A 461,373-nucleotide genomic window follows, 5' to 3' on the forward strand; every position below is an offset into this window, starting at 1 on the left:
TTAATGAAATTGACATAAAACAGCTTCAAAATATTCAACAAAAATTAAACAACAGACCAAGAAAAATTATTGGATATAAAACACCTAAAGAAATGATGGACTTAGAACTAAAATTTGTAGCTTAGTAACATCAAAAAAACAATACGGTTTGTTGCGTTACAACATTGAATCCAAGCCTATTAAATATAGTTTTTCTTGAGCTCTTGTAATTGCTGTATACAACCATCTAAAATAAGCTTTAGAAACTCCTTCTGGCAAATATGGTTGTTCTATAAAAACAGTTTTCCATTGTCCTCCTTGAGATTTATGGCAGGTTATTGCATAAGAAAACTTAACCTGTAAAGCATTAAAGTAAATATTCTTTTTAATTGCTAAAAACTGCTTATATTTTGATTTTTCATGCGCGTAATCTTCTTTTATAGCTTGGTATAGTCTATTAGAATCTTCATAAGTTAAAGACGGACTTTCACTTGACAGCGTATCTAACAGCAAAACGGTTTCAAAAGGCTGCATTTCTGGATAATCAATCATTCTTAACTCTACTTCTGCAAACTTAAAGCCATACAACTCTTTGATCGAAAATATTTTTAAAACCTCACAAATATCTCCGTTTGCTATAAAACCCGCCGAAGAAGATTCTGCCAACCAAAAATAATTATTTTTTACAACCATTACATAATCACCTGCAGAGATTATGTTCTCTTGCCCACGAATATGCATTCTAATTTGCTCGTTATATTGGTTTGCTCTTTTATTAGACCTTACCACAAAAGCAGTATCTTCTACACCAGAATTATCATAAGCAGAAACAATAGCATCTTCTATATCGTAACCATCTTCTAACCTTATTATATCTAAAAAATCTATGTTAAACTTAAAGTTTGTAGTGTCATTTTGTATTAAAAATCTTAATGAAGTAGCATTCGCCAAAATACCAGAGTCTTTATGTTGCCTCATTACTTCATCTAACTCTATTTCTGTAACATTTTTTAAAAAATCGTATTGTAAAGTTGATGGATCTAAAGCAGGACTAACATCTATTTTTACAGGTGGTAATTGTGCTGTGTCTCCAATAAAAATTAATTTACATTGATGCCCAGAATAAACATAAGAAATTAAATCATCTAACAAAGATTGAGAATCTAATAATTTTTGATTTTGCCTACCATCCGGAATCATAGATGCTTCATCTATAATAAAAATGGTGTTTTTATGTTTATTAGGCTGAATAACAAAATCTACAGAACCGTTTGCTTGTTTTTTAGGAAAATAAATCTTTTTATGAATTGTAAAAGCGGGTCTTTTAGAATAAACAGATATAACTTTTGCTGCCCTACCTGTTGGCGCTAATAATATTGCTTTTTTTTCTGCAGAAGGCAAACTATTAACAAAAGCACTAATAATAGTTGTTTTTCCGGTACCTGCATATCCTTTTAACAAAAACAAACCATCTTTATCTTCACTAAAAACAAAGTCACTCAAAAGCTTTAACAGCTTATTTTGCTTTAACGTAGGTGAATATTGAAAATTTTTGAGTAAAACAGAGTAAAATTCAGTAGCTTTTTTTAACATATAAAAATTAATGCAACAAAGATACATTGATTTGCAAATAAAAGTTTTTATCATTAAAAAAAATTTGTAGATTTGCTTACGACTATTAAAAAAACATAAATTAAAATGGGATTACTCGGAATGATTTTGGCAGCGGTTATCGTTGCAGTGCTATTGGCTATTGTTATAGTTAAATATTTACCATTAAAATTAAGATGGATAGCATCTTTATTGCTTTTGGTTGTAACAGTATTTTTAGTTTATAAAATTTACTATGGTATTATGGAGCCAATTATCTTTAACAAAAATAAAGTTGTTAAGTACGAAAAAGTAGTAAACAATTTAAAAATAATTAGAGATGCAGAGGTAAAATATTTTGAAGTAACAGGAAAATATACTAAAGACAAAGCTGGTTTAATTAAATTTATTGATACAGCAAAATTAGCGTTAACAGAAACTAAAACTATTGTTGAAAAAGAAGACAGAGGTGGTGGTATTATTGTTGATGTAGAAAAAAGACAAATAGACACTATAGGTTATGAACCTGTATCTAAATACTTTGAAGGTAAAAACTACAAAGATATGTTTAAAGTACCTGGTTTAAACGGAAAAGAGTTTGAAGTAGAAGTTGGAACAGTGCAAAAAGTACCAGGAATGGTAGTACCAACTTTTTATGTGTATGCAGAGAAAAAAGATGTTTTAAAAGGTATGGATGAATCTCTTTTAAAACAAGAATTAGAAGCAATTGCAACAGATCAAATTAAAGGAGAATACATTTCTGTAGGATCTTTAGATGAAGTTACAACTAGTGGTAACTGGCCTCCTACTTATGATAAAAAAGACGGTGATAGTAAAGAATAACAGTAACAATTCTATCAGTAACACAAAAGATACAAAGTTATCCATCCAATTTAATTTGGATGGATTTTCTTTTTGTATTACAGATTTTGTTACTAAAGAAACAGTATATTTTTCGGAATACTTGTTTGAAGAAACACAAATAACACCCGAAAAACTAGCTTTAAAAGTTGATGAAATTTTTAAAACAGATTTATATTTACAAAAAGATTTTTCTTCTATATTAGTTATTCATCAAAATAATTTATCTACACTAGTGCCTAATGAGTATTTTATTGAAGATAAACTGTCTGAATACCTTAATTTTAATGTAAAAACTTTAGCCACAGACTATATTACTTTTGATAATTTAGACTTTATTAATGCTAAAAACATTTTTATACCATACATAAACATCAATAACTATCTGTTTCAAAATTTTGGAGAGTTTGAATACAAACATCATACTTCTGTGCTCATCGAAAATTTAATTAACAGCTACCAATTAGCAGAAAAAGCATTATTTGTTAATGTTTCTAAATCTACTTTTGATATTATTGTATTAGATCAGAAAAAATTAATCTTTTCTAACACGTTTTCTTTTCTAACAAAAGAAGATTTTATTTACTATATCTTATTTACATTTGAGCAATTAAATTTAAATGTAGAAGAAATACCACTATACTTTACAGGTGATATAGAAAAAGAATCAGAAATTTATAAAATAACATATCAATATATTAGAAATGTTTCTTTTTTAGAGAGTAAGAACACTATCTTTAATCAATTAAATGCATCTAAGCATTCTAACTTTATACTATTAGGCTCATGAGAATAATTTCTGGAAAACACAAAAGTAGACGCTTAACTGCGCCTAAAAACTTACCTGTACGTCCTACAACAGACATGGCCAAAGAATCTTTATTTAATATTTTAAATAATACTTATTTTTTTGATAGTATTTCTGTTATGGATCTTTTTGCAGGCACAGGTAATATAAGTTATGAATTTGCCTCTAGAGGCACAAAAACAATTTATGCTATTGATGCTCATTTTGGATGTATAAAATACATTAACACTACTTCTAAAGAGTTAGATTTACCTATACATACTTTTAAAAGTGATGTTTATAAGTTTTTAGAAAAAACATCTTTACAAACAGATATTATCTTTGCAGACCCTCCTTATGGGTTTAATGAAGATGAGTTTTTTAAAATAGTAGATTTAGTATTTGACAACAACCTTTTACTAGAAGAAGGTATTTTAATTGTAGAACATTCTAAACACACAGACTTATCTAAACATGAAAAGCATAGTTATGATAAACGTTATGGTGGTAATGTTTTTAGCTTTTTTGAAAATTAAAATCTGTAGAAGACTAAAAAAAACGGAGTAGAAAAACATTTAATATTTATCACCTTAGTTCTCTAAGGTAATGTCAAAGATAAAGTAACAATTTTAAAGTATATCTAAACTTCCTTTTCCTTCTCTAACTATTTCTGGTTCACCAAATGTTAAGTCGATTACTGTAGAAGCATAATTATCTCCGTAACCTCCATCAACTACAATATCTACTAAGTTTTTCCACTTTTCAAAAATCAATTCTGGATCTGTTGTATATTCTAAAACATCATCATCATCTCTTATTGATGTAGAAACAATCGGATTTCCTAAAGCTGCTACTAGTGTTCTAGCAATATTATTATCTGGTATTCTAATACCAACTGTTTTACGTTTTTTAAATGCTTTTGGCAAATTATTACTGCCTGGTAAAATAAACGTATAAGGACCAGGCAAAGCTCTTTTTAAAAGCTTAAAAGTAGGCGAATCTATTTGCTTAACATAGTCAGATAGATGACTTAAATCATTACAGACAAAAGAAAAATTAGCCTTATCAAGCTTAATTCCTTTTATTTTGGCAATTTTTTCTAGAGCTTTTGTATTTGTAATATCACACCCTAAACCATAAACAGTATCTGTAGGATAAATGATTAACCCACCGTTTTTTAAAACTTTTACAACCTTATCAATTTCTTTTTGATTTGGGTTTTCATTATATATTTTAATGAATTCTGCCATACTATAAATGTACAAAAACTCAACTTGAAGTATATCAAGTTGAGTTTATTTTTTAGGGAAGATTATTAAATTAAGATTTATCTACCATTCTAAATCCTTCTCCGTGGATATTTAAAATCTCTACAGTTTCATCTTCTTTTAAGTATTTACGTAGTTTAGCGATATAAACATCCATACTTCTAGATGTAAAGTAATTATCATCTCTCCAAATCTTAGTTAATGCTAACTCTCTTGGCATTAAATCATTTTTATGAATTGCTAACATTCTTAGCAATTTACTTTCTTTTGGTGATAATTTAATAACATCGCCATCTTTACCCTTAGATAATTGACGTAATTTAGAATTGAAGAAAAAGCCTCCAATAGTAAACTCAAATTGCTCAGATTCTGTAGAAATATCTGTTTCTTTACGTTGTAAGATTGCTTTAATTTTATGCAATAATACTTCAGAATCAAAAGGTTTGTTTAAATAATCATCTGCACCAACTGCATAACCTTTTAAAACATCTTCTTTTAATGTTTTTGCCGTTAAGAAGATAATTGGTACTTCTCTATTTGTTACTCTAATATCTTGCGCTAAAGAAAAACCATCTTTACGCGGCATCATTACATCTAAAATACACAAATCATATTCGCTATTTTTAAACATAATTAAACCTTCTATACCATCTTTAGCATGTGTAACGTTATAATCGTTTAACGCTAAATAATCTTTTAAGACTGTTCCAAAATTTGGATCGTCTTCAACTAATAAAATCTTTTTACTTCCCATTGTTATATTTTAAATTAAAGGTAATTTTACTGTAAATATGCTTCCTTTTCCTTTTTCACTTTCTACAAAAACCGTTCCGTGATGTTTATCTATAATCTCTTTTACATAAGCTAAACCAAGACCATGGCCTTTTACATCATGTATGTTTCCTTTTTGTTCTCTATAAAATTTTTCAAAAATTTGCTTTTGTACGGCTTTGGTCATTCCAATTCCCTCATCTTTTATCTTAAAAACAAAATATTTATTTGTAACCTCTGTATACACATCAATTTTTGGTTGCCCTTCAGAATATTTTAAACCATTTTCTAACATATTAACAATAACATTTGTTAAATGAAATTGGTTTCCTGGAATTTCTGCAGTTAAGGCTTCAAAATGAGTATTTAAGGTTCCTTTTCTATCTGATATTAATAAACTTACGTGAGATATTGCATCATCTATTATGTCGTGCATATCAATAGTTTCCTTACTAATTTCTATTTGGTTTTTTTCTAATCTAGAAATTCTTAATACATTTTCTACTTGAGAATGCATTCTTTTATTTTCATCTCTTATCATTTGCACATAACGCAAAACCTTATCACCATCACTAATAATCTTAGGATTCTTAATAGAATCTAATGCTAGATTAATTGTTGCAATTGGTGTTTTAAATTCATGTGTCATATTATTGATAAAATCTGTCTTTATTTCTGATATTTTCTTTTGCCTAATTAATTGGTATAAAGAGCTAGAAAAAGCAATAATAATAATGAATATAAAAAGTAAAGACAACAATAAAATACCAGAAATGCCAGAAAGGATATGCTCATTCTTTGTTGGAAATGTTACATACAATTCATATTCAACATCTCCGTCTGAATTAAAAAAAAGCGGATAAACAATACTTTCTTTTTTATTAACTGTGTAATATCCAGATTTTAATTTTGTTGCTAATCCATCTTTACTATAAACGCCATATTTAAAATCTAAATCTACATTTTTCTTAACCAGTTCTTCTTTTATAATTGAATTTAATGACCTGTTACTTATTCTTTGATGAATTGGTTTTCTATTAGCTACATCTTTAAAAAACTCTTTAAATTGACTTTTTTCTACATTTGATAGTCTTTTTGTAAAAGAAAACCTACTTTCATCTATTGTTGTAAAAATATTATCGACTCCTTTTATTAGACGAGATTGAAAATAATCTTTCTTACCAGAAACTCTTTTAAAAATGATAGTATCATTATCTAAAAATTCTGGAGACAATTTAAAATTCTCCTCTAAAATTGTAGCTCCGTAAGAAAATCTTTCTTGTGTTGTGGTATCTATTTGTTGAAAAAAATAGTTTTTAATCTGTGCATCATCAGCAATCCCTTTTTGCTCAATAATTCCTTCTATCTGTTTCTCAAACTCTTCCTCTTCTTTTGTATTAATTCTTTCAGAAACACTAACTAAAGATTTCTGCACATCATTCTTAAATTGTTCTTGCTTACTTGCCAATGCATTATTAATCCAATACACTTGTACAGCAATAATCCCTATTAAGGAGATGCTCATTAAAGCTACTATAAGAAGAAACATTTTCTTACCCATGGTTCAAAGTTACGGCTTTCAAAAATTGGAATTATTTTTTTTAACCTAAATTAACAATATAAAGATAAATTTGTGACTTTTTTAACAAAAAAACTAACTTTAATTAAAAACAGCTTCTTTTTTTTGTTAAAATATTATGGATGATAAAAACCTGACTATCAATATCTTTATCATTAAAGTTATTAATAATGTAGTTTGATTGTAATAGTTTTTTATCTTCTAACCATTGGTTGTTTATTCTGTTTTCTACCTCTTTTTTAAGACTTCCATCTCTTAACATTGTACGTTCTATTCTAATGTTTTTTGGAGCAAAAACAGAAATAACAATATCACATTTTAGATTGCTCTTACTTTCAAAAAGAATGGCATTTTCATACAAGATATAATCTTTATTAACATGTAATTCTACAAAGTCTTTAAAATGTTTTCTTACAACCGGATGTACTATTGAATTTAAAGCATTTAACTTTTCTTTATCTTTAAAAACAATGGATGCAATAAATTTTCTGTTTAATTGATTATCCAGATAAGACGTTTCACCAAATAAATTAATTAGTTTAGATTTTATCTCTAAAGAGGTATTCATTAATTTTTTAGCTTCATCATCTGCACAATAAATAGCCACATTTTTAAACTTAGAAAAAATGTTTGCTACCGTTGTTTTTCCACTCCCGATTCCGCCTGTTAAACCAACTACCATTTATTTATGAATTAAGAAATCTATTTTATTAGGTATCACCTTAAAACTTTTAATTAAGTTAGATTTAAGTTCTACTTTTGGTAGTAAATAATTTAGATTGTTTTCTTTTGCTAAATTGTAATCGCAAAAAACTTTAAAAAAACTTTCATCAATTTTATCAAAATTAGAAAGCCCAACTACATAAACAATTTCTACTTTTTTATTTAGAGTAGTTAACTCTATTCCTTTAGGTAAATTTGTAATTTCTATAGGCACTTCTATAGTACCTTCTGTAAATTTTTCTACTTTTCCGCTAAGTGTTGCTGTATTAGAACTTGTTTTAATTTTATCTGAATTGCCAGGTATTACAATATTTAATTTTTTAGAAAAATCTGCTTTAACATTCTCTAATTTTAAAAACTCTAATTTAATATTGTTTATTTTATTTATTTGGTCTTCTGGTCCAGAAATTACAATACTATCTGGAGTTACTTTTAATTTTTCTGAGTTTTCGTATCCTACCTGATATTTAATATTTAAATCGGGTAACAAAGCCACTTTTTTAGAAGCTAAACTTGCTAAATTTAAATAAATTGTATCTTGTATAACCTCTTCTAAATCTACACCTGAGTGAAGTTGATTTTTTATATTACTAAGTTGATCTTTTGTTAGAAAATAGTATTTATTTGTTTTTTTTCTATTAAGAACATTACCTTTTAAAGTAATATTTTGGTCTCTAAGTCTAGATCTTAATATATTATAACCAGACGCATTTACTAATAAATCTATTTTTTTTGTTGTTTTATCTTGCAGTAATTTATCTTGTGGTATGTTACTAAATTTTATAGGAAATGTTAAAGTAACCGAATAATCTTTAGAAAGAGTAATTAGAAGCCACATTAATGTTGATGCTACTAAAAAACCTATAAAGCTTTTTGATATTTTCTTTGTCTTTCTCAAAATTACTATTAATTTTTAATGCAATCTACACAAAAAGGATGTAAACAAAAAAAGCGAGCAGTATCAAAAAAAAGATAATGCTCACTTCTTATACTTTAATATAATATTTCTACTTTTTAGTTGGCTCTGTATATTTCTTACTTAATTCCATTGAAATTGCAGAACTTTCAAACATAATTTTTCCAGCTCCTGTTTCTAAAGTAATCGTATTATTTGCAGCGTTTATTTCTGCAATTTTACCATGAATACCACTAGAAGTAACCACTTTAGTTCCTTTTTTAATTTCAGCCTGAAAAGCCTTTTCTTTTTTTTGTTTTTTCATTTGTGGTCTTATCATAAAAAAATAAAACACCACAATAATTGCTAAAAATGGTAACATACTCATTAAAGAACCTGCTCCTTCTTGTAAAAACATTACTGTATACATAAATTATAACTTTTATTTTGGTATTACAGATCCTTTTAACGTTAATACTTCTCTACCAGATTCTGTATTAGTTGTTAAAGTAACTGTTTTTTGTTGTCTATTTGGTTTTCCGTTTGTGTTAAATCTTACAGATACATCACCTGTTTCTCCTGGTTTAATTGGTGCTTTTGGCCAAACAGGAACTGTACAACCACAAGAACCTGTAGCGTTTGTAATTACTAAATCTGTTTTACCAGTGTTAGTAACTTTAAATACTGTTTCTACAATATCGCCTTCATTTACAGTACCAAAATCATAAACTTTTTTATCCAAAGATATTAATGCAGTTCCTTTTTTGATTTCTAAATCTCTAGATGCTGCTTGATCTAAATTTTCTTTTTTAATTATTTTTACAGGGTTTCCTCCATCTTTACATGCTGTAAAAAAAGAAGCTGTAATTGCTAAAGCTAATAAGATTGTTATTTTTTTCATTGTGTATATTTTATGTAAAAATAATAAATAAATTATCTAAACCTATAGTTTAGAGCAATCCTCTACCAATTTTAACAATTTTTTTATTACTGATAAATTCTTTTGATATTTTATCTAAAACACCATTTATAAAATAACTACTTTTTTCTGTAGAATAATCTTTAGAAACCTCTATATACTCATTAATAGTAACTCTTGTTGGTATAGTAGGAAAATTAAGAAATTCTGAAATAGCCATTTTTATTAAAATCATGTCTACGTCTGCAATTCTATCGGTTTCCCAATTTGGTGTCTTTTCTTCTATAATTTGTTCGTATTCGTTGTTTTTTAATACTGTTTTCTTAAACAATTTAGATACAAACTCTTCATCATCTTTATCTTTATAAAGCTTACCTAAAACAAAAATAGTGTTGTCTTTTTGCTTGCTTAACGTTTTAACAACCCAAGTATTTACAAAAGGAATATCATCTAACCAAGAAATCATTGTTTCTTCATAATATTCTGCTAATTTTTCATTTGGAGCTATAATTTCTTTGAAAAAATCTATTACAAATGCTTTATCAATTTTATAAGAGTCTTCTGTAGTTGCTAAATACTTTTTGTATAATTTACTCTTTTGTAATTGATCGAAAATAATTTTTACATACTCATCATTTTCTTGCCAATTATTTAAATTATTTAACTCTAAATAACCTTCTATGCTAACACTTTCTGCAATTGTGTTAATTAATTTATTGTCAATAAATTTAGTATTTGGCTGTAAATCTTCTTTGGTTGCTAAAATTTTCTTTTTAGAAAGCGCTATTTTTTTTGCTGCTAATTTTTGTACCTCTACTAGCAATTGTAAATTTAAAACGTACAAGTCATACATTTTTAAGATACTATGTTTTAAAAATTTTTCCTCTTTAATAATATCATCATTATGAGACTGTAACATAGCGTATACAGATTGCATTACTTTAACTCGAATATGTCTTCTGTTAATCATTTTGTAAAGAACTTAAATATAGATTTTTGTGCAAAAATAGTATTATTTTATTTTTATTCTACCAACTTTTAATTCTTTTTTGAGAATTAATTTTATGCTTAATCTTGTATCTTTGCGCTTTCTCTTTTTTAACAAAAAAATAATTTATAAACTTCTTAATAGTTGTAATTTTATTTTTTAATAAAAATTATTTCCCTTGAAGGAACTAAGACACGTAAACAAGTATTTCTCTAAATATAAATGGCGACTTATAATTGGTATTTTAATTACCATTTTATCTAAGTTTTTAGCTTTAAAAATACCTCAAATAATAGGTGATTCTTTAAACATTGTAGAAGATTACCAAAATGGTCTGGTTACAAACCTAGATGAAATTGAACATCAGTTATTAATAAACATACTTGTTATTATTGGTGTAGCAATATTGTCTGGTTTTTTTACTTTTTTAATGAGACAAACAATAATTGTTACTTCTAGATTAATAGAATTTGATCTAAAAAACGAAATATATTTACAATACCAAAGCCTATCTCTTAACTTCTATAAAAAAAATAGAACAGGTGATTTAATGAACCGAATTTCTGAAGATGTCTCTAAAGTAAGAATGTACGTAGGTCCTGCAATTATGTATAGCATGAATATGCTAATTTTATTTGCTGTTGGTTTTACTCAAATGCTTAGTATTGATGTTAAATTAACCATATATACCTTAATACCTTTTCCTTTATTGTCTATTTCTATCTTTATTTTAAGTAAAATAATACATAAAAGAAGTACAATTGTACAGCAATACCTTTCTAAATTAACAACATTTAATCAAGAATTTTTCTCTGGAATTAATGTTGTAAAATCTTACGGTATTGAAACTTCTGTTATTTATGATTTTGATGAAATTGCAGATAAAAGCAAAGAAAAAAACATTCATCTACAAAAAGCAAATGCTTTATTTTTCCCTTTAATGGTTTTATTAATTGGTTGTAGTAATTTACTAGTTTTATACATTGGTGGTAAACAATATATTAACAACGAAATTCAAATAGGAACCATTATAGAGTTTATGCTTTATGTTAATATTTTAACATGGCCAGTAGCAGTTGTAGGTTGGGTTACCTCTATAATTCAACAAGCAGAAGCATCACAAGCAAGAATTAATGAATTTTTACAAGAAACACCAGAAATACAAAACACAAACAACTCTACTACTAAAATAGACGGTAATGTAACTTTTAAAGACGTTACTTTTACTTATGATGATACAAATATAACTGCTTTAAAAAACATAAATTTTACAGTAAAATCTGGAGAAACTTTAGCTATTTTAGGTAAAACTGGTTCTGGTAAATCTACAATTATAGAATTAATTTCTAGATTATACGATACAACTAAGGGTACTATTTTATTAGACAAAACACCTATAAAAGACACCAATCTAAACGATATTCGTAATCAAATTGGTTTTGTACCCCAAGATCCGTTTTTATTTTCTGAAAGCATAGAAGACAATATAAAATTTGGTAAAGAAGACGCTACACAAGAAGAAATAATTGCAGCAGCCAAAAATGCAGATGTTCATAAAAACATTATTAACTTTCCTAAAGGTTATAAAACTATTTTAGGAGAACGTGGTGTAACTCTTTCTGGCGGACAAAAACAACGTGTATCTATTGCTAGAGCAATTATAAAAAAGCCTAAAATTTTAATTTTTGATGATTGCCTATCTGCGGTAGATACAGAAACAGAAGAAAAAATCTTATCTAACTTAGAAAGAATTTCTAAAAATATAACAACTTTTATTATTAGTCACAGAGTTTCTTCTGCTAAAAATGCCGATAAAATAATAGTTTTAGAAGATGGTAAAATAACCCAACAAGGAACTCATAATCAACTAATAACAATAGACGGTTACTACAAAGAATTGTACGAGCAACAACTTCTAGAAAAAGAATTTTAATCTTTAGTATGGCTAAGTAAAATATTTTATTAGATTTGTTAAGTATAACAAACAAATTATAATTACTATTTTAAAAGGATTATGGCAGAGAGAGCAGAAAGAGTTGAACAAGAAGAAATTTTTTCACAAGTACTTAGAGCTGGAAGAAGAACGTATTTTTTTGATGTAAGAGCAACAAAAGCAGACGATTACTACCTAACCGTTACAGAAAGTAAAAAATTTACGCATGATGATGGTTCTTTCCATTACCAAAAGCATAAAATCTACTTATATAAAGAAGATTTTACCGATTTTCAAGAAATGCTAGGCAAAGCAACAGATTACATTTTAAATGAAAAAGGTAGCGAAGTAATTAGTGAACGCCACCAAAAAGACTTTAAAAAAGAAGACACAACTAATAATGGAGACAGCAAAACTACAGATAGTTTTACAGATGTTTCTTTTGATGATATTTAATTGTTTTTATGAATGCATAATTCATTTTAAACTAAATTAAAAAGAATTTAATTCAAATAGTTCAATTTACACACTAAAGACCGTTAGTTTTATAATTAACGGTCTTTTTATTTTTACCCCTTAAACTTTAAAGTACTTTTTTTATCGTTTTACTCTTAAATACTGTTTCTTTCCATTCTTTTTCTGCATTACTTTCTCTTGTAATTCCACCACCAACATAAACAGAAGCAATATTATCTACAACACTCATACATCTTAAATTTACAAATAACGATGTATTTTGTTTTTCTAAATTTAATTCACCTAAAAAACCAGCATAAAATGTTCTTTTATAATTTTCTTTTAGGTTGATAAAATTCTTTGCGCTTTCTCTGGGTAAACCACAAACTGCAGGTGTAGGATGCAAAGCTCTTATTAATTCTTTTAAACTAGCCTTATCATTTAAACTTCCTGTAACCTTTGTTCTTAAATGCAATAAATCTCCAGCTTTTACAGTTTCTTTTTTATCTATCTTTAAACTTGTAGAAATTGGTGTTAATTGATTTTCTATAAAATTAGTAACTAATTGTTGCTCTTCTAACTCTTTATTTTTCCAAACAACCTTACTTAAATTTTTATTAACCTGAGTTCCTGCCAAAGACATGGTATTAAAACTTTTTTTAGAAATATTTAAAAGTGTTTCTGGCGTGGCGCCAAACCATAAACCTACTTTTGGATGAAACCAAACATAAACAAAAGCATTTGTATACGTTGTTAGTAATTTTTTAAAAGTAAGTAAAACATCAAATTCTGATAATAAAACCTCTTCTTTTCTAGAAACAACCACTTTTATAAGCTTATTGCTATTAATTTCACTTAAAGCGGCTTCTATTAAATGAACATGTTTTTCTTTATCTATATTGTTTTTTTTAATATCAACTTTTTTAAGATCAAAATCTTTATCTAAAACAATTTCTTCTTTTATCAACTCAGAGTTTTCTAAAGGAAATAGAACTGTTTTTTCATCACTATTAAAAGGAGAAAAAACAAAGCCCTCTTCATTAAAATCTGATGAAAAATGTAATGTATCATCTTCTTGAAAAAAAGACAAAACCTCTTTTTCTTTCGGTTTTCTATAAACTACAAAAGGCTTTTGGCTTCTGTAGCTTTTTTTAATTTTATTAAAAATAATATTCAAAATAAAAACTAATTATTTTTTAGTTAAAACAATATTTGTCATTTTAGCTACAGAAATTAAATTACCTTTTTCATCTACAATTGTAACCTCCCACAAATGTGTAGTTTTACCTTTATGAATATTTTTTGCTGTTGCAAAAACAACACCTTCTCTTTTACTTTTTATATGGTTTATAGATAATTGAATGCCATTTACAAATTGATTTTTATGATCTATAAAAAAATTAGAAGCCGCACTCCCCACACTCTCTGCTAAAGCTGCAGTTGCGCCACCATGTAATTGCCCTAAAGGCTGATGAACTTTAGCATTTACAGGCATTTTTGCTGTTAAAAAATCATCACCAAGAGCAACATATTCAATATCAAGCGTTTCCATTAAAGTACCTTTAGAGCTTTCGTTAAAAGCTTTTAAAATAGCATTTGTATCCATATCATTAAGATTATAATGTAAAAGTACATATAAAAATTTGTATTTTTGCAGCTTAAAATTGAAACCATTTTATGTATAAAATACGAGTAATTTTAGACTCTAAAGAAGACGTAATTAGAACTATTTTAGTTGACAGTAAAATAGATTTAGAAAACTTACATTTAATTATTGCAAAATCTTTTGGTTTTGGAGGTCAAGAAATGGCTTCTTTTTATAGAACAGATGATGAATGGAACCAAGGAGAAGAAATTCCGTTATTTAATATGGAAGAAGTTGGCGTTGGAGATTCTATGAAAACATGTATTTTAAATGAAACTTTACCTGAAGAAAGTAACAAATTAATTTACGTTTACGACTTTTTAAACATGTGGACTTTCTATGTAGAAGTAATCGAAATTTCTAATGATGTTAAAGATAATTTGCCACAAGTTATTTTAACCGTAGGAGAAATTCCTACAGAAGCTCCAGAAAAAGAATTTGTTGCAGAAAAATTAGATAATGAATTTGATGATGAAGATGATATTGATGATGACTTTGGGCATTACGATGATTTTGATTTTAACGAATATTAAAGTATAAGTTACACAAACTTTTTACTATTTACATCTTTATAAATAGTAAAAAGCTTATTCAATTTTATAATTCAGCATTTTTACGGTAACAAAATTGTAAATTAGTCGTCTTACAAACATAATCGACTAAAACAATTTCTTTGGAAACTATCTTATCTCTTAAAAATCTCGATAAAAAATACGGAAAAGTACATGCTGTTAACAATCTTTCTTTTGATATAGAAAAAGGAAATGTTTATGGTATTTTAGGACCTAACGGTAGTGGAAAATCGACCACTTTAGGTATTATTTTAAATGTTGTAAACAAAACTTCTGGAGATTTTTCTTGGTTTAATGGGCAATTTACAACTCATCAAGCATTAAAAAAAGTAGGTGCAATTATAGAAAGACCTAACTTTTATCCTTACATGACTGCTTCCCAAAATTTAGCTTTAATTTGTAAAATAAAAGGAATTACAACTGATAAAATAGATGAAAAATTAAAAGTCGTAAACCTTTTTGATAGAAAAGACAGTAAGTTTAAAACCTATTCTTTAGGGATGAAACAACGTTTAGCTATTGCTTCTGCCTTATTAAACGACCCAGAAATTTTAATTTTAGATGAACCAACCAATGGTTTAGATCCACAAGGAATTCATGAAATCCGTCAAATTATAAAAAGTATTGCTGCTAACGGTACTACAATTTTATTGGCTTCTCATCTTTTAGACGAAGTAGAAAAAGTATGTAGCCATGTTGTAGTTATTAGAAAGGGAGTAAAATTATATAGTGGTAGAGTAGATGAAATGACTGCCTCTAATGGCTTGTTTGAACTAAAAGTAGAAACTAATGAAGAAGAATTAGTATCCTTATTAGAAAAACACAAAGCTATTGGCAAAATTGCTAAAGACCACAAAACAATAATTGCAACTCTAATTTCGCCTCTTTCTGCTACAGAAATAAACAAATTTCTTTTTGAAAACGGAATTGTACTATCTCATTTAGTAAAGCGTAAACCTAGTTTAGAGCAACAATTCTTAGATTTAACCAACAACAACTAATCAACCTAAAAATAAAGTCATGTTAAGACTACTAACTATAGAATTTCATAAACTAAAACACAATACTGCTAGTAAAGTATTATCTATTATTTACTTTGGTTTACTAACATCCATTGCTTTAATTGCTGCAATAAAATTTGATATTGGTCCTATTAAATTCCATTTAGCCGAAATGGGAATTTTCAATTTTCCATACATCTGGCATTTTAACACCTATATAGCATCTATTTTAAAGTTTTTTCTACTTTTAGTTATTGTTTCTATGATGGCTAATGAATATAGTTATAAAACATTAAAGCAAAACTTAATTGATGGCTTAAGCAAAAAAGAATTTATACTTTCTAAGTTTTATACGGTTATTGCTTTTGCCCTAGCTTCTACTCTATTTGTTTTTGTAGTATCTCTAATACTTGGTTTTATTTATTCTGATTATAATGAACTTGCCATTGTTTTTTCTGATCTGCAATATTTACTTGCTTTTTTTATAAAACTTGTTGGTTTCTTTTCTATGGGCTTATTCTTTGGTATTTTAGTTAAGCGTTCTGCTTTTGCTGTAGGTGCAATGGTAGTCTGGTTAATTATAGAAAGTATGTTTAAAGGATATCTTTTTTGGTCTTTTAGAGGAGCAGATAAAACGACAGAATCTGTAAACAATATTATGCAGTTTTTACCTTTTGAAGCCATGACTAACTTAATAAAAGAACCATTTTCTAGATTAGGCGCTGTTAAATCTGTAGCAAATCAAATTGGAGAAAACTTCACTAAAAGTTATGATGTCAGTATCTTATCTATAATCATTGTTGCTATCTGGACTTTTATTTTTATATATTTATCTTTTGCTTTGTTAAAAAAGAGAGATTTGTAGTCCTTTTTAAATATATTTGACATTTACTCACATAATTCTGTCAAATGAAAAGATTATTACCCCTAATAATACTATTTTTTACATTAAATTCATTTTCACAAAAAGAAGCCAATTTTTGGTATTTTGGTAATAGAGCTGCATTAGATTTTAATTCTGGCTCTCCAATACCTGTTACCGGTAGTCAACTAAACACTTTTGAAGGTTGCTCTTCTTTTTCTGATGCCGATGGTAATTTATTATTTTATGTAGGTGCACCTGGTAATGATGATAGAACATTAACTGTATGGGATAAAAATAATAACCCAATGCCTAATGGAACGGGTTTAAGAGGTGACTCTTCTAGTTCTCAATCTGCATTAACAATACCATCACCAAGTAACTCTAATATTTATTATTTATTTACTGTTGGTACAACTGCTACAGGTAGTTCTACAGGTGGTATCTCTGGTTTTTTCCTTTATGAAATAGACATGAGTTTAAATGGTGGTTTAGGAGATATAAACACAACAACTGGGGCAATAAACTTATCTGATAACAAAGACAGTAATTGGACCGAAAAAGTAACAGCAGTAAGAGCAAAAGACTGCAATAGTTATTGGGTAATTTCTTTATCAGAAAGAACTGGCGCTAATGGAAATAACGAATTCTACACATACAAAGTTGATCAAAATGGTGTAGATATAGACAACCCTGTAATAAGCGAATTGCCGGGCTTTAGAACTAGTGACGTTAGAGGTTATCTAAAAGTATCTCCCGACGGTTCTACTTTAGTATCTGCAAATATGGGAGATGGTACTTATATTTTTGATTTTAATGATGAAACCGGAGAAGTAACTAATTATAACGGAGCTATAAGTGCAAACCAATTAAATTTAGGTGTAAGTAATGGCGGTTATGGTGTAGAATTTTCTACGTCTAGTAACAGGTTATATATTTCAACAGGAGAGTCTAGTAACTCTACAGAAAACTTATATCAATTCGACTTAACACTTTCTTCTTTTTCAGACATAAACAACTCAAGAACTCTTATTCACACCTATTTTAATTCTAGAGGAGCATTACAATTAGGACCAGATGGTAAAATTTATTGGTCTAGTAATGGTTCTAATTCAATTAGTGTTATTAACAACCCTGACAATTTGGGCAGTAATGTTAATTACTCTCATCAATCCGTATCTTTAGGAAGTGCAATTGCATCACAAGGTCTTCCTCCTTTTTTATCTTCTCTTTTATTACCTATAGAAATTAAAGATATTAGTACAGATGAAGTTATTAATAATCAAGATTTACAATTTTGTATAGGAGATAATAAAACCATAGAACCGGAAGATATTGTAGGTATTAATATTCTATATACATGGACTTTAGATAACGGTACAAGTGTTACCACAATTTCTTCTTCTGCTACACAACAAAAATTAGAGTTAAATAATATTACTTTTGCTGATGCTGGTACATATAGTTTAAAAGTTACTTTAGAAGATGATTGTGGTAACAATATAGAATATAACGCAACATTTAATGTTGATGTTTTTGAAGCTGCAAGTGCTAAAAAACCAGAGAATATTAATTTTTGTGATACAGATTTAAACACACCTAATCAATTTGATTTAGAAAGTTTAAAAAACTCAGAAATTTTAGATGGATTAGATCCTGCTACTTTTGATGTTTTATACTTTGACTCTTTAGAAAAAGCTACCAACAATGAAACCGGTACAAATTTACCAACTCCATACGAAGTAAATACAGTAAGTACACAAACTATTTATGCGCGCGTACACAATACAAATGCACCTAATGGTTGTTATGCTATTACAGAATTTGAATTAGAAGTAACAAGCGAACCAACACCAGAACAGCCTACAAATTATAGATTATGTGATGATGCAGAAAGTGGCTCTGATTCTGATGGAATTATAAATACTTTTGATTTAAGCAGTAAAGATTCAGAAATTTTAGGACCTCTAAGCCCTACTCAATATAACGTTTCTTATCATACTTCTTTGGCAGACGCACAAACTAGCAGTTCTACAAATCCCATAAACAAAAACAGTAACTATTCTGTAACTAATTCTCAAACTATTTATGTTAGAGTAGAAAATATTGACAACCCAGACTGTAATGCCATTTCAGACGATAGCTCTGGTAGTACATTTACATCTTTTCAACTAATTGTAGACCCAAAACCTGTTTTATTAACAACCTTAGTAGAACTAAAGCAATGTGCAAATGACATAAACAGAAATACCATTATAAATCTTACTCAGGCAGAAATAAATATAACTACAGATACAACTGTAACTTTTGAATATTACCAAACAGAAACTGACGCCATTAATGGAGACTCTTCTAAGTTAATAACAGACATACAAAATTACCCTGTAACTAATGGTTTTGCAGAAGCTGGTGTTAGAGTAATATCAGAACAAGGTTGTTACTCAATTGTAAAAATTGAAATTACGGCATCTTATGCCGGTGATGTTTCTTATGATAAAACTTTTGAAGCTTGTGATGACATTGTAGATGCAGACGGAAACGATTCTAGCATAGATGGATTCACATATTTCAACTTTAGTGCCGCAGAGCAAGAAATCATAAATACCTTTCCTTCGGACTTTAGAGATGAAATAGAAGTTCTTTTCTTTGAAACTCCGGAAGATAGAGATGCTGTTGTAAATCAAATTAATGACATCTCTAACCATAGAAATAACAACAGTCCAGATTATGCTTTTAACCAAACCATTTACATCAAAATAAAAAATAAAAACAATAATGATTGTGAAGGAATTGGTCAGTTATATCTTAAAACAAACCCTATTCCTGAGTTTACAATTGAAGGTGAAAACCCAAACGACCCAATTATACTTTGTGCTAAAAACATACCTTATACTTTAGCCGCCATTACTGTTAATGATTATAATTATGAATGGACTAAAGACGGAGTGGTTTTTGGCGGAAATACACAAGAAATTAATATTACAGAACAAGGTACTTACACAGTAACAGCTTTTAGTAAAACATCTACTGTTTGCTCTATAACAAAAACTATTGTGGTTTTAAAATCAGACTTTGATACCTTAGAAGAAAGTTATGTTATTATTACCGATGATACTTCTGGCATAAGCGGTAACCTTAGTATTCAAATAAATATACCTACAAATCCATTAATAGAAGAAGAATTTCAATACGCTTTAGAAAATGAAAATGGTGTAATTATTCGTCCATTTCAAGACAGTAATATTTTTAATGATATTGAAGGTGGTTTTTATAAAATTATCGTTGAAAACAAAGATGGTTGTGGTACATCCGAACTAGTAGTTTCTGTAATACAATTTCCTAAATTCTTTACACCAAATGGTGATGGAAAAAATGATACATGGACAATTAAAGGGATCAATAATACTTTTTATCCCAACGGAGAAATTTACATTTATAATAGATACGGAAAAATTGTTGCTCAAATAAATATTGATGGACAAGGTTGGGACGGAACCTACAACGGTAAATTACTACCTTCTAATGATTATTGGTTTAGTGTACAATTAATATCTTCTGACCCAGATAAACAACCTATTATTAAAAAAGGACACTTCTCTTTACTAAGAAAGTAAGTAAAAATTAAAAGGGATTATTTATCGTAAAATAGTCCCTTTTTTTTAATCAATTCTATCAAAAGAATATTTCTTAATTTAGCACAAAATTAAGAAAGGCAACTCTATGGATTTAAACTTCAATAAAAACGAAGATTATAACAAATTACTTGCATCAGATTTACGAAGACGCTTTGCAAAAATAAAATTAGGTGGTGGTCAAAAAAGAATAGATAAACATCACGAAAAAGGTAAAATGACCGCAAGAGAACGTATTGATTATTTGTTAGATTCTGACAAGAAATCGATTGAGATTGGAGCTTTTGCTGGTGAGGGTATGTATGTAGAACATGGAGGTTGCCCTTCCGGTGGTGTTGTTGTAAAAATTGGTTATATAAAAGGCAAACAATGTATTGTTGTTGCTAATGATGCAACCGTAAAAGCAGGCGCTTGGTTTCCTATTACCGGCAAAAAAAACTTAAGAGCTCAAGAAATATCCATAGAAAATAAAATACCTATCATTTACTTAGTAGATTCTGCGGGTGTTTATCTGCCAATGCAAGATGAAATTTTCCCTGATAAAGAACATTTTGGTCGTATTTTTAGAAATAATGCTATAATGAGCAGCATGGGAATTACTCAAATTTCTGCTGTTATGGGAAGCTGTGTAGCAGGTGGTGCATATTTACCAATTATGAGCGATGAAGCGATTATTGTAGACAAAACAGCTAGTATCTTTTTAGCAGGTAGTTATTTGGTAAAAGCTGCAATTGGCGAATCTATTGACAATGAAACTTTAGGTGGCGCAACAACACATTGCGAAATTTCTGGTGTAACAGACTACAAAGCAAAAGATGATAAAGATGCCTTAGATAAAATAAAATTTATTGTTGATAAAATTGGTGATTATGATAAAGCTGGTTTTAGTAGAACAACTTCATTTCCTCCAAAGGAAAATGAAGATGAAATTTTTGGCATTTTACCAAAAGAAAGAAATGCGCAATATGATATGTTAGAAATCATTAAGCGTTTGGTAGATAACTCTGATTTTGAACAATATAAAGAAGGTTATGGGCAAACTATTATTACTGGTTATGCCAGGATTGATGGTTGGGCTGTTGGTATTATTGCAAATCAACGTAAATTAGTAAAAACTAAAAAAGGCGAAATGCAATTTGGTGGAGTAATTTATAACGACTCTGCAGACAAGGCAACTAGATTTATTGCCAATTGTAATCAGAAAAAAATACCTTTAGTTTTCTTACAAGATGTTACTGGTTTTATGGTTGGTTCTAAATCAGAACATGGAGGCATTATAAAAGATGGAGCAAAAATGGTAAATGCTGTTAGCAATTCTGTTGTGCCTAAATTTACCATAATAATAGGTAATTCTTATGGTGCAGGTAACTATGCTATGTGTGGTAAAGCATACGACCCAACTTTAATTGCTGCTTGGCCAAGTGCAGAACTAGCTGTAATGAGTGGTAACTCTGCAGCCAAAGTATTATTACAAATAGAAACGGCATCTCTAAAAAAGAAAGGAGAAGAAATTACTCCAGAAAAAGAAGCAGAATTATTTGACAAAATTAAATCTCGTTACGACAAACAGATTTCACCTTACTATGCGGCTGCAAGAATCTGGACCGATGCTATTATAAACCCGCTGGATACTAGAACTTGGGTTTCTATGGGTATTGAAGCTGCTAACCACGCACCTATTAAAAAACAATTTAATATGGGTGTTTTACAAGTCTAAAATTTAAATTAAAAACATAATATCTCTGTTAAAACAACTGACTATTATCATAATAAATAGTTTTTTTAAACTATATTTTTGCTAAAATAATTAATTAAAAATGAGTAAAGCTATCTACATTGCCGCAATAGAATCAGACAGTGGTAAATCTTTGGTATCATTAGGTCTTTTAAGAATGATGCTAACCAAATCTACTAAAGTCGGATATTTTAGACCTATTATTAATGAAACAGACGACATTAAATTTGATAACCATACAAATACTGCAATTAACTTCTTTAACTTAGACATCGATTATAACGATTGTTATGCATATAAACAAAGCGAAGTAGTAGAGCTTTTAAGTGAAGGTAAAACAGATGATGTAATTCATCAAGTAATTAAAAAATACAAAAAATTAGAAGCTAAATACGATTATGTATTGGTAGAAGGTACAGATTTTTCTGGTGAAGGTGGTTTTACAGAATTAGATGTAAATTTAATGATTGCCAAAAACCTTGGTATACCTGCTCTAATAGTTGGTTCTGGTAATGGTAAAAAGAAAAAAGATTTTATCAATACAATGCAATTAACATATAAATCTTTTATTAATAAAGAAGTAGATGTTATTGGTATTATTGCCAACAAAATAGAGCTTGATGAAATTGATTACATTAAAAAAGAGTTAGAAAAAAGTTTTCCAAAAAACTTACAAATAGACATCATTCCTAAAATAGACTTTTTAGCAAATCCTACTGTTAAAGAAGTAGTACAAGCCTTAAAAGGAAGAGTTTTATTTGGTGAACAATTTTTAGATAACGCTATTGGTAGTTACAGTACAGGTGCAATGCAATTACGTAATTATTTAACAAGATTAAAAGAAAATGCATTAGTAGTAACTCCTGGTGATAGAGCTGATATTATTTTAGGTGCTTTACAGGCAAACGCTTCTAGTAATTACCCTAAAATTGCAGGTATTATTTTAACAGGAACTATTATTCCTGAAGAATCTATTTTAAAACTTATAGAAGGTGTACAATCTACTGTACCAATTATTTCTGTTGATGGAGGTACTTTTGGTATTTCTAATAAAATTGGCTCTGTAAAATCTAAAATTTACGCTACACATAACAAAAAGATTTTATTATCATTAGATACTTTTGATAAATATGTAAATGCAGAAGTCTTAACAAATACACTTACATCATACAAATCAGATAAATTAACACCAAGTATGTTTCAATATAGTTTATTGCAAAGAGCAAGAACTAATAAAAAACATATTGTATTACCAGAAGGTGATGATGAAAGAATTATTGCTGCCGCTGCACGTTTACAACTTTTAGACATTGTAGATTTAACATTATTAGGTGATAAAGCTGCCATACAATTAAAATGCGACCAAATAGGTTTACAAATAGATTTAGATAAAATTAATATCTTAAATCCAGAAGATTCTATTCATAATAAAGATTTTGCAAAAACATTATACGAAGCACGTAAACACAAAGGAATGACAGAAACAACTGCTCAAGACCTTGTAAGTGATGTTTCTTATTACGGAACTTTAATGATTATGAATGGATTGGCAGACGGAATGGTTTCGGGCGCAGTACACACTACAATGCACACAATAAAACCATCATTACAATTAATTAAAACAAAACCTGGTGTTTCTGTAGTATCATCTGTATTTTTTATGTGTTTATCAGATAGAGTTTCCGTAATGGGAGATTGTGCTGTAAACCCAAATCCTAATGCAGCTCAATTAGCAGAAATAGCTATTTCTTCTGCTCAATCTGCAGAGGCTTTTGGTATTGATGCAAGAGTTGCAATGTTATCTTATTCTTCTGGAAATTCTGGAAAAGGAGAAGAAGTAGAAAAAGTAAGAAAAGCAACAGAAATTGTAAAAGAAAAACAACCAAATTTAAAAATTGAAGGTCCAATACAATATGATGCTGCTGTAGATATGTCTGTAGCAAAAACAAAAATGCCAAACTCTGAGGTTGCTGGTCAGGCATCTGTTTTAATTTTTCCAGATTTAAATACAGGAAACAACACCTACAAAGCAATACAAAGAGAAACTGGTGCCTTAGCTATTGGCCCAATGTTACAAGGTTTAAACAAACCTGTAAACGACCTAAGTAGAGGTTGTACAGTAGATGATATTTTTAACACAGTTTTATTAACAGCAATACAAGCACACCAAGGATAACATGAATATTTTAATTTTAAACGCAGGCTCATCATCTTTAAAATACCAACTAATAGAAATGCCATCACAAATTGTAAAATGTGTTGGTTTAGTAGAAAGAATTGGTATGCAAGATGCTATTTTTACACATGAAAAAGGAGATAAAAAACACTCTGAAGTTCTACCTATTTTAAACCACGAAGTAGGATTAAAAAAAGTAGCTGAAGCCTTATTAGATACAGAATTGGGTGTAATTACTTCTGTTGATCAAATTGTAGCTATTGGCCACAGAGTTGTGCATGGTGGTAGTAGATATAATGGTACTGTTTTAGTTACAGAAAAAGTAAAAGAAAATATAAAAGATTTATTTGATTTAGCACCTTTACACAATCCTGCACATTTAACAGGTATAGAAGTTGCTGAAGCTATTTTTACTTCTGCAAAACAAGCTGTTGTGTTTGATACTGCTTTTCATCAAACAATGCCACAAGAAGCTTATCAATATGCAATACCAAATAAATATTTAAAAGAAAATAAAGTAAGAGCTTACGGTTTTCATGGTTCTAGTCATAAATATGTTTCAGAAAAAGCAATAGAACATTTAAAACAAGAAACATCAAAAATAATTACCATTCACTTAGGTAATGGTTGTAGTATGGCGGCTGTAAAAGACGGTAAATGTATTGATACTTCTATGGGCTTCTCTCCTACTAACGGTTTAATTATGGGAACCAGATCTGGAGATATTGATCATTCTGTAGTTTTCTTTTTAATGAAAAAATTAAATAAAACAGCAGATGAAGTTAATAGTTTATTACAAAAAGAATCTGGAATGAAAGGGTTAACTGGCTTTTCTGATTTAAGAGAAATTGAAGAAAATGCTAGTAAAGGTAACAAAGATTGTATAAACGCCTTAAATTTAGCAGCTTATAGAATTAAGAAGTTTATAGGCTCTTATGCTACTATTTTAAATGGTTTAGATGCCATTATTTTTACTGCTGGTATTGGTGAAAATTCTAGTTTAATGAGACAATTATCTTGTAATAATTTAGATTTTTTAGGCATTGAATTAGATGAAGAAAAAAATAGCATTCGCTCTAAAGAAATTAGAGAAATTCAAACAGCAAATTCTAAAATAAAAGTTTTAGTGATACCAACTAATGAAGAGTTAGAAATAGCTAAAGAAACTTTTAATCTTTTAAAATAATACTTCAAAAAAATACTCCTGAAAATCAAATCTTTTCAGGAGTATTAAAAAACTAAATTTGAGGGAGATTTAATTCTTTATTTTTCTTTTTCATAGCAATTTCTTTTTTATCTCTTCTTAACTTTTTCTTATAAAAAGTATTTAAAATTACTCTTTAAAAGTACAAACAACTCCTTCTCCTCACAATACCCATATATAGGTATTTTTTTAATAAAATCAGCATTCAAAAAAATTGTAAAAAATCAATCAAACCTTTACATTTGTAGCTATACTTTATATTAAAAAAATCATTTAGAAATGGGTAGAGCATTTGAGTTTAGGAAAGCAAGAAAAATGAAACGTTGGTCTGCAATGGCAAAGACTTTTACTAGAATTGGTAAAGACATTGTTATGGCGGTTAAAGAAGGCGGACCAAACCCAGACACAAACTCTCGTTTAAGAGCTGTTATACAAAATGCCAAGGCTGCAAATATGCCTAAAGACAATGTAGAAAGAGCTATAAAAAAGGCAACAGACAAAGATACTGCTAACTATAAAGAAGTATTATTTGAAGGTTATGCTCCGCACGGAATTGCTGTTTTGTTAGAAACTGCAACAGACAATAATAATAGAACTGTAGCCAACGTAAGAGCTGCTTTTAATAAATGTGATGGAAATTTAGGAACTTCTGGTTCTGTTGTTTTTATGTTTGACCATACTTGTAATTTTACCTTAAAAAAGGAAGATATTACTATGGATATGGAAGAATTAGAACTAGAATTAATAGACTTTGAAGTAGAAGAAGTTTTTGATGATGAAGAAGGTGTAATTATTTACGCTCCTTTTGAGCAATTTGGAGCATTACAATCTTTCTTTGAAGAGAATAGTATAGAAATTTTATCTTCTGGTTTTGAGAGAATACCTACAACTACTACTAAGTTAAATGAAGAACAACAGGCAGATGTAGAAAAACTTTTAGAAAGATTAGAAGAAGATGATGATGTACAAAACGTATATCACTCAATGGAAATGTAAAAATTGTATTTTATAAAATAGATATTAAATCCAATGTTTTTTTACGTTGGATTTTTTTTGTTTCTGTTTCTATAAATTTATCAATAAAATAGATTTCTTTAGGCACTTCAAACTTTGATAATTCTGCACTTTTTAAATCTATAGATTGATGAACTCCTTCTACAATTAAAATTAATTTCTCTCCCAATTTTTTATCAGAAACACCAATAACAAAAAACCTATTTTCTATTACTCTAGAAATCTTTTCTTCAATCTTTTCTGGATGTAATTTTATTCCTCCAGAATTAATTACATTATCAAAACGACCTAACCACTCAAACTCAGTATCAGAAACTAAACGCACAATATCATTAGTAAAAACAACTTCATTAGAAACTTTAGGAGCTCTAATTACCAAACAGTTTCTTACATCTTTATAAATTGTTACATTCTGTAATACTTTATAAAAATTAGGATAAATAGTAATTTGATTTAATTGTTTAATGGCAATATGAGTAATTGTTTCCGTCATGCCGTAAGTTGCATAAATAACACAACTAGATTTCTGTATTTTTTTTCTTAATAAAGCAGAAACTACACCACCGCCAACAATTAGTTTTTTAACCTTATAAAGATGGTTTATAGAGTTTTCTAACTGCAAAGGCACCATTGCAGAAAAATCATACTTTTTATTTGTTTCTTCTAAAGGAAAAGAAGTGGCAGCTACAACATCTAAATGCCAACCTAAAGTTAAGGCTCTTACCAACATCATTTTACCTGCAATATAATTAACAGACAAACATAATAATGCTGTTGTTTTTTCTTTGATATCAAAAAAACTACCTGTTGCTTCTGCAGAATTGATCATCTGCTTTTTTTGTAATTTTATTTTTTTAGGAATTCCTGTAGAACCAGAAGTTTGTACCAAAATAAATTCTTCTGATGAAAACCAATCTTTTAAAAATTGGTAAATTTCATTAGAAAAGTCTTTTGTATAAGCTAAAATTTCATCGACAGAAGAAAATGAAAATCCGTTTAATTTAAATTCTTTATGAAATTTATTTTGCTCCCAATTCATTTAAAAAAGTATCATTTTCTTTAATTGTTAAAGGCTTTTCTATTTTACCAGTCAATTTTTCTAACCAATTTTTCCATCCATATTTTTTAGAAAATAATAACAACATTAATGGATATAAAACTAAAACCGGAAAAAACATTTCCCATCGAACAGATGGTTCTGAGGTATCTACATATAAAGCATCCGTTTGAAAAACGGTCCAATCTGTAGTTACAAAAAAAGCAGCAACAATATTATTTATAGCATGTAAGCCCAATGCTAATTCGGTTCCTTCATCCATTAAAGTAGTTATTCCGTAAAATAAACCTGTACCAATGTAAAAAACCATAGAAATATAACCTAACTTTTCTACTTCTGGATTTGCGCCATGTAACAAACCAAAACAGACAGAAGTTACAATTAATGGCAACCATCTATTTTTTGCTATAATACCCAAACCTTGCATAAAATAACCTCTAAAAAGTAATTCTTCAAACGAAGTTTGAAACGGTAAAAACAGAAAAGAAACGGCTAATAATGTAAAAAAAGGTATCGAATTAAAGTTCCAAACATAATTTTCTGGAGATATATAAATGCCTATAGAAATTACAATGGCAGAAATAATTCCCCAAGTAAAAAATCCGAAGAAAAAACGTTTAAAATCTATTTTATTTCTACTAGTTACTAATGATGTAAAAGTTCTTTTATGGATAGCTTTAACACCTATAATAAGACTTGCTAAACCAAACATAAACATAACAATCATTAAAAATAAAAACAAATTTTTATCTATACCTAAAGACATAAAGCTATCTTGTGCAGCTTGCATAAACTCTGCCGTATTACCTGCTTGTAAATAAGCAACAATAGTTAAAGGAAAAACCCCAATAATTTGCCAACCAACAAAAACTAACATAATTGTTAATACCCAATGATACCACTCATTTCTTCCTTTAAATGCTTGTTGTATAAAATTCATGATTATAAATTAAATTGCCAACTTTTTGTTGGGTTATAATGTAAAGATCCGCTTTTAACCTCTAACGGACTATTAAAATTATTTGTAAATAAACCTCCAGTACCTAAGCCTTGTGGCAATTTACTTTTTAAAGTACTTGTAAATTGAGCTATTGCATTTAAACCCACATTGCTTTCTAATGCAGATGTTATCCACCAACCAGCTTTGTTTGCTTCTGCAAAATTAATCCATTCTTTGCTTCCTGCAAAACCACCAATTAAACTTGGTTTTAAAATAATATATTGGGGATTTATAGTTTTTAAAAGTTCTTTTTTATCTTCTGATGAAAAAACACCAATCAACTCTTCATCTAAAGCAATTGGCAAAGGTGTTTTTGCACATAAACTTGCCATTTCTTGAATTTGACCTTGTTTAATAGGTTGCTCTATAGAATGGAGTTCTAATTCTGATAAAACCTTTAACTTTTCTAACGCTTTCTTAGGGTTAAAAGCTCCGTTTGCATCTACTCTTAATTCTATTTCTTTTGATGTAAATTCTTTTCTGATGGATTTTAATAAATCAATTTCAATATCAAAATCAATTGCTCCAATTTTCATTTTAATACAAGAAAAACCTGCTTTTAGTTTTTCTTTTATTTGATTTTTCATAAACTGTTTTTCTCCCATCCAAATTAAACCATTTATAGAAATGGCTGTATTTCCTTTGGTAAATTCTGATGGAAATAAATCAAACTCTGTTTTACTTTGTAATGATAAAAAAGCTTGTTCTAAACCAAATTGAATAGACGGGAATTCTATCAACTCTAATAATAATTTTTCTAAACCAAGATTAATATTGTTACAAACCCATATTAATTTTTCTTCGTAATTAGAAACATCATCAATACTTAAACCTCTAAATAATCCGGTTTCTCCAATACCTTTTTTACCATTTTTTTCTAAAATGATAAACCATGTTTCTTTTGTTCTTAAAATTCCGCGTGATGTTCCGCTCGGATTTTTAAAATTAAGAATGTATTTCTTATAACTTGCTTTTATCAAAAAAAAAGATTTTAATGTTTTTCTACAAATGCTTTAAAACTATCCATATAAGATTGGTCTTGTTTTACAAAAGTGCTCTTAAAAAGAGGAAACATACAAGCCATTATATAAGAATCGCTTTGGCAACTAGCATTTAATGTAACAGTAGTTATTCCGTTATTTTCAGTAAAAAGATACTCATCTTTTTTTAGCATATTTTCTGCATCAAAAAATAAAGTTACCTTTTTATTTTCTACAAAATCTAAAACTTTTTCTGTAGTAATTATTTCTTCACCATTTGCATCAATAGTCATTTTATAAATGCTACCAACTTTACCAGGATTATCGTTTACAACCTCTACAGATTTAATTTCGGGAATCCAATTTTTAATATTTCCTGATGTATTAAATGTTTTAAAAACTTCTTCTACCGGTTTGTTAACAGACACCTTAACAGTATAAGTTGTTTCTTTTACAATAATACCTGTTAACAAAAAAGCGACTACAATAAAAGATATAATCGCTAAAATTATTTTTATTCTTTTCATAAATTATTTTAAAAAATTTGTCCGATTGAAAAGAGAATTGCAAAAAGAAACGTACTTAATGCTACTTTTTTTAACTCGCCATCTAACTCTCCCGGAACCTTGTTTTTTGCAACTGTTATTATGTTTTTAATTAACGGAATAAACGCAACTAAAAAAAATAATTGATATCTATTTCTAAAATCTAAAAACACAAATAACAATGCAATTATTAAAGCTGATATAATTAGAAAATAATGATAATTTTTAGCTTTATCAATGCCTAATTTTACAACTAAAGTATTTTTATTATTTTTTTTATCCTCTTCTCTATCTCTTAAATTATTTAAATTTAAAACTGCTGTGCTTAAGAAGCCTATAGAAATTGCGGGTAAAAATATTTGAAAATTGATCTGTTTTGTATACAAGAAATAACTACCAACAACGCTTAATAATCCGAAAAAAACAAATACAAAAACATCACCAAAACCACTATAACCGTAAGCAGATTTACCAACGGTATATTTTATAGCTGCTACAATTGAAGCTACACCTAAGCCAAAAAACAAAATAGAATACACAAAGTTTTCGCTACCAAAAGACACATAAATTAATGATAAAGCAATTATTAAAGTAATAATTGTAGTAATTATCATTGCCAATTTCATCTGTTTAGGTGTTATTGCTCCAGATGAAACCATACGCGCTTCTCCTGTTCTATTTTTATCAGAACCTTTAATTCCGTCTCCATAATCATTTGCAAAATTAGACAACACCTGAAAACCAATTGTTGTTAAAATTGCCAACCAAAAAATTGAAGATTCTAAAACCGAAGTTTTATTACTGGTTTGATATATTAAAGATTGATTACCCAAAACAGCACCCACAATAATTCCTGAAACAGACAAAGGTAATGTTCTTAAACGCGCTGCTTTTATATAGCTTTTTACATCCATAAATTCTTACTGCTTTCTACTTTAAACAAAGTATAATTGTAAATTTTTACTGCTTCTTGTTTTTCTATACAAGGAAGCTTAATTTTTCCTGAAGCGGTTTGAAACACCAAATCTACAACCTTATTTCTTTCTTGAAAAAAAGTTTGTGTCATTTTAATGTTTTGTACTTTAAAAAAAGGCAAATAAGTTAAATGTGTTTCTATACTACCATTGCCAACTAATAAAACTTTATCACTAATTTTATAAAATCTCTTTTTATAAATTAAGTTGATGATAAAGTAAAAAAAAGGAATTAAAAGTAAATTAGTAGAATAGATTTCAACATTATGAAACAAGAAATAAAAACCACAATTTATAATTGATAAAAGAAGTAAAACTCTTAAATACATTCTTATTTTTAAATATACATGCACTTGTTTTCTTTCTAATTGATCTACATCTGCAAAATTAAAAAGCAACTCTTTAACCTTTTTTACTTGTGCTTCTTTACAACCTACAATCCTTATTAATTTTTCTTTTTTCTGATTTACTTTTCCACTTACAGCTTGTTTAAAGGTGATGAATGATATGCCTAAAATCTTTTTTATAGGATTGGTAGAAATGGTAATATTCTGAATTTTTTCTTTCTTTAGAATAAACGATTTCTTTGTAAATAAACCCTGATAAATTTCAAAAGCATTATCTTTTACATAAACTCTTAAATTAAAATGAAATAAAAATACTCTTACAAAAGAACTTAGTATTGCTGTAAAAACTAATAAAATTACACATACTATTATTAGAAATAAACTTTGTTGAAAAGAACTACTACTTTCTCTAACGTAATCTGAAACAATATTATCTTTTAAAAATCCTTTAAAAACTTGTTGAAGTTGCTGAAACAAACCAAACAATAAAGCCAAAAAAACAAGTAAACTCTGTATGTGGTTTTCTGTTAAACTAATCTTTAACAATTCTAAAGGGCTAATTTTTAAAAAAGGCTTTTCCTTGCTTTTATCAACAACTATTTCTTCTATAATTTTATTACTTGTTAGTTGATTTTTAAGTGCTTTGGCTTTTAAAAAAGACATTGCTTTTATAGAAATTTCTGTTTTGTTAGAACCTGCTGTTTCTATATTTACTTCATGCACATTAATTAATTGCTGTATAATATTTTGCTTAAAATTAATATTCTGAATTCTATCAAAAGAAATAGAAGTATCGGTTTTTTTTAAAATTCCTTGTTTTAAAATAAAATGATTGTCTGCTATTTTAAACTTAAAGTTTATAAAAATTAAATAAGCTCTTATTAGAAAAAATAACAGAAAAAAGCCAAGACCTAAATAAATGTATATTAATTTCTGATCTGTAAATTGAGAAAAATCTTTAAAAACAATAAAAAGAAAAATCCAAGTAACTTTTATAAACTTATACAAAAGGTTTCCGTAGATTACTAAAATTCCTTTTTTAGATTGATGAGAAAATTGGCTAAAATCAAACGTTTTACTCATTAATTTTTTTGGTAATAAATTCTTTAATTTCTAATGCTTCTATTTTAGTAATTCCTTTTATTTCTAAATCGTCACTACTATCTCCTGCAGTAAAAACACTTAAAGAAGCCAATTTAAAAAACCTAGAAACCGGACCTTCATCAACTTCTATATGTTGTATTCTAGAAAAAGGAACCGTTGTAATTTTTTTAAAGAAAATACCACTTTTGTAAGAAACATCTTTTTCTCTAATAGCATATTTTCTTTTTTTAAATCCTACATATGTAATAAAACAAGTAATTATAAATACAAGAGTAAATACCATGTAAATTAAATAGGTATAAGAACTAATTTTATTAAAAAAACTAAAATAATCTGCTAAAAAAAGTCCTATAAGCACTACAGAAAAAAATAATAATATATTGATTAAAATAACTTTTAAATACTTTTTATTAATTGATTTAAATGTTACTTCTGTAATATCCGGAAAACTAGAAACTATTTCGTTTGCAAACATTTTATTAAAATTACAAGACCCATTTATACAATAAGTTAATTTGCTATAAACTCTTCTTCTTTACTTAAAACTAGAGCTTCTTTTATGCTAATCCTTTTATTTTCTTTATTATAAGGCACTAAAAAAACATCTTTTAATCCCATTTTTTTAATTTCATTTTTAAATAAAGTAGCTTCTTTGTATGTAGTAAAAGCCCCTAGTTGATAAATATTTCCGTTATCAGTTTTTATTTCTTTAAGCTTTACATCTTCTATATTTTTAAAATCTATATTTAAATTTTTAAAAATACCTAACTGTAAACTATAAGTAACTTCTGGTATAGTATCATTCTTTATAACAGGAGTTGGTGTTGCTAATTTTAGTTTTAATTTATTTATACTGTCTAACAATACAAACTGTTTTTCTTCTACAGTTTTTAGTTCTGATTTAGATTTAGAATAGTTAAAATAAACAAATATTAAAAGAAGTGTAGATACTAATAAGATTATAAAAAAGATAACGCTATTTCTTTTACTTTTCTTTTTTACAGTATTAGATAACGCTTTTAAATCCATAAAACTAGTTTGCAATTGCATTTTATCTAATTTTACAGAACCTAATTCAGAGTTTAATGCATCGTAGCTAGACTCTAATTTATCTTTTTCTAATTTTAATGTATTTAATTCTGAATTTACTTTTACAAGATTAGACTCTAACTGACCTTTACTTAACTTTAAAGTCTCTAATTTAGAGTCTTTATCCTCTATAGTAGATTGTAAAATTTGTTTTTCTGACCTTAAAGAGTCTAGTTCTGAACTTACAACAACAATACTAGATTGTAATTTTTCTTTTTCTGATTTTAAAGCACCTAACTCTGAGTTTAATTTTACAAAATTAGATTCTAACTGACCTTTACCTAATTTTAAAGCTTCTAATTTAGAATTTTTATCTTCTATAGTAGATTGCAAAATCTGTTTTTCAGACTTTAAACTTTCTAATTCTGTAGCAGTATTTACAATATTAGATTCCAGTTTTTCCTTTTCAGACTTTAAAGCATTAAGCTCTAAATATACATTTGATAAGTGTTCTTTTTTTACAGATGGCATTTCTTTAGTATCATAGATTATTAGCTTCAGCAATTAATTCTGCAATATCTTTAACAACAACTTCTTTTTCTTTTTCTTTAAATTTAATTCCGTCTGTCATCATTGTATTACAATAAGGACAACCTGTAGCAATAATATTAGGCTTTGTTTCTAAAGCATCTTCGGTTCTTAAAACGTTAATTTCTTTAGTCCCTTTTTCTGCATCTTTAAACATTTGTGCACCACCTGCTCCACAACAAAGTGCTGTAGATTTATTACGTTTCATTTCAGCTAAATTTACACCTAACCTTCTAATTAAATCTCTAGGAGACTCATAAACATCATTAGCTCTACCTAAATAACAAGGATCGTGAAATGTAACTTTTTTTCCTTTTAAAGTAATGTTATTAATATCTAAACGTCCTTCTGATATTAATTTTTGAATGAATTGTGTATGATGAAAAACTTCATATTTTCCTCCTAAAGAAGGATATTCATTTTTTAACGTATTAAAAGAATGAGGATCGCAAGTAACAATTTTTTTTATTTCGTAGCCATTTAACACCTCTATATTCATCATTGCTTGCATTTGAAACAGAAACTCATTTCCTGCTCTTTTTGCTGCATCGCCTGTAGATGATTCTTCTGTACCTAAAACAGCAAAATCTACATTAGCTTGGTGCAATATTTTTACAAAAGCTCTTGATATTTTTTTTGCGCGATCATCATAACTTCCTGCTGCACCAACCCAAAACAACACTTCTGGTTGCTTACCTTGCGCCATCATATCTGCCATTGTAGGTACTATCATAAATTATAAATTTAAATTACCAATTAATGTAATTGGTAATTATGAATTAAAAATTAGTTTATTCTTCGTTTGCCCAATTTAATCTATCTTGTTGATTATATTGCCAAGGTGCTCCGTTATTTTCTACATTAGTCATCATCATATTTAATTCTTGTGGAGCAGCACTTTCTTCCATCACTAAATATCTTCTCATATCTATAATAATAGAAAGAGGATCTATATTTACAGGACATTCTTCTACGCAAGCATTACAACTTGTACATGCCCAAAGTTCTTCTGGAGTTATATAATCGTTTAATAATTGTTTTCCATCGTCAACAAACTTTCCTTTATTTGCGTCTATATTTCTACCAACCTCTTCTAAACGATCACGAGTTTTCATCATAATGTTTCTAGGTGATAATTCTTTACCTGTAAGGTTTGCAGGACAAGCAGATGTGCATCTACCACACTCTGTACACGTGTAAGAATTCATTAATTGAACCCAATTTAAATCTGCAACATCAGAAGCCCCAAATTTTTCTGGTTCGGCTTCCTCTTCTCCTTCAGCAGGCATTGCGTAAGGATCTGCATCTGGATCCATCATTAATTTTACCTCTTTAGTAACCGACTCTAAATTTGTAAACTGACCTTTAGGTTTTAAGTTGGCAAAATATGTGTTTGGAAATGCTAATAAAATATGCAAATGCTTAGAGTAATATAAATAGTTTAAGAAAACTAAAATACCTAAAATATGAATCCACCAAGCACTTCTTTCTATTGTATGCAAAGTTTCTTCAGAAAACCCATCAAAAAGAGGAACTATAAATTGACTTATAACATTACCAATACCCGTTTGTTGAAATGAAACATCTGTTGCATTCATCACTAGAAACAGAGTCATTAAAACCATTTCAAAATACAGAATATAATTTCCATCATTTTTAGGCCAACCGTTCATTTCTTTACTTAAAAAACGTTGAATATTGGATATATTTCTACGCAACCAAAAAATTATTACGGCCACAAAAACTAAAAATGCTAAAATTTCGAAAGTACCAATTAAAAATCCGTAAAAAGTATCACCTAAAACACCTTTAAAAATTCTATGTGTACCAAATAATCCATCTATAATAATCTCTAAAACTTCTATATTGATAATTATAAAACCTACATAAACAATAATATGTAAAACACCAGAAAGAGGTCTTTTTACCATTTTAGATTGCCCAAGAGCAATCATTATCATATTTTTTAATCTTTCAGGCTTATTATCGGTTCTATCAATATCTTTACCTAATTTAATATTTCTAGATAATTTGCGAATATTCATCACAAAAAAACCAATTCCGAAAGCTAAAGCTAGAGCAAAAATTATATTTGGTAAGTATTGCATATTAAATTTTAAAATTATTTAATTAGTTTCTTCTTCTGAATTTGGTGTATATGGTTTTGCTTTTTTACCAAACAAAGAAAAATGTACAAATCGTTTAGGATTCAATTTCATTTCTCTTAATAAGTTTTCTAATTCTTCTGTAGCACTAGTCATATTATCATATAGCTGATCATCTTTTATTAACTTACCAATGGTTCCTTTACCCGAGTTAATACCTGCTAACATTGAGTTTGCCGAATTAAGTGTAACTTCTGCTTTTTTAATAATTTCACCAATATTAGCATTTGCTAATGTATCTGAAACTTTAGAGAAATTTTCTGTTATTACCTTTGTGTTTTTTATACTTTCTTGTAAATCTGATGAACTTGTGTCTAAAATTCCGTTAATAGATAACATTGTTTTTTTAACCTCTGACAATGTAAACTCTAATGATTTTACAGACGTTTTTAAACTATTTTGAGTTTCTGTATCTAAAACATTATTTATGTTTTTAAATAGAGAATCTGCACTAACCATAACATGTTCTAATTTAGACTGAATAGGATCTAAACGCTCTCCTATAGAAGTAAATAAACTAGACTCAACCTCTCCTGTTAGCGTATCTCCAGAAACCGCTTCCTCTCCATCATACTCTGGTATAATTGCTAAATTAGACCCCCCTAAAGGACTTGGCGAATATATTTTAACAATACTTTTTTTAGAAAACTTAAAATCTTTTTCTATGACAAAACTTACAACTAAATGTCCTCTTTTATCTTTTGCTCTATTAAACTCTATGTTAGTTACCTTACCTACTTTAAGGCCGTTTATTGTAACCAAACTAGACTCTGTTAAGCCTGCTATGTTACTATATTCTACTTTAAAATTACGTGTATTACCATCAAATAAGTTTTGTCCCTTTAAAAAATTATAACCCCATATAAATAATGCAATTACAACAATAGCAATAATTCCTGTTTTTAATTCTCTAGACATTAATATAAATTTAATAACAATATTACTAATAATTTTTGGTAGATACTACCAAATCTACTGCATTTTAATAGCTTCTGTTACAGAAATCTTTTTACCATTCTTAAAAGCAACTACAAATGCAGATTTGTAACCTTTTGTCTTTGCTAGGTTTAAAGATTTTTTAACATCTTTATAATTACTTGTATTACCGTAGTAATATTTATAATAACTACCTACTTGTACTCTTTGTATACTTTTAAGACCTTTAAAGTTATAAGATTTTGTTGCTATTTTATTTTTACTAGACGCTATTTGAACCTTATATTCAATAGAACTTACCGCCACACTTGTATAAGAAACAGAAGTTGACTTAGATGAAGGTGTAGAAATATTAGCAACTGTATTTAACTTTAAATGATTTATATAATCGCTAATAGCTTCTGCAATAGACTTTGCCATTTGTTGCTGTCCTTTTTTAGAGTTAAGATATTTACCCTCGCTATTGTTTGTTAAAAAGCCTAACTCTATCAGAACACTTGGCATAATTGTTTCTCTTAAAACCTGAAAATTATCTTGCTTTACTTTTCTATCTTTTCTTTTTAATTTGGATGTAAAATTATGCTGAATTAAACTGGCTAGTTCTAAACTTTTATCTAAATTTTCTTCTTGTAAAAGAGATAAACCAATTACAGATTCTGCAGAATTAGGATCAAAACCTTCGTAATTTTTCTGATAATTATCTTCTAATAAAATAGACGCATTTTCTCTTTTTGCAATTTCTAAATTTTGCTTGTTACCCCTTAATCCTAATACAAAAGTTCCTGCGCCGTGTGCAGAAGGTCTAGGTTGATAAGAATCGCAATGGATAGATACAAATAAATCTGCATTGGCTTCATTTGCAATCTGCCCTCTTTTCCATAACGCTGGATAAGTATCTGTTTTTCTTGTATAAATTACTTTTATTGCCTTATTTTTTGCCAATTCTTTACCTACAAGAAGCGTAACTTTTAATGCAATATCTTTTTCCCTATAACCATTTCCTAAATTACCTGGGTCTTTACCTCCATGACCAGCATCTAAAACTATAACATATTTTTTTTGAGCAAAAACAGTCTTAGTACTTATTAAAAAAGAGAATAAAAACAAGAAAAGAAAAAGATTTCTAGCTTTGAATTTAATTTTGTGAGTTTGTTGAAATATCATCAATAAAAATTAACTAATTTTGGCATTTTATAATTTGGTGCTTCAAAAATTGAACCATACTTTTACTCTATTACAAAAATAGTATTTATAGCATTGCAAACAAATCTATCATATATACTTTTATTTTGCTTTCTCTTTTCTATAAAAGCAGGATTCTCGCAAGATATTAAACGAAAACTTAAAATAGCAGATACCATTCTAAAAAAAGATACTGCTTTAATTTCTGTAAAAGATTCTGTTATTAAAAATAATATAGATTCTTTAGGCATAAAAAAAACAGATACTATTGCTGTAGACTCTTTAAAAAGAAAAGAATCTATAGAAGATATTATTTTACATACCGCTAAAGATTATACAATACAAAATGCTAAAGAAAAAACCGTTACTCTTTATAATGAAGCTCATATAACTTATACAGATATAGATTTAAAAGCGGGTATTGTTATTATTGATTATAAGAAAAATGTAATTTTTGCTAAAGGAATTATAGATAGTACTGGATACACACAAAGACCTGTCTTTAAACAAGGTAGTCAAGAATCTGAGCAAGACTCTATTATCTACAACTTTGATAGTGAAAGAGCTTTAATATATGGTCTTAAAACCAAACAAGGAGAAATGTTTACTTATGGTGAAAAAACCAAAAGAGTAAATGATTCTACAATATATGTAAGAAACATAAAGTTTACTACATCAGAAAAAGAAAACCCAGATTATTATATTGCTACAGATAGAGCCAAATTAGTACCTGGTAAAAAAATAATTGTTGGTTCTAGTAATTTAGTTATTGCAGATATTCCTACCCCTGTTTTTCTACCGTTTGCCTATTTTCCTATCACAGAAACAAGTACTTCTGGTTTTTTAATTCCTTCTTTTGATACAGGTAGTACAGATAGAGGTATTGGTATTCAAAACGGAGGTTATTACTTTGCGATAAGTAATTATATGGATTTAAGCGTATTGGCAGATGTTTATGCTAACGGAAGTTGGGGTACAAGATTAAGCTCTAGCTACAAAAAAAGGTATCGTTTTAATGGTTCTTTTAACTTTAGTTACGAGAACACAATTAGTGGTATTAGAGGTTATGATGATTATAGTAAAACAAGTAACTATAATATTAGATGGTCTCACAGTCAAGACTCTAAAGCAAGCCCCAATTCTAGATTTTCTGCATCTGTTAATTTAGGTAGTAGTAAATTCTTTAGAGAATCTGTAAATCAATATAACATATCACAAACACAAACAAATACTTTTAACTCTTCTATTAGTTATAGTAAAACTTTTGTTGGCACACCGTTTAACTTAAACTTAACGGCTTCTCATCAACAAAACACAAATACAGAAGTTATTACAATGACTTTACCTTCATTAACTGTTAATATGGATAGACAATATCCTTTTGCAGGTAAAAATGGTGTACAAAAAACACCCATTCAAAAAATGGGTTTCAACTATACAATGCAAGGCCAGTATTTAATAAACACTACAGATGATGAGTTTTTTACTGGTAAAATGTTTGAAACAGCAAGATCTGGTGTAAAACATACAACTGGTACAAGTACTAATATAAAAGCATTTAATTATTTTACTTTATCACCTAGTGCAAATTACGAAGAAGTTTGGCAATTTGATTACCTACAAAAAGATTATGATGTTACAGAAAATGTTGTAGTTACAGATACTTTAAGAGGTTTTAAAACTTATAGAGAATACAATGCAGGGGTAAGTTTATCTACAAATATTTATGGTACTTTTAACTTTAAAAAAGGACGCTTAAAAACAATTAGACATACATTTAGACCATCTATTTCTTATTCTTATAGACCAGATTTTCAAGACAAATACATAAAACAAGTACAACAAAGTGCAGATGCTACAGACTTATTAGATTATACAGTTTTTGATAGTGGTATTTATGGTGCACCTTCTTCTGGTTTAAGTAACTCTATTGGTATTTCTTTAAACAACGTTTTAGAAGCAAAAGTAGCTCCTAAAGATCCTGATAGTGATGAAGAGGATGAAAAAGTAACTATCTTAAACAACTTAAACTTTAGTAGTTCTTATAATATTGCTGCAGATAGTTTACGTTGGTCTCCTGTAAGTTTTTCTGCCGGTACAAGATTATTTAAAGACAAATTAGCTGTAAACTTAAGCGGTTCTTTAGACCCTTATAAGGTTAATAGCGAAGGTTCTAGAATAAATGAATTTAATGCTAATATTCTAAGACTTACCAACGCAAGTTTAACAGCAAATTACTCTATTTCTAGTAAAGATTTTGACAAAGACAGTAAAAACGATTCTAAAAACCAAAATGGTAATGGAGCTCAAAATGGAGTTGATGTTATTGGTGCAGATATAAACCCTACAAATAATAGAGCTGGACAACAAAATAACACAAATTCTGAAGAAGAAAAAGAAACAAAAACAGAACTTTATAACGCAGACATACCTTGGTCTTTAAATTTAGCTTATTCTGCTAGCTACACCAACAACGGTTTAGAGCCAGGTGAAGTTGGTATACATAGTATTATGTTTAGCGGTAATTTAGAATTATCTCCAAAATGGAAAGTTGGTTATTCTTCTGGTTATGATATTAAAGGAGGTGCTTTCACCTTTTCTAGGTTTAATTTTACAAGAGATTTAGATAGTTGGCAGTTTAATTTTAACTGGGTTCCTTTTGGTACAAATTCTTCTTACACCTTTTTTATTGGTGTTAAATCATCTGTTTTATCAGATTTAAAATGGGATAAAACAAAACCTGCAGATAGAACTTTATTTTAAAAACATTATAAAAAATAATTTAAGATTTTTAAATTTTAAACAAATGAAAAAAATAATAACTACAACAAAAGCACCTGCTCCTATAGGACCATACAACCAAGCAGTTTTAAGTGGAAATACATTATACACTTCTGGTCAAATTGCAATTAACCCAGAAACAGGAGAATTAAATATTGACACATTAGAAGCAGAAACTATACAAGTTATGGAAAACTTAAAAGAAGTTTTAGCTGCTGCAGAAATGACTTTTGAAAACGTAATTAAAACTACAATTTTTATTTCTGATATGAATAATTTTGCTGAGATAAACGCTATTTACGGTAATTATTTTAATGAAGAAACAGCTCCTGCTAGAGAAACTGTTGAAGTAGCTAATTTACCTAAGTTTGTAAATGTAGAAATTAGTGCAATTGCTATTAAATAGCCAATGCACTAATTAATAAATCTGCTGTTGCAGGATTTGTTGCTAAAGGCACATTGTGTACATCACAAATTCTTAATAGCATAATAATATCTGGCTCGTGTGGATGTTTTGCATGTGGGTCTCTAAAAAATAATACCATTTTACATTTACCTTCTGCAACTCTACTTGCTATTTGAGCATCGCCACCAATTGGACCAGATAAAAATTTGGTTACTTTAAAACCTGCAAGTTCTGCTTTAGTACCTGTTGTACCTGTAGAGATAAGTGTTATATTTTTTTGTAATAAAGTTTCTTTGTGTTCATTTAAAAACTGAACCATTTCTGCTTTTTTACCATCATGTGCAATAATTGCTATTTCCATATAGTTTCTTTTGTGTTACTAAAAATAAATAAAAAACCTGAAAGTATATACTTTCAGGTTTTTTATTTATGTATAAAATTATTGATGCTTATAAAGAAGCAGCATATTCAATTAAATCTACAATTTTAGTTGAATACCCCATTTCGTTATCATACCAAGAAACAACTTTTACAAAGTTATCATTTAATGCAATACCAGCTTTAGCATCAAAAATTGATGTACGAGTATCACCTACAAAATCTTGAGAAACTACTAATTCTTCTGTATAACCTAATACACCAGACATTGCTTCACTTTCTGATGCAGCTTTCATTGCAGCACAAATCTCATCATAAGAAGCAGATTTTTCTAATTTTACCGTTAAATCTACAACAGAAACATCCATAGTAGGTACTCTAAAAGCCATACCTGTTAATTTACCATCCATTGCAGGAATTACTTTACCTACAGCTTTTGCAGCTCCTGTAGAAGAAGGTATTACGTTACCTAATGCAGAACGTCCACCTCTCCAATCTTTCATAGAAGGACCATCAACAGTTTTTTGTGTTGCAGTAGTTGCGTGTACAGTTGTCATTAAACCTTCTACAATACCAAAGTTATCATTTAAAACCTTAGTAATTGGTGCTAAACAGTTTGTTGTACAAGATGCGTTAGAAAATATTTTTTGGTCTGCTTTTAATTCTGTGTTATTTACACCCATTACAAACATTGGTGTATGATCTTTAGAAGGTGCAGATAATACCACTTTTTTAGCTCCTGCTTCTAAATGTTTTCCTGCTAATTCTTCTGTTAAGAAAAAACCTGTAGATTCAATTACATATTCTGCTTCAACTTCATCCCATTTTAAATTTGAAGGATCTCTTTCTGCAGTAATTCTTATTTCGTTTCCGTTTACAATTAATTTACCGTCTTTTACTTCAACAGTTCCATCAAATTGACCGTGAACAGAATCATATTTTAACATATAAGCTAAATAATCTACATCTAGTAAATCGTTAATAGCTACTACTTGTACGTCTTTTCTATTTACTGTAGATCTGAATGCTAATCTTCCAATTCGTCCAAATCCGTTAATTCCTATTTTAATCATTATACTAATTTTTAATTATTTATTTTTTTTAAGTTGTTATAATATCAGAAATTCTTAGCAATTCATAGTTTATTGAATGTCCGCCAGAAATTGCTTCTTTTATATCTGTACTAATTACTTTGTTATCTTTTAAACCTACCATTAAGTTTGTATGACCATCTAACAATAATTCTACGGCTTTAACTCCTAGTCTACTTGCTAAGACTCTATCAAAACAAGATGGTGAACCTCCTCTTTGCATATGACCAAGAATACTTACTCGAACATCATATTCTGGTAAATTTTCTTCTACATAACTAGCTAGTTCATACACGTTTTTACCTGATTTATCACCTTCTGCTACAACAACTATACTAGATGATTTACCAGCTCTTCTACTTCTTTCTAGAGATTCTAGCATTCTATCTAATCCTAAATCTTCTTCTGGTATTAAAATTTCTTCTGCTCCGGCTCCTACACCTGCATTTAATGCTATAAAACCTGCATCACGCCCCATTACTTCTACAAAAAAAAGTCTGTTGTGAGATGATGCTGTATCTCTAATTTTATCTATAGCTTCTACAGCTGTATTTAAAGCGGTATCGTAACCTAAAGTGTGAGATGTACCAAAAATATCATTATCTATTGTACCAGGAATACCAATTACAGGAAAACCAAATTCTTCATTAAACAAAACAGCTCCTGTAAAAGAACCATCTCCTCCAATAACTACCATTGCATCTACCTCTCTTTCTACTAAGTTTTCGTATGCTTTTTGCCTACCTTCTTTTGTTCTAAAAGCTTTAGACCTTGCAGATTTTAAAACGGTACCTCCTTTATTTATTATATTGTGTACACTTCTTGCACTTAAATCTATCAGATCATCTTCAATTAACCCTTGATAACCTCTATATATACCAACACAACTTAAGCTGTAATAAGCACAAGATCTAACTACAGCTCTAATTGCGGCATTCATACCTGGAGCATCTCCTCCAGAAGTCATAACTGCTATTTTTTTAATTTTCTTCATATTTCTTGATGTAAATTTACTGCTTTAAAATCATTAAAAATAATAAAACTACGAAATCGTTTTAGGCTAACACTTATTATTTTAAGCTTAAAAATAGCTGTTTTTTTTAATTTTTTAAGCTTTAACTAATTATTATAATGTTAATTAATTTAATAAAATACATAAATATTTTTTAGAAAAATATTTTAATTTCCTTCAAAAAGATCTTGCTCTTCTCTTGTTCTTAAAATCGTATCTTTTTTAGGATTAGGAATAGGCTTTTCTCTTTTACCTTTTTTACGAAGACCAATCTTTCTTAATAAATCATAAAGAGTATTAAAGTTTACTTGGTAAGAAAGACCAACACCTTGTGTGTAACCTTCTTCTTCTGTTGAGTATTGAATTTCGTTTTGCCTATTAAAGATAACACCTCTTAAATTACCTTCATCATTTAATAAGACCTCTACTTTTACCTCTCCTACAACACTTGATTGTGTTTGGGTACCAACTGGCACACCAACTTTTCCGTTTATTATAACTTTATCACCCAGTTGGGTACTTACAGACACATCTACTTGGTTGTCTACATTTAGTCTATCTATATCATTATTTGTATCTCCTTGTTGGTAATCTACCCCTAATTGAAACTTACTCTCTGGACTATTTAATAAACTAGAAAATGCTGCAGATATAGCACTTGATGCTGTATTAGAAATACTTGCTCCTGCATCAAAATCTGCTCTATCTGGATTTGCAAAATTACCAAATGCTAATAATGATATAAATTGTGTTGTTTTTTCATTTACATTATTATCATTTAAAATAAACTCTAACTCACTTGCAATTGTAGGGTCTACATTAGATAATTGAATATCTAAATCTTGCTTAGTACTAAATAAACCACCAGTTATTCTGGTTACTAAATCTACTTCTATTTTTCTGTTAGAATTAAAATTTTCTAATAAAACCCCAGGGTTTGCTTTTGCTTTGTATATTGCAGTAACATCTAATAAAGCTTCATACGGATCTCCATTCCAAGAAACATTTCCTCCTTTTTCTATTATAAATGGTTTACTAATAAAGCCTCCATACTTAAAATCGTACACACCATTATCTATTGTGTAATCTCCAAACATATTAAATTTACCTCTGGTATTTATTTCTACCCTAAGGTTACCCGACCCGCTACCTGTAAGCTGACTTCCGTTTACTTCATCTATTACAACTTGTGCAATTGCATCTTTTGTAACCTCTAAATCTATATTTAAAGAAAGCCCTTTAAGTGCTTCTAAAGCCAGTTCTTTTTGTTTATCTTTTACTTTTGTTTCTGCAGATTTAAAATGAATTAAATTGTAACTATCTATAGTTTCTATATCTTTTAGCGGAACAACAAACTTGGTTCCTGCATTTGTTTTTGCATTTATCTCTATAGTTAATTGATCTGTTAAACCAGTAATATTTGCTGTACCATCTATAAAACCTGTACCATAATATAAAGATTCTTCTTTATTTTCTGTATCTAAAACAAGTAAATTATCACTCTCTATTTCTATATTTAAAAACCATTGTTTAAAGTTTAAGTGAGTAATATCACCCAAAAGTCTTCCTTTGGTTTTATACTTAGTATCTATTAAAGACACATCTTCAAATATAAAAGACTGTTCTTGTAGCTCTACAACAGATTCTCCTACAAAATCAAAATCTACATTTAAATACGGAAACTTTAATCCTGCATTTTTAAGACTTAATCTACCTTCCATTTCTGGATTTCCTAAAAAACCTCTTAAAGAAAAACCTCCAGAAGCTGTACCTCTTATAGATGATAAAACATCTTGTCCTAAAGGACTAAAAGCACTTAAACCAAAATCTTCTAAATAAACCTCTAAATCTATTAAAGGTCTTTTTAATGAAAAATCTAAAGAACCTGTAGCTGCTATACTTTTTACTTTTTCATTATCTATAGATAAATCTACTTTATATTTTTCATAAGAATTGTCTCCTTTAACATTTAACAATAAGTTTCCTTGTTTAAAATTATTTACTTGAAAATCTTTAATTGATAATAGAGCTTCTGGGTTATATGTACCATTTTTTTGAACAAAATCTACATTACCAGATAATGTTCCTTTTAAAGACAAACTATCTATTTTGGGTAAAAAACTTTGTAATTTAACTTTGGTAAAATCTGCTAAAAGAATTTTTTCTTCTTCGCCTTTTAATTGGCCTGTAAATTCAATTTTTTGTTCTCCTGAAACTAGTTTAAACTGACTAAAATTAAATTCTTTTTCTTTTAAATCAAATACAATAATATCTGAACTTAAATTGTCTGGATTAATATTCCAAACATTGTCTTTAAATTTAAAAGAAGAATCTTCGAAACCAACCACAGATTTTCCTTCTGAATTAAATGTGTAGAAAAAATCTAAATTAAAATCTTCATTCTTTTGGTTACCTCCTTTAAAAATTGATTTAAAATACAATGTATCATTTTGGGTTAAACTCAGTAAATTTAACTTAGAAACATTGTAATATTTTGTGTTAACTTCTGATGCTGTTAAATGCGAATTATATAATGGATTCTGATTATCTGTTCTTAATAAAAGATCTTTAACTTCATTACCATAAGCATTAATCTTTGGCGAAGAGATTGTTAATTTTAATTGATTTTTATCCGCATCTATTCTCCCTCTTATTTTTGTATTATTATCAATAGATATTTCTGGGAAAAACATTGTAATAATTTGATTGTAAATTGTAAAATTAAAATCTAAATATTGGTTAGGTTGTACTTTAAAAGGAGAATAATTTGTATAAATACTACCTAATGCGTTTTGAGATACTGGCAATAACTCTTCAAAAGAAAACTTACCTTTGAGGTGCCCTTTTGCAATATCTTCTGATGTAACATCAATGGTTTTAATACTATCTTTTACAGAAGATGTTACATTAAATTCTTTAAAATTAAAGTCTTCTTTTTGATTTCTATAGAATACATTTTTAAAAGTTGCTTTACCTGTAATATTATCAAAATTATTACCTTCTATATCTAAAGTTACATTTCCTTTAAGAACCGCAATACTATCTCTTGTAAAAAGGTTTGTTTCTCTTAAATTTAAAAATTCTATATCAGATTTAAAATCGAACTTATGAATTTCGGATGACAAGTCTGCCAATCCATTAAATTCCATTTTAAAATTTGTATCATCTATCTTTAAATTACCATCAAACTTACTGTTTTGGTATTGGCCGTTAACATCAATATTTTTATAAGAATAATTTTTAAAAACCAATTGAGAAATGGTTCCTACAAACTCTGTATTAATGTTTTCTAATTTAAAACCTTCTCCTTTTACATCTCCTTTTAAAGAAACTGCGCCAAATAAAGGATCGTTTACTAAAACACCAACATCAAACTTACTTAATTGTATTTTACCACTGTAAGCAGCATAATCTATATTATCGATATTAGATATTTTTAAGTCTGATATAATTGTACCAATTTTAGATTTTAAGTTTACATTGGCACTCATTTTATCTGGAGTAACATTTACTTTTCCTTTTAAAGTAAATTGACCTATTTTTTTAAACTCTGTTGGCAACGTTTTTCCTAAAACATTTGGTAAGATATATTTTAATTCATCATAAGTTGCAGTTAAATCTTTTAAATCTCCTTTAAATACAAATCCGTTTTCTTTATTTACTGCATTTACAAAACCTAAATCACCAATTAATTTTATTCCTTTATTAGAATTTAATTTTAAACCATTTAAAGAAAAATCATTTAATTTTCCGTTTAACACACCTGTTAAATGAACAACGTCTGTACCACTTAACTCGTTATAATATTTTTTTAAATCTGGTATAGCAATTTTACTTTTACCAAAAACCGCTTTTATGTTTACTTTATTATTAAAGTCTATTAAATCTTTTCTTTCGTATGTAAAACCTATATCTCCTTTAATATCAGATTTCATGGTTTGCAATGTTGTATTTTTAAACTCCATTGCAGTTATAGAATACGTAAAATCTGTTGATAAATTTGTTATTTCTAAACCTCGATTATCTGTTAAATAAAGTCCTCTAATTTTTGATGAAAAATCTGTACCATCAATTAACAAATCTTCTAAAGTTCCGCCTGCTTTTTTTGCCGAAAAAAGCAATGGATTTTTACTATTGTAATTTGTTAAAGTATATTCTAGATTGTTAATATAAACGTTAGATGATTTTAAAATAAATGGTTTAGCCAAAGAATCTTTGGGTTTACCGGTAATAAAATTGGCTATAAAGACCGATAAGTTATCGGTTTCTTCTCCTTTGTATGTTTTCATAAAAAGACGCACACCTCCTAAAGATATATCTCCTAAATCAACATTTTTTTCAATAATTTTTTTGGCGTTTAAAATAGATGTGTTTAGTCTTTTTGCAAAAATTAGGGTATCTTTATGATGATCTCTAATTTCTATTCCTTTTAACCTTACGTTTCCTAACAAAGATAAGTCTACCTTTTCTACAGAAATATCTGTATTATAGGTTTCATTAATCTTTTTGGTAGCATAATTACCTATTCTTGTTTGTACAAAAGATGTAGAAAGCACAACAACAATAAATAACAGAAAAAGCACAAAGTACCCTAACCATTTTAATATTTTATTTCTAACCTTTTTGATAACAATTTTTTATTTAAAATAATAGTAATAATAAACTACAAACTAATCAATTTTTAACCAATCTAATACAAATAACGTTCAATTTTAACAAACAATTAAACATCTATTCTCAAAAAAAGATAGACACCATAAAATTATCCTTAATTTTGTTCTAAATTTATTTTTTAATGGAAAAACCTGTTTATATTTTAGGTATCGAATCTTCTTGTGATGATACAAGTGCTTCTGTAATTTGTAACGCTAAAATTTTAAGTAATGTTGTTGCTAATCAAGAAATACATTCTAAATACGGTGGTGTTGTACCAGAATTAGCCTCTAGGGCACACCAACAAAACATTGTACCTGTTGTACAACAAGCCATAGAACAAGCTGGTATCTCTAAAAAAGATTTATCTGCTATTGCTTTTACACGTGGTCCTGGTTTAATGGGTTCTTTATTAGTGGGTACATCTTTTGCTAAGTCTTTGGCATTGGGTTTACAAATTCCTTTGATTGATGTAAACCATATGCAAGCTCATATTTTAGCTCATTTTATAGAAGATCCAGAAAGTAAAACACCTCCTTTTCCTTTTATCTGTTTAACGATTAGTGGTGGTCACACACAAATTGTTAAAGTAAAAAACCATTTTGAAATGGAGATTTTAGGTGAAACAATTGATGATGCCGTTGGAGAAGCTTTTGATAAATCTGCCAAAATTCTTGGTTTACCTTACCCTGGCGGACCTTTAATTGATAAATATGCAAAATTAGGTAACCCAAAAGCTTTTAAATTTACCAAACCTAAGGTTGGCGATTTAGATTTTAGTTTTAGTGGCTTAAAAACAGGTATTTTATACTTTATTCAAAAACAAGTAAAAACAAACCCTAATTTTATTGAAGAAAATTTAAATGACATTTGTGCTTCTATACAATATACAATCATAGAAATTTTAATGGAAAAACTAAAAAATGCTGTTAAAAAAACAGGAATTAAACATATAGCTATTGCTGGTGGTGTTTCTGCAAATTCTGAAATTAGAAATAGATTACAATTAGCACAAAAGCATTTTGGATGGACAACCTACATACCTAAATTTGAGTACACAACAGACAACGCTGCAATGATTGCTATATCTGGCTATTTAAAATTTTTAAACAATAATTATTCTAATGTATCTATTAGCGCACAAGCTCGTTTAAAAGTTACCGAATAAAAGTCTAGCGCTTTTATTAAATAATAATTATTGAAAAAGATAAAAACTTTAAAAAAATAATTTTATTGCAGTAATTATATAATTTCTTTAACATATTCATAAAATTATATAATCACATTCTCATTCTATAACTAAACAACTATTTTATTCAGATATTTGTATTTATATTCTTACTTTTTTCTAGTAAATAATGATTGACAATTCTACCTTAACAGACTTACATAACTCACTTTCTGGTGATGTTCTTTTTGATAATTTACACAAAAACTTATACGCAACAGATGCATCTGTTTATCGTAAAATTCCTTTAGCAGTTGCTTTTCCAAAGGATGAAAAAGACATTATTACTTTAATTAATTTTGCTAATAAAAACAATATTACTTTAATACCTAGAACTGCAGGAACTTCTCTTGCTGGGCAGTGTGTTGGAGACGGAATTGTAGTAGATGTTTCTAAACATTTTACAAAAATTATTTCTTTTGATGAAAAAGCAAAAACCGTAACCTTACAACCAGGAATAGTAAGAGATTCTTTAAATGTATATTTAAAACCTTACGGATTGTTTTTTGGGCCAAATACATCTACATCTAACAGATGTATGATGGGCGGAATGGTTGGTAACAATTCTTCTGGTAGCACATCTATAAAATATGGTGCTACAAGAGATAAAGTAATTGCTATAGATGCTATTTTAAGTGATGGAAGCACGGCTACTTTTAAAGAAATTACATCTGCAGAATTCATCAATAAAACAAAAGAAAACACACAAGAAGGTAAAATTTATAAAGCCATTTACAATGAGCTGTCTTTGGTAGAAAATCAGCAAGAAATTAAAAAAGAATTTCCAAAAGAAACTATTCACAGAAGATGTACAGGTTACGCTGTAGATGAGTTTTTAACTTCTGATTTATTTGGCGGTACAGAACCAACTATAAATGTAGCAAAACTACTTTCTGGTAGCGAAGGAACTTTAGCTTTTTCAACAAGTATTACGCTACAACTAGATGATGTTGCGCCTAAAGAAAGTATAATGGTTTGTACACATTTTAAAACCATTAACGAAAGTTTAAAAGCTACAGTTATTGCTATGAATCACAATTTATATAATTGTGAGTTAATGGATAAAATTATTTTAGATTGTACTAAAGACAATAGAAAATTAGCCAAAAATCGTTTCTTTTTACAAGGCGATCCTGGCGCTGTTTTAATGCTAGAGGTTTCTGCAAATACATTACCAGAAGCAGAAGTTTTAGCAGATAATTTAATTGCAGATTTAGAAAAAAACAACTTCGGTTATCATCACCCAAAAGTTTACGGAGCAGATATTGCAAAAGTACATTACTTACGTAAAGCTGGTTTGGGTGCTTTAGCCAATATTGTTGGCGATAAAAAAGCAGTTGCTTGTATAGAAGATACTGCTGTAGCTTTAGAAGATTTACCAAATTATATTGAAGAGTTTACCAAAATAATGGATAAATACAAGCAAAATGCTGTGTATTATGCGCATGCTGGTGCTGGAGAACTACATTTACGTCCTATTTTAAATTTAAAAAAATCGGAAGATGTTGTTCTTTTTAGAAAGATTACAACAGAAACTGCCAAATTGGTAAAAAAATACAATGGTTCTTTTTCTGGTGAACACGGAGACGGAATTGTACGTGCAGAATTTATTCCTTTAATGATTGGTGATAAAAATTATCAATTATTAAGAAGAATTAAAAAAGCATTCGACCCTAACAACGTTTTTAATCAAGGGAAAATTACTGATGCTTTTCCTATGGATAAAAGTTTACGTTATGAAGTTGATAGAAAAGAACCGCAAATAAAAACACTACAAGATTTTTCTGCTAGCGAAGGTATTTTAAAGCTTGCAGAAAAATGTAATGGATCTGGAGATTGTAGAAAACCTGTAGAAGCTGGCGGAACATTGTGCCCAAGTTACAGAGCTACAAAAGACGAGAAAGATACCACAAGAGGTAGAGCAAATACATTAAGAGATGTTTTAACTAATAACACTGCTGCAAATAAATTTGATTCTAAAGAATTAAAGCAAGTTTTAGACCTTTGCTTAAGTTGTAAAGCTTGTGCCACAGAATGTCCAAGTAATGTAGATATAGCCAGTTTAAAAGCAGAATTCTTGTATCAATATCAAGAAACAAACGGATATTCTTTTAGAAATAAAATGTTTGCTAACAATGCCAAATACAATAAATTAGGTAGTGTTTTTCCTACAATTACCAATTTTTTTACCAACTCTATTGTTGCTAAAAAAGTATTAGGCGTTGCAGTAGAACGCTCTGTACCTAAATTAGCAAATCAAACCTTAGATAATTGGTTAAAAAAGCACAATATCACAATAGAAAAACCTAAAAAAGAGGTTTATTTATTCAATGATGAGTTTACTAATTATTACGATTCAGAAATAGGAAAAGATGCTGTTATTTTACTTGAAAAATTAGGTTACAAAGTAAAATCCGTTAAACATGATGAAAGTGGAAGAAGTCATATTTCTAAAGGGTTTTTAAAAGAAGCTAAAGAAATATGCAATAATAATATTGCTATTTTTAAAGATATTATTACGGATGAAACTCCACTTATAGGAATAGAACCTTCTGCAATTTTAGGTTTTAGAGACGAGTATATCCGTTTAGCTGATGATAAAAAATCCGCAGAAAAGATTGCAAAAAACAGTTTTACTTTCGAAGAGTTTATTGCTAACGAAATTAAAAAAGAAAACATAGATAGTAACATTTTTACCTTAGAAGCAAAAACTCTAAAAGTACATGGGCATTGCCACCAAAAAGCATTAACTGGTACACATGCTAGTTTTCAAATGCTTAATATTCCTAAAAACTATACTGTAACAATTATGAATACAGGGTGTTGCGGAATGGCAGGTTCTTTTGGTTACGAAAAAGAACACTATAAAGTTTCTATGCAAGTTGGTGAAGATACTTTGTTTCCTAAAATTAGAAATTGTAGTTCTGATACAGAAATTGCTGCCGCAGGAACCAGTTGCAGACATCAGATTTTTGATGGTACAAAACGTATTGCAAAACACCCGATAACCATTTTAAAAGAAGCTTTAATCTAATGGCAAAATACAAAGCAGATTCTAAAAGATATGACAAAATAAACTATAGAAGAACCGGTAATAGTGGTTTGCTTTTACCAGAAATTTCTTTGGGTTTATGGCATAACTTTGGTAAAAATGATGACTTTGATAACGCCCGAAACTTAATAAAATGTGCTTTTGATAATGGTATTACACATTTTGATTTAGCAAATAATTACGGTCCTCCTTACGGATCTGCAGAAAAAACATTTGGTAAAATATTAAAAAAAGATTTTAAGAAATACAGAGATCAGTTAATCATTTCTTCTAAAGCAGGCTATGATATGTGGCCTGGTCCTTATGGTAATTTTGGATCTAAAAAATATTTATTTTCTAGTTTAGACCAAAGTTTAAAAAGAATGAATTTGGATTATGTTGATATTTTTTATCATCACAGACCCGATTACAACACTCCTTTAGAAGAAACTATGGGAGCTTTAGATTTAATTGTTAAACAAGGAAAAGCTTTATATGTTGGTTTATCTAATTATCAACCTAAAGAAGCAGAAAAAGCATTCTCAATTTTAAAAAAATTAGGAACCCCGTGTTTAATTCATCAACCAAGATATAGTTTATTCGATCGTTGGGTAGAAGATGGCCTTTTAGATTTATTAAGCAATTCTGGTGTTGGTGCTATTTGTTTTTCTCCTCTAGCACAAGGTATGTTAACAGATAAATATATAAAAGGGTTGCCAAAAGATTCTAGAGCTGTAAAAGACGGACGCTATTTAAAAACAGATCAGGTTTTAGATAAGCTTCCTAAAATAAAAGCTTTGCATGAAGTAGCTTTAAGCAGAAATCAAAATTTAGCTCAAATGGCAATTTCTTGGATTTTAAAAGACGATAGAATTACTTCTGTTTTAATTGGCGCTAGTAAACCAGCGCAAATATTAGACAATTTAAAAGCTACCAAAAACACTACTTTTTCTACAGAAGAATTAGAAAAAATAAATATTATTTTAAAATAAAAAAAGGAAGCATTTAGCTTCCTTTTTTTATTTACTTTTTATTTAAAACTAAACTTAATCTACCAATTGTTCATCTGCTAGTAAAGCAAAAAACTTGTCTAAATTTGGTAAAATAACAATTCTAGTTCTTCTGTTTTTAGCTCTATTTGCATTGCTTGTATTTTCTACTAAAGGCATTGTAGAACCTCTACCTGCAGCAATTAATCTACTTCCTTCAATTTTATATTTGCTCTCTAAAAGTCTAACAATAGAAGTTGCTCTTTTTACACTTAAATCCCAGTTATCCTGAACTTTATCATTACTAATTGTTCTAGAATCTGTATGTCCTTCAATCATTACATCTAAACTTGGTTCAGATTTTATAAGTGCAGCTAATTTTTCTATTAAACCGTAAGCACCTTGTTTTACTCTGTAACTTGCGGTGTTAAATAATAATTTATCAGAAACAGAAATCATAACTACTGTTTGGTCAATATCAATATTTAAATCATCAGAATCTGTTAAATCTGTAGTACTTATCTTATTTTTTAAATTATAAGAAATTGCTAAATTTAAAGAATCTTTTAATGTTTTTGCTGATGCCAAGTCTGCAGGATCTACTTTTGATAAAGTTTCTCTCATTCGATCTCTTGTTTTATTAGAAATAACTGCTGTTTTACCAACCATATCTAATTTTACATCGTTTGCATCTTGTAGCGCTGAATTATCGCTTTTTAAAGAATTAATCTTTTCATTATAAGTTGCTACTCTTTTTTCTATTGTTGCAAACTTACTTTCTAAAGCTTCTTTTTCAATGGTAGTTTTTTGAAGAGTTCCCTTAGTATCAGTTAATTGATTTTCTAAAGCTACATACTTCTTTTTTGATACACATGATGTTGCTAACAAAGAAATTGCTACAACAGGAATAATTAATTTTTTCATTATTTTTTTGATTTTTATAGTTCTATTTAAAACGAAAAAGAACCAGTTTTATTGCGTTTTCAATTAATTTTAGCAAATTTTAACGCTTAATGTTAAAAAATCCATAAGAAAATTAATTCTTATGGATTTTTATATTCAACCATTTAAAAGTCTATTTAAGTGTACTTAAACTACTTTTTATGGTTTCTATTTTTGCTTTAGTATCAGCTTCTTTTTTACGTTCTAAAGCAATTACTTTTTCGGGTGCATTTGCTACAAAACGCTCATTAGAAAGCTTTTTCGTAATTCCGAATAAGAAACCTTCTGCTCTTTTTAACTCAGCTTCTAACTTTTTAATTTCTGCTTCTACATCTATATTTTCTATAGAAATTGGCACAAAATATTCGTTAGATTTTACTCTAAAAGAAGCACCATCTACTTTTTCTGAAACGTAATTTATAGTTGCCGTATTTGTTAATTTTTTAATAACAGCATCAAATTCTTTAGAACTTTTATCTTTATTAATTACAAATAACTCTACAGCATCTTTAAAAGAAATATTTTTGTCTTTTCTAATAGTTCTAATACCAGAAACAACATCTGTAGCAAAATCGAAGTCTGCAATAATGTTAGCATCAAAATCTTTAATTGTAGGATATTTTGCAATTACTAAAGCTTCTTCTTTTGATCTTTCTGTAATATGTTGCCAAATTTCTTCTGTTAAAAATGGCATAAACGGATGCAATACTTTTAAATTATTTTCTAAAACAGTTATAATTGCATCAAGCGTTGTTTGATCTATTGGTTGTTGATAAGCTGGTTTTACAATTTCTAATAACCAAGAAGAAAAATCATCATTAATTAATTTATAAATTGCCATTAAAGCATCAGACAAACGGTATTTAGAGAAATGATCTTCTATTTCTGCCAATGTTTTTTGAAACTTTGCTTCGTACCAAGTCAATCCAATTTTAGAAGTTTCTGGTTGTTCTAAACTTGCATCTACTTCCCAACCTTTTATCAAACGGAAAGCATTCCAAATTTTATTTGCAAATCCTTTTCCTTGCTGACATAAATCTTCATCAAATAAAATATCGTTTCCTGCAGGAGCGCTTAATAATAAACCAACTCTTACACCATCTGCACCAAATTCTTCAATCAATTTTAAAGCATCTGGCGAGTTTCCTAATGATTTAGACATTTTACGTCTTTGTTTATCTCTTACTAATCCTGTAAGATAAACGTTTTCAAAAGGTTTTTCGTCTTTATATTCATATCCAGCAACAATCATTCTTGCTACCCAGAAAAATAAAATATCTGGCCCAGTAACTAAATCGTTTGTTGGATAATAATATTTAATTTCTTCATTTTCTGGATTTCTAATTCCGTCGAAAACAGACATTGGCCATAACCAAGAAGAAAACCAAGTGTCTAAAGCATCTTCATCTTGACGTAAGTCTTCAATTTTGAAAGACTTCTCGACTGCGCTCGAAGAGACTGCTAGTTCGTATGCTTTTTCACGCGTTTCTGCAACTACAAAATCTTCTTTTCCGTCTCCGTAATAAAATGCAGGTATTTGTTGTCCCCACCAAAGTTGACGAGAAATGTTCCAATCGCGTACATTTTCCATCCAATGACGATAGGTGTTTTCAAATTTCTTTGGATATAAGTTGATGTCTGTATCATCACCTAAAACCGCTTTAATTGCAGGTTTAGCCAATTCTTCCATCTTTAAAAACCATTGATCTGATAATCTTGGCTCTATAACTGCTTTTGTTCTTTCTGATGTACCAACTTTATTTGTATGAACTTCAGTTTTTACTAAAATTCCTTTTTCTTCTAATTCTTTGGCAATTTCTTTACGAACTACAAAACGGTCTTTGCCTTGATAATGTAATCCAAAAGAGTTTAAAGAAGCATCATCATTAAAAATATCGATTACTTCTAAATTGTGTTTATCACCTAAATTCTTATCATTTTCATCGTGTGCAGGAGTAACTTTTAAACAACCGGTACCAAATTCTAAATCTACATATTCATCTTCTATAATAGGAATTACTCTATCACAAAGTGGTACAATTGCTTTCTTCCCTTTTAAATGTGTAAAACGCTCATCATTTGGGTTGATACAAATTGCAGTATCACCAAAAATAGTTTCTGGCCTTGTGGTTGCAATTGTTAACGTATCATCAGATCCTTCTATTTTATATTCTAAATAATATAAGTTTCCTTGTCTTTCTTCGTGAATTACTTCTTCATCAGAAAGTGTCGTTTTTGCTTCTGGATCCCAGTTTACCATTCTGTATCCTCTATAAATTAAACCTTTGTTATATAAATCAACAAAAACTTTAATTACAGATTCAGACATTTCTGGATCCATTGTAAAGGCAGTTCTTTCCCAATCGCAAGAAGCACCTAATTTTTTTAATTGTTCTAAAATGATTCCTCCGTATTCATTTTTCCAATCAAAAGCGTGTTGCAAGAATTCTTCTCTAGTTAAATCGCTTTTCTTGATTCCTTGCTCTTTTAATTTAGCAACAACTTTTGCTTCTGTTGCAATAGATGCGTGGTCTGTACCAGGAACCCAACAAGCATTTTTACCTAATAAACGTGCGCGTCTTATTAAAACATCTTGTATAGTGTTGTTTAACATATGGCCCATATGTAAAACTCCCGTTACGTTTGGTGGCGGAATTACAATTGTATAAGGCTCTCTTTCATCTGGTGTTGAATGAAAATAGTTGTTTTTCATCCAGTAATCGTACCATTTATCTTCTACTTGTTTTGCATCGTATTTAGATGGAATTGTCATACTTTGGTATCCTTTTTGATATATAGTTGGCAAAAATACAATTATCTATTTTTGTAGAGAAAATTAGTAGTTGATTTTTTAATACAAAAAAATAGTATTAATTTTACAGTATAAATCTTTAGTTATGAAAACCTTTGCATCTATTTTAGTATTATTTCTAGTTTCATTTTCTATAAATGCGCAAGAATTTAAGTTCGAAAAAGAAACCATAGATTATGGTAAAGTAAGCAAAGGCTCTAACGGAGAGAAAGTTTTTGTTTTTACAAATGTAGGAGACCAACCTTTAATTATATCTAAAATACAATCTTCTTGTGGTTGTACGGTTCCTAAAAAGCCAGAACAACCAATTATGCCTGGTAAAAAAGGAGAAATTAAAGTTTCTTATGATACTAAAAGGCTTGGTGGTTTTTCTAAATCTATTACCATTTTCTCAAATGCTAAAAGTGCTAGAAAAATAATTAAAATTAAAGGTTTAGTTACCAATGAGCTTTCTTTAGAAAAAGAGAAAAGCATTTTATCTGATACTAAAGAATAACATTATATCTTTTTTTGTAATCTAAATTCAAATTTTAAGATTTTATCATTTCTATTTACTGTTATAGTAATTTTTTTATTCGCTTTTTCTTGAAATTTTGCGGTAATAGAACTTAAAGTATAGTCATGTGCTGGTTTATTGTTAATTTTTACAATAATATCATCTTTTAATAATCCACTTTTTTCTGCTGCAGAGTTTTTTAAAACACTTTTAATTTTAAATCTAGGTTTAAATTTATAAGAAAAACTACTTATTACGTTTATAGAAAAACCACTATTGTCTTCTCTATTATTATAACCATTACTCATTTTTTTTTCTTCTTTCACCAATTCTTTTCCGCTGTAAACAACTTCTAAACCAGACATATTGTAATTAAATTCTTTAGATAAAGATTTTTGTTTTTTTAGCATTATTTTTTGATTTGGATAATCAAACCAAACTTTAAATCTTTTTAAAATACTTGCACCAATACTGCCTTCTCTTTCTTTAAATTTTCTAGCATTTTTTGTTGATATAGAATCTAAAAAAGAAACAGTTGGTTTTATAACATTAAAAGAACCTATTTTAATTTTTGGCACTCTACTTCTATTACCATAAATAACACCACTTAAACCTTCGCCTAAAATGTCATTAAAAAACCGATTCGGTGTTTTTATCCCTTTTTTTGCATCTTCAAAAAGCCATAAAGCATCACTTCCACCAGAATCTATCAACATTTTTACTTTTTTAAAGCTATTATTAATTGTATCTAACTGCACCTCTGCTTCTATATAAGGTTTTTTTCTAAAAATTTGAAGCGGAAATACTTCACATCTAAAACACTCTTTATAAGAGTATTTTTTAGGATTGTAAAAAACAATATTCTTTGTTTTATAATTTATTTTAACAATAAAATTCCTTAAAATATTATAACCAATAATACCATGAATTGTTTTTCCCATTTTACTAGAAAAATCAAAATTATCTTTTAAAACCACATAAATAGTTTCATTTTTATTGATAACATTTTTAATAGAAACGTTATTATTATAAGACAATAAAGCATCTACAGAGCTCCCTTTACCCAAACCTCTTAGTTTTACTTTTTTTACATTCTTAAGGCTAGGTATTTTTTTACCAGGTAAATTAAAAAGAATCGTTTTGCCTGCGCCAGAATCTAAAATAAAAGATAATTGATTTCCATTTACCATTAAATCGATAACAATCAAATTATTAATCAATTCAAATTTTATACGTTCCTTTTTTATATCATTTTTTAAAAAACCATACCCTTTCTGTGCTTTAACTTTAAAAGAAATAGCAAATAATAAAATAATAAAGGGTAAAAATGTTCTTTTCAAGAAAAATGATTAAAAGTTTTTAATAATATACAAAAAAAAGACGTTATTATTTAAACTTTGATAAAAACCATCACTAAAGATTCTTTAATTATAGTGTAGAAATAAAATATATTTTCGGAAATTCGCATATACTAATTAAAAAAAATTAATATGCCTTCTATATCACAAAAAGGAATTAAAATGCCACAATCGCCAATTAGAAAATTGGTACCATTTGCAGAAGATGCAAAAAAAAGAGGAACAAAAGTTTTTCATTTAAACATTGGGCAGCCAGATATTAAAACTCCTCAAGTTGCTTTAGACGCTGTTAAAAATAACAATATAGAAACTCTGTCTTATGCACGTTCTGAAGGTTCTGAAGAATACAGAACTAAATTGGCAGATTATTATGTAAAAAATAAGATTAATGTTACTGCAGATAACATTATTGCTACAACTGGTGGTTCTGAAGCCTTACTTTTTACTATTGGTAGTATTACAGATCCGGGTGATGAAATTATAATACCAGAGCCTTTTTACGCTAATTACAACGGTTTTTCTACAGCTTCTGGTGTAACTGTAGTACCTGTAATTTCTAAAATTGAAGATAATTTTGCCTTGCCAAAAATTGAAGAGTTTGAGAAGTTAATCACAAAAAACACAAAAGCTATTTTAATATGTAATCCTGGTAATCCTACAGGATATTTATATTCTCCTGAAGAAATTTTAAAACTAAAAGAAATTGTTTTAAAACACGATTTATTTTTAATTGCAGATGAAGTTTACAGAGAATTTACCTACGATGGTTTACAACATACTTCTGTAATGTCTGTTGATGGTTTAGAAGAAAACGCAATTGTAATAGATTCTGTTTCTAAACGCTACAGTATGTGTGGTGCAAGAATTGGTTGTATTGTTTCTAAAAATGATGCTTTTATAAAAACAGCTATTAAATTTGCCCAAGCACGTTTAAGTCCGCCAACTTATGCACTAATTGCAAGTGAAGCTGCTTTAGAAACTCCACAAAGTTATTTTGATGAAGTGATTGAAGAATATGTAGAAAGAAGAAATACTTTAATTACAGAACTAAATAAAATAGAAGGTGTAAAAGTTGCCAACCCTAAAGGTGCTTTTTATTGTGTTGCAGAATTGCCTGTAAAAGATTCTGATGATTTTGCACAATGGTTATTAGAAAAATTTAATTACAATAACGAAACAGTTATGGTTGCACCAGCTAGCGGATTTTATTCTACCGAGGGTGAAGGTAAAAACCAAATAAGAATGGCGTATGTTCTAAATAAAGAAGATTTAATTAAATCTGTAGAAATATTAGGCAAAGCATTAACTGAATACAATAAATAATTGAAGATTTTAAAAAACATATCTCTTAAAGAATATAATACGTTTGGTATTTCTGTAAATGCCAAACGTTTTATTTCTATAGATTCTGTTTACCAACTGCAACAACTTTTAAAAGTAGAAAAAGACATTTTTATCATTTCTGGAGGAAGTAATATGTTACTAACTAAAGATATTGATAAATTGGTTGTACATATTAATATTAAAGGAATTTCTATTGATAGAGAAGACCAAAATAATGTTTACATAACTGTTAATGCTGGTGAAAATTGGCACGATTTTGTTCTTTGGTCTGTTGATAATAATTTTGGAGGAATTGAAAACCTTTCTTTAATACCAGGTAATGTTGGTACTTGCCCAATACAAAATATTGGTGCTTATGGTGTAGAAGTTAAAGACACGATTACAAAAGTAGAAGCCGTAGAAATTGAAACCGAAAAATTAGTTACATTTTCTAATGAAGATTGTAATTTTGGTTATAGAAATTCTATTTTTAAAAACACCGTAAAAGGAAAATATATTATTACTTCTGTTTGTTTTCAACTCACAAAAAAGAAGCATAATATAAACTCTTCTTACGGAGCTATAGAAACAGAGTTAGCTTCTAAAAACATTACAAAACCTACATTAAAAAATATTTCTGATGCTGTAATAGCTATTAGAAAATCTAAATTACCAGATCCTAAAGAAATAGGAAATAGTGGTAGTTTTTTTAAAAACCCTGTAATTTTTAAAAGTCAGTTTTTAGAACTAGAAAAAAAATATCCAACAATACCTAGTTACAAAATTTCTGACACCGAAATTAAAGTACCTGCTGGCTGGTTAATAGAGCAAGCTGGTTTTAAAGGCAAACGCTTTGGTAATTACGGTGTACATGATAAGCAAGCCTTAGTTTTAGTAAATTATGGTAATGCATCTGGAGAAGAAATTTATCAGCTTGCTAAAAAAATTAAAGAAACAATTTTAGAAAAATTTAATATTTCTTTAGAGATTGAAGTTAATATTGTTAATTAAACGAAAAGGCTTTACGATTTCTCATAAAGCCTTTTACTATCCAAATCAAAAAAAAATATTTTAAGTTAGCGTACTAAATATTATTTAAAAGTATAATTATACTTTAAGCCAATAATGTTAGTAACTTCTGGTAAATCCACATTCATCTCTTTCTCAAATCTGTAGAAAACTCCAAATTTTCCAATATTTTCAACCTTATAATCTGTACCTACAGTAAGTCTGTATTTATTATAAGTATTTACATCACCATCTTCTTCGTAACGATTAAAAATTTCTGCTGAAACCTTAGGATCTAGTTTCCAATTTGCAAAATTATACTCTAAAGAAGTTCTTAAACGGAAAGTATGTTTTGGGTTATCTCCATCATCAGGAGAAATCCCTAATTCATTTTTATTTTGATAACGGAACCTATAACCTAACTCTAGATTTTTTATTTTATGTTTATATATTCCATCAAACTGAAATCTAAAATGCTTTTCATATCCTTGTATTGCACCTACATTGTCGTTAAAACTAATATACCTAGCTGCTGCACCTAATTTAAAATTTTTAAAAATTTCATACTCCACACCAAATTGAGTAAAGTAGCTATCTGTTTCAGAGAAATTTTCTTTTAATCTATATTGTTGCTCTACATTAAAATCCCATTTTTTAAGGCTATATCCAACCCCTATTGTCCCCCAAGATTCCCAATCTTTTTCTCCTGTTTGTGCATAGTTTAAATTAGAAAATAATGCAATATTTATTAGCATCAATTTAAAAAATATCCTTTTATTTATTTTAGACATAGTTCTCTTACTTATATTATTTGTTAATTTAAAATGTTACTTATTTTTGTAATAAAATATGGTTAAAGTAGCAATATCTCTTAAGAAATCTACATCACCAATATTTACTTTATTTATTGATAAACCAGTTCTTTCTTCTAAATCTGTTTTTAAAATATCATAGTTTTCTGGTTTAATGTTTTCTATATTTTCATAGATAATAGTTTTAGAAACCACTTGTTTTAAAGCCCAATATTTTTCTATGATAACTAAGACAGATATGATAAAAATATTTGCTGAAAGAATTTCTGCATAACTCATTTTTTTATTGGCTAAAGAGTTAATGATAGAAACACCAATTACCACAAACAAATAGGTCATTTCTTTAATATCTACAGGGTTTGTACGATATCTGATAATACCAAAAATAGCAAAAAGTCCTAAAGCCATTCCAATATCCATTTCGTATTTTTTTAATGTAAAACATAGAAAAAAGACAATAATACTAATTAAATAGTAAGTAAAAACGTAATCTTTTCTTTTTGAATCTGGATAATAAATAAACCTAATAATTATAGTTAAAAAGATAAAGTTTAAAGTAAATCTAAACAACATTTTAAAAAAATCATCATCAAATAAGGGTATGTCTAAAAATTCCATATTAAGCTATTATATTATTAATTTTAATTAGTTTTTTCTTAAAAACATTGTATTTTAAATCATTATAAAGGCTAACCATACCAATACAATATTTACTTATACTGTATGGATTTTGCTTAATTGATTTTAATGATTTAACTATTTTAGAAGTTCTATTAAAACGTTCTTGTTTTACCTCTACAACTACCAAATCTTCATACTTTTTTTCTAATTCGTTTATTTTGTATGATAAATTTAAGTCTAACGTAACTCTTTCTTTACTTTTTAAATTTACAAGTGTTATTCTGTTAAACTTATTTAATAGACTTGGTACTAAATTGTAAGTTTCATTAGTAGTTTCTGCAATAAATTCTTTAGATGATTCTGTTAAATTCCACTCAAAATCTTTCACCGGAATTCTAGTTTTATTAGTTTCTCCTTTTCCGTTTTTTTGCTTTATCTCTAAAAAACAAAGATTAGATTCTATGTATTTACGTTGTCTAATTTTGGTTCTATTATTTTTTCCGTTATGGTGGTCGTTGTAAAATTTATTATCATTAGTATCAAAATACAAAGAAGAATAACTCATAATTCTATCATTATTAATTTCTAAGACTCTATAATGTGTATCTAAATTTTGTAATACTGATATTAATTGAGTTTTATTAATAACAAACTTTGTATCTGTTCTTTTCATTAAAGCAACACTATTCATTTCATCTAATGAGATAGCTGCAAATTTTTTGATAATAGTTTCTACATTTTTAGACATATTAGATTAAATATTAAGTAATCGTTATTAAATTGTTACTTTTATTTAGATGATGTTCTTTTGCAAAACTTGTTGTTGATATGTTAAAAAAATGCAAATAAAAAACTCATCGTTTATTTGATGAGTTTTTTATTTCTAATTTTTGTTTAAATTATTCTGTTAAACATCTTAAAAATTCAGATAATCTTACTGCTTATAATAGTAAAAAAAGACTTTATGATTTCTCACAAAGCCTTTTTACTAATCAAACCAAAAAAAAATTTTATAAAGAACAATCGTAATCAGAACCACTTTCTATAGTTCCTTTAGATGTTAAAGTATAATCTTCTAATCCTTTAAAGTCTTTAGCATACTTTTCTGCTCTAAAAACTCTATTGCTACCATCATTAATAGAAGTATATTGAGTTGTTGCACCAGAAGAACCAACCGGATTTACATACTCCCACACCGTTTCTCCTTCATAATTTACTTCTGTAAAATAACCAGTAGCACCAACACAAATTAAAGTATTACCATTTGGCAGTCTTGTTGCACCAGATATATAAGCAGAGTACATATCTGTTGGTGAATCTGCAGAATAAGTCCACTGAAAATCTGATGCTCCATAAACCCCATTTGTAAGAGTATAAGAACCATCTGCATTAACTTCTGTATCTATTACATCTACAGTAGAGTAACTATTACCTGCTTGGTTATTAAAAACTATTACCATTCCGCCATCTGTATAACTATCTTCTATCCAATTTGCATTGTGTTGTACAAATAATTTTTGATCTCCTTCATCTCCCATATCATAAGTTTGTGGGTTTCCCCATCTATATAAAATATCTCCACCTTTATTAAAAGTACCTCCACTATGTGATGCGGCTTCTTCTGTTGTTGTAGAATGATCTATAATATAAAACTCGCTATAACTTCTGCTACTTACCAAAATTTGATCTAACTCTTCGTTATAATCAATTCCATTAAAATGCAACCAATCTTCTTCTTCATCACTATCATAATTAAAATTGATATCTAACAACTCTGGATGATCAGCTACAACACCAAAATTTGATAGCGCATCATTCTCATCTTGTATTGTATGGTCTGTTGCATACCACTCCCAAACAATTTCTGCTGTACCACTAGTAATATCAGGTTTAATTTCGATGATTTTTTCTGACCATAATTCTGATATATCATCTGTTCTTCCTAAATTCTCTACCTCAGAAGAAGTTTTTTTATCCCAAGCGATTACTAAAATATTTCCGTTTTGCATATATTCTACATCGTGATGCTGACATTCTGTAGTAGTAGATATTGTGTAATCCCAAACCACCTCTCCATCTGCATTTATCATTTCTATAATTCCTCCTCGTCCACCTGCGTTAAAGCTAGAATTATTGTCATTACCCGTTCTTAACAAATAACCATTTTCTAAAAGGTACACAGAATGTGAAGGTTCGTAATTAGAAGGCCAACTATACACCTCTTCTCCGCAATTGTCTAACAAATAAGTTGTGGTGCTTAAAATAGGTGCAAATAGCGTATAGCCATCATAAGCATCTTCTGTATTTAACCTTAACCCAACTGTATAATCATCATTTACTACTTCGTTTGTTGCAGAAGTATCATCAACATCTTCTTCGGATGTTGTAGTGTATTCTGATGAGCAATTACTAAACCACAAAATTGTACACATTAATACGCTAATTCTTAAAGGTATTTTTTTCATTATATATATTTTAATTAGATATCTATTTAGACTATTTTCTTAAAAAAAACTTGTGATAAATTTTTATAAATTTTTATTGAAAAAAAGTAAAAAAAACAACCTCATCAACTGCTTAATGAGGCTGTTAAAAATAATATCTCCCAATACTAAATTTCTAATTGTAATGTTTTTATATCTGCTATTAACTGTTTTACAGAATTTTTACTTAAACCATTATAAATACCTCTTATATGTTTATTTTTATCAATAAGGATAAAGTTTTCTGTATGTAAAAAATCATCAATTCCTTTTGGTTCTCCTAAGTCTTCTTCTATAAAATAAGATTTTCTACCTAAATCGTAAATCTCTTTTTTATCACCCGTAACTAAATGCCAATTTTTACCAATATTATGTTCTTTTGCATAGTTTTTAAGTTGAGAAACTGAATCTTTTGTTGGTGTTACAGAATGCGAAAGCATTAAAACAGAATTATCATCTTTAAAAGCTTCTTGAACCAAATTCATATTCTTTGTCATCATTGGGCAAATACCCGGACAAGTTGTAAAGAAAAAATCTGCTACATAAATTTTATTTTCGAATGTTTTACTTGTAATTTTATTTCCGTTTTGATCTATTAAATTAAAATCTGGAATTTTATGAAAATCACTTAAATTATCATTCTTTTTATCCAACCAATTTGGTGTAAATGATGCTTCTTTATAATAAGGTAACACCTCTATTTTACTAGTTATTTCTTTATGGTTATTTTTTTTACAACCAACAATAAGAGATAAAATTATTAATGATAAAAAACTATATTTTTTTACTTTCTTCAACTTCTTCATTCTTTAATTGATAACATAAATTAGCACGTTTCATACCAAAAGTTCTTCCGTTTTTAGCCTCGTAATTAATGTATATCTTTCCGTTTTTTAACCAACCTTTTTGTATACCATTCTCTTTTCCGTTTACTAAATTTCTTTGTTTAGATAAACTTCCATCACTATACCATTGTTTTTCTTCTCCTTCTTTTTTTCCTTTTACAAATTTTACAGTAGAAGATAAAACACCATTTACCCACCAAGTTTTATAACTGCCTTCTAATGTGTTTTGATGATAATGAGATTCTAACTTTAAAACGCCATTATTAAACCAAACTTTATAAGCACCTTGTTTTTTACCATTATAAAAACCTGTTTTCTCTTTTAAAATTCCGTTAGAGTAATATTTTACAGCAAAACCATTATATAATTTATTTTTATAATACCAATTACCCTGGTTACCGTTTAAAATTAAACTGTCTTTATGTACAATATTATTTTGGTCTATTTCTATTATTTTATTTATTGAAACCGTTTTTTCTTTATTAGCTGTTTTACAACCAACAATAAAAATTAACAATAAAATTATTTTAGAAACCTTCATTTTAATAACCTTGGTAAGGACCTTCGAACAAGATATAAGAACCCGTAGTAGAATACAATTCATTAATAATATGATAATGATATTCTCCATCAGGATTATGTTGTGTTGGACCAAAATGACCACCAGACGCATCTAAATCTGTTGGATATTCATTTGATGGATAATCTCTTCTTCCATAAATAAAAACACCATCTAATAAAATACCTACTAAATTAGAATCGTCATATGAAAAAGCCTTTGGCTCTAAATGATAATGATAAACACCCGGACCAATGTGTCCGCCTGTCCAATCTAAACTTCCTGCTGCGGCATCTAAAGCTCCATTTCCTTCTTGATCATTAAAAATAGAAGCTCCACTAACAGCAATACCAATTGTATTTAACTCTGTACTAACTGTACTACCTGTTAAATTAGGTGTTGCATCTACTGTTATTGTTACTGCGTTATTGTTACTAGACATTACAGAAGGAGTAGTTTGTACATCTGGCTCATCTAAATACAAATCATTTCCTTCTCCCCAATAAACAGTTTCATGATCTGGCAAACCTGTTGTTTCTATAGTTACTGTAGTACCTCCGTTAGATAAATAAATATCTGTAGCATCTGTATTAAATTCTGCAAATGCAGCATGTAATTCTGTTAAAACTCCATCATCTGTACTTGTGTCTATATCTAAATCAGATTCATTATCTGATGTACATGAAATAATTATTGAAAATAATATTCCTAAAAAAGCTGTTGTTTTTATAAATTGGTTTTTCATTTCTTTGTTGGTTATTTTAAATATTATTATTGATAAAATATTATCTTCTTCCTTTTTCTAATTCTTCTTTTGTTAGAAAACCATCATTATTGGCATCTAATCTAGAAAACTGATCTGTTAAAGGTCCTTTTACTTCTTCTTTAGCTAACTTTCCGTCTTTATTAACATCCATAACATCTAACAATTCACTAAAACTTCTTGGTTGTCTTCTATTTTCACCTTGCCCTCTTTGGCCTTGTTGTCTACCATTTGCAGGTGGCCCTTTTCGTTCTTCTTCTTTAACCTCTCCCATTAAACATCTACTTATATAAGGAAACTCGTTAGTTACTAAATAAACATATTCACCATCTATTGTAGTTCCGTTACATTCGTCTAAATCTCCGTAACCTACCACGTATTCAAAATCAGAACCATAAGTTCCGTCATGATGTCCATCAACTGAAATACTTATTGATTGTTTAGGGTTTGTATAGTTACAATCTTCTCCTTCTCTTGTACCATCTAATAATTTATAACTAGATTTATAGGCACCGCTTTTAGAGTAATAAATAGGAAAACCATCATGTGCAAAACCAATATGTACTAAATCTTTACCTGTATCTAAATCTTCTATAACAGATGTTGGTGTACCATGATAATGATAAGCTCCTGTTGGTTGTACATGTGCATGATTAAAATCTAAACCCAAGTCTATAACATCTTGTAAAGCTTCTACTCTATAGTTTTCTCCAGTTTCACAAACAACAACTTCTGCTGTACCTGGCTCAAACTTTACTCCATTTAAAGCAACACCCGGTTCTCTAACCCATGTTGGTTTATCATTTAACTTTGGTGTTGTAGAAAATGTATAGGTTCTATTTTGAGCAGAAATAGTGTTAGGGTTTCCTTTTCTAGGAAACTCTCCCGTTTTATGATTTGGTAAAGAATTAGTTACCATAGTTCTAACTCCATTATTTACTGTTACAATGGTTTTTGTGCCAAAATTTTCATCTATAAGACTATAAGAATCAAAATAATCATTTTCTAAATGAGTATGATCTGAAACACCATTATGTGAGTGTGTATGACTTGCTTTCTGTGTTTTACAACCACTTAACAAAACACAAATTGTAATAACCGAAATAAAATATATCTTTTGCATTTTTTTTATTTTATACTTATTTAGATGATTTATATAAATTTAACTTGCGGTAATTGTAAATATTTTTTTTTAAAAAAAGGCCTCATGATTTCTCATGAAGCCAAAATTAACCAAACCAAAAATTTATTTATTTCTTTACTTTAATCTAAATAATTATTTACCGCCGTAGTTCTAGAGGTTACATGAGATTTTAATGTGCTTATTGCAGAGTAAAAACTAGAACTACTATTTAAAAATGTGTATCCACTAACTTCTGAAGTTGCATACTCTTCAACTAAAGTTTGATAACTTGTATATAAAGCTTGCATTGTAGTCTCATTAAAAGGGCCTTCTATTACTTCTTTAACATAGGTATCATATTTTTCTTTATAAACATCATCTTGATACATATAACCTATTAAAGGCCAACTAGATGAACTTAATCCTGAAAAATTTAAAGGTAAAGCTCCTTGCTGATTACCAGTTTGTAAAGCTTCGTTATTATCCCAAGGAATCCATGTTAACTTACCGGTTTCTGGACTATTATATAAATAATAATTATGTGTCATTCTACCATAAGTATCCCAATTTTGTATTACTGTATTTACTGCTAAATATTTTAAGAAAACTTCTGTATCAAAAACTGCATCTAAATTTGCTCTCCAAGTTTCTGGGTCAGATGTTCTACTTCCATCATTTATAATATCATACAAACTTGCTACATCAGAAAAATCTGCCTCATCTTCATTATTTTTCTTTACCAATTCATCTTCATCATAAGTACCACTAGCAAAAGAAGCTGCATCACCATCTGGTTTATATAAATTACCGTCTCCAGAAGAAAATTGAGTGTCTATAACGGTATCATCTACTTCTTCTACCAAAGTATATAATCCAAAATATTCAGGTCCATCTCCATGATCTACATAAAGCGTATAAAAAGCGGTATTAGATGCTGCTAAACCATAGTTCTTAAAAACATCTGTAGCTACTTTTTCTCTTAACATAGAATCATCATTGTAGTTATTTTTAAGACTAAATTTTTTAAAGCCGTAAAAACGTTGGTTTTTTATTTGAGGATAATCATCTTCAAACTCATCAAAATCTAATTTAAAAGACAATTTTAATATACCGTTAGACCAAGAACTTGCTAAACTAGAGTTTCCTTTAAAACGCAAACCAACTCTGTACCATTGTTTGCCTTCATAATAAACTTCTCCTGGCACAAAAATTGGATCATCATCATCGTCAGAAAAACTTCCTCTTCCGGTTCCAAAACTTCCGTACAAAGAAGTCATATCATCTAACATAGTTTGCCAACGCTCTTCTGTAATAACAAAGTCTAATCTTTTTACAGTATTGTCTTCAAAAACCTCATCAAAATCTGGCTCTACATCATTACTATGTGTTGCTTCTGTCCAGTCTGTTGCTTCAAAATCTGTATCGTCAATTGTTACTTCAATATCGTCATCATCATCACTTGTGTTATTATCTGTATTAATATCTTCTGTTCCCGAACATGAAAAGATAATTAGTACTAAAAAAGAAGCAAATATTATATCTTTTAAATTTTTCATCATTTTTTATTCAATATATTAATCTCTTGGTCTTTCTTTTCTCTCTGGTTTTGGAGCATTTTTTATTTCTTCTTCTGATAAAAAACCATCTTCATCTTTATCAATCTTTTTAAAGTCTTCTTTTAATGGACCTTTTGCTTCTTCTAAAGAAATTTTTCCATCTTCATTTGCGTCTAAATCTTTTAAAAGTTGTTTAAAAGTTGGTGGTCCTTTTGGTCTTTCTTCAGAATTGTTAGATTGTGCATAAGATGTTGCTGATACTGCTAATGTTAATCCTAAAATTGCCAAAAATTTATTTGCTGATTTTTTCATTTTTTATTGTTTTTTTAAGTTTATAAAAGTTTAGATGTCTGTTTTTAAAAAAACTTGTGCACGTTAACTTTACTTTAACAAAAAAGCTCTGTTAATAATTTAACAGAGCTTTTTTGTACATATATATTGTGGTTTACCTTGGCGGCGGCATACCTTCATTAGGGGGTTGCATACCTCCTTCTCTTGGCGGAGGCATTCTTTGACCTTCTTGACGAGGACCTCCTTCTCCACCAACACCTCGTATGGCTTGTTTTATTAGCTTATCTATCTTTATTGCTTGTTCTTCTGTACAAATTGTTCTTACTTTTTTAAAAAAGTTAAAAACTTCAGATTCTTTTTTAGCTTCTAAAAGTCCTATTTTATTAGTTAGAGAATCGATATTAAAATTTTCTTGTTGAAACGAATTAAATAAAACATCTTTTTGAGACATAATTGTTTTATCTAAGCTCATCATTAAACTTCTATGCTCTTTATCTAACTTTTTAAATTGTTCTGTTTGAGTTTCTGAAAAATTTAATTGTTCTGGTAAAAAAGTTCTTTCTTTAAACGCTCTTTTACTTTCATGCGGTTTCTTAATTATCATAAAAATTAAAAAACCATTTAAGAGTACTAAAAAAATTAATAAAATAGGTAGTAGTTTTGATTTCATAATTGTTAATTTAAAATAGAAGTACTACTAGATTGAAGAGAATACTCTTGTGCAAAAGCCTCTATATCTGATGTTGACGAATTATTTGAACTTGTAGAGTTATTAAAAACATAAAAAATTGTTCCAAAATTTAATAACAATACAATACATAATGTTGCTAACTGCAATTGTGGAGTAAACCAAAATAATAATGATTTCTTTTCTTCTTTTTCTTCATTTAGTTTTTGTAAAACTTTATGCTTAAAAAAATGATTTACCTCAACCTTTTCTATTGCATCTAATACTTTAAAAGTATCATCTACTTGCTGATTTATATATTCTTTATTTTCCATCTTTATTTATTCTAAACAATGACTAATAACTACTTAGATGCATTTTTTTTAAAAAACTTGTGCTAAATTTCTAATTTATAAAAATTTTCTAATTTAACCTGTAAATTCTTCTTTGCTCTAAACATTACAGACTCTACAGACGATAAACTTTTGCCTGTAATTTCTACTATTTCTTGATAGCTTTTACCATCTATTTTTGCCAATGTAAAAACAACTCTTTGTGCTTCTGGCAAAGTATTTATAGCCTTAAAAATAATTGCAGATTTTTCTTTATTTTCTAATAAAATTCCTGGATGATTTACCTCTGTAAAATAACTTGTTTTATCTATAGGAATTTCATTACCAATAATCGTTTGCATAAAAGCAAATCTTTTCTTAGTATTTTTTTTCCTTATAAACTCTAAACATTTATTTGTAGCTATTTTATAAATCCAGGTAGATAATTTAGAATCTCCTTTAAACTTATTTATAGATCTAAATACTTCTAAAAAAACTTCTTGGGCAACATCTTCTGCATCTTCTTTATTTGGAATAAAAGAGATACAGGTACCAAAAACTTTTTGCTGAAAATCAGTTATTAACTGGCTATAAGCAGATTGTTTTCCTTCTTTAAGGTTATTTATAAATTGTTGTTCTTCCAAATTTTTAAAAAAAGTAAACATACAAAAAAAGACTGCTTTTTGTAACAGTCTTTTTTAAATAATTTTATCTGATAGTTTTCTATTGCTTTATTTAGTTATTGTTACAACTCTTTGTGGCAAAGGAGCTTCAAAATTTGCACTGGTTAAAGCCTCTACAATTTGTTGTCTAGTATCCCAATATACATCCCAATAATTTTCACACTTTACATAAGGTAAAGCCAATAATTCTATACTATTATTTCCTAAATTATTAACGGCAACTCTTGGCGCTTTAGCAGCTTCTTGTATAACGTTTTTATCATTTTTTAAAACATCTAAAACAATTTCTTTTGCTTTTTTAATATCAGATCCATATCTAATAGCAAAAGGCATATCTACACGTAAACTACCCACCTTAGTTAAATTGGTTATTTTATTTGATGTTATTGATGAGTTAGGAATAATTTCTGTTTCATTTTGAAAAGTTTCTATAACAGTAACAAAAACAGATATTTCTTTTACAAAACCAAACGCACCATTTGTTTTAATTAAATCTCCTACTTTAAAAGGTCTAAAAATTAACAACATAATTCCGGAAGCAACATGCCCTAATGATCCATTAAATGCTGCACCAATTGCCACACCTACACCTGCTAATAAAGCGGCAAAAGAAGCCATTGGCAAACCTACAATACCAGCAATAGATATAATTAACAAAAGTTTTAGTAAAAAACCTAAAGTTGTAAGTAAAAAAGGCTGTAAAGTTTCATCTATTGTTCTTTTTTCAAACACTTTAGAAATTGCTTTTATTACTATTCTAATAATCCACAGACCTATAATTAACGCGCCTATTGCACCTAATAATTGTAACCCCCAATTTCCTAGACCAGAAGAAATTGAATCGTAAAAGCTTTGAAAAGAATTTGTAATTGTATCCATTAAATAAAGTTTAATAAGTTCAAAAATTATGACCCTGCCATTTTTAAAAAGTCACAAATAAAATATTACCCGTAGTTTTTTTAATTAGAAAATAAGAATATGTATCTTTGCACTATAATTACTTTTTATGAAATTATTATTGCTTACATTAGGGTTACTAGGTCTTGGCGTTGCAGGGATTGCAATTAAAATTTGGGCAAAAAAAGATGGTAAATTTGCAGGTACTTGTGCTAGCCAAAATCCGATGCTTAACAAAACTGGAGAATCTTGTGGTTTCTGTGGTAAAACACCAGATCAGTTTGAAACTTGTTCTGAACCAGAACATAATTAATATACTTTTTTACTAAATGATTTTAACTGTACTTTTCTACTTATTTGTAGTTTTTACAGCAATTCAAATTATTTATTATCTTGTCTTTTCTTCTTTTTTATTTGATAAAGAAAAAGAAAGAAATAGTTTTTCTAACGTACCTATTTCTGTAATTATTTGCGCTAAAAACGAAGCTAAAAACCTTCAAGAATTTTTACCCTCAATTATAAATCAAGAATATTCTAATTTTGAAATTGTTTTAATAAACGATGCTTCTTTTGATGATACGTTAGATATTATGGAATCTTATCAAAAGCAACATTCTAATATTAAAATAGTTAATGTAGAAAATACTGAAGCTTTTTGGGGTAATAAAAAATATGCACTAACTTTAGGTATTAAAGCTGCAAAAAACGATCATCTTTTATTTACTGATGCAGATTGCAAACCTGTTTCTAAACATTGGATTTCTGTAATGAGTAGAAATTTTTCGCAAAAGAAAACAATTGTTTTAGGTTATGGTAAATATAAAAAAGAGAATAAATTAGTTAATCTTTTTGTTAGATTTGAAACACTTTTAACCGCTATTCAATATTTTAGTTATGCTAAATTAGGATCTCCTTACATGGCTGTAGGTAGAAATTTAGCATACAACAGAAATGAGTTTTTTAATGTAAAAGGCTTTATAAATCATATACAGATTAAATCTGGTGATGATGATTTATTTATACAAGATGCAGCTAATAAAAAAAACACAACTTACTCTTTATCTAAAAAAAGTTTTACAGAATCTATTGCTCCTAAAAATTTTAAAGAGTGGTTTCGTCAAAAAAGAAGACATATTTCTACTGCTAATCATTACAAAAATAAATTTAAGTTCTTTTTAGGCTTATTCTTTATTTCTAAAGTTTCATTTTTTTTGTTAGCAATATTATTATTTTTCTTTTTCTCTTGGCAAATAATATTACCAATTGTACTAATCTATTATATAGTACAATTTACAGTTATTGGTTTTGCTTCTAAAAAACTAAAAGAACCTGTAATTGTTTTTTTCTTGCCTTTTTTAGAAATTGGTCTTCTCATATTTCACTTATCAATTTTTATTACTAATTTGTCGTCAAAACCAAATCATTGGAAATAAACAACAATATACTTAAAGTAAATATTTCTAAAGCTAAAAGCGGTAATCAATCTGCTTTTAAATACCTTTTAGATACTTTTTGGTCTTCTGTTTATAATTATCAACTAAAAAGAACTAAAAGTGAAAACGAAGCAGAAGATATAACTATCCAAACTTTTTCTAAAGCTTTTGATAAAATTGATACTTATAATGAAAAATACACATTTAAAACTTGGATAATTACAATTTCTAAAAATGTTCATATAGATTTAATCAGAAAAAAAAACATCTCTATAACAGCAGATACCTCTAAAGAACAAGAAGAAAAAGCTTACTTGGTAATTGATGAAAGTCCTAGCCCAGAAGACAAAATTATTACCGAACAAAATTTGGCAAAACTCTTAAGAGATATTAAACAGTTAAAACCTAAATATCAAGAAATAATTCAATTACGTTATTTTCAAGAACTATCTTACAAAGAAATTTCTGAACAAATAAACGAACCTATGAATAATGTGAAGGTGAAACTTTTACGTGCCAAAAAATTATTGTCAGAAATAATTCGTAAATCTTAATCAAAAGCTATTATTTTAATACACACAAGTTGGCATTAATTTAGAAAAACAGAATGGAAGCAGGAAAAGAATTAATTGGATTAGTAAAAGATGTACCACAAGTCCTAACAACAATTTATACAGATTTAGCACAGCCTGGAGTTAAAAAAGTAGGAACAGCTCTTGAAACCGTTTTAGAATTTAGTACTGCATTCTTGTTACCTGTTAAATTATTAAATGAAAAATTCAAATTAAACTTTGAAAAGAAATTAAATGATTATAAAGAAAAACTTGAAACTATTCCAGAAGAAGACTTATGTGAAGTAAACCCTCAAATTGGAACTCCAATAATTGATAAACTAGGTTACACAACAAATGACGAGATTTCCGATTTATTTACAAGTTTACTCACCAAAGCTAGTTCAAATAAGACTGTGAATTTAGCTCACCCAAGTTTCGTACAATTAATTGAACGTCTTTCCGTTGACGAAGCTAGAATTATAAAACATTTATTACATAAGGATTATATTCCTTGCATTTCTTATAGAGCACATATAACTGAAAACAAAGGGTTTCACGAAATCCTTCGAAATGGGACTTCATTACCTTCTGATGTAAAGCTTATGTTTCCCCAAAATATAAATACTTATTTGGACAATTTAGTAAGTATGGGAATTCTTGACATTTCTCACCAACTTCATAAAATGGACAATAAACTTTACGATTCTTTATCTGTAATTTATGAATATGAACAAGTAAACAAGAGCTATACTGAGTCAAAAGCATTTACAAGAGTGGAAAAAAAGAAAAGTTACTTTCAGATAACAGATTTTGGAAAGAATTTTATTAAAGCTTGTTCATTTGAAAAAAACTAATGCCAACACCGTTAATAATTAATTTACTGGTTTTTTAACTACTTACTAAAGCTCTCGCGGACTTTCTATCTGTGATTTATTTGTTAACTTTAGTGCTTAAACCACGCAACTAACCGTACACAAATTACTTCCCTTTATAACTCTACATTTTTATATTTTCCTTTGTATATTTGTATTTAAATTTACATTAATATGGCGATAGAATCTGTAGTACTTCCAGAAAAACAAAAAAAACCAAAATGGCTACGTGTAAAACTACCTGTTGGTAAAAAATATACAGAATTAAGAACCTTAGTAGATAAATATAAATTAAACACTATTTGTACAAGTGGTAGTTGCCCTAATATGGGTGAATGTTGGGGAGAAGGAACTGCTACTTTTATGATTCTTGGTAATATTTGTACGCGTTCTTGTGGTTTTTGTGGAGTAAAAACAGGAAGACCAGATACCGTAGAATGGGATGAACCAGAAAAAGTTGCCCGTTCTATAAAACTTATGAATATTAAACATGCAGTAATTACATCTGTAGATAGAGACGACTTAAAAGATGGTGGTTCTATTATTTGGGCAGAAACTGTAGAAGCTATTCGTAGAGCAAACCCAAATACAACTTTAGAAACTTTAATACCAGACTTTCAAGGAAACACTAAGCAAATAGATAGAATTATAGAAGTACATCCAGAGGTGGTTTCTCATAATATGGAAACTGTTGCTAGGTTAACAAGAGAGGTACGTATACAAGCTAAATATCAAAGAAGTTTAGGTGTTTTAAAATACTTAAAAGAAAACGGTATGCGAACTAAAAGTGGTTTAATGCTTGGTTTAGGTGAAAAGGAAGAAGAAGTTATACAAACTATGAAAGACTTAAGAGAAGTTGGATTAGATATTATTACTATTGGCCAATACCTACAGCCTTCTAAAAAGAATTTACCTGTAAAAGAATTTATTACTCCAGAACAATTTAAAAAATACGAGACTATTGGTTTAGAAATGGGCTTTATGTATGTAGAAAGTGGTGCTTTAGTGCGTTCTTCTTACAAAGCACACAAGCACGCTAATTAACTTTAAATTAAGTTTCATTTTACAAAAAATTAACGATTCCTCATTTGGAGTCGTTTTTTTTGTTAAATAAAAACTAAAAACCAATTTTATGCTGTAAATATTAAATATTTGATTAATTTTGCAATGTAATTATGTTACAAAAAGTGTTTGAAAACAACTTTGTAAACTGTTTTCATTGTGTAAATTATTTGAATTAATTGAATTAAAAAACCATCTTTAAAAAAGATGGTTTTTGTTTTTATAATATTTTCTACTAAGCTTAAGCTTTTTCTTCTGCTTGTATTTCTTTAGCAACTTCTGCAACCTCATCTAAAACACGTAATAAATTACCATTCCAAAGTTGTTCTATTTGCGCTTCTGTATAACCTCTTTTTACTAATTCTACAGTTACGTTTAATGTTTCAGAAGCATCATTCCATCCTTCTACTCCACCACCACCGTCAAAATCAGAACTAATACCTACATGATCAATTCCTATTTTTTCAACTAAATAATCTATATGATCTACAAAATCGGCAACATCTACAGGTGACACTTCTGTATCTCCCATTTTACTTTTAGCTTCTGCAGATAATTTCATATAAATATCAATAGCTTTTTCACGTTCTTTTCCTTTAAGCTTTCTTATTTCTCTTCTTGGTGTTAAAGTTAAACCTTGCTCTTCTGCCAAAGTTTCAATCACTTTTATTAGTTCTTCTTTATACTTTGCATCTTTTTCTGTGTTTACATAAGAACTAAAAGCAACTGTTTGTACAACTCCTCCGTTTTCTTTTAACCAACCTAATTGTTCATCATCTAAATTTCTACTATGATCACACAAAGCTCTAGCAGAAGAATGAGACGCAATAATTGGTGCTTTAGAAAGCGCAATCATATCTTGCATAGATTTTTTAGAAGGATGTGAAACATCAATCATAATTCCCCATTTATTCATTTCTTTAATCACTTCTTTCCCCAAATCGCTAACTCCGTTATGCAACCAAATACTATCTTTTTCTCCAGTATTAGAATCACATAATTGGCTATGTCCATTATGAGAAAGACTCATATATCTTGCTCCTAAATCGTAAAATTGCTTTACTCTAGAAATATCTTTACCAATAGGATATCCGTTTTCTACACCAATCATAGCTACTTTTTTACCAGATGCATAAATTTCTCTTGCTTCTGCAGATGTTGTAGCCAAACCAATTCTTTCTGGGGCAATTTCTTCTGTAAGTTTATGTATTGCATTAAATTTACTCATTGCATTTTCATAAGCTTTTGCATATCCTTCTTCATTTAACTCACCTTGTCCTGTGTAAACAATAAAATATGCAACATCTAACCCTCCTTCTTCCATATTAGGAAGATTAACTTGATTTGTTAATTTTTGAGTGTAATTAATTGAATCTGTAAAGTTAGATACGTTAATATCTACGTGGGTATCTAAAGTCATCACTCTTTTATGAATTGATTTTGCTTTAGATAAAAAATCTTCTTCTTGTTTTTTTTCTTCTTTTTTACAAGAAGTAACAACTACTAGAAGTAACAGTAATTTTAGGTATTTCATAATAAATATTTGAATTGAATTGCCTAAATATACTAAAGAATTAAAAGATAATTTTGTTAAAAAAAAGCCTCTTTTAATTAATTTGAATATGGTAAAATATCCCACTTTTAAATGTGATAATTACAAATATCATCTATGTTTTTTATGAAGTAATATTTTTAAAAAAAACAAAATCGGCTAAAATTATATTTTTAACCGATTTAGTACTAAATCTTACAAGTCCCCCAACTTATAAAAATTCTTAATTCTTTAAACTATTAAAATGAAACGTTATTTACTCTTTATTTATAAACCCGAGATAAATAACTTTGTGATTTAATTGTATTTGAAACAAATATCATATAAATCCTATACAAAGAAACGATTTAAATAAGATGTAAAATTTTACTTTCGCTTATCAGTAATATTTATTTCGGTGAAATAACAAAAATCTTAGACGAATGGTTTTACCTACTTAATCATCTTATAATTTATTTTATAATAGCTTTATATATATAAAATCATCCTTTATTAAACTGCTTAACAATATTTACCTAAAAAGATCAAAATCAACTGTTAAGACTTTATTAAAATTTATTTTTCACTGATAATTACACCTATTTTAATCGGATTTTGTACGACTAAAAGTCGCTAAATTTTTAAAACAATAAACAGGCAAAACACCCTTCTATTGCTCTATTTAATCGAGAATATAAAAGCTAACTAAAACAAGTTAATCAAAAGTTTTACCAACTATCGTAAAACCAAATTAATTAAAATTGATAAACATTAAGCAAACTTAATAGACTTAGATGGATGTATTTTGGTAATGATATAAGAAGGTATAATCAACATTAAAAAACACATAATTAATGTACCTAAATTCAATAATAAAATCTGATATAAAGAAATATAAACAGGCATTGTATTTACGTAATAGGTTTCAGGATTTAAAGTAATTATCTTAAATAAATATTGAATAAAAATAATAGACAATCCTATAATATTACCCCAGAAAAGTCCTTTTAATATAAGATAAGAAGCATTGTACAAAAATATTTTTCTAATACTTGTATTTGTACTACCTAAGGCTTTTAAAATACCAATCATTTGTACTCTTTCTAATATTAAAACTAGTAAAGCAGTAATCATATTAATACCTGCTACAAGAATCATAATAGCAATAATAAACCAGACATTATTATCAAAAAGTTGTATCCATTCAAAAACAGAAGGGTAACTATCAACAATAGTTTTTGTGTTTAAAGTAGCACCTATATCTCCATAAATTTCTTGTCCTTTTATTTCAATATCGTCAAAACTTTCTAAGAGAACTTCAAAACCACCAATTTCATTTTCTGTCCATTTATTTAAATTTTGTATTTCTCTAATATCACCAATCATCATCATTTTATCAAACTGAGCAAAACCAGAGTTATAAATACCTACAATTGTATATTTTCTATTAGACGGCAACTTACTTGTTGCTGTTTTTACAAAGGTTGACAAAATAGTATCTCCCAACTTTAGGTGTAGCCGATTTACAATCGTTTGAGATAATAAAACTTCTTTGGTTCTTGATAACTCAAAATTTGGCACTCTACCTTCTACCAGATATTCTTTGAAAAAAGACCAATCATAATCTGTAGAAACTCCTTTAAAAACAATACCTTCAAAATCTGTTTCTGTTCTTAAAATACCTCCTTTACTTGCAAATATTTGTACATTTTTAATGCCCTCTATATCTTTAAAATTAGGATAAAAATCTTGGTCTTTTTTTATAGCAACTGTAGAAACATCAGAATTATTAGAATCGTAATTCACAATTTGAATATGTCCCTTAAAACCGGCCATTTTATCTCTAATTTTATATTGCAAGCCTCTACCTGTTGCCACAGCGATAAGCATAATAATAACACCTAATGCAATTGCACTAATTGCAATTTTTATTATTGGTGACGAAATACTATTCTTATACTTTTTGCCTGCAATAATGCGTTTTGCAATAAATAACTCGTAATTCAAATTGATGATAAATTTTAACCTTTGTAAAAGTACGTATTAATTCTTGTTTCTTTAACCTAATTGGTAACGTTAAATGTATAGCTGTTGTTGCTAACACAACACAATAAGTAAAATATTATTTTCTTCTTACTTTTTTATTAGACTCTAAAGGTAAAGCCTTTTTTAAGGCTTCTACAATATTAAATGTAGCAGGACAAATAGAAGTATTTACAACTGTTAAATCTGTAATACCAATAAATTTCTTTCTATTTGTATGAGGATATTCTGCACATGCTTTTGGCCTAACATCATAAATAAAACAAGTATTATCACTTTCATCTAAAAAAGAACATGGTGCTGTTTTTAAAACCATAAAATCATCTTCATCTCTTTCTAGATATTGATCTGTAAAGGCAACAGCTTTCATTTTTAAATGTTTAGAAATACGTTCTATATCCTTATCTGTAAAAATAGGACTTGTTGTTTTACAGCAATTACCACAATCTAAACAGTCTGTTTTTTTAAACTCTTTATCATGTAATTCTTGCATTACATAATCTAAATTTTTGGGAGTTCTTCTCTTTAGATTGGCAAAATATTTTAGATTTTCTTTTTTAGCTTCTTCTGCTAATTTTGGGAGTTGTTGTAAACGTTTTTCCATAGTGCAAAAGTACAATTATTCTAAACCAAAAATCATTCTAAAAAACAAATAAAAATATGTAAATTCGCAATTCAATTTTCAATACTAAATGAGCATTCAAAACATTATAGAAACCAAAGTAAAAGAAGGTTTTTTTACACTGTACAATATAGAAATTCCATCAGTAGAATTTCAGGCAACTAGAAAAGAATTTGAAGGAGATATTACCGTAGTTGTTTTTCCTTTGTTAAGGTATAAAAAAGGAAATCCTGTTGCTATTGGCGAAGATTTAGGAAAATATGTTGTAGAAAATGTTGCAGAAATCACCAACTATAATGTTGTAAAAGGGTTTTTAAATTTAGTTGTAGACGATTCTTTTTACACTAATTTCTTTAATACTATTTACTCTAATACATCTTATGGTTTTGTATCGCCAAAGGCGGATGAAAAAGCGATAATGGTAGAATATTCTTCACCAAACACAAACAAACCTTTACATTTAGGGCATGTTCGTAATAATTTATTAGGATATTCTGTAGCAGAGATTATTAAAGCTGCAGGTAAAAAAGTTTATAAAACACAAATTATTAACGACAGAGGTATCCATATTTGTAAATCTATGCTAGCTTGGAAAAAATTCGGTAACGGAGAAACTCCAGAGTCTACAGGTTTAAAAGGTGATAAATTAGTTGGTAATTATTATGTGAAATTTGATCAAGAATATAAAAAAGAAATTGCGCAATTAATATCCGAAGGAAAAACCGAAGAAGAGGCTAAAAAAGAAGCTCCATTATTTGTTGAAGCTCAACAAATGCTTTTAAAATGGGAAGCTGGTGATAAAGATGTGGTTGCTCTTTGGAAAACAATGAACTCTTGGGTTTATGCAGGTTTTGATGTTACCTACAAAAATATGGGCGTTAATTTTGATAATTTATATTATGAAAGTAATACGTATCTTTTAGGTAAAGATGTGGTTGCACAAGGTTTAGAAAAAGGTGTTTTCTACAAAAAAGAAGACGGTTCTGTTTGGTGCGATTTAACGGAAGATGGTTTAGACGAAAAAATTGTATTGCGTTCAGACGGGACAGCTGTTTACATGACTCAAGATATTGGTACTGCTATACAACGTGTAAAAGATTATACAGATGTTGGCGGAATGGTTTATACCGTTGGTAACGAGCAAGATTATCACTTTCAAGTATTGTTCTTAATTTTAAAGAAATTAGGATTCGATTGGGCAAAACAATTACATCATTTAAGTTACGGAATGGTAGATTTACCTTCTGGTAAAATGAAATCTAGAGAAGGTACTGTTGTAGATGCAGATGATTTAATGGTAGAAATGACAGATACTGCCAGAACTATTTCTGAAGAATTAGGAAAACTAGATGGTTATTCTAATGAAGAAAAAGAAGAATTATATAAAACAATTGGTTTAGGTGCGTTAAAATATTTTATTTTAAAAGTAGACCCTAAAAAGAGAATTTTATTCGACCCAAAATCTTCTGTAGATTTTCAAGGAAATACTGGGCCATTTATTCAATATACATATGCTAGAATTCAATCTATCATTAGAAAAGCAGATTTTGATTACTCGCAACCTGTAACTATTGAATTACATGAAAAAGAAAAAGAATTACTAAAACAATTAGAATTATATCCTGAAACAGTGCAACAAGCAGCGGCTAACTATTCGCCAGCAATTATTGCAAATTACACATACGATTTGGTAAAAGAATTTAATTCTTTTTATCAAAATGTATCTATTTTAGGAGAAGAAGATCAAAACAAAAAAGTGTTTAGAGTTCAATTGGCAAAAAAAGTTGCAGATACTATAAAATCGGCATTCTTACTACTAGGAATTCAGGTTCCAGAGAGAATGTAAATTAGTTAAAATTGCATTGCTTATAAGCGTAAAAGTTAGTAAATTAGCATTCGTTAGATATGGCAGTGGCACCTTTTAAAATACTACTTTACAATAAAAAAAAGATAGAACAAAAAGCCCATTAAAAACACCCAAAAATTAAAACAAACAGATAAAGTTAAATATACAATTATGAAATACGACATCATTATTATTGGAAGTGGACCTGGAGGATATGTAACAGGTATTAGAGCTTCTCAATTAGGCTTTAAAGTTGCCATTGTAGAAAAAGAAAACTTAGGTGGAATTTGCTTAAACTGGGGATGTATACCTACAAAAGCATTATTAAAATCTGCACAAGTTTACGATTACCTAAAACATGTTGATGAATATGGTTTAAAAGCGGAAGCTATTGATAAGGATTTTGATGCCGTTATTAAAAGAAGTCGTGGTGTTGCAGAAGGTATGAGTAAAGGTGTTGCTTTCTTAATGAAAAAAAACAAAATCGATATTATTGACGGTTTTGGAAAAATTAAAACTGGTAAAAAAGTTGATGTTACTGCTGCTGATGGTACAGTAACAGAATATAGTGCAGATAATATTATTATTGCAACAGGTGCTCGTTCTAGAGAATTACCAAACTTACCACAAGATGGTAAAAAAGTAATTGGTTACAGACAAGCAATGAGCTTACCAACGCAACCAAAATCTATGATTGTTGTAGGTTCTGGAGCAATTGGTGTAGAGTTTGCTCATTTTTACAACTCTATGGGAACAGAAGTTACTATTGTTGAGTATATGCCAAATTTAGTACCTGTAGAAGATATTGATATCTCTAAACAATTTGAGCGTTCTGTAAAAAAATCTGGAATTAAAGTAATGACAAACTCTTCTGTAGAGTCTGTTGATACTTCTGGTGAAGGTGTAGTTGCTACTGTAAAAACTAAAAAAGGAGAGGAAACTTTAAAAGCTGACATTTTACTTTCTGCTGTTGGTATTAAATCTAACATAGAAAACATTGGTTTAGAAGATGTAGGTATTATTGTTGATAGAGATAAAATCTTAGTAAACGATTTTTACCAAACTAACATACCTGGTTATTATGCTATTGGTGATGTTGTACCAGGACAAGCTTTGGCACACGTTGCTTCTGCAGAAGGAATTACTTGTGTAGAAAAATTAGCTGGTTTACATACAGAAAAAATTGATTACGGTAATGTACCTGGTTGTACATACGCAACTCCAGAAATTGCCTCTGTTGGTTTAACAGAAGCTAAAGCTAAAGAAGCTGGTTACGAATTAAAGATTGGTAAATTCCCTTTTTCTGCTTCTGGTAAAGCAAAAGCTGCAGGAACACCTGATGGTTTTGTAAAAGTAATTTTTGATGCAAAATACGGTGAGTGGTTAGGTTGCCATATGATTGGTGCTGGTGTTACAGATATGATTGCAGAAGCTGTTTTAGGACGTAAATTAGAAACTACAGGACACGAAGTATTAAAAGCGATACATCCACACCCTACAATGAGTGAAGCGGTTATGGAAGCTGTTGCTGATGCTTATGATGAAGTAATTCACCTATAAAAAATAGTTTACCTACTCCCAGTATTATACTAGGAATCTTAACTATAGAAACAATACATTTATCGAAAACCGAAGCTAATTGCTTCGGTTTTTTTGTATCTTTAAATAATTAACAACAAAAATAAAAATTAGAATGAAAGCAAAATATCAAAGTGTACTAGATTTAGGTGAGGAATTAGCAATACAAAATGGAGATGTAAAAGAAGAAAATGGTATTTTATATGTAAGTGGTACAGCAAATACTCAATATGAAAAAAACCTTATTTGGGATAAAATTAAAGAAATAGGAGGAGATGAACCTGCAGATATTAAAGCTGATATTAAAGTAGCTGATACTTCTATTTACGCAAATCATACAGTAGTTAGTGGAGAAACTCTAGGTAAAATAGCAAAAAAATATTATGGTAATGCATCAAAATACAATGCAATTTTTGAAGCAAATACAGATATTTTATCAAATCCTGATCTTATAAAAGTTGGTCAAGAATTAGTAATTCCTAATTTATAAAAGTTAAAAGTAAGTTTTAATTACATGACTTTTTTATAAAATTACATACAAAAAAAGAAGAAGCAAAATGCTTCTTCTTTTTTTATATAAGGAATATCGTAAATAAGTTTATTCTTTGTAAACTCCCATTTCACAATATTTATCCATTCTATTAGAAACTAATTCTTCTTTTGTTAAATCTTTTAACTCAGAGAAAGCAGTAATAATTTGTTCTTGTACAGATTTAAAAGCTCCTTCTCTATCAGAATGTGCACCACCAACTGGTTCTTGAATTATACCATCAATTAACTTCAACTTTTTCATATCGTTTCCAGTTAATTTTAAAGCTTCTGCCGCTTGTTCTTTATAATCCCAGCTTCTCCATAAAATAGAAGAACAAGATTCTGGAGAAATAACTGTATACCAAGTATTTTCCATCATATACACTTTATCTCCTACACCAATACCTACAGCACCACCAGAAGCTCCTTCACCAATAATAATTGTTATAATAGGTGTTTTTAAACGTGTCATTTCTAGAATATTTCTAGCAATTGCCTCTCCTTGTCCTCTTTCTTCAGCTTCTAAACCAGGGTAAGCACCAGGTGTATCAACAAAAGTTACAACAGGTATACCAAATTTTTCTGCCATTTTCATTAAACGCAAAGCTTTTCTATACCCTTCTGGATTTGCCATTCCAAAATTTCTGTACTGACGAGTTTTTGTATTGTAGCCTTTTTGTTGGCCAATAAACATAAAAGATTGATCACCAATTTTACCTAAACCACCAATCATTGCTTTATCATCTTTTACATTTCTATCTCCATGAAGCTCCATAAAAGTATCTCCACAAATAGCTTTAATGTAATCTAATGTATAAGGTCTGTTTGGATGTCTAGATAATTGAACTCTTTGCCAAGGCGTTAAATTCTTATAAATATCTTTTCTAGATTTTTCTAATTTCTTTTCAATTTTTTTGCAAGTAGCACTTACATCTACATCACTTTCTTTTCCAATAATCTGGCATTTATCTAATTGATCTAAAAGCTCTTTTATTGGCATTTCAAAATCTAAATATTCCATATTGTAGTTTATTGAGTTTAGTTCTTTGTAAAAGCAAACATACTATAAATTAATTGTTTTTTTTTAAAGAAGTTACTTTTTTACGATAGTTTTTCTTCTAAATAGGCTTTTTAGAGCTGTTTTATTTTTAATTACACCATTTAGTAATACTACAAATAACACTATAAATGCTCCTAAATAAAAGATTGGAGTCATTTTTTCTTTATCTCCAAATATAAATAAAGCTAAAATAATTGCATAAATCGGCTCTAAATTAACTGTTAGCATTATAGTAAATGGCGATAAATGTTTCATTATTTTAACAGATACCACAAAAGCATAAGCAGTACAAACACTGCTTAGAATAAGTAAGTAAATCCAATCTGAAAATGATAACAAGAAAAAAGAGGCAGTAAATTTATTTGTAAAAATAAAATAAACCGTTATAAAGAGTACTCCAAAAAATAATTGATATAATGATATTTTATTTGCTGAATAATTTTTAACAAAAAGCCCGTTAAGCACAGAAAATAGAGCGCTTAAAAAAGAAGAAATAAGGGCATAAAAAATGCCTAATTTATATTGGCTTTCAAAATTAAAAATAATGTACAAGCCAAAAATTACAACAAAACCGAGTATTATTTCTAATGGATTAATTTTTCTTTTAAAAAAAACAGGTTCTATTAACGCTGTAAAAAAAGCTCCGGTACTCATTGTTACCAAAGCAACCGATACATTAGAAACTTTTATAGCTTTAAAAAAGAAAACCCAATGCAAAGCTATAATAACACCTGTAATAAAAAACCTTATTAATCCTTTAGCATCAACTTTAAAAGACTCTTTTTTAAAAATAAAGTAAACTAAAATAAATAGCACTGCTAATAACATTCTGTACCAAACTAACGGTACAGAATCTATACTTATTAAGGCTCCTAAAATAGCTGTAAAACCCCAAATAAATACAATTAAATGAAGTAATAAATAGTTATTTAATTTATTTTCTTGCATTTAAGTATAAATAGAGAGCAAGAATACCAAAAATAATATTCGGTATCCAAACATATATTAGAGAGTTAACTCCGGCAACACCGCCTAGTACTTCTGCTATTTTCATTAAAAATACATACAAAAACATAATACCAATACCCATTGCTAAATTAACTCCTGTCCCTCCTCTTCTTTTTCTAAAAGCTAAGGCAACAGCTATTATTGTTAAAATATAAGAAGCAATAGGCATACTTGTTCTTTTATGAAGCTCTACTAAGTATGCATTTAAATTTTTAACACCTCTATTTTTAGAAATTTCTATAAAATCAAGTAACTCATCAGAAGGCATTTCTTGTGATAATGCCGATTTATATATTAAATCTTTAGGTGTAAAATTAAAAACTGTATCTATTTTTTTACCTGAAAAAATGCTATCTCTATCATCATAAATAATACGCTTTCTCCAATTACTTAAAATAAAAGTAGAATCTTTTGTATTATAACTGAATCTAGTAGCCATTAATTTAGACTTTAACTTTAGACCATCATAAACCTCTGAAGTAAAATCATATCCAGAATTGGACTGTGTATTATAATTTCTTATAAAAATATAAGTACTATCAGTTAATTGAAGACTAAACTCTTTTACATACTTTAATTCATTTTTTTGTCTACTGCTATTCACATATTCTCTTTCAAACTTTTTTCTTTCTGTACTACTGTTTGGTACTACAAAATGATTCATTAAAAGCGATATAATAGTAATTAATGTAGCTCCTATAAAATAGGGATATAAAAATCTAGTAAATGAAATTTTAGCGTTTGTAATGGCTATAATTTCGGTATTATTAGACAACTTTGATGTAAAGAAAATAACAGCTATAAATAGCGCCAAAGGCATAAATGTATTGGCATAATAAATTATAAAATTTATATAATACTCATCTACAACCTGATAAAAAGTTAACTCTGTATGCTCTAAAAAGTTATCTATTTTTTCTGCTATATCAATAGCTATAGCTATAGGTATTAAAATTAATAAGGTAAACAAAAAAGTTACCAAAAATCGTTTTAATATGTACCAATCAATTATTTTCAAAAGTTCTGTTTAAATATGTTTTACAAACGATTATCCATTTGTTTAACCATTTTATCTTTCCATTCTCTAAAATCTCCTGCTAAAATATGTTTTCTTGCCTCACGAGTTAACCAAACATAAAATCCTAAATTATGAATCGATGCAATTTGTTTACCTAACATTTCATTAGAAGCAAAAAGGTGGCGTAAATATGCTTTAGAATACATAGTATCTACCCAAGTAATTCCCATATCATCTATTGGAGAAAAATCTTCTGCCCACTTTTTATTTTTAATATTAATAGAACCAAAAGCAGTAAATAACATTCCGTTTCTGGCATTTCTTGTAGGCATTACACAATCAAACATGTCTATACCTAAAGCAATATTTTCTAAAATATTAATTGGTGTACCAACACCCATTAAATAACGAGGTTTGTCTTCTGGCAAAATTTCTGTTACAACTTCTGTCATTGCATACATTTCTTCTGCTGGCTCACCAACAGAAAGTCCTCCAATTGCATTTGCTTGTTGTCCAGAATTGGCTATATATTCTGCAGATTGTCTACGTAAATCTTTATAAGTACTGCCTTGTACAATTGGCATAAACGTTTGCTCAAACCCATACTTATAAGGTAATTTATCTAAGTGATTTATACATCTATCTAACCATCTATGCGTCATATGCATAGATCTTTTAGCATAATTGTACTCACAAGGGTAAGGTGTACATTCATCAAAAGCCATAATAATATCTGCCCCAATTGTACGTTGAGTTTCCATTACATTTTCTGGCGTAAAAAAATGCATAGAACCATCTATATGACTTTTAAACTTTACTCCTTCTTCATTAATTTTTCTTCTTCCAGATAAAGAATATACTTGATATCCACCAGAATCTGTAAGAATATTACGATCCCAATTCATAAACTTATGTAAACCACCTGCTTTTTCTAAAATATCTAAACCAGGACGTAAGTATAAATGATAGGTATTACCCAAAATAATATCAGGATTAATTTCGTTTTTTAGTTCTGTTTGATGGACTCCTTTTACAGTTCCTACAGTTCCTACAGGCATAAAAATAGGTGTTTCTATTTCTCCATGATCAGTTGTTATAACTCCTGCTCTTGCCTTACTTTTTGTGTCTGTTATTTTTAAATCGAATTTCAATCGTATAAATTTTGATGATTTTTGTAATTAAAATTAATTACAAAATGTAAGAACTTATATAAACATTAAGTTCTTTATAATTTATTTAAAGTCTCTTAAATAAACTATATTTATTGCTGGCAAAGATAGTATTATTTAAGAATTGTTTAAGAATAAGATTCTTAATTAAAAATTAAAATCGTAAATCGTTTTTTACTGTAAAGTATTAGAAAATTTACATCTTTTTAATTTTAAAAACAAAGGGTTTAAACTTTATCTTCTTTTCTTTTTTGATGAAAAACTATTGTTTTTTCTCTTGTTTTTTGGAGATGATTTTCTAAAAGAAGCACTTTTTTTATTAAAGTCATTTTTTGTTGGCGCTTGTTTTCTTTTCGGTTTTTGTACCTTAGGTTTTTCTTTTATTACAGATGCTTCTTCTGTTTTTGATGAAGTAGAAATCATTTTATTAATTTCTTTCATTTCTTCTTGGGTAAGCTCTCGCCAATCTCCTGTTTGCAGATAACCTAATTCTACATTCATTATTCGAGTACGTTTTAATTTAGTTACTTCGTAATCTAAATATTCGCACATTCTACGAATTTGTCTATTTAAGCCTTGTGTTAATATAATTTTAAAAACCTTGTCGCTTATTTTTTCTACAAAACAATTTTTGGTGATAGTACCTAAAATAGGAATTCCATTTCCCATTTTTCTTATAAAGTCTTCTGTTATCGATTTATTTACAGAAACAAAATACTCTTTTTCGTGATTATTGCCTGCACGTAAAATTTTATTTACAATATCACCATCATTTGTTAAAAAAATTAATCCTTCAGAGGGTTTATCTAAACGCCCTATAGGAAATAATCTTTCTGGATAGTTAATATGTTTTACAATATTATTAGGCTCTCTACTGTCTGTTGTAGAAACAATACCTACAGGCTTATTTAGGGCTATATAAAGCGTTGTTGCTTTCGGTTTTACAACTCGTCCGTCTAGCTTAACAACATCTTTTTTACCTACTCTATTTCCTAATTGAGTAGGCTTATTGTTAATTGTAACACGACCTTCATTAATAAATCTTTCTGCCTCTCTACGCGAGCAAATACCAGAAGAACTTATGTATTTATTAAGATTTATGGTTTGTTGATTATCCAAAGAAAAATATTTTATACAAAAGTAAGTATAAGATTACAAACCTATAACAATAAGAAACTTAATTAATCTATTTCTCTTTGTCTAAACCAGTTACCTATAAAGTTTAAGTTTACAGTAATCTTATGAAAATTTTCTTGAATTAAATTCTTTTCTAAAGTACCTTCTACTCCATATGAATAAGAAATATTTACATAATCTCTACTGTTTCTTTTTAACGGCAAACCTAAACCAGCAGAAACAAAGTAGCTATCTATTTTTTGATTAGATATTTTTAAGAATCCTGTATTGTAATTTAAACCAAATCTATATTTTATGTTAGATGAGTATTTAAATTTATTTTTTGACGGAAGATATTCCATACCAAAAGCATAAATAGTTTGGTCTACATAAGTTTCATTCTTTTGTTGCTCATTTAAACCATCCCAAAGTACTTTTCTATAATCTAAACTTGTTGTAATTTTTTTATCTATTAAAGTTGTAATTCCAACTCCGTAAGAAAGCGGAAGATCAAAATTATCTAAATCGTATTCTTCTTCGTTTTCTATAATTGCAGAAGAACCAGAACTTAGAGTTTTAAAAGAAGTTCTTGTTTGTGTACCCGATAAAGTTGTAGGCAATTCTACAGTAGCACCAATAGTAGTTTGTAATGTTTTAAACGTTGGTAACTTGTATTGTAAACCTGTTTTTAATTTGACACCTCCATAGTTATTTTGATCGCTAATAGAAACATAAGAGCCTGTAAAAACTTGTCTTTGTTGATCTACAGAACCAAATAAGAAAGAAACATCTACCCCTAAAGATAAATCTTTAATCACCTTAAAACCAGACGATATATAAAATTTATTTAAACCACCTTCACCAGATATTCTTGTAAAAAAAGTTTCGGCAGATCCTTCTATAGCATCTTCTACATCTATATTATAACCGGTTTTAGTATAAGGAAGAATACCAATACCAAAAGCCCAAGATTTTCTGATAGGAAAAGCAATTGCAATATGAGATATATTTCCGTTTGTACTTCTTTCACTAGTTCCTTTAGACTCTAAAGTTGTAGAGATACCATTTAAACCAAATTCATATAAAAATGATTCTTGTAATACACCACCCAAACTAGCTGGGTTAAATAAATTAATCTCAAAAGGATTAGAATTAGCAATACCGGTATTACCCATACCTGTTAAACCTGCAGAAGCCGTTTTATTTTCTACACCTAAACCAAATAAAGAATATGGAGTATTTGTATTGTTTTGTCCATATAAAACATTAACCGAAGCGACTAGTAATATTATTAGTATTTTCTTTTGCATTTTAATAATTTAAATATTTAACTGATAATTTTACTCTGTCATCCGAACTCAAATCATTATTTATAATTAAATTATTAGCTGTGCTAGTATAATCATCATATTGAATCATTAAAGCATAATTTAAATTTACTTCTGTAAATAATATTTCTTCAACAAAGCCACTTACATCTATTGTATAAAAAGTATTTTGTTGCAACTCATCATCATCATCATCTTTATTTAAAATAGCACTACTTACAACACCGTCTACATCTGTAAGTTGCTTAATAATTCTATTTTTATGATCTACTACAAAAACAGACATTGTTTCTGGTAATGGATTGTCGTCATCATAACTTCCTTTTAAAGGAGCAAAAGTTAGTTCTGCACTCAGAGTAGTTCCGTTTTCTGCAAATTCTAATAATTTTTTAATAGCTGGTATTTCTATTCTAGCACAAACAGCAGAACCTGCTTGTGTAAAAATTAAATCTTCGGTGCTTTCACTTAGTTTAATTTCTTCTTGGTCTTCAAAGTTACCTAAAAGAGAGGTTGATGAGTCTAGATTAATTTTATTAAATTGTTTTGCATCGGTAACTATTACAAAATCTTTATAATAATCGTTGTTTTCATCATCATCGTCATCTTTAACTGTGTAATACAATCTTAAGTTAGAGTTACCACTTGCGCTTTCTGTAGTAGATACATTAAAACCTAAAATATGATTTCCTTCTGTTGTATCTGGTATAATTGCTAATCCTTTAAAAAACTGTAAAAAATCATCAGAATTGTTAATATCATTATCAACAATTTTATCAAAAATTTCTTTTCCTAAAGCATCATTTATTCTAATAGAAACAGAATCTGTTTCTCTGTTAGGTCTGGGTGTAAAACTAACTGCACCTAAAGGTTCATCATCGTAACTTAATACAGAAGTGTTGTAAAAACTAGTTCCTTCTTCTGGCTCTACAGTTTCTAAAACTCTGTGTACCTTGTATGTTTGTTGTTTTAAAGTATCTCCAAAATAGTAAGAATCATAATTAAGCACCATTACAATAGAATCGTAAACGGCTTCATTATCAATACTAAAAGAGTTAGAACTAACTTGTAAAAAAGAACTTGCAGTTAGCGTTCCTATTTTATCGTTTACTACATTTCCTAACAAAATTCTGTTTGTACTAGACGTTATTATAGAGTCTAATTTAAAAGTACCTGTTTTTATTGAGAATGTATCTATAACCCTAACTTGTATTTCACTTTCTACAAAATCATTTCCCACCTCATATGTAGTATCATCTGTGGCACAAGCTGCCATAAAAATAATACTAATAACTCCAATAATAAAATACCTCATTTTACTTTTTCGAGCAAAAATATCAGTGGCATCAACATAAGAAACCATAAAATATATAAACAACACTATTTTATAGACTTATGAGTAAAAAACACCTCTAAACATAACAATTAACACCTTTTAAGGAAATTAACATCTAGTTTACATGTTTATCTATAAAATACACTCGTTTGTCTATTTTATACTGTTATCAATATAATAGATTTTAGGTTTGCTAAATAATAAAGAAATGTATAAAATAAATATAATGAGAAAAACAAATTTATTACAAAAGAGTCGTATTCTATTTATAGTAGCATTAATGTCTCTATTTTTTGTAAGTTGTAATAGTGATGATGATGATGATGAGTATGGAAACTGGGTAGAAAGCTCTGCTTTTGACGGGGATTCTAGAGCTAACTCTGTATCTTTTACTATTGGTACAAAAGGGTATTTAGTAACTGGTTATGATGGTGATGATTATTTATCTGATACATGGGAATATAATTCTGAAGGTGATTACTGGATTCGTAAAGCAGATTTCCCTGGAACTCCAAGAAGTTCTGCAGTAGGTTTTTCTATTAACGGTAAAGGTTATTTAGGTACTGGTTATGATGGTGATGATGAATTAAATGATTTTTGGGAGTATGACCCAACAACTGATGAGTGGACTCAAAAAGCAGATTTTGGTGGATCAGCAAGATATGGTGCTATTGGTTTTTCTATTGGTAATGATGGTTATATTGGTACTGGTTATGATGGTAGCGAACAAAAAGATTTTTGGAAATATAATGTTGCTTCTGATACTTGGGAACAATCTGTAGGTTTTGGAGGTCAAAAACGTCAAGATGCTTCTGTTTTTAAAATTGGTGAAGTTGCTTACATTGGTTTAGGTATTAACAACGGAGCTTACGAAGAAGATTTTTATTCTTTTGATGGTACTAACTGGACAAGATTAACTGATTTAGATGATGATGATGATGATGATGATGATTTTGAAATTCTTTTAAGTGCTGGTGTTGGTTTTTCTTTAAACGGATTAGGTTATGTAACTACTGGTGTTTCTGGATCTATTACTACAGAAACTTGGGTTTACTATCCTTCTACTGATACTTGGGATGAATTACCTGTATTTGAAGGTTCTGCAAGACAAGATGCTAGTGCATTTGTTTTTGATGACAAAGCATTTGTTTTAATGGGTAGAAGCGGTAGCTATTACTTTGATGATGTTTGGGAATTTAGACCAGATGAATTAGAAAACGAAGACGATTAATCTTTTAAAAAGATTAACCCTATAAATTTTAATAGGCTAAAAATTAACATACACAAAGTATCTTAATTTTTAGCCTATTTTTTTTGTAAAAAATTAAATAACCTTTTTGTAAAATTTTTAAACACCTAACATATAACTTTGCAATACACTAACAATGATTGAATTGAATATTTATAACAAAAAATCGTCTGTTTTAATGATACATATCTTTTTATGGATCATTATGTTTGCTATTAGTGCGTCGCAAATTTATATTAAGATTGGTACAATACCGTATGACTATTTTTTTAGGTTTTGTGTATTCTTAATAGCCTTCTATTTAAATTATTACATTTTTGTTCCTAAAATTCTTTTAAAAAAACAGTTTCTGTATTATATAATTACAGCAATTCTTTTTAGCATTTTATTTATTTTTTTAATTGAATTTGTCATTCCGAAACCACCACATCCACAAGAAAATTTTCCTCAAAACTTAGAAAACAATTATTCTATTTATAGGTCTTTTCCAACATTAATTTTACTATTACTTTTTTTTACATTAAGTACAAGTATAAAATTAGGTATCGAGTGGTATAAATCAGAAAAAGAAAAAGTTTTAATAGAAACACAAAAAGCCAATTCAGAATTGTCTTTCTTAAAAGCGCAATTAAACCCACATTTTTTATTCAATACTTTAAACAGTATTTACGCATTGGCTAATAAAAAATCTGAAAACACTACTTTATCAATAGTAACATTATCAGAATTAATGCGTTATACCATATATGAAGCTAGCGAAAACAAAGTTTCTTTAAAAAAAGAGGTAGATCATATTAAAAATTACATCTCTTTGCAATTACTTAGACTTAAAGATTCTAGTGGAGTAAAACTTAACATACACGGTAACTTAAATTACAAAATAGAACCTTTACTACTTATTTCTTTTATAGAAAATGCTTTTAAATACGGTACAGATTTTAAAGGAAAAACAAATATCATTATTAAAATTACAGTAAAAGACGAAGAGTTACATTTGTATGTTTATAACACCTCTACCAAACACAATACAAAAAATCAAAACTCTGGTATTGGTTTGGTCAACATAAAAAATAGATTAAATATACTTTATCCAAATTCTCATGATTTAAATATTTTAAACGAGAAAAATTCTTACATTGTCAATTTAATTATCAAACTAAAAAGTAATACAAAATGAGATGTATAATTATAGACGATGAACCTCTTGCTTTAGAAATTTTAGAAGACTTTATTTCTAAAACTCCTTTTTTAGAGTTGGTGGCAAGTTGTTCTAACGGTTTTGAAGCTACATCTGTATTGCAAGAAAAAAATATAGATTTAATTTTTACAGATATAGAAATGCCAGATTTTTCTGGTATCGATATTATTAAATCTTTAGATAATAAACCGATGTTTATTTTTACCACAGCGTATTCTCATTACGCTGTAGAAGGCTTTAATTTAAATGCTATAGATTATTTGGTGAAACCTATTCCTTTTCATCGATTTCTAAAAGCAGCAACCAGAGCTCAAAATTTTTTAAAATTAAAGATAGAAGAAGAAACTACTATTCCTGTTCAAGAAAAAACACACGATTTTATTTTTGTAAAATCTGAGTACGAAAATCTAAAAATAAATTTAGACGATATAAGATACATAGAGTCTTTAAAAGATTATATAAAAATATATACCGGTAAAGAAAAACCTATTTTAACTTTAAGTAGCCTTAAAAGTTTTGAAGAAAAGTTGGGTAAATTAAACTTTATAAGAGTACATAAATCGTTTATTGTTTCTTTAAAACATATTTATTCTGTACAAAGAAATAGAATTATTATAGAAGATAAATGGATACCTATTGGTTTAAACTACAGAGATGATTTTATAAAAAAAATAGACAACTAACTCTACAACTCTATCGTTCTAAAAGTTAAATTAATTCTTGGCGAATTCACTTTTTTAGTGGGTGGTAATCTATGTAACCAATTTGTTTGAGTCCCTTTTTTCATCACCAGTAAACTTCCTTTTTCTAAAACAATATCTATTCGTTGTTTGTTTTCTTTATGCTTAAAAGAAAATTTACGTTCTGCTCCTAAAGACAAAGAAGCAATTGCTCCGTCTTTTTTTAACATTTTTTCTCCATCGGAATGATATGCCATTCCTTCATCACCAGAATGGTATAAATTTAACAAACAAGAGTTATACGTTTCTTTACTCTCCTGCTCTACCAGTTTCTTTAATTCTAACAACTCTTTTGTAAAAATATTGGCTCTTTTTGTTATTTTAGAATAGGTATAAGAAAATGCTGATTCTCCATACCATGCAACTTTTCTTTTGGTAACAATTTTCTTACCAAAAATAATGGCTTCATCATTTTTAAACTGAATGGTTTCCATTAATTTCTGATAATAAAAATCGCATTGTGCTTTGTTTAAAATTACGCCATGATAATTTGTAATTCCGTCAAATGGTAAAATGTTTTTTATAACTTCTGAAGAAAATAAATCCATCTGATAAAAGTACAAATTAATAATAATGATAAATATTTTTTTGAGTATATAAATATTAATCGTAATATTGCAATATATTAATATAAGAACAAATTATGGGATTAGCAAAAACCGAAATGTTTACAGATGAACAAAACAAAATAGCATTATTTGCCAAAGTTTTTGGGCATCCGGCAAGGGTTGCCATTTTACAACAACTCTTTAAAATAAATACTTGCTATTGTGGCGATTTAGTAAGCGAAATCGGTTTGGCACAACCTACAATTTCTCAACACCTAAAAGAACTTAAAAATTTAGGTTTGGTAAAAGGCAATGTAGAGGGTACCAGTGTTTGTTATTGTATTGATGCAGAAAACTGGACAGCAATGAAGGCTGTTATGGCTGCCTTTTTAGACCAAGACATCACTACAACCAATAGTTGCTGTTAAAAAAGAGATATAAACACATAAAAATAAAAGTTAAAAATTATGAAACTATCAGAAATAAAATCTGCCTTAAAAGGATTAAATACAATTGCTTTTCAATTGCCAAACGGAACCCTAGTTCCTAATCATTTTCATGTTACAGAAGTTGGTAAAATAACAAAACATTTTATTGATTGTGGCGGAACGGTAAGAAATGAAGAAGTAGTTAATTTTCAATTATGGAACGCAAATGACTATGACCATAGATTACATCCAGAGAAATTAGTAAGTATTATAGAGCTTTCAGAAAAAGTTTTAGGTATTGAAGATCTAGAAATAGAAGTAGAATACCAAGCAGAAACAATCGGTAAATTTGGTCTTGAGTTTGATGGTACTAACTTTCTTTTAACAACAAAACAAACAGACTGTTTAGCGCAAGATCAATGCGGAATTCCGGCTAAAAAACCTAAATTAAAAATGGCAGACATCAACAACGCACCTACTTGTACACCTGGCGGCGGTTGTTGTTAATTAACAAGCTACAATATTAAAAAAATGACGACACAAAAATCAACTTTATTCCCAGAAATTGCAGAAATAATTAATGGCTTAAAGCCAGAAACTATCTCTACAGAACGTAAGGCTGTTTTAAATCCGCTTACAGAATTTATTCAATCTAAAGTAGATGAAAATAAAGCAATTAGAATCAATTTTATTTGTACTCACAACTCTCGTAGAAGTCATTTAACTCAGATTTGGGCGCAAACAATGGCTAACTACTTTAACATTAAAAATGTAACTTGTTATTCTGGCGGAACAGAAGCTACAGCAATGTTTCCTATGGTGGCAGAAACGTTAGAAAAATCTGGTTTTAAAATAAAAACAATTTCAGAAGGCAACAATCCTGTATACTCTGTTAAGTATACAGATAATGAGCATCCTATTATTGGTTTTTCTAAAAAACTAACAGATGATTTTAATCCAAAATCTGAATTTGCAGCAATTATGACCTGTTCTCAAGCAGATGGTGGTTGCCCTTTTATTGCGGGTGCAGAAAAAAGAATTCCGATTACTTTTGAAGATCCAAAAGCTTTTGATAACACACCTCAACAAGCTGAAAAATACAACGAAAGAAGTATACAAATTGCAACAGAATTGTTTTACATATTTTCTCAAATAAATTTATAAAATGGCAGCAAAAAAATTAAGTTTTCTAGATAAAAATTTAACTCTTTGGATATTTGTAGCCATGGCAATTGGAGTTTCCATTGGTTATTTTGCACCTACTTTTCCAGATTTTGTAAACTCTTTAAGTAGTGGTACAACCAATATTCCTATTGCTATTGGTTTAATATTAATGATGTACCCGCCATTGGCTAAAGTAAATTACGCATTATTACCAAAGGTTTTTAAAAACACAAAAATCCTTTCTATTTCTTTACTTTTAAATTGGATAATTGGTCCGGTTTTAATGTTCTTTTTAGCCATTACATTTTTAAGAGATTACCCAGAATACATGGTTGGGCTAATTTTAATTGGTTTGGCCAGATGTATTGCCATGGTTTTAGTTTGGAATGATCTTGCTGAAGGAAGCAGCGAATACGGAGCAGGTTTGGTGGCTTTAAATAGTATTTTTCAAGTATTTGCTTATAGTTTTTATGCTTGGTTATTCATTACCATTTTACCTCCTTATTTTGGGTTTGAAAGTGCCATTGTAGATATTTCTATTGGTACCATTGCAGAAAGTGTTGCTATTTATTTAGGGATTCCGTTTGCCTTGGGTATTTTAAGTCGTCTTATTCTAGTGCCTTTAAAAGGCGAAGAATGGTATACTAAAAAGTTTATTCCAACAATTTCTCCAATGACATTAATTGCTTTACTTTTTACAATTGTAGTAATGTTTTCTTTAAAAGGAGAATTAATTGTAGAAATACCAATGGATGTTTTAATTATTGCAGTTCCGTTATTGGTTTACTTTACGTTAATGTTTATTATTGGTTTCTTTTTTACCAAAGCAACAGGTGCAGCATATGATAAAACAGCTGCAGTTGCCTTTACAGCTGCAGGTAATAATTTTGAACTAGCTATTGCAGTTGCTATTGCCGTTTTTGGTTTAAATTCCGGACAAGCATTTGCGGGTGTAATTGGTCCTTTAGTAGAAGTACCTGCCTTAATATTATTAGTTAAAGTTTCTTTTTGGTTAAAAAAGAAATATTACAATACGCCTAAAACAGCCAAAAAATGAAAATAGCTTTCTTTTCTGATATTCATGCAAACCTACCTGCTTTAGAAGCTTTTTTTAAAGATGTAGACTCAGAAAATGTAGATACCATTTATTGTTTAGGAGACTTAGTTGGTTATAATATTTGGCCTAATGAGGTAGTAAACCGTATACGTAAAAGAGGTATTATTACCATTATGGGAAACCACGATGAAAACCTTTTAAAACCAATTATTAAAGAAACAACACCTTCTAACAAAGGATTGACCAGATCTATGGTTACTGATGAAAATAGAGCATACTTAATCAATTTACCAAGACATCTTACACTTTCTTTTGTTAACAACAATACACCTTTTAATCTTTTGCTAACTCACGGAAGTGTAAAAGCTATTAATGATTATATGGTGGTGGATTATCCAGAGGATGAAGTATTAAGCATGATGCAATCTAAAGAGGCTGATGTTCTTTTATGTGGCCACACACACAAACCTTTTCACAGAGTAATTAAAGAGGGTAACAATTTTAAACACGTGGTTAACATTGGCTCTGTAGGAAAACCAAAAGATGGAGATCCTAGAATTTGTTATGCTATTTTAGAATTGAATCAAAATACAATTCCGTCTAACCCAGAGGCCATAAAAGTAACTTTTAAAAGAGCTGAGTATGATGTTGAAAAAGCAGCAAAAGCAGTAGAAGCAAGCGATTTTGATAGTAATTACGCAACTGCTTTAAGAGAAGCTAAATAAATATAACGTATAATCCGTTTTAAAAAAGTCAAGATTTCTCTTGACTTTTTTTTATTTATCATCTCTATTACTATCTTTTATTTTTTAGTTTACTCTTAAAAATAATAGGAATTTATAACTCCTTTTACAAACCTCACTTTTTAAAGCTGTTTGTTTTTGAGTTAAGATTTAATGTAATACAGCACTTTTGAGCTTTATACATTTTATAATTTAGCCATGAACTTAAAAACAAAAAATATGAAAACTTTAAAAACAATAACGGCAATATGCCTATTATTTATAACGACAGGTTTATTTGCACAAAACAACAAAGACTTAAAAATTATGGCAGATGCAAAATACGCCAAATCAAAATTAATCCATGAAGATGAAGGAATTGACAAATTTTTTAACAATGCTTCTGGATACGCTATTTTTCCGAATGTAGGAAAAGGAGGATTAATTATTGGTGGAGCTAGTGGTAATGGTGTAGTTTATGAAAACGGTACTGCTATTGGTATGGCTAGTTTAAAAAAAGTAAATGTAGGTTTACAAGCTGGTGGACAATCTGTAATACAAGTAATCTTTTTTGAAACAGATGAAGCCTTAGAGGATTTTAAGTATGGAAATTATGAATTTTCTGCAGAAACCTCTGCTGTTATAGCTGAAGAAGGAATCTCTAAAGATGCCAATTATAACGATGGTGTCGTTGTTTTTGCATTGCCTAAAGCTGGGTTAATGGTAGATGCATCTATTGGTGGACAAAAATTTGAATACGATGCTTTTAAATAATCGTATCTTTTAATAATATATTATAAAGGTTGGCTTTTGCCAACCTTTTTTATGCGTTAAAAATAAAAGGATACTCTATTAAGTAATAAAAAAGACTTGGTAGAGTTATTTTTATTTTATTACTGTATATAAGGCTATTAATAGTACTCTTTTATATACCCATAAGCTCTATCAAATAAAACCTGATCTTTATGTAGCTTATATTTTAATAAAGATTTACGTAAAGATTTTTGGACCTCACGTTCACCAGAACTTGTCTTTTGCCAACCAGGAAAACGAACTACACGTACAATAGCATCTATATCAGTTACAATCCGTTCTACTACAGCTGGTGTTTCTTCATTTTTTAATTCAATAAATAATTCTGTGAGGGCTGCTTTAGGCGTTTTTTCAATCAATAGAGATTCTAACTCTTTTTCGGCTTCTACAGTTTCCTTTGCAAGTTTACACAACTCTTTTACAAACTCTATAGAGGTGATTAATCCCTGTTCTGCTTTATCTCGTAAAGCCTCTAAACGTTCACTTAAAGATTTAAATTTAGGATCTCCAGTATGCTTTTTAAATCGTTTTATTAAAATCTTTTCAAGTTTCTTTGCATTTTTAGGATCTGGATTATTAAAAATCTCTTCAATAACATCTGCATCTAAAATAAACTCTTCTAAATGATGTACTTCTCCAACATGTGTATTTTCATGCATTAACTTTGTAGTTTCTGCTCCTAATGAAAACCATAATAATTTACCAATATTATCCGCAGCTGGCCTAACAGATTCAAAGACCTGAGAGAACCATTTATAATCTTCTTGATATAGGTTTAGAATATTATCTGGAGAAAGTGATTCCCATATTTTTGATAAATACTTATAATCTTTTGCAAATGCATCTTTTTTATCATTATTATCAATCGCATTTTGAGCAGCTTCTAAACCTTCAAAACCATCAATTGTTCTATCCACACCTTTAAAATGAGATAAAGTCTCTTTCATAGCTTTTGGTAATTTATCTCTAAGCTCTGTTAAGTTAGAAATCACTGTTTTTATACTTTCTTCATCAAACTGTAAGGCCTTTGCTGCATCATCAAACACACCAAAATAATCAACAATACGGCCAAATGATTTATTAGGAAACAATCTATTGGTTCTACATATTGCTTGTAACAAGGTATGGTCTTTTATAGACTTGTCTAGATACATTGTTTGTAAAATAGGTGCATCAAAACCTGTCAATAGCTTTGCTGTAACTATTATAAATTTTAAATCGGATTGTGCATCATTAAATTCTTCTACTATTTTTTCCTGTTGTCCTTTGTCTACTCCCCATTTTTGTTTAAACTCCAATTCATCATTAGCCGATGTAGATATAACGACTTTACTAGCTTCTTCTGGAAAGTATGTGTCCAACTCCTCTTTGTATTGCACACAAGCATATCTGTCTGGAGTAACAATCATCGCTTTAAAACCATGCGGAGCTACTTTTTCTTTAAAGTGTGTTACTATATCTTCTACTATTTTGGCAACCCGTTCTGGAGATTTTAAGAAAGCCGACATTTTAGCAGATTTCTTATTTAATGCATCTGCTTCTTCATCTGTTAAGGCGCTATTTTCTTTAAACTCTTCAAAGGCTTTATCTATAGTATCTTTATCTACATGTACATCGACTAAACGAGGTTCAAAATGTAATGGTAATGTTGCGTTATCTCTAATAGAATCATGAAAGGTGTAACGAGACATATATCCCCCTTCATCTTCTTCGGCTCCAAAAGCCCAAAACGTATTTTTATCTGCTTTATTAACAGGTGTTCCTGTTAATCCAAATAGAAACGCATTTGGTAAAGCTGCGCGCATTTGTCGTCCTAAATCACCTTCTTGTGTTCTATGAGCTTCATCTACTAAAACAATAATATTCTCTCTAGTATTCATGTTTGGTTTCGCATCTCGAAACTTGAAAATCGTTGAGATGATGATCTTTCTCGTATCTCTTTCTAATAGCGTTTGTAATTCCGTTATACTATCTGTGGTTTGAACATTAGAGATATCGGCAGCATTAAAGGTTCCTGTTATTTGGGTGTCCAAATCGGTTCTATCTACTAATACAATTACGGTTGGACTTTTTAAATCTTTTTCTTTTCTAAGCTTTTGAGCCGCAAAAACCATCAATAAAGATTTACCTGATCCTTGAAAATGCCAGATCAATCCTTTTTTAATCTTTCCTTCTTTTACACGTTCAACAATTTTATTTGCCCCTTCGTACTGTTGAAACCTTGGAATTACCTTAATTATTTGCTTCTTTTTATTAGTTGTAAACAATGAGAAGTTTTGTAAAATATCCAATAAACGTTTTGGGTGTAATAAATCGGACAACTCCTTACCTACTTCACCTAAACCTAAACGCTTTGCAATGGCATCTTCATCATTTTCTAAACGCCAAGGCGCCCAAAATTCTAGAGGTGTTCTAATGGCTCCATAATACAGCTCTTTTCCTTCTGTTGCGAAAGATAAAATATTTGGCACAAATAGTTGTGATACTGCATTTTCATAAATATCATGTATCTCATGTGCACCATCACCCCAATCTATTGCAGGACGAATGGGTGTTTTTGCTTCACCAATAACTACTGGTAATCCATTTATAAATAAAACTACATCTGGTATTTTAGTTTCTCTATGACGGATTCGAAACTGGGTAGTAACAATAAAAGTATTATTATTTAACTCCTCAAAATCTATTAATCTAATAGGAACGTGTCTATTATTTTCTCCAAAAGGCATGGTTTTATCACCTTGTAACCATTTAAAAAATTCTTCATTGGCACGAACTAAACCCACTTGATGTACAGAAATTAAAATGACACGTAGTTTATAGATCACTTCATCTGCTAAATCTGGATTTTTTGTTATTTCTGGATTTAGACGAATTAAAGATTGTTTTAATTCTGTTTCTAACAAAACCTCGTTTACAGAACGATTTAATTCTTGTGGCGATTTGTATTGCCAAAAACCACCATAAAGAGTGGTGTCTTCGGATGCTTCGTTCCTATTTAAGTTAACTCCTGTAAGTTGTTTAATGATGTAGTTTTCTACACTGTTTAGTTCGTTGAATGACATTAATTTTCTATTTCAATTATTTTTTCAATTTTTTCAATCACAGGTGGTATACGTTCTTCAACCATTAAAGGGTGAACATCTGCTATTAAAGCTTCAGCAATACAGCAATATCTATGATTCTATTTTCCAAACCCCAAACGTGTTTTGATTTCTATAATGGCCAACTCTTTTTCTCTAGCTCTTCCGACTCGTAAAGCATCTACTAAAGCTAATAATTCATATAGTTTATCATCTTTTAAAGCGGCTTCAGGAACGGATGGATATAATGGGATGATACTCTGCCCTCTAACAATACCTTTTGCATAAGGCCAAACATAATGTTCTGTACTTTCTATTTTGTCTTTTAAAGGTGCTGCGGAATGTGATGTTGGAATACCCCTAACTACTGCCCCTGGTTTTTGTGGAAATATATAACGCAAACCAAATTGTAAAAACTCTAACAAAGCCAATTTCATTACTTTTTTTCCTTTTGAATCTATCAATCCTGCATATTTAGAGCGGTTTAAAGACTTACTTATTTCAGACTGACTGATACCTAAATCTTCTGCCAAAGGTTTTTGAAACCATTGCTCACCACCATAAATTGCTATTTTTAATAAAATAACAATATCATGCGGACTCATTATTTGTTGTTTACTTTTCATAATATTCCATATTCGAATATGCGATATTATTTATTTATTATTTAATTATCAAATATTTAACTACAAATATTCTGTATCAGAATATGGAATAAACAACATAAACTATTTATAAAAGAATCTTTGACTTAACAAATTTAAACTTAAACAGAAAATGGTTTTGAAGAATACTCGGACAAATGAGTAAGAGCGAGCTCTACTTGTTGTGGTTTAAATAAATTTATTTTACGAGTACTCCATTTAGAAATAGATTCTAACACTTCATCTACACTTTTAGCACTGTCGTTAGATTTAATATAATCTACTGTGGCCAATAATTCTAGAGCAAAAGTTGACTCAAACCTATTAAGTAATTGAATTACGGATTCTAATCTTACTATTTGTTCTGAGTTTAATTGTGTTTTAACATACGAATTAACCTCTTCAAACTTATTGTAGTTAAGCTGTAATGGCTCAAACGGTTTAGGCATATTTTGCTCCATCCCTTTTAAGAAAGTTCCATTTAAATGTAATAATACATGGTTTACCTGCACAGCATAAGGTCCGTAATGATGAGCTTCAAATTTTAAACGCAATTTTTCACCTTTTCTTTGTAAAAAATAAGCCAGTTTATTAGCAACAAACAAACTGCTTTGTTCTCCCGCTTTTTCGTAATTAAACATTAAGTAAAGCAACATAGCTCTGGCAGGAGTAAGTTTTGCTGCTGCTTTTATTTCCTCTTTCTGTAATACTTGTTTTATTTGTGTATTAGGTTCGTAAATTATTATCTCAATATCTAATGATTCCAATTCTTTAATCATTATCTCTTTAACGATATCCCAGTTTAATCCACCGTTACCACAACCTAATGGAGGAATAGCAATACTTTTTATTTTAAGTTTCGCAATTTCATTCTTTAAAGCCACAAGGCCCGTTTGAATGTATTCTATTTTAGAAGGCGATTTCCAATGTGCTTTTGTAGGGAAGTTAACAATGTACTGTTGGTTTAATAAATCTCCATCTTGTACGGTTAAAACCTGTCCTGTTTTAAACATTTTGTTTTTACAAGCTTCTCGATAAACTTTGTAATTGTATGGAAAACGATTTTTAAACTGCAAAGCAATACCTTTACCCATAACACCAACTGTATTTACGGTATTAACCAAAGCCTCTGTTTTGGCGTTAAGTAAGTTTCCCTTTATAAATTTTATCATTTTTAGTAGTATACGCTTTTCTTATTATCTATAATAACCTTGATTGGAAGGCCTAATTTAATAATTATTTTTTCAAAATATAGTTTTCTTTCTTCTGTTTTTACAACTAAAGCATGAATACAATCTATGGGAAGATGGTTGCGAACCATAAACTCCGCTTGCTTTAAATCTCGCCTGTCTAAATGATCATTATCATTGCTCCAATCTTTGCTTTCTATAACCTGCCAATTTAGTTTGTTAAAATCCTTTTCGGCTGTATAAAAATTTGCGACTGCTATTTTTGCATTCCTATCAGTAAAAACAAAAGGTAATTGCATTTCTTTAACCTTATTGTAATTTACAACGATATAAACAATATCGTTTTGAGGCCTTTGTGTTACGCCACTATATCCATTCATGATAAGATACAACATTGGCGAATGACCTGCAAAATAAAAAGGGACATATTCTCCAAGACTTCCTGCATTTTTAATAGGAATCGGATGCTCGTGCCTATCTTGTATTAACGACTTCATACCAATATTTACATAGTTTGGATCTGCATTTTCATGCCCTTTACAACACATACCATGTTCTAAAATATAAGCTACATTTTGCCAATGTACCATTCGATAAAGCCATATTGTATTCGGACGCTTACTCATGGGTTAAAAGTACTTATTTTTTTAGAACTTTACAGTAACCTTTATAAATTAACACTAGTAGCTTTGTTCGAATTTACTGTATTTATCAAAACAATAGGAATTATAATTATGTATTCCAATTTCACTTTTAAAAACGAATCTCCTCCCTCACAAACTCACTAAAATCAAACTCGGTACCACCAGACTTTATATCATGTAAAAATTTATGATCACCATCTGCAGAAATTTCTAAATCAATTTTTTCGCTGTCTTCTCTGACTTTTAATAAATTAAGATTGATTAATCCTTTTGGTAGCACTATCCAAATAACACGATCTGTTGTGTTTAATAAAAGGTGAATATCTTCCTCAAATTTTAAAACTGGAATAGTAAACCACCAAACTTTTTTGGAACTACTTATAGAAGCACAATTAGTATTATTATCAGTTAAAGAAGCATCGTATTTAGAATTTATAATATCAATGATTTCTTTTTTCGTCTTTAAACCGTTTATTAAATCTACTCCAAAAATTTCTTTACAAACTGCATTAAATTCATTTAAAACAATATCTGTATCAGCTTGATTAGAAAAGTACTGTAAATTATAAGGTACCGCTAACCAATTACCTTTTTCTATATTACTGTTGTTTTGTGCTGACAAATGACCGTTTAATATATTTATCATTGGACACCCATCATCGATTTTACTAATTACAAAAAACAACCGTGTACATGAAACTGACACATCTGCAAACTGATCAACATTATCTTTACTTGTTTTTTGATCTTTACTAACATCGTAAAAACCTGAATCTGATTGATGTACAATTTTAAAATTATAAATATCACCATCTATATTAATACTTCCTAAATTAAATTCGTATAAATACATTGTTAACCAATCCCAAGACGACTTATCAATACTTGCTTTGTTTCCGTGAGAAGCAGCATTACTAAATTTAGACCAGCCGCTATTAAAACTTACATTATATGTGCTAGCAGTATATTTTACAATATCTAATAAGCGTTTTTGATATAATGCTAGTAAACGATAAGACGATCTTACATCTTTTAATACAGCGTTTAGTTCTGTTGTGTTTAGTTTGTCCATGAGGTTGAAAAATAATTAATTGATTGTTTTTGTATTTGTGGTGCTTTTATAAATCGTTCTAACCAAAGTGCTGTTGAAAAACCAAAAAGCTCAAAACACAATATCATATCTTGTAAAATTTTAGTGATTGCGATATTGTTATTTGTATAATTAGAAGCCAATTCCATATCATGTATGATATTTTGTACGGTATTTAAAATACTTTTCCATGTACATTTATAAACAAGATGATTTTTGTCTTTTACTGTAATGTTTTCTGTTTCTGTAGTATGTATACCGCCTAATGCTATAAATACCAATGGTTTTTCATCTTCGCTATACTCGTTATAATAAGCTTGTATTTCGTTTTTCCATTGGGTTTTACTTTGCTGTTTGGCATCGTAACGTTTTGCTTCTATTATAATATCTTGATTTACAGTACGTATAAGCACATCTGGCTCTACACGAGTTGTATTTGTGGTATCCTCAGGACTCCAATTTGGCCAAAACGTAATACTTTTAAACTTAGTCAAATCTAAATCTGGAATACTACCTAACAATGCTTCTGTAAATATATGTTGCGTTAACTCTTTTGGTAAATACATAAAACGCTCAAAAATAGCCGATGTTAATGCATCTTCATTGGCTTTATAAATGGCTCTGTTTACTTTGTTATGTTTTACGGCGTATATCATTCTGTTACTTTTTTATATATTTCATTTGCAATTTTTTTACTTTTTCCGGTTGTTGGTTATTAAAATGAATTTCATTTTGATATTTTGGCCAACTTCCTGTTTCATTTCTTACTTTAAAAACAATTTCTGCTTCTACGGCTTCTGCAAAATCTATAAATGGTTTATCATCTTCGTGTTTATTACCTTTTAATTCTTTATCAGAAACAAATACAAGTAGCTATACTTCTAATAGTTCTTTCCATTTATAGCCTAAGTTTTTATTTACACCCGAATTCCTTAAACCTTGACCAAGTCTTTTTCCTATAGACTGGCTAGCATAACCCACATAAACAATTTTATTTTTATGTTTTACTATATAAATTTTAGGTGTTTGTTTTTTTGTAACGGTACTTTTAAAGTTAGAAACTTTGCCGTTATATACTTTTGGGGAAAGAACACGTTTGTCTTCATTTCCTGAAAGTTGTAGCGTATAATAATATGGACCTTTATACTCCATTAAAACACCTGATTAATTAAACTCTTTTGTAAGGCTTTGGAACTTTGAATTTTGGATTCTATTAAATCCATATTATTCTTTATTGATTTAAAACGATCAATAATTGCTTCTTGATTTTCTAATGAGAGTTTAGGAATTTCGATATTCTCAATCATTCCTGGGTCTACATGTGGTATTGCAGAACCGACAGTTGCTCTTTTTATATCGTTTGTCTTAAATCTTAAAAACTGAAAAACAAAATCCTTCAAAAACTTTTCTTGTATTATAGTCAGTTTACACATTGTACTAGCCAAAAAACCTTCTTTTCCAAAAAGCATCTCTCCTGCGTTTGAACCATCCCATAAAACTAAAATATCTGTTTCATCAATTTTAATAGACTTATCCCAAGCTTCTTTTGGGACTATAGAATCAATTTCTCCTGTTCTTAAATATTTTGCTGTACAATATGGTAATCCTTCCCCTTCTTCTAATAACACAGGAGGTTTTCTTCCTTTTTTAATTGAGACAATATGTTTTAGTTTAATTCTTTCAGAAGTTTTATCATCATAAAAATAATGCTTCAAATACGCCAAATCATCTTTTTTTAATTTTTCCAAGACCTTATTCTCCATTTCAATCACATCATCTATAGCCCAAAGTAATTCAGCAAGTTTAGCTTGATGGTCTTTTGGTGGTAGTAGAAATTCGTATTTAGCAATATCTTTCCAGTTAATATATGGGTTTACAGAACCTTTAGAGTTTTTAATAGAGTTTCCTGTAAAGCCTTCGGACATCATGATAAATGGTAATAACCTTTTATCAATATTTTTTTCATTTGCTTTAATTACAAAAGTTGTATTAGATGTAATACCATCAAAATCTGCAATGGCCACTTTTCTTAAATAGGTTCTACGTGATCCATACAGAATATCTCCTTTTTCAAACTTCCTTATAAAAGCTGGACCTAAATATTCATCTTTAAGATTTCCCCAATTTCTAATGTGAAGATCTTCAGAGTTCATATGTCCTCCTTGAATATATCTAGTCAGTTTAGTATTATCTCTGTCAACCTTTCCTTTTTGTTGAATTACTACATCTCCAAACTTAGTAAGTTTCCATTTACTTTTATCTAATTGAAGTTCTTCAACTATATTTTCCAATGCTGTATTCATTTAACTAAGTACTTCAAATAAGTTATTCATAGATTCATTTAGTTTTTCACTATCCACCTTCCATTTATTGAAAGCTTTTGGAAATGAAACAACATTATCTGAATTATCACTTTTTACATAAAAATTGATATTCATGTTTCCATCAAACTCAAGTATTTCTTCGATGGTAGCCACTTTAGCATAATGCGGAATGTCTTTAAACTCTTTATAAGCTTGATACATTTTATTAATGTGGTCTTCCTTTAAATAAGCCAACCCTTTATTGTCTATAACATCATCTTTTCCATTAACAAATAAGACTTTGCCTTTTCGCTCTTTTGGTTTGTTGGTGTTACCTATAAGTATCATGGCTTCCATTGGCGAGTTGTAAAATAGATTTGCACCTAAACCAATAACTGCTTCAATTTGATCTTCAGCAACCATTTTACGGCGCATTTCAGCTTCCATATCTCTAAACAAAATACCATGTGGCCAAAGAATAGCAAAACGTCCGTTTTCCTTATCTAAACTTTTATGTATGTGTTGCTGAAATGCATAATCTGCACAACCTTGTGGTGGTGTTCCCCAAAGATTACGCCCGAAAGGATCGTTAGTAAATGCTTTTTGGTCCCATGACTTTATTGAGTAAGGTGGGTTTGCTAGGATAACATTAAACGTTTTTAAAGAATCGTTTTCTAAAAAGGCAGGTTGCGCCAAGGTATCACCACGTACAATGCTAAACTCTTCTATACCATGCATAAACATATTCATACGTGCTATGGCAGAAGTAATGAGGTTTATTTCTTGCCCGTATAATTTTAGAGTTCGGTATTCTTTGCCTTCATCGCGTAAATGCAAGGCGCAGTTTAATAGTAAACCACCAGAGCCACAGGTTGGATCGTACACAGATTCTCCAGGTTGTGGGTCCATAATCATGGTCATCAATTTCACAACCGTTCTATTGGTGTAAAACTCTGCCGCGGTGTGGCCAGAATCGTCTGCAAACTCTTTAATTAAGTATTCGTAAGCGTTTCCTAATTGGTCGTCTGGTACGTTTTCTAAATTTAGTTTGTGTTGCGAATAATGTTCTATAAGGTTGGTTAAGGTTTCATCACTTAACCTATTTTTATTTGTCCAAGAGGCATCGCCAAAAATACCATAAAGGGTTTCTGGGTTTGCTTTTTCTATAGCACGCATGGCGTCTTGTATGGTAATACCAACATTTGTTGTGGTTTCACGTACGGTGTTCCAATGTGCGTTTTCTGGTACTATAAAATGATGATTTTCGGCAAATGCTGCGTATTCTAAATCGCCATCGCTTTCTTCCAATGCTTTTTCAAATTCTTCATCATAGACATCGCAAATGCGTTTAAAAAACAATAATGGAAATATGTATTGCTTATAATCGCCTGCATCTATGGTACCACGCAATGCGGTTGCTGCGCCCCAAAGGTATTTTTCTAGGTTTTGTTGGGTCATAATTATTCTTCTATACTTTTTTGCTCTACAGCATTAATAATATCATTGGCACTAATATCGTTACCGGAAGTCAATTGAGAAATTGCTTGAACAACATACTGCCCACGTTTTTTAATAAACGCTTCAAAATCTATGGTTACTTTTTCTTTTTTATCCTCTAGAGATAAATTTTCATAGCCTCCATTTTTCAATTCTTCAATAGGAATTAAATGCGATTTTAAACGGGAATTTACAATGTCTTCACTAGTCCAATCGTAACGTTCCTTTAAATAAGTGTATGGTTCTTTATTACTGATATTAAGGTTTGTTTTATCTGTAATTAAAGAACAATTTAATGCTAAATAACTTTCTACTCCTGCTTCTTTTAAAATAGCATCAGGAAAAACATGATGGTAATGCCTTCTACTATCAATTAATTGTTGTCTTGTTAATGTAGAACCATCTGCAAAATCCATAGCGCCTAACTTTGTAAAAACAGCCATAATACCTCGGGCTCTAATATTTTCGCGTTTTGGCCAACCTACTTTTATCAATTCATCAATAGTTGTTAATGTATATTTTTCTCTGTTTAATACAGGCACATCTTTTTCAGTAAAATAAACATCAGGTGCTTTTTCTTTTTTCAAAATAATAGATTTCACCGCAATAAAATCTGCATAAGCATTTGAAGCTGCTGAATTTTCATATCTATCTGTAAAAAAACTAGACCATAAATACTTTTTTAATAAGATTTCGGCTTGTCCTCTGGCGTCTAAATTTTCTGGAATAACAGTGTAAAGAGCAGCTATAACAGAAAGTACAGCATTGGTTGGTAATCTATTTTTATCATGAATGCCTTGCGACTCCATAAAAGTTGCCATTTTAGCGAGTCCGCTACACATGAGATCCCAATTTTCTACTAAAGTATCTTTTTGCATGTCCCACATACCACGCTGATTTGGAAGTTTATCTTGTATTAAAGCAGATGTTGCTAATATTAAGAATGGAAGTTCGAAATAGTAATGTATGTTAGGATAATCTGCATCTAATTTATTTTGATAATCATCTAACGAAACACCTTTAACGCCTTCAATTTCAGCTCTAATAATATCATACTGAGATAGTGGTTTGCTATTGGTATTCATGTTGATAAAAACTTGTAAAGCGGTATCTTTACTAGTTTGACTTGGTAATGCTAAATACGGCAAATTAAAATGAGAAATGGTTTCTCTATAATCTCTAATAATTTTTAAAATCTCATTTTTAAAATTCATCCAAGAAAACAGATTTTCCTCATAATTTTCATCACCAGAAGCAGGTTTCATAGGTAACAATGCATCGTCAACCCATTTTTCATATTCTGAAGAAATATCGCCAGGTCTAAATAATTCCATTGGAATTAATCCTCGTTGAAAAGTATCTTTAGGACTATCTGCCCATAACGGCATGATATTACCTTTTTTATTCTCGTATCTTGTTTTGTAAAAAACATTTACTTGTAATTCTTCCTCTGTTTTTTCATAATAGCGATCATACTTACTTATGTATAAAAAGAATTTAACATCTGGATAATTGTTGTGTAAGGTCCTCCATAAAGAAGTCAGTCGTTGTTGACCATCTAAAAGATGCTCTGTTACTCTATTACCTGTTTCTGGAGCAGTTGCAATGTATCTTGATACAAAATGTTCTTTATCAACATTAAGTAATAAAGTTACACCTAAAGGTAAATTTAAAATGACTGTATCTAATAAGCTAGCAATTCTATTTCTATCCCAAGCTTGATGACGTTGAAATCTAGGTAATTTAATTTCTCCATTTTGAATTTTTTGAAACCAGATTGAAACCTGCCTGTCCTGTGCCGAACTTGAAGGCATTTTATTATTTATCATATAAAATTTTTCAATATTGTTTTAAACTTTTGTTCTGCTTTTTGGCTTTCTGTCCAAGCTGTTTTTAAGTCTGATAAGGCTTCTTCTACACTAGGTAAGTTATCCTCTATAATTTTCTCTACATATAAAGGAATATTTAAGTTGAAATCGTTTTCTTCAATATCTTTCATTGAAGCGACTTTTACATAATTTTCAACGTCTTTATTATCTTGATACCAAGTAAATAACTGTGTGATATGTTCAGGTTCTAAATAATTTTGGGCACGACCAACACGTACTTGATCTGATCCGTCAATAAACAACACTTTATCTTTTTTAGAGGTATCTTTGTTTTGCTTAAAAACCATAGCACAAGCGGCCAATTGGGTTCCGTAAAATATATTTGGACCTAAACCAATAACAGCTTCTAATAAATCATCTTCCAATAACTTTTTACGGATTTTACCTTCGGCACCTTTTCTGAATAATGCACCATGAGGTAACACAACGGTCATACGACCAGTACTATTCATAGATTTTATCATGTGTTGTACCCAAGCCATGTCGCCATTTCCTTTTGGAGGCACACCTGCAATATTTCTTCCAAATGGGTCATTTGCCCAATTTTCAGCACCCCATTCTTTTAATGAAAATGGTGGATTTGCAATCACACAATCGAAGGTTTTTAAACCATCGGCAGCAAAAAAAGCAGGTTGTCTTAATGTATCCCCTCTTGATATTTGAAAATCTTCTATACCATGTAAAAACATGTTCATTCTAGCAATAGAACTAGAGGTTAAGTTTTTTTCTTGTCCGAATAATTTAAGTGTACGGTAATCTTCGCTGTTTTCTTTTAAATGATCTACACATTCTAATAACATACCACCAGTACCACAAGCAGGATCGTAAATGGTTTCTCCTTCGTCCGGATCTAATATTAATCCTAGTAGATGCACTACAGAACGCGGAGTGTAAAACTCACCTGCTTTTTTGTTTGTTAAATCTGCAAAGTGTTTTATTAAATACTCATACGCATTCCCTAGAATATCTGGTTCTACTAAAGAATTTGATAAACTGTATTGAGAGAAGTGCTCTATTAAATCGATTAATAAACGATCTGATAATTTGTTTTTGTTACTCCATTGCGCATCACCAAATATGCCGTACAACAGTTCTTGATTGGCTTGCTCAATACCTCTGAGTGCTTTTTCAATAGCTAGTCCAACGTTAGTTGTGGTTTCTCTAACGTCTTTCCAGTGGCAACCTTCTGGTATCTCGAATCTATGAAATTCGGGTAGCGATGCATATTCTATATCGCCTTCAGACTCCTCTAAGGCTTGTTGGTATTCTTCATCATAAACATCGGATAGACGTTTAAAGAATAGTAGTGGAAAGATATATATTTTAAAATCTGAAGCGTCAACAGGACCTTTAAGAATCCATGCTGCTTTAGATAAATATTGTTCCAGTTGTGATAAAGTTAGTTTTTCTTTATTCATTATATTTTAAGTAATTATTTTAAGGTTTAAACACTTAAAAATGTTTTCGCTCACTAATTAAAGCTTTTTCTGTAAATTATTAAACTTTTGTTTCATTGTTGAATTGTTCTCTGTTAATTTTTGATGGTTAAACCTTTCTAACAATTGCTGGGCAGCAGTAATTAAATAATGCTCGTATTCTAGCAAAGGTTTTTGAGCGATGGAAAACGCGGGCTTTACATACTTTAGAACTCGAATTTTTTCTGGCAACGGAGCACCAAATCCTTTTTCGTGATCTCTAAAAACTTTTAAATCGTCTCTTAATGTTCTAACCGATATTTCTTCTCCAGGATACAATTCTCTTATAACTCCATTTACATAATTTAATAACTCATTAAATGTAAATGCCTTTTTTCGATAATAATAATCTAGAACATTATATCTTACATGTGCATGTTTGCTGTTTGCCATTTTTACTTTTACTTCTTTTTCAATAAATTTACTAAAAACAGAATCACACATTTTATGTATAAAATGTATATTTCTCCGATAAATTTTAGTCTCTTTTGTGCAATTTTTTAACTAAAATAGGTAGAAAATAAAGGTATGTTATTTACCTAAATAATGCAAAGAGAATAGATGTAAATTCACTTTTATTTAAAATTTAAATACCTTTAAAATCTCTTTTAAAAAGCATCTAAAAACAGTTTATCAACTCATAAAAAGCATCTTAACTTGCTTATTTCATCAAACCAAACAGCTCATTTTTAGTTAAAATCCCCCCTTATTTTACATGAAAAAACAGGTGTTTTTTCACTTTTTTTGAGCTAAAATAGAGTGTTTTTTACCTGATTTTCAACAAAAAAAAGAGCGAAAAAGTAACTTTTTAGCACTAATTTTAGTCATTTTTATGCAAATTGACCTTTTCTCAGATGCGTCCTGATGTAACTTTTACTCCATCAAGACGCAACTTCAACTGCATCAGTACGCGATGAAAGTTGCATACTGATGCATATGGGCCAAAAACGTACAAAAAAGCCTCAATAATCGATGATTATTGAGGCTTGTGCTATAAAAAACCGACTTGGCTTTTTATATTTTTACGCTAAGTTTGCGTGCTAAATGAAACTGTTTTTAACAACGATCGTAATTTTTTTGCTGGTCTAAATAACACACGTGTTTTAGTTATGGCATCTGCCCCTACTTCATCGGCTGTGTCAAATCCTTCGGAACTTAAGCTTACTTGAAAATTACCCAATTTTCCTAAACGTACTATTCTTCCGTTTTTAAGTTCTCTTACAATGTTGGTTTCTAATATGTTTAGCGTTGCTAAACAATCTGTTTCCGACAATGCAGATTGCTCAGAAATCATTTCTGCTAAGGTTTCAAAATCTACACTTCCGTTTGGTGTTACTGCAGCATAATACTTTTTTTGTGCAGTAATGTCTCTAGGGTTTACCCTTTTTATTATTTTGTATTTAATTGCCATGTATATGGGTTTAAAATGAATTAAAAACAATATTTGATGTAAGAGGCTATTGCAACGATACCTCTACGTTTCTAAGAAAACCTCAACAATTCTTTGCCTTACCCCGCCCGAGTTTACAAGGTAAATTACCAGTACTAATAGTACTTAGTAAGAAGTTTTTGTGCTAGTTCATAAGCTTTACCAAATGCAGGATAATGACCTGCTTTAAAAAATTAACAAATATTTTTTGGTAAGCTTTTAAAAGAATTGTAATTTTGAAATGCGAATAACAAAACACGACACCTTTAAAAGTGTTACCGTTTTACAAAAAGTCTTAACTTATTATAGTCTAAGGCTTTTTTTTATGTCTTATTTTTACCTGCTTAAAAAAGTTTACAAATAGTAAAAAAGCCCTTTTAAGCAACTAAAACTTATTTACATATCTAAAATGTTATTTAAACATATAAATAGCTTAAAGACACTGTAAAACTACAAAAAACTTACACGTACAAAGAATACTTATTCAAAGTTTATTTAATTATTATTAACAATATCACTTTTATAAAAAGAAAAATCATTTTTAAAAAACAACCAAAACACTAAAAATCAAACAATTACAAGTGTAACTTTCACAAATAAATGGTTTTTACTAACCGATAAAATTTCCTGTTAAATATTTGATTTTAGGCCAATTATCGTTCAAAAATGATAAAAAAACACTCTTTTTGTTTAAACAATAGACCAAGCACATTTACAATAGCGTGATTCTAAAGGTAAAATGAGATATTTTAAGGTAGAAAAAGTCAATTTACAATAAAAAGAAGAGCCATTGTAAATTAAAGCGCTTTTACAATTTAGGAAATTCATTTTCAAGAGAAACATCCAATTTTAATCAAATAAAATTGCTGCTATATTTAAGGTAAAATCTTCTGCTTTTTTGTTTCCTATTAAAAAGGCAATTTCTTCTATAGCTGTTTTATTGTAATTGGGAATATCTAATTTACGTCCTCTAAATGCAGGATACATCTCTGCTAAATTGATGGCAATATTTTGCCATTTCTGAGTTGTTGTAAAATAAGTAACGTAAGAATAGGCATCAGACGACTTGCTTTTTATTCGAAACTGATAGGTTTTTCCGTCTCCTTTTACTTTTAGAATAATTTTAGAAAAGGGCTTGGTACTTCTTTTGTTAAAACGATATCTCAACAGAGAAAAGCCACCGTTATTGGCTAAAGAAACTGTTCCTTTAAAAACCCCATACCCCTCTTTATCAACAGATAAGGCTCCAGAAGATTGTCCTCCCATAACTGCATCGTCAATCACCCTCCAGTTTTGAAGATCTTTCATTTCTTTAAAGTTAAAAATAGTTACAGATTGCATGGTTAACGTATATATGATGAATAAAATAAGGGATTTAAACATTGCTCCAATTCGTATTATCCGTCATAATAACTTAGGTTTAAAAAAATATTTTTGCAGTCTATCATTTTATTAATGAACTTTTTATTGTTTTGATAATTTTTGTTTTTACGAAACTTGATAAAATGTCCATCGGCATGAATACTAAACGTTTGTGCATTATAAACCACCAAACGATAATAAGTAATTATCCAAGAGTAACGCTCTAATCCGTTGGTAAAATGCACCATAATCCCTTTTGGTCTTAGCTCGATATTGGCATAATGCATAGCTACTTTTTGTAGCTTGTTTGGGAGTAAATGTGCACTCCACTCTTTTACCACAAACCGACTAGACCCCACGCCACCCATCTTTATTTTTTCGAATAACGAAAATGCTTTTCCTAATATGTCATTACTTTCTTCTGTGAATTTCTGATTGGTATGGCTTGTATTAAATATCATGTTTTATCGTTTAAGGTAGACAAATAAGCTTCTGCATTCTTTAGATGATTTTGTTGTTTTTCTGTTGGCATTTTATCAAACATTCTTACCAACATCCCCAATCTTGGGTTCGACAAAAAGAAATCTTTGTGCGTGTGCATAAATCGCCAAAACAAACCATCCCAAGTTGCTTGCCAAGTGCCCTTTTTATAGTTACTCATTTTTATTAAGTAATTACTCCCACTGATATAAGGTTTGCTGGCAATTAATCCACCATCTGCAAACTGACTCATTCCGTAGACATTGGTAACCATTACCCAATCGTAAGCATCAATAAATAACTCCATAAACCACTGGTACACCTCATCAGGATCAAACTCGCACAACATCATAAAATTCCCCAACACCATTAAACGCTCTATATGATGGCAATAACCGGTTTGCAATACTTTTTTTATAGTGATATCTATTGGTAAAATACCGGTTGTACCGTTGTAAAAAGATGCAGGTATTTTTCTCTTAAAATTCCAGAAATTGGTTCTGCGTTCTTCACTTCCTCTTACCTCATAAACACCACGTATAAATTCTCGCCAACCTATAATCTGACGTACAAAACCTTCGGTTGAATTGATAGGGATGTTGTTTTGTTTGGCATAGTCTAAACAGGCCGAAATAATTTCTTTAGGAGTTATTAAACCCACATTTAACATAGGCGTTAATACGCTGTGATTTAATATAGAATTTTCGGCGACAATAGCATCTTCATACACGCCAAAATCTACAAAACGTTGTTCAAAAAATTGATGAAGCCAAGCTTTGGTTGTCTTAAAATTACTAGGATACAATTGATAATCTGTAAGCATCCCTAAATGTGATGAAAAGTGCTTACTTACATAGGTTTTCGATTCTATATAATAGGTATCTGCATCTGGAAACTGAACAAATGGTGGTGTTTTTTTAGCTGGATATTTTTTTCGGTTTTCGGTATCAAACGTCCATTTTCCGCCTGTTGGTTTTCCGTCTGGTTCTATTAGAATGTTCTGTTTTTTACGTTGATGTGTGTAAAAAGTAGTTTGATGGTATTTTTTTTTATCACTTCTAAAAAAATCGGCTAACTCTTCTTTGGTATTTAAGAACAAAGGCGAATTGTACTCAGTTGTTGCAATTCCGTTTTCAACAAAACCTTTGTCCATTCTTTTTTGCAGCCAATTGTCTGTAGGATCTATATAATTAACATGACTAATGCCTTCCTTTTTTAAGGCTGGTATAAGCATTCTTATATCTGCAGTTTCTTCTGTTGCATTGATATAATTTACTTCTGCTTTGATTTCTTGTCTTAAAAAATCCGCATATTGTTGCATGGTCGCTCTATGAAATGCTATTTTTTGTTTGTGAAATGGGTACTGTTTAAAGAACAAATATTCTTCTACCAAATACCATGGAGCATCGTTCTCTAACAATGGAGATTTTTGAAATAGTTGATGCGGAAATACCAAGTTGATCTGTTTCATTTGTTTTTTTGACAACGTTTACTACAATATTTTACGGTTTCCCAGTTCTTTTCCCATTTTTTACGCCAAGTAAGAGGCCGCTGACAAACAACACATGTTTTTTGAGGAAGGTGTTGTTTTTTCATTTTTATTTTTTTTGTGTATTAATACAAAGCTTCTTGCAATTATCTTTTGCTAATTTTATTGCCAGAGATTGCTTTTTGACGGGTACATTTAAAACGAGTAATATCTGGATTGCGCTTTTTTAAATGCTTTTGACTAACACCACTATTAACCCGTTTTCGCCAACGTTTAAAACTAGATGTTTTAAGATTGCCACGCATTACTTTAATAACTTCTTTTTCTGGCAAATTAAACTGAAACAAAATAGCCTCAAAAGGGGTACGATCTTCCCAAGCCATTTCTATAATGCGGTCTAATTCTCTTTCTGTAAACTGATTTGTTGCCAACATAAATTGTTAAATTTTTACCCAAATTTGATCTGCATTCAAATAAAAACTTCCTAAAGCTTTAAAATTGCATTGTTCGGGTGCAATTATTGAAAGAAAATTTTCATCCTCGTTTCTTTTGTATAAATGATACACTTCTCCTATAATCGGTTCAAAAGAAAACTTAGCTTCAAAAAGGAGTTTGTTATAATCGTACTCTTGCAACATACGCTCATAAGCTGCTTTTAACTCTAAATACTGTGCTTCCATTTTATGGTTCACCTTATTAATACTTCTATTTTTCCATGCAATAGAATCTGTAGCTGTTATTACAGGTGCTCCTACCGATGTTGCGTAAGGTTTAATAGCGGCATCGTATTTTTGAGTTGTTGTATTAAAAACAACATTATCTGGCTTTTTTTCTTTTTCCATCTTTTTTAAAACAAATTCGTTTCTTTTTCTATTTGTTTTAGCACCTCATCAGCTTCAAACATTTTTTGATCACTCATTTTTCTATTTGTTGTAGACAATGCATGTGCTTCTTTCAGTAATTTTTTATACTGTGCTTGTAGCTTTTCTGTTGCTGACTTCTTTTTAAACAATCCGAACATAAATTTTATTTGTAGTTGTTAGCGATTAAAGATTCCGTTTGATGCTATAAAAATACAAAATGTTTAACTATATTTTACATTTGTTAAACAAAATATTTTTTAAAGGTTTTAAAGTATTAAGGTTTGATTCCTTTTTTTTGAGAAAATTATGTAGAAATAAAGTAGAGGATTTGAATCTTAAAAAGCCTATTGAGGAAGGCGTAATTCTTTTATGCTCGGTTTCTATTTCACGAACAATCAAACACTGCAACTCAAATAAAAACAAGAATCTCTAATTACAAATAAGCTGCTTGCTGAAAAGAAGTAAAAAAATAGATCCTATTCCTAATAATTATGAAATAAAACCTAAAAAAATGACTCTATTATCAACCTTTATAAAGGTAAGTTTAACAAGAATTTATTCTTAAAATTCAACAAGATGTTGAGTTTTAACTTTAGTACACTTACCTATAGTTGATTTGTCTTTTAAAAATAAATTATTAATTTTGTAGTATCATTAAGAATCTCATCATTTTGAGATACCAACCTCCCAAAGCAGGGGAAGGTGGTTTTACAATGAGACTTTAAAAAAGTAAAAATATGTTAACACTTCAAAAATATTTTATTAAGAACAAGTTATTAAAAGTTTTCATAGGTTCTGATATCGTATTTTATGAAATCTGTTTTGATGACTTAAACATTAATTTTGTTTACTCTGAAGACGATTTTTATAATGATGACATTTCAGGTATTCCAACTGTTTTAAAACTTCAAAAAGGTAAAAATTATGATTTTGAAATATTTCCACACTCATATCTAAGCAGGTTTAATAGAAATCAAAAGTACTGTGTTTTAGAATATAGATATCTTTTTGGTTTTTCTACAAATTCTGTTGCCACAAAAAGTGCTTTATCATTAAAAAAAATATCCCTTAAAAAATGCAAATAAAAAGCATAAATACGTTTGAAGCATCTGTATATTTTGGCATAGAATACGGATAAAGTAAAAAAAAATTACTCTTTTTTTATTGGATAATTTTCAACAAAATAGGTTTGTTGTTGTTTTTATTGATGATACAATTATGATTGAAAAAAGTAAGGAATTAGGTTATAGGATAAAATAAATTTAAAATTCAATAATATTATAATTACCTTTCTCTCAACCTTCTATTCTATCTAATGTAGCAATTCCAGTATTTAAACAACAACACAATAATAGTAGAGATATACTTTTCAGTTAAAGACAAGTATTAAATAATAGACTTCTGATCTCCATATTTATACCTAAAAAATAAAACCCTTACAATCTAAAGATTGTAAGGGTTTTTGCGGAGAAAGAGGGATTCGAACCCCCGGACCTGTTACAGTCAACAGTTTTCAAGACTGCCGCATTCGACCACTCTGCCATTTCTCCAAGTGTCTCATCAGGTATTCCCTGAATGCGGATGCAAATATATAAAGTTTTTTCAATTTGAAAGAAAAAAAACTAAATTATTTTTGATTTTTTTTGAATATCATTTTTTATTATTTATAACAGGTTAAAAATCAATTCATTTATATAAATTATAGTTTTTAGAAATCGTTACAAACATCTAATAAACGCATATCATCTAAAGTTGTTTCGTATATTTGTGGCTATTATTCTAAAATTTAGTTATGTCGTTTAATTCTTTCGGAAATTTATTAAAAGTTACAACGTATGGAGAATCTCATGGAACTGCAATTGGTGGTGTTATAGATGGTTTTCCAGCAGGGTTAAAAGTTGACTTTGATGCTATACAAGCAGAATTAGACAGACGTAAACCTGGGCAATCTAAAATTGTTACCCAGCGTAAAGAACCAGATACTGTAGAGTTTCATTCTGGTATTTTTGAAGGTGTTACTACCGGTACTTCTATTGGTTTTGTTATTAAAAACACCAATCAGAAATCTAAAGACTACAATCATAATACAAATGTTTACAGACCGTCTCATGCAGATTATACGTATGATAAAAAATATGGTATTAGAGATTATAGAGGTGGTGGTAGAAGTTCTGCTCGTGAAACTGCCAATTGGGTAGTTGCGGGTGCTTTGGCTAAACAATTAGTTGCTAGCATGGATATTAATGCATTTACCTCTTCTGTAGGAGATATTTTTATAGACAAACCTTATCAAGAATTAGATTTTTCTAGAACTGAAGATAATATCGTTCGTTGCCCAGATGCAGATAGTGCAGAAAAAATGATTACAAGAATTCAGGAAATTAGAAAAGCTGGTGATACCATTGGTGGTACTGTAACTTGTGTTGCTAAAAATGTACCTGTTGGTTTGGGAGAACCTATTTTTAATAAATTACATGCTCAATTGGGTAGCGCGATGTTATCTATAAATGCGGTAAAAGGTTTTGAATTTGGTAGTGGATTCTGTGGTGCTAAGATGAAAGGTTCTGAACACAATGATGTTTTTAATACTGATGGTTCTACTGCCTCTAATTTATCTGGCGGAATACAAGGTGGTATTAGTAACGGAATGGATATTTATTTTAGAGTAGCTTTTAAACCTGTTGCTACTATTATGAGAAACCAACAAACCATAAACTCTGAAGGTGATCTTACAGAAATTACGGGTAAAGGACGTCATGATCCGTGTGTTGTACCAAGAGCTGTACCTATTGTAGAAGCAATGACTGCTTTAGTTTTAGCTGATTTTTGGTTATTAAATAAAACAAGACAAGTTTAATTTATTACATCTTAAAAATTAAGAATAACTTTTATAAGTTCTAAATTTATTTATCTTTATCCAAAAACTATTTCATTTCTGTGGATAAAAGTAGATTGTATTTTATTGATATTGTGCGTGCTTTTGCCATTTTAATGATGTTACAAGGGCATTTTATAGATACTTTATTAGCCACTTCTTACAGAGATACTAATAATATTGCTTTTAATATTTGGTCTTATTTTAGAGGTATTACGGCTCCTACTTTTTTTACAATTTCTGGTTTAATTTTTACTTATCTTTTATTAAGAGCTAAAACAAAAGGCTTAGAAAACAAAAGAATGATAAAAGGACTTACAAGAGGATTCTTTTTAATTGGTGTAGGTTATGTATTAAGAATTCCTATTTTTAGTTGGTTGGCTGGTAAATTTAATTCTTATTTCCTGGTAATTGACGTGCTTCAAATAATAGGTTTAAGTTTAATATTTATTATCTGTATTTATTTTCTTTGTAATAAAAAAACGACACTTTTTGCTATTATCAGCTTAATTTTAGGGGTTACTATTTTTATTACAGAGCCTTTATACAGAAACTTGAATATTACATCTATTCCTGTTTTTTTAAACAATTACATTTCTAAAAGTAACGGCTCTATTTTTACCATTTTACCTTGGGCCGGTTATGTTTGTTTTGGTGCATTTTTAGCAACCATTTTTAATAAAAATTTACTTAAGAAAAACTTTAAAAAAACAGTTATTTTTAGTTTTTTAATTATTGGCTGTGTATTTATTTTTTACTCTTCTCTAATTCTAGCATTTTTATCAAAATTATGCAACTTTCAATTATTAATGGATGCTGCTAGCTATAATTATCTTTTTACTCGCTTTGGAAACGTATTAATTATTTTTGCATTTTTTTACAGTTTAGAAGCGTATTTAAAATTTCCACTAATTTTAAAAATAGGACAAAAAACATTGTCTATTTATGTAATTCACTTTATTATTATCTACGGAAGTTTTACAGGTTTAGGGCTAAAAAAAATTATTGGTAAAAATCTAAATCCAACAGAGGCCATTATTGGCGCTATTTTGTTCTTAGTTGCTGTTTGTATTATTTCTTTTTATTACGCGCAAACAAATGCTTTTTTATATGCCAAACTCACCAAAATATTTAACAAACTAAAAAGTAAATCTTAAATTAAAATGAAAATAATTTTATTTATTATTTCTTTATTCTTCTTTCTAAATACTTACTCTCAAAAACCTTATCTAGAAAAAACAGCTAAATTTTCTGAAAGAACATATACGTATCAACGTATAAAAAAAGAGAAAAATTTAAAGTTAGATTTTTACAAACCTAAAAAAATTAAAGGGAAAGTGCCTTTATTAATATATGTTCACGGAGGTGGATTTTCTGGAGGAAGTAGAAGCGATAAAATTTCTAAAGATTTTGCCATAGAAATGGCAGCACATGGTTATGCTGTAGCTTCTATATCTTACCGTTTAACTATGAAAGGAATTGGTTTTGGTTGTACAACAAACGCTGCATTAAAAATACAAGCTTTTAATGATGTTTCTAAAGATATTAGTTATGCTGTACAATACTTTTTAAAACGTAATAGAAAATTTAAAATAGATACAGATAAAATAATTTTGGTAGGCTCTAGCGCTGGTGCAGAAGCTGTTTTAAACTTAGCTTATGTTTATGAGAATAAGATTTTAGATGCTAACTTTAAATTTGCTGGTATTATTGCCATGGCTGGTGCTACAATTTCTGTTGATAAAATTAACGAAAAAACAGCCATTCCTACGCAACTTTTTCATGGAATAAAAGATAATTTAGTGCCTTATAACGTGGCTTCTCATCATTATTGTAAAAAAGACGCTACTGGATATTTACCTCTTTTTGGATCTAAAGCAATTGCAGATAAATTAAAATCGTTAAACAAACCTTTTTATTTATACAGCATTAAAGAAGGAGATCATAGTTGGAATGCAAGACCTATTTATCAATGTAAAAATGAAATCATAGATTTTTTATATTATGATGTCTTACATCCTAAAAACCGACAAATAGAAACCGAGATTTAAATAAAAATCATAAAAAAAGCGAAACTGAATAGTTTCGCTTTTTACTTGAATAATTTTTCATTTTATTTTATCAATCGATCTAAATCATAAAAATAAAAATCTTTTTCTTCATTCATTGCTACAAATAATCCACTTTTAAAAGTATCGTTTAAAGGTACAGTAACTACATCACATCCATCAGTTTCTACTGTAGTTAAATTAACTGATTTTACAAATGCATTGGTGGTTCTATCAAAAATATTAAACTGTCCCTTTTGTTGATCAGAAACAATAATATATCCTTTACCATCATTGTATTTAGCAATTGCAATTCCTTCTATATCTTCTAAAAAATACTCTCCTCCAAAACAAGCTATTTCTTCATTTCCTTTAGAAGGCTCTGCATAATATTTACGAATACAATGTCCTTCATCAGAATAATAAACATAGCCCATTTCTGCATCTACAGCAATTGCTTCTATTTCTTTTTCACCACTAAATTGCCCAAACTTTCTAACCAATTCTGCTTTTACAGTAGCTTTTTCTGAAACTAATTTGTATTGATATAAATATCCTTCTGTTGGTCCGGTTTTTCTGCCAACAATTGCATAAAAACTATTATCAATTGGGCTTTTGTACATTGCAACTCCCATTGGTAATTTGTTTTCTATAATTTTTTCATCTTCAAAAACAGAAAAACCTCCATTATCTAATGGCTTCATATCCGGAATAGAAAATAGTCTAATTTGTTGTTTTTCTCTTTCTGTAAATACCAAGACATCTACCGTTACCGAATCATTTAATTGAAAACCATATTCTAAATCTACATTATTGGGTCTTTGTATATTTCTGATGGTTTTATCTTCGATAATTTTACCCTGTAAATCATAGGCATAAATTGCTCCGTTGGTATTTTTATCAGTACCAAAAACAATACTTTTTGATGCATCTGTTGGATGAATCCAAATTGCAGGATCATCTGTATCGTTTAATGATTTTTCAGTAATTATATCTGGTGTAATTTCTGGTAACTTACTACCAGAATTACACGATAATAGCGCTAAACTTCCTAAAAAAAGAATACTACTTTTTATATTTAGTGTCATATTTTACTTTTTAAACAAGTCATATTTTAACCCAAATGTAATTCTTTGTCCGTAGTATTCCATTTGCATAGTTCTATCACTTACACCTTGGTAATAACGTAAAGGTTGATTTGTAATATTATTTACACTTGCATAAATACTTAAATTTTGGTTGATTGTGTAGCCTGCGCTAAAATCTAAGAAAAATTGTTTGTCGTAATAACGATCTTCAAAATCATTACCTCCTATTTCATCAATATATGCATCAGAAAAATTACCAGAAAGTCTTGCATTAAATTTAGAATCTGCATAACCTAAAGACGCATTAAACATATTTGGTGTTGTATTTGGTAGATCTAAATCTTCTCTTTCTTCTCCGTCTTCGTTACGAATTCCGTCTGCGCTAGAAGTTAAATAGGTATAGTTTGCATAAACACTAAAGTTCTTTAAAAATCCTGGTAAGAAATCTAATTTTCTTTGGATTGCCAATTCTAAACCAAAAATAGAAGCTTTATCTCCGTTTAAAGGTTGATACACATCATAACCTGTTGTATCATCTCCATAAGTATCATCTGTAGTTTCTGTTTGGTATGTATAAATAAAATCTTTGATATTCTTGTAAAATAATCCTCCAGAAATAATACCAACATTACTAAAATAGTGCTCTGCCATTAAATCGAAGTTCATAGATGTAGTTGGGTCTAAATCTGGGTTACCAATTACTACCTCATTATCTTCATTTACAATTTCTGCTCTTGGTATTAAGTCTTCGTAATTTGGTCTTGCTAAAGTGTTTGTCCAAGCTAAACGTATAACACTATTGTCATTTAAATCGTATTTAAAGTGTAAACCAGGCAACACATTTACATAAGAATTTTTATCGCTTACAGCATCTACTAAAATAGCTTCATCTATACCAGCATCTTCATCTTCTTCTACATAAGTTAATTTAAACCCGTCTGATTCTAAACTTGTACTTTCTATTCTAACACCTGCTAACAAACTAAGTTTACTACTTAATTTTTGATTTGCCATAATGTAACCAGCAAAAACATTTTCTTTTACATCAAAATTACCACTTAAATATTCATCAATTAAATCTTCTTCTTCAAAGTCTGATGCATTTGTTAAATCTAAACTTCCTAAAAATTCTGGTGTCGCAAAAGAACCAACTTGGTATTGGCTACCTGCTAAATAATCTGAATTTGTATAATCTCTTGTAGGAATATTACCTAACTCATCAAAAGTTCCGTCTTCAGGAGAGTATTCGAAAAAGTCGTTGTCTCTATTTTTATTTTTAAAACGTCCACGAACTCCAAATTTTAAGAAACCATCTTCATTGTCAAACATATTTAATGGTAATTTAAAGTTTACAAACACATTCATATCTTTTTCTTCTGTGTATTGATTTTCTTCTGTTAACTCACCAAATTCGAAACTATTAAAAGCTGCATCATCTGCATCTACAGGAGTGTATAAAGGAAATTCTGGATCGTTATTATAGTTAATAGCGTATTCACTTTCGTACACTAAATAACGTTCATTTAATCGTTCTTCTGATGCTTTTGCATAAGAAGCCATCCAATCTATTTGTAATTTATTTGCTAAGTGATTACCACCTAAAGTAAAATTAAACATACGTTGGTCTTCTAAACGTCTGTTTTTATTTCTATTATTATCAATACCTCCTTTTGTTTCTCTTTTAACTTCTACAGGAAACATAGATAATGTATTACCAGAAAGTGTAAAGTCTCCTACTTCAATATCCTCTCCATCTAAAATTTCGTTCTCTAACACAAAACGATTTTCTCTATCGTCTCTCCAGTTATACATAGATTTAAAATAAATATCATTATTGTCATTTATTTTATAATCAAAATTAGCAGAAAAACTTCTACGAACCCTTTGTACTAAATAAGTTCTTTCTTCAAAAACATTTGCATAAGGGTTTACTTCCATTTCTACTTCTTCTCCTGCATCATCTGTATAAGCAAATTCATTTGTCCATTCTGCTTCTACATCATGAGATCCAAAATCATTATCATTAATTGCAGCAGAAACCATCCAACCAAACTTACCGTCTTTAGAGCGATCTCCAATTAAAAAAGAACCATTTAGAATTCTCTTATTTGTAATTGTGTTGATACCAGAACCTCCTGTTGCAGATAATCTAAAACCTTGTGGTGCTGTTCTTGTAATTAAATTTACAGATCCACCCAATGCATCTGCATCCATATCTGGTGTTACAGCTTTGTTAACTTGTATAGATTGAATCATATCCGAAGGAATTAAATCCATTTGAATATTTCTATTATCTGCTTCTGCCGATGGAATTCTACTTCCGTTTAAAGTTACCGAGTTTAATTGTGGTGATAAACCTCTTACAATTATATTTCTTGCTTCACCTTGGTCTACTTGCATAGTAATACCTGGTATTCTTTTTACAGCATCACCAATATTGGCATCTGGAAATTTACCAATTTGATCTGTTGATACAACATTGGTAATATTTACATTATTTTTTTGAGTATTTAATGCCTTGGATTGACTACCAAATCTAAAAGTTTTAATCTGAATTACATCTAATTCTATACTTTCTGATACTAACTCTAATTTTATACTAGTAGTTTGGTTTTCTTTTACTTCTATTTTTTGCTCTATATTTTTAAATCCTAAATAAGAAACCTTTAATACATGCTCTCCTGTTGGTACACCTATAATTGTAAATTTTCCATCAAAATCAGTAATATCTCCTTTTTTAATAGCCTCAATTGTAATGTTAGCACCTGGCACATAAAAACCATCTTTATCGGTAATTAATCCCTGAATATTCCCTGTTTGTGCAGAAGAACTAACTGAGTTTAACGATAAAAGTATCGTTAATAAGAAAAGTTTTAATAAATAAAATTGTTTCATTTTTTGTTTGTTTTATAAACATCAAATGTAAATTTTGATTTATTTAACATTGTTAACAAATTGAAAATAAAAGGCTAAATCTATAACTAGATTTAAAAGCAATTAACATTAAATTTAAAAAGAGTTAACATAGAATTTTAAAACAAAAATGAAAACAAATTCTGTTTAAAAAAGAAAAGACAGCAATAAATGCTGTCTTTTCTTTTTTTATTATGCTTGGCCTGTAGGACCAAAATTCATTGGTACAGGTGGTTGTTCATAATCTTTTATTTCTCCATGTTGCTGCTCAAACTTTCTTACATTGTCTGCTAATGCTTTGGTTAATCTTTTTGCGTGTTGTGGAGTTAATATAATTCTAGATTTTACTTTTGCCTTTGGTACTCCTGGCATAATATTGATAAAATCTACAATAAATTCTGAGATGGAATGGTTTATAATTGCTAAGTTAGAGTAAGTTCCTTCTGCAATTTCTTGATCTAATTCTATATTTAATTGTCCGTCTTTGTTTTGATTTTCTTCCATACTATATTGTTGAATAAAATAATTATATAAAAAAAGTTGAATTGAATACTGCAACAAGTTACAGCAAACAATTCAACTTATAAAACTTAATTAGAATAAATTTTTATTTAAAAGTTTTGCTCTAGTTCATCTTTAGAACCTACAAGAATTTTCTCATAAGATCTCATTCCTGTACCAGCTGGTATTCTTTTACCAACAATAACATTTTCTTTTAAACCTTCTAATGTATCTATTTTACCACTTACAGCTGCTTCGTTTAATACTTTTGTAGTTTCTTGGAAAGAAGCCGCAGAAATAAACGATTTAGTTTGTAAAGACGCTCTAGTAATACCTTGTAATACTTGCTCTGCTGTTGCAGGTTTAGCATCTCTTGCCTCTACTAAGTTTTGATCATTTCTTCTTAATAAAGAATTTTCATCTCTTAATTGACGAGCTGTAATAATTTGTCCTGGTTTTAACGTTTCAGAATCACCAGCATTCTCAACAACTTTCATTCCATAAATTGCATCATTTTCTGTGATAAAGTCTGTTTTATGAATTAGTTGATTCTCTAAGAATAGAGTATCTCCAGAATCAATAATTTTAACTTTACGCATCATCTGACGTACAACAACTTCAAAATGTTTGTCGTTAATTTTTACCCCTTGTAAACGATATACTTCTTGTATCTCATTTACTAAGTATTCTTGTACTGCTGATGGACCTTGAATTCTTAAAATATCTGATGGAGTTGTTGCTCCGTCTGATAAAGGCATACCTGCTTTAATAAAGTCGTTTTCTTGTACTAAAATCTGGTTAGAAAGTTTAATTAAATACTTACTAATTTCTCCTGTTTTAGACTCAACAATAATTTCTCTATTACCACGCTTAATTTTTCCAAAAGATACAACACCGTCAATCTCAGAAACAACAGATGGATTAGAAGGATTACGTGCTTCAAATAACTCTGTTACACGAGGTAAACCTCCGGTAATATCACCTGCTTTACCAGATTTTCTAGGAATCTTAACTAATGTATGACCTGCTTCTACCTTATCTCCATCATCAATCATTAAGTGTGCTCCTACTGGTAAACTGTAAGAACGTAAAGCATTACCATCTTCATCTTCTATAATTAAAGAAGCAATGATTTTTTTGTTCTTAGAGTCAATCATTACCTTCTCTTGGAAACCTGTTTGCTCATCAATTTCTACAGAGTAGTTAATACCTTGTTGTAAATTATCAAACTTAACTTTTCCTGCAAATTCAGAAACAATTACACCGTTAAAAGGATCCCATTGTACAATTACATCTCCTTTTTTAATCGATTTTCTATCTTTTTCATAAATAATAGAACCGTAAGGAATAATATTTGTACTCTGTATGATATCTGTTTTCTTGTCTATAATTTTAATTTCTGCTGTTCTAGAAATTACAATATCTACTTCATTACCGTCATTATCTTTACCTACTACTGTACGTAAATCTTCGATAACAACTTTACCATCAAACTTGGCAATTAATTTATTATCTTCTGAGATGTTACCTGCAACCCCACCAACGTGGAACGTACGTAATGTTAACTGCGTACCAGGCTCTCCAATAGATTGTGCGGCAATTACACCTACAGCCTCACCTATCTGAACTTTGTTAAGTGTAGATAAACTTTGACCATAACATTTAGCACAAATACCTCTTGAAGATTCACATGATAAAGGAGATCTTACTTCTAATTTATCAATTCCAGATTTTTCTACTTTTAAAGCTAATTGAGCTGTAATTGGCTGGTTAGCTTCTAAAAGAAGTTCTTCTGTTAATGGGTGATAAACATTTTGTAAAGAAACACGACCTTCTATTCTATCTGATAAAGATTCTACAATCTCATCATTTTTCTTTAAAGGAGTTACTTCTAATCCTCTTAATGTACCACAATCTTCTTCATTAATAATAACATCTTGAGAAACGTCTACTAATCTACGAGTTAAGTAACCAGCATCTGCCGTTTTTAAAGCGGTATCTGCAAGACCTTTACGTGCACCGTGCGTAGAGATAAAGTATTCTAAGATTGATAATCCTTCTTTAAAGTTAGAAAGAATCGGGTTCTCAATAATCTCACCACCACCTGCTGTAGATTTTTTAGGTTTTGCCATTAATCCACGCATACCTGTTAACTGACGAATTTGCTCTTTAGAACCCCTTGCACCAGAATCAAGCATCATGTATACTGAGTTAAAACCTTGTTGGTTTTCACGTAAACGTTTCATAGATAACTCAGTTAAATCGTTATTTGTTCTTCCCCAAATATCAATTACCTGATTATAACGCTCTTTTTGCGTTAACATACCCATGTTATAATTTGCTACAATAACATCCACCTCTTTATTAGCTTCATCAATCATAGCTTGTTTTTCTTCAGGAATAATAATATCCCCTAATGAGAATGATAAACCACCTTGGAAGGCAAATTTATATCCCATATTTTTTATTTGATCTAAGAATTCTCCTGTTGTAGGGATATCTGTAGCTTTTAAAATACCACCGATAATTCCACGTAAGTTTTTCTTAGTCAATACTTCATTGATATAACCTGCAGCAGGAGGTACAACTTCATTAAATAAAACTCTACCTACAGTAGTTTTTATAATTCTAGTTACTTGCTCTCCGTTTTCGTCTATATCTTTAGTTCTAACTTTAATACCAGCATTTAAATCTACTCTTTCTTCATTAAAAGCTATAGTAACTTCTTCTGGAGAATAGAAAGTTAATCCTTCTCCTTTAATTGGTACTTCTGGAGTAGAAATTCTCTCTTTGGTCATATAATATAAACCAAGTACCATATCTTGAGATGGTACAGTAACTGGTGCACCATTAGCAGGGTTTAAGATATTATGAGAAGCCAACATTAATAATTGAGCTTCTAAAATAGCTTCTGGTCCTAATGGTAAGTGAACCGCCATTTGATCCCCATCAAAATCCGCATTAAATGCAGAACATGCTAATGGGTGTAATTGAATTGCTTTTCCTTCAATTAATTTTGGTTGAAAAGCTTGAATACCTAGCCTGTGTAAAGTAGGAGCCCTGTTTAATAAAACTGGATGTCCTTTAATTACATTTTCTAAAATATCCCAAACAACTGGTTCTTTTCTATCTATTATTTTCTTAGCAGATTTTACAGTTTTTACGATTCCTCTTTCAATTAATTTTCTAATTACAAAAGGTTTGTAAAGTTCTGCAGCCATATCTTTTGGCAATCCACATTCAGACAATTTCATTTCTGGTCCAACAACAATTACAGAACGCGCAGAATAATCAACACGCTTACCAAGTAAGTTTTGACGGAAACGACCTTGTTTACCTTTTAATGAATCTGATAACGATTTTAATGGTCTATTAGATTCTGTTTTTACTGCAGATGATTTACGTGTGTTATCAAATAATGAATCTACAGATTCTTGTAACATACGTTTTTCATTACGTAAAATAACTTCTGGAGCTTTTATTTCAACTAATCTTTTTAAACGATTATTTCTAATAATAACTCTTCTATATAAATCATTTAAATCTGAAGTTGCAAAACGACCTCCATCTAATGGTACTAATGGACGTAATTCTGGTGGTATAACCGGAATTGCTTTCATTATCATCCACTCTGGATTGTTTTCTCTATTTTTTTGAGAATCTCTAAATGCTTCTACAACATTTAAACGTTTTAAGGCTTCAGTTTTACGTTGTTTAGACGTTTCTGTGTTTGCTTTATGTCTTAACTCAAAAGATAAAGACTCTAAATCTATACGAGCTAATAAATCAATAAGACATTCTGCTCCCATTTTAGCTATAAACTTGTTAGGGTCAGAATCTTCTAAGTATTGATTATCTTGTGGCAATTCATCAACTATATCTAAGTATTCTTCTTCTGTTAAGAAATCCATTTTTTGTAATGGCTCTCCTTCTACATTTTTAGCAATACCTGGTTGAATTACAACATAACGTTCGTAGTATATAATCATATCTAACTTCTTAGATGGTAAACCTAAAAGGTATCCCATTTTGTTAGGTAATGATCTAAAGTACCATATATGAGCAACAGGAACTACTAAATTAATATGTCCTACTCTATCTCTACGTACTTTCTTTTCTGTTACTTCTACACCACATCTATCACAAACGATACCTTTGTAGCGAATTCTTTTGTACTTTCCACAAGCACACTCATAATCCTTTACAGGACCAAAAATACGCTCACAAAATAAACCATCTCTTTCTGGCTTATGTGTACGGTAATTTATAGTTTCTGGTTTTAAAACTTCACCTTTAGAAACTTCTAAAATAGCTTCTGGTGATGATAAACCAATTGAGATTTGGTTAAACTTTTTTACAGTGTACTTCTCTTGTTTTCTTGCCATGTCTTTTAATAAGTATTCAGTTGGCAGTATTCAACTCACAATTAAAAATTGTGAGTTGGTTACTGAAAAAATTTATTCTTCTAATCTAACGTCTAAACCTAAACCTTTAAGTTCATGCATTAATACGTTAAATGACTCTGGTAAACCTGGTTCTGGCATAGTTTCTCCCTTAACAATACTTTCGTATGTTTTAGCTCTACCCATTACATCATCAGATTTTACAGTTAAGATTTCTCTTAAGATACTTGATGCTCCATATGCTTCAAGTGCCCAAACTTCCATCTCACCAAAACGTTGACCTCCAAATTGAGCTTTACCTCCTAATGGTTGTTGTGTTATTAATGAATAAGGACCAATAGAACGTGCGTGCATCTTATCATCAATCATGTGTCCTAACTTAATCATATAAATAATACCAACAGTTGCTCTTTGATCAAAACGTTTACCTGTTCCTCCATCATATAGGTATGTATGTCCAAATCTTGGTACTCCAGCAGAATCTGTAATCTTATTGATTTCTTCTAAAGAAGCTCCATCAAAAATTGGAGTTGCATACTTAGTCCCTAATTTTTCTCCTGCCCAACCAAGAACAGTTTCATAAATCTGACCAATATTCATACGAGAAGGTACCCCTAATGGATTTAATACAATATCAACAGGTGTTCCGTCTTCTAAGAAAGGCATATCTTCTTGACGAACAATACGTGCAACAATACCTTTATTACCATGACGACCAGCCATTTTATCACCAACTTTTAACTTACGTTTTTTAGCAATATAAATTTTGGCAAGTTTTAAGATTCCTGCAGGTAATTCATCTCCAACAGAAATTGTAAACTTTTGACGACGTAAAGAACCTTGTAAGTCGTTTACTTTAATTTTATAATTGTGAACTAACTCACCAACTAAATCATTTAACTCTTTATCCGTTGTCCAAGAACCTGTTAAGTGAACGTAATCATCAACAGAGTTTAACATCTTAAGAGTATATTTTTTACCTTTTGGTAAAACTTCTTCACCTAAGTCATTATAAACACCTTGAGAAGTTTTTCCACTAATAAGTGTAAATAATTTTTCTATTAAAGTATCTTTTAAGCTCTCAAATTTAGAAACAAAAGAAGCTTCTAAAGTAGCTATCGCTTCTTTATCTCTTAATCTCTTATTTTTATCTTTTAAAGCTCTTTTAAATAACTTTTTATCTATTACAACACCTCTTAATGATGGAGAAGCTTTTAATGATGCGTCTTTAACATCACCAGCTTTATCACCAAAGATAGCACGTAATAATTTTTCTTCTGGAGTTGGATCAGACTCCCCTTTAGGTGTAATTTTACCAATTAAGATATCACCAGGATTAACTTCTGCTCCAATTCTAATCATTCCATTTTCATCTAAATTCTTTGTTGCATCTTCAGAAACATTAGGAATATCATTAGTTAACTCTTCTGTACCTAATTTTGTATCTCTAACATCTAAAGAATATTCATCAACATGAATAGATGTAAATATATCTTCACGAACTACTTTTTCAGAAATTACAATTGCATCCTCAAAGTTATACCCTTTCCAAGGCATAAAGGCTACTTTCATATTTCTACCTAAAGCTAATTCTCCTTTTTGTGTAGCATATCCTTCACAAAGTACTTGTCCTTCTTCTACTCTATCACCTCTTACAACAATAGGTTTAAGGTTGATATTTGTACCTTGGTTTGTTTTTCTAAACTTAATTAAGTTGTAAGAAATTTCATCAGAATCAAAACTAACTTGTCTTTCTTCTTCTGTTCTATCGTACTTAATTGTAATTTTATTTGCATCAACATAAGTAACTTCACCAGCTCCCTCTGCATTAATTAAAATACGAGAATCTTTTGCTACTCTACGCTCTAAACCTGTACCAACAATTGGTGATTCTGGTCTTAATAATGGAACTGCTTGACGCATCATGTTAGATCCCATTAATGCTCTGTTGGCATCATCATGTTCTAAGAAAGGAATTAATGATGCTGAAATAGATGCTATTTGATTAGGAGCAACATCCATATAATCTATCGCATCTGGATTTACCACAGGGAAATCTCCTTCTTCACGAGCAATAACTCTATCTAAAACAAAAGTTCTATCTTCTTTTAATTCTAAATTAGATTGAGCGAATTTCATTCCCTCTTCTTCTTCAGCACTTAAATAAATAGGTTCCTCTTCACTTACAACACCGTTATCTACTTTTCTATAAGGAGTTTCAATAAATCCTAAATTATTCACTTTTGCAAAAACAGAAAGCGAAGAAATTAAACCAATATTAGGTCCCTCTGGTGTTTCAATAGGACATAAACGTCCGTAGTGTGTATAATGAACATCACGCACCTCAAAACCTGCTCTTTCTCTAGATAAACCACCTGGCCCAAGTGCAGATAATCTACGCTTATGAGTTATCTCTGCTAATGGATTTGTTTGATCCATAAACTGAGATAGTTGGTTTGTACCAAAGAATGAGTTAATTACAGATGATAATGTTTTTGCGTTAATTAAATCGATAGGTGTAAAAACTTCGTTATCTCGCACATTCATACGCTCACGGATAGTTCTTGCCATACGAGCTAAACCTACACCAAATTGACCCGCTAACTGTTCTCCTACAGTTCTAACACGTCTGTTTGATAAGTGATCAATATCATCTACCTCTGCTTTAGAATTAATTAACTCAATTAAATATTTAATAATTGTAATAATATCTAACTTTGTTAATACTTTTTGATCAATAGGTTCATTTAATTGAAGTTTAGTATTCATTCTAAAACGACCTACTTCACCTAAATTATATCTTTGTTCAGAAAAGAATAACTTATCTATAATACCTCTTGCAGTCTCCTCATCTGGCGGTTCTGCATTACGTAATTGTCTATAAATGTGCTCTACCGCTTCTTTTTCTGAATTGGTAGGGTCTTTTTGTAATGTATTATGAATAATCGCATAATCTGCCATATCGTTATCTTCTTTATGAAGTAAAACGGTTTTAGCACCTGCGTCAATTATTTCATCAATATGTTCTTTATCTAAAATTGTATCACGGTCAAAAACGATCTCGTTTCTTTCAATAGATACAACCTCTCCTGTATCTTCATCCACAAAATCTTCATGCCAAGTTTTTAAAACTCTAGCCGCTAATTTGCGTCCTAATACTTTCTTTAATCCAGCTTTAGAAACTTTAACTTCTTCTGCAAGGTCAAAAATCTCTAAAATATCTTTATCTCTTTCAAAACCTATGGCTCTGAATAATGTTGTTACTGGTAATTTTTTCTTTCTATCAATATAAGCATACATTACTTGATTGATATCTGTAGCAAATTCTATCCAAGAACCCTTAAAAGGAATTACTCTTGCAGAATATAACTTTGTTCCATTAGCATGGAAAGATTGCCCAAAAAACACACCTGGTGATCTATGCAATTGTGAAACTACAACACGCTCTGCTCCGTTTATAACAAAAGTACCAGAGTTGGTCATATAAGGAATTGTACCAAGATATACATCTTGTACAATCGTTTCAAAATCTTCGTGTTCTGGGTCTGTACAATATAGCTTTAGACGCGCTTTTAAAGGCACACTATGTGTTAACCCTCTCTCAATACATTCTTGAATTGAATATCTTGGTGGGTCTACAAAGTAGTCTAAAAATTCTAATACAAATTGATTTCTTGTATCTGTAATTGGAAAGTTGTCCATGAAGGTTTTGTACAAACCTTCTTCTCCTCTTTCTTCTGCTTTTGTTTGAAGTTGGAAAAAATCTTGGAAAGATTTTACCTGAATATCCAAGAAATCTGGATATTCTTTAATCATTTGAGAAGTTGCGAAGTTGATTCTTTCAGTAGTGTTTTTCGTTGCCAAAAGAGAATATATTTTTGATTAAAATCTGAATTAAAATAAAGAACGAATATATACACAAAATGGTTTAGGTCTAGAAAAATAATTTTCTAGTACCTAAACCTAAATTTGTTTTCCCGTTATAACTTAGTATATCCGGGATTAGTAGCTTACTTAAGCTCTACTTCAGCTCCAGCCTCTTCTAAAGATTTTTTAAGACCTTCAGCCTCATCTTTAGAGATACCTTCTTTTACTGCTGCAGGAGCGCTATCTACGATACCTTTAGCTTCTTTTAATCCTAAACCAGTTAATTCTTTAACTAATTTTACAACTGCTAATTTAGAACCTCCAGCTGCTTTTAATATAACGTCAAACTCAGTTTGCTCGTCTGCTGCATCATCTCCTCCTGCTGCAGGACCTGCTACTGCTACTGCCGCTGCTGCTGGCTCAATACCGTACTCTTCTTTTAAAATAGTAGCTAATTCATTAACCTCTTTTACAGTTAAGTTAACTAATTGCTCTGCGAAATCTTTTAATTCTGCCATTTTAATTGTTTTTTTAATTTTTTATTATAGTTTATTTGTGCGCGAAATTATTTTTCAGATAAAGTTTTAATAATACCTGAAAGTGTTTGACCACCTGATTGTAATGCTGAAATAACATTTTTAGCTGGTGATTGTAATAATCCAATGATTTCTCCAATTAACTCTTCTCTAGATTTAATATCTACTAAAGCATCTAATTGTTCATCTCCGATGTAAACAGATTCTTCTGCAAATGCACCTTTTAAAAGAGGTTTATTTTTAGTTTTCTTTCTGAATTCTTTGATTAATTTTGCTGGAGCGTTAGCCGCTTCAGAAATCATCATAGAAGTATTACCTTTTAATACTGTTGGTAAGTCTCCAAACTCTTTGTCTGAAGCCTCCATTGCTTTTGCAAGTAAAGTATTTTTAACAACTGATAACTGTACACCTGCTTTAAAACAAGCTCTACGTAAATTAGAAGTTGTTTGTGCATCTAATCCAGAAATATCTGCTAAATACACTGTATTTGTATCTGCTAATACTGCTGTTAAATCTTCTATTACTTGTGATTTCTCTTCTCTAGTCATAATTATAAGTTTTAACGTATTAAACAGCTTTTACATCAACAGCAATACTAGGACTCATTGTACTAGACATAAAAACGCTTTTTACATACGTTCCTTTTGCCGTTGTTGGTTTCAATTTAATAATAGTTTGTATTAACTCGTTTGCATTTTCTTCAATTTTCTTAGCATCAAAAGATACTTTTCCGATTGCAGCATGAACGATACCTGTTTTATCTACTTTAAAATCGATTTTACCAGCTTTTACATCTGCAACAGCTTTTGCAATATCCATTGTTACTGTACCTGTTTTTGGGTTTGGCATTAAACCTCTAGGACCTAAAATTCTTCCTAAAGGACCTAATTTACCCATAACACTTGGCATAGTAATAATTACATCTACATCTGTCCAACCTCCTTTAATTTTTTGAAGGTACTCATCTAATCCTACATAATCTGCACCTGCTTCTTTTGCTTCTGCTTCCTTATCTGGAGTTACTAATGCTAAAACTTTTACATCTTTACCTGTTCCGTGTGGTAATGTTACAACCCCACGAACCATTTGATTAGCTTTACGAGGATCTACTCCTAAACGTATTGCTATGTCTACTGATGCATCAAACTTTACATTAGTAATGTCTTTGACTAGCGATGAAGCTGCTGCTAAATCGTAAAATTTAGAACGATCTAATTTTGCATGAGCTTCTTTTTGCTTTTTTGTTAATTTTGCCATTTTACTACTTTTTATAAAGTTTATGCTGGTGCATCACCTTTTACTGTTAATCCCATAGAACGAGCTGTACCTGCAATCATACGCATTGCTGAAGAAATTTCAAAAGCATTTAAATCTGCCATTTTGTCTTCTGCAATAACTTTAATTTGATCCCAAGTAACCGATGCTACTTTCTTTCTGTTTGGTTCTCCTGAACCCTTTTTAATCTTGGCTGCTTCTAGTAACTGAACTGCTGCAGGAGGAGTTTTTACAACAAAATCAAACGATTTGTCTTTAAAAACAGTTATAACAACAGGTAATACTTTACCTTGTTTGTCTTGCGTTCTCGCATTAAACTGTTTACAAAACTCCATAATGTTAACACCAGCAGCTCCTAAAGCAGGTCCAACCGGCGGCGATGGATTCGCTGCGCCTCCCTTTACTTGTAATTTAACTACTTTACTAACTTCTTTTGCCATTTTAAAAATGTTTAATAATTTGCTTTAATTTGGAAGCTTAAAACAAATTGGTATATATATTTGTGTAACAATTATATCTTTTCTACTTGCATATAACTTAATTCTAATGGTGTTTTTCTTCCGAAAATCTTTACCATTACCTCAAGTTTACGCCTTTCTTCATTTACTTTTTCAATAATACCATCAAATCCGTTGAATGGACCATCTACTACTTTTACAGTCTCTCCTATATTAAAAGGGATTGCTATATTTTCTTCTTGAACAGAAAGCTCATCAACCTTACCTAACATTCTGTTTACTTCTGATTTTCTCATAGGAACAGGCTCACCACCTTTAGTCTCCCCTAAAAAACCTATAACACCTGTAATACCTTTAATAACGTGAGGCACTTCTCCTGAAAGGTTAGCCTCAACCATTATATAACCTGGAAAGTAAACTCTCTCTCTATTAACTTTTTTTCCGTTTCTAATTTGAATTACTTTTTCTGTAGGTACTATAACTTGACTTACATAATCTGACAACCCTACTCTAGAAATTTCTGTTTCTATATAAGCTTTAACTTTATTTTCTTGCCCACCAATGGCTCTTACAACATACCATTTCATCACTGAATCAGCCATAATTTATTTTGCTTTTTAAAATAATTTAAAAAAGTTATCTAACCCTGTCTGAAAAACATAATCTATACCAGCAACAGCTAATGCAAATAAAATTGTAAAAACAGCTACAGTTACAGTTGATTTTTGAGCTTCTTCTTTAGAAATCCACGTCATGTGGTTACTTAATTCTTCAAAAGAGTCTTTAATATATTGTATAAAGTTCATATTACTTATATATTTTTGCACGGGCGGAGAGATTCGAACTCCCGACAGCTGGTTTTGGAAACCAGTGCTCTACCGCTGAACTACGCCCGTTTCTTTTTTCATTGATAAAGGCGTTCCGTTAAAAACGAAACACCCTTATAATTTATAAAATTAACAAACTAATCCTTAAGATTAATCTAATAATTCTGTTACCTGACCTGCTCCTACAGTTCTACCTCCTTCACGGATAGCGAAACGTAAACCAACATTTAAAGCGATTGGCTGAATTAAGTCTACAGTAATTGTTAAGTTATCTCCAGGCATTACCATTTCAATACCTTCTGGTAAGTTAATAGTACCTGTTACATCCGTAGTTCTTACATAGAACTGTGGACGGTAATTATTATGGAATGGAGTGTGACGTCCACCTTCTTCTTTTTTAAGAACATAAACCTCTGCTTTAAACTTAGCGTGAGGAGTTACAGAACCTGGCTTACAGATTACCATACCTCTTTTAATATCTTCTTTTGCAATACCTCTTAATAAGATACCTGCGTTATCTCCTGCCTCACCTCTATCTAAGATTTGACGGAACATTTCAATCCCTGTAATAGTAGAAGACATTTTTTCTGCTCCCATACCAATAATATCTACAACATCCCCAGTGTTAGCAATACCAGTTTCAATACGACCTGTAGCTACAGTTCCACGACCAGTAATAGAAAATACATCCTCAACTGGCATTAAGAAATCTTTATCAACTTCTCTTAATGGCTCCTCAATCCACGCATCACAAGCATCCATTAATTCCATTACAGTATCAACCCATTTTTGCTCACCGTTAAGTGCTCCTAAAGCTGAACCAGAAACAACAGGACCATTATCTCCATCATAATCATAAAAAGATAATAATTCTCTAACCTCCATATCAACTAACTCTAAAAGCTCTTCATCATCAACCATATCAACTTTGTTTAAGAAAACAACGATACGAGGAATACCTACCTGACGACCTAATAAGATATGCTCTCTAGTTTGAGGCATAGGACCATCTGTAGCAGCAACAACTAAAATTGCACCATCCATTTGAGCAGCACCAGTTACCATGTTCTTCACATAATCCGCGTGACCTGGACAGTCTACGTGAGCATAGTGACGTTTAGCAGTTTGATACTCTACGTGAGATGTATTAATTGTAATACCTCTTTCTTTTTCTTCTGGAGCGTTATCGATTTGATCAAAATCTTTTGCTTCCGATAATCCTGCATCAGCTAAAACTTTCGTAATAGCAGCAGTTAAAGTTGTTTTACCGTGATCTACGTGTCCGATAGTACCAATGTTTAAGTGTGGTTTCGAACGGTCAAAAGTTCCCTTTGCCATGATTATTAATTTTAATTCTTAGTTTAAATATATTTAGTGTCTAATAACAATTATAAATGAGCCAGCGATGAGACTTGAACTCACGACCTCATCCCTACCAAGGATGCGCTCTACCAACTGAGCTACACCGGCTTGTTGGCAATTTAGAGCGAAAGACCGGGTTCGAACCGGCGACATTCAGCTTGGAAGGCTGACGCTCTACCAACTGAGCTACTTTCGCAATATGTAAATTTGTGGGGAGAGCAGGATTCGAACCTGCGAAGACATAGTCAACGGAGTTACAGTCCGTCCTCGTTGGCCGCTTGAGTATCTCCCCGATAAATTTACTATTTTAATGAACTTTTTTATTCTTGAGCCGATGGAGGGACTCGAACCCACGACCTGCTGATTACAAATCAGCTGCTCTAGCCAGCTGAGCTACATCGGCTTTTGTTTAAAAAAACAACCCGCTATTTCTAACGGATTGCAAATGTATAAAGTTTTTTCAATTATCAAAAACTTTTTTAATATTTTTTTTATTTTTTTTTCATTTTTATGAAATCAAAGAATCTCTAAGCTTTTCTTTAGACCTTTTAAGCTGTCTTTTTAAGTTATCAACCGCAGAGTTTACGCCCTCTTCAAAGGTTTTTGTTTCTCTTTTGACAATTAATTCGCTTCCAGGGATATTTATCTTAACTTCTGTAATTTTATTTTCTTTATCACTCGTTTTTTGAACTTTTAAAAAAACTTCTGCATCTACAATCTTATCATGAAACTTTGTTAATGTTTCAACTTTCTCCTCTGTAAACTTAATTAACTCTTTATCTGCATTAAAATTAACTGATTGAACGTATACTTTCATATGTTATTCTTTTTACTGCTCCTAGGGTGAGCTTTGTTATACACTTTTTTTATCGCATCAAGACTATTATTTGTATAGACTTGAGTTGAAGCTAAAGAAGAATGCCCTAACAACTCTTTAACTGAATTTAAGCTTGCCCCTTCATTTAGCAAATGAGTTGCAAAAGAATGTCTTAAAATATGTGGACTTTTCTTTTCTTTTGAAGAGACTTTACTAAAGTAAGAATTTATAACTCTGTAAACAAGAGTTTCATATATTTTATTTCCTTTTTCTGTTACAAAAAGGTTGTCTGAATCTTTTTTAATATCTTTTTTTAGACGTAAATAATGTATTAAAGTTTCTGTTACAGAATTAAGTAACGGCACAAACCGCTCTTTATTTCTTTTTCCTAAGACTTTAATTTTTTTTTCAGAAACATCTACATCAATCTCTCTTATATTTATTAACTCTATTCTTCTAATTCCTGTTGAATAAAATAACTCTACAATCAATTTATTACGAACTGACACAAAATCATCTTTTAAGCCAATTTCTTCGATAACCTTATCTACTTCTTTTGATGTAAAAGGAACCTGAATCTTTTTTTCTGTTTTTAACGCTCTATGCTTTGCTAACGGACTTACTTTAATTTGATGCGTTTTTTGTAAAAATTTATAAAAAGACTTTAAAGAACTTACCTTTCTATTAATCGATCTATTTGATAAGTTTAAATTTACTAAATAAACAATCCAACCTCTTATCTGATTGTAGTTTACATCTACTAAACTTTCTTGCTCTAATTCTGTAACTAAATAATCTCTAAATGAGATTAAATCATTTTTATAAGCCGTTACAGTATGGACAGAATATTTTTTTTCTAATGATAGATATTCTAAAAAAGATGTAATCAAAATGTAAAATTTATTTAAGTAAAACTACAAAATAATAGCGACAAAAAAACTCGTATTGAATATTCAATACGAGTTTTATAATTTAATTGAAGTTATTTCTAACCTACTTCTTCTTGTGTTCTTAATTTCTGAACGTAAGAAGCTTTAATTCTTTGAGCTCTATTAGCTACTGAAGGTTTCGTGAAATTCTTTCTAGCACGTAAGTTTTTCATCGTTTTAGTACGATCAAATTTTCTCTTATAACGTTTTAACGCTCTATCGATATTTTCTCCCTCTTTTACAGGTATAATTAACATAAGTTGGCACCTCCCTTCATAGTCTCTTTATATATTTTGAATAGTTTACTAAACTATTGGTTTTATTTTTCGGACTGCAAAGATACTTATAAATTATTAATTGACAATTAGTATTTTATAAAAAATAAATAATTCTTTTAAATGAATAAATATGTTAAACAACATATTCTAAATATTATTTATCAACTTTAATATAGAAGTACAATATTTATTATCTTCTAATCTGCATTAAGCTAAAAGAATAATTAATTAAATATACTTTTTAAAAGAAATCAAAAAAACTATGTTGACGGTTTGTATTCTTTACCATCTATAACCATTTTAGCTATAATTTCTTTTAAAATTTCTGATGTTCCTCCACCAATAGGACCTAATCTACTATCTCTTAACAAACGCGCCATTGGATATTCTTCCATATAACCATAACCTCCTAAAAGCTGTAGCGCATCATAAATAACCTCATCTGCCATTTTAGTAGAAAGCAATTTAGACATGCTTGCCTCTTTTACTACGTACTGACCTCCGTCTAACCTTCTAGTAATTGAATAATTATATTCTCTACACATATCTACTCTACTAGCCATTTCTGCTATTTTATGCCTTAATGCCTGAAATTTATCTAAAGATTTACCAAAAGCAACTCTTTCTTCCATATATTTAATAGCATAATCTAATGCATATTCTGCTCTGGCATGAGCATTTACTCCCATTAATAATCTTTCTAAAGCAAAATGCTGCATTATATAAGGAAAACCTTTTCCTTCTTCACCCAACAAGTTTTCTGCTGGTATTTCTACATTATCGAACGCTATCTCACCTGTATCAGATGCTTTCCATCCTAATTTATTTAATTTTGTAGCAGAAACACCTTTTGATTTTCTATCAACAATAAAAATACTGATTCCTTTATATTTATCTGATGGATTTGTTTTGGCCGCTACTATTAAATAATCCGAATACACACCATTTGTAATAAATGTTTTAGATCCATTTAATATATATTTATCTCCTGTTTTTACAGCAGTAGACCTCATTCCTGCAACATCAGAACCTCCAAAAGGCTCTGTAATACATAAGCAACCTATTAAGTCTCCATTTACACTTGGCTCTAAATATTTTTTCTTTTGTAAATGATTACCTTCTTTATTTAAATGAGTCATTGCTAAATATTCATGCGCCCACATAGCTGCTGCAAATCCGCAAGAATTTATTTTTTGCATTTCTTCAAGAAAAACAACCGTATAAAACAAATCTAGATCAAGACCTCCATATTCTTCTGGAGTGGATAAGCCAAAATATCCCATTTCTCCAAATTTTTTCCAAATGAATCGTTCTATAGTTCCTGTTTTTTCCCAGGTGTCTATATGAGGAACTACTTCTTTCTGTAAAAATTCTTTGAAACTAGCACGAAAATTATCGTGTTCTTCAGTAAAATACATACTGTTCATTAGGCTAGAAATTTATTTGTTTATTTAGCCTGCAAATATAAGGTTATTCTATCATACAAATCCAAAGGAAAATCCTTGATGTTTTTTAATTCTGATATATTTTGCAGTTCTGCTACTTCGTCTCTGTAATTAAAAATCTTTTTACATAACTCATAATCTACATATGGATTTTTCAATAATTCTTTGAATTCCATAGTATTTACATTCATTTTTTTTATGTTAGGCTTTTTTGTGATACTAAAAACTTCCCATAATTTATCTGCCACTTCTTTATCTAGTCCCCAAACTTCTAAAAGTTGCTCTTTAAAAGAAAATCCTTGTAATTTAGAACGATACTTAATAATTCTTTTAGAAAAAACTAAACCAATTCCGTTGATAGTCATTAAATCTTCTATTGTTGCTTCATTTATATCTGTCGTTGATAAAACTATTTTATTTTTATTGATTTTATCCTTAGACGTAAATTTATTAGAGACATTTTTATTTTTTGAGTTTTTCTCTAACACCCAATCTGGAAATTTAAAATAAGGAGATATTTGATTTAATAATGAATCTGAAACTTTAGTAATTTTTTGAAATTCTTCTTTTGAGTTTACAAATTTATTTGTTTTTCTAAAAGACAACAATCTATCAATTTCATCTAAAGACATCCCTAGCTGTTCTCCTTTATAATCTGTAATATAATTAGGATTGAAAGGGTAAATTTTTGGCTTTCTATTATAAATTTCTACCCCTCTTAAACTATCTATTTGTTTTTGTAAAAACAATACTTCTGTATCACTTGTTTCTTCTATAATTTCTCCATTAAAAACATCAAAAAAAATAAAGCCTTGAAATAATATAATTATAGACACCAATAAAAAAATCCCATTTCTTTGGCTTTTGTTATACCAGAAATGGGATTTTAATATTTTCATTATATTATTTTTTATGCCTGACTACTTTTAATAGCACTCATATATTTTTTTAATTCTTCTTTTACTTTAGGAGCTAAAATAACTAAACCTACCATATTTGGAACCATCATTGCAAATACCATTGCATCAGAGAAACCAATTACAGAGCCTAAACTTGCTGCTGCACCAATTACAACAAATACACAAAAAATAACTTTATAAGTATATTCCATTTTTTTAGATCTACCAAATAGATACACCCAACCTTGAAAACCGTAGTAAGACCAAGATATCATAGAACTAAAGGCAAATAAAACAACCGCAACTGTTAACACATACGGAAACCAAGAAATTGCAGACTCAAATGCACCAGAAGTTAATAAAATTGCTTGTGCATCATTTAAAGAAGCATTTTCTGCTGCCACATTACCAGTGATAATTAAAACTAAGGCCGTCATTGTACAAACTACAACTGTATCAATAAAAGGCTCTAATAACGCAACCATACCTTCACTTGCTGCATATTTTGTTTTTACTGCAGAATGCGCAATAGATGCAGAACCAATACCAGCTTCGTTAGAGAAAGCTGCTCTTCTAAAACCTTGTACTAACACCCCTACAGCACCACCAGCAATTCCTTCTGGACTAAATGCTCCTGAGAATATTTGACCAAAAGCATCACCAATCATATTAAAATTAGCAAAAATTACAAATAAAGCAGCACCTACATAAATTGCTACCATAAAAGGAACAATTTTATCTGTTACTTTAGCAATCTTTTTAATACCACCTATAATTACAATACCAACAAGTATAGACATAATTAAACCAAATAACCAACCTTTACCTGCTAATACAGATTCTGAACCACCTGTAATATTTTGCACTAATTGAAAAGCTTGATTTACTTGAAACATGTTTCCACCTCCAAAAGATCCTCCAATTACAAAAATTGCAAAAGCTCCTGCTAAAATTTTTCCAAGTGTCTTATTTTTTAAACCTTTGGTTAAATAATACATTGGTCCTCCATAAACAGTTCCGTCTGCTTCAATATCTCTATACTTTACACCTAAAGTACATTCAACAAACTTAGAAGCCATTCCTAAAAAACCTGCAATAATCATCCAAAAAGTAGCTCCTGCTCCACCAATTGAAACTGCAATAGCAACCCCAGCAATATTTCCCAAACCTACTGTTGCAGACAAAGCTGCTGTTAAAGCTTGAAAATGTGAAACCTCTCCACTATGACCTTCTACTCTTATAGTATCTGGATTATCTTCTTCATCAGTAAACTTAGATTTAGAAATTTCTACTTTATGATCTTCTCTATCCTCTAAACTATCATATTTACCTCTAACAATATTAATAGATGTAAAAAAACCTTTAAAGTTGATAAAATTGAAATAAAATGTAAAATAAGTAGCTCCTAAAATTAGCGGGAATAATACCCAATATATACTAACTGTATCTGAAAAAGGAATTTGGTAAAATATAAAGTTTACAAACCAACCTGTAGCATTACCAAATGCTTCATCTATTTGTTGATCTAACCCTTTTTCTTGGGCAAATGTTAATATTGGCGCTGCTAAAAGCAACATTGAAAGAAGTCTTTTCTTCATAATAATTGTATTGTTAGTTTTTCAATTAGTAGCCTGCAAGATGCTAAAAAAATGCTTTTTCTACAACTTTTACGCGTTAAAAGTAAATTTTATATTAAGGTTTCTTTAAATCTGTATAAATCTTCTTTAAATGACTTTGGATAAAATTCTAATTTTTTATTGGTTTTAGATAAATCAAAACCTGTTTTTGGTGGTCTTGAAGCTCTTTGGTTTAAAGTTGTTGTAGATATTGGTTTGATTAAACTTTTATCTAATTTAAAAACCTCTGCAATTTGTTGTGCAATTTCATAAATACTTAATAAAGTATTTGATGAAATATTGTAAATCCCTGTTGCTTTTTTATCCATAGAAATTTTGCAAGCCATCGCTAAATCTTCTACATAAGTAGGCATTCTATATTGATCATTAACAATTGTAATTTCTTTTGCTTCGGCAAGCATACTCCTAACCCATAAAACAATATTATTACGAGACATATCAAACACTTTACCGTAAACCAAAATGGTTCTTAAAATTGTATAATCTATTTCTGTTTTAACCAACACTTCTTCTGATCTCAATTTAGACAATCCATAATAACTTAAAGGGTTTGCTTCATCAGTTTCTTTATAATAACCTTTTTTACCATCAAAAATAAAATCTGTTGAAATATGGATTAGTTGCGCATTTATCTCTTTAGAAACCTCTGCCAACCATTTTACAACTGTTACATTTAATAAATCGCAAGCTTCTTTGTTTGTTTCACAATCGTCTACTTGCGTCATTGCAGCCGTATTTATTATAAAGTCTGGCTTAATGTTAAATAAGTTTTCTTTTAAATCGTTTTCTTTTGTAATATCGATAGAAACATAATTAAAATCTTCTTTTCCACTTCTATTAATCCCTCTAGAAAAACCATAAACTTTATATTTATCTTTCTCTTTTAATAATAGATTCAATAAAGATTGCCCTAACAATCCGTTACTACCCGTAATAACAACTTTTATCATTCTAAAATAATTCTCTTAATTTCATTATTTGATTTGGCCTACCTAATACTATTAAATAAGACCCTTTTATTAATTTACAATCAGACTCTGGATTGATAATATAATTTTTATCTGGCCCTCTATAGCCTATTACTGTACAACCTGTTTGTTTTCTTAAGTCTAAATCTAATATGGTTCTGTCTATATATTTTTCTGGCAAATCGTTTACGTAAATTTCTTCTAAATTAGCTGTAGTTTCTCCTTCTATAGTTAATCTATCTACAAATTCTATTACATCTGGTGTTGTAACTAAAGACGCCATGTGATCTCCACCAAGTTTATCTGGCATAATTACATTACTTGCACCTGCAAATTTTAATTTACTATAAGAGGTTTCATTAGATGCTCTACTTATAATTTTACAATTTTTATTTAATTGATTTGCTGTTAAAACTACAAATAGGTTGTTTGCATCAGATGGTAATGCTGTTATTAAAAAAGCGGCTTTATCTATACCTGCACTTAATAAGGTTTCATCTAAAGTTGCATCTCCATTAATATTTAAAAGACCTTCAGAATCTATTAATTCAGACATTTCTTTGCTTTTTTCTACAACAACAAAATCTTTATTATAATTTTTCAACTTTAAAATTGCCTGTTTTCCATTTCTTCCATAACCACAAACAATGGTATGCCCTTTTAAATTTGCTATTTGCTTTTCCACTTTTCTTTGTTTAAAATGTTCAAATAATTTACCACTAACCAGATATTCTGAAAACGAAGAAACTGCATATCCAAAAATGGAAATACTGGTTAAAATTAAAAATATAGTAAAAATTTTTTCTGCAGGAGTAAATGGTTGCACTTCTCCAAAACCAACCGTAGTAATTGTTATAACTGTTTGATAAAATGCATCAATAAAAGTATAACCAGATAATAGAATGTAACCTAAAGTTCCTACAGATATTATTAAAACTACCAGAAACAAGGTCTTATTTATTCTAGAATCTAATACTTTTACTTTCATATATTACAAATCAAAAACAGAGCTTCTTTTGGTATAAAGCATGTCTTTTAGTTTTAACAAAAAAGCCAAAGTTAAATAAAAACCAAACCACAAACCTACCGTTACAAAAGTTATGTAAATAAAAAACAAACGCACATTTGTTGCTCTCATACCTATTCTATCTGCTAATCTAGAAGATACATGAAAACCATTTCTTTCAAAAAAATACCGAATACTATTTATCACTTTTCTAAAAAATATATTAATGCAATATACTATTTTATGATTTGATTACCATAGACCAATTAAATTAAAATTGGTTTCTTTAACTTTGCTTTTTTCTAAAAAACTCGGCATTTGAAAGATCAAGAATATATTGAGGTTTACGGAGCAAGGGCTCATAATTTAAAAAATATTGATGTAAAAATCCCTCGCGATAAACTAGTTGTAATTACTGGTTTAAGCGGTAGTGGAAAATCATCTTTAGCTTTTGATACTATTTATGCAGAAGGCCAAAGACGTTATATAGAAACTTTTTCTGCGTATGCAAGACAGTTTTTAGGAGGATTAGAAAGACCAGATGTTGATAAAATTGATGGTTTATCTCCTGTTATTTCAATAGAACAAAAAACAACCAACAAAAGTCCTCGTTCTACTGTTGGAACTATTACAGAAATTTATGATTTTTTAAGACTATTGTTTGCCAGAGCTGCAGATGCCTATTCTTATAATTCTGGCGAAAAAATGGTCAGTTATTCTGATGAACAAATAAAACAACTAATTTTAAAAGACTTTAATAATAAAAAAGTAGCTGTTTTAGCACCTTTAATTAAATCTAGAAAAGGTCATTATCGTGAGCTTTTTGAGCAAATTTCTAAACAAGGCTTTGTTAGAGTACGTGTTGATGGAGAAATTAGAGAAATAGAAAAAGGAATGCGTTTAGACAGATACAAAACGCACGATATTGAAGTAGTTATTGATCGATTAAAAATAAACGGTTCTATAGAAAAACGTTTAGAGGAAACTATTAAAACAGCCTTATATTCTGGTAATAATATAATGATGGTTATTGATATTGAAGATAACAATCCTCGTTATTTTAGTAGAGAGCTGATGTGCCCAACATCTGGCATTGCATACCCAAATCCAGAACCAAATACTTTTTCTTTTAACTCGCCAAAAGGTGCTTGTGATAAATGTAATGGTTTAGGTATTACAGATGAAATAAATCTTAAAAAGATAATTCCAGACAATTCTATTTCAATTAAAAACGGAGGAATATCACCTTTAGGTGAACAAAAAAATAGTTGGATATTTAAACAATTACAAAATATTGCAGAACGTTATCAATTTAAACTAACCGATGCAATAAAAGATATTCCTAAAGATGCATTAGATGTTATTTTAAATGGAGGTAACGAATCTTTTGAAATTAAATCTAAAGTAGCTGGAGTAACAAGAAATTACAAAATTGACTTTGAAGGAATTATTTCTTTCATAGAAAATCAATATAAAAATGCAGAAAGCACCTCTATAAAACGTTGGGCTAAAGATTTTATGGATGAAGTTTCTTGTCCTACTTGTAAAGGAAAACGATTAAAAAAAGAAGCACTTCATTTTAAAATTACTGATAAAAACATTAGCGATTTAGCGCAAATGGACGTTACTGAGTTAGCTAAATGGTTTCAAAATATTGAAGAAAAATTATCAGAAAAACAATTAACCATTGCATCAGAAATATTAAAAGAAATAAGAACTCGTATTCAGTTTTTATTAGACGTTGGTTTAGATTATTTAGCGCTAGACAGAACCTCTAAATCTCTTTCTGGAGGAGAAGCACAGAGAATTCGTTTAGCCACTCAAATAGGATCTCAATTAGTAGGTGTTCTTTATATTTTAGATGAACCAAGCATTGGTTTACATCAAAGAGACAACGAAAAATTAATAAACTCTTTGGTAAAACTTAGAGATATTGGTAATTCTGTTTTAGTTGTAGAACATGACAAAGATATGATGGAGCAAGCTGATTTTATTTTTGACATTGGTCCTGGAGCAGGAAGACATGGTGGAGAAATTGTTTCTTCTGGTACTTTTAAAGAAATTAAAAAGCACAAAACACTAACATCTGATTATTTAACCGGAAGAAAAGAAATTACTGTTCCTAAAAAACGAAGAGAAGGAAACGGTAATTTTATCAAACTAAAAGGCGCTACAGGTAATAATCTAAAAAATGTTTCTGTTGATTTTCCTTTAGGTAAAATGATTTGTGTTACCGGAGTTTCTGGTAGCGGAAAATCAACCTTAATAAACGAAACCTTATACCCTATTTTAAATGTACATATATATAGAGGTGTAAAAAAACCGATGCCTTATAAAAAAATTGAAGGTTTAGAGCATATTGACAAAGTTATAGATATTGATCAATCTCCTATTGGTAGAACTCCACGTTCTAATCCTGCAACTTATACAGGTACTTTTTCTGAAATTAGAAGTTTATTTGCAAAAACCCCAGAAGCTTTAATTAGAGGTTATAAACCAGGACGTTTTTCTTTTAATGTTAAAGGCGGTAGATGCGAAACTTGCCAAGGTGGCGGTGTAAAAGTGATTGAAATGAACTTTTTACCAGATGTGCAAGTAGAGTGCGAAACTTGCCAAGGAAAACGTTTTAACAGAGAAACTCTAGAAATACGTTATAAAGGAAAATCTATTTCTGATGTTTTAGATATGACAATTGAAGATGCAACAAGTTTCTTTGAAAACATACCTAAAATACACAGAAAATTAAAAACCATAAAAGATGTAGGTTTAGGCTACATAACACTTGGTCAGCAATCTACAACTCTTTCTGGTGGAGAAGCACAAAGGATAAAATTAGCATCTGAACTTTCTAAAAGAGACACTGGTAACACTTTTTACATTTTAGACGAGCCTACAACAGGGCTTCATTTTGAAGACATTAGAGTTTTAATGGAAGTTTTAAACAAACTTGCCAATAAAGGAAATACTGTTTTAATAATAGAACATAATTTAGATGTTATAAAGTTAGCAGATTATATTATTGATGTTGGTATGGAAGGCGGAAAAGAAGGTGGTAAAATACTTTGTACAGGAACACCCGAAGAAGTGGCAAAACATAAAACAAGTTATACTGCTAAGTTTTTGAAAAAAGAATTAATTTAGCAAGCATTTCTTTTTTTCAAAAAAAAAGAAAAATAACTTTAAAAAAACATAGATGATGACAACTGAGGATAGAAAAATTAAAGAAAAATTAAAAACAAAAACTTGGAATGAAATAAAAACTAACGACTCTTGGGCTATTTTTAAAATTATGGCAGAGTTTGTAGATGGTTACGAAAAATTAAGTAAAATAGGTCCGTGTGTATCTATTTTTGGCTCTGCTCGTACAAAACCAGATCATCCTTATTATAAATTAGCAGAAGAAGTTGCTTTTGAGCTAACACAACATGGTTATGGTGTTATTACTGGTGGAGGACCTGGTATTATGGAAGCTGGTAATAAAGGTGCACATAGAGGAAAAGGAACTTCTGTTGGTTTAAATATAGAACTACCTTTTGAGCAGCATGATAATCCGTGGATAGATCAAGGTAAAAGCTTAGACTTCGATTACTTTTTTGTTAGAAAAGTAATGTTTGTAAAATATTCGCAAGGTTTTGTTGTAATGCCTGGTGGTTTTGGCACAATGGATGAACTTTTTGAAGCTATCACATTAATCCAAACTAATAAAATAGGTCGTTTTCCAATTGTTTTAGTTGGTTCTAAATTTTGGGGAGGTTTACTAGATTGGATTAAAAACACTCTTTTAGAAGAAGGTAATATTAGCGAAAAAGACTTAAATTTATTTAGAGTTGTAGATACTGCACAAGAAGCTGTAGAACACTTAAACAACTTTTACGATAAATATCAATTAAAACCAAACTTCTAAAACAAAACTCTATTATATTTCTGTTTTTAAACACATTTGGTTAGCTTTACGGCTAACCAAATTTGTTATATTTAAGATTTACTTAAACAACATTAATATTTATATAAATTTATATTGAGAAAACGTAACTACATATTATTATTGTGCTTTTTAATTTCACAAATATTATTTTCTCAACAAAACGCTATCAAAATAAAATCTGAATTAGACGTTGTAAAAGACGAGTTAAAAATTCAGCAAGAAATTGTTTATTATAACACATCAGACTCTATCTTAAATAATATTTACCTTCATAATTGGGCAAATAGTTATAGAGATAGAAAAACTCCTTTATCAAAAAGATTTATCAAAAATTATAAAAAAGACCTCTACTTTGCTAAAGAAAAAGATTTAGGTTTTTCTAAAATAAAAAGTCTTTCTGTAAATTTTGAAAACACCGAATTTAACGAATTAAAAGATCATTCAGATATAATAAACATTGCTCTAAACCAACCTTTACTACCTAATTCTAGCATTACTATAAATATTACCTACATTGTTAAACCACCAAATGCTAGGTTTACCAATTACGGAAAAACAAAAACAGGTTATCATCTTAGAAACTGGTATTTAACACCTGCTATTTATCATAAAGAATGGCAATTAATGAGCAACTTAGATTTAGATGATCTTTATGAAAAAGGTACCGATTTTAATATAGAGATTGATGTGCCTAAAGATTATGTTGTAGAATCTAATCTTTATCAATATGAAAGAAAAGAAGAAAAGACCACCAATTATTTTTTAATAGGAAAAAACAAAACAGACATTATTTTAGGTATAAACAAAATACCGCAACTTAAAACTTTTGTTACAGATTTAGCTACCGTGCATACAGATGTTTTTTCTAAAGAGTTAGACATTAACTTAACTACAAACATATTAAACAGAGAACTCTTATTCTTAAAAAAATATTTGGGTAAATATCCTCATTTAGAAATATACATAGACAAAGCAACACAAAGAAAAAATCCTATTTATGGTTTAAATCAATTACCCTCTTTTTTGCGCCCTTTTTCTGATACTTTTAAATGGGATATTACTATGTTTAAAGCTTTAACTAGACGATATTTAGAAAATACCCTTTTGCTAAACAAAAGAAAAGATTATTGGTTATTAGATGGTATTCAAAACTATTTAATGATAGAATATATAGAAAAATATTATCCAGAAATTAAACTTTTAGGAAAAGTATCTGACTCTTGGTTTTTAAAAAAATTTAATATCTCTAAACTAGATTTTAATGATAAATACCCTTTTATTTATCAATTTACCGCTCGTAAATTTATAGACCAACCATTAAATACTCCTTCAGATTCTTTATCTAATTTTAATAGAAAAATAGTAAGTAAATACAAATCTGGGTTAGGTTTTACTTTCTTAAAAGGCTATATTGGAGACAGTACTTTAAACAAAACAATTAAAGAATTTTATCAAAAAAACTCTTTAAAAATCACTACTAGTAAAGAATTTAACAAGCTTTTATCTTCTAAAACAACTAAAAAAATAGATTGGTTTTTTGATGATTTTATAAAAACCAATAAAAAAATAGACCACACAATTAAAAACTTAAATGTAGAAAAAGATAGTATTTCTTTAGTAATAAAAAACAAAAGAAACATTACAACACCTGTAGCAATTTATGCATTAAAAGATAAGGATATAAAATTTAAGAAATGGATTTCTGATGTTGACAGCACTAAAAAAGTAAAATTTAAAAAAGGTGATTATGATACTTTTGTTTTAAATTACGAAAACCTATATCCAGAATTAAACACTTTAGATAATTGGAAAAAAATTAACAAAACAATATTTCACAAACCAATTAAATTTTCTTTTGTAAAAGACATTAGTAGCCCAGACTATAACCAAGTATTTTATCAACCAGATGTTGCTTATAATTTTTACAACGGATTAATTCTTGGTTTAAAACTACATAACAAACCATTAATAAAACGAAACTTTACTTTTAAAGTATCTCCTTATTATGCCACAAAAAGCAACTCTGCCATAGGGTCATTCTCTTTCTCTTACGATCATTTTTTTGAAGATTCTAAACTACAAAAAGTAACTTATGGTTTATCTGGTAGCACCTCTGATTATGCACCTAATTTATCTTACAAATCTCTAATTCCGTATGTAAATATGGTTTTTAAAAGAAAAACTTTAAGAGATGCTACTTCAGAATCTATTGTTGCAAAATTATTACACATAGATAAAGAAATACCTTTAGGAGAAATAAGAGGTCCTCAAGACAATTATAGTGTTTTAAGTTTAAGCTACAATTACTCTAACCCAGATATTATAAAAGAATTTAGATATCGTATTAGTACAGAATTTGCCAAAAACTTTTCTAAAGCATCTATAGATCTTAGATTTAGATCTTTAACAACAACAGATACTCAATTAGATTTTAGGTTTTTTGCTGGCGCATTTCTTAGCAATAATACTAGAGGAGATTATTTTAGTTTTGGTTTAGATAGAAGTACAGATTATTTATTTCAACTTAGTTACTTGGGTAGATCAGAAAATTCTGGTTTTTTTAGTCAACAATTTATCATCTCAGAAGGTGGTTTTAAATCGATACTTCCTACCAGGTTTGCAAACCAGTTTATGTTTTCTAACAATTCTAGTATAGGTTTATGGAGATGGTTAGAGGTTTATAATGATGTTGCTTTCTTAAAAAACAAAAATCAACCTCTTTATTTTGCTTATGAAAACGGAGTTAGATTTAACTTTGTTCATGAAATTTTCGAAATTTACTTCCCTTTTTATTCCAACAACGGTTGGGAAATTTCTCAAGAAGCTTATCCTCAAAAAATACGATTCTCTTTAACTACAGACTTAAAAGCTATTTACAACTTTTTTAAACGTGGCTTTTTATAATTTTATTAAAATAATTTTAATTAGAACTACATAAAAATGCATTTAACACAAATAATTCATCTTAAATGTTGTTTAAACTAAAAATTTTATCAAAATTACATTATACTCAATAAAACAACTACAAACAACATAAATATTACGATATTGACAACGAATAAAACGTTTTTACTTTTCATTCAAAAACACTACCTTTGTTTGATACCTATTACACTGTAATAAATTATGACAAAAATTGCAACCAAACCAACTAGTAAAGAACTTTCATTTAATGATTTTAGAGAAGAAGTTTTAAAAGACTACAAAATTGCCAAAATAAGTAGAGAATGTAGCTTACTAGGCCGTAGAGAGGTTTTAACTGGTAAAGCTAAATTTGGAATTTTTGGTGATGGAAAAGAAGTTCCGCAATTAGCTATGGCAAAAGCCTTTAAACTAGGCGATTTTAGATCTGGATATTATAGAGATCAAACATTTATGATGGCTATTGGCGAGTTAACTGCTCAACAGTTTTTTGCTGGTTTATACGCACATACAGACATTAAAGAAGACCCAATGTCTGCAGGTAGACAAATGGGTGGCCATTTTTCTACACACAGTTTAAACGAAGATGGTACTTGGAAAAATTTAACCAAACAATACAACTCAAGTTCAGACATCTCTCCTACTGCTGCGCAAATGCCTCGTTTATTAGGTTTAGCACAAGCATCTAAAGTGTATAGAAATGAAAAAAGTGTACAACATAAAAACAATTTTTCTATAGACGGAAACGAAGTTGCTTGGGGTACAATTGGTAACGCAAGTACTAGTGAAGGCATCTTTTTTGAAACTATTAATGGAGCTGGTGTTTTACAAGTACCAATGGTTATTAGTGTTTGGGATGATGAATATGGTATTTCTGTACACGCAAAACACCAAACAACTAAAGAAAGTATTTCAGAAATCTTAAAAGGATTTCAAAGAGATGATGAAAATAATGGTTACGAAATATTTGTAGTTAATGGTTGGGATTACGTTCAACTAATAGACACTTATAACAAAGCTGCCAAAATAGCTAGCGAAGAACACGTACCAGTATTAATTCATGTAAAAGAACTTACTCAACCTCAAGGACATTCTACCTCTGGTTCGCATGAAAGATATAAAGACAAAGAAAGATTAAATTGGGAAAAAAACCACGACTGCATCTCTAAGATGAGAGAGTGGATTTTAAACTTCGAATTAGAAACTGAAACCGGAGAAGTTTTACGTTTTGTAGACTCTGAAGAAGAAATTATATTAATAGAAAAAAGCGCAAAAAAAGAAGTTACTATCGCAAAAAGAAATGCATGGAACTCTTATATAAACGAAATTAAATCTCAAGTTTTAGTTGCTAGTGATTTATTAGACAAAGTTATTAATAAAAGTAAAAACGGTGCTTTTATTACAAAATACAAAAACAACCTAACCTCTATTACAGATCCTAGTAGAAAAGATGTTTTATCTGCAGTTAGAAAATCATTAAGATACTTACAAAATGAAGATTTTGCAGAAAAAATTTTACTACAAAATTTTATTAAAGATAGTTTAATAGACGCTCAAGAAAAATACTCTTCTTACTTACATAGTCAATCAGATTTTTCTGCTTTAAATGTTCCTACTAAGAAACCAATTTATGCAGATAACAAAAACTTGGTAGATGCAAGAATTATTATGAGGGATAATTTTGATGCAATATTAAATAAATATCCAGAAGTATTAATTTTTGGTGAAGATGCGGGTTTTATTGGTGATGTAAATCAAGGATTAGAAGGTCTTCAAGAAAAATATGGAGACATTAGAGTTTCTGATACTGGTATTAGAGAAGCTACAATTATAGGCCAAGGTATTGGACTTGCTATGCGAGGTTTAAGACCAATTGCAGAAATTCAATACATAGATTATTTGTTGTATGCATTACAAATTATGAGTGATGATTTAGCAACGCTACACTATAGAACGTTTGGTAAACAAAAAGCTCCTTTAATCATAAGAACAAGAGGTCATAGATTAGAAGGTATTTGGCATGCTGGCTCTCCAATGGCGGGTATTATAAACAATGTTAGAGGTATGCACGTATTGGTTCCTAGAAATATGACCAAAGCTGCTGGATTTTACAATACTTTACTAGAAGGAGATGAACCTGCTTTAGTTATAGAATGTTTAAACGGCTATAGATTAAAAGAAGAATTACCTATTAATCTTGGTGAGTTTAAGACAATGATTGGTGTTGTAGAAACAATTAAAGAAGGTACAGATTTAACAGTTATTTCTTACGGATCTACTTTAAGAATTGTAGAAGAAGTTGCTAAAGAACTACAACAATCAGATATAGATATCGAAGTTATAGATGCACAAAGTTTACTTCCTTTTGATTTAAACCATGATTGTGTAAAAAGTTTAGCCAAAACCAATAAACTACTAATTGTAGATGAAGATTTACCAGGAGGAGCTTCTGCTTATATTTTGCAAGAAATATTAGAAAAGCAAAACGGATATCAGTTTTTAGACAGTAAGCCTGCCACTCTAACAGCCAAAGCACACAGAACTGCATATGGAACAGATGGAGATTATTTTTCTAAACCATCGGCAGAAGATATTTTTGAAAAAATTTACGAAATTATGAATGAAGTAAATCCACAAAAATACCCTAGTTTGTATTAATTGATTTTCTTCTAAAATTATAAGCCCAAAAACATATTGTTTTTGGGCTTTTTTTTAACAATTTTATAAGAATCTATGGGTATTGATTTTAATAATTTAGTAGCTAATCCAAATTCAAACTAAACAATGAAAAAAACACTACTCTTTTCATTGATTTTACTTCTTTCAATAACTTCTAATATAGAAGCACAAAGAAAAAAATCAAAAAACAAAAAAGAAGAAACCACCGAACAACCCAAAAAAGAAACAACACCTAAATACTCTGATTTTGTTACAAAAAACACAAAAACAGACGACGGTTTATTTAAAATACATTTTAACAAAGACAAATATATTTACGAAATCCCTAAATCTTATCTAGGCAAAGAAATGTTACTTGTAACTAGATTAAAAGACATACCTTCTGGTTTAGGTGGCGGATATGTAAATGCAGGTACAAAAATAAACACACAAGTTGTTGTTTGGGAAAAATATAAGAATAAAATTTTACTAAAAGTAAAATCTTACAATGCTGTTGCAGAAGACTCTTTACCTATTTTTAAATCTGTAAAAGCTAATAATTTAGAGCCAATTATTCACTCTTTTGATATTAAAACAGAAAATACAAATGCTACTAGTGTGTTAATTGATGTTACTAAATTTTTCTCTTCAGACATTAAAGCTATTTCTGGCTTATCATCAAGATTTAGAAGAACATACAAAGTTAAAAGATTAGATGCTGATAGAAGTTTTATTAGCAGTGTTAAAAGTTATCCTAAAAACATAGAAGTAGTTCAAAACTTTACTTTTGATGCAGATGCTCCTCCTAGTAATACAAGTACTAATACAATTACAATGAGAGTAAATCAATCTATGATTTTACTACCAGAAAACCCAATGATGCCAAGAATTTCTGATAAAAGAGTTGGTTATTTTTCTATAGGAAATATAGATTATAGTTCTGAAGCCTTAAAAGCTGATGAAAAGAAATACATAAAAAGATGGAGGTTAGAGCCTAAAGATATAGAAGCTTATAAAAGAGGTGAATTGGTAGAACCAATTAAACCAATTGTGTATTATTTAGATCCTGGTACTCCAGAAAAATTAAGAAAGTATATAAAACAAGGTGTTGATGATTGGGCAAAAGTTTTTGAAACTGCAGGTTTTAAAAATGCTATTATGGCAAAAATGCCTCCAACTAAAGAAGAAGATCCAGAGTTTAGTATGGAAGATGCTCGTTATTCTTCTATTAGATACGTAGCAAGCACAACCAGAAATGCTACCGGACCAAGTGTTTCTGACCCTAGAACTGGAGAAATTATAGAAAGTGATATTATTTGGTATCACAACCACTTGCGTTCTTATAGAAATAGATATTTATTAGAAACTGGTGCTGCAAATCCTTCTGCAAGAACTTTAGATACACCTGCAGAAGACATCGGAGAAATGATGAGAATGGTAATTTCTCATGAAGTTGGGCATGCCTTAGGTTTGCCTCATAATATGGCTGCAAGTTATGCATATCCTGTAGATTCTTTACGTTCTGGTAGTTTTACTCAGAAAAACGGAATAGCAGCAACCATTATGGATTATGCTCGTTATAATTACGTTGCACAACCAGGTGATAAAGGTGTTAGATTTGTAAGACAACTAGGGCCTTATGATCATTATGCAATTAACTGGGGATATCGTGTAATTACTGATGCCAACAAACCAGAAGACGAAGTAAAAACTTTAGACAAATGGATTGAAGACAAAGCAAACGACCCAATTTATAGATTTGGTGGACAACGTTTTGACCCTTCTGCACAAACCGAAGGAATAGGAAACGACCAAGTAAAAGCAAGTACTTATGGTGTAAAAAACTTAAAAATTGTTGCTAAGAATCTTCCAAATTGGACTTCTGATCAAACAAACAACTATGATGATTTAAATGAATTATATGGCGAGTTATTAAGCGTTTGGGGTAGATATGCAGGTCATGTTGCAGGTAATATTGGTGGTGTTTACGAGTTTAATAAAAAACCTTCTCAAACTGGTGATGTATATGTTCCTGTTTCTAAATCTAAACAAAAAGAATCTATGGCTTGGTTGCAAGCAAATGTTTTTAAAACTCAAGATTGGTTATTAGATAAAAACATTTTAAACAAAATTGATGAAACTGGTTACACCAATAAACTAGGTAACTATCAAAATAGATTTTTAAGTACTCTATTAAACTACAGAACTTTAGATAGAATGATAGAAGCAGAAGTAATTTCAGATAAATTTTATGCTGCATCAGACATGATTAAAGATCTTAGAAAAGGCATATTTTCTGAAACTAACGTTACTAAAAATGTAGACTTACAAAGAAGAAATCTTCAGAAATCTTTTATTGAAAAAATGGGCAATTTACTAAATGATGAAGACTCTAAAAATAATGACATTTCTTCTATAGCAAGAGGTGAATTAGAGGTTTTAAAATACCAAGTAAATACAGCTAGTAAAAGAGCTGTAAATACAATTACAAAATACCATTATAAAGATTGTTATGCTAAAATTGATAAAATCTTAAATTCTAAGAAATAACAATATTTCTATTTAACAACTTAACACCTATTGCGCATTGTAAACAACGTTTCTTTGCGCAATAGTTATTTTTAAGCTCTAATAAAGCTTGAGATTCATAAGCATTTTTAGAAGTAATTTTAAGCTCATCAAATTTAGAAATAATAGTATTTTTTTCTGATTTTATTTTTTTAATAACTTCTAAAAAATCATTCTGCTCTACTTCTGTTCTATTTTTATGATATAAAAACTTTAAAGGAATAATTGTATTTATCAACAATAAATCTATAAACGATTTTGTTAATTTTTTTGATGATTTTTTAGACACTTTTTCAAAAGTATAATGTGTTTTCCAAAATAAATCTACATCAACATCAAACAAAAGATAAAACTCTTTTAATGTTTTAATTTGCATTATTTTAGAAAATAAATTTTGATTTAAATGATACAAAGCTATTAATTGAGCAATGCGTATTGTAGGAAAATTAGGAGGTCGCATTCTAAAAAAAGAAAACTGATTTTTAGAAATTGATTTTAAATTATATTTATGTTGCAAGTATTTATACTCGTTTTTTAATTGTTGATAATACTCTTCTTGTACATTATCATCTAAAAAACCTGCTTGCCCAAACATTAAAGATGCTAACTGTTCTTTATTAAACCTAACTTTTCTTAACACACTAAAATCAAAAGATTTGGCTAAACCTAAAAAAACTTCGCCATTTACTTTTAACCCAAAATTCTTTGCTAATAATTGAAATAATACAGCCTCAAAATCATTTTTATTCTCATCTAAAAGAAATTTCATTTCATTAGATTTTCGCTCTAAACGTTCAAAAAACAAACGCTCTTTCCAATTTTCTAAAACAAAACTATCTATAGAGTTGATTTCATTTTCGCAAGAAATCCAACGTTGTTTTGCATTTAGTAAATTTCTATAATTATTTAATGCATATTTTAAAACAATATCTTTTAACTCTAAAACAGGCAAAGGTTTTTCATTTTTCATAAAAACAGCTACATCATCTTCCCAAACAACATGCAAAATAACTGCATCGTAATTTTTATCTGTTTCATGATTGTGCACATACCAATCAGAAGATTTTAAATGAATTTCTACATTACCTGCCCAAATTTGATTATCTATTTTAAGTTGAGTATTTAAAAAATCTGGACCAGAATTATGATTATGAGTTCCCGTTTTAAGAACTATCAAGTCTTCTTTTTGGGTTGTCTGTAAACTACTAATAGAAAACAATTGGTATTGCCACACATAATGAAGAAAATCCTCATTCATAGTTTTTTCTTTTCAAGATACAAAAAATGTTTTTATAACTACTTTTTAATTTCTCTAATAACAAAACTCATCAAAATTAATACCTTATTTTTGCATTTATGAATATTATAGAAAGTCTAAAGTGGCGTTATGCTGTTAAAAAATTTGATTCAGAAAAAAAACTTTCAGAAACTCAAATAAACACACTTAAAGAAGCCTTTAACTTAACAGCAACTTCTTATGGTTTACAACCTATAAAACTAGTTATTGTAGAAAATAAAGAAATTAAAAAAGAGTTAGTTACACATTCTTTTAATCAATCTCAAATAATTGACGCATCACATGTTTTGGTAATTTGTGTACCTAAAAACTACACAATTACAGAAATAGATAACTATTTTTCTTTGGTAAAAAAACTTAGAAATACTTCTGATGAAATTATCAACCCTTATAAAGAATTTTTACTTGCTGATATTAAAAACAAAACACAAGAAGAATTATTTATTTGGAACAAGAATCAAGCCTATATTGCCTTAGGAAATTTAATGACAGTTTGTGCCGTAGAAAAAATTGATGCTTGCCCAATGGAAGGATTTATCCCACAAAAATACGATGAAATTTTAGAGCTTAACAAACACAATCTAAAATCTGTTTTAGTATTACCAGTAGGTTATAGAGCAGGCGATTGTTACATGAAAGATTTATCAAAAGTTAGAAAAGATACACAAGAAATTACAATAGAAATAAAGTAAATTTATAGTCTAAAAATTATTTAATAGAAATGAGTGAAGCAGTAAGAAATTTAGAACCAAAAATTGTTTGGAATCACTTTGCAGATTTAAATGCAGTTCCGCGTCCTTCTAAAAAAGAAGAACGTGTAATTAAATTTATAGTAGATTTTGGTAAAAAATTAAACCTAAAAACATTTGTTGATAAAGTAGGTAATGTAATTATTACAAAACCTGCAACAACAGGATTTGAAGACAGAAAAACGGTTATTTTACAAAGCCATTTAGACATGGTTCATCAAAAAAACACAGCAACTGTTTTCGATTTTGATAAAGAAGGTATTAAAATGTTGGTTGATGGTGATTGGGTTACTGCAGACGGTACTACTTTAGGTGCAGATAATGGTTTAGGAGTTGCTGCAATTATGTCTGTTTTATCTTCTACAGATATACAACATCCAAATATTGAAGCATTGTTTACCATTGATGAAGAAACTGGTATGACGGGGGCAAAAGGTTTAGAAGGTGGTCTTTTAAAAGGAGATATTCTTCTAAATTTAGATACAGAAGAAGATGATGAAATAGGAATAGGTTGTGCTGGTGGAATTGATGTTACAGCAACTAGAAGTTATGTTGAAGAAGAAACACCAGAAAATACAACTGCTTTTTCTATTACTGTAAAAGGATTAAATGGTGGCCACTCTGGAATGGATATTATTAAAGGTTTAGGAAACGCAAATAAAATTATGAATCGTCTGTTATTTGATGGTTTTACAAATTTTGGTTTACGAATTTCTGAAATTAACGGAGGTAGCTTACGTAATGCGATTCCTAGAGAAAGCTTTGCAATAGTAACTGTAGATAACATTTCTAAAGAAGCTTTTATTTTAGAAACAGAAATACTTATCAACAATATAAAACAAGAGTTTTTAACATTAGAACCTAATTTAATTATTGAAATTAAAGAAACCGAAAATCCTGATAAAATAATGGAATTAGGTGTGCAGGAAGGTTTTGTAAAATCTATATATGCCGCTCATAACGGTGTTTATAGAATGACACCAGATATTGAAGGCTTAGTAGAAACCTCTAACAACATTGCCAAAGTAATTGTAAAAGAAGGTACCATTAAAATAGGATGTTTAACACGCTCTTCTTCTGAAAGCAGTAAACTAGATTTAGCAAATTCTTTAAAATCTGCGTTTGAATTATCTGGTTTCGAGGTAAACCTTTCTGGTGATTACCCGGGTTGGCAACCAAATGTAAAATCAGAAATTTTAGATATTGTTACTAATTTATATGAAGAACTACATAATGAAAAACCACATGTTGCTGCATGTCATGCAGGTTTAGAATGTGGTCTTTTAGGACAAAATTATCCGAAAGTAGATATGGTTTCTTTTGGGCCAACTATTAGAGGCGCTCACTCTCCAGATGAAAGAGCAGGAATAAAATCGACACAAAAATTTTGGAATTTTTTAACTCAAATTTTAAAAAACACTCCAAAAAAATAAAATTTACAACTTATTTAAAACCGAAGTATCTACTTCGGTTTTTTTTTATTTATTTTTGTTTTAACGTTTTTAACATATATTACTAACTATCAGTGTTTTAAAAAATTACGTTTTTGTTAACATCTTTCACTTTTTAAAGACAGAAAAAAATGTAATTTTACTTTTTATAAAGACAACTCTTATTATGGGTAAAATAATTGCAATAGCAAATCAAAAAGGTGGCGTAGGTAAAACAACTACAAGTATTAATTTAGCCGCTTCTTTAGGTGTTTTAGAAAAAAAAGTTCTATTAATAGATGCAGATCCACAAGCAAATGCTTCTTCTGGATTGGGCTTAGATGTAGAAACTATTGAACAAGGTACATACCAAGTTTTAGAACATTCTATTTCTGCAAAAGATGCTATCGTAAAAACAGAATCTCCTAACGTAGATATCATTCCTGCTCATATAGATTTAGTTGCTATTGAAATAGAATTGGTAGATAAACAGAACAGAGAGTACATGTTACAGAAAGCTTTGGTAGATTTAAAAAGCGATTATGATTACATTTTAATTGATTGTGCTCCTTCTTTAGGTTTAATTACTTTAAACTCTTTAGTAGCAGCAGACTCTGTTATTATTCCTATTCAATGCGAATATTTTGCATTAGAAGGATTAGGAAAATTATTAAACACTATAAAAAGTGTACAAAACATACATAATTCAGATTTAGATATCGAAGGTTTACTTTTAACAATGTTTGATTCTAGGTTAAGACTATCTAACCAAGTTGTTGAAGAAGTTAGAAAACATTTTTCTAGTATGGTTTTTGATACTATTATTAGAAGAAATACACGTTTAGGTGAAGCACCAAGTTATGGTGAAAGTATTATTGCATACGATGCAACAAGTAAAGGTGCTGTAAATTACTTAAATTTGGCCCAAGAATTATTAAAAAAGAATTCGTAGAATGGCAAAAGCAACCAAGAAACAAGCTTTAGGAAGAGGATTATCGGCCTTATTACAAGAAACTTCTAATAATATTAATTCTGCATCAGACAAAAATGCAGATAAAGTTGTTGGTAATATTATAGAAATAGAATTAGAGTTAATAGAAGTTAACCCGTACCAACCAAGAACTTATTTTGATGAAGAAGCTTTAAGAGAATTAGCTGGTTCTATTAGAGAGTTAGGTGTAATACAACCTATTACTGTTAGAAAATTAGAAGGCAATAAATTTCAATTAGTTTCTGGAGAACGCCGTTTTAGAGCTTCTAAATTAATAGGTAGCAAAACGATACCTGCGTATATAAGACTTGCTAACGACCAAGAAATGCTAGAAATGGCATTGGTAGAAAATATACAACGTAAAAATTTAGACCCTATAGAAGTAGCTCTTTCTTACCAACGTTTAATTGATGAAATTCAATTAACGCAAGAAGAGTTAAGTATTAGAGTAGGTAAAAAAAGATCTACGGTTACTAATTACTTACGTTTATTAAAATTAGATCCTATTTTACAAACAGGTATGCGAGATGGGTTTATTTCTATGGGACATGGTAGAGCTATGATTAATGTAGAAAACACAGAAGATCAATTAGCTATCTATGAAAAAATTTTACGAGATAAATTATCTGTAAGACAAACAGAAGATTTAGTTAAAAGTTTAAAATCTGGTAAAGTAACTAAGCAACCAAAAAAGAAATTAGTTCCTACTTATGTTAAAAGCAGCATAAAAGAAATTAGCGAATACTTAGGACAAAAGATAGACGTTACTGTAGGTACTAATGGTAAAGGAAAAATATCTATTCCTTTTCATTCCGAAGAAGATTTCAATAGAATTAAAAACTTATTAAAATAAGTGTTTATAAAAAAATATATATACATTTTATATTTAACGTTTTTAACTACAGCCATTTTTAGTCAAAAAGATACTGTTAACGTAGAAAATATAAAAATTAAAAGCATTCTTAATGTAGAAAAAGGGGGTGTTTATGATGCTTTAGCTCCGTCTAAGGCAGCTTTTTATTCTGCTATATTTCCTGGAATGGGACAAGTTTATAATAAAAAATACTGGAAAGCTCCTATTGTTTGGGGTGCTATGGGTACAAGTATTTATTACTACTTAGAAAACAATAACGAATATAAAAGATATAGAACAGCATATAAATTAAGAAAAAATAATCTTCAAGATGAGTTTACTTTAGATGATGGAACCGAAATAATTTCATTAACTACTCTAGAAACGGCTCAAGATCAATTAAAAGAAAATAGAGATTTATCTCTCTTAACTACTGTTGTTTTATACGTTTTACAAATTGTAGAAGCTAGTGTTAACGCACACTTAATACAATTTAACACAGACGATAATTTAACTTTTAAACCTACTTTTGTAAACGACCCTTTAGAGTTTGATGCACCAAAAGTAGGACTAATACTTAAATATAGTTTTTAAATGAAAATTGCACTATTAGGTTATGGAAGAATGGGTAAAGAAATTGAAAAAATTGCTTTATCGCGTGGACACGAAATAGTTATTAAAAAAGATGTTGATACAGAAATAGACATAAATCTAGCAGATGTTGCTATTGATTTTAGTGTTCCTACATCTGCATATGATAATATTACCAACTGTATAAATAATAATGTACCAGTAATTTCTGGTACAACCGGTTGGTTAGATAAATATGAAGATGCTGTAGCTCTTTGTAAAGAAAAAGACGGCGCGTTTATATATGCTTCTAATTTTAGTTTAGGAGTTAATATTTTCTTTGAACTTAATAAACAGTTAGCTAAAATGATGAGTTCTTTAGAAGATTATAATATCTCTATGGAAGAGATTCATCATACAAAAAAATTAGATGCACCAAGTGGTACTGCAATTACATTGGCAGAAGGTATTATAGAAAATACTACCAAAAATGATTGGGAATTAGGTGATAAAGCATCCGAAGAAAATATTCCTATTGTAGCAAAAAGAATTCCAGAAGTTCCTGGTACACACACGGTTTGGTACGATTCTGAAGTTGATTCAATAGAAATTAAGCACACAGCACACAGTAGAAAAGGATTTGCTTTAGGTGCCGTTGTTGCTGCAGAATGGATCTTAGATAAAAAAGGTGTATTTTCTATGAAAGATGTGTTAAACATCCGTTAAATACAGTAACATTTAAACATTTTACTGTCTTATAAAAAACAAAATTCTTCTCTCTAGAGAAAATAAATAATACAATTATGACATTTACAGAATGGTTTATCTTCTTTTTGGTAATACAAGTAATTCACTTTTTAGGAACTTGGAAGCTTTACGTTAAAGCAGGTAGAAAAGCATGGGAAGCTGCAGTACCTGTTTACAACGGAATTATATTAATGCAAATAATAAATCGTCCTAAATGGTGGGTTATTTTATTATTTATTCCTGTTGTAAATCTGTTAATGTTTCCTGTAATTTGGATTGAAACAATTAGAACTTTTGGTTTTTATAAAAAACTAGACTCCTTTTTAGTAATTGTTACTTTAGGTTTATATATTTTTTACATTAATTATGCTACAGATGCAAAGTTTAATGAAGACAGAAGTTTAAAACCTCGTTCTGAACTTGGTGAATGGGTTAGCTCTATTACATTTGCTATAATTGCTGCCACTTTGGTACATACATATTTTATGCAACCATTTACAATACCAACTTCTTCTTTAGAAAAATCTTTACTAGTGGGAGATTACCTTTTTGTAAGTAAATTTCATTATGGCGCAAGAGTTCCATCAACAGTAATTGCAGCTCCAATGGTACATGATTCTTTACCTATAGTTGGTACGGCATCTTATTTAAAAAAGCCGCAATTACCTTACACTCGCCTACCTGGTTTACAAAAAATTAAAAATAATGATATTGTTTGTTTTAACTGGCCTGCCGATACTTTGGCAACTATGTGGGGAGATACTTCTGGTAAATTTACCTACAAACCGGTTGACAAAAAAACCAACTACGTAAAACGTTCTGTTGGTATTGCTGGAGATTCTATAGAAATGAAAAACGGGTATTTTTACATTAATGGTAAAAAGAACGAATTACCTTACAGAGCAAAACTTCAGTTTTATTATACTTTTGAGTGTAAACAACCTATAAATCAAACAACATTTCCTAAATTTTTGTTAGATAAGGAAAGAACAGGGGTTTATAAAATTTTATCAGAATATTGGAATAATGATAAAGTACAAGAGGCCATAAAACAAAATGGAAGTTTAACTAAAATTGGGCAAGATTCTTTATATACAGAAGTTGCTGGTAGTGTAAACCCTCAATTTGCTCAAAAGTTAAAAATGATTAATGTTGATAATAAAATCAATATTAACTTAACAGAAGATGAAGTAAGTAGATTAGAAAAATATCCTTTAACTGTTTCTGTTAAGAAAATTAATCACGCTCCTGATGAAGCTATTTTCCCTCATGTAAAGGAATTAGGTTGGAGTCAAGATAATTTTGGACCAATTTACATACCAGAAGCAGGTGCAACTGTAGAAATTAATACCAAAACATTACCTTTTTACGAGCAGATTATAAAAAATTATGAGAATAATGATTTGCAAGTTGTTGGCGAAAATATTTTTATCAACGGAAAAAAAGCAGATTCTTATACTTTTAAACAAGATTATTTTTATTTAATTGGAGATAATAGACATAATTCTTTAGATGCTCGTTACTGGGGTTATGTGCCATTTGATCATGTTTTAGGTAAACCTGTAATGATTTGGTTTAGTTGGGATGCTAATGCTGCTTCTTTGGGTGAAAAAATAAAATCAATCCGTTGGGACAGAATGTTTACAACTGTACATGGTGATGGAGAACCGGTTTCTTACAGATATTTTGTTTTTGCTTTAATAGCACTATATATTGTTTATAGTTTTTACAAAGGGAAGAAAAAATCTGCAAAAAAATAAGGAAGAATGTCTTTATTTATTCCAACTTATTTTGGGCCCATTTCTCAATATTCAGAAATTTTAAAATCAGAGAAAGTTGTTTTTGAAATGGAAGACAATTTCCAAAAACAGAGTTATAGAAACAGGTGTTATATCTATAACTCTAACGGAAAGCAACTATTAAACATACCTGTAATAGATAAAAACAAAGGAAATTCTCAACGAAAAAAAACCAAAAATTTATTGGTTGATAATGATTCTAATTGGCAAGATAACCATTTAAAATCTTTACAAACTGCGTATAGAACTTCTCCTTTTTATGAATTTTATGAAGATGATTTACTGTCTATTTTTACTAAAAATTATAAATTTCTGCAAGACGTAAATATAGATACTCATTTATTTATTACAGATGCTTTACAAATAAACCAAGAGTTTTCTAAAACAGAAGCATACAGTGTAAATACAACAGAAACTGATTTTAGAGAGTTAGCAAACGTAAAACATCAACCTAAAAAGGTTGTAGAAAAGTATATTCAAATGTTTGACGACAAACATGGCTTTATACCTAATTTATCTATTTTAGACCTTATATTTATGGAAGGGCCTAATGCAATTAGTTATTTGTAAATAATTTTATTAAATTTAGGTTTAAACTTAATCCTAAGTATTTAATGAAAATTTTATCTTATTTTATTAATCGTTTACATAAATTACCTAAAGAATCTCATCAAAAATTTCTAGCTCTTGCAGAGCTAAAAAAATTTCCTAATAAAACTATCTTATCTAAGTTTAACGAAGTTCCTTCTGAATTCTACATCATAAAAAGTGGAATTATTAGATCTTATTATCAAGATAATAATGGAAAAGAATACATAAGAAGTTTATTTACTACATATACTGCTATCGGGGCTATTGGCTCTTTAATAACCAACGAACCCTCTAAACTAGCCTATCAATGTTTAACAGACTGTGAAGTTTATATAATTAATTTTAAAAAATTAAAGCAACTTGTTTTGGTTGATAATAATATTAGTATCATGTACTCTAATGCATTAGAAAATACACTTTTAATTTTTGAAAAAAAAATTTATAATTTAACACTTAATGATGCAACCGAAAGATATTTAGCATTAAAAAAAGAAATACCAGATATAGAAAATTTAATACCTCAATATCATATTGCAGCTTATCTAAACATTTCTGCTGTGCAGTTAAGTAGAATTAGAAAAAAGTTATATTCACAATAACTTTATTAACATATGTTAAGGAGCGATAATATAAAATCTATTATATTTATCATATATAAGTACATTTCCCCCACGTTAAGTATTAAAAAAGGTTTACTAAAATAATAGTAAACCTTTTTTTATTAAATAATACCTTAATAATTAATAATGGTTTTAAAAATCAATTTAATTAAAAACTGATCTCTTAACATATGTAAATAAAAGTAAGGTAATTTATTTATATTATTGTAGTACAATACTTTTCTCCCTATAATTTATTAATCATAAAAAAAAGGTTTATTTTGTAATAAATCTTTTTTTTATGATTAAATTTTTAATTCATTACTCTTTTCATTTAATAGTACCCGCTTTTATTGCTTACCTATTTTTTAAAGATAGATGGAAAACTGTATATATTATTTTTTTAGGTTCTATGCTGGTGGATTTAGATCATTTATTAGCTACACCAATTTTTGAAGAAAATAGATGCAGTATAAACTTTCATCCATTACATTCTTATATAGCAATTAGCTTTTATTTTGTAGGTTTATTTTTTAAAAGAACAAGAGTTATCTGTATTGCTCTACTTTTTCATATGCTTACAGATACTATTGATTGTTATTTGTAATACTTTTTAAGAAGATTATCAAATTCAGGTGAAATATTTAATTTAAAGATTAAAAAAACATATGATATAATAATCAAAATACATTTTAAGATAATATTTATAATTGGATGAATAGGAAATTTCCAAATATAAATATCTCTTACAGGAAAATCCCAAAAATTAAAAGCTAGATATAAACCAATAATAACAAAAATCATTAAAAGTGATTTATTTGTAAAAGGCGTCATAGAAAATTTACTTTTTACAAAAAACAACTTAAACGTATTTGCAGAAAATATAACTATTAATGTAGCTAAAGCTAAACCATCTGTACCTAAATCTAATTGATAATAGAAAAGTTTATTTAAAAAATAAACAGACAAAGCCATAAAAACACTTATTGGTAAAGTAATTCTATAAAACTTAGAATTATTAATAATTGCACCATTATTTCCTAAAAAACCATTGTATAGTTTTAATAAAGAAATCATTAAAACTACTAATGCTCCACCAGAATACTCTTTAGGTAAAAGATTAAATAACTGATTTACATTCGCATTTATTAAAACAAAAAATAGCCCACTAATTAAAAGTAAATTAATAGAACTCTTTTTGTACAAAGAAGCTACTTCTAAATGATTTTCTTCATTTAATGTTTTAGACGTTAAAGGCTGTAAAATATTTAGCATAGCTCTACTTGGCGCCTCTATAAAAGAACCTATAAATACCGCTACAGAATAATAAGCAGCTTTTACTAAAGATTCTTTACCAGGAATCATAAACTTATCAATATCTAAAATAATTGCGCCTGCACTACCGGCTAAAATAATATATCCAGAAAAACGTATTACCTCTTTAAAATTATCTGGTTTAGCAAATGTAAATTTTGGCATGTATAAACTAAATGCATAAAACATCATTATAAACATTCTTATAAAGTAAGCTCCTGTTAAATAATAAATAAATTCAGACTTTGTTATTAATTCTAAATAGACTGCAAATAATAAAATCATTACTACAACTCTATTATAAAGCTCTTTTAAAATATTACCAAAAACAGATTGAAATTGCACTTTAGCCCAAGAATAGAAAATTTCGAAATAAGAACAAGCTACAGCAATTAAATAAATTACAAGCGTGTAATCTTTTATAATAGGATTTTCTTTGGATAAATAATTACCGATTTCTTCGTAAAAAATATCACCAAAATATGCCAACGGTATAGCAATTAATAATGGTAAAAAAAGTACAGATGATAAAAATTTATCTTTTTCTGACTTTGTAAAATAACTAGAGTAAAACTTTACAATAGTATGATGGATACCTAAAGCTATTAATGGCATTAATAGATTAGATGTTGATAAAAGAAAAGTTACCAATCCATAATATTCATCCTTTAAAAAACGAGTATATAAAAATAAGGTATTAATTCCGCCGAATAAAAAACCTAAATATATAAAAAGCGTGTTCTTTAAGGATTGTTTAAATACAACTCCCATAGCACTATAAACTTTTAATTACAGAAGCTAACTCTTTGGTTAATTCTTTTCTGTGATATTTTTTAATATTATTAGAAACAACACTTAAGTTTCCTTTTTTATATTGATGATATAAACTATAAATTTCTTGCTTTAATTTTTTATCATCATTAAACTCAACTACTACTCCTGCATTTGTTTCTTCTAAAATTTTAGATAAATCTCCTTTTACCGGACCAATTGCTAAAATAGGTCTTTTAGATGTTAAATATTCAAATAATTTACCAGTTAAAATTCCTTCAGATTTTTCTACATTTGGTATTAACAATAACAAAACCTGGGCTTTTTTTTGATATTCTATAGCTTTATTATGAGAAACGTATCCAGCAAAATTTACATTATCTTCTAATTTATTTTTTATAATTTCCGTTTTAACTTCATCAGAAATATCTCCAACAAAATTAAGTTTTAAATCATTCTTAAACTCTATATTTTCTAAACAAAGATCTTTTAAAACACTAAAAAGCAACTTTGGGTTACTCTGTTTTGGTAGCAAACCAATATAAGAAATTGTAAATTTTTTATCTAACCTTATTAAATTATTTGTTAAAACTTCATCATCAAAACCATTGGTAATTACTTCTACTCTTTTTGCTTTTTTAGCAAAATCTTTTTTTAAAGTATTACTTACTGTTAATATACAATCTGCATTTTTTAAAACAGAAGTTTCTAGTTTTTTATTTCTTTTTTTTGCAAAAGAAAGCTGATTAAAATCTTTATTATAGTATAGATCTGACCACGGATCTCTAAAATCTGCAATCCATTTTATCTTATTTTTTTGATGTAATTTCTCTGCAATTAAATGCATACTATGTGGCGGACCCGTAGAAATTACCACATCAATAGTATTAGAATTTAAAAATGTTTGTAAATATTTTACTGAAGATTTAATCCAAAAAACTTTAGGGTCTGGAATAAAAAAATTACCTCTTACAAATGATAAAAAACCTCCTTTACTTACATTAGAAACTCCATTTTTTTGATTCTTTTTTTTCTTCCAAAAAAGCAAATCTGTTGGTTCCCAAATTGGTTGTTTTAAAACCTTAATATCTTTTGATATTTGATTTGCTAATGTTTTATCTTCCTTTAAATAATTTATGGTATCAACAGTATAAACTACAGGTTCAATATCAAAATTTTGTAAATATTTCACAAACTTTAACCAACGTTGCACACCAGAACCTCCTGCTGGTGGCCAATAATATGTAATTATTAAGACTTTCAAGATTGTAAATTATCGTATAAACTAATAAGTTTTTTTGATGTTTGTTCCCAAGAAAATTCTTCATCAATAAGACGTTTACCATTTTTACCTAGCTCGTTTCTTAAATCTTTATCTTTATAAAGCTTTATAATTTTATCAGAAAAATCATTTACATCTCTATCTTTATGTACCAAACCTGCTTTATTTTTTTCTACAATTTTCTTTTGAGCGATTGCATTACTAACTAAAAGTGGTTTTGAAAAACTCATGTACTGAAAAATTTTATTAGCATATGCAAGGTCGTGTTGTGCATTTCTATGTAATGGCGAAATACAAATATTACTGGCTAAAATATAAGACTGAAATAATGATACATTTTGCCAACCTTCAAAATCTACAAATTTTTCTAATTTTAAATTTGCAACTTGTTCTTTTAAAACAACATCTGTTGTGTTTTTACCCACAATTACCAATTTAATATTTGGTATTATTTCTTTTAAAAAACTAAGAGACTCTATAGCGGTTTGTAAACCTCTTCTTAAATGTGTGTCGCCTAAATATAAAATAACAAAATTCTTTTTGTATTTATCTACAATCAATTTATCTACTGTATAATCTTTATAAAACGATTGTCTAATAGTATTTGGTACTAAAACTAGCTTGTTTTTAGAAGTATGAATTCTTTTTGCTAAATCTTCTAAAAATTCTGGTGAAACAGAAATAACTTTATTTGCTTTTTCTATAAACTCCTTTTCTTTCTTTTTCCATTTTTCTGGTGAAATAATATATTTTCCAGGAAATTTTTGAAGATGTGGATACAACTTCATAACCTCTGGCATATTATCATGTAAATCTAAAATTACAGGTAAATTAAAATGTTTATTTACATTAAAAACAGCTTCTGCAATTCTAATATCATGTATATGTAAAGCTTCTATTTTTGTATCTTTTATAAATTGATGAATTTTTTTACCCATCAAAAAATGATACAAAGAAAAAGTATACGCTAAAGCGGATAATTTATATTCTAGTTTATTAGAGTTATATCTTTTTACTTTAATTCCGTTTATAACTTCAGTAGATTTTTCATCTGAATATTTTAAACAAAACAGAAAAACATTATGCCCTGCTTTTACCAAAGAAATTGCTTCATTTTCTACTCTAGGATCTGGTGGAAACGGAGCATCTAAAATCATTCCTATATTCATACTTTATTTCTTAAAGTTAAAAATGAAACCTAATCTCTTTTTTGATTTAATTTTTATTTGATTTTTGATTTTAACTTGAATAATTAATTTAAAATATACTCTTTTTAAAAAGTAAATTTATGAAGAATAATATAGGTAATCACAAAACCGCATAAAAAAAGAGATGATAAAATCATCCCTTTTTTTCTTTCTCAAAATAAATAGCTTCCCCCAAAGCGTCTATTATTGCCCTCAAATATACCACTATATAGGTATATTACCTATATTTGCCTTAGTCTTTTTATAAAAAGCACAGTCAAAATGTTAAAAATATCAATTTTTAATATAAATAAATTCAACATTTCAATTACTCGTAATTAAATTAATGAAAAGAATAAATAAAAAAAAATTATTACTTATCCTTATTTGTTGCTGTAATCTCGTTTTCTCTCAAACAAACGAAAAAGATCAGTTTTATATTGATAAAATAATTTCTTTTACAGATTCTAATAATGACAGTTTAATTTATTATGCCAATAGATTAAAAGACTCTAAAAACTTATGTAATTATTATTATGCAATAAACATAGAAGCAAAAGCATTTTATCAAAAAGGAAACCTAAAAGAATCTGAAAAAAAAACGTTGTTTGTTTTAAAAAATCTAAAAACAGCAAATACAATAGATAAAACTTGTTTTAAGAATATAAAAAATAATGCACTAAATAGACTTTTTTGGGTTTATAAAAACCAGAATAAATTTCATGAAGCTTTTGATGTTATTATGGAAAAAAGAAAATTTATCAACAGTTTTCCTACAAAAGATAACTACGATAAATCTAACCTTATTTCTACTGATAAAAATTTAGCTATTATTAAAAAAATATTAGGGTTACACGAAGAGTCTAGAACTTTATTAAAAGAAATGTTGCCCAAATTACCTTCTATTTATAAAGGTTTAAATGTAGATGAAAATACATTAAAGCTAAACATTGCATCTACTTTAAATTTAATTGGAGAATCTTATTTAGAAACCTATACAAATAACAATAGTCATCATTTAGATTCTGCAAAAACTTATTTTAGAAAAGCTTTTGAAGTCTCTAAAACTTTTAAACCTGCTCATAAAAACTCTGAAGCTTTATATCAATTAAGACTTTCAGAAATTTTAATTGCTCAAAAAAATTATAAAGAAGCATTAAAAATTATAAGAAAATACAATGCTTTTTCTAAAGAGTTTAGAATTAAACAGGTTACAAATAATTTAAAGACAATTTGTTTTTATCAACTAAAAAATAATGACTCTACTCTTTATTATGGTAAACAGTTTTTAAAAGAACACTCTAAAAAAAGTATTGATAAAAAAAGTTTGATTTCTATTTACGATATTTTAGCGAATCAATACTATAAAAATAAACAGATTGATAGTGCTTACAAATATTCTGAACTAACAATTAAAGAATTAAATGATTTAAACAAAAATAAAACCGAAGCAAACAAATCTCATCATTTATACGATTATAACAATGCTTTAGAATTAAACACTTTAATTCTAAACAAAGAAAAAGGCAATAAAAATATATTAATTATTGGTATTTTAATTATTACTCTTATTAGCTTTTTTATTGTTTATATTTTATCTAAAAAAAATAAAAACATTACTAATGATTTAGTTGATGTTAAAGCTGAAATAAATAAAGAACCAATACAACAAAAAAAAGAATATAATATTGATAAAAATTTAGAAATAGAACTTTTAAAAGGTATTAATAAACTTGAAAAATCTACAGATTTCTTATCTGCAGACTTTAATATTAATTTTCTTGCTAAAAAATTAAACACCAATACATCTTACTTATCTTATCTTATAAATAAAGAGTATAACCAAACTTTTAAACAATACACTACTACTTTAAGAATAGAATATTTAATTAAAAAATTAAATGAAGAGAGTAAATTTAGAAATTACACAATTCAATCTTTAGCGGAAGAAATTGGCTATACAAATGCTTCTTCTTTTACACGAGCTTTTAAGAAATATAAGGGTGTAACTCCTTCTGAATTTATAAAGTCTTTAAAAAATAATTAATTATTTTTTCTTCTTTTTTTCATAAAAAAACCAACCTACAGGTATTAACAATAATAAACAGTAAGAAGATAAAGAAATTATTTTTCCTTGTTTAATAACTTTTGGTTCAAACTTAAATTCTATTGTATGTTCTCCTTTAGGTATTATCATTCCTCTTAGCACATAATTTACTCTATAATGTGGCGTTAACTTTCCGTCTAAATAAGCATTCCATCCATCTTTATAATAGATTTCAGAAAAAACAGCAAATTGTTCTTTTTCGGTTTTAGATTGATAAGACAAATAATTAACATCATATTCTAACAAACTTATAATTGCTGTAGAATCTTTTTCTTGTATAAAGTTGATTTTATTTTCTAATTGATTTACATCTAAAACAGCTGTGCTTTTTGTATTTAAAGAATCTAAAGCCTGCATTTCTTCATTTGCAGAGTTTACAACTTTTACTTTGTCTACAAACCAAACATTGCCATTTGCATCAGGATTTAATTGCGCTTGTTTTTCTCCTTTATCATTACCTATAATAAAATACTTGGTGTTTAACATATTTAAAACCTGCATATTATTTTTGGCAATCTGATAATCGAATAATTCTTGATAACGACCTAATTTAGCTGCATGATAACCACCAATAGATTGATGAAAATAAGAAGTAACTCCATCAATCATTGGATTTACTGTAAAATTTCCAACTCTAAAATGTGTTTTATCTTTTAAAATTAATTGATCTGCAACAGATGCTGTAAATGGTTTTTCTACTTTTCTTGCAGAACTAAAATCATCTACATTTATATATTTCTTATCAACAGAAATTAAATCGAAAAGAATAAAAACACCTAATATAGTTATTGCAAAGATTTGTTTTAATTTATCTTTTAAAAACAACCATAAAACACCGGCAGAAAGAAATATTAATAGTAAAGTACGAAAAGTATCTGCTAATAACATCGATTTTCTATCTGCAATTATAGCATCTATTAAACCTGGTAATTGATTGTATTGAGAATCTCTTATTCCTTGAAAAGTAGAAAATCCATGAGCCATTAAAAAACCAACTACAACTAAACCTCCAAAAGCATAAACTGCTTTTTTTAATGCATCTTGTTTTTCTTCTTTAGTGTTTTTTGATGAAAAGAATTCTTTTAGAGCTAAAACACCCAAAATAGGCACACTTAATTCTGTAATTACTTGTATAGAAGAAACCGCTCTAAACTTATTATAAAGCGGAAAATACTCGATAAAAAAGTCGGTTAAAATACTAAAATTTCTTCCCCAACTCATTATAATAGAAAATACTGTTACAGCAACTAACCATTGTTTTAAACGTCCTTTTACTAAAAATATCCCTAAAAAGAATAGAAAGAAAATAACAGCACCAATATATGCAGGTGCTTCTATAATAGTTTGATCTCCCCAATATGTTAAAGCTTGCTCAGAATAATCTTTTGCTACTTTTTTACCAGCAGCATTTTCTATTGTTTCAAAAAAGTTAGAATCTTCTCCTAATTGCTCTACTGTTCCTCCGCCCATAAAACGAGGAATAAACAGATTAAAAGTTTCTAATTTTGCATAACTGTATTCTGTAATATAAGCCTTATCTAAACCTTTAGATGCTTCTTTTTTTGTACCATCTGTATTAATTGTTAACTCAGATTTTCCTCTTGTACTATTATCTGCATATTCTTTCATTGCCATTAAACGAGGAGAATTTGCACCAATACCTAATAAAATTGCAGCAATAATTACAGCCACTTGCTTTATAAATTGTGGAACTAATTTTTCTTTAATTGCATTTATTAACTCTACAATACCCAAAATAAGTAAAGAAAAACCTAAATAATAGGTCATTTGTGGGTGATTTGTATAAATCTCTAAAGCCATTGCAAGTCCTGTAATAACAAAACCTAAAATATAACGCTTGTTAAAAACCAATAAAATTCCGGCCAAGACTAAAGGCATATAAGCTATTGCATGTGCTTTTGCATTATGTCCAGCCCCAAAAATTATAATTAAGTATGTTGAAAAACCAAAAGCAAGAGAACCTAAAATAGCTAATCTCCAATCAATTTTTAAAGCCATCATTAACACAAAAAAGCTTAAAAAATATAAAAAAGTGTAATCTGCTGGTCTTGGTAAAAAACGTAAAACCTTATCTAAACCTCTTACAAAATCATTAGGATAATATGTACTTACCTGGTAAGTTGGCATTCCGCTAAAAGAAGCTCCGGTCCAATAAGGTTCTGTATTTTTTTCTGCTCTAAAATCATTAATCTCTTTTACCATTCCTCTAAACTGAGTAATGTCTGATTGATTTAATTTTTGTCCTTTTAAAACAGGATGAAAATATATAATTGATGCTAATGCAAAAATAGCAATGGCAATTATATAGGGTAAAATTTTAGTAAACTTCATAAATTAGTCTATTTCCTCAAAATCAACATATTCTCCTACAGAGTTTTTGCTTTGTTTTTGGCTTATTGGTTTCTTATCAATAACTGTTTCTCCTTCAGAAACATCACTTTTGGGTCTTTGCGAACCTCTATTATATTGCTGTTCTGCCTTTTTTTGTATGGTTTCTGCTGCCTTTTTCATTAAAAAAGGAGCAAATAAACGTGCCAAAAATTTAAAAGCATAATAAAATACTAAAATGTAAAGAATTGTCTTAAATAATCCTGCTAACATAGTTCTATTTATAAAAAATTAATCAAAAATAACAATTTGAACACAATTGTGGCGTTTACAATCTATAAAACTTTCATAAACTCAAAAAAGTATGGTTTGCTTTTAAAAAGCAGCATATTTATCCTATGTTTGTCTTATTTGATAGTTACTTATTTATATAATTGTATTATAATTTATGAAAAAACTTGTTGCTAAACTATTATTCTTATTAATATTACTTGTAAACAACTATATACAAGCACAATACACAGGTATTATAAATTCTAATTCTCCTGGTTTTTCTCAAAGTCCTTACAGTGTTGGCACAGGTGTTTACCAACTAGAAAGTAACTTTTTCTATAAAAACTTAAGTATAGAACCTACTTTTTCTCAACCACAATCTATAGGTGCAGATTTATTATTTAGAACTAGTTTTTTTCTTGAAAAATTAGAATTAAATATGCAATTAACCTATCAAAAAGACAAAGTAGCTTTTAAAAATATTTTTACTTCAGATTATTTTACAATGGGGTTTAGTCAATTTACTGTTGGTGCAAAATATTTAATTTACGAACCAAATTATAAAGATAAAAGTAAAGAAATAAGAAGTTGGAGAAAAAGACATGCTTTTGATTTTAGGCGCTTTATACCTTCTGTTGGTGTTTACGTTGGTGTTAATACAGATTATGTAGAAGAAAGATATAAAGTACAACAAATTACACCCAAAGTAGGTTTGTTATTACAACATAGTTTAACGAATGAGTTTAACGTTATTTCTAATATTTATTATGATAAAATAGGTTCTGACTTCTCAGAAATTTCATACATAATTACAGCAACACAGAATTTTACCCAAAGATGGTCTGGTTTTTTAGAACACCAAGCTATTATTATGGAAAATCTAAATAAAGTAAATTATGGGTTAGGTTTAGCTTATTTATTTAATAGAAATTTACAAGTTAATACGTCTGGTAGGTTTGTTCAAGAAGGAAGGTCTCAAGGTTTTTATGGTAGTTTAGGTGTTTCTTATAGGTTAGATAGACATAAAGATTCTTATATAGAACTAGATGAATACGGAAAAGAGATAAAAGAGCCTAAAATTTCTGACATCAGAAAAACAAAAAAGGCGAACAAAAAAAGAAAAAAACGAAAAAGAAGAAAGCGTTTTCTTGGTATATTTTAAAATACAAAATGAAAGCTAAGTAAACTTAAATAACAAATAGAAATACTATTTTTGTAATATGATTACAATAAAAAAAATTAGTACAAAAAAGGAAATGAAACAATTTGTAACATTTCCTTTTTCATTATATAAAAATAATAAATATTGGGTTCCACCAATTATTAAAGACGAAATAGACAATTTTGATCCAACAAAAAACCCTGTTTTCGAAAATGCTGATGCTCATTTTTTTGTTGCAATTAAAAACAATAAAATTGTTGGTAGAGTAATTGCAATTATAAATTGGTTTGAAGTTGAAAAACAACAAATTAAAAAAATGCGCTTTGGTTGGTTTGATGTTATTGATGATATAGAAGTTAGTAAAGCTTTATTAAACAAGGTTAAAGAAATAGGATTAAAAAATAATTTAGAATATATAGAAGGTCCTATCGGGTTTAATAATCTAGATAAAACAGGTGTTTTAGTAGAAGGTTTTGATCATATAGGAACCATGATTACTTGGTACAATCACCCTTACTACAAAGAACATTTAGAGCAAATAGGCTTTGTTAAAGAAAAAGAATATTTAGAAAACAAATTCAAATTTAAAAATGTTGATATTCCTTATTTTGATAGAATAAGTAAAATTTTAAAACGTCGTTTTAAACTTAAAGCATTAGATTTTACTCAAACAAAAGACATAATGCCTTATGTTGATGAAATGTTTGAAGTTTTTAGTGCATCATATTCTAAATTATCGTCTTTTGTACCAATTTCTGATGCTCAAATTGCTTTTTTTAAGAAAAAATACATCGGTTTTATCAATCCAGAATACATAAAATTTGTGGTAGATGAGAACAACAAATTAATTGCTTTTGCTATTGTAATGCCCTCTTTTTCTGAAGCTTTACAAAAGGCAAAAGGTAAATTATTTCCTTTTGGTTTGTTTCATTTACTAAAAGCCAGAAAACACTCTAAAGACGTTACTTTTTATTTAATTGGCGTAAGACCAGATTATCAAAACAAAGGTGTACATGCTATTATTTTTGATCAATATGCAAAAACTTTTGCACCTTTAGGTATAGAAAATTGTATTAGAACTCCAGAGCTAGAAGACAATAAAGCCATCCAAAAATTATGGGAAAACTTTAATCCTACAACACATAAAAGACGTAGAACTTATAAATTAGATATTAATGCAACTATTTTATAATTCAGAAATTACAACAGAAACCCAACAAATTACTTTTGATAAGATTGAAAGTAAACACATTGTACGTGTTCTACGTAAAAAAGAAAATGACATTCTTAAAATTACCAACGGAAAAGGTTTTTTGTTTGATGTAAAAATAATTATTGCTAGCGATAAAAAATGTTTAGCAGAAGTTATTGCTTTTGAAGAAAAACCAAAACCTTGGAAATATTATTTACACATTGCCATTGCCCCTACAAAACTAAACGATAGAACAGAATGGTTTTTAGAAAAAGCTACAGAAATTGGTATTGATGAAATTACACCAATTATTTGTTCTAATTCTGAACGAAGAGTTGTAAAATTAGAAAGATTTCAAAAAATTATTCAATCTGCAATGAAACAATCTTTAAAATTTACATTGCCAAAATTAAATGAACCTATAAAATTAAATGATTTTTTAAAACAAGATTTAGATGGTAAAGTTTGTATTGCTCATTGCGAAGAGCAAGAAAAAACACTATTGCAATCAGTTATAAATCCATCAGAAAAAACAACCATTTTAATTGGTCCTGAAGGAGATTTTTCTACTCAAGAAATTGCAAAATGTTTAGAAAAAAAATTCATTCCAATTTCTTTAGGAGAAAGTAGATTAAGAACAGAAACTGCCGCTTTAGTTGCTGTAAATACGGTTTCATTCATCAATCAGTAAGATTTTCTTATATTGCTTTTATATTTTTACTAAACTAAATAATGAAGCAATTATTATTACTTTTTTTTGCCTTTATACTTACAAATATAAACGCACAAGATGTGGCTATTTTAAAATATAATGGTGGCGGAGATTGGTATGCAAACCCTACAGCAGTACCTAATTTAATAGCATTTGCAAACACTAATATTAATACAAACATCTCACAAAACCCGCAAAGTGTCGCTATAAATAATCAAGATATTTTTAATTATCCTATATTATTTATGACCGGGCATGGTAATGTTTTGTTTTCTAATGATGATGCAGACAATCTTAGAAGTTACTTAATATCTGGTGGTTTTTTACATATTTCTGACAATTATGGGTTAGATACATTTGTTAGAAGAGAACTAAAAAAAGTATTTCCTAACTTAGAATTTAAAGAAATACCTACAAATCATCCTATTTATCATCAGACCTATGATTTTCCTAACGGAATTCCTAAAATTCATGAACATGATAAAAAAGCACCGCAAGGTTTTGGCCTTTTCTACGAAGGACGATTGATTGTTTTTTATGATTATGAAACCGACTTAAGTGATGGATGGGAAGATGAAATTATACATAATAACCCAAAAAGTGTTAGAGAAAAAGCACTTAAAATGGGTACAAATATTATAGAATATGCTTTTACAAACTAATGCAAATATTAATATTGATGATATAAAAATAAACTTTGATTCTAGCGGATTATGGGTTTTAAATATCGCCATTGCTATTATTATGTTTGGTGTTGCTTTGGCAATTACAGTAGATGATTTTAAACGACTTTTTAAAAATCCGAAAATAGTTTTTGTAGGTGTTTTCTCTCAATTTATACTATTGCCTGCTCTAACTTTTATAGCAATATTAATTATAAAACCTCACTCTAGTTTTGCATTAGGAATGATGATGATTGCAGCTTGTCCTGGTGGAAATGTTTCTAACTTTTTTAGTAAAATGGCAGGAGGTAACGCAGCTCTTTCTGTTAGTTTAACGGCTTTTGCAACTTTAATTTGTATTGTAATGACACCTTTTAACTTGCAATTTTGGGGTAGTTTATACGAACCTACTAATCAAATTTTAAAAACCGTTTCTTTAAATCCGTTTGATTTATTTAAACTGGTTTCTTTAATTTTAGGAATCCCTCTAATTGCCGGAATGCTAATAAATTATTACCATACAAAAATGGCTAGCAAAATTGAAAAAGTTTTAAAACCTTTATCTATGTTGGTTTTTATTGCTTTAATTTTTATTGCTTTTTCTCAAAATTTAGATGTATTTGTAAACCACATTCATCATGTTTTATTTTTAGTAATTTTTCATAATATTTTTGCTTACATCTTAGGATTTTTCACCGCTAAATCTTTTAAATTAGACAAAAAAGATTGCAAAACAATTGCCATAGAAACAGGTATACAAAATGGTGGTTTAGGATTATTATTAATTTTTGGTTTTTTTGAAGGTTTAGGAGGAATGGCTTTACTTGCTGCCTTTTGGGGAATTTGGGATGTGTTTTCTGGTATGATTTTAGCCACTTATTGGGGCAGAAATTCTCTTAAAGAAACTAAATAATCTCTTTAATTATGATAAAAAAAATATGGTACTTTTCTGTAAAGCTTTTTGTAAAAATAAGCTTGTTTTTTTATTGTAAAAAGATAAAAGTTACTGGTAAAAATAACATTCCTAAAAAAGGAGCTGTTCTTTTTGCCATCAACCATCCTAATGCATTGCTAGATCCTTTACTTGTTACCTCTAATAATCCTAGAGAAAATCATTTTTTGGTAAGAGCAGATGTTTTTAAAAAACCTTTGGTTAAAAAAACATTAGCAAGTTTAAACTTAATGCCAATTTACCGAATTAGAGATGGTAGAAGTCAGCTTTCTAACAACGAAGAGGTTTTTGAAAAGTGTTTTAATATTTTAAAAAAGAAACAAACTTTATTTATTTTTCCGCAAGGCGGACATTCTAGAGACAGAAATATAAAACCCTTAAGTAAAGGTTTTACTAGAATTGTTTTTGGTGCTTTAGAAAAATTTCCAGATTTAAATGTTACTGTAATTCCGGTGGGTATTACTTATCAAAACTCCTCTACTTTTCCTTGTAAAGTTGCCATTAATTACGGAACACAAATTGATGCAAAAACTATTTTAGAATCACACCCAAAAGCCAAAGCTATTAATATTTTAAAAACAGATGTTAGCAACCAATTAAAAGAATTAACAGTACATATACCAGATGATAAAAATTATGAAACTGTTTTAAAAAAATTAAATGATGCTAATGTAGATTTTACAAATGTTTCTTTAGTAAACAGAATGATTAAAGAAAATAATATACCTAAAGCTGTAAAAAAACCGATTAACTTTTTAAAACCTCTATTTTATTTGATTGTTATTAATAGTTTTATTCCTTATTTATTCTGGAAAAAGCAACACAAATCAATTGATGAAATTGAGTTTACAGATACTTTTAGGTATGGTTTAAATGTAATTACTTTTCCACTTTTTTATGCTTTACAAAGTTGGATAATCAGTTTCTTTTTTGATAAAAAAATCGCTTTTATTTACTTTTTTGCAGCTATTTTTTCTGTAATTATTTATGCTAAGTTTTCTGTAAAAAATGCAGAAAATAACGAATCATAAAAAAAACCAACAAACAAGTTTAGCCCTGATTGAACGACTTGTTTGAGCTCTTTTTTGAAATTAGGTTTCATAAAAAAGATATTTTTTATGAAACCTAATTAGCGAAGCGAAAAAAAAGCGAGTAGTGAAAGCAGGAAATAGCTTCTAATCTAAAATTGCATCTTGTATAACTTGCTGTATTTCTGTACGCATGTTACTTCTTATTAATCCTTTATTTTCGGCTGTTGGATAAACTCTATTTGATAAAAAGACGTATACAATTCCGCTTTCTGGATCTGCCCAAGTGTAAGTACCTGTAAAACCAGAATGGCCAAAACTTTCATCTGAAACGCAACCACAAGTAGATTTTACTCTTGGGTTTAATTGAGGTTTATCAAAACCTAAACCTCTACGTACTTTTTTATCAGAAAAATAACGATGGTTAAATTTATCTACCGTTTCTGGTTTTAAGTAACGTTTACCACCATAATAACCTTTCTGCAAATACATTTGCATAATTTTTGCAACATCATTTGCATTGGCAAATAAACCTGCATGACCTCCTACTCCGCCTAACATTGCTGCTCCCATATCATGCACATAACCTTGCACTAATTGGTTACGGTAGTAGGTATCTTTTTCTGTAGGAATTATCTCATTAGCATCAAATTTTTCTAAAGGCAAATAACTAGTTCTGTTAGCACCTAAAGATTGATAAAACTCTGTATCTACCAAAGTATTTAAAGGTTTATGATACGTTGTTTCTAAAGCTTCTTTAAAAATATAATATCCTAAATCGCTGTATTTATAACCCTCTTTTTCTCTTTGGTCTGCGTCTCTAATATATTTATAAATACTATCTTTATAACTTTTATTTAAATACAAATCGTTGGCAACTTTTATATTAAAATCTGTAGATTCTTTGCTACTATAAAATGTTGCTAAATTTTTATGTGTTACACTATCTTGTGTTGCTACATAAAAAGGAATCCATGCTTTTAACCTACCGTAATGAGACAAGATTTCTGCAACCGAAACACTTGCTTTATTAGAACCTTTAAAATCTGGTAAAAGATCTTGTAGCTTTTCGTTTAAAGAAAGCTTTTTTTCTTCTTCCGCTTTCATTATCAAAGGCAAAGAAGCCAATATTTTAGTAAGTGAAGCTAAATCATAAACATCAGAATTTTTAACTTTTTCGCTATTGATATCTGTATGATGACCGTAACTTTTATTAACAACAACTTTACCATTTCTTGCTACTAAAACCTGAAAACCAGGAGCCATTTTTTTCTTTAAAATAATTTTAGCTAAAGAATCTATTTCTGCTAATTTTTTTGATGATAATTTTGCTGCTTCTGGTATCGTATACTCAAATCTATCTAAATTATCACTTACTAAACCTGTACCTTCTAAAAAGTCCTTTTTTATAGAAACTGGTAATTTTCCGTTAGCACCAAAAGCACCAAATAAAAGTTGTGCAGATAATTCTTGTGCTAATTTGCTATTTTGATAAGAAACTACAATACTTTCTATATTTGTAAATGTTTTTACTTTTAACAGACTATACGGACTTGCAAAAACATCTAAAATAACATTGTTTTCTCTAGATATCTCTTGTAACCAAACTAAATCTTTTTCAGAAAACTTATAACTTTTCCAAGGATTAGCATTAGATTTATGAAAACCTACAATTACTAAATTATATGGTTTTAGTTTTTTAATAACCTCATCTAGATTTTTACCATTTACCTCATCTACTTTTGTATAATTTTGTAACATATTTATAAAATTATAACCAGAACCATCACCTAGTTTTACATAAGCTATTTTTTTAGTTTCTAAGTTTTTAATGGGTACATTTTCTGCTTTGTTTTTTATAATTGTTAAAGATTTTTTAACCAATTCTCTATGTAACAAATCATCTTCTATAAAATTTAAATCTTCTTTAAGATGTTCTAATTTTACAGGTTTATAATTGTGCAAACCTGCCCAATATTTTGCTCTTATTATTTTTCTAACAGAAGCTTCTAACTTTTCTTCAGAAAGTGTATTTAATTCAATTGCCTTTTTAATTAAATTAACAGTTGCCGGTATATTTTGTGGTATTAATAACATATCGTTACCAGCTTGCAATGCTGCTAAATTAATTTCTGCAGATGTTGCATAATTTGCAGCACCTTTCATATTTAAACCATCGGTAATTACCAAACCTAAAAAGCCTAATTGTTGCTGTAATAAATCTGTTACTACGTTTTTAGATAAAGATGTTGGTAATCTGTTGTTAGGCTCTAAACTTGGTATGCTTAAATGTGCGGTCATAACACTTGCAATACCAGCATCAAAAACTTTTTTGTACGGATATAACTCTATAGAATCTAAACGATTTTTGTCAAAATTTAAAACAGGTAATGTATGATGAGAGTCTGTTGCAGTATCTCCATGACCAGGAAAATGTTTTCCGTTAGCCAAAACACCCATACTTTGCATACCTTGTGTAAAAGCAATTGCTTTTTCGGTTACATTTTCTTTACTTTCCCCAAAAGAACGATTACCTATAATTGGATTATCTGGGTTTGTATTAATATCTACAACCGGCGCAAAATTTATATGAATCCCTAAACGTTTGCAGTGTTCTCCTAAACGTTTTCCGAACTCTTTTATTAAAGAATCATTTTTAATTGCACCCAAAGTCATGTTCCAAGGAAAACGATAGGTATCTTTTAAACGCATATCTAAACCCCACTCACCATCAAAACCAATCATTAAAGGTACTTTTGCAGAACTTTGATATTTATTAGTTAATTCTGCTTGTTTTTCTGGTGTCCCTTGCATAAAAATTAAATTACCAACATGATATTTTGTAATCATTTCTGTAATAAAATCTTCGTGCTTTTTATCTTTATTAGAGTAAGCTTGAATCATAAATAACTGACCAATTTTTTCATCTAAAGTCATATTATTTATAATACTATCTACCCAAATTTCTTGAAACTCGGCATCTTTAGTTCTTAACGGATCTACACTTTGTGTAGACAAATTAAAAACAAAACCAACTAAAAGTAAAATTAACAACTCTTTCTTCATACTATTCTACAACATATTTTTAGGGCGTTTTAACAGGCTTTCGCTACTCGCTTTTTTTAGTTTTATTTTAAAAAAACTAAAAAAGAGCTCAAACAAATAGCTCTATCCTTAACGCAACTTTTTTGCAAACTAAATTATTAAACCAAAAGTATTCTTATATAAAAAAACGTTTATGCCAACTATCTTTTGCAGGCACTTCCCATTTAGTTTCAAAATCAGATTTTGTATTTACCATATTATTAAACACAATAGTTTCTGAAGTAATTTTTTCGGCTTTGGCATATTTTTGAAAATCGGCCAATTTTACCAAATTAATATTATCATTATCTTTAAAAGTAACGTTCATTTTATCCATTAAGTCTAATTTTAATTCGTTTTCTAAAGCCTTTATAAAACGAACCGAACTATCTATAGAACAACCAGAAACATTATTAAAGCTTTCATCTACTGCTAAAATTAAAAACTGATTGTATTTTATAGTAAACGATCCTTTTAAATCATCTCCATGGCGTGTCCATTGATTGATAAATTCTACAGATTTTTCTGTAATAAATTCAACTTCTTTTTCTGTAAACTCTCTATCTGATTGATAAATCCAAACACGAGAATTATTTGGTAAATTTTTATATTCTGTAAACATATTTTTTCTAAATTACTTGTGTTAAAACAATTAGATTTCTCTAAAATTTTATCTTAAGTTAAACTTTTGCTGTAAAGCTTGTAGCTTTTCGGCATCCGTCATTTTCTTTTTTTGCGGTTTCATTCTTTCTTTAATTTCCCTTAAAACCTTTTTTGTATAAAGAGGAAAATCTGCATTTTGCATCCAATTATTATAACCCGGATTTTCTTTAAAAACTTCTTCTACTGTTCTACCTTTATATTTACCAAAAGAAAAAATCTCTTGTTTTTTATCATTCATCAAAATAAAACCAGCAAAATCTGCTCTTTCTCCATGAGTAGAATATTCACTTAAAGCATCTACAGTATTTTCTATATCATCATATTTATCTAATTGTGCTAACAAAATTTCGTAAGTAGCATTTGTGTCTGCTTCTGCACCGTGTGCTCCTTCTAATTCTTTACCACAATAAAACTGATAACCTGCACTTAATGTTCTTTGTTCTTTTTTATGAAAAATTACTTGCACATCTATTGCTTTTCTATTTTTCATATCAAAATCAATTCCTGCTCTCATAAGTTCTTCTGCTAAAAGCGGAATATCAAAACGATTAGAATTAAAACCTGCCAAATCAGAATCTGCAATCATTTCATTTACTTTGGGTGCTAATTCTTTAAAAGTTGGCTCTGCAGCTACTTTTTCATTTGTAATACCATGTACATCTATAGAAGCCTGAGGTATTTTCATTTCTGGGTTTACCAACCAAGTTTTACTTTCTTTATTACCATTAGGAAACACTTTTAAGATAGAAATTTCTACAATTTTATCTGTTGCAATATTTGTGCCTGTTGTTTCTAAATCGAAAAATATAATTGGCTTTCTTAAGTTTAAATTCATTTATAATAGTTCTTAAAGTTTATAAAGTTAAAACATCTTAATTATAACTTTACAACTAACATTTATTCGTTATTTAATTGTTGTTTAAATTCTTCTACTTGCGCTTGTATTTTTGTTGGTAGCACAGGTTCTTTAAAATTGTATTTTTCTAACTCTTCTAAAACAATATCTGCTAATAATAACCTTGCTGTTGGTTTATCATCTGCAGGAATTACAAACCAAGGTGCATATTCTTTTGAAGTTCTGTTTAATAAATCTTGATAACAAAACTGATATTTATCCCAAAGTTTGCGTTCTTTTAAATCTCCGGCAGAAAATTTCCAGTTTTTTTCTGGTAAATTTAATCTACGTAATAATCTATTTTTTTGTTCTTCTTTAGATAAGTTTAAAAAGAATTTTAAAACAATAGTTCCACTTTCTACTAAGTGTTTTTCAAAATTATTAATTCTTTCCATTCTATCATGAAAAAAATCATCATTTATATCTTCTAAAGTATTAATTGTTGGCAAATTTTCACCAAAAACATACTCCGGATGCACTCTTGTTACCAATACGTTCTCATAATGTGTTCTATTAAAAACACCAATTTTACCTTTTGCAGGTAAAGCTATATAATGACGCCATAAAAAATCGTGTTTTAATTCTAACTCTGTTGGCACTTTAAAACTGTGTACCTCTACACCACGAGCATTTACATCTTTAAAAACCTCTCTTATTAAACTATCTTTACCAGAAGTATCCATTCCTTGCAAACAGATTAACATACTATATTTGCCTTCTGCATACATAGTATCTTGAATATCACTTAGCTTTTTTCGAATCTTTTTAAGCTTCTTTTTAGCTTCATCTATTACTTCTTTTGTATCAAAATCTGCTAATTTAATATTGTTTTTAACCTTGTAGTTTTCTTTATCCATCTTACTCTAAATATTCTCTAAAGGTAAAAAAAATAGTGCTTTTACTATTAGTTTAATCTCCTTTTATTAAAATTGATTTGGTAAAATTTACACAAATATCTATGAATAACTAAAAAATCAATTCTTAAATTAAACCTAAAGTTTTCCCATTTTTTAAAACTAATTTCCTGAATATAAAAAAGTGAATTATATTTAAAAAAATATTTTAAAATGCATAAAATTACTTTCTTTTTTTTATTTATAACAGTTTCCTTTACTGCACAAACTAATCCTAAAATATACGATATTATTGATGCTATTTCTGCTGATAGAATTAAAGCTGATGTAAAAACATTAACCGAATTTGGTACAAGAAATACTTTTTCTGATACCATTTCTAATACACGTGGTATTGGTGCTGCTAGACGTTGGATTAAATCTGAATTTGATAATATTTCTAAAGAATGTAACAATTGTATTAATGTATTTTATCAAAAAGATTTAGTTACTAAAAAAGGAAACAGAAGAGTACCGCATGACGCTTATGTGGTTAATGTTGTTGCTGTGCAAAAAGGAACAAAATATCCTAACAAATATATTATTATGAGTGGTGATATAGATTCTAGAGCAAGCGACACGATGGATTTTACTACAGATGCTCCTGGAGCAAATGACAATGCTTCTGGAATGGCAGGAACCATAGAAGCGGCAAGAGTTTTAAGTAAGTATCAATTTGAAAGTAGCATTATTTATGTTGGTCTTTCTGGCGAAGAACAAGGTCTTTTTGGTGGTGCTGGTTTAGCTAAATATGCAAAAGAAAAAGGTTGGGATATTATTGGTATTTTAAATAATGATATGATTGGTAATATTAAAGGTGTAGATGGTGTAATTGATAACAGAAGTTTAAGAATCTTTTCTGAACCAGTGCCTGCAAACGAAACAGAAAGACAACGTAATGCTAGACGTTTTTATGGAGGAGAAGTTGATGGAATCTCTCGTCAATTAGCAAGATACATTCATAAAACTACTAAAACCTACATGCCAGAAATGAACCCAATGATGATTTATAGATTAGATCGTTTTGGTCGTGGCGGACATCACAGACCTTTTAACGACTTGGGTTTTGCAGGAATTAGAATTATGGAAGCTCATGAAAATTACACACAGCAACATCAAGACATTAGAACCGAAAACGGTATTAATTATGGTGATGTTTTTGAACATGTAAACTTTGATTATGCAAAAAAATTAACAGCTGTTAATGCTATTAATTTAGCTAGTTTAGCTTGGGCTCCAGAAGCGCCTAAAGAAGTTGCAATTGGTGGTATTGTAGAAGCTTCTGCCAAGTTAAAATGGAACAATGTTGATGGTGCTAAAGGTTATAAAATTTACTGGAGAGATACAACTTCACCTACTTGGGATAATTTTAGATATGTAGAAACTACTGAATTTACTTTAGACGGAATAGTCATTGATAATTTCTTTTTTGGAGTTGCTGCTGTTGGTGAAAATGGAGAAGAAAGTGTAGTTGTTTTCCCTAATAAAATTTTAAGAAAATAATATTTAAAATTCTTTTTACTCTTAATTCTATTTTTTTTAATTTATCATAAAGAAAAAAACTCTTATTTACCAGGCATACAACTTGGTTTTTAAGAGAGTTTTAAAAAATATGATGATAAAGATTATTAGAGTTTTAAGCTTTTACGTTTATTAAAATAACAGATAAATTACAAACCACTAAAATCTAAAATTTCTTTTTCTGTAATTATTGGGTTTGCACCTTCTTTTTGGGCTACTAAAGCTCCTACAGCACAAGCAATATCTAATGATCTTTGTGGATTTTGTTTTTCTAATAAGTAATTGATTAACGTTGCTAAAAAAGAATCTCCAGCTCCTACTGTATCTGCAACTTTTATTTGATAACCACTATTGTAAAAAAGTGTTGAATTATATAACAAAACAGCACCATGTTCTCCTTTGGTTACACAAATGTGTTTTGTTGATGTTTTTTCTGAAACAAACCATAAATTTTGTTCTAAATTATTAAACTTAGATCCTAAATATTTTGCAATTTCATACAATTCTTCATCATTAAATTTAATAAAATTAGCTGTATGCATTAATTCTATCAAAGTTTCTTTATCAAAAAAAGGAGCCCTTAAATTAACATCAAAAATTTTATAGTTTGCAATTTCTAAATAACTATATAAAGTTGTTTTAGAAACAGCATCTCTACAAATTAAACTTCCAAAAACAAAAGCATCAGCACTTTTTACTACTGCTGATGCTTGTTCTGTAAATTTTATTTTATCCCAAGCTTTAGGATGTTCTATACAATAACTTGCTGCACCTTTATTATTTAAAGTTACAGTAACTTTACCAGTGTTAAAATCATCTAAAACCTGAACATTTTTTATATCTATTTTGCGTGTTTTTAAATATTCCAAAATTTGTTTTCCTAAATCATCATTACCAATAGCACTAATCATTGCAACATTATTCGCAAAAGATTGCAAACGAGACGCTACATTTAATGGCGCACCACCAATTTTTTTATGATTAGGAAAAACATCCCATAAAACCTCTCCAAAACAAACAATTGTAGACATAAATAAATTTTAATAAATATTAGTTTCTGATGTTCTTTGACTTATAGAGCTAGAAAAAATAGCTAACATCCTTTTTGCGATACCTGTCCAACCAAAATTTCTACGAGCAAACCTTGCGCCTTCTACAGACATTTCATTTCTTAAATTAGGATATAAAAGTGGCATTGCCATCATTGCACCAAATTCTTTTGGTCTATGAGGATCTGCAAATAATGCTTGGTTTCCAAAATCAATTAAATCACACAAACCACCATGTACAGTAACAACACTTGGTGTACCACAAGCCATTGCTTCTATAGCAACCATACCAAAAGGTTCGTACCTAGAAGGCATTACAAAAATACTTGCAGATCTGTAAACATTTGCCAAATCTTCATCTGCAATATAATTTTTCCACTTTATTTTATCCATTACACCCAACTCTTTAGCAAGCTCTTTTAGCTTTTCTATTCCGTCTCTATCTTGTTGAGAATCTCCACCAATTGCAGCAACTAATCTTGCCTCTGGGCACAATTCAAAAACTGTTGGTAAAGCATGTAAAAGTAAATCGTAACCTTTATTATGTGCCATTCTACCTAAAGCTAAAATATCAGTAGGCTTAATATCATACTTTAAGCGGATTTTATCATTTTCTTTTGATGGAACAGGGAAAAATCTATTTTCATCTATTCCTGGCGGAATCATACTACAGTTTCTTGCTAAAACATCATACTGTTGTACTAACAAATCAACTTGAGGTAATGTTGTTGCAATAACAAAATTACACATCTGATACACAAAATATTCTTTTCTAATTCGTTCTTTAAAACGATATGTTTTCTCCATTTCCTTCTCGTCCATATCGCTTCCCATCGTGTGCTGTTTCCACCAACCGAGAGAATGTGGTGTATGTACATGGCAAATACCTAATTCTTCTGCAATTTTTTGTCCTGCCCAACCTGCATCCCAATAATGAGAATATACAACATCGTATTTTTTTCCTTCTTTTTTTATTGCAGCCAAACAATTGGTTACAAACTTTTTAAGATGATCGTGCATGTCTTCTTTTCTGATGAATTTTTTTCCACCAAAAGGAATTCTCCAAACACTAAAATTTTCGTCTACGTGATCATACTCTGGTTGATCTTCGAACTGACGTGTTACTAAGTCTACACGTTTTCCTAATCTACTAAATCTATCTGCTAATTCTAATACATATACTACTTGACCTCCTGTATCTGGTTTTCCTAATTCTGCATTTGCACCAACGTAACCATGTAAAGAGATCATTAATATCGACTTCATATTTCTATTTTTTAGTTTTAATTATTTTTAAATCATTACAAGCTGCTATATATTGGGCAGCAGACCATGCTTGGTATGCTTTACCCATTGGTTTACCTGTTGTACCATGCGCCCATTCTGTAAATTCCCATTCATCTGTAATACCTTCTTTGTTTATTAAAGCAAGTTTGTGTAGTTCTGCAATTGCTACATCTCTAAAACCTAACTTATTTACAAATTTCACCCAAAAACCTCCCACAAAAGGCCAAATTCCTCCATTGTGATAATGGTTTGGTAGATTTAAAAGATTTACTGTATAATATGGTTTCCAATCTGGATCTCCAGGACTTACAACCGGATACACATTTGCTACCGGAAAAGGATCATTTACACCAACACCTAACATAAACCTAAAGGTTTGATGTGCTTTTTCTGCATCTATTGTACCGTGTAAAAAAGCTAAAATATTCCCCAAAGTATCACAACGCCAACTAAAATCGAAAGGTGTTGTTTGTGCTATTAAATAAGATGTATCTCCTAGTGTAAATTGCTTTTCGGCAAAAGAAACCGATTGAAATAATTTTTGTTGTGTTGATGGCCAGAAGTTTTGTACAATTTCTTTTTTAATTACTTGAGACCATCTAATATACTCACCAGCTTCTTCATGATTACCTAACATTTCTAACATTCTACCAAAACAAACATTAGATCTGTACCATAAAATTTCATCGTATAAAATATTATAGCTTCTACCAAATAAATCAGTCCAATCTCCTGCTTCTGGTATTTCTAAAAGTGCATCATTATTACTGTCATGTGCACCTAACCAACGCATAGTTTCTTTAATATCTCCAATATATTTTCTTAAGAACTCTATATCTTTGGTAACATTTACATATTCATAAAACGCAATTACTACCCAAATTCCACTATCAATAGAACAGATTCCTCCTACTCCAGAATAATCTGGTTCTTCATCTTTTAATCTTACATTGGCAGGTATTTGTCCGTTTCTAGACATGTGCTCTAACAAAGTAATTAATGTTTGTCTTTGACATTGATGTATTTCTTCATCATCAATTAAAGACAAAGAACCAATTACCGTAATTGCACCATCTCTAGCCCAAACACTGTGGTAGTTTTCATCAGTTCCGCTTGGTATATTGTCTTTAATAGAACAAGCAGAAAATCCTAACGGAGTAATATTTTTCTTTAAAGCCTCTATCGCTTTTACATAACCTTCTTTAATTAAAGCTATTTTTTCATCTGTATCTTCTAGAGCAATATTCTCTATTTCTCTTTTAATAAAGAAATCGTCTGAATGATCTACTACAACATCTTCTATAGCTTTTTCTGGTAAAATTCCATAAAAAATTAAACCTTCTATAACTCCATCTCCTTTTGCTTTTTCTGTGTGATAAACTTTTTTATGTTTTGTATAGATATAAAGTTCTTCGTGTGCATTTGCAACTACAATACCAAATACATCTTTTAAATCGAACATTGCAGAATCATTACCACTATCTCCTGCAACTAAAACTTCGTTTGTTTTTATTTTTAGTCTTTTAATTAACCATTGTAAGGCATTTCCTTTATTTGCCCATTTTGGCAAAATATCTAAATATTTATTACCAGAATAAACCACATTAACATCCATATCTGCATCTGCAAAATCTTGTTCTATACCTTCTACAAGCTCTGTACTTGCGTCATGAAAAAAGTAACTTCTTTTGTATGAATGTTGAAACTTACTTGGTTGATCACTTATAGGATGATCTATTTTTTGAATGATATTTTCTACAGACTCAAGATTCCAACCATCATCTAAAACGTCATTAAATTCTTTTACAAGAGCTCCTTTTTTAAAGTTATAAATATGTGTACCTACTCCAGAAATTATATAATCTGGTTCTGGCAACACCTTTTTTTCTATTAAATGTAAAACGTCATCTATTAAACGCCCTGTATTATATGTTAAAATAACATCATTTTGGTCTTTATACTTTTCCCATATTTTTTTAAAATTACTTTTATAGGTATGAAAATCTATTAACGTATTATCAATGTCAAATGATAATAACTTTATTTCATTCTCCATTTTTAAGCTTTTTACAGTCATTTAAATATATTTTTAAGCTAAAATTATTAATATTCGTTAATTTAACAAAAATTAGAAGAGCATCCAAAACTTAAGGTTTATAAGATTATTTGTTCACCTATTTTTATGATTGTGATAATTATGTTAACAAAAAAATAGCAAATAAGGAATGGAAAAAAATCATTTTATTTTTACTCATCATTAAAAATTAATATCATTACATTATGAAAAAATTGCAAGAGTTTTATTTTAAAAATGATGTAGAATGGCGTAATTGGTTATCTAAAAATTACGATTCTTCTAACGGGGTTTATCTTATTTTTTATAAAGTAGAAAATAAAGAAGAATCTATGCGATGGGAAGAAGCCGTAAAAGTTGCTCTTTGTTTTGGTTGGATTGATGCTACTGTAAAAAGTTTAGGTAACGGAAAACGAAGACAATATTTTTGCCCAAGAAAACAAAAAAGTATTTGGAGTGCCGTAAATAAAAAATATATTGAAGAGTTAACTGCAAACAATTTAATGCACCAAAGCGGATTTGATATTATTAAAATTGCAAAAGAAAATGGTTCTTGGACAGCTTTAGATGCTGTAGAAAAAGGAATAATTCCTACTGATTTACAAACTGAGTTTGATAAAAATAAAACGGCTTTTACAAACTACAATAATTTTGCACCAAGTTATAGAAAAAGCTATTTGTATTGGTTACAACAAGCTAAAAGAGAAACAACAAGAAAAAACCGAATTATAGAAATAATTCGGTTATGTAATGAGAATATAAAATCTCGTGATGTTAGGTAATTTTACAATCCGCTCATAAAATTACCATACGGATCTTTAAACTGTGTGCCTTCAGAAAATCTATATTTACTTAATTTTTTAAATTCTACCAGCGCCCATAAAACAAATTCTTTTACAAAATAACTTTCTTGCTTTGTTAATTTTGGCTGATATTTTTCTAATAGTTTTTCTAACGGAGTAACATTATCTAATAGTTTTGTATAAGTTTTTTCGTTTAAATCATCTAAAATTTCAAAATCTGAATCAGTATTAAAAAACCAAGAGATTACATCATCATAAGGAGATTCTGCTGTTTGTTTTTCTAATTTTTTGATTTCTGGAAAATAAATTGGGAACAATGTTTTAATGGCATTTGCTATTAAATTTTGAGCTACAGATGCTGCTCCTTCTTGTTCCCCTTCATAAACCAATTCTACTTTACCAGTAATTGCCGGTATAATTCCGTCAAAATCACTTAATCTAATTGTTGTTTTTTCATCACCAGAAATTAACAATCTTCTTTCTGCTGTACTTAATAAATTCTGAAAAGCTGTAATACTTAAACGTGCACTTACACCACTTTTTACATCAATATATTCGCTTTCTCTTGCTTCAAAAACAATTTGCTCTAACAAATCTTTTGCCAATTCTGGCACAAAAATAGTTTCTGCTTGTCTTTCATCTAGCTTTGCCTCTTGTTGCGTAATTGTTTTCGCAGTTTCTATATCTTCTGGATAATGTGTTAATATTTGCGAACCAATTCTATCTTTTAAAGGCGTTACAATACTTCCTCTATTGGTATAATCTTCTGGATTTGCTGTAAATAAAAACTGCATATCTAAAGGCAGTCTTAATTTAAATCCTCTAATTTGAATATCACCTTCTTGTAGAATATTAAACAATGCTACTTGAATTCTAGCTTGTAAATCTGGCAATTCATTAATTACAAAAATACATCTGTTTGCTCTCGGAATCATTCCGTAATGAATTACTCTATCATCTGCATAACTTAATTTTAAATTTGCTGCTTTTATAGGATCTACATCTCCAATAATATCTGCAACTGTAACATCTGGCGTTGCTAATTTTTCTGCAAAACGCTCACTTCTATGCATCCAATAAATAGGAGTTTCATCTCCTTTTTCTTTAATTTTTTCTACTGCAAATCTAGAAATTGGTTGTAATGGATCATCATTAATTTCTGAGCCTTCTACAACCGGAATGTATTCGTCTAACAAGTTTAACATCAACCTTGCTAAACGTGTTTTTGCTTGTCCTCTTAATCCTAATAAATTAATATTGTGTTTGCTTAAAATGGCTCTTTCTAATTGAGGAATTACCGTATTTTCATAACCATGAATCCCTTTAAAAGCAGATTCTTTATTCATTATTTTGGTAATCAGGTTTTCTCTTAATTCATCTTTAATAGATTTCGATTTATATCCTGATTTTTTTAATTCTCCTAATGTATTAATACTACTTATATTCATATAATTTGCTTTTCGCTATTGGCTTTTGCCTTTAGCACTTACTCTTATGTTTTTTAACAGCTAATAGCTTTTTATTATCCTTTAATTCGTTTTTTTCTATTGGTTTCGTAATCTTCAAAAATCATTTCTCCCAAACCTTTTAAACCTGTATAAAATGCTTTTCCTTGATTGGCTTGTGTAAAAGCTCTTACAAATTGCATTAAATATGGATCTTGTGCAATCATAAAAGTGGTAATTGGTATGTGTAATTTTCTAGCCTGTTGTGCCATTGCGTAACATTTATTTACAATGTATTTGTCTAAACCATTACTATTTTTATAATACTGTCCGTCTGGCAAACGCAAACAACTTGGTTTACCATCTGTAATCATAAAAATTTGTTTGTTAGTATTTCGTTTTCTTCGCAATAAATCCATAGCTAAATTTAAACCAGCAACGGTATTTGTATGATAAGGACCAACTTGTAAATACGGTAAATCTTTAATTTTAATAGACCAAGCATCGTTACCAAAAACAATAATATCTAAAGTATCTTTTGGGTAACGAGTTGTTATTAATTCCGCCAAAGCCATCGCTACTTTTTTAGCTGGTGTAATTCTGTCTTCTCCATACAAAATCATAGAATGGCTAATATCAATCATCAAAACTGTGCTCATTTGGCTTTTATGCAACGTTTCTTCTACAACCAAATCGCTTTCCGTTAAATTAAAACTATCAATTCCGTTGTTTATTTGTGCGTTTCTAATACTTTCTGTCATAGAAACTTTGTCTAAAGCATCTCCAAACTGATAATTTCTAAAATCTCCGGTATGTTCATCCCCTATTCCTGGAGATTTACTTTTATGATTTCCTGCACCACTTCTTTTTATTTTACCAAAAATATGATTTAATGCTTGCTGACGAATTGCACGTTCTGTTTTAGGAGTAATTTTTGTTCCTCCAGTTCCATCGCCTTTAATCTCTTCTTTTATATATCCTTTCTTTTTAAGATCTTCTACAAAATCATCAATGGTATAGTTTTCATCCGTTAAATTATATTCTTTATCTAAAGAGCGTAACCAGTCTATGGCTTCATCAAAATCGCCAGATGTATGCGTAATTAGTTCCTTAAAAATTTCGAATAACTTATCAAAAGGCGAAACATGTTCAGCTTCGTATGTTTTAAAAACAAATCCTTTTCTTTTACTATTATTTTTCATCATTATAAAAATACTGTTTTATACGGATGAAAAATAAAGATTAACATTGCTTTAATATATGCAAGCATAAATTTGTTTTATCATTTTAAAAAAATATTAAACAAAAAATAATTATATTTACCTTATGGCAAGAATAATTATTACAGGTGGTACAGGTTTAGTCGGCAAAAGATTATCAAAATTACTGATAGATAAAAAACATGAAGTGGTAATTTTAAGTAGAAATCCTAAAAATAAAAATGAATTTAAATGGGATATTTCTGATAATTATATTGATGAAAAAGCCTTATTAAACTCTGATTATATGATACATTTAGCAGGAGCAGGAATTGCCGATAAACGTTGGACAGAAGAAAGAAAACAAATTATTATTGATAGTAGAGTAAAAACTGCCAATTTACTTTTTGATAAAATAAGCGAACTTAACATTGATTTAAAAGGATTTATTTCTGCTTCTGGAATTGGTTACTACGGCGCTATAACTTCTGATAAAATTTATACAGAAACAGACAAACCTGGTAATGATTTTTTAGGAGAAGTTTGCCAAAAATGGGAAAATGCAGCACATCAATTTTCTACAAAAAAAATACCTGTAACTATTTTACGAACCGGTATTGTTTTATCTGATAAAGGTGGTGCTATAGATAAAATGAAAACACCTATTATATCTCCTTTAGGTTCTGGAAAACAATTTTTACCATGGATTCATATTGATGATTTGTGCGAAATGTATGTAAAAGCTATTGAAGATAATTTATCAGGTATTTTTAATGCTGTTGCGCCAGAACATCAAACTAATAAATCTTTTTCTAAAACGTTGGCAAAAAGTATTAAAAGACCTTTTTTATCATTTGGTGTTCCTAGTTTTATATTAAAAATTGTACTTGGTAAAATGGCCGTTTTATTGCTAGAAGGAAGTAGAATTTCGACAAAAAAAATCGAAAAGAATGGATATTCTTTCCGATTTAAAACGCTAAAAGAAGCGTTAAATAATTTATAATTTCTTTTAAAAAGTAGTTGTTATATCTAAAGCAACTTCACTCCAAGTTTTAGAAACTCCGTCTGCACCTTTATGCAAATCAAAACAAGCTTCGTTTAAAGCTTCTAACGCTGCAGAAGCTCCCCAATTTGTAATATCCATTGTTGCTTTCATGTTAAAAACATTATTAACAATTGTATATGTAAAGGCAACCTTTTCTGTTACATTGTTCATTTTAATTTCTGCAACACCCGTTGTATCATCAGTAATCATTAATTTACCAGAAAGTAATTTTGTATTATCCATTATTCCAAAAAAGAATTTTTGGATTTTAAAATCTCTACTACTGTCTTTTGTAAAAATGCTACTTACAGGAATAGAAAATTCTGTATTATTAATTGCTTCTTTTACCGTTGCTCCTTCTCCGCCAGCTAATACATCAACTTTTTTAAACTGCCCACCTACGCCAATTTTTTCTGTAGTTTTGTAAGCTGTAAAATTGATAGAATTATCTGCACTTGCAACTGAAAAAGCAGCATCACTCTTTTTAACTTCAACAGTTTCTTCTTTTTTAGAATCTGTACTTTTTTCAGATTTACAAGATGAAAAACTGAATGCTATAATAAACGCGAATAATAAAAATGATGTTTTTTTCATGATCTTATTTTTTAGTATTTAAAACTGTGTTTGCTAACTTTATATATTCTTTTTTGGCTTCGTCAGATTTCATTCCATTTAACTGTATCCATGCATTTAATTTAAATGCATTTCTAACATTTACGTCATTATTAAAAGAAAATTTGTTCCCAAAATTTGCCTGCTTATTGTATGCATACAATTTTAGCATTATATCTGGTGCTATTGCCTTTCTTAATTCAGAAATTTTAGAATAAGCCTCATTAAACTCTTGGTCTAAATCATATTCCATAAAAAATTATTTTTCTGCAATAACTTGAATCCCTCCTTTAACTTTATCTCCTAAAGCAACTTTTAATTTTGTATCTAACGGAAGAAAAAGATCTACTCTAGAACCAAATTTTATAAATCCTGCATCTGCTCCTTGTATTGCTTTATCTCCTTCTTTTGCATAATTTACAATTCTTTTAGCTAAAGCACCTGCAATTTGCCTGTACAAAACATCACCAAAAACAGTATTGTTAATTACAACAGTTGTTCTTTCGTTTTCTGTAGACGCTTTAGGATGCCATGCTACTAAATATTTACCCGGATGATATTTACTATATTTTACAACCCCACTCATTGCATATCTTGTAACATGCACATTAATAGGAGACATAAAAATTGATACTTGTAATCTTTTTCCTTTAAAATATTCTGGTTCTTCTACTTCTTCAATCACAACTACTTTACCATCTACAGGTGCAACAATCGTTTTTTCGTTTAAAGAAGCTAACCTTTTAGGGTTTCTAAAAAACTGTAATACTATTACTAGAAAAGCTATCATTACAATCTGGATAGCTTTTACCAACCAAGTTATTTCAATAAGTTTTTCTGCTAATAAAATACCACTAATTGCTATTATAAAAGTAATAATAATTATTTTATATCCTTCTTTGTGGAAACGAATCATGTTTAAATTATAAAATTAATATACAAATATACAAATGGAGCAACAAACAACAAACTATCTAGTCTATCTAAAATACCGCCATGGCCTGGCATAATATTTCCACTATCTTTTACATTTGCTTGTCTTTTAAATTTAGATTCTATTAAATCTCCTATAGTACCAATAACACTTACTAAAAAAGCAATTATTAACCAGTTGACAACAGTAAAATCATCATTAAATTTACTGATAAAAATAGCTGAGACTAAAGCAAAAAATAAACCTCCTAAAAAACCTTCTATTGTTTTTTTAGGTGATACAGATGGAAACAACTTTCTTTTTCCAATATTTTTACCTACCAAAAAAGCAAAACTATCATTAACCCAAATAATAATTAAAATAGAAATCATTAAATAAGGATTATATTCTCCTTGATAATTCGGCAAAAAAACTAAGAAAATCATAGAGAAAACAGGATATCTAACCAAGAGTCCTAGTTTAGATCTATCATTAGAAAAAGTAATATCTTTTTTTATAAATAAATAGTAAATAAGAGATAAAGATGAAATTATTGTAATACCTAAAATACCTACAACAGCATAATTTTCTGGTCTTTTTAACATCAAAAATAATGTTAATCCAAAAAAAATGTAACCAATTACACCTTTAAAATCAATTAATTTAGAAAACTCCCAAATACATAAAATTGCAAATAGAGAAGTTAAAACAATAAACGATTCTTTAGAAATAAGAATTGCTGATAAAAAAATTAAAACGTAAATAATTCCAGAAAGACTCCTTTTTAAAAGGTTACTCATATTACAAATCTTCTAATAACAGCAAATATAAGTTTTTTGAGTTACTGTTACCGTAATTTAAGAAATTATCATCATTATTATTATTGATATCATAATTTTTAACGGCAGAAATATTTGTTGGTAAATTTCCTTTATGATGAATTTTAATACCGGTTAAACCTTGTCCCATATCTGCAACTAACTGACTAGTTGTTGCAAAGACAATAAAGTTTTGTGGCATTTCTGATAGTTTTGTACTTTTTAATTGATTTGAAGAAAATAAAATATCTCCTTTATCTGCAATTAAGTGCTCGCACTTGATAAAAATAGGCAAGTTTGATTTGATATTTGGAGTAATTGCTACTGTTTTTTGGTCTACAAACCCTAACATATCATTATCAGAAAGAGTTAATTGCTTCCAATTATTTTCTCTTAAAATATTTTCTAAATTCTCAACTACCTCTCCTTTTTTTAAACAATATAGAAACTTACCTCCTTTTTCTACAAAATTGTGTACAAACAAATCATCCAAAGAAAGATTTAAATCTTCCTTTGGAGTTTCATTTTCTTCCTTTTCTGAAGGAAGATTAAACAATTTCTTAAAAAAACTCATTAATTAAAAGGTGTTTAGTTATTCTTCTGTTGTCAATTCTACTGAAGGACTTCCTCCTTTTTGTTCAACAGCTAATTCTTCTCCTTCTATTAGTTCATCAAAAGGTCTTTTACCAAATATCTTTTCTAAATCGTCTTTAAAGATAACCTCTTTTTCTAATAATAATTCTGCAAGAGTAGTTAACTTATCTTTATTTTCATTTAATATTTGAATAGCTCTAACATATTGTCCTTCGATTATATCAGAAATTTCTTTATCAATCTTCTTACCTGTTTCTTCACTATAAGGTTTTACAAAGCCATCGTTACCAGAAGAATCGTAATAAGTTACATTACCTACAGTTTCATTTAAACCATAAATTGTAACCATTGCTCTTGCTTGTTTCGTTACTTTTTCTAAATCACTTAAAGCTCCTGTAGAAATTTTATCAAACATTACTTTCTCTGCTGCTCTACCTCCCATAGTAGCACACATTTCATCTAACATTTGTTCTGTTTGCACAATCATTCTTTCTGCTGGTAAATACCATGCAGCTCCTAAAGATTGCCCTCTTGGTACAATTGTAACTTTTACTAGTGGCGCAGCATGTTCTAACATCCAACTAATGGTTGCATGACCTGCTTCATGAAAAGCAATTACCTTTTTCTCTTTAGGTGTAATTACTTTATTTTTCTTTTCTAAACCACCTACAATTCTATCTACAGCGTCTAAAAAGTCTTGATGATGAATTGCTTTCTTACCATTTCTGGCAGCTATTAAAGCAGATTCGTTACACATATTAGCAATATCTGCTCCAGAAAAACCAGGAGTTTGTTGTGCTAAAAATTCAATTTTAACATCGTCTGCTAACTTTAAAGATTTTATATGTACTTCAAAAATTTCTTTTCTCTCATTAATATTTGGCAGATCTACATAAATTTGTCTATCAAAACGCCCTGCACGCATTAAGGCACTATCTAATACATCTGCTCTATTGGTTGCAGCTAAAACAATTACGTTTGTATCTGTACCAAAACCATCCATTTCTGTTAAAAGTTGATTTAACGTATTTTCACGTTCATCGTTTCCTCCTGTCATGCTATTTTTTCCACGAGCTCTACCAATTGCGTCTATTTCATCAATAAAAATGATAGATGGAGATTTTTGTTGTGCTTGTTTAAATAAATCTCTAACTCTAGAAGCACCAACACCCACAAACATTTCCACAAAATCTGAACCAGAAAGAGAGAAAAAAGGTACACCAGCTTCTCCTGCAACTGCTTTTGCTAATAAAGTTTTACCAGTTCCTGGAGGTCCTACTAATAAGGCTCCTTTAGGAATTTTACCTCCAAGAGAGGTATATTTTTCTGGGCTTTTTAAAAAGTCTACAATTTCTTGTACTTCTTCTTTTGCTCCTTCTAAACCAGCTACGTTTTCGAATGTAGTTTTTACTTTGGTGTCTTTATCAAATAATTTGGCTTTAGATTTGCCTATGTTAAAAATTTGACCTCCACCACCAGCGCCAGAACCTCCACCAGACATTCTTCTCATAAAAAATAACCATACAGCTATTAAAATTATAAAAGGAAGAAAACCTAATAAGGTTTCAATCATACTAGTTTTTTCGGTATTTTCTTTATCAAAATCTAGTTCTTTTTCTTCTTTGATTTTTTCTATACTATTTTCGAAATTTTGTAAATCTCCAAAATTATATTCATACAAAGGAGCGCCTTTAGAATAAAAGGCTGAACTAACCATTTTTTTGTAACGATCTTTTTTTGCAATAGCTTCATCTTTAATAAAAACTTGTGCAACGTTGTTATTTACGACAACTATTTTAGAAATATCATTTTCTTCTAAAATTTCATTAAATTCATTTTTAGTAATGCTTTTAGAACCTAAATCTCCACTACTAAAAAATTGAAATGCCATTATTAGAACAAATATGGCCCCATATATCCAATATGCATTAAACTTAAATTTAGGCATATTAGAGTTACTATTTTTTTTTGAATCACTCATTTATTAAAAATAAAAAATTAAACTGGTTTTATCTCTGTTATTTTAGCATCTCCCCAAAGACTTTCTATGTCATAAAAATCTCTAACGTGTTTTTGAAATATGTGAACAACAACGTTTACATAATCCATTAAAACCCACTCAGAATTACCTTGCCCTTCTGTATGCCAAGGTTTATCTTTAAGCTCTTTGCTAACATGTTTTTGAATAGAACCAGAAATTGCATTAACTTGTGTATTAGAATTACCAGAGCATATTATAAAATAATCGCAAACGGTATTCTCTATATCTCGTAAGTCTAATAATTGAATTTTTTCTCCTTTAACCTCATCTATACCTTTAATGATTACAGAAATTAAATCGTCTGTACTTACCTTTTTATTTGTCATTAACTTTTTTATAATTTAACGCAAAGTTATTATTTTTTTGCGAGTATTTTGTGTAATTTTACACTAGTTTACACTTTATTTAACACTTGAAAATAATCAAACTTAGTGCCATTGATTCTACAAATTCTTTTTTAAAGAATTTGGCACAAAATTCTATATTAGAAAACTTTACTGTAGTTGTTGCTAGACAACAAAGAAATGGCAGAGGACAACAAGAGAACGGCTGGGCTTCTGAGCCTAATAAAAACCTTACTTTCAGCCTATTTTTAAGATTTGAAAACATAAAAATTGATGAAAAAAAATATTTAAATTTTGCTGTTTCTTTGGCCGTATATAATTTATTATTAGGCAAAAAAATACCAAAAATTTCTATAAAATGGCCTAACGACATTCTGTCAGTTAACAGCAAAATTTGCGGTATTTTAATAGAAAACACCTTTTCTGGAAACAAAATTAAAAACACGATTATAGGTATTGGCTTAAATGTTAACCAAGAAATTTTTCCTCAATTTAAAAGAAAAGCTACCTCTTTAAAATTAGAAACTAAAAAAGAATATAATTTAGATGTTCTATTAGATGAACTTTTAAAGGAGATAAAAAAAAGTATAAATTTACTTGAATCTAAAAAGTTTGACCTCTTAGATAATATGTATTTAAATGCCTTGTATAAAAAAAATATCCCTACTATGTTTAAAAATAGTAAGGATAAAGTTTTTATGGGAATGATCTCTGGTGTTTCTAAAGATGGAAACTTACAAATTCTCTTAGAAGATGATACTATAAAAGAATTTGGAATTAAAGAGATTTCTTTTCTTTAAAGTTTTGCAATATTTTCTGTAAGAGTACCTACAAATTTTGTTAAAGGTTTTTTAATCATCATTGTCATCATCGGATTAAACTCTCCATTAAACTTTAACTCAACTTCTGTTTTGTTTTCAGAAATTTCGTTAATCTCTGCCGCTAAAGTAAAAGGTAATTTACTACTTGCAGCACCTAATGTAACATTAGAAAATGCCGTTTTCTCTTTTAATACCAATCTAATTTCTGGCATACCTGGTAAACCAAACAAAAAAGAATCTCCATCAACTTCAAATTTTTGGATATTCTCTGGCATTAATTGCTTAAAATTCTGTAAATCTGTAAAGAAAGTAAATACTTCTTCTGCAGATTTTTCTACTATAACTTTATTTCCGTTTATATTCATTACTTATCTTATTGTTTCCAACCACTAGGATTGTTTCTCCAATCATTTAACGTAATTAACTCTTTATCTGTAATATAATCACTATCTAGAGCTTGCTCTAATAAATTTTCGTAGTTACTTAATGTAGCTAAGCTTACATTATTTTCTTTAAAGTTTTTGCTTGCTATATCAAATCCATAAGAAAAAATAGCTACCATACCTTTAACAACAGCACCTGCTTCTTTTAAAGCTTCTACTGCATTTAAACTACTATTACCAGTGCTAATTAAGTCTTCTATAACAACTACATTTTGTCCTCTTTCTAAGTGCCCTTCTATTTGGTTTTTTCTACCATGTTTTTTAGGTTCTGGCCTAACATAAATAAAAGGTACTCCTAATTCTTGAGCCACTAAAACACCAATTGCTATTGCACCAGTAGCAACACCAGCAATTACATCTGGCTTACCATATTCTAACTCTACAATTCTTGCTATTTCTTCTTTTAAAAAAACACGAACCGGAGGGTAAGATAACGTTATTCTATTGTCGCAATATATTGGCGACTTCCAACCAGAAGCCCAATTAAATGGATCATTCGGGCTCAATTTTATTGCTTTTATCTGCAATAAAAGTTCAGCTGTTTTTTTTGCCGTATCTTTGTTCAAAATCATATTGCAAATGTATAAAGTTTTTGTAAATGAAAAACCAATTATTATAACTTCTTCAAGAAAAGATGCTATTTTTAGCGTATTTCTATTTAAAGAGATTCATTTTGATGAAATTATCAATAAACTAGAAAATACAGATATTAAAGGTATTATTCTATATTCAAACAACTTAGAATCTGATTGGAAATCTTTTCTTACACATCTTAAAATGATCCCAGCTGCAGGAGGATTGGTTTTAAACTCAAAAAAAGATATTTTATTCATTTATAGAAATGGTGTTTGGGATTTACCTAAAGGTTGGATTGAAAAAAATGAAAGCATAGAAAATGCTGCTATTAGAGAGGTTGAAGAAGAATGTGGTATTACCAACATAAAAATTATAAAACCTTTAATAACTACTTATCACATCTACTTTCATAAAGGAGCTAAATTAAAAAAAACTCATTGGTTTTTAATGACTTCTGATTTTAATGGCGTGTTAAAACCTCAAACAGAAGAAGGAATTACACAAGCTTCTTTTAAAAACAGTTTTGAAACAGAAAAAGCTTTACAAAACACATACCAAAACATTAAATTAGTTTACGATACCTACAAAGAAAGTTAGTTTTTTAAAAAAACCTTCTATCTTTGCCGACTTGTAAAATTACACAAAACCATGACTGACTTTATCAAAAAAATAATACCTAACGCAAAAGATGATTTTTTAGCAGGAATTACTGTTTCTTTAGCAATGATTCCAGAAGTTGTAGCTTTTGCTTTTGTTGCTCAAATTAGTCCGATAGTTGCTTTATTTGGAGCTTTTGTAGTTGGAATTGTTTCTGCAACTTTTGGAGGAAGACCTGGTTTAATTTCTGGTGCTGCAGGTGCTGTTGCTGTAATTTTTGTACACATGATACAAGAAGGACACGCAAAAGGTTTATTATTTGATACTCCTGTAGAAAATATGGGATATTTCTATTTACTAGCCGCTGTTGTTTTAATGGGAATTATTCAAATATTTGCAGGTGTATTTAAATTAGGAAAATTTGTACGTTTAATACCACACCCTGTAATGATGGGCTTTGTAAATGGTTTAGCCATTGTTATTTTTATGGCTCAATTAGGTATGTTTAAAGAAAATAAAAAAGATTTATTTGGACAAAACATGCGTAAAACAACTTCTAAAGAACTTGTATATAATGTATCTAACAAACAAGTAAAAGATTTGGCTTCTAATACTGTTTTGTTTTATATAGACGGTAAATCCGTAATAAATAACAGCACAAAAGAAGAAGTATTTTTATTATCTGATGGACAAGTTTTTGATGTAAAAACAAAAAAAGTAATTTTTAACGCTACCGATGATGGTTTTTACTCTGTTACAGATAACGGTGTTGCGAAATCTGTAATGCAAGGAACTAACTTATATAAAATGATTGGTTTAGTATTACTAACCATGCTAATTGTTTGGGGTTTACCAAAACTAACTACTAAAATACCTGCTGCATTAACAGCTATATTAATTGTAACATTAGTTTCTGTATTTGGTGGAATTAATTCTATTAATGTAGGCGATTTTATTAGAGATGGTGGTGGCGCTGGTTTAAATGGTATTGATGAAATATCTAAAAAATTAAATATTTTAGAATTATGGAGTAACCTTCCTTTTAATTTAGACACTTTAAAATTTATTGCTCCTTATGCTTTTTTAGCTGCTTCTGTAGGTTTAATTGAAACCTTAATGACAATGAATTTAGTTGATGAATTAACAGAATCTAGAGGTAACGGAAACAAGGAATGTGTAGCCCAAGGAGCCGGAAACATTTTAAGTGGAATATTTGGTGGTACTGGTGGTTGTGGTATGATAGGACAAACTGTAATAAATATTAATGCTGGTGGTAGAGGTAGATTATCTGGTATTATGATGGCATTAACTTTATTAACTTTTATATTATTTGCAGATAAATATATAGAACAAGTACCCATTGCAGCTTTGGTTGGTGTAATGTTTATGATGGTTATAGAAACTTTTGCTTGGTCTAGTTTTAGAATTTTAAAGAAAATACCTGTTTCTGATGCTTTTGTTTTAATAATTGTTTCTGCTGTTACTGTTTTCTTCGATTTAGCCATTGCTGTTTTTGTTGGTGTAATTATTTCTGCTTTATCTTTTGCTTGGACAAGTGCTAAAAAGATTAGAGCAAGAAAACGATTTAAAGAAGACGGAACAAAAATTTATGAAATTTGGGGACCTCTTTTCTTTGGAAGTATTACGGAATTTAATGAAAAATTTGATATTAAAAATGATCCTGATAATATAGAAATAGACTTTGTAGAGTCTCGTGTTACAGATCATTCTGCTATAGAAGCTATTTTTAATTTGGTTGAAAAATACCAAGCAGCTGGCAAAAAAATATCTTTAAAACATTTAAGTGAAGATTGTAAATTATTATTATGTAAATCTAGTCCTATTTTTGAAGATATTATTATTGAAGATATTGATGACCCTCGTTATCATTTAGCTGCAAATCCAGAAAAATTTCCAAAACCGTTAGGCGAGTATAAGTTTTAGCACATGAAACTTAAGATTGATAAATTTGTTCTTTCTATAATTACAGTTATTATAATAGCTTATTTTTTTCCGTATTGGGCAACAGAAGAAAGTAACATTCCTATAAACACAATAAGTTCTATAGGAATTTCTCTTATCTTCTTTTTCTACGGACTTAAATTAAAACCAAATCAGTTAAAAGCTGGTCTTAAAAACTGGAAATTACACCTAATAATACAAGGCGCTACATTTGTAATGTTTCCTCTATTGGTTTTATTATTTTATCCGCTAATTCAAAATCAAAAGCAAGAAACAATTTGGTTAGCATTTTTTTTCTTAGCTAGCTTACCATCAACAGTATCTTCTTCTGTTGTAATGGTATCTATAGCAAAAGGTAATATACCTTCTGCTATTTTTAATGCTAGTATTTCTGGTATTATAGGTATAATAATTACTCCTCTTTGGATGGGATTATTTATAAATGATACACAAACAGATTTTAATTTTACAGACATATATGTAAAACTTATTCTTCAAATTATTCTACCTGTAATTTTAGGACTTTTATTACATCGTTTTTTAGGAAATTTTGCATCTAAACATAGTAGTAAACTAACTCTGTTCGATAAATCTATTATCTTATTAATTATTTACAAAAGTTTTGCAGAATCTTTTATAAACAACATCTTTAGCTCTGTATCTATTTTAGATTTACTAGCCATTTTTATTGGTGTAATTGTATTATTTATTAGCGCTTTTTCTTTAACTACTTATATTTCTAAAAAATTAAAATTAAGTACAGAAGATAAAATTACAGCTCAGTTTTGTGGTACTAAAAAATCGTTAGTACACGGTACTGTTTTTTCTAAAATATTATTTAAAAACTTATCTTCTATTGGTATAATGTTTTTGCCTTTAATGCTCTTTCATGCCATACAAATTTTAATAATTAGCATTGTAGCATCTAAATTAGCAAAGCGAAATATCAATTAATAAAATTGTTATCACTTAATGCTTTTAAAAAAAATATCAGATTTTCTTTTTCTTTTTCCGTAAGCGGAATTCTGTTATTGTTTTCTTTTAAAATTACATCTAAATTATCTGATTCTAAAACACCATTATCTAAATAATCTAACACTTCTTTTAAAGTAGCAAATTGCCCAAAACTTCCGTAAGGTGCTGTATACTCTACATTTCTTAAAGAAGGCACTCTAAAACGATACGCATCTTCTGCCAAACCTGTTACTCTTGCTCTACCAGCTTCATCTGTACTTGGGTTTACAGGAAAACCAATATTTCTAAAACTTTGATCTGTAAACAATTCTGTACTATGACAGGTTGCACATTTATCTTTAAAAACCTGATAACCTTTTGCCTCATTTTCGGTAAAAACTTCACCTTCGTTTCGCATAACTTTATCGTATTTACTGTTGGCAGAAATTAAAGTATATTCAAATTGTGCTATACTTTTGTAAATTCTATCTGGCGTAATTTCTTTATCACCAAAAGCTTTGTAAAATAAATCTAGATATTCTTCATACGTTTCTATTTTACCAATAACTTCTAAAATAGAAGAATCCATTTCTTCAAAAGTTATAATTGGCACTAATGGTTGATTTTCTAATTGTAATTTATTGCCATCCCAATTATAAAATTGCAAGAATGCTAAATTTTGAATTGGCGGAACATTACGAATTCCCAATCTCTCCTCAACACCTACAGCTATTTTATTATGATCTGAAAATACATTTGTTTTAATATGACAACTAGCACAAGAAATAGTATTATCTATACTTAATCTTTTTTCACTAAACAATTTTTCACCTAATTCAACTCCATATTTTGTTGGTATATTTCCATAAAAAGAATTGTTTAAATCCGGAAAATTATCTGGAATTATCAAATCTATTTCTGGATTTTCAAATACCAAAGGTTCATATTCTTCTTTATCACAAGAAAAAAATATAAATACAAAAAAGAGAATTTGTACTAATTTTTTCATTCAAAGAAATTTGGTTTATTATAAAAATAGAGCTGACTGTAAGACAAATCTAAGTCAGCTCTATTTTATTATTTAGTTTTGTACACTTTCTACAGAAAACATTCCTGTAACATCAGTATCTCCATTACCACCAATATTATCTACAAATAATACCATATTACCTGCATGATGAATACTCGGTGCTGCATTGCCTTCTCCCAATTCTATTGTATTTGTTTGCCCGCTTAACAAAGCATCAAAATCTGCTTTAATCACAATTTTAGGAGACGCACTACCTACATTTGCAGTAACTGGTAAATCTAAAATAATTTCTCTGTAAGCATCTACACCTTGCGTGTAACTACCTTCTTCACCCTCTACTGTACTTCCTGTATGAATAGATAATTCAGCGTTATCATCACCATAAAAACCTTCTATTTTAGTAAAACGGTAACCTGTTCCCCACTCCCAATGCATTGCTGTATCATTTGCACCAGCTGCAGCATAAAAATTAGGAAAACTAACCTCATCTAAAGTATTTAAAGCCGTTTTAACTCCTAATCCAAATTTTATTTGTGTATAATTTGCTGTTGGAATATCACTTAACAAAAACTGTAATGTTTCTGTTTTTGCTTGATTTACAACTGTTGCTCCGTTATCTAAATCATTTACATGATAAAGAAACTCATTATCATCTTCATCTATAAGACTAATGTTACTGATTACGTATTTTAGTTCAGAAAAATAATGAGCTTGCCCTGATGTTGATGTATTTACTGTAGCTTCTACAGAAGTTGCATCACCTAAAATGATTGTTTCTGATCCAAAAGTGTTGTTAAACTCTAAAGTAACATCATTGGCAACAGGAATACTATCTTCACTACATGAAATGATTCCTAAAGAAATTAATGATAGTAAAAGGTATTTTTTAATATTTTTCATTATTGATTTAATTTATTGGTTGTAATTTATTTTAAAAATTAATTTTTAAGGATGTAAAAATATTACGTCCCATTCTGGGGATGTTTCCCCAATCTGCATAAGTGCTATAATATTCATTAAACAGGTTTTCTGCACCAATTTGAAAAACTGTTTTGTAGTCCATAATGTAAAAAGTATAATCTGCAGAAACATTCCAATTTTTATAAGAAGGTGTTTCATCTTCGCCATAAAACGGACTGTAATTATGCTGTTTAAAATCGCCATTTAATGATGTTAGAATTCTGAATTTCTTATAAGAATAATGCAAAGAAGTTTGATAACTTAACGGACGGATAAATGGCAAATTACTTTGATTGTCATCTAAACCACGCGCATAAGTTAATGTTCCTTTCCAATGTAAATTTTGTAAAATACTGTATTTTCCATTTAAAGAAAAGTTGAACAATGTAGCATAATCTAAAGACGTATATCCCTTTACACCAACCGATTGATAATTCATTGGGCTACCTAAATTTAAAATTTTTCCTATGATGTAATTTTTGATATAGAAATAATTTACTTTGGCCTGCACACTTAACTTTTCGTTTTTAAAACCAGCACTTGCATTGGTTTCATAAGAAATCTCGTTTTTTAAATCCGGATTCCCAATGTAATCGTAACGATCAAAACTATTATAGATGTAATACCCATAACCTTCGGAAACCGAAGGAGCTCTATGACCGTAACCACCACCAACAGAAAAATCGAAATCACCAACATTTAGGTTATAACCCGCATGTAAACTTGGTAAAAATCTTGTTTTTTCTTGCGGAGTTCCTGGATGAAAAATCCAATTGAATTCTACATATTTAGAATAATTGTAGTTTACCCCTAAAGTTCCGCCAAAACTTAATTGACTTGCATTAGAAATATCCCAATAATTATTCATAGAAATACCTGCGTAAGTTGTGGTAACCCAAGGCCAACTATAAGCAAACATGGTTCTTTCACTTCTATCTTGCGGATACATTCGCATTTCTGCAATCGACAAATTATTGTAAGCATTCAGCTGTATTTCTGATGAATAATTATCTTTTTGAAGATTTACTTTAGAAACCAGTCCGTAAGTTGTGCTCCAACCTGGCATATCCATATGTACCAAGTTTTCTGGTCTTGTTGTATCATCCATGTAATGCTCTACAGCATTAAAATACACCTTAGAATCCCAAACTTTTACAATTCCTTTTTCAAAAAATTGTTTGTAAGCAACAGAAGTAATTAACGCCCTAGACAAAGACAAATCCATAGGTAATGCTGGAAAACCAACATCTTTAGCTTTGTCAAAAATGGCATCAACTCTAAGGGAAGATAAATCGTTCGTTTTGTATGCAACTCCTAAAGATGCATTGAATTTATGAAACTGAGAATGATTAACCTTATCATTATTTCCATCTGTATAATTACCTGCTTTTCTGTGCGAAATACTGGCATCGACTACTAATTTATCTGATGAATAAGAAGCGTTTGCAAGGTTAAAAAACTGATTATTATTAAACTCGAAACCAGTTTGATAAGCACCATTGTAATTTTCCCCTTTTTTAAATGCGGTACTTTTCCTTTTCAAATCGATGCTACCAGCAACTGTTGCGCCTTGCAAACTACCTTCTTGTCCTGATTTTATATCAATATCAGATAAATTATTACTTTCTACATAAGTTGTTACCGGGTCCATTTTATCTGTACAAGCACCAAAAATATGCATGCCATCAATGGTAATTATAGAACGTTCTGTACTCATATTATTTAACAAAGGTTCCCATGCATAAGCACCACGTTTTATAAAACTGATATTGTCTGAAGAAGCTAAAAACTCATCCACAGAAACTGCCATTTTCATGTCTGTTTCTATTTTTTTCTTTTTAGCCGCAATAATTATCACTTCATCTAGAACTGTTTTTACGCTGTCTTTTTCTTTTAAGATTGTTTGTGCGTTTATTACAGTAGCGCAAAAAAGAAATATTAATATTAATTTTCTCATCGGCTTAAAATAAAATGTCAATATGCAATTCTCCTCTTTCTCCTTCAATTCCTGGCGTAAACTCTGTTGAAACTTCTGTCCCTTTTATGATTTGCCCGTTTTCATCATTCAGAATAAAATTCAACGTCCAATTACCCGTCATTGTATAATTAACAACACCGTAATACAAACCGTCATCTCCTTGTGTTAAATCTACATTATTTGGTGATGAATGATTTCCCATAGAAGGTTCTGGCATTCTAGGGTCTAACAATAATGTGTGATTGTTTACAGTTGAATATGAAAATTGTGTTGGATCTGGAAACGTACCTGCAACATTTGTTGGTTTGTTGTATTTATAAATACCTGCAACCAAATCGTTTTGTGCAACACTTGGACTTTGTGGAGCTACTAGAGCAATAAAATATTGTTCATCGTCATTTCCTGTAAAAGCCGTCATGTTTAAATTTAGGTTTGTTTGCTCTTCCACCACAATTGTTTCATTTACAGATTGTGTATTATCATTCTCTGTAAAATCGATATACAATTGCCAATCTATGGTTGAATCGCTCTCACTTGTAAAAACAACATAACCAACATAATAACCTTCATCTGCATTATAAATTATATTATACGCATGCGGACAGGAAGATTTATTACCGTTGGCATCTGTCATTATTGGTAAAAAAGTAACTTCAGAATTCTCTAAACTAGTATTGCTTACTGTGTTAGTTATTTTAAGATGAACTTCGTTGTATCCTCTATAAAAAACACCATTTAAAGCCTCTATACTAATGTTATAGTTTTCTGTATTAAAAGAAGTAACTTCTTTAAACTCTATATATTCTGTTGTTTCTACGTTTAATTCTGCTTCGTAATCTGTTTTATCTATTGTGCAAGAAGAAAACATAACGAAAACAGCAAATACAATACCTTGTAAATGTTTCATTATTTTATACTGTTTTTATTAAAAACTGTTTAAAAAATAGCAGCACATAATATTTACTATTGTCTTTAAAAAAATGTAAAAACAATGCGTATTATTTTATGATTGTAAGTGATATAATTACAAATTACTACTATAAATAAATTGGAAAGAAACTGGTTAACTGCATGTAATAAAGACTTTTTAAAAAGACTTTTAATTAGTTTTTAGCTGTGTTTATATATCTCTTTAATTATCTCTAATTAAAAATAAACAGGCTACAATTTATTAAACACAATGCATTTAATAAAGCGTATTACTCTTTGTTAATGTTTCTTATTTGTATGTAGAAATTATACAAGTGGTGGATGAAAAATAAAATCTATGTATTGAAATTTATAAATTTTATTATACGTAAATTCTTTTTTTGATTCTTGATCTTGTAGTGCTAAAAAAGAATAATTTACTTTAGTGTCTTGAAAATAAACAATGGTATTTTCGATAATAATAGAAGTTTGATTTTTCTCGTTTCCAGGTTCAGAATCTGTAGATTTTGCCAATTGTTTCATTAAATGGCATTTTCCATTACACTGTAATTCTGGCTCTTCTTTATTTACACAAAGTTCATTTTTAATATAATCGTAAAACGCAGCATACTCCAATAATGGAAGCAAAGGCTTAAAAAGCAAAAATAATGATAAAAAAATTGCAGCTGTTTTCACGGCTGCAAATATCTTGATTTTTTTAAAGCTTTCCTAAATTAAAAGCTTTTATGTAACTACTTAATTGCTGATATATATACTACTCTAACATTAAAAAATTTTAAAAACAGGTAAACGCAAATATGCTTTTTCATAATTTGGTGAGTTTTTGTAAACAAAATCTAACTGAGCTCTTGGGTTTTTAGCAAATGCTTCGTCATTTTCCATTTTGTCTTCAAAAGCTTTTTTTAATGATGGGTTTTCTGCTAAATATTGTTCTGCTACATCTTCAAAAACATACGCAGAATAACCTTCTTTTTTTTGTAAAACGGTATCAAAAAAGTTCCAATTAAAAAAAGAATCAGTGGCTTCTGCCTCTAAAGTTTCTAATAAATAACGTACTCCGTTTTGATTTGTAGGAATTAACAAATCTCCTTTTTTAAAACCTATTTTTTCTGATGATTTTGTTACTTCTGTATTGTAGTGTAAATAATGTCCTTCAAAAGGAGATTTTCTTGTATCAAAATCTTTTACATGATTTACCTCAACAGTTATAACTGTATCATTTTTAAAACGCGTGTATTCTATTTTATTATTATCTAACCTTTCTATAATATTATGGAATCCTTTAGGTAAAACATACGCTTTAGGAATGGTAATTTCTTTAGTTACAGCAAATTCATCAAAATACTTTACCGATTTTGTAAAAGGTTTATTTCTATCATAAAATAACCTTTTTCCTGTGGTTACTTTACTATCAATCATTTCGCCTTCATAACCTTTAAAATCGAATTCTCTATACTTTTCTCTATCAACTTTAAATTGAATAGGATATGTTTCTTTTGCTAAAATGTTTTTTGTTGCTTGTGCTCTTAATTCTTTAATTTTTACTGAGTTTTCTTCAGTAAAATCAAAAGCTGAAAACATTAAATCATACGTTTGTTCTACTCTAATTTTATAGGGCTTTAACATATGCGTTTCTACCATTAAACCCAACGTATTAAAAAGTGTTGTATAACCTGTAGAATATCTTGGTGAATCGAAAAATTGCGACCAACCTGCTTCTGGTGTGTTACCCCAAACATTTACATACGGAGTAATAATAACTCCTTTTTTTTCTAAAGATTTTTCTAAATCCGGACGCATTTCATTTTGTAAAAACACACCTAAATCTCCTCCTAATTTGTTGTGTTGTGTAAATAAATGTGTAATTGCATATTGATAATCTGCACCATTACTTACATGATTATCAATAAAAACATCTGGATTTACAGTATGAAAAATTTCTGCAAAAGCAGCAGCGTTTTTAGTATCTTGTTTTACAAAATCTCTATTTAAATCGTAATTTCTTGCATTACCTCTAAAACCATATTCTTTTGGTCCGTTTTGATTTGCTCTTGTGTGCGAGTTTCTATTTAAAGAACCACCAATATTATAAACTGGTATTACACAAATAATAGAATTTTTATATTTTTCTTGAAGAGAATCGTTTTGAACAATATCTCTTAACAACATCATAGAAGCATCAATTCCGTCTGACTCTCCTGGGTGAATTCCGTTATTTATTAAAATTCTATTTTTTTGTGATGCTTTAATTTCATCAATATTATAAATACCATCACTATTATAAACCACTAAACTTAAAGGTTCTCCAGAATCTGTTTGCCCAAAAGAAAACAAAGAAATTTGATTATAGCTGTCTGCTAATTCTTTATAATAAGAAATTACATCTGCATATTCTGGTGTTTCTGTTCCGTTTGATTTTTCGAAAAGTGTGGTAAAATTTTTATTATTTTTTGCATCTTTTTCACAAGAAAAGATTAAAAATACTAAAAGAATAATGCTAATTTTTTTCATCTATTTTTATTCTGAAAATTTTAAACTTAAAGAATATGTAGAACTATATGGTACTCCTTTCTTTTTGGCAGGAGTCCAACCATCCATTTCTAACAAAACTCTTTCTATTTCTTTATTGTAAGCCAAAGTTAAACCTTTAACTATGTTTACATCTTCTACACGACCTTTATCGGTAACTAAAAAATTAATCAAAACCTCTCCTCTAGCTGCAGCAATATTAGGGTTAAGAGTTTTATTTATATATTTTCTTAAAGAAGTTTGATTCGGTTTTTTATAGTATGCTTCGGTTTTTTCTGTTTTATACATAGAAGCATCACCATTTAAATTCCAATTAATTCCTTTTACAAGTTTTCCTTTTTTATACGTTTCTTCATACCTTTTAAGTTTGTCTTTAAAAGCAGTCCAAAGTCCATTTTTTAAACCATCTTTATAACTACCTTTTACAAATAAGCTATCACTATCAAAAAACTGAGCAAAACCAGTACCTTCTTTTACTGTATGTCTACCTTTATCATCCCAAAAATTAATTACAAAATTATTTGTTCCATTATTTTGTTCGTTTGATACTATTTCTTCTTCAATTTTTTTCTTTCCATTTTTGTAATAATAAGTCCAAAGTCCGTTTCTTTTCCTCCCTTGTTCGGTTTCTCCTTCAGACGATTTTTGTCCATTATCATGATATGAAACATAAGTTCCTTCAGATTTTAACTCTTGAAGTCCCAAGGTTTTAAACTTAGATTCTAAAACAAATTCTTCTTTAAATTTATTATACAAGTACTTTTCTACTTTATAAGTGTCTTTTACCTCGTTTACATCAACCTCTTTTAAAACAACCAATGTATTTGTTTTTACATCGGTAGCTTTATTATTTTTATAATATAAAGTATCACCTACTTCATAATAAAAATTATATTGGGCAAAACTGTTATAAGTTGTTATTGTTATTAAAATAATTGTTATTAGAGTATATTTCATTTTTCTATTCCTTAATCCTTACTGTATCTGGTACAAAACCTCTATAATCTCCATTATTTCTAATAACATCTCTTACAATAGATGATGATATATAGCTTTTACCTGAAGAAGTTAGTAAAAAAATTGTTTCTATTTCTGTTTCTGTTAATTTTCTATTTGTATGTGCTATTGCTTTTTCAAACTCAAAATCTGCTGGGTTTCTAAGACCTCTTAATATATAGTCTGCATTTTGTTCTTTACAAAAGTTTACCGTTAGCCCTTGGTAAGTTAAAACCTTTATTTTAGGTTCGTCTTTAAAGCATTCTTCTATAAATTTTTTTCTATCTTCTAGAGAAAACATATATTTTTTATCGGCATTAATACCAATTGCAATAATAAGCTCATCAAACAATTTTACTCCTCTATCTATAATATCGTAATGTCCTAATGTTATAGGATCAAAAGATCCCGGAAAAATTGCTCTTCTCATTTTTTTTATTCTTTTAAAAACCTCTTTTTTATAACAAAACTACTTTATTTTAAAGCAGATTCAATTGCATTTTCAAATAATTGACTTAAAGTTATACCTGCAACTTTTGCTTGTTGTGGTAAAATACTTTCTTCTGTTAAACCAGGCACTGTATTCATTTCTAAAAAATAAGGTTCTCCATCAACAAAAATATATTCTGATCTAGAAAAGCCAGACATATTTAAAACTTTATAAACTTTTTTAGCTACAAGTTCTACTCTATTTTTTTCTTCTTCTGATATTCTTGCAGGTGTAATTTCTTGTGATTTCCCTTCGTATTTTGCTTCATAATCAAAAAAATCATTTTCCGAAACAATTTCTGTAATTGGTAATACTTTTATTTCATTCTGATATTCAATTACTCCTACAGACACCTCTGTACCATCTAAAAAAGATTCAATTAAAATTTCTGAATCTTCTTTGTATGCATTTTCTATAGCTGGCAACATTTCTTGTTTTGTATGTACTTTAGAAATACCATAACTAGATCCTGCATTGTTTGGTTTAACAAAACAAGGCAAGCTTACTTGCTCTATAATTTTATCTACATCTATAACATCTCCTTTGTTTAAATATGTAGAAATAGCCGTTTTTATACCGTATTTTTTTACAACACTTAACGTATCTCTTTTATTAAAAGTAAGTGCCATTTGATAGTAAGGTGCAGAAGTATGCTTTAATCCTATTAAATTAAAATATGCTAAAAGCTCTCCATTTTCTCCAGGATTACCATGAATTGCATTAAAAACACAATCAAAATTAATTTTAGCATTCTTAAAAGTAAAAGAAAAATCATTTTTATCAATTACATATTCATTTGCATCATCATCTAAAGCAACCCATTTATCCTTTAAAATATGCACTCTAAAAGGGTTGTATTTTTCTTTGTTTAAATGCTTATAAACAACATTTCCACTAGTTAAAGAAATGTTTACTTCGGATGAAAAACCACCCATTACAATAGCTATATTTTTTTTCATTGACGTAAAATAATAAAAACAAATTTATCAAAATAATTATAGAAACAGCAACGTTTACTTTTTATATCTTTGCGTGTTCCAAAAATCTAAAAATGAGTATTCTTAAGTTTCTAAAAAGTAAGTATTTCTTTATACAAATTGCAGTTGCTATTGCTGGTTTATTAATCTTTATTTTTGCTTTAAAATTTTGGTTAAAAACCTCTACAAATCACGATCAAAAAATTCAGGTTCCTAATTTACATAAGATGTCTATAGAAAATGTAAATAGAACACTTGAAGAACTTAATTTAGGTTACATTGTTATTGATAGCGCTAGTTTTAACCCAGAATACCCTAAAAAATCTGTAATAGAACAAAGCCCAGAAGCTGGCGATTTTGTAAAAGAAAAACGTAAAATTTATTTAACGTTAAACCCTTCTAAATATAGAGATATTAGTATACCAGATTTAAACGGAAGTACTAAAAGACATGCCATTTCTCAATTACGTTCTAAAGGTTTAAATGTAGACACAAGCTATACTTATGTTAAAGATATAGGTAAAGATGTTGTACGTGGTCTACTTTATAAAAAGAAAGTTTTAAATCCTGGTGATCAATTACCTCTAAATTCTATAGTAGAATTGGTTTTAGGTGACGGAGAAGGAAATTAATAATAAATAAACTTTGCCACCAAAAAAAATAAAATGCAACAAAAACAACCCCAAGATATAGAGAATGATGATTTATATGAACATTATAGATTTATAGCAAGCGAAGGTCAAATACCTTTAAGAGTTGATAAATTTTTAATGAATTTTATAGAAAACGCAACAAGAAGCAAAATACAACAGGCTGCCAAAGCTGGTAATATTTTAGTAAATGAAGTTGTAGTAAAATCTAATCATAAAGTAAAACCTAATGATGTTATAAGAGTTGTTTTATCATATCCGCCTGCAGAAAATTTATTGGTTGCAGAAGATATTCCTCTTAACATTGTTTATGAAGATGATACCGTAATTGTAGTTAATAAACCAGCCGGAATGGTTGTACATCCTGGTCACGGAAATTATTCTGGCACATTGGTAAACGGGTTAATTCATCATATAGAAAATTTGCCAAATAATTCTAATGAAAGACCTGGTCTAGTCCATAGAATTGATAAAGATACCAGCGGATTATTAGTAATTGCTAAAACAGAATATGCAATGGCTAATTTATCTAAACAATTTTTTGATAGAACAACAGAGCGTTTGTATTACGCTTTAGTTTGGGGAAATATTGAAGATGATGAAGGTACAATAGAAGGTAATATTGGCCGTAGTTTAAAAAATCGTTTGCAAATGGCTGTTTTTCCTGATGGAGATTTCGGTAAACACGCTGTTACTCATTTTAAAGTTTTAGAAAGATTAACCTACGTTACTTTAGTACAATGCAAATTAGAAACTGGTAGAACACATCAAATTAGAGCCCATTTTAAACATATTGGTCATACTCTTTTTAATGATGAACGTTATGGTGGAAATGACATTTTAAAAGGAACAACTTTTACAAAATACAAACAGTTTGTAAACAATTGTTTTAAAGTTTTACCTAGACAGGCATTACATGCAAAAACACTAGGTTTTACACACCCAACAACAGGAGAATTTATGCAATTTAATTCTGAAATACCTGATGACATTACCGAGTGCTTAGAAAAATGGAGAACTTATTCTGAAAACTCTAAAGATGTTGAATTAGAATAATTAATTTGTTAGTTAATTATTTTACTTCTTCTTTCTAACAACATATTATCTTGCCAAACTCCATTTAGTTTGGCAATTTTTTCTTTATAACCAATAATCCTAAATCCACATTTTTTATGAATCTGAATACTAGCTTTGTTCTCTCTAAAAATACTTGATTGTAAAGACCAAATAGAATGTTCTTCGCTAATTTTAATTAATTTATTTAATACTTTCTCACCCAATCCCTTACCTCTTTCTGTCTCTTTTACATACACACTAACCTCTACAACTCCTTTATAAACAGCTCTCTTAGAAGTTGCAGATAAACTTCCCCAAGCTACAATCTTATTATCTTCCTGTAAACCAATTCTTCCTATAGAAAGATATTTGTTATTCCAAGTTTTCCAATCTGGCACTTCTGTTTCAAAAGTAGCTATTTGGGTAGCTATGCCTTCTTTATAAATAGCCGCAACTTGCTTATAATTTTCTTTATTAATAGTTACAAATGATAAAAGCGTTTCCATTCTAATTTATTTACAATAGTTCAAATTTAAAACCTTTTACTAAAATAATAATTTACTATTAAAAAACACAAAACTATTACATTTACTTATACCATTATTATATATTACATTTAAAATATTTTTAAGAAAGCAAGAATCCTTTGTACTTTTATACTCTAATTATTCTTGAACAATAACACATGAAAATCATTATATCTCCAGCAAAATCTTTAGATTTTGATAGCAAAGTACCTACAAACTTATACACACAACCTCGTTTTTTAGATCAATCTAATAAACTGAATAAAAAATTAAAAACTCTTTCTAAAAATAAATTATCTGAACTAATGAAAATTTCTGATGATTTAGCTGCATTAAATTATGAAAGAAATCAATCTTGGCAAACTCCTTTTACTACAGAAAATGCAAAACAAGCCATTTACTCTTTTACAGGAGCTGTATTTCAAGGGATTGATGTAAATTCTTTAGAAGAAGAGAAAATTCCTTTACTACAAGAAAACTTAAGAATTTTATCTGGCCTTTACGGCTTGTTAAAACCATTAGATTTAATACAACCTTATAGATTAGAAATGGGTACAAAATTAAAGGTTGGTAGAGCTGAAAACTTATACAAATTTTGGGATACCACTATTGCAAATTCATTAAATAATGAATTAGAAGATAACGAATTGTTAGTTAATTTAGCGAGTACAGAATATTTTAAAGCAATACCTAAAAAAGTTTTAAAAGCACCTATGATTACACCTATTTTTAAAGATTTTAAAAATGGTGAATATAAAGTTGTGATGACTTACGCTAAAAAGGCGCGCGGATTAATGGTACGTTATATTATTGATAATAATGTAAATACTATAGAAGATTTAAAAGGTTTTAATGTTGATAAATATCGTTTTTCTGAAGAATTATCTTCTGGAAATGATTTGGTCTTTACACGATAAAAAAGTGAACAGTATTCAGTGTTCTGTTTTCAGCAAACATCTGCAAACTGCCCACTGAATACTACTTACTAAACACTAACAATCTACAATTCTTACAGTTACAGCTAAACCTCCTTCAGATGTTTCTTTGTAGTTTTTATTCATATCTTTAGCAGTTTCCCACATAGTATCAATCACTTTATCTAAAGGTACTAAAGATTCTTTTGGATTTGTTTCTAAAGCCATTTCTGCTGCATGAATTGCTTTTATAGCTCCCATAGAATTTCTCTCTATACAAGGTACTTGCACCAAACCAGCAATAGGATCGCAAGTTAACCCCAAATGGTGTTCCATTGCTATTTCTGCAGCCACTAAAGATTGCGCTGGCGTACCACCTAACAATTCGGTTAAAGCTCCTGCTGCCATTGCAGAAGACACCCCTATTTCTGCCTGACAACCACCCATTGCTGCAGAAATTGTGGCATTTTTTTTAAAAATACTTCCAATTTCGCCAGCAACTAATAAGAATTTTTTAATGTGATTAAAATCGGCTTTATGGTTTTCTATTACTAAATAATACATTAAAACAGCCGGAATTACACCTGCGCTTCCGTTTGTTGGTGCAGTTACTACTCTGCCTAAAGATGCATTTACCTCATTTACAGACAATGCAAAACAGCTTACCCATTTTAAAATTTCTCTAAATTTTACTTCGATACTTCTAATTGCTGTAATCCATTCTTTTGGATTATTATAACTACCATCTTTTATTAATTTTTGATGAGTTTCAAAAGCTCTTCTTTTTACATTTAAACCACCAGGTAAAATTCCTTTTGTATGACAGCCAAGGTACATGGACTCTAACATTGTATCCCAAATTCTAAGTAATTCTGCATCAATTTTATCAGAAGAATTTAAAACCAATTCGTTTTGCAAAACAATATCAGAAATTAATAAATTTTCTTTTTCGCAATAATTTTCTAATTGAATAGCTCTGTTGATTGGAAAAGGAAAATTTTGTTTATTGATTTCTATTTCTTCCTCTAAATGATCTGTTTCTTGTACAAAAAAACCTCCACCTATAGAATAATAAGTCTCTGTAGATATTTCTTTCCCTTCAGAAAAACCTCTAAATGTTACTCCATTGGCATGAAAAGGCAAAAACTCTCTATTAAAAACAATAGAATCTTTAAAAAAAGGAATTTTTTTACCTCCTTTAAAGTGAATTTCTTTTTGTGTATTTATTCTATCAACAATTATAAAAAGATCTTCTATTGGTATATACTCTGGGTCTGCTTCACTTAAACCTAAAAGAATTGCTACATCGGTTGCATGCCCTTTACCTGTTAATGATAAAGAACCATACAAATCTACTTTAACAGCATCTATACTATTAAAAATCTCTATTTCTCTTAACTTATTAACCCATGCTTGGGCTGCACGCCAAGGACCTAAGGTGTGTGAGCTTGATGGGCCAACACCAATTTTAAGCATATCAAAAACACTAATAAACTGCGACATTCGTAAAGATTAAACTTATTATGTCTGTAAATGTAAAAAATCCAACTCAATGAGTTGGATTTTTTATTTAAAATATAATTTTATATTAACTATAGATAGCTTCTTTACCAAACTCTACAGCCAATAAATAATAAACTACAGCTCTATATTTACTTCTTTCAGATTTACCTATAGTTTCAATTACTTTATCTATAGCAGCATCTAACTGAGGCCCATCTTCTAAACCTAACTTTTTAATTAAAAAATTATTTTTAACTGTTAATAATTCTTTAGCATCAGAACCAGATACTGTCTCTGCATCTCTTTTATAAATAGACGGCCCTAAACCTTTTGTTACAGCTTTTAATAAGTCTGCATTATAGTCTAGACCTTTATCGTCCATAAACTTAGAATACTGTGCTACTTTTTCGTCAAATTTACTCATGATTTCTTTTTTTAGTATTAGATTTATTTAATTTAAAGTTGAGCTTCATCAAATATAAGAAATAAAAAAACACCTCTAATATTCTTTCACTACACTTTATTAGATACACATTATGTCATAATGTCACAATAAAATTCATTTTTTTTTTAAATAAACTGACATTTGCCTATTAAAAAGCAGTTGGCACAGCCTTTGACTAATACAGATTGTAAAATTGAATTAAAAAATTAATATAAATAAATTATTATGAGTAAAATAATTGGAATTGATTTAGGAACAACAAACTCTTGTGTTTCTGTAATGGAAGGTAACGAGCCTGTTGTAATTCCTAATGCTGAAGGAAAAAGAACAACACCATCTATTGTTGCTTTTGTTGAAGGAGGAGAACGTAAAATTGGTGACCCTGCAAAAAGACAAGCAGTAACTAACCCTACAAAAACAGTTTATTCTATTAAACGTTTTATGGGTAATAAATTTTCTGAATCTGCAAAAGAAGTACAAAGAGTACCTTATAAAGTAGTAAAAGGAGATAATGATACACCTCGTGTAGATATTGATGGTCGTTTATATACACCACAAGAAATTTCTGCAATGGTGTTACAAAAAATGAAAAAAACAGCTGAAGACTATTTAGGAACAGATGTTACTGGTGCTGTTGTTACTGTACCTGCATATTTTAACGATGCACAAAGACAAGCTACAAAAGAAGCTGGTGAAATTGCTGGTTTAAAAGTAGAAAGAATTATTAATGAGCCAACTGCTGCTGCATTAGCTTATGGTTTAGACAAAGCAAATGACGATAAAAAAATTGTTGTTTTTGACTTTGGTGGTGGTACGCATGACGTTTCTATCTTAGAATTAGGTGATGGTGTATTTGAAGTTTTAGCTACTGATGGTGATACGCATTTAGGTGGTGATGATGTTGATGAAAAAATTATTAACTGGTTAGCAGAAGAGTTTCAAGCTGAAGAAAATATGGACTTACGTAAAGACCCAATGGCTTTACAACGTTTAAAAGAAGCTGCAGAAAAAGCAAAAATAGAGTTATCTAGTTCTTCTTCTACAGAAATTAACTTACCTTATGTTACTGCTACTGCTAGCGGACCAAAACACTTAGTAAGAACTTTAAGTAGAGCTAAATTTGAGCAATTAATAGACGATTTAGTAAAAAGAACAATAGAACCTTGTAAAACAGCTTTAAAAAATGCTGATTTATCAACTTCTGAAATTGATGAAATTATCTTAGTTGGTGGTTCTACAAGAATACCTGCAATACAAGAAGCTGTAGAAAAATTCTTTGGTAAAGCGCCAAGTAAAGGTGTAAACCCAGATGAAGTTGTTTCTTTAGGTGCTGCTATACAAGGTGGTGTTTTAACTGGTGATGTAAAAGATGTATTGTTATTAGACGTTACACCTTTATCATTAGGTATTGAAACTATGGGGAATGTTTTCACAAAATTAATTGATGCAAACACAACTATTCCTACAAAAAAATCTCAAGTATTTTCAACTGCTGTAGATAACCAACCATCTGTAGAAATCCATGTTTTACAAGGAGAAAGAGCAATGGCTGCAGATAATAATACAATTGGTCGTTTCCATTTAGATGGCTTACCACCAGCACAAAGAGGTGTACCTCAAATTGAAGTAACTTTTGATATTGATGCAAATGGTATTATTAAAGTATCTGCTTTAGATAAAGGAACAAACAAATCTCACGAAATTAGAATAGAAGCTTCTTCTGGTTTATCTGAGGAAGAAATCGAAAAAATGAAACGTGATGCAGAAGCTAATGCTGATGCAGATAAAGCTGCTAAAGAAACTGCTGAAAAAGTAAATGGAGCGGATTCTATGATTTTTCAAACAGAAAAGCAATTAAAAGAATTTGGTGATAAATTATCTGCAGATAAAAAAGATCCAATTGAAGCTGCTTTAGTAGAATTAAAAGCTGCACATGAATCTAAAGACTTAGCACAAATTGATGCTGCTATGGAAAAGATTAATGAAGCTTGGAAAGTTGCCTCTGAAGAAATGTATGCTGCTGAACAAGCTGCAGGTGGTGCTAATGCCGGTGCACAAGGTCAGCCAGAAGCTGGTAATGCAGACCAAGGAGATAATGTAGAAGATGTAGACTTTGAAGAAGTAAAGTAAGCAGAGATTCTGAATTTATTTCAGTATTCTTTCAAAAAAAAAGAAAACATATTTTCTTAATATTACAAAAACGCAATCATTAATTTGATTGCGTTTTTTTGTATTGTAATATATTTGTGAAAATTATTAAAAAATGAAAAAAACAATTTTCTTTTTAATTACTTTATTTAGCATTGTTTCTTGTAATAAAATAACAGATAATTCTTTTAAAATAGGAGTTATTTCTGATTGTCAGTATTGTAATTGCGATGTAAAATGGGACAGATATTATAAAAAATCTCCTACAAGATTAAAAGAAGCAATTAACACCTTAAACCAAGATTCTTTAAGTTATACAATACATTTAGGTGATTTTATTGACAAAGATTTTAAAAGTTTAGATAGTATTTTACCAACTTGGAAAAAATTAAAATCAGAAACTTACCATGTTTTAGGAAATCATGATTTTGAAGTAGAAGATTCTCTTAAAAAAGAAATAATTAAAAAGCTAGACTTAAATAAAAGGTATTACAGTTTTGTAAAAAAAGACTGGCGTTTTATTGTTTTAGATGGTAATGATTTAAGTTATCAAGGTGCTATTTCTAAAGAAAAAAAACAACAAACAGATTCTATTTTTAATCTTTTAAAGGATAAAAACTTACCTTATTTAGAAAAATGGAACGGAGCTTTAAGTAACAAGCAATTAAACTGGATAAAAAATGAATTAGAGATTGCTACAGAGAAAAATCAAAAAGTGGGTTTTTACTGTCATTTCCCTATTTATCCAATAGACCAACATAATATTTGGAACAGAGAACAGTTTTTATCATTGATAAAACCATATAAAAATGTAAAATTCTTTTTTAACGGACACAATCATGCAGGTGCTTATCAATTTGTAGATAATGTGCATTACTTAACTTTTAAAGGAATGGTAGATACAGAAAACACATCGGCTTTTGCTAATGTAACATTTAATAAAGATTCTATTATAGTAAATGGTTTTTACAGAGAACCGTCTAGAAAATTAGCTATAAAATAAATAAAATTCCTATTTGAAAACCTACAACCAAACCAACTTTTTTAAACATACTTTTTGTGAATTTACACAAATTGATGATTTTAATTTTCCAGAAGACACCAATTACAAAAGTAAGTCTAACAGCATGTATTTTTATACAAACGAAGGTGTTTACAGAAAATCGAATCATTGGGGAAGAGTTGCTAATTGCAGGTGGAAATTGATTACCAATAACAATTATAAAAATCAACAAATAGTAATTGGTTTTGCTAAATGGACCGACTTCTACCCTATTAATTCATCAGAAAAAAACTTTTTTATAGAAGTAGATTTTAAAAACAAAACAGCTAAAATTCAACCTAAAAAAAAAGAAACTAAAAATTATTTATTTCCATTTTCTGAAGCTCAAAAAAAGGTAAAACAAATAGCGCATTTATTTAAAAATGATAAATGGGCAACTTATTTTAATGACGATATTGATAAAGTTAAATTTAAAATAATATCAGAATTTATAAACTCTGATAAAACATTACAAGAAATTAAAAGATTTTTATAAAGGTATTCCGTGGTTATTTTTAATTTCTCCCATAACAAAAGTACTATGTGCACTACCTACATTTTTTATTGACCCTAGACTTTTTAAAACAAAAGACTGATAATGTTTCATATCTTTTACCATCACTTTTAATAAAAAATCAAAATCTCCAGAAATATTGTAACATTCTGTTACTTCCTTTAATAAAATTATATCTTTTACAAATTGTTCTCCAATTTCATTGGTGTGTTCTTTTAATTTAATATTACAAAAGACAATTAAAGAAGCCTCTAATTTTTCGCTACATAAAACAACTGTTGTCTTTTTTATATAACCTTCTTTTTTTAATCGTTTTATTCTATCAAAAACAGGCGTATTTGTAAGATTAACTTTTTGTGCAAGTTCTTTTGTTGTAATATCTGCGTTATTTTGTAATAAACGAAGTAATTGTAAATCGATTTCATCAATCTGATACATAGAATATTTTTCTTTTTTAAATTCTCTTTTAATCCGTAAAAAGAACTTTAATCTAAAATTAACTCAAAAATAGTTTTATATTCTGAATAATCCTTAATCATCATTATTTTTATTTTTAATACATAGGTTTGCACAGTAATTAAAACCATCAAAAATGAAAACTACAGTTTTAGGACATCCAAGAATTGGCGAAAAAAGAGAGCTTAAAAAAGCTATAGAAAGTTACTGGAAAAATAAAATTTCTGAAAAAGACTTATTAAAAATTGCTTCTACCATAAAAAAGAAAAACTGGTTAAATCAAAAAGAAATTGGAATAGATATTATTTCTTCTAATGATTTTTCTTTTTACGACCAAGTGTTAGACATGTCGTTAACTTTTAATTGTATACCTAAAAGGTTTAAAAAATTAAAAGACAATGTTTCTTTTGTAGATTTATATTTTGCTATGGCTCGTGGAGTTCAAAAAGATAATTTTGACATTGTAGCTCTAGAAATGACAAAATGGTTTGACACAAATTATCATTATTTAGTTCCAGAATTTGAAAAAGAGCAAAAATTTGAACTAAATTCTTGTAAAATTATAAACGAATATAGAGAAGCTTTAGATTTAGGTATTAATACAAAACCAGTTTTAATTGGTCCGTTAACCTATCTTTTAATAGGTAAAGAAAAAGAAAACGGTTTTAATCGATTAGATTTATTAAACCGTCTACTACCCGTTTATGCGCAATTAATTAAAGAATTAGAAAATGAAGGCGTTACATATATACAATTTGACGAGCCTTATTTATCTTTAGATTTAACCGACAAAGAACAAAAATCTTACTTAAAAGCTTATACTTTTTTAAAAGAAAAATTCCCGAATATAAAATTTATTTTAGCAAACTATTTTGGTAATTTAAAAGACAATTTAAACCTAACCCTTTCTTTACCTGTTGATGTTTTACATGTAGATTTAGTTAGAGGTTTAGATGAGTTAGATATCATTTTAAAACATCAAAAAGAAGAACAAATACTCTCTTTAGGTATTGTAAACGGACGTAATATTTGGAAAAACAATTTTAATATATCTACAAAAATCATCAACAAAGCAAAAGTTACTAAAGGCAATAATATTTGGATTTCCTCTTCTTGCTCTCTATTACACTGCCCATATGATTTAACAAATGAAAAAAAGGGCTCTATACCAAAAGAAGTAATACAATGGTTGGCTTTTTCTAAACAAAAATTACAAGAAATTGTATTGCTTAAAAAAATAACTCAAGGTAATTTACAAGGATCAGACATTAAAGAAATTGAGGCCAACAAACTCGCTTTTATCAACAAAGAAAAATCTACACTTATACACAACCACAAGGTTAAAAATCGTGTAAATTCTTTAACAAAACCTGATAGTTTACGAAATAATGTTTTTCTAGAAAGACAAAAAAAACAAAAAGAAGAATTACAATTACCTCTATTTCCTACAACAACTATTGGTTCTTTTCCGCAAACAAAAGAAGTTAGATCTTTAAGATTAAAATATAAAAACAAGCAATTATCTGAAGAAACATACAATTCTTTTTTAGAAAAAGAAATAACAAGTGCCATTAAATTTCAAGAAAATATTGGTTTAGATGTTTTGGTTCATGGTGAATTTGAACGTAATGACATGGTAGAATATTTTGGAGAAAGGTTAGCTGGTTTTGCCTTTTCTAATTTTGGATGGGTACAAAGTTACGGTACAAGATGTGTAAAACCACCTATTCTTTTTGGTGATGTTTCTAGAGAAAATCCAATGACTGTAAAATGGACTCAATATGCACAAAGTTTATCTAAAAAACATGTAAAAGGAATGCTTACCGGACCTGTAACTATTTTACAATGGTCTTTTGTTAGAGATGACCAACCAAGAGCACAAACGTGTAATCAAATTGCTTTAGCAATAAGAGATGAAGTTGCAGATTTAGAGAAAGCAGGAATTAAAATTATTCAGATTGATGAACCAGCAATTAGAGAGGGGTTACCTCTAAGAAAAGACAATTGGACAACCTATTTAAGTTGGGCAGTTAATGCTTTTAAAATTTCTGCAAGTGTTGTAAAAGATACAACTCAAATCCATACACATATGTGTTATTCTGAATTTAACGATATTATAGCCAATATTTCTGATATGGATGCAGATGTTATTACTATAGAAACTTCTCGTTCTGAAATGGAATTACTAGATGCTTTTGTAGACTTTAAATACCCTAATGAAATTGGCCCTGGTGTTTACGATATACATTCACCAAGAGTTCCTAATATTAATGAGATAGAACATTTATTAATAAAAGCTACAAAATTATTACCCGAAGAAAATATTTGGGTAAATCCAGATTGTGGTTTAAAAACTAGAGATTGGCCAGAAACAATTTTAGCTTTAAAAAACATGGTTACTTCTGCTAAATTAATGAGAAAAAAAGTGCTTTCTACCATACAATAATTAAAAACCGTTTAAGAAAATTCTTAAACGGTTCTTTTTTTTAAATAAACATATTGTATTTTTGGTTTAAATTTATCAATATGAACATACCACAAACTAGTTTTCCAAGAATTGTAATTATTGGTGGCGGGTTTGCAGGTTTAGCTGCTGCAAAAGGATTAGAAGAGCAAGAATTACAAGTTGTTTTAATAGACAAACATAACTATCATACTTTTCAACCTTTATTATATCAAGTTTCTACCGGAGGATTAGAGCCAGATTCTATTGCTTTTCCGTTAAGAAAACGTTTTAACGATGTAGAAAATTTTTATTTTAGATTAGCTGATGTAACAAAAATAAATCCTGATAAAAATACCGTTGAAACCACAATTGGTAATTTAGAATATGATGAATTAATTATAGCAACAGGTTCTACAACCAACTTTTTTGGAAACACAAACATCCAAAAACATGCTATGGAAATGAAAACTGTTCCGCAATCTTTAAACATTAGAAGTTTAATTTTAGAAAACTTTGAAGAAGCTTTGTTAACCTCTAATTTAGAAGAAAGAAAAGCTTTAATGAATTTTGTAATTGTTGGTGGTGGCCCAACCGGAGTAGAATTAGCTGGCGCTTTGGCAGAAATGAAAAAAGGGATTTTACCAAAAGATTATCCAGATTTAGACATACGTCAAATGCAAATAAATTTAATACAAAGTTCTGGTGAAATTTTAAAAGGAATGAGTGCAAAAGCTTCTGAAAAAGCAGAAGACTTTTTAATTAAACTAGGCGTAAATGTTTGGAAAAATTTACGTGTTTTAGATTATGATGGTAAAATAGTAACTACAAATGGTGAAGATCATTTTAAAGCAGATACTGTTATTTGGGCAGCTGGTGTAAAAGGTAAAATGATTGATGGTTTAACAGAAGAATGTGTTATTGAAAGAGCTGCAAGAATTAAAGTAAACGAATACAATCAGGTTTTAAATCACCCTAATATTTATGCAATTGGAGATGTTGCTTGTATGTCATCAGAAAAAAATCCTTACGGACACCCTATGATGGCGCAACCTGCAATTCAGCAAGGTAAATTAGTTGCTAAAAATATTTTAGCAAAACTTTTTAATAAAAAACTAAAACCTTTTGTTTATAACGACAAAGGTTCTATGGCAACTATAGGACGAAATAAAGCAGTTGTAGATTTACCAAAATGGAAATTTCAAGGGGTTTTTGCTTGGTTTGTTTGGATGTTTGTGCATCTTTTTTCTTTAATTGGTTTTAGAAACAGAGCTATTGTGTTTCTAAATTGGGTATATAATTACATCCGTTTTGATAGAGAAACTCGCTTAATTATTCGTCCTTATAAAAAGAAAAACAAACATTCTTTAAACAGTTAATATATGGCTGAAAACAGAATGATAAAATGTCCTAACTGCGGAACTTTTAATAAGAATAGAGATTATTGTAAAGTTTGTAACACATTAATTTCTTACGAAAAAAAGAGAGAAATTAAAGAAGCAAATGTAAAACAAGCTCAAATTGATGAGGTTATACACGAGTTAGAAAATCCTAATTTGGCAGAAAGACTTAAAAAACATCCAAATATTTTTTACAAAATTGTTGGTTGGGTTTTATATTCTGCAATTACCATAGTTAGTTTAATTGGTGCTGGCTTGGCTTGGTTTATAGCAATGGTTGCAGCCGGATAAAATGAAAAAAACACTCTTTTATTACTTCCTTTTTTCTCTACTTGCAGGAACAACTATTTATTTTCTTCAATATTTTTCTGTTCCTATTCCACAAATTATTCGTTTTTATGTAAACGATTTTTTAATTATTCCTATTACCTTATATCCATGTTTACAAATTTTAAAATGGTCTAAAAACGATAAAAACTACACTTTAAGTTTAGCAATAATTTTATACTTGTGTTTTTTATATAGTATTTTGTTCGAGTTTATTTTTCCTAAATATTTAGCAAGATATACCAAAGACTATTTAGATGTTATTCTTTATTTTGCAAGCGGATTTGTATTCTACTTTCTGCAAAAAACAAAAAATGAATTCTGATAAAATTGCCAAAGAAAATATTGCTCGCTTAAATACTGCAATTGAGTTTATAGAAAATAATTTATCAGAAAAATTATCTTTAGAAATTATTGCAGAAAAAGCACATTTCTCTCCTTTTCATTTTCATCGATTATTTAAAATTGTAGTTAATGAAACGGTACATAATTTTATCAACAGAAAAAGAATCGAAAAATCTGCTGCCTATTTATTATATCAAAAAGAAAAAAATATTACAGAAATTGCAGAAACGGTTGGTTACAGTAACTTATCTGCTTTTTCTAAATCTTTTAAAAAGTTTTACGGAATTTCGCCCAATAAATTCAAAGAAGATAGCCCAGAAAAATATAGCAAGATTTGCAAAACAGAAAGCAATATTGGCAAAGTAAGCGTAACTTTTCAGCAATATATTTGCAATATAAATAACGCAATAAATTGGTTAAGCATGAAAACGAGTCCAGAAATTAAAAAAACACCTAGGTTAGATTTAGCAACCATTTCTTATAAAGGAAAAATGGAAGGAATTGGTAGTGCTTATAATAGATTGGTAAAATGGGCAACGCCTAAAGGTTTGATAAATGAGCAAACTAACATGGTTACTATTTATCATGACAGCCCTAAAATTACAGATCCTAATAATTTAAGAATGAGTGCTTGTTTGGTTTTAAAAGAACCAATTGAATTGGATGGTGAAGTTAATTTAAAAATTTTAAGTCCTACAAAATGTATCGTTTCTCGATTAGAAATTACACCTTTTCAGTTTCAACAAGCGTGGGAATCTTCTTTTGCTTTTATGATAGAAAATGGTTATAAAAAATCTGAAATTGATCCTTTTGAAATCTATTACAATAACGCTGCAGAACATCCAGAAAACAAGTTTATTGTAGACTTGTGTATTCCTATTTTATAGAATTACAATTCATCATTTAAAAATTACAACTCGGTATTTGTTTTTATTTTAAAAACAAATACTGCTACATCTTTGTATCATCAAAAACCAAAACTGATGAAACATATATTATTTATACTACTTACTTTTTGTCAAATTTCATTATTTGCACAAACTACAATTTCAGGAAAAGTAACAGATGCTAAAAACAATCCTATTAACGGCGCAAATGTTTATTTAGACGGAACCTACGATGGAACATCAACCAATGATAAAGGAGAATTTTCTTTTTCTACTTCAGAAAAAGGAACACAAACGTTAGTTATCTCTTTTGTTTCTTTTGAAACTTACATAAATACTGCAGATGTTGCATCTTTAAAAAATTTAAAAATAAAATTAAGAGACGATGTAAATTCTTTAGACGCAGTTGTTATAAATGCCGGAACTTTTGAAGCCGGAGAAAAAGCAAAAGTTACCGTTTTAAAACCTTTAGATATTGTTACAACTGCAAGCGCAATGGGCGACGTTATGGGCGCACTACAAACCTTACCAGGAACCTCTACCGTAGATGAAGATGGACGATTATTTGTACGTGGTGGAGAAGCAGAAGAAACTCAGATTTTTATAGACGGAATTCGTGTTTTTACACCTTATACTCCATCAGCACAAAACACACCTTCTCGCGGTAGATTTTCTCCTTTTTTGTTTAAAGGAATTTCTTTTTCTACCGGTGGATATTCCGCAGAATACGGACAAGCTTTATCGAGTGTTTTACAATTAAACACCATTGATAAACCCGAAGAAGAAAAAACAGATTTATCTTTTATGACACTTGGTTTAGGTGTTGGAAACACACAAATTTGGAATAACAATTCTTTTAGCATTAACACTTCTTACATTAATTTAGCGCCTTATCAAGAAGCTTTTCCTGATAGAAATACGTATACTAAACCTGTACAATCTTTAAACGGAGAAATGGTTTTTAGACACGAATTTAAAGACAATTCTCTTTTAAAAATGTACGGTGCATTTAGTTACACTAGTTTTGATGTAATACAAGACGATATCAATTTTGAAGATGGTTTGCGCTTTGGATTAAAAAATAGAAACTTGTATTTTAATACTTCTTATAAAAATAAATTTGCTAATAATTGGCGATTAGAAACGGGCTTTAGTTTTGCCAACGACCATTCTAACATTAAAATAATAGATGATTCTGTTACAGATATAGAAAACTCAATGCATTTTAAAATAAAATTAAAAAAGGCTTTTTCTAATCGTTTTAAAATAAGCTTTGGATCTGAATATTTTATAACCGATTTTAATGAAGATTACACAACAGAAAGTAATAAAAAATACAACCTAAATTTTAACAATAACATTTTTGCATCGTTTGCAGAAACCGATATTTTCTTCTCTAAAAACTTGGCTGCAAAAGTTGGTATTCGTGCAGAAAATTCAGAATTATTAAATGAGTTCACGCTTTCTCCAAGAGCATCATTAGCATATAAAGCAAGTAAAAACTCACAATTTTCTTTGGCTTACGGGCAGTTTTACCAAAACCCAAAAAACGAATATTTAAAATTCAATCAAGATTTTAAAGCAGAAAACACATCGCATTTAATTGCCAATTATCAAACCACAAAACAAGGGCAAATCTTTAGAATAGAAGCGTATTTAAAAGACTACAAAAACTTGGTAAAATACAATGATGAATATCCAATTTTTGACAGTAATTTTAACAATAACGGAAGCGGTTTTGCTAAAGGTATTGATGTTTTTTGGAGACAAAACGGAAAAATAAAAAACACCGATTATTGGGTTTCTTACTCGTTTTTAGACACAGAAAGAGATTATAAAAATTACCCAACTGCCGCAACACCTAATTTTGCTTCTAAACACAACCTTTCTGTTGTTGCAAAACATTGGGTAGAAGACTGGAAAAGTCAAATTGGTTTTAGCTATAATTTTGCTTCTGGCCGTAATTACACCAACCCAAATGAAAGCGGATTTTTAAATAAAAAAACAAAAAACTACAACTCGTTAAGTTTAAATTGGGCATATTTAATAGATCAGCAAAAGATTTTATATTTCTCTGTAAACAATGTTTTAGGTAACAAAAATATATTTGGTTACAATTACAAAAACACAGCAAATGCTAACGGAAATTTTGATAGACAAGCCATTATTCCTAGTGCAGACAGATTCTTTTTTGTAGGCTTTTTCTGGACAATTAGCGATAACAAAAAAACAAATCAGTTAGATAATTTATAATTTTTTTAGAAGCTATTTCCTGCTTTCCACTATATCTTTTTTTAAGAAAAATAAAAAAAGGATGCCGTTTCAATCAGGGCTAAGCACATTTAAAAACAAATAGCATTAACTAAAACACAACTCAGAATCAAAAAACAACAATTCGGTAGATTTTAAAATTAATTTTAATAAATTCATCAGATATTTGAAACATCAATAAATAAAAAACAATCATGAAAAAATTACTTTTAGTATTCGCAATCATTTTTACTGGAATTTTAACTACAAATGCACAAGAAGAATCTTTAGATCTAACAGTTAACATTTCAGGATTAGGTTCTGACAAAGGAACCTTAATGGTAGCTCTTTACAACAAACCAGAACACTTCTTAAAAAAACAATTTAAAGGAGAAATAGCTAAAATAAAAGACAAAAAATCTGTCGTAATTTTTAAAGGCTTACCTAAAGGAGAATATGCAGTTTCTTTTGTTCATGACGAAAATAACAACAAAAAGATGGACACAAATATGTTTAAAATTCCAAAAGAAGATTACGGTTGTTCTAACAACGCTCGTGGTTTTATGGGACCTCCAAAATACGATGATGCTAAATTTCAATTATCAGAAAATAAAACGATTGAAATTAAAATATAAATAAACCAACTTAAACTTTATCAACATGAAAAAAACACTTTTAATAATCGCAATTTTCATTGCGACAGGGATTGCTGCGCAAACAAAATACCAAACCGGAATGCAAAAAGCTTTTAACTTGTGGGAACAAGGAAAAATGACAGAAGCCTCTCAATTATTCGAAAGAATTTCTAAAGCAGAGCCAACAAAATGGATGCCAGCTTATTATGCAGCAACAGTAGAAACATTAACTAGTTTTGGTTTAAAAGACGAAGCTGTTTTAACGGCAAAACTTACAAAAGCTCAAGAATTTTTAGATGTTGCTAAGGCAAACTCAGAAAATAACCCAGAAATTTTAATTGCTCAAGCATTTTTAAACTTAGGTTATATTGCTTTTGACGGACAAAAATATGGCATGACATTGTCTGGACAAAACAATCAATTATATGCAAAAGCATTACAAATTGCACCAGAAAACCCAAGAGTTATTTTAGCACAAGCAGAATGGAATATGGGTTCTGCAAAATTCTTTGGCAAATCTACAGCTCCTTATTGTGCTCAAATAGAAAAAGCAATTGAATTAAGTAAAAAAGAAAAAATAGAATCTGAATTTTATCCAAAATTTATGCTAAAAAGAGCAGAAGAAGTTTTACAACAATGTAAAGGTTAAATTTTAGTTGGCAGCTGCAGTTTTTAGTTAATCTAAAACTAAAAACTGCAACTGTAAACTATTTATTTTATAAAAGTATTTTACTTATCAACTCTTGCTTAGCAACCTCATCATCACCAAACAACCATTGCAACACATTATCTTCCCAAATTTGGCCTTTTTCTGTTTCAGAAATAATATTTTTATCAATAGCCAGGTCTAATATTTTACCAGGATAAGAAGATTGTTTATCACTTTCCATTTCTCCTAACGGATACGGATCATCTAGGCCCATTAAAACTTGCTTAGTTCCTTGTCTTTCTAACATTAATTTTAAAGAATCTGTATCATGTACCAAAGTATCAAAAAAGATATTTTTATGTCCTACAGCTTTTCTAGGATGCGTTTTTCCTTCAAACAAATCGGGTCTTCCATCAAAGCCTTGTATTCTTCTTCCTAAATTCATTTGTGCCAATTGTCCTCCGTGAGCAAAACACGTTCTAATATTTTTAAAACGTTCTTGCATTCCATTTAACGTATAAAAATGGTAGGCATCTCCACATTGTGCCAACATCCAAATTAAATGAAAACGCCAATTGGTATTTTCTAATTTTATCATTTTATCGCCGTCATACGGATGAATTTCTATGGCTAATTTATATTTATCTGCCAATTCAAAAATCCGATCATTTTCTTCATCAAAAACACAACGCCATTGCCCAATAGAATCCATAAAATGTGTTGGTAAACACAATACTTTTAAACCTAATTCTTCTATACAACGTTTCATTTCATCTAAAGCACCATAAATAAAACCAGGATGAATTACAAAACCACACGTAAATTTTGAAGGATGATTTCGCTGAATTTTTGCGTTAAAATCGTTCTGAAAACGCAACGCCTTTTTCATTTCTTCTAAACGTAAACCATTACCATATAACTGAGAAAGGTTTAAAACTACTGCATGATCTAGTTTGTTTTTTCCCATCCAAAGTAATTTTTCATCTAAGAAAAAACTAGAATCTGTTACCGGACGTTTCCACCCTTTTTGCAACATGTGTTTGCGTTCATCATCTACCCAAAAAATTTCTTTTTCCTTCATAAAAGAAGGAATTTCTTCTGGATAAGGTAATAAATGTGAATGACCGTTTATGCGTAGTTTACGATTCATTATTTAATTTTTTTTGGTGCTTCCATTATTGTTCCGCAATGATTACAAGTACATTTTTTAATATCAGAATAATACTTATCAAAAATTACAGGCATATCTTTTTCTATGTTTTCTAACGGAAATTCTTCTCTGTATAACGGATTTCCACAATTTTCGCAATACCATTCTAAAGCATCTAACATTCCTTCAGACCTTGGATATTCTATTACCAAACCAACTGTATTTGCTTTTCTTTGTGGAGAATGTGGCACTTTACCAGGCAACAAATAAATATCGCCTTCATTAATTTCTACATCAATTTGCTCGCCTTTATCGTCTATGATTTTTAAAATCATATCACCTTCTACTTGGTAGAAAAACTCTGGTGTTTCGTTATAATGATAATCTTTTCTATTATTTGGGCCACCAACAACCATTACAATATACTCGCCATTATCCCAAACTTGCTTGTTACCAACAGGCGGTTTTAATAAATGACGATGTTCATCAATCCACTTTTTAAAATTTAAAGGTTGTACTAAATTGCTCATATTATTCTATTTTGGGCGTTTCCTAAAGGTCGGGCTTTCCGTTATATCTTTTTTCTGCTCTTCTCGTTACAAATTTTTCATTCTTCAAAATTTACTCGAACAGACATAAAAAAGGATGCCACTTCAATCCCTAACGCAAATTTTGTTATAAATTTAAACTTTTTTATGCTTCTAAAATCATTTGTTTAATCTTAACTGCTTTTTCAAAATGATCTAATTTGTTCGTTTCTATCCACCAAGTTGCAACTTCCATTAATAATTTAGGATTGTCGTTTTTATTCTTAAAAAATGCATAGAAAGACAAACCTACGTTGTCTCCTTTTTTGGCAATTTTATCATTACAAACTTGTATTATTTTTTCTTTTATGGCTGTATTCATTTTTATGATTTTGATAATTCTAACAACTTTTTTGTTGTTTTAAAATTACGAGTTGTGGCAATAGCATTCAACTTTTTTTCAATTGTATTGTTGGTTAATTTTGTTTTACCAAAACCAGAAACACAGTTTAAATACACAACATCATTATCAACTTTATATTGATCTTCTCCTGTATTTTTAATATCTAAAATGATTTCTTTTACCGGTTTTTCTAAAAAACAAAAAGCTACAATTTTCTCGTTTTCTAAAGAAAATGGATAATTTTTAAATATTTTTTCAACCTCTGTAATTGTTTTTACAATAACCGGAACTTCGAAACCAAACTTATTTTTGATTTCTATTTTTACCTGATTACCAACTTCTTCTTTACTCTTATCTGATTGCAGAATAATATTACCGCTTTGTATATATGTTTGTACATTTTTAAACTGCAAATCGTTTAATAATTTACGTAACTCTACCATCGGGATTTTGTTTTTCCCTGACACGTTAATTCCTCGAAGTAAAAGGATGTATGTTTTCATTAATTTCTAAACTCTCTCTTAGTTAATTTAAAGCAACCACTTTTACAAGTAGGTTTAACCCTGATTGTAGCATTTGTTTGAGCTCTTTTTTGCTTTTGGGCAAAAAAAGCGAGTGCGGAAAGCAGGATTAGCTTCAAAAAAAATTATAATCCGGCTATTTTATCTTCTTTTAAAATGTTGTCTGTTTCTGTTTTTACTTTCTCTAAAATAACTTTTAATTCGTTTTTTGTCATGTTTAAATGCGTGTGCACTTCATTATCTGCTATTAAATTTAACAGGGCTTTGTCTTGTGCTCTACCCTTTTTCATGGCGGTATTATAACCGATGTTTTCATTAAACGTAACTAAAGAATATTTAGAAAAATATTGGGTTGGAAACGTTTTTTCTAAATCCATTTCTATTTTTCTTTTTTCTTTAAAAATAGGATTTGCTACATGATCTCTCATTTCATAAAAATTGTCAATCGCTAAATCTGCAATGGCATCTGTATCTTTTTTTCTTGCTTTTTCATAGGCTTTAAAAACAGATTTCCAAGAATATACTTCTAAACTGTTCTCTAATTGATTTAAAATTTCATCAAAAACGGTAACGTCTTCAAAAGAAGCATTCATTCCTTGCCCATAAAAAGGTACAATTGCGTGTGCTGCATCGCCCAATAAAACAGTTTTGTTTTGATAAGACCAAGGCGAACATTTTACAGTACCTAAAGCACCAGTTGGGTTGTTTAAAAATTCTTCTTTTATATCAGGTATTAATGCCAAAGCATCTGGAAATTCTTGTTTAAAAAACTGTGTTATTTTTTCTTCTGTGGTTAAATTTTCGAAATTAAATTCGCCTTCATTATAACTTAAAAAGAGTGTAACCGTAAAACTGCCATCTAAATTTGGAAGCGCAATTAACATAAAATCGCCACGTGGCCAAATATGTAAATGTTGATTACTTATTTGATGTTTACCTGTTTTATCTGCAGGAATTTCTAATTCTTTATAACCGTGATTTAAATAATTTTGCGCATAAGAAAACAAGAATTTCTTTTCTAAATAATAGCTTTTTCTAAGTGAAGAACCTGCACCATCGGCACCAAAAATTACTGTGGCTTTTATGCTAAATTCTTCTTTGGTTTTGTAGTCTTTAAAATAGGCAACATTGTTTTCTAAATCTACATTTTTACATTTTTTATTAAAATAGATATTTACATTTTTATGTTTTTCTGCTTCGTTTAATAAAAGTGCATTTAAATCGCCACGAGAAATAGAGTTTATGTATTCGTTTTCTCTTCCCGAATAATTAGAAGCAAAAGTATTTCCTGCTTTATCATGCATTAAACGCCCAAACATTGGTATGCAAATTTCTCTTGCTTTTTCTTCTACACCACATAAGCGTAAAGCTTTAAAACCTCTGTCTGACAACGCTAAATTAATAGACCTACCAGATGAAATATCTACTTTTCTAAGATCGGGTCTGCTTTCATACAACTCAACTTTATAACCTCTTTGTGCTAAACGTAATGCTAAAAGAGAACCGCAAAGTCCTGCACCTATAATTAGTATTTTATCTGTTTTATTCATCTTTTATTATTGATACTAATTTAATTTATTTTTTAAAAATTGATAATCATCGTACTCTAATTTTAACTTAGACAATGAGATTTCTTTTACTTGATTATCTTCATTTACAAAACTTAACAAATCTGTTTTTGTATTAAATTTTATTTTAGAAAAATCTTTATAAATAATATTTGCTGTTATATTTTCTTTGATAGAGATTAAAATTCGTTTGTTAGTTATTATAAAGAAATCGTTTCTTTTTTCCATAAACAAACTTAAAATTCCAAATAATTGATATTGCCAAAAACCGATATCTCTTTTAGTTTTTAACTTTACTAAAATTTCTTCTTCTTTTATAATTTTAGAAAAAACACTCATTTTTATAACAAACTTTTTAATATTGACACCATCTGATATACATCTTCAAAAGAATTATAAAATGGTGTTGGCGCACATCTTATAACATCTGGCTCTCGCCAATCTGTAATAATGTTATTTTCGGTTAGTTTTTTATGCAAACTTTTATCTGCATTTTTTACTTGAATAGATAATTGACAACCGCGTTCTTTTGGATTTGTTGGTGTAATAATTTTAATATCATCAGAACCAATTTCATTGATTAGAAACTCGAAATAACCGGTTAGTTTTTCAGACTTTTCTCTTAAAGTATTCATACCTACTTTATCAAACAAATCTAAAGATGCCAAAATTGCTGCCATAGATAATATTGGCGGATTGGACAATTGCCAACCTTCTGCGCCTTCCATTACATCAAAAGGCATTCTCATATTAAAACGTGTGGTTTTATTATGATTCCACCAACCAGCAAAACGTGGTAAATCTTTATTTTTTGCGTGTTTTTCATGCACAAATAATCCAGCTAAACTTCCAGGACCTGAATTTAAATATTTGTAGGTACACCAAGCAGCAAAATCTACACCAGAATCGTGTAAATTTGGCTGAATATTACCTGCTCCATGTGCTAAATCAATACCAACAACACAATCTTTAGCATGGCCAATCTGAGCAATTCTCTTTAAATCTAAAAACTGACCGGTATAATAGTTTACACCACCTATTAACAACAACGCAATTTCATCACCTTGTGTTTCTACAATAGTTTCTAAATCTTCTATTTTTAATAATTCTTCTCCTTTTCTAGGTTTCCATTCAATAATATCATCTTTAGAAAACCCATGAAATTCTAATTGAGATTGTACTGCATATCTATCCGAAGGAAAAGCATCACTTTCTATAACAATTTTATATTTTGTTTTTGTAGGTCTGTAAAACGAAACCATTAATAAATGTAAATTGGTAGTTAGCGTGTTCATTACCACAACCTCAACAGACTTGGCTCCTACAATTTTCGCCATTTTATCGGTTAATAATTCGTGATAATTTAACCATGGATTTTTAGCTTCAAAGTGCCCTTCTACACCTAAATTTGCCCAATCTTCTAATTCTTGATTGATGTATTTTTTAGTAATTTTTGGTTGTAAACCCAAAGAATTACCTGTAAAATACAACCAATCTTTTCCGTTTTTATCTTTAGGTATGTAAAATTGATTTTTATAATCTGCAAGCAGATCTTCTTTATCTTGTTGTTTAGCAAAAGCTAAGGTATTTTGATATTGCATCTTAAAAAAATGGTTTACCCAAAGATAAAACAATACTAATGAGATTTCAATTTTTTTAAATTTTGATTTTTTGTACTTTAGCTAAAAATCTATCTTTAATGAAATTTGCAAAACTTTTTTCTATCTTACTTTTAACCGTAATTTTTTCTTGTAAAAATGAAACATATTCTACAGAAGAAATTGAAAATATACACGCTGAATTAAAAGCTAAATTTGCTCCTGATAAAAGAGTAGAATTATTTGATATTAATTTTGAACAAGTTGATAATCAACTTATTTTAGAAGGAGAAACAACCTGTAAAAAAGCGTTTAACATTTTATTAGATAGCCTTAAAAAAAGAAACTTAAAATTTACCAATAACGTACGTGTTTTACCAGATTCTGCTGTTGGTAACCTACAATTTGCTGTAGCAAGAAACTCTGTAATCAACATCCGTTCTAACCCAAAACACTCTGCAGAATTAGGTACGCAAGGTTTATTAGGTATGTCTTTAAAAGTATTAGATAAAAAAGGTGATTTTTATAGAATTCAAACTCCTGATAGTTATATTTCTTGGGTTGATAGAGGTGGAATTACAAGAATGACAAAAGCTGAAATTAATGCTTGGGATGCTGCTAAAAAAGTAATTTATACAGAAAATTTTGGATATGTTTATTCTGATAAGTCTGATAAATCTCAAATTGTTGCCGATATTACTTTAGGAGGCTTGTTAAAATACATTACAGAAGATAATGATTTTTATAAAGTAAAATATCCTGATGATAGAATTGGATATATTAAAAAAAGTGAAGCTCTTGTTTACAATAATTGGTTGCAAAATGTAGACGCTACTCAAGAAAATATAGAAACAGTTGCAAAAACAATGATGGGTTCTCCTTATTTATGGGGAGGAACTTCTAGCAAAGGAATGGACTGTAGTGGTTTTACTAAAATGGTATACCTAATTAACGGTTTTGTAATTCCTAGAGATGCATCGCAACAAATTACTGCTGGTAAAATTGTAGATGAAGATTTAAAATTTGAAGGTTTAGAAAAAGGGGATTTACTATTTTTTGGTAAAAAAGCAACTGCAGATAAAAAACAACGTGTAACGCATGTTGGCATTTGGCTAGGTAATGGCAAAATGGAATTTATACATTCTGCAGGAAATGTGCATTTAAGTTCTATGGATGAAAATCATCCTGAATATGATGATTTTAATAAAAATAGATATTTAGGTAGTAGACGCTATTTAGGTGAAAAAGATAAACTGATTATTGATCTAAAAGAAGAGATTAAACTTTAGTTATTTTATCTAAAGTTTTGTTTCTAGTTAAATAATAAAACTTAATAAATAGGCTTAACCTTTATTAATTCTGCTTTTCTATTTTATTGATTCGTTGAATGCTATGCATTTGAAACGGTTTGTTTGAGCTCTTTTGAAGAACGAAAAAAGCGAGTAGTAAAAGCAGAAAATAGCTTCAAAAAAAACACCTTCAAATTAAAATCTGAAGGTGTTTATATTTTATAAAGATACTACTTATTAATACAATACTCTAAATCTTATTGTACCCTCTACAGCTCTTAACTCATCTATAACTTCTTTGTTATATTCTTTATCTAAATCTGTAATTACATAACCTACTTTAGGATCTGTAGATAAATACTGGCCTGTAATATTTAAATCGTATTTGGCTAAAATTTTATTAATTTTTGCCATTACACCAGGCACATTTTTATGAATATGTAAAAAACGATGTGCTTTAGATTGTCTTGGTAAACGAATATTTGGAAAGTTTACTGCGTCTACTGTATTACCAGAATTGATGTAAGCCATTATTTTACTTGGTACAAAATCTGCAATATCTTTTTGTGCTTCTTCTGTACTACCACCAACATGTGGTGTTAAAATTACATTTGGCAAACCTTGTAATTCTGTAACAAACTCTCCATTTTTTCTAGGTTCAGAAGGGTAAACATCTATTGCTGCACCTGCTAATTTTCCGCTTTTTAAAGCTGCTACTAATGCTGGTATATCTACTACAAAACCTCTTGCTAAGTTTACTAAATGTGCGCCATCTTTCATTTGGGCAATTTCTGTTTCGCCAAAGAAATTTTTATTAGCTGCATTATCATCTACATGTAAAGTAACCACATCTGCAACTTCTAACAATTCTTTAAGCGTACCCATTTTTGTGGCATTACCTAAAGATAATTTGTCTTCTACATCGTAATAATAAACATCCATACCTAAAGCTTCTGCTAAAACAGATAATTGTTTACCAATATTACCGTAACCAACAATACCTAATTTTTTACCACGTACTTCTCTAGATCCTTCGGCTGTTTTTTTCCATTGCCCGTTATGTATTTCTGTACTTCTTTGAAAAACAGAACGCATTAGCATAATAATTTCTCCGATAGCTAATTCTACTACAGAACGAGTATTACTATAAGGTGCATTAAAAACAACAATACCTTTTTCTTTACAAGCTTCTAAATCTATTTGCTTAGTACCTATACAAAACGCACTAACTACCATTAATTTTTCTGCTGCATCTACTACTTTTTGTGTAACGTTTGTTTTAGAACGAATACCTAATACGTGTACATCTTTTATTTTTTCTATCAATTCATCTTCAGACAAACTTTTAGAAATTGTTTCTACAGAAAAGCCGTCATCTGTTAACTTTTTAAAAGCATCTGGATGCACGTTTTCTAATAATAATATTTTAATTCTGTTCTTTGGGTAACTTATATTTCTTGGCAACTTGTTAACGTATAAAAATTCATCTAAATTTGGTGCAATATAATCTGCGTTTTCTGTAGTTTTTTCTCTAGAAACATTTTCTGTATAAGCAAAAAACTTATCAGCTATACCTGCTTGTCTAGTTACATAATCACTATATCCATCGCCTATAACTTGTATCTCTCCTTCTAACTCCATGTCTTTTAAACATTTTATTTTTCCGTTGTGCTGAGAAAGCGGATTGTTAGCATCAAAACCAACAATTTTACCTTTTTCATCAAACTCAAAAGTGTTTGCATATACACGTTCTGAAGGTATATTGTATTCTTTTACAATAGGATCTATAAATTCTTTAAATCCACAAGAAATTACATAAATATCATCTGCAAATTCTTCAAAAAACTCTTTATTACTTTCTATGGATTTAGATACTTGTTTTTTTAAAGCTTCTATTAAACCCGATAAGTCTGTTTTGTTTGCTTCTAATAACTTTATTCTTCTTTCTAAAGATTCTGTAAAGGAGATTTCGCCATCGATTCCTAAATTGGTAATATCTATTATTTCTTGAATAATCTCTTGTTTTCTAGGATTGTTTTCTAGCGTAATTTCTGCTAAAACGTCTAGCGCTTCTACTTTTGTTAAAGTGCTATCAAAATCGAAAATATAATTTCTTTTTGTGTTACTCATTACTATAAATCTTAAATGAATTTAAGTGTGTAAAGCTACAAATATAGTAGAGACTTATAAAGCTCTTTTATAGTTTTGTGATATCTTTTTAATTTATTCTTTTTCTTAAAAAACTTTATAAAAAAAACATATTTATGTTCTAAAAATTATGAAATCCTAAAAGAAGTAACCACCATATAATTGGCAATGCTTCTACCCAAAAAGAACAATAATATTTAGACTGCTCGCTTTTGGTTCTCATTAATAAAATAATTGTTAAAAAAAAGAAAAGCATAAACGGAGTTTTTAACAAGCTAGATGAAGAAATTAAATACTCTAACAGCAACGCAAAAACAAGTAGAATTAAACCTAATTTTTTGGTTTTTTTTATTCCTATTTTTCTAGGAATTGTTTGTAAAGATATTACATCATACTTTACATCTCTTATATCAAAAGGTAATATTAAGATAATTACAACTAAAAACCTTTGTAAGGTTAACATTGTTATTTTAAACGAGATTTCTTTACCAGAATCTAAAAGAGGTATTAAAACAGTAAAACCTGCCCAAACAAAAGCTACTACAAGAATTTTTAAATAACTAATTTGTCTTAAATTTTTTTCGAATCCACCTAAAAACGGAACCGCGTATAAAACTGTTAAAAGTGTAAAAGGTATTGTAAAAAAAAGTGTGTTTAATTTTATTTGAAAAGCAAAATAGCACAATGCCAAAAAGCATAGAAATGAAAAAATTTGAATAGCTTTTAAATCATTAGTTAAACTTCTATGATGCAACTTTGCTACACCTGCATATTTTACAAAATTATAACCTGTAATAGTGCCAAAAAATATAAAATAATTTAGTGGTTTATTATTAGGTAAGTTAAAATATATTTCTGTAATCCTTAAAAAAGCATACACAGAAAAAGCAACATGAATGCTTGCTTTTATATAAAAATCGAAAACTAATTTTAGTAAGCTCATTTAACAAAAGTAAAGCTTATGTTAATAACATTTTAATTTGGTTGATAATTAACGCTATTTTATGAAATTTACATCAACTTAAAATCTTGTAAAATCCTTATTTTTGCTCGCAAAAACAGAGTCTTTTTAATCTATTTACAACAAAACTATAAATAGATTGATTTATATTTAAACAAAACTTGAATTAATGAATACAAATTCGTTTCAAAATAGACACATTGGCCCTAATTTAGAAGAGCAAAAAAAAATGTTATCAAAAATAAATGCTGATAGTTTAGATCAGTTAATTTATGAAACTATTCCGGATGACATCCGACTAGAAAAAGAACTAGATTTAGCTCCTGCCAAAAGCGAATATGAGTATTTAGCACATATTAAAGAATTATCAGAAAAAAATAAAGTTTTTAAAAGTTACATTGGTTTAGGTTATCATGAAGCTATTGTGCCAAGTGTAATTCAAAGAAATATTTTAGAAAACCCAGGCTGGTATACCGCTTACACACCTTACCAAGCAGAAATTGCACAAGGTCGTTTAGAAGCTTTGTTAAATTACCAAACTATGATTTGCGATTTAACGGGTATGGAGTTGGCAAATGCTTCTTTATTAGACGAAAGTACAGCTGCTGCAGAAGCAATGGCTTTATTGTTTGATGTTAGAGAAAGAGCGCAAAAGAAAGCTGGTATAAAAAAGTTTTTTGTTTCTGAAGAAATTTTACCACAAACTTTATCTGTTTTACAAACAAGATCTACACCTATTGGTATAGAATTGGTTGTTGGAAACCATGAAGAATTTGATTTTTCTGATGAGTTTTTTGGAGCAATTTTACAATATCCAGGTAAACATGGTCAGATTTTTGACTACACAGATTTTGTTGCCAAAGCAAACGAAAACAATATTAAAGTTGCTGTTGCTGCAGATATTTTATCATTAGTAAAATTAAAAGCTCCTGCAGAATTTGGCGTTGATGTTGTTGTAGGTACCACACAACGTTTCGGAATTCCGTTAGGCTACGGAGGTCCTCATGCAGCTTATTTTGCTACAAAAGAAAAATACAAAAGAAGTATTCCTGGTCGTATTATAGGTATTACCAAAGATAAAAACGGAGGACGTGCTTTACGTATGGCTTTACAAACTAGAGAGCAACATATTAAAAGAGAAAAAGCGACTTCTAACATTTGTACAGCACAAGTTTTATTAGCTGTTATGGCGGGTATGTACGCTGTTTATCATGGTAAAAATGGTTTACAACATATTGCAGATGCTGTACATAACAAAACTAAATTAGTTGCAGATTATTTAGATAAAGCTGGTTTTAATCAATTAAACAGTTCTTATTTTGACACTTTATTGGTAGAAATAGACTGTATTAAATTAAAATCTGTTGCAGAATCTTTTAAAGTAAACTTTAATTATGTAGATGATAAACACATTTCTATCTCTATAAATGAAGCAACTACTCAAAAAGATTTAATGAAATTATTTACCATTTTTGGTCAATTAAAGAAAAAACCAGATTCTACTGAAGCAGAAAATGTAGGTAATTTCAATCAAATTTTAACTAAAGAATCTTTTAATTCAGATTTTGAAGTTATTACAGAAAATATCCAAAGAAATACTTCTTTTTTAGAAAATGAGGTTTTTAACACGTATCAATCAGAAACAGATATGATGCGTTATATTAAAAAATTAGAACGTAAAGATTTAGCATTAAATCATTCTATGATTTCTTTAGGTTCTTGTACAATGAAACTAAATGCTGCTTCAGAAATGTTGCCTTTAAGCAATCCTCAATGGGGTAACATCCACCCTTTTGTTCCTTTAAATCAAGCAGAAGGATATCAACAAGTTTTAAAAAGATTAGAACACCAATTAAATGTTATTACTGGTTTTGCAGGTACATCTTTACAACCAAATTCTGGTGCACAAGGAGAGTTTGCTGGTTTAATGACTATTAGAGCTTACCACGAAGCTAACGGAAATGCACATAGAAATATTTGTTTAATTCCGGCATCTGCTCACGGTACAAATCCTGCGTCTGCAGTAATGGCCGGAATGAAAGTTATTGTTACCAAAACAGATGATAAAGGGAATATTGATGTAGAAGATTTACGTGAAAAAGCTATTTTACACAAAGAAAATTTATCTGCTTTAATGGTTACATATCCATCAACTCACGGAGTTTATGAAAAAGCAATTAAAGAAATTACACAAATTATACATGATAATGGCGGACAAGTGTATATGGATGGTGCAAATATGAATGCACAAGTAGGTTTAACAAATCCTGCTACAATTGGTGCAGATGTTTGTCACTTAAACTTACATAAAACATTTGCTATTCCTCATGGTGGTGGTGGTCCTGGAGTTGGTCCAATTTGTGTTGCTCCACAGTTAGTGCCGTTTTTACCAACAAATCCTATTGTTACTACAGGAGGTGATGATGCTATTACAGCAATTTCTGCTGCACCTTGGGGTTCTGCTTTAGTATGTTTAATTTCTTACGGATACATAACAATGCTTGGTGCAAAAGGTTTAACAGACTCTACAAAAAATGCCATTTTAAATGCAAATTATATTAAAGAGCGTTTAAACGGACATTATGATACTTTGTATACTGGAGAAATGAACAGAGCTGCGCATGAAATGATTATTGATTGTCGTGATTTTAAACAAAAGGGAATTGAAGTTGTAGATATTGCAAAACGTTTAATGGATTATGGTTTTCATGCACCAACGGTTTCTTTTCCTGTAGGAGGAACAATGATGATTGAGCCAACAGAATCTGAAAGTATTGCAGAATTAGATCGTTTTTGTGATGCCATGATTTCTATTAGAAAAGAAATTGAAGTTGCTACTAAAGAAGATGATAATAATCCTTTAAAAAATGCACCGCATACTCAAGAAATGTTAACTGCAGACGAGTGGACTTTACCTTACACAAGAAAACAAGCTGCTTTTCCGCTAGAATACATTGCCGACAATAAATTTTGGCCAACTGTGCGTAGAGTAGATGATGCTTTTGGTGACAGAAACTTAAATTGTTCTTGTACACCTATAGAAGATTATATGTAGAATAAACAGTATTATTTTTGATATTTTAAAACCGTTTCTTTATGAAACGGTTTTTTTTAGGCATTGTATTTGATAAAATAATAATTTATTGATTATATGAAAAGGTACAAATACATCATTGGCTCAATTCTTTTAATCTTTATGGTTATTTTAATTTTTATACCTAGACCTGCAGAAAAAATATACGTTTTGTTTGATAAAATTGAATGTAACCAAGAGATAGTAAAAAACAATTCAGAAAGAGGTTCATTTCAAATTTGTCAAGGTTCTAAATTTATAAATTTCATCAAAAACAAAAATAAAGGTTCAAAATTTGTAGATTTTGATGAAATAGAAAAACTAGATATTACATCTTATAAAAAGCTATTAAAAAGATTTAATAATGATAAATTTAATCAGCAGAAAAACAGTTTTGACTTATTAAACAGAAACAAAAAAATAGACTTTAACCTTATCATTAAAAATGATTCAACAAAAAAAATAGAAATTATTCCTGTTAAACAAATTAGAATTATATGTTCTTTAAAATTGATTAATTAAATTATCTATCTATTTTAAAACTTAATGTTCCTTCTTAAAAACAGACGGGCTTACACCTACATTTTTCTTAAAGAAACGAGAAAAACTACTTAAAGAATCGAAACCTAAAAGAAAAGCCAGTTCTTTTGTACTTATTTCTCCTCTTATAAGTCTTCTTTTAGCTTCTGTAATTTGGCGTTGCTGTATAATTTGTTTTGCCGTTAAATTTAGTTTTTCTTTTAATATTTGATTTAATCGTTTGCTACTAATTCTTAACTGATTGGCGTAATATTCTGTAGTTATTTCAGTTAAAAAAGAGGTTTCCATTAATTCTAAAAATTGAAATACTCTTTTCTGATTTAAATCTTGTTCTAAAAAACCATTATTCTGATAACGGATTAAATAAAGCAACAATGCTTTAAGCAGCGTTTTAAACATAATATAAGAAGAATTTTCACTCTTATATTCTTCTTTTAACAATAAAATTAGCTGCTTTATTTTATCAACCTCATCGTCATTATTTATACAAAACTGAGGATATTTATTAAAAAGAGAAAAGATATCCAACGCAAATTCAACATCATCTTCATCAATAAGATCTCGTTCAAAATTAATTAAAACGCTATTATTTTCATTAAATATTGTAGAATCAAAAACTTCATTTAGCGGCTTAAAGTGAATGATTAATGAACTATCAGAATTAAATTCAAAATAAATTCCCATCGAATTATCCGAAAGTATTTCTGTTTTATTTTTAAAGTTATTTATGATTTGAATTCTTGTATTCCAATCTTTTGGGTTCATCTACACTTGATCTATTTTACCAAATGTAAGAAGATTTTTTAAACTCTATTTTTTTGCGTTTTTTGTAAACAAAATATATAAAACAATGGCAATAATTATAGCCATTATAGCAGCTACTCCGTAAATTGCTTTATAATTATTAGATACATATTCTATAAAAGTAGATAAAAACTGTCCTCCAAAAACACCCATAGAAAACAAACCTAAATTTTTACCTTGACTTTTTAAAGTACTTATTTCTAACATCATGTGGTTTAATAACGGAATTGTAAAACCAAAACCAATACCAATAAAAATGGCAGTAATTATTAAAAATGGCACACTAGAAACAGTTGCTAACACAAGATAGCCTAACATAAAGAAAATAAACCCTAAAGACACTGTCTTACCATCGCCTAATGTTTTTACCATTTTAGGCATTTGGCTTGCTGTAATAATTGCTATTAGAGAAATAAAAGCCATTAAGTAACCTGTTTTAGACTCACTAAAACCAAAAAATTCTGGCAAATATAATGGCAGTGTTACAAAACCTATAAAAAACAACATCATAGCTAAAAGAGAGGCTATAAATATTAGTTTTACTTTTGTGCTGTTTTTACTATCTGATACAAGATCTTCTGGTTTTGCTTCATTTATACGCTTATTTGTTTTAGGTAAAGTTTTTGCTACTAAAAACAAACAAAGTAAAGCTAACAAATAAATGTAAAAAGGCAATTGCCAATGCATTTCGCCCAAAATACCACCAATTGCTAAAAAAACAACGCCACCTAACTCTATAGACATCCCTTGCCATGCAATCATTTTCATTCTATGCTCGCCTGTAAAAAAATCGCCAATGTAAGCAGTTACAGAAACCTGAATTGCAACAGTTGCTGCTCCTAATAAAATTCGATCTGCAATTAATAGATAATCATTTGTAATAAATGCACCAATTACCCCCAAGATAGCATAAGGCACAAGACCTAAAGTTAATAATTTAATAGTTCCCAATTTAAATAGCAGCTTACCAATTATAGGTGCAAAAAGTACCACACCAAGAGAAGGTAATGTTATTAACCAACTAGGTGAAAACCCTAAGTTTTTATGCGCCACAATCCCTGATAAGGAAGGTGCAATTACTGTACCTACCATTATAGTTAAACTACTAACAAATAACAGTGTGAAAATTCCGAAGTTTGATATTTTATCCATACTGCAAAATTCTAACTATTCTAATAAAACAACTTTATCGGTTTGCTAAATAAGTGTGCAAATTTGGAAATTATATAAAAAGATAAAACCATTACTTTTTACTAAGAAACTCAGTAAAAAGTAATGGTTTTTATTCTAATCATTGATGCTTTTTAATCTTTTAAGACTATTTTCTCTAATTTTTCTTCAACGATTTCTCCATTTACTAATGATACATAATAGCAATTATATTCTTCTCCCATAGAAAATACTTTAAATGGTTTGCCATTTTTAAAAACAATACCAGAATTATTATCCATAGCATAACCTGCTTTAAAAATACCTTCTTTAATATTTTTCTCATACAAAGGTCTACGATACTCTTCTTTATCGTAATGCGGACTGTGGCTAAAAGGTAAAAAACCTAAACCTTCTACAACACTTAACTCTTTAGGTCTAGAATCTGTTGTTCCATTTTCAAACCAACACAAAGATCCTGCACTTCCACCAGCTAAAACAATTCCTTTTTCTAAAGCTTGTTTTAATACTTTATCAATACCTTGTGCTTTCCAAATTGCTATCATATTAAGTGTATTTCCTCCACCAACTACAATTGCATCCATACCTAACAAAACCTCTTCAAATGTTTCTTTTTGTCTGTAAGAACTTATCCAAACTTTTTGTACATATGGTTCTATTGATAAGCCACGGGCTTGCTCGTACCATTTAATTATATTGCTTTCTCTATCTCCAGAAGCTGTTGGTAAATAACAAATCTTAGGTTTTTGTTTTCCTGTTAACTTTATAATCTCTTTTAGAAAAGCATCGCTTAACGCTCCATTTCCTGCTGGAAAAATATATTGATCTTGGCTATAAATAAGTGCTGTCATAAAAAATGAGAAGAGGCAAAAAATGATGTTTTTTTTCATTGATTAGTATTTTTATTTAACAAATATAAATTTTAAACACTCTAAACCAAACAATTAATATTTTAAATTATTTAATTATCTAAAATATTTGCAACAATCATTTTTGCATGAACTCTAGAGTTTTCTATAAACCATTTATGAGTTTCTAAACCTCCACAAATTACGCCAGCTAAATAAACACCTTTTACATTGGTTTCCATTGTCTGATCATTATAAGTAGGTATTTTCTTTTCATCATTAGATAAAGACACACCAACTTGCTCTAAAAAAGTAAAATTTGGTTTATAACCTGTTAAAGCCAACACAAAATCGTTTGGTAGAGTTTCTAAACCATTTTTAGTACAAATGGTGATTGTTTCTTTATTAATTTCTGTAACCGTAGTATTATAATATACTTTTATACTTCCTTCTTTAATTCTGTTGATAATATCTGGTCTTACCCAATATTTTACACGTTGTCCAATTTCATCACCTCTAATAATTAAAGTAACCTCTGCCCCTTTTCTATAAGATTCTAAAGCTGCGTCTACAGAAGAATTACTTGCACCGATTACAGCTAATTTTTGTCCGGCAAAATAATGTGGATCATTGTAATAATGAGAAACTTTTGGCAGGTCTTCTCCAGGAATATTTAATGTATTTGGTATGTCATAAAAACCTGTGGCAATAATTATATTCTTAGATTTGTAGGTATTTTTTTCTGAAACAACTGTAAACTCTTCATTTAATTTAGATACGGAATTTACTTTTTCAAACAATTTGATATTCAATTTATTTGATGTTGCAATTCTTCTATAATACTCTAAAGCTTCGCTTCTTCTTGGTTTTGCTTCTTTACTAATAAACGGAATATCATCTATTTCTAATTTTTCTGAAGAAGAAAAAAATTGCATGTTTACAGGATAATTAAATAACGAATTTACAATAGGTCCTTTTTCTAAAATAAGATAACTTAAGCCTTTCTTTTTAGCTTCTAATCCACATGCAATTCCTATTGGTCCTCCTCCAATAATAACAATGTCAAAATATTCCATAATTATCTCGCTTTTATTTGTTGTAATAAATAGTTTCTAAACTTTCTATTTCATCATTTTTTTGTCTTCTAAAAACTTGATTTGCTTTTAAATCAGAAATACTTGTAACTCCCATAGCTGCAACTACTTCTTTTACCGAAGAAATTGTTTTGTTATGGTAATTTTTTACACGTGTATTCTTCTTTTCTACAACCAATGCTTTTACTAAATCTGGGGCTTGTGTAGCAACACCAACAGGGCAAGTATCTAAATTACATTCTCTTGCTTGTATACAGCCTAAACTTAGCATAAAACTTCTTGCCATAGCAATAGCATCTGCACCTAAAGCTAAATATTTTACAATATCAAAAGCATCTATAGCCTTACCAGAAGCAATAATTTTAATCTGATTTTTTAAATTATATTTTATCAATAATTTATTTACAAAAACCAAACCTTCTAATAATGGCGTACCTATATAATTGGTAAATTCCATTGGTGCAGAACCTGTACCTCCTTCTCCTCCATCAACAGTAATAAAATCTGGATAATTATTTGCTTCAGAAAAAGCTTTAATCATTGTTTCTATTTCTTCATTATTACCAACACAAAATTTAATTCCTACAGGTTTTCCTCCTGATAAATCTCTTACTTTTTGAATAAAAGAAACCATTTCTTCATAATTAGAAAATGCAGAATGCCCAGATGGAGAATCTACTTGTGTACCCACATCTACAGAACGGATTTTTGCAATTTCTGGAGTATTTTTTTCTGCCGGTAAAATTCCACCGTGACCAGGTTTTGCTCCTTGAGAAAATTTAATTTCTACCATTTTTACTTCCGGACGTGTTGCATTTTCTTTAAAAACAGCATCATCAAAAACACGTTTTCTATCAACAGATTTCCCTGCTCCAAAATAACCTGTTCCTACCTGAAAAATTAAATCTGCACCTTGTAAATGATATGGAGAAATTCCTCCTTCACCTGTATTATGCGCAAAATTACCCATTTTGGCTCCTTGGTTTAACGCCATAATAGCATTTTTACTTAAAGAACCAAAAGACATTGCAGAGATATTAATAAGCGAACTATTGTATTTTTGGGTACACTTATCAGAACCAAACAAAACTCTTTCTCCTGTTACATCATGATGGTTTTTAGGAAATAATGAATGTTTTACAAACTCATAACCCTTTGCATATAAATTATGTTGTGTACCAAAAGGAACCGTTTCTTTATTTAATTTTGAACGCTGATAAACAATACTTCTTTTTTCTCTATTTATTGGTGTACCATTTAAATTGTCTTCTATAAAATATTGTTGAATCTTATCTCTTTCCTCTTCAAAAAACCAACGTAAACGTGCTATTAACGGAAATGCTCTTAATAAAGAATGTTGGGTTTGCAAACTATCATAAATAGCTATTAAAGTTAATAATCCAGAAATAGAAACTAAAATTATAGTACCTGTTTGTGGTATAAAATAAACCAAAACGCCACACAAAACGTTAATTAAAAATAAGATAAATAAAATTGTATTCCTCATTATAAAAATAATTATTTTAAAAAAAGCCAAAAATACTCTTTTAGTACCATTTTTAAATGATTGAATTCATAAATAGTTTTTAAAAGAATATGTATTGTACATAAAAAAACTCCAACAAATAAATGTTGGAGTTTTAAATATATTTAAAATTCTAAGAAAATTATTTCTTAAATTTTGCGTATTTATTTTTAAACTTGTCAATACGTCCTGCTGTATCAATAAGTTTAGATTTACCAGTGTAAAATGGATGAGAAGTTCTAGAAATCTCTAATTTTACTAAAGGATACTCAACACCATCAACTTCTATAGTTTCTTTAGTGTCTACTGTAGAACGAGTTAAAAATACATCTTCATTAGACATGTCTTTAAATGCTACCATTCTATAATTTTCTGGATGAATTCCTTTTTTCATTTTATAATATTTTAATACTTTAATGTTATGTTTGCATAAGTAAGTTGGTAAGGCTTACTTTATCTCTAAATAGTTGTTATTTACTATTTTGAGGATGCAAATTTAACTATATTTTTTTATTTACAAATAAATATTTCAATTTTATTTGAACAGATAATCACATTAGTTACTTTTACACTTACTTTTGTTGATGAATAAAGGCTTTTTCATCATTTTTAAAAAATAAAAAAGACTAAAATTAAATATAAAAATGAAAAATAATTCTCTAATTATTACTTTTTTTGCTTGTTTTCTACTTATTACTTCTTGTTCTGATGTCTATAAATTTAGTTTACAGCATAAAAAACAGGTTACTCTAAACACCAATTTAGATATTACTTTAAAAGAAGAAAAAAATAAAACAATTAATAGCGTTCAATTTTTTGTAAACGGAAAAGAAATTTCATCAGAAGGAAATACAATTTCAATAAACACTACAGAATTAGGTGTAGGTAAACATCAAATTTCTGCACTGGTTTTTTACACTGAAAAGACAAAGAAAATTAATAATTTTTTCGAAGTTTTAGCTAATGAAACTCCTGTAGTTTATGATTTTAAAATTATTAACGAATATCCGCACGATAAAACAGCTTACACACAAGGTTTAGAATATTATAATGGTTTTCTATATGAAACTACAGGACACCGAGGTGAGTCTAAACTTAGAAAAGTTGAAATAAAAACAGGTAAAATTCTTAAAAACATAGATTTAGACGATAAATATTTTGGTGAAGGAATGACTATTTTTAACAATAAAATTTACTGGTTAACTTGGCAAGCTAAAAAAGGATTTGTTTATAATTTAGATACTTTTGAGCAAGAAAAAGAATTTACTTACAATAACAGTAAAGAAGGTTGGGGATTAACGCATAACAATTCTGAATTAATAAAATCTGACGGAACTAACAAAATTTGGTTTTTAGACCCAGAAACTCTAGAAGAAAAAAAATCGATTCAGGTTTACACAAATAAATATGCAGTTGGAGATTTAAATGAATTAGAACTTATAAATGATAAAATTTACGCAAATAAATATCAACAAAATGCTATTGTAATAATAAATTCAAGTACCGGTGTTGTAGAAGGTATTGCTAACTTAAAAGAGTTAGAGGCTGAAATGAAAAAAACACAAAAATTAGTAGCGCAAGATGAAGTTTTAAACGGTATTGCTTTTGATGCCGAAAACAACAGGCTATTTGTTACTGGTAAACATTGGGGTAAATTATTTGAAATAGAATTGATTAAAAAACAATAATTAACATTATTAAAAGTTCTAATTCTAACATTAAAAACAACCTTTTAAACTAACCTATAGAAAGTAGAAATTAATTTTATGCGTTATTATATTTCTTTTATTATTTGTATTGTTCTAATTTCTATGAGTTCTTGTAGAAAAGATTTTGATACAATTCCTAATTCTGGGAAATTAGAATTTTCTAAAGACACTGTGTTTTTAGACACTATTTTTACAAACATAGGTTCTGCAACCTACAATTTAAAAGTATATAATAGAGGTAATAATTCAATAACAATTCCGCAAATAAAATTAGAAAACGGAACATCTTCTAACTACAGATTAAACGTTGATGGAATAACGGGTAAAGATTTTACTAACATAGACATACTTGCTAAAGACAGCATTTTTGTTTTTATTGAAACCACAATAGATATAGAAAGTACTACAGATCCTCTTTACACTGATAAAATTTTATTTGACACAGGAGACAATCAACAAGATGTAGATTTAGTTACTTTAGTACAAGATGCTAATTTTATTTATCCTGGTAAAGATCCTCTAACAATGAAAATTGATAGTTTAACTTTAGACGGACAACCAACAACTTTACGAGGTCGTTTTTTAGAAGATGATGAGTTAAACTTTACCAATACAAAACCAACGGTAATTTATGGTTATGCCGCAGTTGCATCAAACAAAACATTAATTATTGATGCTGGTTCTAAAATTTATTTTCATGATAATTCTGGTTTAATCATCGATAAAAAAGCTACATTAAAAGTTAACGGAACATTATCAGAAAATGTAATCTTTCAAGGAGACAGATTAGAACATTCTTTTAGTAAAACTGCTGGCCAATGGGGTACAATTTGGATGCGAGCAGGAAGTTTAAATAACCAAATAAATCATACAATTATTAAAAACGGAGGTATTGGTATTTTAATTGATAGCATCGGAAGTTCTTCTACACCTACTTTAAAACTAGAAAGTACACAAATTTACAATCATTCTAACTACGGTATTTTAGCTAGAGAAACCAATATAGAAGGAAACAACGTAGTAATTGGCTCTGCCGGCGAAGCTTCTTTAGCCGCTACAATTGGCGGAACTTACAATTTTACTCATAGTACTTTTGCAAATTTCTGGAACAACGGAATTAGACAGTTACCTGCTGTTTTAGTAAACAATTTCTTTACTTATACAGATGAAAATAATCAAGATTTTATAGAAACTAGAAATCTATATGCGGCTAATTTTACTAATTGCATTTTTGATGGAAACAACAATATTGAATTTGTTTTAGATAAAGTTGATGCTGGTGGAATTTTTAACTACAACATTAGTAATTCTATGATTCAGTTTAATGATACTAATAACTCTTACGAGAACAATACAGAAATGGATTTTACAAATGCATTTTATCAAAATATAATTTTAAACGGAAATACAGATTTTAGAAATTCTCAAAACGAAGATTTTATAATAGGTGAAGATTCTGATGCTATAAACAAAGCTAAATCAACAACTTTTAGTATAGATATTTTAGGTATTGATAGAAGTACAAATCCTGATATTGGAGCATATCAACATATTATTTTTGAAGAGGACGATTTATAAGATATTTTAGTTTAAACCATTATTGTAATTTCTTTTTACTTCAAAAAAAATACTTTTTTTAAATTTTACACATGAAAAACATTGTTATAACAGGTACAAGTAGAGGAATTGGTTTTGAACTGGCAAAACAGTTTGCAGAAAAAGGACATCAAGTTTTGGCTTTATCTAGAAACACACAACCTCTGTTAGATTTTAATCATAAAAATATTACTGTAATTTCTGTTGATTTATCCATTAATACAGACTTAAATAAAGTGGTTTCTTTTATTAAAAATAATTGGCAACAAGTAGATGTTTTAATAAACAATGCAGGTAAACTAATTAATAAACCTTTTACAGAATTATCTTCTAACGATTTTTTAGAAGTTTATAAAGTTAATGTTTTTGCTGTAGCAGAAATCACAAAATTAATAGTACCTTTTATGAAAAAAGGAAGTCATGTTGTTACTGTTAGTTCTATGGGAGGAATTCAAGGAAGCATGAAATTTCCTGGCTTAGCAGCATATTCATCCGCCAAAGGCGCTGTAATTACCTTGTCTGAATTATTAGCAGAAGAGTATAAAGAGCAACAGATTGCATTTAATGTTTTGGCTTTAGGTGCTGTACAAACAGAAATGTTAGAAGAAGCTTTTCCGGGTTATATTGCACCAATATCTGCTACAGAAATGGCTAATTATATTTTTGATTTCTCTTTAACAGGAAATAAATATTATAACGGAAAAGTATTACAAGTTTCATCTACAACTCCGTAAAAAAGAAACAAATTGAGTTCTAATTTTCAACCTTTTATTCCTCAAAAAGCAATTCCTTTTATTCAATTTTTAATTGATGAACACTCTTTTGATCTACATATTGTAAATCAAAGACAAACAAAACATGGTGATTTTAGAGAGCTACCAAACGGAAAATTTATAATTACAGTTAACAATAACCTTAATAAATATCAATTTTTACTAACATTAGTACATGAAATTGCACATCATGTAACGCATCAAAAATTTGGAAGAAAAGTATTGCCGCATGGTAAAGAGTGGAAAATGATTTTTCAACATTTAATGTTGCCTTTTTTACGTCCGGATATTTATCCTAAAGAAATACTACCTTACCTAGCAAATTATTTAAAAAACCCAAAAGCAAGTACAGATACAGACGTAAAGCTATCTTTAGCCTTAAAAGGAAATGCAGCTGAAACAGGAAAAAACTTTGTTTTTCAAATTCCTTTAAATAGTTTTTTCGAATTTAAAAATGTTATTTACAAAAGAGGAAACAAACGTAGAACAAGAATTGAATGCATGAATATGAGTAATAAAAAAATTTACCTTTTTAACCAAAATACAGAAGTTAAGCTTTATAATCCGTAAAAAACTTAATCAAAAAAAGCATCCTTTTTAGGATGCTTTTTTGATTAATTTCTTTTGATAAACAACGTATCTAATTCTAGCTCTTTTTGCAACCAACTTCTTAACTCTTTTTCTTTAAATTCAACAAGATCTTTAGATAAACCTACACTCCATTTAACCATTGCAGTTGGTATGGTATCTATTTTTGTAAAATCTTTAGAATACAATGCATTAGCAAACCCAATTTCTTCTATATCATTGTATCTAATTTTAGCATCTTTTGCTATTCTACTAAATGCAATTGCTTTACTGTTTTTATTATGTGCATCCTCTTCTATCCTTGCGTTTAAAATTGCAATAGTGCTTTCTAAATCTGCAATTTGTTTCTGTAACTCTTCAATATTTTTTTTACTCTCTTGCAACTCTTCTCTTTTCTCTTTATATGCAGTTGTAATCAACTCAAAACTTTTAGTATCACTACCTTTTATTTTAATTTTAAAGTCTTTAATTTTAGCATATTCTACATCTTTTAATTGATTGATAAGTAGATTTTTTTCTCCATCAGTTACTTCATTAAAAAAACTTAATCTAATTTCCTTGCCGTCTATATCTAAATCTGGGTCTCCAAGAATTTGAAAATTAGAAATAGATTCTACTTCATTTTTAATAAACGTATTAAATTGTCTTTCTATTTGACTTTCTTCAAAAACCCTTAAGAAAGTAATAATTGCAGGAATCATAACTGCAACTCCTATTACAGATGCAATTGTAGCATAACGTTTTCTTTTAGCGGCATTAGCATATTTATGCATTGGAAAACGCAATAATTTTAAAACTAAAAATGTTGCTAAAGCAATAAAAATTGTATTAATTGTAAATAAATAAAGCGCACCAAAGAAATATGGCCAATTTCCTTTAGCCAACCCATAACCAGCTGTACATAATGGCGGCATTAATGCCGTAGCAATTGCAACACCAAAAATTACAGAAGCCACAGTTCCTTTTTTAGTTCTCGCAACCATTAAAGCCAAACCACCAAAAAAAGCTATTAAAACATCTCTAATATCTGGACTAACTCTACCTAATAATTCTGAATTATCTTCACTTAGCGGAAAAATATAAAAGAATAAAAATGATGCCAATAAGCTTAAGCCTATCATAACACCTAAGTTTATTAGAGACTTTTTAAAAGTATTAATATCATTTAAAGCAAAAGACATACCAATACCTAAAATAGGCCCCATTAAAGGAGATATTAACATGGCTCCGATAACAACTGCTGTAGAGTCTGCGTTTAAGCCTATAGAAGCCACAAATACTGCAAAAATAAGAATCCATGCTGTAGCTCCTTTAAAAGGTATATCTGCCTTTATAGCATTCATTGTAGCTTCATGATCTGTATCATCTCTAAAGTCTAAAAGTTCTTTTAAATATTTTTTTATACTAGAAAATAAGCCTTTTGCTTCATTTCTAATATTCTCTTTAGATTTATCTACAACTACATTTTCTTTATTTACATTATTTTCTTCCATAAAAAAAAGCATTAAATTATTTGAGGAAGATACAAAATTTTAAAATTGACAATCTTATCTTGTTAAAATATTTCTTCCATAAAAAAAGCTTCACAAAAATGTGAAGCTTTTAATTTAAAGTGACCGGGCTGGGGCTCGAACCCAGGACCCTCTCCTTAAAAGGGAGATGCTCTACCAACTGAGCTACCAGGTCATTCCTTTTCGTCTTAGCGGCTGCAAAGATATTCTTTTATTTCGTTTAACCAAACTTTTTTTCTATTTTTTTTCATTTAAATATGCTTCTCTAACTTTTTTAAATAAGTTAGAAGAATACACAAAATCTACAACTGTTTCATTATCAGTTTTAAAAATATCTTCACTATTGCCTTCCCATGCTTTTTTGCCATCTTTTAAAAAAATAATTTTTTCTCCAATTTCCATTACAGAATTCATGTCGTGAGTATTAATTACAGTTGTAATTTTATATTCATCTGTAATTTCATTAATCAAATTATCTATCACAATTGCTGTTTGAGGATCTAACCCAGAGTTAGGCTCATCACAAAATAAATATTTTGGATTCATTACAATGGCTCTTGCAATGGCAACTCTTTTTTGCATTCCTCCAGATAGTTCTGCAGGTAATTTTTTATTAGAATTTTCTAAGTTTACTCTTTTTAAAACAAAATTTACTCGATCTAACATTTCTGCATGAGATTTTTTTGTAAACATTTTAAGAGGAAACATTACATTTTCTTCTACTGTCTGAGAATCGAATAAAGCACTTCCTTGAAAAACCATACCAATTTCTTGTCTCCATTGTTGTTTTTCTAGATCCGTAAATTTTGTATTTATTCTTCCATCAAAAGAAATTGTTCCTTCTTCTGGTGTATGTAAACCTATTAAAGATTTTAAAAAAACGGTCTTTCCAGAACCACTTTGCCCTATTATTAAATTTGTTTTCCCTGGGTGAAAAGTAGCCGAAATACCTTTTAAAACTTTTACATCTCCAAATCCTTTTTGTAAGTTATTTACTTCTATCATATTTTAGGTTAAAAGCATTTGAGTTAAAAAATAATTTGCTATTACAATTAAAATAGTTGTCCAAACTACAGATTGTGTACTTGCTCTACCCACTGCAATAGAACCTCCTTTTACATAATAACCATGATAAGATGGTACAGTAGCTATTAAAAATGCAAATATTAAAGTTTTAATTATTGCATATGTTAATAAAAATGGATTAAAATCTAACTGAACTCCTTCTATATAACTAGTGCCAGAAAAAAGACCTGATAAAACTCCTGAAACCCATCCACCAAAAATACCTAAAAAGATACCTAGTGATACTAGAAAAGGATAGAAAACAACAGTTGCAATTATTTTAGGTAATACTAAATAATTTAAAGAATTTATTCCCATTACTTCTAAAGCATCTATTTGTTCTGTAACACGCATTGTACCAATACTAGATGTAATATAAGACCCCACTTTACCTGCTAAAATTATAGAACAAAAGGTAGGTGCAAATTCTAATATTATAGATCGTTTTGCTGCAAAACCTATTAAAGATTCTGGTATAAAAGGATTATCTAAATTTAATGCCGTTTGAAGCGCAATTACACCACCAATAAAAAAGGAAATAAACATAATAATTCCCATAGATTTTATACCTAAATCTTCTATTTCTTTAAAAATGGCTTGATAAAATACTTTTAATCTTTGAGGCTTCTTAAAAATTTGCCTTAACATCATAAAGTATTTACCAATATGTTCAACGTAATTCATTCAAATATAAATTTGTGCTAAAGTATTAAATAATCATTAATACGATGTTAATATGCGTTAATCAAAATATAAAATTATTACTTTTGACTAATCTTATAATTAATTTAACATGAAAATTAAAATAGCCATTGGCTTTATTGCTTCGCTTCTTTTTTTAAGTTGTAATACTGTAGCAGAAAAACAACAATCTAAAGTAACAAAAAAATCCAAATTAGTAATTGGTATTGTTGTAGACCAAATGAGGTACGATTACTTAACAAGGTATGCAGATAGATTTGGTAAAGATGGTTTTAATAGAATATTAAACAACGGTTTTTCTTTAGAAAACGCACATTACAATTATATACCTACCTATACAGCTGTTGGTCATACAACTGTTTATACAGGTACAACACCTAGCGAACACGGTATTATTTCTAACAATTGGTATGATAAAGTTTTAAAAGAATCTATTTACTGTGTAGACGATGCTACTTATAAAACCGTTGGAAATAATAGTGAAAATGGTCAAAAATCTCCTAAAAGACTTTATGCTACTACAATTACAGATCAATTGCATTTAGCACAAAATATGCATGGTAAAACAATTGGTATTTCAATTAAAGACCGTTCTGCAATATTACCTGCGGGTCATTCTGCAAACGGAGCATATTGGTATGATGGTGGTAATTTTAATAATTGGATTACTAGTACTTTTTATATGGATGATTTACCAAAATGGGTTAAAGATTTTAATGCAAATAATAAAGCTGATGAATATTTAAACCAACCTTGGGAAACTTTATATGATATTAAAACATACACAAGTAGTAGAGTTGATGATAATATATTTGAAGGTAAATTTAAAGGAGAAGCAACACCTACTTTACCAAAAGATTTAAAGTCTTTAAGAACAAAAAACGGAAACTTTAGTTTGATAAAAACAGTACCTGCAGGTAATACTTTAACTGTAGATTTTGCTAAAGCAGCTGTTATTGGAGAAAATTTAGGAAAAAGTGAATATACAGACTTTTTAGCACTTAGTTTTTCTACTACAGATTATGTTGGACATAAATACGGAGTAGCTGCAGTAGAAACAGAAGATACTTATTTACGTTTAGATAAAGATTTAGAAAGCTTTTTTCAGTTTTTAGACAAAGAAGTTGGTAAAGACAACTATACTTTATTTTTAACAGCAGATCATGCGGCTGTGCACGTACCAGCTTATTTACAGTCTTTAAAAATACCTGCTCATTATTTAGATACTAAGAAGTTTCAAGAATTTGTTCTAAATATCACAAAAAAATATTTTAACTCTGTAGAGTTGATAGAAAACATTTCTAATTATCAAATATTTTTAAACAAAGAAAAAATAGAATCTTTAAACTTAGAGGTTAATACTGTTGCTCAGAAACTAGCTGATGAAGTGGTAAATTTTGATAAAATATACAAAGCTGTTACTGCAAGAACATTGCAAACAACTAACTTTACTTCTGGTATTATGAACTATTTACAAAACGGATATAATCAAAAGTTTTCTGGTGATGTTTTAATGATTCCTAACCCTGCAACTTTAATTAGCGGAAGAACTGGTACAAGCCACGGATCTGGTTATTCTTATGATACTCATGTACCAATGATTTTTTATGGAAACGGAATTAATAAAGGTACATCTGCTAAAAGATATAATGTAACAGATATAGCACCAACAATTGCTAACTTATTAAAAATAGAAGCTCCAAACGCAACAAACGGAATTGTGATTGAAGAAGTTCTTAAATAATATAGTAAAACAATAAATTAAAAACACCATCAAACTCTAAATATAGAGCCTTGTTGGTGTTTTTTTATGGCTTTTTTTGATAAAAAAACGCCTATTATCAAAGAGATAAAAGCACCTATAGAAATACCTGGAATAAAGTTAATGAATAAGAAAAAATCATACGCTCCATGAAATAACGTTGCAAAAAATAATCCTGTTAAATTTAAAACAACTCTATTTTTAGAAAACTTAGCTTTACCCATAAAATAACCCATCAGAATAGCAAAAACAGCATGTGCAGGTACAGCTGTAAAAGCTCTTAAAACACCCGTAGAAACACCATATTGATAAACATACAATACGTTTTCTAAGGTAGCAAATCCCATAGAAACCATTACTGCATAAACAATTCCATCAAAAGGCTCATTAAATTCTTTATTTCTTTGCGAGTAATATCTTACAATTATATACTTAGAAAATTCTTCTACTAAAGCAACAACAATAAAAGCTTTTAAAAATTGCTGATAAATACTTGTTTGTATTGTTAAAGGTATAATTTTACCTATTAAACCACCTAAAACGGTTGTCATTAATATACTTAAAGTTAGGCCTAGAAGAAAGTTTTTTAATAAAAAAGAAATGGGTTCTTTTTCAAATTTATCTTTAAAATAAATATAAAGTATAATTATAGTTGCAGGTGCAATTGCTAAAAGCAATAAATTCATTTCTTATTTTTTTGGTAAAAAAACTTCTGCCATCATACAACGTGCACTTCCTCCACCACAAAACTCTATAGTATCTAACGGACTAGAAATAATTTTACAGTAATTATTAATTTGTGATCTTTGAATTTGAGACAAACTTTTATTAGCAGCCTCACTCATAATTAAAAAACGTTCGTTACTTGCACCTTTAACTTGCAACATATTTCCCGCAAAATTATTTACTTGATCTTCTGTTATATCAATTACTTTTTTACCATCTTCTTTTAAATGTTTTAAAAGATTTTTACGTTCTTTTTTATCATCAATAGAAGACAAACAAACTATTGCAAATTTTTCTGCAACACACATCATAACATTTGTATGATATATTTCTTCCCTTTTATTATTTACTGTTTGATAAGCAGTAAAAATAACGGGAGTATATTCAAAATCTTCACAAAACTCAATAAATAATTCTTCATCCGCTCTAGGAGAAAGTGCACAATAAGCCTTTTGATTTTGCCTATCTAAAATCATACTTCCTGTTCCTTCTAAAAAGAAATTATCTTCTTCTGCAGAAGTATAATCAACAACATTTTCTATAACAAATCCTTCTTTTTCTATTTGATTTAAAATGTCTTCTCTTCTTTCTAAACGTCTATTTTCTGCAAAAATAGGATAAATTACTACTGTTCCATCTTGATGAAAAGAAATCCAATTATTAGGAAAAATTGAATCTGGTGTATCAAATTCATCGGTATCAGAAACAACAATTACATGTACACCAACACCTCTTAATTTATCTACAAAAACATCAAATTCATTTTGTGCTTTTTTATTTATTACTGAAGGAATTGTGTCTTTAAAATCTTTCTGATAATAATTATTTACAGCTGTTTGTTCGTTCATTCTAAAGTTTATAGGACGAACCATCAAAATAGTATTTGTTATTTGTTGCATTTGTTTTTTAAAAAATTAATCTCTATATAATGGTAATGTAGAGCATCTAAGTAAGCCTTCTTGTTTTGCTATTTCTGAGTATGAGACTTCTTCTACGGTAAATCCTTTTTCTTTAAGCCATTTATTTAAGCGTGTAAAATTTTTCTCAGAAATTATTACATCTTCAGAAATAGAAAAAACATTACTATTCATAGCATACATTTCTTCTTTAGTTATTTCAAAAACATTTTCTTTTCCAAAATAATTTAAAAGCCATTCATATTCTCTTTCTATTAAAAAACCATTTTTATGCAGTATCGCCTTGTCTTTACCAATTGGCTGAAAGCAACAATCTAAATGTAAAGCATTTTCTTTTGCATCTGTATTAGATTTTCTTAACTCAAAAGATTTTACAATTTTATTAGGAAATAACTCTTGTATAGCTATAACTGCATCTGTATTAGTACGTGCAGTAATATAATCTGCATAATCAGATCCTGAATATGTTCCTATAAAAATATAGTCATTCCAAGGCATTACATCACCACCTTCTACATGACATTCTTCTGGTAAAACAACTACTTTTTGAGGATCTATTTGAGAAATTACTTTATCGATTGCTTTGTATTCTTTTTCTCTATCTGGTAATATATTAGCTTCTATAAAAATATCATCTATTACAAACGCAATATCTCTAGAAAATATTTGATTATAATCTTCTATTATATCTGGTCTAAAAACTTGTACATCATATTTTTTAAAAACTTTAGCTACAGCTTCCATTTCTGCAACCATACTTTCCTCTTTAGGATAAGTACCAGCTAAAACATGTTCTATACTTTTAGGATCGTAACAATCTTCTACTTTAGGTATACCTCCATTACTAACAGCAGTACCTAAAATAACAGATCTTAACCTTGAGGTTTCGTTTTTAATATTTAATTTTAACATATTTAAAAGTAATAAAAAAAAGCTTCATATATATGAAGCTTTTTAATTTTTGATAAAAATAATACTATTATTTTATCTTTTATCTAACTCTACAAAAGGTCTTAAATTTTCGCCAGTATAAACTTGACGTGGTCTACCAATTGGTTCTTTTTTAAGTCTCATTTCTTTCCACTGAGCAATCCAACCTGGTAAACGACCTAAAGCAAACATTACGGTAAACATTTCTACAGGAATACCCATAGCTCTGTATATAATACCTGAATAAAAATCTACGTTTGGATATAATTTTCTATCTACAAAATATGGATCATTTAAAGCCTCTTGCTCTAAACCTCTTGCAATTTCTAAAATAGGATCTTCTACACCTAAATCATTTAAAACTTCATCTGCAGCTGCTTTAATAATTTTTGCTCTTGGATCAAAATTCTTATAAACTCTGTGTCCAAATCCCATTAAACGGAAAGGATCATTTTTATCTTTGGCTTTTGCCATATATTTTTTAGTATCTCCTCCATCAGCTTTAATAGCTTCTAACATTTCTAATACAGCTTGGTTTGCACCACCATGTAAAGGTCCCCAAAGTGCAGAGATTCCTGCAGATAGAGATGCAAATAATCCTGCATGAGAAGAACCAACTATTCTTACTGTAGATGTAGAACAATTTTGCTCATGATCTGCATGTAAAATTAATAATTTATCTAAAGCATTTTTAATAATAGGGTTCATTTTAAAATCTTCATTAGGTTGCTTAAACATTAAGTACATAATGTTTTCTACATACCCTAAAGATTTTTTACCATAGTTTAAATGCATTCCTTTACTCTTACGCATTGTCCAACCTACTAAAACAGGGAATTTACCCATAATTCTAACAATAGCATTATACATATCTTCTCTAGATTCTATATTTACAGAAACAGGATTAAATGCTGTTAAAGCACTTGTTAAAGAAGAAAGTACTCCCATTGGATGCGCATTTTTAGGAAATGCTTCTAATATTTTTCTAACATCATCATCTACTAAAGAATGTTCTTTTATATCTGCATGAAATTTTTCTAATTGTTCTTTATTTGGTAAGTCTCCAAAAATTAATGCATAAGAAACTTCTAAAAAATCTGCTTTTTCTGCTAACTCTTCAATAGAATATCCTCTATATCTTAAAATTCCTTTTTCTCCATCTAAAAAAGTAACAGCACTCTCACAAGAACCAGTATTTTTAAAACCCGGATCAATAGTAATTACACCATTTGTAGCGTTTCTAAGTGTTTTAATATTAATGGCAACTTCATTCTCTGTTCCTTTTACAAGTGGAAATTCATATGAATTATCTCCTATCTGTAATTTTGCTGTATCTGACATTTATTTGTATTGTTTAGTGCTACGAATATAGCATATTTTAAAGAAAATTAAAAGTGGTTCTTTATAGTTTTTATATATCATAAAATAAAACCTGATTATAAATTAGATATATAAAAAAAACCTCATAAAAATATGAGGTTTTAAAAAAAAATAAATACAAAAATATTTATATTTTAAATGCTTTTTCTTTTGGAAAATAAGCAGTTTCTGCTAATTCTTCCTCTATACGTAGTAATTGATTATACTTTGCCATTCTATCAGAACGAGAAGCAGAACCTGTTTTAATTTGCCCACAATTTAATGCAACTGCTAAATCTGCAATTGTATTATCTTCTGTTTCACCAGATCTATGAGACATTACAGAAGTAAAACCAGCATTTTTAGCCATATTTACAGCTGCAATTGTTTCTGTTAAAGAACCTATTTGGTTTACTTTAATTAAAATTGAGTTTGCAATACCGTTTTCAATACCTCTTGATAGACGCTCTACATTTGTAACAAATAAATCATCTCCAACTAATTGAACTTTATCTCCAATTTTTTCAGTTAAATATTTCCATCCTTCCCAATCATTTTCATCCATACCATCTTCAATAGAAATAATAGGATATTTATCTGCTAATTCTGCTAAATAATCAGCTTGTTCTTGGCTTGTTCTAATTTTACCAGTTTCTCCTTCAAACTTAGAATAATCATATTTACCATCAACATAAAACTCTGCAGAAGCACAATCTAATGCAATTTTAATTTCGTCACCAAAAGAATATCCTGCATTCTCAACAGCTAAAGCAATTGTTTCAATAGCATCTTCTGTACCGTCTAAAGTTGGTGCAAAACCTCCTTCGTCTCCTACTGCTGTAGATAAATCTCTATCGTGTAAAACTTTCTTTAGGTTATGAAATATTTCAGACCCCATTTGCATAGCTTTAGAAAAAGTTTCTGCTTTAACAGGCATTATCATAAATTCTTGAAAAGCTATTGGTGCATCTGAATGAGAACCACCATTAATAATGTTCATCATAGGAACTGGTAGAGTATTTGCAGAAACACCACCAACATATCTATACAATGGCATACCTAACTCATTAGCAGCAGCTTTAGCAACAGCTAAAGAAACTCCTAAAATAGCATTAGCTCCTAATTTAGATTTATTAGGTGTTCCATCTAAATCAATCATTAATTTATCAATACTGTTTTGCTCAAAAACAGATGTTCCTAATAATTCTTCTGCTATAATATTATTAACATTACTTACAGCTTTTAAAACACCTTTACCCATGTAGTCTTTACCACCATCTCTTAACTCTACTGCTTCATGCTCTCCTGTAGACGCTCCAGAAGGAACTGCTGCTCTACCTAAAGTTCCATTTTCTGTAGTTACATCTACTTCTACAGTTGGGTTTCCTCTTGAATCAAAAATTTGACGTGCGTAAACGCTAATTATAATGCTCATTTTTTTATTGTTTAATTAATTTTAATTCTTTTTTCTTACTGATGCTAAATTACAAAATGTCTAATGTATTTAATAATTTGTATCAAATTAATTACGAAAACGTTTGCAAATAATTTGATAAGTAAAAAACAAAAAAAAACCCACTCACGATATGAGTGGGAAAATTGCTATGAAAAAGTGTGTGAATTTTAAATCACGTGATAAAATTAATTCATAAAAAATAAAACTTAATTAATTTTTGATGAATTGCATAAAAGTTAAGTTAATTGGTAACAAAATTAAGATAGAATCTTTTTAGCCACTTTTGTATTATTAATAAATTGATCGAATAAATATTCAGAATCATGTGGCCCTGGACTAGCTTCTGGGTGATATTGTACCGAAAAAGTATTTTTATCTTTTAGTTTAATTCCTGCTACAGTATTATCATTTAAATGAACGTGTGTAATTTCTACATTTTCATTAGTTTCTGTTTCTTCTCTATTTATTGCAAAACCATGGTTTTGAGAAGTAATTTCTCCTTTACCTGTTAACAAGTTTTTTACAGGATGATTAATACCTCTATGACCATTATGCATTTTATAAGTAGAAATACCATTGGCCAACGCTATAACTTGATGACCTAAGCAAATACCAAAAAGAGGTAAATCTCTCTTAATTATTTCTTTTGCTAGTTCTTGAGCTTCAGTTAAAGGTTCTGGATCACCAGGTCCATTAGAAATAAAATATCCATCTGCATTAAATGATTCTAAATCTGAAAAAGTTGAATTGTAAGGATAAACCTTAACATAAGCACCTCTTTTTGTTAAGTTTCTTAAAATATTCTTTTTAATACCAATATCAAGAGCTGCTATTTTAATATCTGCATTTTCATCACCTACAAAATAAGGTTCTTTTGTTGATACTTTAGATGCCAACTCTAAGCCTTCCATACTAGGTACTTCAGCTAATCTCTTTTTTAATTCATCAATATTATCAACTTCTGTAGAAATAATGGCATTCATAGCTCCATTGTCTCTAATATAAGCTACTAAAGCTCTTGTATCTACATCAGAAATTGCTACTAAATTATGTTTTGTAAACCAATCTTTAAGATTACCATCAGAATCTACTCTAGAGTGTATAAAGCTAAAGTTTCTACAAATAAGACCAGAAATTTTAATTCCATCAGATTCTACTTCTTCATTATTAACACCATAATTACCAATATGGGCATTTGCAGTAACCATTAATTGCCCAAAATAAGATGGATCTGTAAAAATTTCTTGATAACCAGTCATACCGGTATTAAAACATATTTCTCCAGTTGAACTTCCTTCTATCCCAACAGATTTTCCATAAAAAACTGTCCCGTCTGCTAATAAAACTAAAGCTTTTTTTCTTGTTTGATATTTCATTGATTGTGCTTGTGTTACTATGTTGTAATTATTAATGCAAAAATATAAAAAAAGGGATAAACGTAAACGCCTATCCCTTTTATATTAATTTTTAAAACTTCATGAATTAATTATTCTTCAGTTTTTTCTTCTGTTTGTGTTACTTCTGGTTGAGCAGAATCAGCTTTTTTTCTACCTCTACGAGTAGATTTTTTAGCTTTCTTACCTTTAGGATTATAAATTTCATTATAATCAACTAACTCTACCATTGCCATAGGAGCATTATCTCCTTGACGATTACCTAATTTTATGATACGTACATAACCACCTGGTCTGTCTGCAACTTTAACAGATATTTCTCTAAAAAGCTCTGTAACTGCATATTTATCACGTAAATAAGAGAATACGATACGTCTATTGTGAGTTGTATCTGCTTTAGATTTAGTTATTAATGGCTCTACAAAAACTCTTAAAGCTTTTGCTTTTGCAACAGTAGTATTAATACGTTTGTGCTCTATTAAAGAACAAGCCATATTAGCTAACATAGCTTTTCTATGCGCTGTTTTTCTACCTAAATGATTGTGTTTCTTTCCGTGTCTCATTTTGACGTTTGTTTTATACTTTCATCTTGCATCTACCCATTTTGAGGAGCAAAATATGAAAGGTTAATCTCTATCTAATTTATATTTTGTTAAATCCATTCCAAAACTTAAACCTTTAACAATAACTAACTCTTCTAATTCAGTTAAAGATTTTTTACCAAAGTTTCTAAATTTCATTAAATCACTTTTGTTAAAAGAAACTAAATCTCCTAATGTATCTACCTCTGCAGCCTTTAAACAATTTAAAGCTCTTACAGATAAATCCATATCTATCAATCTAGTCTTTAATAACTGACGCATATGTAATGATTCTTCATCATATGTTTCAGTTTGTGCAATTTCATCAGCTTCTAATGTTATACGCTCATCAGAGAATAACATAAAGTGGTGTATTAAAATTTTAGCAGCTTCAGTTAATGCATCTTTAGGATTTATAGATCCATCAGTATCAATATCAAATACTAATTTTTCATAATCCGTTTTTTGCTCTACACGATAATTTTCGATTGCATATTTTACATTCTTAATTGGTGTGTAAATAGAATCTGTAAAGATTGTTCCTATTGGAGCTGATGATTTTTTATTTTCATCTGCAGGTACAAATCCTCTACCTTTTTCTATAACTATTTCTGCGTTTAATTTTACAGATTTATCCATATTACAAATAACTAAATCTGGATTCAATACCTGAAAACCAGAAATAAACTTTTGTAAATCTCCAGCAGTAAATTGCTCTTGACCTGATAATGAAACAGAAACTGTTTCTCTATCTGTTTCTTCTATTTGTTTCTTAAAACGTACTTGTTTTAAGTTTAAGATAATTTCTGTAACATCTTCAACTACACCTGGTACTGTAGAAAATTCATGCTCTACTCCATCTATTCTTAGAGAAGTGATTGCAAAACCTTCTAAAGAAGATAAAAGAACTCTTCTTAAAGCATTACCTATAGTTAAACCAAAACCCGGTTCTAAAGGTCTAAATTCAAATCTGCCTTTAAAATCAGTAGATTCAATCATTATTACTTTATCGGGCTTTTGAAAATTTAAAATTGCCATTGTCTTCGTTTTAATTGTTATTTGGTTGCGCGGTTTGTAAGTGTGAAGAAGTACCTACAAACCCTTTGGCCAAATCTCAATATGATTAATTTATTACTTAGAATATAATTCTACGATTAATTGTTCTTTAATGTTTTCTGGAATTTGAAGTCTTTCTGGTGCTTTTACAAAAGTTCCAGATTTAGTATCTGAGTTCCATGTTAACCATTCAAAAACATTATTGTTAGATGCTAATGCATCATCTATAGCTTGTAAAGATTTAGATTTTTCTCTAACAGCTATAACATCTCCTTCTTTTAAACTATAAGATGGTACGTTTACAATTTCTCCATTAACCGTTATATGTCTGTGAGAAACTAATTGACGTGCACCACTTCTAGAATTTGAAATTCCCATTCTGTAAACAACATTATCTAAACGAGATTCACATAATTGAAGTAAAATTTCACCTGTAATTCCTTGAGAAGCTGATGCTTTTTTGAATAAGTTACTAAATTGACGCTCTAATATACCATAAGTATATTTTGCTTTTTGCTTCTCCATTAATTGAGTAGCATATTCAGATTTCTTTCCTCTTCTTCTTGCATTACCATGCTGCCCTGGAGGAAAATTTCTTTTTTCGAAGTTTTTATCTTCACCAAAAATTGCTTCACCAAACTTACGTGCAATTTTAGTTTTTGGTCCTGTATATCTTGCCATTTCTTTTTGTGTTAAAATAGGGATTATGAATTAAGGCTAACTCCTTCGATAATCTATTTCCTATTTGTTAAAAATATTTATTTATACTCTTCTTCTTTTAGGAGGACGACATCCATTATGAGGTATTGGAGTAACATCAATAATTTCAGTTACTTCTACACCTGCATTATGTAATGATCTAATAGCAGATTCTCTACCATTACCTGGTCCTTTTACATAAACTTTTACTTTACGTAAACCTGCTTCTTTAGCTGGTTCTGCACAATCTTCTGCTGCTAATTGAGCTGCATAAGGTGTGTTCTTTTTAGAACCTCTAAATCCCATTTTACCTGCAGATGACCAAGAGATTACATCTCCTTTTTTATTTGTTAAAGAAATAATGATGTTATTAAAAGAAGCTGTTACATGTGCTTCTCCAATAGAATCTACTATTACTTTACGTTTTTTTGAACTTGCTTTTGCCATAATTCTTTTAATTTAGTAATTTAGTTTTCCAACCTTATAGTTATAAACTATTGTTAGATCTTTATTACGTTAAACTAACCTATTTTTTCTTGTTAGCTACAGTTTTTCTCTTACCTTTTCTTGTACGAGAGTTGTTTTTAGTTCTTTGACCTCTTAAAGGAAGACCAAGTCTATGACGAATTCCTCTTTGACATCCAATATCCATTAAACGTTTAATGTTTAATTGTACTTCTGAACGTAATTCTCCTTCTATTGTAAAAGATCCAACTTCTTCTCTAATTGCTGCTATTTGATCATCTGTCCAATCTTGAACTTTAATGCTCTCATCAACTTTTGCGTTTGCTAAAACTTTTTTAGCTCTGCTGTTTCCTATACCAAAGATGTAAGTTAAAGCAATAACTCCTCTTTTATTCTTTGGAATATCAATACCTGCTATTCTTGCCATTACCCTTGTCTTTGTTTAAATCTAGGATTTTGTTTATTTATTACGTATAATCTACCTTTTCTGCGAACTATTTTGCAGTCGGCACTTCTTTTTTTAACTGATGCTCTAACTTTCATCTGTTTTGTTTTTTTAGTATCTGTAAGTAATTCTTGCCTTTGATAAATCGTAAGGACTCATTTCTAATTTAACTTTATCACCAGGTAATAATTTAATATAATGCATACGCATTTTACCAGAAATGTGAGCCGTAACTATATGTCCGTTTTCTAATTCTACACGAAACATTGCATTTGATAATGCTTCTGTAATTGTTCCGTCTTGTTGAATTGCTGATTGTTTAGCCATACTATTTATTCGATTTTCTTTTGCTATTTCCCCCTTTCATTAAACCATCATAATGACGATTTAATAAGTAAGAGTTAATTTGTTGCAAAGTATCAATTGCAACACCAACCATAATTATTAATGATGTACCACCGTAAAACATTGCCCAACTTTGTTGAACTCCGAATTTAGAAACAACTGCTGGCAAAATTGCCAACCCTGCTAAAAACAAAGAACCTGGAAATGTAATTCTAGACAATACACCGTCTAACATATCTGCAGTATCTTTACCTGGTCTAACACCCGGTATAAAACCACCACTTCTTTTTAAATCATCAGCCATTTTATTCGTAGGAATAGTAATCGCTGTATAAAAGTAACTGAAGATAATAATTAGTAATGCAAAAATAACATTGTACTGCCAACCATTATGATCTGTTAAACTAACTAATGCTGGAAATTTTTGACCTAATGTTAAAGGTAAAAACATAATAGCTTGTGCAAAAATAATTGGCATAACACCAGCTGCATTAAGCTTTAAAGGAATATAATCTCTAGATCCAGCAACATTCTGTACACTACCAGCAACAGTTCTTCTAGCATATTGTACTGCTATTTTTCTTACTGCTGTAACCAATAATACAGATAATAAAATCACAACAAACCAAACGATAATTTCAATTAATATCATCATTAAACCACCTGCTCCAGCGTTTGTTGTTTTAGAAACAAACTCTTGTAAGAAAGCCGAAGGAAACCTAGCAATAATACCAACTGTAATTAAAAGGGATATACCATTACCAACACCTTTATCAGTAATTCGCTCTCCTAACCACATTGCAAAAACAGTACCTGCTGTTAAAATTATGATTGAAGAAACCCAGAAAGTAGCACCACTCACTAAAAAAGCTTCTGGACCTAATCCAAATTGAGTTTTAATAGCAGTAATGTAAGTTGGTGCCTGTACTAGTGTAATACCAATAGTTAACCATCTAGTAATTTGTGTAATTTTTTTTCTTCCACTTTCTCCATCTTTTTGCAATTTCTGTAAATAAGGAACCGCAATTCCCATCAACTGAACTACAATAGATGCAGAAATGTATGGCATAATCCCAAGTGCCATTATAGACGCTCTAGAAAATGCCCCACCAGTAAATGCGTTCAATAATCCTAAAAGACCATCAGAAGTACTTTCTTTTAAAGCCGAAAGTTGTAATGGATCTATACCTGGTAAAGGTACAGATGCCATAAAACGATATACAGCTATTAAACCGATAGTAAGAAGAATTTTATTCTTCAATTCTTCGATGCTAAAAATGTCTTTTAATTTATTAATAAAATTCATCATTTACAAGTTCTTATAAAGTAACAGCTTCACCACCAGCAGCTTCAATAGCAGCTTTTGCAGTACCTGTATATTTATGTACAGTAATATTTAATTTTGCTTTTAATTCTCCACCACCTAATATTTTTACTAGGTCGTTTTTTCTAACTAATCCATTAGAAATTAAAACATCTAAATCTACTGTATCTGTTATTTTACCACTATCAACTAAAGATTGTAATTTATCTAAATTGATACCTTGGTACTCTTTACGATTGATATTTGTGAAACCAAATTTTGGCACACGTCTTTGAAGAGGCATTTGACCTCCTTCAAAACCTATTTTTCTAGAATAACCTGAACGAGATTTTGCTCCTTTGTGACCTCTGGTTGAAGTACCTCCATGACCAGAACCTTCACCACGTGCAATTCTTTTCTCTTTTTTAACAGATCCTTCTGCGGGTGTTAAGTTATGTAAACTACTCATTTTAAATATCTTATTTTAATCCCTCTACAGAAACTAAATGTGAAACTTTATTTACCATACCAACAATTGAAGGAGTTGCCTCGTGCTCAACTGTTTGATTTAATCTACGTAAACCTAATGCCTCTAAAGTTCTTTTTTGACTTTTAAGACGTCCGATTTGACTTTTTACCTGTGTAACTTTAATTTTTGCCATCGTTAATAGATTTATCCGTTAAATACTTTATCTAAAGAAATACCTCTTTGTTTAGCTATTGACGCTGCACTACGTAATTGCAATAATGCATCAAAAGTAGCTTTTACAACATTATGAGGATTTGATGAACCTTGAGATTTTGATAATACATCATGTATACCAACTGACTCTAACACATGTCTTACAGCTCCACCAGCAATAACTCCGGTACCATGTGATGCAGGCTTAAGAAATACTTTTGCCCCACCAAATTTACCTTTTTGCTCATGAGGTAAAGTTCCTTCTAAAATAGGAATTCTTACTAAGTTCTTCTTTGCATCTTCAACTGCTTTTGCAATTGCAGAAGAAACATCTTTAGATTTCCCTAAACCATGACCTACAACTCCATTACCATCACCAACAACAACAATTGCAGAGAAACCAAATGCTCTACCACCTTTTGTAACTTTAGTAACACGTTGTACACCTACTAATCTATCTACAAGCTCTAATCCGCTTGGTTTTACTCTTTCTACGTTTTTATATCCTTGCATAATTTCTTAAAATTTTAAACCAGCTTCTCTTGCAGCATCAGCTAATACTTTAACTCTACCGTGGTATAAATATCCGTTTCTATCAAAAGCAACCGTTTCAACCCCAACTTTTGCAGCTTGTTCAGCGATTGCTTTACCAACTGCTGTAGCAGCTTCGGATTTAGTATTTGCTTTAATTTCTTTATTTCTAGATGAAACAGAAGCTAATGTAACTCCATTCTCATCGTCAACTAGTTGAGCATAAATCTCTTTATTACTTCTATAAACCGATAATCTTGGTTTTGTAGCAGTACCAGAAATGATTTTTCTAATTCTTTGCTTAATTCTAGTTCTTCTTTGTAGCTTTGATAATGCCATAATACTATATATTATGCAGATTTACCTGCTTTTCTTCTTAATACTTCACCTACAAACTTAACTCCTTTTCCTTTATAAGGCTCTGGTACTCTAAAAGAACGAATCTTTGCAGCAACTTGACCTACTAATTGTTTATCAAAAGAAGATAATTTAATGATCGGGTTTTTCCCTTTCTCTGAGATAGTTTCAACTTTAACTTCTGGGGCTAAATCTAAAACTATATTATGAGAGAATCCTAAAGCTAAATCTAATTTTTGACCTTGATTAGATGCTCTATAACCTACACCTACTAATTCTAAATCTTTAGTCCAACCTTTACTTACTCCTTCAATCATATTATTGATTAAAGCTCTCATTAAACCATGTTGTGCTTTATGGTCTTTACTTTCTGATGCTCTTTCTAATACTATTGTTGCATCTTCAATTTTCACAGTAATTCCTTCTGAAATAATTTGTGATAACTCACCTAATTTCCCTTTTACTGTAATTACATTGTCTTTAATGTTTACATCTACACCTTGTGAAATGCTAACAGGATTTTTTCCAATTCTACTCATCTCTTAAGATTTAATAAACGTAACATAAAACTTCTCCTCCAACATTCTCTTGACGTGCTTTTTTGTTTGTCATTACACCTTTAGATGTAGAAACAATAGCAATACCAAGTCCGTTTAATACTCTTGGCATCTCTGAAGAGCCAACATATTTACGTAAACCAGGTGTACTGATACGTTGAATTTTTCTAATTACTGACTCTTTTGTGTCTTTGTCATATTTTAAAGCTATCTTAATAGAACCTTGAACTTTATTGTCATTGAACTGATAACTTAAAATATACCCTTGATCAAACAAAATTTTAGTCATTTCCTTCTTCAAATTTGAAGCTGGAACTTCTACTACTCTGTGTCCTGCAGCGATTGCATTTCTTACTCTTGTAAGAAAATCCGCGATTGGATCTGTATACATATTAATATAAAATTGCGATTACGGTTTTTAAACACCTCTATTTATGCTACAGATTTCTCTGTGATATTTAAACCTATAATCAGTTAAAATTCTTATACTCAAAAAAAATAGAGCGTGCAAAGATACACATTCTATTTTTAATATTAAGCTTTATTTTTGATTTCTACCAACTTGCCTTTTTAACACCTGGTATTAATCCTTGATTTGCCATTTCACGAAACGTTACACGAGATATACCAAATTGTCTCATATATCCTTTTGGACGTCCTGTAAGTTTACATCTATTGTGCATTCTTATAGGTGAAGCGTTTTTTGGTAATTTTTGCAATGCTTCATAGTCTCCAGCTTCTTTTAAAGCTTTTCTCTTTTCTGCATATTTTGCAACTGTTTTTGCTCTTTTACGTTCGCGAGCTTTCATTGATTCTTTAGCCATTTCTTAATTTTTTTTGAATGGTAAACCTAATTCTCCTAATAATGACTTAGCTTCCTTATCAGTATTTGCAGTCGTTACAAAAGTAATGTCCATACCGTTAATTTTTTTAACTTGGTCAATATTAATCTCTGGGTAGATGATTTGCTCAGTAATACCTAAATTGTAATTACCTCTTCCATCAAATCCATTAGCTTTTATACCGTTAAAGTCTCTTACACGAGGTAAAGAGGCAGTAACTAATCTATCTAAAAATTCATACATTTTATCTCCACGTAAAGTAACTTTTGCTCCAATTGGCATACCTTTACGTAATTTAAATGATGCAACATCTTTTTTAGACATAGTAGAAATTGCTTTTTGACCAGTAATTTTAGTCAATTCTTCTACAGCATAATCTATTAATTTCTTATCTGCAATAGCAGCACCAACACCTTTAGATACAACAATTTTCTCTAATTTAGGTACTTGCATTACATTTTTATAACTGAATTCTTCAGTAAGAGCTTTTATAACTCTTTCTTTGTATTCTGCTTTTAATCTTGGTACGTAACTCATGATTATTCTTATTTTTTAGTTTTTTTAGAGATTCTAGTTTTAGTATCTCCATCAACTTGATAACCTACTCTTACAGCTACACCATCTTCTACTAACATTAAGTTAGAAATGTGTAATGATGCTTCTTTTTTAACAATACCACCTTGAGGATTTTGAGCACTAGGTTTTGTGTGCTTAGAAATTAAGTTAACACCTTCTACTAAAACTCTATCCTTATCTTTGATGATTTGTAAAATTTTTCCTTCAGATCCTTTATGATCTCCTGCAATTACTTTTACAGTATCTCCTGATTTTAATTTAAACTTCTTCATTTTATATAATGATTTAAAGCACTTCAGGTGCCAATGATACTATTTTCATGAATTGTTTCTCACGAAGTTCACGAGCAACAGGACCAAATACACGAGTACCTCTCATTTCCTCTGTAGGATTTAAAAGTACACATGCGTTATCATCAAATCTAATATAAGATCCATCTTTACGTCTAACTTCTTTTTTAGTTCTTACAACAACTGCTCTAGATACTTGACCTTTCTTTACAGTTCCGTTAGGAGTAGCAGATTTTACTGTTACTACAATTTTGTCTCCAATACTTGCGTAACGCTTTTTTGTTCCTCCTAAAACTCTAATTACTAAAACTTCTTTAGCTCCAGTATTATCTGCTACTTTTAATCTTGATTCTGTTTGTAACATATTATTTAGCTCTTTCTAGGATTTCTACTAATCTCCAACGTTTAGATTTACTCATAGGTCTAGTTTCCATAATCCTAACAGTATCTCCTTCGTTGCAATCATTCTTTTCGTCGTGTGCAACATACTTTTTCGTTTTTAAAACGAATTTACCGTACATCGGGTGCTTTACTCTTTTAGTTTCAGATACAACAATAGATTTCTCCATTTTGCTACTAGAAACAACACCAATTCTCTCTTTTCTAAGATTTCTTTTTTCCATCTTTAAAACTGACTATAGAATTATTGTAATTCTCTTTTTGTTAATTCTGTTGCAATTCTTGCTACAGTTCTTCTTAAGCTTCTTAATTGCAATGGGTTCTCTAATGGAGTAATTGCATGTGCCATCCTAAGATCAGTGTAATTTTTTTGCAACGCTCCTAGCTTATCTTTAAGATCTGCTATAGATAATTCTTTAATTTCTGATTGTTTCATTTTACTTAGAATTATGCGTTAATATCAAAATCTCTTGCCACTACAAACTTCGTTTTTACAGGAAGTTTTTGTGCTGCTAAACGTAAAGCTTCTTTTGCTACTTCCATTGGTACACCACCAACTTCAAACAAAATTCTACCTGGTTTAATAACTGCAACAAAATGATCTGGTGCTCCCTTACCTTTACCCATACGTACTTCTAAAGGCTTTTTAGTAATAGGCTTGTCTGGAAAAATTTTAATCCATAACTGACCTTCCCTTTTCATATAACGAGTAGCCGCGATACGAGCTGCTTCAATTTGACGAGATGTTAATAAGTTCTGATCTAAAGATTTAATACCAAACGTTCCATTAGAAAGTTGATTTCCTCTACCAGAAATACCTGTCATATTTCCTTTTGCCTTCTGTACCTTACGGTATTTTACTCTTTTTGGCTGTAACATTTTTAATTTCTAATTTTAAAAATTATTTTCTTCTACGAGGTTGTTGACGTTTAGATCTATCACCACCTTTAGCGCCACTTTGCTTCTTAGACAAACCAACTAATGGAGATAATTCTCTTTTACCATAAACCTCACCCTTCATAATCCATACTTTAATACCTAATCTTCCGTATTGAGTATGAGCTTCAACAAGTGCATAATCTATATCTGCTCTAAAAGTAGAAAGAGGAATTCTACCTTCTTTATAATGCTCTGAACGCGCCATTTCAGCCCCATTTAAACGACCTGAAATCTGTACTTTAATACCTTCAGCATTCATACGCATTGTAGCTTGTATAGCCATTTTAGTTGCTCTCTTGTAAGAAATTCTATTTTCAATTTGACGAGCAATACTAGTTGCAACTAATTTTGCATCTAATTCTGGACGTTTAATTTCAAAAATATTTATTTGAACCTCTTTACCTGTAATTTTTTTAAGCTCCTCTTTTAACTTGTCTACCTCTTGCCCACCTTTACCAATAATGATACCAGGACGAGCAGTAGTGATAGTAACGGTTACAAGTTTTAAAGTACGCTCTATAATTACTCTAGAAACACTTGCTTTAAATAATCTAGCACTAATGTACTTTCTTATTTTATCATCTTCAGCAATTTTATCTCCGTAGTCATTACCACCATACCAGTTAGATTCCCAACCTCTGATGATTCCTAAACGATTTCCTATTGGATTAGTTTTTTGTCCCATTTCTACTTTGATTAATTACTTAAATTTTTACTTCCCAACTCTAAAGTAACGTGATTAGATCTCTTACGGATTCTATGTGCACGACCTTGTGGAGCTGGTCTTAATCTTTTTAACATTCCTGCGCTATCTACACATATAGATTTCACAAATAAACCAGCTTCTTCAATAGATACACTATCATTTTTTGCTTGCCAATTAGCAATAGCAGATAATAATAATTTTTCTAAGTTTATAGATGCTTCTTTAGGGCTAAATTTCAAAATCTGTAAAGCTTTTTCAACTTCAACACCTCTTACTTGATCTGCTACTAAACGCATTTTTCTTGGTGATGTAGGACAGTTAGTAAGCTTAGCGAAAGCACGTTGCTTTCTATCTGCTTTTAACTGATCTGCCATATTTTTTTTACGAACTCCCATTTCCTACTATTTTTTTCCTTTATTTTTTGCACCAGCGTGTCCTCTAAAAGAACGAGTTGGTGAAAATTCGCCTAATTTATGCCCTACCATGTTTTCTGTAACATAAACTGGTACAAACTGACGCCCGTTATGAACAGCTATTGTTTGTCCAACAAAATCTGGAGAAATCATACTTGCTCTTGACCAAGTTTTGATTACAGTTTTGCTACCAGCTTCTACATTAGCTAACACTTTTTTCTCTAATTTATAGTGAATGTAAGGTCCTTTTTTTAATGATCTTGCCATAACTTAATTATTTCTTTCTACGTTCGATAATGTACTTATTACTAGCCTTAGTCTTAGATCTAGTTTTAAATCCTTTTGCAGGAATACCGTTTCTAGATCTTGGATGACCTCCAGAAGAACGTCCTTCACCACCTCCCATTGGGTGATCAACTGGGTTCATTCTTACAGCGTTAACTCTTGGTCTTCTACCCAACCATCTTCTTCTACCAGCTTTACCTGAAACTAATAATTGATGATCTGAGTTAGAAACAACACCAATAGTTGCAGTACAAGTTAACAAGATTAATCTTGTTTCACCAGAAGGTAATTTTACTGTAGCGTATTTACCGTCTCTTGCCATTAATTGAGCAAAAGAACCAGCAGAACGAGCCATAACAGCTCCTTGACCAGGATGTAACTCAATACAACAAATTGTAGTTCCTAAAGGAATTTCACTTAAAGGCATTGCATTACCAATTTCTGGTGCAATTCCGCTACCTGAAACAATTGTTTGACCTACCTGTAAACCGTTTTGTGCAATTACATAACGTTTTTCTCCATCAGCATAACTAAGTAAAGCAATAAATGCTGTACGATTTGGATCGTACTCTATAGTTTTTACTGTTGCAGGGACACCGTTTTTATCTTTCTTAAAATCGATAATACGATATTTTTGTTTATGACCACCTCCTATATTACGAGTTGTCATTCTTCCCTGATTGTTTCGACCTCCAGATCGTTTTTTCGAAGCAAGTAAACTTTTCTCCGGCTTATCAGTTGTTATGGTGTCGAACCCATTTACAACTCTAAAACGCTGACCTGGTGTTATTGGTTTTAATTTTCTAACTGACATTCTGTCTTTTTTCCTTAAAGATTGTTATAAAAATCAATACTTTCTCCCTCTGCTACTTGAACGATAGCCTTTTTATATCCACTTTTAATACCAGTTACTAAACCTTTTTTAGTAAATTTAGTATTTCTTTGAATTGGATAATTTAAAGTTCTAACGCTTGAAATAGAAACTCCATAAGCTTTTTCTACAGCTTCTTTAATTTCTAATTTATTAGCTCTTGTATCTACTACAAAAGAATAACGATTAAATAATTCGCTATCATTTGTTGCTTTTTCCGTGATAATAGGTTTAATTAAAATACTCATTATATCCCTATTTACTTAAGTTTTTATTAATTCCATCTAAAGAACCTTCAGTTACAACAACTTTATTAGCATTTAAAACAGCATAAGTGTTTAAATCTGAAGTTTTAACTACTTTAGAATTTTTAATGTTACGAGATGATAAATAAACATTTGTATTCTCACCCTCTAAAACAAATAATGTTTTTTTAGTCTCTAACTCTAAAGCTTTTAATAAACTTGTAAAGTTTTTTGTTTTTGGAGATTCAAAATTAAAATCTTCAATTACAACTAAATTTTCATCATTAGCTTGTATACTTAAAGCTGATTTACGTGCTAAACGCTTTAAGTTTTTATTCAATTTAAAAGAATAATTTCTTGGTCTTGGCCCGAACATACGTCCTCCACCTCTAAAAACACCAGATTTAATTGATCCTGCTCTCGCCGTACCTGTACCCTTTTGTTTTTTTATCTTTTTTGTTGATCCAACAATTTCTGCTCTCTCTTTAGACTTATGAGTTCCTTGACGTTGATTTGCCAAGTACTGTTTTACATCTAAGTATATTGCATGATCATTTGGCTCAATACCAAACACTTCTTTAGAAAGTTCAACTTTCCTACCAGTGTCTTTTCCTGTAATATCTAAAACTGCTACCTCCATTATTTCTGAATAGTTACAAAAGCGTTTTTATGTCCAGGAACCGCTCCCTTAACAACAAGTAGATTCTTTTCAGCAACCACCTTTAACACTCTTAAGTTTTGAACTTTTACTTTATCTCCTCCCATTCTTCCTGCCATACGCATACCTTTAAATACTCTTGCAGGATACGAAGCAGCACCAATAGAACCAGGAGCTCTTAAACGGTTATGTTGACCATGAGTTGCTTGACCAACACCACCAAAACCGTGACGTTTTACAACACCCTGAAAACCTTTACCCTTAGATACTCCAGAAACATCTACAAACTCACCCTCTTCAAAGTGATCTACTGTAATTGCATCTCCTAATTTGTACCCTTCTTCAAACCCTTGAAATTCAACGACTTTTTTCTTAGCAGTGGTGCCAGCTTTCTTAAAGTGACCATCTAACGCTTTGTTAGAACTCTTCGCCTTTTTGTCATCGAAACCAAGCTGTAAGGCGTTGTAGCCGTCAACCTCTTCGGTTCTGACTTGGGTAACAACGCAAGGACCCGCTTCAATTACTGTACAAGGAATATTCTTCCCGTTTTCATCGAATAAGCTGGTCATTCCAATTTTTCTTCCTATTAACCCAGACATTTAGTTAAAATTTTAGACGTTAGATATTTATCCAGCGCGTCTATTATTAATAATTATTTGTTTTGAAACAAACGTTTCATATCCTACCCATTAAATTTCACTCAAAAAAAAACAGCGCAAACAAACTCAACGCTGATTTTGTTTTTTTCCGTTTTTCCTTCGCGAAACGCTCTGGACATGTTGTTATTTTTTATCAAAAATAACCACCCTACTATATTTCGGGTTGCAAAAGTATAAAAAACTTTCGGTTTAACAAAATTAAACCGAAAGTTAATTAAAAACTTAAACTTTTATCTCAACTTCTACACCACTTGGTAATTCAAGTTTCATTAGAGCATCAATAGTCTTAGATGAAGAACTATAAATATCTAATAATCTCTTATAAGCAGCTAATTGAAATTGCTCTCTAGATTTTTTATTTACGTGTGGAGAACGTAATACTGTAAAAATCTTTTTATGTGTTGGCAAAGGTATAGGACCATTTACTACAGCTCCTGTACTCTTTACTGTCTTTACAATTTTTTCAGCAGATTTATCTACTAAATTGTAATCGTAAGACTTTAATTTAATTCTAATTTTTTGACTCATCTTAAATAATTTAGTGGATTAACCTTTAGATTTTGCAATTACATCTTCTGAAACGTTAGAAGGAGTTTCTGCATAATGTGAGAATTCCATTGTAGAAGTAGCTCTACCAGAAGACATTGTTCTTAAAGCAGTAACATAACCAAACATTTCTGATAAAGGAACTAATGCTTTAACAACTTTAGAACCGTTACGATCACTCATGTCATTTACTTGACCTCTTCTTCTATTTAAATCCCCTACAATATCACCCATATTTTCCTCTGGAGTTAAAACTTCTAACTTCATTAAAGGCTCCATTATTTTAGCTTTAGCAGATTTTGCCGCAACTTTATAACCCATTTTAGCAGCTAATTCAAAAGATAGAGCATCAGAATCCACAGGGTGGAAAGAACCATCTTTTAATGTAACTTTCATAGAATCCATTTCATAACCTGCTAAAGGTCCATTTTTCATCGCTTCTTTAAATCCTTTTTCTACTGAAGGAACAAATTCTTTAGGAACATTACCACCTTTTATAATAGACTCAAACTGTAAACCTTGTACACCTTCGTCAGCTGGCTCTATAGTAAAAACTATATCAGCAAATTTACCACGCCCACCGGATTGTTTCTTATAAACTTCTCTATGATCTGCACTTGCAGTAATAGCTTCTTTATATTCTACTTGTGGTTGACCTTGATTAACCTCTACTTTAAACTCACGCTTTAAACGATCTACAATTACATCTAAGTGTAATTCCCCCATTCCAGAAATAATTGTCTGACCTGAAGCTTCGTCTGAACGTACAGTAAATGTAGGATCTTCTTCTGCTAACTTACCTAAACCAATACCTAATCTATCTACATCCGCTTTAGTTTTAGGTTCTACAGCGATACCAATAACTGGATCAGGAAAATCCATTGATTCTAAAACAATAGGATTTTCTTGTGCAGATAAAGTATCTCCTGTTTTAATAGATTTAAAACCTACAGCTGCTCCAATATCTCCCGCTTCAATAAAATCAATTGCATTTTGCTTATTAGCATGCATTTGATAAATACGAGAAATACGTTCTTTTTTACCTGAACGGTTATTTAAAACATAAGAACCTGCATCTAAACGACCAGAATAAGCTCTAAAGAATGCTAAACGACCTACGAAAGGATCTGTAGCAATTTTAAATGCTAATGCTGCAAAAGGATCGTTTACACTTGGCTTACGTAATTCTTCTTCGTTTGTATCTGGGTTTACACCAACAATACCTTCTTTATCTGTAGGAGATGGTAAATAACGACATACAGCATCTAATAAGAACTGTACACCTTTATTTTTAAATGCAGAACCACAAATCATAGGAATGATAGCCATATCCATTACAGCAGCTCTAAGTGCAGCATGCACTTCTTCTTCTGTAATTGAATCTTCATCTTCCATAAATTTCTCTAAAAGCTCCTCATCATAACTTGCAACTTCTTCAATTAAAAGCGCACGGTATTTACGAGCTTCTTCTTTCATATCCTCAGGAATTTCGATAACATCAAAAGTAGCTCCCTGAGTTTCATCATGCCATACAATAGCACGGTTTTTTACTAAATCAATAATACCTTTAAACTCATCCTCGTCACCAATATTTAAAACAATTGGCACCGCATTTGACTTTAACATATCTTTTACCTGCTGACAAACACCTAAAAAGTCTGATCCTTGACGGTCCATTTTATTAACAAAACCAATTCTTGGAACTTTATAATTATCTGCTAATCTCCAGTTTGTTTCTGATTGAGGCTCAACACCATCAACAGCTGAAAACAAGAAAACTAAACCATCTAATACACGTAACGATCTATTTACCTCTACAGTAAAATCAACGTGACCAGGAGTATCAATAATATTAAAGTGATATCCTTTTGTATCAGGAGTTTTTTCTCCATTTTCAATTGGAAAGTTCCATGTACAAGTTGTTGCAGCAGAAGTAATTGTAATACCTCTTTCTTGCTCTTGCTCCATCCAGTCCATTGTAGCAGCACCATCGTGCACCTCTCCAATTTTATGAGAAACTCCCGTATAATATAATATACGTTCTGTAGTTGTAGTCTTACCTGCATCAATATGCGCAGCAATACCAATATTTCTTGTAAATTTTAAATCTCTAGCCATTTCTATTAAAATCTAAAGTGTGAGAATGCTTTGTTTGCTTCTGCCATTTTATGAGTATCTACTCTTTTCTTTACTGCAGCACCTTCTTCTTTAGCCGCAGCTAAAATTTCAGCAGCTAAACGCTGTGCCATAGTTTTTTCGTTTCTCTTACGAGTATACAAAATCATCCATTTGATTGCCATAGACACCTTACGGTCTGGTCTAATTTGCATTGGTATTTGAAAAGTTGCCCCACCTACACGACGAGATCTAACCTCTACATGTGGCATAACATTAGACAAACCTTCTTTCCAAATTTCTAAAGCTGACTTTTCTTCGCCCTCTCCTTTTCTTTCCTCTACGATATCTAACGCATCGTAAAATACTTTAAACGCTACTGACTTCTTACCACTCCACATTAAGTTATTAACGAAACGTGTTACTAACTGATCATTAAACTTTGGATCTGGTAATAAGACTCTTTTTTTTGCTGCTCTTTTTCTCATGTTTTACATTAAAAAAGTTACTAATTTACTTTTTTGGGCGCTTTGCTCCATACTTAGACCTACGTTGAGTTCTTCCCTCAACACCTGCTGTATCTAAAGCTCCACGTACCACGTGATATTTAACACCTGGTAAATCTTTTACCCTTCCACCTCTAACTAATACTATCGAGTGCTCTTGTAAGTTATGTCCTTCTCCTGGAATGTATGCATTTATCTCATTACCATTTGTCAATCTAACTCTGGCAACTTTACGCATTGCTGAATTAGGTTTCTTTGGTGTTGTAGTATAAACACGAGTACAAACTCCACGTCTTTGAGGACAAGACGACAAAGCAGCCGATTTACTCTTCTTAGTTATTTTGGTTCTTCCTTTACGAACTAATTGTTGAATAGTTGGCATACTAAATTATTACTGTTTTTCGTTTATAATTAAACCTTATCTCTTTTTTAAGAGTGCGCAAATGTACGATTAATTTCTAATTATTCAAATATCAGTAAGTTATTTTTTCTTCATGATTATTTTTATGCTGAATTTTAGCATTTTCCACTACTTTTGAAACCAATATTCCATCAATTTTGAAAAAAAAAATTACTTTTTACATAATTACATTATTTACACTACTCACTTGTAATGAAATTTTCTCTCAAGATTACGTGTTAGAAATAACCTCAAAAAACGATAAAGAAAAGTCTGTTTTAAAAGAAATCAAATACACAACTCATCATAAAGACACAAACTCTCTAAACAATGAGATAAAAATTATCTCCAATATTTTAAAAAATAAAGGGTATTTCACCAATCTGGTTCGAACTATAAAAAAGAAAGATAAAAGATCTATCGCCTATTTTTCTTTACAAAACAAAATAACAGAAGCAGTATTAAAAATAGAACCTGATCAAGCAAACTTATTTAGCGAATACAACATTAAAGAGGACACGTTAATCATCCCTATAAATAAATTAAAAAAACTACTTTCTAAAATCACCTTAAAACTAGATCAACAAGGAAAATCCTTTTCTAAAATTCGATTACAAAACATTTCTATAAAAAATGAAATATTATTTGCTGAACTAAAAATATCACAATCAACCAAAAGAAACATCCAAAAGGTAATTATAAAAGGTTATGAAGAATTTTCAAAATCATACATAAAGAATTATTTCAACATAAGCCCCAATACTTTGTTTAATCAACAAAAAATCAACCAAATCTCTTCACTAACAAAAAACCTAAATTTTATAAAAGAAATAAAAGAACCTGAAGTGCTATTTACTAAAGACTCTACTATATTATATATGTATTTAAAAAAAGTACAAACTAACAACTTTGACGGAATCTTAAACCTATCCTCAAAAGAAAATGGCGACATTATTTTTAACGGAAACATAAACTTAGAGCTAATAAACACCTTAAACAAAGGTGAAGAGTTTAATATTTTCTGGAATAGCATTGGAGAAGATACACAAGAATTAAAACTTTTTACCAAAACACCTTATATTTTTAATTCTAAAATTAGCCCAGAAGTTTCTTTTTCAATCTACAAACAAGACTCAAGCTACATAAATTCAAAAATAGAAACACAAATAAACTACAACCTAAATAACTATATAAAACTAGGACTTAACTACAACTCAGAATCATCATCAACATTAACTTCAGAAAACACATTAACTAATCAAGAATCTTTTACAAATAGCTTTATCGGGATAAACTTCTCTTATGCAAAACCTAAAAACGATTCTTTTTTCAATAACAAACTTTATTTAGAGTTAACTCCTTTTTTAGGCCACAGAAAAGCAAACCATATTTTTTCAAGCCAAATAAAAATTAAAACAAAAGCATCATACATATGGGACATTAACAGTCGAAATAACGTTTACATAAAAAATGAATTTGGCTACTTACTATCTGATAATTATCTAAATAATGAGTTATTCCGAATAGGTGGCGCAAACTCAATTAGAGGCTATACTGAACAAAGCATTTTTACAAAAAACTACAATTTTTTCAACCTAGAATACAGACACTTAACATCAGACAAGTCTTATATTTATTCAATATCCGATATAGGTACAGCTAAAATCAACAAAACAAACACTACTTTAATCGGATTAGGTTTTGGATATTTATTTACCACCAATAATTCTCAGATAAACATAAGCACAATTGGCAGCAAAAGCAACTCTAAAACAATTGACTTTAAAAACATTAAGCTATTAATTGGATGGAAAAATTTCTTCTAAATAACATTAAAAAATACTCAACACTTTAACCTCTATTAACTACTTTTTAACCTTTTTTAACAATTTTCATTGTGTATTTAATAATAAAAACAGATATTTGGCTCAAATAATTCAAATTTACTAAATAATGAAAACAAAGTTTAAAGGAATTTTAACGCTTCTACTAGCGTTTCTTGTGCAAGTTACCTTTGCACAAGAAAAAACGGTTTCTGGAACTGTATCTGATTTTTCAGGTCCATTACCTGGAGTTAGCATACTATTAAAAGGAACTACAACAGGAACAGAAACTGATTTCGATGGTAAATACACGATTAAAGTAAAAGAAGGAGACATCTTAAGCTTTAGTTATGTTGGCTACAAAACCATAGAAAAAACTGTTGGGACATCAAACTCTATAAACGTAACACTAGAAGAAGATGCTAGCGTTTTAGATGAGATTGTAATTACAGGACAAGGTATCAAAAGAGATAAAAAATCTTTAGGATACTCTCAACAATCTGTAAAAGGAGCAGAACTTCAAAAAGGTAAACAAACAGACATAAACAATGCTTTAGCTGGTAAAATTGCCGGTGTACAAATTGTTGGTAACTCTTCTACTACATTTGGGAACTCTCAAATAAAATTAAGAGGTGAAACAGGTGCACTTTATGTAGTTGATGGTGTAATTGTATACTCTATTAGCGATATAAACACAGACAATATTGAAGATATGTCTGTACTAAAAGGCGCCTCTGCAACAGCAATATACGGTCCCGACGGTAGAGATGGTGTTATCATTATTACTACAAAAACGGCTAAATCTGGTACAGCTACTTTCACAGTAGATCAAGCTACAACATTTAATAGAGTTGCAGCATTACCAAGCTATCAAAATGAATATGGAGGTGGTTATAGTCAAACTTTTAACACATTTACTTACGACTCAACAGTAGACCCTGAATCTTGGGCTGCTTTTGACGGAGATCTTTACCCTGACTTTTGGGCTGATGAATCTTGGGGACCTAGATTAGATGGAACTATGGTACGTCATTGGGATTCTTGGATTGAAGGAGGAGAAGAATTTGGTAAAACTAGAGCATGGTCTCCAACAACTAGTGATGTTGAAGATTTTTATGAAACAGGTGTAACAAGTAACACAAATCTTTCATTTGCAAAAGGTGGAGACGACTACAAAATAAGGTCATCTATCTCTTTAATTGACCAAGGAGGTATTGTACCAAACTCTAATCAAAAAACAATAAATTTTTCTGTTAATGCTTCTTATGATATATCAGATAAATTTGCTCTTACAGCAATTGTAAACTATCAAGACAGATCAACGTTAAACAACCCAGATCAAGGTTATGGTAACTTAGGATCCAACATGAACCAATGGTGGCAAAGGCAATTAGATCTTGATCGTTTAGAAAATTATGAAGTTAACGGACAAGTTGTTTCTTGGAATATTAGAGGACCAAGAGATGCAAGACCTCTTTATTGGGATATGCCATATTTCCACTCTTATGAAAACATAAAGAATGATTACAAAAATGCTACATATGGTAAAATTAGTGGTACTTATAAATTTAATGAAAAATTTAGTGTGCTTGGAGAAATCAGATCTACATTTAACTCTTACAGTGGTAACGACAGAGGAACTACAAAAAGTTTATTAGACCCTGCATTCTACTCAGAATATTACTACAAAAACACAAAAGAGCACTACTTTGGTATGGCTACTTATCAAGACAAGTTTGCCGATGGAGATATTGATTTAAATGTTAGTTTAGGAGGTGAAATTGTAAATAACGATTACAATTACACATACTCTACTACAAACGGTGATTTAGCAATTCCTGATTTTTACAACTTAGCAGGATCTACAGACGCAGTAACCACTTCAACAAATATTGAACAAAGCAAAACAAGAGGTGCATACTTAAAAGCATCTGTTGGTTACAAAAATACATTATATGTTGATGGAGCTTACAGACTTGATTGGTCTTCTACCGCAAAAGCTGACGATAACAGAGTAGAAACATTTGGTATTTCTACAAGTTTATTAGCACATAAATTATTTGACAAAAGCGAAGCTATTTCTTTTGCTAAAGTAAGAGCAGGTTACGCAAGTGCACCTTATTTCCCAGATGCATATCAAATTTCTAATACATATAGCCCTGGAGACCTTTATCAAGGTTACGGTACATTATCAGTTCCAACAACTCAAAACAACCCTAACCTAATTGGAGGTACAAGAAAAGAATTTGAAATTGGTACAGAATTAAAATTCATAAACAATAGAATAGGATTAGATATTACTTACTTTGATAGAGTAGATGAAGACTTACCTACAAATATTTCTCTAGACGGATCTACAGGATATTCTTCTATCACAGTAAACTCTGGTAAAACAACTTCTAAAGGTATTGAGCTAGGATTGAACGGAACCGTAATTAAAACAGATGATTTTACTTGGGATTTAGCAGTTAACTTTGGTACTTTAGAAAAAATGGTTGAAGAGATCTATACTGATGTAGGATCTTACAACATTAGTACTTACGGTACCGTAAGCTTACAAGCTCGTGTTGGTGAAGAGTATGGTCTATTCTACTCTACTGGTTTTGCAAAAGATGATAATGGAAATACCATTTTTACTAGCACAGATAATTTTGCAATACAATCTAACAAAAAATTAGGAAGTTTATTACCTGATTTTACAGGAGGTTTAAGCACTACATTTTCTTACAAAAACCTTGATTTATTTTTAGGTTTTGACGGACAAAAAGGAGGTCTATACTACTCTAGAACAGAAAGATATATGGATCATTCTGGTTTAGCAGACTACACTGCAGGTTTAAACGATAAAGGAAACCCTTTAAGAGACCCTGTAGCTAACGGAGGTGGTATTCATATCACTGGAGTATTACAAACAGGAACTGATGCTGACGGAAACCCAATTTCTGATGGAACAGTAGTAGATAAATATGTAGACCCACAAGATTACTTTAACTTAGGTAATTTAGGTAACATCTACGAAAACAACGTACACGATGCTAGCTACGTTAAATTAAGAACTGTAAAAATGACTTATAATTTCAACTCTAATGTTGTTGAAAAAGTTGGCTTAACTGGCGCACAAATTAGTTTGTTAGCAAATAATGTTTGGTTAATTTATTCTGACTTATCTTGGGTTGACCCATCTGAACTAGAAAAAAGAGGTGGAGAAAACTGGGCTGAAGCAGGGACATTACCAATGACATCTTCTTACGGTATTAATTTAAAATTAACATTCTAAAAAAAAATAACATGAATAATATATTAAAAAAGACAATATTATTGTTGTGTGTGTCGTTCTTCTACATTTCTTGTGACACTGTTGATTTTGGAGACACAAATGATAACCCTAACGGCCCCACAGCTGCTGTAACTTCTCAGCTATTGACACAAGCACAGAAAACTGTATCTACCATAGGCACAAGTTTAACGGGTACTCTTTTTACACAACAAATAACAGAAGGACAATACCCAGGACAATCAAGATACGCTACCTTAACATATAGCTACAATAGCTATTACACAGGAGCAATTCAAAATTTAAACGAAATAATTAAACTTAATACAGATCCAGAAACAGTTGGAGAAGCTGAGGCATTTGGTAACACTAACAATCAAATAGCAACAGCAAAAATCTTAAGAGCATTTATACTTCAGTTTATGACTGACAGTTGGGGAGGATTACCTTGGACAGAAGCTTTTCAAGGAATAGATTTTCCTCAACCAAAGTTTAACACTCAAGAAGAATTATATACAATTATGTTTGATGAAGTTGAAGAAGCTATAAGTTTAATTACTACTACTTCAACAGGACCTGTAGGTGATATCATTTTCGAAGGAGACATGAGTAGATGGCTAGTTTTTGCAAATTCATTAAAAATGACTTTAGCACTTAGAATTTCTGACGTTAACCCAACATTAGCTCAAACTAAATTTGAAGAAGTAATTACTTCTGGAAATTACATTAAATCTAATGATGAAAACATAGAATATAACTACACTTCTGATGATGCTGGAGATAGCCCTTGGCACGACAGATTTAAAACAAGAGAAGACTATATAATGTCCGAAGCGATGGTTGGTTTTTTAAGAGAAAATTTAGATCCTAGATTATTTAAATACGGAGAACCAGCAAGAGATTCTATCTTTCCAAACCCTGTTTTTCCAGATGACGCAGATGCAGGTTATGTTGGAGCTCCAGATGGTAATGTAAACGGAAACGTACCTTCTTACTCTTTCCCTCCTTCTGAAATCATTTATGACGACAACACATTTCCAACACCAATTTACACTTCTGCACAAGTAAAATTATCTATGGCAGAAGCTGCTTTAAGAGGTTGGAATGTTGGAGAAACAGCTGAAACATTGTTTAGCGAAGGAATCACAGACTCTATGACTTATTGGGGAGTGGATGAAGCTGATATCACTTCATACCTAAGCAATCATACATCAGTAACAATTTCTGATATAGCATATGAAAAATACATTGCTTTATATTTAAACGGACAAGAAGCATGGTCTGAATGGAGAAGATTAGACGCTCCAACTTTAACACCTTCAGAATATGCTGCTGATCCTAGAATACCAGTAAGATTAGCTTATGACTCAAGTGTACAGGATAATAATTCAGAAAATTATAATACAATAATTTCTTTACAAGGTACTGATAATTTACACACTAAATTATGGTGGGATGTAAACTAAAAAAACAACAATATTAATCTAATATTAAAAGCCAGAACATTAATTTGTTCTGGCTTTTTTATTCAATATATTTATAGACATAATATTCATAGAAGGTGTTAAAACCTTTTTAATTAATATTTTCATTTTTTAACATACATTTGCAAAATGGATAATAAGATAGAAACAACAAACATCTTTGGAATAAGAGCTATAATTGAAGCGATTGAAAGCGGCTCTACAATTAATAAAATATATCTACAAAAAGGACTAAGAGGAAATTTATTTTTTGAATTAGATAACTTAATCAAAAAAAACAAACTTACCACAAGTATGGTTCCTGTAGAAAAATTAGATAGATTATCAAAAAACAATAACCACCAAGGTGCTGTTGCTCAGATTTCTCCTATAGAATTCTATGATCTAGAACAACTAATTGAAAAAACAATTGAGAAGAAAGAAATTCCATTATTTTTACTTTTAGATCAACTATCTGATGTTCGCAACTTTGGGGCGATTATAAGAACAGCTGAATGTACTGGTGTAAATGGAATAATTATTCAAAAAAATGGTAGTGCACCTGTTAACGCAGAAACAATAAAGACATCAGCAGGAGCTGCCTTTAAATTACCTATCTGCAGAGTAGACCACATTAAAGATGCATTGTTCTTACTACAAGCATCCAACATTAAAACAGTAGCAGCCACAGAAAAAACAGAAGAATCTATTTATAATATAAATTTAAATCAACCTATAGCTATAATTATGGGTTCTGAACACAGAGGCATCAATCCATCGATTCTAAAAATGGCTGACTATAAAGCCAAATTACCTTTATTAGGAGAAATAGCCTCTTTAAATGTTTCTGTAGCATGTGGTGCATTTTTATATGAAACCGTAAGACAAAGATCTTTTTAAGGTAGACAACTAATATAAAAAACAATCAAAAGAGTGTTAAATATTATGTTTAACACTTTTTTATTAGCGTAAGTTTTTTCACTCCCAATAGACTTAATACGAAAAAAACATTTTAACATCATAAAAAATATAGAATCCATAATTTTTATAGTTTTAAAATATTAATGTAAAAAAATATATAAAAGTGACATATATTAAATGTTAAATAATTGTTTTTTTTGTATAATTTTTAAGATTTTTGGCGCCTTTAATTCAAATAATTATAAAATGAAAACAAAGTTTAATGGAATTTTAACGCTTTTATTAGCGTTTCTTGTACAAATTTCCTTTGCACAAGAAAAAACAATCTCAGGTACTGTTACTGACGATTCTGGCGGTCTACCTGGTGTTAGTATTACAGTAAAAGGTAGTAATACCGGTACCGAATCTGATTTTGATGGTAACTACACAATCAAAACTAAAACAGGTGACGTATTAATTTTTAGATATTTAGGATACAAACCTACAGAAAAAACAGTAGGAACATCTAACACTATCAATGTTAAAATGGTAGAAGATGCTAATGTTTTAGATGAAGTTGTAGTTGTTGGTTATGGAACATCAACTAAACAAGCATTTACAGGTACTGCAACGGTAGTTAATGCAGAAAACCTACAAGCTAAAAGTGTTTCTAATATTTCGCAAGCATTAGTTGGTGAAGTTGCCGGTGTAACTGTTGTAAACGGTTCTGGTCAACCAGGTACTACTGCTACAGTTAGAATTAGAGGTTTTGGTTCTATCAATGGTAACAGTGCACCTTTATATATTGTAGACGGTGTACCTTACACTAATGCATTAAGTAACATTAACCCTTCTGATATAGAATCTACTACAGTATTAAAAGATGCAACAGCAACTTCTATCTACGGTTCTAGAGGTTCTAATGGGGTAATTGTAATTACAACTAAAAAAGGTAAATCTGGAGTTTCTGATATTTCTTTAGAAGTTAAAACAGGGGTTAACATGAGATTATTACCTAGTTATGATTATATAACATCACCAGATGAGTATATAGAAACAGCTTGGGAATCTCTTAAAAACACTGGAGATTTCTTAAACCAAGATGATACTGTTGCATACGCAAATAATAATTTATTTTCTGGATTAGGTATATCTAGTGATTATAATATGTGGAACATAAGCGATGTTTCTGAATTAATAGACCCAACAACTGGTCTTGTAAGAGAAGGTGTTACAAGAAAATACACTCCAGAAAAATGGGCCGATTACGGTTACCAATCTGCTATTAGAAATGAAGTGAACTTAACAATGAGTGGTGGTAATGATAAAACAACTTATTTCTCTTCTTTTGGTTACTTAAGTGATAAAGGTTATGTAATTAATTCTGACTATAAACGTTATACAACAAGGTTAAATTTAACTCACAAACCTACAGATTGGTTAGAAGCAAATGCTAATATTGATTACACATATGCTAAACAAACTACAAATGGTCAATCAAGTGACTCTGGAAGTGTATTCTGGTTTACAGATAATATTCCTGCAATTTATCCATTATTCTTACGCGATGATAATGGTGATATTATTGAAGATCCTATTTACGGAGGACCTCAATATGACTACGGTTTAAATAGAGGTTTTGGTGGATTAACAAATGCAATTGCAGATGCTACTTATGATTTAGATCAAAATAATCGTCATTCTATTAATGGTAACTTTTCTTTTAAAGTTAACTTAATGAAAGGATTAACTTTTACAACAAAATACTCTGGTAACTATTATGCTTACACAGATAATACAGTAAATAATCCTTTTTACGGTTCTGCTGCAGGACAAGGTGGTAGCTTATTTCAACAAAAAAGATCTGCTATAAGACAAAACATTTTACAAATGTTTAATTACGAAACTACTTTTGGAGATAATACAATAACTGCTTTATTAGCTCATGAATCTAATATATATGAAGAAGAAAGAACTTATATTAGTAAAAACACAGTAGTAAACCTTTACAATGGTTTAACAGACCCTACAAACTATGTTAATATTGGTTCTAATCCTTCTGGATATACTGATAAAGAAACTATTGACAGTTATTTTGGTCAAGTAAACTACAACTATGCTAAAAAATACTTCTTATCTGGTTCTTTAAGACGTGATGGTTCATCTAGGTTCTATAGAGATAAATGGGGAACTTTTTGGTCTGCAGGTGCTTCTTGGATAATTACTAATGAAGACTTTATGGATAGTGCTAGCTTCGTTGATTATTTAAAATTAAAATTTAGTTACGGTATTCAAGGAGATAACAGAGGTGTAAGCTATTATTCTGGACAAGATGGATATGATATTGATAATTTAGATGGAGACATTTCTTTAATCGTAAGAGCTATTCAAAACCCAGATTTAACTTGGGAGTCAGGTAATCAATTTCAAGTTGGTACAGAATTCACATTATTCAACAATTTCTTAGACGGTAATTTAGATTACTATGTAAAAAACACAAATGACTTAATTTTTAGTACTAGAATAGCTATTTCAACAGGAGATGCTTTATTAACTGTGAATGATGGGTCTTTAAGAAATAGTGGTTTAGAGTTTGACTTTACTGCACACTTATTACAAAAAGAAAACTTTAAAATTGACCTTAGCTTAAACGGTCAAATGATTAAAAACGAACTTACTTCTATGCCATATGACAATGCAGAAGGAAGAGAGAAAATAATAGATATCTCTAGTCCTTATGGTCGTGCAACAGGGCACAGTAGATATGATTTTTATATGCCTGTATGGGCTGGTGTAGATCCTGCTGATGGTTCTGCTTTATGGGAACAAAACTATTATGATTCTAATAGCAATGGTGCCTATGATGATGGAGAAGAAATTTTAAGTTTGTTTGAGTACACAACTAGAAATCCTGACCATGAAATTAAGCAAACTTTAACTAAAAACTATACAGAATCAACTGATAAATATGTTGGTAAATCTGCTATACCAGATGTTATGGGAGCTTTTAGATTATCAGCAGAAATATATGATTTTAGCATTTCTACACAATTTTCTTATAGTTTAGGAGGATATTCTTATGATTACCAATACGCTGGTTTATTGAATAACGACCAAGCAGGTGGTAGTAGTTACCATACAGACATAAGAAACAGATGGCAAAATCCTGGAGACATTACAGATGTACCAAGATTATACAGCAATCAAAATGTAACTGTAAACAGTTTATCTACAAGATTTTTAACTTCTAGTGATTACCTTGCTTTAAATAATATTAGATTAGGATACAGCATCCCTACACAATTAATAGCAAATACAGGAATTTCTAATTTAAATATTTGGTTATCTGGTGATAATTTATTTTTATTAAGTGCAAGAGATGGGTTTAACCCTTCTACAAGTGTAACAGGAGCTTCTAGCACATATAGATATTCTCCTTTATCTACATTTACACTTGGTGTACGTATAAAATTTTAAATAAAATTAAAAAACATAAAAAATGAAAAATAATTTTTTACGAATGGTTTTTGCCATTCTAATTTTCTCGACAATAACTAGTTGTGAAGATGACTTTTTAGACACAAGCCCAACATCTTTTATTAACTTAGAAGACACAGGTGCTACAGGAGAGTTAAACCCAGTTATTTTAGAAGCTACTTTAAATGGTATTTATTCTATGATGATTAATACCGGTACAGGAGGTACAACTAGACATGAGGACTTTGGTCAAAAAGGATATGATATAATGACAGATTTTTTATCTGGAGATTTAGCTTTAACAGCAAATAACTATAACAGATACGGAAACTTTGCTAATTTATTATCAACAATAGATTACACTAGTAATTTTAACTACATGCCTTGGAGATACTATTACAGAGTTATTAGATCTTGTAATTTAGTTATAAAATCTTTAGGTGGTAATGATGCTACTCCTTCTAGTGTAGATGTAGAATATAGTTTAGGACAAGCTAAAGCTCTTAGAGCTTATGCATACTTCTATTTAACACAACTTTTTGATACTGAGTATAATGCTACATCAACTGTATTACCAATATATATAGATTCAGAAGCCCCTGTACAACCACAATCAACAATGGAGGCAGTTTACAACCAAATTATAGATGATTTAACACAATCTATTACTTTATTAGATGGTTTTAGTAGATCTAACAAAGCTAACGTAAATCAAGATGTAGCTAAAGCTTTATTAGCTTATGTATATGCTGCTAGAGGATCAAGTAGTGATAATTTAAATGCTAAAGCTTTAGCTGATGAAGTAATAAATTCTGGATACACTCTAATGTCTTCTTCAGAAGTAACAGGTGGCTTTAACGATGTAAATACTCCTGGATGGATTTGGGGATTCGACGTTACTTTAGCTAACAGTTTAGATTTAGTTTCTTGGTGGGGACAAATGGATGTTTACACTTATAGTTACCAATGGGCTGGAGATAAAAAAGGTATCGACCAAGGTTTATATGACTTAATAGACGCAAATGATATAAGAAAAACTCAGTTTGACACAGCTAATGATTTACAGCCACGTAACAAATTTTACAACGCAGCTAAAGTTATAGGTGGACAAAGAAACATTGAAGATGACTATGTTTACATGAGAGTAGCTGAAATGTATTTACTTTCTGCTGAAATGGCTGCTAAAGAAGGTTTAGAAGATGATGCAAAAACTCGTTTAAAAGAATTATTATCTCAAAGATTTACTGATGCTACAGATTATGCTTACATAGACGGCTTAACAGGTCAAGCTTTAATGAATGAGGTTTACTTACAAACAAAAATTGAATTATGGGGAGAAGGAAAAAGTTATTTAGCAATGAAGAGAAACAAAGCTACCATAACTAGAGGGTCTAACCATGTATTTCATGCTAACACTTCATTTAACTATAATGATGAAGTATTAAACTTCAAGATTCCTCAAGCAGAAGTTCAAAACAACCCGTATATAGATTAATTAAAATAAACAAAAGGTAAAGGTTTATTACCAACCTTTACCTTTCTAACAACAATAAATTATGAAAAAACATATTTTTTTATTATTTCTATCTTTATCTCTATCTACATTTATTGGATGTGAAGATGATTTAGATGCCAATATATCTAATTACAATTATATTGCATTTTCAGACACAGAAGTAGATTTACTAGTTGATGAAGACAGCAATAGCTCTGCATCATACTATGTAGCTGTAAGTAAAAAAAGTAGTAGCGATAGAACTTTTAACTTAATAGTTGATGAAACTGCATCTGATGCAGATCCTTTATCTTATACTATACCTTCTTCTATTACAATACCTGCAAATAGCACTTCTACAACTTTAGATGTTGCAATAGAAGATATTAACATTATATCTAGCAAAACTTTAGTTTTAAAATTAGAAGAACAAGATGGTTTATTTATAGGTAATGATAACATGTTAACTATAAATATTATTAGAGTTTGTGAATCTGATTTAGCTGGTGAATACACTTATTCTAATGGAAAAGCAGTAACAATTACAGAGACTGCTATTGGAACATACACTGTAAGTGGTGACGATTACTTTGGATCTAATTATTCTTTTGACATTGATGATTCATGTGATGTTATATCTGTAACTGGAGGTACCTTAACAGAAGATTACGGTATTGCTGTTTCTGGTACAGGTTTAGTAATGGCAGATGAGAGTATAGAAATTACTTATACAGTTGATGGTTATTTTTCAGACAGAACAATGATTTTGACTAAAAATTAATTTACTCTATTTCTTAAACAAAAAAACACCTCTAATAGAGGTGTTTTTTTGTTTAAGAAATTATTTAGATTTAAAAAATAACTTTACACAAATTAAAATAAATAAAAACCTAAAATAGATGTAACCTATCTTTTCTAAAAACTAGATATCATTATAAATACCTACACACAAAAAACTCTAGTTCAACATCTTTTTAAAAGAAAACAAGCAAAATACTTTAGATTCTAAAAAAAATAATAAACAATTCCATACTCACTTAATTAAATCAACAAACAACACAGAAAATAAAATTCCTTAACAAATAATTCAACGTTTTAACTAAAACACCATAATTATCAACATAAATATAACAATTAAACTTAAAAAAATTATTAAAAATTCAATTTTTATTGACAAAATTATATATTTAAAAATTATTACATTCAACTTCAATATTTTATGTTAAATAATTGTTTTCTTAATATTATTTTAAGAGTTTTGAGTAAATCAAACCAAATATTTTTTTAAAATGAAAACAAAATTAAATGGAATTTTAACGCTCTTTTTGGCGTTTCTTGTGCAAATATCCTTTGCTCAAGAAAAAACTATTACCGGTATTGTTAAAAGCAACCTCGATGTACTACCTGGAGTAAGCATTACTATTAAAGACTCCTCGGTTGGTACAGAAACTGATTTTAACGGAAAATACTCAATCAAAGCTAAACCAGGCGATGTTTTAGTTTTTAGATACTTAGGGTATAAAACAACCGAAAAGACAGTTTCATCTACTAACATTATAAATGTTACTTTAGTAGAAGACGCAAATGAACTAGAGGAGATAGTTGTTACCGCCTTAGGTATTAAACGAGAAAAACAAAGTTTAGGTTTTGCCCAACAAACTGTAGAATCTAAAGATCTTGTAAGAACACGTGAACCTGATATTAGTACAGCCCTAGCAGGAAAAGTTGCTGGTGTACAATTACAAGGAACACCTTCTTCTGGTTTTGGTAATTCAACCATTAGAATTAGAGGAAACACAAATGTATTATTTGTTGTTGATGGAATTCGTTTAAATAATGCTGTTGATGTAAATACTGACGATATTGACGATATTTCTATTTTAAAAGGAGCTGCAGCAACTGCACTATACGGGCCTACTGCAGTAAATGGTGTTGTAGTTATAACATCTAAAACAGCTAAAAAAGGACAAAGTAACGTAGATGTTAACTGGAGTACTTCAATAGATAATCTATACTTACTACCGGATTATCAAAACGAGTACGGTGGTGGATATAACTCTGCAGCAGGAAGAGACCCTAATGCTTTTGATGTATTTACCTACAACCCTTCTATTCATGACCCTTCTTGGGCGCAGTTTGAAGGACATTTAATGCCGCAATATTATGCAGATGAATCATGGGGTCCTAAATTAGAAGGACAAATGGTACGTCATTGGGATTCTTGGATTGAAGGAGATCCTGAATTTGGAAAATTAAGAGAATGGTCTCCACAACCTAATAACGTTAGAGACTTTTTTCAAACCGGAGTAACTAACAATTTGTCTGTTAGCTACCTTAAAGGAGGTGAAGATTACTCTATAAGAGCTAGTATCAATAAAATTGACAGAAAATTGATTTATACAAATTCTGACAGAAATCAAACAAACGCATCTATTAATGCAAACCTTAATATTACAAAAAAATTAAAAACTTATGCTTTTGTAAACTTTCAAGACAGAAGAACACAAAACTTCCCAGACAATGGATACAATACAGTTATCTCTAACTTTAATCAGTGGTGGCAACGTCAATTAGATATTGATAGATTAAGAGATTATAAACGTAATGGACAAGTAGTTTCTTGGAATATTCAAAGTGAAACAAATTCTACACCTCTATATTGGGACTCTCCATTTTTTGAAGTGTATGAAAACTTAAACTTTCAAACTAAAAATGCTTTGTATGGTAAAATTGGTTTAACTTATGAGTTTAATGATAATTTAAACGCTACATTAGAAGTAAGAAAAACATTTAATTCTTACGAATACAATAACAGAACAGGTTTTGGAGGTTTAAATGTAGAAAGTTATAGCGAATCTGAAAACACAGACTTTCAAGACGAGTTATTTGGTATCATCAATTACGAAGGAGATATTACAGATAATTTAGACATACAAGCAACATTAGGTTTCGAAATTAATGATAATAGATACAAAAGTATTAGTGGAGCTTCTGTAGGTGGTTTATCTACATTAGATTTTTACAGCCTGTCTTCTTCTATAGATAGACCTAGCCTTTCTAGTTACTATTCTAGAATTAAAAGACACTCTACATTCTCAAAAGTTTCTTTTGGCTTTTTAAACATGCTTTACCTAGACGGTTCTGCTAGATTAGACTGGCAATCTACAGCAAATCCAGAAACAAACCGTGTAGAAACTTACGGAGGATCTTTAAGCTTTATATTTAGTAAAATAATACCTAAAAACGACATTTTAACTTTTGGTAAACTAAGAGCAAGTACAGCAGAAGCTCCAAGTTTCCCTAGTGTTTACGCTAACAATATTGTTTACGGTGGTGGTACTCCATACGGATCTTACGGTGTACAAACTTTAAGCAGCACTTACCCAAACCCTAACTTATACGGTGGTAAAAGATCTGAAATAGAATTTGGTACAGAATTAAAATTTCTTCAAAGTAGAATTGGTTTAGATATCACTTACTTTAAAAAAGTTGATAAAGAATTACCCGTTGGCGTAACATTAAATCCAGCAACAGGTTACACAAGTACAACTACAAATGCAGGTCAACAAACATACAACGGTATGGAATACACTCTATTTGCTAACCCTATTAAAACTAAAACGGTTAATTGGGATTTCAATTTAAACTTTGCAACTTTAAAGAGATTTGTTGACAAAATATCTGACACATCAGATGAAAACTCTATTGGTGGTACTTGGGGATTATCATTAGTAGAACGTGTTGGTGAAGAATGGGGTGCAATGTATGGTAGAAAATACAGAAGAGATGAAGAAGGAAGAAAAATATTATCTTCCACAGGTAGTCCAAGATATGATGACTCTCAATACCTAGGTAACTACTTACCAGACTTTACAGGAGGTATGTCTCATAACATCGCTGTAGGTAATTTTAATATTGGATTTGATTTAGATTTCCAAAAAGGTGGGAAAATATTTTCAGTATCTCAAATGTTTGGTGCTTACTCTGGTGTGTTAGACTTTACAACAGATGACAATGCATTAGGTAATCCTAAGAGAGATGAGGTTACTCCATCAAATTCTGCTCGTAACTACTATGTAAATTTAGAAGATGCAGACTCAAACTCAGGTGGTGTGTTAATTGAAGGAGTAGATGAAACTACAGGAGAAGAAGTATCATATTTAGTTAATCCATACTACTACTACAAAAGACTTTACGGAATGACTGAAGAATGGTTATTTGACAACTCATACGTAAAATTAAGAACAATGCGTGTAGACTACAATCTACCTAGCTCAATTTTAGAAAAAACTCCATTTAAAGCAGTAAATTTAGGTGTTTATGCAAATAACTTATGGATGATATATACATCAGTACCAAACACAGATGTATCAGAAATATCTAGTGGTTATGCAGAAACAGGTCAGAACCCAAATGTTAGAACCTTTGGTATCAACGCTAAAATTACATTTTAATAAAAAACTAATAAAAAATGAAAAAATTAAACAAACTTAAAGCACTTGTTGCATTAGTTAGTATATTAATATTTACTGCATGTGACACGGTTGATTTTGGAGATATTAACACAAGTCCAAACTCCGCAACAGTAGGTTCTACTGCTTTACTTTTAACAGGTGTAGAACGAAGTGTTGCAGGTTACACTACTCAAGTTATACCTAACTTATATAGTCAATATATTTCAGAAGGACAATATCCAGAATCATCACAATATGATGATGATACATTTGCATTTAGCTACGGACCATTTATTGAAATTCAAAGAATAATAGATCTTTGTACAGATCCAGAAACTAGCACAAATGCCGCTGCCAACGGACCAGTAAATAACCAAATTGCAGCTGCTAGCTTACTTAGAGTTTTCTTTTTTAAACATATGGCAGAACGTTGGGGAATGATTCCTTATACAGAAGCTTTACAAGGTTTAGAAAACACATATCCAAAATATGATGATCAATTAACAGTATACAAGTCATTAATTGACGAAATAGACACTGCTTTAGCTCTAATAACGGATGGAGATATTGAAGGTGATTATATATTTGGAGGAGACATGACTAAATGGTCTACTTTTGGTAACACAATGAAAATGGTAATGGCTTTAACATTATCTAACGCAGATGCAACAACAGGACAAACTGCTTTTAATGAAGCAATTTCTGGTGCTATTTCTTCAAATTCAGAAAACTTAGTATATCCATTTTTAGATGATGATTTAAACGACAATGCATGGCAAGATAGATTTGAAACAAGGGTAGATTACCTATTGAGTGATACTTTTGTAAATGCATTAATTGGTACAGGTACAAATTTAGCTCCAGAAGATCCTAGATTAGAAAAAATGGGAGAACCTGCTCTAAACACAGGGGTTTATACAGGAGCTCCTTACGGTGCCCAAAACACTGCTTTAGCTGAATACTCTTACATTACAAGCGACATTATTTATAATGGTTCTAGAGAAATGCCAATTTATACATACGCTCAAGTTCTTTTTGCTAGATCTGAAGCTGCTGCATTAGGCTGGACATCTGAAGATGCTGCTAGCCTATATGAGCAAGGTATAAGTGCTTCTATGGAGCAATGGGGAGTTAACAGCACTGATGCCGATACTTATATTGCCGAAAACCCATATACAGATGCTAATGATATGGCATATGAAAAATGGGTTGCTGGGTTCTTAATGGGATATGACACATGGACTGATTGGAGAAGACAAAAAAGCTTAGGATATGAAAGACCGTTAAGCCCCCCTGCAATTTTACAAGGTAATGCTACTGGAATACCAAATAGACATGGTTACAGTACTCAAGAACCTTTAACTAATGCAGAGAATTATAATGAGGCTGTTCAACTACAAGGTCCTGATGATCTGAACACAATTTTAGCACTATTTAAATAACAATAAAAAAACCTGCAAATTGCAGGTTTTTTTTTAAAAACATAATAAGAGCGGTATAATTATTGATATATTATGATCACAACTTTAAACAACTTTTAATATTTATGAAAAAACTTAGCTTTATAATTTCATTTCTAATTACACTTAATATTTTTTCACAAAGTTCCAATAACTCAAATAGTTTTGGATCAGGGTTTAGAATTGGTGTAGAAAATGAAGAAGGACACCCTTATTTAATGAATGATTGGTACTCTGGCAATCTTGTTAAAAATGATGGTAGCGTTACAGAAAAAATGCCACTAAACTACCAAATTGCAGATAACCTTTTGGTCTCAATGAAAGTAGTAAATGGAGAAAAAATTTTTCAAAAATTAAATGCAGATGATTATACTGGATTTATTATAACAGACGACAAGAATAATATACATATTTATACTAAAATTGAAGGTAATAAATTTAGCAAAACGAAAAAGGAAAATAAATTTTACTTAATTGTTAGCGCCCCTTCAAAAAATGTTTTATTAGAAACTTCTAAATCATTCAAAGACCCAAATGCAAGTGGATGGAGCTCTTCTACAACCACAAACAAAAGAGGGTCCTATAAAGAAAAAACCCAAACATATGTTCTAACAAAGTCTGGTAAATATGAAAAAGTAGGTACAAGCAACAATGCTATTCTTAAAGTATATAAAGACAAAAAAAATGAACTAAAAAAATACATAACAGAAAACAAGATAAAAATTAAAGAACCAACTGATTTAATAAAAATCGTAGAGTATTATCATGCTTTATAAAAACCAATAACAATCGTATTTTTATAAAATCAAAAAAAATAAAAACCATCTATGTAGATGGTTTTTATTTTTTAACAAATATTTTACATTCTATTTTTTTTAAAATAAAAACATAAACCACTAAAAATATAACGTTTACCCTATTTTTTTTAAAAAAAACATTCATTTCACTCTCATTTAACAAAAAATATATCCTTTTTATATAAAATATTTAATGTTAATTAATTGTTTTATTAAGATAATTTTAAGATTTTTGGTTTTAATTAATTCAAATAATTATAAAATGAAGACAAAGTTTAATGGATTTCTAACGCTATTATTAGCGTTAGTCGTGCAAATATCATTTGCGCAAGAAAAGACTATCTCCGGTACGGTTTCTGATGCATCAGGAGGATTACCTGGAGTTAGCGTAGTTATTAAAGAAACCCAAAAAGGTACTGAAACTGATTTTGATGGAAAATACACTATCAAAGCAAAGTCAGGTGACGTTTTAGTTTTCAGATACTTAGGATACAAGACAGTAGAAAAAACAATTGGCACAACTAACACTATTAGTGTTACTTTAGAAGAAGATGCTAGTGTACTAGACGAAGTTGTAGTAACATCTTATGGTTCTACCGCAAAGAGAGCTACAACAGGATCTATAACAACTGTAAAATCTGAAGACATAGAAAATGTACCTACAGCAAACTTTGCTGAAGCATTACAAGGTAAGTCAACAGGACTACAATCAATTAGTTCTTCTGGTCAACCAGGATCTAACAGTTCTGTAAGAATTAGAGGTACAGCTTCTGTAAACGGTAATACAGAGCCTTTATATATAATTGATGGAATCCCTGTTTCTTCAAATTCTGCAAGTGATTTAGGTGCTGGAGGTTTAGATGCTGGTAATAGAGACCCTTTATCAAACATAAGCTCTGCAGATATAGAATCTGTAACAATACTAAAAGATGCTTCTTCTACCTCTATATACGGAGCAAGAGGTGCTAATGGTATTATTTTAATTACAACTAAAAAAGGTAAGCAAGGTAAAGCAAAATTCTCATTAAGCTCACAAGTTGGTGTATCTGCAAGAGCTGTAGAACTTTTTGAAGTTTTAAACGCTTCTGAATATATTGAACTACAAAGAGAGTCACAAATAAACGCAGGTATTGAACCTGCTGTAGCTGTTTTAAACTATCCAGATTCTGATGATGACACAGATTGGTCTGAATATGCATATAGAGATTGGGATGCAGTTACAAAAAACACAAACTTTTCTGCTTCTGGTGGTAATGAAAATGTTAACTACTATCTTTCTTTAGGTCATTTAAGCCAAGAAGGTATTGCAGTTGGATCTGGGTTAGAAAGACTTTCTAGTAGTTTAAATTTACAAGCTAATACTTCTGAAAACTCTAGAGTTGGCATGAGTTTTTCTTACAGTAAAACAGAACAACAGACAGCCCTTGCAGAAAGCGCTTACTTTGCAAGTCCTATACTTGCTACATATTTATTCCCTCCTACAGATACACCTTATTTATCTGATGGAACACCTAACCCTGTTGCTTCTGTAACTAGTGGTACTACTTTTATAAAAGACAATTACTATGATACAGAAGGTTCTGTAACTGATAGGTTAATCGGTAGTGTAGATATAGCTGTAGATATTTGGAACGATTTTACATTAAAAAGTAAATTTGGTTTAGATAAATCATTTTTTAACTACAAACAATATGGTAGTAGTTTAAACGATAGTAATCCTTCTGGAGGAACGGCTGATAGAGCTTACCAAGAAGTTTATAATTGGACATGGACTAACACTTTAACATGGAGTAAAACATTAAATGAAGACCATAATTTAAATGTTTTATTAGGACAAGAAATAAACAAAGAAGGATCTGATTATTTTGAAGTAGTTGTAGAAGATTTCCCTAATGGAATTTTACAGAATGTTGGTAGTGCTGCAACTGTTACAGGACATGCGAGTAGTACAGGTGATTCTAGTTTAAAATCTTATTTCTTAAACGGTAACTATAACTTTCAACAAAAATATTACTTAAATGCAACAATTCGTAGAGATGCTTCTTCTAGATTTGGTCCAGACAACAAATGGGGTACTTTTTGGTCTGTAGGTGGTAACTGGAATGTTAGTAGTGAAGACTTTATGAAAGACTTAACTTGGATTAACTCTCTTAAAATTAAATCTAGTTACGGTAAACAAGGTAACTTACCTAGTAACAGATATTTATGGCAAGGTATTTTCTTAAACGATACTTACAACGAAAGCCCAGCTTCTTATCCTAGCTCTACAGCTGCTAACCCAGAATTAAAATGGGAGTCTCAAAACTCTTTTAACGTTGGTTTAGAATTTAGTTTATTTAATAATAAACTTTCTGGAGAGGTAACTTATTTTAGTAGAGAAACTAGTGATTTACTTTTCCCTCAAACTCTTGAAGGTTCTAGCGGTTATACATTACGTTATGTAAACGCAGGTGGTTTTACTAACAAAGGTGCAGAAATTGAATTAAACTACGATGTTCTAAACATTAAAGATTTTAACTGGTCTATTGGTGGTAATATTACTTTCCTTAAAAACAAAGTTAACACTTTAGATGAAGGTACTTTAGGGGCAGATGGTTTGTACATTAGAGAAATAGGAGAAACATGGAATACATTTTATTTAAGAGAATGGGCAGGCGTAGACGTTGCTACAGGACAAGCAATGTGGTACGATGCAAATGGTAACATTACATTTAACTACACAGAAGGAGAAAGAGTAAAATCTGGTAACGCAGACCCTAAATTCTATGGTGGTGTGTATACTAACTTTAGTTACAAAAATTGGGAATTAGTTGCCAACGCATCTTATCAATATGGTAATAAAATTTACAATGATACTTCTAGAATTACAAATTCTGATGGTGCTTTTGCTGGATTTAATCAATCTAGAGATCAATTAGATAGATGGCAAAAACCAGGAGATATTAGTGCTAACCCACAACGTATTTCTGGTAACTCATCAAACAGTAACCAAGCTTCTACTAGATGGTTAGAAGATGGGTCTTTTGTAAGACTTAAAAATGTATCAATAGGATATAACTTTTCTGAAGCTATTACAAAAAATACTTTCTTAAACGGAGGAAAAATTTATCTTCAAGGAACAAACTTACTAACAATTACAGATTTTAATGGTGATCCAGAACAATCTATTAATGGTACACACTGGTTTTCTTACCCAAATCCAAAAACGATAAGTTTAGGTATTAATTTATCATTTTAAAAAATAAACATAAATATTATGAAATTAAAAAACATTATATATACAAGTCTGTTAAGTTTTGGGTTGGTATTTACCGCTTGTAACGATATAGAACTGAATCCTGCTCAAGAAGATGCAGTGGATATAGATAACGGAATTAAAGACCTTAACTCTGCAACTGCAGCAGTAAACGGAATGTATGATCTATTAAGTAGAGTAGATTATTACGGTAGAGAAATGATGGTTATTCCAGAAGTAGCATCAGACAATATTTTAGTAAGTCCTACAAACTCAGGTAGATTCGTTTCAAACTATAATTATTCTATTATTAGTACAAACGGAGATGTAGAAGGAGTTTGGAATAATTTATATAAAAATATAAATGCAGCAAACACTATTTTAAATTTTGCAGACAACGGTGCTATTAGTGGTGCTACAGATGCAGAATTAGACGAAATTAGAGGACACGCATATGCTATAAGAGGTATGGCTCACTTTGATTTAGTAAGAACATTTGCTTTTCCTTATTCTACAACAGACGCTTCTGTAGCTTCTGGTGCCGATGGTAATGGAGGACATTTAGGGGTACCTTTACTAAACAATTATGAACAAGAAAGATATACATCAAGAGCTACCGTAGCAGAAGTTTATGCACAAGTTATTGCAGATTTAACAACTGCAGAATCTTTATTACCAACTACAGTATATAGTTATTCTAGTAAATTTAACGTAACGGCTGTAAAAGCCTTATTAGCTAGAGTTTATTTATATAAAGAAGATTATACAAATGCATTTAATACCGCTAAAGAAGTAACACAAGATTCTCAATATTCTTTAACCTCTAATGCAAGTTATTCTAGTGATTGGAATGGTTCTGTAAGTTCTACAGAAGCTTTATTACAATTACCTGCATTTAGTAACGACCATAATGGTTTTGACTCTTTAGGTTCTATTTATGTAAAAGATGGTGATGATGGTAATGGAGGTTATGGAGATTTAATTCCAACCTCAGATATTAAAGACTTATACTCTTCTACAGACGTAAGAGCAGACTGGTTTAGAGAAGTAGACGGAATCGAATATAACTTTAAATTTCCTTTTGGATGGACAAATGATGTTCCATTAATTAGAATTTCTGAAATGTATTTAATTATGGCAGAAGCTGCTGGTAACGGAGCAGGTTCTATTTCTGAAGGACAAAGTGCTTTAGACGCCATAAAACAAAGAGCAGATGTTAATGCTTCGGCTACAACTGCAACAGGTGCTACATTAGTTCAAGCTGCGTTATTAGAAAGAAGAAAAGAATTAGCTTTTGAAGGTCATAGATTGTACGATATTGTAAGAAATAAAGAAAGTGTGATAAGAACAGATCTTGCTTCTCCTTCTACAATTGCTACAATTTCTTATCCAGATTATAGAATGATTTGGCCTCTTCCTCAATCAGAGATTGATGCAAACAACAGTATTAATGAAAATAACACAGGTTATTAATTAAAATTTAAACACAATGAAAAAATATTTTTATAAATTAATTATATTATTTTTATCGATATCCGTTTTTACATCATGTGAAGAGGATGATAAAAATTTATATACCGGAGATAGTTATATCTCTTTCGGAACAGTAACGTCTAGCTCTCAACTAGAAAGCTCACAAAACTCAATCGTTATTACTGCATATGCTTCTATACCAAATATTCAAAATGATATAACTGTAGATTTTGAAGTTGTAAACGAACAAGGAACATCTTCTGATTACATTATTGTAGATGGTAAATCTCAATTTACTTTTGGTCCAGATAAATATACAGATACAATTGAAATTATGCCTATAGATAATTATGATGAAGATGGTGACAAAATAATCACCTTTACACTAACCAGTGCTTCTGATGGATCTTCAGTTGGTTTACCAGGACCAGATGCAAATTCTAAATCTTACACAGTTACTTTTAATGATGATGATTGTGCTTTTACAGAAGAAGAATTAGGTGCGGCTACATGGTCTGGTACAGACAATGTTAGTGGTTCTTATGCGGGGCCAAATGCATCTCAAATAATTACATCTCATGATGGCTCTAATTTATTATTAGAAGGGTTGGGTTATGGTTTTTTAACAGACACAGATTATTGGAATGAAGTAATTGTAGATAGTTACCCTGTTGTAGCAGATATAGATCCTATTACAGGAGTTGTAACTATAGATTTACAACCTTTAGCAACTACTACTTGGTTAGGTGATGATCAACCTGCTTATAGTGTTGTAGGTACCGGACAATATGTTGCTTGTTCTGAAACCTTAACTATAAGTTTCGACATTTACCAAGGTGGTGGAGTTTTAATCTCTATTACAGAAACATTAACAAAAAACTAATCCTATTATGAAAATAAATTTAAAACATATATTTTATTATTTCGCTTTAGCAATTGTACTTGTTTCTTGTGAAAAAGACGAAGTAAACTATACTCCTAAAGAGTATGCTCCAGCACCTGGCCTATCTGTTTCTACAAGTAATTTAACAGACAATAGCTTTGATGTAGATTATACATCTGATGAAGATGGAGTATTGTATTATGCAATACAATTAGCTTCAGATGCAGCTCCAGATGCAGAAAGTATTATTAGAAGAACTGCTAGTAGTATTGTAAATAATAAAGCAGATTTAACATCTGGTTCTACTTGGAGCTATACTATGGACAGCGATATATATGGTGCTTATGATTACTCTATATACTCTGTTATGACAAGTGTAGACGGTATTGCTACTTCAGTAATTAAAACAGACGTAACTACACCAGATACAACAAACCCAAGTTTCTTAAGAGATTCTTCTACTCCTGCTTTTGCAAGTGCAGATATCAGTCCTTTTACACCATTAACTTTACAATTTGATGAGCCTGTATTTTATCAAGGTGGTAACATAACATTTTCTGCGTATGATGATGGTTCTGGTACTGGAAGAACAGTACTTGTAAGCAGTAACACTTCAACTATTACTTCAAGTGGTACAACAATTACTATAGATACTCACGGAACTTTTCAGCAAGATGATTTTATAATTGTTACTTGGGATGAAGGTACTTTTACAGATAAATCTGGTAAAAGTGTAGCTGCATTAACTGGCTTTGATTATTACTTTTCTACTAGAGCATATACTTTAGCTGAAACTGCATACCTAATGCAAGGTACTTGGGATTATAGCACAGTTTTCTATGGTGGTTTATTAGAATCTATATATGTTAATAATGCTTCACTTTTTCTACCTGATACCGGCTCTGTTGAGTTAACACTTGACCCTACTGACCCTGAAGGGCTAACTTTATTAGGTATAAATATATTTGCACCTTTAATTGATTATGGTTACCCTAGAGAGCCAGAGTTTTTCAAAATAAAACTTGGAGAAGAAGGAGTTTTAGAAGTATTAGATGAAAATCAAACTTCTGGTATGCCTATTACTTATACTTCTGGAGAGCCAGTAATTTCAGAATGGGCTCCTTGGTCTTTCTTCGGTTCTTACTACCCTGGTTTCTACGACTTTGAAGGTGGAACAATTGACCACTGGTTACAATTAATTGTTAGTGATGATGGTACTGCTATAGATGATATTGATTACATTTATACTAGAGTTGGTACTTACGCTAAGAGTAACTCTAAAACTTATAAGTCTTTAGAAAAGAAAAACGAATTAATGGAAGAAAAGCGTAAGCAAAACAATTCTTCTAATATTAAAAACTTTAAGATTAATTTATAATCTTAAAAACAACATATTAATTTAATTAAAAACCACCTTTTATAAGGTGGTTTTTTTATTTCTGCTAAACAAGTATAGTATGCTTTTCTAAGTAAATTTATAAAATGTTAAAACTAATAAATTTCATTTAACATCAATTTCACTTCTAAAATTAATCATTAGACTAATAAAATTGTAACTTACATCATTATTAACCTTAAAATATTATAAAATGAGCGTTATTAGATTAGGTGATACAGCACCAAACTTTACAGCACAGTCGACAGAAGGAGAAATTAATTTTCATGAATGGTTAGGAGATAGTTGGGGAATCTTATTTTCGCATCCTGCAGATTACACACCAGTTTGTACTACAGAATTAGGAACTGTAGCAAAATATAAACCAGAGTTTGATAAAAGAAATGTAAAAACAATTGCCTTAAGTGTAGATGGACTTGATTCGCACAAAGGGTGGATTAGCGACATTAATGAAACACAAAACACAACTGTAAGTTTCCCTATAATTGCAGATGAAGATAAAAAAGTATCTACATTATATGATATGATACATCCTAATGCAGATAATAACTTAACCGTTAGATCTGTATTTATAATTGGTCCTGATAAAAAAGTGAAATTAATTATAGTATATCCTGCTTCTACTGGTAGAAATTTTGATGAATTACTAAGAGTAATTGATTCTTTACAATTAACAGCTTACCATAAAGTTGCAACACCTGCAAACTGGCAAAGTGGTGATGATTGCGTAATTGCACCTGCAGTAACAAATGAACAGATACCAGAAATGTTTCCAAAAGGTCACAAAGAAGTAAAGCCTTATTTAAGGCTAACACCTCAACCGAATTTATAATCGATAAAAAAGACATCTTTTAAGGTGTCTTTTTTATTTTATATAACTACTCTATTCTTCTAAATTTTCTGACTCTTCTTCTAGAACAGGTGGATTAAAATTACCATTCTCATCAAAAAGTAAATCGAATTCTGTTTCTTTAAATTGATATTCTTTTTTAATAATTCCTTTTTTTCTGTAAATAAAAGCGAATAAAAAACCTGATAAAAAACCTGATAAATGACCTTCCCAAGACATCCCCTCTTTTATTGGTAAAACATACCAAATCATACTTCCGTATAAGAAAATTATGATTAAAGAAAGAGCTACTAATCTATAGTGTTTTTTTATAATTCCGCTAAATAGAATAAAACTAAAAAGTAAATATACAATACCGCTTGCACCAATATGATAAGATTCTCTAGCAATACACCAAGTTAAAAAGCCAGTAAAAAAGCCACCAAAAAATAAAACTTTATAAGCTACATCTTTATAAAAATACATAAGAGATGATAATAACACAAATAAAGGAATAGAATTATTAAAAAGATGACTTGTGTTGCTATGGATAAAATGAGTTAAAAAAACACCTCTAAACCCCTCTAATGTTCTTGGATAAACACCATATTTATTAAAATTATAATCAAACTGAATTTCTAACCAATAAACAAACCAAATTACAACAACATATACAACCGGAATTGTAAAAATTGATTTTGATATTTTAAATTGATTCTCTTGATTCATCAAAATAAAAATAACAAAAATAGAACCAAATACAAATTATACAATTTCTGTCAGAAATCTTTATTATTTTTACTGTATGAATGAACCTTTGGCAGAAAGAATTAGACCTAAAACACTTGATGATTATATTAGTCAGCAACATTTAATCGGTAAAAAAGGCGTTTTAACAAATTTAATAAAACAAGGAATCATTCCTTCATTAATTTTATGGGGACCTCCTGGTATTGGTAAAACTACTTTAGCTAATATAATTGCAACAGAATCTAATAGGCCATTTTACACATTAAGCGCCATAAGTTCTGGTGTTAAAGATGTAAGAGAAGTTATAGAAAAAGCTAAAAAAAGTGGTGGATTATTTACAGCAAAAAATCCTATACTTTTTATAGATGAAATTCATAGATTTAGTAAATCTCAACAAGACTCTTTACTAGGTGCTGTAGAAAAAGGTTGGGTTACTTTAATTGGTGCAACCACAGAAAACCCAAGTTTTGAGGTAATACCTGCCCTACTCTCTCGTTGCCAAGTTTATATTTTAAACTCATTTGATAAAAATGATTTAGTAGCTCTTTTACATAGAGCAATGGAAAAAGATGCTCTTTTATCAACTAAAAAAATAAAATTAAAAGAAACAGAAGCTTTATTACAGGTTTCTGGTGGTGATGCAAGAAAACTTTTAAATATTTTTGAGCTATTAGTTTCTGCTGATGATGAAATTGAAATTACAAATGCTCTAGTTTTAGAAAAAATTCAAAAAAACACTGTTAAGTACGATAAAACCGGAGAACAACATTATGATATAATTTCTGCTTTTATAAAATCTATAAGAGGTAGTGACCCTAATGCTGCTGTGTATTGGTTAGCTAGAATGATTGAAGGTGGTGAAGATGTAAAGTTTATTGCCAGAAGATTGCTTATTTCTGCTTCTGAAGATATTGGCAATGCAAACCCAACCGCATTAATTTTAGCAAATAATACTTTTCAGGCAGTTTCTGTTATAGGTAATCCCGAATCTAGAATTATTTTAAGCCAATGTGCTGTTTATTTAGCCAATTCTCCTAAAAGTAATGCATCTTACTTAGCAATAGATAATGCTTTAAATTTAGTTAAAAACACAGGCGATTTATCTATTCCGTTACATTTAAGAAACGCACCAACAAAATTAATGAAAGATTTAGATTACGGTAAAGATTATAAATACTCTCATAATTACCCTAATAATTTTGTTGAACAAGAATTTTTACCTGATGAAATTTCTGGAACAAAAATTTACGAACCAGGTAATAATTCTCGAGAAAATAATTTTAGAGAAACTCTAAAAAAAAGATGGAAAGACAAGTATGATTATTAAAATTTAACTTGATATTCTTTTTTAACTAATTTATCATTTTCATAAAATTCTGCAAACCACTTATCTTCATTTTTATAAAGTGTACCGTCTTTACCTTTTATAATAAAAACATTTTCTTTTCTAGTTTTTAAAATTTCGAAAACAACTTCTGGTTTACTATTTACTAATTGAAACCCATTTCCTTTTTCTTGTGCATATAAGATTTCTATAGGCTTAGCTTCTTTAGTCTCTTCTTTAACCTTTTTATTAGAATTTTTAATAGCTGGTAATTTATCTGTTTTATTAGCTATTATTTTATCTGTCTTTGGTGTTTCACTTTTAGGCTTGTAACTATAGTTAAAATCTTCCATCGTTTCAAAAGCTCTTCTAATAGCTTCATGATATCCTTTTTTGTAATCCTTTAATTTACTTTTACCTACTTGTGAAGTATATAAAACAGCTCCGAAACAATTTTTTATAACAATAATACTTTTAACCGTAAACATATTAGACTCATCTTCTACAGAAGCCTCTAAAGCAGAACATTTTCCGCCTAATTTTAAATCATTTGGTAAATCTTCGTTACTTAAAACAACCTCAAACCCTTTTTTCTTTAATAAAAACTTAGTTAAAGAACTTGTTTGATATTGATCTGATTTTTTTAAAAAATCGAATTTGTCTTTAACAATTATATATTTATAATTACTTATACTTTCATCTTGACTGTATGCTGATATAGCTGTAAAAATTAATAAACTAAATATTATTTTTTTAATCATTTTAATTAAATATTAAATTAATTCCTAATTGTAACGAAACGTTATTTGCAGATGCAATATCGTTAAAATTTGCTATATTATCTACCAATCCATAAAAATTAACTTTTCCTATTTGTGCAGAAATCCCTGCACCTACATTATAAAAAGAGTATTCATCTATTGTATAAGTAACCTTTGTATGTAATTTATTTAAAAAAGATTTTTGATAAAAACCGGTTAATGCAAGTTGTGGCCTTAAAGGTCTAAAAACTGCATTTAACTGAATTCCTAAAGCATTAGAGTAAAAGTTTTTAAAAGTATTATCATAACAATATTTACTTCTTTTTTCTCCAAAACTATACTTTAAAGATCCATTTAATTTAGTTGGTCTCCAAGAAATATAAGAATCTTGATTTTCATCATTTGGCACCTTTTCTTCGAAATCTTCTTGTAAATTATGCCAATAATCAACTCTTTCATTAGGGAATAAAAATTCAATTCCATCTAAGGTATAATTACCATATGCATAATAATTAGTAATATTATTTGTATGCTTTATAAAACCTAAATCTATAATACTACCTGTAAATTCTAATTGATCTGATTGATGATATGTAAATCCAAAATCGAACCCAAAACCTAAATTACCTCCTAAAAGTGTGTTTTTTAAGTAAGTACCAGGATCTTGTATCATTTCATCATTTTCCATTAAACCAGAAGTTCTTATATTAACATTTAAATTACTTAAATGATGCGCATAAATATTATTTGTACCATTTACAGTTGTAAGAGTTCCCGTATTATCAAATGATTCTGAATTTAAAGTAGAAGTATAAATTTTAAACCTACCTCCTACTGTTAGTTGTTTGTCTACCTTTTTTGTAACTCCAAAATGTAAAACAGTTAAAACATCTGCCTTATACATTAGATCTGAAATTGAAAACTGACGATCTAAATAAGGTGAATTACCTTCTGTAAAAAATACTGATACGTCTTTTGGAAAGTAAGAAATTACATCTACTTCTTCATAAATACCAAAACTAAAATATTTTTTATCATCATACCTAAAACCACCACTAAACAACTCTAATTGCATGTTAAATTTAAGATGATCTTTACTATCTAATTTATTTAAAACATTATTTACCTTATCAGTAATACTTATGCCATCATTAAGAAACAAATCTGACATTGAAAAACCTGTTGAACCTAACTCTGAAGAAATCCCAGATAAGAGAGGAACTCCTATATGAAACTTATAATTAGTTTCTGCTCCTGGATTTAAAAGTAGAGTTTGTGGCAATTCTGCAAAACCATACAATAATTGTTTGTTTTGTGAATATGAAAATGTTATGAATAATATAAAAATTAGGGGGGAAATTCTTCTCATTTTAATCACCTGTTACTAAATAAATTTTTGATGCGGACTTAAACTCTAGTTCATTTGTTTCATTAGAGGTTAATAAAACTGTAGAATTGTTAACGACTACAGTTGTCCTTATTTTAGTAGTATTTTTTATATTAGGATGATTATTAATTATGACATTTTCTTCAAAAGTATAATCTAACTGGTTACTAGCTATTTCTAACCTAGTTATACTGTAAGTAACATTATTATTGTCGTCTAAAAAATCAAACTGAATTGAAAAACTGGTATCAAATTCATTTTTAATCTCTACATAAAAAGTAGCTTCTACAATATTATCTTTAATATAATCGTTTTGAAAACCTTCAAAATCTGTTACATCTGTTTTAACAGATTGTATTGCTCCAGATTCATTAATGAAATGGTTTGGTAAAAGTGTAAAGTAAATTAAAGAAGTTGTAATTTCTTGACTTGCTGTATAGTCTTCTATCTGTGTAAAATCTAAATCACTCACACAAGAAGTTATAGAAAACCAACAAAATAACAGGGGGATTATTTTTTTGGAATACATTATTTAATAAAAAATTTTTATCTATTATAATTTATAATAGCGGCTAAAGATAGTGTTTTATTTCTAAAAGAGAATTTACAGAAATAAAATTACTTTCTTTTAGGGTAACATTATTAAAATTACAATGAATGGCTTTCATGCCTATATTTAGTGCTCCATTTATATCTGCTTCTATATTATCGCCAACCATAATTGAGTTGTTAACATTGGCTTTTGCTAGATTTAATGCATGTGTAAACACTTTAGGATTTGGTTTTTTAACACCCACAGATTCCGATGTAATTACCTGATTAAAATAGTTATAGATATTAGAATTTTTCATTTTTTTATTTTGCACTTCATTAAAACCATTGGTAATAATGTGCAATTGGTATTTGCTTTTTAAATAATCTAAAAGCTCTGTAGCTCCATCAAAAAGATAATTAAAATCAGGTAAATAATCTATGTATTCGTTTGCTATTAAATTAATAGTTTCATCAGAAATAAAATAATTTATTGCATCAAAAGTATTCTTTAACCTACCGTATCTTAATTGGTCTTTAGTTACTTTATCTTCTCTATAAAGTTTCCAAAAATCAATATTAATAGGTTTATATACTTTTAAAAAAGTAGACATATCTACATTTATCTTATTAACCTCAAAAACCTTTTGAAAAGTTAAATCAGAGTTTTTTTCAAAATCCCACAAAGTATGATCTAAGTCAAAAAAAACGTGTTTTATATTATTCATAAAGTAAATGTATAAATTATATATAAAAAAGAAAGCTTTAGTGTACTATATTTGTGTAAAACTAAACCTCTTGAGCATTAAACTGAACGTTTTATTTTTATGTGGCTGGTACCCTTCTAGGGTATTAAAAACGAATGGCGATTTTATTCAAAGACATGCAGAAGCAGTTTCTTTAAACCATAATGTAATTGTTTTACATATAATTTCTGATGAAAAAAACGTTACAGACATAGAAATATCAACCAATGTTATTAATGGAATTGAAACACATATAGCTTATTTAAAAGCAGTTAAGAATCCTCTAAAAAAAGCGTACTTATTTATAAAAGCCTTTCATTTACTAATTAAAAAAGTAGGAAATTTTGATGTTGTTCACCTTAACCAATTATTTCCTTTTGGAGTTTTTAGTTTATACTTAAAATGGTTTCAAAAAAAGCCATATATTATTTCTGAGCATTTTACAGGTTATTTAAGAAATTCTGAATTTAAGATTAATTTCTTTCAAAAAAAAATTACAAAATGTATTGTAAAAAATGCTTATGCAGTTTGCTCTGTAAGTGATTATCTTTCTATAACTATGAAAGAATTAGGTTTTAAAGGCAACTATAAAACAGTGCCAAACGTAGTAAACACCAATCTATTTATTCCGGCTAAAAAAGAAGTTACTTTTCTAAAAATTGTACATATTTCTTCTTTAAAAGATGATCATAAAAATATAAAAGGAATGTTACGTGTAGCAAAACTTTTAAGTGAAAAATTGACGTATTTTGAATGGAAATTCATAGGAAATAATGGAAATGAATATAACGAATACTTAAACAAACTTGATATTAAAAATAGTAAAATTTCTTTCTTAGAGCATATAAGTCATTCAGAAATTGTTAGCAATTTACAAGAAGCTTCTCTTTGTATTTCTTTTAGTAATTACGAAACTTTTGGCATTGTAATTACCGAAGCTATTGCTTGTGGCACACCAGTTATATCAACAAATACCGGAATTGCTACAAGTTTAAAGAACTTAGATTTTTGTAAAGTAATTCCTATTAAAAATGAACAATTATTGTTAGAATCTATTTTAAATTATAAAACAATTTTTGCTAATTTAGACTCTTACAAAATGCACTTATTTGTAAAACATCGATTTAATAAAGATGTAATAGCAAATGAGTTTTCTTCACTTTATTATAAATCATTAAAAAAATAATTTGAATTTATTAAAATCTTATATTTCAAATTTTATAAACAGAAAAGGTAACTATGTTTTTTGGGCTACAATTATTGCCAAAATTTTATCTTTTGTTGCTTCTTGGCTTGCTTTAAGATTAGTACCTAATAATGAACTTGGGGTTGTACTTTTTGCTTATAATATTATTATTTTTTTAATTCCTATTGGTGGCTTAGGATTACATCAAAGTTTAATAAGATATGGTGCTTTAGCTAAAAGTGAAGCCGAAAAAAACAATCTTTTTTTATATGTTTTAAAAAAAGGGTTATTAGCTTCAATCATTTTAATTCTATTAATAATTTGTATTTGTTTTTTTATCAATTTTCAATTTAAAAACACTTATACTTATATTGTTGTTTTATCATTTATTATACTTCCTTCTTTTTTATTAGAGATTATAAGAGCACAATTTAGGCTTCTACATAATAACAAAATTTTTGCTTACACCGAATTTTCACAAAGTGTTATTTTATTAATAAGTGTTTTTACTTTAAGCTATTTTTTTAAAGAAGTTGGTTATGCAATTGCGTTATTAACTACACCTCTTTTAACTGCTATCTTTTTTCTTAAAAAACTAAACATCAATTATAAATCAAAAATAAAAACACATGTAATAGATTTTTCTTTTTGGCGATATGGTTTTTTTGCAAGTTTATCTAATGTTGTTACACAACTACTTTTTGCTATAGATATTTTGTTAATTGGGTATTTATTAGAAGACACAGAAATGATTACTAATTACAGGTATATTTCTTTAATTCCGTTTAGTCTTTTGTTTTTACCAAGAGTTTTTATTTCAACAGACTTTGTTACATTTACAGAAAAGATTTATGACAAAAACTATATTGTAAATTATATAAAAAGCTATATGCTTTTTTTCACTTTTGCCAGTCTCTTTTTATTTGCTTTTTGTTGGTTTTTTTCCACTGAAATTCTATCTCTTTTAGACACTAATTTTGTAAAATATACAGATACTTTTTTAATACTAGTTTTAGGAATTACAGGTATTTATATTCTAAGAGGATTGTTTGGTAATTTATTATCATCAATAGGAAAAGCTCACATTAACTACTACATATCTAGTTTTGCGCTTATTCTAAATGTAATTAGCAATTATTATTTAATATCTAAATATGGTATAAAAGGTGCTGCAATTACATCTGCTATTCTAATGTGGTTTACTGGTATTATTTCTTTACTTTGGTTTTTTGTTTTGTATAAAAAAATACTACTTAAAAAAGCTTAAAATTAAAAGGAAAATTTTGATTAATGAATTGATGATACTCTTCTACTTTGGCTCCAAAACCTTTAAAAAAGGTAGCTGTATTTGGTAAATTACCTCCTTCAAAATCTAAAATAAAATTAGAATTTTCATTTCTTTTAATTACACTTTTAATTAAAAAACTTGCTGCTTGTAGTTTTCTTCCTTCATTATTAAAAGCAGAAAAGAGATAGGTTATTTTATTATTAGACATTAAAAATACACCTCCACCAATTAATACATCTTCTTTAAAAACACCAAGAATAAACCCTTTATTTGTTTTTAAAATAGTTTTACAAATCTCTGATAGTTTTTCTGCAGAAAAACCAGCATAATTATAAAACTTATTTTTAATATTAATTAACTCTAAAATTGTAGTAGTTTTAATACATAAATTATTTTTCTCTCCAACTTTTACTGCATGCTTCCTTCCTTTAGAAAAAGATTTAAAAAGAACCTCATAAGAATTATCTAACTTTAAAACATAGTTATTTAAAGGTTGAATATTTTTAAAATTTAAAGAGTTTTCTGCATTAAAATTAAGAGATATTTTTGCAAATCTACTACAGATGTTATCAATCATTTTTTTTTGCAAAATCTCTGGCAGATTTTCTTTAGAAAACACACCTAATTGCTGGCAAAAATAAGGTTGACTTACATATTTAATTCCGTATTTTTTTTTCCAAGGAATTGGCATTACAGCATTGTAATCATCTAAAACTAAAACATCCCAATTATCAGTAACAATATCTAAATACCAAGAAAAAGCATAAATTCTAGATTGCACAGATTTTTTTATACAGCTATCATATTTATCAACATTAAGCTCTTTCCTTTTAATATACTTAAGCATTTTAAGAAGTTGCTATTTTAACCATAGATTCATACAATCTTTTCCATCCTTTCCATCTAGAATAATCACTTAAACTTTCATTATGAAACAAGGTTATAAATGTTCCGTTTACAGCTTTTACTTCATTTTTAAGATCTCTTATTCTTCCTAAAGATTGCTTGGCCGTTAATTTCATATAATCATTTAAAGTAGTATCCATTACAGCAAAAGGAAAAACTTTAAGCGGAGTTTGAATTTCGAAATCTAAATCATAAAAATAAAAAGGAGTACATGTGCTTGCTCTAAAACCAACATTACTTGCATATCCCATAGAATAATCTTCTTCTATTTCTAAATCGATTAAATTTTGATATGTTTCTGGCAAGCTAAATCTTAAATAATGTTGTCTAGATCTTTGTATTGGAGAGTTTATAATTTCTTCTAATCGTTTTTTCTCTTTTTTTAAAAGCAACACATTATTCATTGTAAAGTAAGATGGATGCAAACCTACTTTTGCATAATCTACCATTTCTTTAATTAATAGTTTATATTTTCTTTTAGAGGCTGATATATTTGTATCAAAAGTGGTATAATTTCCTATTAAAAAGAAGAAAATTGTTTTTATATCTTGATCTTTTTTTACTTTTAAAATTCGATAATAAGTATCAAAAGGATCTCTTTTAATGTTAAATGTTACCGCAAAACGTGTCCAAACGTTTAATAATCTTAAATTAAATAAATCGGTAAGAAAGCCACCTACACTTCTTACCAAACTTTTGTGTTTGTATGCATAAGCATTATCAATATCAACAGTAGAAATAAACTTATATTCTCTTTTTTGATAATCATAATCAGGAAATTTTTCTTTTAAAGCATCTAAAAATTTGTAAGTCCAAATATCTATAACCGGTTTTTCTAAAAAATGATGTTTATACGCTAAACTTTGTTCTGCAGTATAACGCCCATGAACATCTTTTACATGTGGTAAATATTCTTCGTATCTAGAAATTAAGTAAAAACTTGCCGCAAAAATATCATAAGGTATAGATGATTTTGGTCCTGCTTTAAAAAAACACGGAATATCATCCCATTTTTGCACAATAATTTCCATATCGTTAACACCTTGTTCAAATAACAAATCGTTACTTTTTAAGAAAAACTCATTCCCTAAAGGATTTTTTGTATAAGATAACTTTGGTCCATTATACGCTACAAACTCTTCTATTTTAGAAGTAAAGTTTACCTTAATTAATAAAGTTCTGGTAAGTATATGTTTAAAAATATAACGAACTCTAGGAGTAATTTTATGTGTGTAAACTAATATCATTTTTTCAGTTTTCAGCTTTAGTATTCTGTAGTAATTTAAAATAATCTCTTTGCTGATTACTTCTACTAATAATTGCAACTAAAGCAACCCATCATCTGCAAAGCTAAAGTACGCTTTTTCAGTAATAATTAAATGATCGAGCAATTTTATATCTAACGTGTTTCCGGCTTCTTTAATTTTATTAGTTATTTGTTTATCGGCATTACTTGGTTGTAATTTACCTGATGGATGATTATGACAAACAATTAATGCTACCGAAGAAAGCTCAAAAGCTCTTTTAAAAAGAATTCTAACATCTACAACTGTTGCTGTTAAGCCACCTTTGCTTATTTGGCTTTTAGCTAAAACTTTATTAGAATTATTTAAAAATAATACCCAAAATTCTTCGTGTTCTAAATCTCCAATAATAGGTTGCATTACATTAAAAACAGCTTTACTACTAGTAATTTTAGGTTTTACTAAAGCCGCTTCTAATTGGCGTCTTTTTCCTATTTCTAAAGCAGTAATAATTGCAATTGCCTTTGCTTCTCCTATTCCATTAAAAGTTGTTAATTTTTCTACAGATAATTTTGCAAGTTCATTAATATTTCCATCAACAGATTGTAAAATTCTTTTAGATAAAGCTACAGCGCTTTCTTTTCTGTTACCAGAACCTATTAAAATTGCTATTAATTCTGCATCAGAAAGAGATGCTTTTCCTTTTGCCAACAACTTTTCTCTTGGTCTATCATCTAAAGCCCAAGATTTAATGGTTAACTTTTCCATTTCTTTTTTTATAAATGTACAAAAATGAAAATTAACCTCTTTTTATAGTTAAGCTCTGCCTTTTAATTGATTTAAAAAACTTTTATATTCTTGATTATTTGGGTACAATTCTACCAGTCTATAGGCTATGTTTATTGCTTTTTCTGTTTGGTTATTTTTAGCGTACAAATATGCTAAGGCATACAATAAGTTTTCATTAGTTGCATCTACTTTTAAACCTGCAAAAAAAGTTTTTTCACTCTTTACAAAATCTTCTTGCTTATCATACAACAAACCTAAATTATAAAAAACACGAATGTTTGTAGGCATCTTTTTTAAGGCTTTTTCTAACTGAACAATAGCTTCATCTGTTCTACTTAATTCTGCATACATTAGAGCTAAAGAGTAATAAACAGGTCCATATTCTGGTTCTTGCTCAATTACTGTTTTAAAAGCATTCTCTGCTTTTTCATATTGTCTATTATTATAATATAATGTAGCAAGATTTAACCTTACCTGGTTATTTATATTATCTATTGCCAACGCACTCTCAAAAGATGCAATTGCTTTTTCTATATCACCTTGTTTTAGGTAATAATTACCTTTTTTCATTCTCGTTCCTACAAAATCAGAATTTGTTTTTAAATGTAAAAAAAACTCTTCTTTAACTTTGCTGTAACTCACTTTATAAACTTCTGGTATTGCTGCTTCTGCTACTCCTGCTAAACCAAAAAAAGCTTTTATCCTTACAGTTCTTTTAGGATCTTCTAATAAAGGTAAAAAATAAGAAGTATAATCTGTAGTATTTATAGTACTTAAAACATCTACTGTTGCTCCTCTTACCAAAGCAGATTCATCATTTAACAAAGCTATATATTGCTCTACAAAATTTTGTGCATTGTAATTTGATAAGACTTTAGATGCAGAGGCTCTAATTATTTCTGGTTGATGAGTATCATTCATTAACTCAATTAAACCGACATGTGCATTTGGTTGCATTGTAATACCTGGCGCTAATTTTTCTGAAAAATGAATTGAATCTACTTCTCCAAATAGTTTTTTAAAATTTTCTGCTGCCCAAGCATTATCTTTATCTTTATGACAATCTGTACATGCATTAGAATTACCATATTTAACACTTAAATCTGGTCTTGGTATTCTAAAACTATGGTCTCTTCTAAAATCGTTACCCATATAAAACTTACCCGTCATGTGGCAGTTTATACATTTTGATGATTCTGTATTTGGTTGATGAAAATGATGCTCTGTTGTATCATATTTTTCTGGAACATGGCATTGAGCACACAATTTATTTCCATCATATTTTAACTTTAATGTATGTGCATCGTGGCAATTAGTACATGTTACGCCATTATTATACATTTTACTTTGTAAAAAAGATCCGTAAACATAATCTTCATCTAAAATTTGTCCGTCTGGCTCATACAATCCTCCTTCTATTAATTGCGGAAAATAATGATCTAACATTGTTCCTTCAAAATTAAAAGTTGCAGAATACTGTTCTCTTCTCATATGACAACGCGCACATTGATCTACCAATTCTTTTGGTGAGGTTTCTGTTGTCATTTGAAAAGTTCCGTTTGCTACATAATCTTCTCCTAATTCATTTACATTTGTCACATGTTCTTGTCCTGGTCCGTGGCAAGCTTCACAATTTACATTAATAATTGCAAACTTTGTATCATAGCTATGTGTTGCTTCATCATAATTTTTTCTAACATTTGTAGAATGGCAATCGGCACACATATTATTCCAATTTAAACCACCTCTAGACCAATGTAACCATTCTGAATGTACAATTTTAAAATCTGGATATAAATCGAACCATTTATTTTTAACAGAATCCCAAGCGGTTCTTAAACATTGGTAATGTCCGTCAGGAAATTGAACAATGTATTGCTGTAAAGGAGTTACACCAAAAGTGTAAACAATTTTATAATCGTGATATTTACCATCTGGTCCTTCTGTATTTACATAAAAATTATTTTCTTTTTTAAAAAAGTGAGACGTTACACCTTGGCTAGTAAATTTTTGATTATTAAAATTTCCTAAAATAGAAGTGCTATCTGCAATTTGCATTGCTTTATCGTGATCGGAACCTTGCCAACTTTTAAATTGTTCTTGATGACATTCTTTACATTTTTGATCGCCAAGAAAATGATTATCTGGTATTATTTTACCCGAAAGAAAAACACCTGCATCTTTTGATACTTCTTTGTAATTATCGCTTTTTTTTCCACATGAAAAAATAAAAGTAATTGTTATTAAGGTAAAAAAAAGTAATTTTATTTTAAAAAAATACGAAGGATTATGCTTTTTTAATTTCACAAAGAAAAGAGGTTTTGTATATTGTAAGGGTAAATTTAGAATTTCTTTCTGCGCTAAAAAAAGATATTTATCATTTTTTTTGAAGAAAAATAAGAAAAGGTTGATTCAATCATACAAAATTGAAAATTAACATTTTTTTGTATTTAGATAGAAACTCTTTATATCTTTGGCAATTAATCTATTTTTAAAACTATGAAAATTATCATAGCAGGAGCAGGAGACGTTGGTTTTCATTTAGCTAAGCTTCTTTCTTACGAATCTCAAGACACTTACATTATAGACTTTGATGGAGTAAAGCTAGAATATCTTAACAATCATTTAGATGTTATCACTAAAAAAGGGGACGCTACTTCTATTAAATTACTAAAAGAAATTGGTATTGAGTCTGCAGATTTATTAATTGCTGTTACAGATAGCCAAAATACCAATTTTACCATTTCTGTAATTGGTAAATCTTTAGGTGCTAAAAAAACAATTGCAAGGATAGATAACCCAGAGTTTTTAGACAATTGCGAGGTAGATTTTAAAAAGTTTGGATTAGACTTTATGATTTCTCCACAAGAATTAGCTGCAAATGAAATTAAAATGTTGCTAAATCAGTCTTCTTTTAATGATACTGTTGCTTTTGAAAGTGGTCTTTTTAATGTTATGGGAACTCCTTTAACTTACAAATCTCAAATAATAGATTTAACAGTTAAAGAGGCAAAAGAAAGGTTTTCTAATATAGATTATGTAACAATTGCTATTAAAAGACAGGGTATTTCTCAAACAATTATACCAAGAGGAGATACTACTTATCAAATTGGAGATCAAGTTTATTTTTGTGTACCAAACTATAGTTTAAAAGAACTTTATCCTATTATTGGTAAACCAAGAATAAATATTAAAAATGTAATGATTCTTGGAGGAAGTAGTATTGGCGAAAAAACGGCGCGTAATCTTTGTAAGAGTAATTTTAACGTAAAACTGATTGAAAAAAACAAAGAAAAAGCAGAAATTTTAGCAGAAGATTTAAATAATACTCTTGTTATTAATGGTGATGGTAGAAATTTAGAATTATTAGAAGAAGAAAATATTAGAGAAACCGATGCATTTATTGCTGTTACCGGAAACTCTGAAACAAATATAATGTCTTGTTTAGTAGCTAAATCTAAAGGTGTTAAAAAAACCATTGCATTAGTTGAAAACATGGATTATATTGGTATTTCTCAAACAATCGGAATTCAATCTTTAATTAATAAAAAACTAATTGCAGCTAGTAATATTTTTAAACACATTAGAGAAGGAGAAATTATTGCTTTAGCTAATTTACATAATATAGATGCAGAAGTTCTTGAGTTTGAAGTACAAGCCGGCGCAAAAGTAACTAAACATCCTATTAGAGATTTAAAGTTTCCTAGAGAAGCAATTTTTGGTGGTATTATTAGAGATGAAAAAGCTATTATGGCTTCTGGTAATCTACAAATTAAAATAGGAGATAAAGTAATTGTATTTTGCTTACCTGAAGCTATAAAATCTTTAGAAAAATTATTTAATTAAATTAATGGGATCTTTAAATACCAAAATAATATTTCGTTTTCTAGGCATTACAGCTATCTTGAATGGACTTTTTATGTTTCTGGCATTTCCTTTTAGTGTTTTTCATGACGAAGCTGCAAAATGGGGAATTTTAAATGCCGGTTTTGTTACCGAAATTATAGGAATGTTACTTTTCTTTTTTAACAAACCTAAAAGTACAATCATTCAAAAAAAAGAAGGTTATTTAATTGTAACTCTTGGGTGGCTAACACTTTCTTTTACAGGAATGTTACCTTATTTGTTTTCTGAAACAATACCCAACGTAACCGATGCTTTTTTTGAAACAATTTCTGGATATTCTACCACAGGTTCCTCTATTTTAAATGATATAGAAGCAATGCCTAAAGGAATTTTATTTTGGAGAAGTGCAACACATTGGATTGGTGGTATGGGAATTATTGTACTTACAATTGCAATTTTGCCTTTATTAGGTATTGGTGGTATGCAGCTTTTTATGGCAGAAGCACCAGGGCCCTCTGCAGACAAATTACACCCAAGAATAACAGACACAGCAAAACGATTGTATTTAATTTATGTTATACTAACACTTGTTCAGTTTTTATTGTTAAAAGTTGCTGGTATGACTTGGTTTGATGCAATAAACCATGCAATGGCTACAATGAGTACTGGTGGGTTTTCAACCAAAAACAGTAGCGTAGCATTTTATAATAACATGCCTTTTGTACAGTATATAATTATCTTTTTTATGTTAATAGCAGGTTCTAACTTTGTATTAACATATTTTGCTTTAAAAGGAAAATTTAAAAAGGTTTTTGAAAGTGAAGAGTTTAAATATTACTTTTTTGGAACATTAATTGTTTCTGCTGTAATTGCCTTTATAATCATTTTTTATCAAGATCCTAATTTACAAACTACTATAGATCATCCGATGATTTACGGTAAAGTAGAAAGTGCTATTAGACATTCTTTATTTATGGTACTTTCTGTAGTTACAACTACTGGTTTTGTTAGTGCAGATTTTACTATGTGGCATTTCTTTATAACAGGTATTTTCTTTGCCTTATTTTTTACTGGAGGTTCTGCAGGTTCTACTAGTGGTGGTATAAAAATAGTTAGACATATTATAATGCTAAAAAACAGTTTTTTAGAATTTAAAAAAGCTTTACATCCTAATGCTATTATACCGGTAAGGCATGATGGTAAAGCGGTAAGCCATAATATTGTTTTTAACATATTATCGTTCTTTATCATTTATATGTTAATCTTTATTATGTCTTCTGTAATACTTACTCTATTTGGGTTAGATTTTATGTCTGCCCTTGGTGCTGCAGCTTCATCTTTGGGTAATATTGGTCCTGCAATTGGTTCTGTAAGTCCTGTTAATAGTTTTGCACACTTATCTGATGCTGCAAAATGGTTTTGTTCTTTTTTAATGCTAATCGGTCGTTTAGAACTATTTACCGTACTTATTTTATTTACTCCTTTTTTCTGGAGAAAAAATTAAACAAAAAAGCTCTAAATTTAAATTTAGAGCTTTTTTTGTATTTATAATATTTTAATTAGAATTCTAAATTAAATCTTTAACTTCATCAAAATCTAATCCTCCATAATTACCAGAACTCATTAATAAAACTGCTGAATTCTCTAATTTTTGTTCGAACAAAAACTCTTTAAATTCTTGTGGATTTGTGTAAATAATTAAATCATCTCTTTCAAAAGCATTCGCTATTTGTTCTGCCGTAACTTCTTCTAATTGTTTAATTTTTACAGCATGTGGCGAGTAAAAAACAACCGCTTTATCTGCTGCTTTTAAGGCGCCTTTGTATTCTGATAAAAATTCTGCATTTAAACTAGAATACGTATGTAACTCTAAACAAGCTAATACGGTTCTATTACTATATTGTTCTTTTACTGCATTTGTGGTTGCTGCCACCTTACTTGGCGAATGTGCAAAATCTTTAAAAATAACAGTAGTATTGCTTTCTGCTATTTTCTCTAAACGTTTACTTGCACCATTAAAACTTGCTATAGCTTCGTAAAAATAATCTTCATCAACACCCATGTGTTGACAAATCCATTTTGCACCAGCTAAATTTTGTAAATTATGTTTTCCAAAAATCTCTAAAGGCAAATCTCCTTCTTCTGTTTCTATAAAAGTTGTTCCGTCTTCTATAAAATATTCTGGTGTTGTATAAGGATATTTTTTTATTTGGTTTTCCGATGATTCTACTACTTCTTTTACAATAGCATCTTCTTCATTATAAACCATGCTACCACCTTTAATCATAGAATCTGTAAAGATTTTAAATTGCTCTACATAGTTTTCAAACGTTGGAAAAACATTAATATGATCCCAAGCAATACCGCTTAACAATGCAATATTTGGTTTGTATAAATGAAATTTTGGTCGCATATCTATTGGCGAACTCAAATACTCATCACCTTCTAAAACAATAAAATCGTTTTCTTCTGTTAAATGCACCATTGTTTCAAAACCTTCTAATTGTGCACCTACCATGTAATCTACCTCTTTATCATGATAATTTAACACATGTAGAATCATAGATGTTATGGTTGTTTTACCATGAGAACCACCAATTACAACTCGTGTTTTATTTTTAGATTGTTCGTATAAAAATTCTGGATAAGAATAAATTTTTAAGCCTAATTCTTGTGCTTTTAATAATTCTGGATTCTCTTTTTTTGCATGCATTCCTAAAATTATCACATCTAATTCTGATGAAATTTTTTCTGGAAACCAACCAAATTCTTTAGGTAATAAACCATATTTTTCTAAACGAGATTTAGAGGGATTGTGAATTGTATCATCAGAACCAGAAATTTGGTATCCTTTTTGGTGTAAAGCAATTGCTAAGTTGTGCATTGCGCTTCCGCCAATTGCAATAAAGTGAATTTTCATCTAACAAAATTTAAAAAAGTAAAAATACAAAAGCTCTGTACAATATTAATTATATTTATAACTAAACTGTTTTAAAAATTAACCTTATCAACTTAAAAAGTTGACCTTGTTAATCTTAAAAACGTAATAAATAATTTGTATTTCTTTTGATTGTATAAAAACCATTAACTATGAAAAAAATTATTCCTTTATTATTAATCTTATCCGTTTCTAATTTTTCTAACGCTCAAGATTCTTTTAAAAATCTTTGGTTACAAGTAGAAAGTTTAGAAATTGAAAACTTACCAAAATCGGCATTAGAAATTGTAGATAAAATTTATACAAAAGCAGAAAAAGAAAATAATTCTGCACAAATTATAAAATCTCTTTTTTATCAAAGCAAGTTTTCTTTAACCTTAGAAGAAAATGCAAAATTAAAAATCATACATAATTTTAAAAAACATATTGAGAAGAGTAATTTTCCTACAAGAAATGTTTTAGAAAACATTTTAGGTAATTTGTATTGGCAATATTTTAATATAAATAAATACACGTTTTATAATAGAACTAGAACAGCAAATAAAGTAGATATTGATGATTTTAGAACTTGGGATTTAGAAACTCTTTTCGAGGAAATTCATTGTCATTTTGAAGCCTCTTTAGAAAACAGTTTAAAACTGCAAGAAACAAACATTACCGACTTTGCTCCTATTTTAGAAATTGAAAAAAATGCTAGTATTTACAAACCTACTTTGTATGATTTTTTAGCAAACAATGCACTAGAGTTTTATAAAACATCAGAAACAACAATTACGAATCCTGTTTATAAATTCGAAATTGATAATCCAGATTTTTTAAGTGATTACAAAACATTTACTAAGCTAAAGTTAACAACAAAAGACACAGCATCATTACAATTTAATGCTTTAAAAATTTATCAAAATTTAATCTATTTTCACGCTAAAAAAAATAATTTAAAAGCTTTAGTAGATATAGATATTCAACGTTTAAATTTTGTAAATAACCATGCTACTTTTAATGATAAAGAAACCGTTTTTTTATCAACTTTAAAATCTAGTAGAAATCAAATTTCTGGTAAAGAAGAAAGTGCTTTATATGCTTTTGAAATTGCTGAAAAACATCAAACCAACTCAGAAAATAAAATTGCTTTTTCTATTTGCGAAGATGTTATTAATCGATTTCCAGAAAGTTTAGGAGCTAAAAAATGTAGCATTCTAAAAAATCATATTTTAGAAAAATCGCTTTCTATAACCTCAGAAGAATTTGTGCCAACAAACACTGTTTCTAGAGCTTTAATTACTTATAAAAATATTGATAAACTTTATTTTACAGCTTATAAAGTATCAGAAGATTTATTAAATAAATTTAACAAAACCTATGATGTTGAAGAAATTATTCAATTTATCAACAGCCTTGAAAAAAGTAAAGATTGGAGTGCAAATCTTAGAGACGAAAAAGATTATTTACAGCATACAACAGAAATTTTCATACCTAAATTTGATAACGGTCGTTATTTAATTATTGCTTCTAAAGACCAAAAAATCAACAAAGAATCTACTTTTGGTACCGCAACCATACAAGCTACTAATTTGGCTTTAATTGAAAATAGTTTTAACAACAAACACAATTATCAAGTTGTAGACAGAAACACAGGTAAGCCTATTGAAAATGCTCTTATCCACATTACAAATCCCAATAGAAGACATAGTGGCTTCATCAATAAAAAATTAAAAACGGACATTAATGGTTTTGCCTCTTTTAAAAGCAAAAACACTTATTACAATTCAGAAATTACAGTAAAATCTAATAACGATTTTGCTTATTTTGGCAATCATTCTTTATACAAAGATTATAAACGAAATGTAGGTAAAACTCAAACAAGTATTAGTGTTTACACGTTTACAGACAGAAGTATTTACAGACCAGCACAAACGGTCTATTTTAAATCAATTATTATTAAAAAATATGGTGATACTTCTTCTATTTATACTGATGAGTTAATAACAGTAAATCTAAAAGATGTTAACAACCAAACAGTAAAAACCTTAGAATTAAAATCAAACGAATTTGGTTCTATTGCTGGCGAATTTATCTTGCCAAACAATGGTTTAACAGGACAATATTTTATTGAAGTTAAATTAAATGCTAAAAATAAATATTCGCTCTTTGGTAATCGTTCTTATTTTTCTGTAGAAGAATACAAAAGACCTAAGTTTGAAACCGAATTTAAACCAATTACAGAAATCTATAAAATAAATGATTCTGTAACCATTACTGGTTTTGCCAACTCTTTTTCTGGTGCAAATATTACCGATGCAAAAGTGGTTTATCGCGTACACAGAATAGTACAATATCCTACTTGGTATTCTTGGAGAAGACCAAATATAAATAGTAGCGCGCAAGAAATTACTCACGGAGAAAGTGTTACAAATAATAAAGGTGAATTTAAAATTACCTTTAAAGCTTTAGCAGATAAAAGTGTTTCTAAAGAAAATTTACCAATATTTAATTACGAAATTACTGCGGATGTTACAGATTTAAATGGCGAAACCAGAAGTGCTACTTCTGTTGTTAAAGTTGGTTATCATGCTCTAAATGCTACCGTTTCTATTGATAATAAAATTGATAAAAACAACAAAGAAATTATTGTAAATATTGATACAAAAAACCTAAATAATGAATTTGTTCCTGCAAAAGGAATTATAAAAATATACAAATTACAAGCGCCTAAAAATGTATTAAGAAAAAGACCTTGGGAATTGCCCGATTATCAAGATATTTCTGAAAATACATTTAGAACTTTATTTCCGCATGATGCGTATTCAGAAAATGAAATAAATGAAAATAATTGGCAAAAAGGCGAACTTGTTTTTAGCAAAAATTTTGATAGCGAAAAGTCTAAAAAAATTGCTTTAAAAAATACTAAAAGTTGGATTTCCGGAAAATATATAGTGGTTTTAGAAAGCAAAGATAAATTTGATCAAAAAGTAAAAGACGAAAAAATATTTTCGCTTTTTTCTACAAAAGATAAAAAAGTAGCAGACAATAATATATTTACAATTAACACCAACAAAACATCTTATTTTGTTGATGATACTGTTGAATTAAAAATTGGTTCTGCTTCTAAAAACAGTACAATTACTGTACAAATTGAAAAAAAACATGTAATTGTAGCAACACATTTGGTTCAATTAAATGACAATATTAAAACAATTAAAATACCTGTAAATAAAGAAGATCTTAGGGGTTTTGCTATAAAATATCATTTTGTAAATTACAACTCTTTTAAAAGCGGAAGCTTATTTATTGATGTAATTAAACCTCTAGAAAATATAGAATTTGAAACCAATATTTTTAGAGATAAACTAAATCCTGGCGCAAAAGAAACTTGGAGCTTTACTATAAAAAATGATAAAAAAGATACTATTGCGGCAGAAGTTTTAGCCTCTATGTACGATGCTTCTTTAGATGCTTTTAGAAGTCATAATTGGTCTAATCAACCAAAACCTCAGAGCTATAAAACTAAATACAATTCTTACCAACACAGTAGCGCTAATAATAGTTTTAAAAATGCATATTATTATATTAAAAACAACAAGAGATATCGGGCAAATTATCCTAGTATTTCTAACAACAAATACAATTGGTTTGGTTTTAGTTTAAACAACAACAGATGGAAAAATCAAGATTATTTAAGAGGTTTAAGAAGCAAGATTAATAACAATAGAACTGTTTTTGACGGAATAATAACTGGTTTTATAGGTGATGAAGATGGACAACCCTTACCTGGTGTTTCTATTCTTGTTAAAGGAACTTTATTTGGTACACAAACAGATTTTGACGGTTATTATTCCATCAAAATAAAAAAAGGAGATATCTTAACATACAGTTATTTAGGATTTAAATCCGAAGAAAAAAGTATTAAAAATCAAACAACTATTAATCTAAATTTAAAAGCAGACGCTGCTCAATTAGATGAAGTTGTAGTTGTTGGATATGGAACACAAAAAAGAAAAAAATCAACAAAAGCTTTAACAGCTTTACAAGGTAGAGTTGCAGGTGTACAAATAATTGACGCTGAAGAAGAAGTTGAAGAAACAGTTATTGAATCTACAGAGACTGATGAAACTGAGATGGTTCTTGAAGATGTCCCTTTTATGAAAATTGATGAAAAGGGAAAAATATCTTTAGATGGAATTAAAGCTCGTACAAATTTTAATGAAACTGCTTTCTTTTTTCCGCAATTAAAAACAGATAAAAACGGAAAAGTTAGCTTTTCTTTTACAATGCCAGAAGCCTTAACCAAATGGAAGTTGCAATTATTAGCGCATACTAAAAATGTAAAATCTGCAACCAAAACACTAGAAACAGTAACTCAAAAAGAATTAATGGTTGTACCAAATGCGCCTAGATTTTTACGTGAAGGCGATAAAATTACATTAAGCGCAAAAATTAGTAACCTAACAAACAAAAAATTAGATGGTTTGGCGCAATTAATTTTAACGGATGCAATTACCGGAAAAGAAATAAACACAGTATTAGAAAACACAAATACAAGTAGAAATTTTTCTGTTGATAAAAACGGAAACACCAATGTTTCTTGGCAGCTTTCTATTCCAGAAACGGTACAAGCTGTGCAGTATAAAATTGTAGCAAAAGCTGGTGATTTTTCTGATGGAGAACAAAATGTTTTACCTGTTTTATCTAACAGAATGTTGGTTACAGAAACCTTACCAATGTGGATTCGATCTAACCAAACAAAAACATTTACCTTAGATAAATTAAAAAACCAATCTTCATCAACATTAAAAAACCATAAGTTAACTTTAGAAATAACTTCTAATCCGGTCTGGTACGCAATACAAGCTTTGCCTTATTTAATGGAATATCCTTACGAGTGTGCAGAGCAAACTTTTTCTAGATATTATGCAAACACAATTGCCAGTTTTGTGGCAAATTCAAACCCAAGAATTCAAGAAGTTTTTAATGCTTGGAAATCTTCGGATGCATTACTTTCTAATTTAGAAAAGAATCAAGAATTAAAATCGTTAATCATTCAAGAAACGCCTTGGTTACGAGATGCACAATCAGAAACTGAACAAAAAAAGAGAATTGCTTTATTGTTCGATTTAAATAAAATGAAAAACGAGCAAGAAAAAGCCATTAATAAACTACAAGATATTCAAATGAATTCTGGTGGTTTTCCTTGGTTTAAAGGTGGTAGATATGAAAGTAATTTTATTACCCAACATATTGCAACCGGCTTTGGTCATTTAGAAAAATTGGGTATTACAAATTTTGATGCATCAACTAAAAATATGATTGAAAAATCAGTGAAATTTTTAGATAAAGAGATTTTAGAAAATTATACTAATTTAATAGAACAAGCTAATAACATAAAGAAAAAAGCCACGTCTAAACAAACTGCAGAAGAAGAATATAACAAGTATTTATCTAAAAATCATTTAAATTATTTTACCATTCAATATTTGTACATGCGTAGTTTTTACAGCGATATTTCTTTAACCAAAAAAGGACAAGAAGCACTTAATTATTACCAAAATCAATCTATAAAATATTGGAATGATTATAATTTATATGCAAAAGGACAAATTGCTTTATCTCTTTTTAGAAATGATAAAAAACTAGTTGCAAACAAAATTTTAAAATCATTAAAAGAGAATGCTATTACTTCTGATGAATTAGGAATGTATTGGAAAAGCAATAAATCTGGTTACTTTTATTACCAATCGCCAATAGAAACACAAGCTTTACTTATTGAAACTTTTTCTGAAATAGAAAATGACACAAAAACAATTGACAACCTTAAAATTTGGTTACTTAAAAACAAACAAACTAATAGATGGAAAACTACAAAAGCAACTACAGAAGCCGTATATGCTTTGTTGTTAAATGGTAGCGATTGGGTTGGTGTCAATACTGAGAATAATGGAAGTATTACAGAAATGGTTGATATTAAAATTGGAGACAAAGAAATTAATCCAACGGAGTTGGAAGATGTAAAAGTAGAAGCCGGAACGGGCTATTTTAAAACTTCTTGGAATGGAAGCGATATTAAAAAAGAAATGGCAAAAGTTACCATTAACAAAAAAGAAAATGGCATTGCTTGGGGTGGTTTGTATTGGCAATATTTTGAGGATTTAGACAAGGTTACATCAGCAGAAACTCCGTTAAAAATCAACAAAAAATTATTCTTAAAAGTAAATTCAGATTCTGGTAAAGAGTTGCAAGAAATCACTGAGAATATAACATTAAAAGTTGGCGATTTAATTACCGTAAGAATAGAATTACGTTCTGATAGAGATATGGAATTTATACACATGAAAGACATGAGAGCCTCTGGTGTAGAACCAATAAGCGTTTTATCTAAATATAAATGGCAAGATAATTTAGGTTATTATGAAAGTACAAAAGATGCCGCAACTAATTTCTTTTTTGATCGTTTACCTAAAGGAGTTTATGTTTTTGAGTACGACGTTAGAGTAAATAATGCTGGTAATTTTAGCAACGGAATTACAACCATACAAAGTATGTATGCACCAGAATTTAGTAGTCATTCTAAAGGAACTCGCTTAATTGTTTATTAACTAAAATATTGAAAAGGGTTAATATTTTATTTAAATGAGTACATTAAAATTAATAAATAAATCTAATTTTGTTTTCAAATCAAATAAGAATATCATTATGAAAAAAACATTTTTAACTATAGGTCTTTTAATAGCAACCGTGTTTACTGTAAAGGCACAAGATATTGCAGATAATGCAATTGGTTTACGCTTTAGCGGTGGTACAGGTGTAGGTGCAGAGTTTTCTTACCAAAGAGATTTAGGTTTTAATAATAGACTTGAAGTAGATTTAGGTTTATCTCACGGTCTTTCTGATTTTAAAGCTGCAGGTTTATACGAATGGGTTTGGAATTTAGAAGAAAAGTTTAATTGGTACGCTGGTGCTGGTGGTGGAATTGTTTCTCAATCTGGTACAGGTGTTTTTGCCGCTGGTATTATTGGTGTTGAGTATGACTTTGATGTTCCTGTATTACTTTCTTTAGATTATAGGCCAGAACTTGGTCTTGGAGGAAGCGTTAATGGATTAGGAAGTAATCTTGCTTTTTCTGTTAGATATCAATTTTAAACCTTATTACCTTTTTAATAAAAGAAAATCCTCTAAATTAATTTTTAGAGGATTTTCTTTTTCTACTCGCTTTTGCAAGCGGATTAAAATCTAATGCTAATTGCAGCCAATAATATAAATCTTTATCTAAATCGTAAGCATCTACAGATAATAACACGTAACCTTTCATTGCTTTTCCTGTAAAACTCATTTCTTTACAACCTTCTTTTTCTAAAGATTCTAAATAAATATTAGGATTGATGCGTGCCATAATTTCATCTTTCATTACAGCAACACACATTTTTTCATCAACCATAAAACAATTACCTCCAAACATTTTCTTTTCGTAAAAAGGCACTTTTTTATCTGTAAAAAAAACAGCAATTCTTTCTGATAAAAATTCGTTAGAAGCCATTTTAACTTTTTTATTTTGGCGGATAATTATTAAGCATCTTTTTAATAACTTCTTTAAAATAAAGGACTCTTTCTTCTGGGTTTCTTTTTTCTTTTATTGTTGATATTAAAGTTGCTTCCCAAAATAATTCATTGCTATTAGCATCTACAAATTCTAAAATAAGTTCTTCATCTAATTTTTTGCCACCTATAGGGATTCCGCCAGAAACACCAAAACCACCATTTCTACCTCCACTTCCTACTCCTATTGCAAGCGTATTAGTTACTCTAGCTTCTGTTGTTTTGGATATAATATTGATGTAAAAATCAGGATTTTCTACTTCTTTAAAACCAAGAGCATCTAACTCTTTATACAAAGCATCTAAACTTCTTTTAATATCAAACTCATTTAAACCTTTACCTGCATCAGCAAAAAAAGCATACGTTTTATATTGATTAAAATTTGTCTTTTCATCAAAATCTATAATCACTTTAGATGATGAACAACTTATCAATAAAAAGAAAAAAAGAACTTTAGGTGATTTCATTTATATTATTTTCCTTTTTCTTCTAAAACCACTCTTGTAGGTGTATCTACACCATTAATAATACTTTTTGTTCCTACAGCAACTGCTTGTATAGTTTGCGTAATTACCGTCATATTTAAAGTTTCTGCTTCATCAGAAACTTGATGATAATCTTTATCTACATCAATTGGTGTAGTAGAAAATGTGTGTGATGGTACTCCTAAACGAGCTAAGGATGCATTGTCTGATCTAAAAAATAAATTAAATTTGTCATACGGATCTGCAAATAATTGATACCCTGTACCCACTAAATTTTTCTGAATAATTTTACCAAAATCAGAACGTTCAAAACCAGTTAACCAAGCAGTATTTGGCCCAAAACTTGGTGTTTTACCAATCATTTCTAAATTAATTCCGGCAACAAATTTTTCTGCATCAATTCCTTTCCCAAAATAAGTAGAACCAATTAAACCCATTTCTTCTCCTGTAAAAGCAGCAAAAACAATGGTTCTTTCGTTACCTACTTTCTTAAAATATTCTGCTAAAGCCAAAAGACCTGTAACACCAGATGCATCATCATTTGCACCATTATAAATTTTATCTTCTCCTTTACCCTCATTTCCTAAATGATCATAATGTGCAGAAATAATTACATACTCGTCTTTTTTACTTTTTCCTTCTAAAACACCAATTACATTAAAAGCTGTTATTTCTTCTTTACTTCTTCTTGGTGTAAAATTAAAAGTTTGTCTATAAGTTTCTAAATCTTCAAAAGTTGTTAAACCTATTTTTTTAAACTCATTTTCTATATAAACTGCTGCTTTTTCAATACCAGGAGTTCCTGTTTTTCTTCCTTCCATTTCATCAGAAGCAAGTGTATATAAATGTTTTTTTACAGTTAAAGAATCTATAAAAAAAGCACCTTCTGTACTTATTGAACTTTTATTAACATTTTTTGTACTATCACAAGAAATTATGCAAGCTGCTGCTGCAAATGTGATTAATATTTTTTTCATTATTATCGGTTTTTAAAAGCATAAATATAACTAATTTAATTCCGTATTTTTGTGCAAAATTTTACAAATGATTTTATCTGAAATTCCGAATATAAAACATACAGATGCAAATAACTTTTTTCTTTTAGCTGGTCCTTGTGCTATTGAAGGAGAAGAAATGGCGTTAAGAATTGCTGAAAAAGTAATTACAATTACTGATAAATTAGAGATTCCTTATATTTTTAAAGGTAGTTTTAAAAAAGCCAATAGAAGTAGAATTGATAGTTTTACAGGAATTGGTGATGAAAAAGCTTTAAAAATTTTACGTAAAGTTTCTGAAACTTTTAATGTACCAACAGTTACAGATATTCATGAAGTTTCTGATGCTGCAAAAGCTGCAGAATATGTAGATGTTTTACAAATTCCTGCTTTTTTAGTGCGTCAAACAGATTTGGTAGTTGCAGCTGCAAAAACAGGTAAGGTTGTCAACTTAAAAAAAGGACAATTTATGAGTCCGGCTGCAATGAAACACGCTGTACAAAAAGTAAAAGATGCGGGTTCTAACAAAGCTTGGATAACGGATAGAGGAACCATGTTTGGTTACCAAGACATGATTGTAGATTTTAGAGGAATTCCAGAAATGCGCGAATTTGCGCCAACAATCTTAGATGTTACCCACTCTTTACAACAACCAAATCAGACTGCAGGAGTTACAGGCGGAAGACCAGAAATGATAGAAACTATTGCAAGAGCTGGCGTTGTAAACAATGTTGATGGTTTGTTTATAGAAACTCATTTTGATCCTGCAAATGCAAAATCTGACGGAGCAAATATGTTACATTTAAACAACTTAGAAAGCCTTTTAACTAATTTAGTTGCTATTAGAAAAACTATAAATAATTTATAGTTTTCGTTTAAAAATATTAACACAACAAAAAGCCTTCATTCTATTGAGGGCTTTTTTTATAAAATCCTTTGTCTTTTAATTGATGAGCTTCTTCTAAGACAGATAATAAAATGGTTTCATTAATATCTTCTAGCTTATAATATCTTAAAGATTTTACTACTTTTCTATTTTCAGAAATTAAATACTCGTTGTATTTTGTTAAATGAGCAGAAACCCAAAATGCTACATCTACATATCCTTTCTTTTTAGAAGGATTTAAATAACAAAAAGGTTTATCATCTAAATAATAAAAAGGAATTTTCCATTTAAATTGCAAATCAACTTCCGGGAAACTGCTTTCTATTAAAATTTGCAAATGCATTAAAATAGATTTAAATGGTTCTGGCTGATTTAAGATGTATTCTTCTGCAGGTTTCATTTTTGTATTTTAGCTAAAATTATTAAAAAAATACAGAAATATGATAAAACTAAATGTAAAATATTTGCTTGCTTCTGTTTTATTATTAATTATAGAAATAGCTATAGCTCGTTACGCTACAGGCTTTATAAGACATACTTTGGGTGATTATCTTGTTGTAATTTTATTATATTTTTTAATTAAAGGGTTTTTAAAAATTACAAATAAAAAAGCAGCTATAATTACCTTAATCTTTTCTTTTATTATAGAGTTTTTACAATTATCTAATCTTCAAAATATTTTTCCGGAAAAATATTCTAAAACAGTACAAATAATCTTAGGTACTTCTTTTAGTTATTTAGATTTAGTTGCTTACACTCTAGGTGTTTTAACTGTGTATATAATTGATAGTTATTACCAAAAAACTAAAAATCTCTCTTAATTTTTCTAACAATATCTTCTAATCCATTTAATTTTAACTCGTAAACCAACTCCATTTGTTTACCTAATTTACCATTAGGAAATCCTTTATTTCTATACCAAACGATATAATGTTCTGGTAAATCTATTAAAAAACGATCTTTATATTTACCAAATGGCATTTTCATTTTTGCTAAATCTATAAGAAACTGTCTGTCTTGTAACATTTTATATTTTAAAGAAATTACAGAAATACATTCTGTAAAATTGGTATAATATTTGCTCGAAGATATTAGAATTAATAATGAAAAGCAATTGTATTTTTTATACTTTTGCAAACTGCGTTAAGGATTGAACGATTTGTTTGAGTTCTTTTGTGAAATGTAATGGAACAAAAAACGAGTAGTGAAAGCCTGACTTTAGCTTTAAATGCTTTTAAAGCAAAGTAACGCCCTAATTATTATTACTGGGGACGACTGGTTTTGACAGCAAGGACAGTAAATTTGTAAGCATACCGAGTTATGAAATTATACTCGTTAAACCTAATTTCAACTTTTTAAACGGCGAAGATAACTACGCTTTAGCTGCTTAATCCGAATCATAGTAGGATTGGCCTAGGCACACAAGGTGTGCAAGCTTTATGTCCACGAAAAGCCTTTGTTTATGGCGTTTCATTTTTGGGCATCGTAAAAATAGACATAGAAAACCTGAAACTTCGGCAGGTTTTTGAAACTAAAGAAGTTAAGCTAAAAGCAGATTGTTCTTAATCAGCTTTTTGTCGAAAATCAAGAAAGAACTAAGTATGTAGAAAGCTTTTTGGCTGCTTGTTTGGACCCGAGTTCGATTCTCGGCGTCTCCACAACTAAAAACCTCAACCGATTGTAAATCAATTTGTTGAGGTTTTTACATATCCAAAACAACTATTCTTGTGTCCAGATTTGTGTCCACTTTTCATTTAAACAAACATACATCACCTTCCTTTACTCTAAAAGCCGGTAATATAGAAAATAAGTACTTCTTTTATTATGCTACTAAATATCTTTCTAATGAAAGTCAATTGCACCATATATAAATAACAAAACAAATATTAAACTTACAAAAGAACAGACAAATTTATTCCATGCAAAAAGAGGTTTGAAAAAGCGACAAACTAAATAAAACCTGATTACGAAAGTAATTATAAACAGATCTTACGATTTTTAATCTCTTCATTTTAAACAATTTTTTTTAAAAAAATAAAAAAATTATAAGTTTATATTTTAAATATTAGTTCATAACTTTGATAAGGTACTTTACAAAGACTTCATTAAAATATTTACAAATTCAACTACAAAATAAAAATCTAAATGAGAAAAACACTAAGGGAATTACATTTTGAAATAGAACATATAATGAATCTAAGTGTACAAGAATTGAATACAAGTTCAAAAAAAGAGTTGTTAGAACATCTAAAAGAATTAAAATGGAATTGTAAATATGTTGAAGCCGAAAAAAAAAGACATACATACAGCTATAATATTCAATCTAATGCTGAACGTCGTATTATAGATATAGAAAAACAAATGGAAATTATAAATGAAATTATAAACCAAGAAGAAACTGTAAAAAATAAAGAGATTAATTCTTCAATGACACATCCATTTGAAAATGATAAAATGTTAGAACTCTTTAATTACATAATAAGAAATTGGGATTACAACAAAGATTTAAAATACGCATACATCTTTAATGAATTAATGCCTGAAAACCAACCTCCTGGTAAATACGAAAATTACATTAGGAAAAATCACAAACAAATTGGTAAGTTCAACTACAACAATGCAAATTCAAAAACAGTAATCGATAACTTAAGACAAATAATTAACTCTCAATAATTTTATCTATAAACCAAGATAATTTATCTATATATATCACACTATCTAAATATGATATTTGCATCATTATTAATTAAAAATTTTCAAATAATGAAACAAGTACAATTAGTGAATATCACGCTAGAAGAGCTCAACTTAGCAATCTTTAATCACTTCGATAAGAAGATAGATGAATTAAAAAAATTCTACCAACCGAAAGAACCTAAAAAATACCTTACAAGGTTGGAGGTGTCAGAATTGTTATCTATGGACATTTCGAGTGTTCATAATATGACTAAAAAAGGGATCCTGAAGAAATACCAAATTTCTGGAAGGGTCCTTTATATTAGATCAGAGGTAGAAAGTTCAATTATAAAAATACAAAATTAATTGGTCATGAAAAAATCTACCTCAAAAGCTGAAGATGCTTCAAATTTAAATAATCAACAGGCTTTGGATTCAATTGTAAAAAGTGAATCAAATCAAAATCAATGTTTTCCAGTAGAAATATTTCCAGAGATCATTCAGTCCCTAATAAACAATGCTAAAAATACTGTAGGTTATAATCCAGAATATTTAAGTGCAGGAATTCTATCAACTTGTGCAACGTCCATTGGTAGTTCCGTAAAGTTGTTTAACGGATCCTATAACAATCCTCCTATTTTATGGTTAAACATAATCGGACGATCTGGAGAAGGTAAAACACATCCCTTAAAATTTGCTAAACAACCTATTTCAGAAATGGATAAAAAAAATTATAACAAGTTCCTATCCTCCATGAAGAAATATTCGAACTCCAAGGAGAAAGAGAAAGAGAAACCTATCTATAATAAAATTATTCTTAGTGACTTTACTCCAGAAAAACTATCCGAAACCCTTCAGCATAACAACAAAGGTGTTTTAATTTTTAGAGATGAACTCTTAGGATGGATCAAGAGTTTTGACAAATATAAAAAAGGTGGAGATCAGCAAATGTATTTAGAGTTCTTTAATGGTGACACCATATCTGTAGATAGGGTATCCAAAGCTCCAATTCGTGTTGAAAACCCTAATGTAAATATTCTTGGAGGTATGCAACCAAAGGTTCTAAAAGACATGGCCTCTAACAATAGAGAGGAGGACGGATTTTTAGCTCGTTTCTTATTTGTATATCCTCAAAATCTAAAACCAAATATATTTACCGGTAAAAAAATAGATGATAGCCACTATCAAAGCTACAATAAGTTGGTTCAAGGTTTATTTAGGACAACCAAGAAAACTTTAACAACATCCCAAAGTCAAATAAAAATTTACAAAGAATGGCAAAGTAAAAAAATTAAAGAGTGTCACCATGACGATCTAGAAACATTAATACAATCGAAATTAGAAACCTATGTTTGGAGACTTGCATTAATTCTAGAAATGATGAATAAAACATCGAAAGGCAACTCTTGTAATCAGTTATCGGATAGTAGCTTAAATAATGCTTTAATATTGGTTGAATATTTTAGAAATAATGCTTTACGTGTCTATAACAAGTTATCTTCTACAAACCCCCTAGATAGCTTTTCTGATAACAAAAAGGAAATTTTTAAAAACTTACCAATGAAATTTAAAAAAGGTGATCATGCTGAATTATTTAAAAAGCATGGAGTTAGTGGAGGTTCTTTAGCACGTTTTTTAAATAAAAAGGAATTATTTAAAAGAGTTGATAGTAAAGGAAATTATAAGAAGATGTTTGATTAAGAGAGCTTAATTTTAAGACTAACCACCTATTAAAAGTAGGTGGTTTTTTATTACTCATTACCTACCTTACCAATCGCTTACCACTATCAAATCTCCCTAAACCCCTACCACTGTTGATGTTTACCACGATTACCAGGTTTACCCTCTGCCCCACAGTCAGATAAACATCAAAAAATATTACTTAAATACCTTTTACTATCTTCCATCATTCTTGTACTACTAGGAGCACTAGACCTACAGATTTGATAAATCAGAAAAAGTACTTTTTAACGGGAGGCTCTCTAAACTCTTATCAAAATTATTCACCACATTACCGAGTCATTACCAAGAAAAAAAAAAAACTATGACCTTTGATATTATTGACTGTACCCCCTCACAACCCTATACATTAATCTAAAATATTATTAACAAGTATTTAATAGAATACATAAACAACAACAAAAAGATACAACAAAAGTTGCATCTTTTTTTTTTAATTACTATTTTCTACAAAAGCGACTACTTCACTCATCATAGATTCCCAAGCGAACCATGAAAGCCAATTAAAATATTTAATCTCATCTTGTGGACTTGGTTTATTATCAAGCTTTCCACATTCATTTTCAAAGTCATCTAGAATTTGTAATATTGATAAATGATGCCTTTTTGCAAAAGCTACAGTATCCTTATAATAAATCATTCCAGGAACAGATCCGCTATCTGCTGCATAATAATCTTGTGGATGTTTAATTAATTGTTTCCATTCTATTCCACCTTGCTTTAATATTTTTTTATGGAATTCTGGAAAGGAGCTGTAGTTTTCTAAAAACTGTTTTTTACTTAGTTTAGACATAATTATTGTTTATGTCTAAGGCTTTGAAGAGGTTTATTAGCCTTCAAATTAGAAAATCCATTCATTATGAAAAAAATCTCAAAATCAATAAATAGTTAAACCAAGTGAGTTATTTTTTTTTTTTATTTTAACATAAAATTCAACTTTTTTTATTACATTATTGTACATTTGTATTCGGAATGAAAGAACTTTCTCATAAAATATTGGCTGTTTTAATGTCGTTTGTAGTTTTGTTTTCTACAACATCATTTGCTATCACAAAACATTTTTGTGGTGATACCCTTGTGGATACAGCTATTTTTGAAAAAGCCACTTCTTGTGGTATGGAAATTCAAAACATATCTTCTTTGTCTGATTGTTCCAGTTTAAAAATAGATTGTTGCAGTGATCAACAAATTGTAAAAAATGCTCAAGATGAACTTCAATCTTCAGTAGATAAAATTTCTTTTGAGCAAAAAGTATTTATTGCTTCATTCATTTATTCTTATGTAAACCTATTTGAAGGTTTAGATAAAAATGTATCTTCTTTTGAAGAATACGCCCCGCCCATCGTCACGAATCAAATCTACAAGATTGACGAGAGTTATTTAATTTGATTTTTAAACAATAGACCGTTTTATCCTATAACTGCATAGTTATAAGGATAATTTGCTGTATTCGGTGTTTTTTTCAAACACCATAGTCTAATTGTTTAATTATCAAAAAAATGATAAATAAAAGTATAAAATTTTTAATAGAAAATAAACTAGTAGCAGTTCTATTACTTTTCCTATTTATAGGATGGGGAACTGTAAACGCACCTTTCAATTGGGATACAGGATTTTTACCAAGTAATCCTGTGGCTGTTGATGCCATTCCAGATATCGGAGAAAATCAACAAATTGTATTTACAAAGTGGGATGGTCGTTCGCCACAAGATATAGAAGACCAAATCACTTATCCATTAACGACTTCTTTACTCGGTATTCCAGGAGTAAAAACCATTCGTAGTTCTTCTATGTTTGGGTTTTCAAGTATCTATATCATTTTCGAAGAAGATGTAGAATTCTATTGGAGTCGTAGTCGTATTCTAGAAAAACTAAACTCATTACCAAGTGGATTATTACCTGAAGGTGTTAATCCTGCTTTGGGTCCAGATGCAACAGGATTAGGACAAATATTCTGGTACACACTTGAAGGTCGTGATGAAAAAGGAAACGTGACTGGTGGTTGGGATTTACACGAACTGCGTAGCATTCAAGATTACTACGTAAAATATGCTTTATCTAGTGCAAGCGGTGTTTCTGAAGTTGCTTCTATTGGTGGTTATGTTCAAGAATATCAAGTAGATGTTAATCCAGAATTGATGCGTCAATATAGCATTAGCTTAAACCAGATTGTAAAAGCGGTTAAAAGTAGCAATCAAGATATTGGTGCGCAGACTTTAGAAATCAATCAAGCTGAATATTTAGTGCGTGGTTTGGGTTATGTGAAATCTGTTGAAGATATTGAAAATGCTGTAGTGACATCAGAAGATTTTACCTCAATTAAAATTAAAGACATAGGTAAAGTATCATTAGGTCCAGCAACACGAAGAGGTTTATTGGATAAGGAAGGTGCGGAAGTTGTTGGTGGTGTTGTAGTGGCAAGATATGGTGCTAATCCAATGGAGGTTATTAACAATGTAAAGGCGCAAATTGAGGAACTGAAAGGTGGATTACCTTCAAAAGTATTGGCAGATGGACGAACATCTCAATTAACAGTCGTTCCCTTCTATGACCGTACCGAGCTTATTGAAGAAACATTAGACACGCTTAATGAAGCATTGACACTAGAAATATTAATTACCATTTTGGTTATTATTGTTATGGTTTTCAATTTAAGAGCTTCTATTTTAATTTCTGGATTGTTGCCTGTTGCAGTCTTAATGGTTTTTGTTACGATGAAACTGTTTAACGTAGACGCCAATATTGTAGCACTTTCTGGTATTGCTATTGCTATTGGAACTATGGTAGATGTAGGCGTCATTCTCGCAGAAAATATGATTCGCCATCTCGATGATGACAAATTACGATTACGAGAAGACGGTACAGAGTTAACTACAAATGAAGTGGTTTATAATGCCACAGCCGAAGTTTCTGGAGCGATTTTAACTGCGGTATTAACCACAATTATCAGTTTTGTTCCTGTGTTTACAATGATTGGTGCAGAAGGAAAACTATTTAGACCACTTGCTTTTACCAAAACGATGGCGTTATCAGCATCTTTGGTTATTGCATTGTTTTTAATTCCACCATTTGCAGCTTATTTATTCAGAAAAACATCACTTAAAAATTCTTTTAAGCATATTTTAAATGGTGCTTTAATAATTTCTGGAATCGCAATTGTAGGTATTGGATATTGGTTAGGGATAATTTTAATTGCTTTTGGTGTCACAGGTTTATTGGGAGTTTCGGGAAAACTGAACAAAAAGAATAGCAATCTTGTTAATATCATCATTTCTTGTGCTGCTATTGTATTCTTACTTGCTGAATATTGGAGACCGCTAGGTTTTGACAGAAGTATCTTCATCAACTTAATTTTTGTCGCTATCATTTGCTTCGGAATTTTAGGGATATTTTCAATTTTCAGAAGGTATTATGGACAGATTTTAAATTGGGCTTTAGCAAACAAACTTTTGTTTTTAATGATACCAACTACCGTGCTTATTTCTGGTATTTGGATAATGAACAATACTGGAAAAGAATTTATGCCATCTTTAAATGAAGGTTCATTTTTATTAATGCCAACCTCATTACCACATTCTGGTGTTGAAGAAAACAAAAGAGTGCTTCAACAATTAGATATGGCAGTAGCTACTATTCCAGAAATTGAAACTGTAGTTGGAAAAGCTGGTCGAACAGAATCGGCTTTAGACCCAGCACCTTTGTCGATGTATGAAAATATGATTCAGTACGAATCTGAATATATGCGAAATTCCGAAGGAAAAAGGCAACGTTACAAAGTAAATGAGGATGGGTTATTTGAATTGAAAGATGGTGGTTTTATGGCAAATCCAAATAATACTAAAAATGCTACTTTGAGCATAGTTGAAAGGTCTCAACTAATTGAATACGATAATGGAGAATACTACCGTAATTGGCGGCCAGAAATACAATCACCAGACGATATTTGGAATGAAATCGTACGAGTTACCAAATTACCAGGCGTTACTTCCGCACCAAAATTACAACCCATAGAAACCAGATTAGTCATGCTTCAAACAGGTATGCGAGCACCAATGGGAATAAAAGTGAAAGGACAAGATTTAAAACAAATTGAAGCTTTTGGTTTGCAATTAGAAAGTCTTTTAAAACAGGCAGAAGGTGTTAAGGTTGAAGCTGTTTTTGCAGATAGAATTGTTGGTAAACCGTATTTGCTCATTGATATTGATAGAGAAAAAATAGCACGTTATGGTGTGTCAATTGAAGATGTGCAAAACGTGCTAAAGGTTGCAATAGGTGGTATGGCTTTAACGCAAACGGTTGAAGGTAGAGAGCGTTATGCTGTTAGAGTACGTTATCCAAGAGAGCTGCGTGGTAATCCAGAAGATATAAAAGGTATTTATATTCCTGTTGAAAAAGGAAGTCCTGTTCCATTAAGTGAGTTAGCGACTATTCGGTATGAGCAAGGTCCACAAGTCATTAAAAGTGAGGATACCTTTTTAGTCGGTTATGTATTGTTTGATAAATTAGATGGGTTTGCAGAAGTTGATGTTGTTGAAAATGCACAAGCGTTGTTTCAACAGAAAATAGATGCAGGAGAATTAACGGTTCCTAAAGGCATCAGTTATAAATTTACGGGAACTTATGAAAATCAGTTGCGAGCTGAAAAAACTTTATCAGTTGTCGTTCCATTAGCACTTGCTATTATTTTCTTGATTCTGTATTTCCAGTTCAAATCTGTTGCCACTTCACTAATGGTATTTACGGGAATAACGGTTGCATTTGCAGGGGGTTTTATTATGCTATGGCTTTACGGTCAAGATTGGTTTTTCAATTTTAGTTTGTTTGGAGAAAATATGCGAGACCTTTTCAATATGAAAACCATCAATTTAAGTGTGGCGGTTTGGGTAGGTTTCATAGCCTTATTCGGTATTGCTACAGATGATGGTGTCGTTATGGCAACATACCTCACGCAAACTTTTGAGCGAGAAAAACCTTCGGATAAAAAAAGCATTAGAACTTCCGCTTTACAAGCAGCCGAAAAACGTATTCGTCCGTGTTTAATGACTACGGTAACTACCATTTTGGCGCTGTTGCCAGTATTGACATCCACAGGAAAAGGAAGTGATATTATGATACCTATGGCAATTCCAATATTTGGAGGCATGGTAATAGACATTACCTCTTATTTTATTGTACCAGTATTATATAGCTGGAGAGAAGAGTTTAAATTAAAAAGAGCAAACAAATGAAAAGAATAATTTATACACTCATAGGTTTATTAGCTTTTAGTGTTTCTAATGCACAAGAATTAGAAACACTTATTGATATAGCATTAAATAACAATCCAGAAATTCAAAAATTTGAGTTGCAGTACAAAAGAGTTTCCGAAAAGATAAACGAAGTCAATACCATTCCTAATACCGAATTTGGTGTAGGTTACTTTGTAAGCGAACCAGAAACCCGAACAGGAGCGCAACGATTTAAAGTATCGGCTAAACAAATGTTACCGTGGTTTGGTACAATTACATCAAGAGAAAATTATGTGAGTTCGTTAGCCGATGCAAAATATGAGGACATTGTTATTGCAAAGCGAAAATTGATGGCTTCTGTATCACAATCCTATTATAATTTATACGCTAACAAAGCGAAACAAGAGGTGCTAACAGAAAACATTAAACTATTGGAGACCTATGAAACATTAGCACTAACATCGGTTGAAGTTGGTAAAGCTTCAGCTGTAGATGTATTGCGATTGCAAATGCGTCAAAACGAAATGCAACAACTAAAAGATGTTTTAAGTCAACAGTTTTTAGCAAAACAAACTAACTTGAATAATCTTTTGAACAGGAAAAATGATACTGCTGTTACTGTGGTAGATAGTTTAATGATGCCTTCAGAAGACTTTGAAATTAATTCTGAAAATTTAGCATTACACCCTGAATTACTAAAATTCGATAAACTTTATCAGTCGGTAGAGCAATCCGAATTATTAAACCAAAAAGAAAGCAGTCCAATGATTGGTTTCGGTTTGGATTATATCAATGTTTCTGAAAGACCAGATATGAATTTCTCTGATAACGGTAAAGATATTGTAATGCCTATGGTTTCGGTGTCCATACCAATTTTTAATAAAAAATATAAATCTCAAACTAAGCAAAATGAGTTAGAACAGCAAGAAATAACAGCTCAAAAACAAGAACGATTAAACACTTTAGAAACGCTTTTAAGTAAAGCAATTAATGAGCGTATTTCGACAAGAATAAGTTATGAGACTCAAACCAAGAACTTAAAACAAGCCAAAGATGCAGAAGATATTTTAATCAAAAGCTACGAAACAGGAACCATAGATTTTAATGATGTTTTGGATATTCAGGAATTGCAACTAAAATTTCAAATGAACCAAATAGAATCTGTGAAGACCTACTATGTTCAAAGTGTTATAATTAATTATTTAATTCAGTAAAAAATGAAAACATTAAACACAATACTTTTTTTATTCCTAACGTCAATCGCATTTGCCCAAGTAGGGACTAATGGCGAGGACAGAAATGAAGAAGGAAGGAAAATAAAAGAATATAACCTCACTATAGAAGAAAATGAAATGACACTTGCTGGTGTAACTGCAAAAGGTATGACAATCAATGGTAGGATTCCTGGGCCAGTTTTAGAATTTAATGTAGGAGACCTCGCCATTATTAATGTTACCAATAAAATGGATGAAGAAACCTCTGTGCATTGGCACGGATTAATTCTTCCTAATTTCTATGATGGTGTGCCCTATTTAACAACGCCACCAATAAAACCTGGTACAACATTTCAATACAGAATCCCTATCAATCAATCTGGTACATATTGGTATCATTCCCATACCATGTTACAAGAACAGAAAGGAGTATATGGCTCAATTGTTATTCAGCCTAAAGAAAAAACATTGGAATATGATACAGATTTAGTCGTAGTGCTTTCGGATTGGACAAATGAAAAACCAATGAATGTGCTTCGTAACCTTAAAAGAGGTAACGAATGGTATCAAGTTAAAAAAGGAACAGCAGTACCGTTAAGTAGAGTTGTAAAAGAAGGTGCATTAGGCGCGCAATTTAAATTTTGGCGTGATAGAATGGAAGGTGCAGATATTGCAGATGTTTACTATCCTGCTTTTCTTTCAAATGGTAAAAAAATGGCGCAATATCCAGAGTTTAAACCTGGAGAAAAAGTAAGACTTCGTTTTATCAACGCTTCTGCATCGACTTATTATTGGATGGATTTTGGAGAAGGTAATCCAACAATTGTTTCTAGTGATGGTGTTGATGTAACACCAGTCAATAAAAGTAGATTTCTCTTTGGTATTGCAGAAACCTATGATGTTATAGTAACTATTCCTAACGGTACATTGGAAGTAACAGCAACAGCACAAGATGGCTCTGGCAGTACATCCATTCGTTTAGGAAGTGGCAAACTTTTTCCAGCAACTGTAGTAGATAGACCAGACAAAGTTGCGATGATGAAGCAAATGGCTAAAATGGATATGAAAATGGGAGCACCTGCAATGGCAGGAAATCAAAAGAAAAACACGCCTAAAGCTTTAATGAAAAGGTATGGAATGCAAATGGATATGAAAGATGGTAAGATGAATAACCAAATGAGTATGAAAAAGGACGACCAAAAACCTATGAATATGAATGATAATCATATGCAAATGGTAATGGACAAAAAGATGGATATAAAAAAGGATTCTATGCCAATGAACCATAATATGTATATGATGCAGAAGGACTCTACTTCGTTTGATTATAATACACGTAAAACTTATTTCAACTATGATTTTTTAAAGGCAAAAGAAAATACTACTTATAAATCAGACATACCTGTAAATGACATATTACTCAATCTAACAGGTAATATGCAACGCTACGTTTGGAGTATAAATGGTGTGCCGTTATCTGAAACCGATAAGATTAAAATTAAAGGTGGAGAAGTAACCAGAATAACCTTAAATAACTTAACAATGATGCACCATCCAATGCATCTTCACGGTCATTATTTCAGGGTTATTAATGAAAATGGAGAACGTTCGCCTTTAAAACATACGGTCAATGTGCCACCAATGCAAAAAGTGATTATTGAATTTTACAACGAAGAATATGGCGATTGGTTTTTTCATTGTCATGTATTATATCATATGATGGGTGGAATGGCAAGAGTATTTAGTTATGACACCCCAAGGGATGAAAGAATGGAAGCCTATCCAGTTCAAAAACTCATCAATGAAACAGACCATTATTATTCTTGGGGAAGAGCTCGTGCAGGTTCTAATTTCACAGAACTAAACCTTATGTCCAGTAATATTAGAAATGAATTTGGCTTGCGTGCCGAATTTGACTATGACCAAAATGCTGAAGTAGAAGTAAATTATAACCGATACTTAAATGATTGGGTGCGCGTGTATGCAGGTGTAAATACTGAAACCGAAATCCCAAATTCGTATGATGAGTTTAATACCGTAGGATTAGTTGGTGTTAAATATTTTACACCCTATAGATTTAATGTAGATGTTAGTTTGGACCACCAACTGCGCCCAAGAATACGTTTGGATAGGGAACTTTTATTATTTCCAAGAGTTTTTATTGAAGGTGAATATGAATACAGAGCAGATTTTGGATGGGTAAATGATTTAGAAAATAATAGTTCATACGAAGGTGAAACCCAATGGTTAGTTGGAGCCTCTTATATTTTATCACGAAATTTTTCAATACAAGGCAACTATAACAACCGATATGGTTGGGGTGGCGGACTTTTGGTAAGATTTTAATTAAAAAACAAAAACAATGAAACACACATATCATATACACGGAATGACTTGCAACGGTTGTCGCAGTCACGTAGAAGAAACACTTTCTAAAGTGGAAGGTGTTTCAAAAGCAACAGTCAATTTAGAAAAGGCAGAAGCTACAATCGAAATGGAATCGCATACTCCTATAGAAACATTTCAAGAAGCCTTAAAAAATGATGGTGGGAGATACAGTATTCATAAACAAGATGAACATCATCACCATTTAGAAGATAAAACAGAAAAAACATCAAAAGGCAAAGGTACAGGTACATTTTATTGTCCTATGCATTGCGAAGGAGATAAAACTTATGATAAAGCAGGAGATTGTCCTGTTTGCGGAATGGATTTGGTCGAAGAACAAAATCTATCATCAGCTACAACAGAACAATGGACGTGTCCAATGCATCCAGAAATCGTAAAAGATGAAGCAGGTTCGTGCCCTATTTGCGGTATGGATTTAGTACCAATGCAACCAGATGTTTCAGCAGAAGAAAAGACCTATAAAAAATTATTGAAGAAGTTTTGGATAGCAACTGTATTCACATTACCAATATTCTTAATGGCTATGAGCGAAATGCTCAATAACAATCCATTGTACGATATAATGGAACAGAAATATTGGAATTGGATTCAGCTTGCATTATCTATTCCAGTTGTATTTTATGCGACTTGGATGTTCTTTGAACGTGCTTATAGAAGTATAAAAACGTGGAATCTCAATATGTTCACACTTATTGGAATCGGTGCAGGTGTGGCTTGGTTATTTAGTTTGTTTGGGATGTTATTTCCAGATGTGTTTCCAGCACAGTTTAAAACTGAATCAGGTGCAGTACACGTCTATTTTGAAGCAGCAACGGTTATTCTAACCTTGGTGCTTTTAGGACAGTTGTTAGAAGCGCGAGCACACAGTAAAACCAATTCCGCAGTAAAAGAATTACTAAAATTAGCACCTAATAAAGCCATTAAAATTGTAGATGGTGAAGAAATTGAAGTCAGTATCGATGAAATAGAATTAAAAGATATTCTAAAAGTAAAACCAGGCGATAAAATTCCTGTAGATGGTGTGATAACAGAAGGCGAAACAACTATTGATGAATCTATGATTACGGGAGAACCTATTCCTGTAAACAAATCTCAAGATGATAAAGTTAGTAGCGGAACCATTAATGGCAATCAATCCTTTTTGATGAAAGCGGAAAAAGTAGGAAGTGATACGTTACTCTCACAAATCATTCATATGGTTAATGATGCCAGTAGAAGTCGCGCACCTATTCAGAATTTAGCAGATAAGGTATCAGGTTATTTTGTGCCAGTTGTAGTTCTTATTTCTATTATCACATTTATTGTTTGGGCAATTTGGGGTCCACAACCAGTTTATGTGTATGCGTTTGTGAATGCAATTGCAGTACTAATCATTGCGTGTCCTTGTGCTTTAGGTTTAGCAACACCAATGTCTGTAATGGTTGGTGTGGGTAAAGGTGCTCAAAATGGTGTATTGATTAAAAATGCCGAAGCTCTCGAAAAAATGGACAAGGTAGATACACTTATAGTCGATAAAACGGGTACAATTACAGAAGGAAAACCAACGGTAGAAACAATAGGAGCTTTTAGTGATATTTTAAATGAAAAAGAGGTATTACAATACATCGTTTCATTAAATACCAATAGCGAACATCCTTTGGCAGAAGCGACAGTTAAATATGGTAAGGAACATAACGCTGAAATAATAAAATCTGAAAACTTTAGTGCTGTCACAGGAAAAGGTGTTGAAGCGATAATAAATGATAAAAAAATAGCATTAGGAAATCCTAAAATGATGGAATATGCCAAAGCAGATATTACTTCTAAAATGAAAAACGAAGCTAAATCTTATCAAAAACAGGGTAAAACAGTTTCTTATTTATCATTAGATGAAACCGTTGTCGGCTATGTGGTTATAGGGGATAAAATAAAAGAAACAAGTGCCAAGGCTATTAAAGTACTTCAAGATAAAGGCATTGATGTTATAATGCTTACAGGAGATAATCACGATACAGCACAAGCAGTAGCTTCAGAACTTAATTTGGCAGATTTCAAAGCCAGTATGCTACCAGAAGATAAACTCAAAGAAGTAGAAAAACTGCAAGAAAAGGGCAAAGTAGTTGCTATGGCAGGTGATGGTATTAATGATGCACCAGCATTGGCAAAAAGTGATGTGGGTATTGCAATGGGGACAGGTACCTCTGTAGCTATTGAAAGTGCTATGATAACTTTAGTAAAAGGTGATTTACACGGCATAGTAAAGGCTAAAAACTTAAGTCATTCCGTAATGAAAAACATAAAGCAAAATCTATTTTTTGCACTTATTTATAACACATTAGGTGTACCTATTGCAGCAGGTGTATTATTCCCATTTTTTGGCATTTTATTATCGCCAATGATAGCAGCTTTAGCAATGAGTTTTAGCTCTGTTTCGGTTATAGGTAATGCACTACGATTAAGAACAATTAAAGTTTAATCATTAAAATCAAAATATTATGAACACACAAGAACACACAAACAACGATAATAAAGGTATGAGCAATTATACTAAATTCTTTTTGATGTTAGGCTCATCATTTGTAGCAATGTACATCACAATGTATTTAAATACATATTCCATAGACCACGTATGGTTTAGCTTAACACGTTTCTATATGACGTGTTTGGGTATTTCAACAATGGCAGTCATAATGTGGTTTTTTATGCGAAAAATGTATAACGACAAAAAAAAGAATATAGCAATACTTGCAGGTAGTTTTATTCTCTTTGTAAGTGCATTAGGATTAGTAAGAACACAAGCACCAATTATTGGTGATGTCCTTTGGATGAAAGCAATGATACCGCACCATTCCATCGCAATATTAACAAGTGAAAGAGCGGATATAAAAGACCCAGAAGTTAAACAATTAGCAGAGGATATTGTTAAAGCACAGAAAAAAGAAATAGAAGAAATGAAAGCAATGATAAAACGATTAGAAAATGAAAAATAACAAAATAGTCATATACGTAGGCTTACTCGCAGTAGGTTTGCTCTTGGGTTGGTTGCTTTTTGGTAGTTCATCAAACAAAAAGACAGAACATAATCACAATGAAGTTTCAGAAACCAATCAAATGTGGACCTGTTCAATGCATCCACAAATTATGCAACCAGAACCAGGTGATTGTCCTATTTGTGGGATGGATTTAATTCCTGCCGAAAGTGGAAGTGATGGCCTGTTAGCAGACCAATTCAAGTTAACTGAAAATGCGATAGCATTAGCCAATATCCAAACAACCATAGTCGGTAATGAAAATGTTGATGGCAACACCCTTAAATTATCTGGTAAAATTGCTGAAAATGAAGAAGCTAATGCAGTACAAGTCAGTTATTTTTCGGGTAGAATAGAACGTTTGAATATCAGTTTTACAGGAGAAGAAGTTCGTAAAGGTCAATTACTAGCAACCATTTATTCGCCAGAATTGTATGCGGCACAACAAGAGTTAATTACAGCATCTTCTTTAAAGGAATCACAACCTGCATTGTACAAGGCGGTTCGTAATAAATTGAAGTTGTGGAAGCTATCTGAAAATCAAATCATTCAGATTGAAGAAACTCAAAAAGTAAAAGAAAACTTTCCAGTTTATGCAACCGTTTCAGGAACAGTTACCGAAAAATTAGTAGAACAAGGCGACTACATCAAACAAGGTCAACCATTGCTTAAAATTGCAAACCTCAATACGGTTTGGGCAAACTTTGATGTCTATGAAAATCAAATCGATTTATTTAAAAAGGGACAAGAAGTTTTAGTGACTACAAATGCTTATACTAATAAGGAATTTAAAGGGAAAGTAGATTTCATTGAACCAATTTTAAATACTAAAACAAGAACAGTAACCTTACGTGTGGTGCTAAATAACAAAAACGATGTATTTAAACCAGGAATGTTTGTAACCGCTAATATTGAAAGAGTTGCAAGTAATAATGATGAGGTATTAACAATTCCAGCATCTGCTGTACTTTGGACAGGAGAACGTTCTGTTGTCTATTTAAAAACCAGTCCAGACCAAACCGTTTTTGAAATGCGTGAAGTTGTTTTAGGGAATCAAATTGGTAATGAATATGAAGTTTTAGAAGGTTTATTTATTGGAAATGAAATCGTGACTAACGGCACATTTACGGTTGATGCAGCAGCTCAATTACAAGGCAAAAAATCAATGATGAATAAGGAAGGTGGTAAAGTAATGACAGGTCACGAAGGACATTTAGGAATGGATAATAATGCATCAAAAAAAGAAAGTAACCATACTAATATGAATGAACGATTGCAAGTATCAGGGAAATTTCAAGAACAATTAAAAGTTGTTTACAATAACTATATCAATTTAAAAAATGCTTTAGTAAAAGAAGATTCAAAAATTACTTCAGTTAATGCAACAAGTTTATTAGACAATTTAGGTAAAGTTGATATGAAATTATTATCAGACAATAATGCTCACGCACATTGGATGTCATTAGTAGGCGACATACAATCTTCTGCAACAGCTATTTCTAAAACGTCAGATATAAAAGAACAAAGAGACCATTTCAAACACCTATCATCACATTTAATAAATGCTGTACAACTGTTTAGTGTCAATGAAAAAGTGTATGTGGAATTTTGTCCAATGGGTGATAATAATAAAGGAGCGTATTGGTTGAGTAAAGAAGAAAAAGTAATCAATCCATATTTTGGTAGCGCCATGCTAACCTGTGGTGAAGTAAAACAAGTAATAGAATAATAATAAATCAAGTAATAACAATTAAATTTTTAAAAAAAATGAAGAAAGTAATTTTAGGTGTAGCTGTAATAGCAGCAGTAGTTTTTACAAGTTGTAAAAACGAAACCAAAAAAGAAACAGAAACAACCACAACGGAAGTTTCAAAAGAAATAGCAATGACAGACCTTTCTTTTGGTGTAAGAGGTAATTGTGGTATGTGTAAAAGTACTATTGAAAAAGCCGCTAACAGTGTTGAAGGTGTTGCAAGTGCCAATTGGGATGTCGATAAAAAGAAGATTGCTGTTTCTTTTGATGATACCAAAACAGATGCAATGACAATTCACAAAGCTATTGCAGCTTCAGGATATGATACCGAAAAAGTGGAGGGTGATTTAGATGCTTACAAAGGCTTACCTGGTTGTTGCAAATATGATCATTCTATGGAAATGAATCAATAAATAGAAAATTATTACTGTTAGGTAAAAAGAAACTGCAACTAAAAAATTTCTTTTTACCTAACAGTTTATCTTTAGGCTAAATTTAGATTTGATTCCTAATTTTAAATCTTTAAATTTATCAAATATGAAATATTTAATAGCAGAAGACGAAATTGACTTACAACAATCTATTGTAAAGTATTTACAAATAGATGGTAATATATGTGAAGTTGCCTCTAACTTTGAAGAAGCTTCAGAAAAAGCAGCTATTTATGATTATGATGTTATAATTTTAGATATTAATTTAATTTCTGGAAGTGGTCTTGATGTTTTAAAAACGATTAAAAAAGAGAAAAAAAGAGCAGGTGTAATAATTATTTCTGCAAACAATTCTTTAACGGATAAGTTAGAAGGATTAGATTTAGGTGCAGATGATTATATTACAAAACCATTTCATTTAGCGGAATTAAATTCTAGAATTAAAGCTGTTCTACGAAGAGGGAAATATGGTGGAGATGAAATAATGGTTTTCAATGAAATTAAAATTGATACAAAATCCAGAACAGCTTATATCGATGATAAAGCTATTGGGTTAACCAGAAAAGAATACGATTTATTAGTATTTTTTATTTCTAATAAAGGGCGTGTTTTATCAAAAGAAATTATTGCAGAACATCTTTGGGGAGATGATAGCGACTTACTCGATAACTTTGATTTTATCTATGTACATATCAATAATTTAAGAAAAAAAATAACTGCTGAAGGCGCAAAATATATAAAAACAGCTTATGGTAGTGGTTACAAATTTATAGAAGATTAAAACGTGTCAAAGAAAACAAAACTTATTAAAAAAACATCTAAAACCTTTCTCTTAATTGGTTTTATTTTGATTATTTTAAGCTCAACCATCTTATATTTTTACACAAGAATTTTACTACAAAATGAAGTTGAAGAAGGTTTGTACTCTACAGAAGCAAGAGTTGTTTTTGCTTTAGAGAATAACGAAATTCAATTCTCACTGCCACCAGTTACTGAAATTAAAAAAGTTGATTTATTAAAAAGTCAAGTTTTAAAAGATACAATTATTTACGACCCATCACAAGATGAAATGGAATTGTTCAGAGAACTTTCTTCCTTTAAAAATATTAATGGAGAAAATTACCAAATTACAATTCGTAATTTAGTTGTAGAATCTGAAAATATTTTAATTGCTATTGTAATCTCAAATTTCATTGTCTTTTTATTAGTTTTTCTAATCTTATTTTACTTTAACACTAAAAGAAATTTGAATTTATGGAAACCATTTTTTAAAAATTTAGAGCAAATGAAACAATTCTCTTTAACTTCATCAGCACCTATTCAATTAATAGAAAGTGATGTTTTAGAGTTTTCTGAATTAAAAACTGAAATTGAAACCTTAACAGGAAAAGTAAAAGCAGATTACGAAAATCTAAAACAATTTACAGAAGATGTTTCTCACGAAATGCAAACACCTTTGGCGATTATTCAGGCAAAAATTGATAATATTATCAATGAACACCAAATAAATGACAAACAATTTGAGCAAATAACGTCCATACAAAAAGACATTCAACGTTTAAAACAGCTAAATAAACGAATTACTATTCTTACTAAAATTGATAATAAGCAATACACAAATGTAACTCCAATAAACCTCTCAGATTTAATCTACGAAAAAGTAAACAGCTACAAAGAATTGAATATTAATACCATCAAATATACTTCTAGTGATGTGTTATTAGTTTCTATGGATGCTTTTTTAGCAGATGTTTTAATGAATAATTTATTTTCTAATGCTATTAAATACAGTAATAAAGAAGATAAAATAACAATTGTTTCTACTAAAACCTCTTTAATAGTTTCTAATGTTGGAAAAAAGACACTAGTACACCCAGAAAAATTATTTAATCGTTTTTACAAGGAATCTAATAAAAATAATTCTACAGGTTTAGGTTTGGCAATTGTTAAAAAAATATGTGATTTGTATCAATTTAAAATCTCTTATAAATTCGAAGCGAATCATCATATTTTTTCAATAGAATTTCAAAATTAATTTTTAGTTTTAAAATACCTTCTTTAAAATAACTTTAGATTTCAATATTACTTTTGAGAAATAAAAAATATCTAATGTTTAAATATACCTTTACAACAATGTTATTGTTATTTACGCTATTTGTAAATGCACAAAAAACAATTACTATTACAGGTCAAGTAATAGAACAAGAAACAAAAGAAACTTTACCCTTTGTTACTATTTCTGTGAATGATGAAACTACTAATAAAATAATTACTGGTACAATTTCTGATGATAATGGACGCTTTGAAATTAAAAATCTTGCTACAGGGAAGTACGTTGTAAATATTTCATACATAGGTTTCAAAACTGTAAAGAGAAACATTAATTCTGGCGGATTAAACCCTATTTTCGATTTAGGGAAAATAGAATTAAAAGCAGCAGCAGAATCTTTAGACGAAATTACAATTGCTACAAAAAGGGCTACAGTAAATGCTGCTTTAGATAAAAAATCGTTTAGTTTATCAGACAATATTGCGCAATCTGGCGGTTCTGTTTTAGATGCAATGAAAACAATGCCTGGTGTTGCTTTCGATCAAGATGGAAAAGTAGTGTTGCGTGGAAGTGATAAAGTGGTGGTTTTAATTGATGGTAAACAATCGAGTTTAACCGGTTTTGGAAATCAAAAAGGATTGAGCAATATTCCTGCATCAAACATAGAACGTATTGAAATTATAAATAATCCTTCAGCAAAATATGATGCCAATGGTTTTGCAGGAATTGTAAATATTATCTACAAAAAAGAAAAACAAACGGGTTTAAATGGTACTGTTGGTTTTTCTTCAGGAATTGGAGTTTTATCAAAAAGAAAAGAAGATACTCCAACAGATTTGGGGAGTTATGCTTTGAACCCAAAATTAATCCCGAGTTTAAACCTAAACTACAGAACTAAAAATCTAAACTATTTTTTACAGTCGGAATTTATCATCCAAGAAGCGTTACCAAATAACGAGTTTACAACTAGAAATTATGATGATGGTAGAAATATAATTTCACAAGTTCCAGAAAACAGAAGGCAGTTTCGTTCTATAATTACAGGAGGAATTGATTGGGAATTGAGTGAAAATGATGCAATTACAATTTCTGCAATGTATGACAGAGAAAAACACATAGATACCTCACAAGTAGCTTTTATAAATCTTAATAACAATACACGTAATCGTTTTTATACTTGGAAAGAAGAAGAAATAACAAGTCATATAAATGTGGCTGTAAACTATAAACATAATTTTGAAGAAGCAGGTCATTCAATTTCTGCAAACGCACAATATACAAGAGGTTTAGAAGACGAAAGTTATTTTTTAAATGATAGTTCTGCAATAAGAATTGGTAGAGATATGACAAATATTCTTGCCATAGAACACACCACAAGTTTGTCTACAGATTACACACGAGCGTTGAGTAACGGACGTTTAGAATTTGGCGCAAAAGCAAGATTTAGGAACTTACCAGTAGATTATACGATTAATAGAGGAAACGAATCTATTATTTATCCAAATTTAGGAGATTTCTCTAAATGGAAAGAAAACTTATATGCTTTCTACGGTAATTATTTATTAGAAAAAGAACGTTTTGATTTGGAAGCAGGTTTAAGAGCAGAACAAACAGAAGTTTCGTATGAGTTAGATCCTGCAAATATATATTATGCGACTAATGATGCGTACGATTATTTTGAATTGTTTCCAAGTGTACGTTTTACGTATAAAATGAATGACAAAAACAAACTTTCATTATTTTACAATAGAAGAATTGACAGACCAGGAGAACCAGAATTACGTGTTTTTCCAAAATATGATGATCCTGAATTATTAAAAGTAGGAAACCCTTATTTACGTCCACAATTTACAAATAGTGTAGAAGCTGCACATCGTTATAATTGGGGTTCAGGTTCTTTATTTTCAGCAATTTATTATAGACAAATATCAGGTGCTTATCAACGTATTTTTAGCGTAGATAATAGCAATCCAGATTACGATATTGTAAATAAAATTTATCAAAATACAGGTGAAAGCACCAATACAGGAATCGAATTATTATTCAGTCAAGATATTACAGAAAATTGGAAATTAACAGCCAGTACAAATGTCTATCAAAATAACATCAATGCTTTTCAAGGAACTTTATTGTTTCCAACAGTACGAACTTTTCAAATTGAAAAAACAGAAAATACTACTGGCGATTTTAAAATTACAAACTCGTTTATACTTCCATTAGATATTGAAGCACAGGTTACAGGATTGTATTATTCTAAAAGAAATATCCCACAAGGAGAAGAATTAGCACGCTCTTCTTTAGATTTAGGTTTAAAGAAATCTATCTGGAATAAAAAAGGAGAAATCACATTATCAGCAAGTGATTTATTAAATAATTTTGGATTAAGACAACGAATCAATGGAGAAGGATTTACAGCTTTGTATGAAAATTATTACGAAACACAGATTATTAGAATAGGAATGAAATATAAGTTCTAAAAATCCTCTTTAAATAATCTTTAGATTTCAATAGTACATTTACTAAGTATCACTATAGAGGTGAGATTATTGTAATTCAAATCATAGAAAATGCAGACTAAAATAATCATTAACAACGTTGCTGAATATTGTACAAATTTGCTGTCAAATTCAAGCTGTAACAAATTGCCCTTTCATAATTTGCAACACACCATTGAAGTTGTGCAAAATGTAAAATATTTATGTGTAGCTATGAATATCAATCAACAAGAAACAGATATGTTAATAATTGCTGCTTGGTTTCACGACACTGGATTTTCTGTAACATACAAAGGTCACGAAGAAGAAAGCAAGTTAATTGCAACTGCATTTTTAAAAACTCAAGAATTTAATATTGATTTTATTGATAAAATTTGCAACTGTATAGATGCTACAAAAATGCCGCAATGCCCTACTTCTAAACTTGCTGAAATATTATGCGATGCAGATGTTTTTCACATAAGTAACTCACATTTCTTTTATAGAAAATTACTGCTACGAAAAGAATGGGAACTATTTTGTGATTATAAAGTGAGTGATTTAGAGTGGCACAAACTAAATTTAGATTTTTTAAAAAAGCATCATTTTAGAACAACTTACGGAAAAGATACATTAACATCTGGTAAGCAAGAAAATATACTTAAAGTAGAACGAATATTAAATTTTTATTAATTGTAATTATATAACTAAAAGTAATTTATTTTAAACTCTGTAAATGTAAGAGTGTGATTTTGGTTGATTATAATAACTCCTCCTCTTGTCAGATACAATTAAAAAATATTGTTGTTTAACTTTTCTTTTATTTAAAGTGATAATTATGAAGAACAAATTTTTATTTTTTATTATTTCAATTATAATCTTAAGTAGTTGTTCTTCATTAAGACCAATTAGATATGGCGCTATTCCAACGCAAAAAAGTTATAAAAGATTTCCAAGTAGAGCTGTAAAAAATAGTGACACTATTTTTAATTTTATTAAACCTTCAAAAGAATATGGTTTAGGAAAAAAAATAGGTTTAATAAATAAAGATTTTAATGCTACAAACGTAAGTTTAGATAGTTTTGTGAAATTGCACAAAACAGTTTCTTTTATGATTATAAGAAAAGATACTATCCTCTATGAAAATTATCAAAGAAACTATTCAGATACGACTAAAGTTTCCAGCTTTTCAGTTGTTAAACCAATTCTATCAACTTTGATAGGGATTGCTATTGATGAAGGTAAAATTAAAAGTGTAGAAGATTATTTAGTAGATTATTTACCAGAATTTAAAAACAAGGTAGGCTTTAATAAAATTAAAGTGAGACATTTATTGCATCATACTTCTGGTATAGCTTTTAGTGATAATAAATTTGACCTTTTTTCTGATAACGTAGAATTTTATTGGGGAGAAAATTTAAGAGACCGTATTTTAAACGTAGAAATTGAATACGCACCAGGTAAAGTTTTTAAATACAGTAGTGAAAACACAATGTTATTAGCGCTTATTATTGAAAAAATTACAAACAATTCTGTTTCAAATTATCTGCAAGAAAGAATTTGGAAAAAATTAGGAATGGAAGCTCCTGCTGAATGGAGTTTAGATAGAGATGATGAAAAAGGAATTGAAAAAGTATTTTGTTGTTTACAAGCAACTACAAAAGATTTTGCAAAATTTGCACGTTTATACTTAAACGACGGAAACTGGAAAGGAGAGCAAATTGTATCTAAAGAATGGGTTAAAAAATCTACAAGCCCTCACCCTACAGGAAACAACAAGCATTTTTATCATAACAATTGGGGTATTGGACCACTTAAATATGGTAGCTTTTTTGCCATTGGCTTATATGGCCAGTATTTATATGTGTATCCAGAAGAAGAAATTATAATCGTTCGTTTTGGTGATAAAAGCACCTATTTACATACTGGTTATTGGAATCAAATATTTCTACAAATTATAGATCAATTATAAATAAGTAATTGTGAAAAATCAAACAATAAATAAAGTTGCAGAAATAACAATTCTTTTCTGGATAATGAAAATTGTGGCTACTACATTAGGTGAAACTTTGGGCGACTTTATTGCACAAACACTTGGTCTTGGTTATACAATTGGCATTCTTATAACACTTGTATTCTTTGGTATTGTTTTGGCCATTCAATTGTATTCAAAAAAATATGTTCCACTCTATTTTTGGTTAGTTATTATTGCTACAACAACACTTGGCACAGAAATATCAGATTTTATAGATAGAAGTTTAGGTCTTGGTTATACCTATGGTAGTTTACTTTTAACAACAGGTCTTATATCTATTTTACTATTTTGGTTTGTAAAATTTAAAAATCTTGAAGTTTATCCTATAAGCAGCAAAAGGAAAGAATTTCTTTTTTGGTCTGCTGTTTTATTTTCTAATAGTTTAGGAACTGCTTTTGGAGATTATTTGAGTGACCAAATTGGATTAAGTTATTTAATGGGTGCTTTAGTAACTGCTTCAATTATTGTACTTGTAATTTTATTACACTATTTCACTAAATTAAATCAGATTTTACTTTTTTGGATTGCCTTTGTTTTTACACGTCCTTTTGGGGCAACATTTGGCGATTTTCTTACAAAACCAATCAGTAAAGGAGGTTTAGATTTAGGTACTTTACCTGCCTCTATTATTTCTATACTTTTAATATGTATTTTGATTTATATATCGCATAAACAATACCAAGAAAAATCTAAAATTGATAAACCTTAAACCTCTTTAAAACCTCTTTAGATTTCAATAATAAATTTATAAACTAATTTTTAAACTAATTAAAAAATGAAAAAAATTACACTATTTACAGTTTTATCAATATTATTAGCTTTTACAAGCTGTGATAAAGAAGAAGTTGCTCCAAAACAAGTTGCAGATGCTTTTATTGCTAAATTTCCAACAGCAACAGATGTAGAATGGGAAAAAGAATCTGATAAAGAATGGGAAGCCGAATTTAAAATCGATGGTAAAGAACATTCCTCTAATTTTATGCAAAATGGTACTTGGGTTGAGACAGAATATGAGATAGAAGAAACAGAAATACCTGAATTCGTTATGGGGGTTTTAAAATCTAATTTCAGTGAATATGAAATAGATGAAATGGAACTTTCTACAACTAAAGATGGTATTGTTTATGAGTTTTTAATTGAAAAAGAAGATTCTAAAATGGAAGTAGCCATAAATCCACAAGGTACTATTACAAAGAAAGAAGTAAAGAAAGATGGTGAAGGTGATAATGAGTAAGTGCATATCATAGTAAAACAAAAAGACGAATCTTTAAATAGGTTCGTCTTTTTTATTAAAATAATGTTAATTGAAATTTCCTTTAGATTTCCTTAAAATCATCTTTAGAATTGAGCTCTAAATTTATAGTATCAATAATTATAAAAAAGAAAAGATGAAAACATTAAAAATTATTATGAGTGCCTTTATAGTAATCATATTATTTGCTTTTACTTCTGGAGAAGATAAAGCACCACAAAAAGTTAAAGATGCTTTTGCAAAGAAATTCCCAACCGTTAAAAAAGTAAAATGGGAAAAAGAAAATGAAAAAGAATGGGAAGCAGAGTTTAAAATGAATAGGATAGAATATTCTGCAAACTTTCTATCTGATGGTACTTGGCAAGAAACAGAACACGAAATTAAAGAAAAAGAGGTTCCTAAAAACATTATGAAAGCATTAGAAAATGCGTTTCCAGGTTATGAAATGGAAGAATCAGAAATTTCTGAAACTGCTAAAGGAATGGTTTATGAGTTTGACATAGAAAAAGGTGATACTGAAATGGAAGTTGCAATTGACACAAATGGTAAAATTGTAAAACAAGAAGTAAAAACAGAAGATAATGAAGACAAAGATTAAATTGATTTTTTCATAAAGTTGGTTAGTTTGAATTGGCAAAGTCTCAAAACAAATTTTGTTTTGAGACTTTGTTTTTAAAAAAAATCACTTTAAAATTTCTTTAGAATCTAGGTTTACTTTTATAAACCATAATATATATTCAAGAGATATGAAAAATAAAAGTTCAAAAAATTTAATAGCAATCTTTATTGTATTATTTACTACTTTACCTTCACTTTCGGCTCAAAACACAAGTATTACCAAACCACAAATAGGAACCACACAAAAAATTGGTGATGCAATATTAATTACTTTACCATTAGCTACTTTAGGGTCTACGTTTATAATTGGTGACAAAAAAGGAGCTTGGCAATTTACAAAAGGGTTTTTGGCTACAAGTGCTGTTACCTATGGCTTAAAGTTAGGTATTAATAAGCAAAGACCAGATATGAGTAATGACAACTCTTTTCCTTCAGGCCATACTTCTACAACATTTCATAGTGCAGGCTTTGTTCATAGAAGATATGGATTTAAATATGCAATACCCTCTTATTTACTTGCTGGTTTCACAGCAGCTAGTAGAATCGATTCAAAAAAACACGATATTTTAGATATTTTAGCAGGTGCAGCAATTGGTGTTGGTAGTAATTTGCTCTTCACAACAGAATATCAACAAGAACATATGGAATTTACTTTTAATAGTGATGATAAAGGTTATTTGGTTGGATTTACTTATAATTTTTAAATATCAATTCGTAGCACAATTTACAAGTTTAATGTATATATAATCATAACTATTAATTAAATTAATCTCATAAAAAAATCAAAACACCCTTTTACTCTTTGCACAACCATTGCATTAATTAATTTATATCTTTGCTAAAATGAAATATTTAACCTTCATATTATCGATATATATTTTTGCACTTAATTTAGCACCTTGCGAAGATTATGATGCGCTTGATAATGAGGTTAAAACAGAAAATTTACAAGCAACAAACAATGATCATCAACATCAAGGTTTAGACTTATGCTCTCCTTTTTGTATTTGTCAATGTTGTCATATTAATACAATAGATTTCAAATTTGTAGATGTAAATATTATCTCATACTACATTTCTACCCAAGACTTTTTCTACCAAAATGGTACAGAAAAAGACTTTACTTCTTCAATTTTACAGCCACCAAGGGCTTAATTCAGTTTTTCAAAGGATAATTATATCCAATTTAGAACCTAAAGGTTCTTTAAATCTCATGTAATTCTATTTTTCACGAATTATATCAATAAGTTTAACTGAATTAACATATTCACTATGATTAATAAAATCATTGATTTTTCAATCAATAACAAATTCATTATTGGTTTGCTAACGCTTACCATTGTTGGAGCAGGTATTTGGAGTATGACCCAAGTGCCCATCGATGCTGTTCCAGATATTACCAACAACCAAGTACAGGTTATTACACAAGCACCCAATTTAGGTACAGAGGATATTGAACAATTTGTAACCTATCCAGTAGAAGTTGCAATGAGCAACCTACCTGATGTAAAGGAAATCCGTTCCATTTCTCGTTTTGGTTTATCTGTGGTTACTATTGTTTTTGACGATTATATGGGAACCTATCTACCACGTCAATTAGTAGCCGAAAAGCTAAACGAAGTTAAAGAACAAATTCCAAGTGGTTTTGGCGAACCTGCTATGGGACCTATCTCTTCTGGATTAGGAGAAATCTATCAATACACACTTAAAGTAAAACCAGAGTATAAAGACAAATATTCAGTTACTGATTTGCGCACAATGCAAGATTGGATTGTACAACGTCAAATGGCAATGGTAGAAGGTGTAGTTGAGGTAAATGCCATAGGTGGAAAAATTAAACAGTACGAAGTTGCTGTCGACCCAAACGAACTAAAAGCTATTGGTTTAACAATTACCGATGTTTTTGAAGCTCTTGAAGCTAATAATCAAAACACAGGTGGAGCATACATTGAAAAGAACCACCAAGCCAATTTTATTCGTGGAGAAGGTTTGGTACGTAGTTTAGAGGATATTAAAAAGATTACGGTTAAAAACACTAACAATATTCCAATTACCGTTGGCGACATTGCTACGGTACAATTTGGTGCTGCTATTCGTTATGGTGCTTTAACACAAGATGGCGAAGGTGAAGTAGTTGGTGGTTTGGTAATGATGCTTAAAGGTGCAAATTCAAACGATGTTATTGAGAATGTTAAAGTACGAATGGCTCAAATCGAAAAATCATTGCCAGAAGGAATTATTATCGAACCTTTGTTAGACCGAAGCAAATTAATAGCAGAAACAACTTCAACGGTTGCAACAAATCTTATTGAAGGCGCATTGATAGTCATTTTTGTTCTTATTTTCTTATTAGGCAATTGGCGTGGTGGTTTAATAGTAGCTTCAACAATTCCATTATCACTATTATTCGCATTTATACTAATGAATGTGTTTGATGTTTGGGCTAACCTAATGAGTTTAGGAGCAATAGATTTCGGAATTATTGTTGATGGTGCTGTGATAATTGTAGAAAGCACCGTTTTTCTAATTGCTTCACAAGTCCTTAAGAAAAGGAAACTGTCATCCAAAGAACGTGATGGTGTAGCAGCAGATGCCTCAAAAAAAATGATGAATGCTGCCTTTTTCGGCCAGCTGATTATTCTTATTGTATTTCTACCAATATTAGCATTAGAAGGTATTGAAGGAAAAATGTTTAAACCTATGGCATTGACCTTTATTTTCGCAATGATTGGTGCAATGGTGCTATGTTTAACCTACGTACCAATGATGTCTTCATTGGTGTTAAGAGCACCAAAAAGTGATAAAAAATCGTATGGCGATAGACTTGTGCATTGGGTTGAGGATAAGTACCAACCCTTATTGGTAAAGGCATTGCAAAAAGGAAAATGGATTATTGGTGTTGCAGTCGTGCTATTCGGAATTACAGTCTTTATGTTCACGAGAATGGGCGGCGAATTTATTCCACAATTAGATGAAGGCGACATTGCATTTCACGCCATTTTAAAACCCGGAAGCTCACTTACAGAAACGATTGAAACGACAACAAAAATTGAACAAATTGTAAAAGCAAAGTTTCCAGAAGTTGAAAAAATAGTTAGTCGTATTGGTGTTGCAGAAATTCCAACAGACCCAATGCCAATGGATTTAGCCGATGTTTTTGTAATCTTGAAACCAAAAAGCGAATGGACAACATCTACTTCTAAAGATGAATTGATAGAGAAGATGAAAGAAGCGGTTGAAATCGTTCCTGGTGTGAATTATGAATTTACACAACCTATTGAAATGCGTTTTAATGAATTGCTCGAAGGTGTCCGAGAAGACATTGCTATTAAACTTTATGGTGAAGATATAGAGGTGCTATCTCAAAAAGCAGAAGAAATATCTAAAATTATTGCTGGTACAGAAGGTATTGGAGATATGAAAGCGGAAGCTACAACAGGTTTGCCGCAAATGACCATTTCATATAATAGAAATAAATTGGCACAATACGGACTTCAAATTAATACCTTAAACCAAATTGTACAATCCGCATTTGCAGGTGGAACTGCAGGTGTTATTTTTGAAGGTGAAAAGCGGTTTGATTTAGTAGTTAGATTAAGTTCTCGTAATCGTAAAGACATAACAGATGTTCAAAACCTCTACATTAATCTACCTTCTGGCTCTCAAATTCCATTACGTGAAATTGCGGATGTTAGCTACAAAGCTGGTCCAATGCAAATCAGTAGAGACAATACCAACAGAAGAACTTATGTAGGTGTCAATGTTAGAGGTCGTGATGTAAAATCATTGGTAGAAGAAATTAAAACTAAATTAGATGCACAATTAGAACTGCCATCAGGTTATTTCATTCGTTATGGTGGTGTTTTTGAAAATTTAGAACGTGCCAGTAACCGTTTACAAACTGTTGTTCCTATTGCCTTGTTACTCATTTTTGTACTGATTTATTTTGCATTAAAATCCTTACCACAAACCTTGATGATTTACATCGCAATCCCAATGGCAACGATTGGTGGTGTTGTAGCGTTGTGGTTACGAGATATGCCATTTAGTATCTCGGCAGGTGTTGGTTTTATTGTGTTGTTTGGTGTTGCAGTATTAAACGGATTAGTAATGATTAGTGGTCTGAATGAGTTAAAAGAAGAGGGTATTACCAATCTAAAAGATAGAATTATAGAAGGAACTAAACGAAGAATCAGACCTATTATGCTAACTGCTTTTACAGATGTATTAGGCTTTTTACCAATGGCTATTTCATCATCAGCAGGTGCAGAAGTACAACGTCCTTTAGCAACTGTAGTTATTGGTGGTTTGTTAACCTCTACACTATTAACATTATTCGTTTTACCTATTTTATACCATTGGGTAGAAAATAAATCATTTAGGTTTAAACCAAATAAAAAGTTGGTTACAGCAACAGCATTAGTATTATTACTATTTGGCTTTTCACTAAAAAGTAATGCACAAGAGTTGAATGATACAATTCCCGAAATTTCAGTACAAGAAGCTGTTGAACTCGCAAAAAGTAATTATCCAATACTAAAACAACAGCAATTGGAAATCACAAAACAAGAACAATTAAAAGCGACTGCCTATGATTTTGGTTCTACTCAAATTTTTACAGGTGGAGAAGAAATTGATAATGGTAATGGCATTTATACAACCATAGGTGTTGGTCAATCTAATATTGATGTATTTGGTATTGGTTCTAAAAAAAAGCTACAAGAACAAAGGATACTATTGGCTAAAAAAGCATTTCAACTTTCCGAATTGGAATTGGAATTGGAAGTCAAAAAGGCTTGGTCAAAATGCTATCAAATGAAGAGAAACTATCAATTGTATAAAGAATTAGATTCCATTTATTCCAAATTCCAACAAGCAGTAGCTTTAAATTATGAAGTAGAAGCCATTTCCAAGTTAGAGTATTCGGCAGCTAAAAATCAAGCGTTTCAAATTCAAAATAAAAAAGCGCAAGCCTATAGTAATTATCTTATTGCTTTACAGCAATTCAATTTATGGTTGGTTTCTGAAGAAATTTTTACGGTTTCAAATGAATTTGATGCAGCTATAGATATAGAAACATTCAATATTGAAAATCATCCGTTGTACAGTATGTCACAGAATATTGTAGATGAAGCGGATGCCAAATACAAAGCTGCAAAAGCAGATAATTTACCAAAATTCAATTTACAAGGTGGTTTACAGAAAGTAAATGGCAATTCAGGATTTTACACCTACCAAGCAGGTATTTCCATTCCGTTTTTATCAGGTACTAACAAAGCACAGGTTAGAAGTGCGAGAATTAATAAAGAAATAGCAGAAACAAATGTAGCGTTCAAAAAACAGGAAGTACAATCAAGGTTTGTTCAGGCTAAAGAAAATTATATCAAATGGAAAACATCTTGGGCATTTTATAAAGACCAAGTACTACCATTAACAAAAGAGCAAAAAACAGGTGCATTAGTGGCATACAGTGAAGGCGAAATAAATTATACAGCATTTACGCAACTGATAAAAGAAGCCATTCAATCTGAATTGGAAGCCCAATCAGCTTTAGTAAACTATTTAGAAAGTACATTTCAATTACAATATTTTAATCAATAAGACAATGAAAAACAAAATATATAAAATCTTTACCGTAATCGTGTTAACTATTGTTGTTTCAGCGTGCGGAAATAAAGATAATAATGGTTCTTCCCACGATGAAGAACAAAATATAAAAGTTAACGAAGAACATAATGAGAGCGAAGAAGTAATGCTTACACAACAACAGTTTGAAGCCTTAAAAATGAAAGTCGACACCTTGGCATTACGCAATATGAGTGGTTATGTTGAAGCAAATGGAACATTAGAAGTACCACCGCAAAATGAGGCTGCCATCACTTCAGTTGTTGGTGCAAATGTGTTATCCATAAAAGTGATTGAAGGAGACAAAGTGAATAAAGGTCAAGTTGTGGCATCTCTTTCACATCCAAATATTATTCAAATGCAAACCGATTATTTGAATGCTTTTAGCAATAGTAGTTTTTTAAAGAAGAACTTTGAGCGTCAACAAAAATTATATGATGCAGGAGTTGGCTCTGGTGCAAATTTTCAAAAGGCCGAAGCCGAATATGATGCCTCTAAAGCAATGGTAAATGGATTGGAAGCCCAATTGAAACTATTAAATATAAACACGTCATCAGTACGAAATGGAACAATTGCTCAAAGTATATCATTACGCAGTCCTATTGAAGGCTATGTGCAAAAGGTAGAAGTAAAAACAGGACAGTATGTTGAACCTCAAACCGAACTTTTTGAAATAGTAAATACGCATCACGTTCACGCCGACTTAATGGTATTTGAAAAAGATGTGTATAAAGTAAAAAAAGGTCAAAAAGTAAGCTTTAATATACAAACAATTCAAGATGAAGAATTAACAGCAGAAATCTATTCCGTAAGCAAAACATTTGAAGATGACCCTAAAGCAGTACACGTACACGCTGAAATTGAAAACAAGAAAGGTAACTTAATTCCTGGAATGTATATTCAAGGAAAAATTCAAACAGAAAACACACAAACTATGGCATTGCCCGAAAGTGCGATAGTAAAAGAAGGTGATAGATTTTTCGTGTTTTCGGCAGAAAAAGAAAATGACGATTGGAGTTTTAAACCTATTGAAGTGCTTTTAGGAGCAAAAGATGGCAATTGGGTAGCTGTTCAATTTACTGAAGAACAAGATAAAATCACAAAATTCGCTTATAACAATGCGTATTATTTAATAGCCGAAATGAAAAAAGGCGAAGCAGAACACGAACATTAGATTATGCAAACCATAGAACAATTATTAGAGTTAAAAAATATTCGCGTTACGGCAATGCGTTTATTGATTTATAAGTTTCTTGTAAATAAACAAGTAGCAGTAACATTAAGTGATATAGAAAATGCTTTTGAAAAAGCAGATAGAACTACCTTATACAGAACTATTAAAACTTTTGAAGAAAAGGATATTGTTCATCAAATAGATGATGGTACAGGTATTACCAAATATGCTTTATGTGAACAAGGTTGTAGTTGTGATATAAATAAAGATTTACACTTACATTTCCATTGTAACAATTGTAATGAAACCATTTGCTTAACAGACCATAAAATACCAAAAATTAAAGTGCCTGATGGCTTTGTTTCAGAAAATGTAAACTTGGTTGTAAAAGGTATATGTGATAAGTGTAGTAGATAACAAATGCACTTCCATTGCACTTACTATTAGGTTATTTTTATGAAAAATTAGTGGATATGAAGTTTAATACTAAAATACCTAAATCTCTTAAACAGGCTTATAACGAAGAATTAAAACGATATAGTTTCTGTTTAGAAAATAAGCAGTATAGTAATGCTTGGTATCATTTAGAACGCAGTCATATCATAGGGCAATCTTACCCAATAGAACATACCTATTCACATTGGTTAATGCTAAAGTTTGGATTTATGCAAAAAGATACTAAAGAAGTACTCGGCCAAATTATTAGGTTACTTGTTGGTGGTTGGAAATCATTTATTGACCACGTGCCACTTGGTAACACAGGCGGTGCAAACGTACCACCATTAAAATCTATGCCTATATCTAATGATATTAAAAATTTATTCAATTCAAAATGAAGAAAAAGAAAATCAATTTAAGAGATTTACAACCAAATTCAGAAGAACAACATTCTCACGATGATGGTCACGACCACGACCACGGAAATAGTAGTTCATTTAGAACCTATGTGCCTGCAATCATAAGTTTTACAATGCTTATCATTGGAATAGGATTAGATTATTTTGATGTTTCTTTTTTTAAGAATTGGACTCGTATTGTTTGGTACAGTATAGCATATTTGCCTGTAGGTTTTCCAGTAGTAAAAGAGGGTTGGAATAGTATTAAAAAGGGTGATATTTTTACAGAGTTCTTTTTAATGTCCATTGCTACTATTGGTGCGTTTATAATTGGTGAATATCCAGAGGGTGTAGCAGTAATGTTGTTTTATGCAGTAGGAGAATTATTTCAAAATGCAGCAGTAAATAGAGCAAAAGGAAATATTAAAGCATTATTGGATGTTAGGCCAAAAGAAGCCAATGTATTTCGTGATGGTGACTATATAAGTGTGTCGCCAGAAGCTGTAAATATTGGAGAGAAAATTCAAGTTCGTGTAGGTGAAAAAATTCCATTGGATGGTATTTTATTATCCGAAAAAGCATCTTTAAATACTGCAGCATTAACAGGCGAAAGCAAACCAGATTCTATTCAAAAGGAAGCCAAGGTTTATGCAGGTAGTATTAATTTAGAAAGCGTTATTGAAGTTGAGGTAACCAATAAGTTTGAAGATAGTTCTATAGCGAGAATATTAGACTTGGTTCAAAATGCGACAGCACGCAAATCTAAAACAGAATTATTTATTAGACAGTTTGCTCGTATCTACACACCAATTGTAGTGTTTTTAGCTATTGGTGTTACTTTTATACCTTACTTTTTTGTAGATGATTATGTATTTAGAGATTGGTTATACAGAGCATTAATTTTCTTGGTAATATCTTGTCCTTGTGCGTTGGTAATTTCAATTCCTTTAGGATATTTCGGTGGATTGGGAGCAGCTTCAAAAAATGGAATCTTATTTAAAGGTGCTTCATTTTTAGATGCAATGACCAAGATAAATACTTTGGTAATGGACAAAACAGGAACAGTTACCAAAGGTGTTTTTAAAATCAAAGAAGTAAAAGCAATCGGTTGGAATGAAACCGAATTTATGCAATACTTAATGGCGATGGAAGAACAATCCACGCATCCAATTGCTAAAGCAATTTTAGAGTATAAAGCAGAAGGAGAAGATTTTGAAGCTACCGAAGTATCTGAAATTGCAGGTAAAGGTTTAAGAGGGATTGTAAATGGTAAAACAGTTTTAGTAGGAAATAAAGCCTTAATGACCTCTAATAATATTGATGTTCCATTTGAAACGGAATCTATTGTAGAATCTATCGTTTTAGTTGCAATCGATAGTCAATTTGCAGGTTATGTAGTCATAGCAGATGAATTAAAGGAAGATGCAAAAGAAACTATTACAGCATTACACAAAGTAGGTATCGAAAATATTATGATGCTTTCCGGTGATAAAGATTCCATCACGCAACAAGTCGCTAAAGAGTTGAATATCGAAAATGCTAAAGGTGGTTTACTACCAGAAGATAAATTAAACGAAGTTGAATCTTTAAAGAAGAATCCTGAAAATAAAGTAGCTTTTATAGGTGATGGTATTAACGATGCACCTGTTTTAGCAGCGAGTAATGTTGGTATTGCAATGGGTGGTTTAGGTAGTGATGTCGCAATAGAGACAGCAGATGTCATCATTCAAACAGACCAACCTTCAAAAGTCGTGAGAGCGATTAAAATAAGTCGTTCCACACGAAAAATCGTTTGGCAGAATATCATTTTAGCTTTTGGTGTTAAAGTCATTGTCTTGATATTAGGAGCAGGTGGTTTAGCCACAATGTGGGAAGCAGTTTTTGCAGATGTGGGAGTAGCATTATTAGCTATTTTAAATGCTGTGAGGTTACAGAAAATGAAATGGTAGAAAAACTATAGGCTTTTATATTTTAAAATTTCATTACTAATAATATTTAAATCTTTTTCAAGCTGTTTAATTCCATATTTTTCAATAGCTAAAACTTTTGGTTTACAACTTTTTTTAAATTTCTTATCACCACAAATTGTACATTTATCATTATTTCCAATCTTAAGTTTCCCTAATCCAGTTTTAATGACTTTTTCAATAAACAAAAGATTATCTGTTTCTAATTCTTCCTTATAAAACTGTAAGATACCTTTTTCGAGATGTGCAAACTCTCCATTAGCATATTTACCTGTTTTTAGTTTAAACTGATGATTTGCAAAAAAAAAAAAAAAAGGATAAATAAAATCTCTATCTAAATCAATAGAGAGGGTATTTTGTATAAAAAATTGAACAAGAAAGAGCTTTTGATTCGATTAGAGAATAAAGAGAACTATAAGAAAAGATTTTTTTTTAAACTGAGCCACGTGATTAATGAGTAATTCTAAAGAGACAGCTTAAAAAATGCTTACCACGTTAACCAACTCTTTACCAATAAAATAATCGCTGTACCCCTTGATATTGTTGAGGTGTCCCAGCATTACCGAGTTTACCAACCCTCCCCATAAGTATAAGTGTTTATTTGATTCAAAAAAGTTTGAACTAAAGTATTCTAGGTTGCTTTCGGTTCCTAAATCATCAAAACAAATGATTCCATGTTTTTTTTGATGTAGTCTTGGTTTGCTGTATTTCTGAATTACTTCATAACTTTCTTTTATGAATTCGAAACTTAATCATGCTTAAATAATAAGCAAAACCCCAAACAGCGACTTAATCGCACTTGACCTTATATATACTATTTTGAGTGTACCACTTGACAATTAGCACATACTATTTATAACTAATAAGTTGTAATTTCCAACTGGTACACATAAGAAGTTTATTAATGCATTAAATAGATTATATGAGTAAGAACTACTATTATTTTGCAACACACACAACAAACGAGTCAATTTACAAATTCCTAACTACAGGAGCTCTGTATAAAAAAATGACTCAAAAAGAACAAGAATTGCTAAAATTATTAGCCCAAGGTTATTTCAAAAGAGACAAAAGCAAAAATGTTTTAAATTATTGTTCCGACTTTATTACCAATCATCATCAAGATTTTGAAGAACTAAACAGTAACTTAGGTTATTCACTTAAGTTTTTCCTTAAGGATTACCTTGGGTTTCATTTCAAGTGGCAATCCAGCATGCGGTCCTTTGGAAAGAATGATGATTTTATTGCTGATCAGATAACGGAATCAGAACTTATTGAAGAAATGACAAACCCAACAAGCTCTATAAAGAGATTATTAGATACCGCAAATGGAGATGTAAAATTGGTAAAACCTTTCTTGCCTTTTATCATGATCTCTTTAGATACGGATACAAGAGATAAAGAGAAGATGGAGTTCATACATACAGGTAGGTTTGTTTTTGATTTTGATAAGATTGGAGATGAAGAGACAACTCTAAAATGGATGAATAAAGTTTGGAAAGGCACAAAAAATGTAAAGCCATATATGGCTTTTGTATCACCAAGTGGAAATGGATTTAAATTATTTTGCCAGGTAGATACTTCTAATGAGGATTTCATAAACGATTTTGCCAGTGAAGAAAGAGGAGAAATGATGGTTAAACACAAAATTTGGTATGAGGGGGCTTGGAAAGAGTTAGCAGAAAATTTTCCTAAAATTGCTGATAATATTGATACGGCTACCAAAGACCCTCAACGCTTAACACTACTACCTTTTATTGCTGATAAAGCGACTCATTTTAAATATGCCCCTAAGGTGTTCTCTGAATATTCAAAAATCGTAGAGGCAGAAAAAGAACAAAGAAGAATTAAGAAAGAGCAAGATATTAAAAAACATGAAGTTGAAGTAAAAGCTCTAATGCAAAAAGAAGGTATCACCTCTAAAAGGGAAGCCTACCATTTATACCAAAAAAATAGAGCTAACGGTTTTGATTTAGAGCTTGAAATAGACAAGTTTAAAAAAGTAATTACTTTTATTATTGATTTATCTAAAGAAGATACTAGGGTAAAAAATTGGTTAAAGAAAAAGTTTAGTAGCTATGAAATCTTAAACAAACAAAGTTGGGTTTTATATGGTGTTTTTGGCAGTATGGGCATAAATGAATTAAAGAAATTAATACCACTAGGCTCTAACAAATTAGACAAAAATCATGGAGACTATAATTGGGCTAACAAAAGCGATGAAAACTATGATGAGGACAAAAGAAAAGAACTCACACTAGCTTCATTCTATAAATTAGTCTTCGAAATAGGAAAAGTAAAAGATTATGTCCTAGATAATTTTGCGATAACCTCATCTCAAGTCTCAAATTTCAAGTTAATTAATAAAGCCTATGAAAACTATAAATACAATTTAGACTTAAAAGAAGAAGGCGAAAAGAATGCTGATCTATCAGAGTTTTTAAAGAAAATTAATTTCCATCTTGATGCTAAAAAAAACAGATTGCCTTTAATTAAAAATCTTGAAGAAACGGAACCTGATATTAAATTGGGCCCAAAAGAATATCTTGATAAAGATGTTATGAAAAACCTAATTAAAGTTAAATATGCCGATAAGAGAATATTTTCTTTAAGATCTCAATGCGGTACTTCCTGTGCCGTCCTAGAGGGTGATCTCTAGGTAATAAAACATTTGAATTGCTGGAAGGCTAACCCTTGTAAAACTATAAGGTACGTGAGTGAACAATAAAAAACTTACGCTAAGTCGCTAATCAGCAGCTAAGCTTTCATGTAAAAAATATACCTCTTGGGATTTAGCACATCCTATCATATAACAATATATGTAAATGATCAACTGGTATACAAAAAATATTTATATGATTGAAAGTTCAGAGACTATCCCGAGAGGGAGTACCCCCAAGTGGGTGGAAGCGAATGTCAGCTAAAACAGCTGAAGATATAGTCCGATCTTATGGGAAACCATGAGCTGGAGAGGAATACCCTCTTCCGGGTAAGAAGTAACGCCCCTTACTGAACATAACCGACAGGTAAAAACTCAATCGTAACACATCCAAATTATGGAATTTACGCAAGATCAATACTAGCCGCTCCTTACAAGTCTATAAGCTCACAAACCGCTAAAGACAACCATGATAATGGAGACAATAGAACACAAGTTAATGTACATTCTGGTATAAATGACACTGTTATTTATTCTAAATCAAATTCTAAAAGCTCTAAAACCATAGATTCAGAAAAAACTTTACAAGGTGTTCAATTACCCGATGATAATGACCTCTTGGTAAATACAACTTATAACCAAATACTAAATTTAACTCATACACAACTTGCCACATTTGACTATATTTTTATAGATGAATGTCATGCACTTACCAGTGATTTAAATTTTCGTTCAGAAACAATTGCCAATTTAATTTTTCATTTAATTGAGTTTATCGCTCAATGTCCAGATGCTAAAACTAGCATAATATTTATGAGCGGCACACCTAATGTAGAAACATTAATAATTCCTAAAATTATGGAAGAGTATAGTATTGGTGATTTATTTCACCAGATTGTTGTTACAAAAGAGTATACAGAATCCCCAACTATAAACCTTGTCCATTTAGACACTATAGATAATAGTAAGAGGTATAATGTTGTAATGAACCAAATTAAACAATATCTAAAACAAGGTAGAAAGTCACTCTGCATCTTTAATTATAAAGAAAAGATGGATGTTTTACACAGAGATATTCAAGCCAAATTAGGTAAAAAAATTAAAGTCGGATTATTTTATTCTGGATCTACAGGAGCATGTACTGATAATATCTTATCAAGTAAGTTTGGGGATTATGATGTTGTTTTAACTACAAATTATTTTATAAACGGGATCAATATTAATAAAGATGGATTGGCAGAAGATGACATAAAAGCAGGTAAAACCTCAACTCAGAAGTATGGAGTAGTCATTGATTTAGGAAATAAATATAGTCACATTAGTGCAATCGACACAATACAAGCAACGAATAGATTTAGAAACAGATTATGTGAAACCACTGTGTTTTTTCCAAAAATCTTTAAGCCAGATGAGGAGCGCTCCAATAGAAAATTTCATTATGGTCATACCTCAAAAACTTTACTTGGAATTAATAGATATAATTTTCATTTGTTATCACAAAGTGAAAATATAGCCCCTAATCAAATTTTAGATGAAGAGGTAGTCGCAAAAAAAATACATGGTTTAGACGAGTTTCGAAAAAACCCTCTTAGTATTTCTTTAAATGATATTAAAGCGAAATCTATAAAAGAGCAAAATGAAGTAAAAGTAAAAAATATGACAAATACAGAATCTAGAATTTATGAAGATTGGTTTTACTCTTTGGATGGATACTATTACATATCCAAAGATGCAGGATTTAATATTGACATAAAACACACCGAGCTAGGAGAGCAACTTAAGGAGATATCCGAAGATCAACTTGAATTAGAAAACAAAATCATAAAAACTTTGATTGAAGATGAAAAAAACATTTATGCTATTATTAGCAAGTTAGATAAAGAATATAAAATTAATATTCAAGCTTCCAATAAAGTCATTGAACCCACAAATACAGAAGTTGGTAATTTTTCAATTGTCAAAGTTCAAAATAGCATCTGTAAAATTGAAGGAGATTTTCACAGTTCGCATGAAAGAGCAATAAACAAATTGTTTCGATGCTATTTTAAATTGAAGTACTATTATGATTATGATAAAGCATTAGAGATTATCAAGAACCTGATACATTCAGAAATAAATTTTACACCTACAAAAAGGAAGAGTTACCTTAAAAATATTACTTCATATGTTAGGGCTTGTAATAATATTGGTAAAGGTAAAAATCTTAAAGCTTTGAATTACACCCTAGGCTTAGACTATTTAGCTGAAAATAACTTAGGAGTATTTAAAGTTAAAAAAACAACTTGGACCTCTTATACAATTACTAATCCTAAAATAGTTAGAAATATAAAAGATATGTGGGCTCAGCAACAATTTCAACAAATCAAATTCAACTTGAATTCATCAGTTCAAAAAAATGATTGGGCAGCTGGTCTTAAATCTCCAAAAGACAACTATAAAGAAAAGAAAATACCTTTCGACAACCTTTATGGAAGCCCTAAAAAAACTTATATCCATAAAAGTGAAAAGGATAGTTATCAAAAATATTTTTCTAACGAAGCTCAAATAAAAAGTGATGACATTGAAGATTTGGAGAACCAATTAAATCAGGTATCTAAGTATACTCCATTAAGTTACACTAAAAATGGAAAACTTAAAAATTTAGAATCCATAATTATTCCTAAAATAATTGAGAGCCCGAAGCTACTTCTCCCTTTAGAAATACATGAAAATGAATATAGTGAACCTGAACAAGTATCTATAAAAGATGTTGATTTGGAAGTAGATATGCATATAGATAGAATCAATACAAAATTAACCACTCATCACAAAAAATCTATCAAAACTAATAATCCTTATCTAGAACTAATCTGCAACTACTCTATGAATAAGTTAAAAAACAGAGATTTAGCTGGGTTATTGGAGTATATAGATCAATTAATTGATAGTCCAAAATTGGTAACCGTATTCGATGTTAAGCCAATGCTTTTGATATTAAAGAATGAATTAGATAAAATATGTCAAATATTTTCGATAGCGTTTAAAGCTATGGAATTTAAAACGTATAACAACTTAATGAAACACCAAGTTTCGCCTTTTAAAAAAGAGATTTTTTTCTGTGATGAAGGATTTAAGTTTGAAAGCTTACTTCAAAAATCAACTTCTAGAATTGTAAATAAGAATGATATTTATAATACTTTAATTAAAAATTCAAAACTATTTATCAAAACGAAAAAAATTAGACCTAGATCTAGTTCTGGAAACAGACAGACAGTGAGCTCAACATCAAGCTACATTAAAAAATGCTATATAGCTCTTAATGAAAAGAATGAGCTTATTTGTGCTGATTTTTCAAAATCTAAATTTTGCGCTTATATATGTAAATACGCATATAAAAATGCCCCTTTTAGATTAAAAAATGGTGTCATTCCAATTAAAATAGAAAATAGAGGGATGTATAACTCTAGTTCGTTTAGTAAAGGTTACTTATTCAAAGAATCGACACATAAAACTGTAGATAATTATACTTTCAAAGAATACGAAGTTGACATATATGATTATGTTAATTATTACAAATCTTTGTAAAGAAACAAACCAACCCATATTGGGTTGGTTTTCTTTTTTGATGCTAATCTCGCTTTTTCTTCTTAATCCAGAGAATAATTAAATTACATCCATCTTTGATCATTTTTATAATTAGGTCATTTGCAACTTCTTCTTTTTTATCCATAATTTTTATATTTAACATTACAGATATAAGGTTTTGTCGAGTTATTTAGGCCCAGTTTAAAATTATTTCGGCACAAGAGATAAAGTACTTTTTTTACTTTAAGACCCCTCCCCCTTATCTCAAAATAGAAACTAGTAGTTTTTTAATACTAATCATTCTGTATTGAGTTTGGAAACCCCATTAGAGAGTTAGTAAGAATAAATTAAGTACTTAATAGAATACAAAACTTAAAAAAGATGAATTGAGAAAACAAAAAATGAAAATTTCCATGCTAAATAAATTACTTATGCATTTGGAGTTTCACATCCAAGTATAATAGATTTTTAATTCTATTTTATTGATTTGATACATTTTTGATAATATTAAGTTGAGTTTTTATATGTTTCTGTTCCAACCTATCAGCATTTTCATTCATTCTACTATACATTTGACTTATTTGATCATCATTAATAGCGCTTTCATTAATATATTTATACAACATCTCATCACTTTTATGTCCAGTTACAGCCCTTACGTTATAAGCACCTATAATTTTAACATAATTAGTTGCAAACGTCCTTCTAAAACTATGATTCGTTATAATCTCATATTTTTTATAGACTTTTGATATTGTACGTCTTGTTTTCTCACCGTTGACAATGACACTTTGTGACTTTCTACTTTTAACAAGCTCATCAATACCAGCAATTTTACAAATATCTTTTATTTGTTCGTTTAAAATTACATCATCATTTTCTTTAAATGTTGTCTTAGGTTTACCATAACAATCTATGTATTTTAATATCCTTTTATTGATTGGAAGCACAACATCATAACCAGTTTTTTTATTCCAAAAACCCCAATATTTTACACCTTGTTTATTGGTTTTAATATTCTCATCCGTTAGTTTATTAAAATCTGACACTCTTAACCCCACCTCACTTATAAACAAAATTGTTTTCTTAGCATCTTGAAGTCTTGTTGGCACCTCTGTATTATGTATTAAATCCAACTCCTCAAAAGACAAAGGAATTACAATCTCATCTTTTTGTTCCCTTATTTCTGATTTTGTCAATCTTTTATATTTAATACTATTTATATTGTGTGAAACCTCGACAATATTTGGAAAAGCATTTTTTTGGTATCGAACGGCGTGCGTAAGACTTTTACAATGTTTATTTGACGTTGCGTGACTATGTTTAAAATAAGTAACTAAAAAAGCATAAAAACTATTAATAAAATCTTGAGTAATATCTTTTGTTTTAAGCTCTACCTTTTTTACTTCTTGATACACAACAATCTTAGACTTTAGCTGATTATACAACCTCAAAGAATCTTTTTTATCAAAATACTCAACATCAATAACTCTTTGAATTGCCGATGTAACTAAATTAGTTTTATAACTGCTTTGCTCTTTATTTAATATTTCAAGTTCTTTTTGCTCTTTGGCTTTTTGCCTTTTTTCAATTTCTAATTTATCGATAACAATCGTTACTATTTCCGATAATGTTTCCTTAAACCATTCTCTTGAAATAACTACACCGCTATTAAACTCTGTTGTAAACTTCAACAAAAATTTATCTCGAATATCTTCTAAATCTTTTTTATGATTCTTTACCTCTGCAGTTCCTTTATTTGCAATATCATTTAAATTCTTATGCTTTCCTTTTGTAGTAAACCAATATTCTTTATTCGATACAATTTTAGTTGTGTATCTATAATGAATATTAGAGGAATGCCTAAATCGTATTGTTAAATTTCCTTTTTCTTTTTTACTTCTATACAAGAATTGTAACGTTGCCATTTACCTTAATTTACTTGAGCAAAACAAATATATAAAAATGTGTCCGTTTTTGTGTCCGTTTTTATACTCGTTATTAAATATACCTCAATATCATTCAATAACAAAAAACATTAAACCCAATAAAACAAAGGGATAACGAAGTATTTTCAATTAAAGAGATTTACTAATTCGGGTATCGGCGTCTCCACAGAATACCCTTATAAACCCAGTGTTTGTAAGGGTTTTTTATTTGCGTTGATGATAAGTTTACTACTGCTCTTATCATCATTCTTTTGTAAATTTAATTAAAGCTTTAAGTAATATCACCTAATTTAAAATCGGGTAGTTTTTACCCGCAACTTACTTTTTTACTCGTTTTAAAAAACACAATACAAATACAAACAGTTAATTTACAAATAGTTAACATTAAACCATTTTAAAAAGTATAATTTTTGATGTAATTAAATTGTATATTCTAACAAAAATCAATTTATGATTAAAATAGTATAAATCGAGTAAAACCTACCCGATATTTAATTCATTTAAATGTAGAAAAAAATGTCAAAAAAAATAAGTATTTCGAATCGTATTAATATTGGACTAGCATTAACTATTATTTTCTTATTAGTTTTTGCCACTAACAGAATTGATAAAAATCATTTTGAAACTGTTCAAAACGCATTAATATCTCTACATAATAATAGAGTTGTTGCACAAGAATATGTATACAATATGAGAGGAATTATACATAAAAAAAGAATCATTTTAATAGATAGTACTTCTAAAGAAAATAAAACCGACTTAAATAAACAGTTTGATAATCTTATCAATAATTTTGCAACTACAGAACTTACTGTAAAAGAAGCAAAAACGTTTAACAACTTAAAAATTGATTTTGAAAAACTAAAAGAAATAGAACAAAAAAGATTGAAAAATAATTCTGAAAAAATATTTTTAAACACATTAGAATCAGATTTAAATGACCTTTCTGCAATTCAATCATCAGAAAGTAAAAATTTAATTAGTTTAACTCAAAAATCTTTAGATCGCAATAATTTAATTTCTAATTTAGAAATTGGGTTTCTAATTTTAATTGGTATTATACTTCAGTTTACCATTTTTTATAGAGTAAAAAAATCTAAATCAGCTTAAATTGAACACAACCGAAAAAATTTTAAAAGAAAGAATTAAAGAACTTACCTGCTTGCATGAAGTATCTTCTATTATTGTAAATGCAAATACAACAGATATTTTAGATACTTTAAAAGCAATTGCATTCAGTTTAAAAAAGGGGTTTCAGTTTATTGAGGAAACCGAAATTTTGATTGAAATTCCTGACTTAAATTTTAAAACAGATGCAATAAATAACAATCATAAAATTTCTTCTAATATTATGTTGTTTAATAAAGTTAAAGGAAAAATTACAGCTTCTTTGAAAGAAGAAGATTTATTATTTCTTAAAGAAGAACAAACCTTATTAGATAGCGTTGCTTTAAAATTAGGAAATTTATTAGAACGAATTGAAATTCAGAAAAATGAAATTTCTTTAAAAAGACAGATGGAAAGAGCAGATCGTTTAACTATTTTAGGAGAACTTACCGCAGGAATAGCCCATGAATTAAACACACCTTTAGCCAATATTTTAGGTTTTGCAGAATTGTTAAAAGAAGACTTTGGTTCTAATAAAAAAATATCTAACGATTTAGATAAAATTATAAGTAATGCTATTTTTTCTAGAGAAGTGGTTAAGAAATTAATGTTTTTTTCATGTAAAATGCCACAAGAAAAACAAGAAATAGATATTGTACCAAACATAAAAAATGCAATTGCATTATTAGAAGCTACTTTTAGAAAAGAACAAGTTAAACACAAAGTTAAAATTGCTAATAAAGAGCTATGGCTTAGAGCAGATACAGTACAAATTACACAAATTGTTTTTAATTTAATTATTAATGCAATCTATTTTGCGCCTAAAAATTCTTTGGTTACCATAGAAGCTTATGAAACCGAACAACATATTGTTTTAAAAATTTCTGATGAAGGAAAAGGAATCAAAGAAAAAGATTTAGATAAAATATTTCAACCTTTCTTTACAACAAAATCTGCCGGAGATGGTGCTGGTCTTGGTTTAAGTGTTGTACACGGAATTATAGCTAGCCACAACGGAACAATTACTGCTAAAAATAACAAAAAGAAAGGCGCTTGTTTTACTGTAAAACTACCCAAATCTTAAATTATGCAATTAAAAAAAGAAAATATACTTATTGTAGATGATGATATTAATATTCTAGAATTATTACAACGCCATCTTAAATCTTGGAACTATCATACCTATAAAGCAATCTCTGTTAAAGAGGCTGTTAACATCTTAAAAGACACTCATATAGATTTATTAATTACAGATTTAAAAATGCCCAAAATTGATGGTTTTGAGCTGATTAAATTTGTATCGGAACATTACCCAAAGTTACCAAAATTGGTAGTTACAGGTTTTCCTTCTGTTCAAGATTCATTGGTTGCAATAAAATCTGGCGTAGTAGATTATCTTACAAAACCATTTACAAAAAACGAGTTAAAATCTGCCATTGATGCTTCATTTAAAAATTCCGTTGCTAAAAATAAAATCAATGAAAAATCTAAATTAGATAATAAAGAAAAGTATGGAGAAATTATTGGTAATTCAGAAAAAATAAATGATGTTATTCAAATTATCGAACGAGTAAAAAATAACAAAGCAACCATATTTATTAAAGGTGAAAGTGGAACAGGAAAAGAATTAGTTGCAAGAGCCATACATTATCAAGGTAAATTTTCCAACGCTCCGTTTATTGCCGTAAACTGTGGCGGAATTCCTGAAAACCTTTTAGAAGCAGAATTATTTGGTTACACAAAAGGTGCTTTTACAGGTGCAGATAAAGAACGAAACGGTTTCTTTCAGGCTGCTAACGGAGGTACTATTTTCTTAGATGAAATTGGCAATGCTTCTTTATCTGTACAATCTAGATTATTACGAGTATTACAAGAAAAAGAAGTTGTTAAACTTGGCGCTCAAAAAGCAGAAAAGGTAGATGTTCGAATAATAGCTGCAACAAATAGTAATCTAAAAGAGATGATTACCAAAAAAACTTTTAGAGAAGATTTATTTTATAGACTTACTGTTGTAGAAATAAATGTTGCACCACTAAAAGAGCGCAAAGAAGACATTACTTTATTAGTTGATAAATTTTTGTTTAAATATGGTGTTGAATATAAAGATCGATTTATAAAAATAACTCCAGAAGCTTTAAAAATATTAGAACGATATAATTGGCCAGGAAACATAAGAGAGTTAGAAAACATTATACAACGTGCTGTTATTATGTGTGATAAAATAATTGATGTAGAGCATCTACCAGATTCTTTAAAGTTTAACATTAATTTCCCTGAAGAAGAATTAATTACTATTAAAGAGCTTGAAAAAAAATACATCCAAAAAGTTTTAAATCATACCAATAATAACAAAACAAAAGCAGCTACTATATTAGGTATTACAAGAAAAACATTAACCCAAAAATTAGAAAAATAAATCGATTAAATTTTACTCATCAAAGAAATTACTACCCGCTATTAAAATAAGTCATTTTCTTTTTAAAAAATATAAGCATCTAAAAATCAAGTACATAAAACACATTTAGTTTTTAGATGTTTTTTTTGGCTTAAGGATTGCTTCTTATAAAGTAATAATAACAAATAGAATCCATTAATTTAAAAATTTAGTAAGATGAGAAATTATTTAATAGTAGGTATGTTAGCTTTAGCAAGTTTAGGTGTAAATGGTCAGGAAAAAAATACGGACATAAAAGAAGGAGATACTTTAGAAATTATTAAACCTTCTAATAATGCTTTTAAGTACATTAATTTTCCTAAAAAAAATATAATTATTAAAAGAGGAGGTATTGCATCTAACAAATTAGTTAACGGTAAACAAGTTATTGTAACCAAAGTAACCACAGAAAACGATGGTTCTACAAAAATAAGTATAAAGAAAGCAGACGGAAGTAGGTTTTATAAAGCAATACCAAGTGTAACTGTAGATTATGAAAATGCTTTAAATGCCGGAGAAATTAAAGTTCTTAAATAATAAATAAGTTAGTTTTTTTAGTTGTTCAATAAAGCCTTAACAGATAAAATGTTGAGGCTTTTTTCTTTTAAATATAAATACTAATTGTAAATAATTTTACTCATCCGAGTAATTACAACTCAATTATTATTTTTTTCAAACCCATCAAACAAAAGAGTAAAAAACTACATAACAACTACTTAACAACAAACCATACATTCATTTTTTTTTAATGGCACAAGCATTGCTTTTTAACTCATGTAATATTAATCCTTTTTTATTAAGACTCTTTTTAAGCTTAATTATAAAAATCTTGTACCATGAAATATCATAATTTAATTATAGAAAAAAAAGAATACGTGTTTTTAAAACGTTTATTAAATATCACTGAGTTTTCTCAGGATTTTAAAACCCAAAATTCATTAAATAAACTAACCAAAGAACTAAATACTGCACAAATTATAGACGAAGAAGAAATGCCAGATGATGTAATTCGTTTTAATAGTATTGTTAAAATATCTACAGAAAATGGATGGAAAAACACATTACAAATTGTTATTCCTTCAGAAAAAGATATCACAAAAAACAAAGTTTCTATTAAAACACCAATTGCAGCAGCCTTATTTGGTTACTCAGAAAATGACGAATTAATTTGCGATTTTCCTGTTGGAAAGAAAAAAATTAAAATTATTGCTGTGCAACAAGATAAAAACAGTAAAAAAATTGAAGTTTTACTATAATTTTTAAAGAATTACATCATTTATATAGGTTCATTCAAAAATTTCTACACCTTATTTTCTATTAAAATTGAAGAAAACTTAGTTTTTAAACACTTAAAATATAAAGTATTTAATTTATAACAAATTAAACATCAACAAACGTAATACTCTGTAAAAGAGACAGAAAATCATTATTTTATTTAAAAAAAACAATTTTATACTTATATTTAACCATTGAGTATTTAGGCTTGCTATACCTAATAATATTCTAAAATGATTAAGAAAAATAAAATAATTGTGAAAAAGAAACTAACCTTTATTTGCTTGTTGTTGTGTACATCAATAATAAGCTCTCAAACCGCTGAAGCAATAACAGAATTAATAACTCCAGATTTAGACGAAACCTCGGGGTTACTCTTTTACAATAATAAAATTATTACTCATAATGATGATAAAGATGCTAAACTATACGAAATAAATAGCACTACTGGCAATATTACAAGAACCGTTGAAATAAAAAATGCTACAGTTACAGATTGGGAAGATATTGCCCAAGATGCTTCTTACATTTATATTGGTGATATTGGAAATAATTTTGGAAACAGAACTAATTTAAAAATCTATAAAATTTCTAAATCTGATTATGATGACGGTGATAATGAAGTTACAGCAGAAATAATTTCATATTCTTATGCAGATCAAAATGATTTTTCTTCTAACCTTAATAACCAAAATTGGGATGCAGAGGCTCTTATTTCTTATGGAGATAAGCTACTAATTTTTACCAAAAATTGGGCAGACAAAAAAGTAAATGTCTACTCATTACCAAAAAATAGCGGTACTTACAGTGCTAACTTAGAAAGCACATATAATACCAATGGCCTTATTACTGGTGCAGATATTTCTTTTAATGAAGAAGTAATATACCTTACAGGATATAGTAATTCTCAAGCACCTTTTATGTATACTATACATAACATCCCAAGCAATAGTTTAGATATCTTTTCTGGTTCTGTTTCAGATAAAAAAGAAAATATTGTTTCTTTAGGAAATCAAGTAGAAGGAATTACTCTTTTTGAAACTACATCAACAAAACATCGTCTTTATATTTCTAATGAAAGATATACTGCTTTTTTAGGATCTTTAACATTCTTATTTCCTGCAAAATTATGGATTGTAGAAATTGATGTAGACACACTATCTTTAAATACTTCTGATGAAATTATTGTAAATGAAAAATTAAATATATCCCCCAATCCATTTTATAACACCTTAAATTTAAGTAAAGTAGTCGATGAAGCTACTATTATTGATTTATCTGGTAAAACTATAGACAAACAATATTCTACAAAAAAACTATCTTTAGGTCACTTACAAAAAGGCATCTATATTTTAAAAACTAAAAAAAACAATGCTGTTTCAATTGAAAAAATATTTAAACTTTAATTGTCTTTAAATTTATTTATTTTTTGTCCTCTTAGTATTTCAAAAGTCTCAATCATTTCTAATAATTTTTCAGGTTTATCTTCTGCCAAATTTTGTTTTTGTCCAACATCTTCCTTTAAATTGTACAATTGAAATTTTGGTAAAATACCAACATCAATATTTACTTTTTTGTTAAATCGCGTACCTTTATAAGGTGGAATCATTAACCAATCTCCACTTCTTAGCGCTGTTTTAGAATTGGCTTCAATAATTAAATGATCTCTTCCTTTATCTGTCTTACCTAAAAGCGTTTTCATCAATTCTTTACTATCTGTCGTACTTTCTTCTATTCCTGTTAAAGCAGCCAGAGAAGCTAATAAATCTATTTGACAAACAATTGCATCAGAAATAGAAGGTTTAATTGTTCCTTTCCAATAAGTGATAAAAGGCACTCTTGTACCTGCTTCTAATAAGCTGTATTTGCCACCTCTTAAACCTCCTTTAGGATCGTGTTTGCCTAATTTTTCTGCTGCATCATCATAATAACCATCATTTAAAACTGGTCCGTTATCACTAGAAAAAACAATTAACGTATTTTCTAAGACACCTTCTTTTTCTAAGGTTTTTACAAACTCACCAATTACCCAATCTGCTTCTAAAATAACATCACCTCTTGGTCCCATACCAGATTTTCCTACAAATCTAGGATGTGGAGTTCTAGGTACATGCGGTTGCTGCATTGCATAGTACAAAAAGAACGGATTTTCTTTATGTTTTTTTACATAATTTTGTGCTTTTTGCAAAAAATGATCTGCCATATCAATATCAGACCATTTTGCAGCATCTCCACCTTTCATATATCCAATTCTAGGAATTCCGTTTACAATACTATTATTATGTCCGTGATGCCATTTCATGGTTGTCATTTCTGGATTTGATTTAGCTGTTGGTTCTCCTTCAAAATTCTTTTTATAATTAACTTGAATGGGATCGTTTTTATCTAAACCTTCTATATAACCATTATCTATATAAACCGTTGGAACTCTATCTTGAGTTGCCGCTAAAATGTAAGATTCATCAAAACCAACTTCATTTGGTCCTGGCGTAATTTTCTCATTCCAATTTACATTACCACTTCCTAAACCAAGATGCCATTTACCAACAATTGCAGTTTGGTAACCTTGTTTTTTAAGCATTTTTGGTAAAGTTTGTTGTGTTTCGCTAATTATTAAAGGAGCAGAACCCGATAAAATTCTTGCTTTTTTATTTCTCCAAGGATATACACCTGTTAAAAATGCGTATCTACTTGGTGTACAAGTTGCCGAAGAAGCGTATCCGTTTGTAAATTTAATTCCGCCTTCTGCTAAAGCATCAATATTAGGTGTTTGTAATTCTGTTGCACCGTAAGAACTTAAATCTCCGTAGCCCAAATCATCCAAATAGATAACAACAATGTTTGGTTTTTTATCATTAACTTTTGCTAATATTTCTTTTTTTTCTGACTTACAACTCATAATTATAAAAAATAAAATGATGATAAATTTTAAAATGTTTGGTTTAAAACACATAGTAAATATTGAATTATTTATCGTAAAAATAGAAATACCGATTTGATTCTTAGGGATAAAAATCGATCAAAAAAGGCTATTTAATAGCTCTTGTATCAAACTAACACAACTATCAACATTGTAAATTAATTTAGTTATATAACAACAATTAAAATCTATAAAAGACAAAAAAATAATATTTATCCAAATTTTAAAGCATATTTTCAACATTTAAACCACTATTATGAGACATTATCATCTCCCTTATAATCAATAACTTTAGTAATTTTATTTTCATAAATAAAAAAACAATTAAACAGATGAAAAAAATTACTCTATTAAAAGCTGCACTTTTTGTAGCATCTATTTTTACTGTAACAAGTTACACTAGAGCTCAAACATTAATTGCTCACTACACTTTTGATAATACATTAAATGATGAAACTGGAAATTGGAATTTAAATCAATCTGCTGATTTTGCAGGAACTCTTTCTTATGTATCAGGTAAAGATGGTACAGAAAATACAGCTGTTACTGGTTTTTCTGGACCAGATTATTTAGAAACCGCCACTAATTTTTCAATCTCTGGAAATGATAGTAGAACCATGGCCGCTTGGATTAATACAGATGCAACTTCTGCTACAGTTGGTGTAGTTGGTCTTGGAGAAGGGGCTAGCAAAAAGAAATGGACTTTTGGTAGGTCTGGAGATAAAATAAGAATAGAAATACAAGGTTCTGGTATGAGTGCAGGAGCTTTTACTGCAGGAACTTGGAACCATATAGCAGTTACTTACAATAGTTCTGATGGTAAAGTAACATTGTACTTAAATGGAGATTTAGTTGGAGAAAATACTTGGACAGATGTAAACACGACTGCAACACCTTTAAGAATTGGAAATGATTATAACAATAATACACCTCCACAATCAAGAGGTTTTAACGGTGCTATTGATGATATACAAATCTATAGTGACGCTCTTACAGCAACTCAAATATCTACTCTATATAACACTCCTATATTATCTAATGAAAAATTTGTAGCAAAAACCTTTGCAACGTATCCAAACCCAGTAAGTGACGTTTTAAATTTTACTTCTTCAGATATAAATTCTGTAGATGTATACAACATTTTGGGAGCTAAGGTAGCAACTTTAAAAGTTATAAATAAAAGCATCAATTTTGATACCTTTAATAAAGGGATTTACATTGTTGATTGTAAAAATACAAATGGTGTATCAATTTCTAAAATTAAGATTGTAAAAAAATAATATTTGTACTACTATATACTTTTATAAAAGCAAGGTTGAATTAAATTTGGCCTTGTTTTTTATGTAAATAGTAGAACCTATTTGTAAATGCCTTTTTACTTGTTAAGAATTAGAGTATTGATAGATTTAGATGATATTTCAATAGTACTTTTATCAACATTAGTTTTTAAAAATTTTAAATCTAAATCTTTATTAGTAACGTATACTTCTTTTATTAAACTATTAAAATTTAGCTTAACTGCCTCTTCTTTTTGATTAACTACTACAATTACTATAGAGTTATCTTTGTTTTTATACCCAGAAATTAAAACGCCTTTTTCTAAATTTTTAATAGAATTTTTACCTTTAAAATTTATTTTAATTCGTTTAGCCTCTGGTCTTATAAATCTAGAAAAATTACCTAAACCCCACAATAATTTTGAAACCTCGAAGTTGCCATCTACTTTATCTTTATCGTGATAAATCAATCCATCTTTATAATTATAAGGAGACATTGCCAACCACCAATGCCACGCACTTGCATTTGCAATGGTAAAATCTGCATGTATTAATCTAGCTACATATAAAGCGGTTTTCATTTTTAATCCCTTTCCTTTGCCTTTTATCTCCTTATTATTTTCTAAAATACAATATTCTGTCATCCAATATTCTAAGTTCGGATATTTTGCTAATTTTTGTTTAACTTCTTCTCTTTCTCTTTTTAATTTAGAAATATTCCAAGTTGTAAAATAACTATGACCAGCAAATTTAGGAGCCACAGTTTCTAAATTACCTATATAAATATTGCTCTTATCATTAAAAAAAGCCTCAATTTGATTACTTCTATTTTCCTTTCCTTTTTTTACAGACGTTAAATAATCTATTTGACCTGCTTCTGAAATTTCTAACTTGCTATTTATATTATACAAAGTAAACACAGAATCTATTGTTTTTGTAGCTATGAATAACTCATCATTATTCCAAGGAGAACCTTCTTGTTTTCCATTTTTCCAATCCCATTGTGGTTCATTAAACGGACTAATATAATTAAAGTTGATATCTAAACTATCTTTAAAATGATTGACTACATTCTTTAAAAATAAAGCATAATTTACATAATTACTTCTTTTTAAATTTGTAGACAATCCATCTGAAGAAAAAGCTTTGTTATTCTTTGTAAATTGCACAGGAGGACTATTTACAAAGCCAATAAAACAATTAACGCCTCTTTGTTTTGCTGCTTTTAAAAACCATTGTTGCCCCAATTGCCTGTTCCAATTATAAGTACCCTTATCATTTAAAAATCCTTCTGCCCTTCGCCAAACATCTTTAATATTACTTTTATCTTTTTGTTCTGCACTACCCGCTCCAATATTAAATCTCCATGCAGATAAGCCAATTCCTTTAAGAGTTCCATCAATATTTTTTTCTGTACTAAATAGTAAATCGGCTATAGCTTCTTTTTTATTTAAAGGCCATTTTCCCACAAATTGAGTAGACCAAGCATCTGATGCTCCAAAATTATGTATAGTTTGAAACTCTACATTAGGATAAACTTTTACATTTATTTCTGCTATTTTATTTTGTGAACACAATAACTGATTAAAAAGTAAAAGTATAAGAACCGCTAGATTTTTCATTTCTTATTTTTTTGTTTTGAATTTATTCGGAATAAAATAGGCATCATATTCTGGATTTAATTCTGTTGGAATTGGTGCATTAACTTCTTCTCTCCAAATAGTTAACTTATTTAATAATTCTGATGCTTTTTTAGGATGTATTGTCACTAAATTCTTACGTTCTCCAAGATCTGATTTTAGATTATACAGTTCAATTTCATTATTCTCAAAATACTGATGTAATTTCCAATCTCCATCAATAATTACAGAACCTGGTCTTGTTCTAAAAAACGGGTCTCTAGCTTGATCTGTTTTTGCATTATATGCTTGTAAATAAATTGGGAAATGATAATACAGACTTCTTTCTTTAATTTTTTCACCTTTTAAAATCGGTAAAATAGATGTACCGTCTAATATTTTCCCTGGCATTTTTACTTTTAAAATATCCATAAATGTTGGATAAAAATCTAAATTAGTTATTGGTGTTTTAGAAACTGTATTTGGTTTTACAACTCCTTGCCAAGATATAATATAAGGCACTCTTATACCTCCTTCGTAATAAGAACCTTTTCCTGCGCGTAACGGATCTTGATGAGAAATATCTCTAATTCCTCCATTATCTGAAGTAAAAATAATTAATGTATTTTTTAAATCTAAATCTTTTATTTCTTTTAAGATTAAGCCAACATTTCTATCCACTGTTTCTATCATTCCTGCATAAATTGCCTTCTTTTTAGAAGAATTTCCCTCTTTTTCTGTATACTTTTTTTCTAATGCAAGAGTTGTTGATAAAGGTGTATGCACTGCGTAAAATGGCAAATACACAAAAAAAGGTTTGGCTTTATTAACTTTTATAAATGATATGGCTTCTTGAGTTAACCGATCTGTTAGGTTTTCTCCTTGTAATGTATCTTTTATATTTTTGATATTATAAGGACTAAAATATCCGTTCTTACCAGGATTTCCATTATAACTCCCACCAATATTTACATCAAAACCTTGTGTTTTTGCATCTTCGCCTAAATGCCATTTACCAAACGTTCCTGTTACATATCCTTCTTTTTGTAGCATTTCTGCAATGGTTACATTTTCATCGGCTAGAATCTCTGTGTTTTTTATAGGGATTATTTTTCTTGTTTTTTCATGTCCTCTATCAGAATTACTAACGGTATATATACCGTGTCTTGGTGTATTTTGGCCACTAATTAAGCAAGCTCTACTTGGTGCACAATTTGCTGCAGAAGCATAACCTTTTGTAAATTTTAAACCACTTTTTGCTAACCTATCAATGTTAGGTGTTTCAAAAAAAATACTTCCGTATGTCGCTGTATCCATCCAACCTAAATCATCTACATTTATGTAAATAATATTTGGTTTATTTTTTAATTGATTTAAATTCTGAGCTTTACAAGATGATAAAACAATCAAAAACAACACATAAAAACACTTAATTTTAAACATATTTCTAGTTTTTATTTTTATCTTCTTTTAAAACTCTTTTCATTTTATTAGGATTAGAATATAATATTTCTTTATTTTCCATCAATCTTTTATGGATATGATGCGTTACTTGCATCCAATCTTCTTCTTCTTGCCAAAGAGGTTCAATCATTTTAGTCTCCCAAGATTTTAGCTCATTTTGTAACAATTGATATTCATCAATATTCTTTTCTTTTAGATTGGTAGTTTCTCCTAAATCTTCTTTTAAATTGTATAAAACCGACCCATAGTTTTTTAAACGAATCAATTTATAATCCCCAACTCTTGCTGCAGCTTCTTCTAATTTTCTCCAAAACAATTTATTATGTGGATTGCCTTTTTTATCACCTTTTAAAAATGGCAAAAGGTTTACTCCATCTAAAACCAAGTTGTTATCTTCTCTAATTTTTGCCGCAGCAATAGAAGTTTTAAAAATATCTAAGGAAGAAGAAAGTCCATTAAAAATTTGATTTCCTTTAATTTGAGAAGGCCAACTTACCACAAAAGGTACTCTGTGTCCGCCTTCAAATTTATTTCCTTTCCATCCTTTTAAAGATCCACCAGATGAAGTATTATTTGCAGCTCCGCCATTATCACTCAAAAAATAAATTAGAGTATTATCGGCAATACCCAATTCTTGCAATTTATTTTGAAGTTTACCAATATTTTCATCTAAAGACCAAGTCATGGCTGCTAAATATTGCCTTGGATGGTTTTTAAATTTTTCTAAATCCTTTTTTTTAGCTTCCATTGGTGTATGCACTGCATTGTAGGCGAGATACATAAAAAAAGGATTTTCTTTATTTTCTTCGATATATTTTACTGATTGATTACCCAAGACATCGGTTAAATAACCATCAAAAACTACACGCTTACCATTATGTTGCAGCATTTTTCCTTTTCTAGGATTTTGTATCGGAAAATAAGATCTGCTACCAGTTTCAAAACCATAAAACTCATCAAAACCTCTTTTATTTGGATGATCAGATTCGTCTTTTCCTAAATGCCATTTACCCAATGCTATGGTTTTATAGCCATTCTTTTTAAAAACATCTGCCATGGTAGTTACATCGTCCGAAAGCCCTATTTCACCAGAATCTCCATAACCTGTTCCGTTTGCTTCAAAACCAAATCGTTGTTGATATTTACCTGTTAATAAACCCGCTCTACTTGGTGAGCAAACCGTTGCACTTACATGTGCATCTGTAAATACAACTCCGCTTTTAGCTAGTTTATCGATATTCGGGGTTTCTAAATCTTTACTTCCCATAAAACCAAAATCTGCGTAACCAGCATCGTCAATTAATATTACAATAATGTTTGGCTTATTTTCTTTTTGGTTAGTTTTTGCAGTTTTACATGACACTAAAATTGCACAAAACAAAATAACATATAAATTTCTCATTTTTAATATTTTAAAATTTTAATGTATTTCTTGTTTTATTTTTTTTGCTAAAACTTTATATCCTTTTTTAGTAAGATGCACACCATCTTTAGTGTATTTAAAACTCTTATTTATTAATTGATTAGTATCTATTAATTTAATACCTTGTTCTTCTACAATTTCTTTTACAACAGGAATTACCCAACTATTAAGTGCGTTATTATATTCTTTTATAAATTCTTTTTGAGGATTTTTATTCTCTGAAATAAGCAAAGGAGTTAACACATAAATCTGAGCATTTTTATTTTTCTGCTTATAACTTTTTATCAATTTTATATATTCTGCTTTAAATTCATCCCTAACAGAATCTGTAAACTTAGTAGAACGATTGCTATCTAAAAACCACTTTGGATGTGCTTCATTTGCACCAAACATAATTAAAATAATATCTGAATTAAATTTTATAGACTTCTTATACTCATCTATTTTAGCATACGGAAAATTTGTACCATCAATTAAAGTTGCACCTTCTTTTTCAAAATTTTTAACTTGATGTTTTTCACCTAAGAAGCCTTGTAAAAATTGTGTTTTAGTATTACCATCTCCTACACAAGCAATTTTTATTAATTCTCTAGAAAGTGTTGGTTTCCCTTTAAGATACCCTAACTTTTTTAAAAAAATATCGGTATCATACATCGTTAAATTAAAGTATTTATTTCCACCTCCTTTTCTAAAAAAATCACCATTAAAAAAACCATGACCAACATTTTCTATAGCTACTAATTTACAGTCATTTTCTAATTCATTTGCAATTCTATTAAACCGTTTTGCATTTTCAAAAGGTACCGTTTTGTCTTTTGTTCCATGAAATATTAACATTGGTGGCAATCCTTTTTTAAGTTGATGTACTGGTGAAATTTCTGTTTCTCTACCAACTACTTTCTCAGATCCATAACCTTTTTTTGTAGTGTCTGAAACAGGGTTATAAGCAACAACTGCATTAGGAACAGAACTTATGGCTAAATTTTCTTTAGTATTTTCAAAACCATTAATTATTGATGTAGATAAAGCTACATGGCCACCAGCAGAGCCACCGCCTGCAATTATTTTATTAGGATTAATGTTTAATTCTTTTGCGTGTTCTCTAACCCAACGTATAGCAGATTTACCATCTTCTACACACTCAAAAGGAGTTGTTCCATGCACATTGTTTACTCTATATTCCGCAGATATTGCCAATATCCCTCTAGAAGCAAAATATTCACTTTGTTGGTAAAACTGTTTCGGGTTTCCTCCTACCCAACCACCTCCAAAAAAGAAAACAATTGCCGCAGTTGGTTTTTTAGCTATTTTGGGCTGAAACACATGCAAATACAAACTATCTCCATCAATTACTTTAAATAAAATTTTCTTATCTGGTTTTATATTTTGTGCAGCCATAGTAAACACCGAGCATATAAATAGCAAGAAAACAATTACCTTTTTTTTTGATTTCATTTTATAATTTATTTAGTTTCAACTTCACTTCCCCACCAATCTTTATTTGGTTGCCAATCTGGAGAAAGCATTTCTTTACGTTCTTTTTCTAAACTAGGCAACCTTTTAGTCTTTTGGTTTTCTAACCATTTTTGTCTAGCTTCTTTATCCCATAAAGGATCTTCTGTAGCATAATGTGTACCCATAGATTTTAACCAGGTTAACAATTGTGTTTTCATTTGATTGGCAATTTTTGGGTTATTTTCTGCAACATTATTGGTTTCTTTTAAATCAGTTTCTAAATTGTACAATTCAGAATGTAAATCTTCCCAGTAATAAATTAATTTCCATTTTCCTTTTCTTATAATAGAACTTGGTTCTCCTCCTTGATTTCCATAATGAGGATAATGCCAATAAAGTGGTCTTTCATCAATTTTTTCTCCTTCTAAAAGGGGTTTTAAACTAACTCCGTCTTTATGGTTTTCTGGTTTAAGAGACAAGCCTGATAAATCTAACAATGTTGGAAATAAATCTGTACCAGATACAGGAACATTAATATTACCTCCATTTTGTTTTATCCAAGGAACATCAATAAAATATGGAATTCTAATACCTCCTTCCCATTGGTATCCTTTACCTCCTCTTAAACTCAATTGGTTTGTAGAAAAATTATCACCAGAAGTAACACCTCCGTTATCTGAAGTAAAAACTATAATCGTATTTTTATCTAACCCTAAATCTTTTAGAGTTTTTAATACAGATCCAACAGCATCATCTACTTGTTCTATTAAACCTGCATAAACAGGATTATCTTGGTATTTTCTGGCTGGTAAAACACGTTCCATTTCAAATCCATTTTCATGAATTCCCATTTTTTCTGCTTTGTTTCTATACTTTGCCCATTTTTCTTTAGTAGTTTGTATTGGCCCATGAACCGCATAAAAAGAAAGGTAGGCTAAAAAATGTTTATCTTTATTTTTAGTGATAAAATTACTTGTCTCTTTAGCTAGTTTCATTGACAAATTTTGCCCTTTTTCTTCTGGTAAATTTGGTAAATTTGGGTTTTTATAAGGCGAAAAATATCCTCCACTTGGGCTTCCTGATTGAAACCCGCCAATATTTACATCAAAACCATGATCTGTAGGTAATGATTTTTGCTCTTTGCTTCCTAAATGCCATTTTCCTGCAAAAAAAGTAGCATATCCTTCTTCCTTAAAAGCTTCTGCTAAAGTTAAAGTATTAGGGTCTAAATGCTCATTAAATTCTGGTGGCAATAATTTTGTATATCTTTTTTTTGTTTTCCAAGCTTGCCCACTTAAATTCCTTCCTTCAAACTGAGTAATACCATGTCTTGCAGGAGATTGACCTGTTAACAAACTTGCTCTTGAAGGGCTACATACTGTACAAGCTGCATACCCATTTGTAAAAACAGATCCTGATTTTGCAATTTTATCAATATTTGGTGTTTCATAGTATTTACTTCCCATTACACTTAAATCTGCATATCCTAAATCATCTACCAAAATAAATAGCACATTTGGTTTTATTGGATTTTTAACTGCTGAGTGTTTTACCTTTTCTGATTTAGTTTTACAACCAAACAGACTAAAAACCAATAAAAATATAATAGGAAATACTGGGCTTATTTTAGTGTTTTTTTTCATTTTTAATTTATATTTAATCAATAATATATTCTTTAATTATTTTGCGAATGCAAACCTTTTAACAGAGATAGGTTTTTATATATCTTTAATAATATAATAATTGTATTTTTTTATTTAAAACTTAAGTACAATTCTATCTATAATTGGTTTTGATTTATTTTCATTTGAATCAGATATTTTAACTTCAAATTGAAATGCATATCCTTCTGGCAATCCTAAAAAGTTTGCTGTAGCAGGAATTCTTTCAATCTGTTTAGCAAAACCTTTTATAGAATTATATTGTTCCTTTACTACATGCCAATCACTCCATTCGTTTATTTTTCCATCGTTATTAATATCAACACCTACTCTTACTTCTACTGTTTCTACCCATGGTCCATTGCTTACGTAATCGGTATTCATTTGTGTCACCAAATAAAACTTTCCTTCGGCAAACATGATATCAGGATCTGGATGCCCTTGACCAATATTTCCACAAAATGTAAACGGTTTATTAATATCGTTTGAAGTAAACCAAGCTACACTCATATCTTTTCTTCCATGACCACCAGCAGGATCGAAATCTGCAAATAAATAATATTGACCTCCAATAGAAATAGATGCCCAATCTCCATAAGCATTTTGTTCTGGTTCGTGTACTTGGTATGTTGCATAAGCTTTTTTATCTCCTTTTTTTACACGGTGCTGTGGCACATCTTCTGTTGCCACTTTTGCCGGAAAGCGCTCTGGTGCTTCTGCATGCCAATGAGGATGTACATATTCTGAAAATTTACCTGTAGGTTTAGTTCTTTGATCTATTGGCGGATTTAAAACTTCAAAATTTCCGATACCAGTTTTACTTACAGCGTGAACAGCCAAAGGCGAATCCCAGGCATGAGTAGATGCATTTATAGGCGACCAATCTTCAACTATTAAATGAAAATTCCCTTCTAAATCGCGAATTACGGCACAATCAGAACCGTGTGTAACATCGTTAAATACCATTCCCATATTTTTTCCTGGAACACCGTCTGTTAAATCATCATCAATATAAAGATGTGGGTCTTGATCATTTGGAAAATCGTAATATAAATACAGTTTTCCATCTACATATTCTGCTGTAGTTACCCATTTTGAAAAATTTTCCGAAACTGGCCCATGATGCACCCAATTTACCATATCCTTACTTTGCCACGCATGATAACCACCCAAACTTGGTTTTAATCCTCCTGGTGCATCAAATTGATTTTTAAAGGGTGTTGTTTTTAACGGCATATTAAACTCTGAAAAAATGGTATCTATCGCTTTAAAATTAGCTTGTTTTTTATTTTTTGTATATCTACCAAACATCCAATAATTTCCTTCTCCCATTTGGATAGCTACGGGTGCATCTGTCAGATTGGAAGGACCAACATTTTTTACTGGTTGCCAATTAAGCCATTCTGATGATTGCGAAAACGTAATGTTCTTTATAGATTTCTTCTTCTTAAATTTCTTAAAAATAGTTTTAAAATTAGCGCTTTTTAAAGTCGGTTCTAATTTTCCATCTTTAATAACAAGATTACTTTGTTCTAAAATATTTATTTGCCAATCTTGTTGTGAATCTATTATCCAATCTGTAGAACCCTGTTCTTGTTCCTTATCTTTACAGGAGAGTATTATTGTAAACAGTCCTATTTCTAATAAATGTATTAATCTTGTTTTCATGTCATTATTATTAAAATTCTAAAACCGAAGCTGGTGGTAAGGGTACATGATGCTCTTTTCTCCAAGACGTTAATTCTGACAACAACTCTTTTGTGACTTCTTTTTTTAATGAAACTAAATTTTCAGTTTCTTTTAAATCATCTTTCAAATTATACAACTCCACTTTTCCATCGTTTAAAAACTGAATGAGTTTCCAATCGCCTTTTCTAACAATAGAACAAGGAGGATTTTTATAAGTGCTTGCCAAATGCCAAAACAAAGCTCTTTCTTTAAAGGAATCGTTATTTAACAACGGAACAATAGAAGTTCCATCTAACACGCCGTTGTAATCTTTTATGTTTGCTAAGTCCAGAAATGTTGGAAAATAATCCATTCCAAAAATAGGCGTTTCTGAAATTCCAGCCTTTACTTTACCTTTCCAGTTTACAAAAGCAGGTACACGAATGCCTCCTTCGTAAATAGTTCCTTTAGCTCCTCTTAAACTATTTGTATTACTTTGCAAACCGTTAAATCCGTTGTCTGATGTAAATATTACAATGGTATTTTCTCGTAAACCTTGCTCATCTAAATAATCGAAAATACGTTTTACGTTTTCATCAATAGAAGCAATCATCGTAGCGTAACCAGCAATTTCTTCCAATCGTTTTTCTCCTTGTCCTGTAACAGCATCTGGTGTTTTGTTTAAAAACTTTTGATATTGCTCGTTGTTTCTTGGTACCGTTGGCCGATGTGGTGCATAGTAATGTAAATTCACGAAAAAGGCTTTGTTTTTATTTCTTTTGATAAAATCAATAGCATCATCTGTTAATCTATCGGTTAACCATTCATCTTCTTTTTTATCTTTTATAAACGGATTTTTAAACGGTGCTTTGTAACCACCGCTCGCTGCTTTATACCCTTTTTCATAGCCACGCGCAGGGTCGCCCCACCACGTACCTCCAACATTTTCATCAAAACCTTTTCCAATAGGGTAGTATTGTTGAATTTCTGCGGATTGATGTTCTTGTAACCAATCTAGACTTCCGTTAGCAGGTTGTTTTAAAGGCTTTTTATACGGGTAATTTGTCTCTTCCTTTGGATTTGGACCTACCACATGCCATTTTCCTAAATGTATGGATGCATAACCAGCTTCTTTAAGTGGTTGTGCATACATGGTGTGTTCTAAACCTACTGTCCAACGTGAAAAAATGTTGTGTTCTGCATCTCCTTTTTCTAATACGGGCACATTGTAAACACCCGTTCTAAAAGACTGCTTTCCTGTTAACAAAGCTGTTCTAGAAGGCGAACAAGTTGGGTACATGTAAGCATCTGTAAACACAAGACTTTCTTTAGCTAAAGCATCTAAATTTGGCGTTTCAAACCATTGGCTTCCCATAAATCCTACATCTTGCCAACCCAAATCGTCGGCCATAATAAAAATGATGTTTGGCTTTTTTTCTTGGGCGCAACTAGTAAAAATCCAAAAGGAAATACAAATTTGTATTACTTTTTTAATGTTATCCATCTAAATCTACTTTAATTTCTTTTATAAACTTTATTACTTTTCAAAAAGACCGAAAATATAACCCTCAAAGTCATAGAAATTTATTTTTCAAGACCTGTAGGGCCTCCTTTATACGATTCCTTCCATTTAATATTAGGTGCTTTCCAGTTAGGAATACCTATACTTTCTTTTTGTGTATTATAATCAACATGAAAGGGTTTTTCAGCTGCTAATGGCACATCCTCATTAATCATTAACGGACGAGCTTCATCCCAAAATTTTTCGTAAGCATTCTTCATTAACGCCACAAGTTCTGGGTGTTCTGCTGTTACATCTACATATTGTTCTGGATCGTTTTCCATATCGTATAACACACCTTGTACTAATCTAAACCGCTGGTTACGTACAGAATATTTCCCCCATTTAAAATCGTCAGGATTTGCTTTGTGTTTCCAACGTGTTACATGCTGAAAAAGAAAACGGTCTTTCCATTGTGGATTTTTCTCAAAAATTAAAGGTTTTAAGCTTCTACCTTCAAATGCATTCGTTTCTGGAAGCTTAGCATCGGCAAAATCTGCTAATGTTGGTAAAATATCTAAATAACTGGCAACTGTATTTACTGTACGTCCCTCTTTTATCATTCCTTTCCAACGAACAAAGAATGGTACACGAACACCACCTTCGTGTACCGTACTTTTTAAACCTTTCATTCCTGCATTATAAGACATCATGGGCTCTCCATTTTTATCAATACCAAGTTGTGCCTGAGGACGTCCGGCATGACCTCTTAATCCACATCCGGCTGTAGTCATACCATTATCTGAGGTAAAAATAATAATGGTGTTTTCCATCAACCCCCAGTCTTCTAACTGATCAAACAACTGTCCCATACAATCATCTATATGTTCTACCATTCCGTAAAAACCTGCAGTTTTTTTCTCAAAACCTAAATCTTCAAAATGTTTTTGATATTTGGGTGGTGCCACAAATGGACTATGTGGCGCATTGGTTGATAAATAAGCAAAAAATGGTTGGTCGGAATCTTTTACTGATTGAATCCATCCTAAAGTTGACTTAAACAATATATCTGTAGTATAACCTTTAGCTTTTACAAATGTTCCATTATGTTTAAATACAGGATCAAAATAAGTATTGCCAGGAACATCTGCACAAGATCCTGGATAAGCTTGCCCAATTCCTCCTGCACCATGAATAAATGTTTCATCAAATCCACGATTTTCAGGTTGGTATGGCTCTTCATCTCCTAAGTGCCATTTTCCAAAATACCCAGACGTATAACCTGCAGGTTTTAAAACTTCTGATATGGTTGTAGCTTCTAAATTAAGTCGTTCTCTTTCGAATATGGTATGCGTAACTCCATTTTTTATAGAATGTACCCCAGTCATAATACCTGCACGACTTGGTGCACAGGTAGAACCCATCATAAAACGATCGAAACGAATAGACTGATCGTGCATTTTATCTAATTCTGGCGTTTTTATCCAAGGATGTCCATGTGCACCCACTACTGGGTATCCTTGATCATCTGTCATGATAAAAATAATGTTGGGACTTTTTTCTTGAGCAAAAGAAGTTATCACCCAACAGCAAATAACAAATTGCAAAACTTTTTTAATGGTTACCATCTAAATCTACTTTTTTAGTTCCTTCTAGTGCTTTACTTGCATCGTTTTGAATCGCATTTGGTGTATGCTGATTGGTGTTTGTTTCTATCTCAAAAGACCAAGCATATTCGCTTTTTCCTAAATCTGATGGCGGAATGATTTCTAAACCATTAGCGGTTACATCCCAAGAAACCTTGTCACCTGCTCCTAAAAGCTTTACCGATTTTACATCCTTATTTGTCCAACCTTTGGTGGCTTCTATTAAAATTGGAGCCAAAGGCTTATCTAAAGCAATGGCATACAATTTTGTTCCTTTGGTGGTAAAAGCTAAGTTTCCTTTTTTCTGATGATTTTCTTTCCAATAACGGGTTCCGTAAATAGCAGCTCCGTTGGTAGCCAACCATTTTCCCATAGCTCTTAATCGTACTTCTTGCTCTGGAACAATAGTACCATTGGCCTTTGGTCCTATATTAATTAGGAAATTTCCATTACGGCTTATCACTTCTACCATTTCATGAATAACACTTTCAACCGTTTTGTATTTATCATTTTTTAAATATCCAAACGAGGTTCCAAACGTAGTACAGCTCTGCCATTTAGGACCAATTACTTTTAACTTTAAGTTATCCTTTTCCAAACAACCAATACCATCTGGCCAGTTTCTGTTTTTCCCTTTGTTATTCACATAAACCTCTTGATTATTTTGAGCTCCATTGTTCATAAAATCCGTAATCATCAATCTACATTGGTCGTAATAGTATTGAATTTCTGGCTTAAATACTTTAGGCTCTACTTGTGTATTATTTCCATCTCTTGTAAAAATTGGAATGTCATCAATCCATAAAAAGTCAGGTTGATATTTATCTTGGATTTCTTTCCATCGTGCCACATATTCATCAACAGCCTCTTTGCTAAAACCAAAAGGTCCGTATAACGATTCCGCTTCAGGATTTCTTTTAATTTCTTCTAAAATATCATCTTGAGCTTTGGCATGTACTTTATATTGTTGTTTGGTAAAAAAACTGGTATGACGTTCTCTATGATACGACGGCGCGTATTTTAATCCTTGGGCTTTAACCGCTTTTCCTAAATCGCCTACCAAATCTCGTTTAGGCCCTTTATCCATGGCATTCCAAGGTGTTAAATCGGAATCCCAATTGGCCCAACCATCATGATGCTCAGCTGTTAACACTACATATTTTGCTCCAACCTCAGCAAACAATTCTGCCCATTCCTCTGGATTCCATTTTTCTGCTTTAAACTCTGGAATGATGTCTTTATAACCAAATTCTGGTGGTGCTGCTCCCCAATGTTCTCTTAAATAAGGATAGTAGTAGGATGAATCTTTATAAATCAATTTTGGCGTATGCTCTGCATAACCTCTTCCTCCTTTACGGTGACCAATAACACTATAAGGTCCCCAATGGATAAAGATTCCTATTTTACCATCGTTAAACCAATTGGGCACTGGCATTTTCTGAAGAGATTCCCAGCTACCATCATACGGTAATTGAACAATTTCTTCTTTCTTTACTTCAGATTTACAAGCCAGCAATATTAAAAACATTATTGCTATAAAGAATAAAAATTTAGTTTTCATATTAATTAAAAGCTGTTTTTATGTCATTAATTGATACTCCAAAAAGTTCTTTTACCAAAGGATTTAATGTTGTTTCATCACCTTCTATATGATAAGTAGTTTGAATATGTGTACCGCTTTCACCAGGTTTTAATGCCAGTGCAGGAGAAGAGGTTTCTAACTCATAAAAAGGCCCTAAAGGTTTAGCTCCAGGTTCTGGTGCACCATCGTTATAAGCATTAATAACATCTCCACTAAAAGGTTCTTCTTGAATTTCCCACATCGAGTTTACGTAATCTGTAACATTTTTAGGCTTGTTGTATTTTACAATAGTTAAAATTCCGTTTGCTGAATCGTAAGAACCTGCGATATCTTTTGCTCTCATTGGAGTTAAACCTATTTTACTGCGGTATTCTCCATCGCCTTTAAAAAAAATGACATTTTCTTTTACCACCAATCTATCTGCGGGAACTTTTCCAAAATAGGTGTCGTTTACTACCTTTCCTAACGCAGCATCATCTCCTTGAACATAAGGAATTACAATAGTGGTATTTGGCGAGTGATTAAACATGCCTAATAACCAAATAGACAATAAACCGCTGTCTTTTTTCCAATCTTTTGTGCCGATATTAGTAAGTGTATTTTTCGTTTGATACGCTACAGTTTTTAATTGATTAGATAATTCTGAAAGATTTAATTGCTTTTGAATATCATCTTTAGAAAGGATAGAAACTTCTCTTTCTATTTCCATATCGAATTGGAACCCTGAATAATTTTTTAAAGCTGCTTTTTTGGTAAACGTAGCCGAAGTTGCCGATACAGTTTTCACCTCAAAAGGCTCTAAATCTATCAATTTAGGCGTGTACCAATCATCCAAGGTAAACTCAGCACCTTTTTCAAAAAAGATAGAGTATTGACCGCCTTCTGGCCCTAACCAAAAACGTTCTTCTCCTCCGTAAACGTTGATGTGTTCTTGAATCTCTTCGGACTCAAACAACTCACGATTAATCCAACCATAACTTCTACCAGATTTTCCATCGGCAGAACTCGTCATAACGCGACCTTGCAATGCAGCCGAAACTGCTACTTTAGATTGATTGCTAGCATCGCTAAGTTCAATCAATTCGATGTAATTTTTCATAAAACTCACATCATCATTATAAGAACCCGTAACCTGCTGCTCTACAAGAAGGTCAACCGCCTTATCTTGATTTGCTTTTGATTTCTTTTTTTGGTTACATGAAAACAGTATTCCTGCCAACAGTATTAAAAACCCAATTTTTCGAGCGGATAGTATTTTTGTTTTTTTCATCAATAACATTATTTGTTTAATATCTTATTATTTTGGTTTAGTTGTTTTTAAATTAATGTCAGTTAGTTGCCCCAATTTAAATCATAACGATGTAAAAACGGCAAAGAAGTATCGGTACTTTCAATTTCAACACCCCAATTAATAGGTGCTACATCTCCAGCATCTAAAAAATTATTGGATCTATAAGCACCTCCTGCATCTGGCCCATTTTCAACATGATGCGTTTTTTTAAAATGAAAACCATCATCGGAATACAATACCGCCCGTATCAATTCATCGGGACCTGTTTTACCTATTATAGCTGCTACTCCCTTTCCTTTTGGCCACGCTAAAACAGCATGTCCTCCATTTATCACAGGATTCCCTTTATATTTTACATAAGGGCCTTCGGGTTTATTTGCAATGGCTACTCCCATTTTTGTGTAATGCGGACTTTCCCCTAATTTTCTTCCTTTATAGTACAACCAATATTGATTATTTCTCGCAATCAAACAAGCATCATCAATCAAATGACTATCAAAATCTTGTGAATGATTACTATTTGTTAAAATTGGATTTGTGGACAATCGTTCCCAAGGTCCATCAGGAGAATTAGAAACAGCTATTCCAATTTTGGAATCTGGATTAAATCCTTTTCCGTAATTTTTTGATGTTCCTGTATAAAAAAGCCAATACTTTCCTTCTGCAACCATAATATTGGGCGTAAAAACACTACCCGCTTCCCAAGAACCTGGTTTTCCTTTTGCTAAAGCCATCCCTTTCTCGGTCCAATGATGTCCGTCGGGAGAAGTTGCATACCAAACCGTAGCATCATACCCTGTTTTTATTGGTCCTTTGGAATACCAAACGTAATACAAATCATTCACTTTAATTACATCACTTGGGTCTCTACGCATTACACCTTCTTCTTCTCCAATGCCTGTAACTGCAGAATAAGTTACCGTAACATTTTCTATTTTTTGAGCTTCGATTTTAAAAGTCACCAATAAGAAAATTGAAAATATAAATCTTAAAATGCCACTAAACGTTTTTACCTTTTGCATCATAGCATTCCTATATTTTTAGTTTGATTTGCTTTACCTGCTGATTGCGAACTACTTTTAAATTTACTTTTCCTTTTAGCTTTTTAGTTACTTGATTAAATTGAGTTACGTTAGTCGTTTTTACTCCGTTTACAGCTTGAATTAAATCGCCTTCTAAAAGACCTCCTTTTACCAAAGGACTTGTATTTAATATAGCTGAAAGCACAACGCCTCCTTCTTCTTTACTCACTCCAAAAACTGAAAATTCTTCACCCGATAAATTGCTAAAGGTAGCGCCTTGCCATGTTATGCTTTTATCAACTTCACTTTCATTCTTCTCTTTAGATGATATTAAAGTTGGCATTTCTGGAGTACGCGCAATGGCTTTTAAAGATGGCTTTTTTACACCAAATTGATCCATAGGAAAATTTTTGAAGCCTATTTTTAAAGCTGGCGAATTTTCTTTTACTCTAAAATCACCTTTATCTGGATTAATAAACATAGGATCTCCAAACGTTGAATTTTGATCCCAACCTAAAGTATTGGAAATTTTCATCACTTGAGCTTTATCAGCTACGTAAAAATTACGATCTACACTGGTTTCATTTACATATGGCTCTTTCATGCGTGCAGGTTTGTGGGCAGACATAAAGATATTGCTATACACTTGATCTTTGCTCCCATTATACCAAACATGAGGATGAAAACCATTATTTACGGTAATATTGTTCCACGCATGGCGACGGAAGCCTTCGCGTAATTTTAAACCATGATTCAGCATGACATTATTATAAATATCATAATTGCTAGATCCATCATCTAAATCAATATCCCATCCATGGTCACAACGCCATCTGCTATTTCGGATAGTGGTGGTTTCTACAGCATCTAAATAAGGTAAATTAGGTTCTTTATCTATAAATTTTTGTGAAAGCTGACGGTCTTTATGCCAAAAACGATCCCGTCCCCAAGAATTGAACGATCCATGATCGTGGGTTTCTAAAACAGTATCAAAAACATCACACCCTTCTATTAAATGACCTCCCCAAGTTCCTTCACTAATATTAATACCTGCACGGGCACAATCGTAAATAGAAACATCGCGTACGGTAATAAATTGCGCCATAGAAATTTGTACGCCTGCTGGCTGACGTTCTGTACGACCAATACCATGAATTAAACAATCTTCTACCACAGCTTTTGCAGGATAATTGTTTGTTTTAGGTCCTGGAGTACGATCTATTTTTGACAAGTCGTTGGTTTCGTGATATTCAAACAATGGATCTCTAACCGCATTTGGGTCTCCAACAAAACAAACACCACTTGCTCCGGTATCATGAATATGACATCCTTTGATTAAAGTATTACGATTGTAATTGTTTACAAAAATGGCATTCCCTCCTACTTGATCGAACTCTGTGTCTAAAATTTTAATCGCTTCTGTGCCTGTTAAAAAGAAAGCGCCTCCGCGATAAATTGCCCAATCGGAACGTAATAAAGGTTCTTTGGAATCCATAAAAGTTCTAGCCGCATGGCGAACTACAAAACCTTGTAAGGTGATGTTCTTTACAGGATTTTTTTCAGTGCCTTTAAATTCAATCAAATGTCTTAAGCGCACCACCTCAACTTTTGCTTTGTTTAAATCTAAACCAGATTTAGGTTTGTAATAAAGGGTATTATTTTTAGCATTATGGTACCATTCTTCTTCGGCATCTAATTCTTCAAAAATATTTTCTACCATGCGGTATTCTTTATGCATCCCCATTTGACGGTTGTTTTGCCAACCACCTTCATATTTTAATTCGCCTCCTTCTTTTCCAGTGATGCGATAATGATACCCTCCCCATCTGGCACGATGCATGGCATGAATATAACCACCTTCAGGGTTTTCCCATTGCGCAACACGTTCGCTTGAAAATGCATCTGCTGCATAGCCTTGGTAAGGTTCTGCTTTTTTAGCGGCATCGTAATTAGGGTAACGCGCCATTCTTTGATTTTCGCCATTAATAAACACCTGATCTATTTTTAAATCTTTAGGCGTTTTTGCCATAAAAATTCCATCACTATAAAACTCCCATTTCAAATCCAACGCAGCTCCACCACTTAAAATAGCGCCTCCTTCATTTTGAGCACGGTAAACGATAGGATGTTTTTCTGAACCAGAATCTTCAGCAGAGAACACAATGGTTTCAGGAAGATAATACAAACCATCTGTAAAATTGATTGTGATGGTTTGCTTACCTGCATAATTTTTTGCCTTTTTTTGAGCTGCGCTAAAAGTTGCCAAAGGATGTTCTTTATCTCCAATATTACTATCCGAACCCTTGGGGCTCACGTAAATATCTTGAGCTTGAAGGCTGCTTATACATGCAATTAATAAAAATCTATAAATACTTTTTAAATATGTACTCATTTTTAATTGATGTTTATACTATTTATTCACTATTCTTTAGGTCTATACGTATCTAAAATGCTTTCCATTTCTTTCACTACTTCAGGAAATTGATTGTACACATTGATGGTTTGATATTTATCTTTTTCTAAATTGTACAACTGAGCAACTTGAGCAGTTTCTTTCAGCTTGCCGTTTTCCATTTCGCTATTTTTTCCTCCTACAAAATTTACTGCTGGTGCTCCACCCCATGCGTGATGATTTGGTTTGGATCCATGAAATCCACCACTCCCTTTAGCAGGAATGTACATCCACTTTCCTTTACGAAGCGATAAATGTGTAGACTTATGCGGTGCAAGAAGTAACTCGTTTCGAATAGGTTCACTAGGGTTATCGATAAATGCAGGTAATACATTTATACTATCTGAATTCTCTAAACTGTTCGGATTTTGCCCTGTAACAGCCATAAACGTAGCCAACATATCTACATTACAAATTAATTGGTCAGAAACGGTTCCTGGTGCAATTTTACCTGGCCATTTGGCTATAAATGGAATTCTGTGTCCGCCTTCCCAAACACCAAATTTAAAACCTAATAAATCTCCATTAATTTTATGTCCTGCTTTTACAGCGTTTCGACCTCCTAAATTTAACATGGCGCCGTTATCGCTCGTTAAGATGATTAAAGTATTGTCTGCAACACCTTGTTTTTCTAAGGTAGAAGTTACTTGACCTACCATCCAATCTAGTTCCTGAATAAAATCTCCATAAAGCTCAGCATCACTCTTTCCTTGAAAATTAGTCCCCGGTGTAAAAGGATGGTGAATGTGTGTAGTAGCAAAATATAAAAAGAAGGGATTTTGTTTATTGCCTGTTGTTTTTTCCGTAATCCAATCAACAGCTTTACCAGCCAACACTTCGCCTACGGTATAATCATTGTACAATTTATGAGCTTCAACAGCACCATTAAACATATTTTGTGTTCTTTGAGATGCTTCTGGCGGAATTGGTGTTATTGGAGTAACTTCTTTGTCTTTTCCTCTACCTACAAAAACCAACGGATCTTTTGGATCACTTCCAACCACATTAGTATTTTCAACATACACATAAGGTGGCGCACTATTTACTAATGGCACTCCATAATAATAATCGAAACCTAAATCATTTGGCCCTGGACTTAAAGGTTCTTGCCAATCATTTTTTCCTTTTTTAAATCCTAAATGCCATTTTCCTAAAGCTGCCGTAGCATAACCACTATTTTTAAATACATCTGCAATGGTAATTTGTTCTGTGTCGATTAACAATTCCGATGGTACTGCAGCGGGTCCCCAAATGCCTTTTCCATTATTACCACGAACAGGATATTGCCCTGTTAATAAAGCATAACGAGACGGTGTACACACTGCAGAAGCCGAGTGTGCATCGGTAAACATTTTTCCTTCGTTGGCCAGTTTATCAATATTAGGTGTTTTTACTTTGGTAGCGCCATAGCAACCTAAATCGCCATAACCTAAATCGTCTACCAAAATATAAACGACGTTTGGTTTTTCTTGAGCTTGAATGTTTATAATGCTACTTATAAAAAATAAACAAACACTTATTGTTAGTGATATTCCTAATTTTATTTTCATGGTTTTCGATTTAAATTTTTTCTTGTATATTTTCAAACGGTGGCACACGTTGGTCTGTTCCTATTACATCGATATCACCTAGTTCTTTTCTTATTCTTTCTGCTTCTTTTAGCAATTCTTCTACAATCTCAGGATATTTTTTAGAAATATCTGTTAGTTCTCCCATGTCGTGATCCAAATCGAATAATAACGGGCGACCTAAAGCAATCAATCCTCTACACCCAATATTTTTTAAGTTACTTCCGTTAAATGGTTTTTCGTTTTTGTTTTTAGACCAAAATGGTTGATCGTCTGAGGTTCTTGGTAAATGCAATTTCCACTTCCCTTTTCTAATGGCTTGTAAATTAATTCCATTATAATAATACACATATTTGTGTGGAGACTCGCCTTTTCCTGCTTTTAAAACTGAAGTAATATTTTTCCCATCAATAACTCTATCTTTTGGAAGTTTTGCTCCTGCCAAAGAAGCCAATGTTGGCAATAAATCCATAGATGATAAAAACGTATCGTTTACTCCTGTTGCAAATTTTCCTTTCCATTTAATAATGGCCGGAATGCGGAAACCACCTTCCATAGTCGTATATTTTCCTCCGTTTAAAGCTCCTGCAGAACCTCCAAAATGACAAATTGCTGGACCGTTATCTGACAAGAAAATAACAATGGTATTTTCATCTAATTTTTTATCAGCAAGTGCTTGTGTTAATCTACCAACATGATAATCTAACTCCTGAACATAATCGCCGTATAAACTTCCTTTTGAAGTTCCAATAAATTCCTTGCTAGGTTTGATAGGTGAATGCACCGAATGATAAGCTAAATACAGAAAAAATGAATTTTCTTTATTTTCTTCCATATATTCGATGGCTTTATTGGTATAATCTCCTATTAAAGTTTCAAAAGCTACGTTTTCTTTTACTACTTTATTGTCACTATAAACATCATCTAAATCTGGATGACTGGTATGCCAATTGGATTGTAATCCATAAAAATGCTGAAAACCATGATCTATAGGTTGATGTCCTTTATTAAATCCTAAATGCCATTTCCCAATAGCCAATGTTGCATACTTTTCTTTTAAAAGCAGATCGGCAATGGTTATTTCGTCAGGATGTAAACCATAATCTTTGTGTTTCTCTATTTTTCCTTGAGCCACAGGAAATCCGTTTCGCATTGGGTAACGACCTGTAAGCAATGCTGCTCGTGATGGGCTACAAACTGATGATGCTACCTGAAAATCGGTAAACCGCAATCCTTCTTTAGCTAACTGATCAATATTAGGAGTGTTTACATCTTGTGCTCCATAACAACTTAAATCTCCATATCCTAAATCATCAGCAAACAAAATGATGATGTTTGGTTTTTCTTGTGCTATTATTGGGTTAAAATTCATCAAACCCGAAAACAAACAAATTGCTATTATTTTTAAATTCTTAACCATCTCTTTTGTTTTATTTAATAAGTTATTTGTTCCAATTATCTGTTCTAAACGGATACGCTGGCAATTCACTATTATTTACCAAATTCACTGTTGGTTTTCCTGCAAAAGCATAACGTACATATTTAGGATTTTTAACCTCCAAAGAACTTAACACTACTGTTTCATCTTGAATTTTTGCTTTGGCTTTTACCCATTTTTGAGTACCATTAGCAATCCAAAATCCAGAGGGTGCTTTTCCATTAATAGTTTTTAAACCTTGGGCATGGTTAAAATGCACGACCAATTCACCGTTTTTTACCTCTACTTTTTTTAACGTTGGCCCTACGGCTTCTCCTTTTAACTTCAATGTTTTTTTGGCTGCTAACAAAGCGGTCCTTTGTCCAATGGGTAATTTGTCTGTAGGATGAATGTTTTTAACATCTCCCAAATCAATAGTATTTACTACAGATACATTAGGAAGTTCCATAGCAGATAATTGAGACTCGCGCATCCATGCCCAAGATTCTTCTGTAGGGTTTTCAATATCTATGTTCTGTTTTTTTTGAGTTCCTTTTCCATAACCTGGCAACATCACAATCATAAAATGCATATCATCATCATTCCAACGTTTACGATACGTTTGGATCCATTTTTTTAAAACCTCATCATAATCTTTCATTCCACTTACTCTGTGAAACCAATTCTTCTCATCAACTTCTGGCAAACCTGCTATGTAACGTGTATTTCTTTCTCCTTGATACCAAACCAAACCTCTGCATGCAAAAGGAATTAACGGATGCATCATAGCATTGTAAATAATGTTAGAATTACGTCTTAAAAAAATATTTTCTTGATTTGTCCAATTAGGTTTGTTGATGAGTTGTTGAATTCTAGCAATTCTTTCCTTATCAACATCAAACTCTTTCATGATAGTATTAAAAATAGGCAGCTCTTTGGTCATAGCTCTAGGCATCCAAGCTTCTATAGATGAACTTCCCCAAGAGGCTTGAATAATCCCCACAGGAACATCTCCTAAATTATTTAAAAAATAAGCAAAAGAAAAAGCCACTGCACTTTTAGGGTGTGTTATTTTCCAAGCTCCAGGAACATTTTTTTGTTCTTTAAGTGCTACTTTATTTTCTACATAAAAACTACGAATATTGCTAGCTAAAGGAACCAATCCTCTAACTTCTGCAGAAGAATTATAACTCATTACCATGTTAGATTGTCCGGCACAAATCCATACTTCTCCTACTAAAACATCTTTAATAACTAGTTTTTCATTTCCTTCAATAAGCATCTCTTTTCCTTTAAAGGACGTTTCTAAGGGATCTAAATAAAGTATCCAATCTCCATTAGCATCTGATTTTGTGCTTTTTGATTGCCCATTAAATGTAACTGTAATTTTTTCTTTAGGAGTACTGGTTCCCCAAACAGGCACCTTTTTTTCTCTTTGCAATACCATGTGATCTCCAAAAACACTAGCTACTTTTAAAAATTGAGCATTTGTTTTAAGACTGATGATACTGAAAATTACAACCGTTATTATTCTAGCTATATTCGAATTTATATTCATCATTAATTATTTTTTATCAACAGGAATTAGGTTATTTGGTGTGTGATAGGGTTCATTTCCAACGGGTCTTGCATTTTCTCCACGTTTGTTAATATCTCCAATGTCTTGTTTTGCCCAATCTAGCAGTTTTAGTAACTCTTTAACTACTTCTGGATTTTCTTCAGCAACATTGGTAGTTTCAGCAATATCTGTTTCTAAATTGTAAAGCATTGGTTTGGTAAATAATTCTCTATCTTTTGGAGCACTATGAATTGGCCATTTTCTAGAAACTATAGATTTTGGATAAGATTCATGAGCTAAGTGTAACTTCCATTTTCCTTTTCTAACAGCACGTAAAATATGATGTTGGTAGTAAAAAAATGGTCTATCCAATTCCGTTGATGTTCCATGAATAATCTCTGAAACATCTACTCCATCAATCACTCTATCTTTTGGAACTGTTGCTCCAGCAATTTTTGCAAGGGTTGGTAACAAATCTATAGTGGCTACTATATTTTCTGACGTTTTTCCGGCTGGCACTTTTCCTGGTGCACGTATAATGGCAGGAACTCTAAATCCGCCTTCCCAAGCCGATGTTTTTGCTCCCCTTAAAGGTTCTGCATGCCCTCCGTGCTCTTTTTTAATCCACCAAGGCCCATTGTCACTTGTATAAATTACATAGGTATTTTCATCTAATCCTGTTTGTTTTAAATGATTTAAAATTCTCCCAACATTGTAATCTATTTCTTCAATAACATCACCGTACAAACCACCTTCTGATGTTCCTTTAAATTCATCAGAAACAGCTAATTTGGTATGTGGCATGGTGTGCGCTAGATATAGAAAAAAAGGTTGTTTTTTATTTTTGTCGATAAAACTAATAGCCTCGTTGGTATATCTTTTTGTTAATGTAGACATGTCTGCATTCTTTTCTACCAACTTGTTATTTCTGATTAAATGCACCCTTGCATCGTTACTTCCTGGCGTAAAAAAAGACTCATCAAAACCTTGATGCATCGGTAATAAAACTGGATTAAATTTTTCTGGATTATGTCCTGCCAAATCCCATTTTCCAATCATACCTGTTTTGTAACCTACAGGTTTTAACACCTCTGCAATAGTAACTTCACTTAATGCCAATTTAGGGTGTGGATTATCTCCATTGTCATTACGTGCATTTCTCATAGGATACGAACCCGTCATTAATGCAGCTCTTGAGGGCCCACAAACGGTTTGAGCGTAAAAGTTTGTAAACTTCATTCCCTCAGAAGCCATTTTATCTATGTTAGGCGTTTTAATGTTTGGAGAGCCAAAACAACCCAAATCTTGATACCCTTGATCGTCTGTAAAGATGATGATAAAATTAGGTTTGCTACTTTCCTTTTGAGCAGTACATGAGCTAAAAGACAACATCAGTAAACTATATAAAACAAGCTTTTTCATCATTTTTTAAATGTATTATTTTGTTAATGGTTTAGGATTTTCTACATGCCCAACAGGACGTGCATTTTTATCCATTTCTTTATCAAATTTTTGCATCTCTTTTTTTAATTGCGCTACTATTTTAGGATGCTGGTTTATTACATTGTTCTTTTCTGCAATGTCTGTTTTTAAGTTGTAAAGAGCTGCTTCTCCTTTTATTACTCTCAGCTTCCAATCTCCCCATCTTACCGCTTCTAAAGTCCCCCAATGCGAATAAAAGAAATATTCATGGGGTGTTTTTGCATCTGTAGTAAGCACTGGCATCATGTCTTTTCCATCAATGGTATTTTTAGATAATCTTGCACCAATCAATTTTGCAAAAGTAGGTAGCACATCCATACTTGTTAATAATTCATCAATTTCAATTCCAGCTTTAATTTTGGCTGGCCAACGAATTACTGCAGGCACACGCATTCCTCCTTCTAAAGTTTGTCCTTTATGGCCTCTTAAAGGTTTGGTAGAACCTCTTTTGTTGGCAGCACCGTTATCACTCGTAAATAGCACAATAGTGTTGTCATCAATTCCTTGTTCTTTTAAGGTTTTTAATATTTGTCCTACCGACCAATCAATCTCATAAATAGCCGTTGAGTATATATTATCATCCGCTTTTACACCACTTTTTAACAAGTTTGCATACTCCTTTTTAATTTCTTTAGAAGCTGCTACAGGTCCATGCGGAATTGGGTGTGGCACGTATAAAAAGAAGTTTTCATCTTTGTGTTCTTTAATAAACTGAACAGCTCTTTGCGTAACTCTTTTGGTTAGATTATCCTTGTTAGGATTTAATTCTATTACTTTTTCACCCTCTAAAACAGGAAGTGATGGAAATTTAAAAAATTGTTGTCTTGGATGTTTTGGTGAAATATCATGACTGTATGGCAAACCAAAAAACTCATCAAAACCTTGTTTAGTAGGTAAAAATTCAGGTTGATCTCCTAAGTGCCATTTTCCAAACATTCCGGTGCTATATCCTACGGATTTTACTATTTCTGCAAGCGTAACTTCATTAGGGTTTAATCCATTTCCATCGGCAGCCAAACAAACAGGAAAGTTTTTCCCTTTAGGAACATTTGGCAAATCTACGGCTAAACTAGAAGGTGGCTCCATACTTACTCTTCTAGGGTAAGACCCCGTCATTAATGCAGCTCTGGATGGAGTACATAGTGGAGATGCCATATAAAAACTAGTTAACTTTGCTCCCTCATTTGCCATTCTATCAATATTGGGAGTGTAAACATGTTCGCCACCAAAGCAACTCAAATCACCATACCCTTGATCGTCTGTAAAGATGATGACCAAATTTGGTTTGCTACTAGCCGTTTTTTGGCTAAACATATGACTACTTACCAGTATTATGAATAGTATAAATGGATAATTGACCTTCATCTATTTCAACTTTTTTTCTAGAAATTTGGTAATGTGTTTCCCTAATTCTTCGTACCCTTTTGGAGTATAATGCACATCATCATTTCCTTTTCCATATTCTTGATGTATTTTTTTAGAGACTTTATAGATATCATTAATTTCGATATCATTTTCCTGCATTACTTTACGTGCTACTTTGTTATATTTAATGGCATCTTCTACATATCTTCCTGCTTCTTTAGTAGGTACATAAGAGGTGGTTACAAAAATTAATTTGGCATTAGATTTTTGTTTTATTTTTTTAACAATGGCCCTTAAATTACGTTCGTAATCTTCTATAGAAAAAGTAATAGTTCCATTGGCTTTATCTCTTTGCCCTTGTACTTTAGAATCTGGGTGTCTATAACATAAATCCCACAATCCCCAATTAAAATGAATGATGTCCCACTGTTCATCTCCAATCCAATCTTCAATATGTTTTAAACCATTACCTGTATGTTTTGCATTTCCTGGATTATGAACAACTTCTGCAACCTCTTTTAAACTTTCTTTTACAAAAGGTGTGTATCCAATAGAGATAGAGTCACCTACAATTAATACTTTTTGTTTCTTTTTACTGAAAGCTATGGTTGTAATTACAACAACAAACAATAGTAATATTCTAACTATTTTTTTCATATCCATTATAGTTTTATAGCAAGACTTTCATTCTCATCAACTACTTTTCCTCTTAGCTTTTTGGTTCCTATGCCGTTTAGCGTAAAACGTTTTAATTCTAATTTTCCTGAAAGTACAGTTAAAATCGCTTCTTTATTTTTTACCTCACATGTTCCCCAACTATAACCATTACTCCAAAAATAAGTTCCTGGTTTCGCTGTAAATTTCATTGATTTTTCTACTCCAGAATAATGGAAACCAGAAGTAGCTAACACACCTGCCCAAGCCATCATACTACGTGCATAATGATGTCCAAATTCCGCTTCGTTAAACGGGTTTCTTTTTTTACCATCGTAACGGTTTCTAATATCTTGAATGGTTTTTAATCCTTCTGCTTCTTGACCTTCGTAAATCATAGCTACAGCTGCAGTATGCTCAAACCCTGTCATTACCTCTGTATAATATGGAAAAGGTTGTTTAGGTCTTTTGTTAGGGTAAGCAGCCATTAACAAAGCAGATTCATCTCCATACGCATACGAACGCATAAAATTTGGATGCTTCATTAAGTTGTCTCTATAATTGTATTTTAAAATAGATTCATTGGTTTTTTTGATATTTTCTTTATCTACCAAATATCCTAAATCTAAAATATGAGCCATCACTTGTCCTACCAATTGATCTACTAAAACTCCTTCTCCTAATTGATATTGTGGATCATCTGCCACCAAACGTCTCTTTACACGAATCAACCCTTTGGCAATACTGTCTAAATGCATAGGTGGTACAATTTCTTGTACATAATATTCTCCATTAAAAAGATTTTCATCCATCCACTGAGAACCATTTTTGTAAAGAGATTCACATGTTTTAGCAAATTTTCTATCTCCTAAATAACTAGCCATTTCTTGGGTAGCACGCAAGGCTCCTAAATACCAAAGTCCCATTTGCGGATTAGGTCCGTAATATTCCACATCCATGGTATTGTGCTGACTTCCTTCCATCACTCCATCTTTATCAGGATCCCAACCCTTAGGAATCCAACAGAACTCCATTGCTTTTTTAACATTGCTCCAATTCCTTTTCAAAAATTCATCATCACCAGAAAGTTGCCATTCTCGGTAATACTTCATAATACTTCCCATTTGCCCATCGGCAGCTGCCAATCCAAAATTGGTTCCTTTAGTTTTTAATGGCAAATGAATACGGTAAGACATCAAGCCTTGTGCATTGGTAGCATATTGAAATTCTACCTCTCTCATATTTTTAGCTACATCACAAAACAAAAAAGGAATGGTTTGCTCATAATTCCAAACATGTGTACAGGTACCGTCACCACTACCTTCATTGTCTTTTATTCCTTCCCATCCTAAATAATATCCCGATTTGGTTTTAAATGCCAACTGAGTTCTAAAATGTGCCAAGTTAAACAAGGCTGCTTCTTTTATAATTTCAGGAGTATCGCTATTGATAAATGCATTGACAAACGTTTTTGTTTTTTGCTCTAATTCAGGAATTCTAGCCACGTGTTTTTGTGCTACTTCCCAAGAATCTTTATATTGTGTTGCATAATAATTCCCTACATTTTCTTTATCGTTTCTCCATGCAGCTCTATTTGGAAAATGCCAAGTAATGTAAAAACGAATGTCTTTTTCTTGATTAGGAGCTAGCGTTGTTTTTACCGCTAAAGATCCCATGTTATTTTTTTGTTTAGATGTTCTTTCCTCTAACAATCCATCGTCCGTATAATCATCCCAAAACTCTAACGTACTATTTCCCCATTCTCCTGGTTGCCATGCGGTTCTGTATGATATTTCTCCAGGACTATTGGTGGTTAAACTAAAACTTCCCCACTGCATACTTTCTTTATCTACATCTTTACCTGCCGTATAATGAATTCCTTTAATCCCATTTTCCGACTTATAAGTGTTTATATTTTGGTAAGATTTACCCTCTTTACCATCAAATCCTATAAAGTTTGGAATGTTACCTGCTAAAGAAATGGTAATAGGTTTATTGCTGATGTTTTTTACTTTATAACTTAAAACAGCCATAGGTAAACTACTATCTTCTACATTTCCTGGAATTAAAGGATTAAATGCTCCAACAGTTACTTGTACAGGTACTTCTTTATCTTTTAACAACACTTGTCCAAATGGATAAGCAGTTTGAAAAGTAGCTTCTGCAAAACGTGGCAATCCGTGATTAGGTGCCTTAGACCCATAATAACCTTCATCATATTTAGTAGGTACAGGTCCTTCTAATAGCAAGGCTTTTGCTTCTTTTTGTGCTTCTTTATAATAAATAGAGAAAAAAGGGGCTCTATTAATTACTTCTACTCCAGTATATTTAGGTTGATATCCCTTGGCTGGTCTACTCATTACTTCCCAGTCTTCCAAAGCACCTCTTCCTGTTAACGAAACGGTTCCTGTACCAATACCTCCAACTGGCATGGCAATTCTATCTGTATGAGCCTGATCGTAAGATTTTAATACAGGCCATTGATTTTCTTGAGCTTTGACATAGGTAAATACCAAAACTGCAATGATGAATAGATGTATATGTTTCAAATTTTTCATTTTTTAATATTGTAAATATTATTTATGTATTTTTTTTAAATTTTAAAACTTTTAATAAGCTAGCATACTTAATATATTTTAACATATCTCCACATTAATTGACAACTAATATAATTTGACTATTGAGAAGATTAAGATTCTATAAAATATAAAGAACCTATTAAACATTTCTTTATTTAATTCTTTATAAACTTATGCATAACTTGTTTTTCTTTATTAGTAACACCTAGTAAGATATACATACCTTTTGAAAGATTAGAAATATCTATTTTTTTAGTTTCATCAGAACCTTTTTTTAGAACACTACCAGTTAAACTTATAATTTTATAAGCTTGGATAGTTTTACTTAATGTTAATTCATTTTGGGCTGGATTGGTTAAAATTGTAAAAACGCTATCATTTAACTCAGAATCTGATGTTGACAAAGCATCCTCGGTTACATTAAAAGTAAAAACGTTTATACTGTTTTCTTTAAGTTCTGCATCAAATGAAGTAGATGATGTTGGTGTAAAAATGGCATCGGTTCCTTCTACATTTACTGTTCCTGCAGAAACAGAACCAGAATTCCAATATTTATGTTCTACATTACCATCAATAAAACTATTTTTTATGTTAATTTTAAAAGACGGATAATCTACGGTAGATAAACTTGGAGATGAAAAATTCATTACCCAAAGAATTACCTTATTATCTTTACGAAAAGCCATTTTTGTAACACCTCCATATTGGGTAGCCGAAAATTCACCTCCAATTACATTTTCTGATGTAGAAGTAATATATTTACTATCTAAAACATTATTGGTAAAATGTTTTGCAACGTAGTGTCCTATAAGCCTTTGAGCTACACCACCCCATTTCCAATAAATAGAACGGATTTCATTGTCCTTTCCTCTTGACCAAATCTCAAACATAATTTCTCCACTTACACCAGATTGATAAAGTACTGCTCTTTGTGCATATCTAAAAATAGGCGGTTCTTCTCCATCTAACGTTCCAGCCCCTGTAATGGTTTCATCTTGATATAATTTTTTTCCCATGGCATTGGCTATCTCTACATTTTGTGGCCATTCTACTTCTGGGGTATCATTAGAAGCATATTCATGATTAGAAAAACCTCCATAAAGATTTTTAGCTCCTAAATTGTTAACACCATTCATAAACCCTCTTCCTGCAGCCATACTCCAAGAAGCAGAATCATTAATTAGTGGCATTGTAATGTTTCTAACAGTACATTCTTCTTTTAATTTTAAAATAATATCTCTAGATTTCTCTGCATTGATATAAGCATTCCATTCTTTAACTGTTGAAAGTGTATGAATAGGCACATTATTATCTTCCATATATTCTAAATAATCTGCTAAAAAAACGGCCCATTTATCTGTATCTACTACCGCTTGACTAGGATTACTCGCATTAAAATTTTGAACAATCCAATCTGGCATATTGTTATTATTTCCGTAGCCATCATAATCAGATTTTAAGGTTGCCCAAAACTTTATATCTGGATTTACTGATTTTACTTCCTGCATTGTAGCTATTTGCCTATCATAAAATGCCCAATTTTTAGTCCCTTCTACTAATTCTTGATTTTTATCAAATTGTACTCTACAATAATTATATTTTATATCTCCAAACCCCCATTGAATAACTTCTTCTTTATTTTGAACAGTAAATTGTACAACTTTGGAACTCCTCTCCATATCTCCTCCAATTATATCAATAGTTTGTTTATAATCTGTAGTATTTATTGTTATTGATTGCGCCTCTGCTGGCATAACCTTACAACACATTATAAATAACAAAAAGTACACATAAAGATTATTGTCAAACTTATGCGAGCATAGTATTTTTTTTATTAAATAAAATCTTAACATTTTTATGAATTTTTTAAATTATTTTATCATTGTGTTGTTACTAACTTACCTTATTTTTCACTTAACAAACATTGCATAACATTCAAAACAAAATTTTTATATTAAATCTGATTCATTTTAAAATGAGGCATTGTTTATTTCATATCTAAACAAATGTGCTTCTCCTTTACTCTGTCTCATACAAATTCCCCAACCTGGAACCTCATTTGCAGTATTTCCATCTTCTAAGTGTGGTCTGTATAAACCTGGAGCCATAGGAATAGTAGTTAATTCTTTTGCAACAGGACTAAAGTCTAAACCGTCTTTTGCCCAGTGAATGGATTTGCTTAAAGAAGCTAAAGAAGCTACTCCTCCATTTTGATTCCATATCAATACTTCGTGACCTTTTTCTATTAAAGGATGATCGTACTTTTTAAAAGGTCCTTCTGGATTCTCTGCGATTGCAACTCCCATTTGAGTATGATGCGCACCTTTTTTACCATGTTCTATACATCTTCCTTTATAATACAACCAAATTTTTCCGTCTTTCACCAATAAGCTTGCATCATCCACTCGGTAACTATCAAAATCTGACGATACCTCACTATGAGCAATTACCACATTGTTTTTAGGTCTTTTAAAAGGTCCCTCAGGACTATCTGCTACCGCTACACCTATGGCTGTAAAATCTGTAGTACTGTTCCCTTCAAATTCTTTGTTAGGATTTCCTGGTGTTGGCTGTACTCCTGTGTAATACATGTAATATTTTCCTTTATAAGCCAAAATATTTGGTGTAAATACAGAATGACTATCAAAAGTACCCTCTTTACCTAACCCTAATGCCATTCCTTGTTCTTTCCAAGTATGTCCTTCATCTTCTGAGGTAGCATACCAAATAGTTCCCCAATAACCAGATCTTACAGGCTTATCCATACGTGTATACCATATGTAGTATTTGTTTCCTACTTTAATAATATCACTTGGATCTCTTCTGTTGTAAACAGGATCTTTTCCTATTCCTTCTATTTCTGAATAGGAAAAACTTACTTTTTCTGTATGCTTAACTTCTTGAGTAGTTTCTGTCTTAGTTTCTGATTTTTGAGCTTTTTTAGCCCCACATGCACTCAATACTACAATTGATAGCATGGCTATAGGCAAATAAATACATGCTCTTTTAATATTATTTTTCATTTCCATTTATAGTTTTATGTTGATTGACTTTCCTGAATTTATAGTTTGATTTTTTATTTTTTTAGTTCCAACACTCTCTAAAGAAAATTGTTCTAATTCCAATGATCCTGAAAGGACCGTTAAATTCACTTCTTTTTCTTTTACCTCACAAGTTCCATAACTATAACCATTACTCCAGAAATAAGTTCCAAGTTTAGAAGTAAAACTCATAGATTTTTCTACTGCTGAATAATGGAATTTTGTAGTTGCTAACACACCTGCCCAAGCTACCATGCTACGTGCATAATGGTGTCCAGCTTCAGCCTCATTAAACGGACTTCTTTTTTTACCATCATAACGATCTCTAATGTTACGAATAGACAACAACCCTTCTTCTGTTAATCCTTCTTGTAACATTCCAATAGCGGCTGTGTATTCAAACCCTGTCATTACCTCTGTATAATACGGAAATGGTTTTGCGGGTCTTCCGTTTGGGTACGCTGCCATTAACAACGCAGATTCATTTCCTAAAGCATAAGAACGATGGAAATTAGCATGTGAAGCCATATTCTCTACATAGTTGTATTTCATAATAGACTTTAATGTGGTCTTAATATGATTTTCATCTGCCAAATATCCTAAGCCAACCAAGTGCGCAAAAAATTGACCCACCAATTGATCTACCAACACTCCTTTACCTAACTGAAAATCTGGAGAGGTTAAATCAATCGCTTTATCACCCGTTGTAATTCCCATTAATGATGGAGCTACATTATCTGCCGACATAGGTGGCTCTATGTGTTGCTCGTAATATTCACCATTGAATAGATTTTTATCCATCCACTTAGATCCTTTTTGGTATAATTTTTTACAAGTTTTAGCAAAGGTTTTATCTCCTAAATAATTTGCCATTTCTTCTGAGGCTTTTAAAGCTCCCAAATACCAAAATTCCATCTGTGGATTAGGCCCAAAATATTCAACATCCATGGTGTTGTGTTGAGAACCTTCCATGACACCGTCTTTATTAGCATCCCAACCACCAGGAATCCAACAGAATTCTAATGATTTTTTAACTTTTGGCCAGTGTTCTTTTAAAAAGGCATCATCTCCAGACAGTTGCCAATCTCTATAAAACTTCATAATGCTTCCCATTTGTCCATCAGCAGCTGCTTTTCCCCATTTATTTCCTTCTTTTAAAGGTAAATACACTCTAAAACTCATCAATCCTTCATTATCTGTAGCGTATTTATACTCTACTTCTCTCATGGTTTTTGCCAATTCACCAAACAAGAAAGCAGTAGTTTGTTCGTAATTCCAAACGTGTGTACAAGAACCAAAGCAAGAACCATAAGTATCAAAAAGTCCCTCCCAACCTAACAACTGTCCACTCTTAATACGGAAAGCCAACTGTGTTCTTAAATGTGCTAAATTGAATAATGCAGATTCTTTAATTTCCTCTGGAATATCACTTTTGATAAGCGAATTAACAAACGTTTTAGTGCTATTTTCTAAAGTTTTTAAACGTGGAATTGTTTTGGTAATCACCTCCCAAGAATCGGCATATTTTGTAGTATAATAATTGCCAACGGTTGCTTTTATGTGTTTCTGAAATCCTGGTTTATCCCAAGTTTGTCTGTTTGGAAAGTGCCAACTTATTAAAAAACGAAAGTTTTTTTCTTCTCCTGCTTTTAAAGTAGTTTTTACCGCTAAAGATCCCATAGGGGCATTTGCATTCTTATTTTCTCTTTTTTCAAGAATACCATCTTCACTAAAATCATCCCAAAAGTCTAATCTTTTTTTATCCCATCTGCTCGTCTTTTTTTGCCAGGCAGTACGGTAAGTTGTTTCTCCTTTATTTAAAGAAACAAAACTCATGGTCCCCCATTGTTCACTTTTAGGATCTACTCCATTACTGGTATAATGAATTCCTTTCAACTCATTTTCTTCACGAATGGTATTTATGTTTTTGATGGCTTTTCCTCTAGTTCCATCAAAACCAATAAAATTTTGAATGGATCCTGCTAAAGAAATAGACAAGTCTTTATTGCTTGTATTTTTTACTTTGTAATTTAAAATAACCATAGGAATACTACTATCATCTATATTCCCTGGAATTAATGGATTAAATGCCTCAACCACCACAGCTACTGGTACCTCTTTATCACTTAAATAAGCTTGACCAAAAGGATAGGCTGTTTTAAAAGTAGTATTGTTAAAACGTGGTAATCCATGTTGATTAGAAGTAGCTCCCCAAGCCCCTTCAAAAGTTGCTTCATCTTGCATTCCTTCTAACAAACGTGTTTGTTTATTCCCATCTTCATCTTCCATAAAAATGGCAAAAAATGGTCCTTTTTCTTTGGCTGGCCCCCAATTTTCTAAAGTGGGATTAAATCCTTTTGCCGGACGATTCATAATTTCCCAATCTTCTAAAGAACCTCTACCCGTAAAAGATACCGTTCCTGTACCAATACCTCCTACAGGCATTTTAATTTTTTGGATATGCTCTTGGTTGTAGGTTTTTAACACAGGCCAATCATTGCTTGTTTCCTGAGCACTTAACCCACCTACAACCATTAAAAAAATGGCATTTATAGTTAAAAATTTCATGTTTTCTATTTTCATTTTTTATTGTTTCCAAACCATTGATTCTCCTTTTTTAAGAGACCATACTTTACTTAATTTTCCTTGATAAAAAACTCTAAACTCACCTTTTGTTTTAGCACGAATGATAGCGTTTGCCAACACTCCGTTACTCCATTCTAAATCCACTTCAAAACCTCCACGAGCTCTTAAGCCTTTAACACTTCCTTTAGACCAAGCCGATGGCAAAGCTGGCAACAAGTGCAGTATATAAGGAGCATTTGCTATGGATTCTTTAGGAGCTACAGGAACAAAATGTTTCTTGTTTTCTGATGTATTTTGATAAGCCACAAATGCTGCTTCTTGAATATTATCAGCTCTATTATTAACACTTCTTAGGTGACTTTGCAATAGCATTTCGCATACACCGGCAGTTCCCCCAAAGTTTCCATCAATTTGAAAAGGAGGATGAAAATCGAACAAATTAGCATAAGTTCTTTTAGCGGTTAAAAACTGATAAAATTGATATGCTTTATCACCATTGTGTAGTCTTGCCCAAAAATTAGTTTTCCATGCAGTACTCCAACCTGTAGAAATATCTCCTCTATGTTTCATGGTTACCAAAGCTGCATTTGATAGTTCTGGAGTTGTTAAAGGTGAAAAATCTCGTCCTGGGTGTAAGGCTATTAAATGAGAAATATGTCTATGATGATCTGTAGGATTGTCCCAATCTTCTGGCCATTCTTGTACCTGACCATACTGTCCTATTTTTTGAGGACAAAGTTTAGAAATGGTTTCTTGTACGGTTTTTCTAAAGGCTTTATCTCTATTTAAAACCACAGAAGCCTCTATATAATCTGTAAATAAATTCAACACCAATTGCTGTTCAAAAGAAGCTCCGTAAGCTTGTTTGTTTAACTTTCCAAACTCTTTTACTAAATAGGCATTTTCTGGAGACCAAGTTGGATATACTACTAAAGAACCATCTTTCCAAGGAGCTAAAAATTCAACATAAAACTCGGCTGCTCCTTTTAAAACAGGATAAATTTCTTCTAAATATTTTTTGTCTTTACTAAACGCATAATGTTCAAATAAATTCTGACACAACCATGCTCCAGATTGTTGCATTCTTCTACCATGTACATTGGGTGCTGTAAATCCAAATACATTTCCATTAAGTCCCATACTCCAACCTTTTTCTATACCAAAAGATTCTTTTGCAGTATGTTTACCAGACTCAGCAATCGTTTTTAAATAAGACACATAAGGTTTAAAAGAATTAGGCAAGTTGGCAGTCTCAACCATCCAATAGTTCATAGCCAAATTAATATCTGTATGATAATCGGCATTCCAAGCAGGTTTTAAATGACCATTCCACAAACCTTGTAAATTTGAAGGTACAGGTGCTGTACGTGATGAACTTACTTGTAAATAACGAGCATAATTAAAATAAAGATTTTCCAACTCAATACTTGAACCTTGAGCAATTAGTTGATCTGTAGTAACACCAGAAGGTTCGTAATTTAAGTTCAATTGACATTGATCCATCAATGCTGAAATATCATTTTGATGCATTTCTTTAAGTTCTTGATACCCTACCTCAACTGCTTTTTTTAATGTTTTTTCAGTATCAGCTATATAATCACGTCCTTTAAATGTTGGATAAACTGGAAGATAATCCGTATAGGCTGCTACATATATTTTAACATCTGTAGCATTTTTAATCTTTAAAGAACCATCTTGTTGTGCTATGATTTCTTCTTTTCCAGCATCTACAAAAACGCTTTGCATAAACTGCACAGGATCTTTCTCCATAACAGCTTCTCCTTGCAATACAATTCTCTGTCCTTTAGCTTCTAAACGGTTAAGTTTATGTAAAGAACTTGTATGAATGGTAAGATTCATTGTAGCTTTTTTAGCCGTATAACGAGCAACCACTACATCATGTGGATGACTAGAAAAATACGTTCTAGTGTATTCCGCTTTTCCAATATGGTAATGAACCGTTCCCACACCTTTATGAATATCTAAAGAACGATTGTAATGACTAATGTCTTTGGTTTGATGACCTGTTGACACGTACACATCTGCAAACGGTGCATAATTTCCTATGGGTTGTTGGGTACTTAAATATTTAGTGGCCGTAGCCTCCATACTATTTTCTCCTGTACCGTAGTGCTCCTCTTGGTATGCTTTTCTTACTTTATAAAAATTTTTATGAGCCCCTATTCTTGTTCCAGATTGCGCAACTGAATCTAACCCTCTCTTGGCATTCATCCACAAGGTAATTTCATTCATCATGATATGCTCTTGTGCAATTCCTCCAGAAAACATGGCTCCTAACCTTCCATTTCCAAGCGGTAAAGCTTCTTGCATGTACCCGTTTTTGTTGTAATTATTTCTTTGTTCTTGGGTAAACGGACTTGCAGGCTCGTTATACGTTAAAGTAAACTGAGCATGAGTTTGTAAACTTGAAAAAATCAGTATTAATAAGGAGATAATAAACTTCATATATTCTATTACTTTTTAGAAATAATATATTCTTTGCTATCCACAGGGTTGATTAAGTTCCCTTGCCACAACCCATTTCCTAAGTCTGTAAATTCAAAGTTTTCCGATGTTGGTATTTTTCCGTTAGTCCATAATAACAACGAACCGTCTTCTATCATTTTTATGTTTACAGATTGTTCATCAACATTTAACAATTCATACGTAGCTCCAGATAAATATTTATCGGGTCTACCAATAACTGCCCATCCTTCTTTAATAGGATTTAACAATAGCAAACGTTCTTTTCTTGATGCCAACGTAAATGAATAATCGTCTTTTAAAACTTGTGCGGTTTTGTTGTAATAATCGTACAACAAAACTCCTTCTTTTGGTGTTTGCCACAAGCCCTTATAAGGCTGAATCATTCCTCCAGCAAAAGCATAATCTTTTAAAGAAACTTTTGTAGAAACCTCTTTATCATTCTGGTTTAAATTAACAGCCATAATAGCTGCGGTTTTGTTTTGTAAAGGAGCAATTACTTTAAACGCTTTGTCATCAGCATAAGGATCTTGCATTAAACTTTCTGGCAATGGTACTGCTGGTGCTAACGTTCCCACAATACGACCATCTTTATATGTTAATGGTTTTAACACCGTGTCATCAATGTTTTCAGGTTCATCAGACAAGTAAATAGGTCCTCCTGATAGGGCTCTTGATACCGCCATTAATTGAGCTGTTTCTTTAAAATTGGCAAAAAACATATCTTGATCTAACCAATGTGTGTGCCCTAACCAAAAGGCATTGGCAAAGTTTTGCACCAAGGTAACATCTAAACGATCTTTTGTAGTTTTGTAATCTACACTCCCTCTTATTAAAGCACTGTATCTGTGGTTAAATACATTAAAACTTTGTTGAGCAATACAGTTTAAAAACATTAAACCTTTGCTTTTGGTATTTTCTTCTAAAGCCGTATTGTTATAATGTACTCCTAAAATAGCATTGCTAGCTCCTGTATTATTACGGAAATTATCAGACTGGAAATCTACCTTAATAATATCAAAACCATTTTTTTTAGTATGCTCTGTCATTTCATGGTAAAAAGCATTGGCTGCTTCTTCTGAAATTTTAGGCATGTAAAATTTCCTTTTCCCTCTTGGATTTCTCTCTACCAAATAATCTTGTAATTGTGGCATGTTATGGTTTAAAGAAATCCCTCCAAAATACCCGTTAAAATGTCTCCAGATTCCAAACCATTTTATTTTCTCATCTTTTTGAGCCATAATAGGTTCCCATCCGTTAGGAAACTTTTTCTTATCTACTCCAAAAGACAATAAAGCATTTTGTTTATGGTCTAAATACCCATCATCTATCAACATCCACCTAAAAGGAATTGAACTTGTTTTAATATCCTTAGCCGCTTTTAAAATAATTTCTTCGTTTATTTTATGCTTGTAATGTTCCCAAGAACACCACCCTAAATAGTTATAAGCTTCTGGATATTCTTTTTGTTCTCTCCAGTTGATATTTTCCTTAATTTCATCCATTTGCATAGCCAACTCCCAAACTTGTCTTGCTGCTTCATAAGGATTTTTAGATTGTGCATAACTCACAAAAGGAACAGATACATTTTCTGTTGCTGTACCATAAGTTGCCATGGTGATATACATATTGTTATTGTGTACACTAAACGTATTCCCTATGCGGTTTGATGTTAATGGCAACAGAGCCAAGTACTCGCCATTTTCTTGTTGTAACATCATAAATGCCCCAAGATTTACATGACTATCCATTCTTGGTTTTTGATGTTTGTAATTGTTTAATTCTGAAATATCATCAAACCAAAGTGGTTCTACCCTATTTCCTGCAGCTAGTTTTTCTGAAAATGGACGGTAGTAAATTCCTTTTTTAAACTTGGGTAATTCTAGTTTTATTTCGGCAATAATACCCTCTGCATTTGGAGTAACTTCTTGTTTATTTAATCGTAAAACACCTTTGGGTGTATTTAATTGATTTAAATTTATGGTTTCTGGAATATTTTCATAATCCTTTACTTCTTTTTCTGATGGACTGCTACCACAAGCAACAACCAACGTTATCAACAAAAAAGAAACACCTAGTTTTAAATAATTATGCATACATATTCGTTATTTAATTATAAATTTTATTCAAAGTTTATCTTACTCGTAGTTTATTTTAAATACATGAGAAGAACTACCAAAGCCAAGTTTAACCTGTACTCCTGTTGCCAAATACAAATAAGCTGGTTTTCCGTTTTTAAACAATATTTGTGCTCTCTCTAGTTTGCCAAACTTTTTCCCTCTATATACAGAAGCATCTTTTAAAAATTCTTTACCAACATAATGTTCTAAATCCTCGTATGATCTTATGGTATTATCTTCTGGAAAATAATATCCATCTGCAGATTTCCACAATAATCCTCCTCCACTATTCCCAAGAGTTCCAACAAAATCACGACTTAACATATATACCGAATCATTCATGGTAAATGCATATGCATCTTCTAATTGCATTTTTGGAGAAGTAACTCTTTTGTTATAAATTTTATAAGGTCCTTCCAAATGATCAGAAACGGCAACTCCATAAGTATATGCAGATCCTTTAGGTTCTTTAGGCACTACAGATTTATGATACAACATATACTTTCCTTTAAACTTAATTAGTGTAGGATTGGATACTCCTAATTTTGCTTTGTAATTCCAAATGGTAGTATCTTTTGGTTTTCTTAAAATAGTACCATCTGCTTCTGCTCCTTTGGCAGGTCTCCAATGATCGCTTAAATCATCAGCAACATACATTATGATTCGCTGGGTTTTAAGTTTGTTATCTTCATTTACTATAAAACATAAAACGTATTTTCCATCTATATAATTAATTGTGGGATTGTGAGGAGAATTAAATTTTTTATCCAGATCCTTAACAGCAACACCTAAATATTCAAATGGACCTTCTGGATTATTACTTACATAATGACCTATTTCACAATCTTTATACCAACCACTAAAGTCAACTTGTGTATTTATTGACCATTGAGCAGCATAAAGATGCGTTCTTCCTTCACTATCTACAATGGGAGAAGAACCCCAAACATGCATTCCTTTATTTTCTGCTGCCACTCCTACATATTCAAACTTCATTGTTTTGTTAAGGGTTTGGCAAGAGATGCTAAGCGTGAAAAAAATAGCTAACAAACTTGTAAAATAGAACCTCATCTTAATTTTTAAAATCTTAGTTTATAATTGATTGAATTTGTTTCCAACCTTCCATCCCATCATTTTCTTGTTTTTTCCCTTTGGTACTTCTACCGTCTAAAATGATTTTTTTAAGAGCCGCTTTTAATTCTGCTACTACTTTTGGATACTCAGCAATTACATTTCTAGTTTCTCCAATATCCTTTTTAAGATTGTACAACTGCATATCTGGCAAGTCTAAATTTTCTTTTTTAATATCGCTTAACTTCGGATAAGACCATCCTGCAGAACCTTTACAAACGCTCAATTTCCAATCTCCTTTTCTAATAGCAAAAGAACCATCTATAGAGTGATGAACTGTGTATTCACGAATATCATCATTCTTTGCACCTGTAATTAGCGGTAACATACTGTAGCTATCAACCCCTTCTGCATCTTGTAATTTATAACCTGTAATATCTGCACAAGTTGCTAAAAAGTCTGTAGTACAAATTGTTTTGTCTGATGTTGCATTTTTTAATCCTTTTGCTGGCCACTCTACTATAAACGGAACTCTGTGTCCTCCTTCGTATATATCTGATTTGGTTCCTCTAAACTCATAACTTGGATCATGATCTACTTTAGCCAATTCTTCAAAATCTGCTTTAGGAGAACATCCATTATCACTAGTGAATATCACCAAAGTATTTTCAGAAATTCCTTGTTCTTTTAAAACGATTCTTATCTGTCTAAGTACATCATCAACCTGCATAACAAAATCTCCATACATATTGGTGTTACTTTTCCCTAAAAATTCTATAGTTGGTAAAATAGGTGTATGTGGTGCAGGTAAAGGAAAATATAAAAAGAAAGGCTCTTTTTCTTTTGCTTGATTACTTATATAATCTACAGCTCTGTCTGTTAAATCTTGTAAAACTGTAGCATGATTAAAGTCATCAGAAGTTAATCCTTTTCTCCAAATTCCTTTTTCATCAACAGAAACAGTTGTCTTAGTAGGTACCATGGTTGGCATATCGTTTTCTACATATACATACGGAGCCATATCTAAAGAACCACAAAAACCAAAAGAATAATCAAATCCGTGAGTAGATGGACCATTTTTAATAGGTTTGGTAAAATCTACCTTTGGCTTAGCATTTAATTTATCTATTCTTTTTTCATTTTTATTTACAAAATTCCAATCCCAACCTAAATGCCATTTTCCTATATAAGCAGTCTTGTATCCTTTACTTTTTAATACATCTGCTACAGTAGTACGTTCTTTTTTTATTAACGATTTAGAGTACCCGCTTAATACACTATGTTTTAAAGAAGTTCTCCAATTGTAACGACCTGTTAAAATTCCGTAACGCGTAGGTGTACAAACGGCTGATGAAGTATGAGCATCTGTGAATTTGGTTCCATTTTCTGCCATTTTATCCATATTTGGAGTGGGAATTTTTCCGTTAGGATTAAACGTTTTAACATCTCCGTAACCTAAATCATCTGCAAGAATATAAATGATGTTTGGGGACTGATTATTATTTTGTGCAAATACATTTGGTGCTACTGTAAGTAACAACAATGCTATTGAGTATAGTTTAAATCTTTGTGATATCATTTTAGTATTTTTAATTTTATTATTTTATAGTGGAAACTCAATATTTTCTCCTGGTTTTGTATGTATACTAATTATTTTGTCTTTGTACTTTATCTTAGCCTCTCCTCCTTGTTTTGCATGGATTATTGCAGATATTAAATTCCCATCTTGCCATTTAATGTCTACCACAAAACCACCTTTGGTACACAATCCTTTTACTTCACCATTTTTCCAATCGCTTGGTAAAGCAGGCAATAATCTAATTTCTCCGGTATGACTTTGTATTAACATTTCTGAAATTCCAGCTGTAGCTCCAAAATTGGCATCTATTTGAAAAGGTGGATGTTGACCAAATAAATTGTAACTAATTCTTTTTGATAACAGTGTCTTTAAACTCTTTTCTGCAAGATCCCCATCACCTAAACGAGCATACTGATTTATTAACCAAGCTGAGCTCCAACCTGTAGCACCACCTCCGTGTTGAATTCTATAATCTAAAGATTTTCTTGCTGCAGTGGCCCACTCAGGTGTTTCATCAACATCTATTTGAAAACCAGGATGTAGTGCATATAAATGAGAAATATGTCTGTGTCCTTTTTCAATTTCTTCAAATTCCTCATTCCACTCTAACAAACGTCCGTCACTTCCTATTTTAGGACCTTGCAACTGTGCTTGAGCTTGTTTTACACTATTTAAAAATGCATCGTTTTTATCTAAAGCATTCGCAGCAGCAATATAGTTTTGAAACAACTGCCAAATTACTTGTTGGTCATGAGCAGGAGCCATGCATATTTTACTCACACTACCGTCAGGAGCTTTAAATTTGTTTTCTGGAGACACCGTTGGACCAGAAATTAACTTCCCTGTTTTAGGATCTGGAATTAACCAATCCATATAAAATTCTGTAGCTCCTTTTAATACCGGAAATTCATTCTTTAAAAATTCTTTATCCAACGTAAAGTAATAATGCTCCATAATATGCGTAGTTAGCCAAGCTCCAGCTCCTACGTGCATTCCCCAATCTGATTTTTCTCCAGGTGATGTAAATCCCCATACATTAGTTACCGGATGAACTACCCAACCTTTGGCATCGTAGTGAATTTTAGCGGTTTTTGCTCCAGGTTCTTGTAACGATTCCATTAAATCAAACAAAGGCAAATGCATTTCTCCTAAATTGGCTACTTCTGCCAACCAATAATTCATTTGCACATTTACATCTGTATGGTAATCTCCATTCCAAGGTGTTTGCAATTGATTTGCCCATATTCCTTGTAAATTAGCAGGCATGGTTCCTGGTCTAGATGATGAAATCAATAAATACCTACCATATTGATACAATTGTTCCACCAAATGTAAATCTGATTTTCCTTTTTCTTTTTTAAAGTTTTTTAACCTTACATCTGTAGGAATGGTATCTAAATCTGACGTTAATTTAAGGCTTACTCTTTTGTAATAATTCTGGTATTCTTTGGTATGAGCTTCTAAAATAGCCTCATAAGATTTTTCTTTTCCTTTTTTAAGACGTTCTGCTGTTATGGTTACGTAATCTCTTCCTTTATAGTTAGGATAATCCAACAGATAATTGGTAGATGCTGTTAAATAAAGAATTACCTCATCGGCATTTTTAACCTCTATAGCATCATTTTTATAAACTACAGTTCCATTTTTGTTTTTAGCAGACAAACGGGTTATATACTCCAAACCTTTTCCTCCCTTACCATCAGAAAGCGCTCCTTGCATGACCAGTTGATCTTTTTCTGCTTTTGTTTGGTAATATTCTGGTCTAGTTAGTGTTCCTTTAAAAGAAATGCTTCCTGGCTTATCGGCTGTTAATTTTACCACCATTAATTGATCTGGATGACTTACAAAATGTTCTCTTTTATAAATAACTCCATCTTGAGTGTATTGAACTCTAACAACCGCTTCTTCTAAATCTAACTCTCTATGATAATTTTGATAGTCACTTTCTTTTTCAAAATCAATCCACAAATCTCCTAGGGTTTGAAAGCATCCAAAAGGTACATTAGCCCCTTTTCCGTGCCCAGTACCAGCTCCTTTACAAACTTGGGTTTGTCTTGTTAACGCTGTAGCTTCTTTATATTTGCCTTCAAAAAGTAATTTTCTAATTTCTGCTTGTGCTTTTAACGCTTCAGGATTGTCGTTGTCATCTACACTCCCAGACCACATGGTTTCTTCGTTTAACTGAATGCGTTCTTGATTTACATCTCCATAAACCATGGCTCCAAAAGCACCATTACCCAAAGGCAAAGCTTTTAGCCATTCTGGATTATTTCTGTTAACAATAACAGAAGCTAACTCTTTACTCGCATTTGCTGGTTGTTGATACCATAATTTTAAATTAGCAGCATCTTTTTCTGTTTCTTGATGACAAGAAACGAGTAATAAAAAAACAATTGCAAATAAGCCTCCGTATTTTAAAAATGATGTGTGTATCTTCATTATTATAATTTTATAGCTATTTTATTTTTTTGATGATTTTTCTACATCCACAGAATTTTTTCCAAACGTAAAAACTCCATTTTCTAAATCTCCAGCACAAGCTTTTTTCATTTCCTTTTTAAGCGCTTTTACTTTTTCTGGATACTGTTGAGACAAATCTTTCTCTTCACGATAATCATCTGGTAAGTAGAACAACTCAAAAGCATTTTTAGGCAAATGCGTTCTTAACTTCCATCCATCATTGGTAATAATAGTTGGGCCTATAAAAGATGCATAAACCACATAATCGTGTTCTTTTGTATTTCCTTTTCCTATTAGCTCTTTATAAAATGACAATCCATCTGTTTTTACTTTGCCATTGTACCCTGTAACATCTGCAATAGTGGCTACAAAATCATAATTGGCTACTAATAAATTACTCTGTTTTCCTTTGGCTATTTTTTTAGGCCACCTAGCAATTAAAGGGGTTTGGATTCCTCCTTGTAAATTGCTCCTTTTTAAACCGGCTCTACCTCCGTTACCATCAAAAACATCACCTCCTAACTCACTATAAAACTTAGCTTTTAAATCATCAAAACGTTCTCCTGTTTTTACATTTTTATAAGGTTTAGATACTCTTCCCTCTTTGGAATAATAAATTTCGTGACCGTTATCAGATGTAAAAATGACCAATGTATTTTCATCAATCCCTAAGTTTTTTAAATGTGCCATTATTTGTCCAACATTGTCATCTAACATTTTTACCATGGAAGCATATTCTTTTTCTATGGTAGTTAATTGCTTGTTATTGGCAAAATCTGGATGTACAGCTGGTACCGAAACAGGACCATGTGGCAATTGCGTAGGAAAATATAAAAAGAATGGATTGGCTTTATTTTTACTAATAAAGTTTAAAACATTGTTCATAAACAAATGCTGGGAATAAACGGTTTTTCCGTTCATGTTCCAACGTTCTTTGTATTTTTCAGGTGTTTCTTTCTCTTTTGTTTTTCCACAATCTGCATGCGTATTTCCTTCAATATATTCTACCTCTCCATTTCTAAATAAAAAAGGAGGATAAAAACCGTGAGCTCTTACATGATCTAAATATCCGTAATATTCATCCCAACCATGTCTTACCATTTGCTCGTGAGATGTTGCAAACCCCCACTCTAACTTTCCAAACTGTCCTGTTACATAACCTTGCTTTTGAGCTACCTCTCCTAAAAAAACAGCATTTTTATCGGGTGGTGTTAACGCTGTATTTATTTTATGTTGAATTTGTTGATTGGTGTATTTTCCATCACTTATTTTTTTATAAATACCTGCTTTGGTGATTTCAAAATTAGTTGGATCAGAATCTCTTAATCCAGAAATTAACGATGCTCTTGAGGGAGCACATACCATACCTGAATATGCGTTTTCAAAAGTAATTCCCTCTTGTGCTAATTGGTCTATATGCGGGGTGCTAATAATTTTTTGCCCATAATGACTTAAAATCCCTTTTCCTAAATCATCCGCATAAATTAAAATAATATTGGGCTGTTTATTTTGCTGTGCATTTGCCCAATACCCCAACAGAAATGCAACAGTAAAAAATAGTTTTTTTATCATATTTTTCATTCTCTTTCTTAGTTTTTTATTCTGTTCTAATCCACATACAATGACCACTACCTTCAACTATATTAGCTTTTACTACATCTCCTTTTTTAACTGTAGATGTTCTTACTTGATAAGTTTCTGGATTTGTTTTACTATTTGTTTCTTTGGTGTCTTCATAATAAGTAACCGTGTATGTTTTTCCTTCTTCAAGAAAATCTAATGGAATTTCTAATGTTCCTCCTTCTGCATGTACAGAACCAACAAACCATTGGTCACCACTTCTTCTAGCCGTAGAAATGTATGCATCCATTTTAGCCTGTAATACTTTAGACTCATCCCATTTACCTACTGGCATTTCTTTTATAAACTCAAACAAATCTAATTTTTCTCCATAAGCTTCAGGAGCATCTGGAATACAAACCAAACCACTAAAAATAATTAACGTTCTTGCGGCTTCTGCCACAGAGGTGGTTTGTAAAGAGTTTAATTTTCTAGGTCCTTTTTCTCTTTCTCCTGCATTTACACTAGTCACATCAAAAATTCCATTATTCATATCTAAAGGACCTTGAAGAGCATTAATTAATGCCATTCTAATAAATGTTTTAGGAGTAAAAGCACGTCTAGAATCTTGTTGTGCATGACAAAATTCTCTAGTAATGGCATTAGGATACGTTCTAGAAACTCCAGTAAAAGGAACAGGACCATCGTGAAAATCTATCAACAAATTATTGTCTGCACTCATACGTATGGCATCTCTAGTAAAATCTACTTTTGGTCCCATAAAACCATATTTAATCCCTTTCATGTTTAGAGATTTGTAATAAGGAAATAATTCTTTATCTCCGTAATCTCCTTGTCTTCTATCGTAATATAGTAGCAGTTCTACACCTTTTTCTTTAGCATATTCTATTACTTTATCTAAATCTAACTTCTCTGATAATGTCATTTTTCCTGGCTCTACATGTGTATACCAAGCATCATCAATCATAAAATATTCAATATCATTTTCTGCTGCAAAATCTATAAACCTATAATAGCTTTCATTGTCAATTCCGTAAGTAAATCCGTCTTTTGCAGTATAACCATGTACTCTCCAATCCCATAAAGTTTTCCCTGGTTTAATCCATGATGGATCTTCTATTTTATTGGCTGCCGCTACATTTAATGGTACTGTATTGGTTAATAAATCACCTATATTATCTTCAATTAAAATTACTCTCCAAGGAGTTATAATATTGTTTTTTGTAGAACTAAATTTAGTATTAGAAGCTAATAATTTGCTTTCTTTATCAAAATACAATTTCATTACATCAAAACCTGGAGCACTTACTAAATCTGACTCTAAAAGTGATATGTATTTATTTTGATGGTTTTCTACCAACAATGGCATTTTAAGTATTTGTTTTTTTAAATCTGTATTAGCTAAGTCTCCAATAGATAATGGACCAAGAGGCTTTCCTTCTCCTGCAGGAGAAAAAATTTCATCGTTATTAGATAATCCATACTGTATGTAATAAGATGGACTTAAGTCTTTAGAGACTTCATCTACTTTAAATCTAAAAGCTACTCCAGAATCATACACTCTTACAAACAACGTAGCTGGTACTTCTTGATAATTTAAAGAAACTTCTAATTCTTGATAATGATCTTTAATTTCACTAAACTGCCCCCAAACTGGCTTCCATGTATTGTTAACTTGATTTACTTTAGTTTCTAAAACTTTAACTGATACATTTTGTAAAATAGAAATTTCTGAGTTAGAAATTAAATTGATTTGTTTATCAAAAAGATTATAAACCAACTTATTTTCTACTGTTTTTAACTTAACAGAAATCTGTCCGTTAGGTGAGGTTATTTCCAATTTACTTTCTTGTTTACAGCTAAACAAGATGGCCACAAACATTAATACAAATAGGCACTTCTTCATTTTATGTTTTTTACTTAATTACTGTTAATTAAAAAATATAGATTTTCTATATTTAGTTTTTACTTATCAATCAGATAAATAAGAACCCTATTTTACTAATAATTAAATCAAAAATAAGTCAAACAAATGTTTCATTTTTATCAAACAGTAGGCATAAATGTTGCAAAAAGACTTTTATATGCGATAAAAAGACACTCTAAATGTTTAAGAGCCATATTTTTACTCTAGCATCTAAAAACAGTTTTTAATTATATTTTTCTGACGTCTTTTTTCCATCGTTTTATTTTATCAAAAAAACAAACCACATTCTTTTTATATTATTTGAAAAATGGATATCATAATTAAGCTTAATTGTATTCTCTAAAATGTAGAATTCTGATTTAAAACTTACATTGACTACAACCAATAATTAGTATTTAAAATGCATCTTTTTACAATTTAAAAAACATGTAACTTTAAACTTAATACAGTTATAATTTTATAAAGAATTTTATTTTGCATAAAGTACTTCATCCCAATTATCTGTTCTAAAAGGAAGTGCAGGTAAACCCTCATTATTATAAAGAGTTCCATTTGCATTATTAGCCCAATTATACCTTACAGCTACAGGATATTTAACCTTAGTACTGGTTAATATAATTTGATTTCCTTTCTGATTAACTTGAGCTTCATGAAAGGTTTTGTTTTCTCCCGCAATATAAAATGATGGTATTTTCCCCATTATTGCACCTACAGAGTGTAATGTAGAACCTGGAGTTTTAAAATCTAAAATTATTTTTTGTTCTTCTGTTTTAAACGATTTTAAAAAGGGACCAGAATATATAACATCTTTTTTACCATATGTTTTATGTAATGCAATTAAACTTAACCTACGACCAACTTCTTTTTTTTCTGGCGGATGAATATCATTAAAAGCCCCAATATCTTGTGTTACAGCAACACCTGTATTTGGCAACTTTAAAGCTTCTAACTGTGCTTCTACAATTTTGGGAACCCCAAATTTATCTGGATAATTATAAGGTGCTATCTGCACAAAATAAAACGGAAAATTGCCAATATTCCATGCTGATCTCCAACTTGAAATCATATTAGGAAAAAGCTTTTTATATTGTTTCCAATTAGATACATTTGACTCTCCTTGATACCAAATAGCTCCTTTAATTTTATAGTTTATTAAAGGAGAAATCATACCATTATAAAGAGACGAAAACTTTTTTTTATACTTATCATCTAAAATAGTTTTTTCTATACCTTCTTTAGGCGTCCAAGGTTCTACTTTAGTTCCGCCCCAAGCAGCTTGAATTAAACCTACAGGTGTTTTTAATTTATCTACCAACTGTTTACCATAAAAATAACCAACAGCAGAGAATTTTAAAACAGTTTCTGGTGTGCAAATAACCCACTTACCAACAGAATCTTCTAATGGAGTATTCGATTTTTTTCTATGAACTAAAAACATACGTATATTAGAATTATTTGCATTTTGTGATTCTTCCCAAAAATTTACAATTGGTTTTTGATTATTTCTAAACCCTAGTTCTCTTTCCATATTTGACTGCCCAGAACATAACCAGACTTCCCCAAATAAAATATTATTTATTGTTTGTTTTGTAGAGCCTTTTATTTTTATTCTCCCTATTTTACCTGCTTTAGGCGTCTTAACTAACAACTGCCATTTCCCATCTTTATTTGTTGTAGTTTTTACAGCTTTTGACCAAGAAGGGGTAACAATAATATTTTGATCAGGTATGTCCCAGCCCCATATTTTTACATCTGCAGATTGTTGTAAAACCATATTATCAGACAAAATTGATGGTAATTTGGTTTGTGAATTCAATGCTTTAGAACCCAACAACACAACAAAACACATCAATAATTGTAATTTACTTAATAGCTGTTTCATTTTATATAATCTTATTTTTTTAACATACTCATACAATCTTATGCTTAAATATCTAATTCTAAACAAAATAAGCTAGTTTATTATTTAGAAATACAATAACTTATTTATTTTAAAACATTTAAAACAAATTATTTATCTAAACTTAATGTATATACTATTGGTATAATCGTTCCATCTTCTCTAAACATCATCTTTTCTATACATGTAGATCTTCGATGAAAAGAACCCTCATTAACATCTCCTCTATGATAAAAAAAATACCAATCTTTTTTAAACTTTATTACTGAGGCATGATTTGGAGCTTTAGGTGCATCTGGAGCTAACTCTCCTTTTAAAGTAGCATATTTTGGTAATGGATTATCTGCCATCCAATATTTTGTTACTTTACCAACTCTTGCATGAAAATAGTATATATTATTTCTTTTAAAAACATGCACCGCTTCATTAACTTGTTCTTTACTTAGTTGAACCCAAGGTCCATCTAACTCAACCATATTATCTTTTAATTTTGCCCCCATAATATGCCTTCCTGGTTCTCCTATATTTACTTTTGTATCATTTCCATAAATGTAAGCCTGCCCATCATCATCTACAAAAACAGTTGGATCGAATATAGTAGTAATCTTACTAGAAACTGCTTCTTGCCACGGCCCTATTGGCGTTTTGCTTTTTGCCACACCAATATGTGTTTTATCATAAGGAAAATAAAAATAATACCAGCCATTTTTAAAAGCAACATCTGGCGCATTCATTTGACCATAAGCCCAAGAGTATTCTCTAGGTTTTAATACAACCCCCCATGATTAATCCATGTTTTTAAATCTGAAGACTCTAAAACGGCATAATCTTGCATTGTACTAAATGAAGTGGCATTAGATACATCTCTAGAAGTATACACATAAACCTTATCATTAAAAACTTCTGCTGCTGGATCTGCTGCGTAAATAAATCCTGAATCTTTTTTTTGTAAAATTGGGTTTTGAGCATTAGATACATTAATGGTTAATACTATTACAAATAGTAATAATTCAAATCTTTTCATATTTATTTTTTTTAATGATTTACGTTTTACATTAAAATATCTTTTAAAGCCAAACTACTCACAATCCTTACTTTGTATTTTTTACCACTTAGGAAATATTGAAACTTGCTCTGGTACAGGTTTAACATTTGTTGTAGAATTTGCATCTCCATACCAATACACACCAACAGCATATTGCATATCACAATCTGCCCAACTCCAGACCTCCATATCTAATTTTAAAGAACTACTAAAAGGCATGCCATCTAAAGCTCTAGTTCTTGTTTCTGTACTATAACCTTGTGTATTTCTCTCGTTACTAGTTTTTCTATTTAATTTATTATATACATTACTACGAGGCTGTGCATGAAATGGATGTTCATAAAAATCGGTACTGACTCCTCCCCAAGAATATGCATAATAATCTTCTGTACCCGTACCAAAAATTGATGGAAACTTTTCTCCATCAACATATATTTTTTCATCACCTTCTCCCCACCATTTCTTAACAGGATTCATTACCGTTAATGCATCACCTACATAAACACCTCTACCCTTTATATCTATATAATTCCAATCAGAAAAAGGTCTTGTAGCTACAGGATATTGCTGACGAAAACCTGTATGAAAATACATAGAATTATCATTCCATTGCCAATTTTCTACTTTCGTTTTAAATTTAAATTCTACTGGTTTTTCACCTAAATTAACAATACTTATTTTTGCTTCTTTTTGATAAGGCATTACCCATTTACAAGACAAAGTACCATCTTCTGCAACTGTTCTGTACCATCCTTTAAAAGGATGCAAACCAACTCCTGTCCCAAAAAAATCTCCAATAGGACACCAAACAGTTTGCTTTCCATCAAAATTAATTTTGATAATAACTGAACGTGTAACTGTAGAATCTTGATAACTCTTTAATTTTAGCGATAACTCTTTTAGAGCTGCTTCTCCTTTCTGTAAACTAAAAACCTTTTCTTGATTTGGTTTAAGATGGTAAGTTTTATCATTTTTTTCTAATTTGTTTTTAGTACCTACACTTAAAAGTGTTTTAGCTACTTTTTGAATTGTTGATTTTGCTAAATTATAATCTTGTAAGGTGAATGTTTTTACAGCTGTTTCTTTAGGATATTCTCTGTAAGTAAACTGAAAGAAAAATGGACGTTCTGTAACTGTAATTTTACATCTTTTTGCATACGGAATAGGAAAAAAAGAAACTGCAGATCGTAATGATTTATGTGCTAATGGAAAAGGTATAACTCCATCTCCGTTTAACAACTCTAACATATTACCTTCTAAAGCAGGAGTTTCTGAACCATCTAAATAGAATTTAATAATACTGTTTGTATTTGAATTTTTAGGATTTTTAAAAGGCATCCAAGTACGCACAATTGTACCGGCTCCTTTATGGTCCATTAAAACCCATTCTTTTTGTCCATTTTTTTCTTCAATTCTAATAAAATTATGGTCTTTTTCATTTGAATTAAAATCATGATTCTCAAACCAACCTACTGTATCTTTTGGGCTTACAGAAGCTCTATTATAACTACTTTGTTGTTTTAATCTAAAATTAGATTCGGGAAATTGAGCTAATTTTTCTCTATCAACCATTTCATTTAACAAAGATTTAATGGTAATTGTTTTATCTTTATTATTACATGATACAATACATATCAAAATAATTATTAATAGTAACTTTTGTTTCATTCTAATATAAGAGAGTTAAAAGATTATTTTAGTTAAATATATTGCTGCAATAAACAATCATAATTATTATATAGTATCAACTTAATCTTTAATTATAATTTTATCCTTAAAAACATTTGCTCCTGCCTTTACGGAAATAATATACATTCCAGAAGAAAGTTTTTTATTCAATACAATTTTAGAGTCGTAATTTCTAGTTTCAGAATAGACTTCTTTACCTACTAATGAGTATATTTTTATAACCACATCTTCTAAATCATTAATTAAAGGAAGGTTAAGTTGAAAATTACCATTTGAAGGATTAGGAGTTATTTTAATAAATTGTTTTTCTTCTCTAAAAACATCATCAACATCTAAAACAGACATATTTAAATCAAATTTTAAATGTGAATATGATGTTTTAGGTACTGTAATACTCCAATCAGAAACATCCGTTATATTGTAGGTTGATGAAGTACCAATATCGGTTGATGTCCATATCTTTCTAGTTACTACACCATTTGCTCTGTAATCATTTAATAATTGTAAATTAACTGTATTGTCATTTGTGTTTTTGTTAATAATATGAACGTCTAATGTTGAATTATTACCAAATACTACTACTTTAATATTACCATCATTAGAACTAGAAGTTACTACATTTCCTTTTGAATTATTTACAATATTCTGAAAACCACTATATTTTATAGGCAATTTACTTCCGTTAGCATAAACAAATCGCTTACAAACTTGATAAAATATAATACTTTCTACACCTCCTCTAATAGGTGCAAAAATATTATCCATACCAGCAATAAGTAGGTCAATATTATCACCTGTTGAATATCTAGTTGATTCTGTGTACCAAACTGGATCTTCAGAAATTGCCACAAGAGACTCCCAACTACTATCCCAATTTGCTTCATCAATTGTTGTATCATCATAAAAATGAGAACCAACTACATCTACTCTATCTTCAATATCATCAACAGCAGCAACAGAAGATAGTAGTGCCCATCTTTCTACACCAACCATTTTTGTGTCTCCCAATTTTGTCATTTGATTTATAATCTTAACATAATCAGAATCGTCTCCTGGATCTTCATTATATGGCCCTAAATAATCAATTGTTATTCCTGCATCGGTCATTCTTTCCATAAAACTATCTAAGTATTTTGAATATGCCGTAATGTTTAAACTATACACATTATAATCGCAACAACCTGTCCATCCAGAAGGAAACTTTGATGCTCCATGATGATTTACACCATAACCATCTCCATTTGCTATACTTGCAAAAATTTTAACCTCTGGATTATAAACCTTAACAGAGTTAATTACTTTTATAACGTTATCATAAATAGGATCATCTATAGTTTGTAAAGCAAAAATAGGAACTCTTAGTATCTTTAAATCTATGTCTAAAAATAGTTTTCTAGACACCTCATCTGTGTTACCTTCTGCCCAAGATTTTATTGTTAATTTATTATCTCCACCAAAGACAACTTCTTGATTTAATTCGGATGGATTTATGTTTATTATACTTGTTTGAGAATATGTATTGACCATAAAGATCAATAGAATTATTGTTATTCTTAATTTCATTATTATCCTTATTTTTATTTCTGATCTATTAAGTGCTATACTATCTCTAAAGACATACTATCTAGCTTCCTCAAAATTATCAAAATTTACTCCTTTATAATTCTCATTTGATATGTACAAATGTTGCAGAAACAGCATCATAACATTTTTTTTGTAAAAATTTTAAATCATTTTTTTAAAATTTATTATGCATAAAAAAAAGCAGCATCTGTATGATTAGATGCTGCTTTATTAAAAATTTTATATTATTATTTCTAATTGTTTATTATTATTTTTTTGGTTAGCATATTCTCACCAGAAATAATTTGCACCAAATAAACTCCATTCGTTAAATTAGATACATCTATCTGTTTTGGTGTATTTGTTTTTACCAAAACTTCTTTACCATATAAATTTAAAATTTTAACAATTGTATTTTTATGTAATGAAGAGTCTGTATAATTAATTGTAAGTAACTGATTTGTTACTGGATTAGGATAAAGACTTACTACATCTATTTTTTCAGAACCCGATACAGATAGAGCTCCTTGTTCATAGATTTCTTGTATGTATGAAGGTGCTGGCGAATAAAAATTTCTGTAGAAATGTCCTATTAGATTTAGTTCTCCGTTAGTTGTACCTCCTATACCTGTAGAAGATCCAAAAAAGTAATACCAATTATAGCGCTCAATAAAATCAGATTCTTCAAGAACCTCTACTAAGCCTTCTATATTGGCAAGACCTTCTAAAATAGAAAGATCTTGCGAACCTATATTAGGGTTTCCATAATTAAATTCTGTAACCCAAATTGGAAGATCATATCTATCATGAAGCCCTTTAAATCTCTCTATAAAAGTCTCCGGAGAACGACGGATATAATCATGTGCCGGTATAAAATCAACACGATAACCACGTATTATACATAAATCCATAAATTCTTGAATCCAAGAACCAGAATTAAATGAATCATTTGTAGCACTATATTGTATATTTTCTACACCCGGAGCACCAAGTCTAAGACCAGAAGCTAATAATTTTTCATAAGATTCTAAAGCCTCTTCTACTGTTAAATTAGATTGATCTGAGTTATCAGGCTCATTAAATGCCATTAAATGATTTAAAGACATATCTCTTCCAATCGCTTCCATATTTTCTAATGAGGTCCATCTATCTGCAGTACTCCAAGCCATTGGCACAAATTGCACTTCTGGAATTCTTTCTGATGATGATAAATCCCAATTGTAATGCCAAGTAGTATTATAATTATCTGAAGTTGCCCAATTTACATCTCCTAAACTTCCTTTTTTACCAACAGGATACCAAGGACTAACGCGAATAAAAGATATTGTTTTTTGTAACTCTTCTGGTAAATTAATAGCTAAATCATGATCTTGAGCTATATAAACTTTACTTACACCCAACCCATTTACGTCTTGAGCAAATGTTACCATATAACCTTGTTCTAGGGTAAAAGAAACAGCCCAATCATTATACTCTTCTAAACCTCCATTATAATATCCACAATAAATTTCATGCTCTGTCCCCGAAAAGTCATACTCAGAATAAATTTTTAAAACAGGATCATTTACACGAGTTGCTTCAAATACAACCTTTGCTGCCTCTAATTCTGATAAAGCACTTTCTAGTTCTGTAGAAGTTGCACTACAATTAGATAAAACTGTGTTTGCAGAATCAACAGCTAATTGAAATGCATCTATTGCTTCTTGAGGATATTGCCCATAACTATCACCTGCAAATGAAGATGATAATAATGTTTCACAATCACTTACACTATTTACAAGTGCTAAACGATCATCCTCTAAACCAATTACAGAGATATTATCAAAGAAGAAACGTCCTTCATTACTATACATATATGTTAATTGAATATCTATTTTAGCTACATCTTGTGTTGTTTCTAAAAAAGGAATATCAGAAGCCATTAAAACTCCATTATTATAAAAATCTAATGTTTGATTTTCTATATTGGCATTTAAAGAAATTGAATACTTAGTGTTAGAAGCATAATTTGCTGTTATTAAATTACCTGTATAACCAGCTGGCACACCTTGATTTAAACTACTAGCATATCTAATTTTTTTATTACCTAATAAACCCAATCCAACACTTGCTATATATTCTCCTGTAGAAGATACTAGATTTACATAACAAGTAACATAATTACGCGTACTTTGCACCTCAAAAGCATAAGAAAAATTACTAGTAACAGGTGTAAAATTTCTGTATACCGATGGGTTACTTGTTGTAAAATCTAACTTTAACTGTCCGTCTTCTACAGTTACCCGATCTGTAGTATTATACTCTACCCATTCTTCTGGCAGTGCAGATTCATCAAAAGTGTCATTTATTACTGTTCCACAAGGATTACTCTGAGAAAAAGCATAAAATGTTAAAAAAATAAAAATAATAGATGTAATTTTTGTCTTCATGAAATTTGAGGTTTAATAAATTTTTTGTTAGTTTTTTATCAAAATTTATTACTACATATTTTTTATTTAACATTAACCAGTTAAAATTATCAAATAGTATAGCTTTTTAAACTTTATATTACTAATACGTTAATTTATTGTTTTACCCTTAGTCTAATTTTATTTTTCTTAAGACATCTTAATACTTTACTGCATAAAACCGTATAAAATGATATTAAAAAAAGGTTAAATAGAAAAACTACCTAACCTTTATTAGTACATTATATTATACATTTAAAATACCATCCCAACCTTTGTTTTTAATTTCTTTACCTACTTCTCGTAAAACCTTTACGTCTTCTGGATGCATTTCTCCTGATGGTAATGGCCCAGTGTTTAATAATAAATTAGCAGGAT

General features: G+C 29.9%; 395 protein-coding genes, 7 tRNA genes, 1 other RNA gene, 2 pseudogenes and 1 riboswitch (1 of these 406 only partly in view). Of the genes and pseudogenes, 154 read left to right on the plus strand and 251 right to left on the minus strand.

Features of this window, described 5'->3' with window-relative positions; translation table 11 throughout:
* A pseudogene (locus KI686_RS17295) lies at nt 1-125 on the plus strand (IS30 family transposase); the annotation flags it as partial.
* A gap of 31 nt (nt 126-156) precedes the next feature.
* Here KI686_RS17295 and KI686_RS03315 read toward each other — a convergent pair.
* Nucleotides 157-1,572: an ATP-dependent DNA helicase gene (locus KI686_RS03315; RefSeq protein ID WP_237587849.1), complete on the minus strand. Its 1,416-nt coding sequence runs from the start codon at nt 1,570-1,572 to the stop codon at nt 157-159.
* Nucleotides 1,573-1,677: 105 nt separating this feature from the next.
* Here KI686_RS03315 and KI686_RS03320 point away from each other — a divergent pair, with 105 nt between their 5' ends.
* Genes KI686_RS03320 through KI686_RS03330 form a run of 3 tightly spaced genes read left to right on the plus strand, consistent with a single transcriptional unit; the run spans nt 1,678 to nt 3,753 of the window.
* Nucleotides 1,678-2,412 (plus strand): hypothetical protein, encoded by a 735-nt coding sequence (locus KI686_RS03320; protein ID WP_237587850.1) that lies wholly within the window; start codon nt 1,678-1,680, stop codon nt 2,410-2,412.
* On the plus strand, nt 2,396-3,220 hold the full coding sequence (locus tag KI686_RS03325; RefSeq protein WP_237587851.1) for a DUF3822 family protein: 825 nt from the start codon (nt 2,396-2,398) through the stop codon (nt 3,218-3,220). Before KI686_RS03320 ends, KI686_RS03325 begins: the two co-directional genes overlap by 17 nt.
* Nucleotides 3,217-3,753, plus strand: coding sequence for an RsmD family RNA methyltransferase (locus KI686_RS03330; RefSeq protein WP_237587852.1), 537 nt, complete (start codon nt 3,217-3,219; stop codon nt 3,751-3,753). The genes KI686_RS03325 and KI686_RS03330 overlap by 4 nt, the downstream gene beginning before the upstream one ends.
* A gap of 93 nt (nt 3,754-3,846) precedes the next feature.
* Here KI686_RS03330 and KI686_RS03335 read toward each other — a convergent pair whose 3' ends face one another.
* The 8 genes from KI686_RS03335 to nusB all read right to left on the minus strand — a co-directional run bounded on the left by KI686_RS03335 (nt 3,847) and on the right by nusB (nt 10,342).
* Complete coding sequence (locus KI686_RS03335) at nt 3,847-4,467, minus strand: L-threonylcarbamoyladenylate synthase (protein WP_237587853.1); 621 nt, start codon at nt 4,465-4,467, stop codon at nt 3,847-3,849.
* A gap of 70 nt (nt 4,468-4,537) precedes the next feature.
* On the minus strand, nt 4,538-5,239 hold the full coding sequence (locus KI686_RS03340) for a response regulator transcription factor (RefSeq protein ID WP_237587854.1): 702 nt from the start codon (nt 5,237-5,239) through the stop codon (nt 4,538-4,540).
* Nucleotides 5,240-5,248: 9 nt separating this feature from the next.
* Complete coding sequence (locus KI686_RS03345; protein ID WP_237587855.1) at nt 5,249-6,817, minus strand: sensor histidine kinase; 1,569 nt, start codon at nt 6,815-6,817, stop codon at nt 5,249-5,251.
* Between the two features lie 103 nt (nt 6,818-6,920).
* Nucleotides 6,921-7,517, minus strand: a complete 597-nt coding sequence (gene coaE / locus KI686_RS03350; protein ID WP_237587856.1) for a dephospho-CoA kinase — start codon at nt 7,515-7,517, stop codon at nt 6,921-6,923.
* On the minus strand, nt 7,518-8,456 hold the full coding sequence (locus KI686_RS03355; RefSeq protein WP_237587857.1) for a CdaR family protein: 939 nt from the start codon (nt 8,454-8,456) through the stop codon (nt 7,518-7,520).
* A 109-nt stretch (nt 8,457-8,565) separates the two neighbouring features.
* On the minus strand, nt 8,566-8,883 hold the full coding sequence (gene yajC / locus KI686_RS03360; RefSeq protein ID WP_237587858.1) for a preprotein translocase subunit YajC: 318 nt from the start codon (nt 8,881-8,883) through the stop codon (nt 8,566-8,568).
* Nucleotides 8,884-8,895: 12 nt separating this feature from the next.
* Complete coding sequence (locus KI686_RS03365; protein ID WP_237587859.1) at nt 8,896-9,354, minus strand: DUF1573 domain-containing protein; 459 nt, start codon at nt 9,352-9,354, stop codon at nt 8,896-8,898.
* Nucleotides 9,355-9,403: 49 nt separating this feature from the next.
* Nucleotides 9,404-10,342 carry a transcription antitermination factor NusB gene (nusB, locus tag KI686_RS03370; RefSeq protein ID WP_237587860.1) on the minus strand — a complete coding sequence of 313 codons (939 nt, stop codon included), beginning with the start codon at nt 10,340-10,342 and terminating at the stop codon, nt 9,404-9,406.
* Nucleotides 10,343-10,538: 196 nt separating this feature from the next.
* On the opposite strand from nusB, the gene KI686_RS03375 reads away from it, so the two are divergent.
* Both KI686_RS03375 and KI686_RS03380 read left to right on the plus strand, forming a co-directional pair.
* Nucleotides 10,539-12,293, plus strand: coding sequence for an ABC transporter ATP-binding protein (locus KI686_RS03375; RefSeq protein WP_237587861.1), 1,755 nt, complete (start codon nt 10,539-10,541; stop codon nt 12,291-12,293).
* Nucleotides 12,294-12,374: 81 nt separating this feature from the next.
* Entirely contained in the window at nt 12,375-12,749 is a 375-nt protein-coding gene (locus KI686_RS03380) for a PUR family DNA/RNA-binding protein (RefSeq protein ID WP_237587862.1), read from the plus strand.
* Between the two features lie 127 nt (nt 12,750-12,876).
* Here the strand turns inward: KI686_RS03380 and KI686_RS03385 are convergent, their stop codons facing one another.
* Together KI686_RS03385 and KI686_RS03390 are read right to left on the minus strand one after the other, a co-directional pair.
* Nucleotides 12,877-13,926 (minus strand): isochorismate synthase, encoded by a 1,050-nt coding sequence (locus KI686_RS03385; RefSeq protein WP_262913964.1) that lies wholly within the window; start codon nt 13,924-13,926, stop codon nt 12,877-12,879.
* A 12-nt stretch (nt 13,927-13,938) separates the two neighbouring features.
* Complete coding sequence (locus tag KI686_RS03390; protein ID WP_237587863.1) at nt 13,939-14,355, minus strand: PaaI family thioesterase; 417 nt, start codon at nt 14,353-14,355, stop codon at nt 13,939-13,941.
* 71 nt (nt 14,356-14,426) lie between these two features.
* Here KI686_RS03390 and KI686_RS03395 point away from each other — a divergent pair, with 71 nt between their 5' ends.
* The 8 genes from KI686_RS03395 to KI686_RS03430 all read left to right on the plus strand — a co-directional run bounded on the left by KI686_RS03395 (nt 14,427) and on the right by KI686_RS03430 (nt 26,572).
* Nucleotides 14,427-14,927: an IS1096 element passenger TnpR family protein gene (locus KI686_RS03395; RefSeq protein ID WP_237587864.1), complete on the plus strand. Its 501-nt coding sequence runs from the start codon at nt 14,427-14,429 to the stop codon at nt 14,925-14,927.
* A gap of 140 nt (nt 14,928-15,067) precedes the next feature.
* Nucleotides 15,068-15,967, plus strand: a complete 900-nt coding sequence (locus tag KI686_RS03400) for an ABC transporter ATP-binding protein (protein WP_237587865.1) — start codon at nt 15,068-15,070, stop codon at nt 15,965-15,967.
* Between the two features lie 19 nt (nt 15,968-15,986).
* Nucleotides 15,987-16,832 (plus strand): ABC transporter permease, encoded by an 846-nt coding sequence (locus KI686_RS03405; protein ID WP_237587866.1) that lies wholly within the window; start codon nt 15,987-15,989, stop codon nt 16,830-16,832.
* A 44-nt stretch (nt 16,833-16,876) separates the two neighbouring features.
* Nucleotides 16,877-20,443, plus strand: coding sequence for a T9SS type B sorting domain-containing protein (locus KI686_RS03410; protein WP_237587867.1), 3,567 nt, complete (start codon nt 16,877-16,879; stop codon nt 20,441-20,443).
* A gap of 106 nt (nt 20,444-20,549) precedes the next feature.
* Entirely contained in the window at nt 20,550-22,178 is a 1,629-nt protein-coding gene (locus KI686_RS03415; RefSeq protein ID WP_237587868.1) for an acyl-CoA carboxylase subunit beta, read from the plus strand.
* 100 nt (nt 22,179-22,278) lie between these two features.
* Complete coding sequence (gene pta, locus KI686_RS03420) at nt 22,279-24,372, plus strand: phosphate acetyltransferase (protein ID WP_237587869.1); 2,094 nt, start codon at nt 22,279-22,281, stop codon at nt 24,370-24,372.
* A gap of 1 nt (nt 24,373) precedes the next feature.
* A complete protein-coding gene (locus KI686_RS03425; protein ID WP_237587870.1) occupies nt 24,374-25,558 on the plus strand; it encodes an acetate/propionate family kinase in 1,185 nt (394 codons plus the stop codon).
* Between the two features lie 297 nt (nt 25,559-25,855).
* The gene (locus KI686_RS03430; protein ID WP_237587871.1) at nt 25,856-26,572 is read left to right on the plus strand and encodes a YebC/PmpR family DNA-binding transcriptional regulator; all 717 of its coding nucleotides are present in this window, start codon (nt 25,856-25,858) and stop codon (nt 26,570-26,572) included.
* Between the two features lie 10 nt (nt 26,573-26,582).
* Here the strand turns inward: KI686_RS03430 and KI686_RS03435 are convergent, their stop codons facing one another.
* From KI686_RS03435 to KI686_RS03490, 12 genes are read right to left on the minus strand one after another with little or no spacing between them, the layout of a single operon-like run.
* On the minus strand, nt 26,583-27,629 hold the full coding sequence (locus KI686_RS03435; protein ID WP_237587872.1) for an AMP-binding protein: 1,047 nt from the start codon (nt 27,627-27,629) through the stop codon (nt 26,583-26,585).
* Complete coding sequence (locus KI686_RS03440; RefSeq protein ID WP_237587873.1) at nt 27,610-28,587, minus strand: CPBP family intramembrane glutamic endopeptidase; 978 nt, start codon at nt 28,585-28,587, stop codon at nt 27,610-27,612. The genes KI686_RS03435 and KI686_RS03440 overlap by 20 nt, the downstream gene beginning before the upstream one ends.
* 2 nt (nt 28,588-28,589) lie before the next feature.
* The gene (locus KI686_RS03445) at nt 28,590-29,627 is read right to left on the minus strand and encodes an o-succinylbenzoate synthase (RefSeq protein ID WP_237587874.1); all 1,038 of its coding nucleotides are present in this window, start codon (nt 29,625-29,627) and stop codon (nt 28,590-28,592) included.
* Between the two features lie 11 nt (nt 29,628-29,638).
* A complete protein-coding gene (locus KI686_RS03450) occupies nt 29,639-30,154 on the minus strand; it encodes an SRPBCC family protein (RefSeq protein WP_237587875.1) in 516 nt (171 codons plus the stop codon).
* 8 nt (nt 30,155-30,162) lie between these two features.
* Nucleotides 30,163-31,086, minus strand: a complete 924-nt coding sequence (gene menA, locus KI686_RS03455; protein ID WP_237587876.1) for a 1,4-dihydroxy-2-naphthoate octaprenyltransferase — start codon at nt 31,084-31,086, stop codon at nt 30,163-30,165.
* Nucleotides 31,077-32,576 carry a PH domain-containing protein gene (locus KI686_RS03460; protein WP_237587877.1) on the minus strand — a complete coding sequence of 500 codons (1,500 nt, stop codon included), beginning with the start codon at nt 32,574-32,576 and terminating at the stop codon, nt 31,077-31,079. Before KI686_RS03460 ends, menA begins: the two co-directional genes overlap by 10 nt.
* Nucleotides 32,569-33,072 (minus strand): PH domain-containing protein, encoded by a 504-nt coding sequence (locus tag KI686_RS03465; RefSeq protein WP_237587878.1) that lies wholly within the window; start codon nt 33,070-33,072, stop codon nt 32,569-32,571. The genes KI686_RS03460 and KI686_RS03465 overlap by 8 nt, the downstream gene beginning before the upstream one ends.
* Before the next feature lie 35 nt (nt 33,073-33,107).
* On the minus strand, nt 33,108-34,157 hold the full coding sequence (locus KI686_RS03470) for a hypothetical protein (protein WP_237587879.1): 1,050 nt from the start codon (nt 34,155-34,157) through the stop codon (nt 33,108-33,110).
* 10 nt (nt 34,158-34,167) lie between these two features.
* Nucleotides 34,168-34,947 (minus strand): (Fe-S)-binding protein, encoded by a 780-nt coding sequence (locus KI686_RS03475; RefSeq protein ID WP_237587880.1) that lies wholly within the window; start codon nt 34,945-34,947, stop codon nt 34,168-34,170.
* A 58-nt stretch (nt 34,948-35,005) separates the two neighbouring features.
* A complete protein-coding gene (locus KI686_RS03480; protein WP_237587881.1) occupies nt 35,006-36,322 on the minus strand; it encodes a 4Fe-4S dicluster domain-containing protein in 1,317 nt (438 codons plus the stop codon).
* Between the two features lie 18 nt (nt 36,323-36,340).
* Nucleotides 36,341-37,297: an MlaD family protein gene (locus KI686_RS03485; RefSeq protein ID WP_237587882.1), complete on the minus strand. Its 957-nt coding sequence runs from the start codon at nt 37,295-37,297 to the stop codon at nt 36,341-36,343.
* Between the two features lie 54 nt (nt 37,298-37,351).
* Nucleotides 37,352-38,479 (minus strand): N-acetylmuramoyl-L-alanine amidase family protein, encoded by a 1,128-nt coding sequence (locus KI686_RS03490; protein ID WP_237587883.1) that lies wholly within the window; start codon nt 38,477-38,479, stop codon nt 37,352-37,354.
* 93 nt (nt 38,480-38,572) lie between these two features.
* Between KI686_RS03490 and KI686_RS03495 the strand changes: the two genes are divergently transcribed.
* Complete coding sequence (locus KI686_RS03495) at nt 38,573-41,260, plus strand: putative LPS assembly protein LptD (RefSeq protein ID WP_237587884.1); 2,688 nt, start codon at nt 38,573-38,575, stop codon at nt 41,258-41,260.
* A 43-nt stretch (nt 41,261-41,303) separates the two neighbouring features.
* Nucleotides 41,304-41,684 carry a RidA family protein gene (locus tag KI686_RS03500; RefSeq protein WP_237587885.1) on the plus strand — a complete coding sequence of 127 codons (381 nt, stop codon included), beginning with the start codon at nt 41,304-41,306 and terminating at the stop codon, nt 41,682-41,684.
* Here the strand turns inward: KI686_RS03500 and KI686_RS03505 are convergent.
* From KI686_RS03505 to KI686_RS03520, 4 genes are all read right to left on the minus strand, one after another.
* Nucleotides 41,677-42,045 (minus strand): methylglyoxal synthase, encoded by a 369-nt coding sequence (locus tag KI686_RS03505; RefSeq protein ID WP_237587886.1) that lies wholly within the window; start codon nt 42,043-42,045, stop codon nt 41,677-41,679. The genes KI686_RS03500 and KI686_RS03505 overlap by 8 nt on opposite strands.
* 88 nt (nt 42,046-42,133) lie before the next feature.
* Nucleotides 42,134-43,135 carry a type I glyceraldehyde-3-phosphate dehydrogenase gene (gap, locus tag KI686_RS03510; protein WP_237587887.1) on the minus strand — a complete coding sequence of 334 codons (1,002 nt, stop codon included), beginning with the start codon at nt 43,133-43,135 and terminating at the stop codon, nt 42,134-42,136.
* Nucleotides 43,136-43,163: 28 nt separating this feature from the next.
* Nucleotides 43,164-44,147, minus strand: a complete 984-nt coding sequence (gene pfkA / locus KI686_RS03515; protein ID WP_237587888.1) for a 6-phosphofructokinase — start codon at nt 44,145-44,147, stop codon at nt 43,164-43,166.
* A 185-nt stretch (nt 44,148-44,332) separates the two neighbouring features.
* Nucleotides 44,333-48,748, minus strand: a complete 4,416-nt coding sequence (locus KI686_RS03520; RefSeq protein ID WP_237587889.1) for a translocation/assembly module TamB domain-containing protein — start codon at nt 48,746-48,748, stop codon at nt 44,333-44,335.
* 212 nt (nt 48,749-48,960) lie between these two features.
* Between KI686_RS03520 and tsaD the strand changes: the two genes are divergently transcribed.
* From tsaD to KI686_RS03535, 3 genes are all read left to right on the plus strand, one after another.
* Nucleotides 48,961-49,986, plus strand: a complete 1,026-nt coding sequence (gene tsaD, locus KI686_RS03525; protein WP_237587890.1) for a tRNA (adenosine(37)-N6)-threonylcarbamoyltransferase complex transferase subunit TsaD — start codon at nt 48,961-48,963, stop codon at nt 49,984-49,986.
* Between the two features lie 190 nt (nt 49,987-50,176).
* On the plus strand, nt 50,177-53,080 hold the full coding sequence (locus KI686_RS03530; RefSeq protein WP_237587891.1) for an FAD-binding and (Fe-S)-binding domain-containing protein: 2,904 nt from the start codon (nt 50,177-50,179) through the stop codon (nt 53,078-53,080).
* Entirely contained in the window at nt 53,080-54,069 is a 990-nt protein-coding gene (locus KI686_RS03535; protein ID WP_237587892.1) for an aldo/keto reductase, read from the plus strand. The genes KI686_RS03530 and KI686_RS03535 overlap by 1 nt, the downstream gene beginning before the upstream one ends.
* 54 nt (nt 54,070-54,123) lie before the next feature.
* Here the strand turns inward: KI686_RS03535 and KI686_RS03540 are convergent, their stop codons facing one another.
* Nucleotides 54,124-54,990, minus strand: a complete 867-nt coding sequence (locus tag KI686_RS03540; protein WP_237587893.1) for an OmpA/MotB family protein — start codon at nt 54,988-54,990, stop codon at nt 54,124-54,126.
* A gap of 151 nt (nt 54,991-55,141) precedes the next feature.
* Entirely contained in the window at nt 55,142-57,781 is a 2,640-nt protein-coding gene (locus tag KI686_RS03545) for a valine--tRNA ligase (RefSeq protein WP_237587894.1), read from the minus strand.
* 124 nt (nt 57,782-57,905) lie between these two features.
* Between KI686_RS03545 and KI686_RS03550 the strand changes: the two genes are divergently transcribed.
* On the plus strand, nt 57,906-58,316 hold the full coding sequence (locus tag KI686_RS03550) for a DUF1573 domain-containing protein (protein ID WP_237587895.1): 411 nt from the start codon (nt 57,906-57,908) through the stop codon (nt 58,314-58,316).
* Nucleotides 58,317-58,318: 2 nt separating this feature from the next.
* Here KI686_RS03550 and KI686_RS03555 read toward each other — a convergent pair whose 3' ends face one another.
* On the minus strand, nt 58,319-59,656 hold the full coding sequence (locus KI686_RS03555) for an aspartyl protease family protein (RefSeq protein WP_237587896.1): 1,338 nt from the start codon (nt 59,654-59,656) through the stop codon (nt 58,319-58,321).
* Between the two features lie 150 nt (nt 59,657-59,806).
* On the opposite strand from KI686_RS03555, the gene KI686_RS03560 reads away from it, so the two are divergent.
* Nucleotides 59,807-60,997 (plus strand): pyridoxal phosphate-dependent aminotransferase, encoded by a 1,191-nt coding sequence (locus KI686_RS03560; protein ID WP_237587897.1) that lies wholly within the window; start codon nt 59,807-59,809, stop codon nt 60,995-60,997.
* Nucleotides 60,998-62,008, plus strand: a complete 1,011-nt coding sequence (gene murB / locus KI686_RS03565; RefSeq protein WP_237587898.1) for a UDP-N-acetylmuramate dehydrogenase — start codon at nt 60,998-61,000, stop codon at nt 62,006-62,008.
* A gap of 80 nt (nt 62,009-62,088) precedes the next feature.
* Here murB and KI686_RS03570 read toward each other — a convergent pair whose 3' ends face one another.
* The 14 genes from KI686_RS03570 to KI686_RS03635 all read right to left on the minus strand — a co-directional run bounded on the left by KI686_RS03570 (nt 62,089) and on the right by KI686_RS03635 (nt 73,619).
* The gene (locus KI686_RS03570; protein WP_237587899.1) at nt 62,089-62,760 is read right to left on the minus strand and encodes a DUF2490 domain-containing protein; all 672 of its coding nucleotides are present in this window, start codon (nt 62,758-62,760) and stop codon (nt 62,089-62,091) included.
* A gap of 72 nt (nt 62,761-62,832) precedes the next feature.
* Entirely contained in the window at nt 62,833-63,435 is a 603-nt protein-coding gene (locus KI686_RS03575; RefSeq protein ID WP_237587900.1) for a DUF4956 domain-containing protein, read from the minus strand.
* A 1-nt stretch (nt 63,436) separates the two neighbouring features.
* Nucleotides 63,437-64,186 carry a polyphosphate polymerase domain-containing protein gene (locus tag KI686_RS03580; protein ID WP_237587901.1) on the minus strand — a complete coding sequence of 250 codons (750 nt, stop codon included), beginning with the start codon at nt 64,184-64,186 and terminating at the stop codon, nt 63,437-63,439.
* Nucleotides 64,187-64,448: 262 nt separating this feature from the next.
* Complete coding sequence (locus tag KI686_RS03585; RefSeq protein WP_237587902.1) at nt 64,449-65,903, minus strand: aryl-sulfate sulfotransferase; 1,455 nt, start codon at nt 65,901-65,903, stop codon at nt 64,449-64,451.
* Between the two features lie 146 nt (nt 65,904-66,049).
* Nucleotides 66,050-66,727: an SCO family protein gene (locus KI686_RS03590; protein WP_237587903.1), complete on the minus strand. Its 678-nt coding sequence runs from the start codon at nt 66,725-66,727 to the stop codon at nt 66,050-66,052.
* Nucleotides 66,696-67,307 (minus strand): toxin-antitoxin system YwqK family antitoxin, encoded by a 612-nt coding sequence (locus KI686_RS03595; protein ID WP_237587904.1) that lies wholly within the window; start codon nt 67,305-67,307, stop codon nt 66,696-66,698. The genes KI686_RS03590 and KI686_RS03595 overlap by 32 nt, the downstream gene beginning before the upstream one ends.
* 1 nt (nt 67,308) lies before the next feature.
* Entirely contained in the window at nt 67,309-68,070 is a 762-nt protein-coding gene (locus KI686_RS03600) for a YHYH protein (protein ID WP_237587905.1), read from the minus strand.
* 40 nt (nt 68,071-68,110) lie between these two features.
* Nucleotides 68,111-69,211 (minus strand): YHYH protein, encoded by a 1,101-nt coding sequence (locus tag KI686_RS03605; protein WP_237587906.1) that lies wholly within the window; start codon nt 69,209-69,211, stop codon nt 68,111-68,113.
* Between the two features lie 140 nt (nt 69,212-69,351).
* The gene (locus KI686_RS03610; protein WP_237587907.1) at nt 69,352-70,770 is read right to left on the minus strand and encodes a CotH kinase family protein; all 1,419 of its coding nucleotides are present in this window, start codon (nt 70,768-70,770) and stop codon (nt 69,352-69,354) included.
* A 15-nt stretch (nt 70,771-70,785) separates the two neighbouring features.
* On the minus strand, nt 70,786-71,079 hold the full coding sequence (locus tag KI686_RS03615) for an EF-hand domain-containing protein (RefSeq protein ID WP_237587908.1): 294 nt from the start codon (nt 71,077-71,079) through the stop codon (nt 70,786-70,788).
* A gap of 133 nt (nt 71,080-71,212) precedes the next feature.
* Nucleotides 71,213-71,728, minus strand: a complete 516-nt coding sequence (locus KI686_RS03620) for a Spy/CpxP family protein refolding chaperone (RefSeq protein ID WP_237587909.1) — start codon at nt 71,726-71,728, stop codon at nt 71,213-71,215.
* 5 nt (nt 71,729-71,733) lie between these two features.
* On the minus strand, nt 71,734-72,060 hold the full coding sequence (locus tag KI686_RS03625) for a hypothetical protein (RefSeq protein ID WP_237587910.1): 327 nt from the start codon (nt 72,058-72,060) through the stop codon (nt 71,734-71,736).
* Nucleotides 72,061-72,122: 62 nt separating this feature from the next.
* Entirely contained in the window at nt 72,123-72,701 is a 579-nt protein-coding gene (locus KI686_RS03630) for an RNA polymerase sigma factor (protein ID WP_237587911.1), read from the minus strand.
* Nucleotides 72,702-72,788: 87 nt separating this feature from the next.
* Nucleotides 72,789-73,619 carry a mechanosensitive ion channel family protein gene (locus KI686_RS03635; protein ID WP_237587912.1) on the minus strand — a complete coding sequence of 277 codons (831 nt, stop codon included), beginning with the start codon at nt 73,617-73,619 and terminating at the stop codon, nt 72,789-72,791.
* A 127-nt stretch (nt 73,620-73,746) separates the two neighbouring features.
* Between KI686_RS03635 and KI686_RS03640 the strand changes: the two genes are divergently transcribed.
* The 5 genes from KI686_RS03640 to lipA all read left to right on the plus strand — a co-directional run bounded on the left by KI686_RS03640 (nt 73,747) and on the right by lipA (nt 77,540).
* Nucleotides 73,747-73,950 carry a membrane or secreted protein gene (locus tag KI686_RS03640; RefSeq protein ID WP_237587913.1) on the plus strand — a complete coding sequence of 68 codons (204 nt, stop codon included), beginning with the start codon at nt 73,747-73,749 and terminating at the stop codon, nt 73,948-73,950.
* Nucleotides 73,951-73,966: 16 nt separating this feature from the next.
* A complete protein-coding gene (locus KI686_RS03645) occupies nt 73,967-75,070 on the plus strand; it encodes a glycosyltransferase (RefSeq protein ID WP_237587914.1) in 1,104 nt (367 codons plus the stop codon).
* Complete coding sequence (locus tag KI686_RS03650; protein WP_237587915.1) at nt 75,061-75,624, plus strand: RNA polymerase sigma factor; 564 nt, start codon at nt 75,061-75,063, stop codon at nt 75,622-75,624. Before KI686_RS03645 ends, KI686_RS03650 begins: the two co-directional genes overlap by 10 nt.
* A gap of 53 nt (nt 75,625-75,677) precedes the next feature.
* Nucleotides 75,678-76,478 carry a DUF4393 domain-containing protein gene (locus KI686_RS03655; protein ID WP_237587916.1) on the plus strand — a complete coding sequence of 267 codons (801 nt, stop codon included), beginning with the start codon at nt 75,678-75,680 and terminating at the stop codon, nt 76,476-76,478.
* 192 nt (nt 76,479-76,670) lie between these two features.
* Nucleotides 76,671-77,540, plus strand: a complete 870-nt coding sequence (lipA, locus tag KI686_RS03660) for a lipoyl synthase (RefSeq protein WP_237587917.1) — start codon at nt 76,671-76,673, stop codon at nt 77,538-77,540.
* A 259-nt stretch (nt 77,541-77,799) separates the two neighbouring features.
* Here the strand turns inward: lipA and KI686_RS03665 are convergent, their stop codons facing one another.
* The 3 genes from KI686_RS03665 to KI686_RS03675 form a co-directional block, all read right to left on the minus strand.
* Nucleotides 77,800-79,092, minus strand: a complete 1,293-nt coding sequence (locus tag KI686_RS03665) for a dipeptidase (RefSeq protein WP_237587918.1) — start codon at nt 79,090-79,092, stop codon at nt 77,800-77,802.
* A gap of 768 nt (nt 79,093-79,860) precedes the next feature.
* The gene (locus KI686_RS03670) at nt 79,861-81,096 is read right to left on the minus strand and encodes an ABC transporter permease (RefSeq protein WP_237587919.1); all 1,236 of its coding nucleotides are present in this window, start codon (nt 81,094-81,096) and stop codon (nt 79,861-79,863) included.
* 115 nt (nt 81,097-81,211) lie between these two features.
* On the minus strand, nt 81,212-81,736 hold the full coding sequence (locus KI686_RS03675; protein ID WP_237587920.1) for a YkgJ family cysteine cluster protein: 525 nt from the start codon (nt 81,734-81,736) through the stop codon (nt 81,212-81,214).
* An 88-nt stretch (nt 81,737-81,824) separates the two neighbouring features.
* On the opposite strand from KI686_RS03675, the gene argS reads away from it, so the two are divergent.
* The 3 genes from argS (at nt 81,825) to KI686_RS03690 (ending at nt 85,668) form a co-directional block, all read left to right on the plus strand.
* Nucleotides 81,825-83,600, plus strand: a complete 1,776-nt coding sequence (gene argS / locus KI686_RS03680; protein ID WP_237587921.1) for an arginine--tRNA ligase — start codon at nt 81,825-81,827, stop codon at nt 83,598-83,600.
* Nucleotides 83,601-83,771: 171 nt separating this feature from the next.
* A complete protein-coding gene (gene lpdA, locus KI686_RS03685) occupies nt 83,772-85,160 on the plus strand; it encodes a dihydrolipoyl dehydrogenase (RefSeq protein ID WP_237587922.1) in 1,389 nt (462 codons plus the stop codon).
* A 133-nt stretch (nt 85,161-85,293) separates the two neighbouring features.
* The gene (locus KI686_RS03690) at nt 85,294-85,668 is read left to right on the plus strand and encodes a LysM peptidoglycan-binding domain-containing protein (RefSeq protein ID WP_237587923.1); all 375 of its coding nucleotides are present in this window, start codon (nt 85,294-85,296) and stop codon (nt 85,666-85,668) included.
* Nucleotides 85,669-85,776: 108 nt separating this feature from the next.
* Here KI686_RS03690 and KI686_RS03695 read toward each other — a convergent pair whose 3' ends face one another.
* The 7 genes from KI686_RS03695 to KI686_RS03725 all read right to left on the minus strand — a co-directional run bounded on the left by KI686_RS03695 (nt 85,777) and on the right by KI686_RS03725 (nt 93,720).
* Complete coding sequence (locus tag KI686_RS03695) at nt 85,777-86,730, minus strand: acetyl-CoA carboxylase carboxyltransferase subunit alpha (protein ID WP_237587924.1); 954 nt, start codon at nt 86,728-86,730, stop codon at nt 85,777-85,779.
* A gap of 72 nt (nt 86,731-86,802) precedes the next feature.
* Nucleotides 86,803-87,717: a DMT family transporter gene (locus tag KI686_RS03700; RefSeq protein WP_237587925.1), complete on the minus strand. Its 915-nt coding sequence runs from the start codon at nt 87,715-87,717 to the stop codon at nt 86,803-86,805.
* Complete coding sequence (locus KI686_RS03705; protein ID WP_237587926.1) at nt 87,704-88,795, minus strand: LptF/LptG family permease; 1,092 nt, start codon at nt 88,793-88,795, stop codon at nt 87,704-87,706. Before KI686_RS03705 ends, KI686_RS03700 begins: the two co-directional genes overlap by 14 nt.
* Before the next feature lie 20 nt (nt 88,796-88,815).
* Nucleotides 88,816-89,946 carry a tRNA guanosine(34) transglycosylase Tgt gene (gene tgt, locus KI686_RS03710; protein ID WP_237587927.1) on the minus strand — a complete coding sequence of 377 codons (1,131 nt, stop codon included), beginning with the start codon at nt 89,944-89,946 and terminating at the stop codon, nt 88,816-88,818.
* Between the two features lie 252 nt (nt 89,947-90,198).
* Entirely contained in the window at nt 90,199-91,083 is an 885-nt protein-coding gene (gene rluF / locus KI686_RS03715; RefSeq protein WP_237587928.1) for a 23S rRNA pseudouridine(2604) synthase RluF, read from the minus strand.
* 62 nt (nt 91,084-91,145) lie between these two features.
* A complete protein-coding gene (gene bamG / locus KI686_RS03720) occupies nt 91,146-92,390 on the minus strand; it encodes a BamG family beta-barrel-assembly machinery protein (RefSeq protein WP_237587929.1) in 1,245 nt (414 codons plus the stop codon).
* Nucleotide 92,391: 1 nt separating this feature from the next.
* A complete protein-coding gene (locus tag KI686_RS03725; RefSeq protein WP_237587930.1) occupies nt 92,392-93,720 on the minus strand; it encodes a DUF4270 family protein in 1,329 nt (442 codons plus the stop codon).
* 247 nt (nt 93,721-93,967) lie between these two features.
* Here KI686_RS03725 and KI686_RS03730 point away from each other — a divergent pair, with 247 nt between their 5' ends.
* The 3 genes from KI686_RS03730 (at nt 93,968) to KI686_RS03740 (ending at nt 96,871) form a co-directional block, all read left to right on the plus strand.
* Nucleotides 93,968-94,972, plus strand: a complete 1,005-nt coding sequence (locus tag KI686_RS03730) for a Kelch repeat-containing protein (protein ID WP_237587931.1) — start codon at nt 93,968-93,970, stop codon at nt 94,970-94,972.
* Between the two features lie 196 nt (nt 94,973-95,168).
* Nucleotides 95,169-96,167, plus strand: a complete 999-nt coding sequence (locus tag KI686_RS03735) for a sensor histidine kinase (protein WP_237587932.1) — start codon at nt 95,169-95,171, stop codon at nt 96,165-96,167.
* Nucleotides 96,164-96,871, plus strand: a complete 708-nt coding sequence (locus tag KI686_RS03740) for a LytR/AlgR family response regulator transcription factor (protein WP_237587933.1) — start codon at nt 96,164-96,166, stop codon at nt 96,869-96,871. Before KI686_RS03735 ends, KI686_RS03740 begins: the two co-directional genes overlap by 4 nt.
* Before the next feature lie 2 nt (nt 96,872-96,873).
* Here KI686_RS03740 and KI686_RS03745 read toward each other — a convergent pair whose 3' ends face one another.
* Nucleotides 96,874-97,476: an alpha-ketoglutarate-dependent dioxygenase AlkB family protein gene (locus KI686_RS03745; RefSeq protein ID WP_237587934.1), complete on the minus strand. Its 603-nt coding sequence runs from the start codon at nt 97,474-97,476 to the stop codon at nt 96,874-96,876.
* A gap of 95 nt (nt 97,477-97,571) precedes the next feature.
* On the opposite strand from KI686_RS03745, the gene KI686_RS03750 reads away from it, so the two are divergent.
* The 6 genes from KI686_RS03750 to KI686_RS03775 all read left to right on the plus strand — a co-directional run bounded on the left by KI686_RS03750 (nt 97,572) and on the right by KI686_RS03775 (nt 101,621).
* A complete protein-coding gene (locus tag KI686_RS03750; RefSeq protein ID WP_237587935.1) occupies nt 97,572-97,904 on the plus strand; it encodes an ArsR/SmtB family transcription factor in 333 nt (110 codons plus the stop codon).
* 39 nt (nt 97,905-97,943) lie between these two features.
* Nucleotides 97,944-98,411 (plus strand): DUF6428 family protein, encoded by a 468-nt coding sequence (locus KI686_RS03755; protein WP_237587936.1) that lies wholly within the window; start codon nt 97,944-97,946, stop codon nt 98,409-98,411.
* Between the two features lie 24 nt (nt 98,412-98,435).
* Nucleotides 98,436-99,068 (plus strand): arsenate-mycothiol transferase ArsC, encoded by a 633-nt coding sequence (locus tag KI686_RS03760; protein ID WP_237587937.1) that lies wholly within the window; start codon nt 98,436-98,438, stop codon nt 99,066-99,068.
* Nucleotide 99,069: 1 nt separating this feature from the next.
* Entirely contained in the window at nt 99,070-100,125 is a 1,056-nt protein-coding gene (gene arsB / locus KI686_RS03765) for an ACR3 family arsenite efflux transporter (RefSeq protein ID WP_237587938.1), read from the plus strand.
* Nucleotides 100,122-100,850, plus strand: a complete 729-nt coding sequence (locus tag KI686_RS03770; protein ID WP_237587939.1) for a metallophosphoesterase family protein — start codon at nt 100,122-100,124, stop codon at nt 100,848-100,850. Before arsB ends, KI686_RS03770 begins: the two co-directional genes overlap by 4 nt.
* Before the next feature lie 237 nt (nt 100,851-101,087).
* A complete protein-coding gene (locus KI686_RS03775; protein ID WP_237587940.1) occupies nt 101,088-101,621 on the plus strand; it encodes a lipid-binding SYLF domain-containing protein in 534 nt (177 codons plus the stop codon).
* A gap of 137 nt (nt 101,622-101,758) precedes the next feature.
* Here KI686_RS03775 and KI686_RS03780 read toward each other — a convergent pair whose 3' ends face one another.
* The 20 genes from KI686_RS03780 to KI686_RS03875 all read right to left on the minus strand — a co-directional run bounded on the left by KI686_RS03780 (nt 101,759) and on the right by KI686_RS03875 (nt 121,256).
* The gene (locus tag KI686_RS03780) at nt 101,759-104,725 is read right to left on the minus strand and encodes a type I restriction endonuclease subunit R (RefSeq protein ID WP_237587941.1); all 2,967 of its coding nucleotides are present in this window, start codon (nt 104,723-104,725) and stop codon (nt 101,759-101,761) included.
* 119 nt (nt 104,726-104,844) lie between these two features.
* Nucleotides 104,845-105,369, minus strand: coding sequence for a hypothetical protein (locus tag KI686_RS03785; protein ID WP_237587942.1), 525 nt, complete (start codon nt 105,367-105,369; stop codon nt 104,845-104,847).
* A 140-nt stretch (nt 105,370-105,509) separates the two neighbouring features.
* Entirely contained in the window at nt 105,510-106,559 is a 1,050-nt protein-coding gene (darG, locus tag KI686_RS03790; protein WP_237587943.1) for a type II toxin-antitoxin system antitoxin DNA ADP-ribosyl glycohydrolase DarG, read from the minus strand.
* 2 nt (nt 106,560-106,561) lie between these two features.
* Nucleotides 106,562-107,203, minus strand: a complete 642-nt coding sequence (gene darT / locus KI686_RS03795) for a type II toxin-antitoxin system toxin DNA ADP-ribosyl transferase DarT (RefSeq protein WP_237587944.1) — start codon at nt 107,201-107,203, stop codon at nt 106,562-106,564.
* 127 nt (nt 107,204-107,330) lie between these two features.
* Nucleotides 107,331-108,293: a PM0109 family protein gene (locus tag KI686_RS03800; RefSeq protein ID WP_237587945.1), complete on the minus strand. Its 963-nt coding sequence runs from the start codon at nt 108,291-108,293 to the stop codon at nt 107,331-107,333.
* Nucleotides 108,281-108,967 carry a hypothetical protein gene (locus KI686_RS03805; protein ID WP_237587946.1) on the minus strand — a complete coding sequence of 229 codons (687 nt, stop codon included), beginning with the start codon at nt 108,965-108,967 and terminating at the stop codon, nt 108,281-108,283. Before KI686_RS03805 ends, KI686_RS03800 begins: the two co-directional genes overlap by 13 nt.
* 217 nt (nt 108,968-109,184) lie before the next feature.
* The gene (locus KI686_RS03810) at nt 109,185-109,463 is read right to left on the minus strand and encodes a hypothetical protein (RefSeq protein ID WP_237587947.1); all 279 of its coding nucleotides are present in this window, start codon (nt 109,461-109,463) and stop codon (nt 109,185-109,187) included.
* The gene (locus tag KI686_RS03815; protein ID WP_237587948.1) at nt 109,463-110,614 is read right to left on the minus strand and encodes a restriction endonuclease subunit S; all 1,152 of its coding nucleotides are present in this window, start codon (nt 110,612-110,614) and stop codon (nt 109,463-109,465) included. The genes KI686_RS03810 and KI686_RS03815 overlap by 1 nt, the downstream gene beginning before the upstream one ends.
* Nucleotides 110,615-112,072: a type I restriction-modification system subunit M gene (locus tag KI686_RS03820; RefSeq protein ID WP_237587949.1), complete on the minus strand. Its 1,458-nt coding sequence runs from the start codon at nt 112,070-112,072 to the stop codon at nt 110,615-110,617.
* Between the two features lie 2 nt (nt 112,073-112,074).
* Nucleotides 112,075-113,940, minus strand: a complete 1,866-nt coding sequence (locus KI686_RS03825; RefSeq protein ID WP_237587950.1) for a GmrSD restriction endonuclease domain-containing protein — start codon at nt 113,938-113,940, stop codon at nt 112,075-112,077.
* Nucleotides 113,937-115,418: a type I restriction-modification system subunit M gene (locus KI686_RS03830; RefSeq protein ID WP_237587951.1), complete on the minus strand. Its 1,482-nt coding sequence runs from the start codon at nt 115,416-115,418 to the stop codon at nt 113,937-113,939. Before KI686_RS03830 ends, KI686_RS03825 begins: the two co-directional genes overlap by 4 nt.
* A gap of 57 nt (nt 115,419-115,475) precedes the next feature.
* Entirely contained in the window at nt 115,476-115,919 is a 444-nt protein-coding gene (locus tag KI686_RS03835; protein WP_237587952.1) for a hypothetical protein, read from the minus strand.
* A gap of 583 nt (nt 115,920-116,502) precedes the next feature.
* A complete protein-coding gene (locus tag KI686_RS03840; protein WP_237587953.1) occupies nt 116,503-116,886 on the minus strand; it encodes an HU family DNA-binding protein in 384 nt (127 codons plus the stop codon).
* 867 nt (nt 116,887-117,753) lie between these two features.
* A complete protein-coding gene (locus KI686_RS03845) occupies nt 117,754-118,287 on the minus strand; it encodes a CIA30 family protein (RefSeq protein WP_306665739.1) in 534 nt (177 codons plus the stop codon).
* A gap of 14 nt (nt 118,288-118,301) precedes the next feature.
* Nucleotides 118,302-118,727: a hypothetical protein gene (locus KI686_RS03850; protein WP_237587955.1), complete on the minus strand. Its 426-nt coding sequence runs from the start codon at nt 118,725-118,727 to the stop codon at nt 118,302-118,304.
* Entirely contained in the window at nt 118,724-120,217 is a 1,494-nt protein-coding gene (locus tag KI686_RS03855; protein ID WP_237587956.1) for a cryptochrome/photolyase family protein, read from the minus strand. The genes KI686_RS03850 and KI686_RS03855 overlap by 4 nt, the downstream gene beginning before the upstream one ends.
* Nucleotides 120,214-120,342, minus strand: coding sequence for a DUF2256 domain-containing protein (locus tag KI686_RS03860; protein ID WP_237587957.1), 129 nt, complete (start codon nt 120,340-120,342; stop codon nt 120,214-120,216). Before KI686_RS03860 ends, KI686_RS03855 begins: the two co-directional genes overlap by 4 nt.
* 39 nt (nt 120,343-120,381) lie before the next feature.
* Nucleotides 120,382-120,669, minus strand: coding sequence for a TIGR03643 family protein (locus KI686_RS03865; protein ID WP_237587958.1), 288 nt, complete (start codon nt 120,667-120,669; stop codon nt 120,382-120,384).
* 6 nt (nt 120,670-120,675) lie between these two features.
* Entirely contained in the window at nt 120,676-121,077 is a 402-nt protein-coding gene (locus KI686_RS03870) for a DUF2452 domain-containing protein (protein WP_237587959.1), read from the minus strand.
* A gap of 5 nt (nt 121,078-121,082) precedes the next feature.
* The gene (locus KI686_RS03875) at nt 121,083-121,256 is read right to left on the minus strand and encodes a Lacal_2735 family protein (RefSeq protein WP_237587960.1); all 174 of its coding nucleotides are present in this window, start codon (nt 121,254-121,256) and stop codon (nt 121,083-121,085) included.
* A gap of 488 nt (nt 121,257-121,744) precedes the next feature.
* Nucleotides 121,745-121,845: riboswitch (SAM-I-IV-variant riboswitch) on the plus strand.
* On the opposite strand from KI686_RS03875, the gene KI686_RS03880 reads away from it, so the two are divergent.
* Complete coding sequence (locus KI686_RS03880; protein ID WP_237587961.1) at nt 121,836-122,183, plus strand: hypothetical protein; 348 nt, start codon at nt 121,836-121,838, stop codon at nt 122,181-122,183. (Overlaps the previous riboswitch by 10 nt.)
* A 380-nt stretch (nt 122,184-122,563) precedes the next feature.
* Here KI686_RS03880 and KI686_RS03885 read toward each other — a convergent pair.
* A tRNA-Ser gene (locus tag KI686_RS03885) sits at nt 122,564-122,648 on the minus strand.
* Nucleotides 122,649-122,890: 242 nt separating this feature from the next.
* Between KI686_RS03885 and aroC the strand changes: the two genes are divergently transcribed.
* The 3 genes from aroC (at nt 122,891) to KI686_RS03900 (ending at nt 126,024) form a co-directional block, all read left to right on the plus strand.
* The gene (aroC, locus tag KI686_RS03890; protein ID WP_237587962.1) at nt 122,891-123,955 is read left to right on the plus strand and encodes a chorismate synthase; all 1,065 of its coding nucleotides are present in this window, start codon (nt 122,891-122,893) and stop codon (nt 123,953-123,955) included.
* Nucleotides 123,956-124,035: 80 nt separating this feature from the next.
* Complete coding sequence (locus KI686_RS03895) at nt 124,036-125,130, plus strand: heparan-alpha-glucosaminide N-acetyltransferase domain-containing protein (protein ID WP_237587963.1); 1,095 nt, start codon at nt 124,036-124,038, stop codon at nt 125,128-125,130.
* A 6-nt stretch (nt 125,131-125,136) separates the two neighbouring features.
* Nucleotides 125,137-126,024 carry a carboxylesterase family protein gene (locus KI686_RS03900; protein ID WP_237587964.1) on the plus strand — a complete coding sequence of 296 codons (888 nt, stop codon included), beginning with the start codon at nt 125,137-125,139 and terminating at the stop codon, nt 126,022-126,024.
* A 62-nt stretch (nt 126,025-126,086) separates the two neighbouring features.
* Here the strand turns inward: KI686_RS03900 and KI686_RS03905 are convergent, their stop codons facing one another.
* The 26 genes from KI686_RS03905 to KI686_RS04030 all read right to left on the minus strand — a co-directional run bounded on the left by KI686_RS03905 (nt 126,087) and on the right by KI686_RS04030 (nt 151,437).
* Nucleotides 126,087-127,109, minus strand: coding sequence for a phytase (locus tag KI686_RS03905; RefSeq protein ID WP_237587965.1), 1,023 nt, complete (start codon nt 127,107-127,109; stop codon nt 126,087-126,089).
* Nucleotides 127,110-127,112: 3 nt separating this feature from the next.
* Complete coding sequence (locus KI686_RS03910; RefSeq protein ID WP_237587966.1) at nt 127,113-130,004, minus strand: TonB-dependent receptor; 2,892 nt, start codon at nt 130,002-130,004, stop codon at nt 127,113-127,115.
* A gap of 210 nt (nt 130,005-130,214) precedes the next feature.
* Nucleotides 130,215-130,526, minus strand: coding sequence for a DUF3467 domain-containing protein (locus tag KI686_RS03915; RefSeq protein WP_237587967.1), 312 nt, complete (start codon nt 130,524-130,526; stop codon nt 130,215-130,217).
* Nucleotides 130,527-130,633: 107 nt separating this feature from the next.
* Nucleotides 130,634-134,908, minus strand: a complete 4,275-nt coding sequence (gene rpoC / locus KI686_RS03920; protein ID WP_237587968.1) for a DNA-directed RNA polymerase subunit beta' — start codon at nt 134,906-134,908, stop codon at nt 130,634-130,636.
* Nucleotides 134,909-134,980: 72 nt separating this feature from the next.
* The gene (gene rpoB, locus KI686_RS03925; protein ID WP_262913966.1) at nt 134,981-138,790 is read right to left on the minus strand and encodes a DNA-directed RNA polymerase subunit beta; all 3,810 of its coding nucleotides are present in this window, start codon (nt 138,788-138,790) and stop codon (nt 134,981-134,983) included.
* A 146-nt stretch (nt 138,791-138,936) separates the two neighbouring features.
* A complete protein-coding gene (gene rplL, locus KI686_RS03930; RefSeq protein ID WP_237587969.1) occupies nt 138,937-139,311 on the minus strand; it encodes a 50S ribosomal protein L7/L12 in 375 nt (124 codons plus the stop codon).
* Nucleotides 139,312-139,358: 47 nt separating this feature from the next.
* Nucleotides 139,359-139,877, minus strand: coding sequence for a 50S ribosomal protein L10 (gene rplJ / locus KI686_RS03935; protein ID WP_237587970.1), 519 nt, complete (start codon nt 139,875-139,877; stop codon nt 139,359-139,361).
* A gap of 19 nt (nt 139,878-139,896) precedes the next feature.
* Nucleotides 139,897-140,586: a 50S ribosomal protein L1 gene (gene rplA / locus KI686_RS03940; RefSeq protein ID WP_237587971.1), complete on the minus strand. Its 690-nt coding sequence runs from the start codon at nt 140,584-140,586 to the stop codon at nt 139,897-139,899.
* A gap of 20 nt (nt 140,587-140,606) precedes the next feature.
* Nucleotides 140,607-141,044, minus strand: coding sequence for a 50S ribosomal protein L11 (rplK, locus tag KI686_RS03945; protein ID WP_237587972.1), 438 nt, complete (start codon nt 141,042-141,044; stop codon nt 140,607-140,609).
* Between the two features lie 71 nt (nt 141,045-141,115).
* Nucleotides 141,116-141,664, minus strand: coding sequence for a transcription termination/antitermination protein NusG (gene nusG / locus KI686_RS03950; protein WP_237587973.1), 549 nt, complete (start codon nt 141,662-141,664; stop codon nt 141,116-141,118).
* 15 nt (nt 141,665-141,679) lie between these two features.
* The gene (secE, locus tag KI686_RS03955) at nt 141,680-141,868 is read right to left on the minus strand and encodes a preprotein translocase subunit SecE (RefSeq protein ID WP_237587974.1); all 189 of its coding nucleotides are present in this window, start codon (nt 141,866-141,868) and stop codon (nt 141,680-141,682) included.
* A gap of 18 nt (nt 141,869-141,886) precedes the next feature.
* Nucleotides 141,887-141,958 (minus strand) — tRNA-Trp (locus KI686_RS03960).
* Between the two features lie 81 nt (nt 141,959-142,039).
* Entirely contained in the window at nt 142,040-143,227 is a 1,188-nt protein-coding gene (gene tuf / locus KI686_RS03965; RefSeq protein WP_237587975.1) for an elongation factor Tu, read from the minus strand.
* Between the two features lie 59 nt (nt 143,228-143,286).
* A tRNA-Thr gene (locus KI686_RS03970) sits at nt 143,287-143,359 on the minus strand.
* Nucleotides 143,360-143,374: 15 nt separating this feature from the next.
* Nucleotides 143,375-143,447 (minus strand) — tRNA-Gly (locus tag KI686_RS03975).
* A gap of 14 nt (nt 143,448-143,461) precedes the next feature.
* A tRNA-Tyr gene (locus KI686_RS03980) sits at nt 143,462-143,543 on the minus strand.
* A 37-nt stretch (nt 143,544-143,580) separates the two neighbouring features.
* Nucleotides 143,581-143,654, minus strand: a tRNA-Thr gene (locus KI686_RS03985).
* A gap of 105 nt (nt 143,655-143,759) precedes the next feature.
* The gene (gene hpf, locus KI686_RS03990; RefSeq protein WP_237587976.1) at nt 143,760-144,068 is read right to left on the minus strand and encodes a ribosome hibernation-promoting factor, HPF/YfiA family; all 309 of its coding nucleotides are present in this window, start codon (nt 144,066-144,068) and stop codon (nt 143,760-143,762) included.
* Nucleotides 144,065-144,961: a tyrosine-type recombinase/integrase gene (locus KI686_RS03995; RefSeq protein WP_237588326.1), complete on the minus strand. Its 897-nt coding sequence runs from the start codon at nt 144,959-144,961 to the stop codon at nt 144,065-144,067. Before KI686_RS03995 ends, hpf begins: the two co-directional genes overlap by 4 nt.
* A gap of 95 nt (nt 144,962-145,056) precedes the next feature.
* Entirely contained in the window at nt 145,057-145,254 is a 198-nt protein-coding gene (gene rpsU / locus KI686_RS04000; RefSeq protein WP_237587977.1) for a 30S ribosomal protein S21, read from the minus strand.
* 281 nt (nt 145,255-145,535) lie between these two features.
* Nucleotides 145,536-146,702, minus strand: coding sequence for an acyl-CoA dehydrogenase family protein (locus KI686_RS04005; RefSeq protein ID WP_237587978.1), 1,167 nt, complete (start codon nt 146,700-146,702; stop codon nt 145,536-145,538).
* A 20-nt stretch (nt 146,703-146,722) separates the two neighbouring features.
* A complete protein-coding gene (locus KI686_RS04010) occupies nt 146,723-147,619 on the minus strand; it encodes a helix-hairpin-helix domain-containing protein (protein WP_237587979.1) in 897 nt (298 codons plus the stop codon).
* An 11-nt stretch (nt 147,620-147,630) separates the two neighbouring features.
* The gene (locus tag KI686_RS04015) at nt 147,631-149,217 is read right to left on the minus strand and encodes an alanine/glycine:cation symporter family protein (RefSeq protein ID WP_237587980.1); all 1,587 of its coding nucleotides are present in this window, start codon (nt 149,215-149,217) and stop codon (nt 147,631-147,633) included.
* Nucleotides 149,218-149,306: 89 nt separating this feature from the next.
* A complete protein-coding gene (locus KI686_RS04020) occupies nt 149,307-150,206 on the minus strand; it encodes an SDR family oxidoreductase (protein ID WP_237587981.1) in 900 nt (299 codons plus the stop codon).
* Nucleotide 150,207: 1 nt separating this feature from the next.
* Entirely contained in the window at nt 150,208-151,212 is a 1,005-nt protein-coding gene (locus KI686_RS04025) for a potassium channel family protein (RefSeq protein ID WP_237587982.1), read from the minus strand.
* 3 nt (nt 151,213-151,215) lie between these two features.
* On the minus strand, nt 151,216-151,437 hold the full coding sequence (locus tag KI686_RS04030) for a PspC domain-containing protein (protein WP_237587983.1): 222 nt from the start codon (nt 151,435-151,437) through the stop codon (nt 151,216-151,218).
* Nucleotides 151,438-151,548: 111 nt separating this feature from the next.
* Between KI686_RS04030 and uvrA the strand changes: the two genes are divergently transcribed.
* The 5 genes from uvrA to KI686_RS04055 all read left to right on the plus strand — a co-directional run bounded on the left by uvrA (nt 151,549) and on the right by KI686_RS04055 (nt 163,285).
* The gene (gene uvrA / locus KI686_RS04035) at nt 151,549-154,371 is read left to right on the plus strand and encodes an excinuclease ABC subunit UvrA (protein ID WP_237587984.1); all 2,823 of its coding nucleotides are present in this window, start codon (nt 151,549-151,551) and stop codon (nt 154,369-154,371) included.
* A gap of 55 nt (nt 154,372-154,426) precedes the next feature.
* Nucleotides 154,427-155,134, plus strand: a complete 708-nt coding sequence (locus tag KI686_RS04040) for an LOG family protein (protein ID WP_237588327.1) — start codon at nt 154,427-154,429, stop codon at nt 155,132-155,134.
* A 114-nt stretch (nt 155,135-155,248) separates the two neighbouring features.
* The gene (locus tag KI686_RS04045) at nt 155,249-158,059 is read left to right on the plus strand and encodes a gluzincin family metallopeptidase (RefSeq protein ID WP_237587985.1); all 2,811 of its coding nucleotides are present in this window, start codon (nt 155,249-155,251) and stop codon (nt 158,057-158,059) included.
* Nucleotides 158,060-158,281: 222 nt separating this feature from the next.
* Nucleotides 158,282-160,735 carry an alpha-ketoacid dehydrogenase subunit alpha/beta gene (locus KI686_RS04050; RefSeq protein WP_237587986.1) on the plus strand — a complete coding sequence of 818 codons (2,454 nt, stop codon included), beginning with the start codon at nt 158,282-158,284 and terminating at the stop codon, nt 160,733-160,735.
* Between the two features lie 126 nt (nt 160,736-160,861).
* Nucleotides 160,862-163,285 carry a zinc-dependent metalloprotease gene (locus tag KI686_RS04055; protein ID WP_237587987.1) on the plus strand — a complete coding sequence of 808 codons (2,424 nt, stop codon included), beginning with the start codon at nt 160,862-160,864 and terminating at the stop codon, nt 163,283-163,285.
* On the opposite strand, the gene KI686_RS04060 is transcribed toward KI686_RS04055, so the two are convergent.
* A complete protein-coding gene (locus KI686_RS04060; protein ID WP_237587988.1) occupies nt 163,275-164,561 on the minus strand; it encodes a DUF2851 family protein in 1,287 nt (428 codons plus the stop codon). The genes KI686_RS04055 and KI686_RS04060 overlap by 11 nt on opposite strands.
* 98 nt (nt 164,562-164,659) lie before the next feature.
* Between KI686_RS04060 and KI686_RS04065 the strand changes: the two genes are divergently transcribed.
* The 10 genes from KI686_RS04065 (at nt 164,660) to KI686_RS04110 (ending at nt 173,536) form a co-directional block, all read left to right on the plus strand.
* Nucleotides 164,660-165,292 carry an NAD(P)H-dependent oxidoreductase gene (locus KI686_RS04065; RefSeq protein WP_237587989.1) on the plus strand — a complete coding sequence of 211 codons (633 nt, stop codon included), beginning with the start codon at nt 164,660-164,662 and terminating at the stop codon, nt 165,290-165,292.
* Nucleotides 165,293-165,321: 29 nt separating this feature from the next.
* A complete protein-coding gene (locus KI686_RS04070) occupies nt 165,322-166,782 on the plus strand; it encodes an aminoacyl-histidine dipeptidase (RefSeq protein ID WP_237587990.1) in 1,461 nt (486 codons plus the stop codon).
* A gap of 184 nt (nt 166,783-166,966) precedes the next feature.
* Nucleotides 166,967-167,731: a ParA family protein gene (locus tag KI686_RS04075; protein WP_237587991.1), complete on the plus strand. Its 765-nt coding sequence runs from the start codon at nt 166,967-166,969 to the stop codon at nt 167,729-167,731.
* Between the two features lies 1 nt (nt 167,732).
* Nucleotides 167,733-168,623 carry a ParB/RepB/Spo0J family partition protein gene (locus tag KI686_RS04080; protein ID WP_237587992.1) on the plus strand — a complete coding sequence of 297 codons (891 nt, stop codon included), beginning with the start codon at nt 167,733-167,735 and terminating at the stop codon, nt 168,621-168,623.
* Nucleotides 168,624-169,217: a DUF5683 domain-containing protein gene (locus KI686_RS04085; protein WP_237587993.1), complete on the plus strand. Its 594-nt coding sequence runs from the start codon at nt 168,624-168,626 to the stop codon at nt 169,215-169,217.
* Complete coding sequence (gene dapB, locus KI686_RS04090; RefSeq protein ID WP_237587994.1) at nt 169,218-169,919, plus strand: 4-hydroxy-tetrahydrodipicolinate reductase; 702 nt, start codon at nt 169,218-169,220, stop codon at nt 169,917-169,919.
* Between the two features lie 77 nt (nt 169,920-169,996).
* Nucleotides 169,997-171,700 carry a signal peptidase I gene (lepB, locus tag KI686_RS04095; protein WP_237587995.1) on the plus strand — a complete coding sequence of 568 codons (1,704 nt, stop codon included), beginning with the start codon at nt 169,997-169,999 and terminating at the stop codon, nt 171,698-171,700.
* 6 nt (nt 171,701-171,706) lie between these two features.
* A complete protein-coding gene (locus tag KI686_RS04100; protein ID WP_237587996.1) occupies nt 171,707-172,309 on the plus strand; it encodes a WbqC family protein in 603 nt (200 codons plus the stop codon).
* 44 nt (nt 172,310-172,353) lie between these two features.
* A complete protein-coding gene (locus tag KI686_RS04105; protein ID WP_237587997.1) occupies nt 172,354-172,929 on the plus strand; it encodes a Crp/Fnr family transcriptional regulator in 576 nt (191 codons plus the stop codon).
* Between the two features lie 301 nt (nt 172,930-173,230).
* Nucleotides 173,231-173,536, plus strand: a complete 306-nt coding sequence (locus KI686_RS04110; protein WP_237587998.1) for a DUF6122 family protein — start codon at nt 173,231-173,233, stop codon at nt 173,534-173,536.
* Here the strand turns inward: KI686_RS04110 and KI686_RS04115 are convergent.
* The 3 genes from KI686_RS04115 to KI686_RS04125 are packed head-to-tail and all read right to left on the minus strand — an operon-like array spanning nt 173,527 to nt 177,465.
* The gene (locus tag KI686_RS04115; protein WP_237587999.1) at nt 173,527-175,014 is read right to left on the minus strand and encodes a lipopolysaccharide biosynthesis protein; all 1,488 of its coding nucleotides are present in this window, start codon (nt 175,012-175,014) and stop codon (nt 173,527-173,529) included. The genes KI686_RS04110 and KI686_RS04115 overlap by 10 nt on opposite strands.
* 4 nt (nt 175,015-175,018) lie before the next feature.
* A complete protein-coding gene (locus tag KI686_RS04120; protein ID WP_237588000.1) occupies nt 175,019-176,278 on the minus strand; it encodes a glycosyltransferase family 4 protein in 1,260 nt (419 codons plus the stop codon).
* Nucleotides 176,275-177,465 carry a glycosyltransferase family 4 protein gene (locus tag KI686_RS04125; RefSeq protein WP_237588001.1) on the minus strand — a complete coding sequence of 397 codons (1,191 nt, stop codon included), beginning with the start codon at nt 177,463-177,465 and terminating at the stop codon, nt 176,275-176,277. Before KI686_RS04125 ends, KI686_RS04120 begins: the two co-directional genes overlap by 4 nt.
* Before the next feature lie 364 nt (nt 177,466-177,829).
* On the opposite strand from KI686_RS04125, the gene KI686_RS04130 reads away from it, so the two are divergent.
* The gene (locus KI686_RS04130; RefSeq protein WP_237588002.1) at nt 177,830-179,530 is read left to right on the plus strand and encodes a helix-turn-helix domain-containing protein; all 1,701 of its coding nucleotides are present in this window, start codon (nt 177,830-177,832) and stop codon (nt 179,528-179,530) included.
* Here the strand turns inward: KI686_RS04130 and KI686_RS04135 are convergent, their stop codons facing one another.
* Nucleotides 179,531-181,942 carry a YfhO family protein gene (locus KI686_RS04135; RefSeq protein WP_237588003.1) on the minus strand — a complete coding sequence of 804 codons (2,412 nt, stop codon included), beginning with the start codon at nt 181,940-181,942 and terminating at the stop codon, nt 179,531-179,533.
* Between the two features lie 3 nt (nt 181,943-181,945).
* A complete protein-coding gene (locus KI686_RS04140; protein WP_237588004.1) occupies nt 181,946-182,212 on the minus strand; it encodes a DUF4834 family protein in 267 nt (88 codons plus the stop codon).
* 175 nt (nt 182,213-182,387) lie between these two features.
* Here KI686_RS04140 and KI686_RS04145 point away from each other — a divergent pair, with 175 nt between their 5' ends.
* From KI686_RS04145 to KI686_RS04170, 6 genes are read left to right on the plus strand one after another with little or no spacing between them, the layout of a single operon-like run.
* Nucleotides 182,388-183,374 carry a transporter gene (locus KI686_RS04145; protein WP_237588005.1) on the plus strand — a complete coding sequence of 329 codons (987 nt, stop codon included), beginning with the start codon at nt 182,388-182,390 and terminating at the stop codon, nt 183,372-183,374.
* 58 nt (nt 183,375-183,432) lie between these two features.
* Nucleotides 183,433-184,566, plus strand: a complete 1,134-nt coding sequence (locus KI686_RS04150; RefSeq protein WP_237588006.1) for a GTP cyclohydrolase — start codon at nt 183,433-183,435, stop codon at nt 184,564-184,566.
* Nucleotides 184,550-185,257: a 16S rRNA (uracil(1498)-N(3))-methyltransferase gene (locus KI686_RS04155; protein WP_237588007.1), complete on the plus strand. Its 708-nt coding sequence runs from the start codon at nt 184,550-184,552 to the stop codon at nt 185,255-185,257. Before KI686_RS04150 ends, KI686_RS04155 begins: the two co-directional genes overlap by 17 nt.
* Before the next feature lie 41 nt (nt 185,258-185,298).
* On the plus strand, nt 185,299-185,940 hold the full coding sequence (locus KI686_RS04160; RefSeq protein WP_237588008.1) for a DUF4159 domain-containing protein: 642 nt from the start codon (nt 185,299-185,301) through the stop codon (nt 185,938-185,940).
* Nucleotides 185,924-186,853 (plus strand): bile acid:sodium symporter family protein, encoded by a 930-nt coding sequence (locus KI686_RS04165; RefSeq protein ID WP_237588009.1) that lies wholly within the window; start codon nt 185,924-185,926, stop codon nt 186,851-186,853. The genes KI686_RS04160 and KI686_RS04165 overlap by 17 nt, the downstream gene beginning before the upstream one ends.
* 11 nt (nt 186,854-186,864) lie before the next feature.
* Nucleotides 186,865-187,923: a 1-acyl-sn-glycerol-3-phosphate acyltransferase gene (locus tag KI686_RS04170; RefSeq protein ID WP_237588010.1), complete on the plus strand. Its 1,059-nt coding sequence runs from the start codon at nt 186,865-186,867 to the stop codon at nt 187,921-187,923.
* Between the two features lie 144 nt (nt 187,924-188,067).
* On the opposite strand, the gene KI686_RS04175 is transcribed toward KI686_RS04170, so the two are convergent.
* The 4 genes from KI686_RS04175 to KI686_RS04190 all read right to left on the minus strand — a co-directional run bounded on the left by KI686_RS04175 (nt 188,068) and on the right by KI686_RS04190 (nt 193,419).
* Nucleotides 188,068-190,986: a serine hydrolase domain-containing protein gene (locus KI686_RS04175; RefSeq protein ID WP_237588011.1), complete on the minus strand. Its 2,919-nt coding sequence runs from the start codon at nt 190,984-190,986 to the stop codon at nt 188,068-188,070.
* Between the two features lie 154 nt (nt 190,987-191,140).
* Nucleotides 191,141-191,626: an ABC transporter ATPase gene (locus tag KI686_RS04180; RefSeq protein ID WP_237588012.1), complete on the minus strand. Its 486-nt coding sequence runs from the start codon at nt 191,624-191,626 to the stop codon at nt 191,141-191,143.
* 48 nt (nt 191,627-191,674) lie between these two features.
* Entirely contained in the window at nt 191,675-192,502 is an 828-nt protein-coding gene (locus KI686_RS04185; protein ID WP_237588013.1) for a 3'-5' exonuclease, read from the minus strand.
* 62 nt (nt 192,503-192,564) lie between these two features.
* Nucleotides 192,565-193,419 carry a PPK2 family polyphosphate kinase gene (locus tag KI686_RS04190; protein WP_237588014.1) on the minus strand — a complete coding sequence of 285 codons (855 nt, stop codon included), beginning with the start codon at nt 193,417-193,419 and terminating at the stop codon, nt 192,565-192,567.
* A 210-nt stretch (nt 193,420-193,629) separates the two neighbouring features.
* On the opposite strand from KI686_RS04190, the gene KI686_RS04195 reads away from it, so the two are divergent.
* Complete coding sequence (locus KI686_RS04195; protein WP_237588015.1) at nt 193,630-194,958, plus strand: M28 family peptidase; 1,329 nt, start codon at nt 193,630-193,632, stop codon at nt 194,956-194,958.
* A gap of 167 nt (nt 194,959-195,125) precedes the next feature.
* Here the strand turns inward: KI686_RS04195 and KI686_RS04200 are convergent, their stop codons facing one another.
* The 3 genes from KI686_RS04200 to KI686_RS04210 are packed head-to-tail and all read right to left on the minus strand — an operon-like array spanning nt 195,126 to nt 199,389.
* Nucleotides 195,126-196,007 carry a carbohydrate kinase family protein gene (locus KI686_RS04200; protein ID WP_237588016.1) on the minus strand — a complete coding sequence of 294 codons (882 nt, stop codon included), beginning with the start codon at nt 196,005-196,007 and terminating at the stop codon, nt 195,126-195,128.
* Between the two features lie 9 nt (nt 196,008-196,016).
* Nucleotides 196,017-197,291, minus strand: coding sequence for a glycosyltransferase (locus KI686_RS04205; protein ID WP_237588017.1), 1,275 nt, complete (start codon nt 197,289-197,291; stop codon nt 196,017-196,019).
* A gap of 4 nt (nt 197,292-197,295) precedes the next feature.
* Nucleotides 197,296-199,389, minus strand: coding sequence for an HAD-IIB family hydrolase (locus KI686_RS04210; protein ID WP_237588018.1), 2,094 nt, complete (start codon nt 199,387-199,389; stop codon nt 197,296-197,298).
* A gap of 203 nt (nt 199,390-199,592) precedes the next feature.
* On the opposite strand from KI686_RS04210, the gene KI686_RS04215 reads away from it, so the two are divergent.
* Nucleotides 199,593-200,168, plus strand: coding sequence for a YdeI/OmpD-associated family protein (locus KI686_RS04215; protein WP_237588019.1), 576 nt, complete (start codon nt 199,593-199,595; stop codon nt 200,166-200,168).
* 2 nt (nt 200,169-200,170) lie between these two features.
* On the opposite strand, the gene KI686_RS04220 is transcribed toward KI686_RS04215, so the two are convergent.
* Together KI686_RS04220 and KI686_RS04225 are read right to left on the minus strand one after the other, a co-directional pair.
* Nucleotides 200,171-201,637, minus strand: coding sequence for a MoxR family ATPase (locus KI686_RS04220; RefSeq protein ID WP_237588020.1), 1,467 nt, complete (start codon nt 201,635-201,637; stop codon nt 200,171-200,173).
* A 74-nt stretch (nt 201,638-201,711) separates the two neighbouring features.
* Nucleotides 201,712-202,836 carry a vWA domain-containing protein gene (locus KI686_RS04225; protein WP_237588328.1) on the minus strand — a complete coding sequence of 375 codons (1,125 nt, stop codon included), beginning with the start codon at nt 202,834-202,836 and terminating at the stop codon, nt 201,712-201,714.
* Nucleotides 202,837-202,960: 124 nt separating this feature from the next.
* Between KI686_RS04225 and KI686_RS04230 the strand changes: the two genes are divergently transcribed.
* Complete coding sequence (locus tag KI686_RS04230; protein WP_237588021.1) at nt 202,961-203,836, plus strand: TIGR01777 family oxidoreductase; 876 nt, start codon at nt 202,961-202,963, stop codon at nt 203,834-203,836.
* A gap of 6 nt (nt 203,837-203,842) precedes the next feature.
* Here the strand turns inward: KI686_RS04230 and KI686_RS04235 are convergent, their stop codons facing one another.
* The 7 genes from KI686_RS04235 to rsfS are packed head-to-tail and all read right to left on the minus strand — an operon-like array spanning nt 203,843 to nt 209,182.
* Nucleotides 203,843-204,472, minus strand: coding sequence for a YceI family protein (locus tag KI686_RS04235; protein WP_237588022.1), 630 nt, complete (start codon nt 204,470-204,472; stop codon nt 203,843-203,845).
* 4 nt (nt 204,473-204,476) lie between these two features.
* The gene (locus tag KI686_RS04240; protein ID WP_237588023.1) at nt 204,477-204,743 is read right to left on the minus strand and encodes an acyl-CoA-binding protein; all 267 of its coding nucleotides are present in this window, start codon (nt 204,741-204,743) and stop codon (nt 204,477-204,479) included.
* 6 nt (nt 204,744-204,749) lie between these two features.
* On the minus strand, nt 204,750-205,406 hold the full coding sequence (locus KI686_RS04245; protein ID WP_237588024.1) for a phosphatidylserine decarboxylase family protein: 657 nt from the start codon (nt 205,404-205,406) through the stop codon (nt 204,750-204,752).
* 2 nt (nt 205,407-205,408) lie between these two features.
* Nucleotides 205,409-206,203, minus strand: coding sequence for a phosphatidate cytidylyltransferase (locus KI686_RS04250; RefSeq protein ID WP_237588025.1), 795 nt, complete (start codon nt 206,201-206,203; stop codon nt 205,409-205,411).
* 1 nt (nt 206,204) lies between these two features.
* Nucleotides 206,205-206,795, minus strand: a complete 591-nt coding sequence (locus tag KI686_RS04255; protein ID WP_237588026.1) for a hypothetical protein — start codon at nt 206,793-206,795, stop codon at nt 206,205-206,207.
* 18 nt (nt 206,796-206,813) lie between these two features.
* Entirely contained in the window at nt 206,814-208,796 is a 1,983-nt protein-coding gene (ftsH, locus tag KI686_RS04260) for an ATP-dependent zinc metalloprotease FtsH (RefSeq protein ID WP_237588027.1), read from the minus strand.
* Between the two features lie 17 nt (nt 208,797-208,813).
* Nucleotides 208,814-209,182, minus strand: coding sequence for a ribosome silencing factor (rsfS, locus tag KI686_RS04265; RefSeq protein WP_237588028.1), 369 nt, complete (start codon nt 209,180-209,182; stop codon nt 208,814-208,816).
* Between the two features lie 86 nt (nt 209,183-209,268).
* Here rsfS and KI686_RS04270 point away from each other — a divergent pair, with 86 nt between their 5' ends.
* Nucleotides 209,269-210,000 carry a biotin--[acetyl-CoA-carboxylase] ligase gene (locus tag KI686_RS04270; RefSeq protein ID WP_237588029.1) on the plus strand — a complete coding sequence of 244 codons (732 nt, stop codon included), beginning with the start codon at nt 209,269-209,271 and terminating at the stop codon, nt 209,998-210,000.
* Here KI686_RS04270 and KI686_RS04275 read toward each other — a convergent pair.
* Both KI686_RS04275 and pyrE read right to left on the minus strand, forming a co-directional pair.
* On the minus strand, nt 209,997-210,386 hold the full coding sequence (locus KI686_RS04275; RefSeq protein WP_237588030.1) for an SRPBCC family protein: 390 nt from the start codon (nt 210,384-210,386) through the stop codon (nt 209,997-209,999). The two genes, KI686_RS04270 and KI686_RS04275, sit on opposite strands and share 4 nt — an antisense overlap.
* 8 nt (nt 210,387-210,394) lie before the next feature.
* Nucleotides 210,395-211,036, minus strand: a complete 642-nt coding sequence (gene pyrE / locus KI686_RS04280) for an orotate phosphoribosyltransferase (RefSeq protein WP_237588031.1) — start codon at nt 211,034-211,036, stop codon at nt 210,395-210,397.
* Between the two features lie 7 nt (nt 211,037-211,043).
* On the opposite strand from pyrE, the gene KI686_RS04285 reads away from it, so the two are divergent.
* The 3 genes from KI686_RS04285 to KI686_RS04295 are packed head-to-tail and all read left to right on the plus strand — an operon-like array spanning nt 211,044 to nt 214,553.
* On the plus strand, nt 211,044-211,637 hold the full coding sequence (locus KI686_RS04285) for an NUDIX hydrolase (protein WP_237588032.1): 594 nt from the start codon (nt 211,044-211,046) through the stop codon (nt 211,635-211,637).
* A gap of 51 nt (nt 211,638-211,688) precedes the next feature.
* Entirely contained in the window at nt 211,689-213,581 is a 1,893-nt protein-coding gene (locus KI686_RS04290) for a SulP family inorganic anion transporter (RefSeq protein ID WP_237588033.1), read from the plus strand.
* A 3-nt stretch (nt 213,582-213,584) separates the two neighbouring features.
* A complete protein-coding gene (locus KI686_RS04295; protein WP_237588034.1) occupies nt 213,585-214,553 on the plus strand; it encodes a bile acid:sodium symporter family protein in 969 nt (322 codons plus the stop codon).
* Here KI686_RS04295 and KI686_RS04300 read toward each other — a convergent pair.
* The 9 genes from KI686_RS04300 to KI686_RS04340 form a co-directional block, all read right to left on the minus strand.
* Entirely contained in the window at nt 214,546-215,562 is a 1,017-nt protein-coding gene (locus KI686_RS04300; protein ID WP_237588035.1) for a cytochrome-c peroxidase, read from the minus strand. The genes KI686_RS04295 and KI686_RS04300 overlap by 8 nt on opposite strands.
* Nucleotides 215,563-215,634: 72 nt before the next feature.
* Nucleotides 215,635-216,483, minus strand: coding sequence for an MbnP family protein (locus KI686_RS04305; RefSeq protein WP_237588036.1), 849 nt, complete (start codon nt 216,481-216,483; stop codon nt 215,635-215,637).
* 31 nt (nt 216,484-216,514) lie between these two features.
* On the minus strand, nt 216,515-218,500 hold the full coding sequence (locus tag KI686_RS04310) for a TonB-dependent receptor plug domain-containing protein (protein ID WP_237588037.1): 1,986 nt from the start codon (nt 218,498-218,500) through the stop codon (nt 216,515-216,517).
* A 4-nt stretch (nt 218,501-218,504) separates the two neighbouring features.
* On the minus strand, nt 218,505-219,428 hold the full coding sequence (locus KI686_RS04315; protein WP_237588038.1) for a hypothetical protein: 924 nt from the start codon (nt 219,426-219,428) through the stop codon (nt 218,505-218,507).
* 329 nt (nt 219,429-219,757) lie between these two features.
* Nucleotides 219,758-220,126 (minus strand): hypothetical protein, encoded by a 369-nt coding sequence (locus KI686_RS04320; RefSeq protein ID WP_237588039.1) that lies wholly within the window; start codon nt 220,124-220,126, stop codon nt 219,758-219,760.
* Between the two features lie 90 nt (nt 220,127-220,216).
* Nucleotides 220,217-221,962: a M14 family metallopeptidase gene (locus KI686_RS04325; RefSeq protein ID WP_237588040.1), complete on the minus strand. Its 1,746-nt coding sequence runs from the start codon at nt 221,960-221,962 to the stop codon at nt 220,217-220,219.
* A 6-nt stretch (nt 221,963-221,968) separates the two neighbouring features.
* Nucleotides 221,969-222,937 carry a hypothetical protein gene (locus tag KI686_RS04330; RefSeq protein WP_237588041.1) on the minus strand — a complete coding sequence of 323 codons (969 nt, stop codon included), beginning with the start codon at nt 222,935-222,937 and terminating at the stop codon, nt 221,969-221,971.
* 4 nt (nt 222,938-222,941) lie between these two features.
* Nucleotides 222,942-223,406, minus strand: coding sequence for a pantetheine-phosphate adenylyltransferase (coaD, locus tag KI686_RS04335; protein WP_237588042.1), 465 nt, complete (start codon nt 223,404-223,406; stop codon nt 222,942-222,944).
* Between the two features lie 44 nt (nt 223,407-223,450).
* Complete coding sequence (locus tag KI686_RS04340) at nt 223,451-224,425, minus strand: D-alanine--D-alanine ligase (protein ID WP_237588043.1); 975 nt, start codon at nt 224,423-224,425, stop codon at nt 223,451-223,453.
* Nucleotides 224,426-224,517: 92 nt separating this feature from the next.
* Here KI686_RS04340 and KI686_RS04345 point away from each other — a divergent pair, with 92 nt between their 5' ends.
* Nucleotides 224,518-225,075, plus strand: a complete 558-nt coding sequence (locus KI686_RS04345; protein WP_237588044.1) for a PASTA domain-containing protein — start codon at nt 224,518-224,520, stop codon at nt 225,073-225,075.
* Nucleotides 225,076-225,108: 33 nt separating this feature from the next.
* Entirely contained in the window at nt 225,109-226,149 is a 1,041-nt protein-coding gene (locus KI686_RS04350; RefSeq protein ID WP_237588045.1) for an RluA family pseudouridine synthase, read from the plus strand.
* An 8-nt stretch (nt 226,150-226,157) separates the two neighbouring features.
* Here KI686_RS04350 and KI686_RS04355 read toward each other — a convergent pair whose 3' ends face one another.
* Nucleotides 226,158-226,655: a GNAT family N-acetyltransferase gene (locus KI686_RS04355; RefSeq protein WP_237588046.1), complete on the minus strand. Its 498-nt coding sequence runs from the start codon at nt 226,653-226,655 to the stop codon at nt 226,158-226,160.
* A 179-nt stretch (nt 226,656-226,834) separates the two neighbouring features.
* Between KI686_RS04355 and yaaA the strand changes: the two genes are divergently transcribed.
* Complete coding sequence (gene yaaA / locus KI686_RS04360; RefSeq protein ID WP_237588047.1) at nt 226,835-227,593, plus strand: peroxide stress protein YaaA; 759 nt, start codon at nt 226,835-226,837, stop codon at nt 227,591-227,593.
* 75 nt (nt 227,594-227,668) lie between these two features.
* Here yaaA and KI686_RS04365 read toward each other — a convergent pair whose 3' ends face one another.
* A complete protein-coding gene (locus KI686_RS04365) occupies nt 227,669-229,093 on the minus strand; it encodes an L-serine ammonia-lyase (protein ID WP_237588048.1) in 1,425 nt (474 codons plus the stop codon).
* An 85-nt stretch (nt 229,094-229,178) separates the two neighbouring features.
* Nucleotides 229,179-229,517 (minus strand): DUF2853 family protein, encoded by a 339-nt coding sequence (locus KI686_RS04370; protein WP_237588049.1) that lies wholly within the window; start codon nt 229,515-229,517, stop codon nt 229,179-229,181.
* Nucleotides 229,518-229,763: 246 nt separating this feature from the next.
* Here KI686_RS04370 and dnaK point away from each other — a divergent pair, with 246 nt between their 5' ends.
* The 3 genes from dnaK to KI686_RS04385 all read left to right on the plus strand — a co-directional run bounded on the left by dnaK (nt 229,764) and on the right by KI686_RS04385 (nt 233,224).
* Nucleotides 229,764-231,668, plus strand: coding sequence for a molecular chaperone DnaK (dnaK, locus tag KI686_RS04375; RefSeq protein WP_237588050.1), 1,905 nt, complete (start codon nt 229,764-229,766; stop codon nt 231,666-231,668).
* A gap of 133 nt (nt 231,669-231,801) precedes the next feature.
* Nucleotides 231,802-232,689 carry a metallophosphoesterase gene (locus tag KI686_RS04380; RefSeq protein ID WP_237588051.1) on the plus strand — a complete coding sequence of 296 codons (888 nt, stop codon included), beginning with the start codon at nt 231,802-231,804 and terminating at the stop codon, nt 232,687-232,689.
* A 13-nt stretch (nt 232,690-232,702) separates the two neighbouring features.
* Nucleotides 232,703-233,224: a hypothetical protein gene (locus KI686_RS04385; RefSeq protein ID WP_237588052.1), complete on the plus strand. Its 522-nt coding sequence runs from the start codon at nt 232,703-232,705 to the stop codon at nt 233,222-233,224.
* On the opposite strand, the gene KI686_RS04390 is transcribed toward KI686_RS04385, so the two are convergent.
* Nucleotides 233,219-233,680: an Lrp/AsnC family transcriptional regulator gene (locus tag KI686_RS04390; RefSeq protein WP_237588053.1), complete on the minus strand. Its 462-nt coding sequence runs from the start codon at nt 233,678-233,680 to the stop codon at nt 233,219-233,221. The genes KI686_RS04385 and KI686_RS04390 overlap by 6 nt on opposite strands.
* Before the next feature lie 154 nt (nt 233,681-233,834).
* Between KI686_RS04390 and metE the strand changes: the two genes are divergently transcribed.
* The 8 genes from metE (at nt 233,835) to KI686_RS04430 (ending at nt 242,634) form a co-directional block, all read left to right on the plus strand.
* Nucleotides 233,835-236,144, plus strand: coding sequence for a 5-methyltetrahydropteroyltriglutamate--homocysteine S-methyltransferase (gene metE / locus KI686_RS04395; RefSeq protein WP_237588054.1), 2,310 nt, complete (start codon nt 233,835-233,837; stop codon nt 236,142-236,144).
* A gap of 80 nt (nt 236,145-236,224) precedes the next feature.
* The gene (locus tag KI686_RS04400) at nt 236,225-237,520 is read left to right on the plus strand and encodes an NAD(P)/FAD-dependent oxidoreductase (RefSeq protein ID WP_237588055.1); all 1,296 of its coding nucleotides are present in this window, start codon (nt 236,225-236,227) and stop codon (nt 237,518-237,520) included.
* 3 nt (nt 237,521-237,523) lie between these two features.
* Complete coding sequence (locus tag KI686_RS04405; RefSeq protein ID WP_237588056.1) at nt 237,524-237,832, plus strand: hypothetical protein; 309 nt, start codon at nt 237,524-237,526, stop codon at nt 237,830-237,832.
* A gap of 1 nt (nt 237,833) precedes the next feature.
* Complete coding sequence (locus KI686_RS04410) at nt 237,834-238,193, plus strand: hypothetical protein (RefSeq protein WP_237588057.1); 360 nt, start codon at nt 237,834-237,836, stop codon at nt 238,191-238,193.
* Nucleotides 238,183-239,100 (plus strand): AraC family transcriptional regulator, encoded by a 918-nt coding sequence (locus KI686_RS04415; RefSeq protein ID WP_237588058.1) that lies wholly within the window; start codon nt 238,183-238,185, stop codon nt 239,098-239,100. The genes KI686_RS04410 and KI686_RS04415 overlap by 11 nt, the downstream gene beginning before the upstream one ends.
* A gap of 96 nt (nt 239,101-239,196) precedes the next feature.
* Nucleotides 239,197-241,353: a TonB-dependent receptor gene (locus KI686_RS04420; RefSeq protein WP_237588059.1), complete on the plus strand. Its 2,157-nt coding sequence runs from the start codon at nt 239,197-239,199 to the stop codon at nt 241,351-241,353.
* A gap of 212 nt (nt 241,354-241,565) precedes the next feature.
* Nucleotides 241,566-241,985: a DUF2141 domain-containing protein gene (locus KI686_RS04425; protein ID WP_237588060.1), complete on the plus strand. Its 420-nt coding sequence runs from the start codon at nt 241,566-241,568 to the stop codon at nt 241,983-241,985.
* 25 nt (nt 241,986-242,010) lie between these two features.
* Nucleotides 242,011-242,634, plus strand: a complete 624-nt coding sequence (locus tag KI686_RS04430) for a hypothetical protein (RefSeq protein WP_237588061.1) — start codon at nt 242,011-242,013, stop codon at nt 242,632-242,634.
* A gap of 67 nt (nt 242,635-242,701) precedes the next feature.
* On the opposite strand, the gene KI686_RS04435 is transcribed toward KI686_RS04430, so the two are convergent.
* From KI686_RS04435 to kynU, 7 genes are all read right to left on the minus strand, one after another.
* Nucleotides 242,702-243,784 (minus strand): amidohydrolase family protein, encoded by a 1,083-nt coding sequence (locus KI686_RS04435; protein ID WP_237588062.1) that lies wholly within the window; start codon nt 243,782-243,784, stop codon nt 242,702-242,704.
* Nucleotides 243,784-244,314 carry a 3-hydroxyanthranilate 3,4-dioxygenase gene (locus KI686_RS04440; protein WP_237588063.1) on the minus strand — a complete coding sequence of 177 codons (531 nt, stop codon included), beginning with the start codon at nt 244,312-244,314 and terminating at the stop codon, nt 243,784-243,786. Before KI686_RS04440 ends, KI686_RS04435 begins: the two co-directional genes overlap by 1 nt.
* A gap of 163 nt (nt 244,315-244,477) precedes the next feature.
* The gene (locus KI686_RS04445) at nt 244,478-244,693 is read right to left on the minus strand and encodes a DUF6500 family protein (RefSeq protein WP_237588064.1); all 216 of its coding nucleotides are present in this window, start codon (nt 244,691-244,693) and stop codon (nt 244,478-244,480) included.
* Between the two features lie 2 nt (nt 244,694-244,695).
* Nucleotides 244,696-245,217, minus strand: a complete 522-nt coding sequence (locus KI686_RS04450; protein WP_237588065.1) for a DUF1697 domain-containing protein — start codon at nt 245,215-245,217, stop codon at nt 244,696-244,698.
* A gap of 143 nt (nt 245,218-245,360) precedes the next feature.
* On the minus strand, nt 245,361-246,785 hold the full coding sequence (locus KI686_RS04455) for an FAD-dependent oxidoreductase (RefSeq protein WP_237588066.1): 1,425 nt from the start codon (nt 246,783-246,785) through the stop codon (nt 245,361-245,363).
* Between the two features lie 15 nt (nt 246,786-246,800).
* On the minus strand, nt 246,801-247,142 hold the full coding sequence (locus tag KI686_RS04460; protein ID WP_237588067.1) for a hypothetical protein: 342 nt from the start codon (nt 247,140-247,142) through the stop codon (nt 246,801-246,803).
* A gap of 2 nt (nt 247,143-247,144) precedes the next feature.
* Entirely contained in the window at nt 247,145-248,404 is a 1,260-nt protein-coding gene (gene kynU / locus KI686_RS04465; protein WP_237588068.1) for a kynureninase, read from the minus strand.
* Between the two features lie 98 nt (nt 248,405-248,502).
* Between kynU and KI686_RS04470 the strand changes: the two genes are divergently transcribed.
* A complete protein-coding gene (locus KI686_RS04470; protein ID WP_237588069.1) occupies nt 248,503-249,690 on the plus strand; it encodes a C40 family peptidase in 1,188 nt (395 codons plus the stop codon).
* Nucleotides 249,691-249,927: 237 nt separating this feature from the next.
* Here KI686_RS04470 and serA read toward each other — a convergent pair whose 3' ends face one another.
* Complete coding sequence (gene serA / locus KI686_RS04475; protein ID WP_237588070.1) at nt 249,928-251,820, minus strand: phosphoglycerate dehydrogenase; 1,893 nt, start codon at nt 251,818-251,820, stop codon at nt 249,928-249,930.
* 139 nt (nt 251,821-251,959) lie between these two features.
* A complete protein-coding gene (locus tag KI686_RS04480) occupies nt 251,960-252,781 on the minus strand; it encodes a UbiA prenyltransferase family protein (protein WP_237588071.1) in 822 nt (273 codons plus the stop codon).
* Between the two features lie 187 nt (nt 252,782-252,968).
* Between KI686_RS04480 and gcvP the strand changes: the two genes are divergently transcribed.
* Nucleotides 252,969-255,854 carry an aminomethyl-transferring glycine dehydrogenase gene (gene gcvP / locus KI686_RS04485; RefSeq protein ID WP_237588072.1) on the plus strand — a complete coding sequence of 962 codons (2,886 nt, stop codon included), beginning with the start codon at nt 252,969-252,971 and terminating at the stop codon, nt 255,852-255,854.
* A 96-nt stretch (nt 255,855-255,950) separates the two neighbouring features.
* Nucleotides 255,951-256,394, plus strand: a complete 444-nt coding sequence (locus KI686_RS04490; RefSeq protein WP_237588073.1) for a hypothetical protein — start codon at nt 255,951-255,953, stop codon at nt 256,392-256,394.
* Nucleotides 256,395-256,415: 21 nt separating this feature from the next.
* On the opposite strand, the gene KI686_RS04495 is transcribed toward KI686_RS04490, so the two are convergent.
* From KI686_RS04495 to KI686_RS04520, 6 genes are all read right to left on the minus strand, one after another.
* Nucleotides 256,416-257,177, minus strand: coding sequence for a helix-turn-helix domain-containing protein (locus KI686_RS04495; RefSeq protein WP_237588074.1), 762 nt, complete (start codon nt 257,175-257,177; stop codon nt 256,416-256,418).
* Nucleotides 257,178-257,222: 45 nt separating this feature from the next.
* A complete protein-coding gene (locus KI686_RS04500; protein WP_237588075.1) occupies nt 257,223-258,368 on the minus strand; it encodes an MFS transporter in 1,146 nt (381 codons plus the stop codon).
* A gap of 152 nt (nt 258,369-258,520) precedes the next feature.
* The gene (locus KI686_RS04505) at nt 258,521-259,237 is read right to left on the minus strand and encodes a Type 1 glutamine amidotransferase-like domain-containing protein (protein WP_237588076.1); all 717 of its coding nucleotides are present in this window, start codon (nt 259,235-259,237) and stop codon (nt 258,521-258,523) included.
* A gap of 110 nt (nt 259,238-259,347) precedes the next feature.
* Nucleotides 259,348-260,310, minus strand: coding sequence for a YpdA family putative bacillithiol disulfide reductase (locus KI686_RS04510; protein ID WP_237588077.1), 963 nt, complete (start codon nt 260,308-260,310; stop codon nt 259,348-259,350).
* Between the two features lie 13 nt (nt 260,311-260,323).
* The gene (locus tag KI686_RS04515) at nt 260,324-261,835 is read right to left on the minus strand and encodes an FMN-binding glutamate synthase family protein (RefSeq protein WP_237588078.1); all 1,512 of its coding nucleotides are present in this window, start codon (nt 261,833-261,835) and stop codon (nt 260,324-260,326) included.
* Between the two features lie 160 nt (nt 261,836-261,995).
* Entirely contained in the window at nt 261,996-262,247 is a 252-nt protein-coding gene (locus KI686_RS04520) for a type B 50S ribosomal protein L31 (protein WP_237588079.1), read from the minus strand.
* A 250-nt stretch (nt 262,248-262,497) separates the two neighbouring features.
* Here KI686_RS04520 and KI686_RS04525 point away from each other — a divergent pair, with 250 nt between their 5' ends.
* From KI686_RS04525 to KI686_RS04540, 4 genes are all read left to right on the plus strand, one after another.
* The gene (locus tag KI686_RS04525; protein WP_237588080.1) at nt 262,498-263,541 is read left to right on the plus strand and encodes a glutaminyl-peptide cyclotransferase; all 1,044 of its coding nucleotides are present in this window, start codon (nt 262,498-262,500) and stop codon (nt 263,539-263,541) included.
* 78 nt (nt 263,542-263,619) lie between these two features.
* Nucleotides 263,620-265,140, plus strand: a complete 1,521-nt coding sequence (locus KI686_RS04530) for a hypothetical protein (protein WP_237588081.1) — start codon at nt 263,620-263,622, stop codon at nt 265,138-265,140.
* A gap of 71 nt (nt 265,141-265,211) precedes the next feature.
* Entirely contained in the window at nt 265,212-265,892 is a 681-nt protein-coding gene (locus KI686_RS04535; protein ID WP_237588082.1) for an SDR family NAD(P)-dependent oxidoreductase, read from the plus strand.
* Nucleotides 265,893-265,904: 12 nt separating this feature from the next.
* Entirely contained in the window at nt 265,905-266,501 is a 597-nt protein-coding gene (locus KI686_RS04540) for a SprT-like domain-containing protein (protein WP_237588083.1), read from the plus strand.
* Between the two features lie 44 nt (nt 266,502-266,545).
* Here KI686_RS04540 and KI686_RS04545 read toward each other — a convergent pair whose 3' ends face one another.
* The 4 genes from KI686_RS04545 to KI686_RS04560 form a co-directional block, all read right to left on the minus strand.
* Nucleotides 266,546-268,012: a DUF389 domain-containing protein gene (locus KI686_RS04545; RefSeq protein WP_237588084.1), complete on the minus strand. Its 1,467-nt coding sequence runs from the start codon at nt 268,010-268,012 to the stop codon at nt 266,546-266,548.
* A 120-nt stretch (nt 268,013-268,132) separates the two neighbouring features.
* Nucleotides 268,133-268,205 (minus strand) — tRNA-Lys (locus KI686_RS04550).
* 62 nt (nt 268,206-268,267) lie between these two features.
* Nucleotides 268,268-269,035 carry an ABC transporter ATP-binding protein gene (locus KI686_RS04555; RefSeq protein ID WP_237588085.1) on the minus strand — a complete coding sequence of 256 codons (768 nt, stop codon included), beginning with the start codon at nt 269,033-269,035 and terminating at the stop codon, nt 268,268-268,270.
* Nucleotides 269,036-269,038: 3 nt separating this feature from the next.
* On the minus strand, nt 269,039-269,779 hold the full coding sequence (locus KI686_RS04560) for an MlaE family ABC transporter permease (protein WP_237588086.1): 741 nt from the start codon (nt 269,777-269,779) through the stop codon (nt 269,039-269,041).
* A 109-nt stretch (nt 269,780-269,888) separates the two neighbouring features.
* On the opposite strand from KI686_RS04560, the gene pafA reads away from it, so the two are divergent.
* A complete protein-coding gene (gene pafA, locus KI686_RS04565) occupies nt 269,889-271,541 on the plus strand; it encodes an alkaline phosphatase PafA (RefSeq protein WP_237588087.1) in 1,653 nt (550 codons plus the stop codon).
* A gap of 29 nt (nt 271,542-271,570) precedes the next feature.
* On the opposite strand, the gene KI686_RS04570 is transcribed toward pafA, so the two are convergent.
* From KI686_RS04570 to rpsL, 38 genes are all read right to left on the minus strand, one after another.
* Complete coding sequence (locus KI686_RS04570) at nt 271,571-272,245, minus strand: PrsW family intramembrane metalloprotease (protein ID WP_237588088.1); 675 nt, start codon at nt 272,243-272,245, stop codon at nt 271,571-271,573.
* A gap of 3 nt (nt 272,246-272,248) precedes the next feature.
* Nucleotides 272,249-273,184 carry a citrulline utilization hydrolase CtlX gene (ctlX, locus tag KI686_RS04575; RefSeq protein ID WP_237588089.1) on the minus strand — a complete coding sequence of 312 codons (936 nt, stop codon included), beginning with the start codon at nt 273,182-273,184 and terminating at the stop codon, nt 272,249-272,251.
* A gap of 15 nt (nt 273,185-273,199) precedes the next feature.
* The gene (locus KI686_RS04580; protein WP_237588090.1) at nt 273,200-274,114 is read right to left on the minus strand and encodes a dimethylarginine dimethylaminohydrolase family protein; all 915 of its coding nucleotides are present in this window, start codon (nt 274,112-274,114) and stop codon (nt 273,200-273,202) included.
* A gap of 72 nt (nt 274,115-274,186) precedes the next feature.
* Entirely contained in the window at nt 274,187-275,473 is a 1,287-nt protein-coding gene (locus KI686_RS04585; protein ID WP_237588091.1) for a citrate synthase, read from the minus strand.
* A 166-nt stretch (nt 275,474-275,639) separates the two neighbouring features.
* Nucleotides 275,640-276,926, minus strand: a complete 1,287-nt coding sequence (eno, locus tag KI686_RS04590) for a phosphopyruvate hydratase (protein ID WP_237588092.1) — start codon at nt 276,924-276,926, stop codon at nt 275,640-275,642.
* A 278-nt stretch (nt 276,927-277,204) separates the two neighbouring features.
* Nucleotides 277,205-278,323, minus strand: a complete 1,119-nt coding sequence (gene carA, locus KI686_RS04595) for a glutamine-hydrolyzing carbamoyl-phosphate synthase small subunit (protein ID WP_237588093.1) — start codon at nt 278,321-278,323, stop codon at nt 277,205-277,207.
* Nucleotides 278,324-278,433: 110 nt separating this feature from the next.
* Nucleotides 278,434-278,904, minus strand: coding sequence for a 50S ribosomal protein L17 (gene rplQ / locus KI686_RS04600; protein WP_237588094.1), 471 nt, complete (start codon nt 278,902-278,904; stop codon nt 278,434-278,436).
* Between the two features lie 63 nt (nt 278,905-278,967).
* Nucleotides 278,968-279,960 carry a DNA-directed RNA polymerase subunit alpha gene (locus tag KI686_RS04605; RefSeq protein ID WP_237588095.1) on the minus strand — a complete coding sequence of 331 codons (993 nt, stop codon included), beginning with the start codon at nt 279,958-279,960 and terminating at the stop codon, nt 278,968-278,970.
* 93 nt (nt 279,961-280,053) lie between these two features.
* Nucleotides 280,054-280,659, minus strand: a complete 606-nt coding sequence (gene rpsD, locus KI686_RS04610) for a 30S ribosomal protein S4 (RefSeq protein ID WP_237588096.1) — start codon at nt 280,657-280,659, stop codon at nt 280,054-280,056.
* Between the two features lie 81 nt (nt 280,660-280,740).
* Nucleotides 280,741-281,124, minus strand: a complete 384-nt coding sequence (gene rpsK / locus KI686_RS04615; RefSeq protein ID WP_237588097.1) for a 30S ribosomal protein S11 — start codon at nt 281,122-281,124, stop codon at nt 280,741-280,743.
* Nucleotides 281,125-281,203: 79 nt separating this feature from the next.
* The gene (gene rpsM, locus KI686_RS04620; protein ID WP_237588098.1) at nt 281,204-281,569 is read right to left on the minus strand and encodes a 30S ribosomal protein S13; all 366 of its coding nucleotides are present in this window, start codon (nt 281,567-281,569) and stop codon (nt 281,204-281,206) included.
* The gene (ykgO, locus tag KI686_RS04625; protein ID WP_004568720.1) at nt 281,569-281,685 is read right to left on the minus strand and encodes a type B 50S ribosomal protein L36; all 117 of its coding nucleotides are present in this window, start codon (nt 281,683-281,685) and stop codon (nt 281,569-281,571) included. Before ykgO ends, rpsM begins: the two co-directional genes overlap by 1 nt.
* Nucleotides 281,686-281,698: 13 nt before the next feature.
* Nucleotides 281,699-281,914 (minus strand): translation initiation factor IF-1, encoded by a 216-nt coding sequence (infA, locus tag KI686_RS04630; protein WP_004568721.1) that lies wholly within the window; start codon nt 281,912-281,914, stop codon nt 281,699-281,701.
* Between the two features lies 1 nt (nt 281,915).
* A complete protein-coding gene (secY, locus tag KI686_RS04635; protein ID WP_237588329.1) occupies nt 281,916-283,238 on the minus strand; it encodes a preprotein translocase subunit SecY in 1,323 nt (440 codons plus the stop codon).
* 13 nt (nt 283,239-283,251) lie between these two features.
* The gene (rplO, locus tag KI686_RS04640; RefSeq protein WP_237588099.1) at nt 283,252-283,704 is read right to left on the minus strand and encodes a 50S ribosomal protein L15; all 453 of its coding nucleotides are present in this window, start codon (nt 283,702-283,704) and stop codon (nt 283,252-283,254) included.
* A gap of 10 nt (nt 283,705-283,714) precedes the next feature.
* Nucleotides 283,715-283,897, minus strand: a complete 183-nt coding sequence (rpmD, locus tag KI686_RS04645) for a 50S ribosomal protein L30 (RefSeq protein WP_237588100.1) — start codon at nt 283,895-283,897, stop codon at nt 283,715-283,717.
* A gap of 11 nt (nt 283,898-283,908) precedes the next feature.
* A complete protein-coding gene (gene rpsE / locus KI686_RS04650) occupies nt 283,909-284,433 on the minus strand; it encodes a 30S ribosomal protein S5 (protein ID WP_237588330.1) in 525 nt (174 codons plus the stop codon).
* A gap of 3 nt (nt 284,434-284,436) precedes the next feature.
* Nucleotides 284,437-284,787 carry a 50S ribosomal protein L18 gene (gene rplR, locus KI686_RS04655; protein ID WP_237588101.1) on the minus strand — a complete coding sequence of 117 codons (351 nt, stop codon included), beginning with the start codon at nt 284,785-284,787 and terminating at the stop codon, nt 284,437-284,439.
* 11 nt (nt 284,788-284,798) lie between these two features.
* Nucleotides 284,799-285,344, minus strand: a complete 546-nt coding sequence (rplF, locus tag KI686_RS04660) for a 50S ribosomal protein L6 (protein ID WP_237588102.1) — start codon at nt 285,342-285,344, stop codon at nt 284,799-284,801.
* 10 nt (nt 285,345-285,354) lie between these two features.
* Nucleotides 285,355-285,753 (minus strand): 30S ribosomal protein S8, encoded by a 399-nt coding sequence (gene rpsH / locus KI686_RS04665; protein WP_237588103.1) that lies wholly within the window; start codon nt 285,751-285,753, stop codon nt 285,355-285,357.
* 163 nt (nt 285,754-285,916) lie between these two features.
* Nucleotides 285,917-286,186 carry a 30S ribosomal protein S14 gene (rpsN, locus tag KI686_RS04670; RefSeq protein ID WP_091891535.1) on the minus strand — a complete coding sequence of 90 codons (270 nt, stop codon included), beginning with the start codon at nt 286,184-286,186 and terminating at the stop codon, nt 285,917-285,919.
* Between the two features lie 3 nt (nt 286,187-286,189).
* Nucleotides 286,190-286,741, minus strand: a complete 552-nt coding sequence (rplE, locus tag KI686_RS04675) for a 50S ribosomal protein L5 (protein ID WP_237588104.1) — start codon at nt 286,739-286,741, stop codon at nt 286,190-286,192.
* A gap of 8 nt (nt 286,742-286,749) precedes the next feature.
* Nucleotides 286,750-287,052 carry a 50S ribosomal protein L24 gene (gene rplX, locus KI686_RS04680; RefSeq protein ID WP_237588105.1) on the minus strand — a complete coding sequence of 101 codons (303 nt, stop codon included), beginning with the start codon at nt 287,050-287,052 and terminating at the stop codon, nt 286,750-286,752.
* A 13-nt stretch (nt 287,053-287,065) separates the two neighbouring features.
* The gene (rplN, locus tag KI686_RS04685) at nt 287,066-287,434 is read right to left on the minus strand and encodes a 50S ribosomal protein L14 (protein ID WP_088323513.1); all 369 of its coding nucleotides are present in this window, start codon (nt 287,432-287,434) and stop codon (nt 287,066-287,068) included.
* 1 nt (nt 287,435) lies between these two features.
* Nucleotides 287,436-287,693: a 30S ribosomal protein S17 gene (rpsQ, locus tag KI686_RS04690; protein ID WP_091891527.1), complete on the minus strand. Its 258-nt coding sequence runs from the start codon at nt 287,691-287,693 to the stop codon at nt 287,436-287,438.
* Between the two features lie 20 nt (nt 287,694-287,713).
* Nucleotides 287,714-287,905, minus strand: coding sequence for a 50S ribosomal protein L29 (rpmC, locus tag KI686_RS04695; protein ID WP_237588106.1), 192 nt, complete (start codon nt 287,903-287,905; stop codon nt 287,714-287,716).
* A gap of 11 nt (nt 287,906-287,916) precedes the next feature.
* On the minus strand, nt 287,917-288,348 hold the full coding sequence (gene rplP / locus KI686_RS04700) for a 50S ribosomal protein L16 (RefSeq protein ID WP_237588107.1): 432 nt from the start codon (nt 288,346-288,348) through the stop codon (nt 287,917-287,919).
* 22 nt (nt 288,349-288,370) lie between these two features.
* Complete coding sequence (rpsC, locus tag KI686_RS04705) at nt 288,371-289,093, minus strand: 30S ribosomal protein S3 (RefSeq protein ID WP_237588108.1); 723 nt, start codon at nt 289,091-289,093, stop codon at nt 288,371-288,373.
* Between the two features lie 11 nt (nt 289,094-289,104).
* Nucleotides 289,105-289,509: a 50S ribosomal protein L22 gene (rplV, locus tag KI686_RS04710; protein ID WP_237588109.1), complete on the minus strand. Its 405-nt coding sequence runs from the start codon at nt 289,507-289,509 to the stop codon at nt 289,105-289,107.
* A gap of 6 nt (nt 289,510-289,515) precedes the next feature.
* Nucleotides 289,516-289,794, minus strand: coding sequence for a 30S ribosomal protein S19 (rpsS, locus tag KI686_RS04715; protein ID WP_237588110.1), 279 nt, complete (start codon nt 289,792-289,794; stop codon nt 289,516-289,518).
* A gap of 7 nt (nt 289,795-289,801) precedes the next feature.
* Nucleotides 289,802-290,626: a 50S ribosomal protein L2 gene (rplB, locus tag KI686_RS04720; protein ID WP_237588111.1), complete on the minus strand. Its 825-nt coding sequence runs from the start codon at nt 290,624-290,626 to the stop codon at nt 289,802-289,804.
* A gap of 14 nt (nt 290,627-290,640) precedes the next feature.
* On the minus strand, nt 290,641-290,931 hold the full coding sequence (gene rplW / locus KI686_RS04725) for a 50S ribosomal protein L23 (RefSeq protein WP_237588112.1): 291 nt from the start codon (nt 290,929-290,931) through the stop codon (nt 290,641-290,643).
* Nucleotides 290,932-290,938: 7 nt separating this feature from the next.
* Nucleotides 290,939-291,568, minus strand: a complete 630-nt coding sequence (gene rplD / locus KI686_RS04730; RefSeq protein WP_237588113.1) for a 50S ribosomal protein L4 — start codon at nt 291,566-291,568, stop codon at nt 290,939-290,941.
* The gene (rplC, locus tag KI686_RS04735) at nt 291,568-292,185 is read right to left on the minus strand and encodes a 50S ribosomal protein L3 (RefSeq protein WP_237588114.1); all 618 of its coding nucleotides are present in this window, start codon (nt 292,183-292,185) and stop codon (nt 291,568-291,570) included. The genes rplD and rplC overlap by 1 nt, the downstream gene beginning before the upstream one ends.
* Nucleotides 292,186-292,467: 282 nt before the next feature.
* A complete protein-coding gene (rpsJ, locus tag KI686_RS04740) occupies nt 292,468-292,773 on the minus strand; it encodes a 30S ribosomal protein S10 (RefSeq protein WP_068363283.1) in 306 nt (101 codons plus the stop codon).
* Between the two features lie 18 nt (nt 292,774-292,791).
* Complete coding sequence (gene fusA, locus KI686_RS04745; RefSeq protein WP_237588115.1) at nt 292,792-294,909, minus strand: elongation factor G; 2,118 nt, start codon at nt 294,907-294,909, stop codon at nt 292,792-292,794.
* Nucleotides 294,910-294,914: 5 nt separating this feature from the next.
* Entirely contained in the window at nt 294,915-295,394 is a 480-nt protein-coding gene (gene rpsG / locus KI686_RS04750) for a 30S ribosomal protein S7 (RefSeq protein WP_237588116.1), read from the minus strand.
* A gap of 25 nt (nt 295,395-295,419) precedes the next feature.
* A complete protein-coding gene (rpsL, locus tag KI686_RS04755) occupies nt 295,420-295,794 on the minus strand; it encodes a 30S ribosomal protein S12 (protein WP_018943587.1) in 375 nt (124 codons plus the stop codon).
* 176 nt (nt 295,795-295,970) lie between these two features.
* Between rpsL and KI686_RS04760 the strand changes: the two genes are divergently transcribed.
* From KI686_RS04760 to KI686_RS04830, 15 genes are all read left to right on the plus strand, one after another.
* The gene (locus KI686_RS04760; protein ID WP_237588117.1) at nt 295,971-297,638 is read left to right on the plus strand and encodes a POTRA domain-containing protein; all 1,668 of its coding nucleotides are present in this window, start codon (nt 295,971-295,973) and stop codon (nt 297,636-297,638) included.
* Nucleotides 297,639-297,765: 127 nt separating this feature from the next.
* Nucleotides 297,766-300,912 (plus strand): SusC/RagA family TonB-linked outer membrane protein, encoded by a 3,147-nt coding sequence (locus KI686_RS04765; protein WP_237588118.1) that lies wholly within the window; start codon nt 297,766-297,768, stop codon nt 300,910-300,912.
* Between the two features lie 11 nt (nt 300,913-300,923).
* Nucleotides 300,924-302,375: a SusD/RagB family nutrient-binding outer membrane lipoprotein gene (locus tag KI686_RS04770; RefSeq protein ID WP_237588119.1), complete on the plus strand. Its 1,452-nt coding sequence runs from the start codon at nt 300,924-300,926 to the stop codon at nt 302,373-302,375.
* Between the two features lie 147 nt (nt 302,376-302,522).
* Nucleotides 302,523-303,272 carry a 23S rRNA (guanosine(2251)-2'-O)-methyltransferase RlmB gene (gene rlmB, locus KI686_RS04775; protein ID WP_237588120.1) on the plus strand — a complete coding sequence of 250 codons (750 nt, stop codon included), beginning with the start codon at nt 302,523-302,525 and terminating at the stop codon, nt 303,270-303,272.
* Nucleotides 303,273-303,539: 267 nt separating this feature from the next.
* Entirely contained in the window at nt 303,540-306,749 is a 3,210-nt protein-coding gene (locus KI686_RS04780; protein ID WP_237588121.1) for a SusC/RagA family TonB-linked outer membrane protein, read from the plus strand.
* Between the two features lie 22 nt (nt 306,750-306,771).
* Complete coding sequence (locus KI686_RS04785) at nt 306,772-308,244, plus strand: RagB/SusD family nutrient uptake outer membrane protein (protein WP_237588122.1); 1,473 nt, start codon at nt 306,772-306,774, stop codon at nt 308,242-308,244.
* Between the two features lie 61 nt (nt 308,245-308,305).
* Complete coding sequence (locus tag KI686_RS04790) at nt 308,306-309,025, plus strand: hypothetical protein (RefSeq protein WP_237588123.1); 720 nt, start codon at nt 308,306-308,308, stop codon at nt 309,023-309,025.
* Between the two features lie 508 nt (nt 309,026-309,533).
* Nucleotides 309,534-312,698, plus strand: coding sequence for a SusC/RagA family TonB-linked outer membrane protein (locus KI686_RS04795; protein WP_237588124.1), 3,165 nt, complete (start codon nt 309,534-309,536; stop codon nt 312,696-312,698).
* A 17-nt stretch (nt 312,699-312,715) separates the two neighbouring features.
* Nucleotides 312,716-314,140, plus strand: a complete 1,425-nt coding sequence (locus KI686_RS04800) for a SusD/RagB family nutrient-binding outer membrane lipoprotein (RefSeq protein WP_237588125.1) — start codon at nt 312,716-312,718, stop codon at nt 314,138-314,140.
* A 104-nt stretch (nt 314,141-314,244) separates the two neighbouring features.
* Entirely contained in the window at nt 314,245-314,934 is a 690-nt protein-coding gene (locus tag KI686_RS04805) for a hypothetical protein (RefSeq protein WP_237588126.1), read from the plus strand.
* A gap of 283 nt (nt 314,935-315,217) precedes the next feature.
* Nucleotides 315,218-318,193 (plus strand): SusC/RagA family TonB-linked outer membrane protein, encoded by a 2,976-nt coding sequence (locus tag KI686_RS04810; protein WP_237588127.1) that lies wholly within the window; start codon nt 315,218-315,220, stop codon nt 318,191-318,193.
* A gap of 18 nt (nt 318,194-318,211) precedes the next feature.
* Nucleotides 318,212-319,663, plus strand: a complete 1,452-nt coding sequence (locus KI686_RS04815) for a RagB/SusD family nutrient uptake outer membrane protein (protein WP_237588128.1) — start codon at nt 318,212-318,214, stop codon at nt 319,661-319,663.
* A 16-nt stretch (nt 319,664-319,679) separates the two neighbouring features.
* Entirely contained in the window at nt 319,680-320,546 is an 867-nt protein-coding gene (locus KI686_RS04820; protein WP_237588129.1) for a hypothetical protein, read from the plus strand.
* Nucleotides 320,547-320,553: 7 nt separating this feature from the next.
* On the plus strand, nt 320,554-321,924 hold the full coding sequence (locus tag KI686_RS04825; protein ID WP_237588130.1) for an Ig-like domain-containing protein: 1,371 nt from the start codon (nt 320,554-320,556) through the stop codon (nt 321,922-321,924).
* Between the two features lie 211 nt (nt 321,925-322,135).
* Nucleotides 322,136-322,774 (plus strand): peroxiredoxin, encoded by a 639-nt coding sequence (locus tag KI686_RS04830; RefSeq protein WP_237588131.1) that lies wholly within the window; start codon nt 322,136-322,138, stop codon nt 322,772-322,774.
* Nucleotides 322,775-322,825: 51 nt separating this feature from the next.
* On the opposite strand, the gene KI686_RS04835 is transcribed toward KI686_RS04830, so the two are convergent.
* Nucleotides 322,826-323,500, minus strand: coding sequence for a rhomboid family intramembrane serine protease (locus tag KI686_RS04835; RefSeq protein ID WP_237588132.1), 675 nt, complete (start codon nt 323,498-323,500; stop codon nt 322,826-322,828).
* A gap of 76 nt (nt 323,501-323,576) precedes the next feature.
* Here KI686_RS04835 and KI686_RS04840 point away from each other — a divergent pair, with 76 nt between their 5' ends.
* A complete protein-coding gene (locus tag KI686_RS04840) occupies nt 323,577-324,848 on the plus strand; it encodes a replication-associated recombination protein A (protein WP_237588133.1) in 1,272 nt (423 codons plus the stop codon).
* Here the strand turns inward: KI686_RS04840 and KI686_RS04845 are convergent.
* From KI686_RS04845 to KI686_RS04860, 4 genes are all read right to left on the minus strand, one after another.
* The gene (locus KI686_RS04845) at nt 324,845-325,606 is read right to left on the minus strand and encodes a hypothetical protein (RefSeq protein WP_237588134.1); all 762 of its coding nucleotides are present in this window, start codon (nt 325,604-325,606) and stop codon (nt 324,845-324,847) included. The genes KI686_RS04840 and KI686_RS04845 overlap by 4 nt on opposite strands.
* A 1-nt stretch (nt 325,607) precedes the next feature.
* The gene (locus KI686_RS04850; RefSeq protein WP_237588135.1) at nt 325,608-326,975 is read right to left on the minus strand and encodes a DUF5723 family protein; all 1,368 of its coding nucleotides are present in this window, start codon (nt 326,973-326,975) and stop codon (nt 325,608-325,610) included.
* A 1-nt stretch (nt 326,976) separates the two neighbouring features.
* Complete coding sequence (locus tag KI686_RS04855) at nt 326,977-327,465, minus strand: hypothetical protein (RefSeq protein ID WP_237588136.1); 489 nt, start codon at nt 327,463-327,465, stop codon at nt 326,977-326,979.
* A gap of 100 nt (nt 327,466-327,565) precedes the next feature.
* On the minus strand, nt 327,566-328,252 hold the full coding sequence (locus KI686_RS04860) for a YjjG family noncanonical pyrimidine nucleotidase (RefSeq protein WP_237588137.1): 687 nt from the start codon (nt 328,250-328,252) through the stop codon (nt 327,566-327,568).
* A gap of 70 nt (nt 328,253-328,322) precedes the next feature.
* On the opposite strand from KI686_RS04860, the gene KI686_RS04865 reads away from it, so the two are divergent.
* Together KI686_RS04865 and KI686_RS04870 are read left to right on the plus strand one after the other, a co-directional pair.
* The gene (locus tag KI686_RS04865) at nt 328,323-329,456 is read left to right on the plus strand and encodes a glycosyltransferase family 4 protein (protein ID WP_237588138.1); all 1,134 of its coding nucleotides are present in this window, start codon (nt 328,323-328,325) and stop codon (nt 329,454-329,456) included.
* Nucleotide 329,457: 1 nt separating this feature from the next.
* A complete protein-coding gene (locus KI686_RS04870) occupies nt 329,458-330,723 on the plus strand; it encodes an oligosaccharide flippase family protein (RefSeq protein WP_237588139.1) in 1,266 nt (421 codons plus the stop codon).
* Here KI686_RS04870 and KI686_RS04875 read toward each other — a convergent pair.
* The 4 genes from KI686_RS04875 to KI686_RS04890 all read right to left on the minus strand — a co-directional run bounded on the left by KI686_RS04875 (nt 330,710) and on the right by KI686_RS04890 (nt 335,990).
* Nucleotides 330,710-331,591 carry a GNAT family N-acetyltransferase gene (locus KI686_RS04875; RefSeq protein ID WP_237588140.1) on the minus strand — a complete coding sequence of 294 codons (882 nt, stop codon included), beginning with the start codon at nt 331,589-331,591 and terminating at the stop codon, nt 330,710-330,712. The genes KI686_RS04870 and KI686_RS04875 overlap by 14 nt on opposite strands.
* Nucleotide 331,592: 1 nt before the next feature.
* The gene (locus tag KI686_RS04880; RefSeq protein ID WP_237588141.1) at nt 331,593-332,897 is read right to left on the minus strand and encodes a polysaccharide deacetylase family protein; all 1,305 of its coding nucleotides are present in this window, start codon (nt 332,895-332,897) and stop codon (nt 331,593-331,595) included.
* Between the two features lie 78 nt (nt 332,898-332,975).
* On the minus strand, nt 332,976-333,662 hold the full coding sequence (radC, locus tag KI686_RS04885) for a RadC family protein (RefSeq protein WP_237588142.1): 687 nt from the start codon (nt 333,660-333,662) through the stop codon (nt 332,976-332,978).
* A 48-nt stretch (nt 333,663-333,710) separates the two neighbouring features.
* Complete coding sequence (locus KI686_RS04890) at nt 333,711-335,990, minus strand: tetratricopeptide repeat protein (protein ID WP_237588143.1); 2,280 nt, start codon at nt 335,988-335,990, stop codon at nt 333,711-333,713.
* Between the two features lie 192 nt (nt 335,991-336,182).
* On the opposite strand from KI686_RS04890, the gene trkA reads away from it, so the two are divergent.
* Both trkA and KI686_RS04900 read left to right on the plus strand, forming a co-directional pair.
* Complete coding sequence (trkA, locus tag KI686_RS04895; RefSeq protein WP_237588144.1) at nt 336,183-337,529, plus strand: Trk system potassium transporter TrkA; 1,347 nt, start codon at nt 336,183-336,185, stop codon at nt 337,527-337,529.
* Between the two features lie 4 nt (nt 337,530-337,533).
* Nucleotides 337,534-339,033, plus strand: coding sequence for a TrkH family potassium uptake protein (locus KI686_RS04900; protein ID WP_237588145.1), 1,500 nt, complete (start codon nt 337,534-337,536; stop codon nt 339,031-339,033).
* A gap of 63 nt (nt 339,034-339,096) precedes the next feature.
* Here KI686_RS04900 and KI686_RS04905 read toward each other — a convergent pair whose 3' ends face one another.
* Complete coding sequence (locus KI686_RS04905) at nt 339,097-340,449, minus strand: UDP-N-acetylmuramate--L-alanine ligase (protein ID WP_237588146.1); 1,353 nt, start codon at nt 340,447-340,449, stop codon at nt 339,097-339,099.
* 170 nt (nt 340,450-340,619) lie between these two features.
* Here KI686_RS04905 and KI686_RS04910 point away from each other — a divergent pair, with 170 nt between their 5' ends.
* Nucleotides 340,620-347,057, plus strand: a complete 6,438-nt coding sequence (locus tag KI686_RS04910) for an alpha-2-macroglobulin family protein (protein ID WP_237588147.1) — start codon at nt 340,620-340,622, stop codon at nt 347,055-347,057.
* A 97-nt stretch (nt 347,058-347,154) separates the two neighbouring features.
* The gene (locus KI686_RS04915; RefSeq protein WP_237588148.1) at nt 347,155-347,601 is read left to right on the plus strand and encodes a hypothetical protein; all 447 of its coding nucleotides are present in this window, start codon (nt 347,155-347,157) and stop codon (nt 347,599-347,601) included.
* A gap of 37 nt (nt 347,602-347,638) precedes the next feature.
* Here KI686_RS04915 and KI686_RS04920 read toward each other — a convergent pair whose 3' ends face one another.
* Genes KI686_RS04920 through KI686_RS04930 form a run of 3 tightly spaced genes read right to left on the minus strand, consistent with a single transcriptional unit; the run spans nt 347,639 to nt 349,516 of the window.
* Complete coding sequence (locus KI686_RS04920; RefSeq protein WP_237588149.1) at nt 347,639-347,995, minus strand: TfoX/Sxy family protein; 357 nt, start codon at nt 347,993-347,995, stop codon at nt 347,639-347,641.
* Nucleotides 347,996-348,005: 10 nt separating this feature from the next.
* Nucleotides 348,006-348,521, minus strand: coding sequence for a DUF4136 domain-containing protein (locus KI686_RS04925; protein ID WP_237588150.1), 516 nt, complete (start codon nt 348,519-348,521; stop codon nt 348,006-348,008).
* Between the two features lie 5 nt (nt 348,522-348,526).
* Nucleotides 348,527-349,516, minus strand: a complete 990-nt coding sequence (locus KI686_RS04930; protein ID WP_237588151.1) for a M28 family peptidase — start codon at nt 349,514-349,516, stop codon at nt 348,527-348,529.
* A gap of 67 nt (nt 349,517-349,583) precedes the next feature.
* Between KI686_RS04930 and kdsA the strand changes: the two genes are divergently transcribed.
* Entirely contained in the window at nt 349,584-350,402 is an 819-nt protein-coding gene (gene kdsA, locus KI686_RS04935) for a 3-deoxy-8-phosphooctulonate synthase (RefSeq protein WP_237588152.1), read from the plus strand.
* 40 nt (nt 350,403-350,442) lie between these two features.
* Here the strand turns inward: kdsA and KI686_RS04940 are convergent, their stop codons facing one another.
* Nucleotides 350,443-350,820 (minus strand): DUF1801 domain-containing protein, encoded by a 378-nt coding sequence (locus tag KI686_RS04940; RefSeq protein WP_237588153.1) that lies wholly within the window; start codon nt 350,818-350,820, stop codon nt 350,443-350,445.
* A 40-nt stretch (nt 350,821-350,860) separates the two neighbouring features.
* Between KI686_RS04940 and KI686_RS04945 the strand changes: the two genes are divergently transcribed.
* The gene (locus KI686_RS04945; RefSeq protein ID WP_237588154.1) at nt 350,861-351,241 is read left to right on the plus strand and encodes a ribosomal maturation YjgA family protein; all 381 of its coding nucleotides are present in this window, start codon (nt 350,861-350,863) and stop codon (nt 351,239-351,241) included.
* Here the strand turns inward: KI686_RS04945 and KI686_RS04950 are convergent.
* A complete protein-coding gene (locus KI686_RS04950) occupies nt 351,225-351,446 on the minus strand; it encodes a DUF3820 family protein (RefSeq protein ID WP_237588155.1) in 222 nt (73 codons plus the stop codon). The two genes, KI686_RS04945 and KI686_RS04950, sit on opposite strands and share 17 nt — an antisense overlap.
* A gap of 241 nt (nt 351,447-351,687) precedes the next feature.
* Here KI686_RS04950 and ssrA point away from each other — a divergent pair.
* The 4 genes from ssrA to KI686_RS04970 all read left to right on the plus strand — a co-directional run bounded on the left by ssrA (nt 351,688) and on the right by KI686_RS04970 (nt 354,797).
* Nucleotides 351,688-352,081: a transfer-messenger RNA gene (gene ssrA / locus KI686_RS04955) on the plus strand.
* Nucleotides 352,082-352,565: 484 nt separating this feature from the next.
* Nucleotides 352,566-353,093, plus strand: a complete 528-nt coding sequence (locus KI686_RS04960; RefSeq protein WP_237588156.1) for a hypothetical protein — start codon at nt 352,566-352,568, stop codon at nt 353,091-353,093.
* A 90-nt stretch (nt 353,094-353,183) separates the two neighbouring features.
* Complete coding sequence (locus tag KI686_RS04965; RefSeq protein ID WP_237588157.1) at nt 353,184-353,462, plus strand: helix-turn-helix domain-containing protein; 279 nt, start codon at nt 353,184-353,186, stop codon at nt 353,460-353,462.
* A gap of 6 nt (nt 353,463-353,468) precedes the next feature.
* On the plus strand, nt 353,469-354,797 hold the full coding sequence (locus KI686_RS04970; RefSeq protein WP_237588158.1) for a DUF3987 domain-containing protein: 1,329 nt from the start codon (nt 353,469-353,471) through the stop codon (nt 354,795-354,797).
* Nucleotides 354,798-355,269: 472 nt separating this feature from the next.
* On the opposite strand, the gene KI686_RS04975 is transcribed toward KI686_RS04970, so the two are convergent.
* On the minus strand, nt 355,270-355,629 hold the full coding sequence (locus KI686_RS04975; RefSeq protein ID WP_237588159.1) for a DUF7222 domain-containing protein: 360 nt from the start codon (nt 355,627-355,629) through the stop codon (nt 355,270-355,272).
* Between the two features lie 179 nt (nt 355,630-355,808).
* On the opposite strand from KI686_RS04975, the gene KI686_RS04980 reads away from it, so the two are divergent.
* From KI686_RS04980 to KI686_RS05090, 23 genes are all read left to right on the plus strand, one after another.
* Nucleotides 355,809-356,225 carry an HYC_CC_PP family protein gene (locus KI686_RS04980; RefSeq protein WP_438617002.1) on the plus strand — a complete coding sequence of 139 codons (417 nt, stop codon included), beginning with the start codon at nt 355,809-355,811 and terminating at the stop codon, nt 356,223-356,225.
* A 110-nt stretch (nt 356,226-356,335) separates the two neighbouring features.
* Nucleotides 356,336-360,064 (plus strand): efflux RND transporter permease subunit, encoded by a 3,729-nt coding sequence (locus tag KI686_RS04985; RefSeq protein WP_237588161.1) that lies wholly within the window; start codon nt 356,336-356,338, stop codon nt 360,062-360,064.
* Nucleotides 360,061-361,278, plus strand: coding sequence for a TolC family protein (locus tag KI686_RS04990; protein WP_237588162.1), 1,218 nt, complete (start codon nt 360,061-360,063; stop codon nt 361,276-361,278). Before KI686_RS04985 ends, KI686_RS04990 begins: the two co-directional genes overlap by 4 nt.
* Before the next feature lie 3 nt (nt 361,279-361,281).
* On the plus strand, nt 361,282-363,624 hold the full coding sequence (locus tag KI686_RS04995; protein WP_237588163.1) for a multicopper oxidase domain-containing protein: 2,343 nt from the start codon (nt 361,282-361,284) through the stop codon (nt 363,622-363,624).
* 16 nt (nt 363,625-363,640) lie between these two features.
* Nucleotides 363,641-366,142, plus strand: a complete 2,502-nt coding sequence (locus KI686_RS05000) for a heavy metal translocating P-type ATPase (protein ID WP_237588164.1) — start codon at nt 363,641-363,643, stop codon at nt 366,140-366,142.
* Between the two features lie 19 nt (nt 366,143-366,161).
* Nucleotides 366,162-366,656: a DUF305 domain-containing protein gene (locus KI686_RS05005; RefSeq protein WP_237588165.1), complete on the plus strand. Its 495-nt coding sequence runs from the start codon at nt 366,162-366,164 to the stop codon at nt 366,654-366,656.
* Nucleotides 366,646-368,424: an efflux RND transporter periplasmic adaptor subunit gene (locus KI686_RS05010; RefSeq protein ID WP_237588166.1), complete on the plus strand. Its 1,779-nt coding sequence runs from the start codon at nt 366,646-366,648 to the stop codon at nt 368,422-368,424. The genes KI686_RS05005 and KI686_RS05010 overlap by 11 nt, the downstream gene beginning before the upstream one ends.
* Before the next feature lie 38 nt (nt 368,425-368,462).
* The gene (locus KI686_RS05015) at nt 368,463-368,861 is read left to right on the plus strand and encodes a heavy-metal-associated domain-containing protein (protein ID WP_237588167.1); all 399 of its coding nucleotides are present in this window, start codon (nt 368,463-368,465) and stop codon (nt 368,859-368,861) included.
* Nucleotides 368,862-368,985: 124 nt separating this feature from the next.
* Nucleotides 368,986-369,660 carry a response regulator transcription factor gene (locus KI686_RS05020; RefSeq protein ID WP_237588168.1) on the plus strand — a complete coding sequence of 225 codons (675 nt, stop codon included), beginning with the start codon at nt 368,986-368,988 and terminating at the stop codon, nt 369,658-369,660.
* A 3-nt stretch (nt 369,661-369,663) separates the two neighbouring features.
* Nucleotides 369,664-370,914, plus strand: coding sequence for a sensor histidine kinase (locus KI686_RS05025; RefSeq protein ID WP_497801187.1), 1,251 nt, complete (start codon nt 369,664-369,666; stop codon nt 370,912-370,914).
* Nucleotides 370,915-370,988: 74 nt separating this feature from the next.
* On the plus strand, nt 370,989-373,406 hold the full coding sequence (locus KI686_RS05030; protein ID WP_237588170.1) for a TonB-dependent receptor: 2,418 nt from the start codon (nt 370,989-370,991) through the stop codon (nt 373,404-373,406).
* A gap of 180 nt (nt 373,407-373,586) precedes the next feature.
* Nucleotides 373,587-374,096 (plus strand): HD domain-containing protein, encoded by a 510-nt coding sequence (locus tag KI686_RS05035; protein ID WP_237588171.1) that lies wholly within the window; start codon nt 373,587-373,589, stop codon nt 374,094-374,096.
* 145 nt (nt 374,097-374,241) lie between these two features.
* Nucleotides 374,242-375,375 carry a serine hydrolase domain-containing protein gene (locus KI686_RS05040; protein ID WP_237588172.1) on the plus strand — a complete coding sequence of 378 codons (1,134 nt, stop codon included), beginning with the start codon at nt 374,242-374,244 and terminating at the stop codon, nt 375,373-375,375.
* Between the two features lie 10 nt (nt 375,376-375,385).
* The gene (locus KI686_RS05045) at nt 375,386-376,147 is read left to right on the plus strand and encodes a COG4705 family protein (protein WP_237588173.1); all 762 of its coding nucleotides are present in this window, start codon (nt 375,386-375,388) and stop codon (nt 376,145-376,147) included.
* 66 nt (nt 376,148-376,213) lie between these two features.
* A complete protein-coding gene (locus KI686_RS05050) occupies nt 376,214-376,672 on the plus strand; it encodes a PepSY-like domain-containing protein (RefSeq protein WP_237588174.1) in 459 nt (152 codons plus the stop codon).
* A 154-nt stretch (nt 376,673-376,826) separates the two neighbouring features.
* Nucleotides 376,827-377,288, plus strand: coding sequence for a PepSY-like domain-containing protein (locus tag KI686_RS05055; protein ID WP_237588175.1), 462 nt, complete (start codon nt 376,827-376,829; stop codon nt 377,286-377,288).
* 148 nt (nt 377,289-377,436) lie between these two features.
* On the plus strand, nt 377,437-378,012 hold the full coding sequence (locus tag KI686_RS05060; RefSeq protein ID WP_237588176.1) for a phosphatase PAP2 family protein: 576 nt from the start codon (nt 377,437-377,439) through the stop codon (nt 378,010-378,012).
* A gap of 139 nt (nt 378,013-378,151) precedes the next feature.
* Nucleotides 378,152-378,463, plus strand: a complete 312-nt coding sequence (locus tag KI686_RS05065; RefSeq protein ID WP_237588177.1) for a DUF6660 family protein — start codon at nt 378,152-378,154, stop codon at nt 378,461-378,463.
* Nucleotides 378,464-378,580: 117 nt separating this feature from the next.
* A complete protein-coding gene (locus KI686_RS05070; protein ID WP_237588178.1) occupies nt 378,581-382,909 on the plus strand; it encodes a CusA/CzcA family heavy metal efflux RND transporter in 4,329 nt (1,442 codons plus the stop codon).
* Nucleotides 382,910-382,913: 4 nt separating this feature from the next.
* On the plus strand, nt 382,914-384,107 hold the full coding sequence (locus tag KI686_RS05075) for an efflux RND transporter periplasmic adaptor subunit (protein WP_237588179.1): 1,194 nt from the start codon (nt 382,914-382,916) through the stop codon (nt 384,105-384,107).
* 3 nt (nt 384,108-384,110) lie between these two features.
* Nucleotides 384,111-384,524: a Fur family transcriptional regulator gene (locus KI686_RS05080; RefSeq protein ID WP_237588180.1), complete on the plus strand. Its 414-nt coding sequence runs from the start codon at nt 384,111-384,113 to the stop codon at nt 384,522-384,524.
* A gap of 56 nt (nt 384,525-384,580) precedes the next feature.
* Nucleotides 384,581-384,943, plus strand: coding sequence for a DUF3703 domain-containing protein (locus KI686_RS05085; protein WP_237588181.1), 363 nt, complete (start codon nt 384,581-384,583; stop codon nt 384,941-384,943).
* Entirely contained in the window at nt 384,940-386,892 is a 1,953-nt protein-coding gene (locus tag KI686_RS05090) for a heavy metal translocating P-type ATPase (RefSeq protein WP_237588182.1), read from the plus strand. Before KI686_RS05085 ends, KI686_RS05090 begins: the two co-directional genes overlap by 4 nt.
* Nucleotides 386,893-386,897: 5 nt before the next feature.
* Here the strand turns inward: KI686_RS05090 and KI686_RS05095 are convergent, their stop codons facing one another.
* On the minus strand, nt 386,898-387,098 hold the full coding sequence (locus KI686_RS05095; RefSeq protein ID WP_237588183.1) for a hypothetical protein: 201 nt from the start codon (nt 387,096-387,098) through the stop codon (nt 386,898-386,900).
* Between the two features lie 821 nt (nt 387,099-387,919).
* Here KI686_RS05095 and KI686_RS05100 point away from each other — a divergent pair.
* Nucleotides 387,920-389,569 (plus strand): BT4734/BF3469 family protein, encoded by a 1,650-nt coding sequence (locus KI686_RS05100; protein WP_237588184.1) that lies wholly within the window; start codon nt 387,920-387,922, stop codon nt 389,567-389,569.
* A 618-nt stretch (nt 389,570-390,187) separates the two neighbouring features.
* On the plus strand, nt 390,188-393,133 hold the full coding sequence (locus KI686_RS05105) for a DEAD/DEAH box helicase family protein (protein ID WP_237588185.1): 2,946 nt from the start codon (nt 390,188-390,190) through the stop codon (nt 393,131-393,133).
* Between the two features lie 479 nt (nt 393,134-393,612).
* Here KI686_RS05105 and KI686_RS05110 read toward each other — a convergent pair whose 3' ends face one another.
* On the minus strand, nt 393,613-395,061 hold the full coding sequence (locus tag KI686_RS05110) for a tyrosine-type recombinase/integrase (RefSeq protein ID WP_237588186.1): 1,449 nt from the start codon (nt 395,059-395,061) through the stop codon (nt 393,613-393,615).
* Between the two features lie 537 nt (nt 395,062-395,598).
* Here KI686_RS05110 and KI686_RS05115 point away from each other — a divergent pair.
* The 6 genes from KI686_RS05115 to KI686_RS16880 all read left to right on the plus strand — a co-directional run bounded on the left by KI686_RS05115 (nt 395,599) and on the right by KI686_RS16880 (nt 401,304).
* Complete coding sequence (locus KI686_RS05115) at nt 395,599-396,192, plus strand: hypothetical protein (RefSeq protein WP_237588187.1); 594 nt, start codon at nt 395,599-395,601, stop codon at nt 396,190-396,192.
* A 1-nt stretch (nt 396,193) separates the two neighbouring features.
* Entirely contained in the window at nt 396,194-397,273 is a 1,080-nt protein-coding gene (locus KI686_RS05120) for a sensor histidine kinase (protein WP_237588188.1), read from the plus strand.
* Nucleotides 397,274-397,276: 3 nt separating this feature from the next.
* Complete coding sequence (locus KI686_RS05125; protein ID WP_237588189.1) at nt 397,277-398,605, plus strand: sigma-54-dependent transcriptional regulator; 1,329 nt, start codon at nt 397,277-397,279, stop codon at nt 398,603-398,605.
* Nucleotides 398,606-398,800: 195 nt separating this feature from the next.
* Nucleotides 398,801-399,160: a hypothetical protein gene (locus KI686_RS05130; RefSeq protein ID WP_237588190.1), complete on the plus strand. Its 360-nt coding sequence runs from the start codon at nt 398,801-398,803 to the stop codon at nt 399,158-399,160.
* A 299-nt stretch (nt 399,161-399,459) separates the two neighbouring features.
* Nucleotides 399,460-399,879, plus strand: a complete 420-nt coding sequence (locus KI686_RS05135) for a GreA/GreB family elongation factor (RefSeq protein WP_237588191.1) — start codon at nt 399,460-399,462, stop codon at nt 399,877-399,879.
* A gap of 276 nt (nt 399,880-400,155) precedes the next feature.
* Entirely contained in the window at nt 400,156-401,304 is a 1,149-nt protein-coding gene (locus KI686_RS16880) for a T9SS type A sorting domain-containing protein (protein WP_237588192.1), read from the plus strand.
* Here KI686_RS16880 and KI686_RS05145 read toward each other — a convergent pair.
* Nucleotides 401,301-402,797 (minus strand): sulfatase family protein, encoded by a 1,497-nt coding sequence (locus KI686_RS05145; RefSeq protein ID WP_237588193.1) that lies wholly within the window; start codon nt 402,795-402,797, stop codon nt 401,301-401,303. The genes KI686_RS16880 and KI686_RS05145 overlap by 4 nt on opposite strands.
* 353 nt (nt 402,798-403,150) lie before the next feature.
* On the opposite strand from KI686_RS05145, the gene KI686_RS05150 reads away from it, so the two are divergent.
* Nucleotides 403,151-404,098, plus strand: a complete 948-nt coding sequence (locus tag KI686_RS05150) for a LamG-like jellyroll fold domain-containing protein (RefSeq protein ID WP_237588194.1) — start codon at nt 403,151-403,153, stop codon at nt 404,096-404,098.
* Nucleotides 404,099-404,193: 95 nt separating this feature from the next.
* On the opposite strand, the gene KI686_RS05155 is transcribed toward KI686_RS05150, so the two are convergent.
* From KI686_RS05155 to KI686_RS05330, 36 genes and pseudogenes are all read right to left on the minus strand, one after another.
* Nucleotides 404,194-405,717, minus strand: coding sequence for a glycoside hydrolase (locus tag KI686_RS05155; RefSeq protein WP_237588195.1), 1,524 nt, complete (start codon nt 405,715-405,717; stop codon nt 404,194-404,196).
* Between the two features lie 3 nt (nt 405,718-405,720).
* Nucleotides 405,721-407,157, minus strand: a complete 1,437-nt coding sequence (locus KI686_RS05160; protein ID WP_237588196.1) for a sulfatase — start codon at nt 407,155-407,157, stop codon at nt 405,721-405,723.
* Between the two features lie 4 nt (nt 407,158-407,161).
* Nucleotides 407,162-408,580, minus strand: a complete 1,419-nt coding sequence (locus KI686_RS05165) for a sulfatase-like hydrolase/transferase (protein ID WP_237588197.1) — start codon at nt 408,578-408,580, stop codon at nt 407,162-407,164.
* Nucleotides 408,581-408,598: 18 nt separating this feature from the next.
* Nucleotides 408,599-410,056, minus strand: a complete 1,458-nt coding sequence (locus tag KI686_RS05170; RefSeq protein WP_237588198.1) for an alpha/beta hydrolase fold domain-containing protein — start codon at nt 410,054-410,056, stop codon at nt 408,599-408,601.
* Nucleotides 410,057-410,064: 8 nt separating this feature from the next.
* Nucleotides 410,065-411,699 (minus strand): sulfatase, encoded by a 1,635-nt coding sequence (locus KI686_RS05175; RefSeq protein WP_237588199.1) that lies wholly within the window; start codon nt 411,697-411,699, stop codon nt 410,065-410,067.
* A 114-nt stretch (nt 411,700-411,813) separates the two neighbouring features.
* The gene (locus KI686_RS05180) at nt 411,814-413,385 is read right to left on the minus strand and encodes a glycoside hydrolase family protein (protein WP_237588200.1); all 1,572 of its coding nucleotides are present in this window, start codon (nt 413,383-413,385) and stop codon (nt 411,814-411,816) included.
* A 10-nt stretch (nt 413,386-413,395) separates the two neighbouring features.
* Nucleotides 413,396-414,889 carry a sulfatase gene (locus tag KI686_RS05185; RefSeq protein ID WP_237588201.1) on the minus strand — a complete coding sequence of 498 codons (1,494 nt, stop codon included), beginning with the start codon at nt 414,887-414,889 and terminating at the stop codon, nt 413,396-413,398.
* Between the two features lie 80 nt (nt 414,890-414,969).
* Nucleotides 414,970-416,514: an arylsulfatase gene (locus tag KI686_RS05190; RefSeq protein ID WP_262913969.1), complete on the minus strand. Its 1,545-nt coding sequence runs from the start codon at nt 416,512-416,514 to the stop codon at nt 414,970-414,972.
* A complete protein-coding gene (locus tag KI686_RS05195; RefSeq protein WP_237588203.1) occupies nt 416,501-418,093 on the minus strand; it encodes an alpha-L-fucosidase in 1,593 nt (530 codons plus the stop codon). The genes KI686_RS05190 and KI686_RS05195 overlap by 14 nt, the downstream gene beginning before the upstream one ends.
* A 1-nt stretch (nt 418,094) precedes the next feature.
* Nucleotides 418,095-419,384 (minus strand): DUF6786 family protein, encoded by a 1,290-nt coding sequence (locus KI686_RS05200; protein WP_237588204.1) that lies wholly within the window; start codon nt 419,382-419,384, stop codon nt 418,095-418,097.
* Nucleotides 419,385-419,446: 62 nt separating this feature from the next.
* Complete coding sequence (locus KI686_RS05205; protein WP_237588205.1) at nt 419,447-420,367, minus strand: family 43 glycosylhydrolase; 921 nt, start codon at nt 420,365-420,367, stop codon at nt 419,447-419,449.
* A gap of 70 nt (nt 420,368-420,437) precedes the next feature.
* A complete protein-coding gene (locus KI686_RS05210; RefSeq protein ID WP_237588206.1) occupies nt 420,438-422,819 on the minus strand; it encodes a PDZ domain-containing protein in 2,382 nt (793 codons plus the stop codon).
* Between the two features lie 29 nt (nt 422,820-422,848).
* Nucleotides 422,849-424,429 carry a sulfatase family protein gene (locus KI686_RS05215; protein ID WP_237588207.1) on the minus strand — a complete coding sequence of 527 codons (1,581 nt, stop codon included), beginning with the start codon at nt 424,427-424,429 and terminating at the stop codon, nt 422,849-422,851.
* Nucleotides 424,430-424,439: 10 nt separating this feature from the next.
* Nucleotides 424,440-425,867 carry a sulfatase family protein gene (locus KI686_RS05220; protein WP_237588208.1) on the minus strand — a complete coding sequence of 476 codons (1,428 nt, stop codon included), beginning with the start codon at nt 425,865-425,867 and terminating at the stop codon, nt 424,440-424,442.
* Between the two features lie 22 nt (nt 425,868-425,889).
* Nucleotides 425,890-427,425, minus strand: coding sequence for a sialate O-acetylesterase (locus KI686_RS05225; protein ID WP_237588209.1), 1,536 nt, complete (start codon nt 427,423-427,425; stop codon nt 425,890-425,892).
* Between the two features lie 3 nt (nt 427,426-427,428).
* Nucleotides 427,429-428,847 carry a sulfatase family protein gene (locus tag KI686_RS05230; RefSeq protein WP_237588210.1) on the minus strand — a complete coding sequence of 473 codons (1,419 nt, stop codon included), beginning with the start codon at nt 428,845-428,847 and terminating at the stop codon, nt 427,429-427,431.
* A 12-nt stretch (nt 428,848-428,859) separates the two neighbouring features.
* Complete coding sequence (locus KI686_RS05235; protein WP_237588211.1) at nt 428,860-430,218, minus strand: sulfatase family protein; 1,359 nt, start codon at nt 430,216-430,218, stop codon at nt 428,860-428,862.
* Between the two features lie 51 nt (nt 430,219-430,269).
* Entirely contained in the window at nt 430,270-430,926 is a 657-nt protein-coding gene (locus KI686_RS05240) for an SGNH/GDSL hydrolase family protein (RefSeq protein ID WP_237588212.1), read from the minus strand.
* Nucleotides 430,927-430,931: 5 nt separating this feature from the next.
* A complete protein-coding gene (locus KI686_RS05245; protein ID WP_237588213.1) occupies nt 430,932-433,481 on the minus strand; it encodes a GH116 family glycosyl-hydrolase in 2,550 nt (849 codons plus the stop codon).
* A gap of 176 nt (nt 433,482-433,657) precedes the next feature.
* Entirely contained in the window at nt 433,658-435,256 is a 1,599-nt protein-coding gene (locus KI686_RS05250; RefSeq protein ID WP_237588214.1) for a T9SS type A sorting domain-containing protein, read from the minus strand.
* Nucleotides 435,257-435,472: 216 nt separating this feature from the next.
* Complete coding sequence (locus KI686_RS05255) at nt 435,473-436,525, minus strand: family 43 glycosylhydrolase (RefSeq protein WP_237588215.1); 1,053 nt, start codon at nt 436,523-436,525, stop codon at nt 435,473-435,475.
* 6 nt (nt 436,526-436,531) lie between these two features.
* The gene (locus KI686_RS05260) at nt 436,532-439,126 is read right to left on the minus strand and encodes a GH116 family glycosyl-hydrolase (protein ID WP_237588216.1); all 2,595 of its coding nucleotides are present in this window, start codon (nt 439,124-439,126) and stop codon (nt 436,532-436,534) included.
* A 3-nt stretch (nt 439,127-439,129) separates the two neighbouring features.
* Complete coding sequence (locus KI686_RS05265) at nt 439,130-441,595, minus strand: glycoside hydrolase family 95 protein (RefSeq protein WP_237588217.1); 2,466 nt, start codon at nt 441,593-441,595, stop codon at nt 439,130-439,132.
* An 8-nt stretch (nt 441,596-441,603) separates the two neighbouring features.
* Nucleotides 441,604-443,709: a Sip1-related alpha-galactosidase gene (locus tag KI686_RS05270; protein ID WP_237588218.1), complete on the minus strand. Its 2,106-nt coding sequence runs from the start codon at nt 443,707-443,709 to the stop codon at nt 441,604-441,606.
* A gap of 42 nt (nt 443,710-443,751) precedes the next feature.
* On the minus strand, nt 443,752-444,729 hold the full coding sequence (locus KI686_RS05275; protein ID WP_237588219.1) for a glycoside hydrolase family protein: 978 nt from the start codon (nt 444,727-444,729) through the stop codon (nt 443,752-443,754).
* Nucleotides 444,730-444,820: 91 nt separating this feature from the next.
* A complete protein-coding gene (locus KI686_RS05280; RefSeq protein ID WP_237588220.1) occupies nt 444,821-446,383 on the minus strand; it encodes a sulfatase family protein in 1,563 nt (520 codons plus the stop codon).
* 24 nt (nt 446,384-446,407) lie between these two features.
* Nucleotides 446,408-448,822, minus strand: a complete 2,415-nt coding sequence (locus KI686_RS05285) for a glycoside hydrolase family 95 protein (RefSeq protein WP_237588221.1) — start codon at nt 448,820-448,822, stop codon at nt 446,408-446,410.
* 21 nt (nt 448,823-448,843) lie between these two features.
* Nucleotides 448,844-450,415, minus strand: a complete 1,572-nt coding sequence (locus KI686_RS05290) for a sulfatase-like hydrolase/transferase (protein ID WP_237588222.1) — start codon at nt 450,413-450,415, stop codon at nt 448,844-448,846.
* Nucleotides 450,416-450,440: 25 nt separating this feature from the next.
* Entirely contained in the window at nt 450,441-452,264 is a 1,824-nt protein-coding gene (locus tag KI686_RS05295) for a glycoside hydrolase family 97 protein (RefSeq protein ID WP_237588223.1), read from the minus strand.
* 556 nt (nt 452,265-452,820) lie between these two features.
* Nucleotides 452,821-454,233, minus strand: a complete 1,413-nt coding sequence (locus KI686_RS05300) for a sialate O-acetylesterase (RefSeq protein WP_237588224.1) — start codon at nt 454,231-454,233, stop codon at nt 452,821-452,823.
* Nucleotides 454,234-454,361: 128 nt separating this feature from the next.
* Nucleotides 454,362-455,003, minus strand: a pseudogene (locus KI686_RS05305) (family 43 glycosylhydrolase); the annotation flags it as partial.
* 14 nt (nt 455,004-455,017) lie between these two features.
* Complete coding sequence (locus KI686_RS05310) at nt 455,018-455,275, minus strand: hypothetical protein (protein WP_237588226.1); 258 nt, start codon at nt 455,273-455,275, stop codon at nt 455,018-455,020.
* Nucleotides 455,276-455,356: 81 nt separating this feature from the next.
* Complete coding sequence (locus tag KI686_RS05315; RefSeq protein ID WP_237588227.1) at nt 455,357-456,964, minus strand: glycoside hydrolase family 172 protein; 1,608 nt, start codon at nt 456,962-456,964, stop codon at nt 455,357-455,359.
* Nucleotides 456,965-457,045: 81 nt separating this feature from the next.
* A complete protein-coding gene (locus KI686_RS05320; protein ID WP_237588228.1) occupies nt 457,046-458,548 on the minus strand; it encodes a T9SS type A sorting domain-containing protein in 1,503 nt (500 codons plus the stop codon).
* 254 nt (nt 458,549-458,802) lie between these two features.
* A complete protein-coding gene (locus tag KI686_RS05325; protein ID WP_237588229.1) occupies nt 458,803-460,977 on the minus strand; it encodes a glycosyl hydrolase in 2,175 nt (724 codons plus the stop codon).
* A 265-nt stretch (nt 460,978-461,242) separates the two neighbouring features.
* Nucleotides 461,243-461,373, minus strand: partial view of an alpha-L-fucosidase gene (locus tag KI686_RS05330; protein WP_237588230.1) — the 3' portion only. It continues 1,000 nt past the right edge of the window; 131 of the gene's 1,131 nt are visible here — the last part of the coding sequence; its start codon lies beyond the right edge, outside the window; it ends in the stop codon at nt 461,243-461,245.

This window comes from Polaribacter sargassicola (assembly GCF_021991835.1).
Taxonomy (GTDB): domain Bacteria; phylum Bacteroidota; class Bacteroidia; order Flavobacteriales; family Flavobacteriaceae; genus Polaribacter; species Polaribacter sargassicola.

Bases quoted from the DNA above. Each gene is read 5' to 3' on its own strand.
- KI686_RS05010 (WP_237588166.1), top strand. From the start codon at position 366,646: ATGAAAAATAACAAAATAGTCATATACGTAGGCTTACTCGCAGTAGGT.
- rplO (WP_237588099.1), bottom strand. From the start codon at position 283,704: ATGAGTAGTTTACATAACTTAACACCCGCAGAAGGATCTGTTAAAAAA.
- KI686_RS03725 (WP_237587930.1), bottom strand. From the start codon at position 93,720: ATGAGGTATTTTATTATTGGAGTTATTAGTATTATTTTTATGGCAGCT.
- rpsK (WP_237588097.1), bottom strand. From the start codon at position 281,124: ATGGCAAAAGCAAGTTCAAAAAAACGTAAAGTAATAGTAGATTCTATT.
- KI686_RS04940 (WP_237588153.1), bottom strand. From the start codon at position 350,820: ATGAAACCTGCAGAAGAATACATCTTAAATCAGCCAGAACCATTTAAA.
- KI686_RS04510 (WP_237588077.1), bottom strand. From the start codon at position 260,310: ATGGAATATTTTGACATTGTTATTATTGGAGGAGGACCAATAGGAATT.
- KI686_RS05155 (WP_237588195.1), bottom strand. From the start codon at position 405,717: ATGAAAAATCTAGCGGTTCTTATACTTTTACTTTTTAATCAGTTATTG.
- KI686_RS05065 (WP_237588177.1), top strand. From the start codon at position 378,152: ATGAAATATTTAACCTTCATATTATCGATATATATTTTTGCACTTAAT.
- lepB (WP_237587995.1), top strand. From the start codon at position 169,997: ATGACATTTACAGAATGGTTTATCTTCTTTTTGGTAATACAAGTAATT.
- KI686_RS03505 (WP_237587886.1), bottom strand. From the start codon at position 42,045: ATGGAAATAGCAATTATTGCACATGATGGTAAAAAAGCAGAAATGGTT.
- KI686_RS03855 (WP_237587956.1), bottom strand. From the start codon at position 120,217: ATGAAACAGATCAACTTGGTATTTCCGCATCAACTATTTCAAAAATCT.
- KI686_RS04490 (WP_237588073.1), top strand. From the start codon at position 255,951: ATGAAAAGGTACAAATACATCATTGGCTCAATTCTTTTAATCTTTATG.
- KI686_RS04995 (WP_237588163.1), top strand. From the start codon at position 361,282: ATGAAAACATTAAACACAATACTTTTTTTATTCCTAACGTCAATCGCA.
- KI686_RS05110 (WP_237588186.1), bottom strand. From the start codon at position 395,061: ATGGCAACGTTACAATTCTTGTATAGAAGTAAAAAAGAAAAAGGAAAT.
- pyrE (WP_237588031.1), bottom strand. From the start codon at position 211,036: ATGATTTTGAACAAAGATACGGCAAAAAAAACAGCTGAACTTTTATTG.
- KI686_RS03910 (WP_237587966.1), bottom strand. From the start codon at position 130,004: ATGAAACAATTTTATTTATTAAAACTTTTCTTATTAACGATACTTTTA.
- KI686_RS04345 (WP_237588044.1), top strand. From the start codon at position 224,518: ATGAGTATTCTTAAGTTTCTAAAAAGTAAGTATTTCTTTATACAAATT.
- KI686_RS03490 (WP_237587883.1), bottom strand. From the start codon at position 38,479: ATGATATTTCAACAAACTCACAAAATTAAATTCAAAGCTAGAAATCTT.
- KI686_RS04340 (WP_237588043.1), bottom strand. From the start codon at position 224,425: ATGAAAAAAAATATAGCTATTGTAATGGGTGGTTTTTCATCCGAAGTA.
- KI686_RS03470 (WP_237587879.1), bottom strand. From the start codon at position 34,157: ATGCCATCTGTAAAAAAAGAACACTTATCAAATGTATATTTAGAGCTT.
- aroC (WP_237587962.1), top strand. From the start codon at position 122,891: ATGTCGTTTAATTCTTTCGGAAATTTATTAAAAGTTACAACGTATGGA.
- KI686_RS05230 (WP_237588210.1), bottom strand. From the start codon at position 428,847: ATGATGAAAAAGCTTGTTTTATATAGTTTACTGATGTTGTCTTTTAGC.
- KI686_RS04145 (WP_237588005.1), top strand. From the start codon at position 182,388: ATGAAAAAACTTGTTGCTAAACTATTATTCTTATTAATATTACTTGTA.
- KI686_RS03820 (WP_237587949.1), bottom strand. From the start codon at position 112,072: ATGACCCAACAAAACCTAGAAAAATACCTTTGGGGCGCAGCAACCGCA.
- KI686_RS03665 (WP_237587918.1), bottom strand. From the start codon at position 79,092: ATGAAATACCTAAAATTACTGTTACTTCTAGTAGTTGTTACTTCTTGT.
- KI686_RS04020 (WP_237587981.1), bottom strand. From the start codon at position 150,206: ATGATAAAAGTTGTTATTACGGGTAGTAACGGATTGTTAGGGCAATCT.
- KI686_RS04845 (WP_237588134.1), bottom strand. From the start codon at position 325,606: ATGATTAAAAAAATAATATTTAGTTTATTAATTTTTACAGCTATATCA.
- eno (WP_237588092.1), bottom strand. From the start codon at position 276,926: ATGAGCATTATAATTAGCGTTTACGCACGTCAAATTTTTGATTCAAGA.
- KI686_RS03585 (WP_237587902.1), bottom strand. From the start codon at position 65,903: ATGAAAAAAATACCTTTAAGAATTAGCGTATTAATGTGTACAATTTTG.
- KI686_RS04010 (WP_237587979.1), bottom strand. From the start codon at position 147,619: ATGAAAATATTAAAATCCCATTTCTGGTATAACAAAAGCCAAAGAAAT.
- KI686_RS03780 (WP_237587941.1), bottom strand. From the start codon at position 104,725: ATGTCATTCAACGAACTAAACAGTGTAGAAAACTACATCATTAAACAA.
- KI686_RS04180 (WP_237588012.1), bottom strand. From the start codon at position 191,626: ATGTTTACAGAATATAAAAATTTACCAAATAATTCTCGTGTTTGGATT.
- KI686_RS04605 (WP_237588095.1), bottom strand. From the start codon at position 279,960: ATGGCAATTTTAAATTTTCAAAAGCCCGATAAAGTAATAATGATTGAA.
- KI686_RS03410 (WP_237587867.1), top strand. From the start codon at position 16,877: ATGAAAAGATTATTACCCCTAATAATACTATTTTTTACATTAAATTCA.
- gap (WP_237587887.1), bottom strand. From the start codon at position 43,135: ATGATTAAAATAGGAATTAACGGATTTGGACGAATTGGAAGATTAGCA.
- KI686_RS03800 (WP_237587945.1), bottom strand. From the start codon at position 108,293: ATGGACAAACTAAACACAACAGAACTAAACGCTGTATTAAAAGATGTA.
- KI686_RS03595 (WP_237587904.1), bottom strand. From the start codon at position 67,307: ATGAAGGTTTCTAAAATAATTTTATTGTTAATTTTTATTGTTGGTTGT.
- KI686_RS04200 (WP_237588016.1), bottom strand. From the start codon at position 196,007: ATGTCTACAATTGTTTGTTTTGGAGAGGTTTTATGGGATGTTTTTCCT.
- KI686_RS03785 (WP_237587942.1), bottom strand. From the start codon at position 105,369: ATGAAAAGTAAACAACAAATAATGAGTCCGCATGATATTGTTATTTTA.
- lipA (WP_237587917.1), top strand. From the start codon at position 76,671: ATGGCGATAGAATCTGTAGTACTTCCAGAAAAACAAAAAAAACCAAAA.
- KI686_RS04150 (WP_237588006.1), top strand. From the start codon at position 183,433: ATGATTACAATAAAAAAAATTAGTACAAAAAAGGAAATGAAACAATTT.
- KI686_RS04245 (WP_237588024.1), bottom strand. From the start codon at position 205,406: ATGATTCGTTTCCACAAAGAAGGATATAAAATAATTATTATTACTTTT.
- KI686_RS03865 (WP_237587958.1), bottom strand. From the start codon at position 120,669: ATGTTGGCAACAAATCAGTTTACAGAAAGAGAATTAGACCGCATTATA.
- KI686_RS05055 (WP_237588175.1), top strand. From the start codon at position 376,827: ATGAAAACATTAAAAATTATTATGAGTGCCTTTATAGTAATCATATTA.
- KI686_RS03425 (WP_237587870.1), top strand. From the start codon at position 24,374: ATGAATATTTTAATTTTAAACGCAGGCTCATCATCTTTAAAATACCAA.
- rplN (WP_088323513.1), bottom strand. From the start codon at position 287,434: ATGTTACAAACAGAATCAAGATTAAAAGTAGCAGATAATACTGGAGCT.
- KI686_RS03320 (WP_237587850.1), top strand. From the start codon at position 1,678: ATGGGATTACTCGGAATGATTTTGGCAGCGGTTATCGTTGCAGTGCTA.
- rplP (WP_237588107.1), bottom strand. From the start codon at position 288,348: ATGTTACAGCCAAAAAGAGTAAAATACCGTAAGGTACAGAAGGCAAAA.
- KI686_RS05270 (WP_237588218.1), bottom strand. From the start codon at position 443,709: ATGCATAATTATTTAAAACTAGGTGTTTCTTTTTTGTTGATAACGTTG.
- rpsC (WP_237588108.1), bottom strand. From the start codon at position 289,093: ATGGGACAAAAAACTAATCCAATAGGAAATCGTTTAGGAATCATCAGA.
- KI686_RS03645 (WP_237587914.1), top strand. From the start codon at position 73,967: ATGATTTTAACTGTACTTTTCTACTTATTTGTAGTTTTTACAGCAATT.
- KI686_RS03540 (WP_237587893.1), bottom strand. From the start codon at position 54,990: ATGAAAAAATTAATTATTCCTGTTGTAGCAATTTCTTTGTTAGCAACA.
- KI686_RS04130 (WP_237588002.1), top strand. From the start codon at position 177,830: ATGAAAAGAATAAATAAAAAAAAATTATTACTTATCCTTATTTGTTGC.
- rplK (WP_237587972.1), bottom strand. From the start codon at position 141,044: ATGGCAAAAGAAGTTAGTAAAGTAGTTAAATTACAAGTAAAGGGAGGC.
- KI686_RS04910 (WP_237588147.1), top strand. From the start codon at position 340,620: ATGAAAAAAATTATTCCTTTATTATTAATCTTATCCGTTTCTAATTTT.
- rpsH (WP_237588103.1), bottom strand. From the start codon at position 285,753: ATGTATACAGATCCAATCGCGGATTTTCTTACAAGAGTAAGAAATGCA.
- KI686_RS03340 (WP_237587854.1), bottom strand. From the start codon at position 5,239: ATGGGAAGTAAAAAGATTTTATTAGTTGAAGACGATCCAAATTTTGGA.
- KI686_RS04050 (WP_237587986.1), top strand. From the start codon at position 158,282: ATGACAAAAATTGCAACCAAACCAACTAGTAAAGAACTTTCATTTAAT.
- KI686_RS05315 (WP_237588227.1), bottom strand. From the start codon at position 456,964: ATGAAACAAAAGTTACTATTAATAATTATTTTGATATGTATTGTATCA.
- KI686_RS03465 (WP_237587878.1), bottom strand. From the start codon at position 33,072: ATGTTTGCAAACGAAATAGTTTCTAGTTTTCCGGATATTACAGAAGTA.
- KI686_RS04105 (WP_237587997.1), top strand. From the start codon at position 172,354: ATGAAAATTTTATCTTATTTTATTAATCGTTTACATAAATTACCTAAA.
- rlmB (WP_237588120.1), top strand. From the start codon at position 302,523: ATGGATAATAAGATAGAAACAACAAACATCTTTGGAATAAGAGCTATA.
- dnaK (WP_237588050.1), top strand. From the start codon at position 229,764: ATGAGTAAAATAATTGGAATTGATTTAGGAACAACAAACTCTTGTGTT.
- yajC (WP_237587858.1), bottom strand. From the start codon at position 8,883: ATGTATACAGTAATGTTTTTACAAGAAGGAGCAGGTTCTTTAATGAGT.
- coaE (WP_237587856.1), bottom strand. From the start codon at position 7,517: ATGGTAGTTGGTTTAACAGGCGGAATCGGGAGTGGAAAAACAACGGTA.
- KI686_RS03405 (WP_237587866.1), top strand. From the start codon at position 15,987: ATGTTAAGACTACTAACTATAGAATTTCATAAACTAAAACACAATACT.
- rsfS (WP_237588028.1), bottom strand. From the start codon at position 209,182: ATGACAAATAAAAAGGTAAGTACAGACGATTTAATTTCTGTAATCATT.
- KI686_RS05265 (WP_237588217.1), bottom strand. From the start codon at position 441,595: ATGAAGTTTATTATCTCCTTATTAATACTGATTTTTTCAAGTTTACAA.
- KI686_RS04790 (WP_237588123.1), top strand. From the start codon at position 308,306: ATGAAAAAACATATTTTTTTATTATTTCTATCTTTATCTCTATCTACA.
- KI686_RS05235 (WP_237588211.1), bottom strand. From the start codon at position 430,218: ATGTTTAGCCAAAAAACGGCTAGTAGCAAACCAAATTTGGTCATCATC.
- rplC (WP_237588114.1), bottom strand. From the start codon at position 292,185: ATGTCTGGGTTAATAGGAAGAAAAATTGGAATGACCAGCTTATTCGAT.
- KI686_RS03590 (WP_237587903.1), bottom strand. From the start codon at position 66,727: ATGAAGAAGTTGAAGAAAGTAAAAAAATATAGTTTTTTATCATTAATA.
- KI686_RS05175 (WP_237588199.1), bottom strand. From the start codon at position 411,699: ATGAAAAAAAACACTAAAATAAGCCCAGTATTTCCTATTATATTTTTA.
- KI686_RS04225 (WP_237588328.1), bottom strand. From the start codon at position 202,836: ATGAAAAATAATAGTAAAAGAAAAGGATTTGTTTTTAAAACATACGAA.
- KI686_RS05115 (WP_237588187.1), top strand. From the start codon at position 395,599: ATGTCAAAAAAAATAAGTATTTCGAATCGTATTAATATTGGACTAGCA.
- KI686_RS04980 (WP_438617002.1), top strand. From the start codon at position 355,809: ATGAAAGAACTTTCTCATAAAATATTGGCTGTTTTAATGTCGTTTGTA.
- KI686_RS05085 (WP_237588181.1), top strand. From the start codon at position 384,581: ATGAAGTTTAATACTAAAATACCTAAATCTCTTAAACAGGCTTATAAC.
- KI686_RS05080 (WP_237588180.1), top strand. From the start codon at position 384,111: ATGCAAACCATAGAACAATTATTAGAGTTAAAAAATATTCGCGTTACG.
- KI686_RS03500 (WP_237587885.1), top strand. From the start codon at position 41,304: ATGAAAAAAATAATAACTACAACAAAAGCACCTGCTCCTATAGGACCA.
- secY (WP_237588329.1), bottom strand. From the start codon at position 283,238: ATGAATTTTATTAATAAATTAAAAGACATTTTTAGCATCGAAGAATTG.
- darT (WP_237587944.1), bottom strand. From the start codon at position 107,203: ATGAGTAAGCGTCCGAATACAATATGGCTTTATCGAATGGTACATTGG.
- KI686_RS04500 (WP_237588075.1), bottom strand. From the start codon at position 258,368: ATGGATAAAATATCAAACTTCGGAATTTTCACACTGTTATTTGTTAGT.
- KI686_RS04075 (WP_237587991.1), top strand. From the start codon at position 166,967: ATGGGTAAAATAATTGCAATAGCAAATCAAAAAGGTGGCGTAGGTAAA.
- KI686_RS05285 (WP_237588221.1), bottom strand. From the start codon at position 448,822: ATGAAGATACACACATCATTTTTAAAATACGGAGGCTTATTTGCAATT.
- KI686_RS03535 (WP_237587892.1), top strand. From the start codon at position 53,080: ATGGCAAAATACAAAGCAGATTCTAAAAGATATGACAAAATAAACTAT.
- KI686_RS03770 (WP_237587939.1), top strand. From the start codon at position 100,122: ATGAAAATAGCTTTCTTTTCTGATATTCATGCAAACCTACCTGCTTTA.
- KI686_RS05150 (WP_237588194.1), top strand. From the start codon at position 403,151: ATGAAAAAAATTACTCTATTAAAAGCTGCACTTTTTGTAGCATCTATT.
- KI686_RS03825 (WP_237587950.1), bottom strand. From the start codon at position 113,940: ATGATAAATAATAAAATGCCTTCAAGTTCGGCACAGGACAGGCAGGTT.
- KI686_RS05070 (WP_237588178.1), top strand. From the start codon at position 378,581: ATGATTAATAAAATCATTGATTTTTCAATCAATAACAAATTCATTATT.
- KI686_RS04850 (WP_237588135.1), bottom strand. From the start codon at position 326,975: ATGAGAAGAATTTCCCCCCTAATTTTTATATTATTCATAACATTTTCA.
- KI686_RS03440 (WP_237587873.1), bottom strand. From the start codon at position 28,587: ATGAATTTTATACAACAAGCATTTAAAGGAAGAAATGAGTGGTATCAT.
- KI686_RS04945 (WP_237588154.1), top strand. From the start codon at position 350,861: ATGATAAAACTAAATGTAAAATATTTGCTTGCTTCTGTTTTATTATTA.
- KI686_RS03475 (WP_237587880.1), bottom strand. From the start codon at position 34,947: ATGATAGTACCTACAATGGCAGATATGATGGCGCAAGGTAAGCAACCA.
- KI686_RS04535 (WP_237588082.1), top strand. From the start codon at position 265,212: ATGAAAAACATTGTTATAACAGGTACAAGTAGAGGAATTGGTTTTGAA.
- KI686_RS03640 (WP_237587913.1), top strand. From the start codon at position 73,747: ATGAAATTATTATTGCTTACATTAGGGTTACTAGGTCTTGGCGTTGCA.
- kdsA (WP_237588152.1), top strand. From the start codon at position 349,584: ATGATTTTATCTGAAATTCCGAATATAAAACATACAGATGCAAATAAC.
- KI686_RS04765 (WP_237588118.1), top strand. From the start codon at position 297,766: ATGAAAACAAAGTTTAAAGGAATTTTAACGCTTCTACTAGCGTTTCTT.
- KI686_RS03760 (WP_237587937.1), top strand. From the start codon at position 98,436: ATGACGACACAAAAATCAACTTTATTCCCAGAAATTGCAGAAATAATT.
- gcvP (WP_237588072.1), top strand. From the start codon at position 252,969: ATGAATACAAATTCGTTTCAAAATAGACACATTGGCCCTAATTTAGAA.
- KI686_RS05135 (WP_237588191.1), top strand. From the start codon at position 399,460: ATGAAATATCATAATTTAATTATAGAAAAAAAAGAATACGTGTTTTTA.
- KI686_RS05220 (WP_237588208.1), bottom strand. From the start codon at position 425,867: ATGGTTAAGAATTTAAAAATAATAGCAATTTGTTTGTTTTCGGGTTTG.
- KI686_RS05170 (WP_237588198.1), bottom strand. From the start codon at position 410,056: ATGAAATCAAAAAAAAAGGTAATTGTTTTCTTGCTATTTATATGCTCG.
- KI686_RS05165 (WP_237588197.1), bottom strand. From the start codon at position 408,580: ATGAGAAATTTATATGTTATTTTGTTTTGTGCAATTTTAGTGTCATGT.
- KI686_RS04390 (WP_237588053.1), bottom strand. From the start codon at position 233,680: ATGTATCAGATTGATGAAATCGATTTACAATTACTTCGTTTATTACAA.
- KI686_RS03450 (WP_237587875.1), bottom strand. From the start codon at position 30,154: ATGAAAAGAATAAAAATAATTTTAGCGATTATATCTTTTATTGTAGTC.
- KI686_RS04820 (WP_237588129.1), top strand. From the start codon at position 319,680: ATGAAAAAATATTTTTATAAATTAATTATATTATTTTTATCGATATCC.
- KI686_RS04365 (WP_237588048.1), bottom strand. From the start codon at position 229,093: ATGTCGCAGTTTATTAGTGTTTTTGATATGCTTAAAATTGGTGTTGGC.
- KI686_RS04300 (WP_237588035.1), bottom strand. From the start codon at position 215,562: ATGAAAAAATTAGTACAAATTCTCTTTTTTGTATTTATATTTTTTTCT.
- KI686_RS04460 (WP_237588067.1), bottom strand. From the start codon at position 247,142: ATGAGTGTTTTTTCTAAAATTATAAAAGAAGAAGAAATTTTAGTAAAG.
- KI686_RS04795 (WP_237588124.1), top strand. From the start codon at position 309,534: ATGAAAACAAAATTAAATGGAATTTTAACGCTCTTTTTGGCGTTTCTT.
- KI686_RS04115 (WP_237587999.1), bottom strand. From the start codon at position 175,014: ATGGGAGTTGTATTTAAACAATCCTTAAAGAACACGCTTTTTATATAT.
- KI686_RS04110 (WP_237587998.1), top strand. From the start codon at position 173,231: ATGATTAAATTTTTAATTCATTACTCTTTTCATTTAATAGTACCCGCT.
- KI686_RS04100 (WP_237587996.1), top strand. From the start codon at position 171,707: ATGTCTTTATTTATTCCAACTTATTTTGGGCCCATTTCTCAATATTCA.
- KI686_RS03745 (WP_237587934.1), bottom strand. From the start codon at position 97,476: ATGGATTTATTTTCTTCAGAAGTTATAAAAAACATTTTACCATTTGAC.
- infA (WP_004568721.1), bottom strand. From the start codon at position 281,914: ATGGCTAAACAATCAGCAATTCAACAAGACGGAACAATTACAGAAGCA.
- KI686_RS04430 (WP_237588061.1), top strand. From the start codon at position 242,011: ATGAAAAAAACACTTTTAATAATCGCAATTTTCATTGCGACAGGGATT.
- KI686_RS03485 (WP_237587882.1), bottom strand. From the start codon at position 37,297: ATGTCTAGAGAATTAAAAACAGGAATTATTGCTATTGTTGTAATTGCA.
- bamG (WP_237587929.1), bottom strand. From the start codon at position 92,390: ATGCAAAAGAAAATACTAATAATATTACTAGTCGCTTCGGTTAATGTT.
- KI686_RS05210 (WP_237588206.1), bottom strand. From the start codon at position 422,819: ATGAGTACATATTTAAAAAGTATTTATAGATTTTTATTAATTGCATGT.
- KI686_RS03740 (WP_237587933.1), top strand. From the start codon at position 96,164: ATGAGATGTATAATTATAGACGATGAACCTCTTGCTTTAGAAATTTTA.
- KI686_RS03750 (WP_237587935.1), top strand. From the start codon at position 97,572: ATGGGATTAGCAAAAACCGAAATGTTTACAGATGAACAAAACAAAATA.
- rpsN (WP_091891535.1), bottom strand. From the start codon at position 286,186: ATGGCTAAAGAATCAATGAAAGCTCGCGAACGTAAAAGAGCAAAAACA.
- KI686_RS04990 (WP_237588162.1), top strand. From the start codon at position 360,061: ATGAAAAGAATAATTTATACACTCATAGGTTTATTAGCTTTTAGTGTT.
- rpsG (WP_237588116.1), bottom strand. From the start codon at position 295,394: ATGAGAAAAAGAGCAGCAAAAAAAAGAGTCTTATTACCAGATCCAAAG.
- KI686_RS05310 (WP_237588226.1), bottom strand. From the start codon at position 455,275: ATGAAAAGATTTGAATTATTACTATTTGTAATAGTATTAACCATTAAT.
- KI686_RS04555 (WP_237588085.1), bottom strand. From the start codon at position 269,035: ATGATAGAAGTAAATAACTTACAAAAAGGATTTGGAGATGTAAAAGTT.
- rplV (WP_237588109.1), bottom strand. From the start codon at position 289,509: ATGGGAGTTCGTAAAAAAAATATGGCAGATCAGTTAAAAGCAGATAGA.
- KI686_RS04435 (WP_237588062.1), bottom strand. From the start codon at position 243,784: ATGAATCGTAAACTACGCATAAACGGTCATTCACATTTATTACCTTAT.
- KI686_RS03915 (WP_237587967.1), bottom strand. From the start codon at position 130,526: ATGGAAGAAAATCAAAACAAAGACGGACAATTAAATATAGAATTAGAT.
- KI686_RS05075 (WP_237588179.1), top strand. From the start codon at position 382,914: ATGAAAAACAAAATATATAAAATCTTTACCGTAATCGTGTTAACTATT.
- KI686_RS04925 (WP_237588150.1), bottom strand. From the start codon at position 348,521: ATGAAATCACCTAAAGTTCTTTTTTTCTTTTTATTGATAAGTTGTTCA.
- KI686_RS04140 (WP_237588004.1), bottom strand. From the start codon at position 182,212: ATGTTAGCAGGATTATTTAAGACAATTCTTTACATTTTAGTATTTTAT.
- KI686_RS04450 (WP_237588065.1), bottom strand. From the start codon at position 245,217: ATGAAAACATACATCCTTTTACTTCGAGGAATTAACGTGTCAGGGAAA.
- KI686_RS04040 (WP_237588327.1), top strand. From the start codon at position 154,427: ATGACAACTGAGGATAGAAAAATTAAAGAAAAATTAAAAACAAAAACT.
- arsB (WP_237587938.1), top strand. From the start codon at position 99,070: ATGGCAGCAAAAAAATTAAGTTTTCTAGATAAAAATTTAACTCTTTGG.
- KI686_RS04305 (WP_237588036.1), bottom strand. From the start codon at position 216,483: ATGAAAAATATTAAAAAATACCTTTTACTATCATTAATTTCTTTAGGA.
- KI686_RS04330 (WP_237588041.1), bottom strand. From the start codon at position 222,937: ATGAAATATACTCTAATAACAATTATTTTAATAACAATAACAACTTAT.
- rplX (WP_237588105.1), bottom strand. From the start codon at position 287,052: ATGAAGAAGTTTAAATTAAAATCAGGAGATACTGTAAAAGTAATTGCA.
- KI686_RS04825 (WP_237588130.1), top strand. From the start codon at position 320,554: ATGAAAATAAATTTAAAACATATATTTTATTATTTCGCTTTAGCAATT.
- coaD (WP_237588042.1), bottom strand. From the start codon at position 223,406: ATGAGAAGAGCAATTTTTCCGGGATCTTTTGATCCTATAACATTAGGA.
- KI686_RS03315 (WP_237587849.1), bottom strand. From the start codon at position 1,572: ATGTTAAAAAAAGCTACTGAATTTTACTCTGTTTTACTCAAAAATTTT.
- serA (WP_237588070.1), bottom strand. From the start codon at position 251,820: ATGAGTAACACAAAAAGAAATTATATTTTCGATTTTGATAGCACTTTA.
- KI686_RS03365 (WP_237587859.1), bottom strand. From the start codon at position 9,354: ATGAAAAAAATAACAATCTTATTAGCTTTAGCAATTACAGCTTCTTTT.
- argS (WP_237587921.1), top strand. From the start codon at position 81,825: ATGAGCATTCAAAACATTATAGAAACCAAAGTAAAAGAAGGTTTTTTT.
- KI686_RS03395 (WP_237587864.1), top strand. From the start codon at position 14,427: ATGTATAAAATACGAGTAATTTTAGACTCTAAAGAAGACGTAATTAGA.
- KI686_RS04410 (WP_237588057.1), top strand. From the start codon at position 237,834: ATGAAAAAAACACTCTTTTATTACTTCCTTTTTTCTCTACTTGCAGGA.
- KI686_RS04015 (WP_237587980.1), bottom strand. From the start codon at position 149,217: ATGAAGAAAAGACTTCTTTCAATGTTGCTTTTAGCAGCGCCAATATTA.
- dapB (WP_237587994.1), top strand. From the start codon at position 169,218: ATGAAAATTGCACTATTAGGTTATGGAAGAATGGGTAAAGAAATTGAA.
- KI686_RS04405 (WP_237588056.1), top strand. From the start codon at position 237,524: ATGGCTGAAAACAGAATGATAAAATGTCCTAACTGCGGAACTTTTAAT.
- KI686_RS05000 (WP_237588164.1), top strand. From the start codon at position 363,641: ATGAAACACACATATCATATACACGGAATGACTTGCAACGGTTGTCGC.
- KI686_RS04155 (WP_237588007.1), top strand. From the start codon at position 184,550: ATGCAACTATTTTATAATTCAGAAATTACAACAGAAACCCAACAAATT.
- KI686_RS04325 (WP_237588040.1), bottom strand. From the start codon at position 221,962: ATGAAAAAAATTAGCATTATTCTTTTAGTATTTTTAATCTTTTCTTGT.
- rpsD (WP_237588096.1), bottom strand. From the start codon at position 280,659: ATGGCAAGATATACAGGACCAAAAACTAAAATTGCACGTAAGTTTGGT.
- metE (WP_237588054.1), top strand. From the start codon at position 233,835: ATGAAAACTACAGTTTTAGGACATCCAAGAATTGGCGAAAAAAGAGAG.
- KI686_RS03390 (WP_237587863.1), bottom strand. From the start codon at position 14,355: ATGGATACAAATGCTATTTTAAAAGCTTTTAACGAAAGCTCTAAAGGT.
- KI686_RS03635 (WP_237587912.1), bottom strand. From the start codon at position 73,619: ATGGATACAATTACAAATTCTTTTCAAAGCTTTTACGATTCAATTTCT.
- KI686_RS03625 (WP_237587910.1), bottom strand. From the start codon at position 72,060: ATGGAAAATAAAGAATATATAAATCAGCAAGTAGATGATACTTTTAAA.
- KI686_RS04815 (WP_237588128.1), top strand. From the start codon at position 318,212: ATGAAATTAAAAAACATTATATATACAAGTCTGTTAAGTTTTGGGTTG.
- KI686_RS03345 (WP_237587855.1), bottom strand. From the start codon at position 6,817: ATGGGTAAGAAAATGTTTCTTCTTATAGTAGCTTTAATGAGCATCTCC.
- KI686_RS04880 (WP_237588141.1), bottom strand. From the start codon at position 332,897: ATGATATTAGTTTACACACATAAAATTACTCCTAGAGTTCGTTATATT.
- KI686_RS04915 (WP_237588148.1), top strand. From the start codon at position 347,155: ATGAAAAAAACATTTTTAACTATAGGTCTTTTAATAGCAACCGTGTTT.
- KI686_RS03610 (WP_237587907.1), bottom strand. From the start codon at position 70,770: ATGATGAAAAATTTAAAAGATATAATATTTGCTTCTTTTTTAGTACTA.
- KI686_RS04840 (WP_237588133.1), top strand. From the start codon at position 323,577: ATGAATGAACCTTTGGCAGAAAGAATTAGACCTAAAACACTTGATGAT.
- KI686_RS04905 (WP_237588146.1), bottom strand. From the start codon at position 340,449: ATGAAAATTCACTTTATTGCAATTGGCGGAAGCGCAATGCACAACTTA.
- KI686_RS03775 (WP_237587940.1), top strand. From the start codon at position 101,088: ATGAAAACTTTAAAAACAATAACGGCAATATGCCTATTATTTATAACG.
- KI686_RS03615 (WP_237587908.1), bottom strand. From the start codon at position 71,079: ATGAAAAAATCAGCAAATAAATTTTTGGCAATTTTAGGATTAACATTA.
- fusA (WP_237588115.1), bottom strand. From the start codon at position 294,909: ATGGCTAGAGATTTAAAATTTACAAGAAATATTGGTATTGCTGCGCAT.
- KI686_RS04770 (WP_237588119.1), top strand. From the start codon at position 300,924: ATGAATAATATATTAAAAAAGACAATATTATTGTTGTGTGTGTCGTTC.
- KI686_RS03605 (WP_237587906.1), bottom strand. From the start codon at position 69,211: ATGCAAAAGATATATTTTATTTCGGTTATTACAATTTGTGTTTTGTTA.
- KI686_RS04835 (WP_237588132.1), bottom strand. From the start codon at position 323,500: ATGAATCAAGAGAATCAATTTAAAATATCAAAATCAATTTTTACAATT.
- KI686_RS03570 (WP_237587899.1), bottom strand. From the start codon at position 62,760: ATGCTAATAAATATTGCATTATTTTCTAATTTAAACTATGCACAAACA.
- KI686_RS04060 (WP_237587988.1), bottom strand. From the start codon at position 164,561: ATGAATGAGGATTTTCTTCATTATGTGTGGCAATACCAATTGTTTTCT.
- rplL (WP_237587969.1), bottom strand. From the start codon at position 139,311: ATGGCAGAATTAAAAGATTTCGCAGAGCAATTAGTTAACTTAACTGTA.
- rplR (WP_237588101.1), bottom strand. From the start codon at position 284,787: ATGGCATTATCAAAGCTACAAAGAAGAACTAGAATTAAGCAAAGAATT.
- KI686_RS04025 (WP_237587982.1), bottom strand. From the start codon at position 151,212: ATGAAAGTAAAAGTATTAGATTCTAGAATAAATAAGACCTTGTTTCTG.
- rplB (WP_237588111.1), bottom strand. From the start codon at position 290,626: ATGTCAGTTAGAAAATTAAAACCAATAACACCAGGTCAGCGTTTTAGA.
- KI686_RS05215 (WP_237588207.1), bottom strand. From the start codon at position 424,429: ATGAAAATAAAATTAGGAATATCACTAACAATAAGTGTTTGTTTATTT.
- KI686_RS05050 (WP_237588174.1), top strand. From the start codon at position 376,214: ATGAAAAAAATTACACTATTTACAGTTTTATCAATATTATTAGCTTTT.
- KI686_RS04580 (WP_237588090.1), bottom strand. From the start codon at position 274,114: ATGTTAAAATTAAATATTAAAAACGAAACCTCAAGGTTAAGATCTGTT.
- rpsJ (WP_068363283.1), bottom strand. From the start codon at position 292,773: ATGAGTCAAAAAATTAGAATTAAATTAAAGTCTTACGATTACAATTTA.
- KI686_RS03380 (WP_237587862.1), top strand. From the start codon at position 12,375: ATGGCAGAGAGAGCAGAAAGAGTTGAACAAGAAGAAATTTTTTCACAA.
- KI686_RS05200 (WP_237588204.1), bottom strand. From the start codon at position 419,384: ATGAAAAAAACAAAAATACTATCCGCTCGAAAAATTGGGTTTTTAATA.
- KI686_RS05320 (WP_237588228.1), bottom strand. From the start codon at position 458,548: ATGAAATTAAGAATAACAATAATTCTATTGATCTTTATGGTCAATACA.
- KI686_RS04190 (WP_237588014.1), bottom strand. From the start codon at position 193,419: ATGGATAAAGAAAACTACAAGGTTAAAAACAATATTAAATTAGCAGAT.
- KI686_RS04780 (WP_237588121.1), top strand. From the start codon at position 303,540: ATGAAAACAAAGTTTAATGGAATTTTAACGCTTTTATTAGCGTTTCTT.
- menA (WP_237587876.1), bottom strand. From the start codon at position 31,086: ATGGATGTAAAAAGCTATATAAAAGCAGCGCGTTTAAGAACATTACCT.
- yaaA (WP_237588047.1), top strand. From the start codon at position 226,835: ATGAAAATCATTATATCTCCAGCAAAATCTTTAGATTTTGATAGCAAA.
- KI686_RS05280 (WP_237588220.1), bottom strand. From the start codon at position 446,383: ATGATATCACAAAGATTTAAACTATACTCAATAGCATTGTTGTTACTT.
- KI686_RS04285 (WP_237588032.1), top strand. From the start codon at position 211,044: ATGTATAAAGTTTTTGTAAATGAAAAACCAATTATTATAACTTCTTCA.
- KI686_RS04545 (WP_237588084.1), bottom strand. From the start codon at position 268,012: ATGGAAGAAAATAATGTAAATAAAGAAAATGTAGTTGTAGATAAATCT.
- KI686_RS04135 (WP_237588003.1), bottom strand. From the start codon at position 181,942: ATGAAGTTTACTAAAATTTTACCCTATATAATTGCCATTGCTATTTTT.
- KI686_RS04570 (WP_237588088.1), bottom strand. From the start codon at position 272,245: ATGAATTTATTGCTTTTAGCAATTGCACCTGCAACTATAATTATACTT.
- KI686_RS03735 (WP_237587932.1), top strand. From the start codon at position 95,169: ATGATACATATCTTTTTATGGATCATTATGTTTGCTATTAGTGCGTCG.
- carA (WP_237588093.1), bottom strand. From the start codon at position 278,323: ATGAAATATCAAACAAGAAAAAAAGCTTTAGTTTTATTAGCAGACGGG.
- KI686_RS04525 (WP_237588080.1), top strand. From the start codon at position 262,498: ATGAAAAATAATTCTCTAATTATTACTTTTTTTGCTTGTTTTCTACTT.
- KI686_RS04970 (WP_237588158.1), top strand. From the start codon at position 353,469: ATGAAAAAATCTACCTCAAAAGCTGAAGATGCTTCAAATTTAAATAAT.
- KI686_RS03695 (WP_237587924.1), bottom strand. From the start codon at position 86,730: ATGGAATATTTAGATTTTGAAATGCCAATAAAAGAGCTTTTAGATCAA.
- KI686_RS05160 (WP_237588196.1), bottom strand. From the start codon at position 407,157: ATGTTTAAAATTAAGTGTTTTTATGTGTTGTTTTTGATTGTTTTATCA.
- KI686_RS03900 (WP_237587964.1), top strand. From the start codon at position 125,137: ATGAAAATAATTTTATTTATTATTTCTTTATTCTTCTTTCTAAATACT.
- rplW (WP_237588112.1), bottom strand. From the start codon at position 290,931: ATGAGTATTTTAATTAAACCTATTATCACGGAAAAAGCAACAAATGAT.
- KI686_RS05130 (WP_237588190.1), top strand. From the start codon at position 398,801: ATGAGAAATTATTTAATAGTAGGTATGTTAGCTTTAGCAAGTTTAGGT.
- KI686_RS05040 (WP_237588172.1), top strand. From the start codon at position 374,242: ATGAAGAACAAATTTTTATTTTTTATTATTTCAATTATAATCTTAAGT.
- KI686_RS03460 (WP_237587877.1), bottom strand. From the start codon at position 32,576: ATGAGTAAAACGTTTGATTTTAGCCAATTTTCTCATCAATCTAAAAAA.
- KI686_RS03905 (WP_237587965.1), bottom strand. From the start codon at position 127,109: ATGACACTAAATATAAAAAGTAGTATTCTTTTTTTAGGAAGTTTAGCG.
- KI686_RS04290 (WP_237588033.1), top strand. From the start codon at position 211,689: ATGACTGACTTTATCAAAAAAATAATACCTAACGCAAAAGATGATTTT.
- ykgO (WP_004568720.1), bottom strand. From the start codon at position 281,685: ATGAAAGTTAGAGCATCAGTTAAAAAAAGAAGTGCCGACTGCAAAATA.
- tuf (WP_237587975.1), bottom strand. From the start codon at position 143,227: ATGGCAAAGGGAACTTTTGACCGTTCGAAACCACACTTAAACATTGGT.
- KI686_RS03815 (WP_237587948.1), bottom strand. From the start codon at position 110,614: ATGAATACAGCATTGGAAAATATAGTTGAAGAACTTCAATTAGATAAA.
- KI686_RS05015 (WP_237588167.1), top strand. From the start codon at position 368,463: ATGAAGAAAGTAATTTTAGGTGTAGCTGTAATAGCAGCAGTAGTTTTT.
- KI686_RS04800 (WP_237588125.1), top strand. From the start codon at position 312,716: ATGAAAAAATTAAACAAACTTAAAGCACTTGTTGCATTAGTTAGTATA.
- KI686_RS04400 (WP_237588055.1), top strand. From the start codon at position 236,225: ATGAACATACCACAAACTAGTTTTCCAAGAATTGTAATTATTGGTGGC.
- KI686_RS03580 (WP_237587901.1), bottom strand. From the start codon at position 64,186: ATGTCTAAAAATGTAGAAACTATTATCAAAAAATTTGCAGCTATCTCA.
- KI686_RS04275 (WP_237588030.1), bottom strand. From the start codon at position 210,386: ATGAATATAAACGGAAATAAAGTTATAGTAGAAAAATCTGCAGAAGAA.
- rplQ (WP_237588094.1), bottom strand. From the start codon at position 278,904: ATGAGACACGGAAAGAAACACAATCATTTAGGTAGAAAAACAGCGCAT.
- KI686_RS03845 (WP_306665739.1), bottom strand. From the start codon at position 118,287: ATGTTTAAATCCCTTATTTTATTCATCATATATACGTTAACCATGCAA.
- ctlX (WP_237588089.1), bottom strand. From the start codon at position 273,184: ATGCAACAAATAACAAATACTATTTTGATGGTTCGTCCTATAAACTTT.
- pafA (WP_237588087.1), top strand. From the start codon at position 269,889: ATGAAAATTAAAATAGCCATTGGCTTTATTGCTTCGCTTCTTTTTTTA.
- KI686_RS05195 (WP_237588203.1), bottom strand. From the start codon at position 418,093: ATGAAAACTAAATTTTTATTCTTTATAGCAATAATGTTTTTAATATTG.
- KI686_RS04950 (WP_237588155.1), bottom strand. From the start codon at position 351,446: ATGTTACAAGACAGACAGTTTCTTATAGATTTAGCAAAAATGAAAATG.
- KI686_RS05030 (WP_237588170.1), top strand. From the start codon at position 370,989: ATGTTTAAATATACCTTTACAACAATGTTATTGTTATTTACGCTATTT.
- KI686_RS05250 (WP_237588214.1), bottom strand. From the start codon at position 435,256: ATGCCAGCAGAGGCGCAATCAATAACAATAAATACTACAGATTATAAA.
- KI686_RS04195 (WP_237588015.1), top strand. From the start codon at position 193,630: ATGCATAAAATTACTTTCTTTTTTTTATTTATAACAGTTTCCTTTACT.
- KI686_RS05185 (WP_237588201.1), bottom strand. From the start codon at position 414,889: ATGGATAACATTAAAAAAGTAATACAAATTTGTATTTCCTTTTGGATT.
- rplE (WP_237588104.1), bottom strand. From the start codon at position 286,741: ATGAGTTACGTACCAAGATTAAAAGCAGAATACAAAGAAAGAGTTATA.
- KI686_RS03860 (WP_237587957.1), bottom strand. From the start codon at position 120,342: ATGAAAAAACAACACCTTCCTCAAAAAACATGTGTTGTTTGTCAGCGG.
- KI686_RS04250 (WP_237588025.1), bottom strand. From the start codon at position 206,203: ATGAGTAACCTTTTAAAAAGGAGTCTTTCTGGAATTATTTACGTTTTA.
- KI686_RS04165 (WP_237588009.1), top strand. From the start codon at position 185,924: ATGCTTTTACAAACTAATGCAAATATTAATATTGATGATATAAAAATA.
- KI686_RS04530 (WP_237588081.1), top strand. From the start codon at position 263,620: ATGCGTTATTATATTTCTTTTATTATTTGTATTGTTCTAATTTCTATG.
- tsaD (WP_237587890.1), top strand. From the start codon at position 48,961: ATGGAAAAACCTGTTTATATTTTAGGTATCGAATCTTCTTGTGATGAT.
- KI686_RS03335 (WP_237587853.1), bottom strand. From the start codon at position 4,467: ATGGCAGAATTCATTAAAATATATAATGAAAACCCAAATCAAAAAGAA.
- KI686_RS03480 (WP_237587881.1), bottom strand. From the start codon at position 36,322: ATGCAATACTTACCAAATATAATTTTTGCTCTAGCTTTAGCTTTCGGA.
- ftsH (WP_237588027.1), bottom strand. From the start codon at position 208,796: ATGAGTGATTCAAAAAAAAATAGTAACTCTAATATGCCTAAATTTAAG.
- KI686_RS04875 (WP_237588140.1), bottom strand. From the start codon at position 331,591: ATGCTTAAGTATATTAAAAGGAAAGAGCTTAATGTTGATAAATATGAT.
- KI686_RS03840 (WP_237587953.1), bottom strand. From the start codon at position 116,886: ATGGCAATTAAATACAAAATAATAAAAAGGGTAAACCCTAGAGACATT.
- KI686_RS04785 (WP_237588122.1), top strand. From the start codon at position 306,772: ATGAAAAATAATTTTTTACGAATGGTTTTTGCCATTCTAATTTTCTCG.
- KI686_RS05260 (WP_237588216.1), bottom strand. From the start codon at position 439,126: ATGAAAATAGAAAACATGAAATTTTTAACTATAAATGCCATTTTTTTA.
- rpoC (WP_237587968.1), bottom strand. From the start codon at position 134,908: ATGGCAAGAAAACAAGAGAAGTACACTGTAAAAAAGTTTAACCAAATC.
- KI686_RS04560 (WP_237588086.1), bottom strand. From the start codon at position 269,779: ATGAATTACGTTGAACATATTGGTAAATACTTTATGATGTTAAGGCAA.
- KI686_RS03730 (WP_237587931.1), top strand. From the start codon at position 93,968: ATGAGAAAAACAAATTTATTACAAAAGAGTCGTATTCTATTTATAGTA.
- KI686_RS04125 (WP_237588001.1), bottom strand. From the start codon at position 177,465: ATGAATATAGGAATGATTTTAGATGCTCCGTTTCCACCAGATCCTAGA.
- KI686_RS04220 (WP_237588020.1), bottom strand. From the start codon at position 201,637: ATGAATATAAGTAGTATTAATACATTAGGAGAATTAAAAAAATCAGGA.
- KI686_RS04310 (WP_237588037.1), bottom strand. From the start codon at position 218,500: ATGAGAAAATTAATATTAATATTTCTTTTTTGCGCTACTGTAATAAAC.
- KI686_RS04440 (WP_237588063.1), bottom strand. From the start codon at position 244,314: ATGAGCAATTTAGTACAACCTTTAAATTTTAAAAAGTGGATTGATGAA.
- rpsL (WP_018943587.1), bottom strand. From the start codon at position 295,794: ATGCCAACTATTCAACAATTAGTTCGTAAAGGAAGAACCAAAATAACT.
- KI686_RS05240 (WP_237588212.1), bottom strand. From the start codon at position 430,926: ATGAAAAAAATAGTTAGAATATTACTATTGTTTGTTGTTGTAATTACA.
- KI686_RS04230 (WP_237588021.1), top strand. From the start codon at position 202,961: ATGGCAAGAATAATTATTACAGGTGGTACAGGTTTAGTCGGCAAAAGA.
- KI686_RS03810 (WP_237587947.1), bottom strand. From the start codon at position 109,463: ATGGAGTATAAAGGTCCATATTATTATACGCTACAACTTTCAGGAAAT.
- KI686_RS04070 (WP_237587990.1), top strand. From the start codon at position 165,322: ATGAGTGAAGCAGTAAGAAATTTAGAACCAAAAATTGTTTGGAATCAC.
- KI686_RS03805 (WP_237587946.1), bottom strand. From the start codon at position 108,967: ATGATATACGCCGTAAAACATAACAAAGTAAACAGAGCCATTTATAAA.
- KI686_RS03870 (WP_237587959.1), bottom strand. From the start codon at position 121,077: ATGGAAAAAGAAAAAAAGCCAGATAATGTTGTTTTTAATACAACAACT.
- KI686_RS04350 (WP_237588045.1), top strand. From the start codon at position 225,109: ATGCAACAAAAACAACCCCAAGATATAGAGAATGATGATTTATATGAA.
- KI686_RS04315 (WP_237588038.1), bottom strand. From the start codon at position 219,428: ATGAAACATTTACAAGGTATTGTATTTGCTGTTTTCGTTATGTTTTCT.
- secE (WP_237587974.1), bottom strand. From the start codon at position 141,868: ATGAACTTTATACAATATATTAAAGACTCTTTTGAAGAATTAAGTAAC.
- KI686_RS03755 (WP_237587936.1), top strand. From the start codon at position 97,944: ATGAAACTATCAGAAATAAAATCTGCCTTAAAAGGATTAAATACAATT.
- KI686_RS04215 (WP_237588019.1), top strand. From the start codon at position 199,593: ATGAAAAAATTGCAAGAGTTTTATTTTAAAAATGATGTAGAATGGCGT.
- lpdA (WP_237587922.1), top strand. From the start codon at position 83,772: ATGAAATACGACATCATTATTATTGGAAGTGGACCTGGAGGATATGTA.
- KI686_RS05190 (WP_262913969.1), bottom strand. From the start codon at position 416,514: ATGGTAACCATTAAAAAAGTTTTGCAATTTGTTATTTGCTGTTGGGTG.
- KI686_RS04370 (WP_237588049.1), bottom strand. From the start codon at position 229,517: ATGAGTAAATTTGACGAAAAAGTAGCACAGTATTCTAAGTTTATGGAC.
- KI686_RS04160 (WP_237588008.1), top strand. From the start codon at position 185,299: ATGAAGCAATTATTATTACTTTTTTTTGCCTTTATACTTACAAATATA.
- KI686_RS03830 (WP_237587951.1), bottom strand. From the start codon at position 115,418: ATGAATAAAGAAAAACTAACTTTATCACAACTGGAACAATATTTATCT.
- KI686_RS05275 (WP_237588219.1), bottom strand. From the start codon at position 444,729: ATGAAGTTTGAATATGTAGGAGTGGCAGCAGAAAATAAAGGAATGCAT.
- KI686_RS05100 (WP_237588184.1), top strand. From the start codon at position 387,920: ATGACTCAAAAAGAACAAGAATTGCTAAAATTATTAGCCCAAGGTTAT.
- KI686_RS03880 (WP_237587961.1), top strand. From the start codon at position 121,836: ATGTTAACACTTCAAAAATATTTTATTAAGAACAAGTTATTAAAAGTT.
- KI686_RS03575 (WP_237587900.1), bottom strand. From the start codon at position 63,435: ATGGAATTTTTAGACATACCCTTATTTGATGATGATTTTTTTAAAATG.
- KI686_RS04455 (WP_237588066.1), bottom strand. From the start codon at position 246,785: ATGAATAAAACAGATAAAATACTAATTATAGGTGCAGGACTTTGCGGT.
- KI686_RS04445 (WP_237588064.1), bottom strand. From the start codon at position 244,693: ATGAATACAGCCATAAAAGAAAAAATAATACAAGTTTGTAATGATAAA.
- KI686_RS03530 (WP_237587891.1), top strand. From the start codon at position 50,177: ATGATTGACAATTCTACCTTAACAGACTTACATAACTCACTTTCTGGT.
- KI686_RS03330 (WP_237587852.1), top strand. From the start codon at position 3,217: ATGAGAATAATTTCTGGAAAACACAAAAGTAGACGCTTAACTGCGCCT.
- KI686_RS03560 (WP_237587897.1), top strand. From the start codon at position 59,807: ATGCCTTCTATATCACAAAAAGGAATTAAAATGCCACAATCGCCAATT.
- KI686_RS05020 (WP_237588168.1), top strand. From the start codon at position 368,986: ATGAAATATTTAATAGCAGAAGACGAAATTGACTTACAACAATCTATT.
- KI686_RS05005 (WP_237588165.1), top strand. From the start codon at position 366,162: ATGAACACACAAGAACACACAAACAACGATAATAAAGGTATGAGCAAT.
- KI686_RS04930 (WP_237588151.1), bottom strand. From the start codon at position 349,516: ATGAAAAAAATATTAATCACATTTGCAGCAGCAGCTTGCATAATTTCT.
- rplA (WP_237587971.1), bottom strand. From the start codon at position 140,586: ATGGCAAAATTAACAAAAAAGCAAAAAGAAGCTCATGCAAAATTAGAT.
- KI686_RS04505 (WP_237588076.1), bottom strand. From the start codon at position 259,237: ATGACAGCACTTATTTATAGCCAAGATCAATATATTTTTCCAGCAGGA.
- KI686_RS04055 (WP_237587987.1), top strand. From the start codon at position 160,862: ATGAAAAAAACACTACTCTTTTCATTGATTTTACTTCTTTCAATAACT.
- KI686_RS03850 (WP_237587955.1), bottom strand. From the start codon at position 118,727: ATGATATTTAATACAAGCCATACCAATCAGAAATTCACAGAAGAAAGT.
- KI686_RS04240 (WP_237588023.1), bottom strand. From the start codon at position 204,743: ATGGAATATGATTTAGACCAAGAGTTTAATGAGGCTTATTCTAAAATT.
- KI686_RS04860 (WP_237588137.1), bottom strand. From the start codon at position 328,252: ATGAATAATATAAAACACGTTTTTTTTGACTTAGATCATACTTTGTGG.
- KI686_RS04470 (WP_237588069.1), top strand. From the start codon at position 248,503: ATGAAATTTGCAAAACTTTTTTCTATCTTACTTTTAACCGTAATTTTT.
- KI686_RS03675 (WP_237587920.1), bottom strand. From the start codon at position 81,736: ATGGAAAAACGTTTACAACAACTCCCAAAATTAGCAGAAGAAGCTAAA.
- KI686_RS04380 (WP_237588051.1), top strand. From the start codon at position 231,802: ATGAAAAAAACAATTTTCTTTTTAATTACTTTATTTAGCATTGTTTCT.
- KI686_RS05300 (WP_237588224.1), bottom strand. From the start codon at position 454,233: ATGAAACAGCTATTAAGTAAATTACAATTATTGATGTGTTTTGTTGTG.
- KI686_RS04480 (WP_237588071.1), bottom strand. From the start codon at position 252,781: ATGAGCTTACTAAAATTAGTTTTCGATTTTTATATAAAAGCAAGCATT.
- rpsM (WP_237588098.1), bottom strand. From the start codon at position 281,569: ATGGCAAGAATAGCAGGTATTGATATTCCAAAGAATAAAAGAGGAGTT.
- KI686_RS03600 (WP_237587905.1), bottom strand. From the start codon at position 68,070: ATGAAAAACCAATTTATAAAAACAACAGCTTTTTTAGGAATATTATTT.
- KI686_RS04920 (WP_237588149.1), bottom strand. From the start codon at position 347,995: ATGGCTTCTAACGAATTTTTATCAGAAAGAATTGCTGTTTTTTTTACA.
- rpsQ (WP_091891527.1), bottom strand. From the start codon at position 287,693: ATGGAAAAAAGAAATCTTAGAAAAGAGAGAATTGGTGTTGTTTCTAGT.
- KI686_RS05325 (WP_237588229.1), bottom strand. From the start codon at position 460,977: ATGAAGACAAAAATTACATCTATTATTTTTATTTTTTTAACATTTTAT.
- KI686_RS05090 (WP_237588182.1), top strand. From the start codon at position 384,940: ATGAAGAAAAAGAAAATCAATTTAAGAGATTTACAACCAAATTCAGAA.
- radC (WP_237588142.1), bottom strand. From the start codon at position 333,662: ATGGAAAAGTTAACCATTAAATCTTGGGCTTTAGATGATAGACCAAGA.
- KI686_RS04830 (WP_237588131.1), top strand. From the start codon at position 322,136: ATGAGCGTTATTAGATTAGGTGATACAGCACCAAACTTTACAGCACAG.
- KI686_RS03875 (WP_237587960.1), bottom strand. From the start codon at position 121,256: ATGTTCGGATTGTTTAAAAAGAAGTCAGCAACAGAAAAGCTACAAGCA.
- KI686_RS03435 (WP_237587872.1), bottom strand. From the start codon at position 27,629: ATGAATTGGGAGCAAAATAAATTTCATAAAGAATTTAAATTAAACGGA.
- KI686_RS04515 (WP_237588078.1), bottom strand. From the start codon at position 261,835: ATGAGGAATACAATTTTATTTATCTTATTTTTAATTAACGTTTTGTGT.
- rplJ (WP_237587970.1), bottom strand. From the start codon at position 139,877: ATGACTAGAGAAGAGAAATCACAAGTAATAGAAGATTTAACAGCAGTA.
- KI686_RS04495 (WP_237588074.1), bottom strand. From the start codon at position 257,177: ATGAACCCAAAAGATTGGAATACAAGAATTCAAATCATAAATAACTTT.
- KI686_RS04985 (WP_237588161.1), top strand. From the start codon at position 356,336: ATGATAAATAAAAGTATAAAATTTTTAATAGAAAATAAACTAGTAGCA.
- KI686_RS05245 (WP_237588213.1), bottom strand. From the start codon at position 433,481: ATGAAAAATTTGAAACATATACATCTATTCATCATTGCAGTTTTGGTA.
- rplD (WP_237588113.1), bottom strand. From the start codon at position 291,568: ATGGAGGTAGCAGTTTTAGATATTACAGGAAAAGACACTGGTAGGAAA.
- KI686_RS03690 (WP_237587923.1), top strand. From the start codon at position 85,294: ATGAAAGCAAAATATCAAAGTGTACTAGATTTAGGTGAGGAATTAGCA.
- KI686_RS04210 (WP_237588018.1), bottom strand. From the start codon at position 199,389: ATGACTGTAAAAAGCTTAAAAATGGAGAATGAAATAAAGTTATTATCA.
- KI686_RS05060 (WP_237588176.1), top strand. From the start codon at position 377,437: ATGAAAAATAAAAGTTCAAAAAATTTAATAGCAATCTTTATTGTATTA.
- KI686_RS03430 (WP_237587871.1), top strand. From the start codon at position 25,856: ATGGGTAGAGCATTTGAGTTTAGGAAAGCAAGAAAAATGAAACGTTGG.
- rplF (WP_237588102.1), bottom strand. From the start codon at position 285,344: ATGAGTAGAATTGGAAAAAATCCTGTTAGCATTTCACAAGGTGTAGAT.
- KI686_RS04415 (WP_237588058.1), top strand. From the start codon at position 238,183: ATGAATTCTGATAAAATTGCCAAAGAAAATATTGCTCGCTTAAATACT.
- KI686_RS03655 (WP_237587916.1), top strand. From the start codon at position 75,678: ATGGAAGCAGGAAAAGAATTAATTGGATTAGTAAAAGATGTACCACAA.
- KI686_RS04175 (WP_237588011.1), bottom strand. From the start codon at position 190,986: ATGAAGAAAGAGTTGTTAATTTTACTTTTAGTTGGTTTTGTTTTTAAT.
- KI686_RS05290 (WP_237588222.1), bottom strand. From the start codon at position 450,415: ATGATAAAAAAACTATTTTTTACTGTTGCATTTCTGTTGGGGTATTGG.
- rpmD (WP_237588100.1), bottom strand. From the start codon at position 283,897: ATGGCAAAAATTAAAGTTACACAGGTAAAAAGTCAAATCGGACGTCTT.
- KI686_RS04810 (WP_237588127.1), top strand. From the start codon at position 315,218: ATGAAGACAAAGTTTAATGGATTTCTAACGCTATTATTAGCGTTAGTC.
- KI686_RS04355 (WP_237588046.1), bottom strand. From the start codon at position 226,655: ATGGAAACGCTTTTATCATTTGTAACTATTAATAAAGAAAATTATAAG.
- KI686_RS04975 (WP_237588159.1), bottom strand. From the start codon at position 355,629: ATGTCTAAACTAAGTAAAAAACAGTTTTTAGAAAACTACAGCTCCTTT.
- KI686_RS04420 (WP_237588059.1), top strand. From the start codon at position 239,197: ATGAAACATATATTATTTATACTACTTACTTTTTGTCAAATTTCATTA.
- KI686_RS03550 (WP_237587895.1), top strand. From the start codon at position 57,906: ATGAAAACCTTTGCATCTATTTTAGTATTATTTCTAGTTTCATTTTCT.
- KI686_RS04585 (WP_237588091.1), bottom strand. From the start codon at position 275,473: ATGTCAGATACAGCAAAATTACAGATAGGAGATAATTCATATGAATTT.
- nusG (WP_237587973.1), bottom strand. From the start codon at position 141,664: ATGGCTGATTCAGTGATGAAATGGTATGTTGTAAGAGCCATTGGTGGG.
- KI686_RS04425 (WP_237588060.1), top strand. From the start codon at position 241,566: ATGAAAAAATTACTTTTAGTATTCGCAATCATTTTTACTGGAATTTTA.
- KI686_RS03620 (WP_237587909.1), bottom strand. From the start codon at position 71,728: ATGAAATCAAAACTACTACCTATTTTATTAATTTTTTTAGTACTCTTA.
- KI686_RS05180 (WP_237588200.1), bottom strand. From the start codon at position 413,385: ATGAAAACAAGATTAATACATTTATTAGAAATAGGACTGTTTACAATA.
- rpmC (WP_237588106.1), bottom strand. From the start codon at position 287,905: ATGAAACAATCAGAAATTAAAGAATTATCTATAGCAGATCTTAAAGAT.
- KI686_RS04170 (WP_237588010.1), top strand. From the start codon at position 186,865: ATGATAAAAAAAATATGGTACTTTTCTGTAAAGCTTTTTGTAAAAATA.
- KI686_RS04065 (WP_237587989.1), top strand. From the start codon at position 164,660: ATGAATATTATAGAAAGTCTAAAGTGGCGTTATGCTGTTAAAAAATTT.
- KI686_RS04080 (WP_237587992.1), top strand. From the start codon at position 167,733: ATGGCAAAAGCAACCAAGAAACAAGCTTTAGGAAGAGGATTATCGGCC.
- KI686_RS04255 (WP_237588026.1), bottom strand. From the start codon at position 206,795: ATGAGTTTTTTTAAGAAATTGTTTAATCTTCCTTCAGAAAAGGAAGAA.
- KI686_RS05145 (WP_237588193.1), bottom strand. From the start codon at position 402,797: ATGAGTTGTAAGTCAGAAAAAAAAGAAATATTAGCAAAAGTTAATGAT.
- KI686_RS03700 (WP_237587925.1), bottom strand. From the start codon at position 87,717: ATGCAAGAAAATAAATTAAATAACTATTTATTACTTCATTTAATTGTA.
- pfkA (WP_237587888.1), bottom strand. From the start codon at position 44,147: ATGAAGAAAATTAAAAAAATAGCAGTTATGACTTCTGGAGGAGATGCT.
- rpsS (WP_237588110.1), bottom strand. From the start codon at position 289,794: ATGGCAAGATCATTAAAAAAAGGACCTTACATTCACTATAAATTAGAG.
- KI686_RS05255 (WP_237588215.1), bottom strand. From the start codon at position 436,525: ATGAAAAATAATATTAAAAGAGCATGTATTTATTTGCCTATAGCCATG.
- KI686_RS04005 (WP_237587978.1), bottom strand. From the start codon at position 146,702: ATGAACAGTATGTATTTTACTGAAGAACACGATAATTTTCGTGCTAGT.
- hpf (WP_237587976.1), bottom strand. From the start codon at position 144,068: ATGAAAGTATACGTTCAATCAGTTAATTTTAATGCAGATAAAGAGTTA.
- kynU (WP_237588068.1), bottom strand. From the start codon at position 248,404: ATGCAATATCAAAATACCTTAGCTTTTGCTAAACAACAAGATAAAGAA.
- KI686_RS03415 (WP_237587868.1), top strand. From the start codon at position 20,550: ATGGATTTAAACTTCAATAAAAACGAAGATTATAACAAATTACTTGCA.
- KI686_RS04295 (WP_237588034.1), top strand. From the start codon at position 213,585: ATGAAACTTAAGATTGATAAATTTGTTCTTTCTATAATTACAGTTATT.
- KI686_RS04900 (WP_237588145.1), top strand. From the start codon at position 337,534: ATGGGATCTTTAAATACCAAAATAATATTTCGTTTTCTAGGCATTACA.
- rpsU (WP_237587977.1), bottom strand. From the start codon at position 145,254: ATGTTAATTATACCTGTAAAAGAGGGAGAAAATATCGATAGAGCGTTA.
- pta (WP_237587869.1), top strand. From the start codon at position 22,279: ATGAGTAAAGCTATCTACATTGCCGCAATAGAATCAGACAGTGGTAAA.
- KI686_RS04205 (WP_237588017.1), bottom strand. From the start codon at position 197,291: ATGAAGTCGATATTAATGATCTCTTTACATGGTTACGTTGGTGCAAAT.
- nusB (WP_237587860.1), bottom strand. From the start codon at position 10,342: ATGATTAACAGAAGACATATTCGAGTTAAAGTAATGCAATCTGTATAC.
- KI686_RS05125 (WP_237588189.1), top strand. From the start codon at position 397,277: ATGCAATTAAAAAAAGAAAATATACTTATTGTAGATGATGATATTAAT.
- KI686_RS04520 (WP_237588079.1), bottom strand. From the start codon at position 262,247: ATGAAAAAAGGAATTCATCCAGAAAATTATAGAATGGTAGCATTTAAA.
- trkA (WP_237588144.1), top strand. From the start codon at position 336,183: ATGAAAATTATCATAGCAGGAGCAGGAGACGTTGGTTTTCATTTAGCT.
- KI686_RS04965 (WP_237588157.1), top strand. From the start codon at position 353,184: ATGAAACAAGTACAATTAGTGAATATCACGCTAGAAGAGCTCAACTTA.
- KI686_RS03545 (WP_237587894.1), bottom strand. From the start codon at position 57,781: ATGACAATTCCATCTAAATACGATGCAAAACAAGTAGAAGATAAATGG.
- KI686_RS05225 (WP_237588209.1), bottom strand. From the start codon at position 427,425: ATGATGAATATAAATTCGAATATAGCTAGAATAATAACGGTTGTAATT.
- KI686_RS04235 (WP_237588022.1), bottom strand. From the start codon at position 204,472: ATGAAAAAAACATCATTTTTATTATTCGCGTTTATTATAGCATTCAGT.
- darG (WP_237587943.1), bottom strand. From the start codon at position 106,559: ATGATAAAATTTATAAAGGGAAACTTACTTAACGCCAAAACAGAGGCT.
- KI686_RS04185 (WP_237588013.1), bottom strand. From the start codon at position 192,502: ATGAATTTAAACTTAAGAAAGCCAATTATATTTTTCGATTTAGAAACA.
- KI686_RS04805 (WP_237588126.1), top strand. From the start codon at position 314,245: ATGAAAAAACTTAGCTTTATAATTTCATTTCTAATTACACTTAATATT.
- KI686_RS03835 (WP_237587952.1), bottom strand. From the start codon at position 115,919: ATGTGTGATTCTGTTTTTAGTAAATTTATTGAAAAAGAAGTAAAAGTA.
- KI686_RS04960 (WP_237588156.1), top strand. From the start codon at position 352,566: ATGAGAAAAACACTAAGGGAATTACATTTTGAAATAGAACATATAATG.